At 54.5% G+C, this 436,199-nt stretch carries 405 protein-coding genes, 1 tRNA gene, 1 other RNA gene, 4 pseudogenes, 1 riboswitch and 1 other annotated feature (1 of these 413 running past the window's edge); of the genes and pseudogenes, 196 read left to right on the forward strand and 215 right to left on the reverse strand.

All coding sequences use genetic code 11. From position 1 onward, the window contains the following. The 4 genes from DK872_RS04385 to DK872_RS04400 form a co-directional block, all read right to left on the reverse strand. Positions 1-222, reverse strand: partial view of an LVIVD repeat-containing protein gene (locus DK872_RS04385; protein ID WP_161518058.1) — the start only. The gene continues 1,023 nt to the left of window position 1, outside the view; only the first 222 of its 1,245 coding nucleotides appear in the window; it begins with the start codon at positions 220-222; its stop codon lies off the left edge, out of view. A gap of 86 nt (positions 223-308) precedes the next feature. Further along, positions 309-1,373, reverse strand: a complete 1,065-nt coding sequence (locus DK872_RS04390; protein ID WP_161518059.1) for a sugar ABC transporter substrate-binding protein — start codon at positions 1,371-1,373, stop codon at positions 309-311. 20 nt (positions 1,374-1,393) lie between these two features. Then, on the reverse strand, positions 1,394-2,389 hold the full coding sequence (locus DK872_RS04395) for an ABC transporter permease (RefSeq protein ID WP_007373782.1): 996 nt from the start codon (positions 2,387-2,389) through the stop codon (positions 1,394-1,396). Beyond that, positions 2,386-3,888, reverse strand: a complete 1,503-nt coding sequence (locus DK872_RS04400; protein ID WP_161518060.1) for a sugar ABC transporter ATP-binding protein — start codon at positions 3,886-3,888, stop codon at positions 2,386-2,388. Before DK872_RS04400 ends, DK872_RS04395 begins: the two co-directional genes overlap by 4 nt. A gap of 162 nt (positions 3,889-4,050) precedes the next feature. Between DK872_RS04400 and DK872_RS04405 the strand changes: the two genes are divergently transcribed. The 3 genes from DK872_RS04405 (at position 4,051) to DK872_RS04415 (ending at position 5,984) form a co-directional block, all read left to right on the forward strand. Next, complete coding sequence (locus DK872_RS04405) at positions 4,051-5,139, forward strand: oxidoreductase (RefSeq protein ID WP_072438371.1); 1,089 nt, start codon at positions 4,051-4,053, stop codon at positions 5,137-5,139. A 287-nt stretch (positions 5,140-5,426) separates the two neighbouring features. Further along, positions 5,427-5,705 carry a CopG family ribbon-helix-helix protein gene (locus tag DK872_RS04410; protein WP_007373778.1) on the forward strand — a complete coding sequence of 93 codons (279 nt, stop codon included), beginning with the start codon at positions 5,427-5,429 and terminating at the stop codon, positions 5,703-5,705. A 3-nt stretch (positions 5,706-5,708) separates the two neighbouring features. After that, positions 5,709-5,984 carry a type II toxin-antitoxin system RelE/ParE family toxin gene (locus DK872_RS04415; RefSeq protein ID WP_007373777.1) on the forward strand — a complete coding sequence of 92 codons (276 nt, stop codon included), beginning with the start codon at positions 5,709-5,711 and terminating at the stop codon, positions 5,982-5,984. A gap of 74 nt (positions 5,985-6,058) precedes the next feature. Here the strand turns inward: DK872_RS04415 and DK872_RS04420 are convergent, their stop codons facing one another. Beyond that, complete coding sequence (locus DK872_RS04420) at positions 6,059-6,646, reverse strand: TetR/AcrR family transcriptional regulator (protein ID WP_161518061.1); 588 nt, start codon at positions 6,644-6,646, stop codon at positions 6,059-6,061. Positions 6,647-6,757: 111 nt separating this feature from the next. On the opposite strand from DK872_RS04420, the gene DK872_RS04425 reads away from it, so the two are divergent. Continuing rightward, complete coding sequence (locus DK872_RS04425) at positions 6,758-7,501, forward strand: SDR family oxidoreductase (RefSeq protein WP_161518062.1); 744 nt, start codon at positions 6,758-6,760, stop codon at positions 7,499-7,501. Between the two features lie 19 nt (positions 7,502-7,520). Here the strand turns inward: DK872_RS04425 and DK872_RS04430 are convergent, their stop codons facing one another. The 7 genes from DK872_RS04430 to entC all read right to left on the reverse strand — a co-directional run bounded on the left by DK872_RS04430 (position 7,521) and on the right by entC (position 14,854). Continuing rightward, positions 7,521-7,718: a YbdD/YjiX family protein gene (locus DK872_RS04430; RefSeq protein WP_000460621.1), complete on the reverse strand. Its 198-nt coding sequence runs from the start codon at positions 7,716-7,718 to the stop codon at positions 7,521-7,523. A 48-nt stretch (positions 7,719-7,766) separates the two neighbouring features. Then, positions 7,767-9,872: a pyruvate/proton symporter CstA gene (cstA, locus tag DK872_RS04435; protein WP_035886031.1), complete on the reverse strand. Its 2,106-nt coding sequence runs from the start codon at positions 9,870-9,872 to the stop codon at positions 7,767-7,769. Positions 9,873-10,039: 167 nt separating this feature from the next. Continuing rightward, positions 10,040-10,453, reverse strand: a complete 414-nt coding sequence (gene entH, locus DK872_RS04440; RefSeq protein ID WP_035886032.1) for a proofreading thioesterase EntH — start codon at positions 10,451-10,453, stop codon at positions 10,040-10,042. Further along, on the reverse strand, positions 10,454-11,209 hold the full coding sequence (gene entA, locus DK872_RS04445) for a 2,3-dihydro-2,3-dihydroxybenzoate dehydrogenase EntA (RefSeq protein ID WP_007373772.1): 756 nt from the start codon (positions 11,207-11,209) through the stop codon (positions 10,454-10,456). Beyond that, positions 11,209-12,060 (reverse strand): isochorismatase, encoded by an 852-nt coding sequence (locus DK872_RS04450; protein WP_161518063.1) that lies wholly within the window; start codon positions 12,058-12,060, stop codon positions 11,209-11,211. Before DK872_RS04450 ends, entA begins: the two co-directional genes overlap by 1 nt. A 10-nt stretch (positions 12,061-12,070) precedes the next feature. Further along, positions 12,071-13,669: a (2,3-dihydroxybenzoyl)adenylate synthase EntE gene (gene entE, locus DK872_RS04455; protein ID WP_071920453.1), complete on the reverse strand. Its 1,599-nt coding sequence runs from the start codon at positions 13,667-13,669 to the stop codon at positions 12,071-12,073. Between the two features lie 9 nt (positions 13,670-13,678). Continuing rightward, positions 13,679-14,854 carry an isochorismate synthase EntC gene (entC, locus tag DK872_RS04460; RefSeq protein ID WP_161518064.1) on the reverse strand — a complete coding sequence of 392 codons (1,176 nt, stop codon included), beginning with the start codon at positions 14,852-14,854 and terminating at the stop codon, positions 13,679-13,681. Between the two features lie 187 nt (positions 14,855-15,041). On the opposite strand from entC, the gene fepB reads away from it, so the two are divergent. Beyond that, positions 15,042-16,001 (forward strand): Fe2+-enterobactin ABC transporter substrate-binding protein, encoded by a 960-nt coding sequence (gene fepB, locus DK872_RS04465; RefSeq protein ID WP_149289027.1) that lies wholly within the window; start codon positions 15,042-15,044, stop codon positions 15,999-16,001. A 79-nt stretch (positions 16,002-16,080) separates the two neighbouring features. Here fepB and entS read toward each other — a convergent pair whose 3' ends face one another. Continuing rightward, entirely contained in the window at positions 16,081-17,316 is a 1,236-nt protein-coding gene (entS, locus tag DK872_RS04470; RefSeq protein WP_161518065.1) for an enterobactin transporter EntS, read from the reverse strand. Positions 17,317-17,428: 112 nt separating this feature from the next. On the opposite strand from entS, the gene fepD reads away from it, so the two are divergent. From fepD to fepC, 3 genes are read left to right on the forward strand one after another with little or no spacing between them, the layout of a single operon-like run. Further along, complete coding sequence (fepD, locus tag DK872_RS04475) at positions 17,429-18,433, forward strand: Fe(3+)-siderophore ABC transporter permease (RefSeq protein ID WP_007373766.1); 1,005 nt, start codon at positions 17,429-17,431, stop codon at positions 18,431-18,433. Further along, the gene (gene fepG, locus DK872_RS04480) at positions 18,430-19,422 is read left to right on the forward strand and encodes an iron-enterobactin ABC transporter permease (RefSeq protein WP_161518066.1); all 993 of its coding nucleotides are present in this window, start codon (positions 18,430-18,432) and stop codon (positions 19,420-19,422) included. Before fepD ends, fepG begins: the two co-directional genes overlap by 4 nt. Further along, positions 19,419-20,234 (forward strand): iron-enterobactin ABC transporter ATP-binding protein, encoded by an 816-nt coding sequence (gene fepC, locus DK872_RS04485; RefSeq protein ID WP_007373764.1) that lies wholly within the window; start codon positions 19,419-19,421, stop codon positions 20,232-20,234. The genes fepG and fepC overlap by 4 nt, the downstream gene beginning before the upstream one ends. Before the next feature lie 212 nt (positions 20,235-20,446). On the opposite strand, the gene entF is transcribed toward fepC, so the two are convergent. Genes entF through fes form a run of 3 tightly spaced genes read right to left on the reverse strand, consistent with a single transcriptional unit; the run spans position 20,447 to position 25,785 of the window. Continuing rightward, a complete protein-coding gene (gene entF / locus DK872_RS04490) occupies positions 20,447-24,334 on the reverse strand; it encodes an enterobactin non-ribosomal peptide synthetase EntF (protein ID WP_161518067.1) in 3,888 nt (1,295 codons plus the stop codon). Next, positions 24,331-24,549, reverse strand: a complete 219-nt coding sequence (locus tag DK872_RS04495; protein WP_007373762.1) for an MbtH family NRPS accessory protein — start codon at positions 24,547-24,549, stop codon at positions 24,331-24,333. The genes entF and DK872_RS04495 overlap by 4 nt, the downstream gene beginning before the upstream one ends. Positions 24,550-24,576: 27 nt before the next feature. Further along, positions 24,577-25,785, reverse strand: a complete 1,209-nt coding sequence (fes, locus tag DK872_RS04500) for an enterochelin esterase (protein ID WP_161518068.1) — start codon at positions 25,783-25,785, stop codon at positions 24,577-24,579. A gap of 253 nt (positions 25,786-26,038) precedes the next feature. Between fes and DK872_RS04505 the strand changes: the two genes are divergently transcribed. The 6 genes from DK872_RS04505 to DK872_RS04530 all read left to right on the forward strand — a co-directional run bounded on the left by DK872_RS04505 (position 26,039) and on the right by DK872_RS04530 (position 33,325). Next, entirely contained in the window at positions 26,039-28,294 is a 2,256-nt protein-coding gene (locus DK872_RS04505; protein ID WP_071920449.1) for a TonB-dependent siderophore receptor, read from the forward strand. Between the two features lie 72 nt (positions 28,295-28,366). Then, a complete protein-coding gene (gene entD / locus DK872_RS04510) occupies positions 28,367-29,029 on the forward strand; it encodes an enterobactin synthase subunit EntD (RefSeq protein ID WP_079518265.1) in 663 nt (220 codons plus the stop codon). A gap of 117 nt (positions 29,030-29,146) precedes the next feature. After that, a complete protein-coding gene (locus tag DK872_RS04515; RefSeq protein ID WP_035886042.1) occupies positions 29,147-30,088 on the forward strand; it encodes a D-ribose ABC transporter substrate-binding protein in 942 nt (313 codons plus the stop codon). A 12-nt stretch (positions 30,089-30,100) separates the two neighbouring features. Further along, positions 30,101-30,709 (forward strand): DUF2291 family protein, encoded by a 609-nt coding sequence (locus DK872_RS04520; RefSeq protein WP_161518069.1) that lies wholly within the window; start codon positions 30,101-30,103, stop codon positions 30,707-30,709. Next, complete coding sequence (locus tag DK872_RS04525) at positions 30,709-32,235, forward strand: sugar ABC transporter ATP-binding protein (RefSeq protein WP_186298774.1); 1,527 nt, start codon at positions 30,709-30,711, stop codon at positions 32,233-32,235. The genes DK872_RS04520 and DK872_RS04525 overlap by 1 nt, the downstream gene beginning before the upstream one ends. A 1-nt stretch (position 32,236) precedes the next feature. Next, a complete protein-coding gene (locus tag DK872_RS04530) occupies positions 32,237-33,325 on the forward strand; it encodes an ABC transporter permease (RefSeq protein WP_007373755.1) in 1,089 nt (362 codons plus the stop codon). Positions 33,326-33,397: 72 nt separating this feature from the next. Here DK872_RS04530 and DK872_RS04535 read toward each other — a convergent pair whose 3' ends face one another. Together DK872_RS04535 and DK872_RS04540 are read right to left on the reverse strand one after the other, a co-directional pair. Then, positions 33,398-35,080, reverse strand: a complete 1,683-nt coding sequence (locus DK872_RS04535) for a methyl-accepting chemotaxis protein (protein WP_035886044.1) — start codon at positions 35,078-35,080, stop codon at positions 33,398-33,400. 663 nt (positions 35,081-35,743) lie between these two features. After that, positions 35,744-36,697 (reverse strand): sugar-binding transcriptional regulator, encoded by a 954-nt coding sequence (locus DK872_RS04540; protein ID WP_035886045.1) that lies wholly within the window; start codon positions 36,695-36,697, stop codon positions 35,744-35,746. Between the two features lie 318 nt (positions 36,698-37,015). Between DK872_RS04540 and DK872_RS04545 the strand changes: the two genes are divergently transcribed. From DK872_RS04545 to DK872_RS04585, 9 genes are all read left to right on the forward strand, one after another. After that, positions 37,016-37,846 (forward strand): transketolase, encoded by an 831-nt coding sequence (locus DK872_RS04545; protein ID WP_161518070.1) that lies wholly within the window; start codon positions 37,016-37,018, stop codon positions 37,844-37,846. After that, a complete protein-coding gene (locus tag DK872_RS04550) occupies positions 37,839-38,786 on the forward strand; it encodes a transketolase family protein (protein WP_161518071.1) in 948 nt (315 codons plus the stop codon). The genes DK872_RS04545 and DK872_RS04550 overlap by 8 nt, the downstream gene beginning before the upstream one ends. Positions 38,787-38,819: 33 nt before the next feature. Continuing rightward, entirely contained in the window at positions 38,820-40,238 is a 1,419-nt protein-coding gene (locus DK872_RS04555; protein ID WP_007373750.1) for an L-fucose/L-arabinose isomerase family protein, read from the forward strand. A gap of 19 nt (positions 40,239-40,257) precedes the next feature. Beyond that, on the forward strand, positions 40,258-41,763 hold the full coding sequence (locus tag DK872_RS04560; protein ID WP_035886047.1) for an FGGY family carbohydrate kinase: 1,506 nt from the start codon (positions 40,258-40,260) through the stop codon (positions 41,761-41,763). 173 nt (positions 41,764-41,936) lie between these two features. Then, the gene (locus tag DK872_RS04565; protein ID WP_161518072.1) at positions 41,937-43,505 is read left to right on the forward strand and encodes an ABC transporter substrate-binding protein; all 1,569 of its coding nucleotides are present in this window, start codon (positions 41,937-41,939) and stop codon (positions 43,503-43,505) included. A gap of 55 nt (positions 43,506-43,560) precedes the next feature. Then, positions 43,561-44,610, forward strand: coding sequence for an ABC transporter permease (locus DK872_RS04570; protein ID WP_035886048.1), 1,050 nt, complete (start codon positions 43,561-43,563; stop codon positions 44,608-44,610). Then, on the forward strand, positions 44,610-45,443 hold the full coding sequence (locus DK872_RS04575; protein ID WP_007373746.1) for an ABC transporter permease: 834 nt from the start codon (positions 44,610-44,612) through the stop codon (positions 45,441-45,443). The genes DK872_RS04570 and DK872_RS04575 overlap by 1 nt, the downstream gene beginning before the upstream one ends. Further along, positions 45,436-46,272 (forward strand): ABC transporter ATP-binding protein, encoded by an 837-nt coding sequence (locus DK872_RS04580; RefSeq protein WP_161518073.1) that lies wholly within the window; start codon positions 45,436-45,438, stop codon positions 46,270-46,272. The genes DK872_RS04575 and DK872_RS04580 overlap by 8 nt, the downstream gene beginning before the upstream one ends. Then, positions 46,259-46,963: an ABC transporter ATP-binding protein gene (locus DK872_RS04585; protein ID WP_107146354.1), complete on the forward strand. Its 705-nt coding sequence runs from the start codon at positions 46,259-46,261 to the stop codon at positions 46,961-46,963. Before DK872_RS04580 ends, DK872_RS04585 begins: the two co-directional genes overlap by 14 nt. A 34-nt stretch (positions 46,964-46,997) precedes the next feature. Here the strand turns inward: DK872_RS04585 and DK872_RS04590 are convergent, their stop codons facing one another. Next, entirely contained in the window at positions 46,998-47,705 is a 708-nt protein-coding gene (locus DK872_RS04590) for a GNAT family N-acetyltransferase (RefSeq protein WP_035886052.1), read from the reverse strand. Between the two features lie 158 nt (positions 47,706-47,863). Next, positions 47,864-49,201, reverse strand: a complete 1,338-nt coding sequence (locus DK872_RS04595) for an aspartate aminotransferase family protein (protein WP_161518074.1) — start codon at positions 49,199-49,201, stop codon at positions 47,864-47,866. 182 nt (positions 49,202-49,383) lie between these two features. Between DK872_RS04595 and DK872_RS04600 the strand changes: the two genes are divergently transcribed. The 12 genes from DK872_RS04600 to DK872_RS04655 all read left to right on the forward strand — a co-directional run bounded on the left by DK872_RS04600 (position 49,384) and on the right by DK872_RS04655 (position 62,930). Beyond that, positions 49,384-50,151 (forward strand): SDR family NAD(P)-dependent oxidoreductase, encoded by a 768-nt coding sequence (locus DK872_RS04600; RefSeq protein ID WP_035886054.1) that lies wholly within the window; start codon positions 49,384-49,386, stop codon positions 50,149-50,151. A 509-nt stretch (positions 50,152-50,660) separates the two neighbouring features. After that, positions 50,661-51,500, forward strand: a complete 840-nt coding sequence (locus DK872_RS04605) for an ABC transporter ATP-binding protein (protein ID WP_035886055.1) — start codon at positions 50,661-50,663, stop codon at positions 51,498-51,500. Then, on the forward strand, positions 51,490-52,371 hold the full coding sequence (locus DK872_RS04610) for an ABC transporter permease (RefSeq protein WP_161518075.1): 882 nt from the start codon (positions 51,490-51,492) through the stop codon (positions 52,369-52,371). The genes DK872_RS04605 and DK872_RS04610 overlap by 11 nt, the downstream gene beginning before the upstream one ends. Then, a complete protein-coding gene (locus DK872_RS04615; RefSeq protein WP_237656153.1) occupies positions 52,368-53,447 on the forward strand; it encodes an ABC transporter permease in 1,080 nt (359 codons plus the stop codon). Before DK872_RS04610 ends, DK872_RS04615 begins: the two co-directional genes overlap by 4 nt. Before the next feature lie 45 nt (positions 53,448-53,492). Then, positions 53,493-54,506: an ABC transporter substrate-binding protein gene (locus tag DK872_RS04620; RefSeq protein ID WP_035886058.1), complete on the forward strand. Its 1,014-nt coding sequence runs from the start codon at positions 53,493-53,495 to the stop codon at positions 54,504-54,506. A 41-nt stretch (positions 54,507-54,547) separates the two neighbouring features. Further along, positions 54,548-55,195 carry a TetR family transcriptional regulator C-terminal domain-containing protein gene (locus DK872_RS04625; protein ID WP_007373735.1) on the forward strand — a complete coding sequence of 216 codons (648 nt, stop codon included), beginning with the start codon at positions 54,548-54,550 and terminating at the stop codon, positions 55,193-55,195. A 203-nt stretch (positions 55,196-55,398) separates the two neighbouring features. Next, positions 55,399-56,793 carry an NAD(P)-dependent oxidoreductase gene (locus DK872_RS04630; RefSeq protein WP_237656154.1) on the forward strand — a complete coding sequence of 465 codons (1,395 nt, stop codon included), beginning with the start codon at positions 55,399-55,401 and terminating at the stop codon, positions 56,791-56,793. Further along, the gene (preA, locus tag DK872_RS04635) at positions 56,786-58,090 is read left to right on the forward strand and encodes an NAD-dependent dihydropyrimidine dehydrogenase subunit PreA (protein WP_071920441.1); all 1,305 of its coding nucleotides are present in this window, start codon (positions 56,786-56,788) and stop codon (positions 58,088-58,090) included. The genes DK872_RS04630 and preA overlap by 8 nt, the downstream gene beginning before the upstream one ends. A 25-nt stretch (positions 58,091-58,115) precedes the next feature. After that, positions 58,116-59,564, forward strand: a complete 1,449-nt coding sequence (hydA, locus tag DK872_RS04640) for a dihydropyrimidinase (protein WP_072438331.1) — start codon at positions 58,116-58,118, stop codon at positions 59,562-59,564. Positions 59,565-59,579: 15 nt separating this feature from the next. Then, the gene (locus tag DK872_RS04645; RefSeq protein WP_051643971.1) at positions 59,580-60,866 is read left to right on the forward strand and encodes a Zn-dependent hydrolase; all 1,287 of its coding nucleotides are present in this window, start codon (positions 59,580-59,582) and stop codon (positions 60,864-60,866) included. Positions 60,867-61,148: 282 nt separating this feature from the next. Then, positions 61,149-62,384, forward strand: a complete 1,236-nt coding sequence (locus DK872_RS04650; RefSeq protein ID WP_161518076.1) for an EAL and HDOD domain-containing protein — start codon at positions 61,149-61,151, stop codon at positions 62,382-62,384. Between the two features lie 138 nt (positions 62,385-62,522). Next, the gene (locus tag DK872_RS04655; protein WP_035886088.1) at positions 62,523-62,930 is read left to right on the forward strand and encodes a helix-turn-helix domain-containing protein; all 408 of its coding nucleotides are present in this window, start codon (positions 62,523-62,525) and stop codon (positions 62,928-62,930) included. Here DK872_RS04655 and DK872_RS04660 read toward each other — a convergent pair. Next, a complete protein-coding gene (locus DK872_RS04660; RefSeq protein ID WP_161518077.1) occupies positions 62,899-63,795 on the reverse strand; it encodes a LysR family transcriptional regulator in 897 nt (298 codons plus the stop codon). The two genes, DK872_RS04655 and DK872_RS04660, sit on opposite strands and share 32 nt — an antisense overlap. Before the next feature lie 356 nt (positions 63,796-64,151). After that, positions 64,152-65,048: a LysR family transcriptional regulator gene (locus DK872_RS04665; protein ID WP_007373726.1), complete on the reverse strand. Its 897-nt coding sequence runs from the start codon at positions 65,046-65,048 to the stop codon at positions 64,152-64,154. Positions 65,049-65,320: 272 nt separating this feature from the next. Here DK872_RS04665 and DK872_RS04670 point away from each other — a divergent pair, with 272 nt between their 5' ends. From DK872_RS04670 to DK872_RS04690, 5 genes are all read left to right on the forward strand, one after another. Then, a complete protein-coding gene (locus tag DK872_RS04670; protein WP_007373725.1) occupies positions 65,321-65,575 on the forward strand; it encodes a YdgH/BhsA/McbA-like domain containing protein in 255 nt (84 codons plus the stop codon). Positions 65,576-65,678: 103 nt separating this feature from the next. Then, positions 65,679-66,035, forward strand: coding sequence for a helix-turn-helix domain-containing protein (locus tag DK872_RS04675; protein ID WP_007373724.1), 357 nt, complete (start codon positions 65,679-65,681; stop codon positions 66,033-66,035). 243 nt (positions 66,036-66,278) lie between these two features. Next, positions 66,279-66,617 carry a hypothetical protein gene (locus DK872_RS04680; RefSeq protein ID WP_072438324.1) on the forward strand — a complete coding sequence of 113 codons (339 nt, stop codon included), beginning with the start codon at positions 66,279-66,281 and terminating at the stop codon, positions 66,615-66,617. A gap of 283 nt (positions 66,618-66,900) precedes the next feature. Then, positions 66,901-68,028: a porin OmpC gene (gene ompC, locus DK872_RS04685; protein WP_007373721.1), complete on the forward strand. Its 1,128-nt coding sequence runs from the start codon at positions 66,901-66,903 to the stop codon at positions 68,026-68,028. A gap of 210 nt (positions 68,029-68,238) precedes the next feature. Beyond that, positions 68,239-68,493 carry a DUF1471 domain-containing protein gene (locus DK872_RS04690; RefSeq protein WP_007373720.1) on the forward strand — a complete coding sequence of 85 codons (255 nt, stop codon included), beginning with the start codon at positions 68,239-68,241 and terminating at the stop codon, positions 68,491-68,493. Between the two features lie 86 nt (positions 68,494-68,579). Here the strand turns inward: DK872_RS04690 and arsC are convergent, their stop codons facing one another. From arsC to yjbE, 11 genes are all read right to left on the reverse strand, one after another. Beyond that, positions 68,580-69,005 (reverse strand): glutaredoxin-dependent arsenate reductase, encoded by a 426-nt coding sequence (gene arsC / locus DK872_RS04695; RefSeq protein WP_007373719.1) that lies wholly within the window; start codon positions 69,003-69,005, stop codon positions 68,580-68,582. 12 nt (positions 69,006-69,017) lie between these two features. Continuing rightward, entirely contained in the window at positions 69,018-70,307 is a 1,290-nt protein-coding gene (locus DK872_RS04700; RefSeq protein WP_007373718.1) for an arsenic transporter, read from the reverse strand. Between the two features lie 43 nt (positions 70,308-70,350). After that, positions 70,351-70,671: a metalloregulator ArsR/SmtB family transcription factor gene (locus tag DK872_RS04705; protein ID WP_007373717.1), complete on the reverse strand. Its 321-nt coding sequence runs from the start codon at positions 70,669-70,671 to the stop codon at positions 70,351-70,353. A 174-nt stretch (positions 70,672-70,845) separates the two neighbouring features. Further along, positions 70,846-72,252 (reverse strand): heavy metal sensor histidine kinase, encoded by a 1,407-nt coding sequence (locus tag DK872_RS04710; RefSeq protein WP_161518154.1) that lies wholly within the window; start codon positions 72,250-72,252, stop codon positions 70,846-70,848. An 11-nt stretch (positions 72,253-72,263) separates the two neighbouring features. Next, positions 72,264-72,956 (reverse strand): heavy metal response regulator transcription factor, encoded by a 693-nt coding sequence (locus tag DK872_RS04715; protein WP_007373715.1) that lies wholly within the window; start codon positions 72,954-72,956, stop codon positions 72,264-72,266. Positions 72,957-73,118: 162 nt separating this feature from the next. Beyond that, positions 73,119-73,451 (reverse strand): helix-turn-helix domain-containing protein, encoded by a 333-nt coding sequence (locus tag DK872_RS04720; protein WP_007373714.1) that lies wholly within the window; start codon positions 73,449-73,451, stop codon positions 73,119-73,121. Between the two features lie 233 nt (positions 73,452-73,684). After that, the gene (locus DK872_RS04725) at positions 73,685-74,137 is read right to left on the reverse strand and encodes a hypothetical protein (RefSeq protein WP_083565976.1); all 453 of its coding nucleotides are present in this window, start codon (positions 74,135-74,137) and stop codon (positions 73,685-73,687) included. 90 nt (positions 74,138-74,227) lie between these two features. Continuing rightward, positions 74,228-74,620, reverse strand: a complete 393-nt coding sequence (locus DK872_RS04730; RefSeq protein ID WP_050998944.1) for a winged helix-turn-helix domain-containing protein — start codon at positions 74,618-74,620, stop codon at positions 74,228-74,230. Positions 74,621-75,280: 660 nt separating this feature from the next. Next, the gene (locus tag DK872_RS04735; RefSeq protein ID WP_161518078.1) at positions 75,281-76,891 is read right to left on the reverse strand and encodes a methyl-accepting chemotaxis protein; all 1,611 of its coding nucleotides are present in this window, start codon (positions 76,889-76,891) and stop codon (positions 75,281-75,283) included. A gap of 304 nt (positions 76,892-77,195) precedes the next feature. Next, a complete protein-coding gene (locus DK872_RS04740; RefSeq protein WP_161518079.1) occupies positions 77,196-77,342 on the reverse strand; it encodes a hypothetical protein in 147 nt (48 codons plus the stop codon). 187 nt (positions 77,343-77,529) lie between these two features. Continuing rightward, positions 77,530-77,775 (reverse strand): exopolysaccharide production protein YjbE, encoded by a 246-nt coding sequence (gene yjbE, locus DK872_RS04745; RefSeq protein WP_035943204.1) that lies wholly within the window; start codon positions 77,773-77,775, stop codon positions 77,530-77,532. A gap of 304 nt (positions 77,776-78,079) precedes the next feature. Here yjbE and DK872_RS04750 point away from each other — a divergent pair, with 304 nt between their 5' ends. The 5 genes from DK872_RS04750 (at position 78,080) to DK872_RS04770 (ending at position 80,912) form a co-directional block, all read left to right on the forward strand. After that, the gene (locus DK872_RS04750; RefSeq protein WP_007373706.1) at positions 78,080-78,646 is read left to right on the forward strand and encodes a LuxR C-terminal-related transcriptional regulator; all 567 of its coding nucleotides are present in this window, start codon (positions 78,080-78,082) and stop codon (positions 78,644-78,646) included. A gap of 396 nt (positions 78,647-79,042) precedes the next feature. After that, positions 79,043-79,270, forward strand: coding sequence for an Hha/YmoA family nucleoid-associated regulatory protein (locus tag DK872_RS04755; protein ID WP_079518277.1), 228 nt, complete (start codon positions 79,043-79,045; stop codon positions 79,268-79,270). 125 nt (positions 79,271-79,395) lie between these two features. Further along, positions 79,396-79,629, forward strand: a complete 234-nt coding sequence (locus DK872_RS04760; protein ID WP_072438315.1) for a KTSC domain-containing protein — start codon at positions 79,396-79,398, stop codon at positions 79,627-79,629. Between the two features lie 103 nt (positions 79,630-79,732). After that, positions 79,733-79,831, forward strand: coding sequence for a YoaK family small membrane protein (locus DK872_RS04765; RefSeq protein WP_035889721.1), 99 nt, complete (start codon positions 79,733-79,735; stop codon positions 79,829-79,831). Positions 79,832-79,979: 148 nt separating this feature from the next. After that, a complete protein-coding gene (locus tag DK872_RS04770; RefSeq protein ID WP_007373700.1) occupies positions 79,980-80,912 on the forward strand; it encodes a nucleoside recognition domain-containing protein in 933 nt (310 codons plus the stop codon). A 59-nt stretch (positions 80,913-80,971) separates the two neighbouring features. Here the strand turns inward: DK872_RS04770 and DK872_RS04775 are convergent, their stop codons facing one another. Further along, positions 80,972-81,262, reverse strand: a complete 291-nt coding sequence (locus tag DK872_RS04775) for a YciI family protein (RefSeq protein ID WP_007373699.1) — start codon at positions 81,260-81,262, stop codon at positions 80,972-80,974. A gap of 128 nt (positions 81,263-81,390) precedes the next feature. Here DK872_RS04775 and DK872_RS04780 point away from each other — a divergent pair, with 128 nt between their 5' ends. After that, on the forward strand, positions 81,391-82,257 hold the full coding sequence (locus DK872_RS04780) for a LysR family transcriptional regulator (RefSeq protein ID WP_072438313.1): 867 nt from the start codon (positions 81,391-81,393) through the stop codon (positions 82,255-82,257). Positions 82,258-82,322: 65 nt separating this feature from the next. On the opposite strand, the gene DK872_RS04785 is transcribed toward DK872_RS04780, so the two are convergent. The 5 genes from DK872_RS04785 to DK872_RS04805 are packed head-to-tail and all read right to left on the reverse strand — an operon-like array spanning position 82,323 to position 87,612. Continuing rightward, the gene (locus DK872_RS04785; protein ID WP_035889726.1) at positions 82,323-83,837 is read right to left on the reverse strand and encodes an ABC transporter substrate-binding protein; all 1,515 of its coding nucleotides are present in this window, start codon (positions 83,835-83,837) and stop codon (positions 82,323-82,325) included. Beyond that, a complete protein-coding gene (locus tag DK872_RS04790) occupies positions 83,818-84,855 on the reverse strand; it encodes an ABC transporter ATP-binding protein (RefSeq protein WP_035889727.1) in 1,038 nt (345 codons plus the stop codon). Before DK872_RS04790 ends, DK872_RS04785 begins: the two co-directional genes overlap by 20 nt. Next, positions 84,852-85,835 (reverse strand): ABC transporter ATP-binding protein, encoded by a 984-nt coding sequence (locus tag DK872_RS04795; RefSeq protein ID WP_007373695.1) that lies wholly within the window; start codon positions 85,833-85,835, stop codon positions 84,852-84,854. Before DK872_RS04795 ends, DK872_RS04790 begins: the two co-directional genes overlap by 4 nt. Continuing rightward, entirely contained in the window at positions 85,832-86,677 is an 846-nt protein-coding gene (locus tag DK872_RS04800; RefSeq protein WP_007373694.1) for an ABC transporter permease, read from the reverse strand. Before DK872_RS04800 ends, DK872_RS04795 begins: the two co-directional genes overlap by 4 nt. Beyond that, positions 86,674-87,612 (reverse strand): ABC transporter permease, encoded by a 939-nt coding sequence (locus DK872_RS04805; RefSeq protein WP_007373693.1) that lies wholly within the window; start codon positions 87,610-87,612, stop codon positions 86,674-86,676. Before DK872_RS04805 ends, DK872_RS04800 begins: the two co-directional genes overlap by 4 nt. Positions 87,613-87,879: 267 nt before the next feature. Here DK872_RS04805 and DK872_RS04810 point away from each other — a divergent pair, with 267 nt between their 5' ends. Both DK872_RS04810 and DK872_RS04815 read left to right on the forward strand, forming a co-directional pair. Beyond that, positions 87,880-88,632: a LuxR family transcriptional regulator gene (locus tag DK872_RS04810; RefSeq protein WP_035889779.1), complete on the forward strand. Its 753-nt coding sequence runs from the start codon at positions 87,880-87,882 to the stop codon at positions 88,630-88,632. 84 nt (positions 88,633-88,716) lie between these two features. Next, entirely contained in the window at positions 88,717-89,610 is an 894-nt protein-coding gene (locus tag DK872_RS04815; protein ID WP_007373690.1) for a proline iminopeptidase-family hydrolase, read from the forward strand. Positions 89,611-89,700: 90 nt separating this feature from the next. On the opposite strand, the gene DK872_RS04820 is transcribed toward DK872_RS04815, so the two are convergent. After that, positions 89,701-90,261 (reverse strand): helix-turn-helix transcriptional regulator, encoded by a 561-nt coding sequence (locus DK872_RS04820; RefSeq protein WP_007373688.1) that lies wholly within the window; start codon positions 90,259-90,261, stop codon positions 89,701-89,703. A gap of 802 nt (positions 90,262-91,063) precedes the next feature. On the opposite strand from DK872_RS04820, the gene DK872_RS04825 reads away from it, so the two are divergent. The 3 genes from DK872_RS04825 (at position 91,064) to DK872_RS04835 (ending at position 93,960) form a co-directional block, all read left to right on the forward strand. Continuing rightward, entirely contained in the window at positions 91,064-91,765 is a 702-nt protein-coding gene (locus tag DK872_RS04825; protein WP_035889729.1) for an oligogalacturonate-specific porin KdgM family protein, read from the forward strand. Positions 91,766-91,822: 57 nt separating this feature from the next. Next, on the forward strand, positions 91,823-93,532 hold the full coding sequence (locus DK872_RS04830) for a pectate lyase (protein ID WP_071920436.1): 1,710 nt from the start codon (positions 91,823-91,825) through the stop codon (positions 93,530-93,532). Positions 93,533-93,762: 230 nt separating this feature from the next. Next, entirely contained in the window at positions 93,763-93,960 is a 198-nt protein-coding gene (locus DK872_RS04835; RefSeq protein WP_007373685.1) for a hypothetical protein, read from the forward strand. A 57-nt stretch (positions 93,961-94,017) separates the two neighbouring features. Here DK872_RS04835 and DK872_RS04840 read toward each other — a convergent pair whose 3' ends face one another. From DK872_RS04840 to DK872_RS04865, 6 genes are all read right to left on the reverse strand, one after another. Continuing rightward, complete coding sequence (locus DK872_RS04840) at positions 94,018-95,109, reverse strand: NADH:flavin oxidoreductase/NADH oxidase (protein WP_007373684.1); 1,092 nt, start codon at positions 95,107-95,109, stop codon at positions 94,018-94,020. 120 nt (positions 95,110-95,229) lie between these two features. After that, positions 95,230-96,048 (reverse strand): phosphate/phosphite/phosphonate ABC transporter substrate-binding protein, encoded by an 819-nt coding sequence (locus DK872_RS04845; RefSeq protein WP_035943202.1) that lies wholly within the window; start codon positions 96,046-96,048, stop codon positions 95,230-95,232. Beyond that, positions 96,014-96,979, reverse strand: coding sequence for a fatty acid desaturase (locus DK872_RS04850; RefSeq protein WP_161518080.1), 966 nt, complete (start codon positions 96,977-96,979; stop codon positions 96,014-96,016). The genes DK872_RS04845 and DK872_RS04850 overlap by 35 nt, the downstream gene beginning before the upstream one ends. A gap of 66 nt (positions 96,980-97,045) precedes the next feature. Then, a complete protein-coding gene (locus DK872_RS04855) occupies positions 97,046-97,219 on the reverse strand; it encodes a hypothetical protein (protein ID WP_236946384.1) in 174 nt (57 codons plus the stop codon). Between the two features lie 76 nt (positions 97,220-97,295). Further along, positions 97,296-97,745 carry a nuclear transport factor 2 family protein gene (locus DK872_RS04860; protein ID WP_202625919.1) on the reverse strand — a complete coding sequence of 150 codons (450 nt, stop codon included), beginning with the start codon at positions 97,743-97,745 and terminating at the stop codon, positions 97,296-97,298. Continuing rightward, positions 97,745-98,494 (reverse strand): SDR family oxidoreductase, encoded by a 750-nt coding sequence (locus DK872_RS04865; RefSeq protein WP_007373678.1) that lies wholly within the window; start codon positions 98,492-98,494, stop codon positions 97,745-97,747. Before DK872_RS04865 ends, DK872_RS04860 begins: the two co-directional genes overlap by 1 nt. 166 nt (positions 98,495-98,660) lie before the next feature. Between DK872_RS04865 and DK872_RS04870 the strand changes: the two genes are divergently transcribed. From DK872_RS04870 to DK872_RS04890, 5 genes are all read left to right on the forward strand, one after another. Then, the gene (locus tag DK872_RS04870) at positions 98,661-99,566 is read left to right on the forward strand and encodes a LysR family transcriptional regulator (protein ID WP_107146367.1); all 906 of its coding nucleotides are present in this window, start codon (positions 98,661-98,663) and stop codon (positions 99,564-99,566) included. Between the two features lie 420 nt (positions 99,567-99,986). Further along, complete coding sequence (locus tag DK872_RS04875; protein ID WP_161518081.1) at positions 99,987-102,245, forward strand: TonB-dependent siderophore receptor; 2,259 nt, start codon at positions 99,987-99,989, stop codon at positions 102,243-102,245. Positions 102,246-102,911: 666 nt separating this feature from the next. Next, positions 102,912-105,335, forward strand: a complete 2,424-nt coding sequence (gene bamA / locus DK872_RS04880; protein ID WP_007373674.1) for an outer membrane protein assembly factor BamA — start codon at positions 102,912-102,914, stop codon at positions 105,333-105,335. 39 nt (positions 105,336-105,374) lie between these two features. Further along, the gene (locus DK872_RS04885; RefSeq protein ID WP_035889739.1) at positions 105,375-105,668 is read left to right on the forward strand and encodes a hypothetical protein; all 294 of its coding nucleotides are present in this window, start codon (positions 105,375-105,377) and stop codon (positions 105,666-105,668) included. A gap of 300 nt (positions 105,669-105,968) precedes the next feature. Beyond that, positions 105,969-106,373, forward strand: coding sequence for an H-NS family nucleoid-associated regulatory protein (locus tag DK872_RS04890; RefSeq protein WP_007373671.1), 405 nt, complete (start codon positions 105,969-105,971; stop codon positions 106,371-106,373). 576 nt (positions 106,374-106,949) lie between these two features. Here DK872_RS04890 and DK872_RS04895 read toward each other — a convergent pair. Next, positions 106,950-107,492 carry a hypothetical protein gene (locus tag DK872_RS04895; RefSeq protein WP_144134374.1) on the reverse strand — a complete coding sequence of 181 codons (543 nt, stop codon included), beginning with the start codon at positions 107,490-107,492 and terminating at the stop codon, positions 106,950-106,952. A 175-nt stretch (positions 107,493-107,667) separates the two neighbouring features. Between DK872_RS04895 and DK872_RS04900 the strand changes: the two genes are divergently transcribed. Together DK872_RS04900 and DK872_RS04905 are read left to right on the forward strand one after the other, a co-directional pair. Further along, a complete protein-coding gene (locus DK872_RS04900; RefSeq protein ID WP_149289042.1) occupies positions 107,668-107,976 on the forward strand; it encodes a hypothetical protein in 309 nt (102 codons plus the stop codon). Next, entirely contained in the window at positions 107,909-108,841 is a 933-nt protein-coding gene (locus tag DK872_RS04905) for a LysR family transcriptional regulator (RefSeq protein ID WP_071920433.1), read from the forward strand. Before DK872_RS04900 ends, DK872_RS04905 begins: the two co-directional genes overlap by 68 nt. Here DK872_RS04905 and DK872_RS04910 read toward each other — a convergent pair. Genes DK872_RS04910 through scpA form a run of 4 tightly spaced genes read right to left on the reverse strand, consistent with a single transcriptional unit; the run spans position 108,838 to position 114,265 of the window. Beyond that, positions 108,838-110,316, reverse strand: coding sequence for an acetyl-CoA hydrolase/transferase family protein (locus tag DK872_RS04910; RefSeq protein ID WP_071920432.1), 1,479 nt, complete (start codon positions 110,314-110,316; stop codon positions 108,838-108,840). The two genes, DK872_RS04905 and DK872_RS04910, sit on opposite strands and share 4 nt — an antisense overlap. A 15-nt stretch (positions 110,317-110,331) precedes the next feature. Then, on the reverse strand, positions 110,332-111,117 hold the full coding sequence (gene scpB, locus DK872_RS04915) for a methylmalonyl-CoA decarboxylase (protein ID WP_071920431.1): 786 nt from the start codon (positions 111,115-111,117) through the stop codon (positions 110,332-110,334). A 12-nt stretch (positions 111,118-111,129) separates the two neighbouring features. Further along, positions 111,130-112,128, reverse strand: a complete 999-nt coding sequence (gene meaB, locus DK872_RS04920) for a methylmalonyl Co-A mutase-associated GTPase MeaB (protein WP_007373666.1) — start codon at positions 112,126-112,128, stop codon at positions 111,130-111,132. Continuing rightward, positions 112,121-114,265, reverse strand: coding sequence for a methylmalonyl-CoA mutase (gene scpA / locus DK872_RS04925; protein ID WP_071920430.1), 2,145 nt, complete (start codon positions 114,263-114,265; stop codon positions 112,121-112,123). Before scpA ends, meaB begins: the two co-directional genes overlap by 8 nt. Before the next feature lie 459 nt (positions 114,266-114,724). Here scpA and DK872_RS04930 point away from each other — a divergent pair, with 459 nt between their 5' ends. The 7 genes from DK872_RS04930 (at position 114,725) to DK872_RS04960 (ending at position 126,593) form a co-directional block, all read left to right on the forward strand. Beyond that, complete coding sequence (locus DK872_RS04930; RefSeq protein WP_161518082.1) at positions 114,725-117,217, forward strand: autotransporter outer membrane beta-barrel domain-containing protein; 2,493 nt, start codon at positions 114,725-114,727, stop codon at positions 117,215-117,217. A gap of 595 nt (positions 117,218-117,812) precedes the next feature. Beyond that, positions 117,813-120,341 carry an EAL domain-containing protein gene (locus DK872_RS04935; RefSeq protein ID WP_237656155.1) on the forward strand — a complete coding sequence of 843 codons (2,529 nt, stop codon included), beginning with the start codon at positions 117,813-117,815 and terminating at the stop codon, positions 120,339-120,341. Between the two features lie 98 nt (positions 120,342-120,439). Further along, positions 120,440-122,104, forward strand: a complete 1,665-nt coding sequence (locus DK872_RS04940; protein ID WP_035889746.1) for a methyl-accepting chemotaxis protein — start codon at positions 120,440-120,442, stop codon at positions 122,102-122,104. A gap of 71 nt (positions 122,105-122,175) precedes the next feature. Beyond that, positions 122,176-123,291: an FIST N-terminal domain-containing protein gene (locus DK872_RS04945; RefSeq protein ID WP_035889749.1), complete on the forward strand. Its 1,116-nt coding sequence runs from the start codon at positions 122,176-122,178 to the stop codon at positions 123,289-123,291. Further along, positions 123,288-124,382 (forward strand): sensor histidine kinase, encoded by a 1,095-nt coding sequence (locus DK872_RS04950; protein WP_035889752.1) that lies wholly within the window; start codon positions 123,288-123,290, stop codon positions 124,380-124,382. The genes DK872_RS04945 and DK872_RS04950 overlap by 4 nt, the downstream gene beginning before the upstream one ends. A 2-nt stretch (positions 124,383-124,384) precedes the next feature. Beyond that, positions 124,385-125,461 (forward strand): HDOD domain-containing protein, encoded by a 1,077-nt coding sequence (locus tag DK872_RS04955; RefSeq protein ID WP_035889755.1) that lies wholly within the window; start codon positions 124,385-124,387, stop codon positions 125,459-125,461. Continuing rightward, entirely contained in the window at positions 125,454-126,593 is a 1,140-nt protein-coding gene (locus DK872_RS04960) for an HD domain-containing phosphohydrolase (protein WP_007373656.1), read from the forward strand. Before DK872_RS04955 ends, DK872_RS04960 begins: the two co-directional genes overlap by 8 nt. A 415-nt stretch (positions 126,594-127,008) precedes the next feature. On the opposite strand, the gene DK872_RS04965 is transcribed toward DK872_RS04960, so the two are convergent. Beyond that, positions 127,009-127,476 (reverse strand): Hsp20 family protein, encoded by a 468-nt coding sequence (locus DK872_RS04965; RefSeq protein ID WP_007373654.1) that lies wholly within the window; start codon positions 127,474-127,476, stop codon positions 127,009-127,011. Positions 127,477-128,031: 555 nt separating this feature from the next. Between DK872_RS04965 and DK872_RS04970 the strand changes: the two genes are divergently transcribed. After that, entirely contained in the window at positions 128,032-128,262 is a 231-nt protein-coding gene (locus DK872_RS04970; protein ID WP_007373652.1) for a hypothetical protein, read from the forward strand. Positions 128,263-128,573: 311 nt separating this feature from the next. On the opposite strand, the gene DK872_RS04975 is transcribed toward DK872_RS04970, so the two are convergent. Next, on the reverse strand, positions 128,574-129,410 hold the full coding sequence (locus DK872_RS04975) for a MipA/OmpV family protein (protein ID WP_007373651.1): 837 nt from the start codon (positions 129,408-129,410) through the stop codon (positions 128,574-128,576). Positions 129,411-129,615: 205 nt separating this feature from the next. Between DK872_RS04975 and DK872_RS04980 the strand changes: the two genes are divergently transcribed. From DK872_RS04980 to DK872_RS27475, 4 genes and pseudogenes are all read left to right on the forward strand, one after another. Further along, positions 129,616-130,293: a response regulator transcription factor gene (locus DK872_RS04980; RefSeq protein ID WP_035889758.1), complete on the forward strand. Its 678-nt coding sequence runs from the start codon at positions 129,616-129,618 to the stop codon at positions 130,291-130,293. Continuing rightward, positions 130,293-131,681: a HAMP domain-containing sensor histidine kinase gene (locus tag DK872_RS04985; protein WP_090397393.1), complete on the forward strand. Its 1,389-nt coding sequence runs from the start codon at positions 130,293-130,295 to the stop codon at positions 131,679-131,681. Before DK872_RS04980 ends, DK872_RS04985 begins: the two co-directional genes overlap by 1 nt. Positions 131,682-131,913: 232 nt before the next feature. Next, positions 131,914-132,117: a hypothetical protein gene (locus tag DK872_RS04990; protein ID WP_035889762.1), complete on the forward strand. Its 204-nt coding sequence runs from the start codon at positions 131,914-131,916 to the stop codon at positions 132,115-132,117. 33 nt (positions 132,118-132,150) lie between these two features. Next, positions 132,151-132,332, forward strand: a pseudogene (locus DK872_RS27475) (integrase); the annotation flags it as partial. Positions 132,333-132,442: 110 nt separating this feature from the next. Here the strand turns inward: DK872_RS27475 and glgS are convergent. Next, on the reverse strand, positions 132,443-132,649 hold the full coding sequence (gene glgS, locus DK872_RS04995) for a cell surface composition regulator GlgS (RefSeq protein ID WP_072438293.1): 207 nt from the start codon (positions 132,647-132,649) through the stop codon (positions 132,443-132,445). Positions 132,650-133,046: 397 nt separating this feature from the next. On the opposite strand from glgS, the gene DK872_RS05000 reads away from it, so the two are divergent. From DK872_RS05000 to DK872_RS27480, 13 genes and pseudogenes are all read left to right on the forward strand, one after another. Beyond that, positions 133,047-133,304: a YjhX family toxin gene (locus DK872_RS05000; RefSeq protein ID WP_007373645.1), complete on the forward strand. Its 258-nt coding sequence runs from the start codon at positions 133,047-133,049 to the stop codon at positions 133,302-133,304. A gap of 276 nt (positions 133,305-133,580) precedes the next feature. After that, positions 133,581-134,333 carry an efflux RND transporter periplasmic adaptor subunit gene (locus DK872_RS05005; RefSeq protein ID WP_051644072.1) on the forward strand — a complete coding sequence of 251 codons (753 nt, stop codon included), beginning with the start codon at positions 133,581-133,583 and terminating at the stop codon, positions 134,331-134,333. Continuing rightward, entirely contained in the window at positions 134,330-135,664 is a 1,335-nt protein-coding gene (locus DK872_RS05010; protein ID WP_161518084.1) for an HlyD family efflux transporter periplasmic adaptor subunit, read from the forward strand. Before DK872_RS05005 ends, DK872_RS05010 begins: the two co-directional genes overlap by 4 nt. Continuing rightward, on the forward strand, positions 135,661-137,769 hold the full coding sequence (locus DK872_RS05015; RefSeq protein ID WP_090397400.1) for a site-2 protease family protein: 2,109 nt from the start codon (positions 135,661-135,663) through the stop codon (positions 137,767-137,769). The genes DK872_RS05010 and DK872_RS05015 overlap by 4 nt, the downstream gene beginning before the upstream one ends. Before the next feature lie 347 nt (positions 137,770-138,116). Further along, positions 138,117-139,004, forward strand: coding sequence for a phage tail protein (locus DK872_RS05020; RefSeq protein WP_007373641.1), 888 nt, complete (start codon positions 138,117-138,119; stop codon positions 139,002-139,004). A gap of 104 nt (positions 139,005-139,108) precedes the next feature. Further along, on the forward strand, positions 139,109-145,045 hold the full coding sequence (locus DK872_RS05025) for a putative Ig domain-containing protein (protein ID WP_161518085.1): 5,937 nt from the start codon (positions 139,109-139,111) through the stop codon (positions 145,043-145,045). Positions 145,046-145,142: 97 nt separating this feature from the next. Further along, complete coding sequence (locus DK872_RS05030; protein ID WP_007373639.1) at positions 145,143-146,651, forward strand: TolC family protein; 1,509 nt, start codon at positions 145,143-145,145, stop codon at positions 146,649-146,651. A 172-nt stretch (positions 146,652-146,823) separates the two neighbouring features. Then, positions 146,824-147,742: pseudogene (locus DK872_RS05035) on the forward strand (IS3 family transposase). A 525-nt stretch (positions 147,743-148,267) separates the two neighbouring features. Then, on the forward strand, positions 148,268-150,169 hold the full coding sequence (hflK, locus tag DK872_RS05040; protein WP_161518086.1) for a protease modulator HflK: 1,902 nt from the start codon (positions 148,268-148,270) through the stop codon (positions 150,167-150,169). Beyond that, on the forward strand, positions 150,166-151,164 hold the full coding sequence (locus tag DK872_RS05045) for an SPFH domain-containing protein (protein WP_035887336.1): 999 nt from the start codon (positions 150,166-150,168) through the stop codon (positions 151,162-151,164). The genes hflK (DK872_RS05040) and DK872_RS05045 overlap by 4 nt, the downstream gene beginning before the upstream one ends. Then, positions 151,161-152,231 carry a protease modulator HflK gene (gene hflK, locus DK872_RS05050; protein ID WP_007373633.1) on the forward strand — a complete coding sequence of 357 codons (1,071 nt, stop codon included), beginning with the start codon at positions 151,161-151,163 and terminating at the stop codon, positions 152,229-152,231. Before DK872_RS05045 ends, hflK (DK872_RS05050) begins: the two co-directional genes overlap by 4 nt. Next, positions 152,228-154,162, forward strand: coding sequence for a cation-translocating P-type ATPase (locus DK872_RS05055; protein WP_090397406.1), 1,935 nt, complete (start codon positions 152,228-152,230; stop codon positions 154,160-154,162). The genes hflK (DK872_RS05050) and DK872_RS05055 overlap by 4 nt, the downstream gene beginning before the upstream one ends. After that, complete coding sequence (locus DK872_RS27480) at positions 154,131-154,625, forward strand: hypothetical protein (protein WP_227135932.1); 495 nt, start codon at positions 154,131-154,133, stop codon at positions 154,623-154,625. The genes DK872_RS05055 and DK872_RS27480 overlap by 32 nt, the downstream gene beginning before the upstream one ends. Before the next feature lie 373 nt (positions 154,626-154,998). Here DK872_RS27480 and DK872_RS05065 read toward each other — a convergent pair. After that, positions 154,999-155,949 (reverse strand): annotated as a pseudogene (locus tag DK872_RS05065) (tyrosine-type recombinase/integrase); the annotation flags it as partial. Positions 155,950-156,122: 173 nt separating this feature from the next. Then, a tRNA-Arg gene (locus DK872_RS05070) sits at positions 156,123-156,199 on the reverse strand. Positions 156,200-156,914: 715 nt separating this feature from the next. Between DK872_RS05070 and folD the strand changes: the two genes are divergently transcribed. The 5 genes from folD (at position 156,915) to DK872_RS05095 (ending at position 161,630) form a co-directional block, all read left to right on the forward strand. Continuing rightward, the gene (gene folD, locus DK872_RS05075) at positions 156,915-157,781 is read left to right on the forward strand and encodes a bifunctional methylenetetrahydrofolate dehydrogenase/methenyltetrahydrofolate cyclohydrolase FolD (RefSeq protein ID WP_007373630.1); all 867 of its coding nucleotides are present in this window, start codon (positions 156,915-156,917) and stop codon (positions 157,779-157,781) included. Position 157,782: 1 nt separating this feature from the next. Continuing rightward, positions 157,783-157,995, forward strand: coding sequence for a ribosome-associated protein YbcJ (gene ybcJ / locus DK872_RS05080; protein ID WP_007373629.1), 213 nt, complete (start codon positions 157,783-157,785; stop codon positions 157,993-157,995). 286 nt (positions 157,996-158,281) lie between these two features. After that, positions 158,282-159,781, forward strand: coding sequence for a PTS transporter subunit EIIC (locus tag DK872_RS05085; protein ID WP_071920392.1), 1,500 nt, complete (start codon positions 158,282-158,284; stop codon positions 159,779-159,781). Positions 159,782-159,862: 81 nt separating this feature from the next. Next, complete coding sequence (malI, locus tag DK872_RS05090; RefSeq protein ID WP_035887333.1) at positions 159,863-160,879, forward strand: Mal regulon transcriptional regulator MalI; 1,017 nt, start codon at positions 159,863-159,865, stop codon at positions 160,877-160,879. A gap of 229 nt (positions 160,880-161,108) precedes the next feature. Beyond that, positions 161,109-161,630, forward strand: coding sequence for a metal-dependent hydrolase (locus DK872_RS05095; protein WP_161518087.1), 522 nt, complete (start codon positions 161,109-161,111; stop codon positions 161,628-161,630). Between the two features lie 125 nt (positions 161,631-161,755). Here the strand turns inward: DK872_RS05095 and cysS are convergent, their stop codons facing one another. Next, entirely contained in the window at positions 161,756-163,141 is a 1,386-nt protein-coding gene (gene cysS, locus DK872_RS05100) for a cysteine--tRNA ligase (protein ID WP_161518088.1), read from the reverse strand. Positions 163,142-163,314: 173 nt separating this feature from the next. Here cysS and ppiB point away from each other — a divergent pair, with 173 nt between their 5' ends. The 4 genes from ppiB to purK all read left to right on the forward strand — a co-directional run bounded on the left by ppiB (position 163,315) and on the right by purK (position 166,237). Beyond that, on the forward strand, positions 163,315-163,809 hold the full coding sequence (ppiB, locus tag DK872_RS05105) for a peptidylprolyl isomerase B (RefSeq protein ID WP_007373624.1): 495 nt from the start codon (positions 163,315-163,317) through the stop codon (positions 163,807-163,809). A 2-nt stretch (positions 163,810-163,811) separates the two neighbouring features. Further along, positions 163,812-164,534 (forward strand): UDP-2,3-diacylglucosamine diphosphatase, encoded by a 723-nt coding sequence (gene lpxH / locus DK872_RS05110; RefSeq protein WP_007373623.1) that lies wholly within the window; start codon positions 163,812-163,814, stop codon positions 164,532-164,534. A 129-nt stretch (positions 164,535-164,663) separates the two neighbouring features. After that, on the forward strand, positions 164,664-165,173 hold the full coding sequence (purE, locus tag DK872_RS05115) for a 5-(carboxyamino)imidazole ribonucleotide mutase (protein WP_043954542.1): 510 nt from the start codon (positions 164,664-164,666) through the stop codon (positions 165,171-165,173). Beyond that, complete coding sequence (gene purK, locus DK872_RS05120) at positions 165,170-166,237, forward strand: 5-(carboxyamino)imidazole ribonucleotide synthase (RefSeq protein WP_161518089.1); 1,068 nt, start codon at positions 165,170-165,172, stop codon at positions 166,235-166,237. Before purE ends, purK begins: the two co-directional genes overlap by 4 nt. A 98-nt stretch (positions 166,238-166,335) precedes the next feature. Here purK and DK872_RS05125 read toward each other — a convergent pair whose 3' ends face one another. After that, positions 166,336-166,884, reverse strand: coding sequence for a hypothetical protein (locus DK872_RS05125; RefSeq protein ID WP_144134252.1), 549 nt, complete (start codon positions 166,882-166,884; stop codon positions 166,336-166,338). A 338-nt stretch (positions 166,885-167,222) separates the two neighbouring features. Between DK872_RS05125 and mnmH the strand changes: the two genes are divergently transcribed. Then, entirely contained in the window at positions 167,223-168,308 is a 1,086-nt protein-coding gene (gene mnmH / locus DK872_RS05130) for a tRNA 2-selenouridine(34) synthase MnmH (protein WP_161518090.1), read from the forward strand. 71 nt (positions 168,309-168,379) lie between these two features. Here mnmH and DK872_RS05135 read toward each other — a convergent pair whose 3' ends face one another. The 6 genes from DK872_RS05135 to ybbA form a co-directional block, all read right to left on the reverse strand. Continuing rightward, positions 168,380-169,039 carry a methionine ABC transporter permease gene (locus DK872_RS05135; RefSeq protein WP_007373618.1) on the reverse strand — a complete coding sequence of 220 codons (660 nt, stop codon included), beginning with the start codon at positions 169,037-169,039 and terminating at the stop codon, positions 168,380-168,382. Continuing rightward, positions 169,032-170,054 (reverse strand): virulence-associated ABC transporter ATP-binding protein SfbB, encoded by a 1,023-nt coding sequence (sfbB, locus tag DK872_RS05140; RefSeq protein ID WP_007373617.1) that lies wholly within the window; start codon positions 170,052-170,054, stop codon positions 169,032-169,034. The genes DK872_RS05135 and sfbB overlap by 8 nt, the downstream gene beginning before the upstream one ends. Before the next feature lie 57 nt (positions 170,055-170,111). After that, the gene (locus DK872_RS05145) at positions 170,112-170,948 is read right to left on the reverse strand and encodes a MetQ/NlpA family ABC transporter substrate-binding protein (RefSeq protein WP_035887327.1); all 837 of its coding nucleotides are present in this window, start codon (positions 170,946-170,948) and stop codon (positions 170,112-170,114) included. A 301-nt stretch (positions 170,949-171,249) separates the two neighbouring features. Beyond that, positions 171,250-172,401, reverse strand: coding sequence for a porin (locus DK872_RS05150; protein WP_007373615.1), 1,152 nt, complete (start codon positions 172,399-172,401; stop codon positions 171,250-171,252). A 196-nt stretch (positions 172,402-172,597) separates the two neighbouring features. Then, on the reverse strand, positions 172,598-175,012 hold the full coding sequence (gene ybbP / locus DK872_RS05155; RefSeq protein WP_007373614.1) for a putative ABC transporter permease subunit YbbP: 2,415 nt from the start codon (positions 175,010-175,012) through the stop codon (positions 172,598-172,600). Continuing rightward, entirely contained in the window at positions 175,009-175,695 is a 687-nt protein-coding gene (gene ybbA / locus DK872_RS05160; RefSeq protein ID WP_071920384.1) for a putative ABC transporter ATP-binding protein YbbA, read from the reverse strand. Before ybbA ends, ybbP begins: the two co-directional genes overlap by 4 nt. On the opposite strand from ybbA, the gene tesA reads away from it, so the two are divergent. From tesA to DK872_RS05185, 5 genes are all read left to right on the forward strand, one after another. Further along, on the forward strand, positions 175,666-176,289 hold the full coding sequence (gene tesA / locus DK872_RS05165) for a multifunctional acyl-CoA thioesterase I/protease I/lysophospholipase L1 (protein ID WP_161518091.1): 624 nt from the start codon (positions 175,666-175,668) through the stop codon (positions 176,287-176,289). The two genes, ybbA and tesA, sit on opposite strands and share 30 nt — an antisense overlap. A 29-nt stretch (positions 176,290-176,318) precedes the next feature. Continuing rightward, complete coding sequence (locus tag DK872_RS05170; RefSeq protein ID WP_007373611.1) at positions 176,319-177,089, forward strand: SDR family oxidoreductase; 771 nt, start codon at positions 176,319-176,321, stop codon at positions 177,087-177,089. Between the two features lie 61 nt (positions 177,090-177,150). Next, positions 177,151-178,005, forward strand: coding sequence for a co-chaperone YbbN (locus DK872_RS05175; RefSeq protein ID WP_007373610.1), 855 nt, complete (start codon positions 177,151-177,153; stop codon positions 178,003-178,005). Between the two features lie 84 nt (positions 178,006-178,089). Then, positions 178,090-179,007, forward strand: coding sequence for an SPFH domain-containing protein (locus DK872_RS05180; protein WP_035887325.1), 918 nt, complete (start codon positions 178,090-178,092; stop codon positions 179,005-179,007). Beyond that, positions 179,004-179,462 carry an NfeD family protein gene (locus tag DK872_RS05185; RefSeq protein ID WP_007373608.1) on the forward strand — a complete coding sequence of 153 codons (459 nt, stop codon included), beginning with the start codon at positions 179,004-179,006 and terminating at the stop codon, positions 179,460-179,462. The genes DK872_RS05180 and DK872_RS05185 overlap by 4 nt, the downstream gene beginning before the upstream one ends. A 3-nt stretch (positions 179,463-179,465) precedes the next feature. On the opposite strand, the gene cueR is transcribed toward DK872_RS05185, so the two are convergent. After that, positions 179,466-179,873, reverse strand: coding sequence for a Cu(I)-responsive transcriptional regulator (gene cueR / locus DK872_RS05190; RefSeq protein WP_007373607.1), 408 nt, complete (start codon positions 179,871-179,873; stop codon positions 179,466-179,468). Between the two features lie 171 nt (positions 179,874-180,044). Here cueR and DK872_RS05195 point away from each other — a divergent pair, with 171 nt between their 5' ends. From DK872_RS05195 to ybaK, 4 genes are all read left to right on the forward strand, one after another. Next, the gene (locus DK872_RS05195) at positions 180,045-180,341 is read left to right on the forward strand and encodes a TM2 domain-containing protein (protein WP_007373606.1); all 297 of its coding nucleotides are present in this window, start codon (positions 180,045-180,047) and stop codon (positions 180,339-180,341) included. A 163-nt stretch (positions 180,342-180,504) separates the two neighbouring features. Next, positions 180,505-183,003: a copper-exporting P-type ATPase CopA gene (gene copA / locus DK872_RS05200; RefSeq protein WP_161518092.1), complete on the forward strand. Its 2,499-nt coding sequence runs from the start codon at positions 180,505-180,507 to the stop codon at positions 183,001-183,003. Between the two features lie 89 nt (positions 183,004-183,092). Next, on the forward strand, positions 183,093-183,902 hold the full coding sequence (locus DK872_RS05205; RefSeq protein ID WP_144134244.1) for a TraB/GumN family protein: 810 nt from the start codon (positions 183,093-183,095) through the stop codon (positions 183,900-183,902). A 79-nt stretch (positions 183,903-183,981) separates the two neighbouring features. Continuing rightward, positions 183,982-184,461 (forward strand): Cys-tRNA(Pro)/Cys-tRNA(Cys) deacylase YbaK, encoded by a 480-nt coding sequence (gene ybaK / locus DK872_RS05210; protein ID WP_007373603.1) that lies wholly within the window; start codon positions 183,982-183,984, stop codon positions 184,459-184,461. 14 nt (positions 184,462-184,475) lie between these two features. Here the strand turns inward: ybaK and ushA are convergent, their stop codons facing one another. Beyond that, positions 184,476-186,128, reverse strand: coding sequence for a bifunctional UDP-sugar hydrolase/5'-nucleotidase UshA (gene ushA, locus DK872_RS05215; RefSeq protein WP_071920343.1), 1,653 nt, complete (start codon positions 186,126-186,128; stop codon positions 184,476-184,478). A gap of 169 nt (positions 186,129-186,297) precedes the next feature. On the opposite strand from ushA, the gene DK872_RS05220 reads away from it, so the two are divergent. Continuing rightward, positions 186,298-187,497, forward strand: a complete 1,200-nt coding sequence (locus DK872_RS05220) for an MFS transporter (RefSeq protein WP_007373601.1) — start codon at positions 186,298-186,300, stop codon at positions 187,495-187,497. Between the two features lie 229 nt (positions 187,498-187,726). Next, on the forward strand, positions 187,727-189,403 hold the full coding sequence (ybaL, locus tag DK872_RS05225) for a YbaL family putative K(+) efflux transporter (RefSeq protein ID WP_007373600.1): 1,677 nt from the start codon (positions 187,727-187,729) through the stop codon (positions 189,401-189,403). Positions 189,404-189,551: 148 nt separating this feature from the next. Here ybaL and DK872_RS05230 read toward each other — a convergent pair whose 3' ends face one another. From DK872_RS05230 to DK872_RS05270, 9 genes are all read right to left on the reverse strand, one after another. Next, positions 189,552-190,856, reverse strand: coding sequence for an inosine/guanosine kinase (locus DK872_RS05230; protein ID WP_161518093.1), 1,305 nt, complete (start codon positions 190,854-190,856; stop codon positions 189,552-189,554). Positions 190,857-190,920: 64 nt separating this feature from the next. Then, on the reverse strand, positions 190,921-191,883 hold the full coding sequence (hemH, locus tag DK872_RS05235; RefSeq protein WP_107146398.1) for a ferrochelatase: 963 nt from the start codon (positions 191,881-191,883) through the stop codon (positions 190,921-190,923). A 125-nt stretch (positions 191,884-192,008) separates the two neighbouring features. Next, entirely contained in the window at positions 192,009-192,653 is a 645-nt protein-coding gene (adk, locus tag DK872_RS05240; RefSeq protein ID WP_007373597.1) for an adenylate kinase, read from the reverse strand. A 175-nt stretch (positions 192,654-192,828) separates the two neighbouring features. Further along, a complete protein-coding gene (htpG, locus tag DK872_RS05245) occupies positions 192,829-194,703 on the reverse strand; it encodes a molecular chaperone HtpG (RefSeq protein ID WP_007373596.1) in 1,875 nt (624 codons plus the stop codon). Positions 194,704-194,812: 109 nt separating this feature from the next. Next, positions 194,813-195,418 (reverse strand): recombination mediator RecR, encoded by a 606-nt coding sequence (gene recR / locus DK872_RS05250; protein ID WP_007373595.1) that lies wholly within the window; start codon positions 195,416-195,418, stop codon positions 194,813-194,815. Next, positions 195,418-195,747: a YbaB/EbfC family nucleoid-associated protein gene (locus DK872_RS05255; RefSeq protein WP_007373594.1), complete on the reverse strand. Its 330-nt coding sequence runs from the start codon at positions 195,745-195,747 to the stop codon at positions 195,418-195,420. The genes recR and DK872_RS05255 overlap by 1 nt, the downstream gene beginning before the upstream one ends. An 81-nt stretch (positions 195,748-195,828) precedes the next feature. After that, entirely contained in the window at positions 195,829-197,769 is a 1,941-nt protein-coding gene (dnaX, locus tag DK872_RS05260) for a DNA polymerase III subunit gamma/tau (protein ID WP_161518094.1), read from the reverse strand. Further along, positions 196,432-196,496 (reverse strand) — a sequence feature (DnaX frameshifting element). (Overlaps the previous gene by 65 nt.) A gap of 120 nt (positions 197,770-197,889) precedes the next feature. Next, positions 197,890-198,441, reverse strand: a complete 552-nt coding sequence (apt, locus tag DK872_RS05265; RefSeq protein ID WP_007373592.1) for an adenine phosphoribosyltransferase — start codon at positions 198,439-198,441, stop codon at positions 197,890-197,892. Between the two features lie 151 nt (positions 198,442-198,592). After that, on the reverse strand, positions 198,593-198,970 hold the full coding sequence (locus DK872_RS05270) for a DUF454 family protein (protein ID WP_161518095.1): 378 nt from the start codon (positions 198,968-198,970) through the stop codon (positions 198,593-198,595). Between the two features lie 64 nt (positions 198,971-199,034). Here DK872_RS05270 and priC point away from each other — a divergent pair, with 64 nt between their 5' ends. Further along, a complete protein-coding gene (gene priC, locus DK872_RS05275) occupies positions 199,035-199,562 on the forward strand; it encodes a primosomal replication protein N'' (protein ID WP_007373590.1) in 528 nt (175 codons plus the stop codon). Positions 199,563-199,576: 14 nt separating this feature from the next. Continuing rightward, positions 199,577-199,720, forward strand: coding sequence for a pleiotropic regulatory protein RsmS (gene rsmS, locus DK872_RS05280; RefSeq protein ID WP_007373589.1), 144 nt, complete (start codon positions 199,577-199,579; stop codon positions 199,718-199,720). 33 nt (positions 199,721-199,753) lie between these two features. Here the strand turns inward: rsmS and mscK are convergent, their stop codons facing one another. Both mscK and acrR read right to left on the reverse strand, forming a co-directional pair. Continuing rightward, positions 199,754-203,110, reverse strand: a complete 3,357-nt coding sequence (mscK, locus tag DK872_RS05285; protein ID WP_079516843.1) for a mechanosensitive channel MscK — start codon at positions 203,108-203,110, stop codon at positions 199,754-199,756. A 128-nt stretch (positions 203,111-203,238) separates the two neighbouring features. Further along, on the reverse strand, positions 203,239-203,892 hold the full coding sequence (acrR, locus tag DK872_RS05290) for a multidrug efflux transporter transcriptional repressor AcrR (protein WP_007373587.1): 654 nt from the start codon (positions 203,890-203,892) through the stop codon (positions 203,239-203,241). A gap of 142 nt (positions 203,893-204,034) precedes the next feature. On the opposite strand from acrR, the gene acrA reads away from it, so the two are divergent. The 6 genes from acrA to DK872_RS05320 all read left to right on the forward strand — a co-directional run bounded on the left by acrA (position 204,035) and on the right by DK872_RS05320 (position 210,736). Next, on the forward strand, positions 204,035-205,228 hold the full coding sequence (gene acrA / locus DK872_RS05295) for a multidrug efflux RND transporter periplasmic adaptor subunit AcrA (RefSeq protein WP_007373586.1): 1,194 nt from the start codon (positions 204,035-204,037) through the stop codon (positions 205,226-205,228). A gap of 22 nt (positions 205,229-205,250) precedes the next feature. After that, entirely contained in the window at positions 205,251-208,400 is a 3,150-nt protein-coding gene (acrB, locus tag DK872_RS05300; protein ID WP_007373585.1) for a multidrug efflux RND transporter permease subunit AcrB, read from the forward strand. A gap of 513 nt (positions 208,401-208,913) precedes the next feature. After that, complete coding sequence (gene tomB / locus DK872_RS05305) at positions 208,914-209,288, forward strand: Hha toxicity modulator TomB (protein ID WP_007373584.1); 375 nt, start codon at positions 208,914-208,916, stop codon at positions 209,286-209,288. Positions 209,289-209,311: 23 nt separating this feature from the next. Then, positions 209,312-209,530 (forward strand): HHA domain-containing protein, encoded by a 219-nt coding sequence (locus DK872_RS05310; protein ID WP_007373583.1) that lies wholly within the window; start codon positions 209,312-209,314, stop codon positions 209,528-209,530. 65 nt (positions 209,531-209,595) lie between these two features. After that, the gene (gene maa / locus DK872_RS05315) at positions 209,596-210,156 is read left to right on the forward strand and encodes a maltose O-acetyltransferase (RefSeq protein ID WP_007373582.1); all 561 of its coding nucleotides are present in this window, start codon (positions 209,596-209,598) and stop codon (positions 210,154-210,156) included. A gap of 100 nt (positions 210,157-210,256) precedes the next feature. Continuing rightward, positions 210,257-210,736 (forward strand): YlaC family protein, encoded by a 480-nt coding sequence (locus DK872_RS05320; RefSeq protein ID WP_035887316.1) that lies wholly within the window; start codon positions 210,257-210,259, stop codon positions 210,734-210,736. Here DK872_RS05320 and DK872_RS05325 read toward each other — a convergent pair. Then, the gene (locus tag DK872_RS05325; RefSeq protein WP_161518096.1) at positions 210,702-212,147 is read right to left on the reverse strand and encodes a PLP-dependent aminotransferase family protein; all 1,446 of its coding nucleotides are present in this window, start codon (positions 212,145-212,147) and stop codon (positions 210,702-210,704) included. The genes DK872_RS05320 and DK872_RS05325 overlap by 35 nt on opposite strands. Before the next feature lie 97 nt (positions 212,148-212,244). Here DK872_RS05325 and DK872_RS05330 point away from each other — a divergent pair, with 97 nt between their 5' ends. Then, positions 212,245-212,946, forward strand: a complete 702-nt coding sequence (locus DK872_RS05330; RefSeq protein ID WP_035887312.1) for a GNAT family N-acetyltransferase — start codon at positions 212,245-212,247, stop codon at positions 212,944-212,946. Here the strand turns inward: DK872_RS05330 and ykgO are convergent. Continuing rightward, positions 212,943-213,083 (reverse strand): type B 50S ribosomal protein L36, encoded by a 141-nt coding sequence (ykgO, locus tag DK872_RS05335; RefSeq protein WP_007373577.1) that lies wholly within the window; start codon positions 213,081-213,083, stop codon positions 212,943-212,945. The genes DK872_RS05330 and ykgO overlap by 4 nt on opposite strands. Positions 213,084-213,086: 3 nt before the next feature. Further along, entirely contained in the window at positions 213,087-213,347 is a 261-nt protein-coding gene (locus DK872_RS05340) for a type B 50S ribosomal protein L31 (protein ID WP_007373576.1), read from the reverse strand. A 264-nt stretch (positions 213,348-213,611) separates the two neighbouring features. Here DK872_RS05340 and DK872_RS05345 point away from each other — a divergent pair, with 264 nt between their 5' ends. From DK872_RS05345 to DK872_RS05370, 6 genes are all read left to right on the forward strand, one after another. Beyond that, on the forward strand, positions 213,612-214,640 hold the full coding sequence (locus DK872_RS05345; protein WP_007373575.1) for an isopenicillin N synthase family oxygenase: 1,029 nt from the start codon (positions 213,612-213,614) through the stop codon (positions 214,638-214,640). A 25-nt stretch (positions 214,641-214,665) separates the two neighbouring features. Beyond that, positions 214,666-215,472, forward strand: coding sequence for a MetQ/NlpA family ABC transporter substrate-binding protein (locus DK872_RS05350; RefSeq protein ID WP_161518097.1), 807 nt, complete (start codon positions 214,666-214,668; stop codon positions 215,470-215,472). Further along, positions 215,469-216,260: a methionine ABC transporter ATP-binding protein gene (locus DK872_RS05355; protein ID WP_161518098.1), complete on the forward strand. Its 792-nt coding sequence runs from the start codon at positions 215,469-215,471 to the stop codon at positions 216,258-216,260. Before DK872_RS05350 ends, DK872_RS05355 begins: the two co-directional genes overlap by 4 nt. Beyond that, the gene (locus DK872_RS05360) at positions 216,257-216,916 is read left to right on the forward strand and encodes a methionine ABC transporter permease (protein WP_007373572.1); all 660 of its coding nucleotides are present in this window, start codon (positions 216,257-216,259) and stop codon (positions 216,914-216,916) included. Before DK872_RS05355 ends, DK872_RS05360 begins: the two co-directional genes overlap by 4 nt. Before the next feature lie 211 nt (positions 216,917-217,127). Further along, a complete protein-coding gene (locus tag DK872_RS05365) occupies positions 217,128-218,702 on the forward strand; it encodes an EAL domain-containing protein (RefSeq protein ID WP_161518099.1) in 1,575 nt (524 codons plus the stop codon). 29 nt (positions 218,703-218,731) lie between these two features. Next, positions 218,732-219,277, forward strand: coding sequence for a flavin reductase family protein (locus tag DK872_RS05370; RefSeq protein ID WP_035887310.1), 546 nt, complete (start codon positions 218,732-218,734; stop codon positions 219,275-219,277). 8 nt (positions 219,278-219,285) lie between these two features. Here DK872_RS05370 and DK872_RS05375 read toward each other — a convergent pair whose 3' ends face one another. The 7 genes from DK872_RS05375 to DK872_RS05405 form a co-directional block, all read right to left on the reverse strand. Next, positions 219,286-219,639, reverse strand: coding sequence for a DUF1428 domain-containing protein (locus tag DK872_RS05375; RefSeq protein WP_007373568.1), 354 nt, complete (start codon positions 219,637-219,639; stop codon positions 219,286-219,288). A gap of 59 nt (positions 219,640-219,698) precedes the next feature. After that, complete coding sequence (locus DK872_RS05380; protein ID WP_161518100.1) at positions 219,699-222,773, reverse strand: beta-galactosidase; 3,075 nt, start codon at positions 222,771-222,773, stop codon at positions 219,699-219,701. A 104-nt stretch (positions 222,774-222,877) separates the two neighbouring features. Continuing rightward, positions 222,878-223,960 (reverse strand): LacI family DNA-binding transcriptional regulator, encoded by a 1,083-nt coding sequence (locus DK872_RS05385; RefSeq protein ID WP_007373566.1) that lies wholly within the window; start codon positions 223,958-223,960, stop codon positions 222,878-222,880. 256 nt (positions 223,961-224,216) lie between these two features. Beyond that, positions 224,217-224,435 carry a hypothetical protein gene (locus DK872_RS05390; RefSeq protein ID WP_007373565.1) on the reverse strand — a complete coding sequence of 73 codons (219 nt, stop codon included), beginning with the start codon at positions 224,433-224,435 and terminating at the stop codon, positions 224,217-224,219. Continuing rightward, positions 224,432-224,683: a hypothetical protein gene (locus DK872_RS05395; protein ID WP_007373564.1), complete on the reverse strand. Its 252-nt coding sequence runs from the start codon at positions 224,681-224,683 to the stop codon at positions 224,432-224,434. Before DK872_RS05395 ends, DK872_RS05390 begins: the two co-directional genes overlap by 4 nt. A gap of 234 nt (positions 224,684-224,917) precedes the next feature. After that, positions 224,918-225,463: a GNAT family N-acetyltransferase gene (locus DK872_RS05400; protein WP_007373563.1), complete on the reverse strand. Its 546-nt coding sequence runs from the start codon at positions 225,461-225,463 to the stop codon at positions 224,918-224,920. Positions 225,464-225,550: 87 nt separating this feature from the next. Further along, positions 225,551-226,162: a YitT family protein gene (locus tag DK872_RS05405; RefSeq protein ID WP_007373562.1), complete on the reverse strand. Its 612-nt coding sequence runs from the start codon at positions 226,160-226,162 to the stop codon at positions 225,551-225,553. A gap of 84 nt (positions 226,163-226,246) precedes the next feature. Here DK872_RS05405 and DK872_RS05410 point away from each other — a divergent pair, with 84 nt between their 5' ends. Both DK872_RS05410 and DK872_RS05415 read left to right on the forward strand, forming a co-directional pair. Continuing rightward, positions 226,247-227,668 carry a PLP-dependent aminotransferase family protein gene (locus tag DK872_RS05410; protein ID WP_035887305.1) on the forward strand — a complete coding sequence of 474 codons (1,422 nt, stop codon included), beginning with the start codon at positions 226,247-226,249 and terminating at the stop codon, positions 227,666-227,668. Positions 227,669-228,117: 449 nt separating this feature from the next. Further along, on the forward strand, positions 228,118-228,690 hold the full coding sequence (locus DK872_RS05415) for a LuxR C-terminal-related transcriptional regulator (protein ID WP_035887303.1): 573 nt from the start codon (positions 228,118-228,120) through the stop codon (positions 228,688-228,690). Positions 228,691-228,831: 141 nt separating this feature from the next. Here DK872_RS05415 and DK872_RS05420 read toward each other — a convergent pair whose 3' ends face one another. Beyond that, complete coding sequence (locus tag DK872_RS05420) at positions 228,832-229,032, reverse strand: hypothetical protein (RefSeq protein ID WP_139201270.1); 201 nt, start codon at positions 229,030-229,032, stop codon at positions 228,832-228,834. Between the two features lie 743 nt (positions 229,033-229,775). On the opposite strand from DK872_RS05420, the gene DK872_RS05425 reads away from it, so the two are divergent. Together DK872_RS05425 and DK872_RS05430 are read left to right on the forward strand one after the other, a co-directional pair. Next, on the forward strand, positions 229,776-230,660 hold the full coding sequence (locus tag DK872_RS05425) for a LysR family transcriptional regulator (RefSeq protein WP_007373557.1): 885 nt from the start codon (positions 229,776-229,778) through the stop codon (positions 230,658-230,660). A 532-nt stretch (positions 230,661-231,192) separates the two neighbouring features. Continuing rightward, positions 231,193-231,333, forward strand: a complete 141-nt coding sequence (locus DK872_RS05430) for a hypothetical protein (RefSeq protein ID WP_154066837.1) — start codon at positions 231,193-231,195, stop codon at positions 231,331-231,333. A 43-nt stretch (positions 231,334-231,376) separates the two neighbouring features. Here DK872_RS05430 and ffs read toward each other — a convergent pair. Next, an RNA gene (gene ffs, locus DK872_RS05435) (signal recognition particle sRNA small type) lies at positions 231,377-231,473 on the reverse strand. Between the two features lie 165 nt (positions 231,474-231,638). Here ffs and DK872_RS05440 point away from each other — a divergent pair. Next, on the forward strand, positions 231,639-231,950 hold the full coding sequence (locus DK872_RS05440; protein ID WP_090397438.1) for an MGMT family protein: 312 nt from the start codon (positions 231,639-231,641) through the stop codon (positions 231,948-231,950). A gap of 32 nt (positions 231,951-231,982) precedes the next feature. Here the strand turns inward: DK872_RS05440 and DK872_RS05445 are convergent, their stop codons facing one another. Then, positions 231,983-232,552 (reverse strand): YbaY family lipoprotein, encoded by a 570-nt coding sequence (locus DK872_RS05445; RefSeq protein ID WP_007373554.1) that lies wholly within the window; start codon positions 232,550-232,552, stop codon positions 231,983-231,985. Between the two features lie 215 nt (positions 232,553-232,767). Here DK872_RS05445 and tesB point away from each other — a divergent pair, with 215 nt between their 5' ends. Beyond that, positions 232,768-233,628: an acyl-CoA thioesterase II gene (gene tesB, locus DK872_RS05450; protein WP_007373553.1), complete on the forward strand. Its 861-nt coding sequence runs from the start codon at positions 232,768-232,770 to the stop codon at positions 233,626-233,628. A 65-nt stretch (positions 233,629-233,693) separates the two neighbouring features. Here tesB and amtB read toward each other — a convergent pair whose 3' ends face one another. From amtB to DK872_RS05475, 5 genes are all read right to left on the reverse strand, one after another. Next, positions 233,694-234,980: an ammonium transporter AmtB gene (gene amtB / locus DK872_RS05455; RefSeq protein WP_007373552.1), complete on the reverse strand. Its 1,287-nt coding sequence runs from the start codon at positions 234,978-234,980 to the stop codon at positions 233,694-233,696. 32 nt (positions 234,981-235,012) lie between these two features. Continuing rightward, a complete protein-coding gene (gene glnK, locus DK872_RS05460; protein WP_002891893.1) occupies positions 235,013-235,351 on the reverse strand; it encodes a P-II family nitrogen regulator in 339 nt (112 codons plus the stop codon). A 256-nt stretch (positions 235,352-235,607) separates the two neighbouring features. After that, complete coding sequence (locus DK872_RS05465) at positions 235,608-237,386, reverse strand: SmdB family multidrug efflux ABC transporter permease/ATP-binding protein (RefSeq protein ID WP_071920329.1); 1,779 nt, start codon at positions 237,384-237,386, stop codon at positions 235,608-235,610. Continuing rightward, a complete protein-coding gene (locus DK872_RS05470; RefSeq protein WP_071920328.1) occupies positions 237,379-239,142 on the reverse strand; it encodes a SmdA family multidrug ABC transporter permease/ATP-binding protein in 1,764 nt (587 codons plus the stop codon). The genes DK872_RS05465 and DK872_RS05470 overlap by 8 nt, the downstream gene beginning before the upstream one ends. Positions 239,143-239,191: 49 nt before the next feature. Beyond that, positions 239,192-239,650 (reverse strand): Lrp/AsnC family transcriptional regulator, encoded by a 459-nt coding sequence (locus DK872_RS05475; RefSeq protein WP_007373549.1) that lies wholly within the window; start codon positions 239,648-239,650, stop codon positions 239,192-239,194. 115 nt (positions 239,651-239,765) lie between these two features. Here DK872_RS05475 and DK872_RS05480 point away from each other — a divergent pair, with 115 nt between their 5' ends. After that, positions 239,766-240,812 carry a PLP-dependent cysteine synthase family protein gene (locus DK872_RS05480; protein WP_035887292.1) on the forward strand — a complete coding sequence of 349 codons (1,047 nt, stop codon included), beginning with the start codon at positions 239,766-239,768 and terminating at the stop codon, positions 240,810-240,812. A gap of 41 nt (positions 240,813-240,853) precedes the next feature. On the opposite strand, the gene cof is transcribed toward DK872_RS05480, so the two are convergent. Continuing rightward, on the reverse strand, positions 240,854-241,672 hold the full coding sequence (gene cof, locus DK872_RS05485; RefSeq protein ID WP_161518155.1) for an HMP-PP phosphatase: 819 nt from the start codon (positions 241,670-241,672) through the stop codon (positions 240,854-240,856). 100 nt (positions 241,673-241,772) lie between these two features. On the opposite strand from cof, the gene DK872_RS05490 reads away from it, so the two are divergent. Together DK872_RS05490 and queC are read left to right on the forward strand one after the other, a co-directional pair. Then, entirely contained in the window at positions 241,773-243,470 is a 1,698-nt protein-coding gene (locus DK872_RS05490; RefSeq protein ID WP_071920327.1) for an SgrR family transcriptional regulator, read from the forward strand. A 66-nt stretch (positions 243,471-243,536) separates the two neighbouring features. Beyond that, positions 243,537-244,232, forward strand: coding sequence for a 7-cyano-7-deazaguanine synthase QueC (queC, locus tag DK872_RS05495; protein ID WP_007373545.1), 696 nt, complete (start codon positions 243,537-243,539; stop codon positions 244,230-244,232). A 108-nt stretch (positions 244,233-244,340) separates the two neighbouring features. Here queC and DK872_RS05500 read toward each other — a convergent pair whose 3' ends face one another. From DK872_RS05500 to bolA, 9 genes are all read right to left on the reverse strand, one after another. Beyond that, positions 244,341-244,748: a YbgC/FadM family acyl-CoA thioesterase gene (locus DK872_RS05500; RefSeq protein WP_007373544.1), complete on the reverse strand. Its 408-nt coding sequence runs from the start codon at positions 244,746-244,748 to the stop codon at positions 244,341-244,343. Positions 244,749-244,846: 98 nt separating this feature from the next. After that, a complete protein-coding gene (locus DK872_RS05505) occupies positions 244,847-245,227 on the reverse strand; it encodes a helix-hairpin-helix domain-containing protein (RefSeq protein WP_007373543.1) in 381 nt (126 codons plus the stop codon). A gap of 156 nt (positions 245,228-245,383) precedes the next feature. Beyond that, positions 245,384-247,255, reverse strand: coding sequence for a peptidylprolyl isomerase (gene ppiD / locus DK872_RS05510; RefSeq protein ID WP_035887287.1), 1,872 nt, complete (start codon positions 247,253-247,255; stop codon positions 245,384-245,386). A gap of 209 nt (positions 247,256-247,464) precedes the next feature. After that, positions 247,465-247,737 (reverse strand): nucleoid-associated protein HU-beta, encoded by a 273-nt coding sequence (gene hupB, locus DK872_RS05515; protein WP_007373541.1) that lies wholly within the window; start codon positions 247,735-247,737, stop codon positions 247,465-247,467. A gap of 210 nt (positions 247,738-247,947) precedes the next feature. Further along, positions 247,948-250,302 (reverse strand): endopeptidase La, encoded by a 2,355-nt coding sequence (gene lon, locus DK872_RS05520; protein WP_007373540.1) that lies wholly within the window; start codon positions 250,300-250,302, stop codon positions 247,948-247,950. Between the two features lie 183 nt (positions 250,303-250,485). Continuing rightward, the gene (clpX, locus tag DK872_RS05525; protein WP_007373539.1) at positions 250,486-251,760 is read right to left on the reverse strand and encodes an ATP-dependent protease ATP-binding subunit ClpX; all 1,275 of its coding nucleotides are present in this window, start codon (positions 251,758-251,760) and stop codon (positions 250,486-250,488) included. A gap of 128 nt (positions 251,761-251,888) precedes the next feature. Then, on the reverse strand, positions 251,889-252,512 hold the full coding sequence (gene clpP / locus DK872_RS05530; RefSeq protein WP_007373538.1) for an ATP-dependent Clp endopeptidase proteolytic subunit ClpP: 624 nt from the start codon (positions 252,510-252,512) through the stop codon (positions 251,889-251,891). A gap of 284 nt (positions 252,513-252,796) precedes the next feature. Next, complete coding sequence (gene tig / locus DK872_RS05535; protein WP_007373537.1) at positions 252,797-254,095, reverse strand: trigger factor; 1,299 nt, start codon at positions 254,093-254,095, stop codon at positions 252,797-252,799. A gap of 351 nt (positions 254,096-254,446) precedes the next feature. Beyond that, positions 254,447-254,764, reverse strand: coding sequence for a transcriptional regulator BolA (bolA, locus tag DK872_RS05540; protein ID WP_035887285.1), 318 nt, complete (start codon positions 254,762-254,764; stop codon positions 254,447-254,449). A 301-nt stretch (positions 254,765-255,065) separates the two neighbouring features. On the opposite strand from bolA, the gene DK872_RS05545 reads away from it, so the two are divergent. Together DK872_RS05545 and ampG are read left to right on the forward strand one after the other, a co-directional pair. Further along, a complete protein-coding gene (locus DK872_RS05545; RefSeq protein ID WP_007373534.1) occupies positions 255,066-255,644 on the forward strand; it encodes a lipoprotein in 579 nt (192 codons plus the stop codon). A gap of 40 nt (positions 255,645-255,684) precedes the next feature. Next, positions 255,685-257,160 (forward strand): muropeptide MFS transporter AmpG, encoded by a 1,476-nt coding sequence (ampG, locus tag DK872_RS05550; protein ID WP_079516850.1) that lies wholly within the window; start codon positions 255,685-255,687, stop codon positions 257,158-257,160. Positions 257,161-257,199: 39 nt separating this feature from the next. Here the strand turns inward: ampG and DK872_RS05555 are convergent, their stop codons facing one another. Together DK872_RS05555 and DK872_RS05560 are read right to left on the reverse strand one after the other, a co-directional pair. Beyond that, positions 257,200-258,537, reverse strand: a complete 1,338-nt coding sequence (locus DK872_RS05555) for a J domain-containing protein (RefSeq protein WP_161518101.1) — start codon at positions 258,535-258,537, stop codon at positions 257,200-257,202. Between the two features lie 5 nt (positions 258,538-258,542). Further along, on the reverse strand, positions 258,543-260,246 hold the full coding sequence (locus tag DK872_RS05560) for a molecular chaperone HscC (RefSeq protein WP_161518102.1): 1,704 nt from the start codon (positions 260,244-260,246) through the stop codon (positions 258,543-258,545). A gap of 550 nt (positions 260,247-260,796) precedes the next feature. On the opposite strand from DK872_RS05560, the gene cyoA reads away from it, so the two are divergent. The 6 genes from cyoA to DK872_RS05590 all read left to right on the forward strand — a co-directional run bounded on the left by cyoA (position 260,797) and on the right by DK872_RS05590 (position 267,141). Further along, on the forward strand, positions 260,797-261,744 hold the full coding sequence (gene cyoA, locus DK872_RS05565) for a cytochrome o ubiquinol oxidase subunit II (RefSeq protein WP_007373530.1): 948 nt from the start codon (positions 260,797-260,799) through the stop codon (positions 261,742-261,744). A gap of 19 nt (positions 261,745-261,763) precedes the next feature. Further along, a complete protein-coding gene (cyoB, locus tag DK872_RS05570; RefSeq protein WP_007373529.1) occupies positions 261,764-263,755 on the forward strand; it encodes a cytochrome o ubiquinol oxidase subunit I in 1,992 nt (663 codons plus the stop codon). Further along, positions 263,745-264,359: a cytochrome o ubiquinol oxidase subunit III gene (locus DK872_RS05575; RefSeq protein ID WP_007373528.1), complete on the forward strand. Its 615-nt coding sequence runs from the start codon at positions 263,745-263,747 to the stop codon at positions 264,357-264,359. The genes cyoB and DK872_RS05575 overlap by 11 nt, the downstream gene beginning before the upstream one ends. Further along, entirely contained in the window at positions 264,359-264,685 is a 327-nt protein-coding gene (locus tag DK872_RS05580) for a cytochrome o ubiquinol oxidase subunit IV (protein WP_007373527.1), read from the forward strand. The genes DK872_RS05575 and DK872_RS05580 overlap by 1 nt, the downstream gene beginning before the upstream one ends. An 11-nt stretch (positions 264,686-264,696) precedes the next feature. Next, positions 264,697-265,584 (forward strand): heme o synthase, encoded by an 888-nt coding sequence (gene cyoE / locus DK872_RS05585; RefSeq protein ID WP_035887280.1) that lies wholly within the window; start codon positions 264,697-264,699, stop codon positions 265,582-265,584. Positions 265,585-265,779: 195 nt separating this feature from the next. Beyond that, positions 265,780-267,141 carry an MFS transporter gene (locus tag DK872_RS05590; protein WP_007373525.1) on the forward strand — a complete coding sequence of 454 codons (1,362 nt, stop codon included), beginning with the start codon at positions 265,780-265,782 and terminating at the stop codon, positions 267,139-267,141. Between the two features lie 41 nt (positions 267,142-267,182). Here DK872_RS05590 and DK872_RS05595 read toward each other — a convergent pair whose 3' ends face one another. After that, positions 267,183-267,674 carry a YajQ family cyclic di-GMP-binding protein gene (locus DK872_RS05595; RefSeq protein ID WP_072438179.1) on the reverse strand — a complete coding sequence of 164 codons (492 nt, stop codon included), beginning with the start codon at positions 267,672-267,674 and terminating at the stop codon, positions 267,183-267,185. A gap of 139 nt (positions 267,675-267,813) precedes the next feature. Between DK872_RS05595 and panE the strand changes: the two genes are divergently transcribed. Together panE and yajL are read left to right on the forward strand one after the other, a co-directional pair. Continuing rightward, positions 267,814-268,725 carry a 2-dehydropantoate 2-reductase gene (gene panE, locus DK872_RS05600; protein WP_035887275.1) on the forward strand — a complete coding sequence of 304 codons (912 nt, stop codon included), beginning with the start codon at positions 267,814-267,816 and terminating at the stop codon, positions 268,723-268,725. Beyond that, a complete protein-coding gene (gene yajL, locus DK872_RS05605; RefSeq protein WP_161518103.1) occupies positions 268,688-269,281 on the forward strand; it encodes a protein deglycase YajL in 594 nt (197 codons plus the stop codon). Before panE ends, yajL begins: the two co-directional genes overlap by 38 nt. A 128-nt stretch (positions 269,282-269,409) precedes the next feature. On the opposite strand, the gene thiI is transcribed toward yajL, so the two are convergent. Then, the gene (thiI, locus tag DK872_RS05610; protein ID WP_161518104.1) at positions 269,410-270,858 is read right to left on the reverse strand and encodes a tRNA uracil 4-sulfurtransferase ThiI; all 1,449 of its coding nucleotides are present in this window, start codon (positions 270,856-270,858) and stop codon (positions 269,410-269,412) included. Positions 270,859-271,072: 214 nt separating this feature from the next. Here thiI and xseB point away from each other — a divergent pair, with 214 nt between their 5' ends. The 4 genes from xseB to DK872_RS05630 are packed head-to-tail and all read left to right on the forward strand — an operon-like array spanning position 271,073 to position 275,137. Beyond that, positions 271,073-271,315, forward strand: coding sequence for an exodeoxyribonuclease VII small subunit (gene xseB / locus DK872_RS05615; RefSeq protein WP_007373519.1), 243 nt, complete (start codon positions 271,073-271,075; stop codon positions 271,313-271,315). Positions 271,316-271,317: 2 nt separating this feature from the next. Continuing rightward, positions 271,318-272,217, forward strand: a complete 900-nt coding sequence (ispA, locus tag DK872_RS05620; RefSeq protein ID WP_161518105.1) for a (2E,6E)-farnesyl diphosphate synthase — start codon at positions 271,318-271,320, stop codon at positions 272,215-272,217. A gap of 24 nt (positions 272,218-272,241) precedes the next feature. Further along, on the forward strand, positions 272,242-274,104 hold the full coding sequence (gene dxs / locus DK872_RS05625) for a 1-deoxy-D-xylulose-5-phosphate synthase (RefSeq protein WP_161518106.1): 1,863 nt from the start codon (positions 272,242-272,244) through the stop codon (positions 274,102-274,104). A gap of 58 nt (positions 274,105-274,162) precedes the next feature. Continuing rightward, on the forward strand, positions 274,163-275,137 hold the full coding sequence (locus tag DK872_RS05630) for an aldo/keto reductase (RefSeq protein WP_007373516.1): 975 nt from the start codon (positions 274,163-274,165) through the stop codon (positions 275,135-275,137). Between the two features lie 117 nt (positions 275,138-275,254). On the opposite strand, the gene pgpA is transcribed toward DK872_RS05630, so the two are convergent. The 6 genes from pgpA to nrdR form a co-directional block, all read right to left on the reverse strand. Continuing rightward, entirely contained in the window at positions 275,255-275,785 is a 531-nt protein-coding gene (pgpA, locus tag DK872_RS05635; RefSeq protein WP_090397451.1) for a phosphatidylglycerophosphatase A, read from the reverse strand. Beyond that, the gene (gene thiL, locus DK872_RS05640; protein ID WP_161518107.1) at positions 275,748-276,725 is read right to left on the reverse strand and encodes a thiamine-phosphate kinase; all 978 of its coding nucleotides are present in this window, start codon (positions 276,723-276,725) and stop codon (positions 275,748-275,750) included. Before thiL ends, pgpA begins: the two co-directional genes overlap by 38 nt. Positions 276,726-276,799: 74 nt before the next feature. Beyond that, positions 276,800-277,219: a transcription antitermination factor NusB gene (gene nusB, locus DK872_RS05645; RefSeq protein ID WP_007373513.1), complete on the reverse strand. Its 420-nt coding sequence runs from the start codon at positions 277,217-277,219 to the stop codon at positions 276,800-276,802. 19 nt (positions 277,220-277,238) lie between these two features. Further along, a complete protein-coding gene (gene ribE / locus DK872_RS05650; protein WP_007373512.1) occupies positions 277,239-277,709 on the reverse strand; it encodes a 6,7-dimethyl-8-ribityllumazine synthase in 471 nt (156 codons plus the stop codon). Between the two features lie 89 nt (positions 277,710-277,798). Beyond that, positions 277,799-278,902 (reverse strand): bifunctional diaminohydroxyphosphoribosylaminopyrimidine deaminase/5-amino-6-(5-phosphoribosylamino)uracil reductase RibD, encoded by a 1,104-nt coding sequence (gene ribD, locus DK872_RS05655; RefSeq protein ID WP_072438175.1) that lies wholly within the window; start codon positions 278,900-278,902, stop codon positions 277,799-277,801. A 2-nt stretch (positions 278,903-278,904) separates the two neighbouring features. Beyond that, positions 278,905-279,354 carry a transcriptional regulator NrdR gene (gene nrdR, locus DK872_RS05660; protein WP_007373510.1) on the reverse strand — a complete coding sequence of 150 codons (450 nt, stop codon included), beginning with the start codon at positions 279,352-279,354 and terminating at the stop codon, positions 278,905-278,907. Positions 279,355-279,507: 153 nt separating this feature from the next. Between nrdR and DK872_RS05665 the strand changes: the two genes are divergently transcribed. Both DK872_RS05665 and DK872_RS05670 read left to right on the forward strand, forming a co-directional pair. Beyond that, positions 279,508-280,050 (forward strand): DUF3251 domain-containing protein, encoded by a 543-nt coding sequence (locus tag DK872_RS05665; RefSeq protein WP_007373509.1) that lies wholly within the window; start codon positions 279,508-279,510, stop codon positions 280,048-280,050. 291 nt (positions 280,051-280,341) lie between these two features. Beyond that, the gene (locus DK872_RS05670) at positions 280,342-281,226 is read left to right on the forward strand and encodes a nucleoside-specific channel-forming protein Tsx (protein ID WP_007373508.1); all 885 of its coding nucleotides are present in this window, start codon (positions 280,342-280,344) and stop codon (positions 281,224-281,226) included. Positions 281,227-281,279: 53 nt separating this feature from the next. On the opposite strand, the gene DK872_RS05675 is transcribed toward DK872_RS05670, so the two are convergent. The 13 genes from DK872_RS05675 to gspG all read right to left on the reverse strand — a co-directional run bounded on the left by DK872_RS05675 (position 281,280) and on the right by gspG (position 291,288). Next, the gene (locus DK872_RS05675) at positions 281,280-282,035 is read right to left on the reverse strand and encodes an A24 family peptidase (RefSeq protein ID WP_083596693.1); all 756 of its coding nucleotides are present in this window, start codon (positions 282,033-282,035) and stop codon (positions 281,280-281,282) included. Then, positions 282,025-282,561: a type II secretion system protein gene (locus DK872_RS05680; RefSeq protein WP_143091345.1), complete on the reverse strand. Its 537-nt coding sequence runs from the start codon at positions 282,559-282,561 to the stop codon at positions 282,025-282,027. Before DK872_RS05680 ends, DK872_RS05675 begins: the two co-directional genes overlap by 11 nt. Beyond that, entirely contained in the window at positions 282,548-282,910 is a 363-nt protein-coding gene (locus DK872_RS27485; RefSeq protein ID WP_007373505.1) for a type II secretion system protein, read from the reverse strand. Before DK872_RS27485 ends, DK872_RS05680 begins: the two co-directional genes overlap by 14 nt. After that, positions 282,897-283,370, reverse strand: a complete 474-nt coding sequence (locus tag DK872_RS05690) for a type II secretion system protein (RefSeq protein WP_035887263.1) — start codon at positions 283,368-283,370, stop codon at positions 282,897-282,899. Before DK872_RS05690 ends, DK872_RS27485 begins: the two co-directional genes overlap by 14 nt. Next, the gene (locus tag DK872_RS05695; protein ID WP_227135997.1) at positions 283,367-285,154 is read right to left on the reverse strand and encodes a secretin N-terminal domain-containing protein; all 1,788 of its coding nucleotides are present in this window, start codon (positions 285,152-285,154) and stop codon (positions 283,367-283,369) included. Before DK872_RS05695 ends, DK872_RS05690 begins: the two co-directional genes overlap by 4 nt. A 95-nt stretch (positions 285,155-285,249) precedes the next feature. Beyond that, the gene (locus tag DK872_RS05700; protein WP_072438171.1) at positions 285,250-285,744 is read right to left on the reverse strand and encodes a hypothetical protein; all 495 of its coding nucleotides are present in this window, start codon (positions 285,742-285,744) and stop codon (positions 285,250-285,252) included. Then, entirely contained in the window at positions 285,741-286,289 is a 549-nt protein-coding gene (locus tag DK872_RS05705; RefSeq protein WP_161518108.1) for a hypothetical protein, read from the reverse strand. The genes DK872_RS05700 and DK872_RS05705 overlap by 4 nt, the downstream gene beginning before the upstream one ends. Beyond that, positions 286,279-286,791: a hypothetical protein gene (locus DK872_RS05710; RefSeq protein ID WP_072438168.1), complete on the reverse strand. Its 513-nt coding sequence runs from the start codon at positions 286,789-286,791 to the stop codon at positions 286,279-286,281. The genes DK872_RS05705 and DK872_RS05710 overlap by 11 nt, the downstream gene beginning before the upstream one ends. Before the next feature lie 152 nt (positions 286,792-286,943). Beyond that, a complete protein-coding gene (locus tag DK872_RS05715) occupies positions 286,944-287,615 on the reverse strand; it encodes a hypothetical protein (protein ID WP_161518109.1) in 672 nt (223 codons plus the stop codon). Then, positions 287,593-289,233, reverse strand: coding sequence for a GspE/PulE family protein (locus tag DK872_RS05720; RefSeq protein WP_161518110.1), 1,641 nt, complete (start codon positions 289,231-289,233; stop codon positions 287,593-287,595). The genes DK872_RS05715 and DK872_RS05720 overlap by 23 nt, the downstream gene beginning before the upstream one ends. Then, on the reverse strand, positions 289,233-290,411 hold the full coding sequence (locus DK872_RS05725; RefSeq protein ID WP_072438164.1) for a type II secretion system F family protein: 1,179 nt from the start codon (positions 290,409-290,411) through the stop codon (positions 289,233-289,235). The genes DK872_RS05720 and DK872_RS05725 overlap by 1 nt, the downstream gene beginning before the upstream one ends. Before the next feature lie 5 nt (positions 290,412-290,416). After that, positions 290,417-290,866 (reverse strand): lytic transglycosylase domain-containing protein, encoded by a 450-nt coding sequence (locus DK872_RS05730; RefSeq protein WP_007373496.1) that lies wholly within the window; start codon positions 290,864-290,866, stop codon positions 290,417-290,419. Between the two features lie 2 nt (positions 290,867-290,868). Then, the gene (gene gspG / locus DK872_RS05735; protein ID WP_035887343.1) at positions 290,869-291,288 is read right to left on the reverse strand and encodes a type II secretion system major pseudopilin GspG; all 420 of its coding nucleotides are present in this window, start codon (positions 291,286-291,288) and stop codon (positions 290,869-290,871) included. 275 nt (positions 291,289-291,563) lie between these two features. Here gspG and DK872_RS05740 point away from each other — a divergent pair, with 275 nt between their 5' ends. Then, positions 291,564-292,247: a response regulator transcription factor gene (locus DK872_RS05740; RefSeq protein ID WP_007373494.1), complete on the forward strand. Its 684-nt coding sequence runs from the start codon at positions 291,564-291,566 to the stop codon at positions 292,245-292,247. A 367-nt stretch (positions 292,248-292,614) separates the two neighbouring features. Here the strand turns inward: DK872_RS05740 and DK872_RS05745 are convergent, their stop codons facing one another. The 10 genes from DK872_RS05745 to queA form a co-directional block, all read right to left on the reverse strand. After that, positions 292,615-293,544 carry a lytic polysaccharide monooxygenase gene (locus tag DK872_RS05745; protein ID WP_202625920.1) on the reverse strand — a complete coding sequence of 310 codons (930 nt, stop codon included), beginning with the start codon at positions 293,542-293,544 and terminating at the stop codon, positions 292,615-292,617. Positions 293,545-293,803: 259 nt separating this feature from the next. Beyond that, complete coding sequence (locus DK872_RS05750; RefSeq protein ID WP_161518112.1) at positions 293,804-295,498, reverse strand: glycosyl hydrolase family 18 protein; 1,695 nt, start codon at positions 295,496-295,498, stop codon at positions 293,804-293,806. Positions 295,499-295,627: 129 nt separating this feature from the next. Continuing rightward, positions 295,628-298,072 carry an ATP-binding protein gene (locus DK872_RS05755; RefSeq protein ID WP_161518113.1) on the reverse strand — a complete coding sequence of 815 codons (2,445 nt, stop codon included), beginning with the start codon at positions 298,070-298,072 and terminating at the stop codon, positions 295,628-295,630. A gap of 55 nt (positions 298,073-298,127) precedes the next feature. Continuing rightward, on the reverse strand, positions 298,128-298,844 hold the full coding sequence (locus tag DK872_RS05760; protein WP_007373490.1) for an Hpt domain-containing protein: 717 nt from the start codon (positions 298,842-298,844) through the stop codon (positions 298,128-298,130). A gap of 11 nt (positions 298,845-298,855) precedes the next feature. Beyond that, entirely contained in the window at positions 298,856-299,488 is a 633-nt protein-coding gene (locus DK872_RS05765) for a response regulator transcription factor (RefSeq protein ID WP_007373489.1), read from the reverse strand. A 215-nt stretch (positions 299,489-299,703) separates the two neighbouring features. Further along, positions 299,704-300,675, reverse strand: a complete 972-nt coding sequence (gene secF / locus DK872_RS05770; protein ID WP_007373488.1) for a protein translocase subunit SecF — start codon at positions 300,673-300,675, stop codon at positions 299,704-299,706. Positions 300,676-300,685: 10 nt separating this feature from the next. Then, the gene (gene secD / locus DK872_RS05775) at positions 300,686-302,533 is read right to left on the reverse strand and encodes a protein translocase subunit SecD (protein ID WP_007373487.1); all 1,848 of its coding nucleotides are present in this window, start codon (positions 302,531-302,533) and stop codon (positions 300,686-300,688) included. A gap of 28 nt (positions 302,534-302,561) precedes the next feature. Continuing rightward, positions 302,562-302,894, reverse strand: coding sequence for a preprotein translocase subunit YajC (yajC, locus tag DK872_RS05780; RefSeq protein WP_007373486.1), 333 nt, complete (start codon positions 302,892-302,894; stop codon positions 302,562-302,564). 22 nt (positions 302,895-302,916) lie between these two features. Further along, positions 302,917-304,044, reverse strand: a complete 1,128-nt coding sequence (gene tgt, locus DK872_RS05785; protein WP_035887253.1) for a tRNA guanosine(34) transglycosylase Tgt — start codon at positions 304,042-304,044, stop codon at positions 302,917-302,919. A 205-nt stretch (positions 304,045-304,249) separates the two neighbouring features. Then, on the reverse strand, positions 304,250-305,314 hold the full coding sequence (gene queA, locus DK872_RS05790) for a tRNA preQ1(34) S-adenosylmethionine ribosyltransferase-isomerase QueA (RefSeq protein ID WP_007373483.1): 1,065 nt from the start codon (positions 305,312-305,314) through the stop codon (positions 304,250-304,252). Positions 305,315-305,491: 177 nt separating this feature from the next. Here queA and acpH point away from each other — a divergent pair, with 177 nt between their 5' ends. Next, positions 305,492-306,073 (forward strand): ACP phosphodiesterase, encoded by a 582-nt coding sequence (gene acpH / locus DK872_RS05795; protein WP_007373481.1) that lies wholly within the window; start codon positions 305,492-305,494, stop codon positions 306,071-306,073. 115 nt (positions 306,074-306,188) lie between these two features. Continuing rightward, positions 306,189-306,791, forward strand: a complete 603-nt coding sequence (locus DK872_RS05800) for a peroxiredoxin C (protein WP_007373480.1) — start codon at positions 306,189-306,191, stop codon at positions 306,789-306,791. Between the two features lie 42 nt (positions 306,792-306,833). Here the strand turns inward: DK872_RS05800 and DK872_RS05805 are convergent, their stop codons facing one another. From DK872_RS05805 to malZ, 3 genes are read right to left on the reverse strand one after another with little or no spacing between them, the layout of a single operon-like run. Beyond that, positions 306,834-308,210: a DUF3999 family protein gene (locus tag DK872_RS05805; protein ID WP_161518114.1), complete on the reverse strand. Its 1,377-nt coding sequence runs from the start codon at positions 308,208-308,210 to the stop codon at positions 306,834-306,836. After that, a complete protein-coding gene (locus DK872_RS05810) occupies positions 308,207-310,855 on the reverse strand; it encodes a DUF2339 domain-containing protein (protein ID WP_007373478.1) in 2,649 nt (882 codons plus the stop codon). Before DK872_RS05810 ends, DK872_RS05805 begins: the two co-directional genes overlap by 4 nt. 57 nt (positions 310,856-310,912) lie before the next feature. Beyond that, on the reverse strand, positions 310,913-312,730 hold the full coding sequence (gene malZ, locus DK872_RS05815; protein WP_161518115.1) for a maltodextrin glucosidase: 1,818 nt from the start codon (positions 312,728-312,730) through the stop codon (positions 310,913-310,915). Positions 312,731-312,958: 228 nt separating this feature from the next. Here malZ and DK872_RS05820 point away from each other — a divergent pair, with 228 nt between their 5' ends. Beyond that, on the forward strand, positions 312,959-313,900 hold the full coding sequence (locus DK872_RS05820; RefSeq protein ID WP_007373476.1) for a 2-hydroxyacid dehydrogenase: 942 nt from the start codon (positions 312,959-312,961) through the stop codon (positions 313,898-313,900). Positions 313,901-313,959: 59 nt separating this feature from the next. Here the strand turns inward: DK872_RS05820 and proY are convergent, their stop codons facing one another. The 4 genes from proY to phoB form a co-directional block, all read right to left on the reverse strand. Continuing rightward, the gene (proY, locus tag DK872_RS05825; RefSeq protein WP_007373475.1) at positions 313,960-315,309 is read right to left on the reverse strand and encodes a proline-specific permease ProY; all 1,350 of its coding nucleotides are present in this window, start codon (positions 315,307-315,309) and stop codon (positions 313,960-313,962) included. Positions 315,310-315,393: 84 nt separating this feature from the next. Beyond that, positions 315,394-316,713 carry a branched-chain amino acid transporter carrier protein BrnQ gene (gene brnQ / locus DK872_RS05830; RefSeq protein WP_007373474.1) on the reverse strand — a complete coding sequence of 440 codons (1,320 nt, stop codon included), beginning with the start codon at positions 316,711-316,713 and terminating at the stop codon, positions 315,394-315,396. Positions 316,714-317,118: 405 nt separating this feature from the next. Further along, entirely contained in the window at positions 317,119-318,417 is a 1,299-nt protein-coding gene (gene phoR / locus DK872_RS05835; protein WP_035887241.1) for a phosphate regulon sensor histidine kinase PhoR, read from the reverse strand. A 21-nt stretch (positions 318,418-318,438) separates the two neighbouring features. Then, positions 318,439-319,128, reverse strand: coding sequence for a phosphate response regulator transcription factor PhoB (gene phoB / locus DK872_RS05840; RefSeq protein WP_007373472.1), 690 nt, complete (start codon positions 319,126-319,128; stop codon positions 318,439-318,441). Between the two features lie 201 nt (positions 319,129-319,329). On the opposite strand from phoB, the gene sbcD reads away from it, so the two are divergent. Continuing rightward, positions 319,330-320,532, forward strand: a complete 1,203-nt coding sequence (sbcD, locus tag DK872_RS05845; protein ID WP_107146417.1) for an exonuclease subunit SbcD — start codon at positions 319,330-319,332, stop codon at positions 320,530-320,532. Then, positions 320,529-323,669, forward strand: coding sequence for an exonuclease subunit SbcC (sbcC, locus tag DK872_RS05850; RefSeq protein WP_161518116.1), 3,141 nt, complete (start codon positions 320,529-320,531; stop codon positions 323,667-323,669). The genes sbcD and sbcC overlap by 4 nt, the downstream gene beginning before the upstream one ends. 74 nt (positions 323,670-323,743) lie before the next feature. On the opposite strand, the gene mak is transcribed toward sbcC, so the two are convergent. Continuing rightward, complete coding sequence (gene mak, locus DK872_RS05855; RefSeq protein ID WP_035887236.1) at positions 323,744-324,652, reverse strand: fructokinase; 909 nt, start codon at positions 324,650-324,652, stop codon at positions 323,744-323,746. 100 nt (positions 324,653-324,752) lie between these two features. Between mak and rdgC the strand changes: the two genes are divergently transcribed. Then, entirely contained in the window at positions 324,753-325,664 is a 912-nt protein-coding gene (gene rdgC / locus DK872_RS05860) for a recombination-associated protein RdgC (RefSeq protein WP_007373468.1), read from the forward strand. A 45-nt stretch (positions 325,665-325,709) separates the two neighbouring features. Here rdgC and ppnP read toward each other — a convergent pair whose 3' ends face one another. From ppnP to DK872_RS05885, 5 genes are all read right to left on the reverse strand, one after another. Then, the gene (gene ppnP / locus DK872_RS05865) at positions 325,710-325,994 is read right to left on the reverse strand and encodes a pyrimidine/purine nucleoside phosphorylase (RefSeq protein ID WP_007373467.1); all 285 of its coding nucleotides are present in this window, start codon (positions 325,992-325,994) and stop codon (positions 325,710-325,712) included. A gap of 86 nt (positions 325,995-326,080) precedes the next feature. Beyond that, on the reverse strand, positions 326,081-326,758 hold the full coding sequence (locus tag DK872_RS05870; RefSeq protein WP_007373466.1) for an AroM family protein: 678 nt from the start codon (positions 326,756-326,758) through the stop codon (positions 326,081-326,083). 219 nt (positions 326,759-326,977) lie between these two features. Further along, positions 326,978-327,169, reverse strand: a complete 192-nt coding sequence (yaiA, locus tag DK872_RS05875; RefSeq protein WP_007373465.1) for a protein YaiA — start codon at positions 327,167-327,169, stop codon at positions 326,978-326,980. A 49-nt stretch (positions 327,170-327,218) separates the two neighbouring features. Continuing rightward, positions 327,219-327,743 carry a shikimate kinase AroL gene (aroL, locus tag DK872_RS05880; RefSeq protein WP_007373464.1) on the reverse strand — a complete coding sequence of 175 codons (525 nt, stop codon included), beginning with the start codon at positions 327,741-327,743 and terminating at the stop codon, positions 327,219-327,221. Between the two features lie 270 nt (positions 327,744-328,013). Then, on the reverse strand, positions 328,014-328,475 hold the full coding sequence (locus tag DK872_RS05885; RefSeq protein WP_007373463.1) for a YaiI/YqxD family protein: 462 nt from the start codon (positions 328,473-328,475) through the stop codon (positions 328,014-328,016). 138 nt (positions 328,476-328,613) lie between these two features. Here DK872_RS05885 and proC point away from each other — a divergent pair, with 138 nt between their 5' ends. Further along, positions 328,614-329,420: a pyrroline-5-carboxylate reductase gene (gene proC / locus DK872_RS05890; protein ID WP_007373462.1), complete on the forward strand. Its 807-nt coding sequence runs from the start codon at positions 328,614-328,616 to the stop codon at positions 329,418-329,420. Positions 329,421-329,458: 38 nt separating this feature from the next. Here the strand turns inward: proC and DK872_RS05895 are convergent, their stop codons facing one another. The 6 genes from DK872_RS05895 to DK872_RS05920 form a co-directional block, all read right to left on the reverse strand. Next, on the reverse strand, positions 329,459-330,982 hold the full coding sequence (locus tag DK872_RS05895) for an FAD-dependent oxidoreductase (RefSeq protein ID WP_007373461.1): 1,524 nt from the start codon (positions 330,980-330,982) through the stop codon (positions 329,459-329,461). Between the two features lie 182 nt (positions 330,983-331,164). Beyond that, positions 331,165-331,485 carry a phosphate starvation-inducible protein PsiF gene (gene psiF / locus DK872_RS05900; protein WP_007373460.1) on the reverse strand — a complete coding sequence of 107 codons (321 nt, stop codon included), beginning with the start codon at positions 331,483-331,485 and terminating at the stop codon, positions 331,165-331,167. 91 nt (positions 331,486-331,576) lie between these two features. Beyond that, positions 331,577-332,992 carry an alkaline phosphatase gene (gene phoA, locus DK872_RS05905; RefSeq protein WP_370520859.1) on the reverse strand — a complete coding sequence of 472 codons (1,416 nt, stop codon included), beginning with the start codon at positions 332,990-332,992 and terminating at the stop codon, positions 331,577-331,579. 99 nt (positions 332,993-333,091) lie between these two features. Beyond that, complete coding sequence (gene iraP / locus DK872_RS05910; protein WP_007373458.1) at positions 333,092-333,352, reverse strand: anti-adapter protein IraP; 261 nt, start codon at positions 333,350-333,352, stop codon at positions 333,092-333,094. Between the two features lie 267 nt (positions 333,353-333,619). Continuing rightward, entirely contained in the window at positions 333,620-334,810 is a 1,191-nt protein-coding gene (locus DK872_RS05915) for a multidrug efflux MFS transporter (RefSeq protein WP_007373457.1), read from the reverse strand. Positions 334,811-334,979: 169 nt separating this feature from the next. Next, on the reverse strand, positions 334,980-335,618 hold the full coding sequence (locus DK872_RS05920; RefSeq protein ID WP_202625970.1) for an extensin family protein: 639 nt from the start codon (positions 335,616-335,618) through the stop codon (positions 334,980-334,982). A 152-nt stretch (positions 335,619-335,770) separates the two neighbouring features. Here DK872_RS05920 and ddlA point away from each other — a divergent pair, with 152 nt between their 5' ends. Then, positions 335,771-336,871 (forward strand): D-alanine--D-alanine ligase, encoded by a 1,101-nt coding sequence (gene ddlA / locus DK872_RS05925; protein WP_071920304.1) that lies wholly within the window; start codon positions 335,771-335,773, stop codon positions 336,869-336,871. Positions 336,872-336,874: 3 nt separating this feature from the next. On the opposite strand, the gene DK872_RS05930 is transcribed toward ddlA, so the two are convergent. Then, complete coding sequence (locus DK872_RS05930) at positions 336,875-337,096, reverse strand: DUF2754 domain-containing protein (protein WP_007373454.1); 222 nt, start codon at positions 337,094-337,096, stop codon at positions 336,875-336,877. Between the two features lie 280 nt (positions 337,097-337,376). On the opposite strand from DK872_RS05930, the gene DK872_RS05935 reads away from it, so the two are divergent. Next, complete coding sequence (locus DK872_RS05935) at positions 337,377-337,685, forward strand: DUF2755 family protein (protein ID WP_007373453.1); 309 nt, start codon at positions 337,377-337,379, stop codon at positions 337,683-337,685. Here DK872_RS05935 and DK872_RS05940 read toward each other — a convergent pair. The 3 genes from DK872_RS05940 to DK872_RS05950 form a co-directional block, all read right to left on the reverse strand. Next, a complete protein-coding gene (locus tag DK872_RS05940; RefSeq protein ID WP_035887226.1) occupies positions 337,682-338,791 on the reverse strand; it encodes a DUF1615 domain-containing protein in 1,110 nt (369 codons plus the stop codon). The two genes, DK872_RS05935 and DK872_RS05940, sit on opposite strands and share 4 nt — an antisense overlap. A 13-nt stretch (positions 338,792-338,804) precedes the next feature. Further along, on the reverse strand, positions 338,805-340,025 hold the full coding sequence (sbmA, locus tag DK872_RS05945) for a peptide antibiotic transporter SbmA (RefSeq protein ID WP_007373451.1): 1,221 nt from the start codon (positions 340,023-340,025) through the stop codon (positions 338,805-338,807). 133 nt (positions 340,026-340,158) lie between these two features. Continuing rightward, complete coding sequence (locus tag DK872_RS05950) at positions 340,159-340,692, reverse strand: isochorismatase family protein (RefSeq protein WP_007373450.1); 534 nt, start codon at positions 340,690-340,692, stop codon at positions 340,159-340,161. 191 nt (positions 340,693-340,883) lie between these two features. Between DK872_RS05950 and ampH the strand changes: the two genes are divergently transcribed. The 9 genes from ampH to DK872_RS05995 all read left to right on the forward strand — a co-directional run bounded on the left by ampH (position 340,884) and on the right by DK872_RS05995 (position 352,706). Beyond that, positions 340,884-342,041, forward strand: coding sequence for a D-alanyl-D-alanine-carboxypeptidase/endopeptidase AmpH (ampH, locus tag DK872_RS05955; RefSeq protein WP_007373449.1), 1,158 nt, complete (start codon positions 340,884-340,886; stop codon positions 342,039-342,041). A 120-nt stretch (positions 342,042-342,161) separates the two neighbouring features. Continuing rightward, positions 342,162-343,133 (forward strand): porphobilinogen synthase, encoded by a 972-nt coding sequence (gene hemB, locus DK872_RS05960; RefSeq protein ID WP_007373448.1) that lies wholly within the window; start codon positions 342,162-342,164, stop codon positions 343,131-343,133. A gap of 157 nt (positions 343,134-343,290) precedes the next feature. Then, complete coding sequence (locus tag DK872_RS05965) at positions 343,291-345,009, forward strand: lysophospholipid acyltransferase family protein (RefSeq protein ID WP_079516864.1); 1,719 nt, start codon at positions 343,291-343,293, stop codon at positions 345,007-345,009. 724 nt (positions 345,010-345,733) lie between these two features. Further along, positions 345,734-347,110 carry an ethanolamine permease gene (gene eat, locus DK872_RS05970; RefSeq protein ID WP_072438138.1) on the forward strand — a complete coding sequence of 459 codons (1,377 nt, stop codon included), beginning with the start codon at positions 345,734-345,736 and terminating at the stop codon, positions 347,108-347,110. Positions 347,111-347,119: 9 nt separating this feature from the next. Then, on the forward strand, positions 347,120-348,508 hold the full coding sequence (locus DK872_RS05975) for an ethanolamine ammonia-lyase subunit EutB (RefSeq protein ID WP_161518119.1): 1,389 nt from the start codon (positions 347,120-347,122) through the stop codon (positions 348,506-348,508). Next, positions 348,505-349,284 carry an ethanolamine ammonia-lyase subunit EutC gene (gene eutC / locus DK872_RS05980; RefSeq protein WP_161518120.1) on the forward strand — a complete coding sequence of 260 codons (780 nt, stop codon included), beginning with the start codon at positions 348,505-348,507 and terminating at the stop codon, positions 349,282-349,284. The genes DK872_RS05975 and eutC overlap by 4 nt, the downstream gene beginning before the upstream one ends. Positions 349,285-349,508: 224 nt before the next feature. Continuing rightward, positions 349,509-350,387 carry a D-2-hydroxyacid dehydrogenase gene (locus DK872_RS05985; protein ID WP_202625921.1) on the forward strand — a complete coding sequence of 293 codons (879 nt, stop codon included), beginning with the start codon at positions 349,509-349,511 and terminating at the stop codon, positions 350,385-350,387. Between the two features lie 112 nt (positions 350,388-350,499). Next, positions 350,500-351,882 carry a D-arabinono-1,4-lactone oxidase gene (locus DK872_RS05990; protein WP_071920303.1) on the forward strand — a complete coding sequence of 461 codons (1,383 nt, stop codon included), beginning with the start codon at positions 350,500-350,502 and terminating at the stop codon, positions 351,880-351,882. Further along, a complete protein-coding gene (locus DK872_RS05995; RefSeq protein WP_072438130.1) occupies positions 351,879-352,706 on the forward strand; it encodes a glycosyltransferase family 8 protein in 828 nt (275 codons plus the stop codon). Before DK872_RS05990 ends, DK872_RS05995 begins: the two co-directional genes overlap by 4 nt. 127 nt (positions 352,707-352,833) lie before the next feature. Here the strand turns inward: DK872_RS05995 and DK872_RS06000 are convergent, their stop codons facing one another. From DK872_RS06000 to dgcN, 3 genes are read right to left on the reverse strand one after another with little or no spacing between them, the layout of a single operon-like run. Next, on the reverse strand, positions 352,834-353,679 hold the full coding sequence (locus tag DK872_RS06000; RefSeq protein WP_007373439.1) for a D-amino-acid transaminase: 846 nt from the start codon (positions 353,677-353,679) through the stop codon (positions 352,834-352,836). A 23-nt stretch (positions 353,680-353,702) separates the two neighbouring features. After that, on the reverse strand, positions 353,703-354,680 hold the full coding sequence (dgcA, locus tag DK872_RS06005; RefSeq protein ID WP_007373438.1) for an N-acetyl-D-Glu racemase DgcA: 978 nt from the start codon (positions 354,678-354,680) through the stop codon (positions 353,703-353,705). After that, positions 354,680-355,681 carry an N-acetyltransferase DgcN gene (dgcN, locus tag DK872_RS06010; protein WP_007373437.1) on the reverse strand — a complete coding sequence of 334 codons (1,002 nt, stop codon included), beginning with the start codon at positions 355,679-355,681 and terminating at the stop codon, positions 354,680-354,682. The genes dgcA and dgcN overlap by 1 nt, the downstream gene beginning before the upstream one ends. Before the next feature lie 554 nt (positions 355,682-356,235). Here dgcN and DK872_RS06015 point away from each other — a divergent pair. From DK872_RS06015 to DK872_RS06035, 5 genes are read left to right on the forward strand one after another with little or no spacing between them, the layout of a single operon-like run. Beyond that, positions 356,236-357,372: an ABC transporter substrate-binding protein gene (locus DK872_RS06015; RefSeq protein WP_007373433.1), complete on the forward strand. Its 1,137-nt coding sequence runs from the start codon at positions 356,236-356,238 to the stop codon at positions 357,370-357,372. A gap of 32 nt (positions 357,373-357,404) precedes the next feature. Further along, the gene (locus DK872_RS06020; protein ID WP_007373432.1) at positions 357,405-358,304 is read left to right on the forward strand and encodes a branched-chain amino acid ABC transporter permease; all 900 of its coding nucleotides are present in this window, start codon (positions 357,405-357,407) and stop codon (positions 358,302-358,304) included. Next, positions 358,304-359,350 (forward strand): branched-chain amino acid ABC transporter permease, encoded by a 1,047-nt coding sequence (locus tag DK872_RS06025; RefSeq protein WP_007373431.1) that lies wholly within the window; start codon positions 358,304-358,306, stop codon positions 359,348-359,350. The genes DK872_RS06020 and DK872_RS06025 overlap by 1 nt, the downstream gene beginning before the upstream one ends. Next, a complete protein-coding gene (locus DK872_RS06030; protein ID WP_007373430.1) occupies positions 359,337-360,119 on the forward strand; it encodes an ABC transporter ATP-binding protein in 783 nt (260 codons plus the stop codon). Before DK872_RS06025 ends, DK872_RS06030 begins: the two co-directional genes overlap by 14 nt. Continuing rightward, positions 360,112-360,807, forward strand: coding sequence for an ABC transporter ATP-binding protein (locus tag DK872_RS06035; RefSeq protein ID WP_007373429.1), 696 nt, complete (start codon positions 360,112-360,114; stop codon positions 360,805-360,807). The genes DK872_RS06030 and DK872_RS06035 overlap by 8 nt, the downstream gene beginning before the upstream one ends. Before the next feature lie 100 nt (positions 360,808-360,907). Here DK872_RS06035 and gcvA (DK872_RS06040) read toward each other — a convergent pair whose 3' ends face one another. Continuing rightward, positions 360,908-361,807, reverse strand: a complete 900-nt coding sequence (gcvA, locus tag DK872_RS06040) for a transcriptional regulator GcvA (protein ID WP_071920301.1) — start codon at positions 361,805-361,807, stop codon at positions 360,908-360,910. Positions 361,808-361,923: 116 nt separating this feature from the next. Between gcvA (DK872_RS06040) and DK872_RS06045 the strand changes: the two genes are divergently transcribed. The 5 genes from DK872_RS06045 to DK872_RS06065 all read left to right on the forward strand — a co-directional run bounded on the left by DK872_RS06045 (position 361,924) and on the right by DK872_RS06065 (position 366,932). Further along, the gene (locus tag DK872_RS06045) at positions 361,924-362,817 is read left to right on the forward strand and encodes a DMT family transporter (RefSeq protein ID WP_072438126.1); all 894 of its coding nucleotides are present in this window, start codon (positions 361,924-361,926) and stop codon (positions 362,815-362,817) included. Positions 362,818-362,987: 170 nt separating this feature from the next. Next, positions 362,988-364,421 carry a circularly permuted type 2 ATP-grasp protein gene (locus DK872_RS06050; RefSeq protein ID WP_161518121.1) on the forward strand — a complete coding sequence of 478 codons (1,434 nt, stop codon included), beginning with the start codon at positions 362,988-362,990 and terminating at the stop codon, positions 364,419-364,421. Further along, positions 364,421-365,350, forward strand: coding sequence for an alpha-E domain-containing protein (locus DK872_RS06055; RefSeq protein WP_007373424.1), 930 nt, complete (start codon positions 364,421-364,423; stop codon positions 365,348-365,350). Before DK872_RS06050 ends, DK872_RS06055 begins: the two co-directional genes overlap by 1 nt. Next, the gene (locus DK872_RS06060) at positions 365,347-366,168 is read left to right on the forward strand and encodes a transglutaminase family protein (protein WP_007373423.1); all 822 of its coding nucleotides are present in this window, start codon (positions 365,347-365,349) and stop codon (positions 366,166-366,168) included. The genes DK872_RS06055 and DK872_RS06060 overlap by 4 nt, the downstream gene beginning before the upstream one ends. Before the next feature lie 29 nt (positions 366,169-366,197). Next, positions 366,198-366,932 carry a proteasome-type protease gene (locus tag DK872_RS06065; RefSeq protein ID WP_007373422.1) on the forward strand — a complete coding sequence of 245 codons (735 nt, stop codon included), beginning with the start codon at positions 366,198-366,200 and terminating at the stop codon, positions 366,930-366,932. Positions 366,933-366,954: 22 nt separating this feature from the next. Here DK872_RS06065 and DK872_RS06070 read toward each other — a convergent pair whose 3' ends face one another. From DK872_RS06070 to DK872_RS06090, 5 genes are all read right to left on the reverse strand, one after another. Continuing rightward, entirely contained in the window at positions 366,955-367,734 is a 780-nt protein-coding gene (locus tag DK872_RS06070) for a heme ABC transporter ATP-binding protein (protein WP_007373421.1), read from the reverse strand. Next, entirely contained in the window at positions 367,727-368,722 is a 996-nt protein-coding gene (locus tag DK872_RS06075; protein ID WP_007373420.1) for an iron ABC transporter permease, read from the reverse strand. Before DK872_RS06075 ends, DK872_RS06070 begins: the two co-directional genes overlap by 8 nt. Continuing rightward, a complete protein-coding gene (locus DK872_RS06080; protein WP_144134193.1) occupies positions 368,722-369,540 on the reverse strand; it encodes a hemin ABC transporter substrate-binding protein in 819 nt (272 codons plus the stop codon). The genes DK872_RS06075 and DK872_RS06080 overlap by 1 nt, the downstream gene beginning before the upstream one ends. Further along, entirely contained in the window at positions 369,537-370,589 is a 1,053-nt protein-coding gene (locus tag DK872_RS06085) for a hemin-degrading factor (RefSeq protein WP_161518122.1), read from the reverse strand. Before DK872_RS06085 ends, DK872_RS06080 begins: the two co-directional genes overlap by 4 nt. Positions 370,590-370,664: 75 nt before the next feature. Beyond that, positions 370,665-373,037, reverse strand: coding sequence for a TonB-dependent receptor domain-containing protein (locus DK872_RS06090; RefSeq protein WP_161518123.1), 2,373 nt, complete (start codon positions 373,035-373,037; stop codon positions 370,665-370,667). Between the two features lie 228 nt (positions 373,038-373,265). Between DK872_RS06090 and DK872_RS06095 the strand changes: the two genes are divergently transcribed. Continuing rightward, entirely contained in the window at positions 373,266-373,550 is a 285-nt protein-coding gene (locus DK872_RS06095) for a SelT/SelW/SelH family protein (RefSeq protein WP_007373416.1), read from the forward strand. A gap of 424 nt (positions 373,551-373,974) precedes the next feature. On the opposite strand, the gene DK872_RS06100 is transcribed toward DK872_RS06095, so the two are convergent. The 3 genes from DK872_RS06100 to mntP form a co-directional block, all read right to left on the reverse strand. Next, the gene (locus DK872_RS06100; RefSeq protein ID WP_072438115.1) at positions 373,975-374,181 is read right to left on the reverse strand and encodes a hypothetical protein; all 207 of its coding nucleotides are present in this window, start codon (positions 374,179-374,181) and stop codon (positions 373,975-373,977) included. Between the two features lie 373 nt (positions 374,182-374,554). Continuing rightward, the gene (gene crcB, locus DK872_RS06105) at positions 374,555-374,932 is read right to left on the reverse strand and encodes a fluoride efflux transporter CrcB (RefSeq protein ID WP_007373413.1); all 378 of its coding nucleotides are present in this window, start codon (positions 374,930-374,932) and stop codon (positions 374,555-374,557) included. A 78-nt stretch (positions 374,933-375,010) separates the two neighbouring features. Continuing rightward, positions 375,011-375,080, reverse strand: a riboswitch (Fluoride riboswitch). Positions 375,081-375,110: 30 nt separating this feature from the next. Then, positions 375,111-375,680 (reverse strand): manganese efflux pump MntP, encoded by a 570-nt coding sequence (mntP, locus tag DK872_RS06110; protein ID WP_035887205.1) that lies wholly within the window; start codon positions 375,678-375,680, stop codon positions 375,111-375,113. Between the two features lie 224 nt (positions 375,681-375,904). Between mntP and zinT the strand changes: the two genes are divergently transcribed. After that, a complete protein-coding gene (gene zinT, locus DK872_RS06115; protein WP_071920297.1) occupies positions 375,905-376,549 on the forward strand; it encodes a metal-binding protein ZinT in 645 nt (214 codons plus the stop codon). Between the two features lie 23 nt (positions 376,550-376,572). Here the strand turns inward: zinT and DK872_RS06120 are convergent, their stop codons facing one another. Then, on the reverse strand, positions 376,573-377,493 hold the full coding sequence (locus tag DK872_RS06120; protein WP_161518124.1) for an aromatic alcohol reductase: 921 nt from the start codon (positions 377,491-377,493) through the stop codon (positions 376,573-376,575). A gap of 140 nt (positions 377,494-377,633) precedes the next feature. Between DK872_RS06120 and DK872_RS06125 the strand changes: the two genes are divergently transcribed. Then, positions 377,634-378,527, forward strand: coding sequence for a LysR family transcriptional regulator (locus DK872_RS06125; protein ID WP_161518125.1), 894 nt, complete (start codon positions 377,634-377,636; stop codon positions 378,525-378,527). A 25-nt stretch (positions 378,528-378,552) separates the two neighbouring features. On the opposite strand, the gene DK872_RS06130 is transcribed toward DK872_RS06125, so the two are convergent. Next, complete coding sequence (locus DK872_RS06130; protein WP_007373408.1) at positions 378,553-379,194, reverse strand: HD domain-containing protein; 642 nt, start codon at positions 379,192-379,194, stop codon at positions 378,553-378,555. Between the two features lie 117 nt (positions 379,195-379,311). On the opposite strand from DK872_RS06130, the gene DK872_RS06135 reads away from it, so the two are divergent. The 6 genes from DK872_RS06135 to DK872_RS06160 all read left to right on the forward strand — a co-directional run bounded on the left by DK872_RS06135 (position 379,312) and on the right by DK872_RS06160 (position 384,590). Beyond that, positions 379,312-380,274: a GlxA family transcriptional regulator gene (locus DK872_RS06135; RefSeq protein WP_161518126.1), complete on the forward strand. Its 963-nt coding sequence runs from the start codon at positions 379,312-379,314 to the stop codon at positions 380,272-380,274. A 122-nt stretch (positions 380,275-380,396) separates the two neighbouring features. Beyond that, positions 380,397-381,212: an SDR family oxidoreductase gene (locus DK872_RS06140; protein ID WP_007373406.1), complete on the forward strand. Its 816-nt coding sequence runs from the start codon at positions 380,397-380,399 to the stop codon at positions 381,210-381,212. 26 nt (positions 381,213-381,238) lie between these two features. Further along, positions 381,239-382,000 carry an SDR family oxidoreductase gene (locus DK872_RS06145; RefSeq protein ID WP_007373405.1) on the forward strand — a complete coding sequence of 254 codons (762 nt, stop codon included), beginning with the start codon at positions 381,239-381,241 and terminating at the stop codon, positions 381,998-382,000. A 42-nt stretch (positions 382,001-382,042) separates the two neighbouring features. Next, entirely contained in the window at positions 382,043-383,245 is a 1,203-nt protein-coding gene (locus tag DK872_RS06150; protein WP_007373404.1) for an MFS transporter, read from the forward strand. A gap of 9 nt (positions 383,246-383,254) precedes the next feature. Next, positions 383,255-384,190 (forward strand): GlxA family transcriptional regulator, encoded by a 936-nt coding sequence (locus tag DK872_RS06155; RefSeq protein WP_007373403.1) that lies wholly within the window; start codon positions 383,255-383,257, stop codon positions 384,188-384,190. A gap of 109 nt (positions 384,191-384,299) precedes the next feature. Further along, on the forward strand, positions 384,300-384,590 hold the full coding sequence (locus DK872_RS06160) for a putative quinol monooxygenase (RefSeq protein ID WP_007373402.1): 291 nt from the start codon (positions 384,300-384,302) through the stop codon (positions 384,588-384,590). Positions 384,591-384,628: 38 nt separating this feature from the next. Here the strand turns inward: DK872_RS06160 and DK872_RS06165 are convergent, their stop codons facing one another. After that, a complete protein-coding gene (locus tag DK872_RS06165) occupies positions 384,629-385,264 on the reverse strand; it encodes a TetR/AcrR family transcriptional regulator (RefSeq protein WP_035887192.1) in 636 nt (211 codons plus the stop codon). Between the two features lie 250 nt (positions 385,265-385,514). Here DK872_RS06165 and bhsA point away from each other — a divergent pair, with 250 nt between their 5' ends. Beyond that, the gene (gene bhsA / locus DK872_RS06170) at positions 385,515-385,772 is read left to right on the forward strand and encodes a multiple stress resistance protein BhsA (RefSeq protein ID WP_007373400.1); all 258 of its coding nucleotides are present in this window, start codon (positions 385,515-385,517) and stop codon (positions 385,770-385,772) included. A gap of 88 nt (positions 385,773-385,860) precedes the next feature. After that, on the forward strand, positions 385,861-386,070 hold the full coding sequence (locus DK872_RS06175) for a DUF1471 domain-containing protein (RefSeq protein WP_007373399.1): 210 nt from the start codon (positions 385,861-385,863) through the stop codon (positions 386,068-386,070). Positions 386,071-386,115: 45 nt separating this feature from the next. Here the strand turns inward: DK872_RS06175 and DK872_RS06180 are convergent, their stop codons facing one another. The 8 genes from DK872_RS06180 to DK872_RS06215 all read right to left on the reverse strand — a co-directional run bounded on the left by DK872_RS06180 (position 386,116) and on the right by DK872_RS06215 (position 395,610). Next, complete coding sequence (locus DK872_RS06180) at positions 386,116-387,084, reverse strand: helix-turn-helix domain-containing GNAT family N-acetyltransferase (protein WP_161518157.1); 969 nt, start codon at positions 387,082-387,084, stop codon at positions 386,116-386,118. A 171-nt stretch (positions 387,085-387,255) separates the two neighbouring features. After that, positions 387,256-387,891 (reverse strand): carbonic anhydrase, encoded by a 636-nt coding sequence (locus DK872_RS06185; protein WP_007373397.1) that lies wholly within the window; start codon positions 387,889-387,891, stop codon positions 387,256-387,258. A gap of 116 nt (positions 387,892-388,007) precedes the next feature. Beyond that, a complete protein-coding gene (locus DK872_RS06190; RefSeq protein WP_071920289.1) occupies positions 388,008-388,967 on the reverse strand; it encodes a DUF523 and DUF1722 domain-containing protein in 960 nt (319 codons plus the stop codon). 153 nt (positions 388,968-389,120) lie between these two features. Beyond that, complete coding sequence (locus tag DK872_RS06195) at positions 389,121-389,846, reverse strand: MerR family transcriptional regulator (RefSeq protein ID WP_007373395.1); 726 nt, start codon at positions 389,844-389,846, stop codon at positions 389,121-389,123. 105 nt (positions 389,847-389,951) lie between these two features. Further along, positions 389,952-390,629 (reverse strand): hypothetical protein, encoded by a 678-nt coding sequence (locus DK872_RS06200; RefSeq protein ID WP_107146435.1) that lies wholly within the window; start codon positions 390,627-390,629, stop codon positions 389,952-389,954. Positions 390,630-390,713: 84 nt separating this feature from the next. Continuing rightward, positions 390,714-393,815 (reverse strand): efflux RND transporter permease subunit, encoded by a 3,102-nt coding sequence (locus DK872_RS06205; RefSeq protein WP_161518127.1) that lies wholly within the window; start codon positions 393,813-393,815, stop codon positions 390,714-390,716. After that, positions 393,812-394,921, reverse strand: coding sequence for an efflux RND transporter periplasmic adaptor subunit (locus tag DK872_RS06210; protein ID WP_007373391.1), 1,110 nt, complete (start codon positions 394,919-394,921; stop codon positions 393,812-393,814). The genes DK872_RS06205 and DK872_RS06210 overlap by 4 nt, the downstream gene beginning before the upstream one ends. 74 nt (positions 394,922-394,995) lie before the next feature. Then, positions 394,996-395,610, reverse strand: a complete 615-nt coding sequence (locus DK872_RS06215) for a TetR/AcrR family transcriptional regulator (RefSeq protein ID WP_007373390.1) — start codon at positions 395,608-395,610, stop codon at positions 394,996-394,998. 89 nt (positions 395,611-395,699) lie between these two features. Here DK872_RS06215 and DK872_RS06220 point away from each other — a divergent pair, with 89 nt between their 5' ends. After that, entirely contained in the window at positions 395,700-397,166 is a 1,467-nt protein-coding gene (locus DK872_RS06220) for an efflux transporter outer membrane subunit (protein ID WP_161518128.1), read from the forward strand. Positions 397,167-397,227: 61 nt separating this feature from the next. Next, on the forward strand, positions 397,228-397,698 hold the full coding sequence (locus DK872_RS06225; RefSeq protein WP_090397509.1) for a hypothetical protein: 471 nt from the start codon (positions 397,228-397,230) through the stop codon (positions 397,696-397,698). A gap of 122 nt (positions 397,699-397,820) precedes the next feature. Here the strand turns inward: DK872_RS06225 and DK872_RS06230 are convergent, their stop codons facing one another. Beyond that, positions 397,821-398,819 (reverse strand): aldo/keto reductase, encoded by a 999-nt coding sequence (locus DK872_RS06230; protein WP_161518129.1) that lies wholly within the window; start codon positions 398,817-398,819, stop codon positions 397,821-397,823. A gap of 100 nt (positions 398,820-398,919) precedes the next feature. Between DK872_RS06230 and DK872_RS06235 the strand changes: the two genes are divergently transcribed. Beyond that, positions 398,920-399,837 (forward strand): LysR family transcriptional regulator, encoded by a 918-nt coding sequence (locus DK872_RS06235; protein WP_161518130.1) that lies wholly within the window; start codon positions 398,920-398,922, stop codon positions 399,835-399,837. A 104-nt stretch (positions 399,838-399,941) separates the two neighbouring features. Here DK872_RS06235 and DK872_RS06240 read toward each other — a convergent pair whose 3' ends face one another. From DK872_RS06240 to DK872_RS06355, 24 genes are all read right to left on the reverse strand, one after another. Next, positions 399,942-400,832, reverse strand: coding sequence for an oxidoreductase (locus tag DK872_RS06240; RefSeq protein WP_007373385.1), 891 nt, complete (start codon positions 400,830-400,832; stop codon positions 399,942-399,944). A gap of 135 nt (positions 400,833-400,967) precedes the next feature. Then, entirely contained in the window at positions 400,968-401,873 is a 906-nt protein-coding gene (gene gcvA, locus DK872_RS06245) for a transcriptional regulator GcvA (RefSeq protein WP_161518131.1), read from the reverse strand. Positions 401,874-402,091: 218 nt separating this feature from the next. Beyond that, positions 402,092-402,601 carry a DUF6622 family protein gene (locus tag DK872_RS06250; protein WP_161518132.1) on the reverse strand — a complete coding sequence of 170 codons (510 nt, stop codon included), beginning with the start codon at positions 402,599-402,601 and terminating at the stop codon, positions 402,092-402,094. Position 402,602: 1 nt separating this feature from the next. Further along, a complete protein-coding gene (locus DK872_RS06255; RefSeq protein ID WP_007373382.1) occupies positions 402,603-403,160 on the reverse strand; it encodes a hypothetical protein in 558 nt (185 codons plus the stop codon). After that, positions 403,145-403,945 (reverse strand): beta-hydroxyacyl-ACP dehydratase, encoded by an 801-nt coding sequence (locus tag DK872_RS06260; RefSeq protein WP_079516885.1) that lies wholly within the window; start codon positions 403,943-403,945, stop codon positions 403,145-403,147. Before DK872_RS06260 ends, DK872_RS06255 begins: the two co-directional genes overlap by 16 nt. Beyond that, entirely contained in the window at positions 403,936-405,009 is a 1,074-nt protein-coding gene (locus tag DK872_RS06265; RefSeq protein WP_071920281.1) for a citrate/2-methylcitrate synthase, read from the reverse strand. Before DK872_RS06265 ends, DK872_RS06260 begins: the two co-directional genes overlap by 10 nt. A gap of 3 nt (positions 405,010-405,012) precedes the next feature. After that, positions 405,013-405,822 carry a class I SAM-dependent methyltransferase gene (locus DK872_RS06270; protein WP_071920280.1) on the reverse strand — a complete coding sequence of 270 codons (810 nt, stop codon included), beginning with the start codon at positions 405,820-405,822 and terminating at the stop codon, positions 405,013-405,015. Continuing rightward, positions 405,822-407,030 (reverse strand): AMP-binding protein, encoded by a 1,209-nt coding sequence (locus DK872_RS06275; RefSeq protein WP_161518133.1) that lies wholly within the window; start codon positions 407,028-407,030, stop codon positions 405,822-405,824. The genes DK872_RS06270 and DK872_RS06275 overlap by 1 nt, the downstream gene beginning before the upstream one ends. Before the next feature lie 6 nt (positions 407,031-407,036). Beyond that, positions 407,037-407,699, reverse strand: coding sequence for a class I SAM-dependent methyltransferase (locus DK872_RS06280; protein WP_090397517.1), 663 nt, complete (start codon positions 407,697-407,699; stop codon positions 407,037-407,039). A gap of 51 nt (positions 407,700-407,750) precedes the next feature. Beyond that, positions 407,751-408,428 carry a 4'-phosphopantetheinyl transferase superfamily protein gene (locus tag DK872_RS06285; protein WP_139201271.1) on the reverse strand — a complete coding sequence of 226 codons (678 nt, stop codon included), beginning with the start codon at positions 408,426-408,428 and terminating at the stop codon, positions 407,751-407,753. A 15-nt stretch (positions 408,429-408,443) separates the two neighbouring features. Further along, a complete protein-coding gene (locus DK872_RS06290; protein ID WP_161518134.1) occupies positions 408,444-409,850 on the reverse strand; it encodes an AMP-binding protein in 1,407 nt (468 codons plus the stop codon). A gap of 10 nt (positions 409,851-409,860) precedes the next feature. Next, entirely contained in the window at positions 409,861-411,147 is a 1,287-nt protein-coding gene (locus DK872_RS06295; protein ID WP_144134161.1) for a beta-ketoacyl-[acyl-carrier-protein] synthase family protein, read from the reverse strand. A gap of 13 nt (positions 411,148-411,160) precedes the next feature. Then, a complete protein-coding gene (locus DK872_RS06300) occupies positions 411,161-412,225 on the reverse strand; it encodes a hypothetical protein (RefSeq protein ID WP_090397523.1) in 1,065 nt (354 codons plus the stop codon). Continuing rightward, positions 412,225-412,614, reverse strand: a complete 390-nt coding sequence (locus tag DK872_RS06305; RefSeq protein WP_007373372.1) for an acyl carrier protein — start codon at positions 412,612-412,614, stop codon at positions 412,225-412,227. The genes DK872_RS06300 and DK872_RS06305 overlap by 1 nt, the downstream gene beginning before the upstream one ends. Further along, positions 412,614-413,393, reverse strand: a complete 780-nt coding sequence (locus tag DK872_RS06310; protein WP_007373371.1) for an SDR family oxidoreductase — start codon at positions 413,391-413,393, stop codon at positions 412,614-412,616. The genes DK872_RS06305 and DK872_RS06310 overlap by 1 nt, the downstream gene beginning before the upstream one ends. 445 nt (positions 413,394-413,838) lie before the next feature. Then, positions 413,839-414,630: a LytTR family DNA-binding domain-containing protein gene (locus tag DK872_RS06315; protein ID WP_007373369.1), complete on the reverse strand. Its 792-nt coding sequence runs from the start codon at positions 414,628-414,630 to the stop codon at positions 413,839-413,841. After that, complete coding sequence (locus DK872_RS06320) at positions 414,623-415,708, reverse strand: sensor histidine kinase (RefSeq protein ID WP_035887158.1); 1,086 nt, start codon at positions 415,706-415,708, stop codon at positions 414,623-414,625. Before DK872_RS06320 ends, DK872_RS06315 begins: the two co-directional genes overlap by 8 nt. A 102-nt stretch (positions 415,709-415,810) precedes the next feature. Continuing rightward, on the reverse strand, positions 415,811-417,064 hold the full coding sequence (locus tag DK872_RS06325; RefSeq protein ID WP_050998938.1) for a hypothetical protein: 1,254 nt from the start codon (positions 417,062-417,064) through the stop codon (positions 415,811-415,813). Continuing rightward, positions 417,061-417,807 (reverse strand): outer membrane lipoprotein-sorting protein, encoded by a 747-nt coding sequence (locus tag DK872_RS06330; RefSeq protein ID WP_071920270.1) that lies wholly within the window; start codon positions 417,805-417,807, stop codon positions 417,061-417,063. Before DK872_RS06330 ends, DK872_RS06325 begins: the two co-directional genes overlap by 4 nt. Then, complete coding sequence (locus DK872_RS06335) at positions 417,800-419,047, reverse strand: FtsX-like permease family protein (RefSeq protein WP_237656156.1); 1,248 nt, start codon at positions 419,045-419,047, stop codon at positions 417,800-417,802. Before DK872_RS06335 ends, DK872_RS06330 begins: the two co-directional genes overlap by 8 nt. Next, complete coding sequence (locus DK872_RS06340; RefSeq protein WP_035887151.1) at positions 419,047-419,730, reverse strand: ABC transporter ATP-binding protein; 684 nt, start codon at positions 419,728-419,730, stop codon at positions 419,047-419,049. The genes DK872_RS06335 and DK872_RS06340 overlap by 1 nt, the downstream gene beginning before the upstream one ends. Positions 419,731-420,089: 359 nt before the next feature. Beyond that, entirely contained in the window at positions 420,090-420,905 is an 816-nt protein-coding gene (locus DK872_RS06345) for a carbohydrate ABC transporter permease (protein WP_007373362.1), read from the reverse strand. Continuing rightward, positions 420,905-421,777 carry a carbohydrate ABC transporter permease gene (locus DK872_RS06350; protein ID WP_007373361.1) on the reverse strand — a complete coding sequence of 291 codons (873 nt, stop codon included), beginning with the start codon at positions 421,775-421,777 and terminating at the stop codon, positions 420,905-420,907. The genes DK872_RS06345 and DK872_RS06350 overlap by 1 nt, the downstream gene beginning before the upstream one ends. A 57-nt stretch (positions 421,778-421,834) precedes the next feature. Continuing rightward, positions 421,835-423,175, reverse strand: coding sequence for an ABC transporter substrate-binding protein (locus DK872_RS06355; protein WP_035943183.1), 1,341 nt, complete (start codon positions 423,173-423,175; stop codon positions 421,835-421,837). Positions 423,176-423,702: 527 nt separating this feature from the next. On the opposite strand from DK872_RS06355, the gene DK872_RS06360 reads away from it, so the two are divergent. Together DK872_RS06360 and DK872_RS06365 are read left to right on the forward strand one after the other, a co-directional pair. Then, a complete protein-coding gene (locus tag DK872_RS06360; protein ID WP_007373359.1) occupies positions 423,703-424,302 on the forward strand; it encodes a GNAT family N-acetyltransferase in 600 nt (199 codons plus the stop codon). 12 nt (positions 424,303-424,314) lie between these two features. Then, the gene (locus DK872_RS06365) at positions 424,315-425,406 is read left to right on the forward strand and encodes an ABC transporter ATP-binding protein (RefSeq protein WP_161518135.1); all 1,092 of its coding nucleotides are present in this window, start codon (positions 424,315-424,317) and stop codon (positions 425,404-425,406) included. Between the two features lie 89 nt (positions 425,407-425,495). Here DK872_RS06365 and DK872_RS27965 read toward each other — a convergent pair whose 3' ends face one another. From DK872_RS27965 to DK872_RS06380, 3 genes are read right to left on the reverse strand one after another with little or no spacing between them, the layout of a single operon-like run. Beyond that, complete coding sequence (locus DK872_RS27965) at positions 425,496-425,693, reverse strand: IS3 family transposase (RefSeq protein WP_139201272.1); 198 nt, start codon at positions 425,691-425,693, stop codon at positions 425,496-425,498. After that, on the reverse strand, positions 425,674-426,795 hold the full coding sequence (locus tag DK872_RS06375) for an ROK family transcriptional regulator (protein WP_007373357.1): 1,122 nt from the start codon (positions 426,793-426,795) through the stop codon (positions 425,674-425,676). The genes DK872_RS27965 and DK872_RS06375 overlap by 20 nt, the downstream gene beginning before the upstream one ends. Positions 426,796-426,823: 28 nt before the next feature. Next, a complete protein-coding gene (locus tag DK872_RS06380) occupies positions 426,824-427,690 on the reverse strand; it encodes a BadF/BadG/BcrA/BcrD ATPase family protein (protein ID WP_035887167.1) in 867 nt (288 codons plus the stop codon). Between the two features lie 281 nt (positions 427,691-427,971). Here DK872_RS06380 and DK872_RS06385 point away from each other — a divergent pair, with 281 nt between their 5' ends. Both DK872_RS06385 and DK872_RS06390 read left to right on the forward strand, forming a co-directional pair. Beyond that, on the forward strand, positions 427,972-429,123 hold the full coding sequence (locus tag DK872_RS06385; protein ID WP_074776919.1) for a Gfo/Idh/MocA family protein: 1,152 nt from the start codon (positions 427,972-427,974) through the stop codon (positions 429,121-429,123). 411 nt (positions 429,124-429,534) lie between these two features. Next, entirely contained in the window at positions 429,535-429,840 is a 306-nt protein-coding gene (locus tag DK872_RS06390) for a hypothetical protein (RefSeq protein ID WP_079516900.1), read from the forward strand. Positions 429,841-430,236: 396 nt separating this feature from the next. On the opposite strand, the pseudogene DK872_RS27300 reads toward DK872_RS06390, so the two are convergent. Continuing rightward, a pseudogene (locus DK872_RS27300) lies at positions 430,237-430,348 on the reverse strand (transposase); the annotation flags it as partial. 204 nt (positions 430,349-430,552) lie between these two features. Here DK872_RS27300 and DK872_RS06395 point away from each other — a divergent pair. The 5 genes from DK872_RS06395 to DK872_RS06415 all read left to right on the forward strand — a co-directional run bounded on the left by DK872_RS06395 (position 430,553) and on the right by DK872_RS06415 (position 435,131). After that, entirely contained in the window at positions 430,553-431,779 is a 1,227-nt protein-coding gene (locus DK872_RS06395; protein ID WP_007373350.1) for a PfkB family carbohydrate kinase, read from the forward strand. A gap of 1 nt (position 431,780) precedes the next feature. Beyond that, complete coding sequence (locus DK872_RS06400) at positions 431,781-432,704, forward strand: dihydrodipicolinate synthase family protein (RefSeq protein WP_007373349.1); 924 nt, start codon at positions 431,781-431,783, stop codon at positions 432,702-432,704. Between the two features lie 15 nt (positions 432,705-432,719). After that, positions 432,720-433,211, forward strand: a complete 492-nt coding sequence (locus DK872_RS06405; protein ID WP_161518136.1) for a YhcH/YjgK/YiaL family protein — start codon at positions 432,720-432,722, stop codon at positions 433,209-433,211. Continuing rightward, entirely contained in the window at positions 433,208-434,485 is a 1,278-nt protein-coding gene (locus tag DK872_RS06410) for an MFS transporter (RefSeq protein ID WP_007373347.1), read from the forward strand. Before DK872_RS06405 ends, DK872_RS06410 begins: the two co-directional genes overlap by 4 nt. Positions 434,486-434,708: 223 nt before the next feature. After that, positions 434,709-435,131 (forward strand): hypothetical protein, encoded by a 423-nt coding sequence (locus DK872_RS06415; RefSeq protein WP_072438071.1) that lies wholly within the window; start codon positions 434,709-434,711, stop codon positions 435,129-435,131. 291 nt (positions 435,132-435,422) lie between these two features. Here the strand turns inward: DK872_RS06415 and DK872_RS06420 are convergent, their stop codons facing one another. Both DK872_RS06420 and DK872_RS27490 read right to left on the reverse strand, forming a co-directional pair. Then, complete coding sequence (locus DK872_RS06420) at positions 435,423-435,851, reverse strand: hypothetical protein (RefSeq protein WP_161518137.1); 429 nt, start codon at positions 435,849-435,851, stop codon at positions 435,423-435,425. 159 nt (positions 435,852-436,010) lie between these two features. After that, a partial coding sequence (locus DK872_RS27490; protein WP_237656157.1) for a hypothetical protein occupies positions 436,011-436,199 on the reverse strand: 189 nt, incomplete at its 5' end.

A 436,199-nucleotide genomic window follows, 5' to 3' on the forward strand; every position in this document is an offset into this window, starting at 1 on the left:
CACATTCCAGGTGCCCGGCGGCGCAGCTACGTAGCCTGCGGGTTTCGGGTTTTTCGGGTCGCGGACATCAACAATAGAAAACCCCTGCGACACCATATGGCCGATATACGCAAAGCCGCGATGCACCATCAACTGGACGCCATCCGGGCGTCCCCCCTGATCGCTGTGCCCAATCAACCGCATATTGCGGCTGTATTCGGGACGCGGAAGTTCAGTTGCCATGATTAATCCTTTCCGATGCTGGATTTAAAAATGCCGGATGGCGCTAACGCTTATCCGGCAGTCGTAAGCAAACCTATCCGGCGAAGTTATTTGTTTTTCGCTTCCAGCGTCGCGAACCACGGCGCAATAAAATCTTCCGTCTGGCCCCAGCCCGGAATGATTTTGCCAAGCGACGCGACGTTCACCGCACCCGGCTGGCTGGCCAGCAGCGCCTGCGGGATTGCCGCCGCTTTAAAGTCGTAGGTGGCAGGCGTCTGCTCACCGGCAATCTTGTTGGCAATCAGGCGGACGTTCGTCGCGCCAATCAGCTTCGGATCCACCGCCACGCTCACTTTCCACGGGCTGTTAGCTTCGCGCATCAGTTGCAGATCCTGGTTGGAAATATCGATGCTGTAGAGTTTGATCTCCGTGCGGCCATTCTCTTTCAGCGCCTTATACGCGCCCTGGCTGAAGGCATCCCAGGTACCCCAGATAGCATCAATCTTACCTTTCGGGTATTTCGCCAGCACCGCGCCGACCTTGTTAGCCGTATCGCCCTGCACATCGGAAGAGACCGCGCCGATGGATTCCAGTTCTTTAATACCCGGATTAGCTTTCAGCAGCTCAGCGTAAGCCGCCTGACGACGCTCCATCGGCGGGAAACCGGCGACCCACAGTTTGATAATGTTGGCTTTGCCGTTGAAATCTTTTACCAGCGCACCGAATGAGAGTTTGGTCAGCGAGGCGTCATCCTGCTGGGTGACGGTCACGCCCGGAATTTCACCGTTAACAGCGGTATCGAATACCGACACTTTGATCCCGGCGGCCACCGCTTTTTTGATCAGATCGGTGGAATAGGGATCGCGACCCTGCGACAGGATGATGCCGTCATACTTCTGGCTGATCGCCTGATTTACAAAGTCCTGGAATTTGGCATCGTCGCCATTGCTCAAAAAGGTACTGATTTTAAAGCCGAGTTTTTTACCTTCCTGTAAGGCACCGGAGACGAACTGCGTAGTGTTATCGTCCGAGCCAAGGTTACGGATCAGCGCAATGCGCACCGGGCCGTTGTGATTGGCGATGGCATCCGGCACCGGCGCTGGCGTGGCCGCATGGCCCGGAAGCGCGCTCAGTAACCCCAGCGCTAACAGTGAGAGTGCAATTTTTTTCATGTCTGTTTTTCCCCTGAAAATTAACGACGCTGGAAGTAAGTCAACGCAAGAGCACTGGCCAGCACCAGCCCCTTAATAATGTCCATTGCATAGTAGGGCACCGACAGCATCACCAGCCCGTTTTGCAGTACGCCAAGGATCACCGCGCCCACCAGCGTGCCGAGCGCATTCGGTTTACCGGAACCGGCAAGCGAAAAGCCGATCCACGCCGCTGCCACGGCATCCATCAAATAACCGCCGCCCGCATTCACCTGCGAAGAGCCAATGCGCGAGGCGAGCAGAATGCCACCAAGGCCCGCCAGCAGCGAGGCAATAACGTAGGCCGCCACTTTATAGCGCGTGGTGCGAATACCCGAGAGGCGCGCCGCTTCCGGATTGCCGCCAATGGCATACATCCGGCGGCCGTGCGTGGTGAGCGACAGACCGAGCTGCGCCACTACCGTCACCACCAGCATAATGATCACGATCGTCGGCACCTGGCCAAGCAGGCTAAACGCGGCTGGGATCGTCCCTTCCGCCATATCGCCGCTCGGCAGCACCATATTTTCCGTGATCGAGCCGCCGTAGCTGTAGGTCATCGCCACACCCTGAATAACAAACAGGCTGCCGAGCGTCGCCAGCATGTCGGGAATACGCAGCACCACAATCAAAAAAGCATTGAACAGGCCGACCAGCGTACAGAGCGCCAGAGTAATAACGATCGCCTCCGTCGTGCCGAAGCCGTGCCAGACAAACAGCGAAATCACCAGCGCATTCGCCAGCGAAGCCGTTGACCCCACGGAGAGATCAAAGCCGCCGATTGTCAGCGAAATCGAGACGCCTACGCCAATCACCGTCACAATGGCGATTGAGCGTAAGATATTGATAATATTGAATGGGTCGAGGAAGTTGTCCGACGCGAGGCCAAAAATCGCGATCAACAAGACCACGGTGAGCAACATGCCCCATTTATACAGAAAATCAAAAAACTGCTGGCGGGGCGTTACCGCCGCATTGACTGACAGGGCCTTACTCACAGCGCCGTTCCTCCGGTGGAATAATAAAGTAATGTCTCTTCACGGGCCTCCTTACCCGCCACTTCTGCTACGATGCGTCCGTCCCACAGCACACAAATCCGATCGCACAGCCCAACCAGCTCGGCGAATTCACCTGACGCATAGATCACGCCTTTCCCTTCCCGCGCCAGCCCGTCAATTAACTGGAACAGGTCGGTCTTCGCTTTCACATCCACACCTTTGGTCGGCTCGTCGAAAATCACCACGTTAGCGTTACCGCGCAACCACTTCCCAATGGCCACTTTTTGCTGATTACCGCCAGAGAGGCGGCGCAGCGTCTGCGCCGGGCCGGTAGTGCGAATGCCGACACGGGCAATCACCTCTTCCGCCCAGCGCCAGGCCAGGCGATGACCAAACAATCCCCAGCGTGAAAAGCTGTTATCCGCGCTGATGGCGAGGTTCATGCTGATCGGCTCATCAACAAAAATGCCCTCTTTGCGCCGCTCTTCCGGCACCAGCGCCAGTCCACGTATCACCGAATCAGCCGGATCGCGCGGTCGCCACGGCTGGTTATTCAGCTCGCCACGATTGATACGGCTTTTACTTGCGCCAAACAGCGCCTTGCACAATTCGGTTTTCCCCGCGCCCGCCAACCCGGCGATGCCCAGAATTTCGCCTTTGCGCAGGCGCAGCGAAATATCTTTCAACAGCCCTTCGTCGTGCAGACCGTCAATACTCAGCAGCACTTCATCGCTGTGCGGCGGGCGCGCAGGCGGATAGATATCGCTTAATTCGTGGCCGAGCATCTTCTCGACAATCTCTTCGCCGCTCAGCTCCGCCATCGGCCCGGATTCAATCAGCTTGCCGTCGCGCAGCACCGTTAAGGTGTCGCAAATCGCTTTCAGTTCATGAATGCGGTGCGAGATAAACACTATGCCAATGCCCTGCTGTTGCAGGCGTTTCACCACGGTGAACAAGCGCTCACTTTCATGCTGATCGAGCGGTGCGGTGGGTTCATCAAGAATCAAAAAACGGCAGTGGTGCGACAGCGCCCGCGCCAGCAGAATTTGCTGCTTCTCCGCCAGCGTGCAGCTATCAATTGAGCGCTTTACATCAAGCTGAACGTCAAGCTGCGCCAGCGCATCACGCGCCTGCTGGCGGATCTCATTCCAGCGGAAGCGGTGCCCGGTTTCCGCCAGCGTATCGAGCATAATGTTTTCGGCGATGCTTAAACCGGGGATCAGCGCAACATCCACTTCCTGCTGCACCAGATGGATACCGAGTTGTTTGGCGTCGCGCGGGGTGCGAATGGACACCACCTGATTGTTGATGCTGATTTCACCTTCGTAGTGATCGTGCGTACCGCACAGCACCGCCATCAGCGTCGATTTCCCCGCGCCGTTTGCCCCGGTTAAGGCATGCACCGAGCCGCCGTGCAGGCTGAAATCCACATGCGACAGCGCCTTGAAGCCGCCAAAGGCCAGGCTAATGGTGCGCATTTCGAGGTGGTTACGGCTCATGGTGCATGAATCCCTGCAATTAATAGATTGATTTAACGAATTTTTCACAGCCTCGCTTGACTGGCAACGACGGAAAATGCATAAGATAAAGCAAAATATTATTAGCCATCCGGATGTCCAGACATAACATCGGGTTAGCAAACACGCACAAGGACACTACACATGAGCAACACTGATATTCGCGTCGTACCCGGCCCTGCCAATTATTATTCCCATGCCGGAAGCCTTGCGCGTTTGCACGACTTCTACAGCGCAGAGCAGCTCTCGCGCGCGGTGTGGATCTACGGCGAACGCGCTTTTGCCGGGGCCAAAGCCTTTCTGCCGCAAGGGTTTAATGCGCCGGGCGCAAAGCACATTCTGTTTCAGGGCCATTGCAGCGAACACGACGTGGCCGAACTGGTGCGGCAATCCGGCGATGACCGCGCAGTGGTGATTGGCGTTGGCGGCGGAGCACTGCTGGATACCGCCAAAGTGGTGGCGCGCCGCCTCGGTTTACCGGTAGTGGCTATCCCGACCATTGCTGCGACCTGCGCAGCCTGGACGCCGCTGTCGGTGTGGTACAACGATGCCGGGCAGGCGCTGCATTTTGAGATTTTCGACGACGCCAACTTCCTCGTGCTGGTCGAGCCGCAAATCATCCTCAATGCCCCGGCGGAGTATCTGCTGGCGGGCATCGGCGATACGCTGGCGAAGTGGTATGAAGCCGTGGTGCTGGCACCGCAGCCGGAAAACCTGCCGCTGACCGTGCGGCTGGGGATTAACGGCGCACTGGCTATCCGCGATGTGCTACTGGAAAGCAGCGAACAGGCGCTGGCCGATCAGCAGCGCGGCGAAGTGACGCAGGCATTTCGTGATGTGGTGGACGCAATCATTGCTGGCGGCGGTATGGTTGGCGGGCTGGGCGAGCGCTATACCCGCGTGGCGGCCGCACATGCCGTGCATAATGGCCTGACGGTACTGCCGCAAACGGATAAATTCCTGCACGGCACCAAAGTCGCTTACGGCATTCTGGTGCAGAGCGCCCTGCTCGGCCAGGACGATGTGCTGGCACAGCTAATCGATGCATATCAGCGCTTCAACCTGCCCACCACGCTGGCGGCGCTGGAGGTGGATATCAACAATCACGCCGAGCTGGAGAAAGTGATTGCTCACATCCTGCGTCCAGTGGAATCCATCCACTACCTGCCGGTAAACCTCTCCGCCGACACGCTGCGAGCGGCGTTTGAAAAAGTCGAAGCGCTGTCGCGCTAATCATAGTGCCGGATGGCGCTGGCGCTTATCCGGCCTACGGTTTCGGTGCTTGCCCCGGCAGGTAGCGTGTAAGCCGGATAAGGCGAGGCCGCCATCCGGCAATAAGCTGCGATGCCAGACAAAATACTGGCTGGCGCTTATTCTGTTTATCCTGGTTGGAAATCCTGCTACGTAAATCGGAAAACATCTTTCATCGTGCCTCCCCGACAGACAGTCAAAAAAGAGGTTGAATCTCTTCCACCTAATCGCTACGATTTTTTAAAAATCACACTGATTGAGGTGTCCAAATGCCTGGGACGAAAGTACTGACAGCGCATGTACCTATTGAACTCGCCGATAAAGTCGATTTACTTGCCGAAAGCAGCGAACGCTCGCGGGGCTGGATTATCAAGCGTGCGCTCGCGGAATATATTGAGCGTGCAGAATTACGCCAGGCCATGATCCAGCAAGGCCTGGATGCCGTTGAACGCGGTGAAACCGTCAGTCATGCAGAAGCGGCGACCTGGCTTAAAAGTCTGGGGACGGTTAATCCAATGCCGCTGCCAGGCGTTAAAAAACGGGGATGATAAATGCAGTTAGAATGGACGCGACTCGCTCTTCAGGATGTAGAGAGACTGTCAAAATTCCTGTTTATCCAAAACCCTGAAGCCGCCCGCAAAGTTGTCATCATGTTGGCTGACGCCCCTGAAATGCTCTTGCTCCACCCACAAATAGGCCCGCCGGATGAAAGCTGGTATCCGCGCGAAGTCCGTTCTTTGTTTGTTGGCAGTTATGAAATGATTTACGAACTGACGGACAGCCATATCATCATCCTGCGAATCTGGCATACAAAAGAAGACCGTTAGCGCTCATTGCCGGATGGCGGCTTCGCCTTATCCGGCCTGTGGTTTTATCCGTCGTATGAACGTATCCGCCCCACTCATGCAGGCCACAGCCCCATCGCCATTCGCGCGATGCCGAGCAGCGTTTCGCGACTGGCGCCGTCCCGCGCCTGAATCGACATCCCCTGCTGAATGCTGACATACAAACGCGTTAGCGCGTCGATATCGGTTGATGGCGGTAATTCGCCGCACTGCTGCGCTTCACTCAGGCGTGCTTTCAATAGTTCAAAGCCGCTATTACGCAACTGCTGAACCCGCGCGCCGAGCCGTTCGTGACCTTCGCTGGCGACGGACGACAGCGTCACCATACAGCCATGCGGCAAATCACTGCAGGTTAAGGTTTCCGCTGAACGCTCCAGCCACTGCGCAATCGCCTTTTTTGGTGACGGCTCGCTCTCCATGCCGTTCCAGATATGCGGTGCCACACATTCTTCGTAGTGCTGCAACACCTCGTCGTAGAGATCCTCTTTGCTGCCGAACGCGGCATACAAGCTGGGGGATTTAATCCCCATCGTCGCATAGAGATCATTCATCGACGTCGCGGTATAACCCTTCTGCCAGAAGAGTATCATCGCTTTGTTCAGCGCATCTGTGCGATCAAATTCACGGGGTCTTCCACGGCTCACTTCGCTACCCTCACATTTTGTGCTGATCGGTATATTAATAATATTGACGAATATATGGAAGCGTGATTATTTTAATTATGTATCAATCGACACATAATTCAGGAGCCACTCATGTCACACTCACTTGCAGGTAAACGCGCACTGGTCACCGGTGCGAGCCGCGGTCTGGGGAAAGCCATTGCCTTAACGCTGGCGCGCGCCGGGGCGGATGTCGCCATCACCTGGGAGAAATCAGCAGAGAAAGCCGAAGCGGTTGCCGCAGAAATCCGCGCCCTCGGGCGTAACGGCGTTGCTATTCAGGCCGACAGCGCCAAGCCGGAGGCGGCACGCACGGCGGTTGCGCAGACGGTAGAACAACTGGGCGGGCTGGATATTCTGGTCAATAACGCCGGGATTGCGCGCGGCGGTTTGCTGGAAACGATGTCGCAGGAAGATATCGATGCGTTGATCAACGTGAATATTCGCGGTGTGGTCTATACGACACAGGCGGCCATCTCCCATCTGCCGAAAGGCGGGCGCATTATCAATATCGGCAGCAACCTTTCCGACCGCGTACCGCTGGGTGAAATTGCGATTTACTCGATGACCAAATCGGCGCTGAACTCGTTAACACGCGGACTGGCGCGGGATCTGGGGCCGCGCGGCATCACCGTCAATATGGTGAAACCCGGCTCGACAGAAAGTGATATGAACCCGGTGGACGGTGAAACCTCCGATGCGCAGCGCCGCTTGATCGCGCTGGGCCACTACGGTGAAGCGCAGGATATCGCCGAGGCGGTTGCCTTCCTGGCCAGCCCGGCGGCGAAGCAGATCACCGGGGCCGATATTGTGGTGGATGGCGGTGCCAACGCGTAACGCCAGCAGAGGCGGCGCGTCAGCAGCAGCGCGCGCCGCCTTTACCGCCGTAGCGCGCATCCTGGCGTTCGCGGAAAAACTCCTCGTAGGTCATCGGCGTCTGATCCGGGTGCGTAACGCGCATATGCTCAACGTAGTTGTCATAGTCCGGCACGCCAATCATCATCTTCGCCGCCTGGCCCAGGTATTTTCCGGCTTTCGAGAGCGTATCAAACATCTTTTCCCCCTGAGAAAACCCTCTCCCGCAAGGGAGAGGGGGAAACCATTAATGGGCGCTTTTTGCCTGGCCGACAATCTGTTCAAGATTCTCCGGCATCGGCTCGTACGGCGTCTCTTTCGCCGTTGGTTCACTCACCTTCAGCGCCGCCAGCGCGGTTTTCAGCGAGTAAAACGCCAGCACCACCACAACCACCATAAAGAAGATGGTCAGCCCGGCATCAAGACGGTTGTTAAATACCAGTTGCGCCAGTTGTGACTGGGTATACTGCGCCGGAATGTTGCCGCTGTCGATCATCGCCTGGAACTTGTTGGCGATCGCCAGGAAGCCGACTTTGCCATCAGGGCTGAAGGCTTTTTGCCAGCCAGCGGTCAGCGTACACACCAGCAGCCAGGCGGTTGGCACTAATGCCACCCATGCATAACGCTGGCGTTTCATTTTAAACAGCACCACCGCGCAGAGCATCAGCGCCATGCCTGCCAGCATCTGGTTGGCGATACCAAACAGCGGCCACAAGGTGTTAATGCCGCCAAGCGGATCAACCACGCCCTGATGCAGGAAGTACCCCCACGCCAGTACGCACAGCGCCGTCGCCAGCAGGTTAGCAGGCAGCGATTCGGTCCGTTTCAGGTTCGGCGAGATCACGCCCAGCAGATCCTGCAACATAAAGCGCGCCGCGCGCGTACCGGCATCGACAGCTGTCAGAATAAACAGCGCTTCAAACAGAATGGCGAAGTGATACCAGAAGGCAACGTCCATCATGCCGCCGAGCGCGCCGTGCAGGATGTACGCCATCCCCACCGCCAGCGTCGGCGCACCGCCCGCCCTTGAGATGATCGACTGTTCGCCCACTTCGCTGGCAATCTGCGTCAGCGCATCCGGCGTAATGGTAAAGCCCCAGCTACTGACCACCTGCGCCGCCGAGGCGACAACATCCGCCGTGCCTGCAGGCGCCAGTACCGCCATCGGGCTGTTCATCGCGAAGTAAACGCCCGGATCGATAATGCACGCCGAGACCAGCGCCATGATCGCCACAAACGATTCCATCAACATACCGCCGTAGCCGATAAAGCAGGCCTGGCCTTCGCTGGCGAGCATCTTCGGCGTGGTGCCGGAAGAGATCAGCGCATGGAAGCCGGACACCGCGCCGCAGGCGATGGTGATAAACAGGAACGGGAACAGGTTGCCGGTCCACACCGGGCCGGTGCCGTCAACAAATTTGGTTAGCGCCGGCATGGTCAGCGTCGGGCGCATAATCAAAATGCCAATCGCCAGGCCAATAATGGTGCCGATTTTCAGGAAGGTGGAGAGATAATCACGCGGTGCCAGCAGCAGCCACACCGGCAGTACCGAGGCGACAAAACCATAGCCCACCAGCATCCACGTCAGTTGCACGCCAGTGAAATCGAAGAACGGCGCCCAGGTCGGACTGGCGGCAACCCAGCCGCCGGAAATAATGGCAAACACCAGCAGCACAAGGCCGATTACCGACACTTCACCGATGCGCCCGGGGCGCAGATAGCGAATATAAATGCCCATAAAAATGGCCAGCGGAATGGTGAACGCTACGGTGTACGTGCCCCACGGGCTGTGGGTCAGCGCTTTAACGACAATCATCGCCAGTACCGCGAGGATGATCACCATGATCATAAAGGTCGCCACCAGCGCAATCACGCCGACAGTCGATCCCATCTCTTCTTTCACCATCTCACCGAGCGAACGCCCGTCGCGACGGGTCGAGATAAACAGCACCATAAAGTCCTGCACCGCCCCGGCCAGCACCACGCCTGCGAGGATCCAAATCATGCCCGGCAGATACCCCATCTGCGCCGCCAGCACCGGCCCCACCAGCGGGCCTGCCCCGGCAATTGCTGCAAAATGGTGACCGAACAGCACTTTTTTATCCGTCGGCACATAGTCGAGACCATCGTTGTGCCGTACCGCCGGGGTCATGCGCGTCGGATCAACCTGCAGCACATTTTTGGCGATATAGAGGCCATAAAACCGGTAAGCAATAAGGTAAATGCAGACGGCAGCAACCACGATCCACAGTGCGTTGATCGGTTCGCCGCGATTGAGAGCGATATAGCCGAGGGCAAAGGCTCCGACGAGGGAGAGGATTGCCCAGATAAGGTATTTCCCTGGGTTGTTCATAGCGGTTATCCGTGTGAGAAACAGAGAGATGTTACATTTTGTATCTATATCAACCCACGGCTTTTAACAACTTTGAAACAGGGGAAATTTGCCCTGCAACCAGGTATTTACATGATTGTGTTAACGGGATCGCAAGAATGCCCTCTCCGCGAAAGGAGAGGGAGAAATTAGCCCAGCACGGCGGTGCTCAGGCGGCAGGTACAGCAGCGACGTCCTTGTTCATCGAACACCACAATTTCCCAGCTCTGGTTTTGCCGTCCAAGATGCAGCGGCTGGCAAACGCCGCGCACCTTTCCCTGGGCAACCGGGCGATGATGCGTAGCGTTTAACTCCGTACCGACCACGCACTGGCCGTCACGCGTCATCATATAGCCCGCCATCGAACCGAGTGTTTCCGCCAGCGCCGCCGACGCGCCGCCGTGCAACAGGCCAAATGGCTGATGGGTACGGGCATCGACCGGCATTTCGGCCTCGATAAAATCGTCGCCGATGCGGGTATAGAGAATAGCCAGATGCGCCACCAGCGTGTTTTCACTGCTGGCATTCAGTTCCTCAAGCGTTAAGTGACGTTTCCAGATCATCTACGCCCCCAGCGTTGAGCCGCCATCCACCACGATATCCTGCAGGGTGATATGGCTGGCCAGATCGGACGCCAGAAACAGCACGGTGTTCGCCACTTCCTGTGGCCGGGCGATTTTGCCCAGCGGAATGCCGAGCTTGAACTGCTCGCCAAAACCGCGAATGCGCTGCTGTTCAGCATCATCGCTCACCCACAGCGTGCGCTGCATATCGGTATCCGTCGAACCCGGCGAAACAACATTACAGCGCACGCGGCTTGCCGCCAGCTCAAGGCCGACGGTCAGCGTCAGGCTTTTCAGCGCGGCTTTCGACGCGCCATAAGCGCTCATGCCGATGCGTGGCGTATGCGCCGCATCGGACGCCACCGTGACGATCGCCCCGCCCTGTTGACGGCGGAACTGCGCCATCGTCTGCTGGAACAGGTTGAACGCGCCGCCAACATTCACAGCAAAGGTGCGCTGCCAGGCTTCTGCGCTCAGCGCATCGGTCGCACCCATATGCAAAATCCCGGCGGCATTGACCAGCACATCCAGCCGATCGTTCTGCGCCAGCAGCCGTTTGCAGGCGGCCTGCGCCTGCGCGGCATCGGCAATATCCACCGTTTCACAGGAGAAGGGATAATCGCGGCCAGGAAAAGCCAGATCGAAGCCGGTAACCTGCGCGCCCGCCGCAACAAAGGCCAGCGCGGTAGCATAACCGATGCCCTTCCCTGCGCCAGTCACCCACACGATTTTGCCGGTAAAATCCAGGCTGGCCATTATTTCACCTCGCGCGCGAGCAGCGCCCACCACGCATCGATGGTCGGATTTTTCGCCAGCATCACAAAATCGATATCGCCGTGGACTTTGCGCCAGCGCGCGGCCAGCGCCATCATGCGCACGGAATCCAGGCCGTAGTCGATCAGATTATCGTCATCCAGCGGCTCGTCGGATTCATCGAGCAGCGGCAGAACCACCGCGCGCAGCGCCGCTTTGCTGCCCGGCACCGGCAGCAGTTCCTGGGTGAGCACCACGCGGCCGGAACGCCCGGCGACATATTTCAGCGACATCAAATGTTCTTCGCGGCTGAAATCCGCCAGCGCATCGGCCACCATAAACGGCTTGATATCGCGCATAAACGCATCCGTGGCTGTGGTCATGCAGCCAATATGCGAATAGACGCCGGTGATGAGCAACTGATTGCGCCCGGTTTCTTTCAGCATCTGCTCCAGCGGCGAGCGATGAAACGCGCTGTAGCGCCACTTCACCAGCACTGTATCCGCTTCATCGGGAGCCAGTTCGGCGACGATTTTCTGCTGCTCCGGCGAACGGGTCAGCCCCGGCCCCCACATGTCATTCAGTAATGCGCGGTCCTCATCACTCTGCGCTTTCGGCTGCGCGGTGTAGTAAACCGGGATGTGGTGCTGTTTGCAGAACGCACGCAGTGCAGCAATATTCGCTATCACCTGTTGCATCATCGGGCAGTTATCGCCCCAGAAACTGACAAAATAGTCCTGCATATCATGAATAAGCAGCGCTGCACGCTCCGGCTCAAACGGCCAGCTGACTTTGTTCTGCGGGATATCCGCCGCCGCAGGCAGTGCGTAACCCTCTAATTTTGGAATCGCCATCTTCTCTCCTTTACGCGGTGGCGCGCTCGGCCAGCCACTGACGTAACTGTTTCTTATCAACCTTGCCGACCGGCGTCAGCGGCAGTGCCTCCAGGCACTCCACGCGATCCGGCAGCTTAAATTCCGCGACGCCCTGCTCACGCAGAAAACGACGCACCGCAACGGCACGTAGCGGTTCTTTCACCACCAGGTACGCGCAGCTTTTTTCTCCCAGCAGGCTGTCTTCCATGCTCACCAGCGCGGCATGGATAACCGACTCGTGGCGCAGCAGCAGGTTTTCGATCTCCTCGGCAGCGATCTTCTCGCCGCCGCGGTTGATCTGATCTTTCTCCCGCCCCTGCACGGTGATGTAGCCCTGCTCATCAAGCGAAATCAGATCGCCGGAGCAGTAAAAACCGTTCGCATCGAAGGCGCTGGCGTTGTGTTCGGGGCTGTTGAAATAGCCACGGAAGGTGTACGGCCCGCGCGTCATCAGCCGCCCGACATGGCCTGACGGCAGCCGATTGCCGTGTTCATCCGCCACCCACACTTCATCATCCGGGCACATCGGGCGGCCCTGCGTATTAATGATGCGATCAAAGGGATCGTCCAGCCGGGTGTAGTTCACCAGCCCTTCGGCCATGCCAAATACCTGTTGCAACTGGCAGCCGATCTCCGCCGGAATACGCGCCGCCAGCGTTGCTGAAAGCCGCGCGCCGCCGACCTGTAACAGTTTGAGCGATGCCAGTTGCGCATTGCTGCCCCACTCGGTGATCGCCTGCAACCACAGGCTCACCGCAGGCGGCACCAGCGCAGTCACGGTAATCTGGTGTTTTTCGATCAGCGGGAAGCAGAGCGTGGCGCTCGGATCGGCGGCCAACACCACGCAACCTTGCGCGAGGAAGACGCCCAGCGCGCCGGGAGAACTCATCGGGTAGTTGTGCGCTGCGGGCAGTGCGCACAGGTAGCGGGTTTGAGCGGTGAAACCGCAAATCTCGTTGCTGCGCGCAATGCTGTAGTAATAATCGTTGTGGGTGCGTGGGATAAGTTTCGGCGTGCCGGTACTGCCGCCGGAAAGCTGGAAAAATGCCACTTCATCGGCCGGTGTCGGCGTGGCGACGAAGTTATCCGCCGGGTGGGCAATCGCTGCCTCCAGCGCGTGCTCGCCCTGTTCGCCGCGCAACAGCACCACGCGAACAGAATCCAGCGTGGAAATAAACGCGTCGTTGGCAAACAGCGCATGATCGCGATCGGCAATCAATAGCGCCGGTTTGATCTGTGCGGCATAGGCGGTCAGTTCGCTGCGCTGATGGCTGAACAGCGCATTCACCGGCGCAACGCCGAGTTTCAGCAGGGCAAACAGCGTGATGTAGAACTCCGCCACATTGCCCAGTTGCACCAGCGCGGTCTGGCCGCGGGCGATCCCCTGCGCCTGCAAGCTGCACGCGAGGTTATCGGAAGCCTGATGCAACTGGCGGTAGCTCAACGAACGCTCGCCATCAATTACTGCGGTGGCATCGCTGTGCGCATGGCGGGTCAAAATGTCAGTAAGCGGCAGATCCTGCCAGTACCCTTTTTCGCGGTAACGGCGGGCGAATTCTTCCGGCCAGCGGGTAAAAGGAATGGTCATCTTCGCTCCTCAGTGCAGACCAAATGCGTTCAGCATGGTGGTCAGTTTCACCCCGGTTTCGCGCCACTCCGCCAGCGGCGAGGATGCAGGCACAATACCGGCTCCGGCAAACAGCCGGACGTGGTTTTCATGAATGCGGGCGCAGCGGATGGTCACCACCCACTCGCCATTTCCTTCGTCATCGCACCAGCCGACAATGCCGCCGAACAGTTCACGGTTGAATGGTTCCAGTTCGGCAATCAGCTTTTTCGCCACCTGATGCGGGAAACCGCTCAGCGCAGGCGTCGGGTGCAGCAGGCAGGCGAGCGTCAGGGCGTTTTCTCCCGCCAGCGCCGTGCCTTCAATTGGCGTCGCCAGATGCCACAATGTCGGCGTGGTCACCAGTTGCGGCGAATCCGGTAAGTTCAGAGAGCGGCTGCGCGGCTGCAGCACTTTTTTCATCGCCTGCGTCACCAGTTCGTGCTCGTGACGATCTTTTTCCGACGCCAGTAACTTGTTGCCCGCTTCGCGATCCAGCATGTCATCCGGCTGGCGACGGGCGGAACCGGCCAGCGGCAGCGAACTGAAGTGGTCGCCCTCTTTGCGCAGCAGCAGCTCCGGGCTGGCGCCCAGCAGCGCGCCGCCATCCGGCAATGGAACGTGGAAGTTGAAACTGGCCGGGTTCTGGGCAATCAGCCGCTCCAGCAACACGCCGCTATCGATGCGGCTGTCGGTGGCAATCTCAATCAGACGGGAGAGCACCACTTTGTCCACTTCCGGCGTGGCGGTCTTCTGCGCCGCGCGCGCCACCATCTGCATGAAGGTTTCCTGCTCCGGGATTTCGCGTTGCGCGACAACATTCGGCATGTCACTGGCGTTGAAATAGCGGGCAGAACGCTGGCGCGCCGGACGGGAGAAGGTTTGCCACGACGCCGGAATAAATAGCGCAGAAGGTTGCGTGGTATCGAACGGGATCGCGCCAACCATCACCGGCCGGGCCACGCCCTGCGCTTTCGCATCGGCAAAGGCCTGCGCCAGTTTGGTCTGGAAGGCGCTCTCCGGAGAATCACCGCCGACGGCAGGTTCAGAGAAACGGGCAACGCACCCGGAGGTTATAAAACTGCGGTACGGCGACATAAACAAAAACTGATCCGCGGCCAGTGTCTTCGCAGACTGCTGGATATCCTCAGCCAGGGACATATCCATATCATCCTCCAACAATGATAAGTGAGATTAATAATGATTATCATTTGTGTTTTGTGGCGGTAAGATAAAAAGTTATTACCAGCGCTGTCAACAGCAGATTCCTCTTCTGCGCCGCTAATGCTTGCATCCCCTTCATACAATGATGAAAATGAGAAGCATTAACCTCAACAAAAACAGGACGCAATCCGTGAGATTTTCTTTTTTGTTCCGTAAGCCCTTAGTGATTCTGGGCATTTTTGTTTTAGGACTAACCTCAGCAATCGCCGCCGACTGGCCTCGCCAGGTCACCGACAGTCGCGGTACGCATCAGCTCGACAGCAAGCCGCTGCGCATTGTGTCAACCAGCGTCACCCTTACCGGATCGCTGCTGGCGATTGACGCACCTGTAATTGCCAGTGGTGCAACCACGCCGAATAACCGTTTCGCCGACGCGCAGGGCTTTCTACGCCAGTGGGGCGATGTGGCGAAACAACGCAACGTCGCTCGTCTTTACATTGGCGAAGCGAATGCCGAGGCCGTTGCCGCACAGATGCCGGATCTGATCCTCATCAGCGCTACCGGCGGCGATTCCGCCCTTGCCCTGTACGACCAGCTTTCCACCATCGCGCCGACGCTGGTTATCAATTACGACGATAAAAGCTGGCAGGCGCTGCTCACCCAACTGGGTGAAATCACCGGCCAGGAAAAACAGGCCGCTGCGCGCATCAGCGAATTCAACCAGCAACTGGCCGACGTCAAATCACGGATGAAACTGCCGCCGCAGCCGGTTACTGCGCTGGTTTATACCCCCGCCGCGCACAGCGCCAACCTGTGGACCAGCGACTCCGCGCAGGGCAAGTTGATGCAGCAACTGGGCTTCGCCCTTGCGCCGCTACCGGCCAATCTGCAAACCAGCCAGAGCCAGGGTAAACGCCACGACATCGTGCAACTGGGCGGAGAAAACCTTGCTGCCGGACTGGGCGGTGAAGCGCTGTTCCTGTTCGCCAGCGATCAAAAAGATGCCGACGCGCTGAGCGCGAATCCGCTGCTGGCGCATCTGCCTGCGGTACAGAACAAACGCGTTTACGCCCTCGGCGCAGAAACCTTCCGCCTGGACTACTACAGCGCCACCCGCGTGTTGCAGCGTTTGTCGGCGCTGTTTGGTTAACCTTTTGTCGGTCTTATCCGGCCTGCGATCGAGATCCGCTAAACATGTAAGCCCGAAGCACCATCCGGCCGTAAGCTTTCTATGCAGTAGGCTGCGTCTGACGAAAACGGCGCAGCTCGCTGAGCGCCACCACCAGCACTAAACCGATCGCCGCCAGTACCAGCCCGCTGATGCTCGCCGATGAGGCGGGCGTCATCATCGATCCCATCGCCCCCAGCAGCGCCGCGCCAATCGCATCGCCCGTCACGTTCTGCGCGGTCCACAAGCCGTTAATACGCCCGAGCATCGCTTCCGGCGTCTGGGTTTGCAGCAGGGTGTACTGCAACAGCGAACTCACGGCGGTCAGCCAGCCGCATAATGCCAGGAACAGCACACCAAGCGCCCACACCGGCATCAGGCTGAACAGCCCTATCGCAACAAAAGAGCCGACGCTGGTCATCAGCATAATCACGCCAGGCCTTTCGCTGTGCGCCAGCTTGCCGCTGGTCAATGCCCCAATCGCCGCACCAAGCGGCAACGCGGCATACAGCAGGCCGATTTCCGCCGCCGACATGTTCCAGCTCATCGCCAGCGCCGGATAAAGCACGCGTACCGCGCTGGCCATGGTTAACAGCCCGCCGAGCAGCGCGATACCGCCAATCAACGGGTTACGAAATAAAAATTGCAGCGCCGTCAGCAGCGATTTCAGCGGATGCTCGCGCGGCTGCGGCGGTGGCGGCAACGCGGGCAGGCTGAGTAACGGCAACAGGGTGATAAATGTCCCCGCCGCTGCCAGACCGTAGTTCCACACCACGCCGCCCGAAGCCAGCAGCAGACCGCCGCACATCGGCGAAATCACCGACCCCAGACGCACTGTCAGCATGGTGATCGCGCCCGCCTGCATCAGATTTTCCCGCCCGACCAGCGCAGGCGTTGCCGCCAGCAGCGCCGTCACGCCAAGCGCGCCGAAAAAGCCGTCCCACAAACCCAGCAGATAGATCGCCGCCAGCGAAGGCTCCGCCAGTTGCGCGTTCAGACACAGGCCGATAAACCCAACGCCGCAGGTCGAACGCGCCAGTAAAATCAGTTTCTTACGTTCATAGCGATCCGCCAGCACGCCGCCAAACATCAGGCCAATAAACATGGCCGAACCGGTCAGCGTGACCGATAACCCCACCTGCCAGCTGGAGTGGGTCATTGCCTGAATCTGCACCGGCACCGCTACGCCAAGCAGGCCCAGCGATAAAATCGAGATAAAACGCGCCAAAAACACTGCGCGAAAAGCCGGATGCGTGTGCAGCAGGCTAAGGTTCAACAGCCAGGATTGTTGTTTCATCACAGCGCCTTAAATACGTACTTTTTATGTCCATATACCGGCTTCGCATGTTAACATATCAAAACAAGATCGATAACGATAATTACTATCATTATCAAATTTGGGACGTCTTATGTCGTGTTCTGCTTTTCCGGCGCGCCCCTTTGCTCTCGCCGGACTATTGATACTGCTTGTTGTCGCCGCCGCACTCAGCCTGTTTATTGGCGCGAAACCGATGCCCGCCGCCGTGGTGATCGACGCGCTCTCCGGTGTCTGCCAGAGCGCGGACTGCACCGTAATCCGCGATGCGCGCCTGCCGCGCACGCTGGCGGGTCTGCTGGCCGGTGGCGCACTGGGGCTTGCTGGTGCGCTAATGCAAACCCTCACCCGTAATCCGCTGGCCGATCCCGGCCTGCTTGGCGTTAACTCCGGCGCCAGTTTCGCCATTGTGCTCGGCGCAGCGCTGCTCGGTATTTCGTCTCCGGCGGAACAATTACTGCTGGCGTTTTGCGGTGCGCTGGCCGCGTCGCTGCTGGTGGCCTTTACCGGCAGCCAGGGCGGCGGGCAACTCAGTCCGGTGCGTCTGACGCTGGCGGGAGTCGCGCTTGGCGCGGTACTGGAAGGGCTCTCCAGCGGGATTGCGCTGCTGAATGCCGATGTCTATGACCAGTTGCGATTCTGGCAGGCCGGGTCGCTGGATATCCGCACCCTGCAAACGTTGAAAATTGTGCTCATTCCGGTGCTACTGGCGGCGGCGATCGCGCTGCTGCTGAGCCGCTCACTCAACAGTTTGAGTCTCGGCAGCGATACCGCCACTGCGCTTGGCAGCAAGGTGGCGCGCACGCAATTACTTGGATTAGTGACCATCACCGTGCTGTGCGGCAGCGCGACGGCGGTAGTCGGCCCGATTGCCTTTATCGGCCTGATGATGCCGCACATGGCGCGCTGGCTGGTGGGCGCGGATCACCGCTGGTCGTTGCCAGTCACATTGCTTGCGACACCAGCGTTGTTGTTGTTCGCCGATATTATTGGCCGCCTGATTGTGCCCGGTGAGCTGCGCGTATCGGTAGTCAGCGCCTTTCTCGGTGCGCCTGTGCTGATTGTTCTGGTGCGCCGCGCACGCGGAGGTGGCCTGTGATTTCACCGTCCCGCCGTTTAGTCGCCAGTTGCCTGCTGATGGTGTTTTGTGCCGTGCTGATGGCGGTCTGGAGCCTGCGCAGCGGCGCAGTGACGCTGGAATTGCCCCAGGTGATGAACGCACTAACTGGCGATGCGCCGCGCGCGATTCAACTGGTGGTGATGGAGTGGCGTTTACCGCGCGTGCTGATGGCGCTGCTGGTCGGTGCCGCGCTCGGCGTCAGCGGCGCGATTTTTCAATCGCTGATGCGCAACCCGTTAGGTAGCCCGGATGTGATGGGCTTTAACACCGGCGCGTGGAGCGGCGTGCTGGTGGCGATGGTGCTGTTTGGTCAGCATTTAACGGCCATTGCGCTGGCGGCGATGGCGGGCGGTATGCTCACCTCGCTGGTGGTCTGGCTGCTGGCCTGGCGCAACGGCATTGAAACCTTCCGCCTGATTATTGTCGGCATTGGCGTGCGTGCGATGCTGGTGGCGTTCAATACCTGGCTGCTGCTGCAGGCGTCGCTGGAGACTGCCGTCACCGCCGGGCTGTGGAATGCTGGCTCATTGAACGGCCTGACCTGGGCGAAAACGCTGCCTTCCGCGCCAATCATTATGCTGATGTTCGTGTGCGCCGCCCTGCTCGTCCGCCGGATGCGGTTGCTGGAGATGGGTGATGACAGCGCCTGCGCGCTTGGTGTCAGCGTCGAGCGTTCACGCTTGCTGTTAATGCTGGTGGCGGTGGCGCTGACAGCGTCGGCTACCGCGCTGGCGGGGCCGATTTCATTTATCGCTCTGGTAGCGCCACACATCGCCCGGCGCATCAGCGCCACCGCCCGTTGGGGCTTAATGCAGTCTGCCCTGTGCGGCGCGTTGCTGTTATTGCTGGCGGATTTTGTCGCCCAGCAAGGGTTTACGCCTTATCAGTTGCCGGTGGGTGTGGTCACCGTCAGCCTTGGCGGTATCTACCTTATCGCCTTGTTAATTCAGGAGTCCAGCAAGAAATGACCGATTTATCTTCCCGTTTGCGCGGCGCAGACTTAACGCTGGGTTATGGCAAAAAAATCATTGCCGAGCAGCTAAGCGTTGCCATTCCCGACGGCCATTTCACCGCCATTATCGGCCCCAACGGCTGCGGTAAATCAACGCTGCTGCGCACGCTGAGCCGCCTGATGACGCCCGCACAGGGGCATGTTTATCTCGATGGCGAGCAGATCCAGCGCTTCGCCAGCAAAGAGGTGGCGCGGCGTGTCGGGCTGCTGGCGCAAAACGCCACCACGCCGGGCGATATCACCGTGCAGGAGCTGGTGGCACGCGGTCGCTACCCGCATCAGCCGCTGTTCACCCGCTGGCGTAAAGAGGATGAAGACGCCGTGGCGCGGGCGATGAAAGCCACCGGCATGGATTCGCTGGCCAGCCAGAGTGTCGATACGCTCTCCGGCGGCCAGCGGCAACGGGCGTGGATTGCGATGGTGCTGGCGCAGGAGACGGCCATCATGCTGCTCGATGAACCCACCACCTGGCTCGATATCAGCTACCAGATCGATCTGCTGGAGTTGTTAAGCGCGCTGAACCGCGAGCAGGGTTATACGCTGGCGGCGGTGCTGCATGATTTGAATCAGGCCTGCCGCTACGCCACGCATCTGATTGCACTGCGCGATGGCAAAATTGTCGCGCAGGGCGCGCCCAAAGAGATTGTCACCGCCGAATTGATAGAAGCGGTCTACGGTCTGCGCTGCATGATCATTGACGATCCAGTGGCGCATACGCCGCTGGTGGTGCCGCTGGGGCGCAGCGGAATAGAGTCCCGAAAGACTTAGCGCAATCGGCAAGCTGTGCCACATAATCTCAGCCCGGGGAAAGCGGGTTTCTCCAGAGGATATGTCACTCCAGAGGTATTGTTCCGTTCACCTGGCATACAAGAGTTTCAGAAACGCACTAACACGTGAACGGAACCACTCCACAAACGCCTTATCCAGCCTACGATGCAAACCTCCTGCCCGCTAAACGCGTTAGCGGGCAACAGGCAATATCACTCCCCCAATATCTCCCTTAACACCGGCCCGATACGCTCAAACGCCTGCGGCGAAATAATATCGACATGGGCGCAATCCTGGCGATACACCGCCAGTTCCCGCACCCACGGCGCCCAGGCTTTGTGCGGATCGGTGCCTGCGGGCAGCGTGCGTTCGGCGACAAACAGCGTCGCCTTACCGTCAAACGGCAGGCTGTGCGCGGTGGTCAGTAAACGCACCGCGTCGGCGTAGTTGCCTTCGATAGTCGAAAACAGCTCGCCGGAGCCTTGCCCTTGCTGGGCGGCAAGAAAGGCCTGCCGCTCACGCTCAATTTCGGCCAGCACTTGCGGATCCAGCCCGTTGGCCTCTTTCTCCGCCCAGTTTTGCGTCTCCGGCGGCCAGGTATCGAGCAACCCAAGGAAGGCCACCTCTTCGCCCCGCTCCCGCAAACGTGCGGCAATGCCCTGCGCCAGCGTACCGCCAAGCGAGTAACCGAACAGGTGATAAGGCCCGTGCGGCTGCTGCGCCAGTAGCGTGGCAAGATGCTGCTCGCAGGCGTCATCCAGCGTCGCCGCCTGCTGTAGCGGCCCAAAAGGTCGCGGCGACTGAATGCCGGTTATCGACCAGCGCGGCGCGAGGTAACGCGCCAGCACGCTGAACTGCCAGGCAAAACCGGAAGCCGGATGGAAGCAGAACAGCGTCGGGCCGTCGCTTTCACGCAGCGGCAGCAGCGTTTCCATACCGAGGCGCTGCGCCTGCTCCGCCGTCAGGCTCTGCTCCAGCAGCGCGGCGAGTTTCTCCACCGTAGATGCAACCATAATCTGCCCCGGCGTCACCGGCCTTTGATGCTCGCGGCTGAGCTGTGCCGCCAGACGCATCGCCAGCAGCGAGTGGCCGCCCAGCGCAAAGAAATCAGCCTGCGCATCCTGCACCTCGCAACCCAACAGCGCGGCAAATGCCTGCGCCACGCGTGTTTCCATCCCGGTATTCACCGGGCGACCACAGCGTGCCGCCGCCAGTTCCGGTAACGGCAGCGCTTTGCGATCGAGTTTACCATTCGCGCTCAGCGGCAAGGTGCTCAGTTGCAGCAGGCGCACCGGCACCATATGCGGCGGCAGTTGCTCACGCAGTTGATCCAGCAACGCGGCGGTATCGAGCGGCAAACCGGATGCGGAAACCACATAGCCCACCAGCTGACGCGCATCGCCGCCGCTGGCCGCCGCCTGATTAAAGACGCAGGCATGCGCCACCGCCTGCGCCACATCCGCCAGGGCCAGCATCGCCCGGTCAATTTCGCCCAGTTCAATACGCTGGCCGCGAATTTTCAGTTGATCGTCGCTGCGCCCCAGATATTCCACCGCGCCATTTTCCAGCCAGCGCGCCACATCGCCGGTACGGTACATACGCTCGCCGGGGGCGAACGGATCGGCGATAAAGCGGCTGGCGGTCAGATCCGGACGTCCCAGATAGCCCTGCGCCAGTTGAATACCGGTCAGATAGAGATCGCCCGCCACGCCCGGCGGCACCGGACGCATCATGCCGTCGAGAATACGCAGCCCGGTATTCCACACCGGGAAGCCAATCGGCACGCTGTTGCCGCGCACCTGCGCCAGCGCTTCGCCGTGCGCCGGATACCAGCTCACGTCCACCGCCGCTTCCGTCGGGCCATACAGGTTATGCTGCGGCGCGCCGGTCAGGTGTTGCCATTCGCGGCACAATTCTGCCGGCAACGCTTCGCCGCTACAGAACACCTGTTTAAGCGTTCGACAGCTCTGCTGCGCACTCTCCGGCGTCAGCGAAGCGACAAAAGCCGCCAGCATCGACGGCACGAAATGGGTCGTGGTCACACCATATTCGGCAAAGAAAGCCTGTAACGCTTGCGGATCGCGGTGCGCTTCCGGCTCGGCCATCACCAGGCTGGCCCCGGCGATAAACGGCCACCAGAATTCCCACACCGAGACGTCAAAACTGCATGGCGTTTTCTGCGCCACCACATCCTGAGCAGTCAGCGGGTACTGCTCCTGCATCCACAGCAGGCGGTTGACGATGGCGGTCTGGCCGACCATCACCCCTTTCGGTCGCCCGGTGGAGCCGGAGGTAAAAATGATATACGCCGTCTGTTCCGGGCGTGCCAGATTGAGCGCTTCACTGCCCTGCGCGGCCAGCGGCTGCTGGTAGCAGAAGTGCGCCAGCCCCGGAATATCGCTAAAGCGGGAGAGTTGATCTTCTGCGGTGATCAACAACCTTGGCTGCGCATCTTCCAGCATCATCCGCAGACGTTCGTCCGGGTAGCCAGTATCCAGCGGCAGCCAGGCGGCGCCCGCTTCGACAATGCCGTGCAGCGCCAGCGTCAGGAAGACCGAGCGCCGCAACGCCACCGCTACGCTGTCGCCGGGTTGCACGCCAAGCTGACGCAGATGCTGCGCCAGCGCGACAACCTGTTCACGCATTTCGCGGTAACTGAACTGCCAGCGGGCATCGCGCAATGCGGGCGCGTCCGGCGTTTTCGCCGCCTGCATCGCCACTAAATCGCTTAAGGTTGTGGTCGGCAGCATCATGCCGGTATCGTTAATCTTCGCCAATTGTTGCGCTTCGTGCGGGGCAAGCAGATCGGCATCGCCGCTGCGCAGCGCCGGGTTTTCAGCAAACTGCGCCAGTAATTGGCCCAGCCGCGCCACATGGACGCGCAGTGTGGCTTCATCGTAACGGCTGCGGTTCGCCAACACTTCAACGGCAAGGCCGCCCTCTTCATCCGGGAACAGTGCAATCTCCAGATCGTTGACCGGCCCGGTCGCCAGCGTGTGCGTGATGCCGTGAATGCCATCGACATCCAGCAAGTAGTCAAACATTTTGACGTTGAATACCGGGCCAAACAGCGGCTCATCGCCGGCGGCGCGGCCCGCATCACGGACAATTTGTTCGGCATCGTAACGCTGATGGCGACGCATCACTTTCAGGCTGCCCGCCAGTTGCGCGGCCAGTTCCGCGAGGGTTTGCGCGCCATCGATATGAATGCCCAACGGCAGCACGTTGAGTACCGGCCCGGTCGACGTCAGCGCAGCGGAACCCATGCGGCGCATAAAGATAAACCCGGCGGCGTAATCCATCCGCCCGCACAGACGACCGAGCCACAGCGCCACCAGCGCCAGCCCCAGATCGGCAGGCTGGCTATTCGGCAGCGCGCGGGTTAAACGGCGGAAATCATCGGCATTGAGCGCAACGTTCAGGCGCAGGATATCGGTGGTCGCCGCGCGTCCCGGCAGCGGTGTCGGCGAGAGTGAAACCGGCGGTGGCAGTTCGCTGCGCTGTTTCGCCCAGAAAGCGGCATCGCGCTGCCAGCCGTCGCTGTCGCGATAACGCTGATACTCTTCCACCACTTCCGCAAACGGCGTAAAGGGGGATGACGGCGTTTCGTCGCCGCGTCGCCAGGAGCTGTAAATTGCGGCAATCTGGCGGGTAATTGCCGGGAAACTGAAGCCATCGACCAGTAAGTGATGATAGCGCTGATACCAGTACCAGCACTGTTCGCCCACGCGCAGGAGTTGATGGCAGACCAGCGGTTTACCGCTCTCGACGCGCAGGTTTTGCGCCAGATCGGCGCGCATAATGTTCAGCGCGGCGGTATGCGCATCGCTGTGGGAGCGTAAATCGGTGATGGCGGGCTGCGCAAACTGTTGCGATTCATCCACCCACTGCCAGACGTCGCCGTTATCTTCCTCAAAGCGCATGCGCAGCGTATCGGCCTGCGCCATACCGGTGACAATCGCCTGCGCCAGCAGCGCGGCATCGATATCGCCCTTCAGCTCAACATAGTGCGCCACGCTCCAGGCATTGGGCAGCGACGAGAGTTTTTCCGCCATCCAGATCCCTGGCTGGGCGGCGACCAGCGGTAAACGTTGCGTCATTGGCCGCTCCTTGCAGTCACGTAGTGCGCCGGGGTTAAGGTCTGCCAGTGAGCGTCAAGCCACCTATTGCAGGCTTCCTGTGGCTGCGGTTCGCACACCACGCGCCAGCCGCCAGGCAACGCGCACTGTGCAGGCCACAAACTGTATTGCTGCTGGCTGTTTTGCAGAATATAAAACCGCCCTTGCGGATTATCGAAGGGGTTGGTGAACTCCATAGCAAACTCCTGTCATAGAAAGGCGCGTCAGCGGGCGCGGGTCAAAGGCTGCCAGAGGGTAATCAGCCCGGAAGTCAGCCCGCCGCGCCAGCAAAGCGCATCATGTCCGCCGTCAACCTGACGCCAGAAAACCGGCTGCTGTATGCGTTGTAACAGGGAAAAAAGCGCCTGATTGGCGCGAAAAATCAGCGGTTCGCGCGCGCCCGCTTCCAGCACAATGCGCAGGCCGGAGGGGTGCAGTTCACCGCGTTGAAGTTGTTGGATAAGGATGCCGTCCTGCTCTGCGCCGCGATGCGGCCACCAGTAAGAACCAGACTGGCTCAATACGCAGCCAAAACGCTGCGGCCAGTGCAGCGCGGCATAAAGTGAAGAGAGACCGCCAAAACTCTGCCCGGCCACCACCGTGCGCTCAGCGCGATTGCTGAACGGCGCCAGCGCCTGCACCTGCGGCAGCAGCTCTTCCTGCACCGCCAGCCAGAAATCGGCATTGCAGGGCAGTTCGCGCGTGCGGTGCACATTATCAATCACATCGATCAGCACATAGACTGCCGCCGGTAATTGCCCCTCGTTGGTGAGCGCGGCCAGCGCGGGCCAGACCGGCATACTCTGCGCCCAGAATTGCCCGTCGAGCAGCACCGCCAGCGGGCGTTCGGCCACGTTTTCCTCGCCGGTGGTGTAGATCCACACGCGGCGCGTGTTGTTCAGCCGCTGGCTGCGCCAGTGCAATAGTTGCGGTTCATTGAAAGGCGTATCGGATGCCTGCCATCCCGGCTGTAGCGGCGCATCAGGCATTTCCAGAGCCGAAACCGGATGGCCGCGACCGCCGCGCCAGCTTTGCGGGTTAAGCGGATCGGCAATCGCCTGCGCCAGCAGTTTGCGCCAGCCTTCGCGCAGAGCGGCGCGATCCGGCGGAATGGCAGCAAACACCGCGGGGGAAAAATCGTCGTGATTTTGCGAAGGCATCAGGCAATAGCTGCCCCGCCAGCCCGCTTCAAGGCGGATCTCACGGTACCAGACATCAGTACCGGCAATGCGCTCAAGCGATTGCGGCCGGGCATTTTGATGATGATCGGTCACGCCGGTGATATAGAGCCAGACCCGTTGAATGGGGGAAGTGGCTTCCGTGCCTGCCGGATCCCGCCACCAAAACGTGACGCGGTATTCGCCCGCTTCCTGCACCCATTCCGGCCCCTGTTTTGACTCCCACCAGGCATCACTTCCCGTTGTTGACGTCACGTCTATTACCCCAAATATGCTGTGGAAATTTTTGCTTGCACTTCCAAATTTGTTGATAATATTATTGATAACAATTTGCATTTGCAATAGCGTATTAGCGCGCTGTGGGAAGCGCGTCTTTCACTCAATTGGCCACCTTTGTCGATGCTGCTCAGGGCTGAATAGCTCGCTTTGTGCTGGCTCCATTATGCCGCCTCCTCTCCCCCTGGGAATGGATGAACCGGGGAAGCGGCGATGAAAATCAGGTAAAACAATGAATAACAAAATCAAGACCTTGACCTTATTGGTCAATCTGGGAATTTACGGTGCTGCTTTGCCCGCCATGGCGGCAGACAGCAATACCACCAACTCCACCGAGAATGATGACACCATCGTTGTGACCGCCGCGCAGCAAAATTTGCAGGCGCCGGGCGTTTCCACCATCACCGCTGACGAAATTCGCAAAAACCCGCCAGCGCGCGACGTTTCTGAAATTATCCGGACCATGCCGGGCGTTAACTTAACCGGTAACGCCACCAGCGGTCAGCGCGGCAACAACCGCCAGATCGATATTCGCGGTATGGGCCCGGAAAACACCCTGATTCTGATTGACGGCAAACCGGTTACCAGCCGCAACTCCGTGCGCCTTGGCTGGCGCGGCGAGCGTGACAGCCGTGGCGACACTAACTGGGTGCCGCCGGAAATGATCGAACGTATCGAAGTGATTCGCGGCCCGGCAGCAGCGCGTTACGGTAACGGCGCAGCCGGCGGCGTGGTGAATATCATCACCAAAAAAGATAAAACAAACGAATGGCACGGTGCCTGGAACACCTATTTCAACGCGCCGGAACATAAAGACGAAGGTTCCACCAAACGTACCGACTTCAGCCTGAGCGGCCCGTTGGGCGGCGATGTCAGCTTCCGCTTGTATGGCAACCTGGCAAAAACCCAGGCCGACGCATGGGATATCAACCAGGATCACCAGTCTGAACGTACCGGGATCTATGCCAACACCATGGCCGCCGGTCGTGAAGGTTCGATTAACAAAGATATCAACGGCGTGGTGCGCTGGGATTTTGCACCGTTGCAGTCGCTGGAGTTCGAAGCCGGTTACAGCCGCCAGGGCAACCTCTACGCGGGCGATACGCAGAACACCAACAACGACAGTAGCACCAATAACTACGTGAAAGAGAACTACGGCAAAGAGACGAACCGTCTTTATCGCCAGAACTACTCTGTCACCTGGAATGGCGGCTGGGATAACGGTGTGACCACCAATAACTGGCTCCAGTACGAACACACGCGCAACTCGCGTCTCGGCGAAGGCCTGGCGGGCGGTCTGGAAGGGTTATTCAACACCAATAAGTTCACCGATATCGATCTCTCGGACGTGATGCTGCATAACGAAGTGAACCTGCCGCTGGATCTGCTGGTCAATCAGACGCTGACGCTGGGAACCGAGTGGAACCAGCAGCGGATGAAAGACATGGCGTCGAATAAGCAGGCTTTCCAGGGCGGCCCCATTTCCGGTCTGAGCAGCACCAACCGCAGCCCTTACTCCAGCGCTGATATCTACTCGGTGTTCGCGGAAGACAACATGGAGCTGACCGACAGCACCATGCTGACGCCAGCCCTGCGCTTTGATCATCACACCATTGTCGGCAATAACTGGAGCCCATCGCTGAACCTGTCGCAGGGTCTGGGCGATGACTTCACGCTGAAAATGGGTATCGCCCGCGCTTACAAAGCGCCGAGCCTCTATCAGACCAACCCGAACTACATTCTCTACAGTCGTGGTCAGGGTTGCTACGCCAGCGGCACCGGCGTGGGCTGCTACATGATGGGGAACGACGATCTGAAAGCGGAAACCAGCATCAACAAAGAGATTGGCCTGGAATTCAAACATGAAGGCTGGCTGGCCGGTTTGACCTGGTTCCGCAACGATTACCGCAACAAGATTGAAGCCGGTTATTCACCGCTGAGCCAGACCTCGGTCGGCAGTACCAAAACCGATCTCTATCAATGGGAAAACGTGCCGAAAGCGGTAGTGGAAGGTTTAGAAGGCACCCTGAACGTGCCGGTCAGCGATGCGGTAACGTGGAGCAACAACTTCACTTACATGCTGCAAAGCAAAAACAAAACCACTGGCGAGCGCCTGTCGATCATTCCGGAATACACGGTCAACTCCACCCTGAGCTGGCAAATTGTGCAGGATGTTTCTGTTCAGTCGACCTTTACCTGGTACGGCAAACAGGAACCGAAAAAGTATGACTATCAGGGTAACCGCGTGACCGGTTCCGCCACCAACGAAGTCAGCCCTTACAGCATTGTTGGCCTGAGCGGCACCTGGGATGTGACCAAATACGTCAGCCTGACGGCCGGTATCGATAACCTGTTCGACAAACGCCACTGGCGCGCGGGTAACGCCCAGAGTACCGGCGGCAGCACCGGCTGGATGTACGGCGCTGGCGCAGAAACCTATAACGAATCGGGCCGCACCTGGTATATGAGTGTGAATACCCACTTCTAAGTTGCACCTGCCCTCTCCCCCAACGGAAGAGCCCCGCTTCCCGGCGGGGAGAGGGCCGGGCGAGGAAACGCCATGCACACCACTCATCACACCGTTTCCCTCGCCGATCACACGCTTCATCTGGTTGATTTTCTTCCCGCGACGTTTACTCCCGCCGATCTGCTCTGGCTGCCGCATCATGAGGCGCTTGCGCACTGCGCGTTAAAGCGCCAGACCGAGCATCTGGCCGGGCGCATCGCCGCGCTGCACGCATTGCAGGAGCATGGTTTCAGCACGATTCCGGCCCCTGGCGCGGCTGGCGAACCCTGCTGGCCGCAAGGCGTATCGGGTAGCATCAGCCACAGCGGGCAGCGTGCCGTTGCCGTAGTGGCGTCGCATCCTGTCGGCGTGGATCTTGAAGCGCAGTTCAGCCCGGCGCTGTGCGATGAACTGGCCGCAAGCATTGTTAACGCGCAGGAACATGCGCTGCTCGCCGCCTGCCCCCTGCCGTTTACGCTGGCGCTCACGCTCGCTTTCAGCGCGAAAGAGAGCCTTTACAAAGCGTTCTCCCCGCAGGCGAAGCCCTTCCCCGGCTTTGCCAGCGCGCACATCACCGCCATTGATGAACAGCATCTTGAGCTGCGTTTTCTGGCGGAATTTTCCCCACAACTGGTTGATAAAAAAGTAAACGTCTACTGGCGAGCCGACCACGAACGGGTAATGACGCTGGCCGTGGGTTTACCGTTCGGATCGTGATCCTTTTCTCCTTTTAAGAAATTAGCTGCGCAAACCGTAGACAGTTTGCCGTCGCCGAATTATCGTTATTTTGAATAATAAATCATTATTGAATATATATTCAATGTGGAGAAAAAGATGAAAAAGACCCTACTGCAATCCGTTGTACTGGCTTCGATGATCGCTGCATCCGGCTCGCTTTTCGCCGCAAATAACGGCCTGATCGCGATTATTACCCCTTCCCACGACAATCCGTTTTTTAAAGCGGAAGCCGATGGCGCAGCAGCCAAAGCGAAGGAGCTGGGCTACACCACGCTGGTCGCTTCCCATGACGACGATGTCAACAAACAGAACCAATTGATTGAAACGGCGATCGCCCGCAAAGCGAAAGCGATCATTCTGGATAACGCCGGGGCAGATGCCACCGTCGGCCCGCTGGAGAAAGCAAAAGCAGCAGGCGTGCCCACGTTTCTGATCGATCGTGAAATCAACAAAACCGGCGTGGCGGTGGCGCAAATCGTCTCCAACAACTATCAGGGCGCGCAACTGGGCGCGGAGAAGTTCGCCAAATTGCTAAACGGTAAAGGCAAGTACGTTGAGCTGTTAGGCCGCCAGTCAGACACCAACGCCAGCGTGCGTTCCCAGGGCTATCACGATGTGCTGGATGACAACCCGGAGATGAAAATGGTGGCGCAGCAAACCGCCAACTGGAGCCAGACCGAAGCCTTCACCCGAATGGAAGCCATTCTGCAAACGCACCCGGACATTGTCGGCGTGATTTCCGGCAACGACACCATGGCGCTTGGCGCGGAAGCAGCGCTGAAAGCCGCCGGAAAAAATAACGTCATCGTGGTCGGTTTTGACGGCAGCGACTACGTGCGCGACTCGATCATCAACAAAGGCAACATCAAAGCCACCGTGCTGCAACCCGGCTGGCAGCAGGCGCAAATGGCCGTCGTTCAGGCAGATTACTTCCTGAAAAACGGCAAAGCGCAGAAGGAAGAGAAACAACTGATGGACTGCATGCTGATCGATGACAGCAACGCCAGCAAACTGAAAATGTTCAACCTCAGCAAGTAACGCGGAGGCGCTATGTGGTTAAAACAATGGGGTAATGCGCTCGCAGGGTGCGTTGCCCTGTTGCTCACGGCCTGCACCGTGGTGGATCTGGATGAGAACGGCAAGCCGATTATGCCTGCCGATCCGCATGCCAAAGCCAGCTTTGACAACCAGACGCCGCAGCAGATCGCGCAACAAACCTGGCAGGAACGCGTGATCAACGCCGCGCACCAACATGCGCTGAGCGCCGACACGCTGGCCGCCCAACAAAAAAAACCGGCCGCCGCGCCGCAGAGCGTATTTGTCCGGCTGACAAGCCAGGTCGAACGCATTGATACCAGTAATGAACGCGAACAGCAGATGCTGATTAACGTTAACGGGCAACCGCTGCCGGTGCAGCTTGGCCCGGTAATACGCGGTAACGCAATTCGCGATGCTACCGGTTTTAAATTTGAAGACTTTACCAACCAGGTCCAGTTTGCGCAGCTTTCCCGCGCCTATAACCGTGAAGCAGCAAAACATCTGCCAAAAGTTGACGCCAGCTGGGCCGGAAAACCGGTCACCATACTGATGGCGGTCACGCTCAGCGGCGGCAAGCTTGATGACGCCGTGGCACTGGAGTTGCAACAGGAGGCACAGTAATGAGCGATCTACCTGTGGACGACATCATTCTGCGCACGCGCGGCGTGTCGATGCTGTTTCCCGGCACCGTGGCGCTGGACAACGTCGATTACAACGTCTGGCGCGGCAAAGTAAACGTGATTATCGGCGAGAACGGCGCGGGCAAATCGACGCTGATGAAAATTCTCGCCGGCGTGCAGCAGCCGAGCGTCGGCACCATCGAACTGAATGGCGAAACGGTGCACTTTTCCGACACCCGCTCCGCCGCCGCACACGGTATTGGCATGGTGCACCAGGAGCTGAATCTGTTCGAAAACCTCAACGTCGCGGAGAATATTTTTCTCGGCCGCGAGCTGCAAAAAGGGGTGACGCCGATTAACGAAGCGGAGCAGGAAAAACGCACCGCTGAACTGCTCAGGCGCCTCGATCAGCCCATCTCGCCGCGCGAACTGGTTGGCAACTTAAAAGTCGGCCAGCAGCAACTGGTCGAGATCGCCAAAGCGCTGGCCGAGGATGCCGATATTCTGATCCTCGACGAACCCACTTCGGCGCTGAGCAAAACGGAAGTGGAGATCCTGTTCCGCGTGATACGTGAACTCACGCGCCAGGGGGTGTCGATTATCTACATTTCGCACCGGCTGGAAGAGTTAATGGCAATTGGCGATGTCATCACCATTCTGCGCGATGGCAAATTTCAGGCCGAAGCGAAGGTCTGCGATATCGATGTGCCGTGGATCGTACGCGAAATGCTCGGCAGCGATCCGGTGAGTAACTTCCTCTCGCCGGGAAGAACCTTCGGCGCGCCGGTTCTGGAAGCTGAAAACATCACCTGCGTAAACGCCAGCGGCGTCACCACGGTAAATGATGTCAGCTTTAAAGTGCATGCTGGCGAGATTGTCGGCATCTACGGCCTGATGGGTGCCGGACGTACCGAGCTGTTTGAGTGCATGCTCGGAACCGAACGCAACTATCTCGGCAAGCTGTGGCTCGACAGCAAACCGGTGCCGCAACGGCTGACGCCCGCGGAGCGCATCCGCATGGGCATGAGCCTGGTACCGGAAGATCGCAAACGCACCGGCATCTTTCCCATCTCGTCGGTAGCGAGCAATCTCACCATCGCCAGCCTGTGGCGGCGCTTGCAGCGCGGTTTCACTATCGCCATAAAGGATGAAGAAGCGGTGGTCGCCAGCACCATTGGCAACCTGTCGATTAAAGTCTCCTCGCCGGAGGTGGAGATCCAGGCGCTCAGCGGCGGTAACCAGCAGAAAGTGGTGATTGGCCGCTCGCTGCTGACTAACCCGAAAGTGCTGTTTCTCGACGAGCCAACGCGCGGCATTGATGTCGGCGCAAAAGCCGATGTGTTCCGCATGATGGTGCAGCTTTCGCAACAGGGGATCGCGGTGGTCTTTTCCACCTCCGATTTGAAAGAAATCATGGCGGTTTCTGACCGTATTATGGTGATGTCCGGCGGCAAACTGACGGCCGATATTGAACGCGCCCGGGCCGAAGAGTCGGCACTGGTAACAGCAAGTGCTCAGGGGTTCTGATATGAAAACAACACAATCTATGGCCATCGTGCCGCGCGCGGGCGCATCGTTATCACGCGAAAGCATTCTGCTTTTACTGTTGAAGCTGCGTACCTTTATCGCGCTGTTCCTGATCGTCGGCTTTTTTACCGCCACCGTGCCGGGTTTTCTCTCCACCGGCAGCCTGCTGATCATGATTAAACATATCGCCATCAACGCCTTTCTGGCGCTGGGCATTACCTTTGTGATCATCACCGCCGGAATCGATCTGTCGATTGGCGCAACGCTCGGGCTGTGCGGAATGATCGCTGGCTGGATGATCACCAAAGGCATTGTGTTGCCGATGTTCGGTATCGCCATTTTCCCCAGCGTGTGGGTGATTGTACCGCTGGTACTGCTGACTGGCGGGCTTATCGGCGCGGTAAACGGCTGGATCATCACCCGCTACAACGTTGCGCCGTTTATCTGCACCCTTGGCACCATGTATGTGCTGCGCGGCGCGGCGATGCTGACCTCCGACGGGCAGACGTTTCCGGGGCTTGCCGGCAACCCGCTGCTCGGCAATACCGGGTTTGATGAAATTGGCGCCGGGACGCTGTTCGGCATTCCGTGGGCCATCTGGCTGATGATTGTGCTGGCCGCAGTGATTGCTTATATCGCCCGCCGCCTGCCGTTTGGCCGCCATGTTTATGCGATTGGCGATAACGAACGCGCCGCCGAGCTCTCCGGCGTGCGGGTGAAGCAGGTAAAAATCTGGGTTTACACCCTCTCCGGGCTGTGCGCCGCGCTGGCGGGCATTGTGGTCTCGGCGCAGTTGCTGGCGAGCCACCCGGCTAACGGTACGGCTTTTGAAATGAACGCCATCGCCGCCGTGGTGCTGGGTGGTACGTCGCTGGCCGGTGGTCGCGGCACCGTGCTCGGTACGCTGATTGGCGCGTTCGTGATCGGTTTTCTCGCCGACGGGCTGGTGATGATGGGCGTCAGCGAGTTCTGGCAAATGGTGATCAAAGGGATCGTGATTATCGTGGCGGTGATTATCGATCAGATGCAAAACCGCATGCAGCAGAAAGCGGCAGTGGTCGCGCAGAAGGCGGTGATGGAAGGTAAATAGACCAGCTTGCCCGGCTCTGATGCGCCGGGTTTTTACCGCCCGGCTCGCATGATGCGGCCGGGCATTTTTTTATTAGAACGCTTCCCACTCGGTATCCGGCGCTTTGCTGGCGCTGGCTAATGCCGGGCGCAGCACCGGTTTTCCGGCTTTCGGCGCTTTCGATGCCGGTTTGCTGGCGGCGCTTTGCGCAGCAACATCGCCCGGCAGTTTAAACACCGACACGATTTCGGTCAGTTGGTAAGCCTGCTGTTCCAGCGAACTGGAGGTGGCGGAAGACTCTTCCACCAGCGCGGCGTTCTGTTGGGTAACGCCATCCATTTGCGAAATCGCCGTGCCGACCTGGCCAATCCCTTTACTCTGCTCGCTGGATGCCGACGCGATCTCGCCCATGATGTCCGTCACGCTGGTGACGGAACGCAGGATGTTATCCATCGATTCGCTGGTCAGCGTCACCTGGTCGTAACCGTTATTGACGTTAACTACGGACTCGTCGATCAGCGTTTTGATCTCTTTCGCCGCACCGGCGCTGCGCTGCGCCAGGTTACGCACTTCGCTGGCGACGACGGCAAAACCGCGCCCCTGCTCACCGGCGCGCGCGGCTTCCACGGCAGCGTTCAGCGCCAGGATATTGGTCTGGAAAGCAATACTGTCGATCACGTTGATAATGTCGGTAATTTTCTGCGAACTTTCGGTAATGTTCTTCATGCTGGCGATAACCGCCTGCACCCGTTCTTCACCGGTGTTCACCGCTTCCGACGCAGTTTTCGCCAGTTGGCTGGCCTGATTGGCGTTGTCGGCGTTCTGTTTCACCACCGCACTCAACTCCTCCATGCTGGCGGCGGTTTGCGTCAATGCCGCAGCCTGCTCTTCAGTGCGCGAAGAGAGATCGGTATTCCCGGAGGCAATTTCGCTGGCGCCCTGGTAGATTTCTCCGGCGCTGTTACGGATCTGCGCGACGGTTTTCACCCAGTTCTCCTGCATCGTTGCCAGATACGGGATCAACTGCCCGACTTCGTTGCGCCCCAGATCTTTCGTCGGTTTATCCAGGCTCCCGACCGACAGCACCTGCAAATGCTGTTTCACCCACTCCAGCGAACGCCCCAGACACAGCGCCAGGTAACGTTCCGACAGCACCAGCATCGCCAGGCCAATGACCATCGCGATAATAATGATGGTGCGCGTCACCGACACCCAACTGGCAATACGCCCATTCGCCGCGGATTTCAGATCGTGAATCTCCTGGTTATAAGCGACGATTGCCTGCGAAAAACCGCTGCGCAGCGGGCTGAACTGATCTTTCGACAGCTGCGCATAACTCGCGGCGTTGTTCTCCTTGATAGCGGCAAACATGGGGGTGATGGCCTGGTTAAACAGCGTCAGCGAGCTGTTGTAGATATTGTCCGTAGCAGTAGTGCTGATATTGGCGTGGTCGGTGACTTTAAACTGGTTCAACCCGCCCTGCAGAAAGTCGATATCTTTGCCGATGCGCTCGATGGTTTGTTGGTAGTTTTGGGTATCGTTATTTGCCTGGTAAACGATTGCGCGATCCATCAGCAGTTTCACCTGATAGTAACGGTCGCTGGCGTTATTGATAATGTCACCGTTTACCTGCTGAACGTTGGTGAGTTCAACTTCGTCCGTTAAGCCGCTTAATGCATGCAGAGAGAAAAACGACACGCCGCCCCAGAGCAGAGTAAAAATGATCAGGATCGCAAGCATCACGACCTTGATTTTTAAATTTCGAATTATGTGCATAAAAACCCCGGTAAATTGCTGTGAAGAAAAGGAACAACAGCGATACAGCGCTGCTTAACTCTCCATCGGCGTTACAGCGAAGTTAATTAAGATTAAAAAGAAGTAAGGCAATAACTTTTATTTAAAACAGCGATAACAATCGCGGCGGGTGGCCCGATGGCGCAGCACCACCGGGCTGACCCGCTTACAGCGATGCATAAGCTATTTTCTGCCACAACTCTCGCAGCGAGGGGGTTGTAGTGAGGAATGCCTGGTGGCGCAGCACGAACCGGGTCTGCGAGTTTAGCAAAACCGCTGCTATGAGAAAGGGTTCCGTTCACCAGGCGTTCAGTAGTTTCAGAAACATGGCATCACGTGAACGGGACAAGGGGAGCTGCCGCGCTCCCCTTGCCAATCCCCGCGGCCCCGCGGGAAATCGGTGCTGCGCACTGCGCTCACCTCCCGCGCATCTGCCTGCGGTCGGCTCAACTCGACGTCCTGTCTCGGTTCGCCTCTGGCCGCCATCCAAGGCGTCCAGACCTTGTCATCTGCGCTTCGGCTCGCCGATTTCAGCGGGGACACAACCCCCTCGCTGTGAGAGTTGTGGCAGAAAATAGCTTATGCGTTGCTGTAATTACGTAGGCCCGATAAGCGCAGCGCCAACGGTAATTTTGCCGCCAGGCCTTACTCAGCCTGCACCAGGCTACGAGCCGTCGGGTAATCGGTGATCAGCACATCAATATAATTGCCCTGAAGCGCGCCGCGAATGGCGTTGCGTTTTTCGATACCGCCCGCCAGCGCAATCACCTGCGGGCACTGGCGGATCTGCGCCAGTTCCATGCCGATCACCGGATCTTCTTCATGGCTCAGCACCGGGTTGCCCGCCGCGTCGTAATAGTGCAGGCAGATATCGCCCACCGCGCCGCGCTCCGCCAGCAGTTTCAACATGTTTTCGTTGTAGTAGTTACCGGAATTTTTCAGCAGTTGCGACGGCTCCAGCTCACCGATACCGACAATCGCCACATCCACTTCGGCAAATTTCGCTACCACGGCGGCAACATCCGGGCTGTTCACCAGCCGCGCCCGCTCATCCACCGAATGCTCAATACTCTGCGACGGCAGCAGCCACGCCGGACAACCGAGGTGCGCCGCCAGTTGCTGCGTCAGGATCGTCGCCTGCACGTTGCCGTTCGGCCCGACGCCGCCCAACAGCTGAATCACCCCGGCTGCGCGGATACTCTGCGGGTGCATCTCATCCACCATGCAGCGAATGGTGCTGCTCCACGACGAGATCCCGACCAGGTCTTCCGGGCGCAGACGCGTTTCGACATAGTGCGCCGCCGCGCTGCCGATGGCGTGTTTTATCGCCGCGTTAGCGGGATTTTCCCCGACATCCACGACAATCGCCTGCCGGATGCCGTACTGCTGCTCGATCGCCTTTTCCAGCGCGACAAAAATATTGGTCGGCTGCACAACGGTGATTTTCACCAGCCCCTCTTTCTGGCAGCGCGTCAGCGCGCGCGAAACAAAGGATTGCGAAAGGTGCAGCAACGTCGCGATCTCAGACTGTTTTTTATTTTCGTTGTAATAAAGCGTGGCGATTTTCACCAGTAGCCGCTGTTCATCCTGCTTTGACATGAGATTCCCCTTTCTCTGATGCCTGATATTTTTATTCATCATTGAATAGATAACAAGCCAGCCCGATGCGGCAACCCTCATCCAAATGTGATCCTTTTCTCCTTTCTTCCAAATTTGCCCGATCCGGGCGTAGACAAACCTTAACACAAGGCATATCTTTAATCATGAATAATAAATCAACAGTGAATATATATTCCGACTCAGTCACAACCTGTCGTAAAAACTGACGATAATGCGTTGTCACCTGCTATCCGGAAGCCTTTTCACGCCCCGATTGAATATTTATTCATTACAGATTATACATTCAAGAGGTACGCTATGAATCCGTTTTCACTCTCTGTGGATGAACTTGAAAAAAAAGCCCGCGCGGTACGTCGTCGCATTATCGTGCTTAACGCCGAAAGCCCGGCTGGCGGGCATACCGGAGCTGATTTATCCCAGGTAGAAGTGCTGACTGCGCTCTATTTTCGCATCCTGAACTGCTCACCGCAGACCAAAGAGAGCGATGAGCGGGACATCTACATTCAATCAAAAGGCCACGCGGTCGGCGGTTATTACTGTGTGCTGGCCGAAGCCGGTTTTATTCCTGTCGACTGGCTTTCTACCTATCAACACGCCGATTCGCACCTGCCCGGCCATCCGGTGAAACACAAAACCCCCGGCATTGAACTCAACACCGGCGCGCTCGGTCACGGTTTGCCGGTCGCTGTCGGCATCGCGCTGGCCGCCAAACGCAACAACAGCGCGCGCCGTGTTTTCGTGGTCACTGGCGATGGTGAACTGGCGGAAGGCAGCAACTGGGAGGCCGCGCTGGTGGCGGCGCACTACCAGCTCGACAACCTGATCATTATTAACGACAAAAACAGCCTGCAACTCGCCGGGCCAACCAAAGAGATCCTCAATACCGATCCGCTGGATGCCAAGTGGCGTGCCTTTGGTATGCAGGTAACGGAATGTCGCGGTAACGATATGGCCGATGTGGTGCGCACGCTGGAAGGCTTACGGCCCGCAGGTAAACCGCATGTGGTGATCGCCCACACCACCAAAGGCGCGGGCATCTCCTTTATTCAGGGGCGCCCGGAGTGGCATCACCGCGTACCGAAAGGCGACGAAGTTGAACTGGCGCTGGAGGAGTTGAAAGATGAGTAACAGTGAACACCTGGCGACGGTGATGGTGAACGCCTTTATCGACGCGGTCGACAACGGTATGGATCTGGTGCCGGTAGTGGCGGATTCCACGTCCACCGCCAAAATCTCACCGTTTATGCAGAAATTTCCCGGCCGCGTGGTGAACGTCGGCATCGCCGAACAGACGCTGGTCGGTGCCGCGGCAGGCCTCGCGCTGGGCGGCAAAATCGCCGTCACCTGTAACGCCGCGCCGTTTTTGATCTCCCGCGCCAACGAGCAGATCAAAGTCGATATTTGCTACAACAACACCAATGTGAAGCTGTTCGGCCTGAACGCCGGAGCCAGCTACGGCCCGCTGGCCAGCACGCACCACAGTATCGACGATATCTCGGTGCTGCGCGGTTTCGGCAATATCGAAATCTATGCCCCATCCAGCCCGCTGGAGTGTCGGCAGATCATTGATTACGCCCTCGCCCACATTGGCCCGGTCTATATCCGTCTTGATGGCAAAGCGCTGCCGGAGCTGCATGACGAAAGCTACCGCTTCGCACCGGGTAACATCGATGTGCTGCGGAGCGGTGGCGATATCGCGCTGGTGGCGATGGGGTCGACGGTCCATGAAATTGTCGAAGCTGCCACACAACTGGCAGCAGAGGGTATTGAGGCCAGTGTTATCAGTGTACCGTCTATTCGTCCCTGCAATATATCCCAGCTACTGGCCGCGCTGAAATCCCACCGCGCCGTAGTCAGCGTCGAAGAGCACAACATTAACGGCGGCGTCGGCAGCCTGGTGGCTGAAGTGCTGGCCGAAGCCGGATGCGCGCTACCGCTGCGTCGGCTTGGTATTGCCGACGGGCAATACGCCATCGCCGCCGATCGCGCGGCAACCCGCGCCCGCCATCAAATTGATGCGGCTGGCGTGGTAAAAAATGCCCGCGAACTGCTGAACGCACGGCAATAACAATAAAAAGAACATCTTACTGGAGAGAGAACAATGTCCCGAATTCCGCAAACACTGACCATGGCAGTGATCATTGGCAACCGTGGTTTCTTCCCGAGCTATCTGGTCGCCGAAGCCCGCGAGCAGGCCATCGCGCTGTTCAGCCGTCTTGGCATCAACACCATCATGCTTGATGAAGCGCAAACCGAACTGGGCGGTGTAGAAACCCGCCAGGATGCGAAAATCTGCGCTGAACTGTTCCGCGCTCACCGCGATGAGATCCACGGTGTGGTGGTGCTGCTGCCCAACTTTGGCGATGAAAAAGCGGTGGCGGAAACCCTGCGCCTTTCCGGGCTGAATGTGCCGGTGCTGGTGCAGGCCGAAGAGGATAATCTGGACAAAATGGGGCTGGCGACGCGCCGCGACAGTTTCTGCGGCAAAATCTCCCTGTGTAACAACCTGCGCCAGTACGGCATTCCTTTTACCCTCACCACTCAGCATGTTTGTGCATTAAGCGGCGAGGTATTTGAAAAAGACCTAAAACGTTTTGAGCAGATTTGCCGGGTGGTCAGCAGCATGCGCGGCGTACGCGTTGGCGCAATTGGCGCGCGGCCTGCCGGATTCAACACCGTGCGTTACAGCGAAAAACTGCTCGAACGGCTGGGCATTGCAGTAGAAACCCTCGATCTTTCCGAAGTCTTTACCCGCATCAAAACCCTGCGCGATGACGATATTCGCGTCGATGAAAAACGCCGCCTGCTGCTGGATAACGCCGATGCCAGCGCCATTCCCGCCGACAAACTGGTGACGATGGCGAAGCTCTTCGTGGTGATCAGCGAATGGGTGATCGCCAACGATATCGACACTACCGCCATCCAGTGCTGGACCTCGTTGCAGGAGAATCTCGGCATTAACGTCTGTTCGATCATGAGCGTGATGTCCGGCCAGTTGATGCCGTCGGCCTGCGAAGTGGACGTGATGGGCGCGCTGTCGATGTATGCGCTGGCGAGCGCCAATATGAGCCCGGCCTCTATTGCCGACTGGAACAACAACTTTGGCGATGATCGCAACAAATGCGTGCTGTTTCACTGCGGTAACTTCGCTTCTGCCAGCCTGGAAAGCCCGCATATGGGCACCGCTGATATCATCGGCACCACCGTCGGCAAAGAGAACACCTGCGGCGCAGTGCATGGCCGCCTGAAAGCGGGTGCTCTCACCTACTTCCGCTTAAGTACTGACGATCTGAGCGGCGAGATCAAAGCTTATGTCGGTTCCGGGCAGTCGGTCGACGATCCGCTTGATACCGTCGGCTGCCGCGCGGTGATTCAGGTGCCCAACCTGGAAAACCTGCTGGCGTGGATCTGCCGTAACGGCTTTGAACACCACGTGGCGATGAACCATGCGGCCAGCGCGGAGATCCTGCACGAAGCCTTTACCCGTTATCTCGGCGTCGAAACGTATCTCCACCAATAATGCCGCCGGGAGAGACATCATGCCGCTGAATAAAGAGATCATTATCGCGCTGGACGAAGGCACCACCAACGCGAAAGCCGTGGCGCTGGACGCCCGCGGCGCCGTGGTCGCCAAATGCGCGCGGCCGCTGAATATCCAGACGCCGCGCGAAGGCTGGGTCGAGCAGTCCGGCGAACTGCTGCTGGAGGCCTCGCTGGCCGTGGTGCGCCAGGTGATTGACGCCGTCGGCGCACAAAACGTTGCGGCACTGGCGATCAGCAACCAGCGCGAAACCGCCATCGGCTGGTATCGCGCCAGCGGGCAACCGTTAGGCCCGGCGCTAAGCTGGCAGTGTTCGCGTACCGCTGATTTTTGCCACGCCCTGCGTGAACAAGGGCGCGAAACGGAGATTAAAGCCGTGACCGGATTGCCGGTCGCGCCGCTGTTTTCCGCCTCGAAAATGCGCTGGCTGCTCGATGCCACACCCAACGCCCGCGCGCTGGCGGAGCAAGGCGAGATTTGCCTTGGCACGATCGATAGCTGGCTGCTGTGGCACTTCACCGGCGGCGCGGCGTTTTGCTGTGATTATTCCAACGCTTCGCGCACCCAGTTGCTGAATCTGCAACGCGGCGAGTGGGATGACAGCATGCTGGAACTGTTCGGCATTCCGCGCCGGGCGCTGCCCGAAATCCGCCCCTCCAGCGGATTGTTTGGTCACACCCGAGGGCTGGAGGGAATTCCGGACGGCATTCCGCTGCTGGCGATGATTGGCGATTCCCATGCCGCGCTGTTCGCCCACGGGCTGGGCGCGGCGGGCTGCGTTAAAGCGACTTACGGCACCGGTTCTTCGGTAATGGTGCCGGTCGCACCGGCGCAGGGTGACGTGAAATCGCTGGCGACGACCGTCGCCTGGCACGACGGCGAAAAACTGGTTTACGGTCTGGAAGGCAATATTCCGCACACCGGCGATGCGGTGGCGTGGATGGTCGAAAGCACCGGGCTGAGCGAGCTGCCGGAAGCCGATCTGGCGCAGGCGCTCAGCACGTTGCCTGCGTCGGTGGATTCCACGCTTGGCGTCTACTTTGTTCCGGCGCTGACCGGGCTGGGCGCGCCGTGGTGGGATGAGCAGGCGCGCGGTTTGATCCACGGTTTAAGCCGGGGCGTTAAGCGCGCGCATCTGATTCGCGCGGCGCTGGAATCCATCACTTATCAGATTGCTGATGTGGTGGTCGCCATGCGCCAGCACGGTGATTTCACGCTGAAGGCGCTGATGGTGGACGGCGGGCCGACGAAGAATGACTGGCTAATGCAGTACCAGGCGGATCTGCTCGGCTGCCCGGTAATGCGCAGCGACGTTGCGGAACTGTCGGCAATCGGCGCGGCGCTGCTGGCGCGCAAAGCGTTGCTGCGCATCGATGGCGAACAGTTGCGCCGCTACCTGCCGGAACACATCACTTTTCAGCCGGATATGGCGCGTCATGGCCGCTTGCAAAAACGCTGGTTTGACTGGCAAAACGCAGTGCAACTGGCGCGCTCGACGAAGTAATTCTCTCTGCGCGGGGCGCTCGCCCCACGCATCTTTCCCCTAATGACAAAACAATCTGGCTTATGCGCATGCAGCATATAGAAAGATGAATTTAAACTTTAAAAAACGCCGGCAGCTGGCCTACCTTAGCGGTACAAAATAATCACATCATATTAACTTTTCAGGGATTTCTTATGACTAAAAAACTGCTGCCTGCTGTCATATTGGCGCTCCTTTCTGCTGCCAGCTACGCGGCAACACCGCCGGATACGCTGGTCATCGCTCAGGGTTTAGACGATATTGTCAGCCTTGACCCGGCGGAAGCGAACGAGCTTTCCAGTATTCAGACCGTGCCGAGCCTGTATCAGCGCCTGGTGCAACCCGATCGTGAAAACCCGGAAAAAATCACTCCGATTCTGGCTGAAAGCTGGCAGGCGGACCCAGCGGCAAAAACCCTGACTATCAAACTGAAGAGCGACGCGAAATTTGCCTCCGGTAACCCGCTGCGCCCGGAAGATGTGATTTTCTCCTATACCCGCGCGGTGACGCTCAACAAATCCCCGGCGTTTATCCTCAACGTGCTGGGCTGGCAGCCGGATAATATTGCCAGCCAGTTGAAGAAAGTGGATGACCACACCCTGCAACTGCACTGGACGGCGGATGTCAGCCCGGCGGTAGCGCTGAATATTCTCTCCACGCCGATTGCCTCGATCGTCGATGAGAAGCTGGTCAGCGCCAATGTACAGGGTAATGACTTCGGCAACGCCTGGCTGAAAATGCACTCAGCGGGCAGCGGCGCGTTTAAAATGCGTGTCTACCAGCCGCACCAGGCCATCGTGCTGGATGCCAACGCCAGCGCGCCTGGCGGCGCGCCGAAGCTTAAAAACATCATCATTAAAAACGTGCCGGATCCGGCTTCCCGTCGCCTGCTGATCCAGCAGGGCGATGCCGATGTCGCGCGCGATCTGGGCGCCGATCAAATCAGCGCGCTGGCGGATAAGAAAGGCGTGAAAGTGCTGAGCATTCCGTCTGCCGAGCAGAATTACCTGGTCTTTAACACCGGCAACAGCGCCAACCCGCTGCTGAACAACCCGGCGTTCTGGGAAGCCGCGCGCTGGCTGGTTGATTACAACGGCATCACTAAAGATCTGCTGAAAGGCCAGTATTTTATTCATCAGAGCTTCCTGCCGGTTGGCCTGCCGGGCGCGCTGGAGGATAACCCGTTCACCTTTGATCCGGCGAAAGCCAAAGCGATCCTCGCCAAAGCGGGCATTAAAGACGCGCACTTCACGCTGGATGTCGAAAACAAACCGCCGTTTATCACCATTGCCCAGTCAATGCAGGCCAGCTTCGCCCAGGGCGGCGTGAAAGTGGATCTGCTGCCCGCAGCGGGTAGCCAGGTGTACGCTCGCGTGCGGGCAAAACAGCATCAGGCGGCGATTCGTTTGTGGATCCCGGATTACTTCGACGCCCACTCTAACGCCAGCGCCTTTGCCTGGAACGATGGCAAATCCAGCACCGTGGCCGGGCTGAACGGCTGGCAGATCCCGCAACTGAATAAAGAGACGCTGGCAGCGGTGGCCGAGCCGGATGCGGCAAAACGCCTCGAACTGTACAAGAAAATGCAGCAGGAGTTGCAGCACAACTCGCCGTATGTCTTTGTCGATCAGGGCAAAACACAGATCGTGGTGCGCGATAACGTGAAAGGCTACCAGCAGGGGCTGAATGCGGATATGGTGTGGTACGACCGCGTCACCAAATAACGTTTCCTCCTCCCGCCCGCGCGGGAGGGTTCTTTCGCTGAAGACGAGTTTTTCCATGTCTGTGGTTTTACCCAACAGAGCAGAGCGGCGCGTAAAACGTCCTCTGCTCGCGCTATTTCAGGGGCTGCTCACGCTGGCCCTGACGCTTTTTGGCCTGCTGCTGGTGACTTTTTCGCTGTCGGCCTTCTCCCCTGTTGACCGGGTTTTGCAGATTGTCGGCGATCATGCCAGCCAGTCCACCTACGATCAGGTACGTCATCAACTGGGGCTGGACCAGCCTCTACCGGTGCAGTTCTGGCACTACCTGGTGAACCTGGCCCATGGTGATTTAGGCACTGCCAGCGCCACCGGGCAACCGGTGTTACAGGATCTGCTCGCCGCATTTCCGGCGACGCTGGAGCTGGCAACGCTGGCGCTGATTGTCGGCAGCGTGCTCGGCGTGATCGCGGGCGTTTTATGCGCACGCTTTAAAGGCTCACCGTGGGATATGGCGGTGCGCACCTTTACGCTACTTGGCAACTCGGTGCCGATTTTCTGGCTGGGTTTGCTGATGCTGGCGCTGTTTTACGCCCGCCTGCAATGGAGCGCCGGGCCGGGCAGGCTCGATGATATCTACCAGTACACCGTCACGCCGCGCACGGGCTTCGCGCTGATCGATACCTGGCTTTCCGGCGATAGCGGCGCGTTTAAAAATGCGCTCAGCCACCTGCTGCTGCCGGTACTGCTGCTGGCCTACTATTCGCTGGCGAGCATTACCCGCCTTACCCGCTCTGCCTGCCTGAGCGAGATGAGCAAAGAGTACATTTTGCTGGCGCGCGCTAAAGGCGCAGGCGAGATGACTATTCTGCTGCGCCATGTGCTGCCTAATATTCGCGGTACGCTGCTGACGGTGATCGCACTGGCGTACACCAGCATGCTGGAAGGCGCGGTACTCACCGAAACGGTCTTCTCCTGGCCCGGCATTGGTCGTTATCTCACCACAGCGCTGTTCGCTGGCGACACCACCGCCATCATGGGCGGTACGCTGGTGATTGGTGTCTGCTTTGTGCTGATCAATAACCTGACCGACCTGCTGGTACGGTTAACCGACCCGAGGGTGCGCTGATGCCGACGACACTTTTTCTGCACCGTCTGCGCCGCTCGCCTGCCGCATTCAGCGGGCTGCTGATTGTCGCCGTGCTGCTGCTGATCGCCCTGTTTGCGCCGTGGCTCGCACCGCGCGATCCCAACTGGCAGGACGCCGCCGCGCGCTTGCAGGCACCGAGCGCACAGCACTGGCTCGGCACCGACAGCTACGGGCGCGATTTGCTCTCGCGGCTGATTTACGGCACCCGCCCGGCGCTCGGCCTGGTGGCGCTGGTGACCGCCATTACCCTGCCTGTCGGGCTGCTGATCGGTATTGTTTCCGGCTACTACGGCGGCTGGCTGGAGCGCGTGCTGATGCGCTTTACCGACGTGGTGATGTCGATGCCGCGCCTGATCCTCGCCTTTGCTTTTGTCGCCATGCTTGGCCCTGGGCTGGTGAACGGCGCGCTGGCGCTGGCGCTCACCACCTGGCCCGCTTACGCCCGCCAGGCGCGCAGCGAGATCCAGCGTTTGCGTCACAGTGATTATCTGGCTGCCGCCGAGATGATGGGCATTCGCGGCTGGCGGCTGCTGTTTGGCCATATTCTGCCGCTCTGTTTGCCCTCGGCGATTGTGCGCCTCGCGCTCGATCTGGCAGGCATCATTCTGGCTGCCGCCGGGCTGGGTTTCTTAGGGCTGGGCGCACGCCCGCCGATGGCGGAATGGGGTGCGATGATCGCCGACGGTATGCAGGTGATTTTCGATCAATGGTGGATTGCCGCAGCGCCCGGTGCGGTGATCTTACTGGCAAGCCTCGCCTTCAACCTGCTGGGCGATGGCCTGCGCGATGTACTGGAGCCGCAACATGACTGAGACACGCGTCGCGGTAAGCGGCCTGAATATCGACTACCCCGGCGCGCGGGTGGTGAAAAACCTGAGCTTTACACTTGGCAACGAGCGGCTGGCGCTGGTCGGCGAATCCGGTTCGGGAAAATCGATGACCGCCCGCGCCCTGATGGGGCTGGTGCGCAAGCCGGGTCACGTCAGCGCCACCACGCTGAATGTGCTGGGACGAGATGTCACCACGCTCAACGATCGCGGCTGGCGCGCGCTGCGCGGAAACGACATTGCGATGGTATTGCAGGATCCGCGCTATGCGCTGAACCCGGTGAAAACCGTGCTGGCACAACTGGATGAAGCGCTGACGCTCCACCAGCGGCTGAACCGCAAGCAGCGGCTGGAGAAGATCAACGAGGCGCTATGGGCGGTGGAACTTGAACCGACGGTGCTGCAACGCTACCCCGGCGAACTCTCCGGCGGTATGGGCCAGCGGGTAATGATCGCCATGGCGCTGGTTAACGATCCGCAGGTGCTGATTGCCGATGAACCCACTTCCGCGCTGGATGCGCGCCTGCGTAACCAGATCCTTGAACTGCTGGTCGCCCAGTGCGAACAACGGCAAATGGCGCTGCTGCTCATCAGCCACGATCTGCCGCTGGTGGCGCAGCACTGCCACCGGGTGATGGTGATGTATCAGGGGGAATGCGTGGACACAATGGCGGCGAGCGATCTGCCTGAGGCGCAGCATCCCTACACCCGCACGCTGTGGACCTGCCGACCGGGCTCGGAAACCTGGGGCCAGATGCTGCCGACGCTGGATCGCAGCCAGTCCTTTACGGAGGCGAATGATGAGCATCGTTGATATCGCGCAGTTGCAGGTCACTTTTGCTGAGAAAACAGTGGTGAAAGGCGCCAGTTTGCGCGTGGAAGAAGGTGAAACTTTCAGCCTGATTGGCGCGTCCGGCTGCGGGAAATCAACCCTGCTGCGCGTGCTGGCAGGTTTACAGCGCGAATGGCAGGGCCAGCTGTCGCTGTTCGGCCAGCCGGTGAAAGCCGGAACGCGTTATCAGGGTACGCTGCGGCGCAATGTGCAGATGGTCTTCCAGGATCCTTACGCCTCGCTGCACCCGAACCATACGCTGTGGCGCACGCTGGCGGAGCCGCTGAAAATTCACGGTGAACCGGAAATTGACCAGCAGGTGGCTACCGCGCTGGAGCAGGTCGGGCTTCCGGTTGATGCCGCACGGCGTTACCCGCACCAGCTCTCCGGCGGCCAGCGTCAGCGCGTGGCAATCGCCCGCGCACTGTTGCTGCGACCAAAAATTCTGCTGCTGGATGAGCCGACATCGGCGCTGGATATGTCGGTGCAGGCCGAAATTCTTAACCTGCTTAACCGCCTGAAGCAGCAGCACGGCATGAGCTATCTGCTGGTCAGCCATGATGCCGATGTGATTGCCCATATGTCTGACCGGGCAGCATTTATGGCCAATGGCGTGATTGAGCGTTTCTTTGACCGTAGCGCGCTGGTGCGTGGTGAACACCGGATGGGGTAATGCCGCGCACCGGCAGCCACCAGTGCGCGGTGGCTTACTGCTGCTCGTGGAAGGTATCAAGTTTCTGTTTTTGTTGCCCCTGCGCGTCAAAGTTATCCGCGTTCAGCCACGCGGAAATGGCGGCGTCGCGCAGCGGCCACTCGTTGTCCAGCATCGATAAATAGTCGGTATCGCGATTGCGCCCTTTGCGCACCATATGCTGGCGGAAGCGCCCCTCCCAGGTGAAACCGATGCGTTCTGCCGCGCGGCGCGAGGCGACATTCAGCGAATCACATTTCCACTCCACGCGGCGATAACCGCAGGCAAAAGCGTGGCGCAGCATCAGCCATATCGCTTCCGTGCCGAGAACACTGTTTTGCATCTGTGGCGACCAGGTGACATGACCAATCTCTACCGAACCGTTGTCGGCGTTGATCGCCAGCCAGGCAATCACGCCGAGCGCATCGCCGCTGGCATTTTCCACCACGGCAAAAGGCGCTACGCTGGCGTCGAGCGTTTTACCGACGATCCAGCGCGCCATGCTCTCCAGCCCATCAGGCCGTTCGCCCGCCAGCCAGGTCCAGCCGCTGTCATCTTCTGCCTGCGCGTAAGCCTGCAAGAGATCGTGCGTATGCGTTCTGGCGTCGAGCGGTTCGAGCCGACAATATTGGCCCGGCAACACGCTGTGCGGCAGCGGCTGAACACCGTTCCAGTGCGGCAGCCTGTCGCCGACTGTTTGACCAAAGTGATTGATTTCCGGCACGTTTCTCTCCCCGGCAAAAAAGACCAATATAAAAGAGATGTTTTATCAAGTCTGCGCGCCGGAATATAGTGCTAAAAATTGGGGGACGTTGTTAAAAAAGCTTTTCAAATCAGAGAAATGAGCAGGTCTGGCGTCAGAAAGCTCTGACGCCAGAGGGATTATTTCGCGAAATGGCTAAATTGCGCCAGAACACGGTCAAAAATGTCCAGGCCTTTATTCACTTCTTCCGCGCTCATGGTGCAAGGCGGCACCACGTGGATGCGGTTTTCGACGATAAAACTCAAAATACCGGCCTGCGTGAGCGCCGCTTTGATGGCTCCCATCTCTGCCGCCGCCAGCGGGGTTTTGCTCTGCCGATCGCTGACCAGTTCCATCGCCTGGAACATGCCGCGCCCGCGCACGTTGCCAATCAGCTTATGTTTCGCCGCCAGCGCATCAAGCCCCGGACGCAGCACGCCGTTACCCACCAGCGCCGCATTCTCCACCACTTTCTCCTCTTTCATCGCATCCAGCGTGGCGACAATCGCTGCCATTGCCAGCGGATGGCCGGAGTAAGTCAGACCGCCCGCGAAGAAGTGGTCGTCAAAGTAGCGTGAAATCGGCTCCGAAATCAGTACGCCGCCTGCGGGCGCATAACCGGCGTTAACGCCTTTCGCGAAGGTGATCAGATCCGGCACGATGCCATCCTGTTCAAAAGCGAACCAGCTACCGGTGCGGCCAAAACCGGCCATCACTTCATCAAGGATCAGCACAATGCCAAACTCATCGGCCAGCGCGCGCACGCCCTTCATATACCCTTCCGGCGGCACCAGAATACCGGCCGTTCCCGGTAAGGATTCGAGCAGGATCGCGGCGATAGATGCCGGCCCTTCAACCTCAATCATGCGGCGCAGGTGCGCCAGCGCACGTGTGCACTCTTCGGCTTCCGTCGTCGCGTTGAATTCGCTGCGATAGAGGTACGGGTTAAAGAAGTGCACATGCCCACGTGAATATTCGTTCGGTACGCGCCGCCAGTCGCCGGTGGCGGCAATCGCGCTACCGGTATTGCCGTGATAGGAGCGGTAGGCGGAGAAAATCTTGTCGCGCCCGGTGTAGAGACGCGCCATACGGATGGCGTTTTCGTTGGCATCCGCCCCGGCGTTGGTAAAGAAGACTTTACTGAAACCTTCCGGCGCCAGCGAGACAATGCGTTTGGCCGCTTCGCCGCGCGCCAGGTTGGCCGTCGCCGGTGCGATCGTCACCAGTTCGTCAAGCTGTGCTTTCATCGCCGCCAGCACGCGCGGATGCTGATAACCAATATTAACGTTCACCAGTTGGCTGCTGAAATCGAGATACGTATTGCCTTCGTAGTCCCACAACTCACAGCCTTTCGCCCCGGCAATCACCATCGGGTTAAGGTTGCCCTGCATCGACCATGAATGAAACACATACGACCGGTCCAGTTGACGTACGTCGTCGTTGGTTATCGCCATCTCGCTCTGAAGTGCCAGTTTCATATCCTGCTCCTCTCATGCCGTTATTGTTGTCCGTATCATGCGGCGCGCGGGCAAACCGCGGATAGAGCCAGTCGTGTTAGCAACATGTGACACAGGTGTCACACCGCGACATAACAACTGGCACTGTCTGGCGCGGGCGGGCGTTTTTATAGTGACGTCACAAACCCGCACAGGAGAAGACGATGAGTGAAGCAAAGAAAGTGGTGTTTATTACCGGCGCAACCTCCGGTTTTGGCGAAGCGGCAGCGCAGGTGTTTGCCGATGCGGGCTGGTCGCTGGTGCTGAGCGGGCGTCGTCTGGCACGTCTCGAAAGCCTTAAAGACCGCCTTCAGGGAAAAGTGCCGGTGCATATTATTGAGCTGGATGTCCGCGATAAAGATGCAGTGAAAAGCGCCGTGGCGTCGCTGCCAGCTGAGTTCGCCGATATTACCGCGCTTATCAACAATGCCGGGCTGGCGCTGTCGCCGCAACCTGCACAGCGCGTGGATCTTGAAGACTGGCAGACCATGATCGATACCAACGTGACCGGGCTGGTCAATGTGACCCACGCCCTGCTGCCCACGCTGATTCAACACGGCGCAGGCGCTTCTATCATCAATATCGGTTCAATTGCCGGGCAGTGGCCCTATCCTGGCAGCCATGTTTATGGCGCGACCAAAGCATTTGTGAAGCAGTTCAGCTATAACCTGCGCTGCGATTTACTCGGTACCGGGGTGCGTGTGACCGATTTAGCGCCGGGGATTGCGGAAACGGAATTTACACTGGTGCGCACCAAAGGCGATCAGGCCGCATCGGATAACCTCTATCGCGGCACCACGCCGCTGACCGCGCAGGATATTGCCGAACAGATGTTCTACATCGCCACTCTGCCGGATCATATGAATATCAACCGCGTGGAAGTGATGCCGGTGCGTCAGGCCTGGCAGCCGTTTGCCATCGACCGCGACTGAGTTACCGCCCTCTTCCTGCGGGGAGGGGGTTAACTGGCGTACAAAATAAAACGCCCCGGCTGATGCCAGGGCCTGGTGTTTTAAGTGTAGCTAAGTACTGCAAGGTTTTACCCCGCCCGGCGCTTATCTCCGGCACTCACATAAGATGTGGCGTTAGCTCTGTAAGGGGTGTAGAGATAATAGTCAATCGGATTAATCCTGGCAATATGTAACGCGCACGGCGCGAAAGATGTATGACGTCGATCATTCTTTTCGCGCCACTGGCACGCAGAAATACGACAACTGTCACTAACCACGCGCGCTGCGCCTGTTTATGCTGCCTTTTCCCACCCCGATCCCCCTCCCTGCCCCATCACAAAGCAAACGCGCCGACATCTGCACTAAATTGATGAGTAAAATTCATTATCGTGCAGCCAAATGCAGTAAAAATGCGGAAATTAACCCCTGGCACAAAAATGGCATGGTGAAAAAGAAACCTAACCAGTTAGTCAAAAAACAGGGGGAGCAGGATGAGCCAGGTGATGTTTGCTGAGGAGAGCGCAGTGGTGTCCTTAAAGACCGCCAGCGCCACAGCGCGGCCCGCCATAACCGTCAGTCAGGCCAGCGTTATCTATCCGGCGGCGGATAAACCCGTACATGCGTTACAGGACATTAATCTGACGATTCGCCAGGGCGAGTTTGTCTCGTTTATCGGGCCATCCGGCTGCGGCAAAACCACCCTGTTGCGGGTTATTGCCGATCTTGAGCCGATTACCTCCGGCGATGTGCTGGTGAACGATATGTCGCCGTCGGAAGCGCGCCAGGCGGGGGCTTATGGCTATGTCTTCCAGGCCCCGGTGCTGCTGCCGTGGCGCACCGTGATAGCCAATGTCAAATTGCCGTTGCAGATCCAGGGCGTACCGCCAGAACGCTGCGATGAAATCGCCCGTGAGCAGCTTTCACGCGTTGGCCTGAAGGGTTTTGAGAAAAAATACCCGTGGCAGCTCTCGGGCGGCATGCAACAGCGCGTGTCTATCGCGCGAGCGCTCGGCTTTGAGCCGAAAATTTTAATGATGGATGAACCCTTCGGCGCGCTCGACGAACTGACTCGCGACAACCTCAATCAGCAGCTTCAGCAACTGTGGTACAACGAGCAGCGCACGATGGTGTTTGTTACCCACTCCATTGCCGAAGCGGTCTATCTGTCGACCAAAATCGTGGTGATGTCGCCGCGTCCGGGGCGCATCGTGAAGGTGATCGACTCCCCGCTTCCGGCACAGCGCGATTTGGCGATCCGCAATACACCCGCGTTCCTCGCACTGGCGCAGGAGGTGCGCGAAGCGCTGGTGGAGGGACATCATGATCGCTGAGCGGCGTCTTATTGCGAACGCACTGCCAGTGGGCATGGTGCTGCTGGTCGCGCTGGTACTGTGGTATTTGCTGGCGCTGGCGCTGAATGCGCCCGGCGTGATTGACCGCGTACTGGCCCCGCGCGGCGCGTGGAATTATCACGATGTGATGCAGGCCGCGCTGAATGCCAGCCGTCCGCTGCTGCCCGCACCGCACCAGATTGCCATCGATATCTGGAACAGCATCACCCAGTGGCCGCTTACCTCACCGCGCAACCTGCTGTTGCATACCTGGGTCACCGCCAGCGCAGCGCTGACGGGTTTTGCCATGGGTGTGGTGCTCGGCGTGGTGCTGGCGGTGTGCATTGTTCACTCGTGCACGCTGGATAAAGCGCTACTGCCGTGGATCGTCGCCTCGCAAACCATTCCGGTACTGGCGATAGCGCCCATTGTGCTGATCATTCTGGGCAGCGTCGGCATCACCGGCATGCTGCCAAAAGCCACTATCGCCATGTATCTCTGCTTCTTCCCGGTCACCATTGCCACCGTGCAAGGGCTGCGCTCGCCGCAAAAAATGGAGATGGAACTGATGCACACCTGGGCTGCCCGGCGGGTCGATATCTTCTGGACTGTGCGCCTGCCCTCTTCGCTGCCGTATCTGTTTCCGGCGTTTCGCGTGGCGATTGCCAGCGGGCTGGTCGGCACGATGGTGGCCGAGCTGCCCACCGGGGCGCAGGCCGGGCTGGGCGCGCGGCTGCTGACCGGCTCCTACTATGGCAACACCATTCAGATCTGGTCGGCGCTGGTAATGGCCTCGCTGCTTGGGCTGGCGTTAACCGGGCTGGTCACGCTCACGGAACGGCTGGTGATGCGCCAGCGTAAGGGGGGATGATGAAACGCACTGCGATACCCGGCACGTTTTTGCTGGTCGGCGCGCTGCTGTTGTTGATGCTGTCGCTGATCCAGTTGAGTGGGCAAACGCCGTTATCGGCTCCGCTGTTGCTGGTCAATATCCTGCTGGTGCTGTGCGCGTTGGCAGGGTGCACCACCACCTTCAGCCTTCTGCGCGGCGCTCTGTTCGCCGTCACTTTGCTGGCGAGCGTACTGTGGCTGGCGTGGCAGCCGATTCACGGTCTGACGCTGGGCGCCGTAGCGCTGCTGGCGATGGTCAGCGTGCAACGTCTGGCGCGCTCAACGCTTCCGGCAGCCAGCGTCGCGGCGCTGCTCGGCCTGTGGCTGCTGTGGTTCTGGCAGATTCTGGTCACCGGTTTTGCCGTTCCGCAGGTCATTCTGCCCGCGCCGCTGGACATTCTTGCCGCGCTGGTCAACAGCGTGCCGCTGCTGGCGGGCGATGTGCTGCAAACGGTGATCAAATCCGTGCTGGCAGGTTATCTGCTCGGTAGCGGACTGGGGATTGGCGTGGCGATTCTTATCGACCGCCTGCCGTTTTTACAACGCGGATTACTGCCGGTGGCCAGCCTTACCAGCACCGTACCGCTGGTCGGCGTCGCGCCGATTGCGGTGATGTGGTTTGGCTTTGACTGGCCTTCCAAGGCCGCCGTGGTCACGCTGGTGACCTTCTTCCCGGCGCTGGTCAGTACGCTGGCCGGGTTAAAAGCCAGCGGCAAGCTGGAGCAGGAACTGATGTATTGCTATGCCGCCACGCCGGGGCAAAGCCTGCGGGTGCTGCGTCTGCCTGCCGCGATGCCGTTTATTTTCAGCGCTCTGAAAGTGAATGCCACGCTGTCGCTTATCACCGCGATTGTGGCGGAATTTTTCGGCTCGCCGACCGCCGGACTGGGCTTTCGCATCTCCACCGAGTCGGCGCGCATGCATATGCCGGTAGTGTGGTCGGCAATTGTTGTCGCCTCGATCGCCGGTTCCCTGTTCTACAGCCTGCTGGTTCAGCTCGACCGGCGCGTGAATTTCTGGCACCCCACGCTACGTGGGAGCGCCGCTCAGAAGTAAAACAATTAGCACCTATCCAGGTTCACTAACCCGAGGAGTTCTCTAATGATAAAAAGTTTCGCTTTGCGCCGGGGTTTGTTGCTGGCGGCAATGTCTGTACTGGCCTTTCAGGCGGCCGCCGCCGAGAAAGTCACACTGCAACTGAAGTGGCTGCCGCAATCACAGTTCGCCGGTTATTACGTGGCGCAGCAAAAAGGGTTTTATCAGGATGAAGGGCTGGATGTCACCATTAAACCCGGCGGCACGGATATCTCCCCGGTGCAGGTGATTGCCGGTAAATCCGCCGATGTCATTGTCGACTGGCTGCCGGATGCGCTGGCCTCGCGCGAAGCGGGCGTGCCGCTGGTGAATATCGCCCAGGTGTACGATCGTTCCGGGATGATGCTGACCTGTAAAAAATCGAGCGGCATCAAAACCCCGGCCGATTTCAAAGGCAAAACCCTTGGCGTCTGGTACGGCGGCAACGAATACCCGTTCTTTAACTGGATGAACAAGCTGGGCCTCAAACCGGGTAAAGACATCACCATTTTAAAACAGGGCTTTAACGTTGATCCGCTGTTACAGGATCAGGCCGCCTGTATTTCGACCATGAACTACAACGAATACTGGCAGTTGATCGACGCCGGGCTGAAGCAGGACGACTTAATCACCTTCCCGTATGAGGATCAGGGCGTTTCTACGCTGGAAGATGGGCTGTATGTCCTCGGTTCCGATCTGAAAGATCCGGCGTTTGTCAGCAAAATGGCGAAATTCCTCAAAGCGTCGTTTAAAGGCTGGGATTACGCGGTGAAACACCCGGATGAAGCGGCGAAAATCGTGGTGGCAGAAGATGCCTCCGGCGCTGCCACGGAAGAGGTGCAAACTCGCCAGATGGAGAACGTGGCGAAGCTTATCACCAACGCCAATACGCCGAAAATCGGCTATCTCGATCCGGCCGCGTACCGTCGCACCATCGACGTGTTGCTGCACAGCGGTGGCGATACGCCGGTTATCAAGAAAGATCCGGGCGACAGCGGTATGACGCACGAAGTCTGGGATGCCGCCGCCAAACTGAAATAACCCCCGCCGCCAGGGAGGGCGGTTTTCTCACGGAGCACACTATGAATGAGGTTCTTCTCCACGGCGTGGTGGAGTCACCCGATAAGGGACGCATTCGTCAGGATAACGAAGCCATTATCCTGCCAGCGGCGGAGCGCGTATTTGCCCGCTACGGCTTTCGCGGCGCGACGATGCAACAGATTGCCGATGCCGCAGGTCTGCCGAAAGCCAATCTGCACTACTACTTCGGCAACAAACACAATCTCTACCTGCGGGTGCTGGAAAACATTCTCCACGACTGGTTGTCGCCGCTGGAGGGGATCTGCGCCAGCGCCGAGCCGAAAAGCGCGCTGGCGGAGTATGTCGGGCGCAAAATCCACTTCAGTTTCAGCCGCCCGGAAGCCTCCAAACTCTTTGCCAACGAGATCCTGCAAGGCGCACAGGTTGTGCATCCGTTACTGAAAAGCGAACTGCGACAACTGGTGGAAGAGAAAGCGCGCATCCTCGATGGCTGGATTGCCGCCGGTAAAATGCGCACGCTGGATACCACGCACTTCTTCTTTACTGTCTGGTCGATGACGCAAACCTATGCCGATTTCGATATCCAGGTGGAAGCCGTCTGCGGCGAAGATGCTCACAGCGACACGATGCAGTCGCGCGCCACGCAGCATGTGCTGAGCGCCGTCTGGCGCATCTGCGGTCTGGAATAACCTTCTTGCTGCTAAATGCAGCAATAATCGGCAAATTTGGTGCGAAATGCACCAAAATGCGACGATCATTTTAGTGCAATCGATCCTGAAGATCCCTGAACCGCTGATTTTGTCTGCCCTGCTGCTGTTGCCGTCAATATGGCACACAAATCGCATGGCTATTTGTGAAAACTTAACCATCTGGTCAGGATTATTCAGGAGGCATGATGAACACACTCGATACGCCGGGGATCTGCCCCGGTCGGCTGACGCCCGCGGAGTATGCCCGTGCGTTCAGCGATTGCGACCCCGCGCTCTCTTCCACACAGGCGGTGCTGGAAGCGGAACGCTGCTACTACTGCTTTGATGCCCCCTGCACCCGCGCCTGCCCGGCGGAGATCGATGTGCCGAGCTTTATTCAGCGCATCGCGCAGAGTAACGATCGTGGCGCGGCGGAAGTGATCCTGCGGGCCAATATTCTTGGCGGCACCTGCTCACGCGTCTGCCCGACCGAAACCCTCTGCGAGCAGGCCTGCGTGCGTAATGCGCAGGATGGCCGTCCGCTGGATATCGCCCGTTTGCAGCGCTACGCCACCGATCGCTTTTTCGCCGCTCCCGGCAAACCGCTGTTTACCCGCGCCGCCAGCAGCGGTAAACGCGTGGCGATTGTCGGCGCCGGGCCTGCCGGGCTGACCGTGGCGCATGCGCTGGCGCTCGCCGGGCATGCGATTGATCTGTTTGATGCCCGCGCGAAAGCTGGTGGTCTGAACGAATACGGTCTGGCCCGTTACAAAGTGACCGGGGATTTTCCGGCGCTGGAAGTGGAGTGGCTGCTGTCGGTAGGCGGTATCATCCTGCATTGCGGCAAAACGCTGGGCCAGCACTTCACGCTGGCGCAACTGCGCGCAGAGTATGACGCGGTATTCCTTGGCACCGGTTTAGCGGGCGTGAATGCGCTCGACAGTGATACGCCAGAGCCGCACGGCGTGCGCGAAGCCGTCGAGTTTATTGCCGAACTGCGCCAGTGTGCCGATCTCAGCCAGATGCCAGTGGGTCGCAATGTAGTAGTGATTGGCGGCGGAATGACCGCGGTGGATGCCGCCGTGCAGGCGAAAAAGCTTGGCGCGCGCGAAGTCACCCTGGTTTACCGCCGTGGCGAAAGCCAGATGAAAGCCTCCCTGAAAGAGCAGCAGTGGGCAAAAGCGTGCGGCGTCACATTGCGCTTTCTCGCCGCGCCGCTGCGCTTTGAGCAGCAGGATAACCGCTTAACTGGCGTCACCTTTTCCCTCATGCAACAGACCGATGCAGGGCTGACGCCTGGCGGTGAAACCTTCACGCTGGCGGCGGATATGGTGCTGAAAGCCATTGGGCAAACCTACGATCCGCGCCCGGCGCAGGGCGTGGCATTAAGCGGCGGGCGCATCGCCGCTGACGAGGCAGGACGCACCTCGCTGCCCGGCGTCTGGGCCGGTGGCGACTGCTGCGCAGGCGGGCTGGATCTCACTGTCGATGCGGTTAAACAGGGCAAAGCCGCCGCCCGCTCCATCCTGCTGGCACTGGCCATTTCACAGGCCGATGCCGCCAATGCCACCTTTTTCCAGGAGCCGTCTCATGGCTGATCTGCATAGTAATTTTCTCGGCATTCACAGCCCCAATCCGTTCTGGCTGGCTTCAGCACCGCCCACCGATAAAGAGTACAACGTCGAACGCGCGTTCCAGGCTGGCTGGGGCGGCGTGGTGTGGAAAACGCTGGGGCTTGATCCGCACGTCGTCAATGTCTGCGGGCCGCGCTACAGCACCCTGCGCGGCGCGGACCGCCGTATTCTTGGGCTGAACAATATTGAGCTGATCACCGACCGCTCGCTGGAGACCAATCTGGAAGAGATCGCGCGGATTAAGCAGCGCTGGCCGGATCGGGCGGTGGTGGTGTCGATCATGGTGCCCTGTGAGGAAGAGGCATGGAAATGGATCCTGCCGCAGGTGGAAGCCACCGGCGCGGATGGCATTGAGCTGAACTTCGGTTGCCCGCACGGCATGAGCGAACGCGGCATGGGCGCGGCGGTCGGCCAGGTGCCGGAGTATATCGAAATGGTCACCCGCTGGTGCAAGCAGTATTGCAGCCTGCCGGTGATCGTCAAACTGACGCCGAACATTACCGATATCCGCTACCCGGCGCGGGCGGCAAAAGCGGGCGGCGCGGATGCGGTTTCTCTGATCAATACCATCAATTCGGTGATGGGCGTTGATCTCGACCAGATGCTGATGACGCCGCACACCGGCAATCAGGGTTCCCACGGCGGCTACTGCGGCCCGGCGGTGAAACCCATTGCGCTGAATATGGTGGCGGAAATTGGCCGCGACGCGCCAACGCGCGGGTTGCCGATCTCCGGCATTGGCGGTATCTCCACCTGGCGCGATGCCGCCGAATTTATCGCGCTGGGCTGCGGCACCGTCCAGGTCTGTACGGCAGTAATGGTGCACGGCTTTCAGATTGTGCGCGACATGATAAGCGGCCTGGAAAACTACATGGATGAGAAAGGGTTTCGCACGCTGGAGGATTTTCGCGGCATGGCGCTGGGCAGCGTTACCGACTGGCGCTACCTCAACCTTAATCACGTCGAAAAAGCCGTCATCGACCAGACAAGCTGCATCAAGTGCGGGCGCTGCCACCTGGTATGCGAAGACACCTCGCACCAGGCGATCTCCACCAGCCTGATGGGCGAGCGCCATTTCGCTGTGCGCGAGGAAGATTGCGTTGGCTGCAACCTCTGCGCCTCGGTTTGCCCGGTAGAAAACTGTATTTCGCTGCGCCACCTGCAACCCGGCGAAGTGGATAAACGCACCGGAAACGTGGTTTCCGACCAGTACGCCAACTGGACAACCCACCCCAATAACCCGATGGCGACCACGGCGTAAACCGGGTCAGGCACAGGAGAAGAGCATGCGTAATGTGTTGATTAAAGGCGGCACGGTGGTCAATGCGGACTGCCAGCGCCGCGCCGATGTGTTGTGCGTTGATGGCCTGATCGCCGCCGTCGGCGACGCCTCACTGTGGGATCTTCCGGCACACACACAAGTCATTGATGCCGGAGGCCTGTATGTGATGCCCGGCGGCATCGATCCGCATACCCATATGAATTTCCCGTTTATGGGTACGACAACGGTCGATGATTTCTACAGCGGCACCGCCGCCGCGCTGGCGGGCGGCACCACGACGATTATCGATTTTGTTATCCCCAATCCACAGCAACCGCTGATGGAGGCGTATCAGCAGTGGCGCGGTTGGGCAGAAAAAGCCGCCGCCGACTACAGCTTCCACGTCGCCATTACCTGGTGGGATGAGAGCGTGCGTGAGGATATGGGGCAGCTTGTACAGCAGGAAGGGGTGAACAGTTTTAAACACTTTATGGCCTACAAAAACGCCATCATGTGCGACGACGAAACGCTGATGAACAGTTTTCGCCGCTGCCTGGAGTTGGGCGCCATGCCAACGGTGCATGCGGAAAATGGCGAGATGGTGTATCTGCTGCAACAGGAGATGCTGAAACAAGGGATCACCGGCCCGGAGGCGCATCCCCTCTCGCGTCCGCCGGAAGTGGAAGGTGAAGCCGCCAACCGCGCGATTACCGTCGCCAGCATTATGGGTGTGCCGATTTATGTAGTGCATGTCTCCTGTCGGGAATCGGCAGAAGCCATTGCCCGCGCGCGCGGCCGCGGTCAGCGCGTTTACGGCGAAGTGCTGGCGGGCCATCTGGTGGTGGATGACAGCGTTTACCGTCACCCCGATTTCGCCTTCGCTGCCGCCCATGTGATGAGCCCGCCGTTTCGCGATAAATCGCACCAGGCTGCGCTGTGGCACGGTTTGCAGTCCGGTCAGCTTCATACCACCGCCACCGATCACTGTACCTTCTGCGCCAGCCAGAAAGCCGCCGGACTGGATAATTTCACCAAAATCCCGAACGGCTGCGGCGGCGTGGAGGAACGTATGATGGTGCTATGGGATGCAGGCGTTAACAGTGGCCGTCTGACGCCGAGTGAGTTTGTCGCCATCACCTCTGCCAATACCGCGCGGCTCTTTAACATCTACCCGCGCAAAGGTGTGATCACGCCAGGCGCGGATGCCGATCTGGTGCTGTGGGACCCGCAGGGCAGCAAGGTACTGTCTGCTGCGACCCACCATTCACGCAACGACTTCAATATTTTCGAGGGCCGCGTCGTCACCGGCGTCCCGGCTTATACCCTCAGCCAGGGCGTGGTGGTCTGGGCTGACGGTGAACTGCGCGCGCGCGAAGGCGCAGGACGCTATATCAAACGCCCGGCCTTCGGACCGGATTTCAGTGCCGCCGCGGTCTGGGAGCGCCATCGTGCGCCGCAGGCCGTGCAACGTTAACCTGGGAGAAAAAAGATGAGTGAAACGATCTCCGCGCCGGACGCCGTGGTTGCGACGGGCGACCTGCGTATTAATGGCCAGCGCCTGTGGCAGTCGCTGATGGATCTGGCGCAAATCGGCGCAACGCCGAAAGGCGGTTGCTGTCGCCTGACGCTCACCGACCTTGATCGCCAGGGGCGCGATTTGGTGGTCGGCTGGGGCAAAGCGGCCGGGCTGTCGGTGGAAATAGACCAAATCGGCAACGTCTTTATGCGCCGCGCCGGGCGGAATAACAGCCTGCCGCCCATCGTCGCCGGAAGCCATATCGATACCCAGCCGACCGGCGGCAAATTCGACGGTAACTTTGGCGTGTTATCCGCGCTGGAAGTGATCCGCACGCTCAACGACAACGGCATTGAAACACAAGCCCCCGTCGAGATGGTGTTCTGGACTAACGAAGAGGGTTCGCGCTTTGTTCCTGTGATGATGGGTTCTGGCGTTTTTGCCGGGATTTTTTCGCTGGAACAAGCCTATGCGGCAACCGATACCGCAGGCAAAACGGTACGCGATGAGCTGTTCAACATTGGCTATGCGGGCGAGCATACGCCAGGCCAGCATCCGATTGGTGCCTATTTTGAAGCGCATATTGAGCAGGGGCCGATTCTGGAAGAGCAGGATGTCGCCATCGGCGTGGTGCAGGCGGTGCTGGGGATCCGCTGGTATGACTGCACGGTTACGGGGATGGAGTCGCACGCTGGCCCAACGCCAATGGTGATGCGCAAAGATGCGCTGCAAGTGGCAACCGGTCTGATGCAGGAAGTGATCACCATCGCCAACCAGTTTGCCCCGCACGGGCGCGGAACGGTGGGCATGGTGCAGGTGCATCCGAACAGCCGTAACGTGGTGCCGGGCAGCGTCACCTTCTCCATCGATTTTCGCAATATGACCGATGCCGAGGTCGATAAAATGGATGCCGCGCTGAAAGCCGTTATCCAGCAAACGGCGCAGAAAACCGGGCTGGATATCGCTCTGCGCCAGGTGTCGCAGTACCCTGCAGCGCCCTTCCATGCCGATTGCAAAGAGGCTGTGCGCCGGGCGGCACAGCAATTAGGTTATTCTCATATGGATATTGTTTCCGGCGCCGGACATGACGCCGTATATATGAGCATGCTGGCACCGACCGGAATGATCTTTATTCCCTGCAAGGACGGCATCAGCCATAACGAAATTGAGTATTCGTCGCCAGAACAGGTGAGCGCCGGTGCCAATGTGTTATTGCATGCGATGCTGGAAAAAGCCGGTGTCGTGGCGCGCAATACCTGATGTCCGTGAGGGAAATAACCCGATTGTCTGCCGTCGGGTTATTTTCTTGCCTCAGTTGCCGATAAATATCGCAATACTGTATGATTCTGCCATTCCGAATTTGACTTAAATTCCCCGGAAGTTTACAAAAGATACTGCCTTCCCCAGCTCCGACTTGCGTCTTTTCCGTTTTCGTCCAGGCTTCCATTTTACCCTGCGGAAAAATGGCGGGGGTTGACCAGGTCAAACTCGCGCATTACCGACTTTTAAAAGATTTGCAGGCATCTGTAAGTGGAGTTTCGCATGTTCTCTTTTGTCGCCCGCCAGGCGATTTTTGATGCAAATATGAACACAGTCGGTTACGAGTTGTTGTTCAGAGACAGTATGACAAACCGGTTTCCCGACGTAACGCCGGAGTACGCGACTGCTCAAATTATTGTGGAACAATTTCTCGGCGCGCCGCTGGGCCGTCTGAAAGAGTACAGCGCTATTTTCGTCAACTTCCCCTATGAATTGCTGGTGCAGGGCATGGCGGAAACGTTGCCGAAAGATAGAGTGATTGTGGAAATTCTCGAAACGGCCAAACCGACGCCGCTGCTGCTGCATACAGTAAAACAGCTTTCTGCGCATGGCTTTCGCATTGCGCTGGACGACTTCGAACTTGGCGATGGCTGGAATGCCTTTCTCCCCTATATCAACATCATTAAATTCGATGTGCGGATAAACACGCCGGAAGAAATAAGCGGCTATATCAAAGACAAAGGCGCCTTACTAAAAGATACGGTGTTTCTGGCGGAAAAAGTCGAAACGCAGGAAGAGTATGAGTGTTTTAAAAATATAGGCTGCACGCTGTTTCAGGGCCATTTTTTCAGCAGACCGGTGATCCACTCCGGCAACAAGCTGATTCAAAACCAGGCCATCACCCTGAAACTGATGAAAGAGGTGAATACCGATTCGCCGGATTTCAGCAAGATCGAGGCGCTATTGAAGCAGGATCTGGCGCTGTCGTTCAAAATCATGCGTTATGCGCAAAATATTGTCTTTAATGCCCGCGGCATTAAACATATCCGCAGCCAGTCGTTAAAAGACATTATTTTCTATCTTGGCACCAATGAGTTGCGCCGCTTTGTGCTGGTCTCCTGCCTGACATCGGTCAATAAAGACGAGACCGATGATATTTATCGCCAGAGCCTGATTCGCGCCAAGTTTTGCGAACTGGCATCGGCGCACTCGATTAGCCGCCACTCCGCAGACGACGCGTTTATCGTCGGCCTCTTCTCACAGCTCGACAACATTTTCGAAATGCCGATGGCGGATCTGATAAGCCAGATCGATATCTCCGCCAACGTCATGCTGGCGCTGCGGGAAAAAAAAGGCACGTTGTACCCTTACCTGCGCCTGATCGAACTCTACGAACAGCACCAGTGGGAAGAGGTCAGCGCCCTTGGTCACCGTCTGGGTTTCAACCGCAGCATGATTGCGGAACTGATTAAAGCGGCAACCAAATGGACCGACGATATTCCTTCTGACAGCCTCTGAGGCCAGGGCAGTACAGAGACGACAGTTTTTTTACACCACGATTTAAGTTTTTCCCTCCGATGGTCGCCTTTTCAGAGAAGACGGAAAAGAGGCACTTTGCACTTTTCATCCTCTTCCCTGAACATCTGGATTGAAACGATGGAAAAACTCACTGTTTATGGCTATCGCCTGGGTAAAAATAGCGAAATAGAATTTGTACCTTTTAAAAAAAGCCTTATCCGCTATGGTTCTGCGGAAAGTAATGTCAGTTTACGGCTAACAATGGCTAATTTGCTGACCTACCTGTTAAGTCATGCAGTTGGCACCGTGGTGGCGGATAAAGCATTACAGATCCAGGTATGGGAAAACCACGGCCTGCGCTGCTCCAGCCAGCGTTTGTGGCAGGTGATGAATAACCTGAAGCGCAAGCTGGAGCAGTTTGATTTACCGGAAGATTTTATAGTGCGGGTGGCGGGAAAAGGTTACATGATCCCTGATGAGATGGTGCTTAAACTTTATTGTCGGGAAGGTTTTTTCAAAACGGATGGCGACGCACGGCTTCAATAAATAAATGGAAGGCATTACTGTGCTGTTGCCGGTTCGGGTAATAGAGAAAATAACCGGGGAAAACCGGGCACCACTCCTCTAACACTTGTACCAGCTCGCCGGATGCCAGCGCATCGTTAACAAGATCCTCAGGCACATAAGCCAGACCAAGCCCGGCACTCGCCGCTTCAACGCACTGCCTCACAGTATTGACAATAAATCGCCCTTTCACTTTAACTTTAATTTCCTGCCCGGCCCTGGCAAATTCCCAGCAATAAATACCTCCGCTCGTCGAGAGTCGAAAATTAATACACTCATGCTGATGTAAATCATCCGGTGTTACAGGCACGGAATGGCGTGAAAAATAGTCTGCAGAGCCGACCACCTTCATACGAAAATCGGGGCTGATGCGTACCGCAACCATATCTTTTTCAATGAATTCTCCTAACCTGACGCCAGCATCAAAACGTTCAGCGACAATATTATTAAAACCATTGTCGATAAACAGTTCGACATTAATTTTTGGCCAGGCCGCGAGGAATTCTTTTACCTTTGGCCATAAATAAGCATCCGCAGCATGTTCGCTGGTGGCAATGCGGATATTTCCCACCGGCGAACTGTTATTACTTGCCAGATCGTTGAGCTTTTCATCAATTTCCCCCAGACGTGGAACAAGGATATTCAGTAACTGTTCGCCAGCATCCGTTGGCGCGACATTGCGCGTGGTGCGGATCAGCAATTTCACCCCCAGACGCTCCTCCAGCGTTTTCACCGAATGACTTAATGTCGATTGGGTAACGCCAAGTCTTGCCGCCGCTTTCGTAAAACTGCACTCACGAGCCACTTCAATAAACGATAACAGATTGACAATATTCTCTCGTAGCATTGATTTTATGCACTATTCCCAACGTTAATTTTTATGTGCAGAAATCCTTTTCAGGCAACTCCCGGCGTCAGCATACGCTGATATTTCGACAAGGGATTTAACACTTCAAGCTATTATTCTTACTAATTGAAATATTGCATGCACACCTAACAGAAATGTCATCAGGCTGTCAGCCTGCTGTTAGAGTTCGTTTTTTTACGTCTATTATTTCGCCGCTGCTTTTATCTATGAATATCGCTCATAAACACAAGCCACATTAATAATAGGTTTATACTTTTCTCGCCACCGGCCTCTTTCAGATTGATAGGGTGGCGCGGTAAAACGCAGCTCCGCTGGTGCGGCGTCATCGGGCTTATTCAATGCGCGGAGTAACGCAGCGTGTCAATTAAACGCGCAAAGGCGGCGGTATGTTGTTTTCGGCTCGGATAATAGAGAAAGTAGCCGGGAAAAGGTTCGCACCATTCATCGAGCACAGTCTCAAGCGTTCCCTGCGCCACCGCATCGGCCACGCAATCTTCCGGCACGAACGCCAGCCCCATTCCGCTGGTTGCCGCATTAATACGCGAAGCCAGATTATTGAAGGTTAATTGCCCTTCGACCCGTACGCGAATCTCCTGTCCGTCTTTAGAAAATTCCCACGCGTATAATCCGCCGAGCGTCGGCAAGCGCATATTAATACAGTTGTGGCTCTGTAAATCATGTGGCGTTTGCGGTTTACCGTAACGCGCAAAATAAGCCGGAGAACCCACCACAACCATGCGCCAGTCGGGGCCAATACGCACCGCAACCATATCTCTGGCAACCTGCTCGCCAAGGCGGATACCGGCATCATAGCGCCCGGCGACAATATCGGTCAGGGTATTATCAATGGTTAATTCAACGTGAACATCGGGGTAGGTTTCGAGAAACGGCTGCAGCGCGGGCCACACGGTGGAATGCAAAGCGTGTTCACCAAGATTGATGCGAATATTCCCCGCCACGCGATCGCGCATATCGGTCAGTGCAATCAGCTCTTCCTCAATCTCTTTAAAACGTGGGCCAATACTATTAATTAATGACTCACCCGCGTCGGTTGGTGCGACGCTGCGGGTAGTACGCGTTAATAAGCGAATTTGCAGTCTCTCTTCCAGCCCGCGAATAGCATGACTAAGCGCCGATTGCGATACGCCTAATTTTGCTGCCGCGCGGGTAAAACTCCGTTCCCGCGCTACCACAATTAAATAGAACAGATCGTTAAAATTATCTTTTAGCATTTCTGCTCCTTTGTCAGATTATGTCATTGCGGGTTATGCTACACTCTGCCTGCCATTAAATATATGTTCATAATTCACGAATCGTGCGGCAAAATGGCTCCAATTGCGAAGCAGGTCACTTGTTTTCATGTTATAGACATCCTCTGAAAACACCTTTAATGAATTTACTTCATAACCTCAAGTAATAATCACCCCTTAATCAGTGCTCATCCAGACGGTAATATCACGGTCGTTATGGCAGTAATATCCCCCACAAAACTGACGAGGTTTTTATGCAACGTTTCACTTTTATCATGGCCACCCTGTTTATTTTAGGCACAACACAACAGGCATTTTCCGCTGAACAAATTAGCGACAGCACAGGTAAACAAAGAATTGGCGTGGTCTCTGTCAGCAATGCGCTGACGCTGGATGAACTGGTGAATCAGCTTGCCGAAAAAGCCGATCGGCAGGGTGCGAGCGCTTTTCGGGTATTATCGACGACCGGCAATAATAAGCTACACGGTGATGCCGAAATTTATAAATAACGGCACGACAATCCCCACAGCTCATTCACCGAAGACGTCTGGAATTTTAATCAACCGGGATTGTGGTTGACAAAAAATCAAGGTTACTAAAAAGGATGCTTCAGTGGTCAAACTCGAACATATCATTGATGAATTACTCATCTGGATTGACAGCAACATTCATAAGCCGCTGAAAATAGAAGATGTGGCACAGCGTTCCGGCTATTCAAAGTGGCATCTGCAACGCGTTTTCTATCAGGTGAAGAATACCAACCTGGCGAATTATATTCGCGACAGAAAACTGGAAATGGCAGCACGAGATTTAATCCAGAGTGACGAAAGCATACTCTCAATTTCGTGGAAATATGGCTTCGACTCGCAACAGTCGTTCACCCGTAGTTTTGCAAAAAAATACCGTTTACCGCCCTCCCGCTTTCGGCGTTTAAACGGCAAGACAGAAACCTCCCACGCACCAGTTTGATTCTGCCTGCCCTTTGCTTTCGAGGACTCTTTGATGTCGATTTTTTCATCAGCCGCCCCATTTTTGCCTGGGTGCTGGCGATTATTGTGATGCCTGCGGGCATCGCATTGGCGTCGGCAATACCGCTGTCGGTTCGTCGTCAGCGATGTGCGCATGGTTTGATCCCAACAAACTCACCCCGGCGGAAGAGCTCACCAATATTCTGCTGAAAGTGAACCGCGATGGCTCACAGGGGGTTGCAGGATGTCGCTCGCATCGAACGCAGTGGTGAAAATCCACGGCAACCCCGTCAGCGCCGGTAATTCAACCGGAGAGCGGCGTGAAGACGATGGACACACGCGAAGCCACGATAAGGACGACGAGTCATTTCAAGCCAGAGGCCGGAATTTCCGGCCTTTTTTATTTTCCGCTATTTTAATTTATATTAATTATATTTACCCATGCAGCAGCGGCAGATATTTAAAAATCAAATATCCGCTATTAGCGGCAAACCAAAATAGCCACCTGATCAACCCTGCAAATTTAAAAGCACATATTGCCAATAAAACTCCCGGGGAATACCCCGGGGATATTAAAAAATAAGCAATAGACAACTAAAAAAATGCAATGAGGTTAATAAAACGCTGTTAACTTACCCCACTTACGGCGCAAAAATATTATCGATATGTGCGATAAAAAATAGTTCAACCGAATCAATGTAAATATTTATCAATCTGTGCTAAAAACAATTTACATATTTACAGACACGGATCCCCGGTGATAAACAGTGTGGTACAACCTGAATTAACCATGAATCATTTTCATAAATGGTGGCGGATTCTTGTTGCTATTAAAAAACAGTGGCAATTTCTAAGGGTTTATTTATATGAAAATTTCTCAACTGAGTCTTTTAGTCTCTGCTGCAGTGCTGTGCTCTTCTGTACAGGCTGCGGAAATCTATAATAAAGACGGTAATAAGTTAGACTTATATGGTTTGATTTCAGCAGAACATTATTTTTCTGATAATAGCGGCTGGAATGGCGACCAGACTTATATGCGTCTTGGCTTCCGTGGTGAAACACAAATCAACGACCAACTGACGGGTTACGGCCAGTGGCAGATGCATATCGATGCCAATAAATCCGAAGGCGATACCAATACACCGCGTACTCGTTATGGTTTTGCTGGTTTAAAATTCGCCAATTATGGCTCACTGGATTACGGTCGTAATAAAGGCGTTTTGTATGACTCACTCGGTTATACCGATATGCAGCCTGAGTTCGATGGCATGACCTACGGTTCCGATCAGTTTATGTTCAGCCGTGGTAATGGCATGCTGACTTACCGCAATACTGATTTCTTCGGCCTGGTCGATGGTCTGAATTTCTCCCTGCAATATCAGGGTAAAAATGACGGCGCGGGTGAATCTGGAGCCGGTCGTAATGTGCTGCGCCAGAATGGCGACGGCTACGGTATGTCGCTGGAATATAACATTGGCGCAGGCGTAAGCGTTGTCGGCGCGATGAGTTCTGCCGATCGTACTAATGCACAGAATGATACAGCCAATATTTATGGCAGCGGCAAACGCGCAGAAGCCTATTCCGGCGCAATCAAATATGACGCCAATAATATTTATCTGGCAGCCATGTTTACTCAGGCTTATAACGCTTCACGCTTTGGTAGCTCATCCAGCGATACGCAGACTTTCGGTTATGCTAACGAATCGCAGATTTTTGAAGCCTATGCCAGCTATCAGTTCGACTTTGGCTTACAGCCGTTCGTTGCGTATAACGCGCTGAAAGGCAAAAAAATCGGCAGCAATACCAGCGGTGTTAGCTACGGTGATGAAGATATCGAAAAATATGTTGACCTGGGTGCAACTTACTATTTCAACAAAAACTTCAATATGTTCGTCGATTATAAAATTAACCTGATCGATGACGATAAATTCACCGATGCGGCTGGCATCAATACCGATGACGTTGTCGCTGTAGGTATGGTTTATCAGTTCTGATTATGTACAGAGGCGGCGCTCGCCGCCTCTTCTTTTCCCCGCTGATTTTGTATTCTTCCCTATGCGTAACCTCTTTTTATTAAAAGAATTGTTGAGTTTTGTTATCTGACAAGTTCGTAATTTTCAGGTCAGAATCCTGTCAGCCTCGCCGCGTAAAATAGCAGCTGTAAAGACGATTTATTTACTTCTGTATAGTATGAGGTGGTTAAGATGAAAAAGGTTACAGCAGCGCTTTTCGCAACGAGTCTGGTTATTTTCTCTACGGCAACCTGGGCAGCAACTCAAGTGACCTCGGCTGCCGGAATGCAGCCGATTGGCAGCGTCTCCGTTTCCGGTGCCGATACCTTAAGCGACCTGCAACACCAGTTGAATCAGAAAGCAACGCAAGAGGGTGCCAGCAGCTTTAAAATCGTTTCTGCCGGTGGCGATGATAAATATTACGGCGTTGCGACGCTGTATAAATAAGCCGCAGGCCGGATATCCGGCAACCGGTGAATGAAAAAAGGGGGGCCAGCCGTGCCCCCCTTCTCTTTTCGCATCCTGAAAAGCCGTTATACGATTCGCTTGCCTGCGGCATCCACAACCTGCTCGCCATCTTCTTTCGTGAATGCCCCTTTTTGCTGACCGGGCAGAATATCCAGCACCACTTCCGAAGGACGACACAGCCGCGTCCCCAATGGCGTCACCACAATCGGGCGATTAATCAGGATCGGATACTGCAGCATAAAATCGATCAACTGCGGATCGGTGAATGTCTCCTCCGCCAGCCCCAACTGCTCGTAAGGCGCGACGTTTTTACGCAGCAGCGCCCGCACCGAAATGCCCATATCCGCAATCAGCTTATTCAGTTCATCGCGCGACGGCGGCGTCTCAAGATAGAGAATAATGGTCGGCTCTTCGCCGCTGTTGCGGATCATCGCCAGCGTATTGCGTGACGTGCCGCATTCCGGGTTGTGATAAATAGTGATGTTGCTCATAGCAGTGTCCCGTTACGGATGAATAGAGAGGCGTAGCGCCAGCGCCACCAGCGTGACAAACAGCACCGGCAGCGTCATGACCACACCGGTACGAAAGTAGTAACCCCAGCTTACGCGTACATTTTTTTGTGCCAGCACATGCAACCACAGCAGCGTCGCCAGGCTACCAATCGGCGTGATTTTTGGCCCAAGATCGCAGCCAATCACGTTGGCATAAACCATCGCTTCTTTCATTACGCCGGTTGCCGAACTGCCATCAATGGCCAGCGCGCCCACCAGCACCGTCGGCATATTATTCATCACCGAAGAGAGGAACGCTGTGATGAATCCCGTTCCCAGAGTGGTCGCCCATAATCCTTTATCGGCCAGCATATTCAGAATGTCGGTGAGATACGCGGTTAATCCGGCGTTGCGCAAGCCATAGACGACGAGGTACATCCCCAACGAAAAAATCACGATTTGCCACGGGGCGCCGCGCAGCACTTTACCGGTATTGATGGCATGACCTTTTTTCGCCATCGCCAACAGAATCAGCGCGCCAACTGCCGCAATGGCGCTGACCGGAATACCCAGCGGCTCCAGCACAAAAAAACCGACCAGCAACAGCAGCAGAACAACCCAACCGGCGCGGAATGTTGCACGATCCTTAATCGCCAGCGCTGGCTCCCGCAGTTTTTCCATGTCATACACCGGCGGGATATCCCGGCGAAAGAAGAGATGCAGCATGATTAGCGTCGCGATAATCGCCGCGATGTCCACCGGTACCATCACCGAGGCATATTCCCTGAACCCGAGCCGGAAGAAGTCGGCCGAGACGATATTGACCAGATTCGAGACAATCAGCGGCAGACTGGCGGTATCCGCAATGAACCCCGCCGCCATCACAAAGGCCAGCGTGGCACGTTTGCTGAACCCCAGCGCCAGCAGCATGGCAATAACAATCGGCGTCAGGATCAGCGCCGCGCCATCGTTGGCGAACAATGCTGCCACCGCAGCACCAAGCAATACAATATAAGTGAACAGGAGCCGACCGCGCCCGTTTCCCCAGCGGGCAACATGCAGCGCCGCCCATTCGAAAAAGCCGGATTCATCCAGCAACAGACTGATAATAATGACCGCAATAAAGGTGGCCGTCGCATTCCACACAATATTCCACACCACCGGGATATCGCTGAGGTGAATCACCCCGCAGACCATTGCCAGCCCGGCGCCGATCACCGCGCTCCAGCCAATACTCAACCCCTTCGGCTGCCAGATAACCAGCACCAGAGTGAACAAAAAAATTGCCCCTGCCAGTAACATCACTTACTCCATCACATCTGAATTTATGAATATGTTTGAGGCGTTAACAGCTGCCGGACGCGGCGGTTTTTAGCCTTTCGCGCGTCTCTTCGCGCAGGCAGTTCCAGCTGGTATCAATGACGTCAGCGGCCCAGGCCGGAATATGCGGAGAGAGACGATAATGAACCCATTTCCCCTCACGCCGGTCGATAACCAGGTTGTATTCACGCAGAATCGCCATATGGCGGGAAATTTTGGGCTGCGATTCTCCCGTTGCCGCACAGAGATTGCAGACGCAGAGTTCTCCGGATTCGCGGAGCAGCATCACAATTGACAGGCGGGTTTCATCGGAGAGCGTTTTGAAAAGCTGAACCGGATGTAGCATGCTGAGTCTCGATGGCGTTCATTTACACATATGGTAAATCATATATGTAATAACTTAAAGCGACACATTGAGGTAAAGAGTCTGGCGTGGAACGAAGCGTTTCGCTTCTGAGTAACATCGTCGCGTGGAATACGGCGGGATCTTCCCCGCCGCTTCAGCATAAGGTATTTGCCCTTAGCGCTTTTCCGCCTCGCGGCTGGCCGCTTCGCGCTTCAGCGCCAGGGTAAAGCCGAAGGTATTGATCCCGTTTGCGCTGGTGGCAAACACATCGCCCTGATGCATGTTCGCTACCGCGCGGACAATTGACAGCCCCAGCCCGTGGTGCGTATCGCTGCGGGTGCGGGAGGCATCCACACGATAGAAACGTTCAAACAGCCGCGCAAGGTGGCTTTGCGCGATCTCCTCGCCGTTATTCGACACCGCGACATGCGCCAGTTCACCGACGTTTTGCAGCCGCACAATGATTGTGCTGTCCTGCGGCGCATGGCGGGCGCTGTTTTCCAGCAAATTCGCCAGCGAACGATGGAACAGACGGCGGTCAATGGATGCCGTGACATCTCCCTCGACCTGCACCTGGAGATTCTTCTCGGCAAACGAAGGCTCGACATACTCAAACGTTTTGTAAGCCTCTTCGCGCAGAGAAACCGTGGTGAGCTGGGTGGCGTGTTCGCCCGCCTGGGCATGGGATAAAAACAGCATATCGTTGACGATGGAGGTCATGCGCTCCAGCTCTTCGAGGTTGGACTCCAGCAGATCCTGTAACTCTTCTATGGAGCGTTGACGTGACAAGCCAAGCTGCGTCTGGCCAATCAGGTTGGTCAGCGGAGTACGCAGTTCGTGCGCCACATCGGCATTAAAGCTCTCCAGTTGGCGCCAGGCGATCTCCTGGCGCTCCAGCGCACCATTAAACGAGACCGCCAGCGTTTGCAGCTCGTCCGGCAAAGTATGCGCCTGCAGACGCTGACCATGATTACCCGGCGCAAGCTGGTGTGCCTGCTCGCTTAATGTATTCACCGGACGCATACCGAAACGGGCGATCAAATAACCCAGCAGCGCAATCAGGAAGACACCGATACAGCTGACCAGCACCAGTGCACAGGTAAATTCATACAACGTGCCCATATAAGGCGTGGAATCTATCGCCACCACATAGCGCATCGCCGGGCGTTCGCCGCTCGCCGGGATTTCGCAGGAGTAGAGGAACAGCAGGCAGGATGCTTCCGTTTCGCCTGGCGCGGTGCTGAACCCGTTTTTCAGCGAAGCCCACTCCACGCCTTTCGGCGGCGGACCGCCCATATCAAAGCGGGGATCATCGGCCACCAGCCAGTACTTCACGCGCCCGCCCTCATAGGAGGAGAGCGTATTAAATTTGGTGGTCAGGGATTTCCAGCCGTCGATGGACTGACGGTTTTCCACCCACGGCGCCATCAACGATTCGCGGAATAATAATTCGTTATGCATCTGGCTTTGCAGCGACTCATACAACGAGCTTCTGAGCACAACGCCAAAGGTGACGACGACAAACACATACGCCACGGCGAACATCAGCGCCATGCGTCCGGCAATCGAGTGTTTACACAAAGAGAGCGCATTCAACTGGCTTTACTCTCCTGGCGGGTTTCCAGCACATACCCCATACCGCGCACCGTATGCAGCAGCTTAACGGGATAAGGATTATCAACTTTGGCGCGCAGGCGTTTAATCGCCACTTCAACCACGTTGGCATCGCTGTCAAAGTTCATATCCCAGACCTGTTCGGCGATCATCATTTTCGACAAGATTTCGCCCTGATGACGCGCCAGCAGGCTCAGCAGCGCGTACTCTTTCGCCGTCAGTTCAAGGCGGTCGCCGCCGCGCGTTACGCGCCGCGCCAGCAGATCGAGGTGCAGATCGTGGATATGCAACTGAGTGATGTCCGCGCCGTCGCCTGGTCTGCGGCGCAGCAACGCCTGAATGCGCGCCACCAGCTCGATCAGCGAAAAGGGTTTTGGCAGATAATCATCCGCGCCGTGGCGCAGCCCTTTTACCCGCTCCTCAACCGAGCCGCGCGCCGAGAGCATCAGCACTGGCGTCTGTTTGCAGGCGCGCAGCCGCTCAAGAATCTGGTAACCGTCCATGCCGGGCAACATGATATCCAGCACAATCGCGTCGTACTCGTATTCCAGCGCCAGGTGCAGCCCTTCGACACCATTATCAACGACATCGAGAGTGAAACCCTGTTCGCTCAGCGCACGATTAATATATGACGAGGTCTTTTCCTCGTCTTCGATGAGTAACAGCTTCAAAGGGGCGACTCCTTCAACGTTCCGGCACCTGCCGCAAACATATTCATAGCCGCAATGTTACCGCTGTTGGGCTGACATTTAGCTGACATTTTTTCACCGTTTTAGCGACAAAATGCAACCTGATGATTAACCACGTATCGTGGCGTCAATTCTGCGCTAGCGCTAGCTTTGATGGTACCGACGCCATACGCCCGGCGGCATATGGTATTTACGGGCAAAGGTGCGGGTGAAGGTTTGCTGTGAGTCATAACCATAACGCGTGGAAATGGTGATGATCGAATCTTCCGTCGTCAGCAGCGCCTCGGCAGCGCTTTCCAGCTTCTTATTACGGATATAAATCCCTAACGGCACCTGCATCACTTCCTGAAAAAGACGCTGTAAATGCCATTTTGAATAACCGGCCCGCGTGGCGACATCGCGAATTCTGAGCGGACGGTCGAGGTTTTCATCGATCCACTGCTGGATCTCATGTACCACCATCTGTTGCATACCCATCGTGAAAGCCTCCTTCTTAAGGAGCTCTCACCTTAACGCAGGGATACTGACTCAAAAGTGACGCGAAAATGATAATCCTGTCAGTTTTGTTACCCCTGCCGGGTAGCTTTTACGTCAGCTATTTTAGCAACACCACCACAGTCGCTGACTTATGCCAGCAACTGGATTGGTTCAATCTTGCTACATCGTCGTAACGCGTATGATTTGATCTTGAGAGAGCAGATACTGCTTTTTTATTTATCCGATTCAAGATAATCAGTCAGGAAAGCCTGGGCATTTCCTTCGGAGGAGTATGCTTTGCTGTAATATATTGGTATCGCTTTATTTTCGCCCGGCAGATTCAGTTCCCCCCACCCATTACTATTAAAAAACAAGACGGTAAATTTTTTCCCATCAACCAGTGTGTAAACATATTTTTTCGTACCCACATCATCCACGTTCATTAAATGAATTTTTTTATTCCATGGATGATCAATATCCGTCATCTGCACAATCATTTTTTTCTCGTCAGGTTTACCATAACGCAGTGTCCATACAATGGTGCCTTCCGCCCCTTCATAAGCCTTGACCCTTTCAGCCACTTCCGGTCGCACTACCTGATTTACAGTCGCCGTTCCCTCAGAGTGAACCAATCCTGGCATCGTAATAGCTACAGAGACGGCAATGGATAATAAAATTTTTTTCATCGATAACCTCAAACCTGACATTGTTAACATCAACCAAAAACAAATAATGTATTACCACTAAACCTTAACCTTATTTTTATGCAACGAAAATTAGCATTCATTGTCTGCATGATAAAATAAAGTTTGCACACTACTTGATCTAATCAAATATCCTTTCCGGGAAACCCTCAGGATAAACTCATCACTGACACCTGATTTACTAACGTTATATTTGAGATCATTTATAACCTGCCAAACCCGCTGAACTGACGCGCGAAGGCCGTTTCGCTCCCAGACATCACTCATAAGCATGTCATCAGAAACAACGTTGTTAACCCCATGACACAAAAGGTATTCCAGTAAGTACGACTGGGTTTTTCTCAGAGAAATATATTTCGCCGTTCCATAAAGGCAGATGAGTCTTTTTGTTCTACAGTCATAAATCACACTCTTTTCGATAAGGAAGCCCATGACTGAAAGCGCTTTATTTTCCTCGTCTGGCATACCCCTCCTTAGCGTTTACACAGATGTCTGTACCGCACAATTTTATTGTCAAAATGACAAAACAACACGCTGTAAGTTATTCGCATAATAAATAACATTTATTTCTTGCATGTAAATATCATTAATATTCACAAGGCAGCAATTCCAGGTTAACTGCCGAAAGATAAAAACATGTTTAGTTCATTAAGACAATAACAAACCTTCAGTAATAATAACTAAAAATAATCCACTTTAGCCAGAGGATTGAACCAAACAAAAAACCGTCTCCACAGTTAAAAGACAAGTAAAAATTACGCATCATTAACATTCAGACCATTTACCTTATTAAAATAAAAGTATTACCCCCAATGTTTATAAAATAAAAATATCAATTTCCAGAATTTTTCCGGGGTAAATAACACCTTCATCGAATCTACTGCAAAAAATAACGATATCCGGCCAATTGTTCTGATCGCTCGCACTGACTGAAATCACAGAATTGACCGCCGCTGGCGGCATAATCCGCCCATTCACGATGGTTTAATGATTAAGCGATACGCGTGCTGTCCGTCCGGATTACATCAATGAGAAAGGCAAATCACTATCGGGACATCCTTGTCCCTCGCTCTGCGACACCGTTGTCTGGTTCATGTATCATGGCATCGCGTTTGTTCAGAAGCGTCAGGTATTCACCAGCACACCGGAGGCAAGCTGCGCCGAACTTTCCCGCCGGGCATGCTCGGTGCGAAAAACGCTCATCAACGCCACCAGATTCCGTGACTGATCGCGCAGATGATCGACCGCCGAACTGGAGGCGCCCACCAGCGCGGCATTCTGCTGCGTTACCTGATCGAGCTGGGCAATAGCATCATTCACCTGCGCAACGCCCAACTCCTGCTCCTGAGTGGTCATACCGATTTCGTTAATCATTTCCGCGACATGGTGCGACTGCTTAACCAGCTCGCCGATGGTAGAACCGGCATTGTTGACAAGCGCAGCGCCGTTATCCACACAATCAATACTGGCCTGAATCAGCCCTTTGATCTCTTTCGCAGCCGTGGCGGAGCGCTGCGCCAGTGAACGCACCTCTCCTGCGACCACGGCAAAGCCTCGCCCATGCTCACCGGCACGTGCCGCTTCCACCGCCGCATTGAGCGCCAGGATATTGGTCTGGAAAGTGATGCCGTCGATAACGGTAATGATCTCGCCGATTTTGCGCGCGCTCTGGCTGATCTCATCCATGGTGCGCACAATGTTGTCGATCGCTTCCCCGCCTTTGGCGGCAATGTCGCTGGCGGCGGTGGCCTGCTGGTTGGTGACGCGTACCGTGTCGGCATTCTGGCGAATGGTCTGGCCGATTTGCTCCATTGACGCCGCCGTCTGTTGCAGGCTGGCTGCCTGCTGTTCCGTGCGCTGGCTAAGATCCATACTGCCCGCCGCCACGCCGCTGGCCCCTGCCGAGATCGATTCGCTGCTCTCACGAACCTGCGCCACAATGCGATTGAGGCTTTGACGCATCGCCTCCATCCCGGCCAGCAGGCTGTGGCGATCGCCTGCCGCCAGCGTCACCGGCATTGCCAGATTGCCCTCAGCGATATCGTGTACCACTCGCAACGCATAAGCGGGTTCACCGCCCAGCTGCCGCTTGATAAGCCGCGTGGCAAACCAGGCGATCAACACGCCAAACAGCGTTGCCGCTGCGGCCAGCATCAGCAACAGATCGCCAGACGCTCGCGCACTGCCGGTGCTCTCCGCCGCTGCCGCGGTCGTGCTGGCCTGCTGGCGCTGGATCATCACAGTGATTTCATTAAACAGTTGTGCTTGAACCGGTTGCAGTTTATCCACCGCCATCGACTGGGAGTCGAGCATCTGGCCATTTTTCGCCATGCTCACCGTCTGGCGCACAACCGCGACGTATTGCGCCTGCGTCTGTTTAAAACGATCCAACATCTGCTGGACATCGCTGCCCTGAATATTCTGCTGTAACTGTTTGACCAGCGTGTCGATACGCTGGATTGCCGCTTCGGTGACCTTCTCTTCGGCCTCCTGTTTATCGGCGTCATCCTGAAACACCATAATAAAGGTCGCTTTGGTAGCGTTATTTAACGTGTCCTTTAACTCCTGCATCGCCAGCAGGTTAGTCAGGTGATATTTTTCATAATATTCAATGTGTTTGCTGGTGCTAAGTAATTGTGTCCGTCCAAAAATCGCCACCAGGAAACTGATCACAATAATGGCGGCAAAACCGGTGCCTAAAAGCGCACCAAGAGAGAAGGGTTTGATGACTCGCATAGTATCCCTCGTAGTGTTTCAACGAATTCCACAAGCTGTGTAATGGGTGCGATTTCACTATACGAAGGCTATAACCTTACGGAAAATATGAAATTACGATGGGATCGCCGGAGGGCAGCAGCGTCTTATCAGACCTACAGGCGGGGTATATTGCCGGTTTAATCGCAGGGCTGATGTCGCGCTGGCAATAAAAGGCAGAGGTCGAACGGCCCAATAATAAAGGAGAAGCCGGATGCGCCGCCGCTGCCCACAGTGACACGCGGTTCGGGCATTTGTTGCTGAAATGCTGGCTCCTTATTACTGATTAACGGTTCACATCGCCCTTGAGGGATTCGCTGCAGTGCCAGGCTGTAAGGCGCAGTGCAGTTAATGATGATTTTGCTGGCAGTACTGCGATCGCGTACTGACTGCCTTTTTCATGTGGAATAACGATCGATGCAATCGGCTTCACTACTGAACCTTGTCAGCATCAAGGCCAGCGTTTTCGGAGTACTAAACAGACGGGCAAAACTAAAGCGCTGGTCGATATTATCCATTATGCCCGAAACTGATTGGCTGCATTGGCGGCTAGCGCCGAAGCAGGGAGACATCCTGGCTCCCTTTTTTCTCAGTCAACAACGATGCGGTCTTAATTTACCTCAATTCGACGGCGTGGTGGTGGTGGTGGTACTGGTTGACGTGTTACTGCCGTTGTCACCGCCCATTGCCAGCAATGCCAACCCGGTGACGGCAGCAACGCCCGCGACACCAACCCACGCCGAATTTCCAATGGCACTGTCTGAAGCGTCACTTCCTGCGGCAGAGCCTTCTGCTACCGGTGCTGCGTGTGCTAATCCAGAAATAATAAAACTAACGACCAAAATAATGCGATGTAAATGCGTCATGAACCAACCCTCATATTTTATTGGGACCTTTCGCACTTTAAATCGCCATCACAAAATAAGATCGCAAATTAAGACATTCCTCGACAATATGGAAACAATTGGGAGATTCCTCAGTTCTATTTAATTATCTAAACGAAGCGGCAACAGCTTGCATAAAACAAAAATAAGAATATCCTCAGTTAACAACTTTTTAGCAATATGATACAGATCAAACTAGAAAGAGAAGAAGGATCAAAAGCAGAAACCATTTTTTACCCGCCAATGTTTTTACACACAGTTTCATACGAACCGGGAGGATGTTAACATGGGAAGAAATATAGATATCGTATTGTTCAAAATTAATTGCTCTTATACCAAAAAAGGTATAATTCAATTAGTAAAAGAAATCAGAAATTGCAGTGAAATACACATTGCCATTAACTTTAGTGCGCCTTTTTCCAACCGAGGGATGCTGGTTGTGACTAAAGGTCATTTTTCTCCCTTTACCCTGGTACATACACCTATAATTGTGATTCCCGATAAAATACAAGTGGATGTTTTATTGGATATTTTAACTGAATTTATAAATGGACGCGTCAGTAGCCATGTAAAAACCATTCGACTGGGCCGTCGAGAAATCGCAATATTGAAGGGCATGATCTTCGAGAAGAGCGATGATGAAATATCTAACCTACTGAGTATTAACAAAAAAACCGTCTCATCTCATAAGGATAACATTAAGAAGAAAATATCAGCCAACTCCAGGATTGATATTTTTTACGCCTTCAGTATTTTTCCATTCAAAGATTGTGGACTGGCCGAAAATGAGGAAGAAATAATGCCATTCCCCCAGCAAAAAACGCCAAATCGTAGAGTGGTGGCCTACGGCTGATTATCACTACAGGTTGAAATAAAAACCTGATGTTCACAACGTAAACCATAATAATTCAGTATTGCGATATATCCTCTGTACCTGTTTACGTTCGAAACAGACAGCGTAAAAATATAATAGCAGCAGGACTATCGTCGGTAATATTTTCTGGTGTTGCCGACGTTTCTGGAACGAACCACTTTTAAATGCTTATAGAATGAAAAAATGATTATAACCAGTAGCACACCAATCACAGTCAGTTCGATGATGATCATTTTGTGTACTCGCATAGAAAGCATGCTTTATTTACTGATGAACAGCGTTACACGTCAATAGCTGACACCGAAAATAAGACTGGCCTCACCACAAATGTTATTTTGAAAAGACTTATTCATTTAAAAACAAGAGAAAATTACCATGCCTACTAACCTTTGTAGTATGACCGCCTTGCGCCACTATTATCTGCGTATTTTACGTCGTTATTCCTCGCTCAATGCGGTCGAAGAAATTTATGAACTTCGGAGCCAAAAGCTAACCGGAATTGAGCTGGAAGCGCTGATCAGTGCCAGCGATCATCGCCGCGCCGAACTTGTTCACCATTGCCGCTGGCTGAAAGTTCCGGCCAGCGCATGGCGCAATGTGTAGGCTCCTGAGCGTCATTCATTCACCGTAGCTATATGAAAAGAGTCTTGTACCAGTAGTAAACATTCTTAGCCGCCTGCCGATAGCTTAAAAGCCTTTTGTGACATTGACGTTGAGCAGGACAAAAAATGAAAAGACATCCCCTTTCTTGCAGGGCGCTAAAGGCGGCAGGTTATGACCCGAACTCCAGCGTGCTGGAGCTTGAGCACAGTAATGGCCGCGTTGAGCAGTATCTCGGCGTACCACCGAAGATCTGGCAGGGTTTTTTGATGAGCCAGCAGCAGGAAGCGTACTTCCGCGAAAATATTGCCAACAGCTACTTAAAAATCACCGTTGAACCGGCGAATCGCAGTCGCTTTTAGTCTGTAACACGGTCATTTTTAGTGTTTTTGTGTTAACGTTGTCTCCCCGCGCAGACGACGCGGTTTCCTGTTGACTAAGGCTTTTGACAACGTAAGAGGGTATATGAGAATTGGTATTGCCTTTCCGGTGCTGGTTTTTATTGTAGCGGTCGCTTTCCTTGCCTGGTTTATCCTCGGCGGCTACGCCAACCCAGGTTCCTGACGTCTTTTCCCCTCCGATTTATGCCGACGGCGCATTCGCGAATGCCGTATCCGCTTACAGAAAATAAGTAAAACCAATGGAATGAATGAGCCTGCCGTTCCGTTAGCGGGTGTAAACTACCGGGCAAGTACGTTTACCGGAGTGGTTCATGAATATCATTGAAATCATCATGTCGGCGGGCAAGGTTTCCGTGGATGTTGCACTGTATACCTTGCTGCCGATCATGGTGGTGATGCTCATCATAATGAAGTATCTGGAGGAAAAAGGGGTTCTGGATGGCATTGTTCGTCTCACCTCCCCGGTATTAAAACCTTTTGGTATCAGCGGAATGGGGATTTTCGCCCTGATTCAGCTTAATTTCGTCAGCTTTGCCGCACCGCTCGCCGCGCTGGCGATTATGGAGCGCCGCGGAACTTCCGATCGCCATCTTGCCGCCACGCTCGCCATGTTATTCGCCATGGGTCAGGCGAATGTGTTTTACCCTCTGACTCCGTTCGGCCTGCACTGGGGCATAGCGATTGTGATTTCGATGATTGGTGGTCTTGCCGCCTCAACGCTGACCTGGTACGTCACGGGACGCAGGCTCTCTGCCGCCAGCCTGCGCGATGAAGAGGGTGAACTGAATAAAGATAAACCGCGCGCGAGTTTGATTTCGGTGATTAACGGCGCTGGCGCAGATGCGATTCGCCTGGCGCTGGGGTCGCTGCCGATGCTGTTGTTATCGCTGACGGTGGTGGGCTTACTAAAAGCGGCAGGCGTGGTAGAAGCGCTGACATCGCTGTTAACGCCGATGCTGGAATTCTTCCATATTTCCACAGTATATGTGCTGCTGACGCTGACTAAATGCCTGGCGGGCGGTACGGCCTATTTTGGCGTGGCCTCGGAGATGGCGCAGCACGGTCAACTGACGGCGCAGCAGATCAACGCCTCGGCGGGCTTCTTGGTGCAAACCCTCGATTTACCAGGAATTGGGATTTTCCTCGGTATCGCCAGCCGCTTTGTCCGCCTGTTCCGCTTTGTACTGCCAGGCGCGATTGTCGGCATTCTGGTCCGCACGCTGTTACATGTGATGGTGTTTTAATGCGGGAAAAGCACAAGGGCACGATTCGTGCCCTGCTGAGTTTGTTGCTACGGTAAGCGCTATTTTCCCAGTGCGGCGGCCATTGCGGCGCTGCATTTCATGGGCTCGAATTCAACAACGTCGTAATCGGCCACACCTTCACGGTAAAAGGGATCTTCTTGCAGCAGCGCATCCAGCGCCGGGCGGGCCAGCGCGCGGGTTAAAATCACGCCACCACTGCGCGGGTTCGTTGGCCCGGCCGCCAGAAAATAGTCCTCTTTAAAGCACGCGTCGAGATACGTGCGGTGCTCCTCAACAAAGCGATCGACCTCGCTTAACGGTTTTTTATATTTCAGCGTTACGATAAACATACGCAAACTCCTCTCTATGAGTAGTGAATTATCAACACGTTACGGTGCAGTATTCATGAGGGTTATATTGCGGTTAAATAGCCGCTCAGGCTATTGCCATTTTTAACCCAGTTGAGACCGGATTTGTTGTGGACATCAAACTGCTGCGATCGTTTACCGTTGTTGCCCGGCTTGAGCATATCGGCCAGGCGGCTGAAAGGCTGAATATCTCATCATCCCCGCTGAGCCGACAAATTCAGATGCTGGAAGATGAATTAGGCGTCACGCTGTTTCATCGCGAGAAAAAACGCCTCCATCTGACCACCGAAGGGGAAAAATTTCTCGACGAAGTGGGGCCTTTTCTCCAGCATTATGATCGGCTGAAAGATCACGCCAGACATCTGGGTCAGGCCAACGCCGGACGCATTGATATCGGCTATGTCGAAGCGGCGATTCACTCACGTCTGCTGCCCGATGCGCTGGCAAAATTAGCGCTCCCGCCAGAGATCGATATCAAGCTGCATTCGATGCGTTCAAAACAGCAGCTTGAGCAGCTACAGGCCCGGTTAATTGATGTGGCGTTCTTATACACGCTGCCGCCGTCAAGCGACGCGCAGTTTTGCCAGAAAATCGTCCTTACCGAGCCGGTGTTGCTGGCGATGCCGAAAGCGTTGGCTCTCCCCGCGCCCACGCCCGCGCAGCTTGAGCAGTATCCCTGGATAGCCGAGCAGGAAAACCTGAACCCGGCAGCGCGCGCGCAGTTACTTCGGGCCTGTCAGGAAAAAGGCTTCACCCCGCGCATCAGCCTGGAAGTTTCCGGCCCGCTGGCCGCGCTCTCTTGTGTCGAAGCAGGACTGGGATTCACGTTTATTCAGCAAAGCCTGGCGCGCATTGCCTCGGAGAATGTGGCATTAGTGGCTTTGCCATGGCTACCGCTGGAGATCGCGCTACACCTGGTGTGGAGAAAAAACGAAACAAAGCCGCTGGTGCGACGCCTCCTCGCGGCTTTCGATTAGCGCCGCTCACCCGGCCTGGCGCAGATTCCCCCAGGCCCGGTAAGCGTACGCCATCAGGCAAAACGTTATTTCTTCACCGTATCTTCGAGGAAGAAGCGACCGAGCGGATTCTGGTAGAAACCTTCGATATTTTTCCGGCTCACGTTGCGGTACGGGCTGTAGTAGAGGTCGATCCAGTTCACATCGGCTTTGGCCATTTTTTGCAGATCGATATACATCTGTTCGCGTTTTTTCGGATCCATTTCCACGCGAGCCGCAGCGACCAGCGCTTTCACCTTGTCATTCTTATAACGCGTCATGTAGTTCATGTTCGCATCGTGGCCCAGCACAAAGGTGGTTTTCTGATCCGGGTCGAGAATATCGTTGGTCCAGTACATCACCGAAATATCGTATTCGCCCGCCACCAGCATGTCCCAGCTCTGGCTGGGGTCAACTTTTTGCAGGTTCACTTTCACGCCCGCTTTCGCCAGTTGCTGTTGCAGCAGAATGGCAATCTGCTCATCCACTTCGTCCCCGGCGTTAACCACATAATTCAGCGTTAAATCGGAGGCGCCGGCGGCTTTCAGCATCTGTTTGGCTTTTTCAGGATCGTAGGCGCGGCGCAGGTTATCGCTGTAGTGATACAGCGCGCCAGCCGGAATATAGGAGTTCGCCACCTGGCCGTAGCCAAAGGTCACGGTCTTCACAATCGCATCTTTGTCGATGGCAAAGTCCAGCGCCTGGCGCACTTCCACTTTACCGAGTGCGCCGTGCGAGTGGTTGATCAACAGATGATCTTCACGGGTTGATGGATCCAGCTCCACCTTCAGATTGCTGTCTTTTTGCAGTGAGGCAATGCGCGAGAACGGCACCGTCAGCGCGGCATCCAGTTCACCGGCCTGCACTTTCAGCATGCGGGTGTTGTCATCAGGAATGGTCAGCCAGTCCACTTCGTCGAGGCTGACGTTCTTCGCCTGCCAGAAGTTCGGGTTCTTCACCAGCACGATTTTCTCGCCGCGCACCCACTCTTTCACGCTAAACGCGCCAGAACCGACCGGTTTTTCGGCAAACGTCTCTGCCCCTTCATCCTTCAGCGCTTTTTCCGAGATCACCGACGCATTAGGCAATGCCAGTTGTGACAGGAACGGCGCAGACGGTGATTTCAGCGTGACGACCAGCGTACGCGCATCCGGCGCTTCGGCTTTGTCGATAATGCTGTACGAATCGCGCCACAATGAACCGGCATCGTCACGGATACGCAGCAGGCTGAACGCGGCATCACTGGCGCTCACTGGCGTACCGTCGGAGAATTTGGTGTCGCGAATTTTAAAGGTATAGACCTTGCCGTCCGGCGAAATGCTCCAGCTTTCCGCCACGCCTGGCTCCAGTTTGGTGCCGGTTTTATCTACCCGTACCAGCGGATCAAAGACGTTGGAAAACACCCAGTTGTCGGCGTTTTGCGCCGATTTGATCGGGTCGAACGTGGTGCTGTCTTCGCGACGGCCAATGGTTAATACGCCTGCCGCCTGCGCCATTTCGCTGACCACACTGAGCGCCAGAAAAACGCTGGCCGCCAACAACTTAACATGCCTGTGCTTCATCAAAAGATCTCCTGGTTAAAGGAAAAACAGTCTCATCGCCTGTGTGGGTCAACACACAGGAATATGCGTGATCGGCAATCTGCCGGGTTGGAGGTAACGCGCCGGTGCGACACTGCACCTGCGCATAGGGACAGCGCGGATGGAAAGCGCAGCCCTGTGGAATGGATAACGGGCTGGGCGGTTCTCCGCCAAGCGGCTCTGCGGGCAGCGGTTTATCGGGATCGATTTCCGGGATCGCCGCGACCAGCGCGGCGGTATAAGGGTGACGTGGCTGCGTGAACACCGCTTCGGACGGGCCTTCTTCGACAATACGCCCGAGGTACATCACCGCCACGCGATCGCACAGGCGGCGCACAATCGCCAGATCGTGTGCGATAAACAAAATCGCCAGCCCCATCTTTTCGCGCAGTTCCATCAGCAGGTTAACGATCTGCCCCTGAATGGAGACATCCAGCGCCGCCACGCACTCATCTGCCACTATCAACCGGGGTTCGAGCGCCAGCGCGCGGGCAATCCCGGCACGCTGGCATTGCCCGCCGCTAAGCTGGCCGGGTCGGGCCTTCGCTTGCTCCGGGCGCAACCCGACTAACGTCAGCAGTTCAGCTACCCGCGCATTCACACCGCTGCGCGGCACTTTCTGATGCACGCGCAGTACTTCCGCAATGCTGTCGCCGATGGTCTGGCGAGGATTAAGCGAGGCGAAAGGATCCTGAAAAATCATCGCCGTTTGCAGGCGCAACCGCGCCACGTCGCTCTTCAGCCCATGAGTAATGCGGTGACCATCGAAGCGCACCTCGCCCGCCGTCACCCGCTCAAGCTGCAATAACGCCCGTCCCAGCGTGCTTTTGCCGCTGCCAGATTCGCCCACCAAACCGAGGGTTTCCCCGGCGTGAATTTTCAGTGTGACGTCATTAACGGCGTGCACCATCCGCCTGGCGCCAATCAGGCCGCCGGAAACCGGAAAGGTCACGCTGACGTTGTCCGCCTCTAACAGGGGCCAGTTTGCTGATGTCGTCATGCGCCCTCCCGCAGGCTAAGTGGTTGTAATGCATGATGGCAGGCCGCCGCATGCGCCAGCGTGTCGCGCCCCTGCCGCAGCACAGGCTGTTGCTGACAAGCCGCGCTGGCGTACTGGCAGCGGGGATGAAAGCGGCAACCGGCCGGGAAGTTATCCGCCACCGGCGGCTGACCGCTGATAGTCACCAGACGCCCCTGCCCGCCTTCGCTAGCCGGCTGGCAATCAATTAATCCACGGGTGTAGGGATGCAGCGGTTGCGCCAGCACATCGCGCTTACCGCCCACTTCGCACAACCGCCCGCCGTACATAACAGCGATGCGATCGCAGGTTTGCGCCACCACGCCAAGATCATGGGTGATCATGATCACCGCCAGTCCCAGTTGCTGACGCAAGTCGCTGAGCAGACGCAGGATCTGCATCTGCACGGTGACATCCAGCGCGGTGGTTGGTTCGTCGGCAATCAGCAGCGACGGTTCAGGTGCCAGCGCCACGGCGATCATCGCGCGCTGGCGCATGCCGCCGGAAAATTCATGCGGATAGTTATGAATGCGGTTTTGCGGATCGGGAATACCCACCTGGCGCAGCAGTTCTTTGGCATCTTCCCGCGCCTGTGCTCGGCTGGCGCCGAAATGACGGCGACGGCTTTCGGCAATTTGCTCGCCAATGGTCATCACCGGGTTCAGGTGGCTGGCGGGATTCTGGAAAATCATCCCCATTTCGCGACCGCGCACCGCCGACATCTGCGCTTCGCTGAGCGACAGTAAATCACGGCCGCCCAGCCGCACTTCGCCGCCGGTAATGGCCAGCCCCTGGCCGGGCAGCAGACGCATCAATGCCCGACAGGTCACGGTTTTCCCGGAGCCGCTCTCGCCGACCAGGCCGAGCATCTCTCCGGCATTCAACGTAAATGAGACCTTATCGACCAGCGCGATATCCGGCTCGCGGGTAATGGTCAGTTCTGAGACGGTCAGCAGGGTCATACGCGCGCTCCCAGTTTATCGCCGAGGCCATCGGCCAGCAGGCTGAACCCCATCGCCAGCAGCACAATCGCCAGCCCCGGAAAGGTGGTTATCCACCACGCGGTGGTGATAAAGCTCTGCCCCTCCGCTACCATCACGCCCCACTCCGCCGTGGGCGGCTGCACGCCCAGCCCAAGATAGCTGACCGCCGCGCCATTCAGCAGCACCAGCACGCAGTCGGACATGGAGAACACCAGCGCGCCGGTGATGGCGTTCGGCAACAGATGACGGAACAGAATGCGCGCGTGGCCGTAGCCAAGGCTGCGCGCCGCGACAATAAAATCCCGCTGTTTTAGCGTCAGCACCTGCGCCCGCACCAGCCGGGCGTAAGAGACCCAGCCGACCATCGCCATCGCAATGTAGAAGCTGCCCAGCCCCGGCCCGAGGATGGCGATGATCGCCAGCATCAGTACCAGAAAAGGAAACGCCAGTACGATGTCGATCAGCCGCATAATGGCCGCATCCACCACGCCGCCGAGATAACCAGACAGCGCGCCGAGCGTGGTGCCGAGCAAAAACGGGAAGATAACCCCCAGCAGGCAGATTTGCAGATCCACCCGCGCGCCCCACAGCACGCGCGAGAAGATGTCGCGGCCAAAGTTATCGGTACCGAACAGGTGCGCGCCGCCGGGAGGAAGCAGGCTCGATGCGGCATCCTGCGTAATGGGATCAAACGGCGCCAGCCACGGAACAAACAGGGCGATAAACAGCCACAGCCCGACAATCACTATCCCGGCGCGCAGCGCGTGCTGGCGTGGGATCGCCCGGCGGCGTAACCCGGAAATCACGCTGAGAGCACTCATAATTTGACCCTCGGATCCAGTGCCACGGTCAGCACATCGGCCAGCAGGTTGACGACCACGGTCGCCAGCGCAAACACCATCACCACGCCCTGCACCACCATGTAGTCGCGGCTAAAAATCGCTTTCACCAGCAACTGGCCCAGCCCCGGAATGGCGAACACGCTCTCAATCACTACCGTGCTACCAATCAGCCAGCCAATATTCACCGCCAGCAGGTTTAGCGTCGGCACCAGTGAGTTGGGCAACACGTGACGCCAGAAGATACGGTTTTCGCGCTGCCCCCGCGCCCTGGCCGCCACCACATAGTCACTGCTCATCTCCATCAGCAGGCTGGCGCGCAGGTTGCGAATCAATACCGCAGACAGCGCCAGCGCGACCGTCAGGCACGGCAGCACCATATGGTGCAGTTGGTCGGCAAAATCGCTGCCGTAACCGGAGACCGGGAACCAACCGAGCACTACGCTAAAAATGATGATCATCATGATGCCGAGCCAGAACGCCGGAAACCCTAACCCGGCGGTGGTGAACAGACGGATCAGTTGATCCGCCGCCCGCCCGCGCTGTCGCGCTGCCAGCGAAGCCAGCGGAACGGTGAGGATCACCGCCAGCAGCACACTGCCCAGCACCAGCCACAATGTTGGTTCGAGCCGCGAGTTAATCAGCTTCAGGGTATCGACGCGGTAGACAATCGATTTGCCCAGCTCCCCCTGTAATAAATTGCGCAGAAAGTAGCCGTACTGCACCCATAACGGTTCATCGAGACCAAACTGCGCACGGATACGCGCCAGCGCCTCTGGCGTACTGCGTACGCCGAGCAGAATGCGCGCCGGATCGCCGGGGATTGCCCGTACCATCGCGAAGGTGATGATGCTGATCCCAAGCAGCACGGGCAGCAGTTGCAAGGGTCGAAATAACAGAAAACGGTAACGATGCATCAGCGAACTCCCATGGTGCATACGGTGGTGAAAGTTAAAAAATCGCTCCGCCGTAGTGCAGCCCTGCGTCATAAATTTGCGCCCGGTCAGCCTTAGCGGGCGTTTTCTTTACGCTAACGGCATCATTCAGGGCTGGGTAGTTAGCAAAAATACTAGTTTTACCTTTCTCGCAGGACGGCACCGGAATTGCATGCTTTGGCGAAGCCATGGGGAAATTGCACAAACCGTGCCCGTGGCATGGCACCGTTTACCTTGGGGGAGTTCATTATGCGCATTGATATCGAAAGCCCTGGTGCAACCAACGCCACCAGGCTTGAAGAGGCTTTTGCCGGGCTGTTTGCCCGGACGCAGGCGTTGGGTTTTGATGCGGTGATTTACGACTACACGCCGGTGCCGCGTTCGCTGGAAGGCGCGCTGATTACGCCGTCGCTGCTGGAGATGCGCAATGTGCCGGATGATATGCGCAGGCTGTGGTGCGAACGCGGCTACTATCAGGTCGATCCGGTTCAGCATTTTGCGCTGGAGAGTTGCGCGCCGTTCGTCTGGTCTTATCAACGCCCGGATCGCAGCGCATTACAGGGGCGACTGGATGAGAACGCGCAAGAAGTGACGCACTACATGCGCGATAACAATATGCCCTGCGGCGCCACCGTGCCGCTGCATCTGCCCAATGGCGGTTTTGTCACGCTGACCGGAATTGTCACCGACCAGCGGGAAGAGCGGGATATCAGCGAAACGCTGGCGCAGCTGACCTTTCTGGCGCACCGCTTCCAGGAGTCGGCGTTTCCGCTGTTTGACGCCTCAATGCTCACCTGCCGCCATGTCAAACTGAGCAACCGCGAGCGCGAATGTCTGGCGTGGTCTGCCGAAGGGCTGACGGCGAAAGAGATTGCCCGCAAGCTGCACCGCTCAGTTGCGACTGTTACGCTGCATCTGAACACGGCGGCGAAAAAGCTCGGCGCGACCAACCGCGTCCAGGCTGTTGTCCGTGCGTTGCATTACCGTTTGCTGGACAGTTAAGAACTAGCATTTTTGCTAGTGTTCAGCGTAAGCAGTGACGTTCTAACCTGAAAGCCAGTTCACTTAACAGGGTAAACGTCACTCATGTACACCATTCGAGAAGGCTATGTTCCCTTCCGGGGATATCAGACCTGGTTTCGCATCTGCGGCGATCTACACAACGGTCAAACGCCGTTGGTGGTCGCGCATGGCGGCCCCGGCTGCACTCACGATTATGTTGATGCGTTCAAAGATATCGCCGAAACCGGGCGCGCCGTGATCCACTACGATCAATTGGGTAACGGACGTTCCACCCATCTGCCGGAGAAAAGCCCGGATTTCTGGCAGCCCTCGCTGTTTCTCGACGAACTGAATCATCTTCTCCAGGCGCTGGAGATTGCCGACAACTACGCGCTGCTGGGGCAATCCTGGGGCGGAATGCTGGCGGCAGAACATGCAGTCACCCAGCCGCAAGGGTTGAAAGCGATGATTATCGCCAACTCACCGGCATCAATGGCGCTGTGGCTGGAAGGTGCAGCGAAACTGCGCGCGCAGCTTCCGCCTGACGTCCAGCAGACGCTGCTGGCGCACGAAGCAGCGGGCACGCTGGACAGCGCGGAATACAAAGCGGCAAGCCAGGTGTTTTACCAGCGCCATGTCTGCCGTCTCTCCCCCTGGCCGCCGGAAGTACAGCGCACCTTTGATGCGATGGACGCCGATCCGACGGTGTACCACGCAATGAACGGCCCAACAGAATTCCACGTGATCGGCAGCATGAAAGAGTGGACGATTATCGACCGTCTGCCGCAGGTGCGCGTTCCGACATTACTGATTTCCGGGCGCTATGACGAAGCCACGCCAGAAGTAGTGCAGCCGTTTATGGATCATATTACCGGGGCACAATGGGTGATTTTCGAATCCTCCAGCCATATGCCCCATGTCGAAGAGCGGTCGTTGTGTATGCAGACCGTCAGTGATTTTTTGGCGAAAACCTGTTGATTCTCAGCCCACACCAGGTGGATTGTGTTTGTTGTTTTTAAGCGCCGGCCAGGCGCTTTTTTTGTGCCTGCCAGCCAGCAACACCGTGCATTAACGGCACATCGCGGGTGCGCTACCGGTACGCATCGCTGAATAGAGCGAACAGAGCGCCTGCAAGCTCTTGGTGCCGGTACGTTTCATCAGGCTGTTGCGCTGCACGCTGACGGTGGTCGGGCTGACGCCGCGTATCCGCGCGATATCCTCCACTGAATGCCCGCGCAACAGCAAGCGCATAATTTGCTGCTCGGCGCTGGTGAACTTAAAGGCGCCATGAATATAGCCGGGCTGCTGGTTTTGCTGACAAAGCAGGATCATCACTTCCAGTGCCTGGCGCAGCTCATGTACGTGAACATCTTCTGCAAGGCAGAGTTTCACCAGCCCAGGGAAAAGTAGCGTCAGTGAATCGAAATGGCGTTCAGAGGAGATGAAAATAGAGTAATGCGGCGGCGGGCTGGAGAAAAACAGTGAATACATTTCCACGATATCCATTCCCGCGGTCACATATATTGCGGCGCCACCGCTGCGAAAACGGCTGCCTTTTTCTCTGCTCAGTTGCCTGAGTATTTTCTCAATACCGTAGATGAAAAGGCGATCCTTTCCATAGATTGTCATAGCGGCTCCAGAGGATAATTTTTATATTTTCCGCTCCGTTAACGGAGGCATGTTTTTTCCTGAGTGTTAGGGATACGTTAAGGCAGATCAAGCATGGCTAACTGTCTTGTTTAGCTTTCGTTTAGGTTTTTGATGACATCCCGTCTGGTTCTGCATTCCGCACTCTCCCTGTTGCACTCAGTGTATTGCATTTTTCGTCAAATGTTCGCAATTTACTCCAGGAATAAATTTATTAACTTATTTATTTTCGATAGTAAATCAACAATACACCTCTTTATTAATCATCTCACTTAGAAAACTTATCTTGTTGTTTATAAATGATTTATTATAAATAGGAATATCTTTAATTCCATCATTTGAATAATTTACAGTCTGTATTTAAATGTTTGATCTCAGCCTCAAAACATCATTTCAAATTGTGTAAAAGTGCGTTCCACATGATTAAGTAAGATATGAAAACAACAAGATTAATGCACCCAATTAATCCTGATAATTTGGTTGATAACGTATTCTGTGTGGTGAATCCCCCTCAGCGGCGGGGTCATGCTGATATGAGGTTATCCTCAATGATGTTTCATTTTTATGGGCGAACTGGAGAGATCGGCCTCCAGTTCACCGGGAGGCACCCGGCACCACACACCACATTACCGGCACAGTGATTATATTCGTCATAATTATTACGCCTGCTAATTATATCAATTTTTATCAGCAGGGATTGTCACATTCCCTCTGAATTAAAACTATCTGCAATTTTTTTGCGGAGAACCTTCTGTACCTTTGGGTTAAAATAATAGGGGATATTATGTTGCGCACGTTGTTATTAACTACCATACCGCTGTTCAGTATTGCGGCTCATGCGGTGACTTTTGATTATCGTCATGAAATAAATGACAGTGGCGGTAATAACCACAAAGATCGTTTATTAATGTCGCACCGCTTTGCAAATGGTTTTGGTTTATCGCTGGAAGGCAAATGGAAAGGCTCACAAAATAAAGACAAGGCGTATCATGAAACCGTCAGTAATGGTACGGAAGTGGTTGCCAGTTATGTTTATAAAATTAATCCGACCTTCCAGATTGAACCGGGTTTTTCACTGGACAGCAGTTCAACCTCGAACAACTATCGCCCGTATCTGCGCGGCAAGGTCAACTTCTCCAGTGATGTCGGAGCTACGCTGCGCTACCGCCCTTACTTTAAGCGCAACTCCAACAACATCGGCACCACAAAAGACACCAGCGAAAACGGCTACAACCTGACGGCTGTTATTTCGTGGAAACTGTTTAATGATTATCAGCTCGACTACGAACTGGATTATAAACACGCGACGTCCGCTGGCGTGCTGATTGCCGATAATGAAAATTACGACTGGACGCATGATGTGAAATTAACCTACAAATTTGATAAAAACTGGTCGCCGTATGTTGCGATTGGTAATGTATCCGGCAGTAAATATACAGATGAACGTCAAACTCGTTACCGCGTCGGTGTGAAATATAATTTCTGATAACCCGGATATAAATAAGGATTTCGGCAGAAATCCTTATTTTTAAAGAGGCGAATAATGAAACTGTCAAAAATAACGCTGGCATTAACGATGTTGAGTACCTTCTCCTGCGCGGCCATTGCGCAGGAGAGCGCGCGCCTGAGCAGCGTCAAAGCCTTTGCCGACACGGTGATGACGAAGGCCGCCGCACAAAATCAGCCCAACGTGCCGTTACTGGCCGATGGCGTGGATCCGCGTACCGGCAAGCAGATGGAATGGATCTTCCCCGATGGGAAAACCGCAGTGCTGTCGAATTTTTCCGCGCAGCAGAACCTGATGCGCGTGCTGGTTGGGTTAAGTAATCTGAGCGGCGATGCAAAATACAAAAAACTGGCCGAAGAGAATGTTCGTTACTATTTCCGCCATTACCAGGACAAGAGCGGGCTGCTGCTGTGGGGCGGACACCGCTTTATCGATCTCAACACGCTGCAACCGGAAGGGCCAAGCGAGAAAGAGATGGTCCACGAACTGAAGAACGCCTACCCCTACTATGATTTGATGTTTACCGTCGATAAACCGGCGACCGAACGTTTTATCCGCGCATTCTGGAATGCACATGTTTACGACTGGAAGATCCTGGAAACCAGCCGCCACGGGGAATACGGCAAAGTAATGGGCAAACTGTGGAACAGCGAGTTTGAACAACAGCCGCCGTTCTTTGCCACCAAAGGCCTGAGCTTTCTCAACGCGGGAAATGATCTGATCTACTCCGCCTCGCTGCTCTATCAACACGATGGTGACAAAGGCGCGCTCACCTGGGCAAAACGGCTGGCGGAACAGTATGTTCTGCCACGCGATAAAAAGACCGGGTTAGGCGTTTATCAGTTTACCCAGGCGTTAAAACGCGCCGAAACCAGCGACGACAGCGATACCAACTCAAAATATGGCGACCGCGCGCAGCGCCAGTTTGGCCCGGAGTTTGGCGCGGATGCACTGGAAGGCAATATGATGCTGAAGGGCCGTACCAGCACGCTCTATTCGGAAAACGCGCTGATGCAACTGGCGCTGGCGAAATCTCTCGGACACGACGGGGATGACATCAAAAAATGGACGCTGGATGGCCTGAAAGCTTTCGCCAAATATGCCTATGACGCGAACAGCAACACCTTCCGTCCAATGCTGGCAAACGGCAGCGATTTGTCGGGTTATACCCTGAAACGTGACGGCTACTACGGTAAAAAAGGCACCGTGCTGAAGCCTTATCCGGCAGGCAATGAATTCCTGCTCTCTTACGCCCGCGCCTGGACGCTGGAGCCGGATACAGAGATATGGAAAGTGGCGCGCGGGATTGCCCGTAGCCAGGGGTTGGGTGATATCGGCGAACCCGGCGGCAAAAACCACAAACTGGATCTCACCACGCAAAACAGCGAGCCGTACGCCATCTTTGCGCTGATCGATCTGGCGCAGGCAACCGGCGATAAAAGCTACCTCACGCTGGCGGATAAAGTGGCGGACAACATTATTGCCCACAAACGGCTGAATGGCTTTTTCGTCGATGATCAGCAGTATATCTACGCCAATATCGACAGTATCGCCCCTTATGCCTTGCTGGCGCTGGAAGCGGCGATGCGCGGTAAACCGGATGCGGTGGCTCCGTTCCTCAATGGCGCAGGGTTTACCGAAGGCGCATACCGGCTGGATGATGGTACGGTGCGTTACTCCACGCGCGACGACGAGTTGTTCAAACTCAAGCCGGGCGAGCAGTTAAAACCAAACGGTAAGAAGTGATTGAAAGGCCTCTCACTGCCAGCCAGTGAGAGGCCATGTTGTTGATTTTTTTCCCCCTGAACAACCCGATAATAACCTGCACAATCCTGCCGCAAGCGCTGCGAAAAAGGGAAACAGATCTCCGGCGCATAGCGGCCATATCCTGCTGATCGCACGGCACTTTGGGAAAATGACGAAAATATATCCCTGTGCTAGATTTTTCCTATACCAATAATCAGGAGGAGTGGAGCATGAAGTTCAATGATGAGCACACGGGACTCATTGGATTAGCCATTGGCGCAGCAGTAATTGGACTGGTTTCGGAGCGAAAGACAATTAACCGCGACAACATTATTCAGGAGATTGAACGGCAAGGCAGAAGCCGGGGTGATGGGGTTGAAGATGAGGTTTTTCTGGAAGCAGCGGAACTGGTACGCAAAGGCGTTTAGCTCCGCTTAGCACTTTCAGGCAGGCGAGCCTGCTGCGGTCTGGCTCGCCTGAATTGATTATTTTACCGTGCCTTTCACGCCGTGCGGCTCCGCGCGACGATACTGCGGCGCAACATGCACCGCGCCGTGCAACGCTGCGGCGGCATGCCACGGCCAGCGCGGATCGTAAAGGGCACCGCGCGCCAGCGCAATCAGGTCCGCGTCCCCCTGTTGCAGAATCTCTTCTGCATGCTGAGGTTCCGTAATCAGCCCAACGGCGATCACCGGCATACTGGTCTGCTGACGCAGCGCTTTGGCGAACGGCACCTGATACCCGGCGCTCACTTTAATGCTCTGCAACGGCGACAACCCGCCGCTGGAGACGTGAACATAATCGCCGCCCGCTGCTTCGATTTCCTTCGTCAGTACGATGGATTGCTCCAGATCCCAGCCGCCTTCTATCCAGTCGGTGGCAGAAATACGGATGCCGACCGCCACGGATGATGGCACGGCTTCACGCACCGCGCTGAAAACTTCCAGCGTAAAACGCAGACGGTTTTCGAGGCTTCCGCCGTACTCGTCGGTACGCTGGTTGGAGAGCGGCGACAGGAACTGATGCAGCAGATAACCATGAGCGGCATGAATTTCGATCACCTCAATGCCCAGCGCCACGGCGCGGCGTGCGCTGTCGACAAAGCGCTGTTTGACGCGTTGCAAATCTTGCTGGCTCATTTCACGCGGCGGGCGTTCGCCCGGATCGTGCGGCACGGACGAAGCGGAGATCGTTTGCCAACCGCCCTCTTCCAGGCTGAGCTGTTTGCCGCCCAGCCATGGCGCGCTGACGGAGGCTTTACGTCCCGCATGGCCCAACTGGATGCCCATTTTTATCGGTGAATACTGGCGAATATCATCCAGCACCACGCGCAGCGCCTGCTGTGTCTCATCATCCCACAAGCCCAGATCCTGCGGTGAGATACGCCCTTCCGGCTCTACGGCGGTGGCTTCGATAATCAGTAACCCGGCCCCGGAAAGCGCCAGGTTGCCCAAATGAATGCGGTGCCAGGCGGTCGCTTTCCCCGCGTCGGCGGAATACTGACACATCGGAGCGATAACAATGCGGTTATCCAGCGCAACGCTGCCCACGTTTGCTTGCGTAAATAATTGGCTCATTTCTTCTCCTTAAGTCCGGCTGAGACTCATGACTTTCTGCCTGCCGCGCGCGATTGTCTTTGGCGGAACGTGCCGTTTGTTGGCTTTTGGTTTTCACAACATGATGAAATATTTCAACATTTATAAATCAACCACGCCGCGCGCTGCCGCGTCATCCCGCCACTCCAGCAGTAAAGCGTAATCCTCGCGTGTGACAGCGGCAAAACCGCCAATCAATGCCGCCGCACAAACGTGCTGATACTGTGCATCGCTGACCAGTTGCTGTAATGATTCCCGCAGCAGCGCCAGACTGGCGGCGGAGGTTGAAGCGGAGGTGATAAGCGGTAGCCCGGGTGTCAACGGGCTTTGCCCGATAATCGTCAGCCCTTCAAGTAAGTCCGGTTGATGGCGCTGCAGCAGCGCCCAGGTGACACAGTCGATAGCGGCGATATCCGCACGATCTTGTTGCAACGCCACCAGCGATTGCCGGTGGCTACCGCTAAACTCCACCGTGGCAAAAAAACGTTCCCCGCCGGAGAGCGCTGCGACCATTTTCCGCAGGGCGTTATAGCCCGACTGTGATTCGATGGCGTTGCAGACGGCGCGCTGACCGCGAAAATCCCCCAGCGTTTTCCCGCTCTCTTCTTCACGCGTCACCAGGAAACTGCGGTAGCCGATGCCTTCGCAGCCCGGTGCCTGATAGTGAAAACAGCCCACGGTTTGCACTTTATCAAGCTGCGTGACCAGCGGATAACCGCAGGTCTGGCTTAACAGCAGCGCATCTTCCTGCCAGTGCGTTAACAGATCCGGCGGCGGCCAGACATGCGTGGCCATGATGCCGCGAGCGGCGAACAGTTCTTTCAGCACACCGCCCAGCGCCACGGTATCTGCGCGGTGCAGATCGTACATGGGCAAAGAAAACAGGTTAGTCGTAGTGTTGCTTGCAGCCTGGGTGTGCATTCACGTCCACCGATGTAAACAAAAAGCGTCGTAACCATTCACTATAGCCCCGAACCAGAAATCCGCGATTACGTTGGCGGTACGCCTGCCGATCACGCAGGTAGAGCGTGCGCAATCCATACCAGGGCACGCCGGGCAGATCGTGGTGGATGGAATGGTAGTTGAGGTTCAGAAACAGAATACGCCACGGCAGCGCCGCTTCATTAATCACCGAGCGCGCCAGCGGATCGTCTGCCGCCTGATGTTCGAGAAAGGAGCGGATTTTGGTCACCGCCAGCGCCGGATAACTAACCGCCAGCACAAACCACAGCGGTGAAAAATCGCAATGCGCCATCCACATAAACAGCGCCGCAAGCAGTACACCGTGCATCAGCCACATGACGATCGCTTTCCTCTGCCGCTGATAAAATGCGGTCATCATGACTGCCAGCAGTTGCCCGATATCGAGCAGCGGTGCCAGTAGCAATCGCCCGGGGAACGTGTTGCGCAGACGAATGATGTCGCGCTGCACGCGCGAGAAACGCTGCCAGCGCTGAGGGGCAAAATAATAAGATTCAGGATCCGCGTGCGGCAGTGTCAGCTCCGGCGTGTTGTGGTGCGCGAGATGGGAATCACGGTAAAGGCCGTACGGATACCAGACCGCCAGCGGCAGCAGGCCCAGCAGTTGGTTAAACCACGGCCAGCGCGTTGGATGACCGTGAATTAATTCATGCTGCACAGAGAGATACCAGCAGGTAAACACAATCAGCAGCAACGTTGCCGGCCACAGGCCTAAGCTTTGCCAGTTCGCCAGCGTGGCGAACCAGCCGCTATACACGGCGATAATTACCGTCCAGGTGGGAAGCTCATAGCGCCACAGCCAGCTGCGGGCGCGCTGTTGGATAAAATGACGTTGTTCTTCATGTAAATAGACCGCACGACGTTTTGCCATTCACTCATACACTCTCTGCGCTTATTCGCGTCACGATGTGAGGGAACGGCAGAAATCACAACCAACTTAAATGGCGTAACTATTGCTGAAAATGGCAAAACGCCGGGCGGCGCGGCGCAGGCCACTTTGCCGCGCGGATCCAGAATGTTGCTGCGCCACGTCATAACGCACGCCTTCGCGATGAAGGAGGCGCATATTTTTGACCACCGTCGCCAGCATCCGAAAGAACGTGGCGGCCATTTCCGGCACCGCGGCATCAATAAAGGTCTGCCAATCGTCGGGATAGTAATAGAGGGCGTTTCATTGTTCTTGCCACTCAGGGCTGGTTGATAAACACATGGATGCTGGCGATACGGCCATCACGAACGGTGAAAATGTCTTCGCCGTGTACCAGCCCGGAGTCGTTCTGCGGGCCATAGCTCCAGGTCACGCGGCCCAGCCCATGATTCCAGGTCACGGGCGCCGGATGGAAGACAAAGCCCGGATGTTCGCGCTGGACGCGGGCAATTAACGCCACAACCTGCGGATAGCCGGTGGCGATGTCGGCGTAATCGGCGACATAAAAGTCCCCGGTATAAACCTCGCCAAAGCTACTGATACACGGCTGCGGATCGTTCCAGATGACAAAGTGTTTATCGATCAGGTGCTGCGCGATTTGCAGTTCAGGTGATGTCATCTCTTTATGCTCCATTGTCTGTGCGCGAACCTGCGGCAGCGCCATCGACGCTGCCGGCACCAGCCCGCGAAAAGTGAGGGCGTTGACCATCAGATTTGCGCCATGCCGCCATCAACAAACAGCTCTACGCCGTTGATAAAGCTGGAGGCATCCGACGCCAGGAAAGCCACCACTTTGCCGACCTCTTCCGGTTCGCCAAGACGGCCCAGCGGTACTTGCGCGGCCAGTGCGTCAAACAATCCCTGACGGTGTTCATCCGGGACTAAATCGCCAAGCCCCGGTGTGCGGATGGGGCCAGGGCTGACCACGTTGACGCGGATACCGCGGCCTTGCAGATCCAGCGACCACGAGCGGGCAAAGTTACGCACGGCGGCTTTACTGGCGCTGTAGACGCTGAAGTTGGCTGTCCCTTTGATCGACACGGTGGAGCCGGTCAATACAACCGATGCGCCATTCACCAGCAACGGCAGCGCTTTCTGTACGGTAAACAGCACGCCGCGTACGTTGGTGGCAAAAATGCGGTCGAAATGCTCTTCGGTAATCGACCCCAGCGGCAACATATCGCCGCCCCCGGCATTGGCGTGGAGGATGTCCAGTCGCCCGGCGCTTTTAGCGATTTGCGCATACACCGCGTCGAGATCCGCCGGAACTGACGCATCGGCACGGATGCCGGTTACGCTGGCACCGACTTCAGCGACAGCGGCATCCAGCTCTTTCTGTCGACGACCGGTAATAAAGACACGTGCGCCCTGGGCTACCAGTTCTTTTGCCGTAGCCAGACCGATACCGCTGGTACCGCCAGTGACCAGGGCAATTTTTCCGCTCAGTTGTTTCGTCATTTTTCTGTTCCTCAGTTTGGGTTTTAGGGTTTACCGGCGGTCAGTCGGGCTGACGTCTTCGGTATAGCTGCACTGTAGCGCTGGCGTTTTTATTGAAAAATACCGAAAAATGAAAATGACTATTCACCGTGGTGTATAATCAATTTTCGCCAGTAAGGGGGGACGTATGGATCAGTTGCAGGCAATACGGGCTTTTGCCCGCGTGGTGGAAGCCGGAAATTTTACCCGGGCGGCAGATTCACTGGAGATGCCTAACGCCACGCTAAGTAAACTGGTGCAGGAGCTGGAAGCGCACCTCGGCGTGCGGTTGTTGCAGCGTACCACTCGCCGCGTGACGGTGACGCCGGAAGGACGCGACTATTACGACAAAACCGCGCGCATTTTGCGCGATCTGGAAGATATCGATACCTCCTTTAACAGCGTGCGCAGCCATCCGCGTGGTCAGTTGCGTATTGACGTAGGCGGCTCCACGGCGAGCGATGTGCTGATCCCGGCGCTACCGGAGTTTATGGCGCGCTACCCGGATATTCGTATCGATCTCGGCGTTTCTGACCGCCCGGTGGATCTGATCAGTGACAATGTGGACTGCGTGATCCGTGGCGGCCCGCTGGATAACTCCTCGCTGATCGCCCGCCAGATTGGCGCTGCAACACTGCTGACCTGCGCCACGCCCGCGTATCTGAAAGCCTTTGGCACGCCCGCCTACCCGGACGAGCTGAAAAATGGCCACCGGCTGGTGAGTTATCTGTCGCCGCAAACCGGCAGAGCCTTCCCCTTACGTTTTGAGCGCGACGGCGAAAAGTGTGAAATCAAGGTCGATCACCGCATCGGCGTAAACGAGAGTAATGCCCATCTGGCCGCCGGTCTGGCCGGGCTGGGGATTATTCAGACCTTCAGTTATGCGCTGGAAAGCGCGCTGAAGAGCGGCGCGCTGGTGGAAATTTTGCGCCCGTGGCGTCCCGCGCCCTACCCTTTCCATGTGGTCTATCCGCAAAACCGCCATGTTACGCATCGCCTGCGGGTTTTTATTGACTGGCTGCTGGAGAGTTTCCCGAAAAATGTTAGCCGCTAATGTCAGCATATTATTTTCGTGACTCAAGGAATAACAACGTTAATAATGAAGAGAATTTGAAAACATTATGAATTAACAATGATGGTTTGTTTTTATTATTTACCCACCTCGCAACCTAATTTTAAAAAATATTTATAACGCATTGATTATAAATAGTATTTTAATTTGTAAATTTTGAATAGTTATTATCTTGATAATAAATTTCATTTCTATTAACGTCATTCACGCATGATGAGGATTCTCTGGCGAATAACGTTTTCCCCATCGTGCAAATAATCCCTCTCGTTTTTACTCATTTACTGACGCAGATAACCGCCGCAGTCCGGGCATGTATTCTCTTTTTTATGCCACGGCTCAGGGAGGCGTCACGACGCCCGAAAAAAGCGAGAACCGCACACATAAAAATACAGGGAATATGGCATGAAACACGCTTCACATTATCCACTGGCCATGCTGATTCACGTGGCACTGTGGGGTCTGACGCTTCCGGTACAGGCCGCTGACACCAGTAATACTTCTGACCAAACCTCGACGGACACAACCAAAACGCAGGAAGATACGCTGGTGGTAACCGCCGCCAAACAGACGTTGCAGGCTTCCGGCGTATCCACCATTACCGCCGAACAAATCCGCAAACACCCGCCCGCTCGCGATGTCTCGGAACTGATCCGCACGCAGCCTGGCGTCAACCTGACCGGCAACTCCACCAGCGGCCAGCGCGGAAATAATCGCCAGATCGACATCCGGGGTATGGGGCCGGAAAACACGCTGATTCTGGTGGATGGCAAACCGGTGACCAGCCGTAACTCGGTGCGCTATGGCTGGCGTGGCGATCGCGATAGCCGTGGCGACAGCAACTGGGTACCGGCGGAAATGATCGATCATATCGATGTGATCCGTGGCCCGGCCGCCGCGCGCTACGGCAACGGCGCGATGGGCGGCGTAGTGAATATCATCACCAAACCCACTACCGGTGAATGGCACGGTTCATGGAACACTTATCTGAATGCGCCGCAGCACCGCAAAGAGGGTTCGACGAAACGCACCAACTTCAGCCTGAACGGCCCGCTTTCCGATACCGTCAGCTTTAATTTGTGGGGCAATCTGAGCAAAACCCAGGCCGACGCACAGGACATCAACTCCGGCCACGAAGCCGCACGCACCGGTACCTACGCCGGTTCTTATCCGGCAGGCCGTGAAGGGGTGATCAATAAAGATATTCACGGCAAAGTGCGCTGGGAATTCGCCCCGATGCAGGCACTGGAGTTTGAGTCCGGCTACAGCCGTCAGGGCAATCTGTACGCAGGCGATACGCAAAACACCAACACCAGTACGCTGGTGAAAAGTATGTATGGCAAAGAGACCAACCGCCTTTACCGCCAGAACTGGGGCGTGACCTGGACCGGCGGCTGGGACAATGGCGTAACAACCAACACCTACGCGCAGTATGAACGCACCCGCAACTCCCGGCTCAGCGAAGGACTGGCTGGCGGCACGGAAGGGATCTTCTCCAGCGATAAGTTCTTCGATATTGATCTTTCCGATGTACTGCTACACAGCGAGGTCAACATTCCATTTACGCTGGGCGTCGATCAGAACCTGACTATCGGCACCGAGTGGAACCAGCAACGCATGAAAGATGGCGTTTCGACAACCCAGTCGCTCTCTTACGGATCGATTGATGGCGTCAGCAGCACCAATCGCAGTCCATATTCCAGCGCGGAGATCTTCTCGCTGTTTACCGAAGATAATATCGCCCTTACCGACAGCACCATGCTGACACCGGCGCTGCGCTTTGATCACCATTCGATTGTCGGCAACAACTGGAGCCCGTCGCTGAACCTGTCGCAAGGGCTGGCGGAGGACTGGACGTTAAAACTGGGGATTGCGCGCGCCTATAAAGCGCCAAATCTTTATCAGCTCAACCCGAACTACATTCTCTACAGTAATGGCCAGGGATGCTATGCCAGTAGTTCAGCCTGTTATCTGATGGGTAACAGCGACCTGAAAGCCGAGACCAGCGTTAACAAAGAGATCGGCATCGAGTACAAACACAACGGCTTCCAGGGCGGCATCACTTACTTCCGCAATGATTACCACAACAAGATCGAATCCGGTTATTCCGCCGTCGGTACCGCCAGCAATGGCACCACCAATATTTATCAGTGGGAAAACGTGCCGAAAGCGTTAGTGGAAGGGCTGGAAGGCACGCTGAATGTTCCGGTTAGCGAAAGCGTCAACTGGAGTAACAACATGACGTGGATGCTGCAAAGCAAGAACAAAACCACGGGCGATCGTCTGTCGGTGATCCCGCAATTTACCCTGAACTCGACGCTGGCCTGGCAGGTACGCGATGATTTGTCGCTGCAAAGCACCTTTACCTGGTACGGACGGCAGAAACCCAAACGCTTCAACTATAAAGGTGAAGCGGTTTCCGGCAGTGAGTTGAATGAAGTCAGCCCTTACAGCGTGGTCGGTCTGAGCTCGACCTGGACGGTGAACAAAAACCTGAGCCTGACCGGCGGCGTGGACAATATCTTTGATATCCGCCACTACCGCGCCGGTAATGCGCAAACCACCGGCAACAGCACCACCGGTGCTTACCTGTACGGCGCAGGCGCAGAAACGTATAACGAATCCGGACGCACCTTTTATGTTAGCGTGAACACGCATTTCTGATGTCATCATCCAAGCCGGAACAGGTTACTTTTCCGGCTTTTTTGTGCGCTAAATCCGCGCTGTTATATATGATGACAAAATCTTCATCGCTTCTGCATAATCCTTTCACGATGCGGGTTTATTATTAGCGCAGTTGAGTTCGGCGGGAATGGATCCAGCAGAAATCAACTGTGGTGTAATACCACTCCTTCATAAAAGTAGTACTCCATCCCCCCTTCCAAATCCCAACCGCAGCCATGCGGTGGAGGGGGGATTTCCCTTCACTGCGCTCTTTTATTAATGATTTCCTCGACTAACGACTTTATGCTCAGCAGCCCCTTTTTTCATACATATATTATCCATGCTTTCTTCATTTTAACTGACACATTATTTGTTATTGTCTCAGCGTTCTTTGTTGAGTGCAGAGGACATCATTCCTAATAAACTCTTCCCCCTTCCCCCCCGTTCAGGAAGGGGGCTTTTTTAAGGAGTGAGTCAAAAATAATATTACACCCCTCGCAGACAAACTTTTTGATATTAACATTCCAATAAAGTTCCTTGCGCGCATATTATTTTTACCTGCGTTGTATATCCATGCTTTCTCCATTCTTTCCCCATGATTAAATGCAATCCTGCATTTCTATTTGCAGCCGTTCTCTTTGAAAATATCTCTTAGACGAAACTTTCATGCTTAAAAAATACAATATCATCGCCGGTTTATTGTTGTCTCCTTGCGCTTTGCATGCCGCCACCTCTTTGAAAATCAATGATATTCAGTTTGAAGGTTTGCAACGCGTTACCATTGGGGCAGCACTGCTCAGTATGCCGATCAAAGCGGGTGAAGATGTCACCAATGACGATATCAGCGAATCGGTACGTGCGCTGTACGCCAGCGGCAGTTTCGATAATGTGCAGATCCTGCGCGAAGGCGAAACATTGCTGGTAAAGGTCAAAGAACGGCCAACAATCGCACAGATTAGCTTCGCAGGAAATAAAGCGATAAAAGATGATGTGCTCAAAGAGAACCTGCGTGCCAATGGCATTCAGGAAGGTTCCGCGCTGGATCGCAATAACCTTTCGGAAATAGAAAAAGCGTTACAGGACTTTTATTACAGCGTAGGGAAATACAGCGCCCAGGTTCATTCCGTGGTAACGCCATTACCGCGCAATCGCGTTGATGTGAAATTTGTTTTTCAGGAAGGGCTTTCCGCTAAAATCGTCCAGATTAATATTATTGGCAACCATGTATTCAGCGAGCAGACCTTGCTGGATCAGTTGCAATTACGCGATCAAGTACCGTGGTGGAATGTGCTTGGCGATCAGAAATATCAAAAGCAAAAACTTGAAGCCGATATCGAGACTCTCCGCAGCTATTATCTCGATCGTGGGTTTGCACGTTTTGCGATTGATTCCAGCCAGGTCAGTATGACGCCGGATAAAAAATCACTGTATATCACGTTGAATATTTCCGAGGGTGAGCGCTATCAGGTCGTCAGCACACTGGTGAACGGCGAGTTGGCGCAGCGCAATAAAGAGGTGGATGCACTGGCGCAAACACTGCAAGGGCAAACTTACAGCGCAGCGGGCATTACTCGCGTCGAAGAGGCGATCAAAAAACTGTACGGCAAGGATGGTTATGCCTGGCCGCAGGTCAAAACCGTGCCGGAGATTGACGACAAAAACCATAGCGTCACATTGCGGATTAATGTCAATGCCGGGCGTCGCTACTCGGTACGCCAGATCCGGTTTTCCGGCCACGATACGTCCCGCGATTCGGTACTGCGTCGGGAAATGCGCCAGATGGAAGGCGCATGGCTGAATGATGAGAAAGTGCAACAGGGGAAAGCGCGGCTGGAACGCACCGGCTATTTCGAAACCGTTGAGAGCCATATCACACCGGTTTCCGGCCAGCCGGATCAGGTGGATGTCGAATATAAAGTGAAGGAGCGTAATACCGGCTCTTTTAATGTCGGCCTCGGCTACGGTACGGATAGCGGTATCAGTTACCAGTTGGGCGTTTCGCAGGATAACTGGCTCGGCACCGGCAACACCGTCAGTTTTAACGGTACGCGCAGTAGTTACCAGTCTTATATTGAACTGGGCGTCACCGATCCTTATTTCACTGTTGATGGGGTAAGCCTCGGCGGCAAAATTTTCTATAACAGTTACGATGCCACTGATGCCGACACCGGTAGCTACAATCAGCAAAGTTATGGCCTCAGCGGGAATATGGGCTTCCCGGTCAGCGAAAATAATACCCTCAATCTCGGGCTGGATTATGTCCATAACCGGTTAACCAATATGGAACCGGAGCTCACCACGTGGAATTACCTTAATTCACGCGGTATCTACCCTAAAGTGGTGAGCAAAGATGAAGACAGCAACGCGGAATATAGCGCCAATGACTTCTTTGCCTCGCTGGGCTGGAGCTATAACTCGCTGGATCGCGGCTTTTTCCCCCGTTCCGGCAATAAAAGTAGCTTAACCGGCAAAATAACCATTCCGGGTTCCGATAACAGCTATTACAAAATCAGTTTCGACAGTGCGCAGTATCTGCCATTAAACAGCGACAAAAATTGGGTGTGGATGGAACGTCTGCGTGCAGGATATGCCGGCGGGTTGAATGGTAAAGAAGTGCCATTTTATGACAACTTCTACGCTGGCGGATCTTCGTCAGTTCGCGGCTTTTCCTCAAATACTATCGGGCCAAAATCAGCTTATTACCGCTGTAACGGATCAGAAAGTAGCTATAGCGAATGCCCGCTGGAAAACTCAGATGATGCGGTGGGCGGAAATGCGATGGTGGTGCTGAACAGCGAATTTATCGTCCCGACGCCATTTGTCAGCGATAAATATGCCGACAGCTTGCGCACCTCATTATTCGTCGATGCCGGAACGGTCTGGAGTACCTCCTGGCATAACACGGCACAAACGCTGGCAGCGGGTCTGCCAGATTACAGCGATCCTTATGATATCCGTTTTTCCGCAGGTATCGCCTTGCAATGGATGTCGCCACTGGGACCGCTGGTCTTCTCTTATGCCCAGCCCTTTAAAAAATATGCGAACGATAAAGCCGAACAGTTCCAGTTTAATATTGGCAAGACCTGGTAACGCGGCATACGCCATTACCTGACAGAATAAAAGGATGGTATGAAGAAAAAACCACATATGACCGTCAACAAAGTGGATTTCTTTGATTTCCGGTATGAGCTGGAGCGCGCCGTACTGGCGACGGATCGAGATTATTCTCAACAATGTTTGACGCGGGCGAAATTCCTTAGCTACTTATTGTGTCGGAATCTGAGCCATCAATATGTGGTAATGTTTAACGAAACATTCAGCAGTGCTGAAATCGCAGTTGACGAAACAACCAACAAGAAAGAGAAAACGCGCCTCTTCAGAGATAATTTTTATAGGTTGAAACAGGCGCTAAACATGGAATGACGGGCTTTTGGGCGCAATCTTACCTTTGTATGGATGAAAAATGGTGAGTTGCGCATTATTTCCTCAACAAGCCAGGCGGCATTAACTGTGGCTCAACATTAAAATAACCCTTAAAGGATATGGTCTTTTCCCGTATATCGCTGGCTAAATTTCGCTTTATCCACATGTATGAGGTAGAGCATGTTTACAAAAGTGAATTTATATTTGCTAAAAAATATAATTCAGTATTGATTTTTATCTCATGATCACTAAAAATTAATTCCGATAGAATTTACATTTCTCTGCACACGGAGTGACGCTATGTCAGAAGCATTAAAATCATTAAATAACATTCGCACCCTGAGAGTTCAGGCTCGTGAAGTTACGCTCGAAGCACTGGAAGAGATGCTTGAGAAACTGTCTGTTGTCGTTGAAGAGCGCCGCGAGGAAGAGTCTTCAATTCGCAAAGAACAAGAAGAGAAAGAAGCCAAGCTGGCGGCATTCCGTCAAAAACTGCTGGATGAAGGAATCGATCCAACCGAGCTTTTATCCTCCCTGAAAGGGCAAACCACGAAGTCTAAATCTGTTCGTGCGCCTCGCCCTGCTAAATATAAGTATATCGACGAAGACGGCAGCGAAAAAACCTGGACCGGCCAGGGTCGTACGCCGAAAGCGATTGCAAAAGCCATTGAAGGCGGCAAAAAGCTGGAAGACTTCGAGCTCTAAAATGTATCAGGGGCAGCGCAACTGCCCCTTTTTTTTATTTCTGCCCAGCCACTCAGCTTTCTTTTCTGACCTTTCCCTCACACCGCCGCCATTTATCCCTTAAGTAACGTCTGATAGCGCTAACTGCAGCACGAAACAGCCATCGTGCAACACCGAAACGATCGGCTCCTGCCATCGGACGCTTATTTAGCTTTTCCCTGAGTATGCTTTGTGCCAACAACATTCCCGTCTATGCTACCGACAGGGTTTATTACCCGGCACACAATTTGTTGCCCGATCAACTTCCTCCTGGCGATGTTAAGTGACTATTCTTGCGCTTCGTCATTCATTGCACGACCTGTTGAATTAGCGAATATACCGTAAAGCATGCTATCCGAAAGATCTGGCAAACGGCAGGGAGAAAACAAACATAGTCGCCGCAGCGAAGAATTCCCCCTGAAATTAATAGGGCCTTAACGTTATTCTTGTGTCTGTTCTACTCGTAGTACAGTAAATGCCCATCACCCCATCCGGGGCGAATGTTAAGAAATCAGGCTGCCTAATGTATTGCCATGAAAATTAAACGAATCATGCGGATTATTTATCCGCTGTATAAACCTGCATATGAGGAATACTCAACTGACAGCAACAATGCCCACAGTCGTTTTTTTCCTGTATCTCTGTGGTTAATTCTGTTGGTGGAGGCAAACATTGCTGAAAAATAGAGTCTGCACAATGTAATGTCCCGCACTCACCAAAACGATGTTTCGTCATACATCCATCGCGATGCCGTCGGCAGTCCTCGATTAAAGTCCAGCCCTGGACAAGATTAAGCAGCGGCATCGACTGCCCATCCATCAGGCTGTCGTTACAGTAAGCGCGCCAGGCCTCGATGATCTGCTGACATTCACTCGCGCGGGTATGTATTTTCACCAGCTGCACGTTGTTGCAAAAATGGCGCACATGCAACCGGGTATGCGGATCCCCCGCGTCGATCACGTCGAGAGGTTCATTAACCGCTGAATTATTAACAGGTTGGTTATCATCGTCGATAAATAATCGCGCCGCTGAACTTTTCGTCGCTAAAAATAGTGCTAAAGATAGCTTTTGCAGCTCGAAGTAAATTTTTTTATCTACCATGATGCAACTATAATACTCACTCCACTGGTGATCCGATCATTCATTTTAAATGAAACATTACCACAGGAGATTCATTTATCAATGAATCAATTGTGGAACTCATCTCGCAAAAAAAAGCATCAATGAAATTGAATATTAATGCTTTCTTAATATTTGAAATAAATTAAAGCATGAGATGAATCTCATTCTCATCTTAATTCAAAATCATACCAGCAATGTGCCTGGAAGAAAAAACCGCCGCGCTTCTTTTCATCCTGTCACACTGACCGAAGAAGCCATCTGGCAAACGCAGCAGGTGAAATGCGGCACTTCTCCCATCTCTGACGGATTGCAGTGGTCCCCACTGCGCCACTGTGTGCTAACATTGATCGCAGCAATAAATAGCATGCTAACAATGGCACGGATTGCCAAACATAATGATTATTGGAACCGAGAGGGATTTTCAGGTGAGCAACTCTATTTTTATTTCCAAAAGGATGCGTAATTTTATTGTCCTGGTGCAGACCAAAAGCATTGCCAGAGCGGCGGAAAAAATTCATATGACCGCATCGCCCTTTGGCAAAAGCATCATCGCGCTTGAAGCGCAGGTTGGCTACCCGCTTTTTACCCGAAAAGATAACAGCATCTGCCTGAATAAAGCCGGTCAGGAGCTTTACCAGAAACTCTTCCCGGTTTATGAACGGTTATCAGCCATTGAAAACGAGCTCCATAACTCAACGCAGCGCTCACAGAAAGTGGTGCTCGGTATTGATAACACTTATCCAACCATTATTTTCGATCAGCTCATAAGCCTGGGCGATAAATATGAAAACGTCAGCACCCAGGCGGTTGAATTCAGTGAAAATGGGGTGATTGACGATCTGTTGGGTCATCAGCTCGATTTTATTATTTCACCACAGTTGGTCTCGCCACGCGTTCAGGAACTGGAAAACCTGATGGTTACTGAGCTTCCACCTCTGCGACTCGGTTTTCTTGTCTCGCGACGCTATCAGGATAAACAGCCGCAGGAACTTCTGCGCGAATTGCCGTGGCTGCAAATGCGTTTCCAGAATCGAGCCAATTTTGAGGCCATGCTGGATGCCCACATCCGCTCATGCGGCATTCATCCGACGATTATTTACCGGGCATACAGCTTTATGGCCAAAATCAGCGCGGTGGAACGCGGGCAATTTCTCACCGTGATCCCCTGGTTCGCCTGGCCGCTGGTGAACCCGCAGACATTAACGTATTTCGATGCGCCAAACGGCCCGATGGCGATGCAGGAATATCTTTATTCACTGAAAAACCAGCGGCATACCGCCGCGATATGTCAATACATTGCTGACGATCGCGACGGTACGACGGTTTAACCCAGCATAGAACCCGTTTTCAGTAACGAGGTGTGCAGTTCAAAGACGCGGCTAAGATCGTGGCGTATATGCCCGCCGGACGTGGATTCCAGATAACGATGGAGATAATCCCGGTATAGCGGGTGGGCGCAATTTTCAATAATCGTATGGGCTCGCTCAATCGGCGAAAGCCCGCGCAGGTCGGCAATCCCCTGCTCGGTAATGATCACTTTGACGCTGTGTTCGCTGTGATCGACATGACTGCACATCGGCACAATCGTCGATATTTTCCCCTCTTTTGCAATCGAGGGTGCCATAAAAATCGATAAGTAAGCATTGCGCTCAAAGTCTCCGCTGCCGCCAATGCCATTCATCAGGTTAACGCCTGCCACATGCGTTGAATTGGCATGACCGTAAATATCGAACTCCAGCCCGACATTCAGCGCAATGACGCCAAGGCGGCGAATTATCTCCGGGTTGTTGGAGATCTCCTGCGGCCGCAACACAATGCGTTCGGCGAAAAAGTCCATGTTATCGTAGATTTTCCGCAACGCTTTGTCGGAAACCGTCAGGCTGGATGCGCTGGCCCCTCTGACTTTTCCCGTTTCGAGCAGATGGACCACCGACTCCTGTAGCACTTCGGAATACATCATAAACGGCGGGATATCCGGGTTTTCGCCAAGACGCGCCATCACCGCGTTATTGATATTACCGACGCCGCTTTGCAACGGCAGAAACTCTGGAGGAATACGTCCGTGTGCGATCTCATTGAGCAGGAAGGTCACTACATTGTCCGCAATCTGCTGACAGACCGGTTTCTCCTCATCAAGCGTGTTACCGGCATCCGGCAATTCGGTATCCACCACTGCGATAATCTTTCGCGGATCAATCTGCACATAGTGCAGGCCAATTCTGTCCAGCGTACTAAAAATAGCGACACTGTTGCGGTACGGTGGCGCGCCAGGTGAGGCGATATCAGCCAGTTGAGCCACCTGCGGGCTGTGATAATGGTTGTACTCAATGATTATCCGTTTTGCCTGACGCAGCCAGGTTGGCGCATTACCAATACCACTGGAAAGCCAGATCTTGCCATCGCTCGTTAGCGCCGAAGCCTCGATAACGGCGACATCAATGTCGCCGAAAAAGCCATAGTTCACCATTTGCGCCACTTCACTCAGATGCAGGTCAACGAACTTCACCCTGCCCTGATTGATTTTTTGCCGCATGCCCGCTGCCGACTGGTACGGAGCGCGCCAGGAGACTGCATCCGCTTCAGACAATACATCATCGGCAGCAGCACCAATGGATGCGCCGGTCAGAAGGCGAATCTGAAAAGGTTGCTGTGCCTGATGTAACTCACGCGCGCGCCGGGCAATCGCTGCGGGTAGCGCTTTAGGCGAACCGGCGGCAGTAAAACCACTAAATGCCACCATTTCATCATGCCGGATAAGCGCGGCCGCCTCGTCAGCGCTTAGCCGGGGCCAGAACTCTTTCATGCTGTTCTCCGTTGCTCAGTAGCCCAGAAAATGCGGTTTGCGTTTTTCCATAAAGGCGCTTCGCCCTTCCTGATAATCCTGGCTGTCATAAACCGCACGACGCATGCCCTGAATTCGCTCGAATTCATCCGCGTTCATGGTATGCGCTTCCCCCAGAACCCGCAGTTCTTCCTTAATAACGGCTATTGCAAGCGGGGCTTTTTCACAGATCTGATGCGCCATCAGCAAGGTAAAATCTTCCAGCTCATTCGCGTCCACGATATGGTTCAGAATGCCTACGGCCAGAGCGCGCTCAGCGGTAATCGGCGCTGCGGTAAAAATCATCTCTTTAACGATATGAAAACCGGCATCGCGCGTTAGATTATGGATACCGACAAGGTTATACGGCACGCCGAGGTTTACCGGCGTCATTGAGAAGGTGGACGTTGTGGCTGCCACCACCAGATCTGAGCTCATGATCAACTCAAAAGCGCCGCCCCAGACGCTCCCTTCAACCATCGCAATAACCGGTTTCGGGTATTTCTGGATCATGCGGGTAATCTGTCGCAGCGGATCATCATACGAGAGCGGATCGCGGCGGCCAGTCGGCAGCTCATGAATATCATGCCCGGCGGAAAAAACCTTCGCGCCGTGCGGAGCGCGGAGAATTACGCAGCGAATCTCCGGAGTGTTGAGATCCTCCAGCGCCTGAATCAAATCATCGATAAATACCTTGCTGAGCGCATTCAATTTGCGGGCATAGTTAAATTCAATAACAGCCACTTTTTGTATGATCGTGACGACAACATGCTGATACGACATAAAGTTACCTTCTTATTGTTCAAAATAGTGATGCTGAAGAAATTCACGGATGTGCTGTAAGCCGGTGCGCGGAGCCTGTTGGTTATTTTTCACGCTTTCCAGCGTCTGGCTGAAAGTCTGGCGAAAAATCTGATGGGCAAAAAGCTGTCGCAGCGCTTCCTCTTCGGCCTGCTTCTGAAGCCATTTCATCGTTTGTTGCTGGCGCAACTGCGCCAGTCCCCCGCTTTGCGCCATGACCTCGCTAAAGCGGACAATGCACTGCCAGACATCCTCAATACCGCGCTTTTCCCGTGCGCTGCATGTCAGCACCTGCGGCGACCACTGCGGATACTTATGTCGCACCATCGAAAGCGCGCTCTCGTACACCTGGCGCGCGGCCGCAACCGCCAGGCGGTTGTCGCCATCGTCCTTGTTGATAACGATGACGTCGGCCATCTCCATGATGCCTTTTTTAATCCCCTGCAAATCATCACCGCCGCCGCCGATTTGCAGCGAGACAAAGCAGTCCACCAGGCCAGAGACTTCCGTTTCCGACTGACCAACACCCACGGTTTCAACGATCACCACGTCATAATTCGCCGCCTCGCATAACAGGATCAATTCAGCGGCACGCTGACTGGCTCCCCCGGCATAACCACCGGAGGGCACAGGACGAATAAATGCCGCCTCCGCACGCGCCAGCGATGTCATTCGTGTCTTGTCGCCGAGCAGACTGCCGCCGCTCAGCGGGCTACTGGGATCAACAGCAATCACGGCGACCCGCTTACCGAGCCGGATGAGCAGCATGCCGAAGGTATCCAGAAAAGTGCTTTTCCCGGCGCCAGGCGTACCGGTAAGGCCAATGCGTAGCGCCCTGCCGGTTAGCGGCATAATGATATCCAGCAACTGACGACTAAGGCGTTGATATTGCGGAAGCTGGTTTTCCACCAGCGTCATCGCCTGAGCGAGCGCGACACGATCGCCGGCACACAACCGATGAATCGTCGCTTCCAGCGTTTTTTCGTTAATCATGCTGGCGGCTAATCCGTGTTAATACGTCGCGCACGCTTTCCAGCATCGGGGTGCCGGGGCCGTAAATAGCCGCCACGCCTTGTTCATGCAGAAAGGCATAATCCTGCGGCGGAATGACACCGCCCGCGACAACGCAGATATCCTCTCGCCCGTACTCTTTCAGCCCGGCAATCAACTCCGGAATCAGTGTCTTATGTCCGGCTGCCAGTGACGACGCGCCAACGACATGCACATCGTTTTCTACCGCCAGGCGGGCTATCTCCTGCGGTGTTGAGAACATCGGGCTGAGATCGACATCGAAACCGACATCGGAGTAGGCGCTGGCAATGACCTTCGCGCCGCGGTCGTGACCATCCTGCCCCATTTTGGCAATCAAAATGCGCGGACGGCGGCCGTGAGTAGTGAGAAATTGCCGGGTCTGCTCAACAATGGCGTCGAATTCCGCTGCGGCATCCTTGCTTTGTTGATAGCTGCGGGTGATGACACCAGTGACGCACTGGCTGGGAACCAGATAGCGATCAAATGCGGCTTCCAGCGCATCGGAAATCTCCCCGAGCGTGGCGCGCAGCCGCGCCGCATGAACGGCGGCCGCCAGCAGATTTTCATTATGCTGTGCTGCATGGGTGAGCGCCGCCAGTGCATCGTGAACTGCCGCCGCATCACGCGTGCTGCGGATCTGCTCCAGCGCGGCGATTTGCTCATTGCGCACCTTCACATTGTCGATCTCCAGCACCGGCGTAATAGCCTCCTGCTCCAGCTTGTATTTGTTTACGCCGACGATCACGCGTTTACCCTGATCGATCTCTGACTGCGCCTGCGCGGAAGCTTCTTCAATCATGCGTTTCGGCAGCCCAACTTCGATGGCTTTCGCCATGCCGCCCACTTCATCGATTTGCCGGATAATCTCCCGTGCCTCTTTGATGATCTGAGCGGTAAGCGACTCGACGTAATAAGAGCCGCCGAGCGGATCGACCGTGCGGCAGATTTCCGCCTCTTCCTGCAAAATAATCTGGGTGTTACGCGCAATACGCGCCGAAAAATCTGTCGGTAGCCCAAGCGCTTCGTCAAACGCGTTGGTATGCAAAGACTGCGTGCCGCCGAGCGTGGCGGCGAGCGCTTCAATCGTGGTGCGAACAATATTGTTATAAGGATCCTGTTCCGTCAGACTCCAGCCGGATGTCTGACAGTGGGTGCGCAGCGCCAGCGACTTCGGATTCGTGGCGCCAAACTGACTGACGGCCTCGCTCCACAAATAACGGGCGGCACGCAGCATGGCGACGTTCATAAACAGATCCATGCCGATGCCAAAGAAAAAAGAGAGGCGCGGCGCGAAGTCATCAATTTTCAGCCCGGCGGAAATTGCGGCTTTAATATATTCAATGCCATCTGCAAGGGTGAACGCCACCTGCTGAACGCAATTTGCGCCCGCTTCGCCCATATGATAGCCACTGATACTGATGGTATTAAACTGCGGCATATTTGCCGAACACCAGGCAATAATATCGGCGATAATTCGCATTGACGGTTTCGGTGGATAAATATACGTATTCCGGCACAGATACTCTTTTAGAATATCATTCTGGATGGTGCCAGTTAATTTCTCCGGCGAGACGCCCTGCTCTTCAGCGGCAACAATATAAAAGGCCATAATCGGCAATACCGCGCCATTCATGGTCATGGAAACCGACATGGTATCCAGCGGAATATTATCGAAAAGGATTTTCATATCCTCAACGGTATCAATGGCGACACCCGCCTTACCCACATCGCCCACCACGCGCGGATTATCCGAATCGTAGCCCCGGTGCGTCGCCAAATCAAAGGCCACCGACAACCCCTTTTGCCCGGCGGCAAGATTACGGCGATAAAAGGCGTTCGATTCTCTTGCCGTTGAAAAACCAGCATACTGGCGAATCGTCCAGGGCTGAGCTGTATACATGGTAGCGCGCGGCCCGCGCGTAAAAGGTGGAAGCCCTGGCAGTGACCGGACAATATCCAGTTCGTCGAGATCCTCACGGGTATATAAAGGTTTAATGGCGATACCCTCAGGCGTCGGTTTTACCAGCGAATCAATCGTCTTTCCTTTCCGACTAAGCTCTTTATTCGCTATTTTTTGCCATTCCAGTTTATTTGACATAGACCACTCCATAATTCGAGGTCAATAAATTAACTGGTGAAAATAATAATTTTCGTCATTGTGGTTGTCGCCAGCAAAAAAGGACCTGCGGAAGTTCATTTTTTGCCGCAGGTCCTGATTAATTGATGAGATAAATATTTAGAGGGAACTTTGCTTTATTTACTGCGCCAGAGACCTGGCGCGCCTAAAAACCACAATACAATTAAGCTCTTTCTTATCCCCTGCCGCCAGTTTGCTCTCATTCCCGGGCAAATGGTCTTCACAAAAGCAGCAGGTGAAAGAGGTAAAATAAATGCACGATATATTTTCTTCTCTCCCCTACAGCCATTCAGAGACACGCCGATAACTAAATATCGGTTAAGGACGCCATCGCCCCTGGTCTCAGGTGCGTCCTTTTCTGCCGCCACACCTGCCTGGACAAAGATTCAGCAGTTACTTTTCATTTTGGATGAATAGCATATGCATAAACCTGTCTTTCGTAAGAAGCCATTATTGCTCGCGATGGCGGCTGCCTGGGTGTCATTCACCCCTGTAACTCAGGCATCAATTGGTACTGAGATTTCCACAACAGAAGGTCAAAGTTCTTTTATCGGTTCATTTGATTCAGTGACGATCACCTCTACCGGAAGTGTCGTCAGCCCCACGGGTAACGCGCTCTCATTCCAGTCTGTTGATATGGGTACCTTTACCAACAACGGCACGATCATGAGTTCCGGCAGTAACTACAACGATTCCGGTATGTATATCGATGATAGTTCGTCTGTAGATCTGTTCTCCAACAACAGTTATCTCGCCGGTAATTCAGGCACTATTGGCGCTTACGGGCTGTATAACCGGGGAACCATCGGCACGCTGGAAAACAGTGTGAATGGCACGATTACGAGTAACGTCGCGCTGAATAACTTCGGAACAATTACCTCGCTGATCAACCAGGGGACGATTCAGGGCCCTAACAGCGGTGTGATTAGCTGGGGCACCATCACCGATTTCACTAACAACGGCCTGATTGATGGCGCCTACGCGGTGCAGAACGCCGGTACGATGACCAACGGGATCACCAACAATGGTACGCTGCGCGGTATCGATGCTGCTATTTACAATATCGGCGCGCTATCGGTCATTAATAACAACGGCACGCTGGCTGGCAACATCTGGAACAACACGTCAAACCCGTTAACCATTAATGGCGGCAGCAGCTACGACAGCCTGCTGACCGGCTATAACAGCGGTGGCAGGGTCTACAGTTCCGGAGCCGATCTGCACTTTGGCACCGGCAAGCTCACCGTGGATGATGATTTCCAGATGGGCACGCACAGCGTTATCAACGACGGTGCCTCTTTATTACTTAACCGTACGGTGACAATTAACGGTAATTACCTCCAGCAGGAACAAGGCGAGCTGGCTATCGGCGTCGCCGATGGCGCGGTTGCCAACGGTAATACGCAGGACAGCGGTTATGGCCGCCTGGTAGTGACCGGCGATGCGATTTTTGCCGCGCATTCCAGCGTTTCGCTGCTAACGACAGGCCAGAGCTACGGTTTTGCTAACGGCCAGCGTTTCCTGGTGGTGCAGGCCTCCGGTTCGGGAACGCAGTACAATGAGAACGCGCTGGCCTACCATGTCGCGGGTTACAACGGTACGGTGACCGGTAAAGCGGTAACGATTGATGGCACTAACAGTCTCGTGGTTTATCTCGACGGTCAGGATCCGGTAACCCCGACGGAACCAACGACACCGACGACACCAACAACGCCGACAGAACCGACGACGCCAACCACACCGACGACACCAACAACGCCAGTGGTTACCCCGAACACAGGTTTTGCCACGACACCAAATGCTATCTCCTCTTTGCGCGGGCTGGGTAACTACAGCGGTTTCTCTGAAGGCCTGCTCAATCTCTATAACGCCTCTATGGCGATCGGCAGCCGCGAAGAAGCCAACCGGGCCGGTGAGCAACTGTCGCCGGTACAGAACAGCGCCGCGAGCAGCACCGCAGCCGCAGCCTCTTCCGGCGCGCTGGCCGTGGTGAACAACCATATGAACAGCACGCGTCTCGCCCGTAACGGTTCACAAAGCGGTATTGCCACCGGTGATGATGCGCTGGATTGGGCCGTCTGGGGCCAGCCGTTCTACGGTAGTGCTCGCCAGGGCATGATTGATAACGTCAGCGGTTACACCGCGCATTACGGCGGTGTGGTGCTGGGAGCGGATCGTCAGATCGCTGACGACTGGCGTGTGGGCGGCGCATTCAGCTATGCGAACTCTTCCGTCAATGGCCGCGACAACCTGACGGGTAGCCATACGGATGTTGATGCCTGGAGTGGCATTGCCTACGCAAGCTGGAGCGGCAACCCGCTGTACGTCAACCTGACCGCCAGTGTCAGCACGCAGAGATATGACAGCCAGCGCCGCATCGGTTTCGACGGCTTTGCCGGCCAGGCGGATGGCAGTTTCAACGGGCAGCAAGTGATGACTAAAGCAGAAGTCGGCTACCCGATCTTCTTCGCCCAGGGAACCACGCTGACCCCGCTCGCTGCCGTCAGTTACAGCTACCTGCACCAGGATGACTATAAAGAGCACAGCGATCAGGGTGCCGCGCTGAAAGTTGATTCCAGCCATACGCAGTCGGTGCGCAGCTCGCTGGGCGCAAAACTGGAGCATAGCTGGAGCACAGGAATCGGCGATGTGGTGCCATTCGTGCAGGCGATGTGGACGCACGAATATGACCGCAGCCGCACAGCGACCAGCGCCAGCTACGTCGCCGATGCGCTGGGCGAAACGCGTTTCACCAGCTTCGGCGCCACGCCGGTGTCCGATACCGCGGATATCGGTGCCGGTGTGGCGCTGGTACAGAATGACGACCTGAGCCTCAGCGCGCGTTATGACCTTTCTACTGCGCCGCACTTCGACGCCCAGACAGTCAGCCTGCGTCTGCGTAAATCGTTCTGATGTGATGTAAACCTGGTGGGAGGGCAATAGCCTCCCACCGCAAAAGGCCTGCCGGGGAACGGCATGACATGCAATAAAGCCTTCCCCGCCAGGTCTCTTTTTTCTGTCATCCAGCTTGCAAACAAACGCAAAAAATACCCATCAGGGGGTATTTACACTATCCTTCATAAGAAAATACTTATTACTAATAAACAACATATTGATTCTGCATGCGATAAATTCACCACCGGCAAAGCAGGAATATAAAATATATTTAAAACCAACGTTTCATATTATTGGTTACTGCTACTCAAAAAACATTAACCCATAGAAAAAAACACTGTTTTTATGATACCCAGGCTAATAATTTAAGGAAAAATTAATATTCCCGCGTTCGCAAAAATTAAAAGAAGAATGAAGTTTGATAACTATCACAAAAAAGTATCAACGGTGCTATTTGCATTAAATAAAACGTATCTCAGGCCGTTAATGTAAAAAGACCCGGCGTATTTTATTCATCACAAGAAAAGGGTGAAGCATGCATGTTCTCGATGATAAAAACCTGCCTTCGCTGGCTGGTAATACGCATGGAATACTCAAGCAGACAGCGACATTGATGCTGGCGCTGATGACATTTATCTTTTTTACCATCCTCTTCACCCTCATCCAGACAAAAAGCGATCTTCAGCAAACTGAACAACGGCAAAAAATGCACTTGCTGACTAAAGCGCTTGAAAACAGACAGGAAAACTTACGATTACACCTTGCTGATTACGCCAACTGGGATGACGCTTTTCAAAATCTGACAAGCACCGTGAATGTGCACTGGGCATGGGACAGACAGAACCTGGGAAAATCGCTTTTTAATAAGTTTCAGTATGAAGGCGTTTTTGTCCTCTCACCGGATGGCATAACCCGCTATAGCGTGCTGGATGGGCAGCCCGGGCAGGTTTCCTTTGAAACATGGTTAGGCGTCAATCTGACCGACTCGTTAATAACAACATTAGCCAACAACCAAGGAATAGCGTTCTCCCGGCTGATCACTATCCATGACCAACCCACGCTCGTCGCCGCATCATGGATCACGTCGGATGATTATACGGCTGCCGGGATAAATCCTTCAGAGCATGCGGTAATGATCTTTGTCGATAAGCTTACGCCACAAAAGTTTCAGCAACTTGGTGACGAATACGAAATCAAGGGGTTACATACTTTGCCGCCTGAAGTGGCATCAATGCGCAAAGATACGATGTTTCTCACCGCCGGAAACGATCGCATTTATGTCGAATGGCAGAGCAAAAACCCCGTCGAAACACTGTTAAGCAAAGTGTTGCCTTTACTGGTGCTATTGATGGTGGTTTCCGTGCTGTTGGCCATTAGTTTAATGCGTAAAGCGTTAACAAAAGCGCGCATGAATGATGAAAAAACCTTTCTGCTGGAACAAAGTCGCGCAGCGTTATCCGCCAGCGAACAGCGTTTCAGGGATATTGTTGAAACCACCACGGACTGGATCTGGGAAGCCAATGAAAACTTTAATCTTACCTGGATTTCTGCCCGCTTTCCGGTGATCACAGGCCATCGCATCGATGAGTGGCTGGGACGCAGCTTTACCGATTTTTTAGTCGACAGCCAGCAAACAATCAGCAACTGGTTAACGCTGCCGCATCCGGGCGATTATTTAACGTTGTCGCACTGCTGCTATGTTTCCGCGCTCGGCAGCCAGCGCTACTGCAATATCACGTTAAAAAGAATTACCCTGCCGGATGGCGCGATCGGTTTTCGTGGTACGGCTTCGGACGTGACGCTGGAGGTGGAGTCCAGTGAGCGTATTCGCTTCCTCTCCCACCACGATGAGTTAACGGGCCTGCCGAATCGCGCCATGATGCAAGAGTTCCTCGATGGGAAACTGCACTCGCGCGGCGAAGCAAATAGCGCGCTGGTGATGCTCAGTCTCGATCTGACCGATTTTAAACTGGTCAATGATATCTACGGGCATGACGCTGGCGATAAGGTGCTGGGCGAGGTGGCGCAGAGATTGCGCAACTGTTTACGCGCAACCGATCTGGTCGCACGCCAGGGCGGTGATGAATTTATTATTATCGCTCCTGCGATTCATAAAAAAGAGGATATCCGTACGCTCTGCCAGCTTATTATTGCTGTCATCAACAAGCCGTTTATCGTGTCCGGCAATGAAGTCTCTCTCGGCGTCAATATCGGCGCGGCGCAATCACCACAAGATGCTCTGACGGCCAGCGATTTATTACGCTACTCAGATATTGCTCTGTATGAAGCCAGAAATCTCGGCAATAACAGTTTTGTTTTATATCAGGCTGACATGGCGAAACAGATCGTCCAACGACGCGAACTGGAAAATGAATTACGGGAAGCGATTAAGGAAAATCAATTATTTCTCGTATATCAGCCTCGCTTCGACATCCGTGCAGGCTGCATTAACTCTGTCGAAGCGCTGGTGCGTTGGCTACACCCGCGTCACGGGTTACTGATGCCGGATCAGTTTATTCCCCTGGCCGAGGAGTCAGGAATTATTACCGACCTGACGGATTGGGTGCTGGTCAATGCCTGTCAGGACATCGGCAGAGAATTTAACCATATTTCTGTATCGGTCAATATTTCCCCGATGGAATTCAAAGCCAGCGATGTTATCGCACGCATTAAAAACGTACTGGCGACAACTCATTTTCCGGCGGCACGCCTTGAACTGGAAGTCACTGAAAACGTGACATTATGTAGCCCAGAAAACGCACAGATCGTCATGCAGGAATTAAAAACCTTAGGTATCCGGCTGCTGATTGATGATTTCGGTACCGGTTATGCCTCGCTTTATTACCTGCACAGTTTTCCTTTTCATGGCATTAAAATCGACAAGTCATTTATCTTCGCGATGAACGATTCGGAATCAGCAAAGAGTATTGTGGAAAAGGTCATTGGACTTGGCAAGGATTATAACCTTGAGGTAACCGCTGAAGGTGTTGAAACACAAGAGCAATTGCAGCAATTAATAAAATACAAATGTGACATTGCACAAGGATATTACATAGGCCGTCCAGTCTCATTAGAGGCCGTCAAGGATAACCTGCACATTATTGAATGTAATATCGAAGCGAGGTGTGATGCAGCCCTATAACAACCAACAATAATTGCAGTTTGAGAAGTGAACTCTTTTTCTTGCGGCGCGCAGCGGCGCCGCAAAAAAGCTTACCCAATACGTAGTGGGGAAATACGATGAAAATACTTCGCGATATAACAATCAGAAAAATGGTTTTACTCATCCTGGTGCTGTTCAGTTGCATCTGGGGCATCGCCACGGCAATGACCTTATTTAACTTCGCCACCATCGAAAATTTATTAACGCAGAACACCGCGCAAAAAAACGCATACTCTTATCTGGTTAAAGGCAATGATCAATATTTCCGTACCGTAACACGCATGCTGCGCGCCATGGATTATCGCCTGACCGGTGATGATGCCAATGCAGATAAGACGTTGATTTCCGCGGGCAAAGCGCTGGAGATCAGCCAGGATATGCTGGCGAAGTTCCGCCAGAGCGGCCATCCTGGCGTCAGCGATGAGGTTGTTCAGAGCATGGCTCAGGACTGGGAAAGACTGCTGAACAACGGCATTATTCCTATGTATAAAGCCGCACAGGATAAGCAGGCCGACCAGTTCCGCGAACTGTTTCGCAAAACCTATCCGCCGCTGAGTGTGCAATTTGGCGTGACCGCCGAAAAATATACACAAGCGATTCAAAAAGATGACTTCTTAAACCAGACCACGGCGAAAGTCAGTTTTAACAAACTGGTGCTAATCAGTGCGTTAGTCGCCGGTGTTGTGACGCTGTTCTTAACCGATCGTTATCTGGTCAATTATCTGGTTAAACCACTTGATACCATTGCGCGGCACCTTGAAACCATTGCCAGCGGCAAGCTGCACACCAGGCTCGAAGAGTTTGGGCGTAACTGCGCCGGTCGTTTGATCCCCTTTATTCAGGGGATGCAGGAAAATCTTTCCAGAACGGTGCAGGCGATTCAGGGTAGCTCAACCACCATCTTTACCAGCACCAACCAAATACGCACCGGGAACGAAGAGCTTTCCGGTCGCACGGATCAACAGGCCGCAGCGCTTCAGCAAACCGCCGCCAGTATGGAAGAGCTGACCTCGACCGTCAGAAACAACGCGCATAACGTACGCGAAGCACAAAAACTGGCCGGAAACGCCCGGCAGGTGGCGGAACAAGGCGGAGATATTACATCGACGGTTGTCGCCACGATGCACGGTATTTCGGAAAGCTCGCAGAAGATTGCAGACATCACCAGCGTCATAAACAGCATCTCTTTCCAGACCAACCTGCTGGCACTGAATGCGGCAGTGGAAGCGGCGCGCGCCGGTGAACAGGGGCGTGGCTTTGCCGTCGTCGCCAGCGAAGTGCGCTTACTTGCGCAGCGTAGCGCCCAGGCCGCTAAAGAGATCGAAGCGCTGATCAGTGAATCCGTTAAGAGAGTGCAAACGGGCGCAGAGCAGGTACAAGAGGCCGGCGAGGCAATGTCGACCATTATCAGTACCGTGGGTCAGGTCAATGCCTTGATGGGTGAAATCACCATTGCTTCCGACGAGCAGAGCAAAGGCATCGATCAGATTGGCCAGGCGATGACAGAAATGGATCGGGTGACGCAGCAGAACGCAGTGCTGGTTCAGGAAGCCAAAGCGAATGCCATCGCACTTGAAGAAGAAGCCGGGCGATTAAACGACGCCATCGCGCTCTTTGATTTAGGAGGCAACCCCGTGACTGCCCTTCCCGGACAGGCAGCCAAAACCGCCACGAAGGCAAATCCTCCTTCGCGCAAAACAACCCGTAACGCGACTGCCAACGAAAACTGGCAATCCTTTTAAACCTGACGCGCTGCGGCGTTGATTACCCGACGCCGCCAGCGACGCTGACGCTTTAGCATGGGAGAAACAACGTGAATTTCCAGATCCGATATGCAAGCAGCGAACTGACTGACCCCGTGCTGGCGGTTGCGGAATTTGCCCGGCAGATGCTTCCCGCTGAGCCAGAAACGATCCTTTTCTTCTGTTCCCCGGACTATGACCTGAATATTCTGGGCCGAGAGATGCAAAAAACCTTTCACTGCCCCTGTATTGGATGTACCTCCTCCGGGCAGATCGGCACCGAAGGTTTTCAGCACTCCGGGATATTAGGGCTGGGTCTGAGCGCCGCTTTTCGCACCCGCCATTTTGTGATTCACCCCCTGAATGATTACTCCGCGACCATTGCAGAGATTGCCGAGGAGATCCATCGCGACAGCGCGGCCAGACCCAATTTGCAACGCTTTGGTTTGTTACTGGTTGATGGCTTGTCGATGGCTGAGGAACGCCTTATCGCTAATCTTTATCAGCAGACAGGAAATATTCCGGTTATCGGCGGTTCTGCGGGTGACGATCTGCGTTTCGAAAAGAGCTACGTCTATAACGGTAAAGGTGAGTTTATCTCCGATGCCGCGGTGTTCGCGGTCATCGAAACCTCCTCGCCGGTGGCGATTTTTAAAGTTCAGCACTTCGAACCCAGTAAGGTGGAATTAATCATTACCGAGGCCGATCCTGAAAAACGGCTGATCCGGGAAATTAACGGCGAACCTGCCGCGCAGGTGTATGCCGAATCGCTGGGCATCACCGTTGCAGAATTAACGCCCACCGTTTTTTCCCGCAATCCGCTGGTGCTCTCTTTTGGCGACGAACCTTATGTCCGTTCGATCCAGAAAATGAACGACGATCTCTCGCTGACCTGCTACTGCGCAATTGAAGAAGGGTTGATCGTCTCGATTGGCATTGCGGAAGATCCGCTCGAAACCTTTAGCAAGGCGCTGGAAAAAGTTCATGAAACCATACCGGAACCGGCGGTGATTATTGGCTGCGACTGTATCCTGCGGCGTTTGCAGTTTGAGCAGGAGGAGCTTGACCTGCAGATCGGCAATTTTATGGTGCAAAACCGGATCGTGGGTTTCTCAACCTATGGCGAGCAGTACAACGGACTGCACGTCAACCAGACATTCACGGGCGTGGCAATAGGAGGTAAATGATGTCTCCATCTGAAGCAGTTGTTGCAACACTCTCCCTAACCGATTATCAGCGCAAACTTGTCGCGCGGGATAAAACCATCGAGGTATTAAAGCGACGCATCGCGCAGGAAAGTCGGCACAACCAGATGACCCCGTTCGCTATTCTTGAGCAGAATGTGGGCCTGGAGAAAGTGGTCGCACGTAAAACCATCGAACTGGAAAACGAGCGCCATGAGTTAAAGAAAGCGCTTGCTGAGCTGCGCCTCACGCAGGCACAGCTTCTACAGGCGCAAAAGATGGAGTCCATCGGCCAGCTCGCCGCCGGGATCGCCCACGAAATTAACACGCCCACGCAGTATGTTTCTGACAACGTCGGGTTCGTGAAGACCGCCAACCGTTCGCTGCTCAACCTGCTGGATGCGGCGATCGCCATGGCTGCCGTGATGCGGGAAAAAATGGCCGATGAGCCAACGCTTACCGCCTTCGATACCCTCCTTAAGAGCAGCAAAATTGAGTTTCTGCGCCATCAGATCCCCCAGTCTTTAGATGAATCACTCGACGGGCTTGGCCATATCTCCCGGATTGTCGCCGCCATGAAAGAGTTCTCTCATCCCTCGCAAAATAAAAAGGAGTACGTGGATATACGCGACATCATCAATACCACTGTGACCGTCGCCCGCAACGAGTGGAAATACGTGGCGGAACTGGAAACCCGCTTTGCCGATGATTTGCCGCTCCTGCCCTGTCTGCGCGACATGGTTGGCCAGGCGATGCTTAACCTTATCGTCAATGCGGCGCACGCCATTGCGGACAGCCTCCAGACCCGCGAGCAGGAAAAAGGGCATATCGTTGTCTCTGCGGAGCAGGTCGGCGATATGATGGAGATCCGCGTCGCCGACGATGGCACCGGCATCCCTGAGGCAATACGCGAACGCATTTTCGATCCCTTCTTCACCACCAAAGCGGTCGGCAAAGGCACCGGCCAGGGGCTGGCCATTGCCTATTCGACCGTGGTGGACAAGCATAATGGGCAGATTCGCTGCGAATCGAAACCCGGTTCGGGCGCCACATTCATCATGCGTTTTCCCCTCGTCGTGCAGCAGGAGGCATAAGTATGCAGGTGATGTTCGTGGATGACGAAGCTCGCATCCTCTCGGGTATTGAGCGCGCCTTAATGATGCAGGACAGCGAGTGGCAATGCCGCTTCGCTACCAGCGGTCATGAAGCGTTGAGCCTGCTGGAAGAAACCCCTGCCGATGTTGTGGTGTCGGATATGCGTATGCCGCTGATGGATGGCGCGGAGTTCCTGTCGCAGGTTCGTGACCGCTGGCCCGGCACGATCCGGATCATTTTGTCCGGTTACTCCGAACCCGAGGCCACGGTTCGTATGCTGGGCGTTGCGCACCGTTTCGTCTCCAAACCCTGCGACAGCACGCAATTACTGGCGATGGTGGCAAACGCGCTGGCGTTGCGCACGCTTTTCAAGGATCCCACCGTCGTCATGCTGGTCGGGAAAATTAACCAGCTTCCGCCCGCCCCGAAAGTATTTACGGAAATTAACCGACTCCTTGCCAACCAGGGGACGAATACTCGGGAAATTGCCGAACTGCTGGCGAGCGATCCGGCGCTAAGCGCCCGGATTATGCAACTGGCAAATTCCGCCTGGTTCAGCCGGGGAGCACATATTCATGACATTGGTAATGCGATCGTTCACCTGGGGCTGGAACAAGTGAAGTTGCTGGTACTCGCGTCCCAGGTTTATGCCGATGCCGCTACCGATCCCTATGTGGATAAGCTACAGCAGACCGCCCTTCGCGCCTCAATGCTGGCGGCGCGTATCTCCAGGCATCAGGAACGGGAAGCCACTGCGGCGCTGCTGGCCAATATTGCGCTACTCATTCCAGAATTAAGAACCACCAGCGACGAGGCGACGACTGAGCAGGGTGATATCCCGCTGCGCGCCGCCATCGGTGCCTATTTACTGGCGCTATGGGGGCTGCCGATGGACATTGTTGAAGCCGTCGCAGGCCATGTACAACCTTCACGCTCAGCAGAAAAAACCTTTGGCATGATCGGTGTCGTCCATGTTGCGGTCACCCTTGCCAATCATGGCGTTCCCGATAAACGTTATCTCGAACAAACCGGCATGCTGGACCAACTGCCCGCATGGCAGGAGATGCTCAATGACTGATACTTCCTTACCCCGTGTGTTATGCGTCGACGATGAACCCAATGTGCTCGCGGCCATCACGCGAAATCTGTTTGATGTATTTGATGTGGTGACCGCGCACAGTGGTGAAGCCGGTCTGGATGCGATTCGCAGCGGAGAACCTTTTGCGGTGATCCTCTCCGACATGCGCATGCCGGGAATGGATGGCGCGACTTTTTTGTCCAGAGCGCGGGAAGTCTCGCCGGACAGCGTGCGGATCCTCCTTACCGGGCAGGCCGATGTGGAGTCCTCTATCGCGGCAATTAATAAAGGCGCTATTTTCCGCTATCTCTGTAAACCGTGCCCAAAAGAGGATCTGATAGCGACGTTGAATGACGCAGTTCGTCAGTACCGGCTCGTGTGCGCAGAAAAAGAGCTCCTGGCGACCACGCTTTCTGCTTCGGTAAAAACGCTCACAGAAATACTGGCGATGGTTGCCCCCTGGGCTTTTCAGCGCGCAGCTTTTGCGCAGTCCTGCGTCCGCCACGCATTGCCGAAACTGGGGTGGCACGATGAGTGGCTTTACACTCTCGCCGCGTCGTTAAGTCAGATCGGCTGCGTTGGCATTCCTGCCGACATCGTCCAGGCTGATGCCGCACAGCGTAAATTGACACCGGAGGAGGAAAAACTGCTGCATGAACATCCGGACGTTGCGGGCCGACTGGTGGAACAAATCCCGCGTCTTGAACTGGTTGCGGCAATTATTCGTCACCAGGCGAAAGAAGCGCCCGCCAATGCACCGTTAGAAGTGGTACGCGGCGCTCAGCTACTGCGCGCCGCACTGGAGCTGGAACGGCACGCCGCGCGCGGCTGGAGCCTGGAGCGTCCGTGGGAAATCCTGCGTGCGGCGCGTCCGGCGCTGCCTGAATATCTCATCAAAGCGCTGTCAGATTTTCGCTCGAATGTGGAGGGGGTTCGCTCCGCGCGTATCCGTGAATTGATGCCGGGCTGGGTTGTCGATGAAGATATTCGCACCACAAATGGATTAATGGTACTGACCAAAGGTCATGAACTGACCGATACCGCGATCTCCGCTCTTCAGCGCCTGCTCGCCGCGAACGCCGTCGAAGAGCCCATCCGGGTGCGCGGCCTGCCGGGTAAAAACGCGTCCTGAAGATGTGCCCCGCCGGGAGAGCGCTTTCTGCCCGGCGCTAATCTGCCCAAATCCCCTTGTTCAACAGCTGTCAGACGTGATTCTGACGGCCTGATTGCCGTCACATTGCTGGCGGCATCATACAAATTCCGCGCAGGACGATAAGCGAGCTTGAAGTCGCGGCAAGCATTAGTACCAGGATCATTAAATTTCTGAATCAGGATACAGAAATTTGCGATTAGTGAATTGTATGAAGGTAAGTTATAACATGCATAAGGGATATGACTTCTGACAAGCACTAACTTCTTTCACTGGCAGAAACGATGTCGCGTCTGCCAGTTTTTATTTTCCACTTCGTTTGTGACAGCCAAATGAAACGGAAAATAAAAAAGGCCCGCCTGAGCGGGCCCTGAAAAATGATACATAACGTCAATTATTAAGCCTGATGTTCAATGGCTTTCTGTGTATTCTCAATTGCAATTTTGCGTGGTTTTTCGCTTTCCGGGATTTCCTGGTAAATGGAAACCTGCAAGATCCCGCTTTCCAGTTTTGCATTACTGACTTTGGTATGCTCCGGCAAAGTGAAACTCAAACGAAAATCAGAACGGCGGATGCCTTTATAGATCCAGCCCTGCTCATCCTGCGATTCATTTTCAGCGCGTTTACCAGAAACATTCAGCGTTCCGCCGACCGTCTCGATTTCGAGTTCGTCTTCCTTCCAGCCAGGTACGCTTACATTTAACAGATAATTGCTTGCATCGATTTTTTTCAGGTCATAAGCGGGTAGTGAAGTGACCGGAGAGTCGCCCGTTAACTGACTGAACAGCCTGTCGATACGATTAAAACGGTCAGCAAAAACAGAATCGGAAAAGCCCGGAAGTGCTGACAAGGTTCTGAGTGCCATAATTAACCTCCTGAATAATCAATTCAAAAGTTCAACGTAAAGGCAAGCGTTGCTTGTCCGATCCAATAGATAATTCCTCCCGCCCGTTTTTCAAGACCACAAAATAAAAATTTTTTGCGTATGCGTTCCGGGCAACCGCACTGGCAGTGACAAACCTGCAGGGATGGAAAGTGGGTGAAAATAGTGGCCTGCATAAACAACTGACCAGACCAACAGGAAGAGATTAAGTGCCCTGCTCCATCTGAGCGAACAACGTATTGCCGATCGGTTATGCGTCATCCACTCGCGTAACATTTACCTGCAGAGTGCTTGTCTGTTGACCATTACCCGAGATCGTCACTATTTTGCTGACCAGGTGCGCTACCCATCCGAACTTTTTGGCTCACCTCCTGATTTCCCTTCAATTTCTGTGATCTCCCGGTCCAGTTTGGCCATGGCTTGTTCTGGTTTTATTTGTCTAACTGAACGATATTTAATATTCACATAGCACAGGTACTCGCGACAGAGCATTTCTTGTTTGCCGGTGAGCACCAGAGTATTTCGTAAGGAGAGATTATGAAGCCAGTAGAAGAAGCGATTGATGATCTGCAGTCTCGTGTTTTAGCGTATGAAATAATTTTTCAGTCCATTTGCTCAGAACTGCCGCAATTGTTCATCGATAAAGCCAAAGAGAACATTCAGCTTAACTTCAAAGCATTTGAATCTGGCACACATTCTGAAGCCGGGAAAGCAAAGCTTGAAGCGGCGAAAGCAGTCGCATCCAGAATTATAGGCTCGAAGCTTTAACTCTCCTCCCACGCAGATCCTGAGGTGGAGAGGAATCAACAGTAATTTCTTCTCCGCTTTGTTTCTTCGCCGCCGCGAAGTGGAACTGTTCCGCGCACTCAGCGCGTAAGTAACGCCATTCGTCTGTTTCGGTCTCAACGCACGTAGCCGTTAACGGTTTATTGACGATCCCATCAGGAAGTAATTTTGCTTCTGAATAACGCAGGATTTCGGGCCAGGGTCAGTACCACCCCGTCATCTGAACCGGGGCGGATCGAAGGCATATTTATGAGTGAGCAACGCGCTGCCGGGAAGCACAGGTCGCACAACGTTCAGAAGCTATATGTCACCTTCAGGCTGCCAGTGGGCGAGGCTTTTCGTTGCACTATTGGGCTGTTGCGTGCATCACCAGCCAACTGCGTAAAGCCTGCGGCAGCAACCACGCTCCAGTCCTGGTTGAGCTTGTGCGTCCAGTCAACATTCATTGACCAGGCATAAATGCCCGATCCGGCATCATATCGGCTAAACCCCGATGCGGCCGACTGCGATGCACTGACCCCGTAGTAAGTCTGCATATACTTGCTGGTTCCCCAACTGCCGGTCAGCGCCAGCGTCACGGAATTTTTCGATGACTTATAGAACGGGCTGATAATACTGAAATGCAGGGCCTCACCGTTGCTTCGCTGAGAAATCGGCACCTCAGCCTGCAATTGCACATTAAGCCAGTCGGTCACCTCGTACCCCAGGCCAGGCACACCGAGAGCCGAGCCTTTGATGTCCCCCATACCTCGCAAGTCGTCGCTGCCGTCGCTGATCGCGTCGCTGTCCACGTTACGATCCTTACGGCCAGGGCGATAGCTCAGCGCAGTGCTGTAATTCAACTTGCCGATGTTGTTGCCGTAACCGATACCACGCGTGGTACTGACGAAGAAACCATTTGCCAGCGAGTAATCAAGCACCAGGGCAGTCGTGACGCGGCTTTCATCCGAACCAGAATAGCGTGGCGCAACATCCACGCCGCCTCCCAGAGTCAACTCGTTGCCCTGTTTCTGTTCTGCCGCCAGTATCGGGGTCGCCAGTAAGGCCAGGACAGCTCCCGGCAACATTTTTTTCAGCATGCGCCCCGAGAGTAAATGGGGGAACTTATGACGCGGTTCGATGTTTCTCATGAAAGAAGTCCTTGTGGATTCAAATGATTACGATACAAGCGGTTTTAAACGCCAGAACGCTCAGTTTGAATGCTCACCCTAAAGTTCTCATGAGCCCAAAATGAAGAAAGACTGAAGCAAGTACAGGGGCTGCAAACCTGATAGATTTCCTGATACCGTTTTTTTCTTCAGACGTTCTTCATTCACTGTTGATACCGTAACCATTGTGAAAATTCTCCTCATCGAAGACGACCTGGATCTCGGCAATGGCGTGCGTATTGCCCTTGCAGATCAAGGATTAGATGTCATATGGGTTCGCCGCAAAGTGGATGCACTGCATCAACTTGATGTCTGCGCGCCAGAACTGGTATTGCTCGATCTCGGGCTGCCCGACGGCGATGGCATGAGCCTGATGGCAAGCTTGCGTCAGCAGCTCAAGGGGATACCCGTCATCATCCTGACCGCACGAGGCACCCTGCAAGATCGCCTCTCCGGGCTGGATGCCGGTGCAGACGACTATCTCGTCAAACCTTTTGTTCTCGCCGAGTTGCTCGCCAGGGTGAGAGCACTTGCGCGCCGCAGTTACGGTTTTCAGAATGAGGTGATAGAAATTCGAGGGTTATCTCTTCACGTGCCGACGCGTCGCGTGACAGTGAGTGAACGTAATGTTGAGTTGACGGCAAGTGAGTACGCGCTGCTTGAAACGTTAATGTTGCGCACTGACCGCGTACTGACACGAGGGTTTCTGGAAGAAAGGATATTCGGCGCAAAAGAAAACATGAGCAATGCTCTCGATGTGCATATGGGGAATTTGCGGCGCAAAATCGGCGACGGCTATGTGCGAACGGTGAGAGGCGTAGGGTATGTCATTGATACCGTACCGATTCAGAAAGGGACAGGCTGATGCGAAATTTTTGCCGCCGCCTGAAAACCCCGACGCTTGTACGGCGAATTATGATCGCCCAGATGCTACTGCTTACGCTGCTTTGGTGTCTTTTTCTGACCTACATTTTATGGGAAAACTTGCGTAGCCCCTCTATGTTATTGGGCAACAAGACTTACGAAACCATTCTTACGTTGGTTGATCGGATGGACGATCGCCCACAGGATCTCACCGATGTGCTGGAAAAGTTCAGCAAGGCGTTGCGGGAAGGTTATGGCGGAGGCGAAGATCCGGAACTGTCGATCAGCCTCATTGTTCGGAAGAATAAAGCGATAATTTATTCATCAGATGGCGCTCCAACGGGGGTGAAAAACACCCTATACGGGAAAATTCAGAGCATTGAGAGTGAAGGCCGCACCTGGACCAGCCGTACCCTAAAATCCGGCAATTCCGACGCGGAGGTCACGCTCGTCACCCCTGCCGGCGGCTGGAACTTCTTTATTTACCTGAACTCGCGTGGATACTACATATTGCCGCTGCTGGTATGCATTCCTTTTCTTTTGTTTCCCGCGTGGCTGTCAATCCGCATTGCAATGCGCCCCTGGAACAAGGTGGTCAATGAAATTGCCTCACGAACTCCAGAAGATCTCTCTCCCTTAAAAGCAGTGCCAAAGCACAGGGAGCTTCGCCAGATGGTGGATGCTGTTAATGTTTTTCTTGCCAGAGTGCGGGAAAGCACGGAAAGGGAACGGGTTTTTATTGCCGATGCCGCTCACGAGCTGCGTACCCCCCTGGCTGCGATGAGAATCAATGTTGAGGCTTTACAGTCTTATGTTAGCCGCGATAGTCAACAGGAGTTGCTTGCAGGGATTATTCGCAGCAACAGCCGTGCGGCTCGTCTCGTCAATCAGTTGCTGCTGCTGATGCACAGCGAAGCGCGCATTGACACGGTTATGGAGCCTGTGCCGCTGACCACACTGATACAAGAGCGAATGGCGATGCAGGCACCGCTGGCTGCCGAGCGCGGGATTGAGCTTGAATTCTACTCGCATGATGAGATCTGGGTGACAGGCGTCCGAGAACGCCTGATGTCGCTGCTCGACAACGTCATTGAAAATGCCGTCAAGTACAGTCCTGAGGGCGGCCGGGTTGAGGTAGAGGTACGATCATTAGATGAATCCACGCAGCTACGTGTCTCCGATGCCGGGCCCGGCATTCCCGTTGAATTGAGAGAGCGCGTGTTCGATAGATTTTTTCGCGATCCCAATCAGATGCAAAGCGGGAGTGGATTAGGGCTTGCAATAGTCAAAGCGGTTGCGCAGCTACACAACAGCAGCGTGTACCTAAGTACGTCTGCAGAAGGTGGCCTCATGGTTACTGTTGACTTCCCAAACCGCAGGCCAGCCTGAAGAAAACACCATGTTGTCTATGCAATAACATGCCCCAATTCGGTTGTTCCAAATCCCTTCAATATTGTTCCAGGGTGGTTCCATATATAAATCATATAACCCAGTTAATACATAAAGTTACTGCCTAAAAACATATATAGAACAACCGGAACAACAGGAACGGCCTGGTAACCTCGCAGCTTAAGGAGTAATAGTCAGATAAGTTGAATTCCCTTAGCTTTGAGGTGGGCTTATGCAGACTAACAAGCGTGATTCCGATGAGATGGCGAAGGCTATCGGCTACGTCGTGATGGAGTTAGCAAGGACAGGATGCGCTATCACGGAAGACACAATCAATGCGCGTCTGGACAGCGTGCTGCACAAAAATGCCAGCGTTGCGAACGAAAGTGTTGAGCTACCAAAGCCGCTCAGGTTTAACGAGTCATTGTGCGGGTAGGTTGCCCCTGAAGGCAGCTAATCAAACCACGTTATTGGCGTAGCGTTCAATGATACGGCCAATCATCATAAATGGGGGGCGTGCATACAAAAGCCCGGCACCGTCCTGCAGATACGTTAACACCTGTTATCACGAAAATGAGAGTTGATGGCCTGAGGCACAGATGGGCCAGCTGGCTTATTCAGTCAGGAGTGCCCTTGCCTCTCCTGCAGGAAACAAGAGCATGATACGTTGATTTTGCTGGCTGAGTCCGAAATGGGAATAGACCGCAAGACCCCCCGAAGCCAGAAAACGCAACGGGCCGCCAGGCCCGTTGTGGTGATTACTATTGCAGTTCCTTCACTCTGGCGCGCTGCGCCTGTTGGCAATAATGGTTGTAATGTTCCAGGAACCACTGTTTCTGCTCTTCGGTCATATTGCCGGTCACGGCATCAATATCAACTGGCTGGCCCATGGCATACATACGGGCAAAACTGCGTGCCAGAAAATCAAAATTCCTCACTGCGTTCAGGTCTTGTTTTTTCATTCGCATACTCCTTCAGTCCGCGGACGTGCTGTGTAAGGCCATATGCTTCTCTGTCTTAAGTATTGTCTTATGAAATGGACATTTCATAAGCAATGCGTGCCTTCGCGATGACCCGATTGTCCATAACGTCACCGTGCGCACAGAGTGAAAAAAAACCCTCGCTGAGTATCCACACAGATCACACTCCTTAAGCAAAATTATTTCCCTGCGTATGCCGCGTGTTAATATTGATGAGATAAATCTTTCTTACCGAATACCGAGGCTTCGATGCTGGAGAATGCAACCATCTGATAATCAGCTTTCCGACCTTTGCGGCCGGGCTGGTTATCACTGCGCTAAACACTCACGCTAACCCCCAGGGTGTTGGCAGGTTTTGCACAAGATGATTACAGGCATTTTCAGCATGAATATTTCCCGTCAGGAACAACGTACCCTGCATGTCCTTGCTAAAGGCGGGCGTATCGTTCATACCCGCGATACGTCCGGTCGCGTCACCGCCGTTGAGTGTTATACCCGTGAAGGGCTATTGCTCAGCGACTGCACGCTCGCCGTCTTTAAGAAACTGAGAAGCAAAAAACTGATCCGCTCGGTAAAGGGTCAGCCCTATCGCATTAACCGTACCGGTCTCAGCAATGTCCGCGCACAGCTGGACAACCAATAATTTATGTTAAGCAATCCCCACCCGCTGGTGGGGATTGCTGCCGGCAGGTTATCCATTTCAACGTTGTGGGGATCTTCCCCCTATAGATTCTTATAGCCTGCCGAGTTTTTCCTTGCCTGCTATACTTCGACACACTAAATTACAAAGAATTAACAGTACGTTACATTTAGCTTCGTTGCATAAACCCCTTATTAACAAGGGGTTATACAGGAAAGGCCGATAAGCGTGATGAAAGTGAATATGTCGATTTATCGCTGTACCCTGGGGCTGTTTTTAATGAGCTCACTGTTTCACATGACCCTGGCCCTGGCTGCCGATCCGCTTCTGACCTCCCCTTCTGCTGGCGACACCGCGCAAACGCATACCGATAATCAGGCACGCGGCATTCTGGTGGCAGTCGATCAAGCGACCCTCTCCAGCGAACTGGCTGGCCGCATTGTGGAGATGCCATTCAGAGAGGGCGAAGCGTTCAAAAAAGGGGATATCCTCGTGCGCTTCGATTGCAGTATTTACCAGGCACAGCTTGCCGCATCGCAGGCGGCGGCCAGAGCAGCCGAAGCTGAACTCAGCCAGAACCAACAGCTGGCGCAACTCAAGTCTGTCGGCAAGCACGCCGTGGCGCTCTCCGCCGCTCATTTAGCCCAGGCACAGGCCGAAAGCCAGGTGTATCAGATTCAGGTCAATCGCTGTCGTATCACCGCGCCGTTTGATGGCCAGGTCGTGAAACGTCGCACGCAAACCTTCGAGAGTGTTGCCCAGGGCACGCCGCTGCTGGATGTGGTGAACAATCGCCACCTCGAAATTAACTTGCTGGTCTCTTCCCGCCTGTTGTCGGCGCTCAAACCCGGATTGACCTTTACCTTTACGCCGGATGAAACCGGTAAACCATTGCAGGCCAGCATCGCACGGCTCGGCGCGCGTATTGATGAAAGCAGCCAGACCATCGGCCTGATCGGTACGCTGGTCAATGCCGACGCCAGCCTGATGGCGGGCATGAGCGGCACGGCGCAGTTCCCGGAGGCGAAGTGAGTACTTCCCCCACGCCGGCTACAGCCAGTGCGACCGTCTTTGCCCGTTTTCTTGATATCGAACAGCAGGCCAGGGCCGCTGCCAGCAGCGAAGAGCTGGCGTACTGCATCGTCAACGACAGCCAGCCGCTGTTCGGCTATCGTCACGCCGCACTCGTTATTAACGGTCGGGTGCGCGCGGTAACGGGTGTCACTCAACCCGCTCCCCACGCGCCGTTTGTGGCGTTTATCGAACGTGCCTGCGCCCGTTTGCAGGCAGTTGAGGGCAAACCACTCAACCAGTGCGGCGTCATTGAAGCGGTGCAACTCGACGAACAAAGCCGCAGCGACTGGCTGACCCTCTCCGCCCCCGAAGCCCTGTGGTCACCGCTTAAAGACCGCCAGGGAGAAGGGTTTGGCGGCATCTGGTACGCGCGCGAACAACCGTGGCAAAACGCCGACCGGGTGCTGGCCGAACAGCTTGCTGGCGCATTCAGCCACGCATGGCTGGCGCTGGAGCCGCAAACCAACCGCTGGCATCACCGTAAAGGGCGCTGGAAGATCGCTATCCCTTTGCTGGTATTGCTCGCCTGCCTGTTTATTCCGGTGCGCCAGTCCGTGCTGGCTCCCGCCGAAGTGGTCCCCCACCTGGGGCGTGTGGTCGCCGCACCGCTGGACGGCGTGATCCAGTCTTTTGCCGTGCAGCCAAACCAGAGCGTACATCAGGGTGATGTACTGGTCCGCTTCGACGACACCACGCTAAAAGCGCAGGCCGACGTCGCCGAGCGGTCGCTGAATGTTGCCGAAGCGGAATTTCGCGCCAGCTCGCAGCGCGCCTTTCAGGATGCAGATTCCAAAGCGAAACTTGATTTCCTGGCCGCACAGGTGGCGCAAAAACGGGCCGAGCGCGATTACGCCAGCGCCCTGTTAAGTCGCACTGAAATTCGCGCCGACCGGGATGGTATTGCCGTGTTTGCCGACGCCGACCGCTGGATTGGCAAACCGGTGCGCACCGGCGAGCGCTTAATGGAGCTTGCCGACCCGGCGCTGGCCGCGTTACGCATCGAGCTGGATGTGGGGGATGCCATTCAATTAAAACAGGATGCGCCCATCACACTGTTCCTCGACAGTGACCCCATCACCCCGTATGCGGCAAAGCTTGAGCGCATCGCCTATGAGTCCGAGCAGACCCCGACAGGCAATCTGGCGTACCGGCTTGATGGCCGCTTTAGCGATGCCCCGCCGCGTATTGGCCTGCGCGGAACCGCCAAACTGTCCGGCGAATATGTACCGCTGGCGGTCTATCTGTTCCGTCGCCCGCTCTCCGTGATCCGCCAGGCTGTCGGCCTATGAACCCGCTCTTACCCGCGCTGCGCCCCGACCTCCAGCTGGCAGAATCGGCTGCGGGTATTAACGGTGCGCCGCAATGGGTACTGGCGGACCCGCTTACCGGTCGCTATTTCACGCTGACGCCCACGGCTATCCGCCTGCTGCGCCACTGGTCCCTGCGTCTGCCACAACAGGTCCTTGCTGCAGCCAACCAGGAGCCGGGCCTGCCCCTACAGGTCAAAGAGCTGGAGCAGTTGCTGCAGTTTTTACGCCAGCACGATCTGGTGACCTCGGGCGATGCCGAACAGCGTCAGCGTTACCTCAGCAAAGCCCGCGCCATGCGCACCAGCCTGTGGAAGAAAGTGCTGCACCAGTATCTTTTTTTCCGTATCCCGCTCTGGCGGCCCGATCCGCTGCTCAACCGTTGCTGGCCCTGGCTTAAGCGCTACGGAACAGCAATATTGCTGGGGGTGTTCCCGCTGATTCTGGTGCTGGGGCTCTATCTGGTCAGCCGTGACTGGGTGCGTTACACCCATGCGTTCCCTCACCTGTTCAGTCTGCAAGGGATGGCTGTATTCGGGATGTCGCTGGTGATCGCCAAATTCATACATGAACTTGGCCATGCGTTTATGGCTAAGCGCGCGGGCTGCCGGGTGCAGAGCATGGGGGTGGCCTTTATTGTGCTGTTCCCGCTGTTCTATACCGACGTGAGCGATGCGTGGAAACTCAAGAATCGTCGATCGCGTTTGCTGATTGGCGCAGGCGGTATTCTGGCCGAGGTGCTGCTGGCGGTTTTCGCGCTGCTGGTATGGACGCTGCTGCCGGACGGTCCTCTGCGTACGGCAGCATTTATGCTCTCCAGCGCCACCTGGATAACGACGCTGGTGGTTAACCTTAACCCGCTAATGCGCTTTGATGGTTATTTCTTGCTGAGCGATTTCTGGCGGGTGGAAAACCTGCAGGAACGCGCGTATGCCCTGTGCCGCTGGCGGCTGCGCGAGGCGTTATTTGGTTATGGTCATCCGGCACCGCATACCTGGTCGCCGTCGATGCAACGCAAGCTGTTGATATGGGGTTACGCCTCATGGATATGGCGCTTTTTCCTTTTTTTCGGCATTGCACTGATGGTGTACCACTTTTTCATTAAGGTGGTTGGTATTGCTTTGATGTCGGTAGAAATTGGCTGGTTTATCGCGCTTCCGGTGGTGAAGGAGGCCCGTATCTGGTGGTCCATGCGTAAGAATGCTCATCCCGTTAAGCTGTTGCGTTCAGGGCTGATTCTGGCGGCGGTATTAGTGCCGCTGCTGTTTCCCTGGCGCGGCAGCATCCGTATTCCTGCTGTGCTGGAAGCAGAAAACGTCAGCGCGCTGTATGCCCCTATTCCTGCGCAGGTCAAAGCGCTCTACGTCACTGACGGCCAGCAGGTGCAAGCCGGTGAGAAACTGCTGGATCTCACCTCGTCTGATTTGGACTACCGCATCAATATAGAGCGTCAGCAAATTGCTATTTTGCAACAGCAGCGGCAGCGGGGTGCCGGACGTCAGGAAACCGCCAGCGAAACCCAGGTGCTTGACCGACAACTGGCGGAATCTTTGGCCCGCTATCGGGGATTGGATGCGCAACGCCAGCGCTTGTCTCTCATCGCACCTCAGGCAGGCCAAGTGAGAGATGTGGCACGAGATATGACGGAAGGCCGTTGGCTGACCCCGGATATGCCATTGCTCCGTGTGGTTGGGCAGGGTATCGGAAAAGTGCAGGGATATTTACCCGACGATACGCTAAAACGCGCGAAAGTGGGGATGCAAGGCTATTTTATCGCCGATGATCCCGCGTATCCCCGCCTTGTCGTACAACTGAAAGATATTGCGCCTACCGGTACCGCCTGGTTACAGCAAGAGATGCTGGCGTCCGATCGCCACGGCCCGATCGCCGTGCGTCGCGACAGGGATCATAATCCTCAACCCATCCAGGCGCAGTACAGTGTGCGTTTCGCGCTGCAGGAGGGGCAATTCTCGCCGCCGCAACAGCCGTTACGGGGCAGCGTAATACTGGAAGGGGAAACGGAATCTATTCTCGGCGCGTTATGGCGACGAATTGCCGCGTTGGGTATTCGGGAAAGCGGATTTTGACAAGATTACACGGATATATTTTACGAAATATATCGCATTCACGTTTGCCATAAAAAACCAATAGTTGTTATCTCAGAAGTCAGTGAAGGAACAAAACCCTATCCGCTTGATAATAAATAAAAATTAAAATATTGCTTTATTTCAAGTTATTTCATTTGAATTATGTGCGTAAGTTAATGTTTTTTTATGTATGTTAATTTTACTGACTGAGCTATATTCCTGATGAGTCATACACGTTTTTTGCTCCCCATCGTTATCTTATTATTTTGTTCCATCCCAAATTATAAGGTTGGTTATTAATAACATTTGATCTTAATAAATCAGCTATTCCTCCAGGAGGGATCTGTATGAGATATATTCAGCGTTTATTTGTTAAATCAGCCATCACTACCGCTATCGCTGCCAGTATTCTTTTACCCCAAAGTGCAGCGGCCTGTAACAGCGAATCCTACATTGGTACTGTGTGTTCTTTTGCCATGTCTTTTTGTCCTCGCGGTTGGCTTCCGGCTAACGGCCAGACTGTCCCTATTAATACTAATCAGGCGTTGTACTCTCTGCTGGGGGTCCGGTTTGGTGGCGATGGTAGAACCAACTTTGGGCTACCCGATCTGCAAGGCCGTGCTGTCGTCGGGACCGGTTCAGGGGCTGGCCTGGCAACCGTTAATCTTGGGCAGAAAATCGGCGATCCAGCGGTCAATGTCGTGGTGCCGTTGCCTTTACATAACCATGCGGCAACGTTTAGCCCAACGACCGGGAGTACTGTGGTAACCGTGCCGGAAAAAACCGGAAGCGGGTTAACGGTAAGCGGCCAGACCATCACGAATACCCTTAATCTGACGGCAGCGACTTCCGGTTTGCTGAAGATTGCAGGTGGGTCTGCTGTTGCTGGTAGCGCGTCATTACCCACCAATGGCGCGATACTGGCTAAACCCGCGCTTGGTGCACCGAATATTTATAATCCAACCGCGACTGCCGATACTACGCTAGGGCCCAGTCAGACGTTAACCGGCCCGGTCAGCGGCACTATTGATTCGTCGATTTCCAATGGGACGGTTACCGGGACGCCAACAATTCCCTCGTTCACGGTCACCGTACCGACAGTGACAGGCGGTTCGGTTGCGGTTGGTACGGCGGGGACGTCGGCGCAACCGGTCGTTCGAGTGGCAACCCAGTCTCCTTCGCAGGGACTGACTGTGTGCATTATGGCCGAAGGTTTATACCCCGACAGGCCTTAGTGGTTAGCGTTTACAAGATAATAATCTGAAAAAACAGGCCAGTTCGGCATAACGCAGGCTGGTCTGCGTTGTAAATAAATCTACTCCTGAAAGGTATCCTTATTATGTTGTGGCGTCATTGGCTGAGCAAAAAAAGTCGTCAGGTTCCGCAAGGTGCTGCATGTCATGAGCAGGTACCTTTGGGCGTTATGCTGGAAGCGCGTATGTTGTTTGATGGTGCGGTCGCCGCCACGGTTGAGACTGCTGTCACTCAAAATACAGCGACACAGACAGCCGCGTCGACGGACAGCGGCCAGTCTGGCCAAAGTACCACCGATACAACCAGCCACAATACCGATGCAACGAGCAATGTTGATACAACCGCCCACAATACTGATACCCAGAATTCGAAGACCGTAGCAGACAGTAGCGTTGCGGTTGCGACCGGCAGTGCCACGCATAAAGAAGTGGTGTTTATTGACACCGCAGTGGCAGATTACCAGCAACTGGCCCGCGGCGTGAAAGACGGGGTTGAGGTGGTGCTGCTGGATGCCGACAAAGATGGGTTAAGCCAGATAATGCAATGGGCGCAAACCCACACGGGTTACGACGCCATCCATATCATCAGCAATGGTGGCGAAGGCCGACTGACGCTTGGGGGCGTCACATTGACCGACAGTATGCTCGCTACGAGAAGTACTGATCTGACCACTATCGGCCAGTCGCTGACTGAGTCCGGCGATATCCTGCTTTATGGCTGTAATGTGGCGCAAGGAACACAAGGGCAGACTTTTATTAGCAACCTGGCAGCGCTCACCGGAGCTGATGTGGCTGCGTCCACTGACCTGACCGGGTCGACAGCGTTAAAAGGCGACTGGATGCTGGAATCGCAAGTCGGTCAGATCACTACTGACATTGCGATAACCGCCGCCACACAGAGGGATTATACCCACGTGCTGGATACCTTTACGTTTGAGACAGGTACTGGCGGCGGTGGCGGCAATAACCAGACCTGGCAGGAAGGGGGGTATACCCTACATTTCGATTTTGTCGGAAACGTACTCTCTGGGCTAAACAGTGACGGCAATAGCCTGATCTATGACGTGCAAACGGATGGTTCCAGTTCGTCAAATTCGCTGACCTTCACCATCAGCATTCCCGGCTATGTTTTTGATTTATCTTCACTGGACTTATTGAATGCCGATGGCACCGGCAACATGAATTACACGATTTCATCCAGTAAATCGACCAGTGGGGACAATCAGAGTGGAGTACTGCCATTCCCCGGGAGCGTGTCTTATACCACTATCAGCGGCTTTAACGGCAATTTTGTCGGCGTTTCTTCCATTACCATTACGACATCCGGTACCAATGAGTACTATCTGGATAACCTGGTATTGAACAATATTCATGCCGCCTCTTCGGTAGATGCGACATCGACCGTAACCGCTGGGCCATCTGGCGAAGCAACGACATTTTCCACTACCGCGACGTCAGCGGCCAGCGCTACCTCGCTGCTGGACTTTACCCTTACTGACCTCGGCACGTCTGATGGTTCGACCACCAATGTCAGCCAATTCTACGCTAACGTCAGTGGTACGGCGACATCATCAGAATTGAGCAAGATGACGTTCCTGCTCAGTGGCCCGGATGCCACTAACGTCGTCGGCACATACGACAGCAGCACCGGCAGAATCACGTTTTCCAGCTTAAACCTGTCGGTTGCGGATAACAGCAGTGAAACTTACACCATCAAGGCGTATTACAACGACAATACCAGCAGTAACGACATCACCGATCACCACACGGTAATATTGTCGGTAAATGCCAGCAATTTCACCACGGTCTCCGGCGGTTCAACGTTCGCCAGTAGTCAGGCCAACGTGAACAACGGCAGTGGTGCCAGCATTGATGTGGCAGCAACCAAACTCATTTATAGCCAATCGCCGTCCACCTCAGTGGTCAGTGGCATTAACTTCACCACCCAGCCGGTGGTGATTGCCGTTGACGATCGCGGCAATATCGATACTGATTTTAACGGTTCAGTGACATTAAGCGAAAATGGTAGCGGCTCGCTGACGGGCACCACTCAGGCGACCGCCTCAAACGGTATTGCTACCTTTAGCGGTGTGAAGTACACCTCGGCCAGTGATGGTGATGCTAACTTCGTACTGACGGCGGCGGCCGGTAGCCTGGTCAGCGCCACATCTGCATCGCTCAATCCGGATGTGGTGGCGACGCGACTGTTTTTTTCCACCCAGCCCGTTCCCACGGCGATTCAGAATGGACAAAGTGCCATTTTTACCACTGTGCCGGTAGTACAGGCGGTCGATGCGAATGGCATGGTGGATCAGGACTACACCACCAATATCGTGCTCTCAGTGACTGACCCTAACGACAGCGTCGTCGATGGTACGGTCAATAGCCTGGCGGTCACCTCCGGGGATAATGATGCCAGCGCTACGACGGTAACATTAACGCCGTCTGGCGGTATCGCCACCTACACCGGGCTTATCATACAGTACACCAACAGCGGTAGTATCAATACGCTGGCACTGCGCGCCACGTCAGGTAGCCTGACGGCGGTCAACAGTTCGTCGATAACCTCAACCACCAACACCGCCCCCGTCTTCAGCAACCTCAATGGCGGCGCGACCTTTACTGAAAAAGGCAGTGCAGTGGTGATGGACAGCGATGTCACTGTTGCCGATACCGAGCTGGATATTCAGGGCAACTATAACGGAGCCTCTGTTTCAATCGCCCGTAACGGCGGGGCGAACAGTGTCGATACCTTCGGCAATAGCGGACTGTTGGGGGCACTGACTCAAGGGCAAAACTTCACCTATAACGGTACGACGGTGGGCAGTGTCACGGCGAATTCCTCAGGCACGCTGACGCTGACGTTCAATAGCAATGCAACGGCGGCGATAGTGAATGCGGTGCTGCAATCCCTGACCTATGCCAACAGTTCTGACGATCCACCGTCCAGCGTGACGCTTAACTGGACCTTTAATGACGGTTCGCTCAACAGTAGCGGCACCAATCAGGCGGTGCTGAGTATCACGCCGGTCAACGACGCACCGGTCATCAGCAATACGTCGGTCAGCAAGACTTTCAATGAGGATAGCGCCCAGACCTTTAGCGTTGCCGATTTTGGTTTCAGTGATGTGGACAGTAGCGACACCCTGCAATCCATCACTATCGTCACAGCACCAACCGCGGGTGAGCTGTTTATTGACGCGAACAACGACGGTGTACGTGGCGGCGGCGATACATTACTGGGCAATGGTTCGGTGGTCAGCGCGGCTGATATCAGCAAACTGACCTTCCGCCCGACCGCAAATGCCAACGGTGCGGGTTATGCCTCCTTTACCTGGCAGGTCAGCGATGGCACGGCGTTGTCCAGCAATACCGGAACAATGACCCTTAACGTAACGCCAGTTAACGATGCGCCGATCATCAGCAATACGTCAGTCAGTAAAACCATCAATGAGGATAGCGCCCAGACCTTTAGCGCCGCAGATTTTGGTTTCAGCGATGTGGACAACGGCGACACCCTGCAATCCATCACTATCGTCACAGCACCAACCGCGGGTGAGCTGTTTATTGACGCGAACAACGACGGTGTACGTGGCGGTGGCGATACATTACTGGGCAATGGTTCGGTGGTCAGCGCGGCTGATATCAGCAAACTGACCTTCCGCCCGACCGCGAACGCCAACGGCACGGGTTATGCCTCCTTTACCTGGCAGGTCAGCGATGGCACGGCGTTGTCCGCTAATACAGGAACGATGACCCTTAACGTAACGCCGGTTAACGATGCGCCAACGTTATCCAGCGGTGCGACGGTCACTCTGACATCCACAACGGAAGATGTAACATCGTCTGCCACCACAGTATCGTCATTGCTCAACAGTGCGGGTTATGGGGATGTCGACAGCGGAGCGTCCAGCGGCATTGCGATTACGGCGACAGTAGGGAACGGTGGCTGGCAGTATTCCACCGATAGCGGAGCTAACTGGTTCAATATCGGCACGGTATCCAGTTCAGCAGCCCTGCTGCTCGGGTCAACGGCACAGTTGCGTTATGTACCGGACAGCGCCAATGGTGAAACCGCAACCCTGAGTTTCAGCGCGTGGGATCAGACCAGTGGTACGGCGACGGCAGGTAGCAGCAAAGGTCTTGCGGATACCTCGACCTCTGGCGGCAGCAGTGCGTTCTCCGCCAATAGTGCACAGGCGTCGTTGATGGTAACCAGCGTGAATGATGCCCCTACCATGGGAAGCACGGTCAGTCCCCAAAGCGCCACCAAAGATATAGCGTTCAGCTTCGCCGTGCCTGCCGGTACTTTTGTCGATGTGGATAGCGGTGATACGTTGACGCTGAGTGCGACACTGTCAGATGGCTCGGCACTGCCGGGCTGGCTGAGCTTTAATCCTTCGACCCGTACCTTCTCTGGCACCCCGGGCTACAGTGATGTCGGCAACCTGACGATTCGTATAACCGCGACTGACGACAGTAATGCCTCGGTCAGCACCACCTTTGGGCTGACGGTGAATAACAGTAATCTCCCGCCCGTGGTGTCCATCCCGGTGGCCGAACAGTCCATCGCACAAAATGGCAGCTTTAACTTCACTGTTCCTGCGGGAACCTTTACCGACCCGGATATCGGCGACACACTGACCCTGAGCGCGACGCTGGCCGATGGCTCGGCACTGCCCGCCTGGCTGAGCTTCGAGCCGGCCACAAGAACCTTCTCCGGTACGCCGGGTAATGGCGACGTGGGCAATCTGACCATTCGGGTGACGGCAACCGATGGCAGCAATGCGTCGGTCAGCACCACTTTCGGGCTGGTCGTCACCAACGTGAACGATGCGCCGGTTATCGGCGCGACGATTGCGCCGCAGAGCATTGCGCAGGACGGCAGTCTGAGTTTTACCGTACCTGCGGGCACCTTTGTCGACCCGGACGGTGACCCGCTGACCCTGAGCGCCACCCTGGCAAATGGCAACCCGCTGCCTGCGTGGCTGCACTTCGATCCCGCGACAGGCTCGTTTTCCGGCACGCCGGGGAATGCGGATGTCGGCAACCTGAATATTCGTATCACCGCCAGCGATGGCAGCGCCTCGGTCAGCACCAGTTTTAGCCTGATGGTCACCAATGTGAACGATGCCCCGGTGCTCAGTACGCCGATCCCGCCGCAGAGCGTGGCGCAAGACGGCAGCTTTAACCTCACCGTCCCGGCTGGCACCTTTGTCGATCCGGATGGCGACACCTTAACTCTGAGCGCGACGCAGGCGGACGGTTCCGCACTGCCTGCCTGGTTGCGCTTCGATCCCGCGAAAGGCTCGTTTTCTGGCACACCGGGCAACGCCGATATCGGTAGTCTGGTCATTCGGGTTACCGCGACCGATGCCGGGAACACGTCAATCAGCACCACCTTTAGCCTGACGGTTACCCGCGCAGGCATTACCAGCGGCGATCCGCAGTTCCGTATTTCAGATGGTACGAACGGACCACGTCCGGTGGACAGCCAAACACCCACTATCCAGCCTCAGGAGGCTGCCGCACCGCCGCTCAACATATTGATTACCCCCGCCTCTCTCGGCAGCTTTAATGCCGGACGCACCGCCGGGAGCGGTTCGATGATGGCCTCCATCTTCGGTGCCAGCAGCGATGGGGCAAGCGGGAGAGATGCGACGAAGAGCGAAGTGGCGAATGTCTTCGGGCCCGGTTCATCGTTCGGCAGCCATTTTGAGAGTTCGCTGGGCTCATTCCCCAGCTTTAACAAAGATCCGGCGCTGGGTGGCAGCTCGTCGCTGGCCAGCGTTTTCTCCGGCATTTATCTGCCTTCACTGACTCCGATGGAAGTGTTTACTGGCGGTAGCTGGAAAGATATCAACCTGCATGCACAGGGAGTGACAGAACAGGGGCAAGAACAGGCGACAGCCGCGTTTATCCCATCGTTCCACCGGCAATTACAACACATTGGCGATGCTGAAGGACAACGTCTGTCAGCCATTGAACAGGCGTTGTACGACCTGGGCCAGCAGCAGGGCTAATAACTACAAGACTACAGTAAAAGGCGTTAATTCTATGATGAACGTGATGGTGGCAAACCGGTTGTCGGTGGTGACAACTGTGAGTGGCAGCGAAATGATGCGTAAAGGCCGCAAGCTTTTTGCTCTGAGCGTACTGGTCGTGGCGCTAAATGGGTGTGCCGTGACCAGCGACCCGATTACCAAAAAAGAGAGCGAACAGCGCAGCCAGCAGGATCGAGTAGCGATGTTCAGCCAGCAGGAGCCGGTTACCGCGCCGATCACCCTGTATGACGCGATGGCCCGCGCACTAAAATATAACCTTGAGTCGCGCTTAAAAGTCATGGAAAGCGCGCTGGCCCAACAGCAGTTGGATCTTTCCCGTTATGACATGCTGCCAAAGCTGGCGGCTTCGGCGGGCTACGTAGGGCGCAACAACGCCAGCGCCTCCAGTAGCCGCAGCGTGGAAACCGGACAAACCTCTCTGGAACCATCCACCTCGCAAGATCGTGACCGCGATGTGGCGGACCTGACGATGGTATGGAACGTGCTCGACTTTGGCGTAAGCTACGTCAGTGCGAAACAGCAATCGGATCAGCGCTGGATTGCCGAAGAACGTAAACGCAAGGTGGTACACACCATTTTGCAGGATGTCCGTTCCGCCTACTGGCGTGCAGTTGCCGCCGAGCGTCTGCTGGGCCAGATCGATACGCTGATTGACCGGGTAAACCAGGCGCGTGAAGCTAGCGAGCGGATGACCGCCCAGCAGGTCGGCGACCAGGTTGAAGCCCTGAGTTACCGCCGTGCGCTGATTGAGGCCACCCGCCAACTGGAAGAGCAGCGCCGTGCGCTGTCGCTGGCGAAAACCGAACTTGCCACACTGATGAACCTGCCGTTGGACACGCCATATACACTGGCTCTGCCCGCCAGCGGTGACGAGACGGTTCCGCAGTTGAATGTGGATCAGAAAACCCTGGAAGAGACCGCGCTGGTGAGCCGCCCGGAACTGCGTGAGCAGGATTACCAGGTACGCATTAACGCCGCCGAAACCCGTAAAGCGCTGCTGCGTATGCTGCCGGGTATTGAGATTAGCGCAGGCGGCCACTATGACAGCAACTCATTCCTCGTCAACAACAGTTGGGCCGACGTGGGGGTGAAAGCCACCTGGAACCTGTTCAACCTGATGTCTGGCCCGGCTGCGCACAGCGCGGCGAAGGCCAACGAGCAGGTGGGCAAGTTGCAGCGTCAGGCGATGTCGCTGGCGATCATGGCGCAACTGTACGTGGCGCGCGCCAACTACAACGAAGCGCTGCGTCAGTATAAAACCAGCGAAGAGTTGCGTGATCTGGACGGGCAAATCGTTCAGCAACTGCGTAACCGCTACAAAGCCAATAGCATCGGTGAGTTGCAGCTAATTCAGGGCGAACTGAATGCGCTGAACGCCGATCTGCGTCAGGACCTGGCCTACGCGGAGCTGCGTAACACCTACGGGCAGATTATCTCCAGCGTGGGCGTAGACCTGCTGCCGAAGACACTGCCGTCGGACAAACTGGCGGATATCAGCAACGCGCTGCGTCAGTCGGAAGTCAACTGGCAGCAAGGGAAGATCAGCACGCTGCAGTCGTTCTGATAACACAGTCCCGGCGTCTGAGTACGCCGGGGCTCCCTTCTTACCCCGCCAGTGCTTTTCCCCCAGGAAAAATAGCAAGGATTATTGGTCTTATAATCATATGACCGACTGAATCGCCACAGGTTTAACAGACACCTCTGAGTCATTTAAGATGGCTGAAAGAGAGGTGCCCATGAGTGGTAAGCGTTATCCCGAAGAGTTTAAAATTGAAGCAGTCAAACAGGTTGCGTGGCTATTCTGTTTCCAGCGTTGCAACACGTCTCGATATCACCACCCACAGTCTTTACGCCTGGATAAAGAAGTACGGGCCGGGCTCTTCCAGTAACAAAGAACAGTCAGATGCTCAGGCCTGGATCCGCCGACTCCAGAAGGAACTGAAGCGGGTTACTGACGAACGGGACAAATCAAACAGTTCTGGCTGAGTCCCGTTGCGTTTATGGCTATCGCAAGATCCATCCCGACCTGCGGGATAGAGGGCAACAGTGCGGGATTAACCGGGTCTGGCGGCTGATGAAGCGTGCCGGGATAAAGGCTCCGGTCGGGTACCGTAGCCCACAGGCACGTAAGGGCGAAGCCAGTATCATGACGCCCAACAGGCTCCAGCGGCAGTTGAACCCGGACGTACCGGAGGAACGTTGGGTAACGGACATAACGTACATCCGAACTCACGAAGGTTGGCTATATCTGGCCGTGGTTGTTGCCCTGTTCTCGCGCAAAGTTATCGGCTGGTCGATGCAACCCCGGATAACAAAAGATATTGTCCTGAATGCAATTCTGATGACCATGTGGCGACGTAATCCTCAAAAACAGGTGCTGGTTCATTCTGAACAAGGTAGTCAGTATACAAGCCATGAGTGGCAGTCGTTCCTGAAATCACATGGACTGGAGGGCAGTATGAGCCGTCGTGATAACTGTCACGACAACGCAGTTGCAGAAAGTTTTTCCAGCTACTGAAGCGCGAACGGATAAAGAAAAAGATCTACGGAACGCGGGAAGAAGCCCACAGTGATATTTTTGATTACATCGAAATGTTTTATAACCGTAAGCGTCCGCATAGTTCGAGTGATCAGATGCCACCGACGGAATATTAAAATCAATATTATCAACGACTTATAAGTCGTCCAGATTATCCGTGGCGATTCACCCTTTACCACTATTTTGTCTCGCCGCTTTCAACAATTCGTGAGGCATATCAGACGCTCACCTTGCCCGCCACGCCAGTACCCGCGGCGCTAAAAAGAAAATAAGCAAAGCTGCCTATCGTAACGCAGGTCATTTCAACATGCAGGTAACGCGGAAAAGCCGGGCTTTGTTCCAGGCCGGGCAGGTTATGACTGGCAGTAACCAGCCCTGCATCTTGTTCGCAAAACCGCGCGTTATAGCGACACCGCCGTCAGCAAAAGCCCGGCTTAAAACCGACAAACACACAAATAGTTACAATATAACATCACGTCAATGATTACGCTTATAACCGAAATATTTAACACTATGTCGCAAAGTCGCTTTGTTTGTTTTGTCAATGTTATTTCATAGCATCATTGATGTGTTGTGCAAGCAGAACTGACGGTGAAATATGCCCAAATAATGCGGGCAGGGACGGGTCAACTGGAGAAAATATGTCGCAATCCCCTTTACCTACGGGAACCCCTCAGGTAACCCCGAGGTATCGACGCCTGTTAATAGTGCAAACCTGCCTGTATTGTATTCTGGTTGTAGCAGGTGCGGTCTATTTATTCCTGCAGCTATTTTCCGTTCCCGGCTTCTGGCTGCCCGCTACGCGTCTAATTCTGGCGACAACGTTTGTGGCGCTGGCCTTTGTGGAAAATTCACTGCGCTGTGAAGGCGTTGAGCCACAGGATTCGGAGCCCGTTACTGAAACAACAGCTGCTGCGCCACGCCCGCCAGGTCGATTATTGCAGCCGGGTCTGCAGGCCTGGCTGCATTATTTTCACCGACATCTGGCAACAACACTTATCACAGCCCTGCTGGCAATCGCTTTTGCCATCGCAAATATCGCTGACACGCAGCCCGTCGACCAGTCAAGTGCTCCCCCGCTGGCAGTGACCGGCTTTTTTATTCTGCTCTGTTTTACCCTGCTGCTTATTGAGCGCATGCTCAGCTTCAAAGTGATTCGGGGATGGCAATATCAACAGCAGCACACTGAGCTTGTTCGCGCCATCCTGAGTATTTTTTTGCTGCTTACCATGGCATTTCTGATTGCAGCGCTCTCTCTCACAGTGACCCTGTGGCTCATAAAGCTGGGTAGCCTCATCGCTTTGCTGATGGCGCTGGAATATCTGCTGCGTGCCATGATGGCAATGGCGCTTCCCCTCTCTGCTGAATCCGAACCCCATTTTCTCACCCGCAGCCTGTTTACAGCGTTGTATCGGTGGCCGCTGCAGCCGGTGGTTCTGTTATTGGGTGCATTTCATCAGCGATTTGGCGTCGATCTTCGTCAGATTCAGGCGTTCCGTTTGTTGGGTAAAAAGCTTCTGCCGGTTACCTGCTGTATCGCCGTTCTGGGCTGGCTACTAAGTGGTTTAACCGAAGTGGAGCTATATCAGCGGGGTATCTATGAACATTTCGGACGCCCGGTAGCCGTTCTCTCTCCTGGCCTGCATATCGGCTTACCCTGGCCGTTTGGACGCGTTATCCCGGTAGAGAACGGCGCGGTGCACGAATTACAGCTTAGCGATAATACGGAAACGAAACAGCCTGCCGCACAGCCGGACAGTGTCGAAGGCCCAGCCCCGCAGAGCAGTTGGCGTCTGTGGGATAACAGCCACGCTACGGACCAATCGCAGGTCATCGCCAGTACCACCATGGACAGCCAGAACTTCCAGATGGTCAATACGGATATACGTGTGATCTGGCGCGTGGGCCTAAAGGATAGGGATGCGCTTAACAGTAAATATCAAACAGAGGATTTGCCGGTACTTATACGCAGCGTTGCACGCCAGGTATTAATGGCACAATTTGCCAGTAAACAGCTCGACCAGCTACTTGATGAACAGCGGGTGACGTTGGCGGCCACGCTTAGCCAGGACATTCAGCAGCGCCTTACCCAGCTTAATACCGGGGTGGAATTACTGTTTACCCGAATTGAAGCCATCCATCCCCCCGCCGGGGCAGCCGACGCCTATCATGGCGTCCAGGCGGCGCAAATTGCGGGAAATGCCCTGATTGCGCGCGAAAAAGGGTATGCGGCTACCGTCAACAATGAGGCGCAACGCAAGGCCCAGACCGGTTTTGATACCGCAGAAGCGGCAGCAGCAGAAAACCTTTCACGCGCGAGGGCCGCCGCCACCGATTTCTCCGCTGAAGAGCAGGCATGGCAACTGGCGGGAGAGGCATTTATCAACGAGCGACGCTACCAGATCCTGAGTCAAGCGCTGGCCCATACGCCGCTTCTGATCCTTGATAATCATCTACAGGGCGCGAATGAACCCGTACTGGATCTACGCCAGTATCCCGCCTTAACAGACAGTACCGCACCACAGAAGGCCAGTACAAAATGAAGATCACTGCGTTAACCCCTGCCAGAGATGCGCCAAACGCCATTCAGCGGCGGAATGTTCCTCCAGCCCGGTTGCCCGGCAAACGCGCCCTTCGCATCGGCGTGGCGGCACTGCTGGTCATGCTTGCCGTCCTGACGGCTAGTTTGCTGGAAGTCCGCGCCGGCAATGCGACCGTAATCACCCGCTTTGGCGATCCGGTACGCGTCCTTCTCACGCCTGGCCTGGCATGGAGACTTCCGGCCCCCTTTGAGTCTCCTCTGGATGTCGATCTGCGGATTCGCTCCACATCCAGCGGTCTGCAGGACGTAGGCACACGTGACGGGCTACGGGTGCTGGTTCAGGCCTGGGTTATCTGGAAAGTAAAATCAGACGACAAAGATGTGCTGCGTTTTATTCGCGCCGTACAAAACCAGCCGGATGAAGCGACCCGACAAATCCGGACGTTTATTGGTTCTGCGTTGGAAACCACCGCCAGCAACTACGCGCTGTCGGATATCGTCAACGTCGACAGAAAAAAAATCAAAATCGCCCAGCTTGAGCAGCAGTTGCAGACGCAGCTTAAAACACAGTTGCTTAATAGCTACGGCATCGACGTTATCCAGACAGGAATTGAGCGCCTGACGCTCCCTGCTGTAACCCTGAATGCCACCGTTGACAGGATGCGTGCGGAACGCGAAACCATCGCCGCCGAACGTACCGCAGAAGGTAAACGTCTGGCTGCGGAGATCCATTCAAAAGCCGATCGCGACGCCCGCATTCTTGAAGCTGATGCCTCGGTTAAAGCGGCGGCCATTACTGCTGCCGCCCAGCGCGACGCGGCCAGTATTTACGGTAAAGCCTGGCGTAGCGACCCGCAACTCTATGACCTGTTGCGCTCGCTGGATACGCTGCGTTCTGTTGTCAATTCCAGTACCCGCATAGTGCTGCGTACTGACGCGGCCCCTTTCAGTACTCTGGTGCAGGAGCCAGCTCCGTTGAAAGAGATAAAACGATGACACCAGCATTGCCGGGCCGTACACCGTGGGGACAGTCCTACCGTATCGCCTTCTTTATGCTGTATGGTACGGCGCTCATTGCCGCCAGCGCGTGGCTTTTATCCTGTATCTATGAGGTCACTCCAGACAGCAGAGCGGTAGTCTTCCAGTTTGGTAAACCGACCCGGGTAGCGAATGCGGGTCTGCTGCTTACCTGGCCGCACCCGGTCGACCGGGTAGAACGCGTGCCAGCCGCAGAACGAATTATGGAGCGCGAGGTCAGGATATTACGCCGCGAACAGCAGTTGGATCTCGTCAATAGCTGGGATCGCGACGGGGACGCCGGCGCTGGTGCGGGTTACTTACTGACAGGTGATGAAGGCGTCGTGCAGCTTGATGTGCGTGTCTTCTGGCGCGTCAGCAATCCCATCCGTTTCGCGCTACAACGCCCACATATTGATCCGCTGATTGACCGCCTGGCCGAACGCGCCGCCGCGGTCGTTTGTATGGAGCGCAATCTGGATGCCATTCTTGTGGCAAAGCCTGAGACACCGAAGAATGACCAGCATTCGGCGGAAGAGCGTATCCGCCTGCGCAGCGATTTTAAACAGAACATGCAGCAAAGCCTCGCGCGAATGGCCGCCAGCGGCAACGATCCGGGAATAACTATTGAGCGTGTAGACATTGTCTCATCGTTGCCGGATAACGCCATTGCGGCATTCAATGCAGTGCTGACCGCCAGCCAACAGGCCGATCAGACAATTGCCGCCGCTCGTACCGCGGCAGCGTTGCGCGCCCAGCAGGCGCAACAGCAGGCCGATCGTCTGATCCAGCAGGCACAGGCCAGCCGTCAAGAAACGCTGGCAAAAGCCAGTACCGATACCCAGACAATATTGCAGTTAGCGCAGGTGCTGCAAGACGGAACAGATGGGGGGCTATTACAACGGCTGTGGCGAGATAACGTCACCCGCATTCTGACCCAAGCCGGACAGGTCGTTGCCGTCGCGCCCGGCGACGACAGCCGTTTAATCTTACAGGGTCTCACGCCACAATCCGCCACGCCGCCTGCCAGCGAGAAAAAACCATGAGTCACCAGTGTAGCCACGGACATATCCACTTTAGCAGCGATCTGCAAACCCCTGCTGAACAGCACCGTATGTCGCGGCAGATCGCGATCGCGATGATCACCATCGGGCTATTGTTATTAAGCCTGCTCTGGCGCGCGATAACGCCGGGCCAGCCAGCTGTCAGCGATATTCTGGCCGGCGTCGCGTGGCTGCTGGTCGCGGTGCCCGTTTTTCGCGCCGGCTGGCACAGTCTGCTGCACCCTGATCTGCACGGCGTAACCGACCAGTTGATCGTCCTGGCAATGCTCGGGGCGTGGGCGCTGGGCGATCTGATGACCGCCGCGTTACTGCCGGTTATCATGATTTTCGGTCACATCCTTGAAGAACGAAGCGTAATGGGTACGCGTCAGGCCATTGCCGGCCTGAGCAGACTAGCTTACAGCCGGGCAAGACGTGTGCGTCAGGATGGTTCGCTGGAAAATATTAGCAGCCAGCATCTTCAGCCGGGCGACATCGTAGACATTCGCCCTGGCGATCAAATTCCTGCAGATGGTCGTATTCTTTCTGGCCACGCCAGCATCGATATGGCCTCCATCACCGGCGAACCGATCCCGGTTGAGGTCACAGCGGGAATGTCTGTTTTCGGCGGTACCCTGAATCTGAACGGTTTACTGCGGGTGGAGGTCATCCATACGGGCGAGGAGTCTACGCTGGGGAAAGTTATCGCCCTGATGAAAGAGGCTGAGCAGGCAAAACCTCCGATTACCAGGATGCTAGAGTGCTACGCCGGTCAATACCTTATTCTTGTCCTGTTGATTGCCGCGACTACCTGGTTTTTAACCTATGACAGTCAGGCTATGCTGGCGGTGCTGGTCGCGGCTTGTCCCTGTGCCCTGGTGCTGTCGGCACCAGCAACGTCAATGGCCGGAATCGCCGTGGCCGCACGGCATGGGATATTGATCCGCAATGCAGCTTTTCTGGAGGAGTTGGCGGATGTCGACGCGATCATTATTGATAAAACCGGCACTCTGACCCAGGGCAGGCTACGGCTTGCCGATATCATTCTCACCACGAAACGTCCCAAAGAGGCCGTATTACAGTTGGCCTCGGCTCTCGGCGCGGCCAGTAACCACCCGGTCAGCCGTGCGCTGGCTGAAGCCAGACCGACAGGCACAGATACTGTGCTGCGTGATGTTGAGGAGATTCAGGGAATGGGAGTGATCGCGACCACCAGCGCGGGCCAGGCCCTGCTGGGACGGCGTGAACTGTTTGAACGCTATCGCATAAACGTCTCTCCCCTGCCCGATCATGATGGTCCGGTCGTCGGTGTGGCGGAAGATGGCGCGTTTCTCGGCTGGTTTCTCCTCGATGACGCCATACGCCCGGAGGCACCAGAGGCGATGGCGATACTTAAGACCTTGGGTATTGACCGTCAGCTTCTCCTGACAGGCGATCGACACATCGCTGCGCAACGGGTCGCGCAACAAACCGGGATCGGCGAACTGACCGCCGAAGCGCTACCGGCTGAAAAACTCCAGCAGGTCCATCAGGCGGTAAAAGAGGGATGGCGCCCCATGGTCGTCGGAGACGGTATCAACGACGCTCTGGCGCTGAAAGCCGGCGCCGTCGGTATCGCCATGGGCAGCAACGGGGCCGATATCGCGCTGGCGTCAGCGGATGTGGTATTAACCGGCAGCGATTTACGACGCCTGTCCACCGCGGTACGGCTGAGCAGGCAATGCCGCGCCACGCTCAGGGTAAACGTGATTATCGGGCTCGGTTGGACAGTGCTGATCGTCATCGCTGCTGCTATGGGATTTCTTGGCACCGCCGGGGCGCTGGTGGCGGCCATACTGCATAATCTAAGTACGCTTATTGTACTGCTGAATACCGGACGTTTGCTGCAGTTTGACGAAACGAATGAAATTAATGCAACACGGGAAACCCGATAATGTTTTTTCACAAGACATGAAGCATCATGCAACAGCCTTTATTACGCTGCGCGGAGGGCAGGTCCGCCCTGTCAACACGCTCTATGATGAATGCATAAAATGGCCTATTTTTGAGCATAGATACTGTTGTTACTTTGAAATAAATATGAACACTTTTTCAGCAATAACGTCTGGTGTTCAAATGGCCTCAGGGTATAGATTGATTCTCTGGTCCCCGTTGATGAGAAATAATATGAGAGTATCAAGTATCATTGGAGCGACGTTGTTAGCGACCTCCTTCCATGCAGCAGCATTTGTTTCAAAATCGCCTGTTCCTGTTGGCCAGAAAGTTAATATAACAAGTATATCCTATGGTGGTCATGCTATTCCCTCAGAAGCAGCGAACGGAGGAGTGACACAAATTATACCTATCCAGGGCTGTAACTGCGCCTTTTGCACAGCACTGCGCGGGGCCATGAGTTGAGTCTCGCCTCCTCGTTGTAGGTTCGTTCGATCTATACCCATCATAGGGCTGCGGCCACATGCCATTGCATTAAATGTGGTTTTATGGAACAAGTATTTAGTGATGGTGATTACTCTTGTCATCCGCTAAATACAAAGCATATATATTCTGAATCTCCTGATTCAATTATTCTTGTTCCCTCAGTATTTTGGTTTTTCTGGCATTTATAATTGCATTCACTATAATCTTTCTCTTTTTTAATAGCACCCATTTATTCACAACATTATTTTTATGAACTTAATTCAATCAATTACTAATTATTTTCACCTCACAAAATATATTACACCAAAAGCTATATACCCGCAGGGACGTCTGAACTCTGACCTGCTCCCGGTTGATTAATACTCGCTTCACTCATCGGCTTGGTGATGTCGTTACGCCCGGGGAATACCAGCTTATAACGCCCTGTGACTGCTTGAATTTCTTGTAACGCTGCTATCACCTGATCGGAGAGAGGCACCTGATGTGGCCGCCGCATCTTCATCCTATCTACCGGTACTTCCCATACTTGTTTATCGAAATCAAATTCTTTCCATTCCGCCATACGAAGTTCAATGGTACGAACACCCGTTAGCATCAGAATCCGTATTGCCAGACGGGTTATTGGGCTGCCAGAATAAGCGGCCAGTGCCTGTTGTAAGAAGGCCGGAAGTTCATCCGCTAACAGATGAGGGTAATGGACAGATTTAGGCGCAGTTAACGCACTTGCCAACTCTGAGGCTGGGTTAGTTTCAGCGCGGCCGGTGTCAATAGCGTAACGAAAGACCTGGTTGCAGGCCTGCCGAATTTTACGCAGTTTATCCATCACTCCACGTTTTTCGAGTTTACGAAGCGAACTGAGGATCTCGAGCGGCTTTATCTCTGCAATTGGACGCTTGCCAATATCAGGGAATATATCGTTTTCAAAGGTTTCCATAATGTCTTCAGCGTACCCCTTAGACCAATTAGGGCGTTTGTACTCATGCCATTCCAACGCGATAGCGTTGAAAGTGTTTTCTACATTAGCCTTCTGAGCCAATTTGTCAGCTTTCTTCTCTTCGCTCGGGTCGCCACCTAAAGCAACAATCTTGCGAGCTTCTTCGCGTTTCATACGGGCATCTGCCAAAGATATGTCAGGATAAACCCCGATAGAAAGTTTTTTCTCTTTACCCAAAACACGGTACTTAAAGCGCCAGTACTTCGCACCATTAGGCTTTATTAACAGATACAAGCCACCGCCATCGGTGAGCTTGTATTCTTTTTCTTTGGACTTTGCAGTATCAATCTGTCGTGCATTTAGTGGCATATGGGGCCTCTAATTTCCATTGAACGAGATGAGCCCCCTCAAAGGCCCCCAGATACCGCTTGATTTGGGTATAACTGAGTTGACTTCGATAGAACTCGTGACAGAAAAATCCAGTAATTTCAGGGGGTATAAAGGAGAAAAAGAGAATTTAGTAGAGGTGTGATTGCTGAAAATGGCACGCCCTACAGGATTCGAACCTGTGACCTACGGCTTAGAAGGCCGTTGCTCTATCCAGCTGAGCTAAGGGCGCATTGCGCGGATGCCCCACCTTTGCGGTGGAAACGGCTGGAATTATACGGTCAGCGCCTGATGAGTCAATGTATTTTCCGCTGGCTGCTTGCTTAGTGAACGGCTGTGAGCAATTTCGCACCATCCTTGCTGTTTTCAGACCAATTCCTCGCGGTTAATGACCTCTTTTCGTGTCTTTCGATAACGATGTCCTTTACAGCCATCTGCCAGAACACCATGAATACGCACATCCGGCTTCGGCCTCCTGACGATACTTAATGCCAGTTAAAATATCTTCTTCCTGTAAAGATATAATTCAGTCGAGATTCACTTCCTGCTTTTTTCCTCTCTCCTGGAAAGAACAGTAAAATTAATCTCTGCGGGCAGAACGATTGCCACCGCAATAAAGTAAACGCGTAGTGAAGATGAAAATATCCGCCAGGACTTTAATTTTCCTAAGGGGATTCTTAATAGGATCTCAGAAATAACCTGGTCAGAGTATTCGAATGAATCAGCAAATAGCGCGTCACCCGGTGCGATGCCTGACGTAGCCCCGCATTTCCTAAGGGTGATGAATTGTTGAAATTTCGTTAAAATCGGGACCGCGCGGGGCATTTTCCGCTCTCGCCCTCCCCTTTGCAGGTGAAATACGCAAACGATAACTGACAGCACGCCGCGCTTCTGACAAAATAGTCACATCCCCCTTAGTTGAAACGACAGATGGAATCCTCTCTCTGATGGCAGCAAAGATTATTGATGGTAAAACGATTGCGCAGCAGGTGCGCTCTGAGGTTGCGGAAAAAGTACGGGCGCGCGTTGCGGCCGGGAAACGCGCCCCAGGCCTGGCAGTCGTACTGGTTGGCAGCAACCCGGCATCGCAAATTTATGTCGGCAGCAAGCGCAAAGCCTGTGAGGAAGTGGGTTTCATCTCCCGCTCTTACGATCTTCCTGAAACCACCAGCGAAGCCGAGTTGTTGGAACTTATCGACAAGCTGAACGCCGATGTCACCATCGACGGTATTCTGGTGCAGTTGCCGCTGCCCGCCGGTATCGACAATGTGAAGGTGCTGGAACGTATCGCACCGGATAAAGACGTCGACGGTTTCCATCCGTATAACGTGGGTCGCCTGTGCCAGCGCGCGCCGCGTCTGCGACCCTGCACACCGCGCGGGATCGTGACGCTGCTGGAGCGCTATAACATTGATACTTTCGGCCTCAACGCCGTTGTGATCGGCGCATCCAATATCGTCGGCCGCCCGATGAGCATGGAGTTGCTGCTGGCGGGCTGCACCACCACCGTGACGCACCGTTTCACCAAAAATCTGCGTCACCACGTTGAGAATGCCGATCTGCTGATCGTCGCGGTCGGTAAACCGGGCTTTATTCCGGGCGAGTGGATCAAAGAAGGCGCGATTGTTATCGATGTCGGCATTAACCGCCTGGAAAACGGCAAAGTGGTCGGCGATGTGATCTATGAAGAAGCCGCGGCCCGCGCGGCGTATATTACCCCGGTTCCGGGCGGTGTCGGCCCGATGACCGTCGCCACCCTGATCCAGAACACGCTGCAAGCGTGTGAAGAATATCATGATGTAGAAGGCGCATAAGATGGCAACATTTTCCCTGGGAAAACACCCGCACGTAGAGTTGTGCGATCTGCTGAAACTGGAAGGCTGGAGTGAGAGCGGCGCGCAAGCGAAAATCGCCATTGCTGAAGGCCTGGTGAATGTAGATGGCGCGGTGGAAACGCGTAAACGCTGCAAAATCGTCGCCGGTCAGACGGTCAGTTTTGAAGGCCAGAGCGTGACCGTCATCGCCTGAGCACCTGCCAAAATGCCGGATGGCGCTGTACTTTTCAGCGCCTGCAAATGATGAGTCTCCAGGCCGGATCAGGCGATAGCCGCCATCCGGCCTTTCTTATTTAATCACCCCGTAATCATCACGGTTTATTACCGATCAACCTCAAATAATCATTAATTGATCTGGCTGAATGTAAAAATTTAGTTGCAGCTTTTTCGCCCTTATCTCACGATAAGTAGAACGTTCTACTAAAACGTTCTACTGACAATAATAACGCGCAAAATGCGCAACTTCGGGGGAAATCAGCATGAGTCTGATATCAGGGTTTGTTAAATCGCTGTCTAAATTATCGATGATTGGTCGCGCACTGATGCTGCCGATCTCGCTGTTACCGGCTGCGGGCTTATTACTGGCCTTCGGCGACAAATTCCATCTGCCGCTGATGATGAACGCAGGCGGCGTCATTTTTGATAACCTGCCCATGCTTTTCGCCATCGGTTCGGCTGTCGGGCTGGCGTCCGAATCCGGGATTGCGGCGCTGTCGGCGGCGGTCTCGGTGTTTGTCACCAACATCACTATCGGCACCATGTTAGGCATTACGCCGGAGATGGCCTCGCAGGGCGGGAAATACTCCATGGTGGTCGGGATCCCGACGCTGCAAATGGGCGTTTTTGGCGGCCTGATCTGCGGTATTCTCGCCGCCTGGTGCTATAACCGCTTCCACACGATGCAGTTACCGGAGTTTCTTGGCTTCTTCTCCGGCAAGCGTTTTGTCGCCATTGCCACGGCGTTCCTGTCATTTGTGCTCGGCCTGCTGCTGCCGTATGTCTGGCAACACATCCAGGCGGGTATCGATGCGCTGTCGGTGATCGTCAACGGCGATAACCAGGCGGCTTCGACCTTTATTTTCGGGCTGGTAGAACGCGCGTTGATCCCGCTCGGCCTGCACCACATCTGGTATCCCTCATTCTGGTATTCGTTTGGCAATTACACCACGCAGGCCGGTCAGGTGATCCACGGCGACCAGACTATCTGGTTCAAGATGCTGGAAGAAGGGGTGAAATCGTTCAGCAGCGACACCTACCAGAACGCCGGGAAATTTATGCAGGGTGAGTTCCCGCTGATGCTGTTCGCGCTTCCGGCGGCTTGCCTTGCGATGTACCACGAAGCGCAGACCCGCAACAAAAAGATTGCTTTCGGTATCCTCTTCTCGGCGGCGCTGACCTGCTTCCTGACCGGGATCACCGAGCCGGTTGAATTTACCTTTATCTTTGTCGCGCCGATCCTCTATGTCTTTAACGCCATCATGGCGGGCCTGGCCTATATGACGATGTACCTGCTGCACGCGCACATCGCCAAATCGTTCTCTGCCGGCTTTATTGATTATCTGTCGTTCGGCATTCTGCCTTCGTTTAACGGCTATCAGACTAACTTCCTGAACGCTATTATCGTCGGTATTCCGATGGCGCTGATTTACTACTTCACCTTCCGCTTTGTGATCCGCCGTTTTGATGTCAAAACGCCAGGCCGTACCGACGTGACCGCTGTGGCGGACGATAAAACCGATACCGAGCTGGCGACCGAAATTATCGGCCTGCTGGGAGGTGCGCAGAATATTGATTCCGTGGGTTCCTGCATCACCCGTCTGCGCCTCGAAGTGGCGAAGAGCGAAATGGTGGATAAAGATGGACTTAACGGGCTGGGCGCGCGCGGCGTGGTATTTGTGGGCGACAGCGGTATTCAGGTGATTTTTGGCGCGAGGGCGCAATTTATCGCACAAACCATGTCCACGATGATCGGCAAATAATAATATGCCGGATTGGCGCCTCTGCGGTAGCCTAACCGAGGCGCTAACCCGGCGGATAAGCAGGAAATTCAGGGAGCAGAGTTGAAGAAAGTCAGCATTATTGATGTCGCAAAACAGGCGGGCGTTTCCGTTTCCACCGTCTCGCTGGTGCTGCGTCAGAAAGGGAAAATATCAGAAGCCACGATCGAGAAAGTCCATGCGGCGATCGCGGCGCTCGGCTATGTGCAAAACGTCGCGGCGGCTAACCTGCGCGCCAACACCTCCAACCTGATCGGGCTTATCCTGCGCGATTTCAGCGACAGTTTTTCCATCAAAGTGATGGCCAGTATCGTTCAGGAACTGGAAACGCAGGGATATATGGTGTTCCTCGGCCAGCCGCTTAATGATGGTGAACATCTTGAACGCTGCCTGCTCTCCTTCCAGCAACAGGGCGTGGCGGGCGTGATTTATCTTGCCTCGGATACGCGCAGCGCCTCGCTGCCTGAACAGATCCGCCAGTGTCACCTTCCGCTGGTGGTCGTTTCACAGTCACTGCTCAACGAGAACTGCGATTTAGTGATGCGTGATAACCGGCAGGCGGCGAGCCTGGCGACGCGCTACCTGATTGAACGCGGACACCGCAGTATTGCCTATATTGGCGGCGTCGAGGGCGATTTACTTCGCCAGCAGCGGCTACTGGGTTTTCGCAGCGCAATGAGCCAGCATGGGCTGGTGCTGCGCGAAGGTTCAACGCCGGATTGCAGCGACGACACCCAGGCGGCAAGCTACGCCACCCGGCAGTTGCTGGAAAATAACAACACCATCACCGCCCTGCTCTGCCACTCCCCGGCGGCGATGATTGGCTCGATATCCGGCATTCACCACACCGGGCGCACCGTCGGCAAGGATGTCTTTCTCTCTCAACAAGTTGCGCTGATAGGCTTTGAGGATATGCTGCACGTCAACCTCACCTCGCCCTCGTTCACCTATGTCTCTTCTGCCAGTGAAGAGACCGGGCGCCAGGCCGCCGGGCTGATGCTGCGCAAACTGAAAGAACCTGAGTTACAGACCCAGCGCATTACGCTCTCCGGGCAGCTTATCGCCCGTGAGTCAGCGTAATTAACCGCGGCGAGATAGAGGCGTTGTTAATGATGCGCCCGCCTATCGGCCGCTGGGTTTTCATGATTTTTATCGCTTCCTGAGCGCAGCGAAAACTGGCGTGGTCATTTGTCATACGCAGGAAAATTCGCCCTAAAATTTATGCGATCACGGGTAGATTCGGAAAAGCACGCAGTCATTCCCGTTCGTGCAATGGCTATAATCTCGCTTTTCTTCAGGGACATACCTCATGCCAACGATCGTTACTCATGCTGCCGTTCCTCTGTGCCTGGGCTTAGGGCTGGGTAATAAAGTCATTCCGCGCGGGTTATTAGTGGCAGGGATTGCACTGGCGATGCTGCCAGATGCCGACGTGTTAGCCTTTAAATTCGGCGTCGCCTACGGCAACGTTTTTGGTCATCGCGGATTTACCCACTCGCTGCTGTTTGCCTTTGTCGTACCGCTGCTGGTCGCGTGGTTTGGGCGAAAACGGTTCAAAGCCAGCCTGCTGCGCTGCTGGGCATTTTTAACGGTTTCGCTGTTATCGCACAGCCTGCTGGATTCAATAACCACCGGCGGTAAAGGCGTCGGCTGGCTGTGGCCGTGGTCAGATGAACGCTTCTTTGCGCCCTGGCAGGTGATTAAAGTCGCACCGTTTGCTCTGTCACGCTACACCACGCCGTATGGTCACCAGGTGATCATTTCTGAGTTGCTGTGGGTGTGGCTGCCAAGTGTGATAGTGATGGGTTTATTGTGGTGGCGCAGGCGTTAAAGGGGATGGCAGTTTTCGTGTTAACTGGCGTTGTGCAGGCCGGATAAGCACCATCCCACGCTCGTTACCGAATGGCAGAGAAAAACACACCAGAGATAAAAAAAGCGGCCGAAGCCGCTTTTTTCTTACTTACGACGCCAGGTCGTGCCCTGCGGACCATCTTCCAGCACAATGCCCATCTCATTGAGACGGTCACGCGCCGCATCGGCTGCCGCCCAGTCCTTCGCTTTACGCGCATCAAGGCGCTGCTGGATCAGTTGTTCAATCTCAGCCACTTCGCCATCGTCCGCCTGCGCACCGCTTTGCAGGAAAACATCCGGCTCCTGTTTCAGCAAACCAAGTACGCCCGCCAGCTTACGCATATGTGACGCCAGCGCATTGGCCGCATGCGCATCTTCCGTTTTCAGACGGTTCACTTCACGCGCCATGTCGAACAGCACCGAGTAGGCTTCCGGCGTGTTGAAATCATCATCCATTGCTTCAACGAAACGCGCTTCAAACGCCTCGCCACCTTCCGCCGGCACAGTGCTGTCTGTACCGCGCAGTGCGGTGTAGAGACGCTCCAGCGCAGAGCGTGCCTGCTTGAGGTTCTCTTCGCTGTAGTTCAACTGGCTGCGGTAGTGACCGGACATCAGGAAGTAGCGGATGGTTTCCGCGTCGTAATACTTCAGCACATCGCGCACGGTAAAGAAGTTACCCAGCGATTTGGACATCTTTTCGCGGTCAACCATTACCATGCCGGAGTGCATCCAGTAATTCACGTATTCGCCGTCATGGGCGCAGGTAGATTGCGCGATTTCGTTTTCATGGTGCGGGAACATCAGATCAGAACCGCCGCCGTGAATGTCGAAATGTGAACCGAGCTGTTTGCAGTTCATCGCCGAGCACTCGATGTGCCAGCCCGGACGCCCTTCGCCCCACGGCGACTGCCAGCTCGGCTCGCCCGGCTTGGACATTTTCCACAACACGAAATCCATTGGGTTGCGCTTGATTTCAGCGACTTCCACGCGCGCACCCGCCTGCAACTGATCCAGATCCTGGCGCGAAAGCTGGCCGTAAGTCGGATCCGTCGGCACCGAGAACATCACGTCGCCGTTGTCAGCCACATAAGCGTGACCGCGTTCCAGCAGGCGTTCGGTGATTTCAATAATTTCGTGGATATGGTGCGTCGCGCGCGGCTCGCTGTCCGGGCGCAGAATATTGAGCGCGTCAAAATCCTTATGCATCTCGACGATCATACGATCGACCAGCGCAACAAAGCTTTCGCCGTTTTCATTCGCACGTTTAATGATTTTATCGTCAATATCGGTGATGTTACGTACATACTTCAGCTTATAGCCGAGAAAACGCAGATAACGTACAACCACGTCGAAGGCAACAAAAGTGCGACCATGGCCGATATGACACAGATCGTAAACAGTGATACCACACACGTACATGCCGACTTCCCCGGCATGAATAGGTTTGAATTCCTCTTTTTGGCGCGTCAGTGTATTAAAGATTTTTAACATCGAAGATTCCATTTGGACGTGTGTGGAACGAAAACCGCATATATTACCCGTAATTCAAACCCGAAGCAGCACACTTTGCAAGGTGATCCCACCTCGCGGTTATGCTATAACAGGCGACTATCTCTGACCCACTGGCGGGTCTGTGCACTACACTATCAGAACAGGATGCAATAATGGTTACTTTCCACACTAATCACGGCGACATCGTAATCAAGACGTTTGACGATAAAGCGCCTGAAACAGTTAAAAACTTCCTGGACTACTGCCGTGAAGGTTTCTATAACAACACAATTTTCCACCGTGTTATCAATGGCTTCATGATTCAGGGCGGCGGCTTCGAACCGGGCATGAATCAGAAAGTCACTAAAGATCCGATCAAAAACGAAGCCAACAACGGTCTGAAAAACAGCCGTGGTACGCTGGCAATGGCGCGCACTCAGGCGCCGCACTCCGCAACTGCGCAGTTCTTCATCAACGTGGCAGACAACGACTTCCTGAACTTCAGCGGCGAAAGCCTGCAAGGCTGGGGCTACTGTGTCTTCGCCGAAGTGGTTGAAGGCATGGACGTGGTTGACAAAATCAAAGGCGTTTCCACCGGTCGTAGCGGCATGCATCAGGACGTTCCGAAAGAAGACGTTGTGATTGAAAACGTGACCGTCAGCGAGTAAGCGTGGCGACACTCTTTATTGCAGATTTGCACCTGCAAACAGAAGAACCGGCGATCACCGCCGGTTTTCTGCGTTTTTTAGCCGGTGAGGCTCGCCAGGCGGACGCGCTCTATATTCTGGGCGATCTGTTTGAAGCCTGGATCGGCGATGACGATCCCAACCCGCTGCACCAGCAAATCGCCAGCGCCATCAAATCGCTGGTTGAAAGCGGCGTACCCTGTTACTTCATTCACGGCAACCGTGATTTTCTGCTCGGCAAACGCTTTGCCCGCCAAAGCGGTATGCAACTGCTGCCGGAAACGCAAGTGCTCGATCTGTATGGCCGTAAGATACTGATCATGCACGGCGATACGCTGTGTACCGACGATGCCGGTTACCAGGCGTTTCGCAAAAAAGTCCACACGCCGTGGATACAAGCCCTGTTTCTCGCCCTGCCGCTGTTTATCCGCCGCCGTGTCGCCGCGAAAATGCGCGCCGGAAGTAAAGCCGCTAACAGCAGTAAATCGCTTAAGATCATGGACGTAAATCCGCAAGCCGTCATCGACGCTCTGGAAAAGCACCGCGTTCAGTGGCTGATCCACGGCCATACGCACCGCCCGGCAGTACATGAACTCACCGCGAACAACGCGCCCGCATTTCGGGCTGTTTTAGGTGCCTGGCACAGTGAAGGTTCGATGGTGCGCGTCAGCGAAACTGGTGTCGAACTGCTCTTTTTTCCCTTCTGATTAGCAACGCACGCGTCGCGGCAAACGCGCAAAACATCGCCACGCAACCGTTTTCCTTCGTCATTTTACATGCTATTCTCTGTGCCCTCTTTTGTCGTCTGAAGTACACCCACAGGAGTTTTGAGACGCATGTCTTCAAGCAACCAACCGGCGCGCATCGCCATTGTTATGGGATCGAAAAGCGACTGGGCAACCATGCAGTTCGCCGCAGAAATCCTCGATACCCTGAACGTCCCGCACCATGTTGAAATCGTCTCCGCACACCGCACTCCGGATAAACTGTTTAGCTTCGCCGAAAGCGCAGAGCAGAACGGTTTTCAGGTGATTATCGCCGGTGCTGGCGGCGCGGCGCATTTGCCAGGGATGATTGCGGCCAAAACGCTGGTGCCGGTGCTGGGTGTACCAGTACAAAGCGCCGCGCTGAGCGGCGTCGATAGCCTCTACTCTATCGTCCAGATGCCGCGCGGTATTCCTGTTGGTACGCTGGCGATCGGCAAAGCTGGCGCAGCAAACGCGGCGCTACTGGCCGCGCAAATCCTCGCCCAGCACGATGCTGCACTGCATCAACGTCTGGCGCAGTGGCGCAAAGCCCAGACCGATGAAGTGCTGGACAATCCGGATCCCCGGGGGGCGGCATGAAGCAGGTCTGCGTATTAGGTAATGGTCAGCTTGGCCGCATGCTGCGCCAGGCTGGCGAGCCGCTGAGCATTGCAGTATGGCCGGTCGGACTGGACGCGGCGCCGGAAGCGGTGCCGTTTCAGCAGAGCGTGATCACGGCAGAAATTGAACGCTGGCCGGAAACGGCGCTGACCCGCGAACTGGCGCGTCATCCGGCGTTTGTAAACCGCGACGTATTTCCGGTGATTGCGGATCGTCTGACGCAAAAACAACTCTTTGACAAGCTGCAACTCGCCACCGCGCCATGGCAACTGCTGACAGAGAAAAGCGAGTGGCCGGGCGTGTTTTCGCGCCTGGGCGAGCTGGCCATCGTCAAACGCCGCGTCGGCGGCTATGACGGCCGCGGCCAGTGGCGTCTGCGGGCTGCCGATACCGATCAACTGCCGGAAGAGTGCTACGGCGAGTGCATCGTCGAGCAGGGCATCAACTTTTCAGGTGAAGTGTCACTGGTTGGCGCGCGCGGCCATGATGGCAGCACAGTGTTTTATCCGCTGACGCACAACCTGCATCAGGACGGCATTTTGCGTACCAGCGTGGTTTTCCCGCAGGCCAATGCCGAACTACAGCAGCAGGCCGAAGAGATGCTCTCGGCAATCATGCACGAGTTGCACTACGTCGGCGTGATGGCGATGGAGTGCTTTGTCACCCCGGCCGGGCTGCTGATTAACGAGCTGGCGCCGCGTGTTCACAACAGCGGCCACTGGACGCAAAACGGTGCCTCAATCAGTCAGTTTGAACTGCATCTGCGCGCGGTAGTGGATTTACCGCTGCCGCCACCGGTAGTCAACAGCCCGTCGGTGATGATCAACCTGATTGGCAGCGATCTCAATTACGACTGGCTTAAGCTGCCGCTGGTGCATCTGCACTGGTACGATAAAGAGGTGCGTCCGGGGCGTAAGGTGGGTCACCTGAACCTCAACGACAGCGATACCTCCCGTCTGAGCGCTACGCTGGAAGCGCTGGTTCCGCTGTTGCCGCCGGAATATGCCAGCGGCATCGCCTGGGCGCAGTCAAAACTGCAATAATCCTCGATCTCTACGCTGGCGGTCATCGCCAGCGTTTTCAATTTCGCTTGTCGCGTTCCTTTGAAGCAAGCTGCTCTCGTAAACGTCCTGTACACATATTAGATTCGCGCCACAACATCACAGATCATCTGCGGGAAATTAATCTCCGCCAGAATTTTATTTGCCAACTGCTCGGGGGAGGCATTTTTGGGTGTCAGGTAAATATCTTTTTTCCACATAACGGCAATTTTCGCTAATTTCAGCAAATGATATTTCCTGACACCGGGCGGTAATATTGCCTCGTCAAAAGGAACCACCGGGCTTCCTTTATGAATTCCTGCACATGTATTTGCACTATCATAAATATATTTCTCATGTCTATTTGGTTCAGAATTGAGTAAAAGATCTCCCTGATAAAGTAAGCGATCGCCCTCTCTTGCTTTCTGGATATGCCATAGTCGTCGATTGTTGCAATCAAGATCTTTTCTGGTAGAAAAACCCACTACTCTGTAGGGATGATAAAAAACTGACGTCCTGCCATCATCGCTCCCCCGTGAACGGCGATTGAGTTCCAGACGGATACGACAAAATTCTTTCGTATCGGGCTGATAAAAGTAAAAGGATGAAAACCCTTTATTTTTCGGTGCAGTAAACCAACATTTAAACATACTCCCTCCTTGTATATTTAACCGAATGAAACTGGCTTAAAAATAATGCACCGGGCGATTAACCAACCACAATTAAAGAGTTATTAAATAATAAGTTAAATCTTACATCCCAATAAGATAATTCAAACGAACCATTCCGTTTATGTCGACAGTCTGACATCACACAGATTAATCTGGGCTGTAGTATAAAAGGACGAATATAGGCGCTGTGCCGGAATATAGTGCGGGCATCTTGTTACACATTAAAAAGCGATTAGCTCCCGCCATTGATCTCGGCAGCTTCGGGCGTAAAATCTGCACGCGGCGGTTACCGCCAGCGTTTTGCAGAAGGAAGCCCCATGAACGACACGACGGATTACCTGACTATCCTGCGTGATACCACTCCTCTTATTGATGTCCGCGCACCGATTGAGTTTCAACAAGGTGCCCTGCCTGGCGCCATTAACCTGCCGCTGATGAATGATAGCGAGCGCGCCGCCGTCGGCACCTGCTACAAAAAAGCGGGACCGGAGGCCGCGTTGCGTCTGGGTCACCAGTTGGTTCAGGGCGAATTACGGGAACAACGAATGCAGGCATGGCTCCAGGCCTGCAAGCAAAATCCACGCGGCTATATCTGCTGCGCGCGCGGCGGTCAGCGTTCGCACATCGTACAGCAGTGGTTACGCGAGCGAGGAGTTGACTACCCGCTGGTCATCGGCGGCTACAAAACACTGCGTCAGGCAGCAATAGAGGCGATACATCAGCGTTTGCAGCGCCCGCTGTTGCTGATTGGCGGCTGTACCGGTAGCGGCAAAACGCTACTGGTGGCATCCCGACATAACGGGATCGATCTGGAGGGGCTTGCCCGCCATCGCGGCTCCTCGTTTGGCCGCACGCTGCAAGCGCAACTTTCGCAGGCCAGTTTTGAAAATCAACTGGCTGCGGTACTGCTGAAAACATCTCCCGCTTTCTGGCTGCTGGAGGATGAAGGGCACGCGATTGGCGCGAATCATCTGCCAGCAATACTGCGTGAGCGCATGGCGCAATCACCGCTGGCGGTGGTGGAAGAGCCGTTTGAGCAGCGGCTTGAGCGCCTGCGTAACGACTATTTTTTGCAGATGTCACAAGCCTTTATCCAGCGCGATGGTGAAGAAGCAGGCTGGCAGGCTTACGCAGAGTACCTGCGCCACGGTCTGTTTGCGATTCGCCGCCGCCTTGGGTTACAGCGTTTCGCACAGCTTAGCGCCCGCCAGGAGGAAGCGCTGATTCAACAACAGCGTTCCGGTAATACAAGTGCGCATTTTGCGTGGCTTGCGCCGCTGCTTGAAGAGTATTACGACCCGATGTATCGCTATCAGTTAGAAAAGCGCGCGAAAGATATTATCTTCCGCGGCAATTACGATGAAACGGCCGCCTGGCTGGCGGCACAAAATAACCAGCAGTAATGTCGGTGGCTGGCAACGATCCCCGGTCTGCCCGGTGAGCGGGTCGACCATATGAACCCGCTCGTGGGATATCAATGACGATCGCGCTTATCGGCGCGTTTTGCCAGCCAGTCACCCAGCATCTGCACCACCTGCACCAGCACGATCAGCGCCACCACGGTGACAATCATCACCTGCGTTTCATAACGATAGTAGCCGTAACGAATCGCCAGATCGCCCACACCGCCACCGCCGACAATCCCCGCCATCGCCGAGTAGCCAATCAGGCTCACCAGCGTGATAGTCAGACCGCGCAGTAAGCCAGCGCTGGCTTCCGGCAGCAGCACCGTACAGATAATGCGTAGCGGGCTGGCGCCGAAGGCTTCAGCGGCTTCGATGATCCCTTTGTCCACTTCACGCAGCGCGCTATCAACCAGCCGGGCGTAAAAAGCGATAGCCGCAACAGACAGCGGCACGGAAGCGGCAATCGGCCCAATGGTATTGCCGAGCAGCCATTGGGTTAACGGCAGCAGCAACACCAGCAGGATGACAAACGGCACCGAACGAATAATATTGACCAGCACAGAGCTGATTAAATAAACCGCGCGATTCTGCCAGAAAAGGTGGCGATCGGTTACGAAAATCAAAAAACCTAACGGCAAACCGCCAACAATCGCCAGCACCGTCGAAATGCTCAACATCTGGAAGGTTTCGCCAAAAGCCAGGCTTAAATCGGCCAGTAAATCATCCACGAATCACCTCCACCTGTGCGGTACGGTTGCGAATGTAATCAACGGCTTCTGCCACCCGATGCGGATTTTCAGCAGAGGACAATTGCACCACCAGCATCCCCAGCGCGCGCTCACCGATATACTCAATTTTGCCGTGCAGAATATTCACCGCCACGCCAAACTTCACCGCCGCATCGGAGAGCACCGGCTGTTCGGCGGAGTCGCCAATAAACAGGATCTTCAGCAGTTGCCCCGGTAAATGTTGCTGTAAACGTTCCGGTAGCGTCAGGTTCAACGTGTGCGATACCAGTTGTTGGGTGAATGCATGCTGTGGATGGGCAAAAATATCAAACACTTCCCCCTCTTCCACCACTTTACCGCCTGACATTACCGCCACCCGATCGCAGATCGATTTGATCACATTCATTTCATGGGTGATCAGCACAATCGTGATCCCCAGTTGTTCGTTGATCTGTTTTAACAGCGCCAGAATGGTGGCGGAAGTTTCCAGATCCAGCGCGGAAGTCGGCTCGTCGCACAGCAATACATCCGGATGGTTGGCAATCGCGCGCGCGATACCCACGCGCTGTTTTTGCCCACCGCTCAGTTGTACCGGATAACGATGCGCTTTATCGCTCAATCCAACCAGTTGCAGAATTTCCGCTACACGCGGGGCGATTTTGCTGCGCTCCCAGCCCGCCGCTTTCAGGCTAAAGGCCACGTTTTGCGCCACCGTGCGGGTGTGCATCAGATTAAAATGCTGAAAAATCATGCCAATGCGCTGACGCGCCTGACGCAGCGCTGCGCCATCCAGCGCGGAGATTTCCACGCCATTAATATTTACGCGGCCCTGGCTGGGACGCGTAAGTGCATTTAATGTGCGCAGCAATGTGCTTTTGCCCGCGCCACTGGTACCGACAATGCCAAAAATTTCACCTGCGGCGATGCGCAGCGAGACCGAATCAACGGCACGCGTAGCGCTTGCGCTCCCGCGACCTGCGGGAAAATCGACGCAAACCTTCTCTATCTCAATCATGCAAACCTCAAACGACAAAAGGCAGGCCGCAGCCTGCCAGTCAAATCAAGCGGAAACTTATTTCTTATCCGCTTGCGTCATCCAGTCGGGTTTCTGGAAAGCGCCATAAACATTGTTGGGATCGTCAATGACCGCGCGATAAGCCGGTGATTTCACCACTTCAACAATATCCTTCGCGAACGGCTTATCGGCATCTTCCGTACGTACTGCGATGATATTCTTCAGATTTTCATCCAGATGTTCCTGCTTCAGCGCGGAAGAGAGCTTCAACCCGGCGGCGATAGCAAAGTTACCGTTGACCAGTGAAGCGGTCACCCCGTCCAGCGTGCGTGGCAGTTGTGCCGCTTCCAGCGGTTTGAACACCAGCCCTTTCGGGTTGCTGGCAATATCACGCTCGGAGGCTTTAGTCGGATCAATCGACTCTTTGATGGTGATAAGATCCAGCGATTGCAGGAAACGCAGCCCGCGCGCCAGGTTGGTCGGATCGTTGGAAAGCGTGACAATATCGCCCTTTTTCAACTCATCCAGACTTTTGATTTTACGGGAGTAAAACCCCATTCCCGCCGTTGGTACGCTGATCAGTTTGCTTAACTTCAGCCCTTTATCCGCGGTGAATTTGTCAAAATAGAGGCTGTGTTGAAACAGGTTCGCATCAATACTGCCGTTCGCCAGCGCCATGTTGGGTTGTACATAATCACTGAATTCACGTACCACCACTTTATAGCCCTTCTCTTTCAGCGACGGCGCAATCGCCTGTTTCACCATATCGCCGTAAGGGCCAGGTGCCACGCCGAAGACGATCGTGTGCGGATCGCTGCTGGCGTGAGCAAAAGGTAAACCGCATACCAGAAGCAGTGCGCCGAAGGTAGCGCGTAAGCTGAGACGACGTCCCATAAATTCTCCCTAACGAGTTGAGATGCTGTGTGGCGCGACGTGCAATGCGCCGCGTTCCATTTTCACCCTGTGAATAAGGCTGGAGGATAAGATGGCACAAACGCGGCCCTGCGGTAATTGAAAAAAATTCACTATGCTGTGAACTATGTCACTGAATGGTGGGGAGATATTTTCAGGATAAGGTGATGAAGCATAACGAAAAGCCCCACTTTTCGCGGGTAATAGGCTGTTTCGTTATGCTTTTTATTGATAAGCATTGCCGGATTTAAACTAAGCGCTAAACCCGGCAGCGCATGGCTTATCAGAAGTCGTAACGCAGACGAACAATGTTCATATCGGCCAGAGACTTGTCGGTGCTGCTGGTGAATACGTGTTCGTAATCGACACGGAAACCGTAATCCAGCTGGAAGGTCACACCTACGCCGTTGTCGATACGCTGATAGTCGCGGCCAGTGGTGTATTGCAGACGGTCGCCCATCACGTACGGCTGTACATATTTAAGCGCGTACTGGCCCACCGGGATTTTATAACCGGCAAAATATTCAATACCCCACGCGTCACCCGCGAAGTAGTCGTGAACATTTTTCTGACCGGTGGTCAGGAAGTTTTCGTACCAGCCGCCGCCGAAGGAGAAGGTCCAGTTATCCGGCGTCCAGCTCAGCGCTGTACCATAGATGTTCTGGCTGTAGGAGTCAGTATCGCCAGTGCTGCTGTTACGCACGTTGGCTTTGGTGTAGTTCCACGCCGTACCCCAGGTCAGGTTTTTGGCCAGGTGGTAATCCACACCCAGTGAACCGCCGCCATTACGTTTGTAACGGATGCTGCTGTTTTTCAGCAGCAGTTCGCTATCGGAGAACAGGTAGGCGGCATAGAGATCAAAATCACCAAAGGTGTTTTTGTATTTCAGCATCTTACGTGAACGGTAAGAACCGTCGTAATCACCTTTGATACCGTTACCCGGTGCCTGGGCTTTCATGTCGTAATCCCAGATATCGGTTTTCGCACCCACGACATCGTAATAAATGCTGTTCTGCTGACCAAAGGTCATCGTACCCCAGGTTTTGCTTTTCAGACCGGTGTACAGCATACGACGGGTGGTATTGTTGGAACCTGCTGCGTAGTGACTATCCCAGTCGAACAGCGCCGGAATGTTCACACCCAGTTCGTAATAGTTAATCCAGCTAATATCATCAAACAGGTAGTAGTCCGACGCGAAACGAAAGCGGGTGCCGCCGTCATAACCGTTACGTTTGTACGAGCCTTTGTCGCTATTGCCCATCGCGTTATCGAACTGCGGACGGATAGAACCGCCAACGGTGAAGTTCAGTCGGCTCAGCGGATCGCCGGCCTGTGGATCCTGTTTAAGAAGGGTGATTTCCGCCTGAGTTGCGAAAGATGTTAATGCCACTGCTGCGCCAATGGCTGTCGCCAGGGCGGTTGTTTTTATTTTCATGGTTTTTCCTTGATGGATAGACGCCACTAGTAAGTACTAGCGGGCAGATACTAACGTCTAAAAGTTCGCGTCTGTTGGGGATTTTTTGATTTTTTGTGCTACTAAATACTTTGAAACCAAGCATTTACACTTTGAAATGGAAACACACCATTAGAATTAATGGTGTGTTTTTCGTTAAAAAGTTATTGAGAAATGATTAACTGCTGAATTGACGAAACAGTGCTTTGCCCTTAAGCAGACGCGCGCCAAGCCAACCGCCGCAAAGGGAGAGCAGCAGCGCGCCACACAGTGGCAGAGTGATCCACAGCCGCCAGTCTGGCTGCCAGGGGAAATCAAATACCCGGGTTTGCAGTACCGCCAGCGCCGTTTCTGCGCCAATGGCCGCCACCAGCCCGGAGACTGCGCCCAATAAGGCAAATTCGCACCATAACGTGGCGCGTAACAGCCGTTTCCCCGCGCCCAGCGTGCGATAAACCACCAGTTCCTGGTGACGCTGACGCATTCCTACCTGAACCTGTGCCAGCAGCAGCAACAGACCGCAGGCAGTGACCAGCACCACCATCACTTCCAGCGCCCGGCTTACCTGCTCCAGCACCTGGCCGACTTGTTTTAAAATTGCGCCAATATCCAGCAGGCTGACGGTGGGGAATTCCCGGTTAAGCTGAGTCAACATGCTGTTACCATTTTCCCAGCGGAAGCTGGTCAGCCAGCTTTGCGGCTGACCATCAAGCGCCCCTTGCGGGAAGATAAAGAAGAAGTTAGGGCGCATGCTTTCCCAGTCAACTTTACGCAAACTGCTGATTCTGGCGCTGAACTCCTGCGTATCGCCCATAAAGGTTACGCTGTCGCCCGGCTTCAGGCCAAGCCGTTCTGCCAGCCCCTCTTCGACAGAAACTTCACCCGATTTTGGCGGCCAGCTTCCCGCAGTGATCGGATTATGCTCCGGTCGCTGCTGCTGCCAGGTAAGATTCAGTTCACGGTTCAGCGCTTCATCCTGATTCCCCTCGGTGGATTGACCGTTAATCTGCGTCATTCTGGCCCGCACAATCGGATAGAACGATTCCGGACGCACATGATGTTCAGCCAGGAACGCTTTCACCGGCGCCACCTGTTCCGGCGCGATATTGATGAGGAAATAGTTTGGGCTTTCCGGCGGCAACTGCTGCTGCCAGCGCTCCAGCAGATCGCCGCGCAGTACCAGCAACATCGCCAGTAACATAAAAGAGAGGGAAAATGCCGACAGTTGGCTCAGGGTTGACCACGGTTGGCGCAGCAGGCGATTCACCGCCAGACGCAGCGGTAGCGCTTTCAGAGTCAGCCGTTTTAAAACATTGAGCAGCAGCCAGCCGACCACGCCGCACAACAATGCCAGCACCACTGCTCCCGCCAGCACCGACCACAGCAGCATACTGCCCCCCATCAGCCAGGCCAGCAGCAAAATCGCCACGGCGCAGATGACAGGAATATAGAACTTCAGCGGCCAAACGTTCGCCACCGCATCGCGGCGCAATACGCGCAACGGCTGCGTGGCTAACAGCAAGCGATAAGGACGCAAACCCACCAGCAGCGAAATCACCACCATCGCGCCGACAGCCCACAGCCACGGCCACAGGCTGGCTGGCGGTAACGCAGCGGGAAGCACCGGTTTGAGCAACACCATCAACAAGCTTTCAAAAGCCAGCCCCAGTACACCGCCCGTCACCACTGCCAGCACCAGCACCAACAGCCACTGTCCAACAATCAACTTGCGCAGTTGCGCGCGCCCGGCGCCCAGGGTTTTCAGCACCGCGACCAGATCGTAACGGCTGCGACAGTAGTGCGCCATCGCCACGGCCACCGCAGCAACCGCCAGCAGCAGAGTTAGCAGCGCAGAAAGCAGCAGGAACTGCTGCGAACGCTGGAGCGATTTACCGAGCGCCCCATCATCCTGCTCCATCCCGTACCAGCGATGCTCCGGTTTTAGCTGCGGCAGCAACCACTTTTCGTAGGCGTCGAGCTGCGCGGGCGTACCGGCAAATTTTGCGCGCCAGCTTACCCGGCTACCCGGCTGTACGGCGCCGGTCTTCGCCACATCCGCCGCATTCATCAGCAGGCGCGGCGCCATCTGGAAGGGGTTGAAACCGGAATCCGGTTCCTGAACCACTTCACCGGCGATATGTAACGTCGCATCACCAACATCGATCGTATCGCCGACCTTCAAATTGAGCAGGGCCATCAGCCGTGGTGCCAGCAATACGCTGCCCGCCTGCGGCTTCAGCCCGGCTGGACGGGTTTGCAGCTCGCCATAAAGCGGGTAAAGATCGTCGACCGCTTTCACATCCGCCAGTTGCGGCGTATCTCCGGCGAAAGTCATGGTGTTAAAGCTGATTTGCTCGCTCACTTTCAGGCCGAGTTTGCGCGCCTCATCCAGCCATGCTGCAGGGATTTCGCGGGAACTGCGCAGCGCCCGATCGCCAGCCATAAAGTCGCGGCTCTGCTGGCTCAGCCCTTTTTCCATCCGATCGCTGATATTGCCGAGCGCCAGCACACAAGCGACAGCGAGGCTGAGCGCCATCCAGACAATCAGCAGCGAAGGCGAGCGCCATTCACGCCAGAACCAGCGGGCAATCATGCTTCCTCCCGCAGTTCGCCATTAACCAGACGTAAACGCCGGTCGCAGCGCGCTGCCAGTTGCAGATCGTGCGTCACCAGAATTAACGTTGTGCCGTGCTGCTGATTCATGGAAAACAGCAGGTCAGCGATTTTGTCGCCGGTCTGTCGATCGAGATTGCCGGTGGGTTCATCGGCAAACAGCACGGCCGGACGGCCGTTAAAGGCGCGTGCCAGTGCCACTCGCTGCTGCTCGCCGCCAGAAAGTTGCGCAGGCAGGTGATCGAGGCGCTTGCCCAGCCCCAACTCTTCCAGCAGGGCTTTGGCGCTGCCGCGGCTTTGGCCGCCGTTTTCTCCGCGCAGTAAGGCAGGTAACTCCACGTTTTCCAGCGCGTTAAGCGTGGGAATCAGCATAAACGACTGAAAAACAAAACCCACATTCTGCGCCCGCAGTGTCGCTCGCGCCTCTTCATCCATCGCATGCAGCGGCTTACCCAGCAGATGAACCTCCCCACTGCTGCCATCATCCAGCCCGGCGAGGATCGCCAGCAGTGTCGATTTACCGGATCCCGATTCGCCAATCAGGGCGATGGTCTCGGCCGGTTTGACAACAAGCTCAACTCCGGTAAGGATGGAAAGCTCATGCTCCCCCTGACCGACGGACTTCTTAAGACGATGAACTTCAACAATGTTTTCCGCTGGCATTTGCCCTTCCTGTTGTTGCTTTTGTTGACCTTTCGCGCCGCGGCGGCGGACACGTTACTGATTCTGGGCGACAGCCTGAGCGCCGGTTACCGCATGGCGGCGAACGTGGCGTGGCCCGCGTTGCTCAATGACAAATGGCAGCAGAAACCGACGGTGGTGAACGCCAGCATCAGCGGGGATACCTCGCAGCAGGGGCTATCGCGCCTGCCCGCGCTGCTTAAAGAACATCAGCCGAATTGGGTACTGGTCGAACTGGGCGGTAACGATGGCCTTCGCGGTTTTGCGCCGCAGCAGACAGAACAGACGCTGCGTCAGGTGTTGCAGGCGATCAAAGCCGCCAATGCAAAACCGCTGTTAATGCAAATTCGGCTGCCCGCCAACTACGGCCGCCGCTATAATGAGGCGTTCAGCGCCATTTATCCTAAGCTCGCCAAAGAGTTGGATGTCCCTCTGCTGCCATTTTTTATGGAAGAGGTCTATCTGAAACCACAATGGATGCAGGATGATGGTATTCATCCCAACCGCGATGCCCAGCCGTTTATTGCCGACTGGATGGCGACGCGACTGGCTCCCTTAGTTAACCACGACTCCTGAGTATTCAGGCACGCCCCGCAGGTAAAGTTATGCAAAAAACGGTCTTAATAACAGGATGTTCCAGCGGTATCGGTCTGGAAAGCGCGCGCGAACTCAAACGCCAGGGTTTCCGCGTACTGGCTGCCTGCCGCAAAGCGGACGATGTCGCCCGCATGAACCAGGAAGGCTTTACCGGTATTTTGCTGGATCTTGACGATCCGGCGAGCGTCGATCGCGCCGCCGATGAAGTGATCGCTCTGACCGACAACCGCCTGTATGGCCTCTTCAATAACGCGGGTTATGGCGTTTACGGCTCGCTGGAAACCATCAGCCGCCAGCAGCTGGAACAGCAGTTTTCGAGTAATTTTTTCGGCACCCACCAACTGACGATGCGCCTGCTGCCCGCCATGACGCCGCACGGTGAAGGCCGCATTGTGATGACCTCATCGGTGATGGGGCTTATCTCTACGCCCGGCCGCGGTGCCTATGCCGCCAGCAAGTATGCGCTTGAAGCCTGGTCCGACGCTTTACGAATGGAGCTACGCCACAGCGGCGTCAAAGTAAGTCTGATTGAGCCGGGCCCTATCCGTACCCGTTTTACCGACAACGTTAATCAGACGCAGCGCGACAAACCCGTGGAAAATCCCGGCATCGCAGCACGTTTTACCCTTGGCCCAGAGGCGGTAGTAGCAAAAGTGCGCCATGCTTTTGAAAGCGCGCATCCCAAAATGCGCTATCCGGTTACGCTGGTAACCTGGGCAGTGAGCCTGCTGAAACGTCTGCTGCCTGGGCGCATGATGGATAAAATTTTGCGGGGATGAGTTGAAGGCGCAATATCCTCCCCCATGTAAGAACAATGAGTTAAAAAACAGAGAATTTCCTATGTCCGTACAGAATATTGTCAATATTACCGAAGTGAATCTGCAACAGGTGCTTGAGCAGTCGATGGCCACGCCGGTGCTGTTCTATTTCTGGTCCGATCGTAGCCAGCATTGCCAGCAACTGACACCGGTGCTGGAAAGCCTGGCCGCGCAGTACAACGGACAGTTTATTCTGGCGAAAGTCGATTGCGATGCCGAGCAAATGGTGGCATCGCAGTTTGGTCTGCGCGCCATTCCTACCGTCTACCTGTTCCAGAACGGCCAGCCGGTTGATGGTTTCCAGGGGCCGCAGCCGGAAGAGGCCATCCGCGCATTGCTGGATAAAGTCCTGCCGCGTGAAGAGGAACTGAAAGCGCAACAGGCGATGCAACTGATGCAGGAAGGCAAGCACGGCGAAGCGTTGCCGCTGCTGAAAGAGGCCTGGCAGCTTTCGCAGCAAAACAGCGAAATCGGCCTGCTGCTGGCGGAAACGCTGATTGTATTGAACCGCGCGGATGAAGCCGAAAACGTGCTGAAAACCATCCCGTTACAGGATCAGGATACTCGCTATCAGGGGCTGGTCGCGCAGATTGAACTGCTGAAAAAAGCCGCCGATACGCCGGAGATCCAGCAGTTACAAAAACAGGTTGCCGACAACCCGCAGGACGCGCTGCTGGCAACGCAACTCGCGCTGCAACTGCATCAGGTCGGGCGCAACGAAGAAGCGCTGGAGTTGCTGTTCAGCCACCTGCGCAAAGATCTCAGTGCCGCCAACGGCGAAGCGCGTAAAATGCTGCAAGAAATTCTTGCCGCGCTGGGTACCGGCGACGCACTGGCCTCGAAATACCGCCGCCAGCTTTACTCCCTGCTCTACTAATTCCCCCGCTAAATTTGGCGATCGTGCTGTTTTGATCGCCAAATCGGGCTAAGATGGCATCAAATTAAACAGGAGGTTTTTTTGATGCCAATCGTCATTCTGGTTCTTATCTTTGTCGCGCTGGTCGTGGTTATTTCCGGCGTCAAAATCGTACCGCAAGGTTTCCAGTGGACGGTGGAACGCTTTGGCCGCTTTACCCGAACCCTACAGCCGGGCCTGAGCCTGGTGGTGCCATTTATGGATCGTATTGGTCGTAAAATCAATATGATGGAGCAGGTCCTCGATATCCCCTCGCAGGAAGTTATTTCGAAAGATAACGCCAACGTCACCATCGACGCGGTCTGTTTTATTCAGGTGATCGATGCGCCGCGCGCCGCTTATGAAGTCAGCAATCTGGAACTGGCAATCATCAACCTGACGATGACCAACATTCGTACGGTGCTCGGCTCGATGGAGCTGGACGAGATGCTCTCGCAGCGCGACAGCATTAACACGCGTCTGCTGCACATTGTTGATGAGGCCACCAATCCGTGGGGCGTGAAGGTAACCCGTATTGAGATCCGCGACGTTCGCCCACCGGCAGAACTGATTGCCTCGATGAACGCGCAGATGAAAGCCGAACGGACCAAACGTGCTTATATCCTTGAAGCGGAAGGGATTCGCCAGGCGGAAATCCTCAAGGCCGAAGGGGAAAAACAGTCGCAGATTTTGAAAGCGGAAGGCGATCGTCAATCGGCATTCCTGCAAGCGGAAGCGCGCGAACGTTCTGCCGAAGCGGAGGCTCGCGCAACGCAGATGGTTTCTGAAGCCATTGCCGCCGGGGATATTCAGGCGGTGAACTACTTTGTGGCACAGAAATACACCGAAGCGCTGCAACAGATCGGCTCTGCAAATAATAGCAAAGTGGTGATGATGCCACTTGATGCCAGCAGCCTGATGGGCTCGATCGCCGGGATCGCTGAGCTTATCAAAGACAGCAGCAGCGAGCGGACTAAACGATGATCGCGCTGCTGCTCGAACATACCCACCTCGCCTGGCTGGTGCTGGGCGGATTGCTGCTCGCCGCCGAAATGCTCGGCGGTAACGGCTATTTGTTGTGGAGCGGCGTGGCGGCAGTGATCACCGGTTTACTGGCGTGGATCATTCCTTTCAGTTGGGAGTGGCAAGGGGTGCTGTTTGCCCTGCTCACCCTGCTGGCGGCCTGGCTATGGTGGAAATGGCTGAGCAGCCGGGTGAAACAGCAGAAACCCGCCGATGCTTCGCTTAATCTGCGCGGGCAACAACTGATGGGACGCCGCTTTCAACTGGATAACGCACTGGTTAATGGGCGTGGTCATATGCGCGTCGGCGACAGTTCATGGCCGGTCAGCGCTGACGACGATCTCGCCGCCGGCACGCGCGTCGAAGTGATTGCCGTGGAGGGCATTACGCTGCGGGTTAAAGCCGTGAGAGAATAGTGCTCACCCCTTCGCGTGATGGCAGCAGCCGGAAAGGTTATCAATAATCGGACACTCGGCGCTGTCATCGCCAGGGCAAGAATCCGCCAGCGCCAGCAATTGCGTGCGCATTACCTGTAATTCCTTAATATGACGCTCAATCTCCGCCACTTTTTGTAATGTCCGCGCTTTCACATCGGCGCTGTGGCGAGCCGGATCGTTGAACAACGTCACCAGTTCGCCGCACTCTTCAAGGTTAAACCCAACCTGCCGCGCCTGACGCAGCAGCGTCAGTTCGTTCAGGTGCTGCTGGCTGTAGCTGCGGTAGCCGTTCTCGCTGCGCATCGGCGGCGTCACCAGCCCTTTCTCTTCATAAAAACGAATCGCTTTGCTGGTTAAACCGGTTTTTTTTGCCACATCGCTGATATTCATTTTTTCACCTTGCTGCCGAACCTCTGATTTATAATATAAATCGCAAACATGTAATCAACCAAATATATCCATGTAACTAATATATTTTTTATTTACCCACCTTGCCGCTTCGCTATAACATGTGGCCGGATGTTTCAAAGAATGATAAATGATTTACACACAGGAGTGTTTATGAGTGATATGGCGTTTTGCCGTGGTTGCGGAAAGGAAATACATAAAGAAGCGGTGGCCTGCCCGCATTGCGGCGCGCCACAAAATATTGCCGGGAAGAAAAGCCGAATTTCCGCTGCGTTGTTCGCCTTCTTCTTAGGTGGTTTTGGTGCACACAAGTTTTATTTAGGGAAACCAGGACAGGGGATCCTTTATCTTCTGTTTTGCTGGACCTTTATTCCGGCGATCATCTCTTTCGTCGAATTTATTATTTATCTGTGCAACTCCGATCAGGAATTTGCCCGTAAATACGGTTGAGTTTGACTCGCTGACAATCAACAAACCCCGCCCGATGCGGGGTTTGTTGTTTATAAACCGCTAATGCCATCATCGTGAACATAAGGCCTTGACCTTCCCCTTGATGGAAGGTTTAAGCTTCACTTCACTCAGTATTGAAGCACCACAACCAAGGAGATTTACCATGTCTCACACCATAGAACTAAACCTGGATGGCCTCTCCTGCGGCCATTGCGTTAAACGCGTCAAAGAGAGCCTCGAAAAACGCCCCGATGTTGAACAGGCGGATGTGACCATTGAACGCGCGGAAGTCACCGGCAGTGCCAGCGCTGACGCGTTGATCGCGACCATTAAAGAAGCCGGATATGGCGCGAGTTTAAGCCACCCAAAGGCTAAACCGCTGGCAGAGTCATCACTCCCGTCGGAAGCACTGACAGCGGCCACCCCTGAGCTTCCGGCAGCCAGCGACCTTGATGACAGCCAACAACTGCTGATCAACGGCATGAGCTGCGCCAGTTGTGTTTCCCGGGTACAAAAAGCCTTGCAGGCCGTACCGGGCGTGACGCAGGCACGGGTCAACCTGGCGGAGCGCACCGCGTTAGTCATGGGTAGCGCGCCCGCCGCTGAATTAGTCAGTGCCGTAGAGCAAGCGGGCTACGGCGCTGAAGCCATAGAAGACGATATTAAGCGCCGCGAGCGCCAGCAGGAAACCGCGCTCGCCACCATGAAGCGCTTCCGCTGGCAGGCGATTGTCGCGCTGGTGGTCGGCGTGCCAATCATGGTCTGGGGCATGATGGGTGACAATATGATGGTCACCGACAGCAACCGCGCTCTGTGGCTATTTATCGGCCTGATTACCCTGGCAGTGATGGTTGTCGCCGGTGGGCACTTCTACTCCAGCGCGTGGAAAAGCCTGCGTAACGGCTCTGCCACCATGGATACGCTGGTGGCGCTGGGAACCGGTGCCGCCTGGCTCTATTCGATGAGCGTTAACATCTGGCCGCAATGGTTCCCGATGGAAGCCCGCCATCTGTATTACGAAGCGAGCGCGATGATTATCGGCCTGATAAATCTCGGCCATATGCTGGAAGCCCGCGCCCGCCAGCGTTCATCAAAAGCGCTAGAACGCTTACTGGATTTGACACCGCCAACCGCGCGGGTCGTTACCGACGACGGCGAAAAAAATCTGCCGCTGGCAGAAGTACAGCCCGGAATGACATTGCGTCTTACCACCGGCGATCGCGTGCCGGTAGATGGCGAAATCAGCCAGGGCGAAGCCTGGTTCGATGAAGCGATGCTGACCGGCGAACCCGTGCCGCAGGAAAAAAGTATCGGCGAAAGCATTCACGCCGGGACGGTAGTGCAGGACGGTAGCGTGCTGTTTACCGCCAGCGCGGTCGGCAGCCACACCACGCTTTCCCGCATCATCCGGATGGTGCGTCAGGCGCAAAGCAGCAAGCCGGAAATTGGTCAACTGGCCGACCGTATTTCGGCGGTATTTGTGCCGGTGGTGGTCGCTATCGCCCTGCTCAGCGGCGCAATCTGGTACTTCGCTGGTCCTGCGCCGCAAATCGTTTATACGCTGGTGATCGCCACCACCGTGCTGATTATTGCCTGCCCGTGTGCGCTGGGGCTGGCAACGCCGATGTCGATTATCTCCGGCGTCGGTCGCGCCGCGGAATTTGGTGTGCTGGTGCGTGATGCCGATGCCCTGCAACGCGCCAGTACGCTGGATACGATTGTGTTTGATAAAACCGGCACCCTGACGCGCGGCAAGCCGGAAGTGGTCAGCGTGAAAACGCTGGATGGCGACGATTCGGCGGCGCTGCGTCTGGCGGCGGCGCTGGAACAAGGTTCCAGCCACCCGCTGGCGCGGGCGATCGTGGAAAAAGCGGGCAGCGATGCGCTGCCGACGATGAATCAATTCCGCACATTACGCGGGCTGGGCGTCAGCGGTATTGTCGATGGACGCACTATATTGCTCGGCAATCAGGCTCTGCTGGCAGAGCAGAATGTGGATACCCGCGCGCTTGACGATGAGATAGCCACTCAGGCCAGTCTCGGCGCAACGCCAGTGCTGCTGGCAGTGGATGGCGTCGCCACGGCGCTGTTCGCTATTCGCGATCCGCTGCGCGATGACAGCGTGGAAGCCCTGCAACGCCTGCACCGCGCCGGTTATCGCCTGGTGATGCTTACCGGTGATAATCCCATTACGGCCAACGCGATTGCCAAAGAGGCCGGGATTGATGAGGTGATTGCCGGCGTTCTGCCTGATGGCAAAGCCGGGACGATCAAAAACCTGCAACAGCAGGGCCGCCAGGTGGCAATGGTGGGTGATGGCATAAACGACGCACCGGCGCTGGCACAGGCCGATGTCGGGATCGCCATGGGCGGCGGCAGCGATGTCGCCATTGAAACTGCCGCGATTACGTTGATGCGCCATAGCTTGCTGGGCGTGGCTGATGCGCTGGCGATTGCCAAAGCGACGCTGCGCAATATGAAGCAAAACCTGCTGGGAGCGTTTGTCTATAACTCGCTGGGTATTCCAATTGCAGCCGGAATTCTCTGGCCGCTGACCGGCACTTTACTCAACCCGGTTGTGGCGGGTGCGGCAATGGCGCTCTCCTCCATTACGGTGGTCAGCAACGCCAACCGTCTGCTGCGTTTTAAACCTCACCAGTAGTCAGCAAATGTTACCCCGCCGTTCAGGCGGCGGGGTTTGCACCTTGCAGCTTGCCGCGTTAGCATGGGATTTTCTCCCGGAAAGCGCGTATGACTCTGTTTCAACGATTGAAAAACTTCTTTCTCGCGCTTCGTGTGCGCCGCTACCGCTGGCCGGCAATGGATATCACGCTGCCCGGCGGCCAGCATCTGCACCTGGTCGGCAGTATTCATATGGGCACCTATGGCATGTCGCCGCTGCCAGAATTGCTGCTGCAAAAACTGCGTCATGCCGACGCGCTGATCGTCGAAGCGGACATTGCCGGTTCCGATTCCCCTTTTGATAACCTTCCTCCCGCTGCGCCGCTCGAAGAGCGCCTGAATCCCCAACTCCTGAGCCAGCTTGAGCAGACGCTGCAAACCCTTTCGCTGTCGCGCGAAGAGTTTGAACAGCGCCCGGCCTGGCATATCGCGCTGGTGCTGCAGGCTACCCAGGCTCAACGGTTGGGGCTGCGCCCGGAGTATGGCGTCGATTATCAACTGTTGCAGGAGGCCCAGCAGCACCAGATCAGCGTACTGGAACTGGAAGGCACCACCAGCCAGCTGGATATCCTGCGCCAGTTACCCGATGACGGCATCGAACTGTTACAGGACACCTTAACGCACTGGCATGAAAATGCGCGCCTGTTACAGGTGATGATGAGCTGGTGGCTGGAAACGCCGCCTGCCGCAGAACTGCTCAGCTTGCCGTCAACCTTCAGCCAGCCGCTGCATGATGTTCTGATGCATCAGCGTAATCAGGCGTGGTGCGATCGCCTGTTCGCGCTGCCGCCGGGGCGTTATGTGGTGGCAGCCGGCGCTCTTCATCTCTATGGCGATGGCAATCTTCCTGCGCTGCTGCAACAACGGATGGCGCAATAGCGCAAGATGGTACTATTTTTGTTGAGGCACACAGGCGTATGCTTATGGCGTGAAATGACTGTGGTAAGAAGGATTTGCTATGACTCCCGCCGTGAAATTACTCGAAAAAAACAACATCTCTTTTCAGGTGCATACTTACGATCACGATCCCAACGAAACCAATTTTGGCGATGAAGTGGTGCGCAAGCTGGGGCTGAATGCCGATCAGGTCTATAAAACGCTGCTGGTGGCGATTAACGGCGATATGAAACATCTGGCCGTAGCGGTTACGCCGGTCGCCGGTCAACTGGATCTGAAAAAGGTCGCCAAAGCGCTGGGGGCAAAAAAAGTGGATATGGCCGATCCGATGGCCGCACAGCGCAGCACCGGGTATCTGGTGGGCGGCATCAGCCCGCTGGGCCAGAAAAAGCGCCTGCCGACGCTGATTGACGCACCCGCGCAGGAATTCGCCTCGATTTACGTTTCCGGCGGCAAACGCGGGCTGGATATTGAACTGGCGGCGAGCGATCTGGCAAAAATGCTGGACGCGAAATTTGCCGATATCGCCCGCCGCGATTAACGCTTATGAGCTGGTTACTGCCAGCTCACTTCCCCTTTCGGTTCGAAAGCAGCCGCATCCAGCGGCGAGTTTTTCTGAATAAACTCTTTCAGCACTTCAGCATCGATAAAACCGGTATTCACATAGCCCGCTTTATCATCAAGACGCGGATAACCGTCCCCGCCGGTGGCGTTGAAACTTAACGTTGCCAGGCGGTATGTTTTCGCTGTATCAACCGGTTCACCTTTGATCTTCAGATCGTTTAGCTTGCCATCTTTCGCGACAAAACTAACGTTGGCAAACTGCGGATAGGCACCGGAATCCGGCTTCATCTGCGCCACAGCAGTGAGATAATCCGTCAGCTCTTTGCCGGTCAGCGTGGCGTAAACCAGCGTGTTGCCGAACGGCTGCACTTTCAGCACATCTTTATAGGTGATGTCGCCCGCTTCAATGGAATCACGCACGCCGCCGCCGCTCATTACCGCCAGATCCGCGCCGGTACGTGCCATTTGCGCAGCCAGAATCACCCGCGCCAGGTTGGTTTGCACAAAACGGACTTTGCTGCGATCCCCTTCCAGGTGACCGTTGGTGTTGCCGATTTTCACCTCCAGTTGCGCTTTGCCTCTGTTCTGGAACGGCGTCAGCAGCGACAACATCTGCGGGTTTTCAGCGATTTCCGGCGTGTAGAGTACGCGCTCACTTTTGCCGTTATCGTAGGTAACTTTCTTCTTCAGGTTGACCGGAATCAGCTGATAGCGCACCAGTTTCATCTCACCGTTGCGGAACTGGAAATCGGCGCGGCCAACGTATTTGCCCCATTCATGGGCCTGAACAATCCAGATACCGTTCTGCTGATCGGGCGCGCACGGCGTTCCCGGCACGTAATCAACCTGCTTTTTATTCTCGGAAGCCATGCACACAGGATCTTGTGAGTGACCACCCACAATCATCGCCAGCGCCCCTTTCGGCAGGCTGCGCGCCATCTCCACATCGCCCGGCGCATTCGAGCCGTGCTCGCCATTGTCGTAATGGCCCATATGAGTGGTGGCGATGATCACGTCTGGTTTTTCGTTCTGCTGAAGTTCCTGAATTACCAGCTTCGCTTCTTCAGCAGGCTTACGGAATTCGATATCGGTGAAAAACTCCGGGTTGCCGATTTTGGCAGTGTCATCGGTGGTTAAACCGATCACGGCAATCTTCAGCCCCTGGCGATTAAAAATCATCCACGGCTTAAACAGACGCTCGCCGGTACTTTTTTGATAAATATTGGCGGAGAGGAACGGGAACTTCGCCCACTTCTCCTGCTGACGCAACACGCTGAGCGGATTATCGAATTCATGGTTGCCGACCGCCATAGCATCATAACCAATCAGGTTCATGCCGCGAAAATCCGGTTCAGCATCCTGTAAATCAGATTCAGGTACGCCAGTATTGATGTCGCCGCCGGAGAGCAGTAGTACGCTGCCACCTTCGGCCGCCACCTCTTTACGAATGCCGTCCACCAGCGTCTTTTGCGCCGACAGCCCATATTCGCCGTAATCACTGCGCCAGAAGTGGCCGTGGTGATCGTTGGTATGCAGGATGGTGACGTTATAAGTTTTGTCCTGCTCGTATGCCTGCACCTGCCAGCTTGCCATGCCCATCGTTGCCAGCAGCGCCAACGTGGTGCTCTTTGGTAGCCAATTCATGCTTCTCTCCCTGACCCATTGATAAAAACCCGAAATTACAATGCTGAACAATAATAGACAAATATGTTTTCAGCATTGCGACTTCCTTCAAAGCATCCACGCAGGTAATGTTAGGCAGATAACAATTACCGTTCTTCTTTCCTCTTCTGACAAAACATACGTGGTATTTATGGCAATCAGTGAAACGTCGCAGACTCCTCCGGTCGCGCGCACCTCGTTCGGTATTCTTGGCGCCATCAGCCTTTCGCACCTGCTTAACGATATGATCCAGTCGCTGCTGCTGGCGATTTACCCGCTGTTGCAGGCCGATTTTTCCCTGTCATTTGTGCAGATTGGATTTATCACCCTCACTTTCCAGGTCGCCTCCTCGCTGCTGCAACCGGTGGTCGGTTACTGGACAGACAAACATCCAATGCCGTGGTCGCTGCCCATTGGCATGTGTTTTACCCTTAGCGGGCTGGTGCTGCTGGCGCTGGCGGGTAATTTTACAACGGTACTGATTGCCGCCGCGCTGGTCGGCACCGGCTCTTCGGTGTTCCACCCGGAATCGTCGCGCGTGGCGCGGATGGCTTCTGGCGGCCGTCATGGGCTGGCGCAATCCATTTTTCAGGTTGGCGGCAATTTTGGCGCCTCGCTCGGCCCGTTGCTGGCGGCGGTGATCGTTGCGCCTTACGGTAAAGGCAACGTCGCCTGGTTTGTGTTGGCCGCCCTGCTGGCGATCATCGTGCTGATGCAGGTGAGCCGCTGGTACGCAGCCCAGCACCGCGTGAACAAAGGGAAAAAGATAGCTGCGGTGAATAATCCGCTGCCACGCAACAAAGTAGTACTGGCGGTCTGCATCCTGCTGATTCTGATTTTCTCTAAATACTTCTATATGGCGAGTATCAGCAGCTATTTCACCTTTTATCTGATGCACAAGTTTGATTTATCCGTGCAAAACGCGCAGATGCATCTGTTTATCTTCCTGTTTGCGGTTGCCGCTGGCACCGTTATCGGCGGGCCTTTGGGCGATAAGATCGGCAGAAAATATGTGATTTGGGGCTCTATCCTCGGCGTTGCCCCTTTCACGCTGGTTTTACCGTATGCATCGCTATTCTGGACCGGAATTTTGACGGTGATAATTGGTTTTGTTCTTGCATCGGCTTTCTCCGCCATTCTGGTCTATGCCCAGGAGCTGTTGCCAGGCCGTATCGGCATGGTTTCCGGGCTGTTTTTTGGTTTCGCCTTCGGTATGGGAGGGCTTGGCGCTGCGGTGCTGGGGCTGGTTGCCGATCACAGCAGCATCGATTTGGTCTACAAAATATGTGCTTTCCTGCCATTACTCGGGATTCTGACGATATTCCTGCCCGATAACCGCCCACAACATTGATTTCTTAGCGGCCAAAACCCCTCTTTGGCCGCTGCTTTCTGTTGCCTCTCCTCGCCTGCCGCGCGATTTCTGTTATGGATGACCCTGTTGCACCTTTTTTTCTGCCAAATTGCCATTTTCTTCATAATTCAACAATTATTCATAAACATACTGGCGAAAATTGTCATAAACTGTAACTCAGTTAACGGTCATCGACCGTGGGATCCACGCATCAACGAAAGGAGACGGAATGCATCACGCCACACCGCTTATCACCACCATTGTCGGCGGCCTTGTACTGGCCTTTATTCTCGGCATGCTTGCCAATAAATTGCGAATTTCTCCTCTGGTGGGCTACTTGTTAGCGGGTGTGCTGTCCGGGCCATTTACGCCGGGCTTTGTCGCCGATACTCAACTGGCGCCCGAACTGGCGGAATTAGGCGTGATTCTGCTGATGTTCGGCGTTGGGCTGCACTTCTCTTTAAAGGATTTGATGGCGGTAAAGTCGATCGCCATTCCCGGAGCGATAGCGCAAATTGCCGTCGCGACGCTGCTGGGTATGGCGCTTTCCGCACTGCTTGGCTGGTCTCTTATGACCGGTATCGTGTTTGGATTATGTCTTTCCACCGCCAGTACGGTGGTATTGCTGCGCGCGCTTGAGGAGCGGCAGCTTATCGACAGCCAGCGCGGGCAAATCGCCATCGGCTGGCTGATTGTTGAAGATCTGGTGATGGTGCTGACACTGGTGCTGCTGCCTGCCGTCGCCGGGATGATGGAAAAAGGCAACGTTGGGCTGGCATCGCTGGCGCTGGATATGAGCATCACCATCGGTAAAGTAGTGGCCTTTATCGCCATTATGATGCTGGTTGGCCGCCGTCTGGTACCGTGGATCATGGCGCGTAGCGCCGCAACCGGTTCGCGCGAGCTGTTTACTCTCTCTGTGCTGGCGCTGGCGCTCGGCATCGCCTTTGGCGCCGTCGAGCTGTTTGATGTCTCCTTCGCCCTTGGCGCGTTCTTCGCCGGTATGGTGCTGAATGAATCCGAACTCAGTCACCGGGCTGCGCACGACACTCTGCCGCTGCGCGATGCGTTTGCGGTGCTGTTCTTTGTCTCCGTCGGCATGTTGTTCGACCCAATGGTTCTGATCGAACAACCGCTGGCAGTGCTCGGTACGCTGGCGATCATCATTTTCGGCAAATCGGTGGCTGCCTTCTTCCTGGTGCGCCTGTTTGGCCACTCGCCGCGCACCGCACTGACCATTGCCGCCAGCCTGGCGCAGATTGGTGAATTTGCCTTTATTCTGGCGGGCCTGGGGATGTCGCTGGGACTGCTGCCGCAGGCCGGGCAAAACCTGGTGCTGGCAGGCGCGATCCTGTCGATTATGCTTAACCCGGTGCTGTTTACGCTGCTGGAGAAGTACCTCGACAAAACCGAGACGCTGGAAGAGCAAACGCTGGAAGAAGCCATCGAAGAAGAGAAGCAGATCCCGGTGGATATCTGCAACCATGCGTTGCTGGTTGGGTTTGGCCGCGTCGGTAGCCTGCTGGGCGAGAAACTGATGGCGCAGGGCATTCCGCTGGTGGTGATTGAAACCTCGCGCACCCGGGTGGATGAGTTGCGCGAGCGCGGGATCCGCGCCGTACTGGGCAATGCCGCCAATGAAGAGATCATGAATCTGGCGCATCTCGACTGCGCCCGCTGGCTGCTGCTGACCATTCCGAATGGTTACGAAGCCGGGGAAATTGTTGCGACTGCGCGTGAGAAATGCCCGGACATTGAAATCATTGCCCGCGCGCATTATGACGACGAAGTGGATTACATTACCGAGCGCGGCGCCAATCAGGTGGTGATGGGTGAACGCGAAATCGCCAATACCATGCTGAGGCTGCTGGAGAAACCGCCGGTTGAAGAAGCGGTGACGGGGTAAACCAACGGCTTTAATTGCCGGATGGCGCTACGCTTATCCGGCCTGTGAGCCTGAATGCCCGGTGATGTTTCGCTTGCCGGGCCTGCATATCAATACCGGTTTTGTCGGCCGGATAAGGCAACGCCGCTATCCGGCAAAACCCGTGAAATCAACGCTCCCAGTACGCCTCTTCGAGGCTGTCTTCCCGCTCCGGCAGGCCACGGGTTAAGCGCGGCGAATGCTGGTTCAGCACCTGATAGCTCACGCGGTTGGCGTATTTGCATACCTGCGCCAGCGATGAATAGGTCAGCCAGTTGAATTTATGTTTGCTGGAATTCGGCACATTAGTGCGGTGGTAATTGTTCGCCGTAATGTCGTGCAACAGCGCCGCCAGTGCGCCATCTCCCGCGCCATTGGTGTTCATGATCTTCTCAGGCCCGCCCATGTAGGGGGCAATGTGCGAGTAGATACGCAGCGGGTTCTGGCAATCTTTATGGCGTATCGCCCGGCTGAACTCATACTGGTTGAACTCGGCAATCGCTCCCGGCAGCAGCGGATGCTGGGTTTTGCGCTTCGCATCCTCTTCGGTAAAACCGGCCATATACAGGCCAACTGGCCCGGCAGTGCAGAGCACCAGATCCACCCAGTCAAGCGCCTTATCGGCAGCCAGCAGCGGGTCGCTTTCATCGGTCAGCGCGTGGCCTTCCTCTTCGTTCATCGCCAGAATCGAGACATTCTCTTTGAGAAAATCGCGCCACCACTGCGGGTTATCGGCAATCACATATTTAGTGCCCAGCGTCAGCACCACCGGCACGTTATGCTTTTTGGCATAGGCTACGGCTTGCAGAGTGGCGTCCGGCATCGGCTCGCCAGGGTTGCAACGCACCAGATATGAAGAGAGCACCAGCCCAGACGCGCCCGCAATCACCGATTCCGGGATGCTCTCCGGGCGAAGCTGGTTCATCTGCCCGGGGCTAATAGCAAACGTCCGCTCGCCGCTGTCGCTGATCAGCGTGAAGCAACGACCAATCGCGCCATCCACGCCTTGCAGGTAGTTCAGATCGGTACGGCTGGAGGTATTGCACAAATAACGGTAGGCGTAGCTGCCGATTTTCACGTTGTCGCACATCACGCCGAGCAACACCGAACGGTCATCAGCCAGCACCGAGTAGTTATGCATGGTGTTACCAATCGTGCCGCCGGCAAACTGGTGGGTGATCAGACCGTTGCTCACCAGCTCCTGGTACAATGCTTCGGCCACATCATCGGCGATCACCAGAGAATGCCCGGCGCTCAGGCCATAACGCGCGATAAACGCATCGTCCACTTTCGCCTCGATATCCACCAGCGTCTGATCGATACCGACCACCCAGCAGGTGCCAACTTCATTTTCTGGCTGGATTTGTTGCAATAACGGGTCGCGGGCGTTAACGGGAAAATAGTGTTTGGATTTACGTTTACCGGGAAATTTCATGGGTTGTAATAAGCGCTGAACATACGGGCTGTGAATGTTAACACATTCTCAGCCCGCCGGGCGATCAGCGATATTTGGCCGTCAGGTTGACCATCATCTCGATATGCTCTGGCGAATCATTCAGCGCCGGTATGTATTCATACTTCTCGCCGCCAGCCTCGAGGAAAAACTCACGGTTTTGCACCGCGATCTCCTCCAGCGTCTCCAGGCAATCTGCAGCAAAACCTGGCGACATCACCTGAATATGTTTCACCCCTTTCTCGCCCAGCATTTTCAGCGTTTCATCGGTGTACGGCGTCAGCCACGGTTCGCGGCCAAAGCGCGACTGGAAGGTCATCATCACTTTTTCCGGTGGCAGATCGAGTGCCGAAACCAGTTCACGCGTGGTATCACGGCAGCGCTGCGGGTAGTCGTCCCCTTCTGCCGCGTAACGCTGTGGAATGCCGTGATAAGAGAGCAGCAGCAGATCCGGCTCACCGTGCTTTGCAAAAGAGGCGCGCGCGCTGTTTGCCAGCGCCGTAATGTAATCCGAATCGTCGGCATAATCGCGGATAAAGGAGATGCCGGGGATATGGCGTTTCTTCGCCAGAATTCGCGCCAGTTCGTCCCATACCGCCGCCACCGTTGAGCAGGAGTATTGCGGATAGAGCGAGAGCACCACAATATGGTCAACGTCCTGTTCCAGCAAGGCCTCCACGGCGCTTTCCAGCGATGGGGAACCGTAACTCATGCCGAGCGCCACGGGAACGTCCGGCAACCGCGCCGCCAGCGCCCGCTGCTGCCTGCGGCTGTAAACCATCAGCGGCGAACCTTCTTCCATCCAGACGGACTGATAGAGTTTTGCCACGCGCGGTGAACGAATCGGCAGGATCACACCGCGTAATAGCGGCCACCACAGCAAGCGCGACGTATCAACAACGCGTCTGTCGCTTAAAAACTGCCGCAGATAACGTTTTACTGCTGCCGGAGTGGGTGCATCGGGGGTGCCAAGATTGGCAAGCAGGATGCCGGTTTTCGCCTGACTCATTCACGCCTCTTAACCTTTTGAATGGTTGGTAATTGTAGCGTAAAAGCGTTTAAACGGAACCAATTGCAGCGAAAGGTAAGATGAGAAATATTCTCACCCGGAGGGCTCCGGGTGAGAAAACGCGATTAGCCGAGGATTTTTTCCAGCTCTGCGCGTACATCGGCAACGGCTTTGGTGCCGTCCACTTTAGCGTATTTGGTGTTACCCGCCTGCGCTTCTTTCTGATAGTAACCAATCAGCGGCGCGGTCAACTGATGGTATTCCACCAGACGTTTACGCACGGTCTCTTCCTGATCGTCTTTACGCGTGGTCAACTCTTCGCCGGTCACGTCGTCTTTGCCTTCTACTTTCGGCGGATTGAATTTGATGTGATAAACACGACCGGAAGCGGCGTGTACGCGACGACCTACGATACGGTCAACGATCAGCTCATCCGGAACATCGAATTCCAGTACGAAATCCACGGCGATGCCAGCTTCTTTCATGGCATCCGCTTGCGGAATGGTACGCGGGAAACCGTCCAGCAGGAAACCGTTACGGCAATCTTCCTGGGCGATACGCTCTTTCACCAGCGCGATAACCAGCTCGTCGGTCACCAGTTTGCCCGCGTCCATGATGTCTTTCGCCTGTTTGCCCAGTTCGCTGCCAGATTTAACAGCCGCGCGCAGCATGTCACCAGTAGAGATTTGCGGAATACCGTATTTCTCCATGATGAACTGAGCCTGAGTTCCTTTACCCGCGCCCGGAGCGCCAAGCAGAATAATACGCATTGCGAAAATCCCCTCAAAAGTTGGTCCAATTTTTCAAAAGCGTTAAAAGATACCACCAGAACGAGTATCGCTCAAGGAAGCCGGGCTGGCTGAAACGGTTAATGAGAGAGATTACTTCGGGGAGTACCCCTCTCGCGTGAAACGAGAGGGGTAAGGTCAGACTAAAAACAGAAACTTAGGCAATCAGCAACTGATTCATACGACGGATGAACTGGTTCGGATCTTCCAGCGTGCCGCGTTCGGCAAACAGCGCCTGATCCAGCAACAGCTCAACCCACTGGCTGAACTGGCTGTCATCCTGGGTTTCCGCAGCACGTTTCACCAGCGCGTGATCCGGGTTCAGTTCAAAGATGTATTTTACTTCCGGCGCATTCTGACCGGCAGCCGCGAACAGTTTCGCCATCTGCGTGCTCATCTCGTCGGCATCGGTTACAACCACCGCTGGCGTTTCGGTCAGACGATGGGTCAGGCGCACCTCTTTCACGCGATCGCCAAGCAGGGTCTTCACGCGCTCAACAAACGGTTCGAGCGCTTTTTCTGCCTCTTTCGCGTTTTCGTCCACTTCGTCGGCCAGTTTTTCCAGCGACGCATCAGCTTTCGCCACGGACTGGAACGGTTTGCCGTCGAATTCGGTCAGGTAGCTCATCATCCATTCGTCGATGCGATCGGAAAGCAGCAGCACTTCGATACCTTTCTTACGCAGCAGTTCCAGATGCGGGCTGCTCTTCGCCGCAGCGTAACTGTCTGCGGTAATGAAGTAGATCTTCTCCTGGCCTTCTTTCATGCGCGACACGTACTCTTCCAGCGACACGGTCTGCGCAGAAGAGTCATTGTGTGTAGAGGCAAAGCGCAGCAATTTGGCAATCGCTTCCAGGTTGGCGCTGTCTTCACCAGCCCCTTCTTTCAGCACCAGGCCGAACTGTTGCCAGAACGTCTGGTATTTTTCTGCGTCATCTTTCGCCAGTTTATCGAGCATTTGCAGCACGCGTTTGGTCAGCGCGGTACGCAGATTACGCGTGACGCTGCTGTCCTGCAGAATTTCGCGCGAAACGTTGAGCGGCAGATCGCTGGAATCCACCAGGCCACGAACAAAGCGCAGGTAGTTCGGCATGAACTGTTCGGCTTCGTCCATGATAAATACACGCTGCACGTAGAGCTTCAGGCCGTGTTTATGATCGCGGTTCCACAGATCCCACGGCGCCTGCGACGGGATATAAAGCAGGCTGGTGTACTCCTGCTTCCCTTCGACGCGGTTGTGGCTCCAGGTCAGCGGATCGGTAAAGTCGTGGGCGATATGTTTGTAGAACTCGTTGTATTCGTCGTCTTTGATTTCAGACTTGTTGCGCGTCCACAGCGCCTGCGCTTTGTTGATCTTCTCCCAGGAAACCACGGTTTCGCCGTCTTTCTCTTCCTGTTTTTCGATCTCTACCGGCAGAGCGATATGGTCGGAATATTTGCTGATAATGGAACGCACGCGCCAGTCATTGAGGAAATCATCTTCCCCTTCGCGCAGATGCAGCGTGATTTCCGTCCCGCGATCGGCTTTGGTGATATCAGCGACGGTGTATTCGCCCGCGCCTTCAGATTCCCAGAAAACGCCGTTTTCTGCGCTCTCACCCGCCGCGCGGGTACGCACAGTCACTTTATCCGCGACGATAAACGCCGAGTAGAAACCGACGCCGAACTGACCAATCAACTGGCTATCTTTGGCCTGATCGGAGCCCATTGATTCGAGAAACGCTTTAGTGCCAGATTTGGCGATGGTGCCCAGATGGTCGATAACTTCATCGCGGGTCATACCGATACCGTTATCGGCGATGGTCAGCGTACGCTTTTCTTTATCGAAAGAGACGCGGACATGCAGTTCACCGTCGCCTTCGTAGAGATCCGGGTTGGACAGCGCGCGGAAACGCAGTTTGTCCGCCGCATCTGAGGCGTTGGAGATCAGCTCACGCAGGAAGATTTCTTTGTTCGAATAGAGAGAATGGATCATCAGGTGCAGAAGCTGTTTAACTTCAGACTGAAAACCGCGAGTTTCTTGTCCTTTCATTGGGAAAACCTCAACAATGCCATTTACAAGGTAAAAAGTGCGTTGAGGGGGAAGTGGGGACAGGGGCGGGAATTTTCAAGCGGAGGCAAAAATTTCTGCCTCCGTTTGGTTAAAAACGAATCTTGTGACGACCGGCCAGTGAGTGCGACAGCGTGGTGCCGTCAACCATCTCCAGCTCACCGCCCACCGGCACACCGTGCGCGATGCGGCTGGCTTCCACGCCATATTGCGCGCAAAGCTCCGCAATATAGTTAGCCGTTGCCTCACCTTCCACCGTCGGGTTGGTGGCGAGGATCACTTCCTGGAGTTTTTCTGCGGCCAGGCGCTGCTCAAGCCGGTCGAGACCGATATCATCCGGCCCGATACCGTCCAGCGGCGACAGATGCCCCATCAGCACAAAGTAGCGCCCCGAGAATTGCCCGGTTTGCTCGATGGCATAAATATCCGCCGGGCTTTCCACCACACAGATTTGACCGTTTTCCTGGCGCCGCGGGTTGCTGCATATATTGCACACTTCCTGCTCGGTAAAGGTACGGCAATCGGCGCAGTGGCCGATTTCCGACATTGCCCGGGTGAGCGCCTGCGCCAGCCGCATACCGCCGCTGCGATCGCGCTGCAACAGCGTAAACGCCATGCGCTGCGCCGACTTCGGGCCAACGCCCGGCAGGCAGCGCAGTGCTTCCATAAGCTGCGTTAACAGCGGACTGGTCTGCATCAGAACGGCATCTTAAAGCCTGGCGGCAGAGACATGCCGGAGGAAACAGAAGCCATTTTCTCTTTCTGGGTCTCATCGATACGGCGCGCAGCATCGTTAAATGCAGCGGCGACCAGATCCTCCAGCATCTCTTTGTCGTCTTCCAGCAGGCTCGGATCGATCTCCACGCGACGGCAGTTATGCGCGCCGTTGATGGTCACTTTCACCAGGCCTGCGCCTGATTCGCCGGTCACTTCCAGCTGTGCGATCTCTTCCTGCATTTTCTGCATTTTTTCTTGCATCTGCTGGGCCTGTTTCATCAGGTTGCCCAGACCGCCTTTTCCAAACATAGGCTTCTCTCTTTAGCTGTGGTGACCGACCAGAGCGATAAGTCACATTCAGGGTTGAAAACGGAAAGCCGCAGCTTGCCGTCAAAGGGGACGAATACTCTCTTCATCCAGATCCGCATCGAAAAACCGTTGCAGCGTCTGAATGTTGCTATCCGCAATAATTGCCTCACGCGCCTGCGCGAGCTTTTCCTCATAGATTGCCTGACGCCACTCCAGCGGCGTACGCACTGCCGGATTATCATCTTCAATGATAGTCAGTTCAACCGTCGAACCGTGCAATTCGCTAAGCGCGTCGCTAAGCGCCTTCTGTGCGCCCTGCGAATTCAGGTGACGCTGCGAGCTGCGCAGATGCAGACACCAGCGATCGCCCTCCTGCTCTTTCCAGGCATTCAGCGCCACCTGCTCAACCAGTTTCGGCAATTTTAGCTGGCTGACCTCTTTCGCCCAGGCATCACGTTCAATCGCCTCTTCCGCCAGCTTTTTCGCCAGCTCCGGCGTTTTCTCGTGTTCCAGCGCCTTTTTCAGCGCTTTGGGCGTGGCAACAACCTCTTTTGTCTCGGTGACAACAGTGGTTGCTTTCCAGCGGTAAGCCTCTTTTTTGGCTGGAGCCTGTTCCAGCGCCGAAGGCACCGGGCGCGACTGCACGCGCTCGGTGACCGAAGCCAGGCGCTCCAGCGCGGCATTACTCACCGGCCGCGCGCGGGTTGCGGCTGCCGGTTCACTCTTTTTTGCTTTGTCTGCTCCCTGAGCGCGTTGCAGTTGCCTGCGCGCCGCCAGCACCGAGCTGGTTGATTCGGGCAGCGGTGCGTTGTTCTGCACTGGTGCCGCCGACGGTTGAGCCTGCGGCGCGGGCGGAACCTGCTGCGGCGACATCACGGCGGTGGGCGCCACGGGGGCGAAGGATTGCTGAGGCACTTCTGGCGCCGGTAACGGCGCACGCGGATGGAATGCCAGCGCACGCAGCAGCGTCATTTCAACGCCCATGCGGCGGTCCGGCGCATAAGGCAGTTCTTTACGGCCAATCAGCAGCGTCTGATAGTAAAGCTGCACATCGGTGGGTGGCACGGTGCGGGCCAGTTCACGCAGACGCTGCTCAATCGGGGCCATGTCGCTGCCGAGCGCCGCAGGTGTCAGCTGTACCATGGCGATACGGTGCAGCAGCGTTTGCATCTCCAGCAGTAAGGCTTCCCATTCGACGCCGCGCGATGCAGCCTCGTTCACCAGCCCCATAGCGCGTTCACCGTCAGCGGCAACCACCGCTTCAACTAATGAAAGCGCCTGGTCGTCATTCAGCGTGCCAAGCATGGAGCTGACCACCGCCGCAGAGAGCTGCCCGTTGCCGCTGGCAATCGCCTGATCGGTCAGGCTCAGCGCATCGCGCAGGCTGCCGTCAGCCGCACGCGCCAGCAGTTGCAGCGCACGGGGTTCATGTTCAATCTTCTCGTCAGTAAGAATGTGCTCAAGCTGACTGCGGATCTGTTCAACATCCAGTGCTTTCAGGTGGAACTGAAGGCAACGGGAAAGAATGGTCACCGGCAGTTTTTGCGGATCGGTGGTCGCCAGCAGGAATTTGACGTGCTCAGGCGGCTCTTCAAGCGTTTTCAACAGCGCGTTAAAGCTGTGACGCGAGAGCATATGCACTTCGTCAATCAGATAGACTTTGAAACGCCCGCGCGCCGGGGCGTACTGCACGTTATCCAGCAGATCGCGGGTATCTTCGACTTTGGTACGCGACGCGGCGTCGATCTCAATTAAATCGACAAAGCGGCCCTGCTCAATTTCGCGGCAGTTATCACACACGCCGCACGGCGTTGCGGTGATGCCGGTTTCGCAGTTCAGCCCCTTCGCCAGCAGACGGGCGATAGAAGTTTTGCCGACGCCGCGGGTGCCGGAGAACAGATACGCATGATGAATGCGTCCTGATGATAAGCCGTTCGCCAGTGCGGTCAGCACATGCTCCTGGCCGACGACGTCAGCAAAAGTTTGCGGTCGCCATTTTCGGGCTAAGACCTGATAACTCATTGGCAGGCTCTGAAACGCTGGAAGGTGGATTTACGAAGGGATAATGCTAACACAGCACATGCTGTTAATGCACTTCATCCCTCAGGCGCAGGCCTGAAGGATGAGGAGACGGACATGGCATTAATGTCCCGGGAACGGCACCAGGCTGTAGCACTTAACACCCTGTTTTTCGAGGCGTTGTTCACCGCCAAGATCGAACAGATTAATGATGAATGCCGCGTCGGTCACTTCACCGCCCAGACGGCGAATCAGTTTCACTGTGGCTTCAATAGTGCCGCCGGTTGCCAGCAGATCGTCGACCACCAGCACTTTATCGCCCGGCTTGATCGCATCAACATGGATCTCTAACTGGTCAGTACCGTACTCAAGCTCATAGCTCTCGGCGATGGTTTCACGCGGCAGTTTACGCGGCTTACGCACCGGCACAAAGCCAACGCCCAGCCCCAGCGCAACCGGTGCGCCGAACAGGAAGCCACGCGCTTCGGTTCCCACTACTTTGGTTACGCCAGCGTTTTTATAACGCTCAACCAGCAATTGAATGCTAAGAGCGTACGCTTGCGGATCTTCCAGCAAACTGGTGACATCACGGAACAGAATGCCCGGCTTCGGGTAATCCTGAATGCTTTTGATGCTGTTTTTAAGAAATTCAAGCTGCTGCGCAGTCGCTGTCATGGATTTTTGCCTGATAGAAACGGTATTACTCACGGTACACGCGTTTACAGTTTATGTAACCACTGATTAACGTTTAATCAGCCGTACCCGTGCTCGAAAACGCCCGAATTTACTGACTGTGCGCCACAATTGCAACTGTCATTGCTGTGGTTTATGGTTTTTGTTGTTTTGCATCAATCACCGGAATACGCCACATAAATAGCAGCAGACCGGCCAGAATCACCAACAACAACACGCGTACCCACCACATCTTCACCAGATACAGAGAAACGGCAAAGGTCAACAGAATCACCGCAATGGCGCGCGGCTTCGCGCCAGGCGGCATTGCACGGTACGTTTGCCAGTGCCGCAGATAGCCGCCAAACCAGGAACGGTAAAGCAGCCAGTGATGAAAACGCGGCGATGAGCGCGCAAAACACCACGCCGCCAGCAGAATAAACGGCGTTGTCGGCAGGAGCGGTAGTACCACGCCAAGCGTACCAAGCACTACCGCCAACCAGCCAATGATGAGTAAAATAGTCTGTTGCATAGCGCGCTTCATCAGCAAAATGAACGGTTAATGTAACAGACTGATATTTACCGGGGGAAGAGACGTGAAAAACGCCGCGCTTTTAAACATGCTGGAGCAGCAACTGGGCAAATTACGCCAGTTGGCCGCGCCGCTGGCGCAGCATACGACGATCAGCGCGCGTTTTGATCGCCAGCTTTTCCAGACCCGCAGCACGCTGATGCAGTCCTGTCTGGATGAGGCGGCGGCCAATCTGGCGGCGCTGCGCCGCGCTGTGGAGGGCAACCATCTGGAGCAGGTTGCCTGGCTGGCGGAACGCCTGACCGCGCAAGTCGCCGCTCTCACACGTGAAAGCGCCGTCTGGCCGCTGCGCGAATGGGATCATGCATCGCCAGGTATTGCACGCTGGCAACGCAGGCGTTTGCAGCATCAGGAGTATGAGCGTCGTCTGCTGGCGATGAAACAGGAGCGCGAGCAACGCTTGAACGCCGTCAACACGCTGGTCGAACAGCAGCAACTACATAAAGAAGTAGAGGCGCTGGCTGGCAGGCTCGCCCGTTGCCGCCAGGCGCTGGATAATATTGAGCGCGTGCTGGCACGCTTAACCCGCTAAACAGAGGAGAGAGAATGTCGCTGGAAAACGCCCCGGAGGAGGTCAAACTGGCCGTGGATCTGATCATGTTGCTGGAACAACATGAGATTGCGCCAGACGTCGTGCTGAAAGCGCTGGAGATCGTCAAACGGGATTTTGAGAAGAAACTTGAGGAGTGATCCCCTCCCCGGCGGGGAGAGGATCGACAGGATTTACCTCGCCTGAGAAGGCGTCGGATCGTCGCCTTTCAGTTCGCGCTTAACTTCAGTCAGCTCATCACCTTTGCCATTGCGCAGGTGGACTTCGAGCTGGTTAAAGGCGATATCAATATTGTTTTCGCGGCACAGCTTGTCGATGGTGCGGTTCAGTTCATCAACCGTGTAGCTGCGATCGCGCAGTTCGCGCACATACAGACGCAGTTCATGATCCAGCGTGCTGGCGCCGAAAGTGGTGAAGAACACCGCCGGCTCCGGATCGTGCATCACTTTTGGATGATCCATCGCGGCTTTCAGCAGCACTTTTTTCACTTTATCCAGATCGGACCCGTACGCCACGCCGAGGCGGATCACCACGCGGGTGATGGTATCGGAGAGCGACCAGTTGATCAGACGCTCGGTAACAAACGCCTTGTTCGGAATGATCACCTCTTTACGGTCAAAGTCGGTAATGGTGGTCGCACGGATGCGGATCTTACTGACCGTTCCGGAGAAGGTGCCGATGGTCACGGTATCGCCGATACGCACCGGGCGTTCGAACAGGATAATCAGACCGGAGACAAAGTTACCGAAAATTTCCTGTAAGCCGAAACCTAAACCAACCGACAGCGCCGCCGCCAGCCATTGCAGTTTATCCCACGAAACGCCCAGCGAGCCGAATACCGTCAACGCCCCGACGGCGATGATGACGTAGTTCAGGATCGTCGTCACGGCATACGAAGAGCCCTGCCGCATATTGAGCCTGGAGAGGATCAACACCTCCAGCAAGCCCGGCAAGTTGCGGATTAGCGCCCAGGCCACAACAAAAACAATCACCGCAAATAGCAAACTGCCAAGGGTTACGCTCTTCATTACCGCAGCGCCAGCTTCGGTGCCGTTGTAGTGCCACAGCGTGATGCTGTCGAGGTAGGCAAATACAGTGATCAGATCTGACCAAATCGCCCAGAACATCACGCCAAACAGCGCGACCATCACCAGCATCGTAATACGCAGGGTTTGCTGGTTCACCTGTTCCAGCGCGATGCTCGGCTCTTCCTGCGGCTCAGCGCCTTCGGCCCCCTCTTTCACCATATTCTGCCGACGCGCCAGCGCACGGCGATAGGCAATACGTCGGGCGGCCACGCTGAGGCCACGCAGAACCGTCTGGTAAAGCAGATTCCAGATAATCACCAGATAGACGGTTTCAATCCAGCGCCCGGAAAGACGCAGCGTGGTATAGAAATACCCCGTCGCGGTCAGCACCATCAGCGCGATCGGCACGATGGCCAGCACGGTGATGGTTGCCAGGCGAATGGAGTGAGACTCTTTGTCGCGCCAGCTTTCGCGGGACATCGGCCAGACCAGGCAGGTGATCACCAGCAGATTCAGCAGGATAACAAACTGCCCCAGCACGTCATCCATCAGGTGCAGCGGAGAGAGTTCAGAAACGACCGACCAGAAGTGCAGCGGCAACAGCGCCAGGCTGATACGCACAATTTGCCGCCGCCAGTGACTGGTAAGCTGGGCGGGCATATTAAAGTGGCTGACAGCGACACCGTCTTTCTCCAGCACTTTCCAGCACAGGCCGAATACCAGCCAGAACAATGCCAGTTTTTTACTGAAAGCCCATAGCAACTCGCTGACGTTAAGCTGCATGGTCAGCAGGATCAGGCCGATCGCCAGAATAATCAGGCACACCGGCAGCGCGCGGATAAGATCGATCAGAATCGCTTTCGGCGTGTGCAACTGACTGTCGTTACGCAGTTGCCCAACCTGCGCCGCCAGCTTCGCCTGATAATCTTTCAACCAGCGCAGACGCCAGCGGATAAGCCCGGCGATCAGCAGCAACGGTAGCCCTGCAAGGAACGCGATGGCTACCGCAGGCCAGGCTTTCTCCCAGTTGCCGGTGATCTTCATGGATTTGATTTGGTCATGCAGCGCCTGCGGGAAGGATTTGATCCAGTCCCAGTCCATTGGCTTATTGCTGTTCACCCAGAAGATCTGCTGCGTCAGAATTTCCTGCAGGCTTTTCGACACGCTCATCAGCTGCTGCTGGTTAACTTGCAGGTTGATGGCCATCATCAACTGAGTGCCCAGCTGTTTATTCAGTTGATCGAGCAGTTCACGGCGCATATCCACAACCTGCAACAGCGCGTCATGTACTTCATCGTTGACTTCACTGGAATGACCTTCCTCCAGTTTGGCGACAAAGGTATCGCTCTGGAACAGCGCATCACGCTGCTGGTTGATTTCAAACTGTTCAAGACGCAGATCCGCAATGCGGTTGGTCATGTCTTGCAGCTCATCCGCCGACGGCAATGTCTGCTGTTGCTGATACAAAATACGCGACAGCAACAGGCTGCCTTTCAGCACCGAGATCTGTTCTTTAACATTACGTTCGGATTGCAGGGCGCGGTCGAGCCAGTTTTTCACCTTAATATTCTGCTGCACCAGCGAGTTGCCATTCTCCGTGGCGGCAATCAACTTCTGGCTTAGCTGATGGTTAACATCCAGCTCCTGTTTCACCAGCGGATTGGCCTGAATGCGCGACGTTTCATCCGGCGTTACCGCTTCCTGTGCCGTCTTTTCCGTCAGTGTCAGACGCTTGCTGTTCACCGCTTCCTGCAACAACTGCAACTGATGCTCAAGGCGGTTGCTGTTCGCCGTCACGTAATCGCGTTGTTTTTGCAGCGTATCCTGTAATGTGGTGTTGCCTTCAAGGCTTTTGCGCAGTTGCTCGATCTGCGCATTCAACAACGCCTGTTGCACCTGCAACAGAGTTTGTTGCGTAGGACGCAGCGCGCCCTCGCCTGCCGCGGTGCCGTTCAGACGATTGCGGATCTGCTGCAACTGCTGGGAAGCGGAGTACATGGAGTTTTGTACACGCTCGGGCTGCGTTTGCAGCGAGACCAGTTGGCTGTTGTAGTTCGATAAATCGTTCTGGGCAGACTGTAAATCTTCCAGCAATTGTGAGATGCGGGATTCCAGCTGGCGCAAGGAGAGCGAAGCCAGCGTTTTACGCGTTTCGTCGTCGTTATCTTTATCACTCAGCGCGTTCAGGGCATCGGTCGCCTGGCGCAATTTATCCGGCGCCTGGGCAATTTTTTGCTTCAGCAACGCGGTTTCTTGCTTCACGCGGTCGATTTTGTCGAGCGTGTCCAGCGTCTCGGTCAAATCCTGAATAACCAGTTTGTCCTGCGCGGTATGATTTTTTTGTTTGTTTAGCGTATCAAGCTGGCTTTGTATGTCGCTGCGGGAAGGTAAATCGTTCGTGGTCTGCGCAAGGGCGGCGTTACTCACCAGGCTTGCGAAGAGAAGGAACAGTGCGGCGGCAAAAGCGGCGAGCGTGTTTCGCGTGCGGTAGTTGTGCAACATAATTTGAGCGATCGTTTTCTGTACGGGAAAGGCGGCCGGAATGGCCGCGAACGCAAGAATATCACGCCGTTATGCAACAACCTAGAAAAGTGACTCGCCTCCAGGATAAATCCTGGCGGCTCTGGTAGTCAGGCGCTGACGGCGCCCTGGTCTGCCTGCAGCGTCGGGCATAACTGGCACATCTCCAGCAGGATCGCCACGTAATCACGCGCTTCTTTTTTCAAATCGAAAGATTGCGGTGCAAACAGCCAGTTTTCCATAATGCCGGAAATATAGGCGCGCATTAATACGGCTACGCGGCGAGTGAGTAAATTGGCGGGCAGCAATTTTGCCTGAATACACTCAGTAAGCGTTTGCTCGATTCGATCATAACTTTCAAGGCTCAGGTTACGCTGCGCTTCTTGCACAATGGTCATTTCCCCGACAAACTCACATTTGTGAAAAATGATCTCCATCATTAATCGCCGGCGCTCTTCAACAACTGTAGCTTCAAGGATATAAACCAATATTTCTCTTAATACAGAGAGTGGATCGTCAGGGAATTTTGCCCGATACTCAAGCTCAAGATCGTCAATACTGGACTCTGATAATTTCCAAATTTCACTAAACAAATCCGACTTATTTTTGAAGTGCCAGTAAATCGCGCCGCGAGTCACGCCTGCCGCCTGCGCAATGTCAGCCAGCGAAGTAGAAGAAACGCCCTGCCGGGAAAACAAGTGTATGGCGACATCGAGAATGTGCTGTCGCGTCTCCAGCGCTTGTTGTTTGGTTTTTCGTGCCATATGTTGGTGAATTTACAGGAGTCAGATTTACATACATTTGTGAATGTTTGTACCATAGCACGACCATAATATAAACGCAGCAATGGGTTTTTGGGCCATTGATCCATTGATCAATTTGAAATCGGACACTCGAGGTTTACTTATGAACAAAAACAGAGGGTTTACGCCTCTGGCGGTCGTTCTGATGCTTTCGGGCAGCTTAGCGCTTACAGGATGTGATGAAAAACCGGCTCAGCAGGGTGCGGGGCAGATGCCGGAAGTTGGCGTCGTCACGGTCAAGACGGAACCTCTGCAAATCACCACTGAGCTACCGGGCCGAACGACTGCTTTTCGCATTGCGGAAGTGCGTCCTCAGGTCAGCGGCATTATTTTGAAACGCAACTTCACGGAAGGCAGTGACGTTGAAGCTGGTGTCTCGCTCTATCAGATTGATCCCGCTACTTATCAGGCAGCTTATGACAGCGCAAAAGGCGATCTGGCGAAAGCGCAAGCGGCTGCCAACATCGCTCAGATGACCGTCAACCGTTATCAGAAACTGTTGGGCACCAAGTACATCAGCCAACAGGATTACGATACCGCTCAGGCGGACGCTCAGCAGGCTAACGCTACCGTTGTCGCGGCGAAAGCAGCAGTAGAAAGCGCGCGCATCAACCTGGCGTATACCAAAGTGATTTCCCCCATCAGCGGTCGTATCGGGACTTCCACTGTCACGGAAGGTGCGCTGGTACAGAGCGGGCAAACCACGGCGCTGACTACCGTGCAGCAGCTTGATCCGATCTACGTTGACGTTACCCAGTCCAGCAATGATTTTCTGCGTCTGCAACAGGAAATGGCGAACGGTACGCTGAAGCAGGACAACGGCAAAGCGAAAGTTCAGCTCGTTACCAACGACGGTGTTCAATACGCCCAGGAAGGTACGCTTGAGTTTTCTGGCGTGACGGTAGACCAGACCACCGGTTCCATCACTCTGCGTGCTGTGTTCCCGAACCCGGATCACTCGTTGCTGCCAGGCATGTTCGTACGCGCCAAGCTGGAAGAAGGCGTTAACCCGAATGCCATGCTGGTTCCACAGCAGGGTGTTACTCGTACGCCGCGCGGTGACGCAACGGCGATGGTGGTGGGTGAAGGCGATAAAGTTGAAGTCCGTAATATCGTCGCAAGCCAGGCTATTGGCGACAAATGGCTGGTGACTGAAGGTCTGAAAAGCGGCGATCGCGTGATTATTGCTGGCTTACAAAAAGTCAAACCGGGCGTGCAGGTTAAAGCTCAGGAAGTGACTTCTGACAACAAAGAGCAAGCCCAGGCCGGCGGCCAGTCAGAAAAACCGAAGTCTTAACTAAAACAGGAGCCGTTAAGACATGGCTAAGTTTTTTATCGATCGCCCCATCTTTGCGTGGGTTATCGCGATTATCATCATGCTGGCAGGGGCTCTCTCGATCCTCAAATTGCCGGTAGCGCAATATCCAACCATTGCGCCGCCTGCAATTCAGATCACGGCCACCTACCCGGGTGCTGATGCGAAAACGGTACAGGATACCGTGACGCAGGTCATCGAACAGAACATGAACGGTATCGATAACCTGCTTTATATGTCATCTGCCAGTGATTCCTCTGGTACGGTACAAATTACAATTACTTTTGATTCCGGAACGGATGCGGATATCGCGCAGGTTCAGGTGCAGAACAAACTGCAACTGGCCATGCCGCTGTTACCGCAGGAAGTGCAACAGCAAGGCGTTAGCGTCGAGAAATCATCCAGCAGCTTCCTGATGGTTCTCGGGATGATCAGTACCGATGGTTCCATGACGCAGGAAGATATTGCGGACTACGTCGGCGCAACCATCAAAGATCCGGTCAGCCGTACTTCCGGCGTCGGTGACGTTCAGCTGTTCGGTGCGCAGTATGCGATGCGTATCTGGATGGATCCGAGCAAACTCAATAATTTCCAGCTCACGCCAGTTGACGTGATTGCGGCTATCAAAGCGCAGAACGCCCAGGTTGCGGCAGGTCAGTTAGGCGGTACTCCGCCGGTGAAAGGGCAGCAGTTGAACGCCTCTATCATCGCGCAAACCCGTCTGACCTCCACGGACGAGTTCGGTAAGATCCTGTTGAAAGTGAACGCTGACGGTTCGCAGGTTCGTCTGCGCGACGTGGCGAAGATTGAACTGGGCGGCGAAAGCTATGACGTAATCGCACGTTATAACGGCCAACCGGCTGCGGGTCTCGGTATCAAACTGGCAACCGGCGCGAACGCGCTCGATACTGCCGAAGCGGTACGTGCGACCATTGCCAAACTGGAGCCGTTCTTCCCGCACGGCCTGAAAGTGGTTTATCCGTATGACACCACACCATTCGTTAAGATCTCGATTAACGAAGTGGTGAAAACGCTGGTTGAAGCGATCGTACTGGTATTCCTGGTAATGTACCTGTTCCTGCAAAACTTCCGCGCAACGCTGATCCCAACGATCGCGGTGCCGGTGGTACTGCTCGGGACATTCGCGATACTCGCCGCCTTTGGCTACTCCATCAACACCCTCACCATGTTCGGTATGGTGCTGGCGATAGGTCTGCTGGTGGACGATGCTATCGTGGTGGTGGAAAACGTCGAACGTGTGATGATGGAAGAAGGCCTGCCACCAAAAGAGGCGACGCGCCGTTCCATGGGGCAGATTCAGGGTGCGCTGGTTGGTATTGCACTGGTGCTGTCAGCGGTATTTATCCCGATGGCGTTCTTCGGTGGTTCTACCGGTGCTATCTATCGCCAGTTCTCCATTACTATCGTTTCCGCGATGGTACTGTCTGTGCTGGTCGCACTGATCCTGACGCCGGCGCTGTGCGCCACCATGCTGAAGCCGGTTGCCAAAGGCGACCACGGTGAAGGCAAAAAAGGCTTCTTCGGCTGGTTCAACCGCATGTTTGAGAAGAGCACGCACCACTACACCGACAGCGTAGGGAACATTCTGCGCAGCACCGGTCGTTACTTGCTGCTCTATATCGTCATCGTTGCGGGTATGGCGGTGCTGTTTGTGCGCCTGCCAAGTTCGTTCCTGCCGGATGAAGACCAGGGCGTATTTCTCACTATGGCCCAGTTGCCTGCGGGCGCGACGCAAGAGCGTACGCAGAAAGTGCTGGATGAAGTGACGAAATATTATCTGGAAAACGAGAAAGACAACGTTAACTCCGTCTTTACCGTTAACGGCTTTGGCTTCTCTGGTCGCGGTCAGAACACCGGTCTGGCGTTCGTATCGCTGAAAAACTGGGACGAACGTCCTGGTGAAGCGAATAAAGTACCGGCAATCGCAGGCCGTGCGAGCGCGCACTTTGCATCGATTAAAGATGCAATGGTCTTCGCTTTCAACCTGCCAGCGATTGTTGAACTCGGTACGGCAACCGGCTTCGACTTCCAGTTGATTGATCAGGCGAACCTGGGGCATGAGAAATTAACCCAGGCGCGTAATCAGCTGTTTGGCGAAATCGCGCAGCATCCGGATCTGCTGGTGGGCGTGCGTCCTAACGGCCTGGAAGATACACCGCAGTTCAAGATCGATATCGATCAGGAAAAAGCACAGGCGCTGGGCGTGTCGATTAGCGACATCAACACCACGCTGGGTGCAGCCTGGGGCGGCAGTTACGTTAACGACTTTATCGACCGTGGTCGCGTGAAGAAAGTGTACGTCATGTCGCAGGCCAAATACCGTATGCTGCCAAGCGATATTGGTAACTGGTACGTGCGGGCAACCGATGGGCAGATGGTGCCGTTCTCCGCCTTCTCCAGCACACACTGGGAATACGGTTCACCGCGTCTGGAGCGTTACAATGGTCTGCCGTCGATGGAAATCCTCGGCCAGGCGGCTCCGGGTAAAAGTACCGGTGAAGCGATGGCGATGATGGAACAACTGGCCAGTAAGCTGCCAACCGGTATCGGTTATGACTGGACGGGGATGTCCTATCAGGAACGTCTCTCCGGCAACCAGGCGCCTGCGTTGTACGCCATCTCGCTGATCGTGGTATTCCTCTGCCTCGCAGCGCTGTATGAAAGCTGGTCGATTCCGTTCTCGGTCATGCTGGTTGTACCGCTGGGTGTTGTGGGTGCGTTGCTGGCTGCCACCTTCCGCGGTCTGACCAACGACGTTTACTTCCAGGTGGGCCTGCTGACAACCATTGGTTTGTCGGCGAAGAACGCGATACTTATCGTCGAATTCGCCAAAGACCTGATGGATAAAGAAGGCAAAGGCCTGGTAGAGGCGACGCTGGAAGCGGTTCGTATGCGTCTGCGTCCAATTCTGATGACCTCACTGGCATTTATCCTTGGGGTACTGCCGTTGGTTATCAGCTCCGGTGCAGGTTCCGGCGCGCAGAACGCAGTAGGTACTGGCGTAATGGGCGGGATGATCACCGCAACCATACTGGCTATCTTCTTCGTTCCGGTGTTCTTCGTGGTGGTGCGCCGCCGCTTTAGTCGCCACGGTGAGGATATTGAGCACAGCCATAAGGTTGAGGAGCACTGATCGTTTCTCTAATAGAAAAGGCCGCACTTAGCGGCCTTTTTCATATCAGTACATCCGAAATTAAAAGCATTTATTGTCTGTTTGTTTATTTTGTACTGCCAATATAAGGCTTATAATAACTATGTATTTTGAAAGCAGCGATCATTTACCGTTTATAAACTTTAATTATCTGGTACAATCAGTTTAACTCAGACGATTCCTGGTATAAAAATACCGTTCGAACTGGAATAATCTCTTCCATGCTAACTTAATGAATCTCAAGGATGAACAAGCAATAACGCCCGCAGGCGTAACACGCTTCATCCCGACGTCATGTTCCTATTTTGTCCATTTTTCTCAAAAAAAACATTATTTGTAATTTTTCGTGATAGCACAATGAAATCCCATTCAGACTAGCTTATAGTTATATTGACAAACATAAAGCAGCGTCTGTCTCTGGTCAGAGCAGAAGTTCCCATCCTGAAACAGCAGTCGGTCAGTAAAAAAAAATTACCACTCAGAAGGGGATGCGTTATGGACGAATACTCGCCAAAAAGGCATGATATCGCGCAGCTCAAATTTCTCTGCGAAACACTGTACCATGACTGCCTTGTTAATCTCGAAGAGAGCCATCATGGGTGGGTTAACGATCCTACATCAGCGGTGAACTTGCAGTTAAATGAGCTGATAGAACACATAGCGACCTTCGCACTTAATTATAAAATTAAGTACAATGAAGATAATAAACTGATTGAACAGATAGACGAATATCTTGACGATACGTTTATGTTGTTCAGTAGCTATGGCATAAATACACATGACTTACAGAAATGGCGCAAAACAGGTAACAAGCTGTTCCGCTGCTTCGTCAATGTAAGCAAGGCTAATCCTGTTAGCCACTCTTGTTAATTTTTCAACACTAAGGTGAAGGTATGTCCGAAAAACCATTAACAAAAGTTGATTATTTGATGCGTCTCAGACGTTGTCAGACAATTGATACCCTTGAACGTGTAATTGAAAAAAATAAATACGAACTTCCGGATGAGGAACTCGCGGTGTTTTATTCAGCAGCCGATCATCGCCTGGCAGAACTGACCATGAATAAGCTGTATGACAAAATCCCCTCCTCCGTGTGGAAATTTGTACGATAATTCTGCTAACTATTTTTCTACGCAAACAGAACGTTCAGATTCCGTGACGAGTGTCTTCGAATCAGATGAATGACGAAAAGCAAAAAATGATTGCCGGATTGCCCTATCTTTCGGCAGACGAAGTCTTGCGCGCCGATCGTCTGCGAGCCAGGCAGTTGCTGCATCGTTACAATCATTCGGCGCCGGAAGAAAAAGCCGAGCGTAAAGACATTCTCTCCAGCCTTCTCGGCCACAGTGATGGGGTCTACATCGAACCGAATTTTCGCTGCGATTATGGCTACAATATTTTTCTCGGCCGCAATTTCTACGCGAATTTCGACTGTGTCATGCTCGATGTTTGTCCAATTCGTATCGGCGATAACTGCATGCTGGCGCCCGGCGTTCATATCTACACCGCAACGCATCCGCTGGATGCCGCTGAACGCATCAGCGGCGTGGAATATGGAAAACCTGTCACCATTGGTCACAATGTCTGGATTGGTGGCCGCGCCATTATCAACCCGGGCGTAACGATTGGCGATAACGCCGTCATCGCCTCCGGTGCGGTCGTTGTGAAAGATGTTCCGGCCAATGTCGTGGTCGGTGGCAACCCGGCGCGGATCATCAAACCCCTGCCAGCCATCTAACTGTTATCGTTTTTTGCGGCAAAACTGTTACTTTTTTCATACAAAATGGCAACTTAAAATAGCGTGTCCACCTGCAAAACAGTATCAGTAAAGGCGTAAGATGACAGAGATACAGCGGCTGCTCACCGAAACGATTGAAGAGATCAACCAGCGCGAGAAACGGGATAACCGCCCGCGCTTCAGCATCAGTTTTATTCGCAAACACCCCGGCCTGTTTGTTGGCATGTATCTGGCCTGGCTTGCCACGCTGGCGGTGATGCTGCAGTCCGAAACCCTCTCAGGCTCCGTCTGGCTATTGATCGTGCTCTTCGTGGTGCTGAATGGTTTCTTCTTTTTTGACGTTTACCCTCGCTACCACTACGAAGATATCGATGTGCTCGATTTCCGGGTCTGCTATAACGGCGAGTGGTACAACACGCGATTTGTTCCGTCAGGTTTGATTAACGCGATCCTGCAATCCCCGCAGGTCGAGGAAGAGAGCAAATCCCGGCTGGAAAAAATGGTTGCGCGTAAAGGCGAGCTCTCATTTTATGACGTCTTCACCCTCACCCGTCCCGAGACTGCTCAATCAATCGGTTAAGTGTACGTACCGCCGCCGTAAACCGGCTGGCGGACGTATTGCCGTAACCCAGAACCAGCCCGCTGGAAGCAGCACGCTTGTGCAGCCAAAAACGGCTTAATGCATGGGGCGCAAGTTGCCATTGCCTCGCAGCGAGGGCTACCGCATCATCATCAATCCCCGGGATCGCCAGCGTTAAGTGCAGCCCACCGCCGCCACCATAAACCTGATGCGCAACGTGCAGCTCATTGCGAACGGCTTCCAGCAGGTGCGCTTGCCGCTTGCGATACAGCCGACGCATCGCGGCGAGATGTCGTGCGTAGTGCCCATCTTCAATAAAACGCGCCAGCGTCAGTTGCTCGGCACGATGACCGCCACGTAACAAACTACCGATTGCCGGTCCGGCAGCCTGCGCCAGCGCGGGCGGCATCACCATAAAACCGATACGCAACGATGGAAACAAGGTTTTACTAAAAGTACCAAGATAAACCACGGGCGGATTCGCCACCATGCCTGACATCGCCGGAATGGGCTCGCCCGGATAGCGAAACTCACTATCGTAATCATCTTCCACAATCCAGCTTCCCACTTGCCGGGCATAGTCCAGCAGCGCCAGCCGCCGGGCCGCGCTCATCACCTTGCCCAGCGGATACTGATGTGACGGAGAGGTGTAAATCATGCGCGGTGGCCGGGCCGCAGAGTTCAGCACCATCCCTTCATCGTCGATCGGCATGCCCGCCACTTCCAGGCCAGCCGCCAGAAAAGCGCTTTTGGCGCCACCGTAACCCGGCTCTTCCACCCATGCATGCTCGCCCACGTCGCTAAGTAAATGCACACAAAGCATCAGCGCTTCCTGCGCGCCTTCGGTGATCACTATCTGTTCAGCATCGCAATCAATGCCGCGAGATATCGCCAAATGGCGGGCTATCGCTACGCGTAAACGCCATTCACCGGCGGATTCACCATAATTCAATAACGGGCTGCCTTCATCGCGCCACACGCGTTCAGCCAGCCGTCGCCAGACTGTCAGCGGGAAGTAATTTGCCGCCGGAATGCCCGGCGTCAGCGCCAGCGCGGGCGAATGACGTAAAACGCCGCCCGGCAGTTGCTGTACACGCTTAGCGAGCGTTATCGACGGCGCCGGATCCGTTCGCTCAACTGTCGCCAGTTTCGCCACTCGAGTTCCCTGGCGATCGCGCAACACATACCCTTCAACGGCCAGTTGTTCCAGCGCTGCATTCACGGTATTACGCGAAATATTCAGCATCTCCGCCAGTACGCGCGATCCCGGCAACAGACTGCCGGGCTTCAACATCCCCTGCCGTACCGCGTCGCGCAGCGCCACATACAGCGCGCGCTGCCGCGTCAGGCTGGCGCGATCCTTCAGCGCCCGTCGCAGCAGCGCGTACAGTCCATCCTCAGGAATATTCATTATTTTCTCCGCGTGGCTCTATAAAAATATAACCTGCTGGCTCTTTTTATGGAACCACCGCAGCGCTACGCTGCCTCCGTATTCACAAGGAGACGCAATGAGCCAGTTCAATCAATATCAACAACCTATCGGCGATGCGCTGCCTGACTGGCAGCCACGCCCTTTCCCGCAGCGCGTTACTCTCGAAGGCCGTTATTGTCGTCTTGAACCGCTGGGCACTGAGCACGCCAGCGCGCTGTTTCAGGCGCATCAACACGCAGGTGATAACCGGAGCTGGACGTGGCTGCTGCGGGAGCCGGAAAAAGATGAAGCGGCGTTTCGCGACTGGATAGCGAGCATCTGCACACTGCACGATCCACTACACTTTGCCGTCATTGACAACAAAACTTCGCAGCCGGTTGGTAGCCTCGCGCTGATGCGCATTGATGAGAAAAACGGTGTCATGGAAGTGGGAAGCGTACATTTCTCGCCGTTGCTGACCCGTACACCCGCCTCGACAGAAGCGCAATGGTTATTGATGAACTATGCCTTTACAACGCTGGGATACCGGCGCTACGAGTGGAAGTGTAACAGTCTGAATGAGCCGTCACGCCAGGCGGCGCTGCGTCTCGGTTTTCAGTATGAAGGCCGCTTTCGCCAGGCGCTGGTGCTCAAAGGCCATAATCGCGATACCGACTGGTTTTCAATTATTGACGGGGAATGGCCGCAGATTGATCGCGCGCTGCAACGCTGGCTTGCCGCCGACAACTTCACGGCCGATGGCAAGCAGCGTCACTCCCTGGCATCACTTCGCGCTTAACGTTTTTTCTTTTTGCCTTGCACCGCTTTGAAACGCGGATTGGATTTACAGATCACATATAAACGCCCCTTGCGCCGGACAATCTGGCAGTCAGGGTGGCGTTGTTTCGCACTGCGCAATGAATTCAGTACCTGCATCACTTACTCCTTTTTATCGCTAAAAAAGCGACCGTAACGTTGCTGGAAACGTGCCGCGCTGCCTTCGTTAGCAATCACTTTTTGTTTACCGGTGTAATAAGGATGCGACGCAGACGAAACGTCGATGGTGACGTACGGATAGTTCACGCCTTCCAGTTCGATTTCGCGTTCCGTTTTAATGGTTGAACCCACTTTGAAATACTCGTTGGCGCTGGTGTCGTGGAATACCACGGTACGATAGTGAGGATGGATATCAGCTTTCATAATTCACTCATCTGTTTTGTTATAACATAACAAAAGTCTATCGAAGTTATTTCTCCATTTCAAGCGATCCGCGTTATGCGTTTTTCGCAAAAGCACGTGATCCTGCGCGGACATAAATTAGAAAAGAACGTTATTGGTTGAATTGGTGCCCCTCAGGCAAGCTGTGATCACACCTGACGAAGAGGAAAAAGAAAATGCGCTGTTGTTGTCCCCGAACCCTGAACCTGACCAGAACACGATTATTGACTGCTTTCGGAGAACACAATGAACGCAACGACGTTACCGATCCTCGATCTTTCCCGCTATACGCACGGCGCTGAGCGCGAACGCTTTCTTGCCGATCTGCGCCACGCTGCGCGCGATATCGGTTTCTTCTACCTGATTAACCACGGCGTCGATGACGCACTGCAACACGCCGTCCAGCAAGAATCCCGACGTTTTTTCGCCCTGACTGATGAGCAAAAACAGCAAGTGGCGATGATCCACTCCCCCCATTTTCGTGGCTATAACCGCGCCGCTTCAGAGATAACCCGCGGGCAACCGGACTGGCGCGAGCAGTTCGATATTGGCGCGGAACGCCCGGCGCTACTGCTCAGCGACAGCGATCCCGGCTGGCGACGCTTACAAGGCCCGAATCTTTGGCCGCAAGCCTTGCCAACGCTGAAACCCGCCCTGCTCGCCTGGCAGAAGGCGATGACCGGTATGGCCATCACACTGCTGCGGGCGTTTGCCGAAGCACTGCAACTGCCTGCGGACGCCTTTGACGCGCTGTATGGCGATAAACCGAACGAGCATATCAAGCTGATCCGCTACCCTGGCCAGCACTCGACCCGGAGCGCGCAAGGCGTTGGCGCCCATAAAGATTCCGGCTTTCTCAGTTTTCTGCTGCAGGACGAGCAAAAAGGGCTGCAAGTAGAAGTCGAACCAGGCCACTGGATCGACGCCGCGCCGCTGGCGGGCAGTTTTGTCGTCAACATTGGCGAACTGCTGGAACTGGCCACCAATGGCTATCTGCGCGCCACCGTTCACCGCGTGGTTTCGCCCCCTGCGGAACAGCAGCGTTTGTCGATTGCTTTCTTCCTCGGCGCCCAGCTCGATGCGGTGGTGCCGTTGTACACCCTACCGCCGAAGCTGGCGCAAGAGGCCCGCGGGCCGGAGAGCGATCCGCACAATCCGCTGCTGCGCGACGTCGGCTGGAACTACCTGAAAGGCCGCCTGCGCTCCCATCCGGATGTGGCGGAACGTTATTACCGCGATGTGCTGCGCGAACGCACTGAACAATTGATCGTCTGACCATAACAACACAGGAACACACATCATGAAACATGCCGCTTCTACTCTGGCAGGGGTAGCACTGTCTCTTTCTCTGGTATGGACTTCCGCCCAGGCTGAAGCACTGCGCGTCGCCGCCGACCCGGTACCGCACGCGGAGATCCTCAATTACATCAAAAAGATCGATCCGAAACTGGATCTGAAAGTGGTTGAATTAACCAACGGCGCCAATGCTAACGAGCTGCTGGCGAACGGCGATGTCGATGCCAACTACTTCCAGCATGTGCCTTACTTGAAGGATCAGGAAAAGGCGCTGGGCAAGACTTTTGCCGTTGCCGCGACGGTACACATTGAACCGCTCGGCATCTATTCACATAAATACAAGGATTTCAAATCGCTGCCGAATAACGCCAAAGTGGCCGTGCCGAATAATGCCACTAACCTGAGCCGCGCCCTGTTCCTGCTGCAAGCCCAGGGATTGATCAAGCTCGACAGCAAGTTCACCGATCCGGCCACCACCCTGGCGACGCCGAAAGACATCGCGCAGAACCCGAAACATTTGCAGATCCTGGAGATTGAATCGCCGCAAATCCCGCGCTCGCTGGATGATGTCGATCTGGCGGTAATCAACGGCAACTACGCGCTGGAAGCAGGGCTGAGCCCGGCGAAAGATGCGCTCGGTCTGGAGAGTGCGAAGCACAACCCTTATGCCAATATTCTGGTCACCAACCCGCAATTGGCCAACGATCCGCGCATCAAAGAACTGGCCAAAGATCTGACCTCACCGCAGGTCGCGGAGTTTATCCGCAAGCAATATAACGGTTCCGTGATCCCGGTTGCGCCGCAGTCATGATTGAGATTGAAGGGCTGAGTAAAATCTACGCTGGAGCAGGCCGACCGGCGTTAAAAGAGGTGTCGCTGAACGTACCGAAAGGCGCGATTTACGGCATCCTCGGGCGCAGCGGCGCAGGGAAAAGTACGCTAATCCGTTGCCTTAATCTGCTGGAGCGGCCCACTGCGGGCCGTATTATCGTGAACGGTAATGACATCACCCAACTGAATAAGACAGGGCTTCGCGAACATCGGCTGCGCACCGGCATGATTTTCCAGCACTTCAATTTACTGCATGCGCGTACGGTCGCCGATAATGTCGCCGTGCCGCTGGAAATCGCCGGTGTAGCGAAAGACCAGCGTCAGGCGCGCGTAGAAGAACTGCTGTGGCTGGTGGGATTAAGCGAAAAAGCGCACGCCTTCCCGTCACAGCTTTCCGGCGGACAAAAGCAGCGTGTCGGCATTGCCAGAGCGCTGGCGGCACACCCGGATGTGCTGCTGTGCGACGAAGCCACCAGCGCGCTGGATCCGGAAACTACCGCGTCAGTGCTGGAGTTACTGGCAGACATCAACCAAAAACTGCAACTCACCATTGTGTTGATCACCCATGAACTGGAAGTGGTCAAAACGCTGTGCGATCACGCGGCGCTGCTGGAAAATGGCGAAGTCATAGAGAGCGGGAAAATCGCTGATTTGCTGGTTGCTCCGTGGTCGCGACTGCGCCAGGCGCTGCTGCACGATCCGCAGGCAGAGCAGACATTTCTTGCTCGTCATGGTTTTACCGGGAGGCCGTTATGTGGGGTCGCATGAGCTGGGAGGATCTCTGGCCGCTGCTGTTAAACGGCTCGCTGGAGACCATTTATATGGTCGGCCTGTCGGCACTCTTTACCGTGCTGATTGGTCTGCCACTGGGTGTACTGCTATTTATTTCCCGCAGTAATGGCTTAGCGCCGATGCCAAAGCTGAATGCGCTGCTCGGTACGATTATCAACATTGGCCGCTCGCTGCCATTTATTGTGCTGTTGATTGCGCTGATCCCATTTACCCGGTTACTGATAGGAACCACGCTCGGCAGTACCGCCGCCGTCGTGCCGGTGACCATTGGCGCATTTCCCTTCTTCGCGCGCCTGACGGAAACCGCACTCGACGAAGTGGATTACGGACGCATTGAAGCTATTTTATCCATGGGCGGTAACCTCTGGCATGTGATTACCAAAGCGCTGTTGCCGGAAGCGCTTCCCACGCTGCTGGCCGGGATTACCTTAACGGTGGTGATGCTGATTGGCTTCTCATCAATGGCGGGCGTAATTGGCGGTGGCGGGCTGGGCGATTTAGCCATTCGTTACGGCTACCAACGCTTTAACAACCAGGTCATGTTCGGCACTGTGATTATCCTGGTGGTGATGGTACAGGGCGTGCAAATGGTGGGTGATCGCCTGGTTCGCCGACTGGCACACCGTCGATAAGCTGTTCCGGCGTTTCTTTGCCCTGAAAACCAGGAAAGAGGCGCCGTTTATCCCTTCTTGTTTGGTAAAAATTTCTTAGCTAACCTGCACCACAGACTCTTTTTTCCTCACCCCTGCTCATCCTGAAAGAAAACAATCGCTGCCGCGTGATATAACATTTGCGGGTGAAAGATACGCTATGTTTATCAGTATCAAAGAGGGATTTTTGATCATGACTAATCGACGGCTGGTAACTCTTATTATCGCGATTCTGGCGCTCGCGCTGATCCTCCCGCCTGGGTTGAGTATCTGGATGACCCATCGCCAGGCTAAAGAAACGTTTATGGATCAGCTTGAAAGCTATTCAAAGCTGGCGGATATGCGCACACTGCGTGTCGTTAACGAAAGTAAAGCCGCGCTCCGGCAACTGGAAAACTGGCGAGGCCCGGTTTGTACCGCCGAACATCTGCTGGAGATGCAACGCGCTTCTTACGCCCATCGCTATGTGCAGGAAGTTTTATACGTTGACGATCTTCAGCCGCGCTGCTCATCGTTGCAAAGCGGCACCTCGACATCGCCCTTCCCGCCGCCAAAGAAAATTACCGCAGATGGCTTTCGCGTCTGGCTTACGCGTCACAATGATTTGGGTTTATCGCGGAACATGATTGCCATCGGTAATGAGCATTATGTCGTGATGGTCGATCCCCAGTCGTTTATCGATATCCTCTCTTACGGCTCGCTTCCGCTGCACTTCTCGCTGGTCAATACCAGCACCCGGCAAGTCATTGCGGGTAGTACGGAGATCCCCCGCACCGTGCTTGAGCAGATAGCGCAACGCGCGCAAACGACAGAGCATTTCCGGGAATCAACCTACCACATTAAATACGATGCCAGCCTGGGGCTGGCCACCGTGACATGGATGCCGGACACGCCGCTGGAAAACAACTGGCATCGTTTATTGACTATCTGGGTGCCGTTCAGCTTGCTGATGAGTTTATTGCTCGCCTTTGTTTTACTCAGAGTGCTACGTCGTCTGCAATCGCCGCACTATCAGTTGCAGGAGGCCATCCATCGCCGTGAAATCATGGCGCATTACCAGCCGATTATGGCGCTGGAAAACGGGCGTATCGTTGGAGCCGAGGCGCTGGCGCGCTGGCAGCAAAAGGACGGCACTTTTCTGTCGCCGGATATTTTTATCCCGCTCGCGGTACACAGCGGCCTGATGCCGCAGTTGACCAGGCTGATGATTGAAAATGTGTTTGCCGATATGGGGCCATGGCTGCAGCAACACCCGGAGCAGCATATCTCTGTCAATCTGGAACCCACCGATCTGCTGGATCCGGGCCTGCCGGCTCTACTCGCGGAATTACTACAGCGCTGGCAGCTTTCGCCGTCGCAAATCGCCTTAGAACTAACCGAGCGGGGTTTTGCCGATCCAGTCGTCAGCGGCCCGGCGATCAACACGCTGCGCGCCGCAGGCCATGCGATCTACATTGACGATTTCGGTACGGGTTATTGCAGCCTGAGCTACCTGCAAAACCTCGACGTCGATATCATTAAAATCGATAAATCGTTTGTCGATGCGCTGGAGCACAAAACCGTGACGCCGCACATTATCGAGATGGCAAAAGCCTTAAAGCTGGCGATGGTTGCCGAAGGTATCGAAACCGAAGCTCAGTTGCAGTGGCTGAAACAGTGTGGCGTGGAATATGGGCAAGGCTGGCTTTACAGCAAAGCGCTACCGGCGGAGGAGTTTATTCGCTGGGCGGAAAATAACCTTCATGAGAAAGCGCTCTGCTACTGTTAAAAGGGTTTTAACAACGCGGAGGAAGCACAATGAAAAAGCAATCCTGGCCGCTGCACGATGTCCGGCACTGGCTGGAGCCTGGCCCGGTGGTACTGCTGAGCAGCCACTGGCAAGGGCGGAATAATATTATGACCTTAGGCTGGCACACGATTCTGGAGTTTTCCCCTTCGCTGGTCGGCTGCATGATTTCCGGTGGCAATGCCAGCTTCGAACGCATCCGACAAAGCGGAGAGTGCGTAATTAACCTGCCTGAAGCCAGCATGATCGACACCGTTTCTCGCATTGGCAACTGTACGGGCGATGAGGTCGATAAGTTTGCTCAATTTGGCCTGACGGCAGAAAAAAGCGAACACGTGACCGCGCCATCCATTAAAGAGTGCTACGGCCAGTTCGAATGCCGCCTTTATGACGACGCAATGGTGGATACCTACAACTTCTTTATTTTTGAAGTGGTTGCAGCGCGGGTAAACCGCGAACCAACGTGGCCGCAGACGCTGCATTACACCGGCGACGGCGTGTTCCGTACCGATGGCGATGTGCTTGAGCGTAAAGCGCTCTTCACCAAAGTCTCCTGAGTGTCACATTACTCATCAAGCACTGGCACAAAGCCTCCGTATATCATGCGCTTACCGTCAAAAGGCATCGCATTGCCCAGTTCGCGCATGCGGGGATCGGTCATCATTTTTTGATTCGCCGCATCGCGTACCTCTTTGGACGGGTATTCAATCCAGCTGAAGACGACCGCTTCGTGGTCTTCAGCTTTTACCGCCATGCGAAAATCGGTGAGTTTGCCATCCGGTACGTCGTCAGCCCAACATTCGACAATGCGCGTTGCGCCGAACTCTTTGAAGATCGGTGCCGCTTTCGCCGCGAGCTGGCAATAAGCCTCTTTTTCATCCTCTGGCACTGCGACCACAAAACCATCGACATATTTCATGCATCGGCCCCCACATGACTGCGCAGCGGGACAGCCCCACTACATCAGACCCGATAAGTTTAGTTCTGCCGCCAGCAAAAGGCGTAACGCACCGTCTCATCTCGCAGGATAAACTCCGGCGACACGCTCGGGCTCCAGGAGTCATCGCCGCCAACGCCCATGTGGAAGGCATCGAGATGCAGCCAGCAACCGGCTTCTTCGCGCAATAAGTGATGGTGCGTGGTTTCCCGCAGTTGCTCATCGCTGTAGCAGCCGAGGGAAAAATGGAAATCCCCCTGCCACTGGTGCGCACCGAACCACAATGCGCGCGTGTTGCAGCGCAGCCCATTTTCGCCGGGGAAAATATAGGGCGTGTGCAGCGCCGACAGCGGCTGCGTCCACCGTCCCTGACGCGCCGCCAGCTGGCGATCCGGGTAGTTTTCATGCGGCCCCAGCCCCAGCCAGCTTACCTGCGGATGCCGCTCCGCCAGTTGGCAGACCAGCCCCACCCGTGCAGGCGGCGGAATATCTCGCGCCACCTGTACCGTGACATCGCCATGCAGTGCGCCGTCACCATCAATTCGCCAGCATTTATGGCTGATAAACGCGGTTTTCCCTGCACCCAGCCAGCGCTGACCGGTACTCACCACAATCCCGGTGCTGCGCTCTTCAACGTCACAATAAAGCAGTTCAGCCGACAGATAGTACATGCCTGCCGCTTTCCAGCGTTCCACCCACGCGTTGGGATCGATGCGTGTCACCTCGCTGATACCAATGTCGTTATCCAGCGGCGCACGGGCAAAACAATCGCTCAGCGGAGTCAGCAGCGTCGGCTGCTCATCGCGCCACCACTGTTGCAGGTTGCCGCTGCGGCGACAGAAGTGCCAGCGCTGCGACTGATGCGTGATGACAAATTCCTGCTCGTTGGACTGCAATGTCGGGCGCGAGTTCTGCACTACGCGCGGAGTGATATACAACGGCGCGGGCAGACGCCACTGATCCCAGGCGCAGCGATGATCCGCCGCCGACCAGTGCGTCGCCGCACGCTGGAAAACATCCACATTCAACCAGACATCACCGGGCGCGGCCTCCAGCGCGGGTATGTTCAGCTCAATACGCTGCTTGCCTTGCGGCGCAATATCCAGCGTGATTTCTCCCTGCGCCAGTACATCTCCATCGCGGGCGACAGACCAGCGCAGGTATTCATTATCAGTGGCGCGGAACAGATATTCGCTCTCAACTTCCAGCACCAGCGGCGTGGTGCTAAGCAGGCTGAACTGGAAAAATTGCTGCGCGCGCTGCGCTTCATACAGCGCCGGATGCGGCGTGCGATCGGGAAATACCAGCCCATTCATACAGAACTGGCGGTCATTCGGCGTATCGCCAAAATCGCCGCCGTAAGCCCAGAATGGTTGCCCATCATCACCGGTTTTGGTTAATGCCTGGTCAACCCAGTCCCAGACAAAACCGCCCTGCAAACGCGGGAAAGCGCGGAACGCTTCCCAGTATTTGGCAAAACCGCCAAAGCTGTTGCCCATCGCATGTGCGTATTCGCAAAGAATGAGCGGGCGATTTTCGCCGGGCAAACCAATCCATTTTTTAATCGACCACTTCGGCACCGCCGGGAAAGGCTGATCCTGGTCGACGCGGGCATACATCGGGCAGACAATATCGGTGGCCGCCGTGTTCGCGCCGCCGCCTTCATACTGCACCGGACGCGTCGGATCGGTCGTTTTCAGCCAGCGATACAGCGCATCGTGGTTCGCGCCATGACCAGATTCGTTGCCCAGCGACCAGATAATGATCGACGGATGGTTGCGATCGCGCTGTACCATGCGCGTCACACGTTCGCTCATGGCTGGCAGCCAACCCGGATCGTCCGCCAGGCGGCTCATCGGCACCATGCCGTGGGTTTCAATATTGGCTTCATCCACGACGTATAAGCCGTACCGATCGCACAAGCGATACCACAGCGGATGGTTCGGATAGTGAGAACAGCGCACGGCATTGAAGTTGTGCTGTTTCATCAGCTCAATGTCGCGCCGCATGGTGGCTTCATCAATGGCCTGTCCGTTTTCCGGATGGTGCTCGTGACGGTTTACACCACGAATCAACAGCGGTTTGCCGTTAAGCAGCAGCAAACCATGACGGATTTCCACTTTGCGGAAACCCACGTCGCAGGCTTCCGCTTCCAGTACGTTTCCTTGTGCATCGAGCAAGGTTAATGTCAGGCGATAGAGGTTCGGTGTTTCCGCACTCCACAGCGCGGGCGCGGCAACCGACAGCGTCACGCACAGGCGTTCTGCCCACGCGCCGCGCTCATCCACCACGGCGCTGCCCGGCGACTGCTGAGCGGCGGCGATTTTTTCTCCGCCGCGCCACAGGGCAACGGCAACGCGACACGCTGCAAACGCCCCGGCCAGTTGCACGTTAACCTGTAATTGCGCGTGGGTCAGGTCCGCATTCAGCTCGCTGACATAGTGGAAATCGGCAATATGCGTCTGCGGTTTGTGTTGCAGGGAGACATCGCGAAAAATCCCGCTCATCCGCCACATATCCTGGTCTTCCAGATAGCTGCCATCGCACCAGCGCAGCACCATCACCGCCAGCCGGTTTTCCCCCGCTTTTAGCGCCTGACTGAGGTCAAACTCGGCGGGCAGGCGGCTGTCCTGCGAATAGCCGATCCATTGGCCGTTACACCAAAGATAAAACGCCGCATTGACACCATCAAAAACAATCCGCGTCTGCCCCTGCGCCAGCGCACCTTCTTCCATTGTAAATGTGAGCGAGTAACAACCTGTCGGGTTTTGTTGCGGAACAAACGGAGGCGTCACCGGAATCGGATAGGTAACATTGGTATAAATGGGCGTATCAAATCCCTGCATCTGCCAGTTCGATGGCACCGGCATCGCCACCGCATCGGTGCAATCCTCTGTTATCCAGCGTTCCGGTACGGCTTCCGGCGAGCCAAACAGGCTGAAGCGCCATTCGCCATTGAGCAGGCGCCGCGCAGGTGAAGCGGCATCATCGCGCGCCGCATTTTCATCACGCCAGCTACGCAGGGGCGCATGAGCCGGTAAACGGTGCCAGTGGGTAATCGCCGGGTTTTCCCAGTCGTGGCGGGAAACCAGCGAACTTAATGCGGTAACAGACATAAAACCTCTTTTTGCGAAGCGCTCACAATTAAAGAGACAATGGCGTATTTTTAATCGCAGGTAAAGTCCGCGATCGGCTGAAAGCGAAGAGGATCACAAAAGCATTAGCGCCGATCCAGCATGGCAACCTGCTGTGCCAGTTCACTCAGTTGCCGGGCAAGAGTTTCACCGCTACGGATCTGCCGTTCGCGCGCCGGAGCCGTAGACAGACGTTCGATCAACGTGACGGGTAGCCGAATCTGACTGAGGGTCAATTCCCTGTCGGGCGGATTAAGCAGCCAGTCCACGCTACGCTCGCCCGCTTCTTTGAACGCCTGGCGCACCGTGGTCAGCGGCGGAGAAAACCAGGCGCTGTCCGCCGTGTCGTCGTACCCCACCACTGAAATCTGCCCCGGCACATCAATGCCCTTCTCAGCACAGGCGCGCATCACGCCGAGCGCCATCTGATCGTTAGCCACCAGAATCGCCTGCGGCAGCCGGGGACCCGCCAGCAGCAGATGGGCTTTTTCATACCCCGATGCGGCGCTCCAGTCCCCATACTCGCTGGCGCAGGGGGTCAGTTTCTCCTGTGCTAACGCCGCCAGCCAGCCGCTAAAACGGGCGCGGGCTGAAACTGAACTCTGCGGCCCGCCCAGCAGAGCAATGCGCTGGTGGCCTTGCGACAGCACATGTTCCACACCCAGGCGCGCGCCCTGCTCCGCATCAAACACCAGACTGTTAACGGCTGCCTTATCACTGACATCCAGAAACAATACCGGCGTCGGTTGCGCCTGCGCCGCCAACTGCTGCGCCAACGCATCTTCCAGCGGAACATTAATAAGCACGCCTTCCACACGCTGTGCCAGCAGTTCCTGCAATGCCGCGCTACAACTGGCGGCGTCATGCTGCTCAAGCATCGAAATAATGACGCTCGTGGAGGCAAGACCGGCGCGGGATTTCACCGCCGAGGCAATTTGTGACGGCGCATGCAGCGCCAGATCGGTAGTCAGTAGTCCCAGCGCTCTGCTGCGTTTGCCCGCAAGTTGCTGAGCGCCTCGATTGGGAACATAGTGCAGCGCGGCCATTGCGGCGAGCACCTTTTCACGGGTACGAACGGAAACATGGGCCGCATCATTGATCACCCGGGATACGGTCTGGTAAGAGACGCCTGCATAGCTGGCAACGTCGTAAAGTGTGATAGTTTTCATGGCGTTCCTGGCAGCAAAGGGATCATTAGTATACCCGTTTTGCCCGGATCTGCCTGTGAGCGCTTCGTGAAAAATACCAGGAACTAAGACAATCGGCACAAAATATATTGCGCGAGACAAAAATAAATATCGGCGAACCACAAGGCTCGCCGGAAACATCATCCGTAATGTGTTTTGAGATGGTTCTGTAGAGTTATTATGAAACAATCATCACAGTTTTTAATGCAATTTAAATGACGGTTTCATGACAACAAGATTACTGCTGGCGAGGAATAGGAAATCCTTTTATTGAAATAATAAAACTGTTTCCCTCTTTTTTGATTTTCGCGCCAGCGTCACACCAGTCCGATGCGATACGAAAAAACTCATCACTTCCGATATTCCAGTCCAGTCGTACTTGTTTTACAAAGCCTGAGCGCAACATCGCACAGGCTTCGCCGTAGTTACTGGCGGTTGATAGCAGTTGTTGGTTCATTTTTTCTTCTTCAGGAGTTTACGTAATGCTTTGATCTCTTTAGGAGTGAACGGAGTTGCACTCTCTTCTTCCGTGTGCTGGTTGTCAATATCATCTTCCGAGACTCCCGCCTCTTCCGCTGCTTCGAACGCCAGCAGCAGCAGTTTTTCTGTCGCCGTGCTTAAATTTTCACTATTTACTTCTGCGTAATGACGCAATTTCTCTTTTAGCGCTTCATCAATTTTGACGTTTAATACTGCACTGGCCATGATTATCCCTTCTTGTGTGAATAAACATGCTAATTAATACACGAACTTATGAAACCGATCCAGATTTATATTTCAAAATTATAACAGGGCGAAAAATCCCCATAAATAATCTGCCTTATATTTATGACAGAAAAATGAAGATAATATTTCAATTAAATGACACTATAATTTAAAACGAAAAAATATAATGCTAATCGCGGGAATAAAACCCGCCAGCGCGCACGCCGACGGGTTTCAGTGATGCAGTTGGTTCCATTTTTCGCGGGTTATCTCCCACAACTCCGTCTCCAGCTCCCCGGAAACATACTCACCTTTTTGCAGGCGAACTAAGCGCATACCGCTGCGTTGAGAAAGTCTCTTCGAACGATCGTTGGCGACAGCTTTGGGCGCGCGCAGTACATCGCGTTCAAGCACGTTAAACCAAAAATCCGTTACCGCATGGCAGGCTTCCGTCATATACCCCTGCCCTTGCCACTCCGGAGCCAGCCAGAATCCCCGGTTATTGTCCGGCGTATCCATCAGGCAGATCACGCCCATGAGTTCATCGGCATTCTCTTTACGTCGCAACGTCCAGAACCAGCCTTTCCCCGCGCGCGTTGCCTCCAGCGCAACATTGTCGACATAGTTCTGCGCCGCATCATCCGGATAGGGCCAGGGAACGCTGGCAACCAGATAACGGACAATCTCCCAGCGAGGGAAAATGCGCTGAATTTGCGTGGCATCTTCCGATGCCAGCGGTTTGAGAATTAGACGTGCCGTTTGAAGCTCTGGTGTCGTCACAGGTGATCGCTCCTTTTCTTCCTGAGAGAAGCAAGTATTGCAGACGCTCCGCCAGATCAGGGGATTTTTCGCTATATTAACGAAAAATCAGGCTACCGGTTCAGTTTGCGGCGCCACGCTTAGCGTCGGTTTCTGACGAAACCACGGCAGACAAAGCTGAATCAGCGGGCCAATACTGAGCGCGTAAAATACCGTGCCGACGCCAAATGTGCCGCCCAACAGGCAGCCTGCCAGCAAGACTGAAATCTCAATCGCCGTACGGATACTGCGCACTGACCAGCCTGTGCGGGCATGGATCCCGGTCATCAGGCCATCACGCGGGCCTGCGCCAAACCCGGCACCAATATACATTCCGGTCGCCAGCGCATTGACAATTACCGCCGCCACCAGCATTACGCTGCGCGCCAGGAGTGTCTCCAGCGGCGGCATCAACGCCAGCGCAGCATCGGCGGCAAGCCCAAGCACGATCACATTGCTGATGGTTCCCAGACCCGGACGCTGACGCAGCGGGATCCAGAACAACAATACCAGCGCGCCGGTGGCGATCATCACCGTACCGATATCCATCGACAGCAGTTTCGCCACCCCAAGGTGGAAAACATTCCACGGATCGGCGCCCAAATCCGCGCGGACAAACATCGCGGTAGAAACACCGTACAGGACCAAACCAATATAGAGTTGCAGTAATCGACGTAGCATTTTTGTTCTCCGGTTGTTCATGCTTCCATCTTCTCCGCAAATGGCATTATGATTAATGTCCAGTTTTCATATAGTGGACTGCATATGTCATCCCGTCGCTTTGGTAGTCAATCTTTGCAGCGCCTGTTAGGGCACTGGCAACAACCCGAGTCCCGCATGCCGCTATGGCGTCAGCTTGCCGATGCCCTGCGTTTGCTGATTCTTGATGGCAGGCTGGCGCTGGACACACGTCTGCCCGGCGAGCGTGAACTGGCCTCAACGCTGGAAATTAGCCGCACCACCGTTGCCAGTGCGCTGGCGCACTTGCGCGATGAGGGTTATCTGGAGAGCCGCCACGGTAGCGGATCGCGGGTGATTCTGCCTGATAGCCGTAGCGTTCCAACGCTCGCAACAGCCGGTACAGCACTGGATCTCTCAACGGCGGCGTTGAGCGCCGGGCCGGAGATCCACCAGGCCTATACCCACGCGCTGAGCATGATCCCGCACTACCTCACGCGAACCGGCTACGGTCAGCTCGGCTTGCTGCCACTACGTGAAGCCATTGCCGCACGTTATACCGAGCGCGGGCTGCCAACTCACGCCGATGAAGTGATGGTGGTGAATGGCGCAGTCAGCGGACTGGCGCTGGTACTGCGCATGCTAACCGGTCCGGGCGATCGCGTGGTGGTCGATCACCCAACCTACCCGCTGGCGATGGCCGCGATCCTGGGGGCGTCATGCAGGCCCGTTGGCGTATCGCTGCCACAAACCGGCTGGGATTGTGATGGGTTTGCCGCCACGCTGGCACAGACCGCGCCGCGTCTGGCCTATCTGATGCCCGATTTTCACAATCCAACCGGACGCTGTATGGATATCGCCACTCGCGAAGCCATCGCCGCCATCGCGGCGCGCACGCGCACGGCGCTGGTGGTCGATGAAACGATGGTGGATTTGTGGTACGACGCGCCGCCACCGCCGCCGCTGGCGGCCTTTGATCCTGCTGGAAACGTGATCACACTCGGTTCGGCGGGGAAAAGTTTCTGGGGTGGCTTACGCCTGGGATGGATCCGCGCCTCAACGCGCACAATTGCCGCTCTCGCCCAGACCCGTGACACGCTGGATCTGGGTTCCCCGTTACTGGAGCAACTGGCAACGCTGTGGCTAGTGCAAAACGCAGAGGCATTTTTGCCCGGCCGTCGACAAATGCTCGCCAGCCGCCGTGATGATTGCGCCGCGTTAATGCGCGAGCATTTTCCGGAATGGCGCTTTCAGACACCGCAGGGCGGCCTCTCCTACTGGGTAGAACTGCCCGATATGCTGGCGACTCAGTTTGCCGCCCGTGCGGAAACTATCGGTATTCACCTCGGTGCGGGAACACGTTTTGGTCTTTCCGGCGCTTTTGACCGCTATTTACGGATGCCCTTTTCACTGGAATTAACCGAACTCGAGAACGCATTACTGCGTATCAAACCCCTGTGGCTCGCGCTCAACTATTCGTCCCCCCCGGTAAAACGCAGCATGGTGTAATGCCGGAAACGTTCAATACACATGTCACGGCACCGTGGCATGTGCCCGAACAGACGGGGAGACTTTCTGCCGTTGCAAACACTCTTCTGATATTTCCGTTAGTCCTGAAATGTTTAATCGCCTTATCGCTCAATTGCTTTCATGCCATCAATAAATCAGGCTTTATTTATTGTTTTTGTAATTTGATTTTGAGGGTGTACTACGTCATCATCTGTTTTTTTATGCAATATACAAGCGGATAGATATCAAAAACACTGGCTTGCGAAAACTCAGGGCAGGAACAACATCCGCTGTACTTTACGCGCTTAAAATTAATGACACAGATTGCACATGACGCCATAGCTTACCTGCTTGCTCGTTAATAACACATAATTATTTATAGAGCACTGCACTGGTATACCAGAGATTGAGTGGAAAACTCATTATATCCGCAGAGAGTAAAGATTATTATGAATTATGAACCCAGGGGTAATTTTGAATACATCGTCAGAATTAATAATGCTTACCTTGCTGAAGGTATAAAACAGATTATACAAAAAATGTATAATCTGGGTGAACTGAGTTCATCTATCCTGGTTTTCGACTGTCATAATTACTATTCAATCAATTTCGATCAAGTCGGTAATACGATATGCGTTATGCTCTGCGAGAAAAACTACCAGAAATTCCTGCCAGACATCAACAAAATATACCGCTGTGAAGCGAACATCACCGCGAAGGGTTTTAAAAATTTAGTTAAACGCATATCAAACGGCAAGGGACCATCAAGTACGCTAAAAACAGACTGCTGCATCAATGAGCGCGAAATGGCGGTGATTCATTCCTATATGGAAGGCTATTCAGAGGCAACGGTTTCCGACTGGTTGGGTGTCAATATAAAAACGATTTACCTTGCCAGGCGCCGCCTTTTTTCAAAGTTAGAATGCAATTCATTACTGGAATTTAGAATTATGTGCAGAACACAATTATTTACTGAATGGTATTCAAGGCAAAAAGAAGCGTTTAACACCGTTGATCATTAATCCGCTGACCAACATTCATCATCTCAGCGTTCCCTACCCCACCATTATATGGCAGATAAAACCGTAGAAAGGTATGCAGGAGAGTCATTTCCTCCTGCATTAGATCACTATCGCTGGCAACTACACAGGAATGGAAATTTTTCAGCTACTCTCTGCACGTAGTTTTTTGATATTAATATCGATACGTTCGATTGCAGGTTGAGAGGCACCTTTCGTCAAAGACACGCGTATTTTAATGCTGTCATTATCGATTACAACCAGGTTAACATCAACATTATCTTCTTCTACCATCCAGGATATCTTTTCTTTTATTTCCTCGGCTATTGAATTCAAAACCTCCACCTAATCACCTCATGGTTATGTTGATTAAAAATGACCTGACAGCAAAGATTCGTTAGCATATAAAACCAGACTTTTTCTCATTAATATACTGACGAAGATAAAACAATAATATAAGCCAAAATATTTCAAGCCAGTAACGAAGATGAGTTCACCACATATACATCACAATATCAATTGATAAACTCTATAGATTTTTTTGTAAGATAGTAGATTTAAATATTTCATAATAATTATTATGCATGCCATTCCCAAAAAAACACTTATCACAGAACCACGATAGGATATTTAAATTGGAGAGCAATCGATTGAGAGTATGTATCATCGCACGTCTTTGATAAGATATATAAATATTCATTCTGAACATACCCTATTTTTCACATATCTTATTCCATATAAGTTTTCTTTAAATCAAAAAACTCAATAGAATTTTTCAATTACATTTACGCTTGTCATTTAAAATATCAGTGTTATATTACGCGTCCCTGTTATTGAAAGATCATACCAGGATCTTAGGTTTTTCGCCTTGTCACTTTAATATAAATTTTACCGGGTATATTCAAAATGGAGATAAGATTATAGATAACATCAATAAATGATCGTGTTACTAACGGGATTAATCTCTCAATCTGAAGCATTTCTTCTGTCGTGAAGCAAAATCCAAATTGCTTTTTGTCGAACGGTTGTATCTTTTTTTATTAGCAAAAAAGAACATCACAAAATGATAAGGTAGAGTGGTAACCAGAATGAATAGTCGATCTTTAGAGTACCTGGCAGCACTGGCAAAGTACAATCATTTTCAGCATGCAGCAGACGAGTGCAACGTAACGCAATCAACGCTGAGTATTCAATTGAAAAAGCTAGAACAAGAGCTTGGCGCGCCCTTGCTGGATCGTTCAAATAAAAGAGTTAAATTTACAACGATGGGTATCAGGGTGGTAAAACAGACACATGTGATACTCAAAGAACTCGAACGATTACGGGAGATGGCATCAAAACCACATATGTATGGTATACAAAACATACGTATAGGGATTATGCCATCAGTCTCAACAAACATATTTAAATATGCAGTTGAACTTTGCGATAACTTCCCATCGAAAATCGAGCTGCAGTTTAATGAAGCCGACCCGGAGAAACTCTTTTCAATGATGAAAACAGGTGCTCTGGAGTGCGCGATAATGGACAAACAGCCCAGAAATTCTGATTTTTTTGAATGCGCATCATTCGATGAACCACTGATCATTGGCGTCGGAGCCAGACATCAATATGCACTTTCAGAATCATTAGAACAAGCAGAGCTGAAAAAGCTGAAGATTCTGGTCCCGGAATATGGAAATAATCTGCACGATCCGATCATGAGCTTTTGCGATCAATATGGGCTTTTTGCGGAGATAGGCTCCGTAGGCATGAACATTGAAACATTGCGCTGGCGAATTTCGATGTCTGATTATGTATCCTTTTTCCCCTATTTTTCTGCCCTGGATAAAAATGATACCCGGCTGAAGTATATCAGACTCAACCATTTCAACCCCAGGCGTAAAATTGTTTTCTTATCACAACGAGAGCCTGTCGTGAAAAAATTCACGGAGTTGCTCATAAAAAAAATGACCAACGCGTTAATAGAATAAAGCATCCAGAAACCAGTTTTACTTATCGGACGGGTAGACAGAACCCCATTATGAATATATTTTTAGGCATTGTATTTACGCACGCTACACATAAGCAAAAATGACATTATTAGCTGCACCGATAACATGGACATTCTCTTGAATTATATATTCATAATAGTTTTCGTTATGGAGGAAAGTATCCGTGTATTTATTTTTCTACACGGCGATGCAGTATGCCAAAGCATGCAACCTGAACATACTTCACCCGGAGCACTATTTCATAGAGGATATAAATTAATAACAGAGGTCAGGTAAAGATCGTATAAATACGTTACACAAGGGGAAAAATGGTGTTATATAAAAAATACCCTGGTTAATGGTTATTTCTAACTACCCTTAGAACAAGACGCTAACCAGGGCTTGTCACCAATTTTACTCAGTGGTTAATAGACCGCACAAAACAAGAGTTAAATAATTCCACATCGCCGCTAACAAATACAGTAGAAGGTATCTATAAATTAGAATCACTTATTTTTGCCAGATGCGCAGCATGGTCGCCTTTTCAGCACAGTTGTTTGGTATTGACGTCATGGGGAAAATCGGCATTACGGATAATGAAGTAAGGGTATTTAACAAGCACGATAAGCAGTTTCAAACAGGCTGCGCAACCGCTGGTGTGCTGAAGATGTAAAGAGATAAACGGAACGAACTTCAAAAGCAGAAATGGGTGGGGGCCCTGCCAGCTACATCCCGGCACACACGTCGTCTGCCCTGGCTGCTTCCTTCCGGACCTGACCTGGTGAACAGAGTAGCGTTGCGGGAGAACCAACAGGGCCCCCATTGAGAGCGTTGTTAATCAACGCGCTGGCGCATTATCCCTGTCCAGGATGGCAATTGCAAGCCGCGCCGGGGCGGATGCTGGTTTATTGCGCAACTGTCCCTTCACAGCACGCTTTATGCTGTTTATGCTGCAAGGACTTCCCTCAGGATATCAGCATGGATATACAGGATTCTTTCCCGCAACGGGTCTGGCAAATCGTTGCCGCGATACCGGAAGGTTACGTCACAACTTATGGTGACGTGGCGAAACTGGCTGGCTCTCCGCGCGCCGCGCGACAGGTGGGCGGCGTACTGAAACGCTTACCGGAAGGGAGTACGTTACCGTGGCATCGGGTGGTAAATCGTCATGGCTGCATTTCCTTGACCGGGCCGGATTTACAGCGTCAACGCCAGGCATTACAGGCTGAAGGCGTGGTGGTGTCAGGTAGCGGGCAAATCGATTTACAACGTTATCGCTGGATCTACTAAAACGCTCCTCCCCCGCAGGAGAGGAGCCGTTATCAGTACTGTGTCGGAGCCGGAGTGGCTTCAGACGGGTTCACTTGTGTGGGTGACGTGGAAGGCACGGTCGTGGCGGCGCCACTGTTTTGCTGCAACGGCACAGCCGTTTGCTGCACCGGCACCAGCGTCAGATCCGCTTTGGTTCCGCCCTGATTGATAACCGGTTTAACCGTATCGGTGATAAAGACAATTTTATCGTCGATGGTAATGGCCGCACTCAGCAGGATACGGGCATTCGGCTGGATATCAGCCGGGTTAAACGGCAGCACGAAGCTGAACGGAGCCTGTTTACCTTCGGTACGCACAGCTTTCTGCGCCAGCACCTTCGACGGCGCATCCGCCTGGGACGCATCAGAAACTGTCACGGTTAATACCGCATTTGGCGGCAGCGCCACTTTCTGACGGATCCAGATCGTACCGGAGACGTTAGGTTGCGCAATCGCAGCTTTATTGGTTGCCGCTGGCGCGCTGGGATTAGGTGCTGGTGTTGGAATGTCAGCGCCTTTTTGAGCGCAGGCAGAGAGCGCAACAGCAACTGCCAAACCACTTAACATGTGCACGAGTTTCATTGATTTCTCCTTATCTTCAATGCACCGGCAGAACGCTTGCCTGCCAGGATGGGTGGTTAAACCATCGTAACGAGAACAAGTCTGGCACATAAGCGCGATATATTCCTGCAAAGCCCCATTTATTCAGATTATTGAACCCATCGGACCACTCATTGTTCCAGGTTATACTTATCGGGTTATTCGCTCAGTCAGCCGCTATTTATTTGAGGAAATTTATGAGTCAGGCACTCTCTAACCTGCTGTCATTATTGAATCTGGAAAAAATCGAAGAAGGCCTGTTTCGCGGCCAGAGCGAAGATTTAGGGTTACGCCAGGTCTTTGGCGGCCAGGTTGTCGGCCAGGCGCTGTACGCCGCTAAAGAGACCGTCCCCGCCGAGCGACTGGTGCACTCCTTCCACAGCTACTTTTTGCGTCCTGGCGATAGCCAGAAACCGATTGTCTATGACGTGGAAGTTCTGCGCGACGGCAACAGCTTCAGCGCCCGCCGCGTGGCGGCGATCCAGAACGGGAAACCGATTTTCTATATGACCGCCTCGTTCCAGGCGCCGGAAACGGGTTACGAACACCAAAAAACGATGCCGGACGCGCCCGCGCCGGATTCACTGAAATCCGAAACCGATATCGCCCGTGCACTCTCCCATTTGTTGCCGCCGCTGGTGAAAGAGAAATTCCTCAGCGATAAACCGCTGGAGATCCGACCGGTAGAATTTCACAACCCGCTAAAAGGGCACGTTGCCGAGCCTGCGCGCCAGGTATGGATCCGCGCAAACGGCGCGGTGCCGGAAGACTTTCGCGTCCATCAATACCTGCTGGGCTACGCCTCAGACTTCAACTTCCTGCCGGTGGCGCTGCAACCACACGGTGTGGGTTTCCTTGAGCACGGTATGCAAGTCGCCACCATTGACCACTCGATGTGGTTCCATCGTCCATTCAATATGAATGAATGGCTGCTTTATAGCGTGGAAAGTACGTCGGCCTCCGGGGCGCGCGGCTTTGTACGCGGTGAGTTCTATACGCAACAGGGCGTGCTGGTGGCGTCAACCGTGCAGGAAGGGGTGATGCGCAATCGCAACTAAGGCTCTACAAAAGGAAAAGCCTCCGAAAGGAGGCTTTTTTATGCTCAGGAGATAACTCAATTCAATCAGGCGTTGTAGGCGTTTTCGCCGTGGCTGTTAACATCCAGACCTTCACGCTCTTGATCTTCCGGTACACGCAGGCCCACAGTCATGTCAGCCAGTTTGTAGCCGATGAAGGCCACGACGCCGGACCACACGATGGTGAGTGCGATACTTTCCAACTGAACCAGGAGCTGCTGACCCATCGTCACGCCTTGTGCGTAACCGACGCCGCCCAGGGACGTTGCGGCAAAGATGCCGGTCAGGATACAGCCGACGATACCGCACACGCCATGCACACCAAACACGTCACACGGATCGTCAACACGCAGCATACGTTTCAGTGCAGTAACGCCCCACAGGCCTGCCAGACCTGAAACCAGGCCCACAATCAGCGCGCCGCCGACACCCACATAACCACACGCCGGAGTAATACCCACCAGGCCTGCAATCGCGCCGGAACATGCACCCAGCAGAGATGGTTTGCCACGCAGCGCCCACTCACCGAACACCCACGCCAGGATTGCACCAGCAGTAGCCACAACGGTATTTACGAAAGCCAGCCCGGCGATTTCGTTGGCCGCACTTGCGGAACCCGCGTTGAAGCCGAACCAACCGACATAGAGGATAGCGGTGCCGGTAAAGACCATCGGCAGGTTATGCGGTTTGAACGCTTCTTTGCCAAAGCCCACACGTTTACCAATCAGGTAAGCACCCACCAGACCTGCAACAGCGGCGTTGATATGCACCACCGTACCGCCAGCGAAGTCCAGCGCGCCATGCGCTGCCAGCAGACCGCCGCCCCATACCATGTGCGCGATTGGCACATAAGAGAGCGTCAGCCATACCACCACGAAAATCAGCACCGCAGAGAAGCGAATACGTTCAGCCAGTGCACCAACAATCAGGCCGACGGTAATACAGGCGAAAGAGCCCTGGAAAGCAACGTGGATATACTGATAGATGCTGCCCATGACTGCAGTCAGTTCAATATTCTTCAACATTACCCAGTTGAAGCTGCCGAAGAAGCTGTTGCCCTCGCCAAAAGCCAGAGAGTAGCCGTAAACCACCCACAGAACGCACACCAGCGCGAAGGTGACAGCCACCTGCGTCAGCATAGAGAGCACGTTTTTCCCGCGAATCAAGCCGCCGTAAAACAGCGCAATGCCCGGGATGCTCATAAACAGCACCAGTGCGGTAGAAATCATCATAAAGCCGTTGTCTGCTTTATCTGCTACAGCGGGAGCCGCCATCGCCAGACCTGGCAGCAATGCCAGTGAAGCAAGACCTGTTTTTAATGTTGTGTTTTTCATTGTTCCAATCCCTATCACTGTGTGGCCAGCTATTACAGTGCCGCTTCGTCGGCTTCGCCGGTACGAATACGAATGACGCGTTGCAACTCAGCAACGAAAATTTTGCCGTCGCCAATTTTTCCGGTGTAGGCCGCTTTGCTGATCACATCGATAACTTCATCGAGTTGATCATCAGCAATCGCCACATCAATTTTCACTTTAGGCAGGAAATTGACGCTATATTCCGCACCGCGGTACAGCTCGGCATGACCTTTCTGACGCCCGAAACCTTTAACTTCAGTCACGGTCAGCCCTTGAATACCAATAGAAGACAGTGCTTCACGAACGTCTTCGAGTTTGAATGGTTTAATCACCACGGTAACCAGCTTCATAGATCCCCCTCCAGTCGAAATTCGATAATGGCCGCAGCTAACACATGACAGATATTGCAAGTGGTGTGCCAACAATGAAAACGAGGAGAATTTCAGATTGTTAGTGCAGACAGGCCGGGAAAAGCAGAAGGGGGAAAATGCAGGCTCGCGATTCGGCCTGGTGTCAGAAAAGAAAAACGCACCATAACAGTGCATGGCGCGTTACTTTTTTGCACCAACAGAGGATCCTGTCAGTAGCATGCCTAATTTTGGTGCATCAGGCGATAAGCGACTCTTCTCGCGAGCTGGCCGCCAGTTCTTCCCCTGCCAGTTGCAGTTGATACATCTGCCAGTAGCGCCCTTTCGCGGCCAACAATTGCTGGTGTGTCCCGCGTTCCACCGCCTGCCCGCGATGTAATACAAGGATGGTTTCCGCCTCAACAATGGTCGATAAACGGTGAGCGATCACCACCAGCGTGGTCTGCTTACGCACCGCAGCCAGCGCATGCTGGATTGCCTGCTCGGTACCGGAGTCGATATTTGCCGTTGCCTCATCGAGGATCAGGATCTGCGGCGTATCGACCAGCACGCGCGCCAGCGCCAGCAGCTGTTTTTGCCCAACCGAGAGGTTATTCCCCTGCTCACCGAGCCGGGTATGAATGCCCGCACTCATACCGCGCGCCAGTTCCGCCAGTTGTACCGTCTCCAGCGCCTGCCACACCTGTGCTTCGCTGATATCTCGCCCCAGCGTCACGTTGGCGAAAAAGCTGTCCGCCAGCACCACCGGATCCTGTTGCACCATCGCCACGCCTTTGCGTAGCGCTGTATGGCTGAGCGCAGAGAGCGGCCTTCCGTCGAGGCGTATCTCACCCTGCGTGAGCGGGTAGTAACCCATCAACAGGCTGGCGAGCGTACTTTTCCCGCTGCCGGTATGCCCCACTAAGGCGACAAAGCTGCGCGGCTCAACCGATAGCGAAATATCCTGCAGCACCAGTTGATCGTCGCGGTAGGCAAACGAAACATTCTCAATATCAATGGCGCCACTGTGCAGCGGCGTATCATCGTAACCATAAGACTGGCGCGGCCGATCCATCAGTTCGAACACCCGTTCGCCCGCGACAACTGCCTGCTGCAACATCGATTGCTGCGTCGTCAGCTCAATCAACGGTTCATTCAGACGGCCAAGGTAGCTGATAAACGCGTACAGTACGCCGACTTCCACCGTACCCACGGAGGAAAAGCCAAACAGCATCAGCAACCCGCACAGCACCAGCGCCGAGAAAAGACTCAGCAGCGGGCGCAGCAGAAAGCCATCCAGCCGCAGAGTTTGCATGCGCGCAAGATAGTGGGAACGGCTGGCATCGCCCATACGTTCACCAAAACGCGCCTGCTGGCGGAACTGCTGAATCACGCCCATGCCGTTAATGATTTCGTTAAAGCCATCGTTAATATCAGCAAGGTAGGCACGCATCCGGCGCACAATCGGCGTGCTGTAACGCTGATAGATCAGCATGACAATCAGCACCGCGGGGAAAATCGCCATCGCCACCAGCGCCATCCGCCAGTCCAGGCTGAACATGGCGACCAGCATCGCGCCAATCAACGCGGCACTGCGCAGCACCGTCGCGACCACTGTGACATAAAGATCGCGGATCACTTCGGTGTCGTTGGTCACGCGGGAGATAATCTGCCCGACCGGCTGGGTATCAAATTCGCTTAGCGGCTGGCGCAGCGCAGCGTCCATCACATCGGTACGCAGTTGTTGTACCACGCCGACCGCCGCCTGGTTAAACAGCAGCGACTGACTGTAGTGCAGCAGCGCCGCCAGCAGTTGCAGGCCGACATAAACCGCAGCCAGACCGGCGACCAGCGCAAGTGGCAGGTAGCTTTTCGCCACCATGTTATCGATAAAGTAGCTGATCAGCGCCGGACCGGAGACTTCCGCAATCGCCGCAACCCACAGCATCATCACCGCTTTGATTAACGATTTGCGCCACGGTTTGCCATACACCAGCAGGCGTTTCAGCGTCGGCCATTGTCGTGCGAGATTACGCATCGGCGGCCTCCTGCGGTACGTCATTCAACGCAGCTTCCAGTTGCTGGTAGCGATACATATCGCGATACCAGCCCGGCTGGCGCGCAAGCTGCTCATGCTGGCCACGCTGGGCAATATGTCCATGCTGCATGACTAAAATCTCACTGGCTTCCGTCAGCGCCGACAGGCGATGCGCGCTGATAATGACTGTGCGCCCTTCGCCCCACTGGCGCAGGTTATGCAAAATTTGATGTTCGGTGCGACCGTCAACGGCCGACAGCGCATCATCCAGGATCAGGATCTCGGCATTAAGCAGCAGCGCGCGTGCAATCGAAATGCGCTGTTTTTGACCGCCGGAAAGCATCACACCGCGCTCGCCCACTTCCGTATCGTAACCCTGCGGCAGACGCAGAATGTCGTCATGCACGCTGGCAAGCTTCGCCACGTGTTCAATCTCTTCCTGCGTTGCGCCGGGTTTGCCTAACGCAATGTTGTTACCCACCGTATCGGAGAAGAGGAACGGCGTCTGATTCACCACCGCCAGACGGCTGCGCCAGGCATCCAGCTTCAATTGCTGAAGGGGAATATTGTGGAAACGAATATCGCCCTGCCCGACGTCAAAATGGCGCTGAATTAACGCCAGCAAGGTGGTTTTCCCGGCACCGGTCGGCCCGCAGATGCCCAGCATCTGGCCCGGCGTCAGCAGCACGTTAACATTATTCAGTACGGCAGTTTCCGTTTGCGGATAGCGAAATTCACGGATAGCGATAGTCAGATTGCCGCGTCCTTCCGGCACCGGCTCACTGCCGTCATTCACTACCGGCGCTTCTGCCAGCATGTCGCGAATACGGCTGTATGCCGCACTTCCGCGCTCCACGATATTAAACATCCACGCCAGTGCCAGCATCGGCCAAATCATCAGCCCCAGATACATGGCAAAACTGGTGAGCTGACCGAGCGTCAGCGTACCGTGGACAATCATCCAGCTACCGCCGCCAATCGCGAGCATATTCGCCAGGCCAATCGCAATGTAAATGGTTGGATCAAAACGCGCATCAACACGGGCGACGCGCATATTTTTCGCCCCGGTGTCGGCGGCTTCCGCCGCAAACAGCGCCGACTGGCGATCCTCCAGACCGAAGGCTTTGATCATGCGGATACTGGTCATGCTCTCCTGCGTGCGATCGTTAAGCGCGGAGAATGCCGCCTGCGCTAACTTAAAACGCTGGTGCAACTGATCGCCGTAACGCTTGATAACCAGCGCCATAATCGGCATCGGCAGCAGCGACAGCAGCGTTAATTGCCAGCTAATTTGCGTCGACATCACCACCAGCACCACGCAGCCCATCACCAGCGAATCCACTAACGTCAACACGCCTTCACCGGCAGCAAACACGACGCGATCGACGTCGTTCGTTGCTCGCGCCATTAAATCACCGGTACGGTGACGCAGGTAAAACTCCGGATGCTGGCGGCTCAACTGCCGATAGAAATCTTCACGCAGCTCCACGGCCAGTTGATAAGAAGCGCCGAACAACCAGACGCGCCAGACATAACGCAGCAGATAGGTGACGACCGCGACCGCGACCAGTACGCCAATCCACATCCACACCTGTGATGTGGTGTAATGCTGTTCGGTTACGCCATCGACAATCACCCCCACCACTTTGGGCGGAATGAGTTGCAGAATAGCAATAATGATAAGTAAGGCCACTGCACCGAGGTAGCGTTGCCACTCCCGGCGAAAGTACCAGCCTAACTGGGCAAATAATCGCACGCGGTTATATCCTGAAGGTGATTTTCCGGCTGTTGGTTTAGCCTGAGCGTTATTCTATGGGTAAAGCCGTGGTGTATTTTATCTGTTCCATGGCGAAGCTAGAAGTGACATCTGATAGCCCCGGCACGCTGTTCACCAGCTTCTTATAAAAGTCGTCATAGCGTTTCATATCTGCCACCTGCACGCGCAGCAGATAATCATACTCTCCCGCCATACGCCAGAAACCGAGCACTTCCGGCATTTGCGTCACTTCGCTGACAAAGCGGCAATACCAGTCGCTACTGTGGTGCTGGGTTTTAATCAGCACGAAGGCGGTCAAATTCAGCCCCAGTTTTTCAGCATCCAGCACGGCAACACGACCGAGCAAAATCCCGTCGTCTTCCAGCCGCTTCAGACGTTTCCAGCAGGGAGTGGTGGTCAGATTAACGGCATCTGCCAGCGTCTGCAAAGAGAGCGAACAATCCTGTTGCAGCAGGGAGAGCAGCTTGCGGTCAATTTTATCTAACATTAGGCAATCCTGAAGAAAATTTTTCTCTTTATAGTCTAATACAAAGGCTAAATGGCAACCCTTTTTTCTTTTGCTTTCGCTAGACTGGGCACAAAATGACAAACGGATAACCGCCATGAATTGCAGTTGGGTCAAATACGCTATCAATGAAATTAACGCCGATGCACAGCGTTCTGCGGATACGCACCTTATTCGCCTGATGCTGCCAGCTTTTCCGGGGATCAATCTCTACCTGAAAGATGAAAGCACGCACCCTACCGGTAGCCTGAAACACCGGCTGGCGCGCTCATTGTTCCTGTATGGTTTGTGTAACGGCTGGATCAAAGAAGGCACGACCATTATTGAGGCCTCCTCCGGTTCAACTGCCGTCTCCGAAGCCTGGTTCGCGCGGTTGCTGGGGCTGCCCTTTATCGCGGTTATGCCTTACTGCACCGCTAAACGCAAAATCGAGCAGATCGAGTTTTATGGCGGCCGCTGCCATTTTGTTGACAGCGCCTGTGAGATCTATGCGGAATCGGAACGGCTGGCAAAAGAACTGAACGGACATTATATGGATCAGTTCACGTTTGCTGAACGTGCAACCGACTGGCGCGGCAACAACAATATTGCCGACAGCATCTTCCGTCAGATGAAAAATGAGCCGCATCCGGTGCCGGATTACATTGTGATGAGCGCAGGCACCGGCGGCACCTCTGCGACGATTGGCCGCTATATTCGCAGCCAGGGCTACGGCACGCAGTTGATGGTGGTGGACCCGGAAAACTCGGTGTTTCTTGATTACTGGCAACAGCGCGACGCCAGCCTGCGCAGCACGACAGGCAGCAAAATCGAAGGGATTGGCCGTCCGCGCGTGGAACCTTCTTTTATTGCCGACGTGGTGGATGAGATGTTGCGGGTTCCCGATGCCGCCAGTGTGGCAACGGCGCAGTGGCTGGAAACGCAAATCGGTCGCAAAGTGGGTGCCTCTACCGGCACTAATATGTGGGGTGCGCTACAGCTTGCCGCGCGGATGCGCGACGAAGGACGCAGCGGTTCTATCGTGACGCTACTGTGCGACAGCGGCGAGCGGTATCTGGAAACCTACTACAACCCGCAATGGGTGGCGACAAACATCGGCGATATCGATCCCTGGCGCGCGGAAATCGCCCGTCTGACGGCATAAAAAAAGCCGGGTAAAAACCCGGCTTGCTGGAAAAATCTTTTTCATTCGGGGGAATAAGGAAGATTAGGTGTGTCCAGCCAGTGCAGCAAAAAGTGTGATACTGCCTGATTCCGGCAGTGTCCGATAACCGGTAAATGCGGCAGCGCTTCCCGTAACTGCGGCATGGCGTTGCCCATGATCATGCCGTGCCCCACGCTTTCAAGCATCTCTCTGTCATTCATCGCGTCGCCAAACGCCATGCAATCCTGCAATGTCAGCCCCAGCGACAGGCTCAGCGCCGCCAGCGCGGAACCTTTGTTACAGCCTGGCGGCAGGATTTCCAGACAATCGGTGGCAGAAAAACACAAGTGCGCGCGCGCTCCCAGCGCCTCATTCAGTTGAATCCGCAGGCGGCAGAGATCGTCATGATCGCCAACAAAACAAATTTTGGTCACCTCGTGAGCCGGTAAGCGCCTGAGATCGGCCAGTTGGTAGGTAAAACCGCTGAGCAGATGAGCTTGCAGCAACTCTGGCAGCGCGTTACCCGTCAACCAGCCGGAATCATTGAATACGTGTACAGTCGCGCGGGTGTCCCATGTGCTGTGCAGAACAAGCTCCGCCACTTCCGGGTTCAGATCCTGACGGAACAGTAGCTCGCCTTCCTGCGAATGGATGCGCGTTCCGTTACCGGTTATTAAAAAAGCATCCAGCGCCAGGCTACTGATAAGGCTACGCATCTCCAGCGCGTGCCGCCCGGTCGCAAAAGTCAGGGTGATATCCCGTTCGCGCAGACGCTGAAGCGCATTGACCGTTTGCTCGCCTAAGCGGTGGTCAGGCATTAACAGGGTGCCATCCATGTCAAAAGCAGCCAAACGCGCCATCATCTTTTCTCCGGTTATGTTTCATTCACAGTTGCGTTCCAGTATTACGTGAGATATACGGAAGTAATAGTGAATAGATGACAAATATTGTTCCGGGTTTATGCGACTCCTCAATCGACTCAATCAGTACCAACGCCTGTGGCAGATCTCTGCCGGGGAAACACAATCCGCCAGCGTAACGGAGCTGGCGGCGCACTGTTTTTGCAGCGAGCGGCATATGCGCACGCTGCTGCGCCAGATGCAGGACGCTGGCTGGCTACGCTGGCAATCGCAATCCGGACGGGGTAAACGCGGCGAGTTGCAGTTGCTGATCGCGCCGGAATCGATACGCAGTGAGATGCTCGAACAGGCTCTCAATACCGGTCAGCAGCAGAACGCGTTGGCGCTGGCGCAAATTGCACCGGATGATCTGCGCACATTGCTGAATCCGTTTCTCGGCGGCTTGTGGCAAAACGAAACGCCAACCCTGCGCATTCCCTACTATCGCCCGCTTGATCCCCTTGTTCCGGGTTTTCTTCCCGGACGCGCGGAACAGCATCTTGTCGGGCAGATCTTCAGCGGCCTGACCCGCTTTGTCAGCCACAGCATTCAACCGCAGGGCGATTTGGCGCATCACTGGGATGTGAGCGCAGACGGCTTGTGTTGGCGATTCCATTTGCATGCCACGCTGCACTGGCATAACGGCGATACCGTCACAGCTGTGCAGTTGCAGGAGAGCCTGCAACGCCTGCTGCAATTGCCTGCGTTGCAAAAGTTATTTTCCAGCGTCGCGAGCATTGAAATCACGCATCCCTGGTGTCTGACATTCAAACTGCACCGCCCGGATTTCTGGCTGCCGTACCGCCTTGCCAGTTACGGCAGCCGTCTGGCACATCCGCAGCAGCCCATGGTTGGTACCGGGCCGTTTCGCCTGGTCACGTACAGCCGCGAACTGGTCCGGCTGGAGAGTCACGACCACTATCATCTTGGGCACCCATTCCTGAAGGCGGTAGAGTTCTGGATCACGCCACAGTTGTTTGAGCAGGATTTAGGCACCAGTTGCCGGCATCCGGTGCAAATTGCCATTGGCGAGCCGGATGAGCTTCGTCACCTGCAACCCGTCAGTAACGGCATCAGCCTTGGGTTTTGTTATCTTGCCCAGCGGCCAGGCGCGCGCCTGAGCCCGGCGCAGTCACGCCGTCTGGTACAGATTATCCATCACACTTCGCTGGTGCAGACGTTGCCGCTTGACGAGAATCTGATCACTCCCAGCCGTGAGCTCTTACCCGGCTGGCAAATGCCTGAATGGCCAGCCGAACAGGTTCCGCTGCCAGCAAAACTCACCCTGCTCTACCATTTACCGGTGGAACTACACATCATGGCGGAGCAACTCAGGCTTTATCTCGCCACGCTCGGTTGTGAACTGACAGTTATTTTCCACGACGGCAAAAACTGGGATGGCTGCCCCCAGCTTGCGACTGCCGATCTGATGATGGGGGACAGGCTGATTGGCGAAACACCGGAATATACTCTTGAGCAGTGGATACGTTGCGACCCGCTATGGCCCAACCTGCTTAGTGCGCCGCAGTTCGCGCATTTGCAGGCAACGCTGGATGCCGTGCAGCGCCAGGCGAATGAGCAGGAGCGTTACCAGGCGCTGCATGATGTGTTCGATACCCTGATGGATAATGCCACACTCACACCGCTGTTTAATTACCAGTACCGTATCAGCGCACCGCCAGGCGTGGAAGGGATCCATCTGAATACGCGCGGCTGGTTTGACTTTGCCGAAGCGTGGCTTCCCGCCCCGGCGCGGTGAAGAAGCTGGTCGCTGTCAGCGGCACGCGCTACCATAGCGTTTTATTCGCGATTGTCAGGAAGAATTATGAAACGTGCCGTTGTCGTGTTCAGTGGCGGACAAGACTCCACAACTTGCCTGGTGCAGGCATTGCAGCAGTATGACGAAGTGCATTGCGTCACCTTTGATTACGGCCAGCGCCACCGCGCAGAGATCGATGTTGCCCGCGAACTGGCGTTAACGCTGGGTGCCCGTGCCCACAAAGTGCTGGATGTCACCCTGCTCAATGAACTGGCGGTCAGCAGCCTGACACGCGACAGCATTCCGGTGCCGGACTACGAGCCTGATGCCACCGGTATTCCAAATACTTTCGTGCCTGGGCGTAATATTCTGTTTCTGACGCTGGCGGCGGTGTATGCATATCAGGTGCAGGCAGAAGCCGTGATCACTGGCGTTTGTGAAACCGATTTTTCCGGTTACCCGGATTGCCGCGATGAGTTTGTTAAGGCACTTAACCATGCGGTCAATCTTGGCCTGGCGAAAGATATCCGCTTTGAAACCCCGCTGATGTGGATCGATAAAGCCGAAACCTGGGCGCTGGCGGATTACTGGGGCAAACTGGATCTGGTGCGCAGCGAAACGCTGACCTGCTATAACGGCATTAAAGGCGATGGCTGCGGCCATTGTGCAGCCTGCAACCTGCGCGCCAACGGCCTGCAACATTACCTCGCGGATAAAAGCGGCGTAATGGCAGCCATGAAACAGAAGACCGGATTGAAATAAAAGACACTCTCCGGGATCTGTGCCGGATGGGCGCTAACGCTCATCCGGTCTGCAATCTTGTCGGGCAGCGATTTGTCTTTGACGGTTTTCGCCAGCCCGTTTTTAATATTAATCGCCTGCGCGGATCATCTTCTCCAGTTTTTCCCGCAGTTCCCCTTCTAATGCCAGCGCCTTCTGGCTTTTCAGGTCGATGCAGACAAATGTCACCAGCGCATCAGCGACTACCTGTCCTTCCGGTTCCAGCGTGACGACCTGGCTTAAAACGCCGCTTTTACCGTTGATCTGCTTTACATGGCTGGTGACGGTAAGCAAATCACCGAGCACCGCCGGACGGCGATAGTTGATATTGATGTTCACCACCACGAAAGCAATGTTATTGGCCGTCATCCATTTAAAGCTGTCGTTATTCTCAAGCCCGTCCCAGCGAGCCTCTTCGAGAAACTCCAGATAGCGAGCATTATTCACGTGCTGGTAAACATCGAGATGAAAACCACGAACTTTGATTTGTGTCTGCATAGCGCTTTAACCTTTACCGTTTATTGTTATAGGGACAGAGAGATCATAACTGGTATGACCTCTCTATTCTGGCAAAGATTAGCGACTACGCAAGCGCCTTACAGTTTCAAGTGCGCCAGATTACGTTCCACCAGCGTACCGCCCATACCTGGCACCTGCTTGAGATCGTCGAGCGTTTTAAACGGGCCATACTCATCGCGGTAACTGACTATCGCCTGGGCTTTCTTGATGCCGACACCGCTCATCACCTGGGCGAGCTCTTCCGCACTGGCACTGTTAATACTTACCCGCGTGCCATCCCCCTCATCAGCGTTGGTTGCCATATCCTGTACTTTTGCTTTTCCTGCGGATGCGTTTTCACTTTTGTTCAACGAGAGCGGCGCTTTCTCTGCGGTTACCGGGGCGGCCAGCGCGCTGTAACTCAGCGACGAGCAGGCGATGCTCAGAGTAATAATCAGGGCTTTGATTCCATGTTTCATGCTGTTTTCTCCTTTGTTTTCAATGTGAGGTAACGATAAACAGAAGCCGGAATATGGGCAAAGGGCAAAACGCAGAAATGGAAAAGGCCGCGAAAGCGGCCTTTGTGATTTGCAAAATTTTGCTTTTTTTTGGGAGACGCTTCGCGCCTTTACCCGTTACTGCTGTTCAGCGATCGTGCCGAGTTTGATTTTGGCTTCTTTGCGCAGGTTGCTCATCAGCGCTTCAAAAGCGATCTGTGCGTTGTTCTGCGTGATGCCTTTAACCATCGCTTCTTTCTGTGCATCCGGCATGGTTCCTGCTTTTACTTCGTCCAGCGCCAGAACCACAACGTTACCCTGCTGATCGGTCGTTGAACCGAAAGACGGTTTATCTTTTTCCGGCAGCGGCAGATTAAACGCAGCCTGACTTACCGGATCCTGACTTGTACGCGCCAGAGTTTTCGCCGCGCCAAAGCTCAGTCCTGCGGCTTTCAGCGCATCGTCACCTTTGCCCGCTTTCAGCTCAGTCACCAGTTTTTCAGCATCCAGCTTCGCCTGTTGCTCAGCCTTATTGTGCTTCACAATGTCGGTAACCTGCGCTTTCACTTCAGCCAGCGGTTTGATGGCTTCCGTTTTGTGATCGGTGATACGTAGTACAAACGCGCGATCGCCATCAACGGTGATGATATCGGAGTTGCTGCCCGGCGCGCCGTTCTGCCCCACCAGACCACCATTGAAAATCGCGTCGCTCACCGGTTTGAAGTTCAGTTCTTCCGGCAGAGTGTCGCGACTGAACCATCCCGTTTGCACTGCTTTCGCCCCTGCGGCCTGTTCTGCACCAGCCAGAGATTCGTTATCGTTGCTCGCCGCTTCGCTCACTTTCTGTTGCAATGCATACCAGGCGTCCAGCGCTTTTTCCTGTTTCACTTTTGCAGCCAGTTCATCATGCACTTCGCTGAGCGGTTTCACCTGCGCAGGCTGGATATCGTCAAGACGCGCAACCAGGAAACCCACAGAAGATTTGATAACGCCGGAAAGCTGGCCCTTCTCTTTCAGGCCAGCATTTTTCAGTTCATCCGGCGTGGTGCCCTCTTCCAGCCAGCCCATATCGCCGCCGTTGCGGGCAGAGATAATGTCGGTGGATTTCGCTTTCGCGACGGTGGCGAAATCAGCGCCTTTATTCAGCTCATCAAGCACGGCTTTCGCGTCGTCTTCTGTTTTCGTCTGGATGACGCTGTAGCGGTTGCGCTGCGGCTGGGTGAACTGATCCTGATGCTGATCGTAGTAAGCCTGAATCTCTGCATCGGTGGCATTTTCCTGCATCGCAGTAGCATCAAGTTTGATGTAGCTTACGCGGAACTGCTCCGGCGCGATGAAACGACTCTTGTTTTGATCGTAGTAGCTGGTAACTTCGTCATCGCTGGCTGTCTGCTTCGCCGCCAGTGCGTTCACATCGATCACCGCCTGGCGAACAACGCGCTGCTGGGCAACCAGTGCCGCCAGCTCGTCGGTCTCGCCTTTAAGCATAAAATCAGTACCGGCAACAGCGTTGATGAGCTGCTGGGAGGTTAACTGGTTACGCAGCGCCTGCGCGTACTGATCGGCGCTCATGCCCATCTGATTAACGATGGCATTAAAGCGGTTGTTGTCGAATTTGCCGTTAGCCTGGAAAGCCTGAGTGGAAAAAATGGCTTTCTTCACCTGCTCGTCGCTAATGCCGAGGTTCAACTTTTTGGCGTACTGGTCCAGCAACGCTTCATCAATCATGCGATTGAGCACTTGCTGGCGCACGGATTTCATATAGTTTTCGTTGGCAGCCAGTTCAGAGAACTGATCGCCCAACTGCTGCGCCATACGATTGCGCTCGCTGGTCACCGCATTTTCAAACTGCGAACGGCTAATTTCCTGACCGTTAACTTCTGCGGCATAATTATTGTTACCGCCAATCAGGTAGTTACCCACGCCAGTCAAAATGAATGACACGATAATCAAACCCAGAATGATCTTGAGCACGACGTGATTCGCCGCCGCGCGTAAATTGTCCATCATGGTGTAACAACACTCCGCTGTAGGTGACTTTAGATCTCAGGCAGCAAGAGTTGCCCGCTGCGTGTAAGCGCGTATTTTGACAAGAAACCGGCGCAATTGTTAGCCCACAACGTGCAGAAACTCGTACAAAGTAAGAATTCGCAAATAAAAAAAGGCACATCTCGCGATGCGCCTTGTATTTTCTTACTCTCCCCACACGGGGAAAGTAATCAGTTTACTGCGTCTTTCAGCGCTTTACCTGCGCGGAACCCTGGCACTTTAGCTGCAGCGATAGTGATTTCTTTGCCGGTCTGCGGGTTACGGCCAGTGCGTGCAGCACGTTCTTTAACCGCGAAAGTCCCGAAACCTACCAGTGCTACGTCGTCCCCGGATTTCAAAGATTCAGTAACAGAAGCAATTAAAGCATCTAACGCACGTCCTGCAGCAGCTTTGGAAATATCAGCACCTGCGGCAATCTTGTCAATCAGCTGAGATTTGTTCACTCTTCTCTTCCTCTCTTTATAATTTATATCGCACCTGAATCCTTCACAGCGCGACCGCGCAGCAGTTATATCAGGCCTGTCATGCCCTTACAACACCAGTTGATGATGACACACCCAACCAGCAATCTAAATTAGCTATACAAAAAAAGGCTGGCAAGTACGAAATCACTCACCAGCCTTGTTTTTATCAACGCACTTTGCGCGAGGTCACTATTTTGCCGTCACGACCTGCATACCAAAGGGTTCGTTCTGCAATGCAAGGCTGAGAACTTCTTCGATACGCTTAACCGGATGGATATCCAAATCGGCCACAACGTTGTCCGGAATCTCTTCCAGGTCACGTTTGTTTTCGTAAGGAATCAGAACAGTCTTAATGCCCCCACGGTGCGCCGCCAACAGTTTTTCCTTCAAACCACCAATCGGCAACACCTGGCCGCGCAGGGTAATTTCACCCGTCATTGCCACATCTGCACGAACCGGATTACCAGTCAGGCAGGAAACCAGTGCGGTACACATTGCAATCCCCGCGCTCGGGCCATCTTTCGGCGTCGCGCCTTCCGGTACGTGAACGTGGATATCGCGTTTTTCGTAAAAATCGCCGTTGATGCCGAGTTTCTCTGCACGGGCGCGAACCACGGTCAGCGCCGCCTGGATAGACTCCTGCATCACTTCGCCGAGCGAACCGGTATACGTCAGCTTACCTTTTCCCGGAACGCAGGCGGTTTCAATGGTCAGCAGATCGCCGCCCACTTCCGTCCACGCCAGCCCCGTCACCTGACCGACACGGTTTTCATCATCCGCACGGCCATAATCAAAGCGCTGAACGCCCAGGTAGTCATGCAGGTTATCACCGTTGATCTCAATGTGCTTCAGCGACGGATCCAGCAGCAACTGTTTCACCGCCTTGCGGCACAGTTTGGAGATTTCGCGCTCCAGACCACGCACGCCAGCTTCACGGGTGTAGTAACGGATGATGCCGACGATTGCACTGTCATCAACGGTCAATTCGCTATCTTTCAGCGCATTACGCTCAATCTGTTTGGTCAACAGGTGACGTTTTGCAATGTTCAGTTTTTCGTCTTCGGTGTAGCCGGAAAGACGGATCACTTCCATACGATCCAGCAGCGGCGCCGGAATATTCATGGAGTTCGAGGTCGCGACAAACATCACATCGCTGAGATCGTAATCCACTTCCAGGTAGTGATCGCTGAAGGCTACGTTCTGTTCAGGATCCAGAACTTCCAGCAGAGCCGAAGCCGGATCGCCGCGCATATCGGACGACATTTTGTCGATCTCATCGAGCAGGAACAGCGGGTTTTTCACGCCCACTTTCGCCATCTTCTGGATCAGTTTGCCCGGCATAGAACCGATGTAGGTACGGCGGTGACCGCGAATTTCCGCTTCGTCACGCACGCCGCCCAGCGCCATACGGATGTATTTACGCCCGGTGGCTTTGGCAATAGATTGCCCCAGCGAGGTTTTCCCCACCCCCGGAGGCCCGACCAGACACAGAATCGGCCCTTTCAGCTTGTTCATACGGCTCTGCACCGCAAGGTATTCAAGGATACGATCCTTCACGCGCTCAAGGCCGTAATGGTCGGTATCGAGGATCTCCTGCGCCTGACGAAGGTCTTTTTTGACCTTGCTGCGCGCGTTCCACGGCACCTGCACCATCCATTCAATATAGCCGCGCACGACGGTCGCTTCTGCAGACATCGGCGACATCATTTTCAGCTTCTGCAGCTCGGATTCGGCTTTCTCTTTTGCCTCTTTCGGCATTTTTGCCGCATCGATTTTGCGTTTCAGCGCTTCGTTTTCATCCGGCGCATCATCCATTTCACCCAGCTCTTTCTGAATGGCTTTCATTTGCTCATTCAGGTAGTACTCGCGTTGGGATTTTTCCATCTGCTTTTTAACGCGGTTGCGAATGCGTTTCTCAACCTGGAGCAGATCGATTTCAGATTCCATCATCGCCATCAGATATTCCAGACGTTCATTAACGTCGGACATCTCCAGAACAGACTGTTTATCAGCCAGTTTCAGCGGCATATGGGCAGCGATGGTATCAGCCAGACGTGCGGGATCGTCAATGCTGTTCAGCGAAGTCAGCACTTCCGGCGGGATTTTTTTATTCAGTTTGATATAGCCTTCAAACTGGCTGATCGCCGTACGTACCAGCACTTCCTGCTCGCGCTCGTCGATAGCCGGCGAGTCGAGATATTCCGCTTTGGCAGAGAAGTGCTCGCCATCATCGGCAAGCGTGGTAATGCGCGCGCGCTGCAGCCCCTCGACCAGCACTTTTACAGTGCCATCAGGCAGCTTCAGCATCTGCAGAATAGACGCCACGGTCCCGACGGTGAAAAGATCGTTTACACCCGGCTCATCCGTTGACGCTTCTTTCTGCGCAACCAGCATGATTTTTTTATCATGGTCCATGGCCGCTTCCAGACAACGGATCGATTTTTCCCGTCCAACAAATAAGGGAATGACCATGTGCGGATAAACCACCACATCGCGCAACGGCAATACGGGGATTTCAATGCGTTCAGAACGCTCAGGATTCATAGAGCTCTCTCTTAGTTTAAAGTCCGCCAGGTAATCAGGTGACGTGACTGTGCAACACGCACCATTAACATGTAAAGCAGTATATGGGGATGTTTCCCACACATTCAACGGCGGGAATACGGAAAAATAAAAGGGGAGATAAAATCCCCCCCTTTTGGTTAACTGATTGTAAGAATTGGTGAATTATTCGCCAGATGCCTGCTGTGCTTCCGGTTTGCCGTAAATCAGCAACGGTTTGCTTTGGCCAGCGATAACCGACTCGTCAATGACCACTTTCTCAACGTCTTCCAGCGACGGCAGATCGTACATGGTATCGAGCAGAGCGGCTTCTACAATTGAACGCAGACCACGAGCACCGGTTTTGCGCACCATTGCTTTCTTGGCGATCGCATCCAGCGCTTCGTCGCGGAACTCAAGATCCACGCCTTCCAGATTGAACAGCGCCTGATACTGCTTGGTCAGCGCATTTTTCGGCTCTTTCAGGATCTGAATCAGCGCTTCTTCGCTCAGCTCGCTCAGCGTCGCCACCACCGGCAGACGGCCGATGAACTCAGGAATCAGGCCAAATTTGATCAAATCTTCCGGCTCAACCTGCGCCAGCAGTTCGCCTTCGTTGGCTTTTTCAGATTTGCCTTTCACCGTCGCGCCGAAGCCAATGCCCGATCCGGTTTCAACACGGTGAGAAATCACTTTGTCGAGACCAGCAAATGCACCGCCGCAAATGAACAGGATTTTCGAGGTATCAACCTGCAAAAACTCCTGCTGCGGGTGCTTACGTCCACCCTGCGGCGGAACCGCAGCCACGGTGCCTTCGATCAGCTTCAGCAACGCCTGCTGCACGCCTTCACCGGAAACATCACGCGTAATTGACGGGTTGTCTGATTTACGGGAGATCTTGTCGATCTCATCAATGTAAACAATCCCGCGCTGCGCTTTCTGCACGTCGTAATCGCATTTTTGCAGCAATTTCTGGATAATGTTTTCGACGTCTTCCCCCACGTAACCGGCTTCGGTCAACGTAGTGGCATCCGCCATGGTGAATGGCACATCCAGCAAACGCGCCAGCGTTTCAGCCAGCAACGTCTTACCGGAACCGGTCGGCCCAATCAGCAGAATGTTACTTTTGCCCAGTTCAACGCCATTGCTGGTATCGCCATTGCGCAGGCGTTTGTAGTGGTTATAGACCGCCACTGCCAGCACTTTTTTCGCCTGTTCCTGGCCAATGACATAGTCATCCAGATGGTGGCGGATTTCATGCGGGGTCGGCAGCGCGCTGCGCTCGCGATGCGGCGCAACTTCTTTAATCTCTTCGCGAATAATGTCGTTACACAGATCCACACATTCGTCGCAGATATACACGGACGGCCCGGCGATTAGCTTACGCACTTCATGCTGGCTTTTGCCGCAAAAAGAGCAATACAACAGTTTGCCCGAACCATCTTTGCGTTTATCTGTCATGAGTCAAAACCTCTTAATCTGTTCTTTGTGCCGCACATGACGACGCAAATGCCATTCCAGGCGCAAAACGTTACTCAAACATGATGCCGCTTGCATCACATAGTATAGCGGCACATGCAATCTGAGCATTAGTTACGATGGGTTAAAATTGAGTCAACCAGACCGTAATCCACGGCTTCTTGCGCAGCAAGGAAGCGGTCACGCTCTGTATCACGTTCAATTTGCTCTAAAGATTGACCCGTGTGATGCGCCATAAGTTCATTCATACGGCCTTTCACTTTCAGGATTTCACGAGCGTGGATTTCGATATCCGTCGCCTGGCCCTGATAGCCCCCCAGCGGCTGGTGAATCATCACACGTGAATTCGGCAGGCAGAAACGCTTGCCTTTAGCGCCCGCCGTCAGCAGGAATGCGCCCATCGACGCGGCCTGGCCCATACAAATGGTGCTGACGTCCGGCTTAATAAATTGCATGGTGTCGTAAATCGACATCCCGGCAGTAATCACACCGCCCGGAGAGTTAATATACAGGTAAATGTCTTTTTCCGGATTTTCCGCTTCCAGAAAGAGCATTTGAGCCACAATCAGGTTTGCCATATGGTCTTCGACCTGGCCGGTGAGAAAAATCACGCGTTCCTTGAGAAGACGGGAGTAGATATCGAAAGAGCGCTCACCGCGTGAGGTCTGTTCAATAACCATTGGCACCAGAGCCATATGGGGTGCAAAGTTATCTCGTTCGCCGCTGTATGACATTTCCGTCTCCTGGATAAAAAAATAAACTAACCTGCTGTACTGATTGTACTTGAGTGAGCGGGATCTGACTATGACCCCTCACGGACGGATTATCAGCCAGAGCCTTTACGCCAATACCCTCTTTAGTGGGGATGACCAAGTCTGTTTTCAAGCATAACAATCTTTTGCTGTTACGCTAATACTGAAACGCTCTTTTAGCACACATCTGTAAATGTCAATACGATAAAAAAAGCCCGCCACCAGCAGGTGACGGGCTTATTACATTTCGCTAATGCTGAAGCCGATTAAGCCTGTTGGTTCATCAGTTCGTTAAAGGAAGTGGCTTTCTCAGTCACTTTCGCTTTTTCCAGAACCGCTTCAACCGCTTGTTCTTCCAGCGCTACGTTACGCATGTTGTCCATCAGCTCTTTGTTTTTGCTGTAGAACTCGATCACTTCTTTCGGATCTTCGTAAGCAGACGCCATCTCTTCGATCAGGCCTTTTACGCGCTCTTCGTCAGCCTTCAGCTCGTGGGTACGAATCACTTCGCCCAGCAGCAGACCAACCACAACGCGGCGTTTTGCCTGCTCTTCGAACAGTTCACGCGGCAGTTCCAGAGCCTGTTTCTCGTTACCGCCAAAACGCTGTGCAGCCTGACGACGCAGAACGTCGATTTCGCTGTCGATCAGTGCAGCAGGAACGTCGATCTCGTTCGCTTTCACCAGGCCTTCGATCGCCTGAGATTTAACACGGTTACGCACTGCGCCTTTCAGCTCGCGTTCCATATTTTTACGCACTTCAGCGCGCAGACCGGCAACAGAACCATCTTCAACGCCGAAACGTTTGATAAATTCTTCAGTCAGTTCCGGCAGCTCACGTTCTTCAACTTTCTTCAGGTTGATGACGAATTTCGCCGCTTTACCTTTCAGGTTTTCTGCGTGGTATTCTTCCGGGAAGGTCACGTCGATGGTGAACTCTTCACCCGCTTTGTGGCCTTTGATACCGTCTTCGAAGCCCGGGATCATTCGGCCCTGGCCCATCGCCAGTACGAAATCAGTCGCTTTGCCGCCTTCAAACTCTTCACCATCAACAGAACCGGTGAAATCGACAGTAACGCGATCTTCCGCATCAGCAGCGCCGTCTTTGTCTTTCCAGGTCGCCTGCTGCTTACGCAGGGTGTCCAGCATGGTATCGACATCAGCGTCAGTCACTTCAACAACCGGTTTTTCAACTTCGATGGTGTCCAGCGCTTTCAGCTCAACTTCCGGGTACACTTCGAACTCTACTGCGTAGGTGAAGTCTTCGCCCAATTTGTATTCGCCCGGAACATAGTTCGGCGCGCCAGCCGGATTGATCTTTTCCTGGATGATCGCGTCGATAAAGTTGCGGCTCATCAGGTCGCCCAGCACGTCCTGGCGAACAGAAGCGCCATAACGCTGAGCAACGACGTTCATCGGTACTTTACCCTTACGGAAGCCGTCAATACGCACTTTCTTCGCTACGTTGACCAGCTCGCTCTTCACAGCGGTCTCGATGCTGTCAGCAGCGATTGTAATCGTTACACGGCGCCCAAGGCCCTGAGTGGTTTCAACTGAAACTTGCATCTTGTTACCTCAAAAAATCACAGTGCTCGGTCAACTCTACTCTGCGAAGCAAACCTTTTCGCTTTGCAGAACCGGGATGTTCTCTCCAATCAGAAAACACATTCCCTGTCGTCAGAAGCATCCCGAAGACATTCCGAAAAATAAGACGCAGCATTATAGCGGCATCACAGATATGAGTCGAGAAGGGGAATGGCGCAATGATGCGCCATTTTTCACACTTCTGAAGCAATTTCGCTCAAAAAATTGCGTTTCTCGCTCAAAATTCAGGCAAAACAAAACGGCCCGCAGGCCGTTTTTACATAATCTGCATGCAACATACTGGAAAAGTTCAGACGGTTGCAACCTGGTTTTCTAAGCGATGCTTCCGGCGCCCCGGCATGCCGGCGAGGTCAGGAGGGTATCCTGCAAGCCTTCCCACTCTTTGAGGGTGTAAGTATGCAGTGCAAGTGCATGAATTGTCGTTGCCAGTTCGTCAGCCAACGTACCGTAAATCATGCGATGCCGATTAAGAAAACGTTCTCCGGTGAAGCGGTCGCTTACCAGCACCACTTTGAAATGGCTTTCGGAACCCGCCGGAACGTTGTGACGGTAACTTTCATCTACGACTTCAAGTAATACAGGCTCGAATGCCGCTTTCAATTTTGCTTCTATCTGTTCACGCATCATCATGATGTTACGCCTCCGACAACGCTGAGATGCCAGCCATCTCTTTAAATGTTAGCCGCTTTTACCGTTTTCATAACAATAAAACAACAAAAAATTAGCGTTCGTCTGATTTGCTGGCTCAACGCGATAAAGTCTACTAAAAGGCGGCGGATTTTTGCCATCCCGCTTCAACAACCTGTTTTTTGATGCCGAAAAAGCACAAGGTGATGAATTTACATACGTTGAGGACTTCCCCTTAACGGCGGCAATGTTATGATGGCGAGAATTTTTCCCCAAACGCTTACGATCCCTTGAGAGCCTGAACATGTTTAAAAAACTACTCTTCCCGTTGGTCGCTTTATTTATGCTGGCCGGGTGCGCTACCCCGCCGACAACCCTTGAAGTTTCACCGAAAATCACCCTGCCGCAGCAGGATCCGAGCCTGATGGGCGTGACCGTTAGCATTACTGGCGCCGATCAACGTCAGGACCAGGCGCTGGCGAAAGTAACGCGTGACAACCAGTTGGTCACTTTAACCGCCTCCCGCGATCTGCGTTTCCTGTTACAGGAAGTGCTGGAGAAACAGATGACGGCGCGCGGCTATATGATCGGGCCGAACGGCGCGGTAAATCTGCAAATCATTGTTAACCAACTGTATGCCGACGTTTCTCAGGGCAACGTGCGTTACAACATCGCCACCAAAGCGGATATCGCCATCATTGCCACCGCAGCTAATGGTAATAAGATGACGAAAAACTACCGTGCCAGCTATAACGTTGAAGGCGCTTTCCAGGCGACTAACGACAAAATCACGACCGCGGTTAATAGCGTGCTGACCGACACTATCGCGGATATGTCTCAGGACACCAGCATCCACGATTTCATCAAGCAAAACGCCCGTTAATTGCTGCACTGGCCCGGTTTTACGGGCCAGTTTTTAACTCATGTCGAGCCACTACTTACGCATCTTCACGCAGCCCAAATCAGCAATTCTGCTTATCCTGGGTTTTGCCTCCGGTCTCCCCCTTGCCCTGACCAGCGGTACGCTTCAGGCATGGATGACCGTTGAAAACGTCGATCTTAAAACCATCGGTTTCTTCTCGCTGGTCGGCCAGGCCTACGTCTTTAAATTCCTCTGGTCGCCGCTCATGGATCGCTACACGCTGCCGCTATTGGGAAGGCGTCGCGGCTGGCTACTGCTGACGCAACTGTTGCTGCTGGCCTCCATCGCCGGCATGGGATTCCTTGATCCGGCCAACCACCTGCGCTGGATGGCGGCACTGGCTGTGCTGATTGCCTTCTGTTCCGCCTCGCAGGACATTGTGTTCGATGCCTGGAAGACGGATGTCCTGCCTGTTGAAGAGCGCGGCGCTGGCGCAGCCATTAGCGTACTCGGCTATCGCCTTGGCATGCTGGTTTCCGGTGGGCTGGCGCTGTGGCTCGCCGATCGCTGGCTCGGCTGGCAAGGAATGTACTGGCTGATGGCCGCACTGCTGATCCCATGTATTATTGCCACCCTGCTGGCGCCGGAGCCAACAGACACCATTCCGGTGCCGAAAACGCTGGAGCAGGCCGTCGTCGAGCCGCTGCGTGATTTCTTCGGTCGCAATAATGCCTGGCTGATTTTACTGCTGATCGTGCTGTATAAACTCGGCGATGCTTTCGCCATGAGCCTGACGACCACCTTTTTGATTCGCGGCGTCGGGTTTGACGCGGGCGAAGTCGGCGTGGTCAACAAAACGCTGGGGCTGGCGGCAACAATCATTGGCGCGCTGTATGGCGGGGTATTAATGCAGCGCCTCTCTCTGTTCCGCGCGTTAATGATCTTCGGATTTTTACAGGCGGTTTCCAATGCCGGTTACTGGCTGCTGTCCACCACGCAGAAAGATATCGTCAACATGGGTGCCGCCGTGTTCTTCGAGAATCTGTGCGGCGGCATGGGAACGGCGGCGTTTGTCGCGTTATTAATGACGCTTTGCAATAAATCCTTCTCCGCAACCCAGTTTGCTCTGCTTTCAGCGCTATCCGCTGTCGGACGCGTGTACGTCGGCCCGCTGGCGGGCTGGTTTGTAGAAACCTACAGTTGGTCAACGTTTTATCTCTTCTCCATTATTGCTGCTGCGCCGGGCCTGCTGCTGCTGGCGATGTGTAAGCGGACGCTGGAATTTACCCAGCAGACCGGGCATTTCATGCCACGCAACAAATATCCGACGGCCTACCGTCTGGCCTTGCGCATATTGAGTGTCGGCTGCCTGCTGCTTAGCGGCTGGCTGGTGGTGCTTATTGTGACGGCCAGCGGAATGGCGAACTGGACCATTGGCACCAAGCTTCTCGAAGGCGGCGCGCTGCTGGCGATTGTCGGCATTCTGTTCGGCGGGCTGCTGGATCTGCTGGCGCTGCGCAAAACGCGGCTGATGTGAACACAGCGCTTACCCGATAAAAGGTAAGCGCTGGTGCTATTAATAGAAGAAAAATAGCCCGCGAAGAACGTGCGTGAAGAGCGCCGGTAAAATAATCACGCCGACGGCGGTGATAATTGGCGAAAATTGCTGCAGAAACGCGATGGGTAACACAAACATAAACGCAACCCCTTTGAAGGGCATCGCGTACCACTGATGTCGGTTACGGCTAATCACCCACCAGGCGGGATAAGCCAGCACCGCGGTCAGCATCATGACGCGAGAAACACCTTTGTACACTGGCGGGTAGTTGAAGAGCACTTCATATAAATGAAACAACGGGATCGCCAGCATAATCCATCCCAGCAGCCACAAGAGCGGCAGCACTGCCCTGGCGATACGTTTTCCCTGTGCATAATACGCCAGTAAAAGCGGCATGACCCACAGATAGACGATAAGGCTCCCTACTATCGCCGCAGCCTGCCCTGCCATTGCGGGTGCGACCTGCACCTGTAACCAGGCAGCCACGCCCCAGAACCAGAGCGCTGCAACCTCTCTCCAACTCAACAAAAGGTGCGGCGAAGAGATATATTCCAGCAGTTCGGGATTCAGGCGATCCAGCAGTTGCGGATAGTGATATTTAATTGTCGCAACATGATTGACCAGTTGTTGCGTGAAACCGGGAATCAGTTTCGCCCACCACGGCACCCTTTTCATCTCGCCAGCCAGCAGTCGCCAAGCCAGTTTCGCTTGCCTGTCATTTGTGCTTTGCCGCGCCAGATACGCCCAGTGCTCCTCGGCTTCACTCAGCGCAACCTGCTGTTCAATGGCCTCAACCACCCAGTATGGGATATGCCTGACGCGATAGCCGTCCAGCTCCCAGCCCATAATAGCGGAGACTTCACTGACCAGGCTGCGCGTAATGCCTTTGCGCTCACTTAACGCCTGCGCCAGCGCAAGGCTGAAAACAGCGCGCGCGTCCAGGGCATCCGGCAGTTCATGATCCAGATACTCACGCAACGCTTTCAGCGCAGGCATTTCATCGGTTAACAGGCGGACGGAAAAACGTGCTGCGTCATCTTCCAGCGTCTCGCGTTGCCAGTCGGGTTGCAGGGCGATGTCGTGATGCCCTTCCAGCGTACGCAGATAATCCTGCGCGCTGGAAAGTGTCACTTCGCTATGTTCGGATTCGTCCGCTTCAGGCGCATCCTCTTCTTCGTCCTGCCACATCGCCGCATTGCTGGCGTATTGCTTCGCGAGATCGAACGCTTCCCGCAGTTGCTGATAACCCTGAGGATCTTTATCCGGGCGATGCAGTTTAAGCTGGCGGGCGTAAGCCCGGCGGATGGCGGATTCATCCGTAGTGGCATCAATGCCAAGGGTTTCCCAGATAGTCATCGCTATTACATCCCGTCATCCAGCATATCTAATGCCCGGCGCAGTTCATCACGCGCCGCAGCGATAGCACGCACATCCTGACGATTAAGCGCCATTTCAAACTGCGTGGCATAGTGGTCGATCAGTTGCCGACGCTGCCCTAAAAGCTGTTCGTAACGGCGTGACGCCTCCGCCAGCAATTGCCGGTTTTCCGGCACATCGCGAGGGTGCATTTTCAGGCCATCAAGCTGACGTAAACGCTCGGCAATCTCTTCTTCACTCAACACGCCAGGGGCTTTTTCGATGATCAGCGTTGAAGCGGTGCTTTCACCCTGCACTTTACATTCCACTTCCAGAATACCGTCCAGCGTATAGGTGAAGCGCACATCGATTTTCACCTCGCCTGCGCGGCGGGCCGGAACCGGAACGGTCATACGATCGAGCAGCAAATTATCGCTGACGCGGCGGGCTTCGCCCTGATATACCGCGATCACAATATGATCCTGGTTGTCACTCATCGTCTCGACCGTTTCGACAACGCTGACCGGAACAAACGCATTGCGCTCAATCAGCGGCATGAAATAGCCGTCGTCAGTTTTACCGCCTTCGAGCCGCCGGGCCACTGCCACGCCCAGCGAGTACGGCATCACATCGGTCAATACGATATCGTCCAGCGCGCGGTCTTCGGCAATAAGCCCGGCCTGTACGCCTGCGCCAAGCGCCACGACTTCATCCGGATTAAGCTCATTACGCGGAAAGCGGCCAAACATTCGCGTTGCCAGTTGGCGCACCAGCGCCATCCGGGTCGCGCCGCCCACCAGGATGACGTGATCAAGATCGCGGGGATCAAACTGTGCATCCTGTAAAACCTGCACGACTGTTTTTTTCAGCCGTGAAAGTAACCCGGCAGCCTGCCCGGCAAAGGTTTCGCCGTCCAGTTGCCAGCGGTACGTTTCACCGGCAAAAGCGAGCTGCGCGGTGGCGCTATCCTGCGCGCTGAGCGTCTGTTTAAGCTCTTCCGCCAGTGAAGTTAATTGTGCCGAGCAGGTTAACGGCGCGTCCTTTAATGCCGGAGAAGTACTTAACATCCACTGGCGAATAAGATCGGTAAAGTCGTCACCGCCCAGCCAGGCATCGCCGCTGCTGGCACGCACTTCGATCACGCCCTCGAAAATGTCCACAATAGAGACATCAAAAGTGCCGCCGCCGAGGTCGAAAATCAGGAACTTTTGCTCGCTGTTATCGGCCAGCCCGTAAGCCAACGCTGCTGCCGTCGGTTCATTGAGCAAACGCATAACCTCAAGCCCGGCAAGACGCCCGGCGGCTTTTACCGCCTTGCGTTGCGCATCATTAAAATAGGCGGGAACCGTGATCACCGCACGGGTTACCGGGCAGCCCAGCGCCACTTCGGCATCGGTTTTGAGTTTACGTAAGATAAGAGCGGATAACTCTTCGGCGCGAAATTGCCGCGAGCCGAGTGTCCAGGTTTTATCCGTGCCCATATAGCGCTTGAAGCTGGTGACCGTCATCTGTGGATGGCTGACCAGACGCGCTTTAGCTGCGGAGCCAACCAGCAGGTGCCCCCCATCATCAATGCCGATCACAGAGGGTGTTAAGCGCTCCCCTTGCGCGCCGGTGATCAGTTGCGTGTCACCCTCAGCGAACCAGGCGACAGCGCTATTGGAGGTTCCTAAGTCGATGCCAATAATCGGCGAGGTATTTCCAGACATCTGAATATCATCCCTTCATAATTAACAATTCCCCGGATTTTTTTGTTTTTAAAATCAATCGCAAGGATAAAAAACCGACTAAATAATTCATGATGGTTATTATTTCGTACAATTAATAACCATTATTTTAATCCAGGCTTAATCGGTTATTTATCGTTATATGTATACATTTTCTTTAATTATTTTGTGCGCTATAAATTAAGGGCTATTCTTTAACGATTCAGCACTGTTATTAATTATTTGGTTTCACATTAGTTCCAATAATGTACGGTAATTGCTGAATATATGTTAATTATTTGTTTAATAAATTGATTGGTTATACCAATTCACCCTCAGCGCTGATTGTAATGTAATATTTTCGTTATAATCTCAACTTCAGGCTGTGCGAATGCCCGATTTTACAGTTTGTTGCATTCCGTGTGACATAAACGGCAGAACCCAGTAACACCTTACTGACACAGAGCCAAGTATGTTTACAGTAACGTAACCTTTCCGTAAAATGCCCGCACACTTTAAGCGCCACCAGATCCCGTGGAATTGAGGTCGTTAAATGAGACTCAGGAAATACAATAAAAGTTTGGGATGGTTGTCATTAATCGCCGGCACTGTTTTACTCAGTGGTTGCGATTCTGCACTTCTTGACCCCAAAGGACAGATTGGACTGGAGCAACGTTCGCTGATACTGACGGCTTTTGGCCTGATGTTGATTGTCGTTATTCCCGCCATCTTAATGGCCGTTGGTTTCGCCTGGAAGTATCGTGCGAGCAATAAAGATGCGAAGTATAGCCCGAACTGGTCACACTCCAATAAAGTGGAAGCTGTGGTCTGGACGGTGCCAATTCTGATCATCCTGTTCCTTGCTGTACTGACGTGGAAAACCACCCACTCGCTCGAACCGAGCAAACCGCTGGCACATGACGAACACCCAATCACCATTGAAGTGGTCGCCATGGACTGGAAATGGTTCTTCATCTACCCGGAACAGGGCATTGCTACCGTAAATGAAATCGCCTTCCCGGCGAACACACCGGTAGAGTTCAAAGTGACCTCCAACTCCGTGATGAACTCGTTCTTTATTCCGCGTCTGGGCAGCCAGATCTACGCAATGGCTGGTATGCAGACCAAACTGCATCTCATCGCTAACGAAGCAGGTACGTACGATGGCATTTCCGCCAGCTACAGCGGCCCGGGCTTCTCTGGCATGAAGTTTAAAGCTATTGCTACGCCGGACCGCGCCGCATTCGACCAGTGGGTCGCAAAAGCGAAACAATCTTCAAGCACCCTGCCAGATATGGCGGCGTATGAGAAAGTTGCAGCGCCAAGCGAATACAACAAGGTTGAATACTTCTCCAGCGTGAAACCCGATTTGTTTAAAGACGTTATCAACAAATTTATGGGCCACGGCAAGAGCATGGACATGACCCAACCGGAAGGCGAGCATAGCGCGCACGAAGGAATGGAAGGCATGGACATGAGCCACGCGGAAACCTCTCACTAAGGGGTCGAGGAAGAAAACGATGTTCGGAAAACTTACACTGGATGCAGTGCCGTATCATGAACCCATTATCATGGTCACGGTTGCTGCGATTATCGTCGGCGGTCTGGCGGTAGTTGGCCTGATCTCTTACTTCGGTAAATGGTCCTGGCTGTGGAAAGAATGGTTGACCTCTGTTGACCACAAACGCCTTGGTATCATGTACGTCCTCGTGGCCGTTGTGATGCTGCTGCGTGGCTTCGCAGATGCTGTCATGATGCGTAGCCAGCAGGCGCTGGCCTCTGCGGGTGAAGCGGGCTTCCTGCCGCCTCACCACTACGATCAGATCTTCACCGCTCACGGCGTGATCATGATCTTCTTCGTGGCAATGCCATTCGTTATCGGTCTGATGAACCTGGTGGTTCCGCTGCAGATCGGTGCGCGCGACGTTGCGTTCCCGTTCCTGAACAACCTGAGCTTCTGGTTCACGGTTGTGGGCGTGATTCTGGTTAACCTCTCTCTGGGCGTCGGTGAATTCGCGCAGACCGGTTGGCTGGCTTATCCGCCGCTTTCGGGAATTGAATACAGCCCTGGCGTCGGGGTCGATTACTGGATCTGGAGTCTCCAGCTTTCGGGTATCGGTACGACGCTGACCGGTATCAACTTCTTCGTGACCATTCTGAAGATGCGTGCGCCGGGCATGACGATGTTCAAAATGCCGGTATTTACCTGGGCATCTTTGTGCGCCAACGTGCTGATTATCGCTTCGTTCCCAATTCTGACTGTCACCATTGCGCTGCTGACCCTGGATCGTTATCTGGGCACCCATTTCTTTACCAACGATATGGGTGGCAACATGATGATGTACATCAACCTGATTTGGGCCTGGGGTCACCCGGAAGTGTACATTCTGGTGCTGCCGGTCTTCGGGGTGTTCTCCGAAATCACCGCCACCTTCTCGCGTAAACGCCTGTTTGGTTACACCTCGCTGGTATGGGCGACCGTATGTATTACCGTACTGTCGTTCATCGTTTGGCTGCACCACTTCTTCACCATGGGTGCTGGCGCGAACGTAAACGCCTTCTTTGGTATCACCACGATGATTATCGCCATCCCGACCGGGGTGAAGATCTTCAACTGGCTGTTCACCATGTATCAGGGCCGCATTGTGTTCCACTCCTCTATGCTGTGGACCATCGGCTTTATCGTGACCTTCTCCGTAGGTGGGATGACCGGCGTGCTGCTGGCGGTTCCGGGCGCAGACTTCGTACTGCACAACAGCCTGTTCCTGATTGCGCACTTCCATAACGTTATCATCGGCGGCGTGGTCTTCGGTTGCTTCGCAGGTCTGACTTACTGGTGGCCGAAAGCCTTCGGTTACACCCTGAACGAAACCTGGGGTAAACGCGCGTTCTGGTTCTGGATCATCGGCTTCTTCGTTGCATTTATGCCGCTGTACGTGCTGGGCTTTATGGGTATGACCCGTCGCCTGAGCCAACAGATTGATCCGCAGTTCCACACCATGCTGATTGTCGCAGCCTGCGGTGCAGCGCTGATTGCTATCGGTATCCTGTGTCTGCTGATTCAGATCTACGTTTCTATTCGCGACCGCGATCAGAACCGTGACCTGACCGGTGACCCGTGGGGTGGCCGTACGCTGGAGTGGGCAACCTCCTCTCCTCCGCCGTTCTACAACTTCGCTCATGTCCCGCACGTTCACGAACGTGACGCGTTCTGGGAAATGAAAGAGAAAGGCGAAGCGTACAAAAAACCTGCGCAATATGAAGAAATTCATATGCCGAAAAACAGCGGTGCCGGCATTGTTATAGCCGCGTTTGCAACCGTGTTTGGTTTCGCCATGATCTGGCATATCTGGTGGATGGCTATCGTTGGTTTCGCTGGCATCATCATCAGCTGGATTGTGAAGAGCTTCGACGAGGACGTGGATTACTACGTACCGGTTGCAGAAATCGAGAAACTGGAAAACCAGCATTTCGATGAGATCACTAAAGCAGGGCTGAAAAATGGCAACTGATACTCTGACCAACGCGCACGCCCACGCGCACGAACACGGGCACCACGATGCAGGGCCGAATAAAGTCTTCGGTTTCTGGATCTACCTGATGAGCGACTGCATTCTGTTCTGCTGTCTGTTCGCGACCTATGCCGTTCTGGTGAACGGCACAGCGGGCGGCCCGACCGGTAAGGACATTTTCGAGCTGCCGTTCGTACTGGTTGAAACCGCGCTGCTGTTGTTCAGCTCCATCACCTACGGCATGGCGGCTATCGCCATGTACAAAAACAACAAAAGCCAGGTTGTTTCCTGGCTGGCGTTGACCTGGTTGTTTGGCGCGGGCTTTATCGGGATGGAACTCTATGAGTTCCACCACCTGATTGCCGAAGGCATGGGTCCGGATCGCAGCGGCTTCCTGTCAGCGTTCTTCGCGCTGGTAGGCACCCACGGTCTGCACGTGACCTCGGGTCTGATCTGGATGGCGGTTCTGATGTTCCAGGTTTCCCGTCGCGGTCTGACCAGCACTAACCGTACCCGAATCATGTGCCTGAGCCTGTTCTGGCACTTCCTGGACGTGGTATGGATCTGCGTGTTCTCTGTTGTTTATCTGATGGGGGCGATGTAATGAGTCATTCTAACGATCATGGCGCTTCCCACGGCAGCGTAAAAACCTACATGACAGGTTTCATCCTGTCGATCATCCTGACGGTGATCCCGTTCTGGATGGTGATGAACGGTTCTGCTTCTAAGCCGGTAATTCTGGGCGTTGTCCTGGTTACCGCCGTAGTTCAGATTCTGGTGCATCTGGTTTGCTTCCTGCACATGAACACCAAGTCTGATGAAGGCTGGAACCTTACCGCCTTTATCTTTACCGTGATTATCATCGCTATCCTGGTAGTCGGTTCCATCTGGATTATGTGGAACCTCAACTACAACATGATGGTTCACTAAGAGCGGCGAGTATGTTTAAGCAATACCTGCAAGTTACGAAACCGGGCATTATTTTTGGCAATCTGATCTCCGTGATTGGGGGGTTCCTGCTGGCTTCCAAAGGCCACATCGACTATCCCCTGTTCCTCTACACGCTGATTGGCGTGTCGTTGGTGGTCGCCTCTGGTTGTGTATTTAACAACTACATCGATCGTGACATCGATAAAAAGATGGAACGAACGAAAAACCGGGTGCTGGTCAGAGGGCTGATCTCGCCAAAAGTCTCGCTGGTGTACGCCGCCTTGTTGGGTATTGCTGGCTTTATGCTGCTGTGGTTTGGCGCCAACCCGCTGGCCTGCTGGCTGGGGGTAATGGGGTTCGTGGTTTATGTCGGCGTTTACAGCCTGTACATGAAACGCCACTCCGTTTACGGCACGCTGATTGGCTCTCTCTCCGGCGCTGCGCCGCCGGTGATTGGCTATTGCGCGGTCACCAACGAGTTCGATAGCGGTGCGGCAATTCTGCTGGCGATTTTCAGCCTGTGGCAAATGCCTCACTCCTATGCCATCGCGATTTTCCGCTTTAAGGATTATCAGGCAGCGAACATTCCGGTACTGCCGGTGGTGAAAGGCATTTCCGTGGCCAAAAACCATATCACGCTGTACATCCTGGCGTTTGCCATTGCCACACTGATGCTGTCGCTGGGCGGTTATGCCGGGTACAAATACCTGGTCGTTGCCGCCGCGGTAAGCCTCTGGTGGCTGGGCATGGCGCTGCGCGGTTACAAAGTGGAAGATGACAAAGTGTGGGCGCGCAAACTGTTTGTGTTCTCCATTGTTGCCATCACTTCCCTTTCCGTAATGATGTCCGTGGACTTTATGGTGCCGGATTCACACAGCCTGCTGACATACGTCTGGTAAGTTTGCTGCACCATACTGGAAAAACCGGGGAAACCCGGTTTTTTTTCGTCTGGAGTAAGCCCTTTGCTGGCCCTGTTACGGTGAAGCCAATAACAGGATGAAATCCAAGGTTATGTAATATTTGTTAAATAACCGCATGTTTACCCTACCCTGCCTCCGCACTACACTATGTCCGGTTTTTAAATTGAGGTGGTAATGAACGATTATAAAATGACGCCAGGCGAGTTGCGCGCCACCTGGGGTTTAGGGACTGTATTTTCACTGCGCATGCTCGGCATGTTTATGGTCCTGCCCGTTCTGACCACATACGGTATGGCGTTGCAGGGCGCATCGGAAGCCCTGATTGGGCTGGCGATCGGCATCTACGGCCTGGCCCAGGCGGTATTTCAGATCCCCTTTGGACTGCTTTCGGATCGCATCGGCCGCAAGCCGCTGATTGTCGGTGGGCTGGCGATCTTCGTGCTGGGCAGCGTGATTGCCGCGCTCACCGATTCTATCTGGGGCATTATTCTTGGTCGCGCGCTGCAAGGCTCCGGGGCGATTGCCGCCGCCGTGATGGCGCTGCTGTCGGATCTCACTCGCGAACAAAATCGCACCAAAGCGATGGCATTTATCGGCGTCAGCTTCGGCGTCACGTTCGCCATAGCCATGGTTTTAGGGCCAGTCATTACACATCTCTTAGGCCTGCATGCGCTGTTCTGGATGATTGCCGTACTGGCGACTATCGGCATCATCCTGACGCTGTGGGTAGTGCCGGACAGCAAACACCACGTGCGCAACCGCGAATCGGGAATGGTCAAAGATTGCTTTAGCATGGTGATCGTCAATCCAAAGCTGCTGAAGCTGAACTTTGGCATTATGTGCCTGCATATCCTGCTGATGTCGACGTTTGTGGCGCTGCCCGGTCAGCTTGAATCGGCCGGTTTTCCGGCTTCAGAGCACTGGAAAATCTATCTCGTCACCATGCTTATCTCTTTTGCTTCGGTGGTGCCGTTTATTATCTACGCCGAAGTGAAACGCCGGATGAAGCGTGTTTTTGTGCTCTGCGTTGCGCTACTGCTGATTGCCGAAATCGTGCTGTGGGGCGCTGGCGCTTACTTCTGGGAAATTGTGATTGGCGTACAGATCTTCTTCCTCGCCTTTAACCTGATGGAAGCGCTGCTGCCGTCGCTAATCAGTAAAGAAGCGCCAGCCGGTTATAAAGGGACGGCAATGGGCATTTACTCCACCAGCCAGTTTCTCGGTGTCGCTATTGGCGGCGCGGTCGGCGGCTGGGTGGATGGTTTATTTGACTCGCAAATGGTGTTCCTGGTTGGCGCATTGCTGGCCGTGGTCTGGCTGCTGGTTGCCAGCAGCATGCAGGAACCGCCCTATGTCAGCAGCCTGCGCATCGCCATTCCTGATGATGTGGCTATTGATGACGCGCTACAGCAGCGTCTGCGCGCCACGGCGGGCGTCAGTGAAGTATTGGTCGTAGCAGAAGAGCGTAGCGCTTACGTGAAGATCGACAGCAAAGTGACAAACCGCTTTGAAGTCGAACAGGCCGTCGCAGGTTAAGCAGGCCATTTTCCCCTCCCCTGACGGGAGGGGAAAAGCGATTAATCGCGGAAGTTTTTGAACTGGAACGGCTGGCCCAGATTGCCGCCGCGCACCAGTGCCATCACCGCTTGCAGATCGTCACGGGATTTCCCGGTCACGCGGATCTCTTCCCCCTGAATCTGCGCCTGCACTTTCAGTTTACTGTCTTTAATCAGCTTGATGATTTTCTTCGCCGTCGGCGCATCGATCCCCTGCTTCAGCTTTGCTTCCACAAACCAGTTTTTCCCGCTGTGGACGAATTCTTCCGGCACATCCAGGGATGCCCCTTCAATGCCGCGTTTCAGCAGCTTGGCACGTAAAATATCCAGCAACTGGTTAACCTGGAAATCAGATTCGCTCAGCACCTTAATGGTCTGTTTTTCTTCGTTCAGATCAAATGTGGCTTCAACGTTGCGAAAATCGAAGCGTGTTGCGACTTCACGGGTCGCATTCTCAACGCCGTTTTGCACTTCGCGCATTTCAACTTCGGAAACGATATCGAAAGATGGCATCTTTTCTTCTCCCTCTCTATTTGTTGCGATGCATAATACCCGCAACGAGGTATAACTCAACTTGTAATACTGGAAGCATAGCCGACAGCACTATAATGGTTGAAGTAACACCTGGCGCAGTTGCAGGTGAGGAGGAACAATGAGAATTACCGTACTCGGTTGCGGTGCTTTAGGGCAATTGTGGTTAACAGCGCTGTGTAAACAGGGACATGAAGTACAGGGCTGGTTACGCGTGCCTCAGCCTTTTTGCAGTGTGAATGTCGTGGAAGAAGACGGCACGGTTTTTAATGAATCCCTGACGGCCAACGATCCTGAATTTTTGGCCGCTAGCGATCTGCTGCTGGTGACGCTGAAAGCCTGGCAAGTTTCTGATGCGGTAAAAGGCCTTGCACCGGCGCTTTCTCCCGCGACGCCGGTACTGCTGCTTCACAACGGTATGGGCACCGTGGAAGAGTTAAAAGCGCTGCCGAATCCCCTGCTGATTGGTACCACGACTCACGCTGCTCGCCGCGATGGTAACGTGATTGTGCATGTGGCCAGCGGTACTACGCATATTGGCCCGGCGCGGCAGCAGGACGGTGAATTCAGCGCGCTGGCAGATACCCTGCAAGAAGCGCTGCCGGATGTAGCCTGGCACAATACCATTCGCCCGGCTCTGTGGCGCAAGCTGGCGGTGAACTGCGTGATCAATCCTCTGACCGCCCTGCACGACTGCAAAAATGGCGATCTGCGCGAATTTCCCGATGAGGTGGCAAAAATTACCCGCGAAGTCGCTGCCGTTATCGAACGTGAAGGCCATCATATCTCTGCGGATGATTTGCTGAGCTATGTGAACCAGATTATCGAAAATACAGCGGAAAATATTTCGTCGATGCTCCAGGATGTGCGCGCCTTGCGGCACACCGAGAGCGATTATATTACTGGCTACCTGCTCAGACGCGCCCGCGCGCACGGTATCGCGGTGCCGGAAAATGCCCGTCTGTATGAAATGATTAAACGTAAGGAGAGTGAGTATGAGCGCATCAGCTCTGATATGCCTCGCCCCTGGTAGTGAAGAGACCGAAGCGGTCACGACTATCGATCTGCTGGTCCGCGGCGGCATTGCTGTCACAACCGCCAGCGTCGCCAGCGACGGCAACCTGGTTATCACCTGCTCGCGCGGGGTTAAACTGCTGGCCGATGCGCCGCTGGTTGAAGTAGCGGATGGTGATTTCGATGCGATTGTGTTGCCGGGCGGCCTGAAAGGCGCGGAGTGCTTCCGCGACAGCCCGCTGCTGGTTGAAACCGTTCGCCAGTTCCACCTTTCCGGGCGCATTGTTGCCGCCATTTGTGCCGCCGCCGGTACGGTGCTGGTGCCGCATCAGCTCTTCCCGATTGGCAATATGACCGGTTTCCCAGTGCTGAAAGAGACGATTCCGCCCGAGCAGTGGCAGGATAAACGTGTGGTGTGGGATCCGCGGGTAAATTTATTGACCAGCCAGGGGCCAGGCACAGCCATTGATTTTGGCCTGAAGATTATTGACCTGCTGGTCGGGCGCGAAAAAGCCCATGAGGTGGCGTCACAGCTGGTGATGGCGGCGGGGATTTATAACTACTACGAAGCGTAGGTACTAAAATGCCGGTGGCGTTGACGCTTATCCGGCCTACAACCGGGCCTTGCCACCGGAACACCACCGGGTTCAGGCTCGTGCCCTTGCAGGCCGGATGAAGGCGAAGCCGTCATCCGGCATTGTGTTTACGGGCGATAAACCTTCACATTCTGGAAGCCCTGCTCGCGCAGATAGAGCGCCTGCAAGCGGCTCATCACGCCACGCTCGCACCACAGCAGCCAGGTTTTGCTCTGATCCAGATCGCCAAACTTCGTGCTCAGCTTGTAGAACGGCAGCGACACGACATCAACGCCTTCCAGCTTCAGCGGCTTATCATCCTGTTCATCAATCGAACGGATATCCAGCACCACATCGTTCGGGCCAAAACCGTTAACCGTTTCAACTTCCACCACCTCTTGCTGGGTTTGCTGAGCGATTTCACTGATATCAATATTGCTGGCTTCCGCCACAACCTGGTCGAGGATAGCGAAATCAAAATGCGCTTCTTCCGCTTCGATCTTCGCTTTCACCGCCTTCACCGTTGGGCTTTTGGAAATCACGCCGCAATATTCCGGCATCGTGCGGGCAAAATCCTCGGTACCAATTTCACGCGCCAGATCGATAATGTGCTCTTTATCGTAAGAGATGAGCGGGCGCAGGATCAGCGTATCGGAGACGTTATCAATCAGACGCAGGTTGGTCAGCGTCTGGCTGGAAACCTGTCCCAGCGCTTCACCGGTTACCAGCGCCTGCACGCCGTAACGCTCAGCGACTTTCGACGCAGCGCGCACCATCATGCGTTTCAGTACCACGCCCATCTGGCCATCATCGACTTTTTCGAGGATCTCGCCGACCACCGGTTCAAAATTGATTGCCACAAAACGCACGCGGTGCGAACTGCCAAAGCGGTTCCACAGATAATGCGCCACCTGGCGAACGCCAATTTCATGGGCTGCGCCGCCGAGATTAAAGAAGCAGTAGTGTACGCGGCAGCCGCGACGCATCAGCATATAGCTGGAAACGCCGGAGTCGAAGCCGCCGGAAATCAGCGACAGGACATCTTCCTGGGTGCCAATCGGGAAGCCGCCAATCCCTTCATAACGGCCTTTTACCAGCAGCAGACGGTCATCTTCGATTTCCAGATTCACCGTCACATCCGGGTGCGTCAGCTTCACGCGCGCAGATTCGACATGCTGATTCAGCCCGCCGCCCACGTAACGTTCCACTTCAATAGAGCTGAATTCATGTTTACCACGGCGTTTCACGCGCACGCAGAAGGTTTTACCTTCAATCTGCTCGCGATACTGCACCAGCGCTTTCTCAAAAATATCGTGCAGAGAAGTGAAAGGCACATCTTCCACTTCCAGAATATGGTGGATCCCCGGAATGCGGGTCAGCGCGTCGCGAATAGCCAGACGCTGGTTTTCATCTTTGGCGCGGACTTCGATATGGTCCCAGTGGCGCACAACGGCCAGGGTTTCGTCGTAGTGCTTCAGAACGTTACGAATGTTCCCGGTCAGAATTTTAATAAAGCGCAAGCGCACAGATTGGCTTTTGATGGTGATTTCCGGGAACAATTTAATGATAAACTTCATGGCGGCAATGGTTCGTTGGCAAGCCCGACTGGGCCTGTAAGGGAAAATAATACAGCAGCCCATACCCGCGGCTGCATCCAGGCGCGGAAGTATACCACCATCGAATAGACCTTGCGCAATGCATTACCCTTGAGCGTAATTGGCTAAGTGCCACGACTCCGCTACCATAGCTAAATTGAGTCAGGATGAATAATAGAAGAGTCAGACATTCACTATGCCAAAGAAAAACGAAGCACCGGCCAGTTTCGAAACAGCGCTGAGCGAGCTGGAACAGATTGTCACTCGTCTTGAAAGCGGCGATCTTCCGCTCGAAGAGGCACTCAATGAATTCGAACGTGGCGTACAACTGGCGCGCCAGGGTCAGGTAAAGTTACAGCAGGCGGAGCAGCGCGTGCAGATCCTGCTCTCCGATTCCGAAGAGGCGTCATTAAAGCCTTTCGCACCGGACGCTGAATAACGATGGATTTTAATCAACAATTGCAGGCCTGCGTCGATCGGGCCAATGACGCGCTGCGCCGTTTTATCGCTCCGCTGCCCTTTCAGAACACTCCTCTGGTTGACGCTATCCAGTATGGCGCACTATTGGGCGGTAAACGTCTGCGCCCGTTTCTGGTTTACGCAACCGGTTCGATGTTCGGCGTCAGCCTGCAAACGCTGGATGCACCCGCGGCCGCAGTGGAGTGTATCCATGCTTACTCGCTGATCCATGATGATCTGCCAGCGATGGATGACGACGATTTACGCCGTGGCCTGCCGACCTGCCATATTAAATTTGGCGAAGCCAATGCCATTCTTGCGGGAGATGCATTGCAGACGCTGGCTTTCTCGATCCTCGCCGATGCGCCGATGCCGGAAGTGACGGCACACGATCGGCTGGCGATGGTATCAACGCTGGCGATCTCCAGCGGCGTGGCCGGCATGTGCGGCGGCCAGGCGCTGGATCTGGCGGCTGAAGGCGAGCAAATCTCACTGGAAGCGCTGGAACAGATCCATCGTCACAAAACCGGCGCGCTGATCCGTGCGGCAGTAAAAATGGGCGCGCTGAGCGCGGGCGACAGAGGGCGGGAAGCCTTGCCTCAGCTCGATCGCTACGCCCAGAGCATCGGTCTGGCGTTCCAGGTTCAGGATGACATTCTGGATGTGGTCGGCGATACTGCCACCCTTGGGAAACGCCAGGGTGCCGATCAGCACCTGGGGAAAAGTACCTATCCCGCACTTCTGGGTCTTGAGCAAGCCCGGACAAAAGCCCGCGACCTGATTGACGATGCCCGACAGGCGCTTAGCCTGCTGGCTGCACAGTCGCTTGATACGACGGCACTGGAAGCACTGGCGAATTATATAATCCAGCGTGATAAATAAAACGACACACTAGATGAGTTGCTGATGAGTTTTGATATAGCCAAATACCCGACGCTGGCGCTGGTAGATACCACACAAGAGTTGCGTCTGCTGCCGAAAGAGAGTCTGCCGAAGCTGTGCGACGAACTGCGTCGCTATCTGCTTGACAGCGTAAGCCGCTCCAGCGGGCACTTCGCCTCCGGGCTTGGCACGGTCGAACTGACCGTCGCGTTACATTACGTCTACAACACGCCGTTCGATCAGTTAATCTGGGACGTCGGCCATCAGGCCTACCCGCATAAAATTCTTACCGGGCGTCGTGACAAAATCGACACTATCCGGCAGAAAAACGGTCTGCATCCGTTCCCATGGCGCGGCGAAAGCGAATACGACGTTCTCAGCGTGGGTCACTCCTCCACCTCTATCAGCGCGGGAATTGGCGTTGCCGTCGCCGCCGCCAAAGAGGGCAAACAGCGCCGCACCGTCTGCGTCATTGGCGATGGCGCGATCACCGCAGGCATGGCCTTCGAAGCGATGAATCACGCTGGTGATATCCGCCCGGATATGCTGGTGGTGCTGAACGACAACGAGATGTCGATTTCCGAGAACGTCGGCGCGCTGAACAATCACCTGGCGCAGTTGCTCTCCGGCAAGCTCTACTCCACCCTGCGCGAAGGCGGCAAAAAAGTGCTTTCCGGCGTACCGCCGATCAAAGAGTTGATCAAGCGTACCGAAGAACATATCAAAGGCATGGTCGTGCCAGGCACCCTGTTTGAAGAGCTGGGCTTTAACTACATTGGCCCGGTGGACGGTCACGATGTGCTGGGGCTGGTGCAGACCCTGCGCAATATGCGCGATCTGAAAGGTCCGCAGTTCCTGCATATTATGACCAAAAAAGGGCGCGGCTATGAGCCGGCCGAAAAAGATCCGATCACCTTCCACGCGGTGCCGAAATTCGATCCGACCAGCGGTACGCTGCCGAAAAGCAGCGGCGGCATGCCGAGTTATTCGAAGATTTTCGGCGACTGGCTGTGCGAAACCGCCGCCAAAGACGACAAGCTGATGGCGATCACGCCAGCAATGCGTGAAGGTTCCGGCATGGTCGAATTTTCACGCAAATATCCGGATCAATATTTTGATGTTGCGATTGCCGAGCAGCATGCCGTGACTTTCGCGGCCGGGCTGGCGATTGGCGGCTACAAACCGGTGGTGGCGATCTACTCCACTTTCCTGCAGCGCGCCTATGATCAGGTGATCCACGATGTGGCGATCCAGAAACTGCCGGTGCTGTTTGCCATCGATCGCGCCGGGATTGTTGGTGCCGACGGGCAGACGCACCAGGGCGCTTTTGATATCTCCTACCTGCGCTGTATCCCGGACATGGTCATCATGACGCCAAGCGATGAAAACGAATGCCGCCAGATGCTGTTTACCGGCTATCACTATGCTGATGGCCCAAGCGCCGTACGTTACCCGCGCGGCAATGCCGTTGGCGTACCGCTGGAGCCACTGGAGAAACTGCCGATCGGTAAAGGCGTGGTGAAACGCCAGGGCGAGAAGCTGGCGATTCTGAACTTCGGCACATTATTGCCGGAAGCGCAAAAAGCCGCCGAAGCCCTGAACGCCACGCTTATCGACATGCGTTTTGCCAAACCGCTGGACGAAGCGCTGATCCTGGAAACCGCTTCGCGTCATGACTCGCTGGTAACACTGGAAGAGAATGCTATCGCAGGCGGCGCAGGCAGCGGCGTCAACGAAGTGCTGATGGCGCACCGCAAACCGGTGCCGGTGCTCAATCTCGGCCTGCCGGATTTCTTCATCCCGCAGGGTACGCAGGATGAAGCCCGCGCCGATCTGGGGCTTAACGCCGCAGGCATCGAATCCCGCATCCGCAACTGGCTCGACTGATCCCCCCAGCCGCTCCTGCTATGCTTAAACGTAAGTTTTTAATAGCAGGAGTGGAACCATGCAATACAACACATTAGGAAAAACAGACCTTAAGGTTTCTCGCCTTTGCCTTGGCTGCATGACGTTTGGCGAACCTGACCGGGGCAAGCACGCCTGGACGCTACCGGAAGAGAGCAGCCGCCCTATCATTCAGCGCGCACTGGAAGGCGGCATCAACTTCTTTGATACCGCCAACAGCTATTCTGATGGCAGCAGCGAAGAGATTGTCGGACGCGCACTACGCGATTTCGCCCGCCGCGACGAGGTGGTTGTCGCCACCAAAGTCTATCACCAGGTGGGCGATCTGGCGGAAGGACTCTCCCGCGCGCAGATCCTGCGCTCCATCGACGATAGCCTGCGGCGGCTGGGCATGGAGTATGTCGATCTACTGCAAATCCATCGCTGGGATTACCACACGCCCATTGAAGAGACGCTCGAAGCCCTTGATGAAGTGGTGAAAGCGGGCAAAGCGCGCTATATCGGCGCGTCGTCGATGCACGCTCGCCAGTTCGCTCACGCGCTGGCCTTGCAGCAAGAAAATGGCTGGGCGCGTTTTGTCACCATGCAGGATCACTACAATCTGATCTATCGCGAGGAAGAGCGCGAGATGCTGCCGCTGTGTTACAAGGAAGGCGTGGCGATTATTCCATGGAGCCCGCTGGCGCGCGGACGTTTAACCCGCCCGTGGGGAGAAACCACAGCGCGTCTGGTGTCGGACGAATTCGGCAAAACGCTGTACAGCGAAACCGATGAAAATGACAGCCAGATAGCTGAACGCCTGGCCGGCGTGGCAGAAGATGTTGGCGCTTCCCGCGCCCAAGTGGCGCTGGCCTGGCTGCTGAGTAAACCTGGCGTCGCTGCGCCGATTATTGGCACATCCCGCGAAGAGCAACTGGAAGAGTTATTAGGCGCGGTGGATTTAACGCTGAAACCGGAACAGATTGCCGAGCTGGAAACGCCGTACAAACAGCACCCGGTGGTCGGATTTAAATAACCCGTAACCCGGGAAAGTAAAATGCCCGGTGGCGCTTACCGGGCCGACTTGTCGTAATCGAATGTCAGAGCAGACCCCACACGCCGGATAAGGCGACCGCCATCCGGCGCATCACCCTCAGATCAAACCAATCGGCCAGTGGTGACCAATCAGATACAACAGCCCGGCAGCGATGATCCCGGCAATGATATCATCGACCATGATTCCCATACCGCCGTGGACATTGCGATCGAACCAGCGAATCGGCCACGGTTTCCACATATCCAGAATACGGAACAGCACAAAGCCGACGGCGACCCACTGCCAGTCATTGGTCGGGAGCGCCATCAGCGTGATCCACATTCCGATGAACTCATCCCAGACAATGCTGCCGTGATCGTGTACGCCCATATCTTTTGCCGTCTGATGGCACAGATACACACCGAGACAAATCCCCAGCATGACCACCAGCGAATAGAGCTGCCAGGGCAGGAACGTCATTGCCCACCAGAAGGGGATCGCCGCCAGCGAACCCATGGTGCCCGGCACTATCGGGCTTAAGCCGCTACCAAACCCGGTTGCCAGCAAATGCCAGGGGTTTCGCAAGTTCAGTCGGCTTTTGGCTATATCTTTAGCTCTCGGCAAAATGGTCGTATCCTTTCCAGTCAAGGGCGACAGCCTTGCCGCCACGGGTAAAATGCAGCCCCTCCACATCGGCGCTAATCTGCCCGATGCAGGTAAAAGGCACGCCGAGCTGACCGATGGCGACATCCAGCGCCCCACGGTTCAGCTCCGGCACGGTAAAACACAATTCATAATCTTCACCGCCGGAAAGCGCCCAGCGCAGCGCCTGCTCAGGCTCTACGTGACGACTGAACGCGTCGGAGAAAGGTAATGCATCCAAATCGATACGCGCGCCGCACTGGCTGGCTTTCAGTATGTGCGCCAAATCGGAGATCAGGCCGTCGGAGAGATCGATTGCCGAGCTTGCCAGGTTGCGCAGCGCCTGACCATGCAACACGCGCGGAGTTGGCCGCAAATGACGCTTAAGCAGATACTCCGCATCGCTTTTATCGCCGACGGCTAAACGCTGCTGCAAAATCGCCAGGCCAGCAGCGCTGTCGCCCAGCGTTCCGGTAACATAAATCCAGTCGCCCGGTTTAGCGCCAGAGCGCTTCATTGCCCGCCCTGGCGGTACATAACCATGAATGCCGATGGTCATCGACAGCGGGCCGCGGGTGGTATCGCCGCCAATCAACTGCATATCGTAGTAACTAAGCTGCTCAAACAGGCTGTCGCTGAATTTTTCCAGCCAGCTTTCATCTACCTCCGGCAATGTAAGCGCCAGCGTCATCCACGCCGGATCCGCGCCCACGGCAGCCAGATCGCTTAAATTCACCGCCAGTGCTTTGCAGGCCAAATCCGCAGGATCAATATCCGGCAGAAAATGGTTGCCCGCCACCAGCGTATCGACGCTGATCGCCAGCGTCTGTTTTTCAACGACGTTCAGCAGAGCACAGTCGTCGCCAATGCCGGTTTCTACATCGCGACGGGAATTTCGTACACGGTCAAAGTAACGGGCAATCAGGGAAAATTCGCCGCATGCCATACGTTAATGCCTCGGTAGAAAAAAGAAAAAGCCGGGACAGGCGCGCAGAGCATCGCTTATCACCGGCTTACGGATCATTTTTTGTGGGGGCGGATCGCAGGGGCGGCTTTATCCAGCACGCCGTTAACAAACTTGTGGCTGTCTTCAGCGCCAAAGGTTTTTGCCAGTTCGATAGCTTCGTTGATCGCCACTTTATAGGGCACATCATCACGTTTAGACAGTTCGAACAGTGCGATACGCAATACCGCTTTCTCAACCTGACCCAGCTCTTCCAGCTGACGGGACAGGTACGGCTGCATTAAGCCATCGAGATATGCGCTATTAGTCGCCACCCCGGTCAACAGCTCACGGAAGTACAGAACGTCGACATCTTTTACGTCCTGTTCCGCCAGGAACTGGTATTCAACATCAGCGATGTCGTTCTGGGACAACTGCCAGGAGTAGAGCGCCTGGACGGCACACTCACGGGCGCGGCGACGAGCAGCAGGTTTCACGGAATTCCCCTTACTAAAATCAGGCCTTGATGGCTTTCAATACATTAATCATTTCAAGCGCGGTCAGTGCGGCTTCCGCACCTTTATTACCGGCTTTAGTGCCAGCGCGTTCGATAGCTTGCTCGATACTTTCAGTAGTCAGCACGCCGAAAGCGACCGGGATTTCGCTGTCCTGGGCAACATGTGCCAGGCCATTGCTTGCACCGCCAGCAACATATTCGAAGTGCGCAGTACCGCCACGAATCACCGTGCCGAGCGCGATCACCGCGTCGTATTTGCCGGTTTTCGCCAGTGCGCCAGCCGCCAGCGGCAGTTCGTAAGCACCTGGTACCCACACGACAGTGATATTTTCATCTTTCGTCTGACCGATGCGTTTCAGCGCATCAATCGCGCCTTCGAGCAGGCTGTCGTTGATAAAGTTGTTGAAACGCGCAATGGTGATGGCGACGCGAGCGTCCGGAGCAGCAACGTTGGCTTCAATAATGTTCATATACTTCCTTTACAGGTTCAGTTCGGACCCCGCAGGGGGGCGGATTTTAGCATAATATTTTACGCGCTGCTTCCCTTTTACAGCAGGCATCACGCGTGGGTAAGATGCAGGCAGACATCCGGGCCAACCTGCCGTATCTCATTGAATTTAAAATGCGGTGCATCGGCAAGCGCCGACAGCCCCGGCAATACGCACAGGCCGCGCGCATCCGTGCCTAACAGCTTCGGCGCAAGATAAACCACCAGCTCATCCACCAGCCCGGCCTGCAACAACGCACCGGCAAGCGTTGCGCCCGCTTCCACCCAAATACTGTTAATTTGCTGTTTTCCCAGCAACATCATCAGCATCACCAAATCGACATGGCCGTGATGTTCCGGCACGATAATCTCGCGCACGCCCGCAGGCCAACTGCGCTCATCCGCTTTCGTGCGGGCAAACCAGGTTTCACCCGGCAGTCCGATCAATTTGTGTGTTGGCGTGACGCGATTCTGGCTGTCGATCACAATGCGCACCGGCTGGCGCACATTTTCTTGCGGATAGAGCGCCTGGCTGTCGGCATCCAGCTCTTCCCAGCGCACCGTCAGCGAGGGATCGTCCGCCAGCACGGTAGCGCTGCTGGTGAGAATAGCATGGCTTTGCGCCCGCAGACGCTGCACGTCCCGGCGCGCCTGCGCGGAGGTGATCCACTGGCTTTCGCCGCTGGCCATCGCCGTTCGGCCGTCCAGCGATGCGCCGAGCTTAAGCTGCACATACGGAAACCCAGTACGCATCCGTTTGAGGAAACCTTTGTTCAGCGCTTCGGCTTCACTCATCATCAGCCCGTGGCTGACATCAATGCCTTCCTGCTGCAAACGATAAAGGCCGCGTCCGGCCACCTGCGGATTGGGATCCTGCATCGCCGCGACAACGCGTGCGACGCCAGCCGCAATCAGTGCTTCACAGCAAGGCGGCGTACGCCCGTGATGGCTGCACGGCTCCAGCGTCACATACGCCGTTGCGCCGCGCGCGCGCTCACCCGCCATACGCAGCGCATGCACTTCGGCATGCGGCTCGCCAGCGCGATAGTGAAAACCTTCGCCAACGATCTCGCCATTGTTGACGATCACACAGCCGACGCGTGGGTTCGGATGGGTGGTAAAACGCCCGCGTTGCGCCAGTTTCAGCGCCCGCGCCATGTACATTTCGTCCTGCATGATCAGTCCTGTAGGCGTGCGATCTCTTCGCCAAATTCGCGAATATCTTCAAAACTGCGGTAAACGGAGGCAAAGCGGACGTAGGCCACTTTATCGAGCTTTTTCAACTGCTCCATTACCAGATTGCCGATCATTTTACTGGGAACTTCGCGTTCGCCTGTTGCGCGAAGTTGCGATTTAATGTGGTTAAGCGCCATTTCCACGTCGTCGGCGCTTACCGGACGTTTCTCCAGCGCTTTCAGCATACCGCTACGTAACTTGTCTTCATTGAAGGGTTCACGCACTTCATTGCTTTTCACCACGCGCGGCATCACCAGCTCAGCCACTTCAAAAGTGGTAAAACGCTCATTACAAACCAGACACTGCCGGCGGCGGCGAACAGAGGAGCCTTCTCCCACCAGACGAGAATCGATTACTTTGGTATCCACGGCGAAACAGAATGGGCAATGCATACGGCGTCCTGACGTGTGAGTTAACTGAAATCTATTTTACCCTGAACTGGCATGACAACAAAGGCAGACCGTTTTTGAGATAATGGATCGATGGCAACGCAGCCGTTGCGATCTACCATTACAACACTCTTTCTTTTCACGGAAACAGACATAATGACAAGACGTTACCTAAGAACACTCTTACTGGGAAGCCTTTTTGCCCTCAGTGCCTGCGCCCAGCAAAGCGAAGTCCGTCAGTTGCATCAAAGCGTCAGCACGCTGAATAGCGAGATGAGCAAACTGAACAAAGAAACGGTGAAAATCACCCAGCAGAACGCGCTGAATGCGAAATCCGGCAGTGGTGTCTATCTGCTGCCCGGCGCAAACACGCCAGCTCGTCTGAACAGCCAGATTGGTATGTTGCGTATGTCTTTGCAAAACGTCGCGCCAAATGCCGCCGGAACCCGCGTTCTGCTGCGCATTCAGGGCGAATCGAACGATCCGTTACCGGCGTTTAGCGGTACGGTTGAGTGGGGACAGATTCAGGGCACCACGCAGAATTACCAGGAAGTTAACGTACAGAATCAGCTCATCAACGCACCGGCCAGCACGCTTGCGCCAAGCGACGTCGATATTCCGTTGCAGTTAAACGGCATTACGCCAGAGCAATTAGGTTTCGTCCGTATCCACGATATTCAGCCCGCCAGCGCGCAGTAATTCCCCGGGCGACGATGTCGCCCTTTATTGCGTTTTGTAACGCTTTTTCTTCTTTTTCCACGTTCGGTCATCACATTCACGAATTTGCAATATTGGTAAATGCCAGTACAATCGCCCCGTTTATTGCACGCAAACGTGAACGCAATCGATTACGTATGTGTCAATAATGTGAAACAACACATATTTTTGTGAGCGCTGATACTTATAATAGGCGCACAGAAATATGAAACATTTAATTGCAATGCGTGCTTTCTTTCACTCCCTTCTGGGATATCAATCAGTGGCGAAAAGATGAAAAAAACAATCCTCGCAGCCGGTGCTGCTCTGGCGCTTTCTGCGTCTTTTACTGCAAACGCAGCGGATAACGCTAAACCTGAATACGTTTCCGACTGGTGGCACCAGAGCGTCAACGTGGTGGGCAGCTATCACACCCGTTTCGGACCGCAGATCCGCAACGATACCTACCTTGAGTACGAAGCGTTCGCCAAAAAAGACTGGTTTGACTTCTACGGTTATGCGGATGCGCCGGTATTCTTCGGTGGTAATACGGATGCGAAAGGTATCTGGAACCACGGTTCTCCACTGTTTATGGAAATCGAACCGCGTTTCTCCATCGATAAGCTGACGGGTGCCGATCTGAGCTTCGGTCCGTTCAAAGAGTGGTACTTCGCGAACAACTACATCTACGACATGGGCCGCAATGCCTCTGGTCGTCAGAGCACCTGGTATATGGGTCTTGGTACCGACATCGACACCGGCCTGCCGATGAGCCTCTCCCTGAACGTGTATGCGAAATACCAGTGGCAGAACTACGGCGCCGCTAACCAGAACGAATGGGATGGCTACCGTTTCAAAGTGAAATACTTTGTACCGATCACCACCCTGTGGGGCGGCCAGTTAAGCTACATCGGCTTTACCAACTTCGACTGGGGCTCCGATCTGGGTGATGAGAGCGGTAATGCGAACAACGGCATCAGAACCCGTACTAATGATTCCATCGCGTCCAGCCACATCCTCTCTCTGGGTTATGATCACTGGCACTACTCTGTTGTTGCCCGTTACTGGCACCACGGCGGCCAGTGGAACGACGACGCCAGCCTGAACTTCGGCAACGGCGACTTCAGCGTACATTCGACCGGCTGGGGTGGTTACCTGGTTGTGGGTTACAATTTCTAAGCCCGCGCGTAATGACAAAAAAGCCGATCGCACGATCGGCTTTTTTATTCCTGTCACGCAGCCAGCATTGCCCGGAACAGCCAGGCAACGGCTGCAATAATGATCGCCGGGCCGAAGGGAAAAGCTTCCGAACGGTTGGCTTTAATAATGAAATAGCCATATACCAGACCTAAAAGCGACGCGATAAGCATGATGTGAAATAGCGCTTCGTAGCCCTGCCAGGCACCGATACCGGCAAACAACTTCATATCGCCAACGCCGATCCCGGCTTGTCCGCAGCGCCACAGAAACAGGCGATTCAGCGCCCAGGGAATGAGAAAGCCCACCGCAGCACCCGCAACAATACCGCTCATTGCTGCACTGTCAGGCTGTTTCGACCATGCCGATAACATCGCCAGCCCCAGAAAGGGCAACGTCAATTTATCGGGCAGCAACAGGTAGTCATAATCAATAAACAACATGACGACCAACAAGAACAGCAGCGACAAATCGAGCAAGCTGGCCGCATTGACGCCCTGCCAGCCGATCAGCAGTGCAAACAGCAGCGCCATGGTGAATTCAACGCCAGGATAGCGCCAGCTAATGGGTTGACGACAGCACTGGCTGCGCCCCTTCAACCAGAGCCAGCCAAGCAGAGGAATGTTGTAACGCTTCCTGATACGCTGCCGGCAATGCGGGCAAAACGAAGGCGGCCAGCTCAGATTGATCGCCTCCCCCAGCATCATGCGCGGCAAGCGATAAATGACGACATTGGCAAAGCTGCCGAGGATCGCACCTAATAACGCAAAGAGCAGCGTATTACCGATCATCTTGCTTCACCGTTATGCCATGCGTTGTGCCGTCGGCAGAGCGACAAGCAGACGGGAGCGGCGCGTTTGCCACATCATCCACTTTAAAAATCCACTTCGGATAGGTGTCTGCCTTTTTAAAATTCACCAGCGCTTTCGGAAATGCCTCTGTGCGAAGCGGCCGCCCTTTCCCTTTACTGAAGACGCCCACCCAGCGGCCTTGCTTGTCGTAGCTCATCCCCCACTGCCGCGAGCCGGTCAACGGATCGGTAAACCAGCGGCGCAGGTGATAAACCACTTTTTTACCGCGAGGATCGCGCAGCAGATCGTCAAAACTCAGCGGGAGACAGCCATTCCCCGCTTTCTGATACTGCTGAATGGCATTACGGATCTGCACGCCGCGGAAAAACAACTCCTCTTCCTGCTGCTGCCGATAAACCGCCTGCCGGTAACTGCTCTCTTTCAGCAGCGCCAGCGAGAGCATTGTCAGCATCAGTAACACCCACAGATAGGTGAATCCCCCCTGCCGCTGGCTACTCCTCATCATCTGACGGGCTCTTTTCTTCCAGAGAGGGAGAGGTGACATCCGTTATCTGGCCGTCATCATCGCGTTTTACGTCCCAGTTATCGCGAGTATTTGCAACAGGATCCATCGGAATTTCAAACAGATAACCATTGTTCACCAGATCTTCCAGCTCTTCCGGGCCGAGCAGGCGATCGTGACGATACGCCGCAATTGCCGAGCGCAGCGCATTACGGTTGTGTTTTAGCACCACGACTTTCGCGTATTCGGTCTGGCCGAAAAAACGCGGTGCCACCAGCGTCATTAAGGTGGCGATGATCGCCATAACAACCAGTAACTCGATGAGCGTAAAACCTTTTTCACCATTGCGCATAGGGTATTCCATTCAATCCTGGCTGGCTGCTGGTGGAACTGACATCCCAGACATCCTTGCCACCTGTCGTCTCTCCCGGCGCCTGGGTGGATGCGCGCACCCGCCAGGTTTCGGTGTTTTTCCTGCCGTCGCAGTCACAAAAGGGATCGCGCGGGATCCGGCGCAACAGATAGATTTTTTCTTTGTTCGGGGACTTTTTATTCACCACGCCATCAACCAACAGATCGAGCGAAGCAGGCCAGTTGGTCATATCGGCATCTTTCTCAATGATCCCCTCCTCAACCAACTGCCCGTAACGATCGATTGCGCTGCGAATGTCACGCAGCGCGACGCGCAACTCCTCTTCATTACGCTGCTGCTCCTGTCGCTGATAGATGGGAATGGCGGCACTGGCAAGCGTCGCCAGCAGCGCCAGAGAGATCATCATCTCGATCAGCGTAAAGCCACGCTGAAACTTCACCGCGCATCCCCCTCGCTTTTCGCCAGCGTCGGCGCAGGCAGTTTACCGGCTGGCGGGAAGTCCGCTGGCGGCATCAGTGGCGGTGGGGTAAAGGTCTCTTTTTTATCATTCGCTTGTTGGGCGGAAGGCAGATAACCGCTCTCTCCCTGCGACTCTTCGCTGCCCATCTCAATGGTATTGATATGGGTTCCCGGCAGATCGATGTTACGTTCAATGGTTGGCGTAATCAGCAACACCACTTCCGTACGCTCTGTGCTGTTATCGTTGCTGCCAAAAAGTTTACCCAGCAGCGGAAGATCGGATAATCCGGGCAAACCGGTCAGCTCATCGCTGTCGCTCTCTTTGATCAGACCAGCCAGCACTTGTGTTTCGCCATTCTGGCTGCTCAACACGGTCGTGGCTTCACGGTTGTTGGTGCGGTAATAAGCCACGCCGTCTTTCGAATGCTCAGCGCCGCCAATAGTGCTGAGATTGAATTTCACATCCATGGAGATGGTGCTATCAACGCTGATATCCGGTGTCACTTCGAGTTTCAGCCCGACATCCTGATACTCAACCTGCTCCTGAGAAAAACTCTCTGAAATACTGCTTGTCAGTACCGGAATACGCTCGCCAATATCGATCACCGCTTTTTTATTGTTCTTCACACGGATTCGCGGATTGGCGAGAACCCGCGCATGAGAACGCACTTTTTGCAGATTGGCGGAAATCCCCTGGCTGGCGCCAAGATTGATAAACATATTGCCCTGGTTAAACCCATTCAGCGGAATATTGGTGCTCTCTTCGCTGGCGTTAAAGCCAACGCCCACCTGTCCTGGGAAGTTGATGCCAAGAATCTCTTCGTCTTTGGCGTTAATCTCCAACACTTCCACACCGAGCGTTACTTCCGCTTCCGGGCGATCGAGGGTCATCAGCAATTGTTCAGCCTTCTCTACGCTTTCGCGCGGCCCACGAAACGTGATCGAGTTGGTCCGCTCATCAACATGAACATCACGGATCTTAATCAGGTTACGCAGCGCAACATTGAGATCCTTCGCTTTGGCATAGCCCAGGAACACCGTTTTCACTAAGGTGTCGCGATAGGTTTTCTCTTTTTGCGCCGTCGCGGGATAAATCAGCAAGGTATTGCTGTTGAGTATCTTTTTACGTAACTGATTAGAGAGCAGCAGCAAATTCAGGGCGTTTTCTGCCGTTGTATCGTTAGCAATCAGGCTGGCAGTGGCTGTTTCCGGAACGTCTTTATCGTAAATAATATTAATACCGGTGATCTTGCTAATCGAAGAGAAAATATCCATCAACTTATGTTTCTGGAAATTAAAACTCACCGGCTTACGCAGCTCACGATTCATTTTTGTTTCTGGTTGATTCTGCAATGCAATTTCACGCATCAGATGATCGCGCATTTCAGCAGCCTGCGGCCAGTTAGGATCTTCCTCAAGAACCTGCTGAATTTTTTGCAGCGCCAGTTCCGGCTCGGTCTTATACTGAACAATAGCCTGTTGATATAATTTATCGAGAGCACGAGAGCCTTCGATCTTTTTTAGCCCCTGTTGCGCACTAAAATTTCCTGGCTGGTATGACAATGCTGAACGCCAGAATTTCGTCGCAGAGAGGTAATCATTCCGCGCAACAGCCTGGTTAGCGGCTAACAGATAATAATTAACCAATTGTGTAACCATTGACTGACGTTCAGTACGCAGTTCAATATCACCCGGTTTGGTCTTAATCGAGTTATCAATCTGCTGTATTTCACTGACCAGGGTGTCAATATTTCCAATATTCACTTTTTCAGGCTCTGGAAGCCTGTCGCTTGCGCAGCCTGTTAACAGAATTAACGAGCAGGCAACGCTGAGGATATTTTTTTTCATCTGCTTCACGGTTATTTAATTTTCAGAGAATTAAGATCGATACGTTTTTCAACCTGGCCGGACATCGCTTTAATTGTCACGTGGTCAGGTTCTATTGCCTGCACTTTCCAGTCCGGGGTGAGTAAATCGCCGGGTTGAATAAAGTCTTTCTTTCCGCAATTGCTACAAAGCAACCAGTTTTGCATGCCATCCGTAATAATGATGATTTTCTGGTTATCGCTTATCCAGAGTCCTGCCAGTTGAAAAGGAAAAGCAACTTCCTGTACCACCGGAGTCGTAGAGGGTTTCTCTTTTACGGGTAGGGTGTACACAGGAAATAAATCCGCCAGTTCATCACTTTCATTGCGCACAACGGGCTTTTTACTCTCCTTCGCTTTTTGCGCGACGGCGGGTTTCGTCTGCGTGCCGGATAATGCCCCGGCTGAATCATCACCAAAGAATTGTGCCCATACCACCAGACCCAATGTGAGTGCCAGGGATACTTTCAGATATAACGGGATTTTCATGATGGCTCCAGACGTGATGTCAGCGTAAGCGTCAGCTGCAGGTTGATTTGCAGGCGCTCACCATCCGGGTTCGCACGCGTAACCGATACCCTGTCGACATTAAAGATCAGGCTGCTTCTCATCTTGCTCAGCGAACGTGTTAATCCGGCCCACTTCCCCTGCAGCGGAATATCGAGCGAAAGCTTGCGTTGGCGGTTTTTTTCTTCTTTGCTGAACTGATAATGACTGCCATCAACCTGTAAATGATTCTGCTGGAGAATATCAAACAGGGTTTTAACTTGCTGATATTCGGTTTCGTTCAGCGCGCTTTGCAATTGCCCTTTATCGTTAGCTAATACCGGCAGTGGTTTCTTTAATTGTTGCTGTAAAAGCGTGTTGTCATCACGTAACCGGGTAATATCAGGCAGCATATAAATATGCTGATAGCACAATAAAGCGACAGGCACTAACAGCGCAAGTAGCGTTTTTTTCCCCGTTTTCTCCAGAAGGCAAGAGAGCCTCCAATGAATATTAGATAAGGAAAGTCTCATATGATTAACCTGCAAAAATGATCATCAGAGTCGAATTCACGGCCCATTTATCGGTAGCGTTCTTTGCTGGAGTATGATTTTTTAATTCTACCCGGGCAGGAATTTGCTCAAGTCGCGCGCTAAAATCCATCAGTGCCGATAACGATGTCGCACTGACATCCAGTGTGACGATTTTCTTATTTGGGTTAGCATCCAGAGAAACAATCGCAATATCAGAAGTGAGTAACTGCGCAACAGGATTGAGCATCGAAATAATAGAAACCGATGCTTTTTCATTTGGTTGGCTTTGTTGTGCTTTGACCTTTAGCGCCCGGATAATCTCATTTTGTCTGTTGACTGCCGCAGTTATATGCTGATTTTGTTGAGCAAGAACCTGATGTTCCTGATATTGCTCAAACATCGTCACACATAAATACAGCGTCAGGATCAGCGCAATAATAATAACAGGACACGCATAAACGGAACGTGAATAGTTACAAAGGAACGGCATTCCTTTTAGACGGAGTTCAAAAGACATAATTCTTCCCATGAATGACAGTCTTGATAAATGACGTTCTGAATACAGACCATCAAAATAAAACTAACGGCATACTACGGATATAGTACTAGTCAGAAAAATGGTCTGCGGAGCCAAAAGAGATGTTTTCAGTTCACTTTATTATCAGCGTACTAACAGGCATTAAGGAAATGACGCGGCGCATTATTATCAAGCCCCATTAATCGCGCCACCAGCGCCAGTTGCCGCTGTGCATCTCCGTCACTGTCATTATTCAGCCGCCAGACCTGATGCCACTCGCCCTGCTGGCGCGCTGCGTAAATGCTGGAATGCGCGCCGCGCAGACAAAACAGCGCCTCCTGGGGCAGCTGCCGCAACCAGGGATGCAGTTGCACCTGAAATTCAATCGCAATGCCCTCCACGCGTAGTTTTCGCTGTTTGCCGATGCGCAGCAATATTTGCCACAGGCGATCGTCAATGGTGGCGGCGAGTGCCGTTGATGCGTAGTTGACCGAGATAAAATCGGTCTTTAGCGACTGCTCTTGCCCGCCAGGCCACTGCTTTATTGCCAGGGAAGCCGCGTAACCGCGAAAATCTTCCGGGTTGGTGATCCCCTCCTGCCACGGCACTGTAAAGTGGTGAACCCGGCTACTTTCCAGCCAGAATCCCAGCGTGTCGCGCCACGGCACACGACCAATATGTGGCGCAATCAGGCCATCCACAGCCTCTTCCAGCGTGGCATCATCGGTGATTTCGCACTCGCCGATGCGGTTGCCCGCGCAGCGTAGCACCAGATGATGTTCATAGATTTCGCACAAAAATTTACGCGGGCGCAGTGATAACACGGTTAATCTCCTGAAATGTGGTTTTCCCTTCAAGAACGGCGCGAATGGCTACGTTATGCAGAGGGACAAACCCTTGCGCTAACGCAATTTCTCGCAGTTGCCGTACCGGCATCCGCGACTGCAATGCTTCTTTCATCACATCGTTAAAAGGCAGTATCTCCGCCAGCGCCAGCCGTCCGCGATAACCGCTCTGCCGACAGGACGGACAGCCGCGCCCCTTACGCCACACCGGTTGCAGATGGTTGAGATCGCTCTGCTGCCACTGCGCCAGATCCTGTTCAGTCGGCACAACCTCCTCCTGACAATCCGGGCACACGCTACGCACCAGCCGCTGGGCAAGTACACCCTGCAAGGCGGTCAGTAAGCTTTCTGTTTCCACATTCATATAGAGAAAACGTTCAAGCACACTAAACACATCGTTGGCATGCACCGTGGATAACACCAGATGCCCGGTCAACGCCGCCTGTACGGCAATACCTGCGGTTTCGCTGTCACGAATTTCCCCGACCAGAATGGTGTCCGGATCGTGACGCAGAATGGCGCGCAGGCCACGGGCAAAAGTCAGCCCTTTTTTGTCATTCACCGGGATCTGCAGAACGTCATTGAGCTGGTACTCAACCGGATCCTCAATGGTGATGATTTTGCTCTCACCGTTATTCAGTTCGCTCAGCGCCGCATACAGCGTGGTGGATTTGCCGCTTCCCGTCGGGCCTGTCACCAGCACCATGCCATGCGGCCGGTTGGTCAATTGGCGGATTTCCCGCAGGGTATGATCGTCAAAGCCGAGAATTTCCAGGCTAAGCGTACTGCTGTGCGACTTATCCAGTACACGCAGAACCGCATCTTCACCATGAATGCCGGGCACAATAGACACGCGAAAATCAACGGGGCGCTGGTGAATAATCGCTTTAAAACGCCCATCCTGCGGAACCCGCCGTTCAGAGATATCCATATTACTGAGCACTTTCAGACGTGAAATCACCTGTTCGGAATAGTGAATTCCCTGGCAATGGCGGATAGCGTGAATCACCCCATCGACGCGGTATTTCACCGCAAGACCATCGGGAACGGCCGAAAGGTGAATATCGCTGGCGCGGCTCTGCATCGCATCGTACAACGTGGCGTTGAGTAGCTTGATAATAGGATTCGCTTCGTTGGCGATAATGGCGGGCGTGATCTCAAGGATCATCTCATCTTCCGCACCTTCATTGACCTGCTGTTCAAGCTGATCCATGGTGCGCTGCTGACCGGCCAGCGCCTGCAACTGCTCCTGAAGCCAGAGCGGAGGCGCAATAGCCAGCGTGACCGGCAAACGCTGCGCCCACTGGCGAAGATCCAGTGAAAAGGGATCGCTCAGCAACAGCCACTCCTGCTGCTGCCAGCGCACCGGTAGCACCTTCCGTCCCACTGCGTCGTTGAGCGAGACATGTTCAAAATGGATCTCTGCCGCATGCAGCTCTTCTGCTGTCAGCGCTTTCAGCCCCAGTTCCGCCGCCATCCATGTTAAAGCATCCGGCTGTTCCAGCAGAACCTGCTGCAACGTCTCTCCGCGCTGGGGTTCGCTGAGCGCCAGCAGATGATCGATTACGGTAGAAATCTCATTCGGCATTACATTCATCAGGACATGCTCCCTGCCATTTCGAAAATCGGCATATAGAGTAAAAACACCACTAACCCGACAATCCCGCCGACAATCATCATCAATACGGGTTCAAAGATGCGGGTAAATGAATCAATGGCACGTTCCAGCGCCTCATCATAAAAAGCCGCAATACGCTCGCACATTCCCGCCAGCTCGCCGCTGCGCTCGCCCACCTGGATCAGGCGCATGGCAACCGGCGTTGTCAGTTGCTGGCTTTCAAGAGATTCCGATAACGTATTGCCCGCCAGCACGTGTTCCAGCACTCTGTTAAGGCGCTGATGGTGGCTGGCTGGCAGAACGGCTTTTGCCAGGCGCAGCGCATGCGGCACGGGGACACCGCCCTCAATCAACAGACCTAACGTGCGGTAAAAACGCACCAGAATGCCCAGAAATTGTTGCTGCCGGAGCTGAGGAATTTTCAGCACCAGGCTGAACAAGGTTTGTTTCACCACTGGCTGTCGGAAAAGCAAAAAGAAAAACGCCAGACAGGCGGCAAGCGCCAGCAACAGTTCCTGCCCCGAGTGCTTGACCAGATTTCCCCACCACAAAATAAGCCGGGCGCTGTCAGTCAGCGTGTTCATCCCTTCAAATACTTGTGAAAAGCTGGGGACGATAAACCCCAAAAGAAAACAGATAATTAATCCGCCTACCGACAGCACAATCACCGGGTAGGTGAGCGTTCCGCGAATGCGTTTACGCAGTTGCTCAATCCGTTGTTCGTAATAGTGATAACGCTTCAGCGCGTTGGCCAGATGCCCGGTTTGCTCCGAAGAAGCCACCGTATTCACCAGTAAAGGCGGGAAGATTTCCGGTTGTGCGCTCATCGCCTGCGAAAGTTGGCAACCGGCATAGAGTTTTTCCAGCAACCTTTCGAGCATTTCAAGAACCTGCTCATCGGTAGAGCAGGCGCGCAGCGTTTCGATGGCTTCAGTGACCACCAGGCCCGCTTCAAGCAGCGCCACCAGTTCCTGAAGAAATAAACCAAGGGCGAAGCGTTTAATCTGCCGTTGTTTTTGCGGAATAACCCGCACGACGGCATGACCCGCTTGCTGTAATTGATGACGGGCAGCAATCGCGCTTTCTGCCTGAGTACGCATTTTTTTACGCTTGCCATTATCTAAATAAGTGACTTCCCAGCTATGCGTTTTGCTCATAAAGCTCAATCCTTATGCTTATTTTTCAACCGCAGATAAACGGGAGCAACTTTCTTTATGTAGCGCTTGCGCCACATTTTAGTTTTACTGTCACGGCCATTACCGGCGTTATATGCGCCGACCGCTTCCCAGCTATAGCCAAATAAACGCATCTGTCCTGCTAAAATCCAGGCTCCCACCATAACGTTCTGGCAAGGATCATTCATTAATGCGTGTTGTGTAATGTTATATTTTTTTAATTGGCTGAAATGCTGACTATTAATCTGCATAAGACCAATATCCGTGGAGCCATTTTTATTTCCATTGATTGCCGATGGCAATAATCCTGACTCCACGATACCAATCGCTTGCAACAATTCAGGTTCGATACCATAACGTTCGCCAGCGCTACGCCAGCAATTTGCCATCGCTGGCTGCACGGAGAGCAGAACTAACACGATGAGCAGCCTGATCATAATTAAAATCCGTAAGTGATATCCTTCCCGTTTTTATCTGCGGTGGAAATTTCAACTTCATAGACTTTTTGTTCTGCTCGCGCAGGGTTATGCCATTGGTATTCGTGGCCCCACGGATCTTGCGGAATTTGCTGCGCCAGATAAGGGCCATTCCAGTTGGTGGCATCCGACGGTTTTTCAACCAGAACACTTAACCCTTGCTGCTCTGTCGGATAGCTTCCGGTATCCAGTCGGTACTGGATTAATGCATCTGCAAAGGAATGCATCTGACGCATTGCGGTTTTCTCTTTTGCCTGATCGACATTCGAAAAAAGTTTTGGCCCAACAAACCCGGCCAGCAACGCAATAATCATTAATACCACCAGCAGCTCAAGGAGCGTAAATCCCTGCTGAGCTTTAAACTTAACATCTATTTTTTTCATAATAGCCTGCACACTCTAATTTGCTGTTCACCTCTGTTATTGTCCCGGACTTTCAATTTAAGGAAAGATGATTGCTCCCGCGCGTACAACGAATATTCTTTAAGCCGCCAGAAACGTCGCTATATATACAGTAAGAACTCGATTTATTGCCTGCAATGCTAAATCAAACCGCTTAGAGGTCATGTCGATTTTTCTTACTGGTCAGATAGAAAAAACCCGATAATCTCCGTATCTTTTCTGGTAAACATTCATGGAGATAGCAATGAGGTTTAAGGATGTCAATTAATATATTAATTGCAGATGAACACACTATTATTCGTCGGGGGATGACCTCGATGATAAATTCATTAAAAACCAGCAATATAAATACTGACAAACTAGACATCGATGTCGTTGGCGATACCAGTGAGCAAGCAGAATTACTTAACATTCTCGCCACACAAAAAGTCGATCTTCTTTTCCTTGGCTATGGACTTACCACGGTTAAAACCGGTAACCCGGTATCGGAATTAGATGGTATTGCGTTAGTTAAGTGGATCTCCAGCCGTTATCTCAAGACGAAAATTATTGTCTTATCACCCTATAACAATACCAATCTTGTACGCATCGTTCTTGAAGCGGGCGCAAAAGGCTATATCAGCAGAAATACCAGCGAACGCACGTTGTGGCGCGCAATCACTAACGTAATGATGGATGAAGTTTATATTGAACGCGGTTTAATGGATTCGCTGTTCCGCCGCGAAGCCATTACCCCGCAGGAGCTGTCAACGCGCGAAAGTGAAGTCTTACGCTTATTATGCCGGGGGCTCTCTCTGACTACGATATCGACACGTATGAACATCAGTATCAAAACGGTGAGCGCACATAAGCTACGCGCGATGGGAAAACTGAATGTAAGAACAGACTGCCAGCTTTATTGTCTTTTATTCCAGACCCGGATGTTCGATATTGCGATGTAAGTCCGAACGCAGGATCATGACAGCCAGCGGAGAATTTCGCTGGTTCTGTTGCTCTCCCTCTTTTTGAAACCCACTCGCTGTACACTCTTTTTCGTCGATAAAACGCCGCTTTATTTCACAAAGCGGTTTTTTATTGCCTTCCCTATCCGCGTTTCTGCAGCGTACACCTGCAAAACCGCACCTGAATCACCTCCACCGCGCCTTCTTTTGCATACGCAATCGCGCTCAAAATCAGCGGTCAGGGGTAATGTCGGGGCACAAGTGTCTTAGCAAGAGAGGAAGCAGCGGACAGGATGATAACGTGGTTCTGAGGAGCGAGCGCCCCTCAGAATGCCGGCGCCACAAAGGGCGCCGGAGAAAAGCAGGCTTATTTACAGGCAGTGTGCGCAGAAGCAGAGCCTGGCTCACGCCATACGCCCCACTGGTTAGCGCTGGACGGCGCTTCACCGCGAGTCCACCAGCCGTTGACCCAGACTTTGCCCTGATAAGAAACTTTCTGGCAAGGTGCAGAGTAAACCGTGGTGGCGTTCCATGCTGCAACAGTATCATCGCCCGGAGCCGGGGTTTCACCCTCGTCGCCCGGAGCCGGAGTATCGCCCTCGTCGCCCGGTGCCGGAGTATCACCTTCATCGCCCGGTGCCGGAGTATCACCCTCATCGCCCGGTGCCGGGTTTTCTTCTTCATCGCCCGGTGCCGGGGCCGGGTTGTTGCCGCCGAAATCAACGTCAATCACGTTGTAGAAAGTAGCGCCGGTATCAGAGACGTCCCAGGCAGCCATAATTACCTGATAACCGTCACGTTCCGGTACGTCACATTCGTGCTTCGGATTGGTATTCGCAATCGCGCCGTTACCTGTAACCTCGCAGAAAGGCTGGGCTTCAAAAGAGTTGCGAGTCAGCGGCTGATTCGGGTTCCAGTTTGCTTTAGTGATGTAGTATTTCCAGGAGCCAGTTTTATGCGCAGCGGTAAATTTCCAGTTAAAGGAGTTCTTGCCCGCTTTCATTGGATGCTTAGTCCAGCGAGAAGCGCTCTGCTGATCCAGATTAACCATTGATGCCACGCCAGCACTCGCCAGGCGTCCATCAGCCGGACCCGCGTTTAAAGCAGGGAAGCCATCCGGCCCTTCAACGCTCTGCGGTTCATACTGCGGGCCTGCGCCACAATCTTTGTTCTGGTTTCCCTGAGCAGCAGTACATAACGCTGCGCGGGAAGCGGGTTCGGTAACATAACCATGCGCTAAAGCGCCGCCAGCCATGCAAAGGGTTGTGACTGCGAGAAAAACTTTTGATAATTTCATTAATAACTCCATCCATGTGTAGTATTTACTGCCCGGTTAAAGTAATGAATTATCGTTGTAATAATAATATCAACATTCCATTAATTTATAAGATTCCCTCCGCTGCCACGGGAATATTCTGCCATGAATATGTAATAACAAAATAAAAAAGCCATACCCCGAAGGATATGGCCTGGATATATTTTTTCCCGAATAGACAACTATTTTATTAATATCTGATCTTTTTCGGCGTCACAACGGGCGCCGAAGGGCGAAAATATTATTTACACTGGGTGTGCATGGTTGCAGAACCCTCTGGACGCCATGCGCCCCACGGGTTAGCGTCGGACGGCGCTTCGCCCTGAACATACCAGCCGTTCATCCAGACTTTGCCCTGATAAGTTACTTTCTGGCAAGGCTGAGCATAGATGGTAGAAGCGTTCCATGCTGTGACGGCACCGTTGCCTGGGTTATCGCCAGGCTCTTCACCCGGGTTATCGCCTGGGTTTTCGCCCGGTTCTTCACCCGGCTCTTCGCCTGGTTCTTCACCCGGTTCTTCAGGCTCTTCTGCGACATCGTCAGCCAGGTGCTTGATAGAGAACGCCAGCGGCAGAGAATCATCTTTGCCATCATTAACCGTCAGTTTAAAGCCCAGAGTGGCATCCACATCGGTGCTGTTCAGCGTGAAAGTCGCTTTCTGCTGACTCGCATTGTTCAGCGTAACCTGCGGCCCGGAAACCTGGGTCCAGGTGTAAGTCAGCGTGTCGCCATCCGCATCATAAGAGCTGGAAGCATCCAGCGTTACCGTCGCTGCACCCTGCACTTCTTTCTGATAAGTCGCACGAGCAACCGGAACGGTGTTGCCGGTTTCCGGCACGCCGCCGCTGGCGGCATTCTTCATATCGTTGATGTAATCGATCTGGTCAGCAAAGCTCAGGCCGGTATCGTTAGAGCCCATCGCCCAGACGAATACACCGCCGTAACCATTTGCAGCCTGCCATGCGGCACGCGCGATGTTGTTTTCGCGGGTTTCAGCATAGCGACCTTCCGGGCCCCACTGGGTGGTCAGGGTGTTACCGAGGATGATTTTCTTCGCATCGCCAACCGCTTTCGCGTAGTTAGCCATTGCAACGTCATACTTGAAGCGCGGACCCGCGTCGTATGCCATTACATTGTAGAAATCAAACAGATCGCGACTGTTTTGCAGCAGATCCAGTACTTCACCATGGTGAGTGGAACGATCGTTTTCAACAAAGGAGCAACCGTCGGTCACAGAAGAATCAGAGCACTCAAGCGGGTCAGCACCCACGTGGTAAGTCGTCAGGCTGATCAGCTTGCCGCTGTTCGGGCCCAGCAGTTCACGTACGCGTTTAACCAGTTTGATCAGGTTGTTGTTCTCTTCCGGACTCAGACGAGCGGTTTTCTCGAAGTCAAAGTCGATACCGTCGATCTGCACGGTGCCCGCCTTCTGGTAGTTCGCCAGGTTACAGGAACCATCCCAGTTAGCGCTGGAGCATGGACCCTGAACCTGATCCGCCTGCAGGCCTTTTTGATAAACCGGGAAATCCTTACGCAGCAGTTTTACCAGACCCTGAGCAATATTTTCACGACTGGTTTCATTCGCCAGATGCGCCCAAATACTTTCGTATGTTGCGCCACCGAATGCCACCATCATTTTTTTGTAGGGTGCAGCCAGTTTAACTTGAGTCCAGGAAGTATAAGCTGGCGGTAACCAGTAATCGTTATAAGCAACATCATCAACGATATTATCAGAAGTATAAATTGCACCGTCCTGATCCCAGCCACCGAACGAAAGCAAATAAGTATCAACTTCTGCATTCATCATTTGAGTAGCTGCATCCTGAGGTAAACCCCAGGAAGTCAGATAACTCATCATATGGTTATTTGATTCAGCCAGTGCAGACTGAGAGAGTAACGCCGTAGTAATTAATGCAGCCAATGATAACTTTTTCAAAAGTAACCTCCTGTTACAAGAGTTAATTAAAAATGCGTCATCAATAATAGGGGCTGCGAATTTTATTCCAATGCGTTACATCTCGTAATGGTTGAGAATAACCGAGGTCCGTTTTGAATATTCTCGATATTATTTAATCCATTTCGCTATTTCTTCCTGAGAACAAGGTTTAAATAAACAACCATCCATTCCCGCGGCCAGACATTGCTCAATAACCTCTTCCTGCGCAATCGCCGTAAAGCCAAGCAAGGTTGCCCGCTCGCGGTCATTTTCCCGCTCCTCTGCGCGTAACCGCTGCGCCAGCGTGAAGCCATCCATCACCGGCATATTGCAATCAATTAAGGCGTAATCGAAATTGTCATACATCCGCCACAGTGTCAGCGCCTCCTCACCATTCTGCGCTTCGCTCACCCGGTGGCCCAAAAATTCAAGCTGATGTCGTAACAACATGAGATTGGGGGGGTAATCATCCACAATTAATACCCGCTTAACGGTGGTCAGCGATTTGCTCCTGGGTGTTTTATCCAGCGGCTTCGCCACGCTGGCAATAGCCGCGGGCAAACAAAGCTGTAGCGCGACCGTTGTCCCTTCACCTGGCGCGCTGGTTAACGAGAGCGTGCCTTTCATCAAGTCACAGAGTGTACGGCAAATAAACAACCCCAGCCCGGTTCCCAGCCGGGAGTTTTCTCCTTCCATGCCTAACTGCGTAAACGGTTTGAAAAGGCGCTGTTGATCTTCCGGAGTGATGCCAATGCCGGTGTCTTTCACAGTGAGCGCAACCTCAACCCTGCCATCAGAAGTGGGCTGATGCTGCAAAATGACCTCAATTCCCCCTTCGTGGGTAAATTTAATCGCATTACTCAGCAGATTAGAGAGGATCTGTTTATAGCGGCAGGGATCGATCTTCAACAGACAGGTATTGCCGCCAATTACCCGCAAATCAATGCTGATTTGCTTCTGATCGGTCGCTTCCTGAAAGAGCAACACCACCGAACGGGTTAAGGCGATCAGATCTTCTTTTTGTGGCTCAATGGCCATGCGACCCGATTCGATGCGCGCAATATCGAGAATATCGCCCACGACCGTCAGCAAATTTTTTGCCGCATCATGCGCGACTTCAAGCATCGGCTGAGAGTGGTGCTCTTTCACGTTCTGCTTAATTTGCAGTTCGAGGATGCCGAGAATCGCATTCAGCGGCGTGCGGATTTCATGGCTCATCACCGAAAGGAAATTGCTCTTTGCCCGGCTCGATGCCAGCGCTTCATCCCGTGCATCATTAAGCTGTTGCACCAGCTCTTCGCGTTCCGTGACATCCATCCAGCCGCCGCAGACCCCGCCGATCGCCCCGTCGCTATCATGGAAAGGAATGATCCAGTGGAAAACGGTGCGCGGTTTGGTGCTGTGATCCAGCGCCAGCACCCGATCGCCCATCTGCGGTCGCCCCGTCTCAATAACATTCACATAGTCGTGCCGGAATCCGCGTTTCAGGTATTCAGGCAACGGCAGGACGTCGATGGTTTCACCAAGCACATCGCCGCGCGCAACCTTCATTTCAGCCAGGAAGCGAGCATTGCAATCAATCATCTTGCCTTCAAGGTTCCGCACCACCATCGGCCAGGGAACGGCATGCATGATGTTATACATATACGTAAGCTGCTCTTTAAGCCGCAACTGCATGCGCGTGCGCTGTTTAACCTGGCGTCGCAATGAAAGGCCCCACAGCAGCGAGAGAATCAACACCATCGTTGTGGGAACGCCGATTTGCCAAAGATGTTGCCGCCAGCGCTGCCAGAATGCGCCGCCTTCGTAGCGCCAGCCGCTACCAAGCCGCTGATAATCATTATCCGGAATGGTATCCAGCACTTTATCGAGGATCGAGAGCAGTTCCGGCGCGGCCGCTGAAACACCGAAAGCAACATGCAGGGGATTAACCCCTTGCAGGCTGGAAATGTCAATTTTATCGCGGCCAATCCGTCTGATTTGATAATCCGTATTCGCCTCAATGCCGATCGCCGCATCCACCTGGCCTGCGAAGAGCATATCAACAGCCTCTGTCAGACTGCGGGTACCGATCATCTTGATCTGCGGATATTGCGCAGCGAGATAGCGTGCGATCAACGAGCCTTCACGCACGGCAACGAAACGATCAGAAAGCCCATCAAGCGTCCTTACCGCTGGCGTTTTGCTTCGCGTCAACAGAACATATTTACTGGTCAACCAGACGCGGGAATAGCGTAATTCCGGCAGGTGACCGGTGGGGATACCGGCCACCATGTCGGCCTCTCCGGCGGCGATCTTTTCGCTCAGCGCCTCGAAACTGCTGACATCGGAGACTACAAAATTGAGGCCGGTACGGATACGCACCATGGTCAGCAGATCGGCGCTGATACCACTGAAATTCAGTTTCTTATCGATAAAACTCATCGGCGCGCTGGCATCAAAAGCCAGTACGCGGATGACCGGATGCTCGCGAATCCACTGTTTTTCGCTGGGCGAGAAAAAAGGGCTCCCGGCGTCCTTCACCTCATCGGCACCCTGTGCCGCCATAACAAACGTACAGAGAAGACACAGCACAGCCCCTGCGCGCCTGAGGAAAGGAAAAATCGGGTATTTTGCTATCCTGCCTGATCTATTCATTCGCGGTAACGCCCAACGCTCTCTGCAAAAATTGATAACTTTCATGCACCGCGATACCAAAGCGATGGCGCATCTTCGTGGCTTGCGCTTCATTTACCCGCTGTTCGTGGAGCAGTGCAGGCAATCTTTCCATGGTGATGCAACGGCGCCGGGCATAGCGCATGCCCAACAGGTGAAAAGAGGATTTCATGCGGTGTGCCAAATCAGCTATCTGTATCAGCGATCCATCATGTTGCAGGTTTTCCAGTTGGCGGAGATCGCTGCTTAACGTTCGCAGCAGCGTCGGGATCATCGCCTCTATAACTGGCTGTTGGTGGCCGGCCAGCGCACAAAGTTCGTGCAGATCCGGCTCTGGCCTGAGTGGAATAGCCCTGACCTGCTCATCAGAAAACATCAGCGGCAGCAGTCGATCAAAACCTTTGAGCCGCAGCCGATTCTCCTGCTGCTCCCGCGACCAATCACCACAGCCCAGCAGCAGCGGCGTTGTCGCCACATCGCCCGCCAGTTCTGCGGCAAGAATGTTTTCCAGGGCGTCACAACCCGCCTTTTCCTGCTCGTCGAGCTCGAAAACTATGGCGTGGTACCGGTGTTGCTTAAGCAGGCCGGGCGCGTCGTTGAAGCCAGCAATACGCTTTTGCGGGTGCGCATGCTGTAATCTGTACTGTTGCTCGCAACGGTGAGTAATAACAAGAAGTGGCAATCCCTGCATAACGACCTGACTTAACTGATTAATCCGAGCTGCTGTACGGACTGATAAAGCTCATACTCCGACGTGGCGCCTAATTTACGCATCGCGCTCTTCTTTTGTGCGCTAACGGTCTGCTTGGTACGGCTCAGCCTGACGCTGATTTCATTCACCGTCATTCCGCGCAGCAACAGACGCAGAACTTCATTCTCTTTTGGTGTTAGGTGAACCGCTGTTTTCGTCGTTGTTCGCTCTTTGATGCTACCGATCCGGCCTGCCGCCATGGTGGACGTCAGACTTTTCATCGTATGCAACAATTCGGTAGAGAGGCTGGCTTTATTCAGCACGCGGTGTACGCCAAGACGCATTAGCGAACGCTGGAGACCAGGATTGCTCACCATGGTAACGACGATAATTAATAGCTCAGGCCAGCGTCTTTTCAGCAGCTGTATCAGCGCCAGTCCGTCATTGTACCGGGTACCCGGCATGCTGAAGTCGGTGATTAAAATATCCGCAGGTTGCTGCTCAAGCTTCACCACTAGCTCGTCGGTAGTCATGGCTTCATCAACAATGTGGTACTGACGGGAAAGTGGGTTAAGCAGTGCCCGTAATCCCATCAGATAAATAGGATGATCGTCAGCAATCAGCACCTTTTTTGGCTTCAGCACATCTGGATTCTCGCGGGCAAAATGAAAGTGCCGCAGACTCTAGCAAAAAAATAAAAACAGGCAGAATGAATATTGCGGATAAAACAGAAATGCGCGCTTATAGCTTTGTTAATTGCAGGGCTAATTTAAACCAGGGATAAAAATGGAGTTTTTATAATCAGCAGATATAAAAAAACCGCAGCACCGGCCGCGGTTTTTTAGCGTTGAGAGCAAGCTTACGGCAGAATTGACGGCTGATCCGCCCCTTCTTTCTCTACTTTCTGCTGCAACAGATGTTCGCGCTTCATCCCCAGCTTCAGCGCCAGCGCCGATGCAACGTAGATGGAAGACGCCGTACCGATGGAAACCCCGATCAGCATGGTCAGCGAGAAGCCTTTCAGCATCGCGCCGCCAAAGAGATACAGCATCAGGATCACAACCAGCGTGGTGCCGGAGGTGATCAAGGTACGATGCAGGGTCTGCGTCAGCGAGATGTTGAAGATCTCATACGGCGTACCGCGACGGATCTTGCGGAAGTTCTCACGAATACGGTCCGATACCACGATACTGTCGTTGAGCGAGTAGCCGATAACCGACATCAACGATGCCACGATGGTCAGGTCAATCTCGATATGGAACAGCGACAGCACGCCCATGGTAATGATCACGTCGTGCGCCAGAGCGATAACCACACCCGCCGCCAGGCGCCATTCGAAGCGGAACCCGACGTAAATCAGGATACAGATCAGCGCAACCAGCAGCGCCATACCGCCGGTTTGCGCCAAATCCGCCCCGACGCTCGGGCCGACGAACTCGATGCGTTTCACCGCAGCGTTCTGGCTGGTCGCTTCGTTAATCACGCTGACAACTTTGCTGCCCAGTACCTGCCCGCCGGTTTCACCCTGCGCAGGCGGCATACGCACCATGATGTCACGGCTGCTGCCGAAGTTCTGCAACAGCGGTTCCGCAAAGCCCGCTTTCTCCAGCGCGTCACGCATTAAATCCATGTCCGCTGGTTTTTCCAGCGAAATTTCAATAACCGTACCGCCAGTAAAGTCCAGGCCCCAGTTAAAGCCGCGAACACCCATCACAACGATGGAGAGGATCAGCAGCCCGCCGGAAATGATGAAAGCCCAGTTGTCCCAGCGCATAAAGTCCCAGACTTTACGGCCGTGGTTCAATTGTTCAACAGTATAATCCTGTGCCACAACGCACTCCTCAGATAGACAGCTTGTTAATGCGTTTGCCGCCGTACAACAGGTTGACGATGGCACGGGTACCGACGATAGCGGTAAACATGGAGGTCGCCACACCGATACCGGTGGTAATTGCGAACCCTTTAATCGAGCCAGTACCTACTGCGTACAGAATAAGCACTTTAATCAACGTGGTGACGTTCGCATCGAAAATCGATGAAAATGCGCCCTGATAACCTTCGTGAATCGCCTGCTGGACGGAACGCCCGTTGCTCAGCTCTTCCTTAATACGTTCGTTTATCAGTACGTTCGCATCCACCGCAACCGCAAGGGTTAACACGATACCCGCAATCCCCGGCATGGTCAGCGTTGCGCCAGGCAACAGCGACATGATACCGACGATAAGTACCAGGTTCGCCACCAGCGCAGACGTTGCGATCAGACCAAACTTCTTATAGAAGAAGATCATGAAGATGATCGACACCACCAGACCCGCCAGACAGGCTTCCAGACCCTGAGTGATGTTCTGCGCACCCAGCGTTGGACCAATAGTACGTTCTTCAACAATCTGAATCGGCGCAATCAGCGCACCGGCACGCAGCAGCAGCGAGAGCTGACGCGCTTCGGTCGGGTTGCTGATGCCGGTAATGCGGAAGCTGTTACCGAGGCGAGACTGGATATTGGCGATGTTAATCACCTCTTCCTGTTTCACCAGCACCGCACGCCCATTGGCATCTTTCTTACCGCTGTCTTTGTACTCCACAAACAGGGTCGCCATCGGCTTGCCGATATTGTCCTTGGTGAAGTTCGACATAATGTTGCCACCCGCGCTGTCCAGTGAAATGTTCACCTGCGGCTGGTTGTACTCATCCTGGCTGGATGTGGAATCGGTAATATGGTCACCGGTCAGAATCACGCGTTTGTACAGCACAACCGGCTGACCTTCACGCGTCAGTTTCACCTCAGAATCACCCGGTACACGACCGGCAGCTGCGGCAGAAGCGTCCACGCTGCTGTTTACCAGACGGAATTCCAGCGTTGCAGTCGCACCCAGGATCTCTTTAGCACGCGCAGTATCCTGAATCCCCGGCAGTTCAACCACGATGCGATCAGCGCCCTGGCGCTGTACCAGCGGTTCGGCAACGCCGAGCTGGTTCACACGGTTACGCAGAATATTGATGTTCTGCTGAACAGCATATTCACGCGCTTCACTCAGACGCGCATCGCTCATCACCGCACGCAGAACGTTGTCGCCCTGGTTGGTGATCACCAGATCGCGGTGGCGGCTGGTCAGGTAAGTATTCGCCTGATCGCGCGCCGCGCTGTCGCGGAACTGGATGCTCAGGCCATAATTATCTTCCTTACGCACGGTGGTGTAAGGAATCCCTTTATCACGCAGATCGCTGCGCAGGCTGTCCATATTCTGTTCCTGCAGCTTGGTCAGCGCTGTTTGCATGTCCACTTCCATCAGGAAGTGCACGCCGCCGCGTAAATCGAGACCGAGTTTCATCGGCTCGGCTTTGATGGCGGTCAGCCAGCGAGGCGTTGCAGGAGCAAGGTTAAGAGCTACGACGTATTGATCGCCTAACGCGCTGACCAGCACCTCGCGGGCGCGCAGCTGTGTGTCAGTCGAATCAAAGCGAGCGAGAATAGCGCCATCTTCCAGTGCCACGGACTTCGCGTTGATTTTTTCTTCTTGTAAATTTTTCTGGACCTGGATCAGCGTTTGCTCACTGGCGGCGACGCCGCGCGCGCCAGTGATCTGAACAGCCGGATCCTCACCATACAGGTTGGGAAGTGCGTAAAGCAGGCCGACGATAATCACGACGACCAGCATGATGTACTTCCACAAAGGATAACGGTTTAACACGGCAGTTCCCTTTGGGAAAACGAAATGATTACAGCGCCTTCATAGTGCCTTTCGGCAGAACGGCAGCTACGAAGTCACGTTTGATTACTACTTCAGTGGTGTCGTTCAGCGCAATCGCGATGTAGCCGGTTTCAGCTACTTTGGTTACGCGACCAACCAGACCACCGTTAGTCAGCACTTCATCACCTTTGGCGATGGAGTCCATCAGCTTTTTATGCTCTTTCGTGCGTTTTTGCTGCGGACGCAGGATCATGAAGTAGAAAATCAGACCAAACACCACCAGCATCAGGATCAGAGATATCGGGCTACCCTGTGCCGGCGCGCCAGCTGCCGCTACCGCATCAGAAATAAAAAAGCTCATTCAAATTCCCTCATTTATTTAATTAATCAACGTTCAAAGGTGGAACCGGTCGACCCTGACGTTGGTAAAAATCCGCTACGAAGCGCTCTAATTTACCCTCTTCGATAGCCTTGCGTAAACCAGCCATTAAACGCTGATAATACCGCAGGTTATGAATCGTATTGAGACGCGCGCCCAAGATTTCGTTGCAACGATCGAGATGATGCAAATACGCAAGTGAATAATTGCGACAGGTGTAGCAATCACACTCAGCATCGAGCGGGCCGGTATCGCTTTTATATTTCGCGTTACGGATTTTCACCACGCCGTTGGTCACAAACAGATGACCGTTGCGGGCATTACGCGTCGGCATAACACAGTCGAACATATCAATGCCGCGACGCACACCTTCAACTAAATCTTCCGGTTTACCCACACCCATCAGGTATCGTGGTTTGTCTGCAGGGATTTGCGGGCAGACATGCTCCAGGATGCGGTGCATATCTTCTTTTGGCTCCCCTACAGCAAGACCGCCGACAGCGTAGCCATCAAAGCCAATCTCTACCAGACCTTTGACCGATATATCTCGTAAATCTTCGTAAACGCTGCCCTGAATGATGCCAAAGAGCGCATTTTTGTTGCCTAATCCGTCGAATCGGTCGCGACTGCGCTTCGCCCAGCGTAGAGACATTTCCATAGAGCGTTTCGCATAATCCCAGTCGGCCGGGTATGGGGTACATTCATCGAAGATCATCACGATGTCGGAACCGAGGTCGTATTGGATCTCCATCGACTTTTCCGGGTCGAGGAAAATCGGATCGCCATTGATCGGGTTGCGGAAGTGCACGCCCGATTCGGTGATCTTGCGAATGTCGCCAAGACTGAAGACCTGGAAGCCGCCGGAATCGGTCAGAATCGGGCCTTTCCACTGCATAAAATCGTGCAGATCGCCATGCAGCTTCATGATTTCCTGGCCCGGGCGCAGCCACAGGTGGAAGGTGTTGCCCAGAATAATTTGTGCGCCAGTGGCTTCCACTTCTTCCGGCGTCATCCCTTTTACGGTGCCGTAAGTGCCCACAGGCATAAACGCCGGCGTTTCAACCACACCGCGTTCAAACACTAGACGACCGCGGCGGGCGCGTCCGTCGGTGGTATCCAGTTCAAATTTCATTTTTTCTCCAGCATCAGAGAGACAGTCTGATGGTAACTATCTGCTGTGAAATCACTCCACAACATCGAATTCATCAACAAGCAAAAAAGGCGTAATTGACGCCGCCAGTTTGGACGCGGACAGCGCACAGCAACCGGAGCGTACACATAGTACGTGAGGATTGCGAGCACTGCCCAAGTGCAAAATGGCAAGTAAAATAGCCTTTTTATGGGCGTTCAGTAATGGCCTGCGGATTGTACGTGATAAACATCGCATCGCCATAACTAAAGAAGCGATATTCCTGCGCAACGGCGGCGCGGTACGCGTTCATGGTGTGCTGATATCCGGCAAACGCGGAAACCAGCATGATCAGCGTCGATTCCGGCAGGTGGAAGTTGGTCACCAGCGCATCGATCACCTGATATTGATAACCCGGATAAATGAAGATCTGCGTATCGCCAAAGAACGGCGCAATCAGCGCATCGTTGGCGGCCTGCGCAGCGCTCTCCAGCGAGCGTACGGACGTGGTTCCCACAGCGACAACACGGTTGCCGCGCGCTTTCGCCGCCAGCACCGCGTCCACAACCTCCTGCGGCACTTCGGCATATTCGGAGTGCATGATGTGATCTTCAATGCTGTCGACGCGTACCGGCTGGAAAGTCCCGGCACCGACATGCAGGGTAACGAAAGCCATTTCAATGCCTTTATTACGCAGACGTTCCAGCAGCGGCTCATCAAAATGCAGGCCCGCCGTCGGTGCAGCAACCGCGCCCGGCTTCTGGCTGTAGACCGTCTGATAGAGCTCGCGATCGGCATCTTCATCCGGACGATCGATATACGGCGGCAGCGGCATATGGCCAATGGCGTTAAGAATATCCAGCACCGGGCGCTCATCATGGAACTCAACTTCAAACAGCGCATCGTGGCGCGCAACCATAGTTGCCCGAACATCTTCGGCATCGCCCAGCAGCAGCTCAGCGCCGGGTTTTGGCGCTTTAGACGCGCGAATATGTGCCAGAATACGTTTATCATCGAGCATGCGCTCAACCAGCACTTCAATCTTACCGCCGCTCGCTTTACGGCCGAACAAGCGTGCAGGGATCACGCGGGTATTATTGAACACCAGCAGATCGCCAGGGTTGAGCTTATCCAGTAAATCGGTGAAAGTACCGTGCGTCAGCGCGCCTGTTGGGCCATCCAGCGAAAGTAAGCGGCAACTGCTGCGCTCGGGCTGTGGGTAGTGGGCAATCAGGGATTCGGGTAATTCAAAGGAAAAATCGGCAACGCGCATGACACTAACTCAAGACAAAATAAGAGGCGGGTAGTCTAGTGCCCGCGCCCTTTCGCTGCAACCGTTAGCCGCTTTTGGTTCAAAAAATAACCTAAAAGACAAAGCGGCATAACAGCGCCAGTGCTGGCGCCACCGGGCGCTGGCGAAACACCTGCAATCGACAATGATGGACATAGAATGAATTTTTTAGCACACCTGCATCTTGCACACCTGGCGGACAGCTCGCTGCCCGGCAACCTGCTGGCGGACTTCGTTCGCGGCAACCCGGAAAATCTCTACGCGCCAGCAGTGGTCGATGGCATTTATATGCACCGCCGTATCGACGTGATGACCGACAACCTGCCAGAAGTCAAAATCGCCCGTGAAGGATTCCGCGCGCAAACGCGCCGGGTCGCGCCCATCACGCTGGACGTGATGTGGGATCACTTTCTCTCCCGCCACTGGGCGCAGCTCTCCCCCGATTTTTCGCTGGAGGATTTCGTGCGTTATGCCCATTCACAGGTAGCCACCATTTTGCCGGAGTCCCCGCCGCGTTTTGTGAATTTGAATAACTACCTGTGGTCGGAACGCTGGCTGGAGCGCTACCGGGAGATGTCCTTTATTCAGAATGTACTCAACGGCATGGCGAACCGCCGCCCGCGGCTTGATGCGCTGCGCGACTCCTGGCAGGATCTCGACGCTAACTACGCCGAACTGGAAAGCCTGTTCTGGCAGTTCTACCCGCGCATGATGGAGCAGGCAATTTCTCGCACGCTTTAATTGATAGGCAAAACCTGTCTCAACGATTGTCAATGGCGCTTTGAGCCACTTCCGCCCTCTCCCTATACTGGCCCGCGTTGCGTTCTAATTAACCTTGTAAATCACAGGAGTACACATGGTACTGGTCACTCGTCAGGCACCGGATTTTACAGCAGCAGCCGTACTGGGCAGCGGTGAAATCGTTGAAAACTTTAATTTCAAACAGCACACCAACGGCAAAGCCACCGTGCTGTTTTTCTGGCCGATGGATTTCACCTTCGTTTGCCCGTCTGAACTGATCGCTTTCGACAAACGCTACGAAGAGTTCCAGAAGCGCGGCGTTGAAGTGGTTGGCGTCTCCTTCGACTCCGAGTTTGTTCACAACGCATGGCGTAACACGCCGGTTGAGAAAGGCGGTATCGGTGCGGTGAAATACGCAATGGTTGCGGATATCAAACGTGAAATCCAGCAGGCTTACGGTATCGAACACCCGGACGCAGGCGTTGCGCTGCGCGGTTCTTTCCTGATCGACAAAGACGGTATCGTGCGTCATCAGGTAGTTAACGACCTGCCGCTGGGGCGTAACATCGACGAAATGCTGCGTATGGTTGACGCGCTGCAATTCCACGAAGAGCACGGCGAAGTTTGCCCGGCGCAGTGGGAAAAAGGTAAAGAAGGGATGAGCGCTTCTCCGGACGGCGTTGCGAAATACCTGAGCGAAAACGTCTCCAGCCTGTAATCGGCAGCGTTTGACAAAAGGCCCGCACTGCGGGCCTTTTTGTTAGCGCGTTTTCACTTCACGCCAGATACGCAGCGCCATCCACACCAGCACCACAACCCCCAGCAGCAACACGCCCCACACCAACCACGTTTTCCACATTCCCTGCCGTTCAGCAGGCGACGTCGCCGTCAGCCGTTCCTGCCCGCCAAGTGTCACTCGCTCTGCCACTTGTACTTCCGGGATCGCGTCAAGATCGAGCTGTTTACGTAAGGCCTCCGGGATTAGCGCATCCAGGGCCACGGCGGCAGGCTGCGCCGCCCGGTTACCCCAGGCCAGCATAAATGGCCCTTTGCCCTGGGCGTTAAACAGCAGCGATTGCCGCGAGCGACTGCCGCTCATCTGCGGTAATTCACCCGGTAAACGCGCATCCAGCGTGGTAATGCGCACCGCCTGCACGACTCCTTCCGGCAACGCGATCGGCGCAGAAGCCTGTTCATTACGCTGCCACAACACAGTTTTACTGAGCGGTTGCCACTCGGCGCTGGTGCTACTGCGGAACGCGATCTCCACCGGCAGAACGCTCCCTTCCGCCAGTTTTACCGACAGTGAACTTAACGGCTGCGGTTGCGCCCACTGGTATTGCGCCTCGGTGGAAGAAACCCGCTGCCCGTGGCTCGCTATCTGTACCTGCTCCAGCGGCGTTGGCTCGCTGCCCAGCGTCGCCGTGACCTGCGTAATCGTCACCGGCAGATTTGGCGTATCAAACACCATCAGCAAATAACGCACGCCATCCGCGGACATGGTTTGATTGACATTTATCTGATCGAGTTTCAACCGGTCGTTACCGCTCGCCAGCTCCATCACCGGCGCATTTTCCTGCAATGTTGCCCAGCTACGCATATCATCACTGAAAAAGAGCGTTACTTTGCTACGCCATTTCGCTACTGCTTCCGGCCATGTCAGCTTCAACTGCGCCAGCGTAAAGGTCTCCGGCATATTTTCCGGCAGCGCCAGCAAATAACTCTGTCCAACCACCTCTGCTGGCTCGCCTTCAATACGAATATCGACGCCGGATGAGGAGTGCAAACGCACCACATTTTGCCCTTGCGCGCTGGTTTCAACCGGTGAGGAGTCGAGCGGGAAGACGCGCAGCGGAATGGCGGCAGGCGCGTGGGTTGCCGCACTTTGTGTTTCCAGCGTGAACGGCACTCGCTCTCCGTCGCGATTAAACACCCGTACGTCACGCAAATCTGGCCATGTACTTTGCGTGTAAACATCCAGCGGCAGATCCACGCGATACCAGGAAGCCGCTTGCGGCAAATCAAGCGAGGCGCCAAACGCATAATCCTGCGGCGAATCCGGGAGCGGTTCACTGCTTATCGCCGCGCCCGTTGCCATTATCAGCGCAGCCAACACTACTCCATGCCATGTTGTCATTGTTCTTCTCCCTTATTTTGTTCCCGCACAGCCTTTGGTGGCAGGGGTGAAAAATAGCCCACAATCAGCACCAGTACGGCCACGCCAATAAAGGCGATCGCCCGCGATAAGCCACCGCCTCCGGCGCTGTCTACCAGCATCAACTTAAGCAATACAACGCCCAGCAGCACACCGCCGCACAGCCACTGATGGCGAGCATGCTGACGCGTCGCGCGAATCATCACCACCAGCGCAATCAACATCCAGAACAGCGCCAGGCTGGTCTGGATCAACCGCGATTGCCACAAACTGCCCACATCCCACTCCACTTCGCCGTAATACGCCAGCAACCGCAGCAACGCACCGTTAAGCCACCAGAAACCAAGCGCCGCCAGGACCCATGGCCGTACACGCCACATTTGTGGCGCTATCGTCGGGTAGTGGGTTTCAGCAAAACGGCTATACAACCAGACGCCAGCCAGTGCGAAAGCCGCCCCCTCTTCCAGCGGGTTAACCAGCGGGAGATAACGCATCTCCGTCACCACTCCGTCGCCGAGGTTAGCGAATACCAGCCAGCCCAACAGCACAGGTACTACCGGCAACAGCGCCAGCGCGCCATATAGCGCAGGCCAGATGCGAAACGGCCAGAACGCATGGCGGATTGCCGCCAGCACCAGCGCGATCGCAAGGCCACCCGCCGCCATCGGCAACCCGCTCTGCCAGGGCTCCGATCCCCACGGCAGTCCCTCAACAAACCACCACACTTCACTACCAGCCGCCAGCAACAGCATCCAGAACAGGGAGATATGTAACCCTTGCGACACGCGCGCAGGCACAGTGCCATTATCCTTGTAGAGCAGCAGCAAAGCGGAAGGCAGAGCAATACACCAGGCGAGATTCGACCATCCCGCCGCCAGAGCATGCCCTTGCGATGTTATCTGCCAGCCCAGCATCAGCGCCATACCCAGCCACAACAACCACCGGGCGTAGCCCAGCTCCGGCCATGATGCGCGCAGGCTGCCCGCACGCCACAGCCACACCGAAAGCGCCAACAGCGCCAGTACGCCAAACCCGGCATGCACCGCAACCGGTAAAACCAGCTGTGTCGCGCCGCCCAGCGCAACCACCCAGAACGCTACCGCGCCCGCCAGCAGCAACCCGCTGCCTTCACGCCGGATCCCACGCCACAGCCATGCGCCCGCCAGCCAACAACCGCTCAGCACGGCAAAGATCAACAAGGTCGACAAGGCATTAAGCCCATCGGCTGACGCCCAGAGCGCGCTACACAGCGCCAGCAACAACAAGGCGCTGCCGCTGTAGCTCATACGCCGCAGGTTTTGCTGCACGCCGAGCCACAAGATTCCCAGCCCTTCCAGCGCCCAGGCCATTGCCGTCCAGCGCGCTGAAAGCGCCAGTGGGATTGCCAGTGTGGCAAACGCGCCGCCCAGCGCCAGCGCTGCCAGTACCAGCGGTTTTGCCGCCGTCGGGTAGCGCTTCAGCGCCAGGGTCGCTAATGCCAGATAGAAAAGACCAAAACCCAGAGCGCTAAACGCCGGTCCGTAGTGCCAGTGCCAGGTAATAGCGTACTGCATACCAAATCCCACCAGCGGCGGCGCGAACAGCAGCACGCCATCAATAATGCGCTCTCCCCGACGCTGCGCGCGCAGTGACAACGCTACGCTCAATACGCCGAAGATCAGGATGTTGACAATCAGGAAGAGCTGGCAGCTCAGATAAAATTCCGGACGGTAGCTCTCCATGCCCCACAGCCCGGCAACGCCGAAAGTGAAGAACATCCCCAGAAGATTCAGTTCGCGCCAGTGCTGCCAGAGGCTGATGGCGAGAATGCCTGCCGAGAGCAGTAAGTAAAACGAGAACAGTGCGATATGGCTGCCGCCACCGGTGGAGAGCAGTATCGGTGCCAGATAGCCGCCAAGGCTGGCCAGCAGTGCCAGGCTCAGCGCCTGTTGCAGCACCGCCAGCCCGACGCTTGCCGCGCAAATAACAATGAGCAGCCCAAAGGCCAGCGTCATCGGCAACATCTGCCACAAGCGAAATGCGCCGAACACGGTTAAGTAGAGCGCGCCAACCGCGCCGCCTTGCAGTATCAAAGCAAAAACGGTTTGCTTATGCCGCAATCGCCACCCCAGCCCCAGCAGAACCAGGGCGACCAACGCCACGGCAGCCAGCCGTAATTCCAGCGGGAACAAGGCGTATTCCACGGTGTAACGTAGTAAGAAGGAGAGTCCGATAAATAGCAGCACAATGCCCAGTTTCGCCAGCGGATTGCCCTGCATAAACCAGCGCGCCAGCGAAGTGACCATGCCCCAGGAGGCGGTTTCCGGCTTCGTTGTTTTTATAGCAGGCGCGTCAACAGCGGCCGCTGGCGATTCGGCCTTACGTTCCCACGGATTAACCGCTGATACAGGCGTTTGAGGAATTTCAATTACTTCGCGAGCAGGTGCCGGGACAGCCCCGGCCGACGTCGCTTCACGGCTTTCCGGCATTTCCATCAGGCGCTGTTCAAGTACGCTCAGCCGCTGCTGCAATTGCAGAAGTTCACTCTGCGTGGCGACGCTGCGCCGCCAGGCGGTTATCGCCACAATGGGCACCACTACCAGCGCCAGAAACAGCACTACCACGCCGAATACTAAAAGACCATCCATGTACTATCGCCTTCGCTAAAGGGGAGACGTAACGACCGCCCCTCGTCGCGTGGCGATTCAGGTGGCAGACCAGACAGATGCGCTGGTAGCTGAAAGCGTCAGCACATCATCCAGTAGCGTACCTGTACCTTCCTGAAGCCGCCAGTTTTTCGCCTCTAACAGCGGCGAGCCCTCCAGCACCACCTCGCAGGCTTCGCCGCGGTTGATCGCCACCAGTACGCGCTGTTGCTGCCAGACACGAACAAAAACCAGCACGTTATCCTGGGCGTATATCACCTGGCAGCCGCCGCGCCGCAAAGCCTGGCTACGCGCGCGCAGTTTCGCCATACGCTGGTAGAGCGCCAGCAGTTGCGTATCCTGGCGCTTTTTATCCCACGGGAAGGTCTTACGACAAAAGGGATCGTTCGCCCCGTCGAGTCCCACTTCATCGCCATAATAGATGCAAGGCGTTCCCGGCCAGCTAAACAGCCAGACCACCGCCAGCGGCAGCCGGGCAAAATCTTTGCCGAGCACGGTTTTAAAGCGCGGCGTATCGTGGCTGTTGAGCTGGTTAAACATACGCAACTGCTGCTGGTGCGACAGTCCGGCCCGGTAGTTATCCATCCATGCTGCGCAAGTTTGCGCATCGATCTGCTGGGGATCGTAGGCAATATCTGTATTCGCCAGAAAGGCCCACACCGGCAGCGTAAAACCGCGATAATTCATGGCCGCGTCTTCAGCATCCGCCTGTAGCCACTGGCGCGCATCGCCAAAATGTTCGCCGAAAACATAGGCCTGCGGCAGCGTCTCTTTCGCCGCGCGGGTGATCCCCGAAATATGGTGCAGATTGTTACGCGCCCCGCCGTCTTCGCCCAGCATATGCACCACGTCCAGCCGCCAGCCGTCCATGTTCCACGGCGCTTTCAGCCAGTGGCGCACAATGCTCTCCTCTCCCTGATAAATCTCTTCAACCAGCGTCGGTGACTGATAATCGAGTTTCGGCAGGCTGGCATACCCCAGCCAGTCGCGGGCGCGGCCCTGCTCGTCAAAACTGTACCAGCTACGCCAGCGGGAATCGGGGTTATGACAGGCTCCACCGGTGCCACGGTTGTGGCGATCGAACCACGCGTGGGAATCACCGCTATGGTTAAAAACACCATCAAGGATCAAACGCATATTCAGTTGCTGCGTATTGCGCCGCAGGCGTAACAGGGCTTCGTCACCGCCAAACTGCGGATCGACATGGCGGTAATCTTCAGTGTCATATTTATGTACGCTGGGAGCGACAAAAACCGGGTTGAGATAGAGCGCGGTAACGCCCAGCTTTTTCAGGTAGGGCAACTTTTCGCTGATCCCGTCGAGATCGCCACCATAAAAGGTTGATCCCCCGGCTTGTGCCGTTAACGGATCGTCCCAGTCGCGCAGCACAATGGGGTGACCAGCGGCATGATGATGGTAAACCTTATCCTGCTGCTCACCGCGCGGCTGGCTGCGCGCAAAACGGTCCGGGAAAATCTGGTAAAACACCTGATCGGCCACCCACTGCGGCCCATCATCCGGCGCATCAACCGCGAACTGTTCGAGACGGGCGGGTGGAAAACGGCTAAACCCCTGCGGCGTAAACCACAGTTGCCGGTTCTCCCACAGGAGCTTAAAGCTGTAGCGGCGGCGCGGTTGCCCACTGCTGATGTCCAGCGCAACTTGCCAGGCACTGACGCCGTTCGCCGCGGTTTTCCGCCGTCGGTGCATAGCCAGCGGCGTCTCTTCATTGTCGATTTCGGTGCGCAGCATCACCCGCTCCGGCAAACCGATCCCACTCAGCCAGAGCGTGATAATTAACTGATCTTTATTTTGTTTCACAAACGGCGCGACGGGCAGGTGCCATGCATTTAACATCAAAAATCCCCTGTGCTCAAAATGACGCCACTCTTCCACACCCGCACGTCTGCCGCCTCCTTCTTTCGCTTTTTTTACAGGGCTGAGAGACGGGGCGCAGATGTGATCCGGCAGAGCTACCGCCGGGCAAATGCGTGAGTTTTTGCAGGCCTGCTTCGTGCCGATGCCCGAAGTCTCCGGACAGGCTGCTTTTTATACTGTTAAAAATGATAACCGCCAGGAATAAGTATGAAAAATAAACCCGAAATCCTTGTCATTACTGAAATTCCCCAACCGATGATAACCACCCTCGAACAGCATTTTGTGGTGCATAAATACTGGCAGCAGGATGAGCAAACCCTGCTGCGCGACCATGCGCATGCCATTCGCGGTGCGTTAACCCGTGCAGCCAGGGGGATCAGTACCTCGCTGATTGAGCAGCTTCCGGCGCTGGAGGCGATCAGCGGTTTTGGCGTGGGTGTTGATGCGACCGATCTCGAAACCTGCCGTCGCCGGGGGATCACCGTCAGCAACACGCCAAACGTGCTCAATGAGTGCGTCGCCGACACCGGGCTGGCGCTGATGCTGGCGGTGACGCGCAAAATTTGCGAAGCCGACCGCTTCGCCCGCGCGGGGCAATGGGAGCATGCCGCATTTCCTGGTGCCTGGAAAATGAGCGGGAAACGCTGCGGGATTGTCGGCATGGGCAATATCGGCCACGATGTTGCCCGGCGTGCGGCGGCGTTCAATATGCCGATCCACTATTTCAGCCCCCGGGAAGCCCGTAACAGCCGCTGGCAACGCCATCAGAGCATCGTTGACCTGGCGCGGGCGGTGGATTTTCTGGTACTGACGTTACCCGGAGGGGCGAAAACGCATCATGTCATTAATCGTGAAGTGCTGGAAGCGCTGGGGCCTGAAGGGATTCTGGTGAATATTGCGCGTGGCAGCGTGGTGGATACCGACGCGCTGATCGCGGTGCTGCAGGAAGGAAAGTTACGCGGCGCAGGACTGGATGTGTTTGAGAACGAACCCCATATTCCCCTGCCGCTGCGCGAGCTGCCAAATGTCGTGCTGCTACCGCATATTGCCAGCAATACGGCGGAAACCCGCCAGGCGATGGCGGATCTGACCATCAATAACCTGGTGAGTTATTTCAATGACGGGAAAATGCTGACCCCGGTGGTGTGATTTTTTGCCGGGTTACTGCACTTATCAGGCCCTGCAGGCCTGATAAGGCGTCGCCGCCATCAGGCGGATTTTTTAAACATCCAGCCAATCAGCAACAGCACAATCCACGCCAGACCCACGTACAGCGAAATGCGGGTTTCCGGGTGCCAGCCAATCAGCGCGATGATAAACACAAGGAACAGCAGTCCCACGACGGTAGTTGTCACACCGCCAGGCACTTTGAATTTCAGCGCCTTCACTTCATCGGCAGAAAGGCGGCGGCGGAAACCGATTTGCGACAGCAAAATCATGATCCACACCCATACCGTGGCAAAGGTCGCCAGCGACGCAATCACCAGGAAAACATTCTCCGGCATGATGTAGTTCAACCAGACCGCCAGCAGCAGCGCAACGGTCATCACCATGACCGTCACCCACGGGATGCCGCGACGAGAGGTTTTGGCAAACATCTTCGGTGCACTGCCCTGCTCCGCCATGCCGTGCAGCATGCGCCCCACGCCAAAAACATCGCTATTGATCGCCGAAAGCGAAGCGGTCAGTACCACAAAGTTAAGAATGCTGGCGGCAAAGGTAATGCCCATATGCTGGAAGGTCAGGACAAACGGGCTGCCGTCAGTACCGACCTGGTTCCACGGGTAGATGGACATGATGACGAACAGCGTCCCGACATAAAACACCAGAATGCGCATCGGTACGGAGTTAATGGCGCGCGGGATCGATTTTTCCGGATCTTTCGCTTCACCGGCGGTGATGCCGATGATTTCGATACCGCCGTAGGCGAACATCACCATTTGCAGCGCCATCACCGTGCCCAGCCAGCCATTACTGAAGAAACCGCCGTGGCTCCACAAATTGCTGATCCCGGTCGGCTGCCCGCCGTTACCGATGCCCCAGATGATGATGCCAAAACCGGCGAGAATCATGATGATAATGGTGGCGACTTTAAAGAACGAGAACCAGAACTCCAGTTCGCCGAAGACTTTTACGCTCATCAGGTTAATGGCGCAGATGATCATCACCACGCTCAGCACCCAGATCCAGTGCGGCACCGTCGGGAACCAGACGCCCATATAGATGCCGAAAGCCGTCACATCGGCAATCGCCACGATCAGGATTTCAAAACAGTAGGTCCAGCCAGTGATATAGCCCGCAAGCGGGCCGAGGTTTTCCTGTGCGTAACGAGAGAACGAGCTGGCGGAAGGGTTATGTACCGACATTTCACCCAGCGCACGCATAATGATATACGCGGCGACGCCACCAATAATGTAGGCCAGCAACACGCTCGGCCCGGCCATTTTGATGGCATCGGCAGAGCCGTAAAACAGCCCGGTGCCGATTGCCGATCCCAGCGCCATAAAGCGGATGTGGCGGGTGCTTAACCCACGCTTCAGCTTATTCGTACTTTCCATCGTTTCCACTGCCATTATTCAACACAAAAATAAAAAACCACGGGGCGCCAAACCCCGTGGTTAAACAAACCGTATCCGCAACTGTTAATGCGCGCTGGAAGTCACCTGACGCCCGGCGGTGCGATCCCAGACTGCCGCCAGAACCACCATCACCAGGCTCGGCATCAGCCAGGCCAGCCCCTGTTCCGCCAGCGGCAAACGCTGCGTCCAGGCCGGTAAATACTCAGCAAAGGCGGATGCTTTCACGCCGTCAAGGATACCAAAAAGCAGGCTGATAAACATGGCTGGCGCAATTACGCGGGTGGAGTTGTTCCACCACGAACGGCTGAAGCTCAGCACCACCAGCACGATGCACGGCGGGTAGATCATCGTCAGCACGGGGATGGAGATCTGAATCAGATGACTCAGCCCCAGGTTGGAAACCGCCATTGAGAAGATGCCAAGAATAAACACCAGCGAACGGTAAGAGAGCGGCAGATATTGCGCGAAAAACTCGGCGCAGGCGCAGGTCAGGCCAACCGCCGTCACCAGGCAAGCGATGAAGATCAACGCCGCCAGCAGGAAGCTGCCCGCGCCACCAAAGGTGTGCTGAACATAAGCATGCAGAATCGCTGCGCCGTTAGCGGATTGATCCACCAGCGTCGCGCTGTCTGAACCCAGGCGGAACAGCGCCAGATAGAGCAGCGTTAGCCCCACGCCCGCCATCAGCCCGGCCCAGACGGTGTAGCGGGTCAGCAGACGCGCTTCGGTCACACCGCGCGAACGGGCGGCATTCACGATCACGATACCGAACACCATTGCACCCAGCGTATCCATCGTCAGATAGCCATTAACAAAACCGTTAGAGAACGGTGCAGTCTGATAAGCTTCCAGCGCATGGCTGATAGGACCAGCCGGCCAGACGATCGCGGCAATCGAAAGAATGGTCAGCGCGATAATTTTCAGCGGAGCAAGGAAGTTGCCCACAGTATCCAGCAGCTTGCCCGGATAGAGCGACACCAGGATCACCAGCGCAAAATAAACGATGCTGTAGACCAGCAGCGGCATTGCGCCATCGCCAGTCAGCGGCGCAATCCCCACCTCAAACGAGACGGTCGCCGTACGCGGCGTGGCGAACAACGGCCCTACCGCCAGATAACAAACGGTTGCCAGCAGCACGCCAGCGACTTTACCGATCGGCGTGCTCAGGCTATCCACACCGCCACCCACTTTGGCCAGCGCAACAACTGTCAGCACCGGCAGGCCTACGGCGGTAATCAGAAAACCAAACGCCGCCATCCAGACGTGTTCACCCGCCTGCAAGCCGACCATTGGCGGGAAAATGATGTTCCCTGCGCCAACGAACAAGGCGAAGGTCATAAAGCCCAGAGCAACAATGTCTCGTGGTTTTAAGTGATAGGTCATAAGTTTACTGCCTGTGGATGTGGTGTCGTAAATAATGGTGAATTTTTCGCCTTCCCTGCCGAACAATAACGCGTATAAACCGTGAAAAATCAGCTGGAAATGCTTAATACGTAACGTGGCGGAGTATAGTTTTTCGATTTACCACGTAAACATAGTCGGTCTGACAATGTCAGGGGCGCAATTTAAACGCTTATAACGTTTAAAGGCAAGATGGGATCGCAAAACCAGATGGATATGCTGGATCAAGATAAACATCCAGTCCAATACTCTATTTATAAGAAAAACACATGGCTGATCATGCGAACAAAAAAGCATCATGCGTACAAAATAGGTTTTATCGCGGGGAATCAGCAGGAAATGCGGCCTGTTTTTACAGGCCGCTGGAAAGATAAGCTGACAGGAGCGTCAGGCAGCAGGAGTTTTGGCAACCAGACGTTCCGGCAGAATAAAGCTAAAACGCGTCCCTTTGCCGGGCGTACTCGCAATATCAAGGCGGCTTTCGTGATGGTTGAGAGCATGTTTAACAATCGCCAGCCCAAGCCCGCTCCCGCCGGTTTGCCGGGAACGGGCCTTATCGACGCGGTAAAAACGCTCGGTCAGACGCGGAATATGTTCGGCGGCAATGCCCGGACCATTATCCTCAACGCTGAATTCCGCCCCTTGCGGCACATGCTGCCAGCGCACAATAATGTGCGTTCCGGCGGGCGTATGATTCACCGCGTTATACACCAGGTTGGAGATGGCGCTGCGCAATTGCTCCTCATTACCGAGCACTTTTAAGGCGTTATCGACCTCAAACTCCAGGTTGTGCTTTTTTTGGCTGAGCGTCTGCGCTTCCCGTTCAACCAGGCGCAGCATCATCGGCACATCGATGGTTTCATTTGGCGGCAGCGTCGGCGCCGCTTCAATCTTCGACAGCGTCAGCAGCTGGCGCACCAGCCCTTCCATCCGCGATGTTTGCTCACGCATGGTATGCAGCGCTTTTTCGCGCGGCGCGCCTTCCAGCGCCTGCTCCTGCATCATCTCCAGGTAACCTTGCAGCACCGTCAACGGCGTGCGCAATTCATGGCTGACGTTAGCGAAAAAGTTACGCCGCGCGCCTTCCAGTTGGTGCATCTGCGTAACATCGCGCGCCACCAGCAGCAGTTGCTGCTCGCTGTAAGGCATCACGCGGATCTCCAGATGGCGCCCGCTGTTCAGCACCAGATTCAGTGGCCGGGTAAATTCTTGTTTTTTAAGATACTGCGTGAATTCAGGGTAGCGCAGCAGGTTCAGGATGTTCTGCCCGTTATCATCCGGCCAGCGCAGCCCCAGCAGCTGTTGTGCCAGGCCGTTACACCAGAAAATAGACCCTTCTTCGGTGGTGAGGATCACCGCATCCGGCAGAGATTCCGCACCGCTGCGAAAGCGTTTGATGAGATTACCCAGCTCGCGCCGCCGCTTTTTATTACGCATCTGCATCTGGTGCAGCCCGTATAACAGCGGCTCCCAGCTTCCCGTGCCGGGCGGTGGAGTCATACTTTTATCGACCCACAACCACCAGGAGAGGCGCAGTAAATTCCAGAAATGCCAGATCAGCAGCCCGGTTACCGCGGCAAATAAAAACCAGGGCAGGTAACCGAAAATCGCGCCGAGTATAAAAGCAGGTAGACAACAAAGGAGGAGCTCCAGCACCAGCCTTTTCCATGACAGCCGTTCCAGCACGCGTCACACTCCTGTCAAATTTCAGAAACGGGTCGAAAAACGATATCCCGTGCCGCGCACTGTTTGCACCATACGATCGTGACCGCTGTGTTCCAGCGCTTTGCGCAGGCGACGAATATGGACATCAACCGTTCTGTCTTCGACGTAAACATTGGTTCCCCAGACATGGTTCAGCAGTTGTTCACGACTGTACACGCGTTCCGGGTGGGTCATAAAGAAGTGTAAGAGTTTAAACTCCGTCGGCCCCATATCCAGCGGATTTTCGCCGGTCATCACGCGATGCGAAGAGGGATCGAGGCTAAGTCCCTGCATTTCAATCACTTCTTCCACCGCCATCGGCGAAATACGGCGCATAACCGCTTTAATACGGGCAACCAGCTCTTTCGGTGAGAAGGGCTTGGTAATGTAATCGTCCGCACCGGTTTCCAGGCCGCGTACACGATCTTCCTCTTCGCCACGCGCCGTCAGCATCATCACCGGAATATCGCGGGTCATGGCCTCGCGTTTCAGGTGCTTAATAAACTGAATACCGGAACCGCCAGGCAACATCCAGTCCAGTAAAACCAGGTCTGGCCAGGGTTCGTTAAGTTGGTTCACCGCACTGTCATAATCTTCAGCTTCTACCGGTTGAAAACCATTTTGCTCGAGCACAAAGCACACCATTTCACGGATCGGTGCTTCATCTTCAACGACCAGAATTCGTCTCGCCATAATTCGCCCTGTTTTCTCGTATAAGTCGTCAGTTTGTATAGCGGCGCCATTATGCGTCAGTTTTATGACAGATTTATGAATAACATGACCACCAGATGACCCTGCCCGCAGCATTATGACAGCGCGAATATTCACGCAGTTAATGTCTCTAACACCCTGAATGTTATAATCGCGTTTATCCATTTTCGCCACGGAATCGCTATGCGCATTATTCACACTTCAGACTGGCATTTGGGTCAGAACTTTTACAGCAAAAGCCGCGCTGCAGAACATGACGCCTTTCTCGACTGGCTGCTGAATGCCGCAGAGCTGCACCAGGTGGACGCCATTATTGTTGCAGGTGATATCTTTGATACCGGTTCTCCGCCCAGTTATGCCCGCGAGTTATATAACCGCTTTGTGGTGAAACTCCAGCAAACCGGCTGCCAGTTAGTGGTGCTGGCGGGCAACCATGATTCCGTGGCAACGCTGAACGAATCAAAAGAGATCCTCGCTTACCTGAAAACCACCGTGGTCGCCAGTGCCGGCGCCGCACCATTCTGGCTCAATCGCCGTGATGGCACGCCCGGCGCCGTTTTCTGTCCGGTACCGTTTTTACGCCCGCGTGACATGGTCATCAGCCAGGCCGGATTATCAGGGCAGGAAAAACAGCAACATCTGCTGGCGGCCATTACCGATTACTACCAGAAGCAGTATGACGCCGCCTGCATTCTGCGCGGCGAGCAGGCGCTGCCGATTATCGCCAGCGGCCATTTGACCACCGTCGGTGCCAGCAAAAGTGACGCCGTACGTGACATCTATATCGGCACCCTGGATGCCTTCCCGGCGGAGAATTTCCCGCCAGCCGACTATATTGCGCTTGGACATATTCACCGCGCGCAGAAAATTGGCGGCCTGCAGCATATTCGCTACTGCGGTTCACCGATCCCACTGAGTTTTGATGAAACCGGAAAGCGTAAAAGCGTCAATCTGGTCACGTTCAGCGATGGCAAGCTGGCGGAAGTTACCGCGCTCGACATTCCGGCCACGCAGCCGCTGGCCGTAATCAAGGGTGATTTCGCCGAGATTTGCCGCCAGCTTGAGCAGTGGCGCGATGCGTCCACCGACACGCCAGTCTGGCTGGATATTGAAATTGAAAGCCGCGAATATCTGGCTGATATGCAACGTAAAATTCAGCAAGTTACCGAAGATTTGCCCGTCGAAGTGCTGCTGGTGCGCCGCAGCCGCGAACAGCGGGAGCGGATCCTCGCCGGAGAGCTGCGGGAAACGCTCAGTGAATTGAAAGTTGAAGAGGTCTTCGCCCGCCGCCTGGCGCAGGAAGAGATCGACGAGATGCAAACGGCGCGCCTGCAAGCCTTGTTCAGTGAAGCGCGCCAGGCGCTGGATGCGGAGAAAGAGGCATGAAGATCCTCAGTTTGCGGTTAAAAAACCTAAACTCGCTGAAAGGCGAATGGAAAATCGACTTTACCGAAGAGCCGTTCGCCAGCAACGGTTTGTTCGCCATTACCGGCGCGACGGGCGCAGGGAAAACCACCCTGCTCGATGCTATTTGTCTGGCGCTGTACCACGAAACACCTCGCCTTAGCACCCTGTCACAATCGCAAAACGATCTGATGACCCGCGATACTGCCGAGTGCCTGGCGGAAGTGGAATTTGAAGTAAAAGGCATTGCTTACCGCGCTTTCTGGAGCCAGAGCCGCGCGCGCGGTCAGGCAGATGGCAATCTGCAAGCACCGCGCGTCGAGCTCGCGACCTGCGCCGACGGCAAAATCCTCGCCGATAAAGTCAAAGATAAACTCGATCTCACCGCCTCATTAACCGGGCTGGACTACGGCCGCTTTACCCGCTCAATGCTGCTGTCGCAGGGGCAATTTGCCGCGTTTCTCAATGCCAAACCGCGCGAGCGCGCCGAGCTGCTGGAAGAGCTGACCGGCACGGAAATCTATGGCCAGATTTCGGCCATGGTGTTTGAGAAACATAAAGCGGCCAAAACCCGGCTGGAACAGCTACAGGCGCAGGCGGAAGGCGTGGTGCTGCTCAACGATGAACAGCGCCAGCAACTGAGTACAGGTTTGCAGGCGCTTACTGACGAAGAAAAAACGCTGCTGGCCGGGCAACAAACCACGCAGGCACAGGCGCAATGGCTAAACCGAGAAGCCGAACTTCGTGCCGCGCTCGGACGGGCGCAAGCCGCGCAGGTGCAGGCGCAGCAGGCGCTGGCTGCCGCACAGCCACAGCTGGCGCGGCTTGCCCTGGCGCAACCGGCTTTGCAGTTACGTCCGCTGTGGGAACGTCTTGAAGAGCAACATAAAGCGCTGGCCCGTACCCGCAGCCAAAGTGAAGAAGTAAATACTCGCTTACATGCCAGCCTGTTGCAGCGCGCGCGTATCCGCGCAACCGCCGTCGAGAAGCATGCCGTTCTGCTGGGCAGTCAAAAAACGGTTGCCGGCTGGCTGGCCGAACATGCCCGCTTCCAGCGCTGGCACAGCGAACTGACCGGCTGGCGCGTGCTGTTTAACCAGTTGGAAGAGGAGAAAAAGCAGTGGCAAAGCCTGCAACAGCGCGTTCTGACCCATCAGCAGAAACTGCAAACGCTGCCGGAAGCCACGCTGGAACTGACGGCGGAAGAGACGGCTGCGGCGATGGCGCAGTGCGCACAGCATCGCCCGCTACGCCAACAGCTTGCCGCCCTGCACGCCCGCTTCGCTCCGCTGCGCAAGCAACTGAGCCTGCGTCAGCAAAGCCTGCGGGATCTGCAAGCCGAGCAGGAAAAGCTCAACGCCGAGCGGGAACAAAAACGCGCGTTGTATAAAGAAAAAAACCAGTTGCTGACAGAAGTCACCACCATCTGCGAGCTGGAAAACACCATCAAAAGTCTGGAGAGCGAGCGCGCGCGCCTGCAGGCGGGTCAGCCCTGTCCGCTGTGTGGCGCCACGGAACATCCGGCGGTTGCGCACTACCAGACGATCGAGCCAGGCGTGAACCAGTCTCGCCGTCAGTTGCTGTTTGACGAAGTGCAGAAGGTAAAAGAAGAAGGCGTGGCGCTGGGCGAGCGGCTGAAAGGCATAGCTGAACGTTATGAAAAAGACGAGCGCGAAGTCCGCTCGCTTCAACAGGATGAACAAACGGGATTGCAGGAGTGGGTTACGCTGTGCGAGCAGTTGAATGTCTCGCTGGATCCGCACCGTGAATTGACCAGTTGGCAAAGCGCGCAGGATGCGTATGAACACCAGCTCTATCTGCACAACCAGCGCCAGACATTACTTTTTCAAATCAACGAACTGCAACAGCAGAGCGAACAATACCAGCAGGCAGTCACCACCCGTCGCGACACGCTGGCTGCGGCGCTGCAACAACTGGATCTGACTCTGCCACCGGAAGGCGAAGAAGCCGCATGGCTGGCGGCGCGCGCGCAGGAAGCGGAGCAATGGCAACAGCAGCAGCAACAGCAGATCGCGCTGCAAGAGCAAATCACCCAGCTTACGCCCATCCTCGATACGCTGCCCACCGACGAAACGCCCGCCGAAGTGCAAAACGTGGCGCTGGAAGGCTGGCGCCAGGTGCATGACGACTGCGTGTCGCTGCGAAGCCAATGGCAAACCCTGCATCAGCAACTGGCGCAGGAGAGCGAAACGGCTGAAGCGCTGGAGAAACAGTTCCTTGCGGCGCTGGAAAACAGCGTCTTTGCCGATAAACACGCGTTTCTCAGCGCACTGCTTTCCGATGACGAACACCAGCGGCTGGAGCAGTTGCGTCAGAAGCTCGACGCCGATTGCCAGCAGAAACAGGCGCTGGCAGCCAGCGCCGAACAAGCCGTTGCCGCCCATCGGGCGCAGCCGCCTGCCGGGCTGGAGGAAAATGCCACAGCCGACAGCATCGCGCAGGCGCTGGAACAGGTTTCGCGTCAACTGCGTGAAAACACCACCCGCCAGGGGGAACTTCGCCAGCAGTTAAAACAGGATGCCGATAACCGTACGCGCCAGCAGGCAGTGTTGCAGGAGATCGGGCGGGCCAGCGCGCTGTATGACGACTGGGGTCATCTCAATGCGCTTATCGGCTCGAAAGAGGGAGATAAATTCCGCAAATTCGCGCAGGGTCTGACGCTGGATAATCTTGTCTGGCTGGCGAACAACCAGCTCACGCGTCTGCATGGTCGTTACCTGCTGAAACGCAAAGCCAGCGAGGCGCTGGAACTGGAAGTGGTGGATACCTGGCAGGCGGATGCGGTGCGCGATACGCGTACGCTCTCCGGCGGTGAAAGCTTCCTTGTCAGCCTTGCGCTGGCGCTGGCGCTGTCGGATTTGGTCAGCCATAAAACCCGCATCGATTCGCTGTTCCTTGATGAAGGCTTTGGCACACTGGATAGCGAAACGCTGGATACCGCGCTCGACGCCCTCGATGCGCTGAATGCCAGTGGCAAAACCATCGGCGTGATCAGCCACGTAGAAGCGATGAAAGAGCGGATCCCGGTGCAGATCAAGGTGAAGAAAATCAACGGGCTGGGTTACAGCAAGCTCGACGGAAAATATGCGGTTTCGTAGATATTACGCCGTTGCGCAGGCCAGATAGCGCTGACGCTTATCCGGCCTGCGAAGCCACTATTCCGTCTGCGGTTTTACTCGCCCTGCGGCCACAGCCAGGCCGCGCCGCGCACGCCGCTGGAATCGCCGTGCAGCGCTTTACGGATCGGCGTTTCGCATTCGCCGCCAAACACCCAGTTGCGCACCAGTACAGGAACGGTCTGGTACAGCCTGTCGACATTGCTCATGCCGCCGCCGAGGACAATCACATCCGGATCGAGAATATTGACTACGTGCGCCAGCGACTTCGCCAGCCGCAACTCGTAGCGGCTGAGCGCCAGTTCAGCCACCGCATCCTGCTCGCCGACCAGACGCATAATCTCATTACCTTTTAGCGCATTACCGCTTAAGCGCTGGTAATCCGTGGCAAAGCCGGTGCCGGAGATAAAGGTTTCGATACAGCCTTGCTTGCCGCAGTAACAGGGCACTTCGGCGCGATATCGCAGCTCGTCATCATCCATCCACGGCAGCGGATTATGCCCCCACTCGCCCGCCGTGCCGTTGCCACCGGTGTGCACATGCCCGTTGATCGCCACGCCGGAACCGCAACCGGTGCCAATGATCACCGCGAACACCGTTTGCGCCCCGGCCGCTGCGCCATCCACCGCTTCGGACACCGCCAGGCAGTTGGCATCGTTCGCCAGCCGCACTTCCCGCTGCAGCCGCTGGCTTAAATCTTTGTCGAACGGTTTACCGTTCAGCCAGGTGGAGTTGGCGTTTTTCACCACCCCGGTATAGGGCGAAATGGAACCGGGGATCCCCATGCCGACGGTTCCCCGCTGGCCGGTCTCTTTTTCCGCCAGATCCACCAGCTTCGCAATCAACTCTATGGTTTGCAGATAGTCGCGCGGCGTGGCCTGCCGATGGCGGAAAAGCTCTTCGCCGCCATCGCCCAGCGCAATAATCTCTGTTTTTGTACCACCTAAATCGATACCGATACGCACATCAAACTCCTCATGGTGGACCACGCATTAGCAATGCAAGGCGGACAACAATTCGCTATCATGCCCGCTGCATTTAACGACAAGGCCGTGGAAAAAAATCATGCTGTGGTTCAAAAATTTAATGGTATACCGTCTCAGCCGCGATGTGGCGCTGCGAGCGGAAGAGATGGAAAAACAGCTTGCCCCACTATCGTTTACTCCATGCGGTAGTCAGGATATGGCGAAAACCGGATGGGTTCCACCGATGGGTTCACACAGCGACGCGCTGACCCATACCGCCAATGGTCAGATTATTATCTGCGCCCGTAAAGAAGAAAAAATTCTGCCGACGCCGGTGGTTAAACAGGCGCTGGAAGCGAAAATCTCCCGTCTTGAAGCCGAACAAGGCCGCAAGCTGAAGAAAACGGAAAAAGATTCGCTGAAGGATGAAGTACTGCATTCGCTGCTGCCGCGCGCGTTTAGTCGTTTCAGCCAGACCATGATGTGGATCGACACCGTTAACGGTTTAATTATGGTTGACTGCGCCAGCGCCAAAAAAGCGGAAGATACGCTGGCGCTGCTGCGTAAAAGCCTCGGTTCGCTGCCGGTTGTGCCACTGGCGCTGGAAAACCCGATTGAACTGACGCTGACCGAGTGGGTACGTTCCGGCAACGTGGCGCAGGGCTTCCAGCTGCTGGATGAAGCAGAACTGAAAGCGATGCTGGAAGATGGCGGCGTGATCCGCGCGAAAAAGCAGGATCTGGTGAGCGATGAAATCGCGGTACACATTGAAGCCGGGAAAGTGGTAACCAAACTGGCGCTCGACTGGCAGCAGCGCATCCAGTTCATGATTTGCGACGACGGTTCAGTAAAACGCCTGAAGTTTTGCGACGAGATCCGCGATCAGAACGAAGATATCGACCGTGAAGATTACGCCCAGCGCTTTGATGCCGATTTTATTCTGATGACCGGCGAGCTGGCAGCGTTGATTCAAAATCTGGTGGAAGGTTTGGGCGGCGAAGCTCAGCGCTGAGTGTTCAGCAAAAGAGAAACGCCCGGGTTTTCCGGGCGTTTTGCATTACAGGTAGCGGCAGAGATAGGAGCTCGGCTCGGCGACCTGCAAATGGAATTCACTCTGGCCAGGCACATTGAATACTTCACCCGCCGTGTAAGTTTTCCACTCGGTTTCCCCTGGCAGCAAAACATTCAGCGCCCCGCTGACCACCGTCATCTCTTCCGGCTGCGCGGTACCAAATGTGTATTCCCCTTCCGCCATTACACCCACGCTGGCACGGCCAGTGCTGCTGCTGGTAAAACCAATGGATTTCACTTTACCGGAAAAGTATTCGTTACTTTGAAGCATGACTGGCCCTTATAAAGAAAATGTATGAAAAGCCACTATAGGGGCCGGGATTCACTTCTGTCACGCAAAATTGCACAGCGCTGCGACTAGACAAGCAGTTCAGATGCGAGGCGCGCCACCAGTACGTTAGACAATAATACCGGGACATCCAGCGCCTTCTGGAGCAAATCACGGTGCTGCTGATGGAAGCCAAGACAATCCAGCATCAACACATCCGCACCGCGCTCCAGCAACGCTCGCCCGGCATCAATAAATTCTCTTTCTGTCGCGAGGAAAGGATGCGCCAGTTCGTAATAAGGCTCTTTTTCCAGAACCGTCCACTTTTTCTTCTGCTGCGCCATCAGTTCCGGTACCGGAACAATTACCCCCACCTGATGCCCGTCGACAATTGACGCCACCAGCGGCGGAATAATGCGCTGCGGTTCGACTAAAATCGCATTGCGCGTTACAAATCCCCGGATATCGGCGGTGCTCATTAGCAGAATGACATCGTAGCCCTGGTTATCCAGCACTTCGATAACGCTCTGCAAATCACGCTCCACCCTGGCACGGGAGACCATGCCGAGGCTGTCATCGCGCAACTGCGTCGGAATCGCGAACTCGCCAGCTTCTGCGCCGTACTCCTCACGCACCTCTTGTGGGTCCATCTTCCCCAGCAGGCTGATATGCGTGATCTGCTGCTCTGAAATATGCTCCGTCAGGAGCGGTAAAATTGCTTGCACCGGCACTACACCAATGGTCAGGATCGCCAAAGTTGCACTCATTTCTACTTCCCGCCTTTCAATACTACTCGTTCTTATTTGCTCTCTTTACACGGCAGTACAGCTTATGCCGTGTAAAGAGAACATCACACTCCCGCGTTCAAATAAATTCCAGCAACCATGCAATAGTAACCGTTGAGCGAGGTTAAGCCAGTCAAAAAATGTGATGTAAGTCCGTTTCTGTAATGTTCAGGCGTTCAGTCAGAATAATCGTCGCCCGACTTAGCTTTTGTCAGGATCTTCATAACGCCTTTTGGCGTCGAGCGCTTCCTGCTCGGTGGGATGTTCGCTGATCAAGGAATCCGGTTTCGGATGATCGGCGCGTAGTTGATACCAGGTAACGGTCTGGTTTCCCGTGCCTTTTTCAATCGCAACAATGCGGGCTTCACGCGGATAAGGCGGTTTTGTCGGCATAGCTCTTCCTCATTTTCCGGTCGAGCTATAAGTATAGACAAACGTTTCGCTAACTGGCGCGCGCCAGCTGTAATGCCGCCTCAATATCAGACACCACCTGGTCGGGCGACTGCGCCGCATTCACCATGTGGTGCGCCGCTTCGCGATAGAGTGCATCGCGCAGCGCCAGCACTTCGCTAACCTCTTCGCTAATCGGCTTGCCGGTCAGCGTCGGTCGCTGTCCCTCTTCCGGAAAGGCTTCCAGCCTGTCCGCCAGCACCGCGACAGGCGCGCAAAGGTAAACGACGATGCCTTTTTCGCGCATAAAGTGCCGATTATATTCACTTAAAATAATACCGCCGCCAGTGGCAATCACCCGCGCGGGCGCGGTGACGGCTTTCAGCGCGTCGGTTTCCCGGGCGCGGAACGCCTCCCACCCGTCACGGGCAACAATATCCGCGATGGTCTGTTGAGACGTTTCCTGTAACCAGAAATCGGTATCGATAAATTGACATCCCTGCGCCAGCGCCAGCGCCTGGCCCACAGTGGTTTTACCGCAACCGCGTGCGCCGACTAAAAAAATGGGTAGCGTCATGAGCAGGTGTTCCCTCCAGGTCCCACGCGAGGAGGGACGGAAAATAAGACAGCGATGATATCATCAAGCTAGTACAATACTAATCGTAAAAATAACGTTACACATTAAGGTCACTCAGGGCGCGGACTACAAATAAAACCTGATTTGACCCAGGTTCGACCTGTAAAGATTCCGTGGCGACAGTGTAGCGGCAACCTTACTGAATCTACTTAAGCCTGGCAAGCCCGCGAAACGGCAAACAGTAGCATATCCTGCCTGCCGGTGCCGAATTTACTCCGGCTGACGGCGTTTAACCTCCAGCAGCCATTTATCAAGCTGGGCGGCAAACTGCTGCCGATCCCGCTGCGACAGGCTATCCGGGCCACCGGTCTGAATCCCGCTGGCGCGCAGCGTATCCATAAAGTCGCGCATCGTCAGTTTTTCGCGGATTGTCGCTTCAGTATAGCGTTCGCCACGCGGGTTCAACGCTGCCGCACCTTTGGCCAGCACTTCCGCCGCCAGCGGAATATCAGCGGTAATCACCAGATCACCAGCCTCGCACAGCCGCACAATTTCGTTATCGGCCACGTCAAACCCCGCCGGAACGCGCAGCGAGCGGATGATACGCGACGGCGGCACGCGGATATTCTGGTTCGCCACCAGCGTCAGCGGCGTCTGCGTGCGCTCGGCGGCGCGGAATAAAATTTCTTTAATCACATTCGGACAAGCGTCCGCATCAACCCAAATCGCCATTCTCGCTCCTCAGTTGGTGGCGCATTGTCGCTTTAATTTTCCCCAGGGGAAAGCAGAGATCTTTTAGCTTTAGCCCTGATTGCCATTCCACGTTAAGCTATACGCCACACACAATGACAAGCAAAAGAGACAAACGTGATGGAGAAGAAAATCGGTTTTATCGGCTGCGGCAATATGGGCAAGGCGATTCTCGGCGGGCTGATTGCCAGTGGGCAGGTGCTGCCAGGACAGATTTGGGTCTATACCCCGTCGCCAGATAAAGTGGCCGCTCTGCACGATCAGTTTGGTATTAACGCCGCGCAAAGTGCACAGGAAGTGGCGCAGATTGCCGATATCGTCTTCGGCGCGGTGAAACCGAACATCATGGTGAAAGTGTTGGGCGAAATCGCCTCCAGCCTGAATAAAGAGACGCTGGTGGTGTCGATTGCCGCAGGCGTGACGCTCGATCAGCTGGCGCGCGCGCTTGGTCACGATCGCAAAATTGTACGTGCGATGCCCAATACCCCGTCGCTGGTTAATGCGGGCATGACCTCTATTACCCCTAACGCGCTGGTCACGCCGGAAGATACGGCAGACGTGCTGAATATTTTCCGCTGCTTTGGCGAAGCGGAAGTGATTGCCGAAGCGATGATCCATCCGGTTGTCGGCGTGAGCGGTTCTGCGCCCGCCTATGTCTTTATGTTTATCGAAGCAATGGCCGATGCCGCCGTGCTGGGCGGTATGCCGCGTGCGCAGGCCTATAAATTTGCCGCGCAGGCGGTGATGGGTTCCGCGAAGATGGTGCTGGAAACCGGAAAGCACCCCGGCGAGTTAAAAGATATGGTCTGCTCGCCTGGCGGTACCACCATTGAAGCGGTCAAAGTGCTGGAAGAGCGCGGTTTCCGCGCTGCGGTGATTGAGGCGATGGAAGCCTGCATGAACAAGTCAGAAAAACTGAGCAAATAACCGCTGCCCTCTCCCTGGCAGGAGAGGGCGCAGTCTTGTCAGGCCAGCAGTTCGCTGGCCGTTTTCATGCTGAGGGGCTTTTGCATCTTCAACAGCAATCCCGCAGTGGCGCTGTTCTCACCGCAGCTCAGCACCGCTTTCAGCATGCCCTCTTCGCCGTACAACACGGCAAAACGTTTGTCGTCAAACGAGCCGAGCATTTTCATGCTATCCCACTCGCGGGTGTAACCCAGGTATTCGAAGCGGTTACCGTATTGCATGGTCCAGAAAAACGGTACCCGATCAAACGGACGGTGTTCACCAAGCATATTGAGGGCGGCCACCCTTCCCTGCTGTTGCGCCACGCGCCAGTGCTCAATACGTCGACGCCCTTCCGGCGCCGGGTAGCTGGCAATATCGCCGACGGCCCAGACATCCGGCGCTGCGCTGAGGGTTTCATCCACGGTCAGGCTGCCGTCCTGTTCATGATGCAGATCGTGCGCCAGCCCGGTAGCAGGCTGTACGCCCGTGGCGAAAACCACCACATGCGCGGGCAACGTGCGGCCATTTTTCAGCGTCACGCCTTGTACGTGGCCGTTGCCTTCCAGCGCCACCGGCTCGCCGGTGACAAATTTCACGCCGTTTTGTTGATGCAGATTTAAAAAGCGCTGGCCGATCTCTTCGCCAAATTGCGGCACAAACGGCAGAGCATGACGCGACACTACCGTGACATCGATATCCTGATTGCGCAGCGCGGCTGCCAGCTCCATCGCAATAAAGCTGTTGCCGATCACCACCAGTTGCTGCTCCTGTTCGACTTCATTGAGCAGTATCTGCGCCTGGTGGATATCGCGCAGCACATGAACGCCCGCCAGATGGTTGCCAGGGATCTCCGGCCATACTGGCTGCCCGCCGGTGGCCAGCAGCAATTTGTCGAAAGCAACGTGACGGCCATTCGCCAGCGTCAGTTGATGCCCTTCGCAATCAAGGTCGGTCACCTCTTCGCGCAGGCTTTCCACGCCGGGCTGGTTGTAAAAGGCATCGTCGAGAATATGCGGGACTTCGCTGATCTTCATCTTCCCGGCGGGGACAAATTTACTGAGCGCCGTGCGGTCATAAGGCGCGCTGTCCTCTTTATCAATCAGGATCAGATGACCATTAAAGCCGGCATCACGCAGGGTGATTGCCGCCGCGCTGCCTGCCGCGCCGGTACCAAGGATCACCGCCGTTTGCGGACGATCACCACGGATCAGCGTATGGCTGGCAGGCGAGAGCGCGCGCGGGCTGACCAGTACGCGGTTCCCTTCAAGGGTGACCGGATATTGTTTGAGGCTTTTCAGCGCCAGCGGCTCGCGCCACTCGCCATTGGTGATATCAAAATTGGCTTTATGCCAGGGGCAAACCAGTTTGCCATCGCACACCGCGCCCTGCTCCAGCGGCGCGCCAGCATGCGGACATTTACTTTGAAAGGCGCGTACCTGTGCAAGTGTACGGATAAGGATCATTGACGTCCCGGCGACATCAACTTTCACCGGCTGGTTTTCCGGCAGGGAATTCAAATCAGTAACGTATTGATAATTCATATTTTTTCTCCCGGATCAGTGTTGCAAAAACGGGCGTAACGCCGGACAGCGCACAACCACCAAGAGAGACCAAAGCGAAACATTGCTCACTGTTTAAGCCTGGCAGAGATTGAGGAACGGGCAATAAGAACGCGGGAGGAAGGGTAAAAGGGTGAGCGAAGTGGAACGCCCACCCGGCTAAATTACTGCGTTTTTTTCAGGCAGCCGCTCATGAATTTGCTGCGATCTTCGCCTTTCAGCGATTGCTGCGTCGCCTGCGCATTACATTCGCGCATCCGCTGCTGTTGCGGCGTCAGGCTTTTTTGCCCCGGCTCCGTTTTGGTGTTTTTCAGGCAGTTGCTCATAAACGTCTTACGGGCATCACCTGTCAGGGTTTGGGTCTTGGCTTGTTGATTACAAAGCGTCATACGTTGTTGTTGCGGGGTCAGTGTTTTTTCCGCCGCGCTGAGCGCGCCGACAAACAACAGACCAAAGATGAGGGTAACCAGAACTGTTATTTTCATCGCTCCATCCTTCTGTCAAAGTGACCCTTTAAGGATGGTCTTAATTACTGAAAAAACCACCCGGCAGCAAAGATTTACCGCCGGGCAGCCGTTACTTCAGGTTCAGTGCCGATTTCATGGTGTAGAACAGATCGGTCTGATCGGTTAACCCCACGACATTACCAGCATGCGGGCCATAAGCCGCAATGCGGACTTGCGTACCGGTGTGCTCCATCGACTCCTCTTCCGAGTTGCCGTAGGTTATCGCCATCACTGCGCCATCTTTGGTATTCAGCGCCTGGCTCAGCCCCGGCGCTTTGGTATCCGCCGGAATAATCTGGCTGGCGTGCGCATGATCGGCAGTCACAATCACCAGCGTATTGCCGTCTTTTTTCGCAAATTCCAGCGCCTTCTGTACCGCTTCATCCAGATCGACAGTTTCACCAATCTGACCGCACGGATTCGCCGCGTGATCCTGTTTATCGATAGACGCGCCTTCCACCTGCAGGAAGAAGCCCTTCTCGTTTTTGCTCAGCAGATCAATGGCCTTTTCGGTCATTGCCGCCAGCGTCGGTACGCTGTCGGTACGTTTGGCATTCGGCGTACAGGTCACGGCGGGTTTGTCGAGATTGCCGTGCAGCGACGCTTTCGGCCCTTCCCAGCGAACCGGCATATTGCCATCGGCGAAGAGGCCGAGCAGCGGTTTATCCTGGTTCGCTTCGCTAATGGCCGCCAGCGCAGAGGCATCGCTCACCATCTGGTAACCACGGGCCTGAGCCTGCTCGCGCAGCGTTTTCCCTTGCCATTTGCCCGCCGTCGCGGTTTCGCTGAAGGTTTTCGCGCCGCCGCCCAGCGTCACATCCGCGCGGGTATTCAGCAATTGCTCGGTGATCGAGCCTTTACCGCCCTTTTCCAGCGCGTTGAGGCCGCATTTTTCGCTGGTCACCGTCGGGCCGTAGCAGCGACGGGAGATCACATGCGAAACCAGCGCCGCCGGGGTGGCATCCTGCAATTCAGCGGTAGAGACGTTGCCGGTCGCCAGCCCCGCCGCTTTCGCCATCTCGAGGATGGTCATATGATCTTTTTCATGAATATCGACGCCGAGCGCGCCGTTGTAGGTTTTGACGCCGGTGCTCCAGGCAGTGGCCGAGGCGGCTGAATCCGTCACGTAGTCCGGTTTACCGGTTTTTTTGTCCAGCGCGTAGTGCGTGTACTGGCCGGTTAACGGTAATGCGTCGATCCCTTTGAAATACCCACCAGCGCCTTCGGCATAATTTCGTGCGGCGGTTATTTCTGAATCGCCCATGCCATCACCAATTAACAAAATAATATTTTTGGCGGGCTTATCGATGAGCGAATCACGTAGTGCAGCGGTTTGATCGGCAGTCAGACGACGCGCGCCGCCAGGCGTGGAAATATCGCCCTGAGCAGCACGATGTTCGAGAACGGAGGTATCCGTTGTTTCTGCATAAATAACAGAGGTAAAAAACACGGGTAATAATGCGAGGTATAATGCGCTCTGTTTCACTTTAATATTCTCCATGTACAAATACTTAAAGAAAATAAAACAGAGCGACTATAGGCAGCGCGTATGACAGCCAGATGACAGCGGCGGAGGGCCAGAAATTTAGCTACGCGGATGCCTTAAAAGCTTCTTTAGGTACTGTTGCAGCAACTCCGTGTCCTGATCGGTAACGTGCGTTCCCGGTCTGACTTCGTCCAGCGCGCCTTCAATACTTTGAATCAGCGCCTGTTGCTCAGAGGCGGCCATTTGACGCAGCAGCGCAGTCACCACAATCTCCAGTGCTTCTACCTGGGCGACCAGCTCTTTCGACTCCTCTTCTTTTTCTGCAAGCTTAACCAACAACTCAGCAATGAGATTTTTCATAGCGCGATTTCCTTATGTGAGGTGGAAAGACGTTAGCACTCCATTCTGATGTTGCAAAGAAAATACATCTCTTATTTTTGTGCATTTTTTCACACTCCTTAAACACACAAAAATAAAAGGGATAACGAAACGTTTCTCTGGATATTTAAGCCAAACCAATTAATTTGTTAGTGGAGCTAAAAAAGAAAACGAAACGGCTGAAGCGTTATTTTATATAAGTAATAATTATAGTAAGGCCGAAAAACAATTTTCGGCCCGTTTGCAGAATTAGCGTTTCACCCGGCGAAATGCCAGCGCCAGTTGCCAGAAATTAATCAGTACCACCACGGCGGTAGCGATAAATACCCAACGGAAACCCGCCATTGCCGATACCGATGCGCCCATTAACGGCCCGGCGACATTTCCCAGATACATAAACGACTGGTTATAACCAAAGATACGTCCGGTCACCTGATCGCTGGAGTATTTTAGCAACAGCGTCTGCACCGCCGGCAGCATGGCGCCATCGGCAAAGCCGAGCATAAAGCGCAGAATACCAAGCTGTAGCGGCGAGGTGACAAACGACATAGCGAAGAACAGCACCACCGCGCAAGCCAGCGTGCCCATCAAAATACGTGAAGTGCCTATCCGGTCGCCCAGTTTGCCAAGGCGCGGTGCAGAAAGCAGCGCTGAAACACCGGGTACAGCAGCGATCAATCCGCTGAGAAAAGCAATATTGGTGGTATGTGGCGACAGCGACTGAATAAACAGAGCGAGGATCGGGCCGATAGAACCGTTACACAACTGAATCACCATCGTGGTGATAAACAGGCTGATGACCAGCGCCGGATAAGGCAAGGTGGAGAACACCGCTTTACCGCTCAGCCGCTCACCCTTTTTCACCGTCGGGCGCACGCCCTCTTTAATCAGAAACAGCGTGACCAGAAAGCTCACAATTAACAACAGCGCGGTGATGATAAACACGATGCGCAACCCTAAATGGTCAGCCAGAAAACCGCCCATCAGCGGCCCGCCAATCACGCCGCTGATCTGTGCGGTTGAGAGCGTACTCAACGCCCAGCCGCTGCGCTCGCGCGGAACTTGCGATGCCACCAGCGCCATCGCATTCGGAATATAACCGGAAGTCAGCCCCATGATGCCGCGCAGGATCAGCAACTGCCAGACGTTAGTAGCAAATGCCTGCAACAGAATGGCGATCGCCATGCCCAACGAGGCGCGCAACAACATCAGCTTGCGCCCTTTGCGATCCGCAAGGCTCCCCCACATCGGCGACACAATAGCAGAGACGAGAAAGGTCACGCTGAACGTCAGCCCCGACCACATCGACAGCGCTTCGTGCGAGGTCACGCCCAACTGCGCAACGTATAACGGCAAAAATGGCAAAATTTGACTGATGGCGAGGCCGGTAAAAAAACAGCCGAACCACACCGAGATAAGATTGACCTTCCAGGATTCCATAAGTACGGGTATTTGTTGAAGTTTTGACAAACAGCGCACAGGTTAACAAGAATGCGCCACGGATGAGTCACCAGAGATGCGGTTACGGCGAATTCGGTGTTTTATCTGTCCCTCATCGCTCACCGCCACAGCGTGCGCATAAAAACCCTGCTCTTACAGTGGATTATGCTTAGCGACAGAGCCCGAAACCGCGCATCCCAAGATGAAAATGGTTGGCATGAGCGGCATTGTATTCGGGTCCCAGACTATTGCCATAATAGCTGCAACTGGCGCTCAGCACCGCCCGTAACCACGGCGCTGTTTCAGGCTGCCGCCAGCCATTGAGCACCGTCACCCGCTGGCCATCCGCCAGGCGAAAGGCGCTCAGATCCAGCGCTTCAGCGCTGGCATGCTCGCTACGCCGCGCATCAGCACGATTATAGATGTTGCGGCACGCGTAGCTGCCCAGATGGTCGATCTGGCGCAGCGGCTGGCCGGTAAAATGTTCAGTCAGTGGCCGCGCCTGCTGTTCGATAAACAACGTGGAACTGAGTGCCAGCGGGCAGCTAGCCAGAAAACTGCTGCTCAGTTTCACCACGCCGAAATCACGCACCCGTACCACATCGGTTAACGGGCAGTCGCCGCCGCTGTTCGCTACCGCAACAGAGGTCACAAGCCGCTGCTGATTGGCCTGCGCCAGCAGCGCGGCACAGGCAGACGGCGACAGGCGGCGTAACTTAAACTGAGTAATGCGTCCCGGCGGATCGCTCAACTGTAGCGGCGCAAAGGGATTGTAATAAGACGGTAAATAGCGATAACCCACCAGCATCAGCGCCAGCAGAGTACATACAACGATCAGGCTCTTTACGCGCACGTCTCCCCCCTCAGTTTTCCTCAAAACATTATGGCAGAAGGCCGCGAATCGTGCGTTTCGTCGTGCTATGGTATGTGTTTTGTGAATAAGTGTGGGTGAACGTAGAAATGGCAAAACTGCGGGTAGGGGTCGTCTTCGGCGGCAAATCAGCGGAACACGAGGTGTCGTTACAGTCAGCAAAAAATATTGTCGATGCCATGGATAAGTCGCGCTTTGAGGTTGTGCTGCTGGGGATTGATAAACAGGGTCAATGGCATATCAGCGATGCGAATAATTACCTGCTTAACGCCAGCGATCCGGCGCGTATTGCGCTGAATCCGTCGCAAAACAGCGTGGCGCTGGTGCCGGGCAACACCGCGCAGCAGCTTATTCAGGCGCAAAACAGCGCGCCGCTACCGGATGTTGATGTGATTTTCCCTATCGTCCACGGTACGTTGGGCGAAGATGGCACCTTGCAGGGCATGCTGCGCCTGGCAAACCTGCCGTTTGTCGGCTCCGACGTGCTCGCTTCGGCGGCCTGCATGGATAAAGATGTCACCAAGCGTTTGCTGCGTGATGCCGGATTAGCTGTCGCGCCATTTATCACCCTGACGCGCTCCAATCGTCAGCAGATCGCCTTTAGCGACGTCGAAGCGCAGCTCGGCCTGCCGCTGTTTGTCAAACCGGCCAACCAGGGCTCGTCCGTTGGCGTCAGCAAAGTGACCAGCGAAGCGCAGTATCATGAAGCGGTGCGCCTGGCGTTTGAGTTCGACAAAAAAGTGATCGTTGAGAAAGGCATCAAAGGCCGCGAGATCGAATGTGCGGTGCTCGGCAATGACGATCCGCAAGCCAGCACCTGCGGCGAAATCGTGCTGCACAGCGAGTTCTACGCTTACGACACCAAATACATTGATGAAAACGGCGCACAAGTGGTAGTACCTGCGGATATCGCGCCAGAGATCAACGATAAGATCCGTCAGATTGCGGTACAGGCGTACCAGACGCTTGGCTGTGAAGGGATGGCGCGCGTCGATGTGTTCCTGACGCCGGACAACGAAGTCGTTATCAATGAGATCAACACGCTGCCGGGATTTACCAACATCAGCATGTATCCAAAACTGTGGCAGGCGAGCGGCATCAGCTATCCTGATCTGATCACCCGCCTGATTGAGCTGGCTATTGCGCGCCATCAGGTAAACAGCACGCTGAAAATTTCCGTCAACGGTTAAGCATCACTTTGGCTTATCCGCCGCCTCCTCCTCTTCCGGGCGGCGGCGGATAATTAACCCGGCCAGCCAAAAGCCAATCACCCAGGTCACCAGCCCGACGGCATAGGTTTGCCAGCCTTTGGCCTCAAACCCCAGCAGGCCCACGACCCCATTCAGAATAAAAATCAACCCAATCGCAAACGCGTAATAGTGCCAGTCACGGCGTATTTTCGCAGGCAGCTTCATGACAACTCCGGCAGTCAAAAAGGCATCATCGCATAGCCTGTCTTTCAGGTCTGTGTGATGTATGGAAAATCTGAAATGTTACTTGAGTAATGAAAACGTTACAAAAATGTGAGCACCAACAAAAATCACTTAACCGGAATCCTTCCCGGAGGGAAATTATCACCATTCTGATGTTGACAACAGGGCGCAACTGTCACACTTAGCCTGAATTCTGACCAGCACCCGCTGCTGCATCACTGAAAGGTAAGCAACAAATTGAGTAAAGAGTACCGGAGGTCTTATGGCTGATTTTTCCCTGTCAAAACCCTTCACGGGCGTGAAAAAACGTGATGCCTCAAGGCCAGGCAATATGGCTTATGCCGTGTTTGTCCTGCTCTGCTTCTGGGCTGGCGCGCAGTTGTTGAACCTGCTGGTACACGCGCCGGGTGTGTTCGAAAGATTGATGCAGGTTCAGGATGCCTCCCGCCCCCACGTTGAACTGGGGTTTGGCGTCGGCACGCTGTTTGGCCTCGTGCCGTTCCTTGTGGGAAGCGCATTGTTGGGTGTCATCGGCCTTTTCCTGCGCTGGCGGCGACACCACTCACGTTAATTCTGCGCCATACAGGCAGCCCGACGATCGTCGACGCGCTTCGCAAACCATGCTGTTGTCAGGTTGCGCGTGATCTTCGGGCTTTCTAACTGGATCCCCGGCAAAATCTCTCTCGGCAGCGTTTTCCCGCTTTTCTGTTCCGCCAGACGATAAACTTCACGGTACAGCTTCGTCTCTTCAAACTTCTGGCTGTCGCCGCGCTCCAGTTGACGGCGAATATCGCGATCGCTCATCCCCAGTTTCGGCCCGAGCTTTCTTACCGCCTGTTCCGTCGCGCCCGTATCGCTGCTGCCGTAAAGGATCACATCGCCATCCAGCGCCAGTTTCACGCCGGTCGCTTTGCTGACTGCATTCTGGAACGCCGCATTGCGGCTGGCGTACAGCCCGGCGTTAAAGTCGGCGAAACGGTAAATCGGCGCGCTGTAACTGGCGGGATAATTCAGGAGATGGTAAGTGCCGAACCACAAACCGCCGCGACGGCTGAAAACTTCCTGGCGTACCGTGCCGTCCATCTTCCACGGATAACCCTCGGTGTGCTGCTCGGCAAACGCCACGCTGATTTGCATCGGCCCGCCGGTACGCACCGGATTGAAGGAACCAAACAGCTTCTGCCCCATCGGCACCATATTGATAAAGTCGTCAAAAATGGCGCTCAGCTCTTTTTCCGTTCTGACGTTATCCAGCCGCTCGCTGTAGCTTTTGCCGTTTGGCGAAGGGATTTTCAGGGCGGTATGCACCAGCAATGGCGGAATGTGCATCCGCTGCGCGCGCTTATCGATCTCTTTCCAGGCGATTTTGTTCAGCCCCGGCACGACCGGATCGGCCTGATAGTTCGATTCCTGCTGCGCCACCGCCAGCACCGAGCAGATATTCTCCAGCGTCGGCGCCAGCTTCTGGCTGCTAAATGTGGTGGCGATATCCTGCGCCCAGGCATTGCGATCTTTCACGCTGGCGGGCATTTTCTGCCGCACCACGCTTGCCACATCCAACGGTTTCTTGCTCTCTTTTTCTTTCTCCGCTTCCCGCTGGGAAACCGGGCCTTGCGTGCTACAGCCGGCGAGGATCAAGGCCGCCAGCAGCCAGCCAAAACGGGGGACGAAAACCATAACGTTCCTTGTGTTAACCAAAACGGTGAGGCACAGGCACAATTTCCTGGCCGTTCAGTTCATACTCAAAACTGCGCAAACGTTTGTAGATGGACATCAGCTCCACCAGCGTCGTCCAGGAGGTGATCAAGTACTGGAACGAGCTGCGGACCTGATCGAAAACGTTGGTAATCTGATGCATCAGACCCAGCGTAATCGCACCCGCGGCAATAGTCGGAAACAGCATAATCAGACCAAAAACCACATCCACTTGCATATAGAGAATACGGGCGATGTTGAAATAGGTGTAGTGAAAATAGAGGCGGAAATAGTTGCGGCGCACAGCACTGAACAGTTCGGCAACGGTTGGCGGTTGCGCGCGCGAGGCATCATCTTCGCCGTAGACCAACTCTTTACGGTAGGCAGCTTCAACGCGCTGATTCTTAAATTGTAATCCAGGCAGGTTGATACCGATTAAGGCCAGCAACAGGGTGCCGAACAATGCCCAGCCCACGCCCGCAATCACCAGGCCGTAAGGAACATGTCCCACCAGCGGCAGCTCCTGCACATGTGGCGACAGCGCCACCAGCACCGGCAAAAACGCAATCAGCGTCATAATCGCATTGATAAAGCTGACGCCCATATCTTCCAGCGTCTGGGCAAAACGCATGGTGTCTTCCTGCACACGCTGCGCAGCCCCTTCGATATGGCGCAGATGCGCCCAGTGCGCCATATAGTATTCGTTCATCGCCGTACGCCAGCGGAACACATAGTGGCTAACGAAAAAGTTATTCAGCACCGCCACCGTCACGGCAATCAGCGCGATCCACAAGAAGACGCCAATCTCACTATAAAGCTGGCTCAAACTGACCTTGTTCGGCGCACTGAGCGCGGTTTGCACCAAATCGAAAAACGGCTGATACCAGGCATTGATGGCAACGTTCACCTCCACCAAAAACCAGGTCACAAAGACGATCAATGCCGTACCAAGTACCGACCAGTACTGCCAGCGGTGCGGCGAGGCGACAAACCAGCACAGCGCAAACAGACCGACGCAAACGGCATAATAAGCATAAAAAAGTAAAAAGCTGGGGCACCAGAAACGCGTTGCGCTGATCGGGACTTCCGCCGAAGCGCCGGTTAAGCGCATTAACCAGCCCTCACCGCCAGCCTGCCAGAATACGACAGCGATCAGCGCCCAAATAAAGGCCGACAAAAAGAACAGCGTCGGCTTAGGAAAGAAAGATTTAAACATTGGTACTCCTGCTTACTTCTTATTATTTACAAAGATGCTGTGTAGCGGATTTCTGCCCTGGGTATAGCGCAGTGATAAAAAAGCGCCGCGCAGTGCGACGCCGTGTCGTTGTATCAGACCTGAGGGTAACCCCTTAGTTCGCTTGCCATTCGTGAAGAATTGTTTCGACCGGTTTCACATACACCGGGTTGCCGGGAACGGTTAACGTGCGCCACACTTCGTTGTAGTGATCGATCAGGGTTGTGGCCTGCGCAGCCGGGCGATTAGCGGTGGTATGGGCGTCCTGCGCCATGGTGATGGAATAGCCCCGGCTGGCACCGTTTTTCAGCGTGGTATCCACGCAGTAATCAGTGGCACAACCACACATCACCCAGGCGTTGATATCGTGCTCGCGCAGCACCGCTTCAAGCTGCGTTTTATAGAACGCGTCGCAGGCGGTTTTGGTGACGTACAGAGCGTTCGCAGGTTGATGCAGTTCCGGCAGTAGCGCAAAACCTTCGCTCCCCTCTTCCAGCCCGCCCGCTTCAGCATGCTGAATAAAAATCACCGTATCGGCGGCCTGCGTTAACTGGTTAATGCGGGCGACACACTGCGCACGCTGAATACGTTCGGTGGCGAACACGCCATTTTGCATATCCACCACCATCACGACCCGTTTACCTGCCATCTGCTCTCTCCTGTCAGTGGGAAAGAAGGAGATTACCACATCCGGTGAACGCCGTGGTCTGGCGGCAAAATAACCATTTTTACCCATCGTTACGTATTAGGGGGAAAGAATCCGCTATTTGGGTCTTTGCAACACCGTACCAAGTAGTATAAATACGCTCTATCTATCCCATTTATTTATGGATCCCTGCGTTGAAACGTTGTCTGCTTTTCTCTGCGCTGCTCTGCGCGCTGGGCCTGACTTCCGCTCAGGCGGCTGTTCAGTCTCCTGACCCGGTATTTGCATCTGATATTGTTGATCGTTACGCCAACCATATTTACTACGGTAGCGGCGCAACCGGCATGGCGATGGTGGTGATTGACGGCAACCAGCGCGTGTTCAAAAGCTACGGCGAAACCCGCCCCGGCAGCAACGTTCGCCCGCAGCTCGATTCGGTGATTCGTATTGCTTCCCTCTCCAAGCTGATGACCAGTGAAATGCTGGTGAAAATGCTCGATCAGGGCAAAGTCCGTCTCGACGATCCGTTAAGTAAATATGCACCTCCCGGCACACGCGTACCGACCTACCAGGGCACGCCAATTACGCTGGTGAACCTGGCGACCCATACCAGCGCCCTGCCGCGCGAACAGCCCGGCGGCGCAGCGCGACGTCCCGTTTTCGTCTGGCCAACGTACGAACAGCGCTGGAGCTGGCTCTCAACCGCCACGCTGAAAGCCGCACCGGGTACGCAGGCGGCTTACTCAAACCTGGCCTTTGATCTGCTGGCGGATGCATTGTCGAAGGCGGCAGGCAAGCCTTACCCGCAGCTTTTCGAAGAGCAGATCACCCGCCCGCTGGGGATGAAAGACACCACCTTTACCCCATCGCCGGATCAGTGCAAGCGCCTGATGATCGCCGAGAAAGGCGCCAGCCCATGCAATAACACGCTGGCCGCCATCGGCAGCGGCGGCGTCTACTCCACGCCGGGAGACATGATGCGCTGGATGCAGCAGTTCCTGTCATCGGATTTCTACACCCGCAACAGCCAGGCGGATCGCATGCAAACGTTGATCTACCCGCGCAACCAGTTAACGCGGGTGATCGGTATGGATGTGCCCGGCAAAGCCGATGCGCTCGGCCTCGGCTGGGTCTATATGGCGCCAAAAGAGGGGCACCCTGGGATCATTCAGAAAACCGGCGGCGGCGGCGGCTTTATCACCTACATTGCGATGGTGCCGCAGCATAATGTCGGCGTTTTTGTTGTCATCACCCGTTCACCGCTGACGCGCTTTGTCAATATGAGCGACGGCGTTAACGATCTGGTCAGTGCGTTAAGCAGCAACGTGCCGCAGGTGATCCCCGCCTCCTGATAACGCCAGAGGCAGGCGGTTTCGCCGTTTGCCTCTGCCCTTAACGGCGATTTTGGTAAAACAGAACCTCTACTTTTCGGCTACAATGCCGCCATCTGTTCCACAAACATCAGGCATACCATGACCGATTTAATTACTCGCCCGCGCCGCCTGCGCAAATCACCTGCCCTGCGCGCCATGTTTGAAGAGACAACACTGAGCAAAAACGACCTGGTGTTGCCGATCTTTGTTGAAGAAGAGTTAAACGATTACAAAGCCATTGAGGCGATGCCCGGCGTGATGCGCATTCCGGAAAAATATCTCGCCCGCGAAATTGAGCGTATCGCCAAAGCCGGTATTCGCTCGGTGATGACCTTCGGCATCTCTCACCACACTGATGAGACCGGCAGCGACACCTGGCGCGAAGATGGCCTGGTGGCGCGCATGTCGCGCATCTGCAAAGAAACGGTGCCGGAGATGATCGTGATGTCCGATACCTGTTTCTGCGAATACACCTCCCACGGCCATTGCGGCGTGCTGTGCGATCACGGTGTCGATAACGATGCGACCCTGATTAACCTCGGCAAACAAGCCGTCGCCGCCGCTGCCGCAGGCGCGGATTTTATCGCCCCTTCCGCAGCAATGGACGGCCAGGTGCAGGCGATTCGCCATGCGCTGGATGCAGCAGGCTTTACCGATACCGCCATCATGTCCTATTCGACCAAGTTCGCCTCTTCGTTCTACGGCCCGTTCCGTGAAGCAGCAGGAACGGCGCTGAAAGGCGATCGCAAAACCTACCAGATGAACCCGATGAACCGCCGCGAAGCGATCCGTGAATCGCTGATCGACCAGGCCGAAGGCGCAGACTGCCTGATGGTGAAACCGGCTGGCGCGTACCTCGATATCCTGCGCGATATCCGTGAACGCACCGAGTTACCGCTGGGCGCCTATCAGGTAAGCGGTGAATACGCGATGATCAAATTCGCCGCACTGGCGGGCGCAATTGATGAAGACAAAGTGGTGCTGGAAAGCCTGGGCGCGATCAAACGCGCGGGCGCAGACCTGATCTTCAGCTACTTCGCCCTCGACCTCGCCGAACGCGGCATTCTCTGAGCCGCCTTTCTCTCCCCTGCGGGGGAGAGAAACATCCCTTCCGCACCGCTTTTGCTGTCATCCAGCCGTCTTGCCGTTGTCATATCTTCATTGTAATGAAATGTAAACGTCATCTTCTCCCGTTACTGTCATCGGCAAGACGGGAGGAGAAACCACCATGTTTAGTCTCGACAACGTACTTGAGGATCTCTGGCCGCAGGCCAGACCTGCGCCCTGGCAAAAAAACCTGCTGCGGCGCCTGCTTTACGAACAGGAGTTCCAGCAGTTTGCCGCAAGCCATCCCCACCTGAAAGGGCTGGATATGGTGGAGCAAGTGTTTGAACATCTACAAATCCGCTGCACCGTTCCCGCTCACGACCTCGAACAAATTCCCGAACAAGGCCCACTGGTCATTATCGCTAACCATCCGACAGGTACGCTTGACGGGATGGCGCTGATGTACGCCGTTTCGCGCGTACGCCGCGATGTAAAGGTGGTCACTAACCGCATGTTGACCCACCTTGAACCGCTCAGCTCGCTGTTTATCCCGGTGGATAACATGGGCGGCCGTACGCGGAAATCCTCGCTGCAACAGATGGAAAACCATTTGCAGGGCGGCGGCGTACTGATCTTCTTCCCGGCGGGAGAAGTCTCACGCATGACGCGTAAAGGCATCCGCGATAAAAGCTGGCATGCCGGGTTTATCAAACTGGCGGGCAAGTTTCGCGCACCGCTGCTGCCCGCCTGGATCGACGCGCGTAACAGCGCGCTGTTCTATGCCAGCGCGATGGTGTCGGATACGCTGCCCTTCCTGCTGCTCATGCAGCAGATGTTTCGCCGCCGGGACAGCAACCTGCCGATCAAAATCGGCCAGCGTATTCCCTGGGATAGCTGGCATACGCCGCAACTCGCCCCGCGCGAACTGGCCGATAAGTGTCGCCAGCATGTGTTGCGTCTGGGTAAAGGACTCCCCGGCCCCTTTAAAACCGAGTGCGCCATCGCGCGCCCGGAAGAGCGCGTCACGCTGCGCCGCGAACTTAATAATGCCGAGTGCCTCGGCCGCACCGCGGACGGAAAAATCATTTATCTCTGGCAGCGCAACGGGCAGGAAGACGCGCCGCTACTGCGCGAACTGGGACGGCTGCGCGAAGTCGCCTTCCGTGCGGTGGGTGAAGGCAGCGGTAAACGTCGTGATACGGATAAATATGACGACGATTACCTGCACCTGATCCTGTGGGACGAGGCCGATCTGGAAATTGTCGGTGCATACCGCTTTATGCCGACGTCACTGCAGGTTGAAGCGCGCGGGGTGGAAGGCTTATACAGTTACAGCCTGTTCCATTACGACGATCGAATGTCCGATGTGCTGCGTCACGGCATCGAACTGGGGCGCAGCTTTATTCAGCCGCGCTACTGGGGACGCCGCGGCCTGGATTATCTGTGGTCGGGCATTGGCGCTTACCTGGCGCGTTACCCGCAATACCGTTATCTGTTTGGCCCGGTCTCTATCTCCGGCGGCCTGCCGCCAGCGGCGCGGGATCTGCTGGTAGCGTTCTACCGCCTGTGGTTCCCGGCGACCTGGCCTCTGGCCTCATCGCGTCGGCCGTGGCCCGCCACGATGCCGGACGTGCTCGCCCAGTTTAGCGGTGAAGATTACACCGAAGATTTGACCCGGCTGAAATCGCTGCTCGGCAACCTTGGTTGCGGCATTCCACCGCTCTACAAGCAGTACTCAGAACTGTGTGAACCGGGCGGCGTGCAGTTTATCGACTTCGGTTGCGATCCCGACTTCAATAACTGTGTCGATGGTCTGGTGCTGGTGGATCTAACGCGGCTGAAAGCAAACCGCTACGAGCGTTATATCGCCGCGCATCTGCCGGAGCAAAAAGCGGGCTAAATGTGACTAAAAAGCGTAACGCTCCGCAGGCCTGGGCGCTGGCTTTCGTGCCGGAGAAGGCGAAATTCTTTTCCGGCACGCATACATTCAACCCTGCACCAGCCGCAGCTGCGCCCGCCTGCTGTTCAGACGAGGATTATGCGTCAGGATGACATATAAAATCGGTCGCCAGGCCATATATATCCTCCTTTGTTAAATATTCCTGGATTTGCCTGAAACTGTTTTTTTTCCAAATTAATGGCTGCAAAAAATCAGGTCAATCTATTATCCAGAAGAATATTTAACATCAGGCATTCACCTGATTAATATGTGTAACCGCTCACAAAAAAGAGCCAAATCACGCCATAAAATCAATGTGTTAACTTATTGTGAAAATAAAAAAAATAAACGTAGCGCCCTTGTATTAATTAAAGCATCGAACGCGCAAAGCGACGTAAGAATTATCGGATTTAAATTTCCAGTTATTCCCTATTATATTTCCAAAAACCGCGTTAGCAGCTGTTTCTGTCCGCACTGAGACATTCAATTTCACCTTAGAAAGTTTCTTCCTCCGCTTTCACCATTGCAGGGCAGCCTGCACCCGTTTTCGGTCGTCGGCGGTGCACTTTTATTGTGCATTTAGCGCTGTGTTGCCTGTAACCCCATGAGCCAGAAGGTTTCTTTTTTCTGGCACTGACTTTGCAACTCTGCCTGCAACTGTATTAATGGCGAGGCAGTAAAAAGAATGAACACACAAACAACACTAAAAAGAACACTCGGCAGCTTCCGCCTGTGGGGCATTGCCGTCGGACTGGTTATTTCAGGGGAATACTTCGGCTGGAGTTACGGCTGGTCGCAGGCCGGAACGCTCGGCTTTCTGATTGTCGCGCTGGCGATTGCCGCCATGTACTGCGCCTTTATTTTTAGCTTTACCGAGCTGACCACCGCGATCCCGCATGCCGGTGGGCCTTTCGCTTACGCCTACCGCGCCTTTGGGCCTACCGGCGGGTTTATCGCCGGGTTTGCCACGCTCATTGAGTTCGTCTTTGCACCACCGGCGATCGCCATGGCGATTGGCGCCTACCTTAATGTGCAGTTCCCGTCACTCGATCCGAAATGGGTGGCCTGCGGCGCGTACGTCATCTTTATGGTGCTTAACATTCTGGGCGTCGGTATTGCCGCCACCTTTGAGCTGATTGTCACCCTGCTGGCGATTTTCGAACTGCTGGTGTTTATGGGCGTGGTTGCACCGGGTTTCTCGTGGAGCAACTTCACCACCAACGGCTGGGCAGGCGCGGAAAGCTTCAGCGGCCTCGCGCTGCCGGGCATGTTTGCGGCTATCCCGTTTGCTATCTGGTTCTTCCTGGCAATTGAAGGCGCATCAATGGCGGCAGAAGAAGCCAAAGATCCGAAACGCACCATTCCGCGTGCGCTCGGCGGCGGCATTCTGACGCTGACGGTGCTGGCGGTTGGCGTGATGGTTCTTGCGGGCGGTGTTGGCGACTGGCGCACGCTGTCGAACATCAACGATCCGCTGCCGCAGGCAATGAAAGTGGTGGTCGGCAGCAGCAGCGGCTGGCTGCATATGCTGGTCTGGCTCGGCCTGTTTGGCCTGGTCGCCTCGTTCCACGGCATTATTATGGGCTACTCCCGCCAGATCTACTCGCTGGCGCGCGCGGGTTATCTGCCTGCCAGCCTGGCTAACCTGAACCGTAAAACCCGTACACCGATTCTGGCGATCCTCGCCGGTGGCGTGGTGGGGATTGCGGCGATCTTCTCCGATTCGCTGATCACCATCAGCGGCATGCCGCTCACCGCCTGCATTGTGACGATGTCGGTCTTTGGCGCTATTGTTATGTATATCATCTCCATGGCCGCGCTGTTCAAGCTGCGCCGTAGCGAGCCGGAACTTGAGCGTCCGTTTAAAGCGCCGTTGTTCCCGTACGCGCCGGCTTTTGCGCTCGGCATGGCGGTTCTCTGCCTGGTGGCGATGGTCTGGTACAACACCCTGCTGGCGCTGATTTTCGCCGTGATGATGCTGGGCGGTTATATGTGGTTTCGTAAAACCGCATCGGCGCGTGAACGTGCCGCGCTGGACCCGCAACTGCGCGCTATCTCCTGAGGAGACGCAATGTATAAAACCACTCTGGCGCACCGCACATGGCAGTTCGCCAGCCTGAAAGAGGTCATGGCCAAAGCTTCCCCGGCACGTTCCGGGGATGTACTGGCCGGGGTTGCGGCACAATCAGCCGAAGAGCGCATGGCGGCAAAAATCGCCCTTGCCGATATACCGCTGCGCGAGATCCTCGACAACCCGCTGGTTCCCTATGAAAAAGATGAGGTGACGCGCCTCATCATCGACACGCACGACAGCGCCGCTTTTACGTTAATCGCCCATCTGACGGTGGGCGAATTTCGTGACTGGCTGCTGGCCGATACCACCGACACTGCGCTGCTGAGCCAGATTGCTCCGGCGATCACCCCGGAAATGGCCGCCGCCGTCAGCAAACTGATGCGCAACCAGGATTTGATCCTTGCCGCCAGTAAATGCAGCGTCATCACCCGCTTTCGCAACACCATCGGTTTGCCAGGCCACCTCAGCGTGCGCCTGCAACCCAACCACCCGACTGACGATCTGAAAGGCATTGCCGCCAGCATGCTCGATGGCCTGCTTTACGGCGCGGGCGATGCGGTGGTCGGCATCAACCCGGCCAGCGACAGCCTGCCGGTGCTGCAAAAGCTGAACCATATGATGGCGGACATCATCGACCGTTTTGCCATTCCCACCCAATCCTGCGTGCTGACGCACGTCACCAACACGTTACAGCTGATTGAGCGCGGCGCGCCGGTGGATCTGGTGTTTCAGTCGGTCGCCGGTACGGAAGCGGCAAACAGCGGCTTTGGCATTAACCTCGCGCTGTTGCAGGAGGCGCACGAGGCCGCGCTTTCGCTGAAACGCGGCACGCTGGGCGATAACGTGATGTATTTCGAAACCGGCCAGGGCAGTTGCCTGTCGGCGAACGCCCATCATGGCGTCGATCAGCAAACCTGTGAAGCGCGCGCCTATGCGGTAGCGCGGCACTTTAAACCACTGCTCGTCAACACGGTAGTTGGGTTTATCGGCCCGGAATACCTGTATGACGGCAAACAGATTATCCGCGCCGGGCTGGAGGATCACTTCTGCGGCAAACTGATGGGGCTGCCGATTGGCTGCGACGTCTGTTACACCAATCATGCTGAAGCGGATCAGGACGATATGGATACGCTGCTGACGCTGCTGTGCACCGCCGGCCTGACCTTCCTGATTGGCGTTCCGGGCGCAGATGACATCATGCTCAACTATCAGAGCACCTCATTTCATGATGCGCTCTACGCGCGTCGCCTGCTGGGGCTGAAGCACGCGCCGGAGTTCGCCGACTGGCTGACGCGGATGCAGATTATCGACACCCACGGCCAGTTACGCCTCACCGGCGCAAACCATCCGTTACTGACCGTGATACCACAAGGAGCGCCTGCATGAACTCGCCTGATGCCTGGTCCCTGCTGCGCGAATTCACCGACGCCCGCATTGCGCTGGGGCGCAGCGGCGCCAGCCTGCCAACCAACGAAGTGCTGAAATTTGGTCTTGCCCATGCCCAGGCGCGTGACGCCATCCATCAGCCCTTCGATAGCGACAGCCTGGCAAGCCAGCTCCACGAACTGGGGCTGAGCACGCTGGAAGCGCACAGTGCGGCGTCGGACCGACATATCTATCTCAACCGCCCGGATCTGGGGCGCATGCTGAGCGAAGAGAGCCGTGCCGATCTCGCCGCCAGCCGTACGCCCGCGCACGATCTGCTGCTGGTAATTGGCGATGGCTTGTCATCGCACGCGGTACACCGCCAGTCCGTGGGCTTAATCCGCGCCCTGCTGCCCTACCTTGAAACGCTGGGGATTTCGCTTGGGCCGATTGTACTGGCGCACCAGTCACGCGTGGCGCTGGGCGACGATATCGGCGAAACGCTGGGCAGCAAAGCGGTGGCCATTCTGATTGGCGAGCGGCCCGGTTTGTCCTCGCCGGACAGCCTGGGCGTCTACCTCACCTGGAAACCGCAGCGCGTACGCATTGAGTCGGAACGCAACTGCATCTCCAACATTCGCCCGGAAGGGCTGAATTACGAAGCGGCGGCCTTCAAACTGGCGTGGCTGCTGGAACAGGCGTTTTTGCGCCGTCTGACCGGCGTACACCTGAAAGATGAGAGTGATAACCCGGCGCTGCATGGCCGTGTTACGCCGCGAATTACCGCAACAAATTAACCCGTTGGCAATGCGGATCCCGCGTTGCCACTTTTCTCCCACCGCTCACTGCCCTTCCCCTTCGTCATTCGTCCCTGGCAGGCATAAAAAAGTGCTTACCCCCCGGCAGCACATCGTCTAAGTTGATGGCGTGATAAAAAAACAAACGGGTAACCTATGAAAATTGTCGTGTTAGATGGCGGTATTCTTAATCCGGGCGATCTGAGCTGGAGCAACTGGGCGAAGTGGCGGTATATGACAACTCCACGCCGGAGCAAGTGGCAGAAAGGCTGGCGAACGCCGATGTCGCCATCACCAACAAAGTTGCGCTGGGCGAAACGGTGTTCAGCCAGTGTCCGGCACTGAAATTTATCGCCGTCACCGCCACCGGCTATAACATTATCGATCTGAGTGCCGCGCGTTTACGTGGTATTGCCGTCTCCAATGTGCCCTCCTACGGCACCGCTACAGTGGCGCAATTCACCACCGCGCTGCTACTGGCGCTGTGTAACCGCGTCAGCGAACACAGTATGGATGTTCGCGCCGGTGGCTGGCAGCAGCGTAACAGCTGGTGTTACTGGCTGAATCCGATGGTTGAACTGGCGGGCAAAAAGATCGGCATTATCGGTTATGGCCGCATCGGCCAGGCGGTTGGCGCTATCGCCCAGGCGATGGGGATGACGGTGCTGGCCTGCGCGACGGGTTCAGCGAAAAAGGTGGAAAACAGTAACGTGCGGTATGTTGATCCCGACACACTGTACGCTGAAGCTGATGTCATCAGCCTGCATTGCCCGCTGACGCCTGCCACCAAAGGGATGATCAACCACAGCACGCTGCAAAAAATGAAACCCGGCGTACTGCTGCTGAACGCCTCGCGCGGCGATCTGGTGAATGAAGCGGATCTGGCTGCCGCGCTGAATGAAGGCCATGTCGCCGGCGCGGCGGTGGATGTACTCTCCAGCGAACCGCCTGCTGCCGATAACCCGTTGCTGTCCGCCAAAAACTGCCTGATCACCCCGCATATTGCCTGGGCATCGGTGGAAGCGCGCGGGCGCATTCTTGCGACAACCGTGGAAAACGTCGCTGCGTTTATTACCGGACAACCGCAAAACCGGGTGGATTAAGCGATCGGCGCCCGTTTGATCGCTTGAGCGAACAACCAGGCGCGATCTGCTTCACACTATTGTCTGATGGGCTACGCTTGGTTAATCCCCCTGATTCAGCAAGGAGCCGCCAATGATTGCCACGCAGACCCTGTTTCCGCGCCGACTGCCTCACCCGGACCCAAGCGATCCGGCGATTCTCAACTGGGCGAAAAACGCCACGCTGGCGGCAGAAAATGCCCTGCAAACGCCGGAGAACGAAGCGCAATTGCAGGAGATGATCGCCACCGCTGCGGGCAAAATTCGCTTTATCGGCAACCGGATGTCGCCGGGCAGAATGCTGGCGCTTAGCGGCCCGGAAGATCGGCTTATCGATCTTTCTCGCCTGCGGGGCGTGCTGGAAGTGGACAACGACAGTGTGACCTTTGGCGCGGGAACGCCGTTGCATGAGATGTTTGAAACACTGACCTCGATGAACCGCATGCTGGCCGCCTCGCCGGGCGTGATTGATGCGCAGACGCTGGCGGGCGCGATCTCCACTGGCACGCACGGCCAGGGAATGCAGCAAAGCTCGCTGGCGGATGAAGCGCTACGTATCCGGCTGGTTGATGCCACAGGCAACGTGCATGAGATCGATCGCCAGCATCGCTGGTTTGGCGCAGCACAGCTTGGTCTGGGCACGCTCGGCGCCATCAGCGCCGTCACACTGCGTACCCGCCCTTTCACCCTTTTTACCTGTTTCAAAAGCGCCAGCCCTGCCGATACGCTGGCGCAAGATCTGAACGACTGGAACGCAGAATGGGCGTTCAGCAAAGCATGGTGGTTCCCGGATGAAAATAAAGTTCATGCGTGGAAGTCCCGCGAAGCCACCGCCGAAGAGCAGGCGCGCTGGCACGACAATCACGGCGATCTGGTCGAGATGGAAAGGACGGACACAAAGATGAACGCGACCGTCGATAAAACGCTGGAACAGATGCGCGACGACACACAGATTGTCGATGACAACGGCAAACCGTTTCGCACCGTCACGCGCTTTAAAGATTTCACCGATGTGATTGGCGACATTTACCAGGTTTTTTGCCGGGGGATTGCCACGCCGCAAATCAATATTGAAATCAGCATTCCCATGGCGCGCGCTCCGGCGGTAATAGCGCGGATTAAGGCGTGGCATGAACGCTCGCACCCGCATATGCACTACCCGATTATTTTGCGCTGCACCGGACCTTCACAGGCCTGGCTCAGCCCGGCGTGGCAGGAACCGACCTGTTTTTTCGGTTTTGTAGTCTATTACGCCGCCGACGGCTCACTCTCTGAAGAGGGGCTGGAATTTCTGCGTGCCGCCGAACGGATGCTGGCGGAAGAAGGCGGTAAGCCGCACTGGGGAAAATATTACGACCCAACACTGTACGACTGGCCCACGCTGTATCCGCAGTGGTCGGCGTTTCAGGCAGTTCGCCAGCAGCTCGATCCGCAGGGGAAATTTCTCAACGCCTTTATGACGGAGCTACTGGCATGAGCGGCGCATTTGCCTGGGTGACGCTGCTGACGCAGCCTGATTATCTGCGCGGCGTGGAGACGTTGCAGCGCTCGCTGCGCGCCAGCGGCTCGCCGTGGCCGCTGGTGGTCATGGTGACGCCTGCGATTGATGACAAAATGCGCCAGCATCTGCAAACGCGGGGCTGCCGGGTGCAGGAAGTCCCGGTCACAGGCCCGGACCCGGCGCTGGCGCACCGCTATGCCAATGAACGTTTTGCCGAGGTGTGGAGCAAACTGGCGGTGTGGCGGTTGACGGAATACCAGCGGGTGGCCTTTCTTGATGCCGATATGCTGGTGATTAACAACATGGATGAGGTGTTTTCGCTGCCGCTCGCCGCAGACACTATTGCCGCCTGCCATGCCTGCCGCTGTAATCCCCAGCGCATTGCCAGCTATCCGGAAAGCTGGCGGCCGGAAAACTGCTATTACAGTTGGTGTGATGATCCCGGGATGCACGGCCATCCGCCCGCGTCGCTGGATAACTACCTCAACGGCGGTTTTCTGGTGCTGACGCCGGACGAGGCGATGTATCAGCAGATGATGCAGCGGCTGGCGGAGAAAGCCGATATCTCAGCGTACGTTTTTGCCGAGCAGGATTTCCTCAACGAGGTGTTCCGCGATCGCTGGCAGCCGTTGCATTACGGCTATAACGCGTTAAAAACCCTGGCGCTCCAGCATCCGCAAATGTGGGATCTCGCACGGGTAAAGAATATCCATTACATCATTGATAAACCGTGGGAGAAGACGCCACAGCCGGGAGATAAGTGGTACGAATTACATAAGTTGTGGTGGGAATACGCGTAAATCACCGGCCTGGGGTGGGTTGTTGTGCCCGGTGGCGGCTGCGCCTTACCGCCTACGCAGAGGCAAAATCAGCACTCTTTCGCAGGCCGGATAAGCGCAGCGCCATCCGGTGGATGGCGCTAAAACCTCACAGCATCTGCAAATAGATCCGCCGCAAAAGCTGGGTGATCGGCCCCGGTTTACCGTCGCCGATGGTCTGCCCGTCAACGGCAATCACCGGCCAGACAAACGTGGTGGCCGAGCTGATAAACACTTCACGGGCGTTGCGCGCCTCTTCCGGAGTAAACAGCCGTTCCTCGATCGTTACGCCGTGCTCCTCGGCCAGCTTCACCAGCGCTTTGCGGGTGATGCCGTGCAGAATGCTGTTGCTCAGCGGGCGGGTCACCACGGTGTTATCGTCCTGCACGATATAGCAGTTACAGGAACTTCCCTCGGTGATATAGCCGTTTTCCACCAGAAAAGCGTCGTCGGCGCCCTGCGCTTCGGCAAAGGCTTTTGCCAGACAGGGTGCCAGCAACTGCACGGTTTTGATATCCCGGCGCTGCCAGCGAATATCCGGGCAGGTCACCACACGGATGCCTTTGCTGGCCGCCGGATGATCCACCACCGCGCGCGCCTGGGTGAATAACACCAGCGTCGGCGGTGTACTGGCAGGCGGAAAATGGAAATCCCGATCGCCTGCGTTACCGCGCGTCAGTTGCAGGTAAATGCCCCCTTCCTGCAACGCATTTTCGACAATCAGCCGCTGGTGGATCTCGCGCAGGCCGTTTTCATCCACTGCCAGCGTTAACCCCAGCTCGCCGCAGGAGCGCACCAGCCGCGCATAATGCCCGGCAAAATCCACCAGCTTGCCATTCACCACGGCGGTCACTTCATACACGGCATCGGCAAACAAAAAACCGCGATCAAAGATCGATACTTTCGCCGCCGCTTCCGGCAGGTATTCGCCATTCACATACACTGTGCGTGACATTATTCTCTCCTTACGCTTCGCCATCAGCCCCACAGAGCCGCTGTCGGTGGAAAAAGTTCGCTGCCATCATAATGCAGCCCGTGCGGGCGATCGTCCGCCAGCAGCAGCGGCCCGTCGAGATCGACAACGCTGGCCTGCTGCGCAACTACCACGGCGGGCGCCATCGACAGCGATGTCGCCACCATGCAACCCACCATGATTTGCAGCCCAAGCTGCTGTGCCTGTGCCCGCACGCGCAACGCTTCGGTCAGGCCGCCGGTCTTGTCGAGCTTGATATTGATAAACTCATAACGCCCCACCAGTTGCGCCAGCGTGGCGGAATCATGGCAGGATTCATCGGCGCACAGCGGCACCGGATGCGGCAACTGCGCCAGTACGGCGTCATGCCCCGCCGCAAGCGGCTGCTCGATTAGCGAGACGCCAAGCGCCGCCAGCGCCGTCGCCTGCTGTAAATAGATACTCTCGTTCCAGCCTTCGTTGGCATCGACGATCAACCGCGCCTGCGGTGCGCCTTCACGCACCGCCGTCACACGGGCGATATCCTGCTCATCGGCCAGCTTCAGTTTCAGCAAGGGACGCCAGGCGTTTTCCCGCGCCGCCTGCTGCATCTTCGCTGGCGTATCCAGCGACAGCGTATAGGCCGTTTGCAGATGGTGCGGCGTTCCGCTGCCGGTCAGTTGCCAGATGCTCTGCCCGCTGCGTTTGCACTGCCAGTCCCAGAAGGCGCAGTCCAGCGCATTGCGCGCCGCGCCAGCCGGTAGCCGCTGCTGCAACTGCTCGCGGCTCATTCCGGCAGCGAGCTCGCCGCGCAGCGCCTCAATCTGCGCCATCACACTCTCAACAGTTTCGCCGTAGCGGGCGTAAGGCAGGCATTCACCGCGCCCGGTAATGCCCTGCGCCTGCAATGTTACCGACACCACATCGGCCGCCGTACGGCTGCCGCGCGAGATCGTAAATGCCTGGCGCAGCGGCCAGCGCTCATGCGCTACCGAGAGTTCCATTACAGCGTCGCCAACGCGTCTACCAGCGCGCCAACGCCCTGACGGAACGGATCAACCACCGGCAGCCCGGTGCGCTGCTGCAGGGAGGACATCAGCGCAATCGCCTCTGCCTTATCCAGCGCCGAGGTATTGACGGAAATGCCGATAAATTTCGCTTTCGGGTTCGTCAGTTGCGCCATTTTCAGGTTCAGCGCCATGCAATCGAGAATATCCGGTACAGGATAGTCAACGCCGCGCATATGTGTGCGGGTCGGTTCGTGGCACAGCACCAGCGCATCCGGCTGCGCGCCGTGGATAAGCCCGGTGGTCACTCCGGCAAAGGAAGGGTGAAACAGCGAGCCCTGCCCTTCGATGATATCCCAGTGATCGGCGTCGTTATCCGGGGCGAGGGTTTCCACCGCGCCGGAGACGAAGTCCGAGACAACCGCATCTACGCTGATGCCGCTGCCGCTAATCAGAATGCCGGTCTGCCCGGTTGCGCGGAAGGTGGCTTTGCCGCCACGGGCGAGGATCTCTTTTTCAATCGCCAGCGCCGTGTACATCTTGCCGCAGGAGCAGTCCGTACCAACCGGCAGCAGACGTTTGCCGCTGCGTTTACGCCCGCTGGCGACCGGATATTGCTGAGTCGGGTGGCGAACATCAAACAGCGAGCGGCCAAGACGGTCGGCCAGCGCCTTCAGTTCCGGGACATCAGCCAGTTTATTATGCAGGCCCGCCGCCAGATCCAGCCCACTTTCCAACGCATGGCTGAGGATGGAAATCCACTCTTTTGAAATAATACCGCCGCGGTTAGCGACGCCGACTACCAGCGTTTTTGCGCCCGCTTTTACCGCTGCGTCAATATCCATATCCGGCAACTGACAATTGGCATGACAGTTCGCCATACGGTATTGCCCGACACAATATTCCGGGTGCCATTGTTTAATTCCTTCCGCGACTTTCGCCGCCAGTTGATCGTGCGCATCACCTAAAAAAAGCAGATAGGGTTTTTGAATATTCATTATTTATCCCCCTCAGGATAAGACTGAATAAAATAATTAACGCAGAAATAACATTTCTGAAAAATGGAATAATAAACTGACTGCCAATGCAGAATAACAAGGGTTTTATTATTGTCAACCACCGCCAACGCAGGCCTTAATTACCATATTTATTACAATTATCCAGTTTTTTATGCTGCCAAAGAGTTTGTAAAAAACAACTGAAAATATTTTTATCTTTAAACAAGGCGATTGCAGACAGCGCAGGCATGAAAATATTTTGCACGCTACCTCACTTATTTATTCATGCACCACAACGGCGCACCTGCACTATTTTAGGCAACCAAAACAGTGCTATCACGGCGGGTAAATCTATAAGAAGAATGGATGAGAAAAATCTAATTAATGGATGTATGGTGAAATCGTTATTAACAGGCAAATCCTTTATTAAATAAATGCGATAAATCAAAAGCATCAGGCCGTTAATTCCTGTATTCCGGCCGCTTCGTTATTCCAGTGTTGCGCATTAATTGATGGTTAAACATAAACAATCAACTGACGGACGTGAGGTAACAATGAAGAGTTTTGGTGGGAAAGTCTCTTTAATGGCCGTACTGATTTCCGGCCTGGCGGGCGCACACAGTGCACTGGCAGAAGAAATTAAAATCGGTGTGGTGCTGCCGCTGAGCGGCGCGCTGAGCGGCTATGGTCAGCCTTCACAAAAAGGTCTGGATCTGATTCAAAGCATCACCCCGACGCTGAAAAACGGCGATACCATTAAACTTATCGTCATCGACGATAAGAGTGACAAAGTCGAAGCGGCGAACGCCATGCAACGCCTGGTGTCCAGCGATAAAGTGGATGCCGTGATCGGTGAAGTGACCTCTTCGAATACGCTGGCGATGGTGAAAATCGCCGACGACACCAAAACGCCGCTGGTCTCTTCGACGGCAACGAACGACCGTGTTACCCGCAACCATCCGTATGTCAGCCGCGTCTGCTTCTCGGACAGCTTCCAGGGCGTGGTCGGCGCGAACCTGGCATCCCGCGATCTGAAAGCTAAAACCGCCGCCATCGTGTTTGACAGCAGCAACGACTACTCGGTTGGCCTGGCGAAAGCCTTCCGTACCCAGTTCCTGAAAAACGGCGGCACCATTCCTATCGAAGTGCAGGCGCCATCGGGCAGCAAAGATTTCAAAGCGCAACTCTCCAGCGTGAAAGCGAAAAACGTCGACATGATCTACATGCCGATTTACTACACCGAAGGCGCGCTGATTGCCGTGCAGGCGAAACAGCTCGGTCTCAACAAACCGGTCGTGGGCGGCGATGGCCTGGCGGCGGACCCGGTATTTTTCGAAGTGGGTAAAGATGCGGTCAACGGCTATATGACCACCGATTACTACTCACCGAACGCCAAAGAGCAGACGCCCGCTGGCGAAGCCTTTATCAAAGCCTGGGAAGAGAAGTTCAAAACCCCGACCCACACCTGGGGTGCGATGGCGGCCGATGCGTACAACGTGATCGTCAACGCCATGAACCAGTGTAATAACCCGCGCGATCGCGTCTGTGTTAACGAGAAAATCCGCGCCACCAAAGACTTCCAGGGTGTGACCGGTACGCTGACGCTGAAAGATGGCGATGCGGTACGCAGTGCGGTGATCAACGAAGTGAAAGATGGCCAGCTCGCCTTTAAAACCGTAGTTAATCCGTAAGCAGTAACCGGCTGTTAATAAGAGGTTTTTTAATGGATGGCGCCATTTTTCTCCAGCAGGTAGTCAACGGCATGAGTCTGGGCGGCATGTACGCCCTGATCGCTATCGGCTACACCATGGTTTACGGGGTTCTGCGCCTGATCAACTTCGCGCACGCGGATGTGATGATGGTCGGCGCATTTGCCACCCTGTTTCTGTTTTCCTCGATTGGGCTACCCTTTGGGGTAGCCATTTTTCTGACCCTCGGTTTGTGCGGCCTGCTGGGCATGTTCATTGACCGGGTCGCCTATCGCCCGCTGCGTCAGGCATCGAAAATTTCGATGCTGATCACCGCCATCGGCGTCAGTTTTTTTCTCGAAAACCTGTTCAACGTGCTGTTTGGCGGCAGTTCGCGCTTCTTCTCCGCGCCGGACTACTTCAACAAAACGCTGACCTTCGGCCACATCATCATTACCAACGTGGCGTGGATCGTGCCGGTGATCACCGTGTTGCTGTTGCTGGCGATCCTCTGGCTGCTCTATCGCACCCGTTATGGTATGGCGATCCGCGCAGTGGCGTTTGACGTTAATACCGTGCGGCTGATGGGCATCGACGCGAACCGCATTATCTCGCTGGTGTTTGCCCTCGGCAGCAGCCTCGCAGCGCTGGGTGGCGTGTTTTACTCCATCAGCTACCCAACCATTGACCCGTTAATGGGCGTGCTAATTGGCCTGAAAGCCTTTGCGGCAGCGGTGCTTGGCGGTATTGGCAGCGTCACTGGCGCGGTGCTCGGCGGTTTTATTCTCGGCTTTACCGAAGTGGTCGCGGTCGCCATTTTCCCCGAGCTTGGCGGCTATAAGGACGCGTTCGCTTTCATGTTTTTGATTCTGGTCTTGCTGTTCCGCCCGGTAGGCATCATGGGTGACGAACGCCTGGAAAGGAGCCGTTTCTGATGTTGAACCCGACCACGACGCTTGCCGCGCAGGGGCGTAACCTGCTGATTATTCTTATCACCATTGCGCTACTGGCAGGGATTAACCTGCTGTTTAACGACTACATTGTGCGGGTAATCAGCACCGTTTTTGTCTTTATGATCCTCGCTGTCAGCTACAACCTGATTAACGGCGTCACCGGCCAGCTTTCGCTGGAGCCTAACGGATTTGTCGCCGTTGGCGCATATGTCACCGCGCTGTTTATTCTCTCCAGCGACAGCAAAATGGATATGTTCGAAATGGCGGCGCCCAGCCCGTTTATTATGGTGCTGCACGCCAGCTTCCTGCCCGCGCTGTTAATCAGCGGCGTGTGCGCGGCCGTGCTGGCGGTGTGTCTGGCGTTTCCGGTCTTCCGCGTGCGCGGCGACTATCTGGCGATTGTCACGCTTGGCTTCGGTTTTATTATCAAGATCCTCGCCATTAACAACCCGCAAATCACCAACGGCGCGATTGGGCTGAACGATATTCCCCAGCAGCCGCATCTGCTGTTCTGGTGCGGCCTGTTTGCGCTGGCGGCAACCGGGATGATCCTGCAACTGGTGTGGTCGAAGTATGGCCGCATGATGAAGGCGATTCGCGACGATGAAGATGCGGCGATTGCGATGGGCATCAATACCTTCCGCATTAAAACCTGCGCGTTCGCCACCAGCGCTTTTTTTGAAGGGATTGGCGGCGGCCTGCTGGCCTCGCTGCTGACCACCATTTCGCCGGGGTTGTTCGACTTTATGCTCACCTTCCAGTTGCTGATCATTATTGTGCTTGGCGGTCTGGGCAGCACCACTGGCGCGCTGCTGGGCACCATTGTGGTGGTCGGTAGCGGCGAATGGCTGCGTTTCCTTGACCAGCCGCTGTCGCTGTTCGGTCACGATCTTGGCTCTTATCCGGGGCTGCGGATGGTGGTCTTCTCACTGCTGCTGTTGCTGATTATGTTGTTCGCCCGTGAAGGGTTGCTGGGGAAAAAAGAGCTGTGGCAGTTGCGCAGAAGGAGCCGTCATGACAGCAAATAACGTCATCCTGCAAGTCGAGGATATTGTGATGCAGTTCGGCGGGTTGCGGGCCATCGACAACGTCAGTTTTCATGTCGATGAAGCCGAGATTTTCGGCCTTATCGGCCCCAATGGCGCAGGGAAAACCACGCTGTTTAACGTCATCACTGCGAACTACAAACCAACCAGCGGCAGCGTGACGCTGGCGGGGAAATCGATCAAAGGGCTGAAGCCCAACCAGGTAGTGAATGCCGGTATTGCGCGGACCTTCCAGAATATCCGCCTGTTTAACTCCATGACGGTGCTGGAAAACGTGATGGTCGGTCTGGATCACGCCAGCCGCTATTCGCTGCTGGAAGCGGCGCTGCATATTGGCCGCTACTTCCCGGCTGAACGCGCCGCACGGGCAAAAGCGATGGAACTGCTGGAGTATATCGGCATTGCCGAGTACGCCGATTTGCAGGCCACCAATTTGAGTTACGGCAACCAGCGTAAAGTGGAGATTGCCCGCGCGCTGGCAACGGCGCCGCAACTGCTGTTGCTGGATGAGCCCGCCGCCGGGATGAACCCGAAAGAGACGGAAGATCTGGCCGGGCTGATTTTCCGCATGCGCAAGGATTATCAACTGAGCGTGCTGCTCATTGAACATGACATGCCTTTCGTCAACGCATTGTGCGAACGGGTAATGGTGCTGGAGTATGGCAAACCGCTGTTTAGCGGGCTGATGTCTGAGGCGATCCAACATCCGGAGGTGATCTCCGCCTACCTGGGGGAGGTACGTTATGCTTAGCGCCCGCGAGTTAAAGGTATTTTATGGCGTCATTCAGGGGCTGAAAGGCATCGATATTGAGATCAACGACCGCGAAATTGTGACGCTGATTGGCAGCAACGGCGCGGGAAAAACCTCGACGCTGAACGGCATCATCAACCTGGTGCGCTCAACCGGGACGGTGAATTTCCTCAATGAAGATATCTCGCGCAGCCAGACGCACCATATTGTGCGTAAAGGGCTGGCGCTGGTGCCGGAAGGCCGCAAAATCTTCACCAACCTGACCATCGAAGAAAACCTGCGTATGGGGGCGTATAACAACCTCGCAAACTTCACCCGCCTGCGGGACCGCATGTTTACCCTGTTCCCGCGCCTGAAGGAGCGGCGTAAACAGATGGCGGGCACCATGAGCGGCGGTGAGCAGCAGATGCTGGCGATCGCCCGCGCATTGATGAGTGAGCCGGTGTTGTTGATGCTGGATGAGCCAAGCCTCGGTCTGGCTCCGAAAGTGGTGGGTGAGCTGTTTACCACCATCCGTCAGTTGCGCGAAGAGAACATCACCATTCTGCTGGTAGAGCAAAACGCCACCGCGGCGCTGACCATCGCCGATCGCGCTTATGTGCTGGAGAATGGCAAGATTGTACTTTCCGGCGCGGCGCAGGAGGTGCTCGCCAACCCGGAAGTGAAAAAGATGTATCTCGGCGGGTAAACTCTATTCGTGGCTTGATGCCGGGTAGCGGCTTCGCCTTACCCGGCGCGATAAATGCCATGCCCGATAAGCCTTCGCGCTGTCGGGCATGGCGGTGCGATCACGGTTGCGGCCAGCGATGCTCCTCGGAGGCCGCCGTTGCCAGCAGCCAGTCGCGAAAATCCCGGCTCATCCGCTGTAATACGGCGGATTCGTCGTACACCAGGTAATAGGCAATCGGTGAAGCGACGGTAATGGCCAGCGGGCAGATCAAACGCCCACGGCTTAATGCCTCCGCCACCAGTACCCGGCGCACCAGCGCAACGCCCCTGCCCGCCAGTGCGGCTTCAATCACACCGTTTGAATCGATAAATACCGGGCCTTTATCGGTATCCACATCATGTATGCCCTGCGTGTCGAACCACAAACGCCAGTCCAGCCGGTGTTCATCATGCAGCAGCGGGTAATTCAGTAATTCGCGCGGCGAAGCGGGACGGTTTTCCGCCAGCAGCGCCGGGCTGCACACCGGCAACAGATGGTCGTTCACCAGACAGTGCGACTGAAGCCCCGGATACACACCCGCGCCGTGACGTACGGCAAAATCGATCCCTTCATTGCTCAGATTGACCACCCGGTTAGTGGTATTAATCTGCACCTCCACGCCGGGATGCAGTTTTTCGAAAGCGCCCAATCGCGGCAACAACCACTGAATGGCGAAGCCGGGCGTGCAACTGACGGTGACTTTGCTCTGGCTGGCGTTATCCATTAGCCGCTGCGTGGCCTGTGATATCTGGTTAAACGCAGGCTGAATAGCGCGCAGGTAAATGTGCCCTTCCGCCGTCAGCGCCAGAAAGCGCGGCCCGCGCATAAACAACCGGACATTCAGCCACGCCTCAAGCCTGGCGATTTGCTGGCTCACGGCACTGGCGGTAATGCATAACTCCTCGGCCGCCGCTTTCATACTCATATGTCGGGCGACGGTAGCAAAACAGATTAACGCCTGCAGGGGCGGTAGGGTCATCGCGGCTCTCCGCATAATTAAGTGCAACTAAACTGTAGCAAAAATGCTGGTTTGTCAGCCTGATGCCACCGGGGTAAAACATTTTTAGTTAAAAACGCAACACAAGGAGTTGCACAATGCGGGCCATTGATTACCTGAGATTAATGATGCTGGCGGCCATCTGGGGCGCGAGCTTTCTGTTTATGCGGATTGCCGCACCGGAATTCGGTGCCATTAACACCGCTTTTCTCCGCGTGCTGTTTGGCTTTCTTGGCCTGGCGGCACTGCTGGCGCTATTTCGCCATACGTTTCAGTTTTCCGGTAAGCTGCGCGCGGCCCTGCTGCTTGGAGTGATTAACTCCGGGCTGCCGTTTTTGATGTACTGCCTGGCCGCGCGTTGGCTGCCTGCCGGGTATTCCGCTGTTCTCAATGCCACCACGCCGTTGATGGGCGCGCTGGCGGGCGTGGCGTTTTTTGGCGAACACCTGAGCGGGAAAAAGTGGGCGGGCGTGGTACTCGGGCTGGTGGGGATTTTGACGATTACCACGCTCGGTGAAATGCGCAACGTGCAGGAGGTCGCCGCTGGCGTGGCGGCGTGCCTGGTGGCGACCGGCTGTTATGGCGTTGCCGGTTTTCTCACCCGCAACTGGATAACGGCGCGCGGCGGGCTGGATCCGACGCTGGTCGCCTTCGGCAGCCAAGCGGGCGCCACGCTATTTTTGCTGCCGTTCTGCGCCTGGTCGATTAGCAGCGGCGCAACCATCAACTGGGCGCAGCCGTCAGTGTGGGCCTGCGTGCTGGCAGTCGGCCTGCTCTGCACCGCCGTGGCGTATATTCTCTATTTTCGCCTGATTGCCGATATCGGGCCGCTGCGCAGCCTGACTGTTACCTTTCTTATCCCGCCGTTTGCCGTGCTGTGGGGCTATCTAGCGCTGGGCGAAACGCTGAACGGTGGGTTTCTTATTGGCGCGCTGATTGTCTGCCTGGCAGTATGGCTGGTGGTCAGCCCGACGGCCGCGAAACGCCGTTAGCACAGGTTCTGCTACGCTTATCTTCACACCACTTTAGCGCGCTGCCGCTGCGCTTCGCCTCAAAATGGTGCATTTGCGCCTGTACTCACCACGAAAACGCATTGCCAGCCATGCTGGCATGCTTTCTGCATTTTTACAGAATCTTCACACGCGCAATGCAGGGGATGACAATGATAAAAATAACGCTTCCGACAGCACCTTACTACGATGAGATGCTCAGCGCAGAGGGCAGTCAACGCCAGCATTACGATGCCTGGTGGCAGTGGCTTCAACAGACCGACCAGCACGCCATCCATCAAAAGAAAGAACAGGCAGAACTGTTATTTCACCGGGTGGGCATTACCTTCAACGTTTATGGTGAAGAGGGAGGCACCGAACGCCTGATCCCCTTTGACAGCGTACCGAGGATTATCCCGGCCCATGAGTGGTGCACTCTCGATCAAGGCATCCGCCAGCGCGTCAAAGCGCTGAACGCTTTCCTGTACGATATCTACCATCAGCAAAATATCCTCAACGCCGGTATTGTTCCGCGCGAGCAGGTTCTGGCGAACGAGCAGTACCAGCCCTGCATGCAGGGCGTGGATCTGCATAACAATATTTACGCTCACATCACCGGTATCGACATGGTACGTAACAGCGATGGCCGCTATTACGTGCTGGAAGATAACCTGCGCACCCCGTCCGGCGTCTCCTATATGCTGGAGAACCGCAAGATGATGATGCGCCTCTACCCGGATCTCTTCGCCAGCCAGCATATTGCGCCGGTGGAGCGCTACCCCGGCTACCTGCTGCAAACCCTGCGAGAAAGTACCCCGGTGGACGATCCCACGGTGGTGGTGATGACGCCAGGGCGTTTTAACAGCGCCTATTTTGAGCACAGTTTTCTGGCACAGCAGATGGGTGTTGAGCTGGTAGAAAGCGCCGACTTGTTCGTCAAAGGCGGCGCGGTCTATATGCGCACCACTGAAGGCCCGTGCCGGGTGGATGTCATCTACCGCCGCATTGACGATGCGTTTCTCGATCCGCTGGCGTTTCGCGCCGATTCGATGCTCGGTGTTCCGGGCCTGCTGTCGGTCTACCGGTCGGGCGGCGTGGTGCTGGCGAACGCGATTGGTACCGGCGTGGCCGATGATAAATCCATTTACCCCTATGTGCCGGACATGATCCGCTTCTACCTCAGCGAGGAGCCGATTCTCGGCAATATCGCCACCTGGCAGTGCCGCAAGCCCGACGATCTTAACTATGTGCTGGCCCATCTCGACAGCATGGTGGTGAAAGAGGTTCACGGTGCGGGCGGGTACGGCATGCTGGTCGGCCCGAAATCGACCCGCCAGCAGATTGAGGATTTCCGCAAGCGGCTGCTGGCGAACCCCGGCAACTATATTGGCCAGGAGACGCTGGCGCTCTCCACCTGCCCGACCTTTGTCGAAGAGGGGCTGGCGCCGCGCCATATCGATCTGCGCCCGTTTGTGCTCTCTGGCGAAGAGGTTCGCCTGGTGCCGGGCGGCCTGACGCGCGTGGCGCTGAATGAAGGTTCGCTGGTGGTGAACTCGTCGCAGGGCGGCGGCACCAAAGATACCTGGGTGATGGAGGAGGATGAATGATGCTAAGCCGCACAGCCAGCGAACTGTACTGGATGGCCCGCTACCTGGAGCGGGCAGAGAGCTTTGCCCGGGTGCTGGATGTTACCTGGAAGCTGTCAATGATGCCGCGCCACCGCCAGCAGCAACACGATTTGGCGCTGCCGCTCAATCTCACCTTTTCCCATGAGCTGTTTCAGCAGCGTTACGCCCGCTTTTCCATGAACAACCTGCTGAACTTCTTCGCCCTTGATAGCCACAACCCGAGCAGCATTTATAGCTGTATTGAAATGGCGTGGAATAACGCCCATGCGGTACGCGGCAGCCTGTCATCGGAAGTGTGGGAGTGCATCAACACCACGCGTATCGACATCCGCAATCTGCGTCAGTCCGGGGTGGATAAAATCGGTATTGATACCTTTTTTGACTGGGTAAAAGAGCGCTCGCATCTGTTTCGCGGCGCGATGTTCGGCACGTTGTTGCGCAACGATGCGCAGTGTTTTATTCGTGTCGGTACGCTGATTGAGCGCGCCTACGCCACCGCCCAACTGCTGGCGCTTAAAGATCAGCAACTGAACAACGATCCGGATCCAGTGCGTGAATATTATCGCCTCGACACCCTGCTGCGCGCGGTGAGCGCCCGCGAGGCCTATCACAGTATTTACCGCCAGCCGATCAGCCGGGAAACCGTCAGCGAACTGCTGGTGTTCCGTAATGATGTGCCCCGTTCGCTGCATGCCTGCGTGGCGGATCTGGTACAGCAACTGGAGATGATCGGTAATACGCGGGCGCATGTTCCGCTGCGACGGGCGCACCTGCTGCATGTGGAGCTGCGCTTTGGTTCCCTCGACGAGGTGATGGAGCAGGGGCTGCAAAACTGGCTGAACCACTTCCTCACTCAAATTAACGAACTGGCCGACAGCATTCGCCAGACTTATCTGGAGGCGATATGAAACTCACCATCAACCATTTAACGCATTACCAGTACGATGAAGAGGTGAAATTCAGCACCCAGTATCTGCGGCTAACACCGCAAAACTCCGCGCGCCAGCAGGTTAGCGAGTGGAAACTGACGCTGCCCGCCTCGGCCGTCGCCACCCATGATGCTTATGGCAACCTGATGCATGTGCTGACGCTGGACAGCCCGCACCAGGAGATTTTTATCCACGCTCAAGGGGTGGTGGAAATCGCCGATAATGTGGAAGAGAGCCAGGATAACAGCGATGAAACGTTGTCGCCGCTGGTCTTTTTACGCGTCACGCCGCTGACGGAACCGGACGATCTGATCCGCGGTTTTGCCAGCCGCTATTACCGGGAAGCAGCGCCCGAAGAGAGCCTCACATCGCTGATGGCGGAATTACAGCTAAAAATGCCGTATACTCCCGGCGCGACGCATGTGCAGGACAGCGCAGCGGACGCATTCGCCAAAGGGAAAGGCGTCTGCCAGGATCATACCCATGTGTTTCTGGCCTGCTGCCGTAGCCTGAAGATCCCGGCGCGCTATGTCAGCGGTTATGTCTATAGCCGGGATACCGAGCACGTGGCGATGCATGCCTGGGCGGAAGCCTGGATCAACGACCGCTGGCACAGTTTTGATATCACCAACAATACCCGCCTGCTCAACCAGCATCTGCGGCTGGCGGTGGGGATGGATTATCTGGATGCCTGCCCGGTGCGCGGCAGCCGTTTGGGCGGCGGCTGCGAAGAGCTGTTTTCCACCGCTGAAGTGAATCTGTTTACGCAACAGCAGCAACAGGTTCAGCAGCAATAGCGTTAACTGTTATGTAGAAAGGTGAGGTAATGACCTACTGTGTGGCCATGCGTCTGTGCGACGGGCTGGTCTTCGCTTCTGACTCCCGGACCAATGCGGGCGTCGATCACATTGCGACGTTCAAAAAACTTCACGTTTTTCAGCGTGAAGGCGAACGGGTACTGGTGATCCAGTCCGCCGGTAATCTGGCAACCACGCAGAGCATTATCAGTCTGCTGACCTCGCGTATTGAGAGCCAGCAGACGCCCAACCTGATGCAGGCCGAAACCATGTACGACGCCGCAACGCTGATCGGCGAAACGGTGCGGGAAGTTATCCACCGCGACAGCAAGGCGCAGCAAAACGGCAGCAACACCAACTTTGGCTGTAATATGCTGCTGGGCGGGCAGATTGGCAACGAAGAGCACCGGCTGTTTCATATCTATCAGGAAGGGAATTTTATCGAGTCGACCAACGACACGCCCTACTTCCAGATTGGCGAAAGCAAGTACGGTAAACCGATTATCGATCGGGTGTTAACGCCAGATACGCCGCTGGAGCAGGCGATGTGCTGCGCGCTGATCTCGATCGACTCCACGCTGCGCAGCAATCTCTCCGTCGGCATGCCGCTGGATGTGATGATCTACCGCCGCGAAAGTTTTCACGCCCGCGAACAGCAACGGATTATTGAAAGCGATCCCTATTTTATTGCCATCCGCAAAGCCTGGTCTGAAGGGCTGCTCAACACCTTCCGCCAGTTAACACCCTTTCCCACTCAACCCTGATCCCGGCACGCCGCCGGGCGGTTTATGCGCAGAGGAAAACGTGCGGCGCATCGCCGCCTGGATGCGCACTCACCTGCACATCGGCACCGTACCACTGCGCAATCACCGGCGTCTGGATCACCTGCTGCGGCGAACCCTGCGCCACCAGCCTTCCCTTATGCAACAGCAGAATACGATCGGCCCACAGTGCCGCCAGATTCAGATCGTGCAGCACCACGCAGACATGTAATTTGCCGCTGGCGATGAGCTTTTTCAGCAGCCGCAGCAACTGTTGCTGGTGGTAAAGATCCAGCGCCGATGTGGGTTCGTCGAGAAACAGCCAGCCTTCCGGCGCGCTGTCGCGCCACAGTTGCGCCAGGCAGCGCGCCAGTTGCACGCGCTGTTGCTCGCCGCCGGAGAGCGTGGCATAGCGCCGATGCGCAAGCTCATCGCAGCCAGTCAGCGTCAACACTTCACGCACAACGTCGGCTTCGCGCTGCGATCCCCACGGCGCGCGCCCCATCGCAACAATCGCCGCCACTGGCCAGTCAAACCGCAACTGCGTTTGTTGCAGCATCACCGCCCGACGGCGGGAGAGCGTCTCTGCTGGCCACTGAGCCAGTGCGCGCCCGGCCAGTTGACACGTACCCGCATCGGCGGGCAGATAACCGGTCAGCAACCGCAGCAGCGTTGATTTTCCCGCGCCATTCGGGCCAATCAGCGCCACCAGTTCACCACCGTTCAGCGTTAACGACACATCATCAATCACCCAGCGCTGCCCGCGTTGCAGGCGTAAATGCGCGGCGGTTAAGGTGTTATCCATGCGCGGCTCCTCGTTGTCGAAAAATCAGCCATAAAAACCACGGTGCGCCGAGCAGGCTGGTAATCAGCCCTACCGGCATCTCCGCCGGTGCCACCAGCGTACGGGCGGCGGTATCGGCAATCAGCAGCAGTATCGCCCCGGCTAGCAGAGAACCGGGCACCAGCGCGCGATGATCCGGCCCCAGCCACATGCGCATCAGGTGCGGCACCACCAGGCCGAGAAAACCGATGATCCCGCTGATGGCGACAGACGCTGCCACCAGCAGCGCGCTGCACAACAGCATCACCCGTTGCAGCGCCGGAACGTTGACGCCGAGATAGTGCGCCTCTTCATCGCCCAGTTGCAGCAAATTGAGCTGACGGGCAACGCGCCACACCACCAGCGATGACGGCACAATCAGCGTGGCGGCGATGGTAAACGTAGACCACTGCGCCTGGCCGAGGCTGCCCATTCCCCACTGTGAAAGCTGGCGAAGCTGGGCGTCATTACTCAGCCAGGAGAGCACCCCGACAGCCGCGCCGCACAGGGCGTTAATGGCGATGCCGACCAGCAGCAAGCGCGACAGCGTGTTGTCGCGAGCTTTGCTGAGCAGGAAGATCACCACCATCACCGCCAGGCTACCGATAAAGGCCGCCACCATCGGTGCGTAGAGCGCCACCAGCGCAGGCACCGGCAGCGGCAATACCAGCCAGCAGGCCACCGCCAGCGCGCTGCCGCTGCTGATCCCCAGCAAACCAGGGTCGGCGAGCGGGTTGCGAAACAATCCCTGCATCACGCAGCCGGAGAGCGCCAGCGCCGCGCCGACCACCAGCGCCAACAGCACGCGCGGCAGGCGAATGGTCAGCCAGATTTGGCGCAGACCTTCGTCGCCCGCCTGCCACAAACTGGTGAGCGGCAGATGCATGGCACCCTGCGTGCTCGCCAGAAACGTCAACCCGAGCAGCAGCAACAGCATTCCCCACAGCGCGCGAATAACAGCGCGGCTCATCAGGGTAATTGCTCCGCTTTTTTACGCAGATCCCGCAGCGCCTGCGGCGTGCGCAGACCAAAGCCAAGCAGCGCCATATCATCGACAATCAGCAACTGTTTATGCCGTCCGGCGGGCGTCTGCGCCAGGCCTGGCAGTTTCCACAGGTTCGCTTCGCCGCCCATGCTTTTCACGCCATCGGCGGAGATGACAATCAGATCCGGCTGACTCGCTATCACCCCTTCCTGCGAAAGAGCGCGATAGTGGGCAAAGCCTTGCATCGCATTCTGTAAACCCGCCGCGCGGATCGCACCGTCTGCCGCCGTCTCCTGCCCGGCAACCATCGTGCCCATCCCGCCGTGGCTTAACAGAAACAGCACCCGCTTATTGAGCGCCGTTTTCGGCAGCGCGGCGATTTGCGCCGCCACGTTTTGCCGCAACTGTTCGCCTTCGGCAGTTTTACCGAGCGCGGCGGCAATCACCGCCACTTTGTTATCAATGGCTGCAGGCGTATATCCGCCCGGAACCGGGATCACTTTGACGTTGTTCCCGGCGACGTTTTGCAACACCGTTGACGGCTGCGCCTGTTCGCTGGCCAGCACGATGGTCGGGCGCAGCGACAGGATGCCTTCGGCGTTGAGCTGGCGGACATAACCAACATCCGGCAGTTTGCTCGCCTCCGGTGGCCAAGTGCTGGTGGTGTCGCGCCCCACCAGTTGCGACTGTGCGCCCAGCCCGTAGACGATTTCGGTGACATCACCGCCGAGCGTCACCACTCTTTCCGCAGCGGCACTCGCCATCAGCGGCAGCGCCGCCAGCAGCATCAGTAATTTTTTCATGCGGTTTGTCCTTCGTTGCACAGCGCATCAATTTGCCTGCGCCACTGGCTCTGTTCCGGCTGCCCTTCGCTACGCTGGCCGTAAAGCTGCGCGATTTGCGTACCATCGGCAGCGAACAGTTCAAGGCTGGTGACATGACCCTCGGCGGTTGGTTTACGGGTGACCCAGCTTTCGGCGATCCCTCTCTCAAGCAGGTGCAGCGTGAAGTGTTCGTTGAAGATGTTGATCCAGCCTTTCATCGGCGTCAGCGTCTCCAGCGCGCCGGTGAAGATCTGCACACAGCCGCGGTTGCCGACGAAGATCATGATTTCATTGCCTTGCTGTAACACCGTCTCCAGCAGGCGCGGCAGTGCTTCGTTGCTGACCTGGCAGGCCAGATCGTCGCCCACCAGGCGAAACGCCTGCTGGCGCGAGAGGTTATGTTTTTTCAGCAGGCCGAAGAACTGATGGACATCGGTCATCGCCCGCCATGCCTGATCCAGCGCGACGCCATCGGCGCTTTCAGCGTGCGGTTCGGCAACCGCTTTGCTAATTGCTAACGGCAGATCGGCCTGCGCCGTGAAACGGGTCACCACCTCGCTCCACGCCGCCATATCGGTCTGTTCGCTGGCGTAGACTTTCAGCACCGCATCGCCCTGCTGGTCGAAGAACTGAATGCTTTGACGTTCGCCGCGCGGGCTTTGCTCACGCAGGCTAAAGGCGCTGGCCCACTGATTAATAAACAGGCGCAGATCGAGCGCGCGCGGGTTGAGCACCAGCCCGGCATGTTCGCCGATATGCAGGTTGGTGAAACGGCCCATCTGTTCATGCACCGCATACTCGTTGCGGCAGATGCATTTGGTGTCACCGACGAGTTCCAGCGCGGCGAGAAGCCCGCGCATATCGTCGTTCAGGCGCACGGCATCATGCCCGACGCGTGATTGGGTTAATTCGGCTTCGCTGATCGCCATCCCGGTGGCAATATCGCGGGCATACTTAGCAGGCTCCTGCGATTTAATTGTCTGATATTGCTGCCAAATTGCGAGAAAATCGTTTGACGAAACAGGCATAGCATTCGCTTCCTTTATCATGTTAAAAACCCCGGCAGCGATACCGGGGGATGAAGACCTGGACCGCATGCGCGATCAGAAATCGACGTTGACGCCCAGTTGCCAGGTACGGCCCGGCATGACGGCCAGCGCTTTGTCGTAGGCATCCTGATTGGTGGACTCCTCAATGGTGCGGCTGCTCAGGTAGTCCCAGTATTTGCGGTCGGTAATGTTGTAAACGCCGCCGTTGATTTTCACGTGTTTCGCCACTCGCCAGTAGGCCGTCCAGTCCAGCAGGCCGTAACCCGGCACGCGCATATACTCGGTGCTGGAGTCATTAATCGCGGAGCCGGTATTGGTGTAAGACTCGCGGCTGGTGGCGGTGGCGCGTTTACCTTTCACAAAGGTGGCTGTCAGCGCAGTACCGTAGCGTTTCGCCGGATCGTCCCAGGCGACGCCCACGATCGCTTTCATCGGCGCGACGCTGTCGAGATCGATGTATTTGTCGCCCATATAGCTGGATTTCGATTTCCCTTCGGTGTAACCGTAAGCCAGCGTGGCGCTCAGACCATCGACCTGCTCAAACCAGGTGCCAAAGTTAAATTTCGCGCTGATTTCGCCGCCGTAGATAAAGGCTTTATCACGGTTTTCCGCCTGATAGGTGGTGTAGATGTTCGACGGAACGTTGGTGAATTTATCCGGGTTATTGGCACGCGTATAACGGGTATATGCGATAAAGTTTTTGTAGCTGTTGTAGAACAGCGCGGTATGCAGCGTAACGCCTTCGGTGACCTCCCCTTTCATGCCCCATTCAACGTTATTGCTGGTTTCGGTTTTCAGATCAGTGTTGCCGATCAGCGCATACTGCTGGCGACCCGCATAGCTGGAACCCAGGTTCCAGGAGCCGTAAAGCTGGCTGGCATTCGGGAACTCGGCACCGCGTTTGTATTGCAGGTAGGTCATCAGGCGCGGCGTGATGTCGTACTGGAAGGTTAACGACGGCAACAGTTGGGTGTCGGAATTTTTCCCGTACAGAGTGGAGACTTCGGACTCATCCAGCGCGGTGCTGTTGGCCGTCAGACTGGAGAGGTTATCCGGTTTCATTGATTGATGAACAACGCGTGCGCCAGGAATGATGGCGAAATGGTGGCCATCTGCATCGAAGTTAATCTGATCCTGCACGAATGCGCCCAGCGTGTAACTTTTGCTGTCCGCTTCCGGCTGCATGATTTCGCTGTAGATACTCGGCACCGGCGACTGGTTAAACGGACGCTTGGTTTTGGTGGTGCTGGCGTTGAAACCGGCGCTCAGATCGTGGCGGCCAAGGGTTTTCGCCAGCGCATTCTGTATGCCCCAGGTATCGGTATCGTAATTGGAGTACACCGTTTCCATGGTGGCGGTGGTGCTGTCCGGCATGTAAGTGCGGTCATGCGCTTCGGTGTGCTGGTAATAAACTTTGCTGGACATGCTGTCCAGCCAGTCGTTCATTGGCGTCCAGTCATCTTTCAGGCTGACGCCCCAGCGGCGGGTCTGGCTGGTTTGCTGTGCGTCGCCGAGGATGGTGCTGCCGCTGCTGTTCCATGAGTCGTAATGGGTGTGATTGGTTTTGTGGTAGTAATCCAGCGTACCGGTCAGTTTATGCTCATCGTTTGGCTGCCAGATACCGGAGGCCATCATCGCATCGGAGTGCCAGTTCGCCGGGTACGCATCAATGGAGCCGCTGTTGTTGCGGGTTTGCTGACCATCGCGGCGGCTATAAACAAAGATACCGCGCAGGGTTTCATCCCCTGCCGCGCCGGTCACGCCGTTGTGCCAGCTACGATCGGCGGAGTCATAATCGCTCTGGTAACCAAAGTAGCTGTTTTTACCCGGGTGCAGATAATCGTCCGGTGATTTCGGGCGGAAGGAGACGTTGCCGCCAATCGAGGTGTTTGCTTGATCGGTGGGCGTCGCGCCGGACTGAATATCCACATTGCCGTACATATACGGATCGATATAGTCACGGCCAATGCCGAAGGTGTTCAGGCCCGCGCGGCTGACGTAGCTACGGCCGGTTGCATCCGGCTGCGGAATGCCATCAACATCAATTCCCACGCGGTTACTTTCCAGGCCGCGAATGTTGTAACCGGTGTAACCACCACGGTCAAAACCACTTTTGCCGTTACCAGAACCGCCGCTTGCGCCGGTCGCGCTAATCAGCGGCTCGTAACGCATGATAGAGCCGAAATCTTTCGCGCCTTTGTTTTGTAAATCCTGTGCGCTAACGGAATGGCTACTTCCTGCTTTCAGCACCGGTGCAGGCGCCGTAACGACCATCTGTTCGGCCGTATCCTGTTTCGCATTCGTTGCGGTAGTCGTCGAGGTATCGGTATCCGCTGCCAGCGCGGTGTTCTGATACAGGGCTGCGAGTAATGAAGTCACCACCACGCGCTTCCTGAAGCGACGCGGAGAAAGTTGCGATTTACACATAATATTTTGTAAGCCTTAGAATTTATTAGTATCAGGCTCACGTCTTACTTCCAGTCGTTCCACGAAACGAGAATACGTCAGGACAAAAATGCAGGTTATCGTTATGTTATGAGCTCAGATAGTAATGATAATGATTATCACTTGCAATGAATTCATAAATTTCTCACCTTTGTGTCCGCACTTTGCATACACTTTGCTGTCTGATTCGCCTTTTGGAGGGACGAGAAAATGAACAAACCGGCGATTACTTTACATTATTGCTCGCAGTGTAACTGGATGCTGCGCGCCAGCTGGATGGCGCAAGAACTGCTACATACGTTCAGTACCGATCTCGGATCGGTGCGTCTGATCCCCGGCACAGGCGGAATTTTTGTGATTGATATCGATGGCACAGTCATCTGGGATCGTAAGCAGGAAGGCGGTTTTCCCGATGCTGCAGAGTTAAAACGCCGCGTGCGCGACTACTGCTTCCCGGAAAAACCGCTCGGGCACGTAGAGAAAAAAAGCGATTAAGCGTCAAGCTGCGCAGGCAGTCATTGATGATGCGCATTGCGACCAATAAAAAGTTTTAGCAGGTAAAAAAAAGCCGCCCGCAAGGGGCGGCTGCAAATGCGACACCAGGGTTTCAAACGTCAGAATGGATGAAATATGTTCAGATTATCAATAATTTCAATGTGTTAACGATGAAAATATTCATTCACAAAGATCTTTTATTTTCATTACAAATCCCTGTTTTACAGGGATATTCTGATCATCGTTTTACAATTTGTTAGCACGCTCATTGTTAGTAACGAAGATGCACTTGCATGCCTTCAGACACAGAGCGGATTTCCTGTGTCTGAGGGTTCTTTTTTCGGGTTTTTCATTCAATTACGGGCAGTACATTGAGCGTTCGCTGCACTGCCAGTAAATTTATTTTTACATTCAGTAATGGAAGTTATTGAGTGCTATTTTCGGCAGGTGGTTTGCGATTCGCCATAATTGAAATAAAATATTTTTGATACGGCGAAAACTCAAAATTAATCGTGTCAGTCGCATCAAAATTAATAATTTTCACATACGTATAGCGCTCAATCATTTCATGGCCAGAAGTGTCACCTCTGAAAAAATCGTGCATTCCGTAACTCTCTTGCTCTTTGCCCATCAACCACTCCAGACTCACATGTAAATGGCGAAAAACCTGGCCTGCGAACCGTTCTGGCTTACCGTTTCCCGGCAAGCCAAATAAAACAAAAAAAATCAAAAATATAATATTTTCTGCTATCAGATTTTTCCACCAACTGATATTGCTAAAGCGCTTATTCTTAATAATTATTACGGGCTATATCGTGCATGTCCGTTGCGTCAATGTTCCTAATTCTGCTTATTTAGTGGCATTAGTCAATACTCACTCATAGCGCCATTAAAAAAATAGGAAAAAACATCTTCGCAAGATTAAAATAAAAATGTTGCCAATAGTCCTGGTATTTTTACGGTTAAAGAGAGGGGAAGATATTTACCTTCCCCTGCATACAGTCTCAATACAGTGCGTTAATCAGCGTAAAACCCAGCGCCGTCATCAGCAACGAGCCCAGTACGTGCACCAGTACGGAGGTCATTGCCCACAGATAATTTCCCGTTTGCAACTGCGCGAAAATCTCCAGCGAGAAGGTTGAAAAAGTTGTCATGCCGCCGCACAGGCCCGTGGTGATCAGCAATCGCCAGGTGGGATCGAGATGCGGCTGGCGCGTAAAGAACGCCAGCGCGCCACCAATGATCATGCCACCCAGCAGGTTAACCAGCAGCGTACCCGGCGGCAGATTGGGAAAAAGCGCATTTAAACGTAGAGAGAGCAGCCAGCGGATAACGCAGCCTGCGGAACCACCCACAATGACGGCAAATAAAGACTTCAGCATGTTTTTCCTCATCAATACATCACGTTGAGGCATGCGGGAGGGACAAAAGAAAAACGCCTGACATGCCTCCATTTAAGAGTCATATCAGGCGTCATCAGCTTCTCCAGGAAGCGGTTGGGTAAGGTGGAACGCCATCACCTTCTGGCGCATTGTTAATGATTTTGCCCCTGCAGGCAAGTTACAGTAAGCCTAAGTGCTCAACCAGAATTAAACTGCCGATACCCATCAGCACCACGCCGCCGAGCACTTCCGCCCATTTGCCGATCGCCGCGCCAAGAAAACGCCCCAGCAGCATACCCGTAGTCGCCATAATCGTTGTCGCAAGGCCAATCATCAGCGCAGTCACCACGATATTCACGTTGAGAAACGCCAACCCGACACCCACGGCCATCGCATCCAGACTGGTGGCAATGGCGGTGGTCACCAGCAGCCAAAAACCGTGACGGCGCGGGGCTTCAACGTTTTCGTCAGGCGATTTACTCAACCCCTCTTTCACCATCCGCGCGCCAAGCGCCAGCAGCAGCACAAAGGCGATCCAGTGATCCCAGTGCATGATGTACTGACTGGCGGCCAGCCCCGCAGCCCAGCCAATTACCGGCGTGATAGCCTCAATGACGCCGAAGATCAACCCTGTTCTCAGCGCTTCGCGAACGGGCGGACGTTGTAACACCGCGCCCTTGCCAATGGCAGCAGCGAAGGAATCCATCGACATCCCAAAGGCCAGAATAATCATTGCATAGAAACTCATTGCTCACCCTTTAAAACCGCCTCAACAGAGGGGAAAAACACTGCGCTGCGAAAAGAGCGGCAATGGTGCCACAGCAACGACAAAAAGGCAAAAATTACTTATTTATCATAAACATATAGATGATGCTATGTTTTATAACCGAAGCTATGTTGCACACATTGATGATTTCTAATATTGTTATATTATAACATTTCATTACATAACAAATCATCAGGGAGCGCAGTATGATCATGAAGAAATCCGCCTTTGTTCTGGGTATGGGCGTATTACTGGGTAGTACACAGAGCATGGCTCACGATCATCACCACGGAAAGCCGCTGACAGAGGTGGAACGCAAAGCCAGCGAAGGCATTATCGACGATAAAGATGTCAAGGATCGGTCACTGTCCGACTGGGACGGGATCTGGCAATCGCTGAACCCATATCTGCTGAATGGCGATCTCGATCCGGTGCTGGAGAAAAAAGCGCAGCACGGCGACAAAACGGTGGAGGAGTACCGCGCTTACTACAAAAAAGGCTATGCGACCAACATCGATACCATCGGCATTGAAAATAACGTGATTGAGTTTCACACCGGCAAAACGGTCACCCGCTGCCGCTATGACTACGCCGGTTATAAAATTCTGACCTACACCTCCGGCAAGAAAGGCGTGCGCTATCTGTTTGAATGTAATGACGCGCAGTCAAAAGCACCGAAATTTGTGCAGTTCAGCGACCACATTATTGCGCCGCGCCAGTCGCTGCATTTCCATATTTTTATGGGCAACGAATCCCAGCAAGCGCTGCTGAAAGAGATGGATAACTGGCCGACCTTCTATCCGTACAATTTGAACAAAGCGCAGATCGTAGACGAAATGCTGCACCATTGATGCCTGCGGGTGATTCAGCCTGTTTACGCCAGATGTGCCTGCAACCAGCCTTTAACGTCCTGCGTCGCTATCTGATGCCGGGCGTTCCAGGTCTGCTCCATCGGCCACCAGACCCCTTCGCCGCGGGCGAAAGCGGTGCGATAGCGGCACATTTGATCCTCCGGTTGCAGGCGCAATGCATCCGCTAACGCGGGCAGCGTATAAACGCCTCTTTTAAATGCCTGCCCGGTTACGGCTTCAACGGTATCCGCAAGCGTGGCATACGAGAGCGTTTCCCCGGCAATCAGCACCACCTCATTCATAATGCGCGGTTGATGCAGATAGATAGCGGTAGTCAGCCGACCAATATCGGCAGGCGAAGTCACCGTCACCCGCGTCTCCCACCCGCCCAACGCATTTATCGTTTTTTGCTCCAGATTCACCACATCGAATGCTGGTTCAAACAGGAAACTGGTAAACATACCGGTCGACACGATCACCCATTCGGTGCCGGTTTGCGCCCGCAACAGTTCCCGGACATCATACTGCTCGTCCCACACCGGCTGGCCGCTGCCTTTTCCCACCACGTCGTAATCCACACCAAACTGCCATGGAAAATAGCGGCGTACACCTGCAGCCAGCACTGCACGGGTGATTTTAAGCTGCGTACCCGTTCCGGCGACAAAGCCCATGCAATTGATCACCGTATCAAACTGCGCCAGCAGCGGGATGAGCGAGTCAACCGTGCTGGTCGCAATATCGACAGCGATAAATCTCGCACCGCGATCCACCCACTTTTGGTGTGCCGCCGATCGCAAATGGCCGCGTTCATCCCACGCGCCTGGCGAAACCACAACCGTAACTGTGCCCTGCGCCTGCGTCACGGCAGGTACCAGCACGTTCAGCACCGCCGCGCCGAGTTGTCCCGCCCCAAGCACCAATACGTTTTCGTTCTGTATAGCCATTTCACGTCCTCATTCAATCAGATGGCAGTTTTACTGCACTGCGAAAAGATTACGGCGAAGGCGTGATTTCGATAAGGTACAAAATTCAGGTTAGACTGTTCGTTAAAATGGGATAATCGAAAAAAAGCGGAGGAGGAAAAGTGGATAAACTGGAATCGATGCGCGTCTATGTGCAGGTGGTGGAAACGCGCAGTTTTGCCCGCACCGCAGAAGCACTCGGCCTGCCGCGCTCCACCGTCTCACGGGTAATTAAGGAGCTGGAAAACGGGCTGGGCTTGCAGCTTTTACAGCGTACCACGCGCAAACTCAGCGTGACGGCGGAAGGAAACCGCTACTACGAGGCGAGCAAAAGGATACTGGATGATATCACTGCGCTGGAGTCCTCTTTCCCCGGCACTCACGGCCAGCCCGCGGGTCGCCTGAAAATCGGCATGCCGCAATCGCTGGCGCGGCACTGCATTCTGCCCCGGCTGGGTGAATTTTTGCACCGCTACCCGCAACTGGCGGTGACGCTGTGCTCCAGCGATAACGTGGAGGATGTGATCCAGGAAGGGTACGACTGCGTGATTCGTACCGGCAGAGTGGAGGATTCCACCACGCTGGTGGCACGCCCACTGGCGAAGTTTAGCTGGGTGGTGCTGGCTTCCCCGCAGTACATCGCGCAGTATGGCAATCCCGCTGATTTACAGGCGTTACGCCAGCATAAAGCCGTGGGTTATCTGAATCACCGTACCGGGCGCACCACCGACTGGCTGCTGAGCCACGCAGGCGACGATCATGAAATTCGCCTCAGCGAGACGCTGATCGTTGACGATACGGATGCCTATATTCAGGCCGGGATACAAGGGTTGGGGCTGATTCGCGTCGCCAGTTATCTGGCGCAACCCTGGCTGGCAAGCGGAGCGCTGGTGCGCTGTATGGAGAACTACACCTTTGACTTGCCCCTGTCACTGGTTTACCCGCAAAGCCGCTATTTACCCCCCTCAGTGCGGGCATTTTATGACTGGAGCAAAGCGGTGCTCAATCAGCAATAAACCGGGCAATCGCCCGGCGGTTCACTCAGCCTTTCCACGGCGACTGGCGGATGATGCGACAGAAGTTCAGCGGCGCAAAGTGCGGATCTTTATCGGCTAACACATCGGCTTTAACGTTGCCAAACGTGGTCGCAGGCCGGTGTTTAATGCCGTCATAAAAGGCCTGGATGATCTCCTCTTTAAAACGGGCCGGGCGTGGATATTGACCAACCACGGCTTCACGTTCCGCCTCGTCAAAACCGTTATAGCCAATGCCCAGCACATCCATTTCCACACCTGCGGTGACCAGCGCAATTTCCGGCGCCATAAATTCCGGAATACCCGGCGTGGTGTGCAGCGCAATGGCCGTCCACACCTTGTCCATATCCTGTTGCGTCACGCCATAGTGCTGCATAAATTCGCGCGCCGCATTGGCTCCGTCCACCTCGAAACGCTTATCACAACTGCAATGTTCGTGGGTTAACCCCATGTCGTGAAACATACAACCGACATAGAGTAATTCGTGGTCAACCTTGATATCGCGCTGCCTGCCCGCTAATGCGGCCCAGTAGTAAACGCGGCTGGAGTGGTTAAACAGCAGGTCTGATTCAGTATCGCGAACCAGGGCGGTGGCGTCGCGCGCCATCTGGCTATCAGGGATGCGAATACCTTGTACGTTGAAGCTCATGTTCTCTCTCCGGCTGGAATGTGTGTGGGTCATTCTAGAAGAGAAAAGTTGTGTCTATAACAGCTCAAAACAGGCAATATCGGACATAACGTTATCCGCAGACTCCAGAGGTGAAAGATGCTGCATACCATCGTCATACTGGCTGTTCCTGGCGTGCAATTGCTGGATGTTGCCGGGCCTTTTGATGCGTTTGCCGAAGCCAACCGCCTGCTGCATCGCCAGGTTTACCAGCCGGTATTGATGTCGCTGGAAGGAAAGCACCTTCACTCCTCTTCCGGCGTGGCGCTTAATGCAAATGCCAGGCTTACTGATTTTTCACCGCCAGAGAATGCTTCCTTCCTGATTGCTGGTGCGCCGGACATCGACACGCGTGCACTGACGGAACGGCAAATCGCCGCCGTTACTGCCCTTTGCCGCCAGAGCGTGCGCTATGGCTCGGTCTGTACTGGCGCGCTGCTGCTGGCGCAAACCGGGCTGCTGCATCAGCGCCAGGTGGCCACGCACTGGTCGGTCGCGGAGCAACTCGCCAGGCGCTATCCGGATATCGCGGTTGATGCGGATGCGTTGTACGTCGCGGACGGGCCGGTCAGAACGGCGGCGGGCGTCACCTCCGGCATGGATCTGGCGCTGCGTTTTATCGAAGAAGATCTCGGTCGCGACGTCGCCCAGGATGTGGCGGCCAATCTGGTGATGTTTTTTCGTCGTCCCGCCGGGCAGGGGCATTTTGTGCGTAAGCAGCAGATCTCCGTTGGCGGGCGTTCGGCGTTGCAGGACTTACAGCGCTGGGCATTGCAGCACCTGGCGCAGGTAAAAAATGTCACGCAGATGGCGGAGCATATTCATCTCAGCGAGCGCCACCTCAATCGCCTGTTTCAGCAGGAGATGGCAAAGAGCACCGGCGAGTGGCTGGAAGAAGCGCGGATTGCGCAAGCACGGGAACTGCTGGCCAGCGGCCTGGCGATTAAAACGGTTGCCGCACGCTGCGGCTACAGCAGCGGTGATGTCCTGCGCCGGGCATTTATTAAAGTCACCGGTTTAACTCCCACGGTGTACCGCAAAATCTATGGCAGCCGCCTGTAGCGAAACGCGTTTGCAGGCCAGATTGCAAATGTCCTGAATTAGCACCATCAACGTCATTTAAGACATCCCTGACTCACTTATGATGCTTCCATCGCATCCATTGTTGAACCAGGGAGTCTGCTATGAACATCGCTACACAACATCACAAAGGCACTGCCGTTATTACCGGCGCATCGACCGGTATCGGCGCGATTTACGCCAACCGCCTGGCCCGTATGGGTTACGACCTGATTATCGTTGCCCGCAATCATAACCGCCTGAACCAGATGGCCAGCCACATTACCGCAGATACGTCGCGTAACGTGGAAGCGATCGCCGCCGACCTTAACGATCCGCAACAACTCCGTGCGCTGGAAGCCAGACTGCGCGAAGACGCCAGCATCACCCTGCTGGTCAACAACGCGGGCGTCGGCACGCATACGCCGCTGCTGGGAAGCGAAATCGATCGCATGGAAGCGATGATTAACCTGAATGTCACCGCCCTCACCCGCCTCACTTACGCGGTAGTGCCCGGCTTCGTTGCCCGTGGTACAGGCGCAGTTATCAACATTTCGTCCATCGTCGCCATCGCCCCCGAAGTGCTGAACGGCGTATACGGCGGGACAAAAGCCTTTGTGCTGGCGTTTAGTCAGTCACTGCATCACGAACTGGCCGATAAAGGCATTCAGGTGCAGGCCGTACTGCCTGGCGCAACGGCAACACCATTCTGGGACAACGGCGGCCTGCCGCTGGAACAGCTCGACAAAGCCATTGTCATGAGCGCTACGGACATGGTGGATGCGGCGCTGGTGGGCTTTCTGCAGGGCGAGCTGGTGACCATTCCTTCCCTGCATAACGACGCCGACTGGCAGGCACTGGAACAGCATCGCCGGGCGCTGATACCGCAACTCTCCACAAACGTACCGGCAGAGCGCTATCGCGCAACCGTCACCCACTAACCGTTAACAGAACAAAGGATGAGATCATGAAACTGACAGGCAATACGATTTTTATTACCGGCGGCACCTCTGGTATTGGCCGTGCGATGGCTGAAAAATTCCACCAGCTTGGCAATCAGGTAATCATTTCCGGACGGCGCCAGGCGCTACTGGATAGCGTCACCGCCGCTAATCCCGGCATGGGCGCAGTCGTGCTGGATGTAACCCGCGCGGACAGTATCAACGCCGCAGCCAAAGAGGTGTTATTACGCTATCCGGCGCTGAACGTGGTGATCAACAACGCAGGTATTATGCCGTTTGATAACGCCGCCGGTGAGCTGGATGACGAAATGGCAGTCACGCTGCTTAACACGAATCTGCTGGGGCCAGTGCGCGTCAGCGCCGCGTTTATCGAACATCTGAAAAAGCAGCCGGATGCGGTGCTGATCAATAACAGTTCGATTCTGGCGTTCCTGCCGCTCGCGGCGAATGCGCTTTACTCCGCAACGAAGGCGGCCATTCACTCCTACACCCTGTCGCAGCGTTTCCTGTTGCGCGACAGTAGCGTCAAAGTGATTGAAATTTCGCCGCCGTGGGTAGATACCGATCTGATTTATAAAAGCGGCGATCCGCGCGCGATGCCGTTGCAGGACTTTATTCAGCAGACCTTCGACAAACTGGGCACCGATACCCTTGAAGCGATTGTGGACAGCGTACTGCCCGCGCGTGACAACCCCGGAGCGAATGAGCATGTGATGGTTAACGCGTTCAACCAGTCCCTCGTCGATAACCCCATTCCTGTTGCATAAACGATGACGGGGCAGCCCGCTGCCCCTTTGCTGGAGTTGATAATGCAGAACCCAATCCCCCCTTCGCAAAGACGCGCCCTGTGGGCGCTGAGCCTGGCCTATTTTGTTCAGGCGACGGGCGCACTGTCGGTTGCGGGCAGCCTGGCCGCAGTCTCCCATGAATGGGGATTAAGTGACGGGCAAAGCGCCCGTCTGCTCTCCATTTTTGGTTTAACCTTCGCGTTGGCCGCTCCGCTGGCGCAGATCTTTTTCGGTCACCTGATGCGTAAATATCAGGTACTGGCCGGGATGCTGGTATTTGGCCTCGGCGCACTTCTCTTTGCGATGGCAGCAGATTACCCGATGCTGATCGCTTCTCGCATTGTGATGGGGCTTGGCGCTTCGCTGATTGGCCCGGTACTGGTGGCGCTCGGCGCGGAGTTAGTGGCGCAGCACGATCGCGGCAGTGCTATCGCCATGATATTGCTTGGTGTCTCGATGGCGAGCATGGTGGGGATCCCGCTGGCCGCCTGGATTGCTACGACATGGGGGGCGCGTGAACTGTTTGCGCTGGTCGCCTTGTTCAGCCTGTTTACGGCGCTGGCGGTGTGGTTAAGCGTGCCAAACATCGTTAAAGGCGCGGATATCCACTTTCGCCAGTTGGTCGCAGTGCTGGCGGAGGGTAAATCGTTGGCGGCGTTCCTGGTGGTATTTTTTATCACCTCCGGCGTCTACGACATGTACGCGTTTATCTCTCCGCTGATCCGCGATAACTGGCACGGCACAGCCACCAGCGTTTCTGTTGCCTTAGCGGTGATTGGCGTCGCCGGGATTTTTGGTAACCTGTTTGTTGGCCGCGCAGCGCGTCGCTACAGCGCCGAGCGTTTACTGGTGGTAGGCATCACACTGCTGATTGTGGATATGCTGGCGATGATGATCCTGCCCGCAAAACTGATGCTGCTTTATCTGCTGCTGGTACTGTGGGCTTTCTCTACGGATCTGCTATGGCCGTCCCAGCAGCGGCGAGTGGTGGAAATCGCCACGGCCGAAACGCGCGGGATTTCGCTGGCGTTAACCAGCGCCTTTATGTTCTGTGGGATTGGTTTTGGCTCGGCCGTCGCATCGTGGATCTATCCGCTGTGGGGTTTTTATGGTGTGATGCTCAGCGCTGTTCTGTTCTTATTACTGGCGTTAATCAGCCTGCTGATTTCGGAGCGATTACGCGTTCGCTGCCCGACACTCCAGCCCGCCAGCCTGCGATCTTAGGGAGTCGCGATGCATAAAATTGGCTTAATCATTGCCGACCATTTCCAGATGCTGGCGATCTCCACGCTGACCGTGTTTGAGTTTGCCAACATGGCCACCGGCAAAGCCTTTTACCAGCCGGTGGTCTACTCCGAATTTGGCGGCACGGTACGCTCATCATCAGGTATTGGCGTGGATTCGCTGCCGCTTTCGGATGATACGCAGGTGGATAGCTGGCTGGTAGCGGGCGTACTGACACCGGTTGAAGAACCGGCATCAGCTGGCATCGTCCATTTTCTGCAAACCACGGCGCTCCAGGCACGCCGCATTGCGGGGGTCTGCACCGGCGCCTTTGTGCTGGCGCAGGCCGGATTACTGGATAAAAAACGCGCGACCACGCACTGGGCGCACGCCCGCAGTTTGTTGCAGTTGCATCCCGACATTCAACTTGAAGATGATCGCATTTTTATCATTGATGATCGGGTCTGGACCTCCGCAGGCATGACCGCCGGGCTGGATATGGCGCTCGGCATGGTGGAAAAAGATCTGGGTGCGGAGATCGCCCGCGCAGTGGCGCACAATCTGGTGATGAACCAGCGGCGCTCCGGCGGGCAAACGCAGCATTCGGAGATGCTGGCGCTGGCACCGCGCTCCGATCGTCTGCAAAGCGCGCTCGAATATGCCCGCAGTAATCTGAGTAAAGCGCTGACGGTGGAACTGCTGGCCGATGCCGTCCATCTGAGCGCCCGCCAGCTTAGTCGCCTGTTTCGCCAGGAGACGGGGAAATCGCCGGCCAAGGCGATTGAGGGATTACGCCTGGAAGCTGCGCGGCTGATGATTGAGCAAAGCCGTTTGTCGCTGGATGCCATCGCCCGCGAATCCGGTTTTCGCGATCGCCGCCATATGAGGGAAGTCTTTATTCGCGGCTATGGCATTCCGCCGCAGTCGTTGCGTACCGGGCGCTGAGCCCGATTTTCTCTTTGCGCATGAAAGTGCTGTCGCCCGAAAGGGGATTATTTGTTCGCACAGGCGGCGTAGACTGAGCACAGTTTTATACGCTTAAAGGAGCAGAAAAATGCAGGAAAAAATCACTATTGTCGCCACCATTACCGCCCATGCAGGCGCCCGCGATAAAGTAGCTCAGGCGCTGAAAACCGTGGAACGGGACGTTCAGGGCGAGCCGGGATGTGAGCAGTACCAGTTGCATGTCAACAGCAAAAACGATCATCAGTTCGTGATGATTGAGCGCTGGCAATCGGCGCAAATGCTGGCGCAGCATGAACAGGCCGCGCCGTTCAAAGCGCTGGTCAGCGCCATTGACGGCTTAGCCGATTTACAGGTCACGACGCTGACCGCCGTCGCCTGACGACCAAACCCAGGCATTCTGGCCTGGGTTTCTTGTCTTCACGCTTTCACCAGCTCCGGCCATAAGCGCAGTGTGGTGTCGATAATCTCCATCAGCTTTTCCCGCGTCGCGCCTTCCCGCGCGCTGACCGCCATCCCCTGCACAATGCACATTAAAAAATGCGCAATCACCGGCAGATCGCTGTGTGGCGGGATCTCACCGCGCAACTGGCGCTGCTGCAAAAATGTCAGCAGGGTCTGTTCCTGCGAAGCATGCTTTTCCCGGATCGTCTCGACGATAGGCGCAGCCGACGATGACACCGTGGCAGAGGTGTTGATCAAAAAGCAGCCCGCTGGCGTGTCGCTTTGGGTAAAACAGCCGACTACTGCGGTGAAATAATCCCGCAACGCCTGGGTTACGCTCTTCTCATCACAAAACAGCGTCGCCTGGTGTTTCGCAATAAAGCGCGCCATGTAGCGGTCGAGAACCGCCATGAATAACCCTTCTTTATTGGTGAACTCCGCATACAGCGTTGGCGCTTTCGCGCCGGTGGCTTCCGCCAGCTCGGCCAGCGATGTGGCTTCATAGCCATGCTGCCAGAACAGCATCATCGCTTTGTCCATCATCTCCGCTCTGTCGAAGACTTTTGGTCGTCCACGACTTTTTTTCGTACAGCATGTGACATCGGTTGTCATGGTTCCTCCCTTGTCCACATGGATTTAATTACTAATCATTATAAAAACATTGCAAGGGCGATGACCAGCGAAGATTTTTAAAAAAATTTCACCACTCAATGCATTGAATAACAAAACATTTATATTTATTTTAATGATCACTATAAAAATAATATTGACGAGTGATGCAGATCACACTTATGATTTACCTATCGATCGTTAAGTTAATACTTACGACGCCCAAACAAACCATTTTAGAAAGGTAAATCACATGAAAAGCATTCAGTCCCTGATCGCCGTTGCAGTTCTTAGCTCCCTCTCTTTCGCCAGCATGGCTGCGGTAGAAGTTCAGTCTTCTCCGGCCGACCAGCAGAAAGTGGGCGTGATTTCCGCCAATGCCGGTACCAACCTCTCTTCGCTGGAAAGTGAACTGGCGCAGAAAGCCGATGAAATGGGTGCGAAATCGTTCCGTATCACCTCAGTGACCGGCCCGAACACCCTGCACGGCACCGCGGTTATCTACAAATAAGACGTTGGCTGGTCACCAGCCACAACAGAAGATTTTTAGATTCGGGCAATAACGCCCAACACGAATGAGAAATTTAAGGAATAACACCATGAAAACTTTCAATACTATCGCTATCGCTGCTGCTCTTTCTGCTCTCTCTTTTGGCGCTTTCGCACAGACCGTTACGGCTACCGGCCGCACACTGGATGATGCAGAATCCGTGATTGCCGCCCAGGCGCAGAAAGAAGGTGCGTCTTACAAAATTATTGAAGCCAATACCAATAACAACGTACACATGACAGCCGAACTGACCAAATAAGTTTGTTGCGATGTTCTGTGTGAGAGGCGCCTTCGGGCGCTTTTTTTATGCCCGCGAAGGCGAACCCGCATGGTTGTAACGGGTGAATTGCTGTTCCAGCATCGGGCGTCCCCACTGATCGCCCTGCCACTCTTTGCTGAGTGTAAAGCCACAGGATTCATACAGGCTGCGGGCCGCATGCAATCCGCTGAAGGTCCAGAGCTGTACCGCGTCGAACTGTTGCTCGTCGCAAAATGCCATCGCACGGGCCAGCAGTTCTCGCCCGATGCCGCTGCCTCTGCACTCTTCGTCAAGAATAAACCAGCGCAGATGCGCCTCGTTATTTCCCAGATCTTCCCCGTCAATAGCCACCGAACCTACAATGCGCCCGTGACGAACGGCAAGCCAGATGCCGTTACGCGGATTGTCCAGCCGCCCGGCAAACTCCGCCAGCCCGGCAGCGACTTTTGCTTCAAAAAAATAGCCAAAATCATAGTGCTGCGAATAATAGCTGGCATGCATTTCGCTGATCCGGCCAATCATCCCCGGCAGATAACCGCTGACAATTTCCGGTTTTGCACCGCCCAGTTGCGCCGCCCCGTTGCGGCAACTTTCCAGCGCAAAGGCGTAAGCGGATAATCCACGGGCGACCACTTCACGCTGCGCATCGCTCAGATGCTCCATCGCCTCACGCACGCGCATCGCGCCATAGCGGTTAATGCGGGCAACGCTCTCTTTCCCTTTTGCAGTCAATTGCAGTGTCTTAAAGCGCGCATCGTCAGTGGCCTGAACTTCCTGTAACTCCCCCGCTTTAATCAACCTGGCCAGCATGCGGCTGACGCTGGATTTTTCCAGCCCCAGAATATTGACCAGTTGCGCAGCGGTGATGGCGCCGTGATGTTCAACTTCCAGCAAGGTATGCACAGCGGAGGGCGAGTAATCCGTGGCGGCAAGCGTCGAATTCATAAAGCCAAGTTCACGAACCATCAGCCGGGAGGCGACACGAATGTCATTAATCAGGTTGGGCGCTGTCATCATGTTTCCGCTACAGGATAGTTAGTTGTACTATACAACCACCTGCAGTACATCCTGTCAATGCAACAGACTGACGCTCACGGGAAAGCGCTGACGCCGCGCATAAAAAAAGGCTGCCAGGCAGCCTTTACGCATTTATCGGGGCTGACGCTTCAGCCACGCAATAAAGTTTTATTCAAAATACACCGTCGGATTTTCGGCCAGCGAAACGTATTTTTTGCTGTTTTTATCCAGCGTACGGATTTCGCCGCTTTCAATATCGTAAACCCACCCGTGCAGACGCAGCGCGTTGTCACGAAGCCCGACGGCCACAGAAGGATGCGTTTTGATATTGTTCAGTTGCGCAATCACGTTCTCTTCGACCATCGCATTGACTTTGTCGGTTTCGTTTTCAAAAGTTCTCTTCTCAACAACGGCTCTTGCTGCATCTGAATAGTGCAGCCAGTGGGCCACCGCAGGCATTGGCTCCAGGCTCTGAGCGGTAGCGATCGCTTTCATCGCGCCGCAGTTGGAGTGACCACAAATCACGATATCCGTCACGCCCAGCGCCACAACCGCATATTCGATTGTCGCTGATACACCGCCCGGCTCCGGCCCGAACGACGGCACAATATTACCGGCATTGCGGATAACGAAAAGCTGTCCCGGCTCCTGTTGCGTCACCAGTTCCGGCACCAGACGGCTGTCTGAGCAGGAAATAAACAAGGCTTTCGGGTTCTGACTGGAGGCCAGGCTACGGAAAAGCTCTTTACGTTGCGGGAAAATTTCTTTCTGGAAGCTGAGGAAGCCTTCAATGATATGTTGCATAGCACGTTCTCTTTTTTTCGGTCTTCATTTCGGTTTGAGAAAAACCTCACGCCAAAAGTCCCGCATCTTGACGCAAATTGCAATAGTTCTCTGTCTGCATCTCTTTTTGCGTCCCGTCAGTTCACGGCGAGCCGCAGGCCAAGATTGGCGGGATAAGGCGCGAAATAGCTCTGTGTTTGCAGGTAACTGTCTGGATATTCCGCCAGATAGTGTTGCAGCAATGTTAATGGCGCAAGCAGCGGCAATAACCCAAGCCGGTAGTTGGTGATCACCGACAGCAGTTCAGCACGCTGCCGACTGGTGAGGTGCCGGGTAAAATAGCCCTGAATATGCATCAGCACGTTGGTGTGATTCTTGCGCGAAGCGACATGTTTAAGGAGCGCCATAAACTGCTCGCGATAAGCGACAAAGAAAGCATCCAGATCCTTCCACTCGCCGAGCCGGGCAACAAAGGGACCGATTTTGCGGTACCCCGCCTGGTGATGAGCCAGCAACTGAAGTTTGTAGCGGCTGTGAAACGCCAGCAGATTGCTGCGGGTTAACCCCTCTTCACGTAGCGCATTCAGCTCATGCAACGCGAAGATCCGCGCGACAAAGTTTTCGCACAGCTGCGGATCGTGCAAGCGCCCATCCTCTTCTACCGGCATCCACGGGTATTTTTTCAGCAGCGCAGCGGTAAACAGCCCGATGCCCGCTTTACGTCCGCGATGGCCCTGCTCATCATACAGCCGTACGCGTTCCATCCCGCAACTGGGCGATTTAGCGCAGACAATAAAGCCGGATAAGTTACTGACGGAAGGCAGAAAACGTTCGGCAAAAGCAGCCATTTTGTCCGTCACATCTTCCTGCGGATCGTGGCTAAAACGCATGCGGGTGTCGCCATCGGTCGTCTGGATCAGGCGCAACGCCGGGCGAGGAACCGGCAGACCGATGGCCATCTCCGGGCAGACAGGCTTAAACGTGACCCACTGCGCCAGTTCATCCATGACAAACCCCATGCGTTTATGTCCCCCGTCGAAGCGCACTGCGGAGCCCGTCAGACATCCGCTAATCCCAATCGTGGGTTGATGGTTCATAAATGCCCCCTGCGCTTAACGGGTATAAAAAGACCTACCTTAAAAGTTACACAACAGAGTATATTTGTCTAAGTTTTAAAAGATAAAATTTGTTAATGAATAAATATTACAAAGAGTTATTAGTCAGCAAACATCAAGCTACCGGGAACGTTTTTAAAGGGTAATAACGTCAAGGGAGACAACCTGCTGCCACTGCATAATCTGTTTTTTACGCGCGGCGCTCAGCTTTCCGCTGGTCACCAGCAACCATTTGCGCTGCGGGAAGATCTCTGGCGCCAGCATTGCCGGAGGAGACGGAAGAATATCAATACGTTGCCCCTGCCCGGTGCGCAGTAACGCTTCAAGCCAGATTTCACAGGGATCGTTAAGGTGCCAGCCGGTGAGCAGATAGTTTTCGCCGGGCGCTTTTTTATCCCTTTCCAGACAAAACGCCGTATAGGAAATAATGATGCCATCGAGAATTTCCCGCAGGGTCATCATCGCGGCAACATTGGCCGACACCTGACCGCGCAGTGGGCGCAGCACTTCGCGTACCAGCTCACCCCTTGGATATTCGCGGCCTGAATTATAAATGAGCTGACGCAGGGATTCGATTTTGCCCTCTTTCAGATGCTGAAGCATCGTCTGCTGAAGCGTCAGCCAGTTGTTCGCGTGACGGCTACCCGGGCGCGCCAGCAGTGGCTTCACCTGGCTGACAGGCACACCTTTTTTTACCCAGTCGAGTATTTTAAGCGCCTGCTGCACATCGTCATCATTGTACAACCTGTGCCCGCCTTCCGTACGCATCGGCTTGAGCAGACCATAACGACGCTGCCATGCACGCAGCGTCGTGGCGGGGATCCCGCAAAGCCTGGCAAATTCGCCGATCGAGTAGGACATGGGTTGCGCCTGATGAAAGAGGATAACGTTCAATATATCACGGATATTTCCCTGTTGAATGAGGCACCTGCCCGTCAGCCGGAGTACCGTAACCCGGCTATCGGGCTAATCCAAAGGATAGCACTGCGTCCAGTTGTAATTGATGCGGGCCAGTTTCAAACTGCCGGCGACATCACCATAATCACGCCCCTGCCGGGCGAGGAAGAATTCCCGCAGCGTCTGCGGTAAGTATGTTGCGCCGTAACGTAACAGTGTGCTGTGCCAAAATAACGGCGGCAAAGGTAACGCCGGGTGCCTGGCAAGCAATTCGTCCCGCCACGCTGAATGCAAAACCTGCTGGCAAAAAGCGTGGCGCATCGCCATCGCCTGTTCATCAGCGATCCCCGCAAGTAATAGCTGACCGGGTAACGCCACCAGGCGTAATGCACTTATCTTAATTGTCTGAGCGTGATAGCGCTTCCAACACGTTGTTAAGTGCTGGATCTTTTCCGGTAAGGGTTCCCCCGGTTCGTAGAGCGGCAATGTCAGGGGTAAAAAGGTGAAATGGAATCCTTCTGCGGGCAGGATATCCGCTAACGGATCGCGCCCGGCAAGCTGCTGTAAATCATCAAGCAGCGCACGGATCTGCGCAGGCATCTCTGGTTGGATCCCGGCGGCCAGCGCAAGCCTGCGCGGGTCGTAATACGCGCCGCGTGGCTTGCCGATACCCTGAGTTACTTGCCACTGCGCGAGTGTTTGTTGGTTTGTCGAAGAGTAGAGAGCATCCAGTTCGCGGTTCATCATCTGGCATCCCGTCAGCATAAAAAATAATGCTAGTACACAGGCATGCGTGGCTGGTATCGCAACGCATGCCCGGACAGCACAAGATTATTCAGGTTGTTTTACTGCGCGTTCCGCCGGTGAGGTTGCTGAAGCAGGAACTTTTATCCGGTACCAGATAGCGTACATCGCTGGCAAAAATACCAATGTGATAATAGTTCCACCGAATGTCCCGCCGATAAGCGTATAAGCCAGTGTGCCCCAAAATATGGAGTGCGTCAGTGGAATAAACGCCAGAATGGCTGCCAGCGCCGTGAGCAGTACCGGCCGGGCGCGCTGTACGGTTGCCTCAACAACCGCAGGGAACGGCGCAAGTCCTTCCTGTTGGTTGTGATGGATCTGACCGATAAGGATTAATGTGTTGCGCATGAGAATGCCCGAAAGCGCGACCAACCCCACCAGCGCATTGATACCAAAAGGTTTGTCAAAGAGCAGCAGCGTTGGCACGACCCCAATCAATCCCAGAGGCGCGGTCATAAAGACCATCACCATTGCCGACATCGAACGCACCTGCAGGATAATGATCAGTAGCGTCATGGCTATCATGATAGGGAATAAAGGTGCCATCGCTTTGGTGGCTTTTCCTGACTCCTCAATGGAACCCGCCAGCTCAATACGATATCCATCCGGTAGCGACGTGATGATCGGCTGAAGTTGCTTCATTATCGCCACCGATACATCTGGCGGCTGAAGAGAGTCGGCGATATCGCCCCGTACGGTAATGGTTGGCGTACGATCGCGACGGCGCAGGACAGGATCTTCCATACGTACCTCAAACGTCCCTATTTGCGACAGCGGAACGCGCTGCCCGGCCGATCCGACTAAGGTAAAGTCGCCGATTCTTGCCGGATCAAGACGAATATTCCCCGCAGCGCGCGCCATCACCTGTACCGAACGAATATCTTCACGCACCTGGGTGACTGGCACGCCCGAAAGCAGGAACTGAAGCTGCTGAGCCACGCTGCCCGATGTCAATCCCACCGATTGCAGGCGGTTTTGATCGAGCGTGAAATGCAGCGCAGGCACACGCGTTCCCCAGTCTGTATTGACGGTTCTCATCAACGGGCTGGCCTGCATCACCGTTTTCACTTTGTCGGCGATGTCACGCAGTCTGGCCGGATCCGGCCCCATCACACGGAATGCCACCGGATACGGCGAATAGGGGCCAAACACCAGTTGCGTAACGCGAACGCGCGCTTCGGGCGCAAGCCCATCAGCCACCGCTTCGCGAAGCCGGTGCTTGAGCGCATCGCGCGCTTCCTCGCTGTCGGTGAGCACAACAATTTTCGCAAATGAAGGATCGGGCAGTTCCGGCGCCATCGCCAGATAAAAGCGTGGCGATCCCTGCCCTACGTACGCGGTGACGATTTTGGCTTCTTGTTGTTCCTTGAGCCAGTTTTCGATTTTTGCCGCCGAGGCGCTGGTCTGCTCAATGGCGCTACCGTAAGGCAGTTGTATTTCCACCAGCACTTCCGGGCGATCGGAGGTAGGGAAAAATTGTTTTTTAACCAGCCCCATCCCCAGAATGGCGATGATAAAAAGCGCAATAACCGAGCCGGCGGCGAGCCATTTCCGCGCAATAACGCGGGTCAGAAATGCACGAAAACGGTTGTAGCGGCGGGTGTTGTAGATAGCCGAGTACCCCCCTTCAACCGTTTTGATGTTGGGCAGCATTTTCACCCCCAGGTAAGGCGTAAACACCACCGCCACCACCCAGGAAGCAATCAATGCAATTCCCACAATCCAGAACATATTGCTGGTATATTCGCCCGCCGTGGATTGCGCAAACCCGTTGGGCATAAAGCCAACGGCCGTTACCAGTGTGCCAGCCAGCATTGGCGCAGCGGTGTGGCTCCAGGCGTAGGCTGAGGCTTTGATCCGGTCATATCCCTCCTCCATTTTTACCACCATCATTTCGATGGCAATGATAGCGTCATCCACCAGCAGCCCCAGAGCGAGGATGAGCGATCCCAGGGTTATACGGTCAAAATTCTTGCCCGTGGCTTCCATCACCACAAAAACGGCAGCCAATGTTAAAGGTACCGCAGCGGCAACCACGACACCGACGCGCCAGCCCATACTGAGAAAGCAGACCAGCATCACCACCAGCAACGCGACGAAAAATTTGATCATGAATTCGTCGACTGCCGAGCTGATATTGACGGACTGATCGGTCACTTTGCTAAAAGTCATACCGAGCGGCATCTGCGCATTAATATTGCTCGCCTCCGCATCCAGCGCTTTACCCAGTTCCAGACCGTTCCAGCCCTCACGCATCACGATCCCCAGCAGCAGTGCAGGTTCTCCCTGATTGCGCACCAGGAACGTTGCCGGATCTTCGTAACCGCGCTCCACCGTCGCCACATCGGAGAGTTGCAATGTTCTGCCCTGAGCGACAACGGGCGTGTTACGAATTTTCTCCAGATCGTCGAAAGCGCCATCAAGACGGATAAAAACCTGCGGCCCCCTGGCGTCTATCGAACCGGCAGGCGTCAACACGTTCTGGCTGTTCAGGGCAGAAAAAATATCCTGTGGAGAAATACCCAGCGTTGCCAGCCGATCGTGGGAGAACGAGACAAATATCCGCTCCGCCTGTTCGCCGATAATATTGACCTTTTTAACGCCGGGAACATGCAATAAACGCTGACGTAATGACTCGGCATCACGCACCAGCAGGCGCTGCGGCTCGCCCTTTGCTTTCAGGGCAAAGAGTGCAAAAGTGACATCGGAGAACTCATCGTTGATCATCGGGCCGATTACGCCTGTGGGCAGGCTTTTTGCCTCATCACCCAGCTTTTTACGCGCCTGGTAAAACTCCTCCTGAACCTGGGAAGGCGGTGTTCCATCCTGTAATGAGAGCGTGGTAAAAGCCAGCCCCGGCCGCGTGTAGGTCTCGCTACGGTCATACCACTTAAGCTCCTGCAAACGCTTTTCCAGCGGTTCGGCTACCTGGTCCTGCATCTCCTGCGCCGTGGCGCCAGGCCAGGCTGAAATGATGGTCATCTGTTTGACGGTAAACGGCGGATCTTCTGCACGTCCCAGTCCAAAGAACGCGAGAATCCCGGCAACCGTAATCAGCAAAATGAGAAACAGTGTGATGGAACGCTCGCGCACAGCGAGCGCCGAAAGGTTAAACCGCGACGTACTCATGGCTGGCTCCCGGCGACACTGGCATCGTTCTGCTTAGCCAGCCGGATTGCCTCACCGTCATGCAGCAGATGCGCCCCCAGCGCCACGACCTGCTCGCCGGGCTTAAGGCTACCGGTCACGCTTGCCGCATCATCCCCCAGGCTCACCACCTGCACGGGTTGCCATGTCACTTTGGCGGGCTTGCCGGAAATTCGCCAGACGCCCGGCCCTTTACCTGCATCATAAATCGCCGCCAGTGGCACCTGGAGTAACTGATGAGACACATTCTCTTCGCCAATATGGAGCGTAACGGTGGCGCCGAGAGGAGCGTTCGCAAGAGCGCCCTCAAGGATGTATCGCGCCTCAAATGTACGCGTCAGCGGATCGGCGGCATCTGACAGCAAGCGTAGTTTTGCCGTCACCGCTTCGCTTTCGTTACCGTACAGCGTCGCCCTCGCCTCGCTTCCAGGTGCCGGGCGCAACGTTTCCGGCAACTGGACAATCGCCTCGCGCAGCCCGGCTCTGGCCAGCCGGACCACCGGCTCTCCGGCACTGACCACCTGACCAGGTTCAGCCAGCGTTTCCATAACCACGCCATCGGCGTCAGCCACCAGTAACGCGTAGCTCATCGCATTTTGCGCCACGCTGGCCTGCGCCTGAGCGGCGCTCAATTCCGCCTTCGCCGTCGCCGCAGCCGCTTTTATCTGATCGTAAGCCGAAGCAGAGACCGCGCCTGCCGCAACCAGCCCCCGATAACGCGCCTCATCATCGGCCGTCTGCCTGGCGCGCGCCTGTGCAGCCGCAACGGCTTGCTGCTGGGCCTGCGCCTGCAGATGCAGATCGACGGGGTCCAGACGCATTAACGGCTGCCCTTTTTTGACGGTCTGGCCGGTATCAACGAGACGTTCAAGGATCTTACCCGACACCCGGAAGCCTATAGCGCTTTGAATGCGTGCCACAACAGTACCCGTAAAGGCACGCGAGGAATCGGCTGCGCCCACCACCGTCACCGACCTCACCAAAGGTGGCTGGCTACGGGGATCGTCGACGCTGGAAGCGTCGCCGCAGGCGACAAGCGCAAACGGCAACAGGCAAAAAACAAAGGTGGCAAGTGTGGGCCTGAGCATGGGTTCCCTTATTTATTTAACAGGACAGGAACCGCATTCTCAAACTAGTGACCAATATTGTCAATAGTCACAAATTATGGCGACAGGCTGCGCAATATCAGTGATGCCAGCAATACAGCGGCCGTCGGGGCTGTTTCCAGATTATATTGCAGCTCAACCGGGCTGATATACGGGAGCATGACCAGATAAATCGCATGCGCGGCCTCGTCCAGCGGCGTTTTTCTTTCAAATTCCCCCGCCTGACGCCCTTCAACAAGGATTGTTTCAATCAGTTCTCGCAGATGCTGCTTATAAGCCACCACTGACGGCCAGTTATCCCGCGCTGCCACAGCGGCAATGTCGTATAGCTTGCGATCGCAAAAAAATAGATCGCTGCCAGCTTCCGTTAACGTTTTGAGTAAACGCCGTATTTTTTCAGAAGCGGTCGGCGCATCCGCGATGGCGGTATTGACAATGTCCATGATCATCGCCAGCCGGTTAGCACAGATAACTTCGCCGATAGCCTGCTTGGAGTCGAAAAATTTATAGATGTATGCCTTGGAGAAACCGATCGCTTTCGCCAGATCGGACACCGTGGTTTTCTCATAGCCAAAATGGCTGAAGTGCTCAGTGGCCGCTTCAACGACCTGATCGCGGACATTGTGATCCGTCGGGCCTCGTGAAGGGGTGGTGTTCATATCTTTAGTCATTTTTTCAGCTTAGCTCAATGCGCCCGGATTGACAACGAGTGACCATTTGGTAATGTAGTCACAACTTTATTTCGCCTCAAGGATTCACCATGTTTCCCCAACGTACTCTTGCTCTGGTTGTGAGTACCTGCATTCTGACGGGCTGCGCCGTTGGACCGGATTATCGTCGTCCTGATGCCCCGCTGGCGGAGCACTACCAGGCGCAACCGGCACAACCGCAGCGAAACACATCCGGCCCCGTCAGTTTCACAACCTGGTGGAAAGGTTTCGGGGATCCTCTCTTGAGTCAGTTGGTTTCAGACGCGCTCGCACAAAATCTCGATCTTGCCCAGGCATCCGCCAGAATGACACAGGCCCGTGCCGGGCTCGGAACAGCAACAGCGGCGCTACTCCCCTCGGGAAATATCAGCGGGCAAGCCGCTCGCGCGTATCAGTCGGTCGAAACCCCTCTGGGACAGGTTCTCAACTCGACGCCGGATTATAATCGCTACGGTAATTCCTATGAAACCGATCTCAACGCAAGCTGGGAGATTGATCTGTTCGGCGGGCTGCGCCGCGCTCGTCAGGCTGCGCTGGCAGATTATCAGGCCTCTGAGGCGGGCGTCGCCGCGACGCGCCTTGCCGTGGCGGCGCAAACGGCCGATATCTATATTACGTTGCGCGGGTTACAGACCCGGCTGGCCATTGCAAATAATCAGGTCAATACGCAGCAACAACTGCTGGAAAAGGTACAACTGCTCCACAGCAAAGGGTTAGCGCCTGAATATCAGGTACACCAGACCGAAGGCGCGCTGGCGCAGGTTCAGGCTACCGTTCCGGTTCTGCAGAACGGAATTGATGCCGCAATGAATGCGCTGGACGTGATGCTCGGTACTCCACCAGGCACGCACCGGGCGCAGCTCTCTTCGCCCGCTGCAATCCCACAGACACCGCAGATCGCCGCGATGGGGACTCCAGCAGAGCTGCTGCGCCGCAGGCCCGATATCATCGTGGCGGAGCGCCACCTGGCCGCATCAAGCGCCCGCATCGGCGTGGCGGTCAGCGAGTATTACCCGACGTTTTCACTCAACACTCTGCTCGGCAGCGCAACGGCAGTCTCCAGCGGGAATCTGTTCACTGCGGGAGCCAGCCAGTCGGCTGGCGTGCTGGGTTTACGCTGGCGGCTTTTTGATTTTGGCCGGATCAACGCACAAATAGAACAGGCGAAAGGCCAGCAGGCGGAAGCGCTTGCCGCTTACCGGTTGTCGGTATTACGCGCAACCGAAGATGTTGAAAATGCGTTCTCTGCGCTGATCAACCGGGAAACGCAGGCAGCGACGCTGACGACGGGCGAAACCGCGCTGGCCAGCGCGCGTCAGGCTTCCTTTGTCGCTTTTCAGCAAGGGGCCGCCAGCCTGATTGATGTACTGCATAACGATGAAAATCTTCTTCAGGCGTCCGATGCAAGGGCGCAGGCGCAGACCGCCTCTGCACGCGCAGCCGTGGCTGCTTTCAGGGCGCTGGGTGGCGGCTGGCAACCCCCTTCCGACGGCGGAACGGCCCGGCAATCCGGTTAAAGCGCGGCGGTTCTGGGGTCGTAAAAAACTCTGTGCGCTGAGTAAAGGGGGGGGGGGGGAAATGGTGAAACGAATCGGTATTCTGGGTATCACTGATCTGACCGAAACCTTATTAGCCGGGTTATTCCGGCTTGCGCCTGACGCCCATGTTTTTCTCTTAGCCGATAGCTTTCATCGCGCCGAGGATCTGGCAAGACAATTTCCCTGTTGGATCCTCGATAACGATCGGGCGGTCATCGACGAAGCCGATATGATTCTTGTCAGTACAACAACCAGCACCGCAGAGCACAGCCAGCAGAGCACGACATACCGGCCTTCGCAAACCGTAGTTTATGTACAGACAGAGAGTGAAGCGAACCTGGCTACCCTCTCTTTACTGACCGCCACGCCGTCTATGGTCTTTTCCGCTGCGCAGATCGATGATCTGCTTTTTCTTCTTCACGCATTCTTACCTGCAATCAAAACAGCAAATTCCATCGAGCTTAGTTATCACATGTTGCCTTCTGCTACATTGCGCCAGCCAGGCCCGTGAAGTAACCCCTACGCCCGGGCAAAATCCCGCCAATTTTTACCCGGATAAAATAGACCGCATTATGCCAATCTTGCATCTTACCGCTCCCTCCACCTGCGGCAGATCTTATGGACCGTCGGCTATTATTGGTCGATTAAATTAAAGTCACCTTCGTTATATCTCAGGCCGCAAACGCTCTCCGGGGTAAAGATATTATCCATTATGCTGATATCCGCACCCGATAACTGCAAACTGGCCGCGCCAGTATTGTCCTGTAAATGCGCACTATTTCTGGCTCCGGGAATCGGCACAATATCCTCGCCTCTGCTCATCACCCAGGCGAGCGCAAGCTGCGCCAGGCTACATTCGTATCGAGCGGCTACACTCTGCAACTGGCTGAGAAGTTGATGATTTTTCGCCATCGCCTCGCGTTGAAAACGAGGAAGCTGCCGACGGAAATCATCGCTGGCGAAGCCGGAGCAGTCGGTAATCTTGCCGGTTAAAAAGCCGCGCCCGAGCGGGCTGTACGGCACAAACCCGACGCCTAATTCGCGGCAAGCGCTGAGAATGCCTGCTTCCGGCTCACGCGACCAGAGAGAATATTCGCTCTGGACCGCAGTGACAGGATGGACTTTACAGGCGCGACGCAGGGTCTGCGGCGACACTTCGGAAAGCCCGATATGGCGAACTTTTCCCTCCTTGATCAGCTCCGCCATCGTTCCCACAACCTCTTCCACAGGAACATCGGGATCAATCCGGTGTTGATAAAGTAAATCGATGGTGTCGATATGAAGCCGTTGAAGCGATCCTTCGACCGCTTCGCGGATATGGTGAGGACGGCTGTCCACGCCCGCCATTCGCTCGATCCCGTGGCCATTCGGCAGAATACGGAAACCGAATTTTGTCGCGATCTGAACTTTATCGCGTATTCCTTTGATGGCCTTACCGATCAGCAACTCATTATCATAAGGGCCGTAAACTTCGGCGGTATCCAGGAACGTAACACCCATATCCACCGCTGCGTGCAGGGTTTTAATGGCCTGCGATTCTTCGACTCCGCCGTAAGCAAAACTCATCCCCATGCAACCGAGGCCTACTGCTGAAACCTGGAATTTATCTTTGCCAAGAAAACGTTTCTTCACCTTATTTTCCTCATATGTAGAAAGTGATTACAGATATACTTCCCTTTAATATCCGTAACAATTAATATGTCCCTAATGCAGTATTCAATGGAAATTAACAATGAAAAAACTTCCCGACTTTCAGCATATCGAAATGCTTTTTCTTATTGTAAAGCATGGGAGTTTTCGCAAAGCGGCCAAAGAATTAAATCTTTCACCACCGTCCCTGACCAGCGCCATAAATAATCTGGAAGAGAGATTAGGTGTAAGGCTTTTAAACCGGTCAACCCGTAGTCTTTCATTGACAGCTATCGGCGAAGAATTCGTAAACAATATTACGCCTGTTTTTAATGACTATATCCGCGCCATCGACAGCCTCAATTCACACCGGGCGAAGCCAGAAGGCAAAATAAAAGTAAACCTGCCGCGTATCGTGCTTGATCTTTTCTTTCAGGAGTATTTTATTGAATTCAAAACAGAATACCCTGATATCACTCTGGAATTGTTCACCACCGACAAAAAAGTGAACATCATCGAATCCGGTTTCGATGCGGGAATTCGCTATATTCAGGATGTCCCTAAAGATATGATTGCCATCGCGTTAGGCCCCAGGCTTTCCCTTATTCCTGTTGCCAGCCCTGAATTTATTAACAAATATGGCGAACCGGATTCGCCACAGGAACTTGTTAACTTTAAATGTATTAACCGCTGTTTTCCCAGCGGGGAGATTTACCGCTGGGAATTTATCGATGAGCAACATAACATTAAAGAAATAGCGGTGAATGGCGATCTGATTATTGATTCGGATGCAGCGATGATCCAGGCGGCGGAATCGGCACTGGGCATCGCTTTTGTTTATGAACCGCTGGTGCGCCAGAAAATTAATGACGGCACGCTGATTCGTTTATTACCTGGTTTTCCTTATCCCGCTGAAAATTTCTCGCTTTATTATCCGGGGCGTAAACATATTCCTGCGCCATTACGCACTTTTATCACATGGGTCATGTCGAGAAATAAACGTCTTAGCGAAAAGGACTGAAAGTTTGTTATTACCGGCTGCAGTGGAATCAGCCCCCGGAGAGCCAGGCAAAAATCGCTTGCCCTGCTCTCTCTGCGCTTAAAAACGTGGCGGCCGAAAACGCGTTAACCCGGCCCCTCGCTCCCGGCCGCCAGCAGCGGAACCAGCACATCGCTGATGGGGACGGGAATGCCCTGCGCATGACCATAACGCTGTATTACGCCGTTGCGAATATCCCACTCCATGGGGCGGTTAGCCTGCCGATCGGCCAGGATCGAGGTGCCTAAATCCGCAGGTGCGCGTTGAAAACCCTCAATAATTTCCTGCGGAACGTTATCGTGCAGTAGCGCGCCTTGCGCACGTGCAACCGTCAGGCATTCGCGCAGGTAAGCCAGCGCCAGTTCCGTTACATCGCCGCGAGAAAACATTCCGGCGCGGCGATTAGCCAGCACCATCAGACCTGCAACGGCATTTTGCAGCAGCTTGCGCCAGGCGATCGACGTAAAATCGGACGACAGCTCAACCGCACAGCGAGTGCCGCTGAGCGCCTTTGCCACCCGCTTTGCCTGCGGCACATCCGGCAGCGTAAGACGCGGTTTGACGCGCAGCCACACTGAGGCGTCTGGCTCACGCTGCGCCGGAAACCAGACGACAGAAGGCAGTATGCTGGCACCATTAACACGGCTTTCCAGCTGATTTTTCTGCTCAACGCCGTTTTGCAGCGCGCACACCACGGTGTTTTCATCGCACAGGGCGGCCAGCCAGTCGGCACAGTCAGCGACCTGGGTCGTTTTCACCGCCACAAACACCACATCGAAAGGATTGGCGATCGCAGCCGGATTGTTCAGCACCGGCCCCGGCACAACAATTTCTCCTTCATCGTGGCGCAGAACTAACTGTGAATGGGCAGTGCGCCCGCACAGTAGCGGCGTGCGGCCAACTTCATGCAATACCGCAGCGATAGTCGTACCGATCGCGCCGGGACCGATAAGCGCGATGGAAGGATAGTCAGACATCTTGAGCCCTCCTGGTTGATTGAATCATCAGCGTGCCGATTGCGTTCTCGCGGTCAGCATAGAGTGATGCTAAACAGCGCCCCCACGGATGAAAAGTGAAGTGTCATCATCGCGCCATGAGCAAATACTCATGCTTTAACGATAACTACGCTGCGCCTGCTGTGATTCGGCCAGCAACCAACTGCGGAATTTCACAATATGAGGCTGGGTTTCCGTTCCCAGAGGGCAGACGAAGTAATAGGCGGCCGGAGAAGGAAAAGGGATATCAAAGAGCCGGATCAGAGAGCCATCGCCAATCTCTTTTTCAACGTGCCCGCTGCGCGCCAGGGCAATCCCCTGCCCAAGTAGCGCAGCTTCAATCGTCATATTGGTATCGGCAAAGCGGACACTCTCATGCAGCACATCGGTGTTGACGCCGACCCGCTTAAACCAGGCGCCCCATTTCGGGACCAGATCGGCGCCGTCACGCGTCAGGAGCGGGTAGCGCAGCAGTTCGGCAGGTTTATCCGGCGTACCAAACCGCTGTAAAAGCGCCGGGCTGGCTACCGGAAAGAGCTGCTCGCGGAACATAAATTCCGTGTGCAGTGCCGGATAATTACCGTGGCCGAAACGGATCGCCACATCCGCATCGGTGCTGGCGAAGTGAATGGCTTTATCCGTACTTTCCAGGCTGACCAGGATCTCCGGATGCAATCGCGCTAACCCCGGTAACCGCGGAAGCAGCCACTTCAGCGCAAAGGAGTAAGTGGTATTGACGCGCAATCGCACCCGACCTTTTTGCTCACGCAGATCGCTAAGGGTGGTTTCCAGCTTGCTAAGAAATTCACGCACCAGAGGAGCGAGCGCGGCGCCAGCGGGGGTCAGGCTGAGGGGCTTACCGCGCTGAAAAAGTTGCAGGCCCCAGAGTTCTTCAAGGTTTTTTAACTGATGGCTGACGGCGCTTTGTGTAATACACAGCTCTTCTGCGGCGGAAGTAAACGTCGTGTGGCGGGTTGCCACCTCGAATGCACGCAGCGTGGCAATAGGAGGAAGATCACGCATCTTTCTGTTCCCTGTAATGAGCTAATACTCATAACACAATAGGCTCGATTGATTGTCAGGGAAACGGTGCCGCAGAGAAAACACACTATCGTGTGCTTAAAATAATAGAAGCCACGCTCAGAAACGCTCCTCAGTCCGGGAGCGTTCTGCATATTCTCCCGCGCATGTGCTTATCGGTGGCCCGGAGGCCAGGCAGTGATACGCAGGCGCCAATGTATTCAGATGCCTTTCTCGGCCTGTCGGGGCGTAAAATATAAATTTAGCGTTCCGCCCCAAAACACACCGTCGATAATTCCACTCAACAGACCAAACATAAGATTAAAATTAAACGCGTATTTCAAATCCGGTTCGACATTGAGAAAAAAAATCAACGCGAATTTGGTAGCAAAAGCAACAATGATAAATATCAGGGTCAATGGCGTACCCGGACGAATAATTAAATCCGTTCCCTCTTTGGTTTTTAAACGCGGGCCAGAACGCCAGAGCAACCAGCCAACGCTGCCGCCAATGAGTAGCCCCGCCAGCATGGATACCATTCCCCAGTGCGGGAACGCCAGTTCATTAATCACGCCGCTTCCACCCCAAAAAAGGAAGATTAACGGCAACAGAAAAAGCCGCTTAACTTCCATTTCCCGGTCATTCAATGCATTTATTCCTCTCGCAATGAGAAAAACAAGCAAAATCCAGACCCATACAGGAGTTCCGGTCAAAATCGTTAATAATGACATATTATGCACCATGGTGTTTGACGCGATAAAAGTATCGCATGATGTTAGGAAGATATTTAGAAAAAAGAATACCAACACAGACCAGGCCAATAGTGGCCAGACGAAGCTGGGGAGTCCATGCAAAAAATGCATTGAGCAGGCCATTGGCAAGAAAGATGATTGTCCAAATCCATGTAATATATTTGTTGATAAGGTAGAACATGATATGCCTGCGTTTCTCCTCAGAAACACCGGCACTGGCATAAAAAATGGTAAAGGGTTTCTTGACCAACAGACTCATAAACGAGACGAACGCGAGTGACAGATAACAAAAACTTGTTGGGTAATTCAGTAACAACGTAGACCATCCGGCAAAGTAATTAATAAACAGGATAATTACCGTCAGAATATTGGTAATCATCACTGGCTCTCCCTGTCGGACAATTTTAATGTTCACCACAATAATAAACAGTAAGATCACACTTAAGATCAGTGACCTTTCAACGATGGTTAACACGTTTTCATTGACCACCCATGAGTAGATACTCCACGGAATAAAGGAAATTATAATATTGAACATATCGCATCATCCTTTCTATATTTAATAGAAAACTTGCCGCACGTGCATCGTTTTTTAGTTTCCGAATGAATATAAAAAACACCGCCCGAATCACACCCGGCATCTCGTTTAATGGAAAGCAGATAGGCATTTCCCGGATAAACCGCTTCAATAAATTTGACTTTTTCCAGCGCAACAAAAGCGATATTCTCCGCCGTCTCGCACGACGCTAACGAGAGAACCATGTCAATCAACAATGAACCGGGACATACGGCCCGGGAGGGAAAGTGCTCCTGAAAAAGCGGATGATGCGCGTTAAAGGAAAAAGAATAAGTATCCCCGGTTAACGGAGAAACATTATATAAATCACCGAGGAATGATGGCGAGGCGTTGTCGGAAGCCGATTCAGGTAAGTAGACCTTGCTGACCATGATAATAGCCTGCGCAATAACAGCGCGGTGATTATCGCGTGGAGTGGCCTTACAGTGAATACGGTAAGCATCATTAATAAGTTCAATATGCCCTTCAACGCGTAACAGTTCGCTATCAAAATTGGCGGCTGAGTCAAACTTTTCCACCATCACCGGCAGATAGCGCCAGGTTGGATCGGTATTTTTCGAAACCGCAGTGGCGAAGCGAACGGCAAATTGATGCAAGGCTTCGAGTAACAAACCCGGTTTCAGGTAGTTATGCGCTAAATCCCAGTGGGAAATATTAATTTGCCCGCAAGCAGCCGTCGACTCCGTTAAGGCAATGCCCTGACATATACCGAGGAAATTGGGCCCGACGCGATGACTTATAGCCATGATTGGGGAACCTTTTTATATTTTTCTCTTAAATCCTCTGATGACAAACCAAAGGAGTGGGCGCTAAACCGCGCTTGATAGTGCGCGAGAAGTATCGGCACCCGACAGACAAAAAAGGCCAGCAGCCCCAGTTCAGGCATAACCCGGTGCGCACTCATGACGCTGGCAATTAAAAAATCGACATTGGGTTGCAGCCCGCTGTTGTCCGAAATGGCACGGGCAAGCGCACTGAAGGGTCGCATCAACATTTGAAAGCGTGAAAAGAAGAAATCGACCCGGACATCATTGCGCATGATCGGATGACCAAACCCCGGCCAGGGCTTGTCCTTGCAGTAATGGTTTGCCGCGGCATCAATATTCCCTTTTTCAACATCATCAATGACGCTGGACAGTCTCATGATCGCATATTTACAGGCGCCCATATGCGCAGGCCCGGTGGCACAAAACCCACCGATTAATGCAGAAATAACATCGCTCTTGGTACTGGCAATAAACCTTACCGTGGTGGTAGTAGGCGTCACAATACCAAACCCGCCCAACAGCAGAGACATAAACCGGCAACGCGCCTCATCATCCAGGCCGGAAGAGGCCGCCTTCCCGGTTAACGCGAACCAAAAATAGTGTTCAAAGGATTTGCAATTTTCTATCGCCGGTAAATCAAAAAATGGCTCAGAAGAACGCGCCAGCGAAATAATCCACGGCATAAGCAAGATAATTTTCAGACAGTCGTCAGCGTTTACCGGTGCCATAACTTTATGCTGCGCCGCTGACACCTCAACTTGCGACAATAACATCATAAACCGCTGCATTAAGGTCAGTGATGGCAATGCGTTGATCAGTTGATGCATCGCTTTAATTTTCGTTACAGGGTCCGTTTGTTTCAGTTCGGTGCTGGCGCTCTGAATAAGCCGATCCATCTGTTCTTCATTAACGAGGCTGCCGGTCAGTGCAAACCAGGCATTCTGCAAATAACGGTTTGCATCGGCAATGTCGATCAAATTGCATCCACGAATAAACAATACGTTATTATCTAAATCATAATTATCAATAACATCATCTGACATGATTTACTCCTGTTGCTCCGGCGACAGGCGATAGAGCCTGATGTTGACATTATTGAGCGTGGTTTTGGCGATAAACTGCTCAGCCATTTCATCAATATTCAGATACCCCGACTCATAAAGGAAGTTAGGTTCCCGCTCTATCACATCGACCGTTTTGGTGATCGTTTTTTTAATGGCTGCGTACAGGTTTTTCTTATTCATAATGGAAGAAGACAAAATAATGACATCCATATTTTTATAATCAAACTCTTCGCCTGGCTGACATAAAAAGCGAACGCGATGCGCCTCTACATCTTTAGGAATACGCCAGTAATCGAAAACATTTTGCGCCTGCGCTACCGCATCCTGAATAATATCCAGAGCGGTTATTTGACATGCTGAATATTTTGCCCACATCAGCACGCTGGTTGGCATCGGCCCGCAACCCACATGACAAATATTTTCCGCATCACTGCGGATAAGCGCCCTTTCTGCATTGTAGAGTTGGCGATAAAAATCGATAAACTTATTTCTGTTATTGCTGATACTCTCAAGCTCAGATTGCGGGATCGCCAGGCGCCTGGACATCATTCCTGACATTTGCTCTTCATATTTCATTTCATAGTCGAGCGCTTTACGATCCAGTTCCGCAAGAAGATCCTTGTGGGTATCAATAAAGGTATTAAAAACGGCAGCATCCTCTCTGCGCGCAGCAGAAAATTGCATACTGATATGCTGGAGCCTGTCGTAAAAATCCATAGAAAAGAGTGAATGCTCATCAATCGGATGCGAATTCACTAACACAATTTCATGAAGCAAGTGATCAAGTTGCATTAGCATGACTCCCTTGTGTCGCAAACCAGCAGACATTTCCCTCTGGGTGAAAAAAGCAGAGCGTTATACTCAACAACGGTGAGATTGATACGTCCCCGGTTTTTCATATAGGCTTCATAAATATCCGGCAAATGACAGATTTCGTTCTCCAGCCCGGACAAATCAGAGGCATGAGATAATCCGCAGCAGATTTTAATATCCATGATTTCTTGTCTCTCAGCGGATAACGACAAGACGATTTGAACAATCGCCTCAGGCAATCGTTGATTAATCATTCTGGCTATTTTTTCATGGCTAATCAGATTGCCCATGAAATTAAAATCTATCGCGTTGCGTTTAATACCCTGAAAATAGAGTTGATTATTTTCAACGGATAATTTGCCCATATCCCCTACCGGATATCTGACAAGTTTACGTGAGGCATCCGGGTCCAGCGACGTGACCAATAGCCCTTTTTTATCGTCATATTCAAAGAAGAAGTCATCGCTGAACAGCAGATATTTATTATGATGCCCCTCGACAGACATCCCAATGAAACCGCACTCCGACAGGCCGTACAAACCGATTACCCGAAGGTCATCGCCCAGTACCTCGCGCAGATACTTTTCATGCGCGGCCAACATCGGTTCACCGGTAAAGACCACTTTTTTAATGGACAGCGGAACCCCAAGCCGGAGCATAGTTTCCACAAACTGAACGAGAGTGGCCGGCACACCAAACAGCGTCGAGAGCTGAATTTCGGCCAGAAAATCGAAATGATTCTTCTGCAGCAATGCAATATCGCCGACCGGAACCACATGCGCGCGACAATGTTTTAAAATTTCACACGCCGAATAGTGTAAGGATGAAAACAGGTTAATCGTAAAGAGGTTACCAACGACGTCTCCTGCGGAAAAAACCTGCCGTGACCGCAGGTTATGAATTAAATTGTGCTCCGATGCGCTGACCGCGTCCTTGCTGGATTTTAAACGGACGCTGATCATTTTCATCGCCCCGGTGGTGCCGCTTGTGGCGCCAAGCAGCATCGGTATTTGTTCAGCCGCAGGGTCCCGCTGCGTCAAAGAACCACTGTCGCCAGTGGTTGAATAAACGTGGGAACTCATCCTGACTGAATCACGGAAGGCCGTATAATCGAATGCCTGGCATCCGGTGATTGCCGTAATCCGCGGTTGCATTTTTGCATACATCTCAGCGCAGCAATAATCCATGATGACTCAGGCCTTTTTAATGAAAATTTCACAGCCCAGGGCAGCAAGGCCTTCTCCGCGCGTCACTGTCCAGCTTATCCCGTCAAGATCGCAGCAGTGCATAAGCGCGGTAAGACTCGCCAGCGTGAATTTTTCTTCCGTGGACATATTCGTCACGCCACACTCGCTACGTGATTGATTGAAAACACCCAGCGCGGTCTCTTCTGCATCGGCCAGCGGTTCGTGGATAATAATGCGACCGCCGCTATCCAGAACACGACACAGCTCCTGCAATCCTTTTGCAGGTTCAGCCCAGTGATGAATGACGGAGCGGGCATAGATCATTGAAAATGAATTATCGGGAAACGGTAAATTACTGACGCTGGCTTCAACAATGTTGAATACATGCTGGCATTTCAACTCGGTACATTTTTTAACGCAAAAACGCACCATGCGCGGATCAATATCAACCCCATAAAAGGAGTAATCAGTGAGTTTTTGCGACTGGAACAGGTCGAAAAGCATGTGGCCGGTTCCCATACCAATGTCCAGAATTTTTTTCCTCGGCGAAGTAATACTGGATGCTTCTTCCAGAATCCTTTCCTTTAAATACTCGTTCCACGGTGATGTACCTTCTGTCGCGTAAGTTTCATAGTGTTCAGGTGTGATATCTACCAGCAAATCGTTCATACCAATATTCCTTAAATATATTGATGGCTATGCCACAGGATTGTTAAAAAGTTAACCGGGTATTGCGACGCTCATCTCTTCATATAACAGATCATCTAAAATGATCGATGTTAAAGATGCATCCAGCAAAACGACGGTTATTACGGATTGTTCAAGGTAATAGCAGTTACAAATAAACGTCCCTCCCTTAAATTCAGGTACTTTGCCAACATAGCGGAAAACGCATCTCACCCGATTATGTGCAACTAATAAATAATCATTGATATCAAAAGTACATGCCGAAATGGCGCACAATGCCTTATACAGACTCTCCATACAGCTGAATATCGTGGTGCATAAACGGTTGTCCGGCGCCTGCTCCAGCGAGAAACGGGCATATTTTTCACAATAATTCAGCATAAATGGCCTTGGTGCTTTCGCCTTTTCGATAAACTCGATATCAATCCCGACAGAATGAATCCGCGGATCATTATTCACCAACATAACGCTTTCATTCCGTCCATGGCTTACGGAACTGTGGGCCATATCGACGCCAGACAAAATCCTGTTAAATATATCGACAAAAAGCACTCTGGCCATTTCACGGCACAATATCTTTTCCGCTGTACGCGTTGTTGAGACCGGCAAATAGCGATGAAGCCTGTCGACATTTAAATAAGCGGCATAAAAAGAGTGACTCACAATGCACAGATAGTTGTTTGCATGACGATTAACATACACTTTATTCATGCCACGACTCTTACCCTATACTGCACATTTTATCTTCCCTGTTTTTGTCGTAGCGATTTCTCTGACATTTATTCTGAATGCATACTGATACCATTTATCTGACAATAGCTTGGTGATTGTCTTTATCTGCGCACTGCTCGCGGACATATCAAGATTGAGATAAAGATCGCCGTTCTGCGCTTTTGAAAAATAGTGTCGCAGGCATCCGGCATTCTTCACAATATCATTTGAAATAAGCTGAACCGGAATAAACTTGCCGTTGTGTTTGAATTCATTCACCGCTCTGGCAATCCAGTAATAGCATTCGGCTTCATCTTTCACAAACAGATCGCCGGAATCAAACCATTCCGCTCGCGGCTTTAATTGCAGGTAGCTATCGACATAGCCATCACAAGCGAAAGGCGTTTTATAAAACATCCGGCACACTGAATCAGACGCCTCCACATCGACGGGACGCAAATCAATTTTGATGCTATCCGTCATGACCTTACCGGGCGCTACAACGCCATATTTGCTGGTTTTTTCAATATCACCAGGCGACCGAATCCCATTATGAAATAAACGAGGCCCGGATTCGGTCTGGCCGAAGTTATTCCACAATGTATTGCAGGATGAAAGGATGCTCGCTGCCTGCACGGTAAGCAGACGATCGGATGCATTCAGGATATTGTTTACGTGAATTCGGCTTTTGGTAAAAATTTCGCTGACTGGCAGCATCCAGTCGCCGATTAAAGGCAAATTGGTAATGCTGTAGTGTGAAACAAGTTCACCAATATTGCTGATGTGGAATTTTTCAAATACCAGTCTACTTTCCGATAAAAATGCACACAGCATGGTTGAGAGACCATACATATACTGCACCGGAAAATAACACAATGAGCGATCTTCATTGCCGAGCTTGAGATACTGGCTCACCGCACATGCGTTTTCAATCAGTGTATTTTCATGATACTGGATCAGCTTAGGCGTACTGGTTGTTCCGGAGGTGCAAAAATAAAAACGCGCACACGTATACTCAGTAAAACCATCAAGCTTCTCGCTCGCAAGCGTCGAACAGCGGTCAAATGAGATATTAATCCGCTGGTTTATCGTATTAATATCCCTGACTTCATTGCTCATAACCAAAGCCGCAATACAATCTGTATCAACCAGCATATCAACAATGTCAAGGTCATGAATATTGACTATCCAGGCTTTCAACCTGAGCGCAGAAGCAACAAAATAGCTGATCATGCCTTCGAAATTATTTCTAATCACAAAAACAAAAAGCTTATTTTGTTCCACCTGCGGGCGATGACGAAAATATCTGACCACGCTACTGGCACAGCCCTTTGTCAGCATGGTGACATCATCTGACGAATATTGACTGTCATGACAAATTACTTGCCAGTCTCTTTCTAATAAGGAATGCATTGTTAGCATGATGTCTGCCTTACAGATATTTTGGATTTCCTAAAACCAGACTGCCTGCGCCACCGCCCATACCAAATGAGTTTTTCAATGCGTATTTAAGCGGCCGGTGCTGATGCTCATTCACAAGTTCAATGCCATCGGGTAATTGCGGATCGGGTTCATCGCAATTCAAAATTTTGGGTAAGAGATCATGCTGAAATGAAACCAGCACGCCCAGAATTTCCATCGCCCCGGCAGCCGCAATCAGGTGCCCGTGATACGATTTCGTCGCCACAATCGCCGGATTGTGCTCACCAAATACTTTTCTGATTGCGCTGGCTTCGTGCTGGTCATTTTGTAATGTTGATGTTCCATGCGTATTCACAAAGTCAATCGTATTACGGTCAACCCCTGCATGTTCGATGGCCCGTTCCATCGACAATTGCATTTCCAGATCGTCTTGATGCGGCATCACAATATGCTGCGCGCAGAGTGCGCCGCCATAACCCAATAAATAGGCCAGAGGCTTGTCCTGCCGCGCCAATACGCTGGATAGCTTTTCAATGACGAACAGCCCCGCGCCTTCTGCTAAGACAAATCCGCTGCGGTGCCGATCGAAAGGCCGCGAACGCGCGGTGCCACAATAGTGTTCATCGGTCGAGATCACCCCCATTCCTTCTAATCGCGCAAGGTTCAACGGCGTGACTTTGGCTGAAACACCGCCGCAAATTGCCGCTTTAATTTCGCCGCTGCGGATAGCTCGCATAGCCAGGCCGATACTTTGCGTTGAAGCCGAGCAGAGGCCTAAATGCGCGAAGCTGAGACCCGCAAAGGGGATGATTTCATGTATCGCTTTCAGAACAGCGGTGGTATCAAGATCGAGAAAATCACCAATTTTAAAATGCTCCAGCGCAGCATCGACCAGGCATTGCTTATCCGCATCAGCAGGAACTTTTTCCGAAAAACCGATGCACTGTTCAATATCGATCGCCGGCTCATCGATTCCCACGATGCAGCCAATTTCTTCCGCAGAATAATATGTCTGTAGCCGCAGCCGATCGTGCAGGCGCTTTGCTGCTAATCCGGCGTAAAAAAGCTCGCCGTTTCTGAAGGGGCTTTTTTTAGGCCAGCTAATTGCAGCATTACCTTCAACAGGAATACCGGCTTCATGCGTCTGAAAATAGCGGTGATCAAACTTCTTTATCTCCCGTATACCGCTTTTCTCATTCATAAAGCTGGCGTGAATTTCATCCAGATTGCTGCCTAATGGCGTGACCGCGCCATATGCACTGATACATAAAGTATCTGCATCGAAATGGGTATTCATTATGATCCTTTCCTCAGCTTTTAATTAACCAAATGTTCCCGATACCATAATTGATACCAGCGCCATTCAGCATGACCCTGGCTCCTGAAGGAATAGCGGGATCATTAAGGCAGCATAAAATATCCAGGATATTATTGAGTTTCCCGGTGTAACCGGTTTTCGCTTTATAATTGATAACCCTTGCCCGGGGGAAAAATTTCTCTAGCGCAGAATACTCAGCTATTTTTTGTGCGCGAATACCGTTGTTATAACTGATAATAACATCGGGTTCTCCCTGTTGTGTCCGCTGTTTGCCCAACAAACGTTCCCAGTCCTCTTGTTCAAACCTGACTTTGGGGCAGTAGTGAACAGTGACAGAGGTTAATTCAGCCAGCGCATTGCGGCTGTCATTGTCTAAAGACATCACCGCCGCCCCCCAACTGGGGATAATACCGGACGCATCCGTAGCATTTTGCCGGATTTCACCAAACTTTTTAAAAACGGCCAGGCTATCGAAGGTCAGCATATTTGCCGCGCTCACCACCATTGCCCCTTCTTTTGCCGTTGAATTAACGATGTCAGCCCAGGCCAGTTTTAATGCCACCAGGCCACTTAACGATGCGGCGCGTAACGGTGTACCTTCCTCATGGTCACGTAATAATTTTGAGGTGTGATACAGCACATTAGTTGGCAGTAATCTCAGCATATCAAGAGGATTATTCATCTCTTTATATTGCTGGATATGTTTCCAGACTGAACCATCATCGTTGTATTTACGGCAAATTTCAAAAAGCGTAGTAAAACTGTGCTCCTCACTGTCACATGCCGTATAAAGAAAGGCTTTTGCATGCTCGTCGAGGCACGCTTTGCTTTTAAAATCGATCAGCGCATTGATCGCCATTTTTGACATTGAGTTCAGTACTGAGCAGTCCTCTCTGCTGACCCACTTTTTTTCCACCACCGATGGTGTCGAAAAACTGTAGTAGTCCAGATCATGGGGGTTAATTTCCCCCGCGGTGGCCAGTAACTGGCTCAGCGCCGCACTATTGGTGGCAAATTGCTGATGCACACCATAGTTTTTTATATAGACCTTTTCCATCACGCGACCTGCGTCTTAACGGCTGATATTTGTTGGTTGATATAGTTCAGCGTGAAATAGGAGTAGAGCTCCTTGAACTGAATTTTTTTATCAACCGCGTCTGCTCCTTTTAAGCCCAGCAGATTGTTGATTTCAGTAAGGCCTTTGCTGGTCCACTCTTTGGTATCAAATGAGTAGTAATCTTCTGTAGTCGCCCATTTATTTACCGGCCAAAGGCTTTCAGGGCTAACGTCAACTTTGAAGTGTTTTTTTAACTCGAAGGCAAAATCAATATAATCAATCGAGGTCATCCCGTAATCAGAGAACAATGACTTGTTCGGATCAAGCTCTTCTGCTTCATCCAGGTACATGATATCTTTAAAAATCTGATTAATTGTTGAAATATACATTAGATTATCCCCTCACCATTTCCGATCGTTAATGAAACGCCTGTAGTAATAATTGTGCCGTTAATAAATGAGCTGACGGCATTTGCAACATCTTCAGTAGCCAGCATTTTTCTCATTGGGATCGTTTTTTCTATACTGGCGATACTTCTCCCTTCTTTCGCACAATAGTCCTGGAGCATTTTTGTTTTGATATAACCAGGGCTCAGGCATAGCGTCCTGATATTGAATCTGGCCATTTCCAGAGCGACGCTGGAGAGATATCTTTCCATTGCTGCTTTTGTCGAACCATACAGCGAGTTGCCCACGCTGATTTTTTTGGCCGCCACCGAGCTGATAAACACTAGCTTGGTCTCATTTTCTTTATACTGCTTCATCGTTTTGACGATAGTATTAAAAATTAATACTGCCGACAGATAGTTAAGACGCGTTGTGGTGCGAATATTTTCGGGTTTCAGCTCATCGCAAAGACACGCCGGGTTATTACCAGCACAGTAGATGGCTACATCTACTTTGATATTTTCTAAGGCAGTACAGAATTGCACGACGTCATGCTCAGAGGTCAAATCCAGCTGAACCGGCATAACAGCGCTTTGATATCGCGCCTTCATATCGCTGACTACAGCTTCATTACTGAACCACGTAAAAACAACGAGATAACCATCATTAATTAATGAATTAATGACATTCCGTCCTATCTCAGCAGTACCTGCCACTACCAGCGCCAAAGGTTTTTCATTATATGCAGGATGATTTATAACATCGGTAAAGATATGGCTCATGACACTTCTCCTTGCTTATATTTAAGCGTAACCATGAATCTTCTATTGCAGCTCAAAAATTGAATCATCCATTCTCAATACAAACACAAGCCCTGAGAAGGCTATATAAATAAGCAATGTCTGATTACGTTTTAAAATATCATCTAATTTTACAAAATCAATTACTTTTACTTTAAAATATTTACAGACAAATAAAAGGCAAAAGGAATCCAATCACAAGCATTTAATATCCACTGACAGTCAGACATTAAATAACCTGTAATTCAGGCAATAATCATCCGCAGGTATTCTTCGCAAACAAATTTGCTAATACCTGTCGTAAGTTATTATTAAATATGGTTATTGCTGCAATGGATATTTTTATGCCATACAGTATTTTCCTGATTAATAACCAGCATTGATAATGTGCAGTTAGCAGTAAACGCGATCTCTGGTCTTTTATTATTTAGATGTTATAGAGAAATTTGTTCTGCATTGCCCGACTGACTTGTAACACATGCCCACCAATGATTAATTGAATCTTACCGGTACAGTCTCTTTTTATTTTTTCAATGGCGTTAACGTTGACGACAACAGAGCGATGGACCTGCCAGAATTCTTCCGGATCAAGTTGCAGTAACAGTTCCCGCAGCGAACCGCGCAGCAAGAAAATGTCTGACTGCGTTTTACTTTTCTTATACAGCGATATGTACTTATCTTCCGCCTTAAAAAACTGGATATCCGAACAATGAATTAATTCAATATCCTCGCCTTTTTGCACACGAACCCATTTCAAATAATTTTTATGTTCAACGTGCAGGAAAGACTGAAACTTTTCGAACAGTGCATTCAGATCGGGTGTGGCTTTGTCTGCCGTATTCTCATTCAGCCGCTGCTTCATTTTCAACACACATTGCTCCAGCCGTTTTTCATTCAGCGGCTTTAACAAATAGTCGATGGCATTGGTTTCAAATGCCTGTACGGCGTACTCATCATAGGCCGTCACAAATACGACTAACGGAAATTTATCCAGCTGGCTGATCCTGCGTATTAACGTCATACCATCCATTTCCGGCATACGGATATCCAGAAAGGCAATATCAGGCTGCTCTTCCGCGATGGCATCAAACGCTTCTTTCCCATTTTCACAGCTGGCCAGTATGTCCAGTTCAGGCCAAACATCTGCCAGCATTTTATTGAGCTGATATCTCAGTAAAGGCTCATCATCAGCAATAATTGCGGTTATGTTTTTAGTCATTGCGCATTTCCGGCGTTGAATTGGTGACTATTAGCGGGATGAAAATTTCAGCAGTAACCCCCTGGGTCGGATTTTCTTTGATGCGTAACCGGGCCTTCCCCATATAGATAGCATCCAGCCTTTGCCGGATATTCTCCAGAGCCAGACCATGCCCGCAGGATGATGGTGCCATAGAAAGCCCGCAGCCATTGTCAATGACCTGGATACATGCGCCTTCCGCCTCTTTTCTCACCGTCACTTCAATAGATCCGCTTCGGTGTTGCGGTTCGATACCATGGCGAATGGCGTTTTCAACCAATGGCTGAATTAACATGGGCGGTATAAAAAAAGCACCGGCGCTGAACTCATTCCTTATCTTGTAGACCAAACGCGCACCAAGCCTTATTTGCTGGATAGATAAATAGGCATCGATTAGCGCCAGTTCCTCATCAATATTAACAAAATCGCTGCGGTTTTTTTTCAGGGTCCCGCGTAACAAGTTCGTCAAATTAACCAGTAGAAGTTTTGCCAGTGCAGGATCTTTATCAATTAAGACATCCAGATTCGCCATGGTATTGAAAAGAAAATGCGGCTCTATTTGGCTCTGAAGCTGTTTGAGTTGACTTAGTGCCAGCGCTTTCTTTTGCTCAGATTGTTGGCGCTTTGCAACTTCGAGCGCGTTCTGCGCTTTTAATTTCTGTTCGTGGATATAAAAGAAAGTGAAACTGACGATAGCCAGAATGAAACCTGGCGCCAGCGTCGAACGTTGATTCAGAAAGAATTCGTTATAAGAAAATGGGCTAAACCAAAAAAACGCATTAAGGCTGCCAAACAAGATGCAACAGATTAAAGAGATACCGTTAATTTTTGCTTCAGACAGTGATGGTTTCATCCATCTCAGCAGCAATGCACTGAACAAGGCGCTGTAACCATAGCCAAAGCTAATAATCATTTTTCTGAATAATAAGGACGCCCAGTTGTGAGATAAATCTGCTGGCGACTCAAACAAGATAAGCATTCCGGCAACGCCCATACAATACAAACTTGTTTGTATTAGCTGAGTGCGAAACTTTTGGCTTACTGGTAATAGCCTGCGCATCCCGAATGTCCTTTTAGCTTTATATTATGGTGGAAGTTTCCACTCATATTTCTCTGCATTAACCTGTTTCCCTGATTTATTCCTGAAATTATATCATATTGATTAGAAATTTCCTTTAAGATTTATAAAAATCAAATCCCGATCCGGCATGTTGGCATACACGGAATTTCCCGCTCCGGTATAAAATCGGCTTGCCAGCTCAATCTTCATATCAGATTCTCCTGACTCATACACCGGGTATGAGAGCCTTGGAGTTGCAACCAGGCCGCCATCGGTTGGCGAAACCAGTAAATCCAGACTGGGTTCTAATTTTTCAAGCCACAAATATTTGGGATGTAAAGCAGCCATATTCATCTTAAAGTGCAGCATGACGTTCTGTGCAACTAAACTGGTATTGTCCAGCCCCCAGGAATAACTGCTGGCCAAACCTGTTGTTGCCGGATGCTGCGAGAGTTCGTCTGCGCGCTGAAATGCCTTCTTCCACATACTCTTATCCCAACTACGCCCGTCGTACCAATATTCACCGATAATATTCAAACCTGTAGTATTGGCCCAATTGAAACCCAGCAAAAATTGATACGAATCATTACTTGTTCCCCACCTGACCGGCTCATACATATCGCCTTGCTTATAAGACTGATAACGCTGTGCATAGGCAAACGAACTGTGTAGCTCCAGTGCCGGCGTCACTACAGCAACGACCGAACCCCCAACCGTACCGCGATGAACCTGATCAAAGTACATCACCCCCTGGAGTTCTGTATTCCCCACCAGGGCATAGCGCCGAAGACCGATACCGTGCTGTTTTTCCGCCAGCCGGGCCTGATCCGTATTGGTTGAGGCCCAGGACTCATCGGTTGCCACCAGTTCCCATTGACCAACACCATCAAACCAGGACGCCGTGGCCGCGCCGACACCTTCGTCAACCTGTATCCCCACCGGGTTGCGCTCATACGACTTAAAAATATCCAGGGGACGAAATCCGTACCCGACATCCCAGTCTAGCCGTTGTTTCCCGATGCTTAAATCAAGCGGCACACCTGCCAGTTCGGCTTCTGGCTGCCAAAATAACTCCTGCACAATCAATTTCTTAGTAGCAGAGTCCTGGCTGTCGGTTGTTAAAAGATTATTGCCTTGCAGGGCAAATGTCCCGGTTACGCTGTTCCACTCGGCCGTTGCCGTGAGCAGCGAATCCAGAGACTGTATCGACCCGCCAGCAGTATCGTTTAACTTCGTGTGGCGATATTGTTCACTTTCAAAACTGCTTTGCCATATCCAGTTAACATCAAATTTAGCTTCAGCCCGCGCGGCAACAATCAGCATGGATAAGAGACACAGACGACCCGAAGCGGTCACAGATCTACCCTTGGCTGTTGAATTAAATAGGCCGGGTTGTAATATTTTTCATCCAGTTGATACGGCACGACATTCTGGTAATCAATGACCGTTTGTTTCTCCGGCTGTATGCTATCCAGTAATGTCATTGAAACTATTTTTTGCGGGTGAAGCGGGTTATCCGCGGTAAAAATTGCCTGCTTCGCCATCTTTTGTGACAGCAAATAGAGGTCTGCTTTTAGCGGGAAATCATTCGTTGCATCCAGCCATAACTGAATTTTAGCGTAGGTTTCACCTGCCGTTTTTGCCGTCAACTCAAGGTGATTCGCCATGACGTGTTTATTTTGTATCACGATATCCTGCGTCCCTTGCAGCGTTCCCTGATAATGTTCGCTCCAGTTGAGGGTAGAAATATCACCGACGGAAGCATTGCCAAGGAGTTTTTGTATGGGCGTGATTCTGATTGGCCGATGACTTTGCGGCATCAACAGCCAATAATTATCACCGAGCATCAGTAATTTCTGACCCTCCTCGGCTTTCGATTTAAATAACACCAGTGACTCGCGCATTGGCCGGATATAAACATCGTACAATCTGGTAGTGTCGAGTTCATTATTTTGATAGAGCTTAACCACGGTGGTAACTTTTGCATAAGGCTCTCTGGAGCGATATTGATCTGCTTTTGTTAGCATCTGTTCCACAGTTTCTGCCTGAGCGGAAAAAGCAATTCCTCCGGCTAATAACAATGCCAATATTTTACGCATAAATCAGTGCCTCAATGATCGGTTTCTTCACACCTTTTCGGGCGGCGAACCACGCAACGACAAAACAAATAATGGCGACGGCAAGCGCCACGCTGATAAAAAGTTCGGCAGAGAAATAAATATGCAGCGGGTAACTTTCTGTTCTGCCTGGCGCAGGCGGCATTCTGATATCAACAACCGTTAATAACATCGCCAGCCCTGCAGATAATCCGCCGCCCACCATTGCTCCGCACATTGCCATTAACCCCGCTTCCAGCAAAAAACCGCGAATAATTTCCTGTGGATACGTACCAAGAGCAGCCAGTGTGCCTATTTCGCGGGTTCTTTCCGTTACCGACATGGTCATAGAGTTAAATAAAGCGGCAAAGACAACCAGAGCCATTACGCCACCCATAATGGCGAAAATGCGGTTGTATAAATTTTTAACGCCATCATAAAAGACAGCTAATTTCTGCCACGGTGTCGCGATCACCGGTTCTGCCAGTTTTAGGGTATGAAGTTTTGCTTCGATCTGTTTTTGTAGCACCGGGGTTTGCGGTGTTTCAAATAAATAGACCGACAGCGTACTGACTTTATGCGTGGCAAGCAGCGCCTGCGCGGCGGCAATATTGATATAAAGCTGCCGTTTATCAAGATCCGGAACGCCGGTAGAAAAAATGCTCTGCACTTTAAAATCCATGGCATTAAGCACACCATCCGTGGTGGTTGATAGCAGTGTCACAACATCGCCAACGGTCACTTTCAGGTTTTGTGCGAGGTTCGCACCCAGCATCACCTCAGGATCTTCTTTAGCAGCCGAATCGTCACTCTGGGGAGATAACGGCTTCCCGGATTTCACTGCCAGAAATTCACCTTTAATGGCAAATTCCTGAGGATCAATTCCGGTTCCCATATAAATTGTCGATTTTCGTCCGTTACTGATTAAACCATTAAATTCAATTCGCGGCAGAATGGCATGAATTCCCGGAATTGAAACCAGCGTTTTACCGATTATGGAATAATCGGATAAGCCATTATCCAGCGGTATCTCTTCTTCCTGCGCAAAATAGTTCGGCTGACTTAGCGTGATATGACCTATGCTCATCGCCGTTTCCTTCATCAGCGATTGATAGGTATACAGGCCAAAGCCTCCAATACAACATAATGAAAAGACCACCACGGCGATAATCAGAATTGACAGCGTCGATCGCCGGCTATTACGTTGCAGGTTGAGCCATGCGCTTTTAATACTTATTGGCATCAGGCGTTCCATTGAATCTCCTCAGAGGAGATAAGCCCATCAACCAGATTAATATGCCTGTCGCATTGGCTTGCCATCCGTGGGTCATGCGTTGCTATGACGAACGTGGTGCCCATTTCGTGACCGAGCGTTTTCATGATCTGAATAATTGTGTTGGCGGAATGACTGTCCAGACTGGCGGTCGGCTCATCGGCAATCACTAACCGGGGTTGATGTACTAACGCTCTTGCAATCGCCACACGCTGTTGCTGGCCGCCGGACAAACGCTCCGGACGATATTGCAGAAAATCTTCCAGCCCGACTTTCGCCAGCATTTGTTCCGCTTTTTCTTTTTTTACTTTCGTACTGAATTTATTCAGCGTTAAGGGATAAGCGACATTTTCGAAAGCGGTCATTACCGGGATTAAATTGAAACGCTGAAAAACAAAACCCAGACTGCTTCGGCGTAATGCGGTAGCTTCTTTAACTTTGCGGGGAAAAGGTGTGCCATCGATAAATGCACTTCCCTGATAGTTCATATCAAGCATGCCCAGGATATTCAGCAGAGTACTTTTCCCGGAACCCGATGGACCGCACAGCGCCACCATCTCTCCCGGGTGGATTTCGCCATTCACGCCACCTAATGCCTGTACCGTTTGCGACCCCAGCCTGTAGTCTTTTTTAATGTTAGAAAATGACAACATAGCCATTCCCCTTGTGGATGCATGAATTAATGGCATTCAATCTAAGGAGTGTCGCCAGCAAAAACTACAGCATGTGACGAACGGCAATAAGCGGGGATGAAAGGTAATATAGCGGGATGAACTGAAATGGTGTGCGCCGGAAGACCTCATCGACCGGCGATGTTTCTTAAGCGCACTACGGGTAAATAGATCTGTTTTAGAAGGTCGATACCGGATGCATTGCCCGCCTGGCTTTAGCGCTTCTTTCGATAGCGTCTCAGTGTCCGGTTCTCAAGACTGAGATCAGCAAATATTTATTTGAGACGTTGGTTCCCGCTCTGAAGATTTAAGATCAGACGGTTCCATAATACCGCAGGTGCTTATTTCACCGCGCCTTCGGTCACGCCGCTGATAAATTTACGCTGGAATACCAGGAACACAGCCACCAGAGGCAGTATGACAATCATCGCCCCCGCCATCAGCACCGGGATATCAATGGTGTTTTTATTCTGGAAAAACATCATACCGATCGGCAAGGTACGCAGCTCGTCTTTGTTCACCAGAATCAGGGGGATCAGAAACTCGTTCCAGGTCCAGATAAACAGCAGCAGCGCCAGCGTCGATAACGTTGGCCAGATGGCGGGCACCAGAAGGCCCCACAGAATTTTGCGCCGTGATGCGCCGTCCATCACTGAAGCTTCCACCAACTCGCGCGGCACCTGTTGCAGTGCGGTAGCGATCATCAGCGTGGTAAACGGCAGTGACAGGGCAATCTGCGGCAGGATAAGTGCCAGGTAAGTGTTGGTCAGCCCCATCCAGCGTAGCTCGTGATACAGCGGGATAATAAAAGCTTCGCTCGGCAGCACCATGCCAAGGCCAAGCAACGCCGCCACCACTTTTTTGCCGGGGATCTTCAGCCAGGCAAAGCCAAAACCGGCCAGAATGCCGAGCAGAATGCTGCAAATCACCACCGGGATCACCACCAGCACCGAGTTCATAAAGTAAACGTTGAAATGCCCCTGCTGCCAGGCTGTGACATAGTTTTTAAAGTTGAGCGACGCGGGCAAAGTAAAGACGCCCTGGAACAGCTCCATCTGGGTTTTGAATGAGGTCATCAGCGCCATCAGGAACGGCATGATGGTCATCAGCGCCACGATCCAGATAAGCGCGCGAAAAACGACTGGCGTGCCACGCATCAGTGACGCTCCCGAATAGCAAAGTGAATTAACGCATTGATCAACAACACAATCATCATACTGAACACCGCAACTGCCGAAGCATAGCCGAAGTAATGCAGGTCAAAGCCCTGCTTATACATAAAGAGATTGGTGACCATGGTTGAGGTGCCCGGCCCGCCCTGCGTCATCACATAGACCAGGTCGAAGGCTTTCAGGCTGGCGATCACCGTCAGCAACAGCGCGATACGTACCTCGGGGCGCAGTGACGGCAGTGTGATACGCATAAATTTCTGCCGCCGCGAGGAGCCATCCAGATCGGCCGCCTCCAGCAACGAGGGATCCATGCGCTGCAATCCCGACATAAACAACACCAGACAAAAACCAAAGAAGTACCAGGTTGCCACCAGGCCGACAGCAGGCAATGCCCAGTTGAAATCCCCCAACCATGACAGCGCCAACTGCGGCAGGCCAACTGCACGCAGGAACTGATCGATCGGGCCAAATGCCGGGTTGTACAACCAGCGCCACACCACGCCAAGAACCGCCATCGGCATGATATAAGGCAGGAAAAAGAAGATGCGCAACAGGCTACGCTCGTTATTATTGCGCGTTTCATACAGGAAGCTGCACAGCAGCAAGCCGACACTAATCGGCAATAGCGTATAGAACAACATCAGCAATGCGTTGTTGCCCAGCGCTACCCAGAACACCGGATCGCTGAACATACGCAGGTAGTTGCTGATGCCGCTGAAGATCGGCATGGAGGTGCCGTCCCAGTCGGTAAAACTGATACCCAGCGACGCCAGCAACGGCACCAGCAGAAAAACCGCATACACCAGCACTGCGGGTAGAAGGTAGAGCGCATTGCGCCAAGCAGATTTATTCAGCATAACCGTACTCGCTTGCGGGCCTGTCAGCGGCCCGGCATCACTGCCGGGCCGGAATTATCAGTGCTTCAGGGTTTTCAGGTAACGTTGATAGTTGTCATCGAAATTAGTGACCATCTGGTCGGCGGTTTGCCGTCCGGCCAGCAGTTGCTGCACGTTCTGATTCAGTTCGGCGTTCATGGTCGGGGTCGCCCAGTCCACGTAATGACCGAGGCCATCATGCTCGTTCAGCGTTACCCACACCTGGTAGGTCTCGGCCAGTAACGGGTTATCAGCCGGGATCTGCGCATTTTTGCTGGCGCTGGCGGGCAGGAAGCCCACTTTCAGCCAGCGGTTCGCCATCTCATCCGACACGATATAGTCGATGAACTTCGCGGCGGCATCCCGCTGCTCTTTGGTTTTCGCCGTACTGGTGATGGAGTACGCCAGGTCAGTCCCCCCCACCATCAGCGCGTGCTGCACGCCCGCGCCCATCGGCATCGCAGCAAAATGAATATCTTTATTGTCTTTGAATTGCCCCAGATACCAGGTGCCGCTCACCAGGAAAGCGGCCTGCCCGTTCTGGAACAGGGTGGCGGCATCGTCATGGCCAATCCCCTGGTAGCCGGTGAAGAAATAGCCTTTGTCGTTCCAGCTTTTCATCATGTTGGCGGCCTTCACCAGCTTGTCATCTTTAAAGGTACCGCCCACGTCATAAATCAGATCATCGAGTTTTTTACGGTCGCTGCTTTCGATCTGCGCTTCCCAGAGAGTACTGAGCAGTTGCTGGCCCATGTTGCCATCCAGCAAACCCAGCATCATTGGCGGAGTGCCCTGCGCTTTCAGTTTTTCCATCGCCTGTTCCAGCTCAGCGAGGGTTTTTGGCACGGCTACACCGGCTTTATCCAGCAACGCTTTGTTGTAATACAGGCCAACCATTTCACCGAGGCTGGCGACGCCATACAGTTTGCCGCTGCCGAAGTCCTGATTATCGGACCAGCGGTTACGTTTCAGGATTGAATCCGGGAAACGCGTTGTCCAGCCGTAGGTTTTGGCGTAATCATCCAGCGGCCAAAGCAGCTTGTCTTTCACCAGAGACCCCATGTCGCCACCGCCCTGGTTAACCTGGGCGATCTGCGGGCCATCACCCGCTGTCAGCGCCAGTTTGAGCGGGATACGGGTATCTTCGAAGGAGTGCACAGAACGCTGGATAACAATGCCGGGATTCTGTTGCTGAAACACTTTGATCGCTTCGTCCACCGCTTCTGTCTGCTGCGGATAGTTATAAATGTCCCACTCATTCAGGGTCACCGCCTGGGCCGAGGTCATCGCTGCGCCGAGCAGCACCCCCGCGGAAACCAGACGAGACAGGGTGCGAAGAGAGCTACAGAAGTACTGCGAACGTACGGTTGAATCACACATAATGCTCGGTTTCTCCAACAGATGACTGGCATCCCTTCATCTCGGCACCCGCAGTTCCCGCAGGCTGATTCAGCAGAAATAACGCTCACATCCATACTTACTTTATGAACAAAATAAAGTCAAACCTGTGCGGCGAGTAATTTTTGCTCTGTGATGCAGTGCGAAAAGTGAGAAGAAAAGTGGAGTAATCAGCAGGGAATGCTGCTTAATTAGCCAGAATGCCGATGCAACCGGTCACGCTTTACTGAAGCTCAGCATAATTCACTCGTGCTTTTAAACTGCATTAACTCACTGATAGAGCATATGAAAATCGTATAGTTATGAATAACGCTCACGAGTAAATGTTAAAAAGCTCGCGGATTAAGGGCTTGCCGCTGCATCATTGCTGCGTTGTCACGTTGATGGTCATGCGCTGCGATTATGTTTAGCGTTTTCTTTGTGGGACTACGCAATTATTACATCTTGAAAACTAAGTACGCTTTCATTACCGTAAAAACTGTCTATCTCCTGACCACAGAGGCTCCACCATGACGGCTGAAGCAGTTATTCGTCACGCTACCGAGGCGGATTTTCCCGCGCTCTCGCGTATTTGTTTAGAAACCGCCAATGCTGGCAAAGATGCGACAGCGCTCTATTCTGACCCCGCCCTGCCCGGCCTGCGCTTTGTGATTCCCTACGCACGTTTTGCGCCGGATTTCGCGCTGGCGCTGGAACAGCAGGGCGAGGTCGTCGGCTATGCGGTTGCCGTACCGGATACCCGTGCCTTTGAGGCGGTGCTGAACCAGCAGTGGTGGCCTATGTTGCAGGCGCAATATCGTGACTACCCGGCCAGCGCCCCGCTCGACAGCAAAGTTCTGGAGGCCATCTTCCAGCCGGATGCCGCCGCCGATCAGCTGGTAAGCCAGTGGCCAGCGCACCTGCATATCAATCTGCTGCCACCGGCTCAGCAGGGTGGCTGGGGGCGCAAACTGATTGAGCAACTGCTGGCGCTGCTGCGCGAGGCGGGTGTGCCTGGCGTGCACCTTGGCGTCAGCCTGCAAAACGAGCAGGTTTGCGGTTTTTATCAGCGCCTTGGCTTCACGCCCATCGTACGCAGCAACGCCATTTATATGGGCCAGTTACTTTAAGCGAGACACAGTATGACCAGCCTGCATCTGCAAAGCGTTAAGAAGTCTTACGAGCAAGTGAACGTGATTCACGGGATCGATCTCACTATCAACAGCGGTGAATTTGTGGTGTTTGTTGGCCCTTCGGGCTGCGGAAAATCGACGCTGCTACGCATGATTGCCGGGCTGGAGGAGATTAGCGACGGCAAGCTGCTGATTGAGGGCGCGGATATGACCCACCAGCCAGCAACCGAGCGCGGTATCGCCATGGTGTTTCAGTCCTACGCGCTTTACCCGAATATGACGGTGCGCGGCAACCTCGCTTATCCGCTGGAAGTGATGAAGCGTCCGAAAACCGAGATCGCACAGGCAATTGCGCAGACTGCGGAGCGCCTGCATCTGACCGAGCTGCTCGATCGTCTGCCGCGTGCTTTGTCAGGCGGGCAACGTCAGCGCGTGGCGATTGGGCGCGCCATTATTCGCCATCCGCGCATTTTCTTGTTTGATGAGCCCCTGTCGAATCTGGATGCCGAGTTACGTTTGCAGATGCGTATCGAAATCGCGCGGCTGCACGCCTCATTGGGTAATACCATGATTTACGTCACCCATGACCAGCTGGAAGCAATGACGCTGGCCGACCGTATTGTGGTGCTGCGTCAGGGCCGTATTGAACAGGTCGGTGCGCCACTGGAGCTGTATCACGATCCGGACAATCTGTTTGTCGCCGGGTTTATTGGTTCGCCAAAGATGAATTTCTTACCCGCAGAAGTGGCCGCCATCACTCCCGGCGAAGTGCAGCTGCGCGTGCCTTCTCTCGGCCTTCACGCATTAACCATGAAGATTGACGCCGCCTGCCAGGAAGGGCAGAAAGTGACGCTTGGCGTACGTCCTGAACATTTTCAGCCTGCCAGCTCAGCCAGCGCGCCGTTGAGCTTTAGCGCACCGCTGTCGTTCAGTGAGATGCTGGGGCATACCAATTATCTTTATCTGGATGTAGGCCAGGAGCGGCTGCTGGTGATTGAGGAGCGTAACGTGGCAAGCCATGAGATGGGTGAGCCGGTACATTATCAGCTGGATGCGGGGAGTTGTTTGTTGTTTGATGAAGGGGGAATGCGGTTACGGTGAAAGGCGCTGCACGGAATAGCCGCGGTTAGCGCCATAGTGCTTCCACCGACCGCCGTGCAAACCAACCTGAGTTCGATATTCAACCGAACTCAGGTTGGTTTCAGATTGATACGTTTATGGTTGTAATCGTGGATGTATTCGCATATGGCGTGTTTCAGCTCACCTGTCGTTGGGTATCCCACTTTTGGGCGCAGTTCAGGCGCAGGACTTAGCCTGAGGTGAACGAAACCCGCGCAATGCCAAAAAAACGCGATGAAGCGCAAATTTTTACGACGCGATCTCTTCATCCGCCTGTGCGGCCAGCAAATCCAGCAATTTATTCACCGCAAAACCCGCCGCGCCCTGTGCCCACATCCGATTTGACTCGGTAATAAACTGCAACGGCGTCATGTGCGGCGTCAGTTTCAGGCGATAGGTCTGGAAACTCTGGGTGATATTATCCAGCAAAATGCGCGACGCCATCTGTGGTTCCATCGCCAGATAGACCACATCGGGATCATAGGCAACCGACAGATTTGCCAGCGATATGCCCAACTGATGGCCGGCTTCCGCCAGCGCGCTCAGCACTTCCTGCGTCGGGCGCATATCCAGGTCGCGCAGCGCCTGCGGCACCTCATCTTTCAGCGTGGCGGCCACCCGTCGCAAAATCGCCTGTGATGAGGCGACATCTTCCAGCAGGCGCTCGGAACCATCCCCCAGCAGGGCATTACCAATCTCACCCGCTTTACCATGACGCCCGCGATAGAGCTGACGATCGAGCAGAATACCTGCGCCAATCCCTTTACCAAAGGTGGCAATAATCGCCGATTGCGCATGACCGAGCTGACCAAATACCAGCGCCGCCATCGCTAAAGCGTTGGCGTCATTTTCGATAAATACCGGCAGCGAAAAGCGTTCCTCCAGTAGCCGGGCAATCGGAACGTTATCCCAGTCCAGCACGCGTGAACGCACGCAATAGCCATTGCTGGCATCCACCAGACCAGACAGCGCCAGGCCAATGGCGCCCACCTTTCTGTTCTCTACGCCGCGCAGAAACTTTGCCAGCGCATCGCCCAGTTGTTTCGGTGTCATGGCTCCGGAAGGCATTTGCTGCTCGCCGATGATATTGCCGCCCAGGTCGGTCAGCACAATCAGATTACGTTCTGCATTGAGCTGGATGCCGATCACGCTGGCGTGGTCGGGATTAAGACCAAGCAGGGTTTTGGGACGCCCCATCGAGACACGTCGCAGCCCCAGCTCCTGTACGATGCCCCCGGTCAGCAGGCGATTAGTAGCCTGCGAGACCGTTGACATACTCAGGCCGCTACGCACTTTGAGATCGGACTGGCTGATCGGCGCATTTTCGACAATCAGCCGCAGAATACGGGCAGTTACGTTCGGAGCAATCATGGTTCTCTTTATCAGCAGAATGAAAAGGTTACGCGGGTTGGTTCATACTGAACTGGCTGGCAAGCCGTAGCGCACCGCTCAGCGCATCGCCCTGCGGTGGCACCAGTAGTGCGGCGATATCCGCCGGAAGCCAGGGCTGAATCGGCGCGGCCAGGCCTCCCATCAACGCCAGCTTACCGTGGCTGCGCGCCAGTAGCGGCTGTATCATCAGTGCGATATCCGCAGCGGTTTGCTGAACCAGCGCAGCGCCATGCACATCACCCGCCTGCGCGGCGGCGAAAACGTCCGGCACTATCCGCCCCCAGTCGGCTGGCGTCGCCTGACGTGACCAGATTAGCATCTGTTCCGGGCTGTCGTGGTAATGCGCCATGATGCGTTGCGTCAGCGCCGAAGACGGCACGATGCCTTCATGGGCCAGCAGCGCCAGCCGGAGCGCACGCTGCCCCAGCACCGCGCCTGAGCCGGCATCGGAGAGGGCAAATCCCCAGCCGCCGAGCAGTGTAAACTGCGTGCCATCCCATGCCGCGCCCTGGCTGCCGGTGCCGGTGATAAATACCGCCCCTGGCGCGCCATTATGCGCCCCGGCGCAGGCCGTTTCGACATCGGTAAAAACATAGCGCGACTGACAAACCGGCTGCCAGCTATCCAGACGTGCTTTGACCGAGGACACATTTGCCCCCGCGAGGCCTGCCACCAGCACGGTTTGTGCCCGTGCCGCTGCCGGTAATGCCGCCTGAGTGAAAAGATCGTCAATCACCCGGTCAATAGCGTCAATCGCCGCTTCAAAGTGCGACCAGACATTGGCTGGCCCGCCGCGCGCTTCCGCCAGCAACTGCCCCCGATCGTCGGTGAGACGTCCACGACAGCGCGTACCACCACCATCAATACCCAGCATCAATGACTGCACGCGCTTCCTCCTGCCCTGCACCGCCCGGGATGACCCTTTATAGATGTGCGAAAGATAGGGTAAAAAAACTTAAATCGCAATAACAAATAAATATGGAAGACACAACACTAAATAAAAATGATTAAAATCATATAAATAATAAAAACATTGATTTTTACGCTCAGGATATTAATTGACTTTAGTTTTTCTGCCGTAATAAGTTAGCGGTCAGATTATCAGCAGCCTGATGGGTCGGGCAGCTAACAGGCAACGGGTTTCAGGGGTATAACATGAAAGTGGGCATTATTGGTCTTGGCTTTCGTCTTTCCCATGTGGTGAAAGAGTTCAGCAAAGCCGATACAGAGTTCTCAGTAGTGGGTTATGTCGATCCGGCTCCGGCGGGTTTACCCAATCTTCACACCTTCGGTATCGATCCCGGCAAAGCATTCGACAGCATTGACGCCCTGCTGAGTCATGGCGGTTTTGATCTGTTGCTGATCGGCTCACCGAACTTTATGCATCTTGAGCATATTCGTCAGGGACTGGCAGCGGGTTATACCGTCTTCACCGAGAAGCCGGTGGTCATCAATGAAGAACAGACGATGTCGATGGCGCGGCTGGTGCAGCAGTATGGCCACGAGCGTATTCTGGTCGGTCTGGTGCTGCGCTACTCGCCGCTGTATCACGACCTGTTGATGGCGCGTGATGATAAACGCCTCGGAGAGATCACCTCCATCGAAGCCACCGAACATATCAAGCCATACCATGGCGCCTTCTTCCAGCGCGACTGGCGTCGGCTGGAGAAATACGCCGGTCCGTACATTCTGGAAAAATGCTGTCACGATATCGATCTTTATCAGGGCCTGATGGGTGAGCGCCCGGTGCGTGTCGCCAGCTTTGGTGGCCGTAAATCCTTTACCCCGCAACACGCGCCGCAGGGTGCCGTCACACCTGATTCCGAGGTGTATCATGTCAAACCGAGCGGCTGGTCAAGTACCGACGCGGTGTTTGATAGCGACGCCGATATCGTCGATTACCAGACGGCCATCATTGAATACGCCGGTGGCGCCACCCTGGCCTTTCACGCCAACCTCAACGTGCCGGATGAGTTCCGTCGTTTTTGCGTAATGGGCACCGACGGCATGGCGGAAGGTGACTTTGTGCGTAACTATTTCCGCGTGCATAACGCCCGTACCGGCGAGCGTGAAGTAGATACCACATACAGCGGCAACGCTTACGATGGTCACTATGGCGCTGACGCGCTGATGGCTGAAGAGATTGTGAAACACATTAAACAGGGAACGCCGCTGAAAGTAACGGTGGTGGACGCACTGGAAGCCGGGCTCACCGCAATTAAAATCGACGAAGCGCGAAAATCGAAAACCGTGGTGGATATGACAGAAAGCTGGAAACAATTTGACGCCAGCCTGGGGAAAAAGTAGCCATATAACGGCTACAGACTCGCGGTCCCCCTAATCGCGAGTTTTGTCATGGCGATACAGACTGGACATCTCCTTTACCGGCCTCCTGGCCGGTTTTTATTTCTCACTCAAAACCACGTCCTGTGGACCGGGCCATCAATAGATTTTCGCTTTGCCTGATAGTATTGAGATCTTTTTCTGACCTGCAGCAGCGCGTATCACGCTTAAACCCGATGTTGATGATGGGAGTGAAATCGCGCGCACGACTTTCATGTCAATTCATCATGAAAAGAGGGCATAAGAGAAATTAAACCATTCATCAATAGTTACCAGAAAAAGCGTAACATGTGTTTTTTTGTATAAAATGCTCTTATCGTTTTTTGTAAGTTAGTTATGCTTGTTTAACTACTCCGAATTAGAAGGCGACGCGCAATGAAACAATTAAGAATTTATACATTAAAAGATAAAGAAAGTGCGGAAAAATATTTCCGCACTTGTTGGCCAAAGCACATGGTGAGCTTACCAAAGTTTGGGATCTTCATTAACAGCGTATATCTGGGTGGCAATGAGCAAGCTAATCAGGTTATAGCGGTGGTCACGTTCCCTGAAGAGTGTGATGTTAACCTTTTAAATCGCCAATATATGCAAAGCCCGGATTTTAGCGAAGACATGCGTGGATTCAATATGACAGATATAATTCATGTTGATGAAATTGCAATTAGCGAAACGCTTTTTTAACAGCTTTTATTGCAATAGCTGACCGGCACAACCCAACGAGACAATATTTTTCCAGCAATAATTCATTTGAAAGATATTCGCGACTTCAGAAAGTTGAATATACCTTCGACCAGAAGCAGAAAGTCTGCTTCTGGCTGTGAGTTCAACGGGTCGATAAGAGTTAGAAACGGAAGGGTAGTACGTGATTACGTAAAGGGAAAAGAGTAGGCCCCATTCCCTGTGCGATCCCCATCAGCGAAAGCCCACCTGCTGTTGCATGAGACTGACCCCGAATAATCAGGAATAACCGGCTTAATGTTGGTTGTTTATCCTGGTAACCGGAAGGTTTCACAGCAAATTCTGATGGAGTCAATCATCCCGGCGCAGAGTGGGAACGCCGCCGTATTTCTTGCGCTACGTACAGAACGTGGCATCGGAAATGCCCGTCTTGCGGCAGAACCGGTATGCCCGGCTCAGCCAGCTTCAGGGCAAAGACAATCTGCTCTTCAGTGAATCGTGATTTTTTCATCGTCACCACCTCCGTTCAGGGGAGTATGGATCATGCCGGAATTTCTGTTTCTGAATGGAGCAGGATTTTGGGTCAGGGTCATGTATCTGATAACCCATTTTCATCATTTTTGTTTGCTTCCGTTCTGCCTGAAAACATGGGATTAATGTCACTCTTCCGGTTTTGGTCAGTTCGTATACTGCAAGAGTGCTATCGGGGTCCATTATGTTTCTTGAAGAACGTAGAAAGTCTATTTTGCAATATTTAGATGAGCATGAGCGTGGCTATGTGAATTATTTTGCTGCGCATTTTAATGTCACGAAAGAAACGATACGCAGTGATTTAAATACTCTTGCAGAGATGGGGCTGGTGCAGCGCTGTTACGGCGGAGCAATTATTTCACGCCGTAGTTTGCTGGCCGAACTTATTTCTGAAACCGGTGATAGTTTTGAGGTGCTACTGCAACCTATTTATCACCGTAAATCACCCAGTGATGAGCGACAGAAAGGAAAATTTATGCAGGGCAAGGTATGTGTATTTGGCTCGTTCAATGTTGACATTGTGGCTAAGGTTGAACGTTTCCCACGGGGAGGAGAGTCGCTAATGGCGCTGGGCAGCAGTCTGGGGCCGGGCGGGAAAGGGGCTAACCAGGCAACGGCCGCCAGTAAAGCCGGTGCTCAGGTGCATTTTGTCGCAAAGGTGGGTAAAGATCAGTTCAGTAATTTAGCTGCGGATCACCTAACTCGCTCTGCAATTCACTCTTACACGCTTTATCAATCCGAGAGTGAACCAACCGGTAATGCAATTATTTATGTTTCTCAGGAAAATGGCGAAAACATGATTGCTATTTATTCTGGGGCAAATAAGACTATTACCCACAATGAAATTCAGGCAATTATTCCGGAATTATCTTCATCTGACGTTTTATTGGTTCAACTGGAGAATAATTTCGATGCCACTCACTCGATAATTAAGATCGCTCACGAACTGGGTAAGCGAGTGATTCTGAACCCGGCCCCTTATTCTGCTGAAATTATACCCAGCATTCCCTTTGTGGATGTCATTACGCCGAACGAAACGGAGGCGTCTTTATTGTCGGGTATCGACATTAACGATCTTGATACCGCAAAAGAAGCGGCCCTGCGCATTGCCGAACTGGGAGCCAGGAAAGTACTGATTACAATGGGATCGCGTGGTGCACTGCTGCTGGACAACCGCCAGTTTAGCCATATCCGCGCCTTCCCTGCCGTCACCGTGGATACCACCGGTGCTGGCGATGCTTTTAACGGTGCGCTAGCCGCCTCGCTGGCCGCCGGAAACAGTCTGGTGCAGGCCACAACCTGGGCTTCCGCCTTTGCCTCTCTGGCCGTTGAGCTGGAAGGGGCATCCAACATGCCTGATTTCGAACAGGCAAACGCACGACTCCGTACCCTCAGAACTCAGGAAAAATAATATGAAAACGATCAACGGTATTGTTCCGGTAATGCTGACGCCATTCACAGCTGACGATCGGATTGACTATCCGGCGCTGGCGAAATTAATCGACTGGTATCTGGAGAAGGGGGTTGATGCGCTGTTTGCCGTCTGCCAGTCAAGCGAAATGCAGTTCCTTTCTTTAGAGGAACGTGTTGAGCTGGCGCGCTTTGTGGTACAGCACGTTAACGGCCGCATTCCGGTTATCGCCTCTGGTCATATCAGCGACGATATTGAAGCACAAAAAGCCGAGCTGCTGGCGATGGCGCAGACCGGCATTGATGCTCTGGTGCTGGTGACCAACCATCTCGATCCGCGTAACGAGGGCAGTGAAGTCTTCTACGCTACGCTCAATACGCTGCTGGATACGCTGCCGGCCTCTCTGCCGCTCGGCCTTTACGAGTGTCCGGCGCCATATCGCCGCCTGCTAAGCGATGATGAATTTACCTGGTGCGCCAACAGCGGCCGTTTCATTGTGCTGAAGGATGTGAGCTGCGATCTGCCGACCGTTGAACGTCGCGTACGTCTGGCTCAGGGGACGCCGCTCAACGTCATTAACGCCAACGCGGCGATTGCCTGGCCAGCGATTCTGGCGGGTTCGCAGGGCTTTAGCGGCGTGTTTACCAACTTCCATCCTGAACTGTACAGCTGGTTATGGCGGGAAGGGAAAAACCAGCGCGCGCTGGCCGATGAACTGGCGATTTTCCTCTCGCTGGGGGCCGTGACCGAAACGCTGGGCTATCCGAAAAACGCCAAAATTTATCATCAGCGCCTCGGGACCTTTGACGGTATCACCTGCCGGGTTAACAAGGATGATGTGCTGAATAAGTTCTGGGGGCTGACGGTGATCCTCGACCAGATTCGTGCCGGAACCGAACAATGGCGTCAGCGTATCGCTGGCTAAGCAGAGGATGCCATTATGATCGTAACCAGTATGAAGGCATGGCCTGCCCAGGAATCCGCTTTCCATCCGGTGATTCGTCAGGCGCTGGCTTTTCTTGCGCAGAATGATTTTCAGGATTTCGTGCCGGGCAAAATCGACCTGATCCCTGGCAGGCTGTTCTGCCTGTTACAGGAGATGGACAGCGTACCTTTTGAAGAGGCGCGGCCGGAGTCACATCGCCAGTTTATCGATATTCAGTATCTGATCTCGGGTCATGAGCGTATGGGTGTCAGCCGTGTAGAAAGCGGTCTGCATACCGTTGTTGATGACCGTACACCGCAGCAGGACATCATGTTCTGGCAGGTTGAAGAAGAAGAGATACAGGTGACGTTAACGCCCGGTATGTTCGCGATTTTCTTTCCACAAGATATTCATCGTCCGTGCTGCCATCCGCAGAGTGGTGGGGTTAATCATCTGCGCAAGGCGGTTGTCAAAATCGATCGTGCGTTACTGGAGGAGACGGTATGAGCACAGTGAATCCGGCTTCCGCCACGGCAATTGCGCCGCCGAAGCTCTCCCGCCGTCGCTGGGGGATCATTTTAATTCTGCTCCTGGCTGCGGTAGTGAACTACCTTGACCGCGCCAACCTGAGTATCGCCAATACCACTATTTCGAAGGAGTTTGGTTTCTCCGGCACTGAAATGGGCTTGCTGCTGTCGGCGTTCCTCTGGCCTTATGCGTTGGCTAACCTGCCCGCCGGATGGCTGGTAGACCGCTTTGGTCCGAAGAAGATGTTCACCGGTGCGCTGACTCTTTGGTCCGCCGTGACCTTCCTGATGGGGTTTGTGAACACCTACAGTTTTTTCTACGGTCTGCGGGTTCTGTTAGGGGTTGCTGAGTCCCCGTTCTTTACCTCGGGTATCAAGATCACCCAAAGCTGGTTTTCAGATAAAGAGCGCGGCCTGCCGACATCGATCATCAATACCGGTTCGCAAATTGCTAATGCCATTGCTCCGCCGCTGCTGACCGTTCTGCTGCTGTGGGTAGGCTGGCGCGGAATGTTTATCGCCGTCGGTCTGTTGGGGATTCCGTTAGTGCTGGCGTGGTTGAGGTTTTATCGCGATCCGGATGCGCGGGAAGCGATGCTGATTCATACCGGTAAAGTCGCCGTTACCACAGCGGATAAACCGCAGGTAAACTGGAGCGACCTGTTCCGCAACAAAACGACCTGGCTGATGATTTCCGGCAACTTCTGCATCATGTTTACTATCTGGGTTTATCTGACATGGCTGCCGGGTTACCTGGAAACATCGCTGGGCTTTAGCCTGAAGCAGACGGGCCTGATAGCATCGATTCCGTTCTTCGCCGGTATTCTTGGCGTGCTGTGCGGCGGGATGATCTCTGACCGTCTGGTGCGCAAAGGGGTTAATGCGGTAACGGCGCGTAAGGTGCCTATTGTGCTGGGTGCGACGATGGCGGCCTGTTTTGTGATGCCAATTCCGTTCGTCAGCAACAGCGGTACTGCGATTACGCTACTGACGCTGGGCTATTTCTGCTCGCAAATGCCATCCGGAGTTATCTGGGCGCTGGCAGCAGATATGGCACCAAAAGAGCAGGTTGCTTCCCTCGGTGCGATCCAGAACTTTGGCGGTTTCCTCGGTGCAGCGCTGGCGCCAGTGATCACCGGGATTATCCTTGACACTACCGGTCAGTTCACCAACGTCTTTATTCTCGGTGGCTGTCTGCTGTTCCTTGGCGCCTGTCTCTATGGTTTCTTTGTACGTAAACCGTTGGCACAGTAGTTCTCTCCTCAGACAAAGCGCCGGCTGGTGCTTTGTCTGTCTTGCGGTGTGCCATGGCCGTATCGCGGGACAGTAACCACAATCTTTCGGGAAGGAAAGGATCCTTATATCGCTGAAAGCCATTGCTAAAATCTCGGTAACAACTAGCCGTGCAGTTAAATTGCCATGAGGATGTGTTGCCGGAGGCGCTTACTCGCGTGAAAACCCCGCAGGGGAATTGACCATGGCGAATATTGATTCGGCGGCCAGTGCAGCCGGGTTGACGGAGTTGAAACCTGTCGATTACACGGCAGTACTGGAAAAAAATGAATGCGCGGGTACAGGCGCCAGGGCTGACCGGGACACCCGGTCTGATTGTGATGCCGGCACAGAACGCCACACCGAAAAACATCACGGTATTCGCCGGGCTGGCCTCACCACAGCAGATCCTTTCCGCGATACAAAAAGCACAGAACTGTACGCGCCCGATCCGTCCGGGCTTGTCCAACCCGGCAAAGGGGGGATACCCCCTCACCTTCGTCGGGCGCCAGTTTGTGACAGTCATCAGGCATTATTTCCTGTGTGTTTGTTACTGCAGACGTTCGGTAAGAACACGCCCGGATGCCTCGGGGCGGGTTTGGGTCTCGGTTTGGTCACCATGTCATAGATATAGACGACCGCATCGTGCCAGAAGCGGACGTTTCCAAGATTTGCATTCATTAATCCGCGTAGAACAGATCTCATCGCATAGTCATGCAAACATGCCGGGATCATCAGGGAGGTTTTTTCGAGATACGGACAAGGAAAGGTGCTCTAAACAGATAGGAGGCCGCTGAAACGCGCTTAAGACCCCTGTGGGGGTGCGGCCAAGGGATGCTATGGTAAATCAATACGATTGCAAGCGACAAGAAAGCCGCCCTATCTGGCGGCTTTCTGTAACGGGAACTCTGATTAGTAATTACAAATCAACTTTTTTTACGACCTCGTATACTGCTGCATTGTTGATGTTACGGTTTTGAAACTCAACTACCAACTCGCCCTCTGCTGCTTTATCCCAGAGTTCGTTAGCAGTGGTGCGGAACCGACGACCCAAAGATTTTCTAGTTGAGGGGCTCAGTTTGCTCCATGATTCATTTAAGGCTTTAAAATATAACTCATTTGCTTTGAAGCTTTTGTTTTCTTTACGGTTCTTTATCGCAAAGGAAATCATCTGATGAATTACTTCATTGATTTCATCATCGCTTAAAGTTTTGGTTTTTTTACTATTAACAGCATCACTAAGAAGCGATGAAACAATGTCCTCGAAGTCCATGTCTTCGTCGTTTTCATTAGCATGGTTAAGAATCTCACGCACCACTGAATCTTCAACATCTATAAGAACCTTCATGTTTACCCCTTGTTTTTCATTGTGTCACCTTGTTAATCCGAAATATATTTGAAACGCTTACTCATGTAAACATGTTTTTTATTGTTTTTAGTTCTTTTTAATTGTTTCTCGGAGCTGTCCAAGTTGCTGGGTCATTCGGTGAGGGGGCGTGCTCATTTCTCAGACTTGGGATGAAAGTCCCTGTCTAGCTTGATGGTGAAAAACGACTAATGTGGCGATAGGGATGTTATGTCTAATGTGGCATAACATCCCTATCGCCATGATTTTAACGTCCGCTTCACGCCCTGAGACATTCGACAAGCTTTTTATGGCTTCAGTAAGGGCGAGTTTCGCGCTTTGAGAGCCAGC

The organism is Kosakonia sp. MH5, from assembly GCF_009935945.1.
GTDB classification, from domain to species: Bacteria; Pseudomonadota; Gammaproteobacteria; order Enterobacterales; family Enterobacteriaceae; genus Kosakonia; species Kosakonia radicincitans.

Excerpts from the sequence above, each read along its gene's own strand:
- DK872_RS05940 (WP_035887226.1), bottom strand. The coding sequence starts at position 338,791 with ATGGTTTTCGTCCCCCGTTTTGGCTGGCTGCTGGCGGCCTTGATCCTC.
- DK872_RS05025 (WP_161518085.1), top strand. The coding sequence starts at position 139,109 with ATGTTGTGGCGTCATTGGCTGAGCAAAAAAAGTCGTCAGGTTCCGCAA.
- acrR (WP_007373587.1), bottom strand. The coding sequence starts at position 203,892 with ATGGCACGAAAAACCAAACAACAAGCGCTGGAGACGCGACAGCACATT.
- DK872_RS04545 (WP_161518070.1), top strand. The coding sequence starts at position 37,016 with ATGAATCCGTTTTCACTCTCTGTGGATGAACTTGAAAAAAAAGCCCGC.
- DK872_RS05330 (WP_035887312.1), top strand. The coding sequence starts at position 212,245 with ATGAGCCAGTTCAATCAATATCAACAACCTATCGGCGATGCGCTGCCT.
- DK872_RS05805 (WP_161518114.1), bottom strand. The coding sequence starts at position 308,210 with ATGACAACATGGCATGGAGTAGTGTTGGCTGCGCTGATAATGGCAACG.
- DK872_RS04555 (WP_007373750.1), top strand. The coding sequence starts at position 38,820 with ATGTCCCGAATTCCGCAAACACTGACCATGGCAGTGATCATTGGCAAC.
- DK872_RS05995 (WP_072438130.1), top strand. The coding sequence starts at position 351,879 with ATGAGCGGCGCATTTGCCTGGGTGACGCTGCTGACGCAGCCTGATTAT.
- DK872_RS04765 (WP_035889721.1), top strand. The coding sequence starts at position 79,733 with ATGAGAATTGGTATTGCCTTTCCGGTGCTGGTTTTTATTGTAGCGGTC.
- DK872_RS04575 (WP_007373746.1), top strand. The coding sequence starts at position 44,610 with ATGCCGACGACACTTTTTCTGCACCGTCTGCGCCGCTCGCCTGCCGCA.
- DK872_RS04950 (WP_035889752.1), top strand. The coding sequence starts at position 123,288 with ATGATGTCTCCATCTGAAGCAGTTGTTGCAACACTCTCCCTAACCGAT.
- DK872_RS04400 (WP_161518060.1), bottom strand. The coding sequence starts at position 3,888 with ATGAGCCGTAACCACCTCGAAATGCGCACCATTAGCCTGGCCTTTGGC.
- thiI (WP_161518104.1), bottom strand. The coding sequence starts at position 270,858 with ATGAAGTTTATCATTAAATTGTTCCCGGAAATCACCATCAAAAGCCAA.
- DK872_RS04760 (WP_072438315.1), top strand. The coding sequence starts at position 79,396 with ATGAAAAGACATCCCCTTTCTTGCAGGGCGCTAAAGGCGGCAGGTTAT.
- DK872_RS04515 (WP_035886042.1), top strand. The coding sequence starts at position 29,147 with ATGAAAAAGACCCTACTGCAATCCGTTGTACTGGCTTCGATGATCGCT.
- cueR (WP_007373607.1), bottom strand. The coding sequence starts at position 179,873 with ATGAATATCAGCGATGTGGCAAAAAAAACCGGTTTAACCAGCAAAGCG.
- DK872_RS06030 (WP_007373430.1), top strand. The coding sequence starts at position 359,337 with ATGACAGCAAATAACGTCATCCTGCAAGTCGAGGATATTGTGATGCAG.
- DK872_RS05675 (WP_083596693.1), bottom strand. The coding sequence starts at position 282,035 with ATGATCGGTAATACGCTGCTCTTTGCGTTATTAGGTGCGATCCTCGGC.
- DK872_RS04865 (WP_007373678.1), bottom strand. The coding sequence starts at position 98,494 with ATGACGAAACAACTGAGCGGAAAAATTGCCCTGGTCACTGGCGGTACC.
- DK872_RS04755 (WP_079518277.1), top strand. The coding sequence starts at position 79,043 with ATGCCTACTAACCTTTGTAGTATGACCGCCTTGCGCCACTATTATCTG.
- DK872_RS04725 (WP_083565976.1), bottom strand. The coding sequence starts at position 74,137 with ATGAAAAAAATTTTATTATCCATTGCCGTCTCTGTAGCTATTACGATG.
- ykgO (WP_007373577.1), bottom strand. The coding sequence starts at position 213,083 with ATGCAGGTACTGAATTCATTGCGCAGTGCGAAACAACGCCACCCTGAC.
- DK872_RS05150 (WP_007373615.1), bottom strand. The coding sequence starts at position 172,401 with ATGAAAATAAAAACAACCGCCCTGGCGACAGCCATTGGCGCAGCAGTG.
- DK872_RS04955 (WP_035889755.1), top strand. The coding sequence starts at position 124,385 with ATGCAGGTGATGTTCGTGGATGACGAAGCTCGCATCCTCTCGGGTATT.
- DK872_RS04430 (WP_000460621.1), bottom strand. The coding sequence starts at position 7,718 with ATGTTTGATACGCTCTCGAAAGCCGGAAAATACCTGGGCCAGGCGGCG.
- DK872_RS04735 (WP_161518078.1), bottom strand. The coding sequence starts at position 76,891 with ATGCGAGTCATCAAACCCTTCTCTCTTGGTGCGCTTTTAGGCACCGGT.
- DK872_RS05350 (WP_161518097.1), top strand. The coding sequence starts at position 214,666 with ATGAAACATGCCGCTTCTACTCTGGCAGGGGTAGCACTGTCTCTTTCT.
- DK872_RS04825 (WP_035889729.1), top strand. The coding sequence starts at position 91,064 with ATGTTGCGCACGTTGTTATTAACTACCATACCGCTGTTCAGTATTGCG.
- maa (WP_007373582.1), top strand. The coding sequence starts at position 209,596 with ATGAATGACGAAAAGCAAAAAATGATTGCCGGATTGCCCTATCTTTCG.
- ybbA (WP_071920384.1), bottom strand. The coding sequence starts at position 175,695 with ATGCCAGCGGAAAACATTGTTGAAGTTCATCGTCTTAAGAAGTCCGTC.
- DK872_RS05375 (WP_007373568.1), bottom strand. The coding sequence starts at position 219,639 with ATGAAATATGTCGATGGTTTTGTGGTCGCAGTGCCAGAGGATGAAAAA.
- DK872_RS06335 (WP_237656156.1), bottom strand. The coding sequence starts at position 419,047 with ATGCCAATAAGTATTAAAAGCGCATGGCTCAACCTGCAACGTAATAGC.
- bhsA (WP_007373400.1), top strand. The coding sequence starts at position 385,515 with ATGAAAAGCATTCAGTCCCTGATCGCCGTTGCAGTTCTTAGCTCCCTC.
- bamA (WP_007373674.1), top strand. The coding sequence starts at position 102,912 with ATGCTTAAAAAATACAATATCATCGCCGGTTTATTGTTGTCTCCTTGC.
- copA (WP_161518092.1), top strand. The coding sequence starts at position 180,505 with ATGTCTCACACCATAGAACTAAACCTGGATGGCCTCTCCTGCGGCCAT.
- DK872_RS06190 (WP_071920289.1), bottom strand. The coding sequence starts at position 388,967 with ATGAACCATCAACCCACGATTGGGATTAGCGGATGTCTGACGGGCTCC.
- DK872_RS04890 (WP_007373671.1), top strand. The coding sequence starts at position 105,969 with ATGTCAGAAGCATTAAAATCATTAAATAACATTCGCACCCTGAGAGTT.
- DK872_RS05920 (WP_202625970.1), bottom strand. The coding sequence starts at position 335,618 with ATGCTGGTGGGTTATCGCTATTTACCGTCTTATTACAATCCCTTTGCG.
- DK872_RS05055 (WP_090397406.1), top strand. The coding sequence starts at position 152,228 with ATGAGTCACCAGTGTAGCCACGGACATATCCACTTTAGCAGCGATCTG.
- DK872_RS05575 (WP_007373528.1), top strand. The coding sequence starts at position 263,745 with ATGGCAACTGATACTCTGACCAACGCGCACGCCCACGCGCACGAACAC.
- DK872_RS04905 (WP_071920433.1), top strand. The coding sequence starts at position 107,909 with ATGATTATTGGAACCGAGAGGGATTTTCAGGTGAGCAACTCTATTTTT.
- ppiB (WP_007373624.1), top strand. The coding sequence starts at position 163,315 with ATGGTTACTTTCCACACTAATCACGGCGACATCGTAATCAAGACGTTT.
- DK872_RS04885 (WP_035889739.1), top strand. The coding sequence starts at position 105,375 with ATGAAGAAAAAACCACATATGACCGTCAACAAAGTGGATTTCTTTGAT.
- DK872_RS06130 (WP_007373408.1), bottom strand. The coding sequence starts at position 379,194 with ATGAGCTTCAACGTACAAGGTATTCGCATCCCTGATAGCCAGATGGCG.
- brnQ (WP_007373474.1), bottom strand. The coding sequence starts at position 316,713 with ATGACCTATCACTTAAAACCACGAGACATTGTTGCTCTGGGCTTTATG.
- DK872_RS06055 (WP_007373424.1), top strand. The coding sequence starts at position 364,421 with ATGCTAAGCCGCACAGCCAGCGAACTGTACTGGATGGCCCGCTACCTG.
- DK872_RS04870 (WP_107146367.1), top strand. The coding sequence starts at position 98,661 with ATGGATCAGTTGCAGGCAATACGGGCTTTTGCCCGCGTGGTGGAAGCC.
- ushA (WP_071920343.1), bottom strand. The coding sequence starts at position 186,128 with ATGAATTGGCTACCAAAGAGCACCACGTTGGCGCTGCTGGCAACGATG.
- DK872_RS04965 (WP_007373654.1), bottom strand. The coding sequence starts at position 127,476 with ATGGCACTCAGAACCTTGTCAGCACTTCCGGGCTTTTCCGATTCTGTT.
- DK872_RS05085 (WP_071920392.1), top strand. The coding sequence starts at position 158,282 with ATGAGTCTGATATCAGGGTTTGTTAAATCGCTGTCTAAATTATCGATG.
- DK872_RS05730 (WP_007373496.1), bottom strand. The coding sequence starts at position 290,866 with ATGATCAGGCTGCTCATCGTGTTAGTTCTGCTCTCCGTGCAGCCAGCG.
- DK872_RS05365 (WP_161518099.1), top strand. The coding sequence starts at position 217,128 with ATGACTAATCGACGGCTGGTAACTCTTATTATCGCGATTCTGGCGCTC.
- DK872_RS06400 (WP_007373349.1), top strand. The coding sequence starts at position 431,781 with ATGAAAACGATCAACGGTATTGTTCCGGTAATGCTGACGCCATTCACA.
- aroL (WP_007373464.1), bottom strand. The coding sequence starts at position 327,743 with ATGACGCTACCCATTTTTTTAGTCGGCGCACGCGGTTGCGGTAAAACC.
- DK872_RS04790 (WP_035889727.1), bottom strand. The coding sequence starts at position 84,855 with ATGACGACATCAGCAAACTGGCCCCTGTTAGAGGCGGACAACGTCAGC.
- DK872_RS04410 (WP_007373778.1), top strand. The coding sequence starts at position 5,427 with ATGCCTGGGACGAAAGTACTGACAGCGCATGTACCTATTGAACTCGCC.
- DK872_RS05590 (WP_007373525.1), top strand. The coding sequence starts at position 265,780 with ATGAACGATTATAAAATGACGCCAGGCGAGTTGCGCGCCACCTGGGGT.
- DK872_RS04770 (WP_007373700.1), top strand. The coding sequence starts at position 79,980 with ATGAATATCATTGAAATCATCATGTCGGCGGGCAAGGTTTCCGTGGAT.
- DK872_RS04505 (WP_071920449.1), top strand. The coding sequence starts at position 26,039 with ATGAATAACAAAATCAAGACCTTGACCTTATTGGTCAATCTGGGAATT.
- DK872_RS06120 (WP_161518124.1), bottom strand. The coding sequence starts at position 377,493 with ATGGCTATACAGAACGAAAACGTATTGGTGCTTGGGGCGGGACAACTC.
- DK872_RS06140 (WP_007373406.1), top strand. The coding sequence starts at position 380,397 with ATGAACATCGCTACACAACATCACAAAGGCACTGCCGTTATTACCGGC.
- DK872_RS06135 (WP_161518126.1), top strand. The coding sequence starts at position 379,312 with ATGCTGCATACCATCGTCATACTGGCTGTTCCTGGCGTGCAATTGCTG.
- DK872_RS04855 (WP_236946384.1), bottom strand. The coding sequence starts at position 97,219 with ATGGCCGCCACGTTCTTTCGGATGCTGGCGACGGTGGTCAAAAATATG.
- hemB (WP_007373448.1), top strand. The coding sequence starts at position 342,162 with ATGACCGATTTAATTACTCGCCCGCGCCGCCTGCGCAAATCACCTGCC.
- DK872_RS06255 (WP_007373382.1), bottom strand. The coding sequence starts at position 403,160 with ATGTTCAATATTATAATTTCCTTTATTCCGTGGAGTATCTACTCATGG.
- DK872_RS06385 (WP_074776919.1), top strand. The coding sequence starts at position 427,972 with ATGAAAGTGGGCATTATTGGTCTTGGCTTTCGTCTTTCCCATGTGGTG.
- DK872_RS04730 (WP_050998944.1), bottom strand. The coding sequence starts at position 74,620 with ATGCCAGACGAGGAAAATAAAGCGCTTTCAGTCATGGGCTTCCTTATC.
- DK872_RS05390 (WP_007373565.1), bottom strand. The coding sequence starts at position 224,435 with ATGAACCAACAACTGCTATCAACCGCCAGTAACTACGGCGAAGCCTGT.
- DK872_RS05345 (WP_007373575.1), top strand. The coding sequence starts at position 213,612 with ATGAACGCAACGACGTTACCGATCCTCGATCTTTCCCGCTATACGCAC.
- DK872_RS06340 (WP_035887151.1), bottom strand. The coding sequence starts at position 419,730 with ATGTTGTCATTTTCTAACATTAAAAAAGACTACAGGCTGGGGTCGCAA.
- entA (WP_007373772.1), bottom strand. The coding sequence starts at position 11,209 with ATGGCCAGCCTGGATTTTACCGGCAAAATCGTGTGGGTGACTGGCGCA.
- DK872_RS27485 (WP_007373505.1), bottom strand. The coding sequence starts at position 282,910 with ATGCGCAATGGTGAAAAAGGTTTTACGCTCATCGAGTTACTGGTTGTT.
- DK872_RS06000 (WP_007373439.1), bottom strand. The coding sequence starts at position 353,679 with ATGTCACGCACAGTGTATGTGAATGGCGAATACCTGCCGGAAGCGGCG.
- DK872_RS06295 (WP_144134161.1), bottom strand. The coding sequence starts at position 411,147 with ATGAATACCCATTTCGATGCAGATACTTTATGTATCAGTGCATATGGC.
- DK872_RS04600 (WP_035886054.1), top strand. The coding sequence starts at position 49,384 with ATGAGTGAAGCAAAGAAAGTGGTGTTTATTACCGGCGCAACCTCCGGT.
- DK872_RS05270 (WP_161518095.1), bottom strand. The coding sequence starts at position 198,970 with ATGCAACAGACTATTTTACTCATCATTGGCTGGTTGGCGGTAGTGCTT.
- DK872_RS05440 (WP_090397438.1), top strand. The coding sequence starts at position 231,639 with ATGGATATACAGGATTCTTTCCCGCAACGGGTCTGGCAAATCGTTGCC.
- DK872_RS06100 (WP_072438115.1), bottom strand. The coding sequence starts at position 374,181 with ATGGGCAAAGAGCAAGAGAGTTACGGAATGCACGATTTTTTCAGAGGT.
- DK872_RS04610 (WP_161518075.1), top strand. The coding sequence starts at position 51,490 with ATGATCGCTGAGCGGCGTCTTATTGCGAACGCACTGCCAGTGGGCATG.
- DK872_RS06150 (WP_007373404.1), top strand. The coding sequence starts at position 382,043 with ATGCAGAACCCAATCCCCCCTTCGCAAAGACGCGCCCTGTGGGCGCTG.
- entE (WP_071920453.1), bottom strand. The coding sequence starts at position 13,669 with ATGACCATTCCTTTTACCCGCTGGCCGGAAGAATTCGCCCGCCGTTAC.
- DK872_RS05045 (WP_035887336.1), top strand. The coding sequence starts at position 150,166 with ATGAAGATCACTGCGTTAACCCCTGCCAGAGATGCGCCAAACGCCATT.
- DK872_RS05340 (WP_007373576.1), bottom strand. The coding sequence starts at position 213,347 with ATGAAAGCTGATATCCATCCTCACTATCGTACCGTGGTATTCCACGAC.
- cyoA (WP_007373530.1), top strand. The coding sequence starts at position 260,797 with ATGAGACTCAGGAAATACAATAAAAGTTTGGGATGGTTGTCATTAATC.
- DK872_RS05320 (WP_035887316.1), top strand. The coding sequence starts at position 210,257 with ATGACAGAGATACAGCGGCTGCTCACCGAAACGATTGAAGAGATCAAC.
- DK872_RS04580 (WP_161518073.1), top strand. The coding sequence starts at position 45,436 with ATGACTGAGACACGCGTCGCGGTAAGCGGCCTGAATATCGACTACCCC.
- eat (WP_072438138.1), top strand. The coding sequence starts at position 345,734 with ATGAACACACAAACAACACTAAAAAGAACACTCGGCAGCTTCCGCCTG.
- ppnP (WP_007373467.1), bottom strand. The coding sequence starts at position 325,994 with ATGCTTCAAAGTAACGAATACTTTTCCGGTAAAGTGAAATCCATTGGT.
- DK872_RS05125 (WP_144134252.1), bottom strand. The coding sequence starts at position 166,884 with ATGTTTAAATGTTGGTTTACTGCACCGAAAAATAAAGGGTTTTCATCC.
- acrB (WP_007373585.1), top strand. The coding sequence starts at position 205,251 with ATGGCTAAGTTTTTTATCGATCGCCCCATCTTTGCGTGGGTTATCGCG.
- DK872_RS06235 (WP_161518130.1), top strand. The coding sequence starts at position 398,920 with ATGAAAAAACTTCCCGACTTTCAGCATATCGAAATGCTTTTTCTTATT.
- DK872_RS05490 (WP_071920327.1), top strand. The coding sequence starts at position 241,773 with ATGCGACTCCTCAATCGACTCAATCAGTACCAACGCCTGTGGCAGATC.
- acrA (WP_007373586.1), top strand. The coding sequence starts at position 204,035 with ATGAACAAAAACAGAGGGTTTACGCCTCTGGCGGTCGTTCTGATGCTT.
- DK872_RS04845 (WP_035943202.1), bottom strand. The coding sequence starts at position 96,048 with ATGCACACCCAGGCTGCAAGCAACACTACGACTAACCTGTTTTCTTTG.
- nrdR (WP_007373510.1), bottom strand. The coding sequence starts at position 279,354 with ATGCATTGCCCATTCTGTTTCGCCGTGGATACCAAAGTAATCGATTCT.
- xseB (WP_007373519.1), top strand. The coding sequence starts at position 271,073 with ATGCCAAAGAAAAACGAAGCACCGGCCAGTTTCGAAACAGCGCTGAGC.
- amtB (WP_007373552.1), bottom strand. The coding sequence starts at position 234,980 with ATGAAAAACACAACATTAAAAACAGGTCTTGCTTCACTGGCATTGCTG.
- phoB (WP_007373472.1), bottom strand. The coding sequence starts at position 319,128 with ATGGCGAGACGAATTCTGGTCGTTGAAGATGAAGCACCGATCCGTGAA.
- DK872_RS04645 (WP_051643971.1), top strand. The coding sequence starts at position 59,580 with ATGAGTGAAACGATCTCCGCGCCGGACGCCGTGGTTGCGACGGGCGAC.
- acpH (WP_007373481.1), top strand. The coding sequence starts at position 305,492 with ATGAATTTTTTAGCACACCTGCATCTTGCACACCTGGCGGACAGCTCG.
- DK872_RS06345 (WP_007373362.1), bottom strand. The coding sequence starts at position 420,905 with ATGCGTGGCACGCCAGTCGTTTTTCGCGCGCTTATCTGGATCGTGGCG.
- DK872_RS06035 (WP_007373429.1), top strand. The coding sequence starts at position 360,112 with ATGCTTAGCGCCCGCGAGTTAAAGGTATTTTATGGCGTCATTCAGGGG.
- DK872_RS05370 (WP_035887310.1), top strand. The coding sequence starts at position 218,732 with ATGAAAAAGCAATCCTGGCCGCTGCACGATGTCCGGCACTGGCTGGAG.
- DK872_RS04785 (WP_035889726.1), bottom strand. The coding sequence starts at position 83,837 with ATGAAGCACAGGCATGTTAAGTTGTTGGCGGCCAGCGTTTTTCTGGCG.
- DK872_RS04830 (WP_071920436.1), top strand. The coding sequence starts at position 91,823 with ATGAAACTGTCAAAAATAACGCTGGCATTAACGATGTTGAGTACCTTC.
- clpP (WP_007373538.1), bottom strand. The coding sequence starts at position 252,512 with ATGTCATACAGCGGCGAACGAGATAACTTTGCACCCCATATGGCTCTG.
- cyoB (WP_007373529.1), top strand. The coding sequence starts at position 261,764 with ATGTTCGGAAAACTTACACTGGATGCAGTGCCGTATCATGAACCCATT.
- DK872_RS05030 (WP_007373639.1), top strand. The coding sequence starts at position 145,143 with ATGCGTAAAGGCCGCAAGCTTTTTGCTCTGAGCGTACTGGTCGTGGCG.
- psiF (WP_007373460.1), bottom strand. The coding sequence starts at position 331,485 with ATGAAAATAACAGTTCTGGTTACCCTCATCTTTGGTCTGTTGTTTGTC.
- DK872_RS05230 (WP_161518093.1), bottom strand. The coding sequence starts at position 190,856 with ATGAAATTTCCCGGTAAACGTAAATCCAAACACTATTTTCCCGTTAAC.
- DK872_RS05170 (WP_007373611.1), top strand. The coding sequence starts at position 176,319 with ATGCAAAAAACGGTCTTAATAACAGGATGTTCCAGCGGTATCGGTCTG.
- DK872_RS05380 (WP_161518100.1), bottom strand. The coding sequence starts at position 222,773 with ATGTCTGTTACCGCATTAAGTTCGCTGGTTTCCCGCCACGACTGGGAA.
- dnaX (WP_161518094.1), bottom strand. The coding sequence starts at position 197,769 with ATGAGTTATCAGGTCTTAGCCCGAAAATGGCGACCGCAAACTTTTGCT.
- DK872_RS04570 (WP_035886048.1), top strand. The coding sequence starts at position 43,561 with ATGTCTGTGGTTTTACCCAACAGAGCAGAGCGGCGCGTAAAACGTCCT.
- DK872_RS04660 (WP_161518077.1), bottom strand. The coding sequence starts at position 63,795 with ATGCTACGAGAGAATATTGTCAATCTGTTATCGTTTATTGAAGTGGCT.
- DK872_RS05975 (WP_161518119.1), top strand. The coding sequence starts at position 347,120 with ATGTATAAAACCACTCTGGCGCACCGCACATGGCAGTTCGCCAGCCTG.
- DK872_RS04860 (WP_202625919.1), bottom strand. The coding sequence starts at position 97,745 with ATGGTCAACGCCCTCACTTTTCGCGGGCTGGTGCCGGCAGCGTCGATG.
- DK872_RS04960 (WP_007373656.1), top strand. The coding sequence starts at position 125,454 with ATGACTGATACTTCCTTACCCCGTGTGTTATGCGTCGACGATGAACCC.
- DK872_RS05145 (WP_035887327.1), bottom strand. The coding sequence starts at position 170,948 with ATGGGACGTCGTCTCAGCTTACGCGCTACCTTCGGCGCACTGCTTCTG.
- DK872_RS04775 (WP_007373699.1), bottom strand. The coding sequence starts at position 81,262 with ATGTTTATCGTAACGCTGAAATATAAAAAACCGTTAAGCGAGGTCGAT.
- DK872_RS04720 (WP_007373714.1), bottom strand. The coding sequence starts at position 73,451 with ATGGGTATGCAACAGATGGTGGTACATGAGATCCAGCAGTGGATCGAT.
- DK872_RS04900 (WP_149289042.1), top strand. The coding sequence starts at position 107,668 with ATGAATCTCATTCTCATCTTAATTCAAAATCATACCAGCAATGTGCCT.
- DK872_RS05965 (WP_079516864.1), top strand. The coding sequence starts at position 343,291 with ATGTTTAGTCTCGACAACGTACTTGAGGATCTCTGGCCGCAGGCCAGA.
- DK872_RS06175 (WP_007373399.1), top strand. The coding sequence starts at position 385,861 with ATGAAAACTTTCAATACTATCGCTATCGCTGCTGCTCTTTCTGCTCTC.
- gcvA (WP_071920301.1), bottom strand. The coding sequence starts at position 361,807 with ATGACCCTACCGCCCCTGCAGGCGTTAATCTGTTTTGCTACCGTCGCC.
- DK872_RS06390 (WP_079516900.1), top strand. The coding sequence starts at position 429,535 with ATGAAACAATTAAGAATTTATACATTAAAAGATAAAGAAAGTGCGGAA.
- DK872_RS06310 (WP_007373371.1), bottom strand. The coding sequence starts at position 413,393 with ATGAGCCATATCTTTACCGATGTTATAAATCATCCTGCATATAATGAA.
- tgt (WP_035887253.1), bottom strand. The coding sequence starts at position 304,044 with ATGAAATTTGAACTGGATACCACCGACGGACGCGCCCGCCGCGGTCGT.
- DK872_RS06360 (WP_007373359.1), top strand. The coding sequence starts at position 423,703 with ATGACGGCTGAAGCAGTTATTCGTCACGCTACCGAGGCGGATTTTCCC.
- htpG (WP_007373596.1), bottom strand. The coding sequence starts at position 194,703 with ATGAAAGGACAAGAAACTCGCGGTTTTCAGTCTGAAGTTAAACAGCTT.
- DK872_RS06270 (WP_071920280.1), bottom strand. The coding sequence starts at position 405,822 with ATGCAACTTGATCACTTGCTTCATGAAATTGTGTTAGTGAATTCGCAT.
- DK872_RS05415 (WP_035887303.1), top strand. The coding sequence starts at position 228,118 with ATGAATTATGAACCCAGGGGTAATTTTGAATACATCGTCAGAATTAAT.
- iraP (WP_007373458.1), bottom strand. The coding sequence starts at position 333,352 with ATGAAAAATCTCATTGCTGAGTTGTTGGTTAAGCTTGCAGAAAAAGAA.
- DK872_RS05670 (WP_007373508.1), top strand. The coding sequence starts at position 280,342 with ATGAAAAAAACAATCCTCGCAGCCGGTGCTGCTCTGGCGCTTTCTGCG.
- DK872_RS05915 (WP_007373457.1), bottom strand. The coding sequence starts at position 334,810 with ATGGAATCCTGGAAGGTCAATCTTATCTCGGTGTGGTTCGGCTGTTTT.
- DK872_RS06210 (WP_007373391.1), bottom strand. The coding sequence starts at position 394,921 with ATGCTCAGGCCCACACTTGCCACCTTTGTTTTTTGCCTGTTGCCGTTT.
- DK872_RS05095 (WP_161518087.1), top strand. The coding sequence starts at position 161,109 with ATGCCAACGATCGTTACTCATGCTGCCGTTCCTCTGTGCCTGGGCTTA.
- yaiA (WP_007373465.1), bottom strand. The coding sequence starts at position 327,169 with ATGCCGACAAAACCGCCTTATCCGCGTGAAGCCCGCATTGTTGCGATT.
- DK872_RS05465 (WP_071920329.1), bottom strand. The coding sequence starts at position 237,386 with ATGCGTAATCTCGCACGACAATGGCCGACGCTGAAACGCCTGCTGGTG.
- DK872_RS05560 (WP_161518102.1), bottom strand. The coding sequence starts at position 260,246 with ATGTCTGGAAATACCTCGCCGATTATTGGCATCGACTTAGGAACCTCC.
- malZ (WP_161518115.1), bottom strand. The coding sequence starts at position 312,730 with ATGTTAAATGCATGGCACCTGCCCGTCGCGCCGTTTGTGAAACAAAAT.
- mntP (WP_035887205.1), bottom strand. The coding sequence starts at position 375,680 with ATGAGTTTCTATGCAATGATTATTCTGGCCTTTGGGATGTCGATGGAT.
- dgcN (WP_007373437.1), bottom strand. The coding sequence starts at position 355,681 with ATGAATATTCAAAAACCCTATCTGCTTTTTTTAGGTGATGCGCACGAT.
- DK872_RS04585 (WP_107146354.1), top strand. The coding sequence starts at position 46,259 with ATGAGCATCGTTGATATCGCGCAGTTGCAGGTCACTTTTGCTGAGAAA.
- DK872_RS04525 (WP_186298774.1), top strand. The coding sequence starts at position 30,709 with ATGAGCGATCTACCTGTGGACGACATCATTCTGCGCACGCGCGGCGTG.
- purE (WP_043954542.1), top strand. The coding sequence starts at position 164,664 with ATGTCTTCAAGCAACCAACCGGCGCGCATCGCCATTGTTATGGGATCG.
- DK872_RS04935 (WP_237656155.1), top strand. The coding sequence starts at position 117,813 with ATGCTGGCGCTGATGACATTTATCTTTTTTACCATCCTCTTCACCCTC.
- DK872_RS05760 (WP_007373490.1), bottom strand. The coding sequence starts at position 298,844 with ATGCAGGGATTGCCACTTCTTGTTATTACTCACCGTTGCGAGCAACAG.
- DK872_RS06185 (WP_007373397.1), bottom strand. The coding sequence starts at position 387,891 with ATGCAACATATCATTGAAGGCTTCCTCAGCTTCCAGAAAGAAATTTTC.
- DK872_RS05870 (WP_007373466.1), bottom strand. The coding sequence starts at position 326,758 with ATGAGTGCAACTTTGGCGATCCTGACCATTGGTGTAGTGCCGGTGCAA.
- DK872_RS05930 (WP_007373454.1), bottom strand. The coding sequence starts at position 337,096 with ATGAAGCTGCCTGCGAAAATACGCCGTGACTGGCACTATTACGCGTTT.
- DK872_RS06065 (WP_007373422.1), top strand. The coding sequence starts at position 366,198 with ATGACCTACTGTGTGGCCATGCGTCTGTGCGACGGGCTGGTCTTCGCT.
- clpX (WP_007373539.1), bottom strand. The coding sequence starts at position 251,760 with ATGACAGATAAACGCAAAGATGGTTCGGGCAAACTGTTGTATTGCTCT.
- DK872_RS05720 (WP_161518110.1), bottom strand. The coding sequence starts at position 289,233 with ATGAATGTAATGCCGAATGAGATTTCTACCGTAATCGATCATCTGCTG.
- DK872_RS04565 (WP_161518072.1), top strand. The coding sequence starts at position 41,937 with ATGACTAAAAAACTGCTGCCTGCTGTCATATTGGCGCTCCTTTCTGCT.
- DK872_RS04625 (WP_007373735.1), top strand. The coding sequence starts at position 54,548 with ATGAATGAGGTTCTTCTCCACGGCGTGGTGGAGTCACCCGATAAGGGA.
- DK872_RS05990 (WP_071920303.1), top strand. The coding sequence starts at position 350,500 with ATGATTGCCACGCAGACCCTGTTTCCGCGCCGACTGCCTCACCCGGAC.
- DK872_RS06180 (WP_161518157.1), bottom strand. The coding sequence starts at position 387,084 with ATGACAGCGCCCAACCTGATTAATGACATTCGTGTCGCCTCCCGGCTG.
- queC (WP_007373545.1), top strand. The coding sequence starts at position 243,537 with ATGAAACGTGCCGTTGTCGTGTTCAGTGGCGGACAAGACTCCACAACT.
- mscK (WP_079516843.1), bottom strand. The coding sequence starts at position 203,110 with ATGTTGCACAACTACCGCACGCGAAACACGCTCGCCGCTTTTGCCGCC.
- ybbP (WP_007373614.1), bottom strand. The coding sequence starts at position 175,012 with ATGATTGCCCGCTGGTTCTGGCGTGAATGGCGCTCGCCTTCGCTGCTG.
- scpA (WP_071920430.1), bottom strand. The coding sequence starts at position 114,265 with ATGTCAAATAAACTGGAATGGCAAAAAATAGCGAATAAAGAGCTTAGT.
- DK872_RS04750 (WP_007373706.1), top strand. The coding sequence starts at position 78,080 with ATGGGAAGAAATATAGATATCGTATTGTTCAAAATTAATTGCTCTTAT.
- DK872_RS04875 (WP_161518081.1), top strand. The coding sequence starts at position 99,987 with ATGAAACACGCTTCACATTATCCACTGGCCATGCTGATTCACGTGGCA.
- DK872_RS06205 (WP_161518127.1), bottom strand. The coding sequence starts at position 393,815 with ATGAGTACGTCGCGGTTTAACCTTTCGGCGCTCGCTGTGCGCGAGCGT.
- tomB (WP_007373584.1), top strand. The coding sequence starts at position 208,914 with ATGGACGAATACTCGCCAAAAAGGCATGATATCGCGCAGCTCAAATTT.
- DK872_RS05185 (WP_007373608.1), top strand. The coding sequence starts at position 179,004 with ATGATCGCGCTGCTGCTCGAACATACCCACCTCGCCTGGCTGGTGCTG.
- bolA (WP_035887285.1), bottom strand. The coding sequence starts at position 254,764 with ATGATGATGCGTGAACAGATAGAAGCAAAATTGAAAGCGGCATTCGAG.
- DK872_RS05725 (WP_072438164.1), bottom strand. The coding sequence starts at position 290,411 with ATGAGCAAAACGCATAGCTGGGAAGTCACTTATTTAGATAATGGCAAG.
- DK872_RS04595 (WP_161518074.1), bottom strand. The coding sequence starts at position 49,201 with ATGAAACTGGCACTTCAGAGCGAGATGGCGATAACCAACGACGACGTA.
- DK872_RS06195 (WP_007373395.1), bottom strand. The coding sequence starts at position 389,846 with ATGTCCTACTCGATCGGCGAATTTGCCAGGCTTTGCGGGATCCCCGCC.
- DK872_RS05710 (WP_072438168.1), bottom strand. The coding sequence starts at position 286,791 with ATGTCTTTTGAACTCCGTCTAAAAGGAATGCCGTTCCTTTGTAACTAT.
- DK872_RS05195 (WP_007373606.1), top strand. The coding sequence starts at position 180,045 with ATGAGTGATATGGCGTTTTGCCGTGGTTGCGGAAAGGAAATACATAAA.
- ybaL (WP_007373600.1), top strand. The coding sequence starts at position 187,727 with ATGCATCACGCCACACCGCTTATCACCACCATTGTCGGCGGCCTTGTA.
- yajC (WP_007373486.1), bottom strand. The coding sequence starts at position 302,894 with ATGAGCTTTTTTATTTCTGATGCGGTAGCGGCAGCTGGCGCGCCGGCA.
- sbmA (WP_007373451.1), bottom strand. The coding sequence starts at position 340,025 with ATGTTTAAATCTTTCTTTCCTAAGCCGACGCTGTTCTTTTTGTCGGCC.
- DK872_RS06300 (WP_090397523.1), bottom strand. The coding sequence starts at position 412,225 with ATGGAAAAGGTCTATATAAAAAACTATGGTGTGCATCAGCAATTTGCC.
- DK872_RS05580 (WP_007373527.1), top strand. The coding sequence starts at position 264,359 with ATGAGTCATTCTAACGATCATGGCGCTTCCCACGGCAGCGTAAAAACC.
- dgcA (WP_007373438.1), bottom strand. The coding sequence starts at position 354,680 with ATGGAACTCTCGGTAGCGCATGAGCGCTGGCCGCTGCGCCAGGCATTT.
- recR (WP_007373595.1), bottom strand. The coding sequence starts at position 195,418 with ATGCAGACCAGTCCGCTGTTAACGCAGCTTATGGAAGCACTGCGCTGC.
- sbcD (WP_107146417.1), top strand. The coding sequence starts at position 319,330 with ATGCGCATTATTCACACTTCAGACTGGCATTTGGGTCAGAACTTTTAC.
- lon (WP_007373540.1), bottom strand. The coding sequence starts at position 250,302 with ATGAATCCTGAGCGTTCTGAACGCATTGAAATCCCCGTATTGCCGTTG.
- DK872_RS04520 (WP_161518069.1), top strand. The coding sequence starts at position 30,101 with ATGTGGTTAAAACAATGGGGTAATGCGCTCGCAGGGTGCGTTGCCCTG.
- DK872_RS04550 (WP_161518071.1), top strand. The coding sequence starts at position 37,839 with ATGAGTAACAGTGAACACCTGGCGACGGTGATGGTGAACGCCTTTATC.
- DK872_RS05175 (WP_007373610.1), top strand. The coding sequence starts at position 177,151 with ATGTCCGTACAGAATATTGTCAATATTACCGAAGTGAATCTGCAACAG.
- DK872_RS04820 (WP_007373688.1), bottom strand. The coding sequence starts at position 90,261 with ATGACAATCTATGGAAAGGATCGCCTTTTCATCTACGGTATTGAGAAA.
- DK872_RS04535 (WP_035886044.1), bottom strand. The coding sequence starts at position 35,080 with ATGCACATAATTCGAAATTTAAAAATCAAGGTCGTGATGCTTGCGATC.
- DK872_RS04690 (WP_007373720.1), top strand. The coding sequence starts at position 68,239 with ATGAAAAAGGTTACAGCAGCGCTTTTCGCAACGAGTCTGGTTATTTTC.
- arsC (WP_007373719.1), bottom strand. The coding sequence starts at position 69,005 with ATGAGCAACATCACTATTTATCACAACCCGGAATGCGGCACGTCACGC.
- DK872_RS05205 (WP_144134244.1), top strand. The coding sequence starts at position 183,093 with ATGACTCTGTTTCAACGATTGAAAAACTTCTTTCTCGCGCTTCGTGTG.
- DK872_RS06410 (WP_007373347.1), top strand. The coding sequence starts at position 433,208 with ATGAGCACAGTGAATCCGGCTTCCGCCACGGCAATTGCGCCGCCGAAG.
- DK872_RS04405 (WP_072438371.1), top strand. The coding sequence starts at position 4,051 with ATGAGCAACACTGATATTCGCGTCGTACCCGGCCCTGCCAATTATTAT.
- fepD (WP_007373766.1), top strand. The coding sequence starts at position 17,429 with ATGTCGTGTTCTGCTTTTCCGGCGCGCCCCTTTGCTCTCGCCGGACTA.
- cof (WP_161518155.1), bottom strand. The coding sequence starts at position 241,672 with ATGGCGCGTTTGGCTGCTTTTGACATGGATGGCACCCTGTTAATGCCT.
- DK872_RS06090 (WP_161518123.1), bottom strand. The coding sequence starts at position 373,037 with ATGTGTAAATCGCAACTTTCTCCGCGTCGCTTCAGGAAGCGCGTGGTG.
- DK872_RS04805 (WP_007373693.1), bottom strand. The coding sequence starts at position 87,612 with ATGCATCGTTACCGTTTTCTGTTATTTCGACCCTTGCAACTGCTGCCC.
- DK872_RS04670 (WP_007373725.1), top strand. The coding sequence starts at position 65,321 with ATGCAACGTTTCACTTTTATCATGGCCACCCTGTTTATTTTAGGCACA.
- ompC (WP_007373721.1), top strand. The coding sequence starts at position 66,901 with ATGAAAATTTCTCAACTGAGTCTTTTAGTCTCTGCTGCAGTGCTGTGC.
- DK872_RS06405 (WP_161518136.1), top strand. The coding sequence starts at position 432,720 with ATGATCGTAACCAGTATGAAGGCATGGCCTGCCCAGGAATCCGCTTTC.
- proC (WP_007373462.1), top strand. The coding sequence starts at position 328,614 with ATGGAGAAGAAAATCGGTTTTATCGGCTGCGGCAATATGGGCAAGGCG.
- thiL (WP_161518107.1), bottom strand. The coding sequence starts at position 276,725 with ATGGCATGCGGCGAATTTTCCCTGATTGCCCGTTACTTTGACCGTGTA.
- glgS (WP_072438293.1), bottom strand. The coding sequence starts at position 132,649 with ATGCGAATGAAAAAACAAGACCTGAACGCAGTGAGGAATTTTGATTTT.
- DK872_RS05480 (WP_035887292.1), top strand. The coding sequence starts at position 239,766 with ATGAATTGCAGTTGGGTCAAATACGCTATCAATGAAATTAACGCCGAT.
- DK872_RS05935 (WP_007373453.1), top strand. The coding sequence starts at position 337,377 with ATGGCTGATTTTTCCCTGTCAAAACCCTTCACGGGCGTGAAAAAACGT.
- DK872_RS04840 (WP_007373684.1), bottom strand. The coding sequence starts at position 95,109 with ATGAGCCAATTATTTACGCAAGCAAACGTGGGCAGCGTTGCGCTGGAT.
- DK872_RS06250 (WP_161518132.1), bottom strand. The coding sequence starts at position 402,601 with ATGTCATTATTAACGATTTTGACCGGAACTCCTGTATGGGTCTGGATT.
- dxs (WP_161518106.1), top strand. The coding sequence starts at position 272,242 with ATGAGTTTTGATATAGCCAAATACCCGACGCTGGCGCTGGTAGATACC.
- rsmS (WP_007373589.1), top strand. The coding sequence starts at position 199,577 with ATGTCGCTGGAAAACGCCCCGGAGGAGGTCAAACTGGCCGTGGATCTG.
- DK872_RS05405 (WP_007373562.1), bottom strand. The coding sequence starts at position 226,162 with ATGCTACGTCGATTACTGCAACTCTATATTGGTTTGGTCCTGTACGGT.
- entC (WP_161518064.1), bottom strand. The coding sequence starts at position 14,854 with ATGGATATGTCCCTGGCTGAGGATATCCAGCAGTCTGCGAAGACACTG.
- tig (WP_007373537.1), bottom strand. The coding sequence starts at position 254,095 with ATGCAAGTTTCAGTTGAAACCACTCAGGGCCTTGGGCGCCGTGTAACG.
- DK872_RS05430 (WP_154066837.1), top strand. The coding sequence starts at position 231,193 with ATGGTCGCCTTTTCAGCACAGTTGTTTGGTATTGACGTCATGGGGAAA.
- rdgC (WP_007373468.1), top strand. The coding sequence starts at position 324,753 with ATGCTGTGGTTCAAAAATTTAATGGTATACCGTCTCAGCCGCGATGTG.
- DK872_RS05950 (WP_007373450.1), bottom strand. The coding sequence starts at position 340,692 with ATGGCAGGTAAACGGGTCGTGATGGTGGTGGATATGCAAAATGGCGTG.
- hydA (WP_072438331.1), top strand. The coding sequence starts at position 58,116 with ATGCGTAATGTGTTGATTAAAGGCGGCACGGTGGTCAATGCGGACTGC.
- DK872_RS05500 (WP_007373544.1), bottom strand. The coding sequence starts at position 244,748 with ATGCAGACACAAATCAAAGTTCGTGGTTTTCATCTCGATGTTTACCAG.
- DK872_RS06025 (WP_007373431.1), top strand. The coding sequence starts at position 358,304 with ATGTTGAACCCGACCACGACGCTTGCCGCGCAGGGGCGTAACCTGCTG.
- DK872_RS04975 (WP_007373651.1), bottom strand. The coding sequence starts at position 129,410 with ATGAGAAACATCGAACCGCGTCATAAGTTCCCCCATTTACTCTCGGGG.
- DK872_RS04540 (WP_035886045.1), bottom strand. The coding sequence starts at position 36,697 with ATGTCAAAGCAGGATGAACAGCGGCTACTGGTGAAAATCGCCACGCTT.
- DK872_RS06355 (WP_035943183.1), bottom strand. The coding sequence starts at position 423,175 with ATGTGTGATTCAACCGTACGTTCGCAGTACTTCTGTAGCTCTCTTCGC.
- DK872_RS06225 (WP_090397509.1), top strand. The coding sequence starts at position 397,228 with ATGGTGAAACGAATCGGTATTCTGGGTATCACTGATCTGACCGAAACC.
- DK872_RS04970 (WP_007373652.1), top strand. The coding sequence starts at position 128,032 with ATGAAGCCAGTAGAAGAAGCGATTGATGATCTGCAGTCTCGTGTTTTA.
- DK872_RS05395 (WP_007373564.1), bottom strand. The coding sequence starts at position 224,683 with ATGGCCAGTGCAGTATTAAACGTCAAAATTGATGAAGCGCTAAAAGAG.
- DK872_RS06275 (WP_161518133.1), bottom strand. The coding sequence starts at position 407,030 with ATGGATTATTGCTGCGCTGAGATGTATGCAAAAATGCAACCGCGGATT.
- proY (WP_007373475.1), bottom strand. The coding sequence starts at position 315,309 with ATGGAAAGTACGAATAAGCTGAAGCGTGGGTTAAGCACCCGCCACATC.
- ybcJ (WP_007373629.1), top strand. The coding sequence starts at position 157,783 with ATGGCAACATTTTCCCTGGGAAAACACCCGCACGTAGAGTTGTGCGAT.
- DK872_RS05310 (WP_007373583.1), top strand. The coding sequence starts at position 209,312 with ATGTCCGAAAAACCATTAACAAAAGTTGATTATTTGATGCGTCTCAGA.
- DK872_RS04800 (WP_007373694.1), bottom strand. The coding sequence starts at position 86,677 with ATGAGTGCTCTCAGCGTGATTTCCGGGTTACGCCGCCGGGCGATCCCA.
- DK872_RS04665 (WP_007373726.1), bottom strand. The coding sequence starts at position 65,048 with ATGCTAAAAGATAATTTTAACGATCTGTTCTATTTAATTGTGGTAGCG.
- DK872_RS06305 (WP_007373372.1), bottom strand. The coding sequence starts at position 412,614 with ATGTATATTTCAACAATTAATCAGATTTTTAAAGATATCATGTACCTG.
- ispA (WP_161518105.1), top strand. The coding sequence starts at position 271,318 with ATGGATTTTAATCAACAATTGCAGGCCTGCGTCGATCGGGCCAATGAC.
- DK872_RS04895 (WP_144134374.1), bottom strand. The coding sequence starts at position 107,492 with ATGGTAGATAAAAAAATTTACTTCGAGCTGCAAAAGCTATCTTTAGCA.
- ampG (WP_079516850.1), top strand. The coding sequence starts at position 255,685 with ATGTCGAGCCACTACTTACGCATCTTCACGCAGCCCAAATCAGCAATT.
- DK872_RS05020 (WP_007373641.1), top strand. The coding sequence starts at position 138,117 with ATGAGATATATTCAGCGTTTATTTGTTAAATCAGCCATCACTACCGCT.
- DK872_RS06075 (WP_007373420.1), bottom strand. The coding sequence starts at position 368,722 with ATGAGCCGCGCTGTTATTCGCGCGCTGTGGGGAATGCTGTTGCTGCTG.
- hflK (WP_007373633.1), top strand. The coding sequence starts at position 151,161 with ATGACACCAGCATTGCCGGGCCGTACACCGTGGGGACAGTCCTACCGT.
- DK872_RS05595 (WP_072438179.1), bottom strand. The coding sequence starts at position 267,674 with ATGCCATCTTTCGATATCGTTTCCGAAGTTGAAATGCGCGAAGTGCAA.
- entS (WP_161518065.1), bottom strand. The coding sequence starts at position 17,316 with ATGAAACAACAATCCTGGCTGTTGAACCTTAGCCTGCTGCACACGCAT.
- DK872_RS06375 (WP_007373357.1), bottom strand. The coding sequence starts at position 426,795 with ATGATTGCTCCGAACGTAACTGCCCGTATTCTGCGGCTGATTGTCGAA.
- DK872_RS05475 (WP_007373549.1), bottom strand. The coding sequence starts at position 239,650 with ATGTTAGATAAAATTGACCGCAAGCTGCTCTCCCTGCTGCAACAGGAT.
- DK872_RS06015 (WP_007373433.1), top strand. The coding sequence starts at position 356,236 with ATGAAGAGTTTTGGTGGGAAAGTCTCTTTAATGGCCGTACTGATTTCC.
- DK872_RS05385 (WP_007373566.1), bottom strand. The coding sequence starts at position 223,960 with ATGAAAACTATCACACTTTACGACGTTGCCAGCTATGCAGGCGTCTCT.
- gcvA (WP_161518131.1), bottom strand. The coding sequence starts at position 401,873 with ATGCGTGATCTTCCTCCTATTGCCACGCTGCGTGCATTCGAGGTGGCA.
- DK872_RS27480 (WP_227135932.1), top strand. The coding sequence starts at position 154,131 with ATGAAATTAATGCAACACGGGAAACCCGATAATGTTTTTTCACAAGAC.
- DK872_RS04655 (WP_035886088.1), top strand. The coding sequence starts at position 62,523 with ATGGAAAAACTCACTGTTTATGGCTATCGCCTGGGTAAAAATAGCGAA.
- DK872_RS06095 (WP_007373416.1), top strand. The coding sequence starts at position 373,266 with ATGAACAAACCGGCGATTACTTTACATTATTGCTCGCAGTGTAACTGG.
- DK872_RS06350 (WP_007373361.1), bottom strand. The coding sequence starts at position 421,777 with ATGCTGAATAAATCTGCTTGGCGCAATGCGCTCTACCTTCTACCCGCA.
- sfbB (WP_007373617.1), bottom strand. The coding sequence starts at position 170,054 with ATGATTGAGATAGAGAAGGTTTGCGTCGATTTTCCCGCAGGTCGCGGG.
- DK872_RS06280 (WP_090397517.1), bottom strand. The coding sequence starts at position 407,699 with ATGAACGATTTGCTGGTAGATATCACACCTGAACACTATGAAACTTAC.
- DK872_RS04390 (WP_161518059.1), bottom strand. The coding sequence starts at position 1,373 with ATGAAAAAAATTGCACTCTCACTGTTAGCGCTGGGGTTACTGAGCGCG.
- DK872_RS04620 (WP_035886058.1), top strand. The coding sequence starts at position 53,493 with ATGATAAAAAGTTTCGCTTTGCGCCGGGGTTTGTTGCTGGCGGCAATG.
- DK872_RS04910 (WP_071920432.1), bottom strand. The coding sequence starts at position 110,316 with ATGAAAGAGTTCTGGCCCCGGCTAAGCGCTGACGAGGCGGCCGCGCTT.
- DK872_RS04415 (WP_007373777.1), top strand. The coding sequence starts at position 5,709 with ATGCAGTTAGAATGGACGCGACTCGCTCTTCAGGATGTAGAGAGACTG.
- DK872_RS06045 (WP_072438126.1), top strand. The coding sequence starts at position 361,924 with ATGCGGGCCATTGATTACCTGAGATTAATGATGCTGGCGGCCATCTGG.
- DK872_RS04530 (WP_007373755.1), top strand. The coding sequence starts at position 32,237 with ATGAAAACAACACAATCTATGGCCATCGTGCCGCGCGCGGGCGCATCG.
- DK872_RS04605 (WP_035886055.1), top strand. The coding sequence starts at position 50,661 with ATGAGCCAGGTGATGTTTGCTGAGGAGAGCGCAGTGGTGTCCTTAAAG.
- eutC (WP_161518120.1), top strand. The coding sequence starts at position 348,505 with ATGAACTCGCCTGATGCCTGGTCCCTGCTGCGCGAATTCACCGACGCC.
- DK872_RS06215 (WP_007373390.1), bottom strand. The coding sequence starts at position 395,610 with ATGACTAAAGATATGAACACCACCCCTTCACGAGGCCCGACGGATCAC.
- crcB (WP_007373413.1), bottom strand. The coding sequence starts at position 374,932 with ATGCTGAAGTCTTTATTTGCCGTCATTGTGGGTGGTTCCGCAGGCTGC.
- DK872_RS06320 (WP_035887158.1), bottom strand. The coding sequence starts at position 415,708 with ATGCGCAGGCTATTACCAGTAAGCCAAAAGTTTCGCACTCAGCTAATA.
- DK872_RS04615 (WP_237656153.1), top strand. The coding sequence starts at position 52,368 with ATGATGAAACGCACTGCGATACCCGGCACGTTTTTGCTGGTCGGCGCG.
- folD (WP_007373630.1), top strand. The coding sequence starts at position 156,915 with ATGGCAGCAAAGATTATTGATGGTAAAACGATTGCGCAGCAGGTGCGC.
- DK872_RS06240 (WP_007373385.1), bottom strand. The coding sequence starts at position 400,832 with ATGTCTGACTATCCTTCCATCGCGCTTATCGGTCCCGGCGCGATCGGT.
- purK (WP_161518089.1), top strand. The coding sequence starts at position 165,170 with ATGAAGCAGGTCTGCGTATTAGGTAATGGTCAGCTTGGCCGCATGCTG.
- DK872_RS06330 (WP_071920270.1), bottom strand. The coding sequence starts at position 417,807 with ATGCGTAAAATATTGGCATTGTTATTAGCCGGAGGAATTGCTTTTTCC.
- DK872_RS04815 (WP_007373690.1), top strand. The coding sequence starts at position 88,717 with ATGTACACCATTCGAGAAGGCTATGTTCCCTTCCGGGGATATCAGACC.
- DK872_RS04940 (WP_035889746.1), top strand. The coding sequence starts at position 120,440 with ATGAAAATACTTCGCGATATAACAATCAGAAAAATGGTTTTACTCATC.
- DK872_RS06290 (WP_161518134.1), bottom strand. The coding sequence starts at position 409,850 with ATGCTAACAATGCATTCCTTATTAGAAAGAGACTGGCAAGTAATTTGT.
- DK872_RS05505 (WP_007373543.1), bottom strand. The coding sequence starts at position 245,227 with ATGAAACATGGAATCAAAGCCCTGATTATTACTCTGAGCATCGCCTGC.
- DK872_RS06260 (WP_079516885.1), bottom strand. The coding sequence starts at position 403,945 with ATGGCTATAAGTCATCGCGTCGGGCCCAATTTCCTCGGTATATGTCAG.
- DK872_RS04495 (WP_007373762.1), bottom strand. The coding sequence starts at position 24,549 with ATGGAGTTCACCAACCCCTTCGATAATCCGCAAGGGCGGTTTTATATT.
- DK872_RS05355 (WP_161518098.1), top strand. The coding sequence starts at position 215,469 with ATGATTGAGATTGAAGGGCTGAGTAAAATCTACGCTGGAGCAGGCCGA.
- hflK (WP_161518086.1), top strand. The coding sequence starts at position 148,268 with ATGTCGCAATCCCCTTTACCTACGGGAACCCCTCAGGTAACCCCGAGG.
- cstA (WP_035886031.1), bottom strand. The coding sequence starts at position 9,872 with ATGAACAACCCAGGGAAATACCTTATCTGGGCAATCCTCTCCCTCGTC.
- DK872_RS04425 (WP_161518062.1), top strand. The coding sequence starts at position 6,758 with ATGTCACACTCACTTGCAGGTAAACGCGCACTGGTCACCGGTGCGAGC.
- scpB (WP_071920431.1), bottom strand. The coding sequence starts at position 111,117 with ATGTCGTATCAGCATGTTGTCGTCACGATCATACAAAAAGTGGCTGTT.
- DK872_RS04630 (WP_237656154.1), top strand. The coding sequence starts at position 55,399 with ATGATGAACACACTCGATACGCCGGGGATCTGCCCCGGTCGGCTGACG.
- ddlA (WP_071920304.1), top strand. The coding sequence starts at position 335,771 with ATGGCAAAACTGCGGGTAGGGGTCGTCTTCGGCGGCAAATCAGCGGAA.
- DK872_RS05410 (WP_035887305.1), top strand. The coding sequence starts at position 226,247 with ATGTCATCCCGTCGCTTTGGTAGTCAATCTTTGCAGCGCCTGTTAGGG.
- sbcC (WP_161518116.1), top strand. The coding sequence starts at position 320,529 with ATGAAGATCCTCAGTTTGCGGTTAAAAAACCTAAACTCGCTGAAAGGC.
- tesA (WP_161518091.1), top strand. The coding sequence starts at position 175,666 with ATGAACTTCAACAATGTTTTCCGCTGGCATTTGCCCTTCCTGTTGTTG.
- DK872_RS06080 (WP_144134193.1), bottom strand. The coding sequence starts at position 369,540 with ATGAAAAAATTACTGATGCTGCTGGCGGCGCTGCCGCTGATGGCGAGT.
- entD (WP_079518265.1), top strand. The coding sequence starts at position 28,367 with ATGCACACCACTCATCACACCGTTTCCCTCGCCGATCACACGCTTCAT.
- entH (WP_035886032.1), bottom strand. The coding sequence starts at position 10,453 with ATGATCTGGAAACGTCACTTAACGCTTGAGGAACTGAATGCCAGCAGT.
- DK872_RS04810 (WP_035889779.1), top strand. The coding sequence starts at position 87,880 with ATGCGCATTGATATCGAAAGCCCTGGTGCAACCAACGCCACCAGGCTT.
- DK872_RS05700 (WP_072438171.1), bottom strand. The coding sequence starts at position 285,744 with ATGAAAATCCCGTTATATCTGAAAGTATCCCTGGCACTCACATTGGGT.
- DK872_RS05545 (WP_007373534.1), top strand. The coding sequence starts at position 255,066 with ATGTTTAAAAAACTACTCTTCCCGTTGGTCGCTTTATTTATGCTGGCC.
- preA (WP_071920441.1), top strand. The coding sequence starts at position 56,786 with ATGGCTGATCTGCATAGTAATTTTCTCGGCATTCACAGCCCCAATCCG.
- ribE (WP_007373512.1), bottom strand. The coding sequence starts at position 277,709 with ATGAACATTATTGAAGCCAACGTTGCTGCTCCGGACGCTCGCGTCGCC.
- entF (WP_161518067.1), bottom strand. The coding sequence starts at position 24,334 with ATGACGCAACGTTTACCGCTGGTCGCCGCCCAGCCAGGGATCTGGATG.
- panE (WP_035887275.1), top strand. The coding sequence starts at position 267,814 with ATGAGAATTACCGTACTCGGTTGCGGTGCTTTAGGGCAATTGTGGTTA.
- DK872_RS06380 (WP_035887167.1), bottom strand. The coding sequence starts at position 427,690 with ATGCTGGGTATTGATGGTGGTGGTACGCGCTGTCGTGGACGTCTCACC.
- DK872_RS05810 (WP_007373478.1), bottom strand. The coding sequence starts at position 310,855 with ATGGATGGTCTTTTAGTATTCGGCGTGGTAGTGCTGTTTCTGGCGCTG.
- DK872_RS06060 (WP_007373423.1), top strand. The coding sequence starts at position 365,347 with ATGAAACTCACCATCAACCATTTAACGCATTACCAGTACGATGAAGAG.
- DK872_RS06145 (WP_007373405.1), top strand. The coding sequence starts at position 381,239 with ATGAAACTGACAGGCAATACGATTTTTATTACCGGCGGCACCTCTGGT.
- ribD (WP_072438175.1), bottom strand. The coding sequence starts at position 278,902 with ATGCAGGACGAAATGTACATGGCGCGGGCGCTGAAACTGGCGCAACGC.
- DK872_RS04560 (WP_035886047.1), top strand. The coding sequence starts at position 40,258 with ATGCCGCTGAATAAAGAGATCATTATCGCGCTGGACGAAGGCACCACC.
- DK872_RS05325 (WP_161518096.1), bottom strand. The coding sequence starts at position 212,147 with ATGAATATTCCTGAGGATGGACTGTACGCGCTGCTGCGACGGGCGCTG.
- tesB (WP_007373553.1), top strand. The coding sequence starts at position 232,768 with ATGAGTCAGGCACTCTCTAACCTGCTGTCATTATTGAATCTGGAAAAA.
- DK872_RS05000 (WP_007373645.1), top strand. The coding sequence starts at position 133,047 with ATGAATATTTCCCGTCAGGAACAACGTACCCTGCATGTCCTTGCTAAA.
- DK872_RS06365 (WP_161518135.1), top strand. The coding sequence starts at position 424,315 with ATGACCAGCCTGCATCTGCAAAGCGTTAAGAAGTCTTACGAGCAAGTG.
- hemH (WP_107146398.1), bottom strand. The coding sequence starts at position 191,883 with ATGAGTCAGGCGAAAACCGGCATCCTGCTTGCCAATCTTGGCACCCCC.
- queA (WP_007373483.1), bottom strand. The coding sequence starts at position 305,314 with ATGCGCGTTGCCGATTTTTCCTTTGAATTACCCGAATCCCTGATTGCC.
- DK872_RS05445 (WP_007373554.1), bottom strand. The coding sequence starts at position 232,552 with ATGAAACTCGTGCACATGTTAAGTGGTTTGGCAGTTGCTGTTGCGCTC.
- DK872_RS04930 (WP_161518082.1), top strand. The coding sequence starts at position 114,725 with ATGCATAAACCTGTCTTTCGTAAGAAGCCATTATTGCTCGCGATGGCG.
- glnK (WP_002891893.1), bottom strand. The coding sequence starts at position 235,351 with ATGAAGCTGGTTACCGTGGTGATTAAACCATTCAAACTCGAAGACGTT.
- DK872_RS06160 (WP_007373402.1), top strand. The coding sequence starts at position 384,300 with ATGCAGGAAAAAATCACTATTGTCGCCACCATTACCGCCCATGCAGGC.
- DK872_RS04985 (WP_090397393.1), top strand. The coding sequence starts at position 130,293 with ATGCGAAATTTTTGCCGCCGCCTGAAAACCCCGACGCTTGTACGGCGA.
- DK872_RS05255 (WP_007373594.1), bottom strand. The coding sequence starts at position 195,747 with ATGTTTGGAAAAGGCGGTCTGGGCAACCTGATGAAACAGGCCCAGCAG.
- DK872_RS06395 (WP_007373350.1), top strand. The coding sequence starts at position 430,553 with ATGTTTCTTGAAGAACGTAGAAAGTCTATTTTGCAATATTTAGATGAG.
- DK872_RS04680 (WP_072438324.1), top strand. The coding sequence starts at position 66,279 with ATGTCGCTCGCATCGAACGCAGTGGTGAAAATCCACGGCAACCCCGTC.
- DK872_RS06020 (WP_007373432.1), top strand. The coding sequence starts at position 357,405 with ATGGATGGCGCCATTTTTCTCCAGCAGGTAGTCAACGGCATGAGTCTG.
- DK872_RS05015 (WP_090397400.1), top strand. The coding sequence starts at position 135,661 with ATGAACCCGCTCTTACCCGCGCTGCGCCCCGACCTCCAGCTGGCAGAA.
- DK872_RS06420 (WP_161518137.1), bottom strand. The coding sequence starts at position 435,851 with ATGAAGGTTCTTATAGATGTTGAAGATTCAGTGGTGCGTGAGATTCTT.
- adk (WP_007373597.1), bottom strand. The coding sequence starts at position 192,653 with ATGCGTATTATTCTGCTTGGCGCTCCGGGCGCGGGTAAAGGAACTCAG.
- DK872_RS04795 (WP_007373695.1), bottom strand. The coding sequence starts at position 85,835 with ATGACCCTGCTGACCGTCTCAGAACTGACCATTACCCGCGAGCCGGAT.
- cysS (WP_161518088.1), bottom strand. The coding sequence starts at position 163,141 with ATGTTAAAAATCTTTAATACACTGACGCGCCAAAAAGAGGAATTCAAA.
- DK872_RS04705 (WP_007373717.1), bottom strand. The coding sequence starts at position 70,671 with ATGCTACATCCGGTTCAGCTTTTCAAAACGCTCTCCGATGAAACCCGC.
- DK872_RS04450 (WP_161518063.1), bottom strand. The coding sequence starts at position 12,060 with ATGGCGATTCCAAAATTAGAGGGTTACGCACTGCCTGCGGCGGCGGAT.
- DK872_RS05885 (WP_007373463.1), bottom strand. The coding sequence starts at position 328,475 with ATGGCGATTTGGGTTGATGCGGACGCTTGTCCGAATGTGATTAAAGAA.
- DK872_RS05895 (WP_007373461.1), bottom strand. The coding sequence starts at position 330,982 with ATGAATTATCAATACGTTACTGATTTGAATTCCCTGCCGGAAAACCAG.
- DK872_RS04700 (WP_007373718.1), bottom strand. The coding sequence starts at position 70,307 with ATGTTACTGGCAGGGGCAATTTTTTTGTTCACTCTGGTGCTGGTTATC.
- DK872_RS05630 (WP_007373516.1), top strand. The coding sequence starts at position 274,163 with ATGCAATACAACACATTAGGAAAAACAGACCTTAAGGTTTCTCGCCTT.
- DK872_RS05425 (WP_007373557.1), top strand. The coding sequence starts at position 229,776 with ATGAATAGTCGATCTTTAGAGTACCTGGCAGCACTGGCAAAGTACAAT.
- DK872_RS06070 (WP_007373421.1), bottom strand. The coding sequence starts at position 367,734 with ATGGATAACACCTTAACCGCCGCGCATTTACGCCTGCAACGCGGGCAG.
- DK872_RS06415 (WP_072438071.1), top strand. The coding sequence starts at position 434,709 with ATGGCGAATATTGATTCGGCGGCCAGTGCAGCCGGGTTGACGGAGTTG.
- DK872_RS06285 (WP_139201271.1), bottom strand. The coding sequence starts at position 408,428 with ATGAATAAAGTGTATGTTAATCGTCATGCAAACAACTATCTGTGCATT.
- yjbE (WP_035943204.1), bottom strand. The coding sequence starts at position 77,775 with ATGACGCATTTACATCGCATTATTTTGGTCGTTAGTTTTATTATTTCT.
- ybaK (WP_007373603.1), top strand. The coding sequence starts at position 183,982 with ATGACTCCCGCCGTGAAATTACTCGAAAAAAACAACATCTCTTTTCAG.
- DK872_RS06200 (WP_107146435.1), bottom strand. The coding sequence starts at position 390,629 with ATGATGAACCGCGAACTGGATGCTCTCTACTCTTCGACAAACCAACAA.
- mnmH (WP_161518090.1), top strand. The coding sequence starts at position 167,223 with ATGAACGACACGACGGATTACCTGACTATCCTGCGTGATACCACTCCT.
- DK872_RS05360 (WP_007373572.1), top strand. The coding sequence starts at position 216,257 with ATGAGCTGGGAGGATCTCTGGCCGCTGCTGTTAAACGGCTCGCTGGAG.
- fepC (WP_007373764.1), top strand. The coding sequence starts at position 19,419 with ATGACCGATTTATCTTCCCGTTTGCGCGGCGCAGACTTAACGCTGGGT.
- DK872_RS06220 (WP_161518128.1), top strand. The coding sequence starts at position 395,700 with ATGTTTCCCCAACGTACTCTTGCTCTGGTTGTGAGTACCTGCATTCTG.
- DK872_RS06165 (WP_035887192.1), bottom strand. The coding sequence starts at position 385,264 with ATGACAACCGATGTCACATGCTGTACGAAAAAAAGTCGTGGACGACCA.
- DK872_RS05800 (WP_007373480.1), top strand. The coding sequence starts at position 306,189 with ATGGTACTGGTCACTCGTCAGGCACCGGATTTTACAGCAGCAGCCGTA.
- DK872_RS05005 (WP_051644072.1), top strand. The coding sequence starts at position 133,581 with ATGAGCTCACTGTTTCACATGACCCTGGCCCTGGCTGCCGATCCGCTT.
- DK872_RS04835 (WP_007373685.1), top strand. The coding sequence starts at position 93,763 with ATGAAGTTCAATGATGAGCACACGGGACTCATTGGATTAGCCATTGGC.
- DK872_RS04650 (WP_161518076.1), top strand. The coding sequence starts at position 61,149 with ATGTTCTCTTTTGTCGCCCGCCAGGCGATTTTTGATGCAAATATGAAC.
- DK872_RS05180 (WP_035887325.1), top strand. The coding sequence starts at position 178,090 with ATGCCAATCGTCATTCTGGTTCTTATCTTTGTCGCGCTGGTCGTGGTT.
- DK872_RS06155 (WP_007373403.1), top strand. The coding sequence starts at position 383,255 with ATGCATAAAATTGGCTTAATCATTGCCGACCATTTCCAGATGCTGGCG.
- DK872_RS05740 (WP_007373494.1), top strand. The coding sequence starts at position 291,564 with ATGTCAATTAATATATTAATTGCAGATGAACACACTATTATTCGTCGG.
- DK872_RS05820 (WP_007373476.1), top strand. The coding sequence starts at position 312,959 with ATGAAAAATAAACCCGAAATCCTTGTCATTACTGAAATTCCCCAACCG.
- DK872_RS06085 (WP_161518122.1), bottom strand. The coding sequence starts at position 370,589 with ATGCCTGTTTCGTCAAACGATTTTCTCGCAATTTGGCAGCAATATCAG.
- ppiD (WP_035887287.1), bottom strand. The coding sequence starts at position 247,255 with ATGATGGACAATTTACGCGCGGCGGCGAATCACGTCGTGCTCAAGATC.
- DK872_RS06265 (WP_071920281.1), bottom strand. The coding sequence starts at position 405,009 with ATGTCAGATGATGTTATTGATAATTATGATTTAGATAATAACGTATTG.
- DK872_RS04850 (WP_161518080.1), bottom strand. The coding sequence starts at position 96,979 with ATGGCAAAACGTCGTGCGGTCTATTTACATGAAGAACAACGTCATTTT.
- gspG (WP_035887343.1), bottom strand. The coding sequence starts at position 291,288 with ATGAAAAAAATAGATGTTAAGTTTAAAGCTCAGCAGGGATTTACGCTC.
- DK872_RS05555 (WP_161518101.1), bottom strand. The coding sequence starts at position 258,537 with ATGACTATCTGGGAAACCCTTGGCATTGATGCCACTACGGATGAATCC.
- zinT (WP_071920297.1), top strand. The coding sequence starts at position 375,905 with ATGATCATGAAGAAATCCGCCTTTGTTCTGGGTATGGGCGTATTACTG.
- DK872_RS05665 (WP_007373509.1), top strand. The coding sequence starts at position 279,508 with ATGACAAGACGTTACCTAAGAACACTCTTACTGGGAAGCCTTTTTGCC.
- DK872_RS04990 (WP_035889762.1), top strand. The coding sequence starts at position 131,914 with ATGCAGACTAACAAGCGTGATTCCGATGAGATGGCGAAGGCTATCGGC.
- DK872_RS06315 (WP_007373369.1), bottom strand. The coding sequence starts at position 414,630 with ATGACTAAAAACATAACCGCAATTATTGCTGATGATGAGCCTTTACTG.
- DK872_RS05745 (WP_202625920.1), bottom strand. The coding sequence starts at position 293,544 with ATGAAATTATCAAAAGTTTTTCTCGCAGTCACAACCCTTTGCATGGCT.
- DK872_RS06050 (WP_161518121.1), top strand. The coding sequence starts at position 362,988 with ATGATAAAAATAACGCTTCCGACAGCACCTTACTACGATGAGATGCTC.
- apt (WP_007373592.1), bottom strand. The coding sequence starts at position 198,441 with ATGACAGCGACTGCGCAGCAGCTTGAATTTCTTAAAAACAGCATCAAA.
- yajL (WP_161518103.1), top strand. The coding sequence starts at position 268,688 with ATGAGCGCATCAGCTCTGATATGCCTCGCCCCTGGTAGTGAAGAGACC.
- DK872_RS05680 (WP_143091345.1), bottom strand. The coding sequence starts at position 282,561 with ATGATGAGGAGTAGCCAGCGGCAGGGGGGATTCACCTATCTGTGGGTG.
- cyoE (WP_035887280.1), top strand. The coding sequence starts at position 264,697 with ATGTTTAAGCAATACCTGCAAGTTACGAAACCGGGCATTATTTTTGGC.
- DK872_RS27965 (WP_139201272.1), bottom strand. The coding sequence starts at position 425,693 with ATGAAGAGATCGCGTCGTAAAAATTTGCGCTTCATCGCGTTTTTTTGG.
- DK872_RS05220 (WP_007373601.1), top strand. The coding sequence starts at position 186,298 with ATGGCAATCAGTGAAACGTCGCAGACTCCTCCGGTCGCGCGCACCTCG.
- meaB (WP_007373666.1), bottom strand. The coding sequence starts at position 112,128 with ATGATTAACGAAAAAACGCTGGAAGCGACGATTCATCGGTTGTGTGCC.